Raw genomic sequence first — 447,912 nt, forward strand, 5'->3', positions numbered from 1 at the left:
CCGGACATGGTGATGCGGCCGGTCTCCATGACATAGCCCCGATCGGCGATCTTCAGCGCGCCAAAGGCGTTCTGTTCGACCAGCAGGACCGTGACCCCAAGCGCCTTCAACCCGCTGACCACGTCGAAGATCTGCTGCACGATGATCGGGGCCAGGCCCATCGACGGCTCGTCCAGCAACAGGCAGGACGGACGGCCCATCAGCGCGCGGGCCATGGCCAGCATCTGCTGCTGCCCTCCCGACAGACCGCCCGCGGGCAGGTTGCGTTTTTCGCGCAGGATGGGGAACATCCCAAAGGCGTCCTCCATGTCCTTTTCCACGCGGTCGTCGGTGAACAGATAGGCACCCAGGCGGAGGTTTTCCTCGACCGTCAGGTTGGTGAAGATCTGGCGTCCTTCAGGTGATTGGGTCAGGCCGCGCGCAGGGCGGCGATGCGCGGGAACGCCGGTCAGAGCCTCGCCCCGGAAGGTAATGGTGCCGCCCGATACCGGCTGCGTGCCCGACAGGCATTTCAGCAGCGTCGTCTTGCCCGCGCCGTTGGCCCCGACAACGGTGACGATCTCGCCCGACTGGACGTTCAGGTCGATGCCGTGCAAGACCTCGATACGGCCATAGCGCGACCGCAGCCCTTCAACCGTCAGCATGGGCGGCCTCCGTTCCAAGGTATGCGGCAATGACCGCCGGGTTGCGGCTGACGCTGGCGGGATCGCCCTCGGCGATCTTTTCGCCGTGGTCCAGCACGACGATATGGTTCGAGATGCGCATGACCATCTTCATGTCGTGTTCGACCAGCAGGATCGCCACGCCGGATTTCGCGACCTCGGCGATCAGGTGGTCGATCTCCTCGGTCTCGACCGCGTTGCAGCCTGCGGCGGGTTCGTCCAGCAGCAGGATTTTCGGCGACAGCGCCAGGGCGCGGGCAATCTCCAGCCGTTTCAGCGCGCCATAGGACAGGTTCCCGGCCTCGCGCTCGGCCGCGCGTTCCAAGCCCACGCGGGCCAGAAGCGCGCGCGCGCCTTCCTGCGCAGCGGCGGCGCGGCGGCGGGATGAGGGCAGGTTGAACAGGTCCGCCAGAACCGGCCCGCGTTCCTTGAGGTGATAGCCTGAGATGGCGTTTTCCAGCACGGTCATGGACTGGAAGATCTGCAGGTTCTGGAAGGTCCGCGACATACCGCGCCGGGCCAGCAAATGCGGGGCCATGCCGGTCACGTCCTCTCCACCCAGGACCACGCGGCCCTGGCCGGGCTGATAGACGCCCGAGATCATGTTGAACAGCGTGGTCTTGCCCGCGCCGTTCGGCCCGATGACGGACGTGATCTCGCCCGGTTCCACGACGAAGCTGACATCGTTCACGGCCTTGAGGCCGCCGAAGCTGATGCCCAGGCCCTCGATGGACAGAAGCGCGGTCATTCGTCTTTCCCCCGGACCTTGCGCAGGATCGACGGCAGCAGCCCCTGCGGCAGGAAGATCATCACCAGCATCATCACAAGGCCCAGCACAAGCTGTTCATATTCGGCAAAGACCGTCAGCACCTGCGGCAGCAGCGTCAGCACCGCCGTCCCGAAGATCGCGCCCAGGACCGATCCAACGCCGCCCAGGACGGCCATGGTCACCATCTCGATCGAGTGCATGAAGCCCGCGACATCCGGCGTGATGAACTTGTTCTGCAGCGCCAGCAGCGACCCCGAGACCGAGGCATAGACCGCCGAGATTACGAAGGCCTGCAGCTTCAGCCGGGCCACGTCCACGCCCACGGTGCGCGCCGCGACCTCGGATCCATGTAGCGCGCGCAGGGCGCGGCCGGTGGGGCTGTTGAACAGGTTCAGCGCCAGCCATGCGGCCAGGATCAGGACGATGCCGCAGAAGAAATACCAGAACTGGCCGTTGGTCAGGTCCAGCCCGGCGTCTTTCAGCAGCCCGCGCAGGCCCAGGTCCGGCACTTCCATCCCGTCGGGACCGCCGGTCAGTTGCCGTTCGTTGTTCAGGACCATCGACACCAGGATGCCGAAACCCAGGGTGGCGACGCCCAGGTAATAACCCTTCAGCCGCAGGATCGGACGGCCGACCAGATAGGCCAGGACTGCCGAAATGGCGGCGCCCAGGAGCAGCGCCAGCGAGGGATGCAGGCCCAGATGGAGGGGCGCAAGCGCGCAGGCATAGGCGCCGATGCCTGCGAATCCGGCATGGCCCAGGCTGATCTGACCCGCATATCCGGTCAGGATCACGATGCCGGTCACGGCAATGGCGTTTACGAAGATCAGGGCGCCGACGCGGTAGTAATAGCCCGAGGGGAACAGCAGCGGCGACAGGGCGACCAGAACGACCAAGACCAGCAGCGTGGCGGTTTTCGGCGTCAGCTTCATGGTCACACCCGCTCGGTCGATTTGGCGCCGAACAGGCCCTGCGGCATGAAGAACAGCACCAGCAGGATCACGACAAAGGCCGCGGCGTCCTTGTATTGCGAGGACAGGTATCCGGCCGTCAGCGCCTCGATCAGGCCCAGAAGGAAGCCGCCCACAAGTGCGCCCTTGGGGTTGCCCATGCCCCCCAGCATGGCGGCGGCAAAGCCTTTCAGCGCGAAGGCCAAGCCCACGTCATAGGAGGTCAGCGTGATCGGCGTCGCCAGCACGCCCGCAAGCGCGCCGATGCCCGCCGACAGCGCGAAGGAGAGCGTCATCACGAAGCCCGTGTTGATGCCCACCAGTTGCGCGGCCAGCCGGTTGTTCGACGTGGCCAGCACCGCCCGGCCCGTCAGCGTGCGGGTGAAGAACAGCCACAGGCCCACGAAGACCACCACCGCGCCGCCGATCACCCACAGGCTTTGCGGCAGGATGGTGGCCCCGCCGATGCGCAGCGGCGTGTCGCCGGAAAAGGCCGGAAAGCTGTGGATCTGCTTGCCGAACAGCAGTTGCGCAGCCCCCCGGATGAAGATCGACGCGCCGATGGTGATGATGATGAGCGATACGACAGGCGCGCCGCGCGCGGGCTCGATCGCCAGCTTGTTCATCGCGACACCCACGACCGAGGTAACGACAATGGCGATCAGCGCGGCCAGCGGCAGGGGCAGGCCCGCCGCGTGGCACACGAAGGTCAGCATTCCCCCCAGCATGACGAATTCGCCTTGCGCGAAGTTCACCACGTCGGATGCGTTGTAGATGATCGTGAAACCAAGCGCGACAAGCGCATAGACCGCGCCGACCGTCACGCCCGAAAACAGGAATTGCAGCAGTTCCGCCATGGCGACCCCAAGATTGTCAGGTGAGGCCGCGCCCGCGACGGGGCGCGGCGGTCAGCGGATCACTCCACCACGTTCCATTCGCCGCCCTTGATTTCCAGCATGCGGAAGGCGGACAGGTCGAGGCCCAGGTGGTTGTCGGCCGACATGGTATAGATGCCGGTGGTGCCGGCCAGGCCTTCGGTCGCCTCGATGGCGTCGCGGATCGCCTGCGGCTCGGCGCTGCCGGCGCGCTTGATGGCGTCGGTCAGGATGAGGAAGGCGTCATGGGCATAGCCGCCGAATGTGCCGACCGAGGTGCCGGTCTTTTCCTCGAATGCGGTCTTGTAGGCATCGACCACGCCCTTTTGCGGATCGTCCGCACCCAACTGGTCCGCAATCAGCAGCGCGGTGCCGGGCAGGCGCACGCCCTCGGCCGCCTCGGCGCCCGCCAGTTCGATAAAGCCGTCGGATGCCACGCCGTGCGACTGATACAGCGGCAGGTCGATCGCCAGCTGGCGATAGTTGCGCGTCACGATGGACGGACCCTGGCCAAAGCCGGGGTTCAGCACGGCCTGCACGCCCTCGGTGTTGCGGATCTTGGTCAGCTGCGTGGTCATGTCGGCGTCGGTCGGGTTATAGGTCTCGTCCGCGGCGACCGTGATGCCGTATTCGCCGACCACGTCCTTGCACTGCGCCTGCATCGATGCGCCAAAGCCGTCGGTGCCCGAGATCATGCCGATGGTGGTGATGTTCTGCTTCTGCATGTCCTCGAAGATCTTCTGGCAGGCCATGCGGTCGGTGTGCGGGGTCTTGAAGGTGAAGGGCTTTACGGGGTCGATGATGTCGATGGCGCCGGCCAGCGAGATAAAGGGGATCTCGTTGTCCTCGGCCACCGACAGGATCGACATGGAGGTGCCGGTGGTGGACCCGCCGATGATCGCCACGACCTCGTCATCCTCGATCAGGCGGGTGGCGAAGGTGCGCGCCTTGTTCGGGTCGCCGCCGTCGTCATAAAGCGTCAGCGCGATTTCCTCGCCGTTGACGCCGCCCGCCTCGTTGATCTGCTCGACCAACATTTCCACCGTCTTCGCCTCGGGATCGCCCAGGAAGGCGGCAGGGCCGGTGGCGGAAACCGATGCGCCGATGCGGATTTCGGCGGATGCGGCGGTGGCGCCAAGGGCCAGCAGGGTGGCAAGGGCCGTGGTGGTCAGGGTCTTGTGCATTGTCGTCTCCTCCCCAGAGAACTTGGTTAAACGGTAGCGGCGGCGGGCCTGCGCCACATCACGCGGCGAAAGCGGGTCGCGACAAAGGCGGTGTCGGTCAGGCTGGCGTTTCCGGCCGGGTTCGCACCCGTCACATGGAAATCGCTGAAGGCTGCCGACTGGTTGACGAAGATGTTGCCGGTCAGGTTGACCGACAGGTTGACCCCCGCGCGGGCGAAGGCGCGAACGGCGCGTGCAATGCGGGCATCCTCGGTGTCGTAAAGCGCGGCAGTGATGGCGCCCTTGGTCGCGGCCAGACCTGCGGCGCGGGCGACGCCGTCGTCCGCGTCGGCGCAGGGGATGACAAAGGCCACGGGTCCGAAGCATTCATCCTGCGCGATGGCTGCGCCCGGATCCACCGCCAGCAACAGCGGCGTGCCGTCGCGGATAACGTGGCCTTGGGCACGGGCCTGTTCCACGCGGTCGCGCGTCGCGGGATTGGCAATCGCGCCGCAGATACCTGCCGCCTGCTTCGGATCGGCCAGAAGCCGGTCGATAGCTGCGGCCAGACCTTCGGCCACCTGATCGAAGGATTTGTGGCCTTGGCCCGTGTCTATCCCGCCCTTCGGTACATAGATGTTCTGCGGCGAGGTGCACATCTGCCCGGAGTAGAGCGACAGCGAGAACGCCAGATTCGCGCACATCCCGTCGAAATCGTCGGTGGCGGCGATGACGATGCTGTTGACGCCGGTTTCTTCGGTGAACAGTTGCGCCTGCGTCGCGTTCGCGCGCAGCCAGTTCCCGAAGGTGGACGACCCGGTATAGTCGATCAGCCGCACGGCGGGATCGGTCGCCAGTTGCTTGGTGATCTCGGCCCCCGGTTCATCCACGGCCAGCAGGATCGCATCGGCGGGCAGGCAGGCTTCCGCCATCACCTCGCGCGCGACCTGCACGGTCAGGGCCAGCGGCAGGATCGCGGCAGGATGCGGCTTCACGATCACCGGGTTCCCGGTGGCGAGGCTGGCGAAGATGCCGGGATAGCTGTTCCAGGTGGGGAAGGTGTTGCAGCCGATGGCAAGCGCGAGACCGGCAGGCACCAGCGTCCATTGCTTGTCGATCACCAAGGGCGCGGCCTTGCCCTGGGGCTTTTCCCAGCGGGCAGCATCGGCAAAGCGGGTCATTTCGGCGTAGGCCATGACGACCGCTTCCAACCCGCGATCCTGCGCGTGCGGTCCGCCCGCCTGGAAGGCCATGGCGAATGCCTGGCCCGTGGTGTGCATGGTCGCGTGGCCCATCAGGAAGCTGATCCGGTTCAATCGCGACAGGATCTCAAGGCAGGCGCCAACGCGCTGTTCCACGCTGGCCGATGCAAGATCGTCGGCCGCGCCCTGCGCCGCCGCGATCACCGCAGGCGCATCCGCCGCCGGATAAGTGATGTTCAGCGAATCGCCCCAGGGCGAAACCTCGGCCCCCAGACGGTGCTGTTCGGGATGGCCGGGCATTGCGAAGGGCTGGCCCAGCAGCGCGGCATAGCTGGCTTCGCCATCCGCCTTGGCGGTTTCGCCATAGATTTTCCCGCTGGGCACCTCGGGGAAGGGGGTCCAGAATGTCCGCGCGTGAAGCGCCCGGACGGCGTCGTCCAGCATCTGGCGATGGCGGGCAAAGAAATCGGTCATGGGCTCCTCCGCCGGTTCCTCCTCCGGCTTGCGAATATCATTGACCGGCCGGTCGGTTTATGCAACATATTTCTGCGAGGAGGCCGAGAAATCGGCGCGAAGGGAGAAGACCATGACCGCATCCCCCACGGTGCTGTCGGCGCTTGCCGATGGCGTGCTGACGCTGACGTTGAACCGTCCCGACAAGCTGAATTCCTTCAACGAGGAAATGCACTTGGCGCTGCGCGAAGGCATCCAGCGGGCGCACGACGATTCGGCCGTTCGGGCGGTGCTGCTGACCGGGGCGGGGCGCGGATTTTGCGCGGGCCAGGATCTGGGCGACCGCGATCCCCGCAAGGGCGGTCCTGCGCCGGATCTGGGGAAAACGCTGGACACCTTCTACAACCCGACGCTGCGGCTGATCCGGTCTCTGGAAAAGCCGGCCGTCTGCGCGGTCAACGGCGTGGCGGCAGGGGCGGGGGCCAACATCGCCTTCGCCTGCGACATCGTTCTGGCGGCGAAATCGGTGAAGTTCATCCAGGCCTTCGCTAAGATCGGCCTGATCCCCGATGCGGGCGGCACCTGGTCGCTGGCCCGCATCCTGGGTGAACCGCGCGCCAAGGCGCTTGCCCTGACGGCCGAACCGCTGATGGCCGAAAAGGCCGCCGACTGGGGGCTGATCTGGAAAGCGGTCGAGGATGCCGACCTGATGGCCGAGGCGGAAACGTTGGCCCGGTCACTCGCCGCAGGCCCGACCCTGGGCCTGGGCCTGACCAAACGGCTGATCCAGGACGCGGCGACCAACAGCCTCGACCAGCAGCTTGACGCCGAACGCGACTGCCAGCAGCAGGCGGGCCGCAGTGCGGACTATGCCGAGGGCGTCACTGCCTTCCTGGAAAAGCGCTCCGCGCGGTTCACCGGCAAATGAAGCCCATCAGCGACATGACCCCGCAGGAGATCGCCGAAGCCTCGGCCCAGGCCATGTGGAACGACGACTCGGCCAGCCAGCGGCTTGGCATGACCCTGGACCACATCGCGCCGGGACAGGCCACGTTGTCCATGACGGTCACGGACGCCATGTCGAACGGGCATGGGAACTGCCACGGCGGCTATATCTTCACGCTGGCGGACAGTGCCTTTGCCTTTGCCTGCAACAGCTACAACCAGATGGTCGTGGCGCAGCATTGCTCGATCACCTACCTGATCCCGGGCCGCATCGGCGATCGGCTGACCGCCACCGCCACGGAAACGTCGCGCCGGGGCCGGTCAGGCATCTACGACATCCGCATCACCAACCAGGACGGCGACCACGTGGCCGAGTTCCGCGGCCATTCGCGCACCGTCAAGGGCACCCATCTGCCCGCCTGACCGCACCGAGAGGGAGGAGACCCATGGAAGACCTGACCCCGAACCCCAAGGATCTCGACCCGATCGAGACCGCGTCGCGCGACGAGATCGAGGCGCTGCAGTTCCACCGCATGAAGCGGTCGCTGAAGCACGCGTTTGAAAACTCGCCCTTCTACCGCAACCAGTTCATCAAGGCCGATGTCCACCCCGAGGATCTGAAGACCCTGAAGGACATCGCCAGGTTTCCCTTTACCACCAAGCAGGATCTGCGCGACTGCTATCCCTTCGGCATGTTCGCCGTGCCGCAGTCCAAGCTGGTGCGCATCCACGGATCGTCGGGCACCACCGGCAAGCCGACCGTGGTGGGCTATACCCAGGCCGATATCGACCACTGGGCGAACCTGATCGCCCGGTCGATCCGCGCGGCCGGAGGGCGGCCCGGCGACATGCTGCACAACGCCTATGGCTATGGCCTGTTCACCGGCGGGCTTGGCGCGCATTACGGGGCCGAGCGTCTGGGTTGCACGGTCGTTCCCATGTCGGGCGGCATGACCGAACGGCAGGTGACGCTGATCAACGACTTCAAGCCGCGCATCATCATGGTGACGCCCAGCTATATGCTGTCGATCCTGGACGAATTCCGCCGCCAGGGCTTGGACCCGCGCGAATCGTCGTTGCAGGTCGGCATCTTCGGCGCCGAGCCCTGGACGAACGCCATGCGCCAGGAAATCGAGGACGCCTTCGATATGCACGCCGTCGACATCTATGGCCTGTCCGAGGTGATGGGGCCGGGTGTCGCAATGGAATGCGTCGAAACCAAGGACGGGCTGCATATCTGGGAAGACCACTTCTATCCGGAAATCGTCGACCCCGTGACCGGCGAGGTTCTGCCCGATGGCGAGATGGGCGAACTGGTCTTCACCACGCTGACCAAGGAAGGTCTGCCGATGGTGCGTTACCGCACCCGCGACCTGACGCGGCTTCTGCCCGGCACCGCGCGGTCCATGCGCCGGATCGAGAAGATTACGGGCCGGTCCGACGACATGATCATCCTGCGCGGAGTCAACGTCTTCCCGACTCAGATCGAGGAGCAGATCCTGAAATGCCCAGGCCTCGCGCCGCATTTCCAGATCGAGCTGACCCGGTCGGGCCGCATGGACACGATGACCGTCCATGTGGAATGCGCCGGCGATCACGCCGCAGCCGATGCCCGCGCGGCAGCGGCCAGGGAACTGTCGCATCACATCAAGTCGGTGGTGGGCGTCTCGACCCGGATCGAGGTGCGCGATCCCGGCGGCATCGCCCGGTCGGAAGGCAAGGCCAAGCGGGTGATCGACAACCGCCCGAAAGAGTGACAACCGCGCCGGGGGTGATGGTGACTTTGCCGCGACCCCCGGTTAAAGCGGCGGATGATTGTCCAGCAGGAAAGTGACCCCATGGCTCGGACGCGGGCACAGGATTTCGAGGAAAAGAGCCGCAGCATCCTGGATCATGCGGCGCTTGTCTTTGCCGAACAGGGCATGGACAAGGCGTCGATGTCCCAGATCGCCCAGCAGGCCCAGGTCAGCAAGGCGCTGCTGTATCATTACTATCCGTCCAAGGATGCACTGATCTTTGCGATCATCATCACGCATCTGGAAGAACTAGACGAGGCGATCCAGGCCGCCGACGACCCCGCCTTGCCGCCGCATCAGCGTCTGCGAAGCCTGGTTGGCGCGGTTCTCGACGGCTATCGCGGGGCCGACAACCAGCACAAGGTGCAGTTGAACGGCACCGCCGCCCTGACCGACGACCAGAAGGCGCAGATCATGGAGGTCGAGCGGGGGATCGTGAAGCGGTTCTCGGCGGTGCTGGACCAGATCAACCCCGGCCTCAACACCCGCGAACGCCCGCTGCTGATGCCTGTCACCATGTCGCTGTTTGGCATGATGAACTGGGTCTATATGTGGTTCAAGGACGGCGGCCGTATCAGCCGCGAGGATTATGCGGATGTCGCGACCACGCTGATCCTGGAGGGGATCAAGGCGGTGCGTTAACCCGTAGGGTGCGTGCTTGCACGCACCCCGTGGTGGATGATGGCGCAAGCAAGCACCCTGTCGGGGCCACGTCTCCTGCGCCTCACCGGCAAGCCGCAGGCAACCATCACGCCATGGGTGTTGCGACGGGCGGCCATTGTTTCGCCACCATCGTCAGCACGTCATATTGCGCAACCACGGCGCCGTTCTGGTTCGTGACCTGACAGTCCCAGCGGACCTCTCCGTGGCCGGCGTTTTCGCGCGGGTTGATCTCCTTGCAGGTCAGGCGGACCTGCAACGTGTCGCCGAAATAGACGGGGGTCAGGAAGCGCAGGTTGTCCACGCCATAGTTTGCCAGCACCGGGCCGGGATTTGGTTCAACGAACAGCCCCGCCGCAAAGGACGCGATCAGATAGCCATGGGCCACACGGTCGTCGAAGAAGGGGTTGGCTTTGGCAGCATCGCTGTCCATGTGGGCATAGAAGGTGTCGCCGGTGAATTCCGCGAAATGCTCGACATCCTCCAGCGTGACCTGCCGCGCCGCCGTGACCAGCTGGTCGCCGATGCGCAGTTCGGCCAGCGACTTGCGGAAGGGGTGGTCGCCCGCCTGGGTATCCGCGCCCTCGATCCAGCGGCCCGTGACGGCCGACAGCAGGCGGGGCGTTCCTTGGACCGCAGTGCGCTGCATGAAGTGCTTGACGCCGCGGATGCCGCCCATTTCCTCGCCCCCGCCGGCGCGGCCGGGCCCGCCATGGACCAGCGGCGCCAGCGGTGATCCGTGCCCGGTGGACGACTTGGCCGAGGCGCGGTTGCCGATCAGCACCCGCCCATGGAAGGGGGCCACGCCCAGCACGACGCGTTCGGCCACGTCCTTGTCGTCGGTGAAGACCGAGGACACCAGCGACCCCCGCCCGCGCGCGGCCAAAGCCACCGCCTCGTCGATGTTGTCATAGCCCATGACGGTGGAAACCGGCCCGAAAGCCTCGCAATCATGCACCGCGTCGGCCTCGAACGGGTTGGCGGCATGAAGCAGGACCGGGTTCAGGAAGGCGCCTTTCTCGGCATCGCCCGATCCGACGCGCACGTTATCGGGGTTGCCCGCCACGATTTCCGCCACCGCCTGCAATTCGCGGATCCGTGCCTGGACCTCGTCCCGCTGGCCCAGGCTGGCAAGCGGACCCATGCGCGTGCCCTCGTCCCCCGGCATCCCCAGGGCGGTCTTGTCCAGACGGTCGCGCAGGGCGGAGATCAGGGCGTCCACCTGTCCGCGCGGGGCGATGACGCGGCGGATGGCGGTGCATTTCTGGCCCGCCTTGCTGGTCATCTCGCGCGCGACTTCCTTCACGAACAGGTCGAACTCGGGCGTGCCCGCCACCGCGTCGGGGCCGAGGATGGTGGCGTTCAGGCTGTCGGCCTCCATCGTGAAGCGGACGGAATGATTGACTATCGCCGGGTGCGTCTTCAGCTTGCGCCCGGTATGGGCCGACCCGGTGAAGGTCACGGCGTCCTGTTCGGTGACATGGTCCAGCAGGTCGCCCACCGATCCGCACACCAGTTGCAGCGCGCCTTCGGGCAGGATGCCCGTGTCGATGATGCGGCGCACCACCAGTTCGGTCAGATAGGCGGTCTGGCTGGCGGGCTTCACCAGGCAGGGCACGCCCGCCAGCAGGGTGGGCGCGATCTTTTCCAGCATCCCCCAGACGGGGAAGTTGAAGGCGTTGATGTGGATCGCCACGCCATGCAGCGGCGACAGGATATGCTGGGCGCTGAAGCTGTTGTCCTTGGACAGCACCTCCACCTCGCCATCGGTCAGCACGCGGGTGTTCGGCAGTTCGCGCCGTCCCTTCGAGGCAAAGGTCAGCATGGTGCCGATGCCGCCCTCGATATCGACCCAGCCATCGGCGCGGGTCGCGCCGGTATGCAGGCTTTCGGTGTAGAAGTCTTCCTTCTGCGCCATCAGCGCCAGGCCAAGCGCCTTCAGCATTCCTGCGCGTTCGTGGAAGGTCATCGCCCGCAGCTTCGGTCCCGCCTTGGCGCGGCCATGGTCAAGCGCCGCCCGGAAATCCAGGCCAGTGGAATCGATGGTCGCCACCGGATCGCCGGTGGCCGCGTCCAGAAGGGTCTGCCCTTCCTTCGCGCCGGGCACCCATTCCCCGCAAAGATAGCTTTCCAGGCGGCGCGGCGCGCGAAGCGTGATGGTCATGGCTTGTCCTTCTAGTTCGTCCAAGGCCGCCGGGGTCAAAGACCCAAGGCCGCCAGATGTTCGTTCGTCAGCTGCTCCCACTGGGCCAGCAGCGTTTCATTCGGGGTGTGGCGGATACCGAACCGCGCCTGCGTGTCATACCGGGCCGAGTTCGCCACGCCGAAGCCCGCCGCGACGCGGGGGCGCCAATAGGCAAGGCTCGCCTGTGCCTCGGCCCGGCCGGCGTCGGTTTCCACGATGCGCGTCAGCCCCTCCAGCCCCAGTTCGGCGTGGCGGGCCTCTCGCGGGGCGATCTCGCGGAAGACCTCGGCTAGGGGGGCATAGGAGATGCGGGTCAGTTCCTGCATCTGCACGCCGGTCGCCAGCCCCTGCAGCACGTTCATCACCACCGCATCGGTCCAGCCATTGATCGGATAATGGAACACCGACAGGCGCATATCGCCTTCGCGGCGCGTCGTGCCCAGGTCGGTGTCGCGGTCAATGCGGGCGGCCCAGTCGTGCTGGGTCTGATACCGGCGGGTATCGGTGCCGAAATCGCCCATCACCGCCAGCACGCGTTCGGCATGGTCGGCCTTTTCCAGCGTGATCCGGCTGGCGCTGATGCGTTCCTTGATACCGGGCGCGAAGTTGATGGAGGACGCGAAGCCTGCGGATGCCGCCAGTTCGCTGTCCACAAAGGACGACATCAACCGCAGCAACTCGCCCCGATAACGGGCGGGCACGTTGCCGGGAACGGTCAGGACGCCGCCCTGGGCCAGATAGTCCTCGATGTTCATCGTGTCGTTCATGGCGCCCTCATTCGTCATAGGTGACGACCACGCGGTCGGTCAGCGGATAGGACTGGCAGGACAGGACATAGCCCGCGCGCACCTCATAATCTTCCAAGGCGTGGTTCACGGCCATCTCGACCTCGCCTTCCACGACCTTGCAGCGGCAGGTCGAACAGACGCCCGCCTTGCAGGAATAGGGCGCGTCAAGATTGTTGGCGATGGCGGCGTCCAGGATCGTCTGCCCTTCGCGCGGCATGGCAAAGCTGCGGGTGGCGCCGTCCAGCGTCACGGTGGCCTGCGTTCCCTCGCCCGCCTCGGTGGTCTTGGACACGGGGCGGGCCTTGGCGCGGCCCGGCTGGCTGGAGGCGAACAGCTCGAACCGGATCTGGTCGTCGCGCAACCCGTGGTCGCGCAGCGACTGCGCCACGGTCAGCATCATCGGTTCCGGCCCGCAGATGAAGGCGGCGTCCACCGATTTCGGGTCGATCCAGCGATCGAACAGCGCGGTCATCTTGGCGGCGTCGATGCGGCCGGTGAACAGGTCGATCTCCTGCGCCTCGCTCTCCAGCACATGCAGGACCGAGAAGCGGCCCAGGTAAAGGTTCTTCAGATCCTCCAGTTCCTCGCGGAACATGATGCTGCTGATCTGGCGGTTGGCATAGACCAGCGTAAAGCGCGACTTCGGTTCGCGGCGCAGAACCGTCTTGACGATGGACAGGACCGGCGTGATTCCGGATCCGGCGGCGAAACCGACGTAATGGCGCGCGGCATCCGGGTCGAGCGGCATCGAGAACTTGCCCATCGGCGGCATCGCCTCGATCTCGTCGCCCGGTGCCAGGTTCTCGTTGACCCAGGTGGAAAAGGCACCGCCATCGACGCGCTTGATGCCGACCTGAAGGCAGCCGTCATCCACGCCCGCGCAGATGGAATAGGACCGGCGCAGTTCCTCGCCGTCGAAGCTGCGGCGGAAGGTCAGGTATTGGCCTTGGGTGAAATCGAACAGGGCGCGATCCTCGTCGCGCGGGGCCAGCGTCAGCACGACCGCATCGCGGGTTTCGCGGCGCACATCGGTGACCTTCAGGGGCAGAAAGCGTGCCATCGGGGTGTCTTTCCTCGGACTTGAAGAGGGGCGTGCAGTCAGATGCACTTGAAATAGTCGAAGGGTTCCAGGCAGTCGGTGCAGCGATAGCTGGCCTTGCAGGGGGTCGAGCCGAACTGGCTGACCTTTTCCGTCTTGGTCGATCCGCAGCGCGGGCACTGGATGGTCAGGTTGTTGCCCATCAGGCGCGACACCCGCCCCGCCAGCACACCGTCTGCCGCCGTGCCATCGACCGGGGGCGCGATGCCATAGGCGCGCAGCTTCTCGCGCCCCTCGGCGGTGATCCAGTCGGTCGTCCAGGCGGGGGCAAGCTGGCGTTTCAGTTCCAGCTTCTGGATCCCGTGGGCGCGGAGCGCGGTCTCGATGTCCAGGTTGATGATGCCGGTCGCGGGGCAGCCGGAGTAGGTGGGCGTGACCGTGACCACCAGCGTGTCGCCCTGCCACTGCACGTCGCGGATGATGCCCAGGTCGGTCAGGCTGATGACGGGGATTTCCGGGTCCGGCACCTGCGACAGCCATTCCCAGATCTGGTCGGTGTGGGGCAGCGTCGTGGTTGCCATGGCGTCACCACTTGGCGCCGGGATAGGCGCGCTGCAGGAACTGCATCTCGGCCAGGATATAGCCCAGGTGTTCCGTGTGGATGCCCTTCTTGCCCCCCTTGTGCTGCCAGGCGCCGGTGGGCGCGGCCAGCGTCGCCTCGTCCAGGACCGCCGCAACGGTCTTGTCCCAAGCCGCTTGCAGCGATGAGGGCAGGGGCGCGATCCCGGCATCGGCCATGGCCTGATCCACGGCATCGTCCACGAACATCTCGCCCGTATAGCCCCACAACCGGGTCAGCGCGGCCTGCATTCGGGCGCGGCTTTCATCCGTGCCGTCGCCCAGGCGGATCACCAGATCGGCCGAGCGTTCCAGGTGATAGGCCACTTCCTTTTCGGCCTTGGCCGCGATGTCTGCCACGCGGCTGTCGCTTGAGGTCTTCAGTGCCCGCAGCAGTTCGATATGGAAGGCGTCGAACAGGAACTGGCGCATCAGCGTCACGCCGAAATCGCCGTTCGGCAGTTCCACCAGCAGCAGGTTGCGGAAGGCGCCTGCGTCGCGCAAGTAGGCCAGCGCGTCGGCGTCGCGTCCCCGGCCCTCGACTTCCGCCGCAAGACCCAGCCACAACTGGCACTGGCCGATCAGGTCAAGCGCCTGGTTGGCAAGGGCGATGTCTTCCTCCAATGCCGGGGCATGGCCGCACCATTCCGACACGCGGTGGCCCAGGATCAGGCAGTTGTCGCCCAGCCGTTGCAGCCATTCGCTGAACTGTTCCTGCCCCGCATCGGGGGCGGGCACGGTGACATGGCCGCTTTCGGCCAGGGCCTGACCCGCAAGCGCGGTCAGGTTCGGGGTGGTCATGTCGGGAAGGGACGGCATCACATATGCCCTATTTCATCGGGAATGTCGAAGAAGGTCGGATGGCGATACACCTTGCTGTTCGACGGATCGTAAAGCGGCCCCTTTTCCGAAGGCGAGGACGCGGTGATGTCGTTCGAGCGCACCACCCAGATCGACACGCCCTCGTTGCGGCGGGTATAAACGTCGCGGGCATTGCGGATCGCCATTTCCGCGTCAGGCGCGTGCAGGCTGCCGACGTGGCGGTGATTGAGGCCGTGCTGGCCCCGGATGAAGATTTCCCAAAGCGGCCATTCGCTGGACATGATGCTTCCTCCCGAAGCTGCGGGGATGTTGCTGGGGCAGGGCGCGGGATACGCGCCCGGCTTATTCGGCGGCGTGGCGGGCGGCGCGGGCGCGTTCACTGGCCTTGGCGGCGTGCGCCATCAGCCCGTCGCGGAACCACGCGCCGTCTTCCCAGGCCTTGACGCGGGCGCCCAGGCGTTCGGCGTTGCAGGGGCCGTTCCCGGCGATGACGGCGAAGAATTCCGACCAGTCGGGTTCGCTGAAATCATAGCCGCCCTTTTCCTCGTTCCATTTCAGGTCCGGGTCGGGAACGGTCAGGCCCAGATATTCGGCCTGCGGCACGGTCTGGTCCACGAACTTCTGGCGCAATTCGTCATTGGTGTTCATCTTGATCTTCCACGCCATCGACTGCGCGGAATGGACGGAATCCTTGTCAGACGGCCCGAACATCATCAGCGAGGGATACCAGAAACGGTTCAGCGCATCCTGCGCCATCGCCTTTTGTTCCGGGGTGCCGGCGCACATCTTCATCATGATGTCGTAGCCCTGCCGCTGGTGGAACGACTCTTCCTTGCAGATGCGGATCATCGCGCGGGAATAGGGACCGTATGACGTGCGCTGCAGCGGCACCTGGTTCATGATGGCGGCGCCGTCGACCAGCCAGCCGACAGCGCCCATGTCGGCCCAGGTCAGGGTCGGATAGTTGAAGATCGACGAATACTTCATGTTGCCGCTGTGCAGCTTTTCCAGCAGCTCGTCACGCGACACGCCCAGGGTTTCGGCGGCGCAATACAGGTACAGCCCGTGGCCCGCCTCGTCCTGGACCTTGGCGAGCAGGATCGCCTTGCGTTCCAGGGTGGGCGCGCGGGTGATCCAGTTGCCTTCGGGAAGCTGGCCCACGATCTCGCTGTGCGCGTGCTGCCCGATCTGTCGGATCAGCGTCTTGCGATAGCCTTCGGGCATCCATTCCTTGGGCTCGATCTTCTCGTTGCGGTCGATGCGGTCCTGGAAGGCGATCTCCTCGGGCGTCATGTCCTCGCGGGATTTCGACCCTTCGGATTTGACCAGCTGTGCATACATGGCAGTCTCTCCCTTCAGACGCGTTCGATGATGATGGCGATGCCCTGGCCGACGCCCACGCACATGGTGCAAAGCGCGTATTTCCCGCCGCTGCGGATCAGCTGGTACATCGCGGTGGTCACAAGACGGGCGCCGGACATACCAAGCGGATGGCCGATGGCGATCGCCCCGCCATTCGGGTTCACGCGCGGATCGTCGTCGGAAAGTCCCAGGTCACGAAGCACGGCCAATCCCTGCGCGGCAAAGGCTTCGTTCAATTCTATCACATCCATCTGGTCCAGCGACAGGCCCGCGCGCGCCAGAACCTTGCGCACTGCAGGCACCGGGCCGATGCCCATGATTCGGGGTTCGACACCCGCCGCCGCCATGGCGATGATGCGCGCCTTGGGCGTCAGGCCCTGGGCGCGGGCCGCTTCCTCGGACAGGATCGCAAGGGCTGCCGCGCCGTCGTTCACGCCGGACGCGTTGCCCGCCGTCACCGTCAGGTCTGGGCCGTTCACGCCGCGCAGCTTGGCCAAGGTTTCGACGGTGGTGCCGGGGCGGGGGTGTTCGTCGGTGTCAAAGGTGACGTGGTCGCCCTTCTTCTGCGGCACATGAACCGGCACGATTTCTTCTGCGAACAGGCCCGCTGCCTGGGCTGCGGCCCAGCGGTCCTGCGACCGGGCCGCAAAGGCGTCCTGGTCGGCGCGGCTGATGCCATAGTCAGCGGCCACGTTGTCGGCAGTTTCCGGCATGGAATCCGTGCCATGGGCCTTGCGCAGCGCGTGGTTCGGGAAGCGCCAGCCGATGGTCGTGTCATAAACGGTGTTGTGGCGCGAGAACGCGGTTTCCGCCTTGGGCATCACGAAGGGCGCGCGGGTCATGGACTCGACGCCGCCCGCCACCATGAAGTCGCAATCGCCCGCCCGGATCGCCCGCGCCGCCATGCCGATGGCGTCCATCCCCGAACCGCAGAGCCGGTTGACCGTGGTGCCCGGCACGCCAATGGGCATTCCCGACAAAAGCACGGCCATGCGGGCGACGTTGCGGTTATCCTCGCCCGCCTGGTTGGCGCAGCCCAGGATCACGTCGTCCACGGTGGACCAGTCCACATCCGGGTTGCGCGACATCAGCGCCTGCAAGGGCAGGGCGGCCAGATCGTCGGCGCGGATCGTGGCAAGCGCGCCGCCGTAACGGCCGACTGGCGTGCGGATCGCGTCGCAGATGAAGGCTTCGGACATACGGACCCCCGGTGATTTCCAGATGAGGCCGATGATTCTCCCAATTCATCGACCGAATGGTCAGCTTATAGCAGGCGACACATTACATCGCCAACAGAAATGTGCATTCGGGTGTAATGTTTCAAGCCAAGGCGTGAAGGCGCGCCTGCGTCCGGGGGGTGGTTTCCGCCAGCGGCCCATCCTCGCCCACCATCACGCGGGCGATATGCGCCTCGGCCAGCGGCGACAGGGCGGGATACAGGCTGCGGAACAAGGCCTGCGCCTCGGTTCCCGGCCAGTCGGGGGGCAGGGCTTCCGGGGGCAGGCCGGGATCGCGCAACAAGACCCCGCGATACAGATGCACCAGCAGCAGCCGGGCGATCAGCGCGTCTTCGGGCGACAGGACCGGGCCATCCGCAAGCGGTCGGAAACGCGCCAGCACCATGCGATAGCCCTGGGCAAGCGCCGCCAGATCCCAGAACCCCGCCAGTTGCGGCAAGCGATCCAGCCCCGCCACGGGGGCCGCGCGCAGTACCAGACCGCCGGGCGGCGGCAGATCCCCGCGCGCCGGGCAGAGCCACAGGTCGCCGCCCATGCGCGCCATGCGATGGCGGCGGGCCAGATCCTCGGGCATGGCGGGATGCAGCATCACCAGCCAGTCGCCCGAAGGCTGGGGCCGCGCATAAAGCAGCCGCGCGGCGTCCGCAAATTCCGCACGGGCGGCAGGGGCCAGGCGGTAAAAGCTGCGCCGGCCGGAACGCTCGCCTTCCAGCCGCCCTGCCGCCACCAGGCGGGACACGGCGGTGCGCACCAGGTTTTCGCTGATGCCGATGCGGGCGCAGGTTTCGATCAGGCTGCCGATCCACAACACTTCGCCGCGCGGCACCACCACGTCGCCATAGACGGTGACGATAAAGGAACCGGCGGTGATCGGCAGATCGGCACTCAGGCGGGGGATCAGGTCGGTCTGGCTCATCGGACGATCCGGCGGTGGTTTCCCTGGCCCTAGGGGCAGGGCCGCCCGATGTCAAACGAGGCCGGTCGGACAAGGGCCATCCCGGCCTTGTTGGATCGCATCGCGCAGACTTATACAAGCGCGTGAAACAGACAGACCAAGGAAACCCCATGTCCCTGCGCAGGACCGAGGCCGTGCTGGCCCGCTTCGGTTTCGACCGATACATGCTGCTGCTGGTGCTGACCGTGGCGCTGGCGACGGTCCTGCCCGCGCACGGTGCAGTGGCCACCGTGCTGTCGCACGTGACTTATTGGGTCATTGCGCTGCTGTTCTTTCTGTATGGCGCGAAACTGACCACGGCGACCATTGTCGCGGGACTGGCGAACTGGCGGCTGCAACTGTCGGTGCTGGCGCTGACATTCGTGCTGTTCCCGGTCCTGGCCCTGGCGCTGAAGCCCTTGTCGCTGATCTGGCTGCCCACGGCCATCGGGGTGGGGTTCCTGTATATCGGCTGCATGCCCTCGACCGTGCAAAGCTCGATCGCCTTCACCTCCGTATCGGAAGGCAACGTGGCGGGGGCGGTCTGCGCGGCCTCGATCTCGAACCTGATCGGGGTGGTCCTGTCGCCCCTGCTGTTCGCGGCCTTGATCCCGCAGGGGACGGGCTACGGGATCGATCCGTCCGCGATCTGGAAGATCGTCCAGCAGATCCTGTTGCCCTTTGCCCTAGGCCAGGTGTGCCGCCCGCTGCTGGCGGGCTGGCTTGCCCGTTACCGCAAGGCCACGACGGTCGTGGATCGCGGGTCGATCCTGCTGATCGTCTATGCGGCCTTTTCGGCGGGCGTGGTCAACGGCATCTGGCAGGTGATCTCGGCCCCGTCGTTGATGGTGCTGGTGGCGCTGTGCGGGATCCTGCTGGCGGCGGTGATGGGGGCGGCGGTGGGGATGGCCCGCGCGACGGGAATGGATCATGCGGATCTGATGGCACTGCTGTATTGCGGATCGACGAAAAGCCTGGCGACGGGGCTGCCGATGGCGGGGATCCTGTTCGCGGGTCAGGACATATCCCTGATCATCCTGCCCTTGATGCTGTTCCACCTGCTGCAACTGGGCGTTTGCGCGATCATCTCGCAGCGCATGGCGGGGCGGCTGGACCCGAGGGCCGCCGAATGACCCCCGCGCCCCTTGTCGCCGTCATCGCCACGGGCGGGACCATCGCCAGCCAGCAAAACGCGGACGGATCCAGCACGCCTAGCCTGAACGGGCAGGCGCTGCTGTCCCGCCTGGGCGATCTGCCCCCGGTCAGGCTGAAACCCGTCGATCTGTTCGCGCGCGATTCCTCAACCCTGACGCTGGCGGATATGCAAGCCGCAAGCGATGCGGTGGGCGCGGAGCTGGCGCGCGGGGCGGCAGGCGTGGTCGTGCTGCACGGCACCGACGCGATGGAGGAAACCGCCCTGCTGCTGGCCTTGCAGCATCCCGGCGCGCCCGTGGTGCTGACCGGGGCGCAGTTTACCGACGATCATCCGCAGGCCGACGGCCCTGCCAACATGGCCGCGGCGATCCGTGCCGTTCTGGACGGCGGGGGCGTGCGGCTGGCCTTTGGCGGACGGCTGCTGCCCGCCTGGGGGCTGGTGAAATGCGCGACCGACAGCGCCGATGCGTTTCGGCTGGCCTCCGATGCGGAGGCGCCAGATGTGAGGCTGACCGCGCCGGTGGCCGGGGTCCGCGTGGATGTGGTGGCGATCCATCCCGGTGCGGATGCCACCCATATCGACGCAAGCCTGGCTGCCGGCGCGCAGGGGATCGTGCTGGCGGCGCTTGGGTCGGGGAATGCCACGCCCGCGATTGCAGGCGGGGTGGCGCGCTGCACGGCGGCGGGGGTGCCGGTCGTCGTCTCCAGCCGGGTGCCGGGGGGGCGTCTTGCCGCCAGCTATGGCGGTGGTGGCGGCGGGCATGATCTGGTCCGCGCAGGGGCGGTTCTGTCCGCCGTGCTGCGCCCTGGTCAGGCGCGGGTGCTGCTGGCCGCGCTGATCGCCGCCGGGCAGGTGGACCGGGCACGGGCATTTTTCGGCTAGGCTGCCTGTTTGGCAGGCACAGGGCAGCCCCAGCCCATGCCCGGCATTGCGCCCGCCGCCATGCCCGTGCAAGCAGAACCCATGTCGAAACGCCTTCTCATTGTTGTCGTCGAACCCGATGCAGACCGCGCGCAGCCCATTGCAGAAGGGCTGCGGGACGCGGGCGACCACGACATCCGCATCATTGCCGAACAATCGGGGCTGGCCCGCCAGGTGGCCGAACTGCGCCCCGACGTGGTTCTGATCGACATCGCCAACCCGTCCCGCGACGTGCTGGAGGAACTGGCCCTGGCATCGGGTCCGTCGGAACGCCCGGTGGCGATGTTCGTCGACCGGTCCGATGAAGGCCTGACCCGCGCCGCGATCGAGGCCGGGATTTCCGCCTATGTCGTGGACGGGCTGCGGCCCGAACGGCTGAAGCCGATCCTGGACGCGGCCATCGCGCGGTTCCACATCTTCCAGCAGATGCGCGCGGAGCTGGCCGCCACCCGCGCCGCATTAGAGGAACGCAAGATCATCGACCGCGCCAAGGCCTTGCTGATGAAGGCCCGCGGCATCGACGAGGAGGCGGCCTATGCCCTGCTGCGCAAGACCGCGATGGACAGTGGCAAGCGCCTAGCCGACATCGCGCAGCAACTGGTCATGGCGGCGGGGCTTTTGGGCCGATGATCACGCTGCGCCTGGGCTATGTTCCCCTGATCGACGCGGCCCCCCTGATCATCGCGCATGAACTGGGCTTCGCGGCCGAGGAAGGCCTGGTCTTCGACCTGGCCCGCCTGGGGGCTTGGGCGCAGGCGCGCGATATGCTGGGCGCGGGGCTGATCGACGCGGCGCAGATGCTGGTGCCGATGCCGGTCGCGCAGGCGCTTGGCCTGGGGCCGATCCTGCCTGCCATCGATCTGGTGATGTTCCTGTCCCATGGCGGACAGGCGGTGGCAGTCAACCGCGCCCTGGAACACCGCCTGCGCGACGCGGGACATGATTTCGCCTTCGGCAATGCCCGCGCGGCCGGAATGGCGCTGCGCAGGGCGGTGCCGGGGCGATTGCGCGTGGGGGTGCCGTTTCCGTTTTCGACCCAATCGGAACTGGTGCGGCATTGGCTGGCAGCCTGCGGATTCGCCCCCGCCGACATGGATCTGGTCACCGTGCCGCCGCCGATGATGGCCGATGCGGTGGCGCGGGGCGATGTGGATGCCTTTTGCGTGGGCGAGCCTTGGGCCAGCGTCGCCGTCGATCGGGGGCAGGCCGCGCTGCTGCTGCCCGGCACCGCGATCTGGGCCGCGCCGCCCGAAAAGGGACTGGTGCTGCTGCGTTCCTTTGCCGAAACCCGGCCGGGGGAAACCGGAGGGCTGATGCGGGCCGTGTGGCGCGCGGGACGCTGGCTAGACGATCCCGACCACCGGGGTACGGCGGCGGAAATCCTGTCGCGCCCGGCCTATCTGGATCTGCCGCCGGAACTGGCCGAACGGGGACTGACCGGGCGGCTGACGATTTCAGGCCGGGGCGAGATGCGCGACGTGCCCGGTTTTGTCGTCTTCAACGCGGGCGGCGCCAGCTTTCCCTGGAAAAGCCTTGCCGCGCTGTTCGCCAGCTGTATCGCCCCGCGGCACGGGCTGGACCCGCAAGCCGCAATGGCCCGCGCCATGTCCCATTTCCGCACGGATCTGTATCGCCGGCACCTGCGCCCGGCAGGCGCGCCGCTGCCCGGCGCGTCCCAGCGGGTCGAGGGTGCCTTGGCCCAGGATCGGTCCGTGGCGGCCGAGCGGGGCGGGATGATTCTGCGGGCCGACGCGTTCTTTGACGGCTTTTCCTTTGATCCGGCATCCGCGAACTGACCAAAAGCCGGGCAATCCGCGCAATCTTTCCGCGCGGGCGGCGTCCTGCGCGCCGGTCCGACGCATGACGGCTTGGCAGCACGGCGCCGGTTTGCGATCCTGCATTCATGGCCCGGCGCAATGGCGCGCCAGCGGCCCGCGCGCAACGATGCGGCATTCCCCGAAAGCGTGACCGGCCCCGGCCATGCGCTTTTCCAAAGCCACAGACACAGCCGCATCGCCCGAAAGGCATTCCCATGTCCTATGTCACCCCCGCAGATTTCGCCCGCAAGATGATCGACGCCGGAGAGGCGAAGGTCTTCATGTCAACCAAGGACACCCTGATCCGCGCCTATATGGCGGGCGCGATCCTGGCGCTTGCGGCGGCCTTTGCCGTAACCGTCACGGTCAACACCGGCGATCCCCTGATCGGCGCGCTGCTGTTCCCCGTGGGGTTCTGCATGCTGTATCTGCTGGGCTTCGACCTGCTGACCGGGGTCTTTACCCTGGTTCCGCTGGCGCTGATCGACAGGCGCCGGGGCGTCACGCTGCGCGGGATGTTCCGCAACTGGGGCCTGGTCTTCGCGGGCAACTTTGCGGGTGCCTTTACCGTCGCGATCTTCATGGCGATCATTGTCACCTTCGGCTGGTCCGAGGCCCCGAACGCGGTCGGCGAAAAGATCGGCCATATCGGCGAGGGCAGGACGGTCGGATACGCCGCCCATGGCGCGGCCGGGATGCTGACGCTGTTCGTGCGCGCGGTGATGTGCAACTGGATGGTGTCCACCGGCGTCGTGGCCGCGATGATGTCCACAAGCGTGTCGGGCAAGATCATGGCGATGTGGATGCCGATCCTGGTCTTCTTCTACATGGGGTTCGAACATTCCATCGTGAACATGTTCCTGTTCCCGGCGGGCCTGTTGCTGGGCGGCAACTTCACCGTCATGGACTATATGATCTGGAACGAGATCCCCACGGTGATCGGCAACCTGGTTGGCGGCCTGACATTCGTCGGCGCGATGATCTATGCCACCCACCACAAGACCTCGCCCGAACTGGACCGCGAAGACGCGGCCGTCCCCATGGCCGTTCCGGCGGAATGAACGGCCCCTTGCCGCACCTGCCCCTCGCGGCGGGTTGATCCGGGGGCACGGAACGGATCGGTCCCTGCGGCGGTTGACCCCTGCCACGCCAGCCACAGCAAGGGGCCGATGATGCAGCCAGCCGTCCGCTTTTCCTCTGATGTCGAAACCCCCGCCCCGGACGAGACGCAGGTGATCCGCGATCTTTGCGACACCTTGCACGACATCATGGAAACCACGTCGCGCGATTACGGCCATGCCGTTCGGGCGGTCCATGCGAAAAGCCACGGCATCATCCGGGGGGAACTGGAAATCCTGCCGGATCTGCCTGCGGAACTGGCGCAAGGTATCTTTGCGCATCCGGGGCGGCACCCGGCGATCATCCGCATTTCGACCAATCCCGGCGACCTGCTGCACGACTCCATCTCAGTCCCGCGCGGTCTGGCGCTGAAGATCCTGGGGGTCGAGGGCGAGCGGCTGGAAGGCGCGGAAGGGCAGACCCAGGATTTCATCTTCGTCAACGGCCCGGTCTTTACCACGCCCGACCCGGCGGCCTTCCTGAAGAACCTCAGGCTGCTGGCCAAGACGACGGACCGGGCCGAGTGGGGGAAGCGCGGGCTGTCGGCGGTGTTGCGCGGGGCGGAAAAGGCCCTGGAAACGCTTGGCGGCGAAAGCGCGACCTTGCAGACCTTGGGCGGTGCGCCGAACGTGCATCCGCTGGGAGAAACCTATTTCACCCAGACCGCCTTCCGCTTTGGCGATCATATCGCCAAGCTGTCGCTGGAACCTGCCTCGGACAGCCTGACCCGCCATGCCGGCCAGGTCATCGACACCAAGGGCCGCCCCGATGCCATCCGCGAAACGGTGGGGGCCGATATGCGGGCCGGCGATGCCGTCTGGAACCTGCGGGTGCAACTGTGCCGCGACCTGGACAGGATGCCGGTCGAGGATCCGTCGGTGCTGTGGGACGAAGCCCTGTCCCCCTTTGTCACCGTGGCCCGGCTGCACGCCTTTGCCCAGGCGGGGTGGTCCAAGGATGCGGCGGAACTGGTCGATGACCATATGCGCTTTTCCGTCTGGACCGGCATCGAGGCGCACCGGCCCTTGGGCGCGATCAACCGTGCGCGGCAAGAGCCGTATCGCGTGTCGTCGCAATTCCGTGCCGACTTCAACCGCTGCCCGATCCATGAGCTCTCCAGCCACGAGCCCATGACGTGACCCAGGAACGGGACCAGGATCCGACCACCACCCATTACGACCATCCGACCGGGGGCTGGGGGTCGCTGAAAAGCGTTCTGGGTCACGCCACGCAGAACCGGATCCGGCTGGGCGTCCTGGATACGCTGCGCCGGCAGAACAAGCCCGGCGGGTATATGTGCTCATCCTGCGCCTGGGCCAAGCCGCCGTCCCCCCACTTGGCCGAGTTCTGCGAGAACGGCGCCAAGGCCACCATCTGGGATCTGACGCCCAAGCGCTGCGGGCCGGATTTCTTTGCCAAACATACGCTGACGGAACTGCGCAACTGGTGCGATCACGACTTGGAGGCGGCGGGCCGCCTGACCCATCCCCTGCGCTATGACCCGGCCAGCGACCGTTACGTCCGCGCCACCTGGGGACAGGCCTTCACGGCCATCGGTCAGGCGTTGCAGGGGCTGGATCCGAAATCGACGGTCTTCTATGCCTCGGGCAAGGCCAGCTTAGAGGCATCTTATCTTTATGCCTTGTTCGCGCGGCTTTACGGCCACAACAACCTGCCCGACAGCTCCAATATGTGCCACGAGACGACCAGCGTCGCGCTGCAGCGCACCATCGGCGCGCCGGTCGGCACCTGCGTGCTGGAGGATTTCGAACATTGCGACCTGATGCTGTTCTTTGGCCAGAACACCGGGTCGAACAGCCCGCGTTTCCTGCACCCCATCCAGCAGGCGGTCAAGCGCGGCTGCAAGATCGTGACCTTCAACCCGGTGCGCGAACGCGGCCTGGTCGAATTCATGAACCCCCAGAATCCGGCGGAAATGCTGACGGGCCGCGCGACCCCGATTTCCGACCTGTATCTGCAGCTGCGTCCCGGCGGCGACATTGCGGCCACCGCGGGCATCTGCAAGCACCTGTTCGACCGGGGCGCCCTGGACCGCGATTTCATTGCGCAGCATTGCCACGACTTCGAGGCGTTCGAGGCATGGGTCCGCGATCTGTCCTGGGACCGTATCGAGGCCACCTGTGGCCTGCCGCGGACCGACCTGATCGAGGTGGCGGAACTCTATGCCCGGTCGAAACGCGTGATTGGCGTCTACGGCATGGGGCTGACCCAGCACGTCCATGGCGGCGACAGCGTGGGGATGCTGATCAACCTGCTGCTGATGGGCGGCAATATCGGGCGCAAGGGCGCGGGCATCTGCCCGGTGCGCGGCCATTCCAACGTCCAGGGCCAGCGGACAGTGGGCATCGCCGAAAAGCCCGAGCTGGTGCCGCTGGACCGGCTGGCCCGGATGTTCGACTTTGATCCGCCGCGCGACACCGGCATGACCACGGTCAAGGTGGTCGAGGGACTGATCGACGGCAGCGTCCGGGGCTTTGTCAGCCTGGGCGGCAATTTCGGCCGGGCGATCCCCGATCTGGCGCGCGCGGAACCCGCCTGGGCGGGGCTTGATCTGAACGTGCAGATCGCCACGCGCCTGAACCGCACGCATGTCCTGGCCGGCAAGGGCGCATGGCTTTTGCCCTGCTTGGTACGGGCCGAACGCGACCGGCAGAAATCCGGTCCGCAGACGGTCACGATGGAAGACAGCCTCAGCCATATCCACGGCTCCATCGGCAGGCGCCCCCCCGCGTCGCGGCACCTGATGTCGGAAACCGCCATTGTCGCGGGCATCGCCAAGGCCACGCTGCCGCCCAATCCTCGTGTCAAATGGGACGAATGGGCGGCCGACTATGCCCGCATCCGCGACCTGATCGGGGCCACCTATCCCGACCAGTTCGCCGATTTCAACGACCGCATGACGGAACCCGGCGGCTTTTACCGCGGCAACTCGGCCCGCGAACGCGACTGGAAAACCGACAGCGGCAAGGCCGAATTCACCTTGCCCGCCGACCTGTCCGCGCTTGGCGGCGATCCGGTGGACGGCGCCTTCACCCTGGTCACGCTGCGGTCGAACGACCAGTTCAACACCACGGTCTATGGATTTTCCGACCGGCTGCGGGGACTGTCGGGCGACCGGATGATCGTCCTGATCTCTCGGGGTGACATGGCGCGCGCGGGCCTGACCGAAGGACAGCGCGTGGCCCTGGTCACCGCGGTCGATGACGGTGTGACGCGCCGGGTCGAGGGGCTGACCGTCACCCCTTACGACCTGCCCGCAGGCTGCATCGCCGCCTATTACCCCGAGGCGAACCCCCTGGTGCCCGTGTCCCTGCACGACCGGGCATCGAAGACCCCGGCCTACAAGGGGGTTCCCGTGCGGATCGAGGCCTAGGACGATCCATCACGGTCCTGAATCAACAGGGGCGATCCGATTCTCAATTATCATTGGATTTTTGCAGATTTCGGGCAGACACTGGTATTATGACACAGGAACCATGCAGCGTGCTTCTGGAACGCCATGATCCCGCCCGGAACATGGCGCGCTTTTACCGGATCGAAATCTCGCAGGACTTGTTCGGCGGCGTCGTGCTGATCCGCAACTGGGGCCGCAGCGGACGGCACGGCCAGGAACGACGCCAATGGTTTGCAGACCTGCCCGATGCCCAGCAGGAACAACAGGTTTGGCTGCGCCGCAAACTGCGCCGCGGCTATGGGTTCGACGCCATCTGAGATTATTGCTCCATAATTCGGCTTATTATGGAAGTTGGTGTTTGATGAGTGGATTCACAAACGAAGTGAAAATGCCAAGATAATACAGGTATTTGCATCGAGGTTGGCGAATGGCTTCCCCCGACCTACACCTGAGCTTTGAAGAACGTCGAAAGATTGCCAAATGGCGCGAAGGCAAGATGCCGGTGCCGGAAATCGCAGATCGGCTCTCGCGCGCGCTATCGACAATCTACCGGGAGCTGAAGCGGAACACGTATCGGGACGCCGAACTTCCGCAGTATAGCGGCTACTATGCGGTGACGGCCCAGGACAAGTACGAGCGCCGCCGTGGGGTTCACCGGAAGCTGGTCGCCCACCCGGAGGTGAAGGCAGCGGTCGAGGATGCGCTCAAGGCGGTTGGTCTCCGGAACAGATTGCTGGCCGGATGCGGCTTGAGCAGCACCGCATCTGCGTCAGCCATGAAACGATCTACCGCTTCGCCTATTCGAAGCTTGGCCTCGAGGAAGCGTTCTATCGCCACCTGCCCGAGCATCGCAGGCGCCGCAGGCCGCGAAACCACCGACGACATCAGCGTAGTCACATCCAGGACAGCCAGAGCTTGTGTCACCGGCCTGCGGTTGTTGCCGAGCGCCAGCAGTTCGGCCATTGGGAGTGCGATCTGATGATGTTCCGCAAGGAAAACGGCAAGGTGAATGTCACCTCGCTGGTCGAGCGGGTCAGCCGGTTCACCGTTGTCATGCGCAATGAGGATCGCCACTCCGAGCCGATCATGGAAGCGCTGATCGCGGGGCTCGCGCCCTTGCCCGCCGAAGCGCGTCAGTCGATTACCTTTGATCGCGGCACCGAGTTCTCTGCCTGGCAACCACTGAAGGATGGGATCGGCGCCACCAGCTGGTTCTGCGATCCGCAGGCACCGTGGCAAAAGGGAACGGTCGAGAACACGAATGGCAGGCTGAGAAAGCACCTGCCCCGCTCAACTGAACCGACGGCTCTGACAAATCGATATTTGAGGTCGATTTGCCAGAGCCTCAATTCCACGCCTCGTAAATGTCTGGGCTACCGGACACCCGCAGAGGTCTTCGAAAATGGCAAAAGGGAACGGTTGAGAACACGAATGGCAGGCTGAGAAAGCACCTGCCCCGCTCAACTAAACCGACGGCTCTGACAAATCGATATTTGAGGTCGATTTGCCAGAGCCTCAATTCCACGCCTCGTAAATGTCTGGGCTACCGGACACCCGCAGAGGTCTTCGAAAGCAACCTGATGGCCATCAGAAACACACTGGAGTAGAAGAAAAACAAGCATTTGCGCTTCGGCGTGAGTTCACAGATCCTGGCGACAAGAACTCGCGCCGCCACCACTTACGACGGAGTGGCCGTAAAAACCACGACCCGGCAGGGGCGAAAGGACAGGTCGTTCGCAGGCGAGGCGTCCAGCATCCGTTGCAAAAGCCATGCAGCCAACCCGGCGAAAACGCGCCTTGACGGGAAGCCTTAATGTTTATTGTTGCCGGCATGGGGGAACGCTTTGGCAAAGTTCGGGGTTCTCAAGCGCACCCCTTACCCCCGGAGAACCCAGATGTTCCTGCGTGTCGATAAGCTGCAAGTCGAACTTCCTGCCCCCAAGCGACAAGATCCGAACGCCGGCGCCGCCTTGCAGGAACTACTTGGCGGCAAGTATGGCGAGATGTCCACGCTGGGCAACTATATGTTCCAAAGCTTCAATTTCCGCAGCAAAAGCAAGCTTCGCCCGTTCTACAGCCTGGTCGCTTCGATCACGGCCGAGGAACTGGGCCATGTCGAGCTGGTCAGCAATGGCGTGGCCATGCTGAACAACGGCCCGGACGTGCCCGGCGGGGACGAGGCCTTTGGCGGCGATATTTCCAACGCGCCGTTCGAGTCGATGAAGGACATCCGTTCGGCCGCCTCGTTCTATAGCCATGCGGGGGGCGCGGTTCCGGTCAACTCGAACTCGATGTCCTGGAACGCGGACATGGTGACGACCACCGGCAACGTGATCGTGGATCTTCTGCACAACTTCCACCTGGAATGCGGGGCGCGGCTGCACAAGCTGCGGGTCTATGAATCGCTGACCGACGCCAACATCACCGGGCGCGAGGTGTGCGGATACCTGCTGGTGCGCGGGTCGGTCCATGCCCATGCCTATGCCCTGGCGCTGAAAAAGGTCACCGGCGTCGATCTGGACAAGTTCCTGCCCACGCCGAACATCCCGCTGGGCAATATCCCGGAATGCCAGAAGTACCTGGCCGAGGGCTCGCATCGCCGCCTTTATACCTTCAGCCCCAATGACTACAAGGAAATGCGCGGCATCTGGGGCGGCGGCGGGGAAACTGCCCTGCCCGACGATCCTCCGGGCGAACTGGAAGTGGTGGACGGCCTGCCCGATGGCGGCAAGATCCATGACCTGACGGGCGTTCCTTCGGCCTTTACCCCCGACTATGCGCCCGAGGAAATGTTCGAGATCGCGTCCAAGCTGTACCAGAAGTCGCGCTGATCATCCATCGCGGCGGCCTTGTTGGCGGCCGCTTCCCGAAGGAGGCCCGATGCCCCGCCGTTCCCAGGACCTGCCCCTTGCAGCCACCGTTCTTGCACTGTCGATCGGTGCGGGCCTGGCCGTCGGCGCCGCGATGAAATCCACGCCCCGGCATCCGCCCGACAGCGCACCGGGGCGCACGGCGCGGCGGTCCCATTTCGGCGGCTATCAGATCGCCGGGCGCACCGTGACGATCAAGGCGCCGCGCGCCGAGATATACCGGATGTGGCGCGACCCCAGCCACCTGACCGATTTCATGGAAGGCTTGGCGGCGGTTCAGGTCAGCGGCGACACCGTGACCTGGCTTGTTGATACCCCTGACGGCCATGTTCCGATCGAGACGCGCCTGGTCGAGGACCGTCAGGACGAGGCCCTAGCCTGGCGGTCGGTCGAAGGCGCCGATATCCAGATCGAGGCCAAGATCCAGTTGCGCGACGCCCCCGCCGGACGCGGGACCGAGGTCGAGGCCCATGTCGCCTGGCGTCCGCAGGGCGGGATCGTCGGCCACTGGGCCGCCACCCTGCGCGGCACGGATCCGATGATCCGGGGCAAGCAGGATCTGAAGCGGCTCAAGATGCTGCTGGAGACCGGCGAGATTGCCACCTCGGCCAATCGAAAGGCAGACTGATGCGCGCATTGACCTGGCACGGCAAGTATGACGTTCGCGTCGATACCGTCCCCGATCCCCAGATCGTCAACCCGCGCGACGCCATCATCCAGGTGACGGCGACCGCGATCTGCGGATCCGACCTGCATCTGTATGACGGCGTGATCCCCGGCCTGCGTCCGGGCGACATCCTGGGCCATGAATTCATGGGCCGCGTGGTGGAAACCGGGCCGAAATCGACGCTGAAAAAGGGCGACCGGGTGGTGGTGCCCTTTACCATTTCCTGCGGGGCGTGCTTTTTCTGCACGCAGCAGCAATTCTCGGCTTGCGACAACTCGAACCCGGTGGAAAAGCAGGAAGCGTCCGAACTGCTTTATGGTCACGCCATGAGCGGGCTTTTCGGATATTCCCACCTGACCGGCGGCTATCCGGGCGGACAGGCGGAATATGTGCGGGTGCCGTTTTCCGATGTCGGTCCCATCGTGGTCCCGGACGGAGTATCCGACGAACAGGTGCTGTTTCTGTCCGACATCCTGCCCACGGGCTGGATGGCCGCGGAAAACGCCGATATCCAGGACGGCGACACAGTGGCGGTCTGGGGATGCGGGCCGGTCGGGCTGTTCGCGATCCAGTCGGCGCTGCTGATGGGCGCCCGTCAGGTCATCGCCATCGACCATTATCCCGGACGGCTGGCCCTGGCGCGCAAGCTGGGCGCAAAGGTCATCGACTATACCCAGACCCATGTGCTGGAAGCCCTGATGGAAATGACCGGCGGCATCGGCCCGGATGCGGTGATCGATGCCGTGGGCATGGAAAGCCACGGCTTTGCCCCCGACAGCATCATGGACGCCATGAAGCAACGGATCGGCGTGGGCGCCGACAATGCCCATGCCCTGCGCATGGCGCTGACGGCGGTGCGCAAGGGGGGTCGGGTGTCCATTCCCGGCGTTTATGGCGGCATGGCCGACAAGTTTCCGCTGGGCGCACTGATGCAGAAGGGGTTGCAGATCCGCACCGGCCAGACCCATGTCCAGAAATACACCCGCCAGCTGCTGCACCGTATTCTCGAAGGCGAGATCGACACGACCTTCCTGATTTCTCACCGGTTGTCGCTGGAAGACGCGCCGACGGGTTACAGGAACTTTCACGGCAAGCAGGACGAATGGACCAAGGTGGTCCTGACGCCGGGGGGCGTGTCCACCCCCGATGGGATGAATTGAGCCATGTCCACCACCGAAGACGGCGACAAGAAGACCGAGGGCGGCGCCCTGGACCGATCCGCAGGGGCTGCGGGCGAGCCGTCGGACACCGATTATGTCCGCGCCACGGCACCCGTGCGCAACAGGTTGGCCTGGCAGGTGCTGATATGGCCGCTTGCCATGGTCCTGCTGGTGATCGGGGGCGCAATCTGGGCCTTGTCCTGAAGGGGAAGGCCGCCGGGACCATGCAACCCCGTCCATGATCCATTTGGGAACCGGAACCCCTTGGCCGGCCTTTTGCTTGCATAAGCAAGCGGTTGGGGCAGGGCCATGGGCCAGGATTCACGATTGGACATTCCGCCGGTCCGGCCGGACGGGCTGCAGCTGGCCGAGCCGCGCGACCGTCAGCGCCGGTACTGGCAGGTGCAACGGATCGCATGGTGGGGTTTCGGGGTCGTCATGCTGCTGGCGGTGCTGGGGCTGACCGGCAGCGGCGGGTTCTTTCACAAACAGACCATCGACTTTGCCGCAGCCACCGTCGAAGTTCCGCGCATTTCGCGGTGGGAAGGATCGGACGATATGTCCGTCACCTTCACCCGTCCGGCGGAAAACCACGAAATCATCATGACGCAGCCCTTCTTCGACCGCTTCATGATCGAACGCATCCAGCCCGAACCCGACAGCAACACCCTGCATCCGGGGGCGCAGGCCATGACCTTTCCTGCCGCCGATGCCCCGCCCCATCATGTGAAGTTCGACATTCGCGCCATGCATTTCGGCTGGACCGGCTTCGCCATGACCATCGAGGGCGAAACGCGCCAGATCAACCTTCTTGTCCTGCCCTGAGGAAGACATCATGGATTCGGTCATTCGCGGCATTTCCATTTATGCAGTCCTGCTGATCGCAACCCGGCTGTCGGGCCGCCGCGCGATGGCGCAGATGACGCCGTTCGATTTTGTGCTGCTGCTGATCATCGCCGAAACGACGCAACAGGCGCTGCTGGGCGACGACTTTTCCATCAGCAACGCGGTCGTTCTGATCCTGACACTGTTTGCGACGGATGTGGTTCTGGCCTGGCTGAAAGGCTGGTCGCCCCGGGTCGCATCCATCCTGGACGGCAATCCCACCGTGCTGATCAGCCAGGGCAAGATCGACGCCGAGGCCATGGGACGCGCCCGCGTCAGCATCGAGGACGTGCTGGAATCCGCCCGCGAGCAGCACGGGCTGAAGGGCCTGGCCGACATCGACGCCGCCGTGCTGGAGGTCAGCGGCGGCATCAGCATCATTCCCAGGGCACAGTGACGCCGCCGGACCCTTCAGTCATTCAGCTTGCGTTCGACCTTGTCGCGGCTGTTGCCTTCGGACTTGACCGCCTCGCGCACCTTGTCCTTGGATACGTCCATCTTTTCCGCCTCATAGCGGACTTCGTGGTCCTGGCCTCCCGCGACCTTGCGGCGGTCCTGGGCGCGGCCCTGATCCTTGCGTTCCGTGGCCATGGGTTTTCTCCTTCCCGGTAATTGGCGCCAGATCAACGCCAACTGTTCCATTGCGTTTCCATCTGCCGGGATGCAGTTAACCTTTGTTCGCCCCTTCTGTTGGAACGGATGGGGGCGGGATTGGTTCTTCTGGTTCAAGCCGCCCGACCGGCCAGATTCACCAAAGGACGTAGATCATGACAAACGCTGCCTATGACGTGTTCATCGACGGATTGCGAAACGCCCATGCCATGGAGAAACAGGCGCTTTCGATCATGCAGCCGCAACTGAACCGGCTGGAACATTATCCCCAGGTGTCCGCCCTGCTGGATCGCCACATCCGCGAAACCGAAGCCCAGATTCAACGCATCGACCAGATTTTCGAAACGCTGAACGAATCCTCATCGGGACTGAAGGACACGATGCTGTCGCTCAGCGGGTCGATGGCGGCAATGACGCATTCCATGGCCACCGACGAGATCCTGAAGAACTCGCTGGCGAACTTTGCCTTCGAACACTTCGAGATCGCGGCCTATACCGCGCTGCTGACTGCAGCCCAGGAAGCCAATGTCACCCAGGCCATTCCGCTGCTGGAACAGAACCTCCAGGAAGAAGTGGCGATGGCCTCCGCCATTCATGACGGGCTGCCGGACGTGGTGCGCCAGTACATCACCCTGTCGGCCAGCGATCAGCGCGCCGATATCTGACCCTTGCCCCCCACAGGATTGCCCCCGATGACATCGGATGTCTTTGACTGCGCCATCATCGGCGGCGGCCCTGCGGGCCTGACGGCCGCGATCTATCTGGCCCGCTTTCACCGCAGCGTCGTGGTGATCGACGGGGGCGACAGCCGGGCGTCCTGGATCCCCCGGTCCCACAACCACCCCGGCTATCCCGAGGGCATCCATGGCAACGACCTGCTGGCCCGGATGCGCAAGCAGTTGAACAATTTCGGCGCTGTCGTGATCGCGACCCCCGCGACGGGGATCAAGGCCCTGCCGGATGACGGCGGCTTTCGCATCCATGCCGGGCAGGATGTCGTGGCACGCCACCTGATCCTGGCCACCGGGATCCGCGACCGCCTGCCCCCCATCGACAATGCCCTGGACCATGTCCGCGAGGGCTTGATCCGCCAATGTCCCGTTTGCGATGCTTACGAACTCACCGGTAAGCCGGTCGGCGTGATCGGCACCGCTGCCTGTGCCGCGGGCGAGGCGCTGTTCCTGCGTCATTACACGTCTGACGTGACGCTGCTGACCCTGGGCGGGGAACTGGACCTGCCCGACCGGGTGATGGCAAAGCTGGACAAGGCCGGGATCGCGATCCTTCACGACAAGGCCCGGGATTGGGATTTTGGCTCCGATGGCGTGGATGTTGACCTGGCCGACGGGACCAGCCATCGCTTTGCCGCTGTTTATTCCGGGTTGGGCAACGATCCGCGCAATGACCTGGCCGTCGCTCTGGGCCTCAAGCTGGATGATGACGGCCGCATCCTGACGGACGCGCATCAGCAAACCTCGGTCCCTGGGGTGTTCGCTGCGGGGGATGTCGTGACCGGCCTGAACCAGATCGCCGTCGCCATGGCACAGGGAGAGATCGCGGCGACCCACATCCACAACCTGTTGCGCGTCCAGGAAGACCGCTGTGTTCCCGACACCTTGTAAGGGCGGAACAAACGTCGCCTGCGGCCGTTTGATTTCGCCCCTGCAAGGATCCCGGCCATGGCACCGCGCACGTTCTGGAAAGGCTATCTGAAACTGTCCCTGGTGACGTGCCCCGTGACGCTGATGCCCGCCACGACCGAAGGCGAGAAGGTCCGCTTTCATACGCTGAACGCCGACACCGGCAACCGCGTCGTCAGCCAGTATGTCGATTCCGTCACCGAAAAGCCGGTGCGCGAGGATGACGAGGTCAAGGGCTATCAGCGTGGCGAGGACGACTATGTCATGCTGGAGGACGCCGAGATCGAGGCCGTGGCCCTGGACAGCACCCGCACCATCGACATCGACATGTTCGTGCCCGACCATTCCATTGGCTGGGTGTGGTACGACCGCCCTCATTTCCTGCTGCCGGGGGACGAGGTGGGACAAGAGGCATTCGCCGTGATCCGCGACGCCATGGCGGCCACCGGGACCGTGGGGATTTCGCGCGTGGTGATGTATCGGCGCGAACGCGCGGTGATGCTGAAGCCGCGCGGCAAGGGGATCGTGCTGTGGACCCTGCGCTACGGCGACGAGGTGCGCGACGACGACGATTACTTCGACAAGCTGTCCTCGAACAAGCCCGAGGCCAAGCTGCTGACCCTGCTGCGCAAGCTGATCGACGAACGCACGACGCCCTGGGATTCCGCCATGGTGGACGATCCCGTCCAGGCGCGTCTTCTGGACATCATCGCCGCCAAGAAAAAGGGCAAGAAGCGCGTGGCGCGGGCCAAGGCACCCAAGCCCGAGACGCAGGACAATGTCATCGACATCATGGCCGCGCTGAAGAAAAGCATCCAGGCCGAGGGAAGCCGCCGCAGCCGCTGATCAGCCCTTGCGCTTGCGGGGGGCCTTGGACTCCAGCGGCGTGGCTGCCGCGCGGAAATCCTCCCATGGGTCACGGGCCAGGGCGTCCAGCCGGGCGGGCGTGTTCATCACCGTGAAATAATCCGGGGTGATCTGATCCAGTTCGTCCCAGGCGACGGGCATCGACACGGCGGCGCCGGGGCGCGCGCGGGTGGAATAGGCGGCCACTGCCGTCATGCCGCGCTGATTGCGCAAATAGTCGATGAGGATGCGGCCCTTGCGCTTCGACTTGGCGACGGTCGCGACATAGGCATCGGGCGCGTCCGCCGCCATCGCCTCGGCCAAGGCCTTGGTGAAGGCCTTGACGGCGGGCCAGTCGGCCTTGGGCTTCAGCGGCGCCACGACGTGCAGCCCCTTGCCGCCCGAGGTCTTGACGAAAGCCGCAAGCTCCGCGTCCGACAGGCGCTGACGAACCTCGGCCGCGCCTGCGATCACGGCGTCCCAGGTCACGTCCTCGCCCGGGTCCAGGTCCATGGTGATGGTATCGGGGCGCTCCCAGTCGGCCACGGTGGTGCCCCAGGGATGGATTTCCAGCACCGCCGACTGGACCAGGGCCATCAGCCCGTCCAGATCGTTGATGCCGACCATTGGTTCCTCGGCCTTGTTCCGGGGATCCTGGACCAGGGCGATATGCTTGCTGATCCCCTTCCAGGCGTGCTTTTGAAAGAACCTTTGCCCGTTTATTCCGCTGGGGCAGCGCAACAGGGCCAGCGGCCGTCCAACAATGAAAGGCGCGATCCGGGTCCAGACCTGGGCATGGTAATCGGCCAGGCCTTCCTTGGTGATGCCTTCGTCGGGCCAATAGATGCGGTCGGGATGGGTCAGGGCGACGCGGCGTTTCTGCGCCTTGGGCGCGGCCTTGGATGCGGCCTTTTCGGGGCCGCTTTCGCGCACCACATCGGTGGCGGGCTTGTCTTCCCGCAGCCCCCGGAACGACGCGTGGCGCAGCAGGCCATCGGCCGTCCAGGCGCGGAATTCCACCTCGGCTACTAGGTCGGGGCGCACGAAGCGGACGCCGCGCGCCTCGTCCGAGGTCAGCTTGCCCGCAAAGGGGCTTTTGTCGATGCGCAATTCGTCCAACTTGTCGCGCAACTGCTGGGCGACCGTGGCAGAAAAGCCGGTGCCGACCCGTCCCACATAATCCAGCTTGCCATTGTCATAGACGCCCAGGGCCAGGGAACCGACCAGCTTGTCCGACGTGGTGGACGGCACAAAGCCCGCCACCACGAATTCCTGCCGGGCCGAACATTTCGACTTGATCCATGTCTTGCCGCGCCCCGACCGATACGGCGCATCGGCCTCCTTGGAGATGATGCCTTCCAGGCTCAGGCGGCAGGCATGGCGCAGCACCATGGCGCCCGTCTCTCCGAAATGGTTGCTGTATCGCACCCGGCCCGGATCGGTCCCCACCAGATCTTCCAGCATCCCCTTGCGTTCGATCAGGGATGCGTCGCGCAGGTCATGGCCGTCCAGATACATCAGGTCGAAGACATAGAAGACGAAACGGTCGTTGCGCCCTTCCGACAGATCCGCCTGCAAGGCCGGAAAGTCCGAGGCCCCTGCCCCGGATTCGACCACCAGTTCCCCGTCGATGACAAAGGTGTCGGCAGGCAGGGCGCGCAGCGCATCGGTCACCTCGTTGCCGAAACGATGGGTCCAGTCCAACCCGCTGCGGGTCAGCAGGCGGACCTTTTGCCCTTCCAGACGCGCTTGCAGGCGATAGCCGTCGAACTTGACCTCGTGCAGCCATTTCGGCCCGGTGGGCGGTGCGGGTTTCAAGGTCGCCAGGGCCGGTTCGATGAAATCGGGCATCGGCGCCCGTTTCGCGCGTCCAGCGGGGGCGTCCTTGCTTTTGGCGCGGGATCGCTTGGCCTTGGGCTTGGCGGGTCTTGGCTTTTCATCGGACCCTTTCGCCACCTCCTCGACCGTGCGGCCGGTGGTCACGGATTCGGGCCGTTCCGTCAGGACGTCAGGCGCGTCGCCGGGCCGGGCGGCATCGTCGTCGGACTTGATCAACAGCCAGTTTTCCCGCGTCTCGCCGCGCTTGCCGCGCATTCGCACCAGATGCCAGCGGCCCGAGAGTTTCTCGCCCGTCAGTTCGAATTCCAGCTTTCCTTCGCCATAGCTGCCGCCGGCGGGCGTCCATGTCCCCCGGTCCCAGACAATCACCGCGCCCGCGCCATAGTTTCCCTTGGGGATAGTGCCTTCGAAGGTGCCATAGTCAAGCGGATGATCCTCGACATGGACGGCCAGGCGCTTTTCGCCCGCGACCAGGCTTGGCCCCTTAGTCACGGCCCAGCTTTTCAGAACGCCGTCCATTTCCAGCCGCAGGTCGTAATGCAGCCGGGTGGCCGCGTGCTTCTGGATCACGAAAGACCGGCCCGCCTTTCGCGCCTTGCGCCCACGCGGTTCCGCCGTCTGGGTAAAGTCGCGCTTGTCGTTATAGGTGGCAAGATCTGCCCCGGATGTCCCCGCCATGGCCTAGCCCGCCTTCTTGCTGCCCGATGTGCGCGACGGGGACTTTCGGGCGCCCCCGCTGCGCGGCTTGCCGGGCGCGGCGGAACGGCGCGGAGCCTTGCGCGCGCTCATGCTTGCGCTTTCTCGCAGGGCGGCCATCAGATCAACCGGCGCTTCGCGCTCGGGCTCGGGGCGCGGCTGGATTTTCTTGCCCTCGATCTTGGCGCGGACCAGATCGGCCAGGGCGGTTTCGTAACGGTCGTCGAAATCCCGGGGATCGAACTTGCCGCGCTTGGTCTTGATGATGTGCTGGGCCAGATCCAGCATCTCGCCCTCGATGCGCACATCCGGGATATCTGCAAAGACCTCGTCGGCGTCGCGCACCTCATAGTCGAAGTTCAGCGTCGTCGCGATCAGCCCGCAGTCATGGGCGCGGATCAGCACCGTCCTGACGCGGCGGAACAGGACCGTCTGCGCCAGGGCCGCGACCTTCTTGCTGCGCATCCCTTCGCGGATCAGGGCGAATGCCTCGGCGGCGCTGTCGTCGGCGGGCACCAGGTAATAGGGCTTGTCGAAATACAGGTCGTCGATGTCGTTGCAGCCGATGAAATCGGTCACGGACAGGGTCTTGTCGCTGTCGGGCACCGCCGCCGCGACCTCGTCGGGATCCAGCACGACATATTCACCCGACGCAATCTCGTATCCCTTGACCTGATCCTCGCGGTCCACAGGCTTGCCTGTGTCGCTGTCCACGAAAACGCGGCGCAGGCGGTTTCCGGTCTTGCGGTTCAGCGTGTGAAAGGCGATCCGATCCGAGGTCGAGGCCGCGGTATAAAGCGCCACCGGGCAGCTGACCTCTCCGACCTTGAGGAAACCTTTCCAGTTCGCCCTGGCTGCCATGGCCCGATCCCTTCCGGTGACTGGATCCGAAACGGCTGGCTGCACCCTCGGGTTCCCGCAGCGGTCATTCCAGGCCCTTGTTTCGGACGGTGATTTCACGCGCTAGGTTCGGCTCGACCGTGCGGCTGCCGGAATGGGGATCGTGGCCCAGCAACCCGTTGGGACACAGCCGGTCGTCATCCCAGCCGGGATGGTCCGCGACAGGGTAAAGGCAGATCCCCTCGACCCGGACGCCGCGCCTGCGGGCGCGTGCGACCTCGTTGCGGATATAGGCGAACCAGGATGCGCGGCGCGCCCCCTCGGTCCCCGTTTCGGCGATCATCAGGGGGCGGTCGTAACGGGCCGCGACCTCGACCAGCAGGTCGGACAGGGGGCGATACCAGGGGTGGTCCATGTCGATGGGCGAACCGCCATGGATCCATTGGTTGTTCCAGTAATAGTTGACGCCGACGATATCCAGAAAGGACGGATCGCCGCCAAGCTGCGGCCACATCCGGCCCATGATCAGCTCGAATGCCTGGAACTGCGCGTCGTGATAGCCATGCGCTTCCCACAAGGGGCGCCCGTTCTGCGGATCGTGATGGATCGCCAGCAGGGGTTCGGCATGGACAAACCGCGCGCGCGGATCGACGGCGCGCAATTCATGCATGGCCTCGATGGATGCCCGGGCCAACTGGCATTTCAGTTCATACCCGCGATGTTCCGCAAAGGGGTTGAGGTATCGGGCGTCGCCCGCCGCCCAGGCAAGGAAGCTGATCTCGTTCACCGGGCACCAGAAGGGCACGTCGTCGGACAGGTCGCGGTGATGTTGCGCAACCGTGCGGGCAAAGCGGGCAAAGCGGTCCACGAAAGCCGCGCCCCAGATGTCCAGGTCGTCGGGCCAGCCGTAATGCAGCAGATCCCAGACCACCTGCGTGCCCGTCTTGCGCGCGGCCTGCATCATCGGGGTCAGGCTGGACAGATCGTATCGGCCCGGTGCCGTTTCGATCAGATGCCAGCGGGCGCCGTCGCGGCAGGCGCGGATGCCCAGATCCCCCAGTTGCCGGTAATCCTGTTCGGCAAAGCGGTCATGGCCGATGGACGCGATCACGTCCAGACGCCGCCCGGATCGCAGGCGGTGGGTCGATGCCTCCCACCCGCCCAGGACGAAGCTGTCAAAGGTCGCGGGCGGGGGTGCGGGCCTGCGTTCCGCCAGCACCCGGTCGATCAGCGCGCGCCATTGCGGGACGACCACCCCGGCGGAAAAGCTGGCGCGGACATGATCGTGAAGGGCCGTTCCCAGCCGCCGGCGCAGGGCGGCATCGTGCAGCAGGCGTTCCATGGCATCGGCCACGGCAGCCGGATCCTCGTGGGGAACGAACAATCCGCTGATGCCGTCCCGGATTTGTTCGACCGATCCGTTGTCGGCGGTGGCGATGACCGGCAGGCCCGCCGCCCCGGCCTCGGCGATGACGTGGGGCATCCCCTCGCCGCGCGACAGCCAGCAAAAGATATCCATGGCCACCAGCAGGTCGGGCACATCCCTGCGGTCGCCGGTCCAGATGATCCGCCCGCCCAAGGGTTTGGCCATGCGGCGCAATTCATCCGCATATTCGGGCATGAAGGCATCGGGACCGCCGACGACCACAAAGCGGGCCTGGGGTGCCAAGGGGGCCACGCGCAGGGCGGCGGCGATGAAATCCTCGACCCGTTTCTTGCGATCCAGCCGTCCGACCCAGCCGATCAGCACCTCGTCCGGCGCGATGCCCAGGGAGGCGCGCACCGCGTCTCGTCGTTCGGGACGAAATTCGTCCAGATCGACCATCGAGGGGATTTCAACCGCGTCCCCGGGCCGATCCGGCATCCTCGATGCCGCCGCCGCGCGGATGCTGTCGCACACGCCGACATAGCGGGCGGTGAAATGCTTTGGTCCAGACAAAGCTTCGCGGACAAGCCCGCCATGTTCGATCAAGGGCGGGCGCAGGGCCATGCGTTCAAGCGCGGGATAGATGTCGGCCACGTCCTGGCAGGACACGACCACGTCGGCCCCCGCCAGCTTGCGGCGCAGATAGTCGATGGTGTCGTCGAATCCCAGGCCATAGGAGGTGGTATCGACTTGCACGCCCAGCTCGACCAGTTGGTCGTAGGTCTGGTTGGGCATTCCCTCCTTGTGGAAACAGGGAATGACGGTGATGCGATACCGGTCGCGCGGCAGGTTGCGGGCCAGCAGGCGGATTTCCGTTTCCTCGCCGCCGACGACCAGCCAGGCCATGACAAAGGTGATGCGGATCAAGGCGTGATCGGCATGGGGCAGCGGAAAGCTTTCCGGGGGGACGAACCCCCAGGCCAGGGCGTCATCCGCGCTCATGACGCGTCGAACACGATTTGCAGGAAATCGGGACGATCCGCGATCAGCCGGCGCAGGAAATCGGGGGCATCGTCATAGGGCACCACATGGGTGATCATGTGCCGGCGGATCCCCTCGCCCTCGGATGCCAGCAGGCGCAGGGTTTCCTGCGCCAGCCGCCGCTGGTCCCAGGCATGGGCCACCTGCCGGGGCATCCGGTTGATCTGGGCGCAGCGGATCGCCAGACCGTTGTGGTGGAACTCCTCGCCAAAGCGGGCGCCATCCATGCCGCCCTGGTAAAAGGCCAGGTCGATCACCGTTCCCTGCGGGCGCAAGGCCTGCAAGCAGCGGTTGAGGCTGTCGGACCGCGCGCGGGTCTGGAAGACATATTCCGCGCCCCGCCCCGCGGTCTTGTGGTGCCAGGCCGACTTTGCATATCGGACTGCCTCGTCCTCGCCCATGGCGGCAAAGCCCATCTTGCGGGCGATGTCCTGGCGAAAGGGCGAGGGATCCACCACGACGATTTCCGAGGCACCCCCCTGCCGCGCGAACAGCGCGCAGAACAGGCCGACCGTGCCGCCGCCCCAGACCAGCACCGGACGGCCCTCGACCCCCGCGCCAAGGAACGGGACAGCCGCGCCGAACTGGTCGGCATCGGCGTGCAGGATGCCGTTCGCGGCAATCGGTCCCATCTGCGCCACGAAGATCCCCAGGATCGGGTCCATCCCTGCGGGCAGCTTCAGCAGCAGGTCATGAGCCGGGTTCGCGGTATGGCCGGTCTTGTGGCCAAAGGTGGTTCCCACCACATCGCCATTGGCAAATCCCGGCGCGCGGGCATCGATGACCTTTGCCACCTCCATATAGCCCATGAAGTTGACGGGGAAATGCGCCGACGGCTCTCCGGGAATGAACAGGCCCTGCCAGTCGTCCCAGCGGCTGTGCAGGTAAGGGTTGCTGCCCTTCAGAAAGGTCAGTTCGGTCCCCGCAGACAGGCCGGTATACATAAGATCCAGCCGCACCTGGCCGTCGCCCGCCGGGCCTTCGTCATAGCCGAAGAAATAGGGCTCGTGCGGACGCTCGATCCCCAGCGACCGGATGTGGCGATGCTCATGCGGCATGGTGGGAACCCGGCGCAGAGGCTTGACAAAAGATGGGCTGCGGGTCAGCCCGCAGCCCCTCCATCTTCACAAGGGCGCCGTCGCGGGCGGACTGGCTGACCGCAAGCGCGACGCGATGGGTCAGCAATGCCTCGGAATAAGGGCAGCGGATGCGGTTTTCGCGGCCCTGCACGGCCTCGATGAAATCGCGGTCCTCTCGCCAGACGGGATCGCCCTGGGCATGGCGCACGGGACGGCCCTGCCCCACATCGACCATCAGGTCATGGTCGGTGATCTCCATCGCCATGCCGTCGGCAAAGACGTGCAGGCCGACGCGGTGGTTCCATCGCAGCAAGCAGGTGGCCGACAGGTTGGCAATCGCGCCGCTGGCGAAGCGCAGCGTGGCGGCGGTGGCGGTGGGCACGGTAAGGCCTTGGAAATCGTCGCGGTCGCGGCGGGCGGACATTCCGAACACCTCGGTCACGTCGCCTGCCAGGAACCGAGCGGCGTCGATCACATGGGTCGCCTGTTCGACCACCTGACCGCCGCTCTGGTCCTGGTTCCACCACCATTGCGGGGGCGGCGTCTGGTCCAGCCAGAAGCCCTGGATCAGATGGGGGGCGTTCCGCGCCAAATGCGCCCGCGCCTCGTCCATGGTATCCAGGTAGCGCCAATGGTATCCAACGGCGGTGATCAGCCCGGTGTCATTGACGGCGGTCGCGATCTCCTCGGCCAGGCCGATATCCAGCGAGATAGGCTTTTCCACGAAGAACGGCAGGCCCTTGGCGATGCAGGCCCGTTCGGGGGCGCCATGGGCAAAGGGCGGCACGCAGATAAAGACGGCATCCAGTTCCTCGACCGCCAGCATCGCCTCGTGGTCGGCATAGGCTACCGCGCCCGTCTCTCGCGCCGCATCCGCCGCACGGGTCTGGTCGGGATCGCACAGCGAGGCGATATGGACATCCTCCATGGTGCGCAACACGCCGAAATGGCGATGCGCGATCCCGCCCGCGCCGATGAATCCCAGCCTTGTCTTTTGCATTCCATCCTCGTTTCGCTGCCGCAGCACGCGGCGGTAAATCTGCATCGTATCCGCCGCCATGCGGGCGGCCGTGAAATGCCGGGTCCAGCGGTCGCGCCCCTTGCGCGCCACGATGGCCCGGCCTGCCGTGTCGGTCAACGCCCGCGCCAAGGCATCGGCCAAAGGGCGCGACCGGCGGGGCGGCACCAGCCAGGGATGATCCGGTCCCAGGGCCTCGACCGATCCGGCGACATCCGTGGCCACCACGGGCAGGCCGACGGACATCGCTTCCAACAGGACCAGCGGCAGGCCTTCGAACCCGGACGGCAGGACCAGCAGGTCGGATGCGGCCATCAACGCGGGCACGTCGTCGCGCCGGCCCAGGACACGAACCGCATCGGCCATGCCAAGGCGCATGGCCCAGCGGTTCAGGCAGGGATTGTCCGGGCCGGGACCGGCCAGGTCCAGCCGTGCGGGTATGCCTTGCCGATGCAGGCGGGCCAAGGCCACCAGCAACGTGCGGTGCAGTTTCTGCGGGGCAAAGCGGCCCACGCACAACAGCCGCATTCCATCGCCGCCGCCATGCTGCGCGGCAAGGGGCGCGGTGCCGTTGGGCACGGCATGGACCGGAACATGGGGGCGCTTCATGCCGTCCAAGGCGGTGCGCCAGCCCTGGCCCGCCGCCTGCGAAACCGCGATAACCGCATCCACAACGCGGCTGGACCGGGCATAGGCCGCGATCTGACCGGCATCGGTCAGCAGCCAGGGCAGATGTTCGGTGCGGATGACGGCCCTGCCCGCCTTGGCCGCCGCCGCAACCAGGCCATGGCCTTCCCAGCCGATGCCTGCGTGGACATGAACAATGCCGGTCCCGCTGGCACGGACAAAGGCCTCGGCTTGGTCCGGGTCGAAGACCTGCGCGCACAGCCCCATGGCCGCCGCGCGCGCGGCCAGGGCCCGGCCTGCCGGATGGTCGGGAAAGGCCAGCGTTGCCATGCTTGGCGGCAGGGAAGCCGCCAGGGTCAGCATATGTTCGCCCACTCCCGACGGCTCGGGGCTGTCTGTCATCAAAAGGCAGCGCATCAGGCGGCGTTCATCCCAGGGGGACCATTGCCGCAACGCCCGCCTGCCGCACAGTCAGCCGCCGATGGATCGCAAGGGCCTGCCCCACGACCTGATCCATGTTGTAATACCGATAGCTGCCCAAGCGGCCCGCAAAGATCACATTGGGTTCCGCAGCGGCAAGGGCGTCATAACGGCGGAACAGGTCGTGATTTTCAGGCCGGGGGATCGGGTAATAGGGATCGCCCTCGTCCGACGGATATTCATGGCTGATCGAGGTTCTGGCGTGCTTCTGCCCGGTCAAGTGCTTGTATTCGGTGATCCGGGTGTAGGGCACGTCCTCGGCCGGGAAATTCACCACGCCGACCGGCTGGAACTGGGCCTGGTCCAGCGTCTCGTGCCGGAATTGCAGGCTGCGGTAAGGCAGCGTGCCGAAACGGTGTCCGAAATAAGCGTCGATCGGGCCGGTATAAACGGTCAGCGCCCCCCGGTCGGCGGGTTCCAGGTCGTGGAAATCGGTGCCAAGCGCCAGTTCGATCCTTGGGTGATCCAGCATCCGTTCGAACATCCGGGTATAACCATCGCGCGGCATGGCCTGATGCTTGTCGGTAAAGTACCGGTCATCGGTATTGGTGCGCGTCGGCACCCGCGCCGTCACCGACTTGTCCAGTTGGGACGGATCCAGCCCCCATTGCTTGCGGGTATAGCCCTGGAAAAAGGTTTCATAAAGCTCGGTCCCGATGGCGTTCACCACCACGTCGCGCGACGTGCGGATGTCGCGGACCGGCTGCGCCTGGCGGGACAGGAAAGCCTCGGCTTCGGACTCGGACTGCATATCCAGGCCGTAAAGCGCGTTCAGCGTGGTGCGGTTGATGGGCATGGGCACGGACTGGTTGCCGACCCGCGCCAGAACGCGGTGTTCGTAAGGGCGCCATTCGGTGAAGCGGCCCAGCCAGTCGAACACATCGTCGCTGTTGGTGTGGAAGATATGCGGGCCATAGCGGTGGATCAGGATCCCTGCCGCATCCAGACAGTCGAAGGCATTGCCGGCGACATGGTTGCGCCGGTCGGCCACCAGAACGCGCTTGCCCGATACCTCGGCGAACTGGCGCGCCAGGACCGACCCGGCAAAGCCCGCCCCGCAGATCGTCACGTCGTACTTGCGCGCGCCGCGCCGGACCGGGGGGGCGGACAGGCTGACGACGACCTGCGGACCGCGCCGCTTGCGCGCCGCGCGGTCCAGATGCCCGCGCATATGCTGGAAAGTCTTGTCCCAACTGAGATCGGCCAACAGCCGGTCGGCATCGTCGCGCCATTGGGGCTGGCCCTTTGCCGCCAGTGCGGCCTCACAGGCGCGAACAAAGCCCGGGGCGTCGGCGGCAATCCGGACCGCCGCCAGATTGTCGTAGTGGCGAACCACGTCGCGCACCGGGGTGGACACGACCTGCACACCGCCTGCCAGGTATTCCGGGGTCTTGGTGGGCGATATGAAGCGCGTCGCCTCGTTCATGGCAAATGGCATCAGCGCCACGTCCCAACCCCCCAGATAGGCGGGCAGTTGGTCATAGCCGCGTTGCCCCAGCCAGTGGATGTTGGGCGCGCGGGGCAGATCGTCGGGTTCGATCTTGGCCAGGGGTCCGATCATCACGATCGACCATTCGGGATGCGCGCGCGCCAGTGCCGCGACCAGCCCCAGGTCCAGCCTTTCGTCGATCACGCCGTAATAGCCAAGGCGCGGTCCGGGCAGGGCCGCCTGGTCGGCGGGTTCCTGCGCCCTGGTCCGGGCGCGGGCGAAATGCGCGGTATCGACAGAGGAGGGAAAGGAATGGATGTTGCCATGCCGCCCGGCCTTTGCCTCGAAGATCGAGTGACCGCCGGTAAAGACCACGTCGGCGGCGCCCATCAGCGCATTCTCATTTGCCGCCAGATTCGGCGGAGCAAAGCGAAAGGCCGACAGTTCGTCCATGCAGTCGTACACCACCGCACTGGCATCGACATGGCGCGCGATGGGCCACATCATCGGCGTATAGAACCACAGGACCGGCCGCTGGATGCCTGCCAGGCCCATCATCTGGTCCAGCAGTTGCGGCAGGGCGCGGGCCTGATCCTCGGGGGACCAACGCGCCGGGATGCGCGGACGGATCGCCTGGACGGTGGTGCCCTCGAAGGCGTGGAATTCCAGGTAAGGCAGGTGGTGATCCGTGGGGATCGCCTCTTCCCAAAAGAACAGGCGGTATTCCTCGGCAAAGCGCGCCATCAGGTGCTGGGGGCGCTGACAAACGAAATCCCACCGCAGATGCGAAAAACAGATCAGCGCAGGCCGGATCGCAAGCGCAAGGGGGCTGACGGGGTTGGCATCGTTCATGGCACCATCCTTGCATCGAGGATTTCATTCAACGTCTTGCCCAGCAGGGCCATGCTGGGCTGCCAGCCCCAACGGGCCAGGGCCACGTCGCGCGTGTCGTATCGGGCGTAATCGCGCAGCAACCTGTCCAGGGCTTCCGCAAAATCGGCGCCTTCATGGGCGGCGATCCCGGTTTCCGGGGTGACGAACTGCAACCCGCAGGACAAACGGGCATTGGCCAGCACCGGCAGGCCCGCCAACTGGTATTCGGTCAGGATCGCGGGCGCGCCGTCGTCCTGGCCGCAAACGACGCCCACGCGGGCGCGGTTGATCTGGCGGTTCACCTCGTCATGGCTGACGCCCGGAGGACCGACGATTTCCAGATCCAGCCCTTCACGCGCGGCGCGTTCGCGGAATTCATCCGCCTGGTGGCCATAGCCCACCACCAGCAGCCCGCGCGTTCCGGGCCTGCGCGCCATGGCGTCGAACAGGATGTCGTGGCGCTTGTAGGGCTGGGCACAGGCGACATAAACCACGTCGCGGTCCTTGTCCGTGCCGGTCGGGAAAAAGGTCTGTCCCGATGCAAAGGCCGGTCCGATGGGCAGCACCAGGGTACGCGCACCAGGCACGCGGGCCTCGATTTCGCGCGACTGCCAGTCGGCGCCGGTCAGGAACAGGTCGAACCGGGCGGCCAGATCGTCGGAAATCCGCAAGGCGGGGGCGTCGATGGAGTTATAGATCTTCAGCGACGTCGCGCAGGCGTCCAGCAGCGCCCGGTCCACCCCCAGGCCCCAAACGCACAGGATGTCGGGCGCCCCCACCGTTCGGATGAAATCCAACGCCTCGGCGGATCCGTAAGGGGCGGGGCTGTCGGCACGGAACACGCGCCGGACCAAGGCCGGGTTGTCCGGATCGGGCATGCCGTCAGGGCGGCCCCTGTCACGGTCGGATTCGCCGTCGCGGCCGGCAAAGCTCCATATCTCGGCATGATCCATCATGCCGCTTGCAACCGCGGACAAGGGCAAACGTTCAAGATAGCCGCCGATCACATTGATGCTGCCCGATCGGACCCGTTCACCAGGCGGGGTGCCTGTTGTCCAGAAACCAGGATCTGAGGGGGATTGTGGAACGACGGGGGGGATCTGCGAACAAAAATCGGAAATCGCAGCAATCCAGCCCGGCATAATGGTCCACCTACGAAAGAAGCCTGTTCCAACGAACAAAGCTCACAAAGGGTTTCATTGATCTTTATTAAAGCCTTACTTCGGTCCCTTGAAGCTTGCGGAACAGGGATCGACGGCCCTGTCATTTCTCGCCACAGTTTGCCCCAACAAGGGGGGACACCATGACCACGCAGACGCAAGCCATCACGTTTTCGCAGTTCGGCGGGCCAGAGGTTCTGTCGCTGCAACCTGTTGCCCTGCCCGCACCAGGGCAGGGCGAAATCCAGTTGCGCCACCGGGCCGTAGGGCTGAACTTCATCGACATCTATCACCGCAAGGGAATTTTCGCAGCCCCCCTGCCCCTGCCCAGCGGCCTGGGGGTCGAAGGTGTGGGAACGGTGATCGCCACCGGCGACGGCGTCACGGGCTTTTCAACGGGCGACCGGGTTGCCTATGTCGGCGGGCCGCCGGGAGGCTATTCCGAAAGCCGCAACCTGCCTGCCGCCCGCGCGATCCGCGTGCCGGACGGCATTGACGACACCACGGCTGCGGCAATGATCTTCAAGGGCCTGACCGCCGAATACCTGATCCACCGCTGCATGGCCGTCCAGCAGGGCGACCCCGTGCTGTTCCATGCCGCGGCGGGCGGGGTCGGGTCCATCGCCTGCCAATGGCTGAAATCCATCGGCGCCGTTGTGATCGGCACGGTGGGATCGGATGCCAAGGCGGATACGGCCCGGCGCAACGGCTGCGATCATGTCATTGTTGCCGGAACCGAGGATATCGCCGACCGCGTCAGGCAGATCACCGGCGGCAAGGGGGTGCGGGTGGTCTATGACTCGGTCGGGGCCGATACCTTTGCGGCATCCCTGGATTGCCTGGCCCTGCGCGGCACCCTGGTCAGCTTTGGCGAAAGCTCCGGTCCGGTGCCGCCCCTGGCGGTCGGGTCGCTGGGGGCCAGGGGGTCGCTGTTCGTGACCCGCCCGTCCATCGCGCATTACACTGCGGATCGGGCGGAATACGAAGCGGCGGCGCAGCGGCTGTTCGCGGCCATGAGGGATGGAACGCTGGCGCCGCCGCAGGTGACACCCTATCCACTGGCCCAGGCGGCACGGGCGCAGGACGACATGGAAAACCGCCGCACCCAAGGATCGGTCGTGCTGCTGCCCTGACGGATCGACCTCATCTTGCCAGCTCGGCCCCCTGCCCGGTGGCCGGAACAGACCACCGGCAGGTGTCGGCACAGAAGACCGGGGGCGTCACATCGTGGAAAGATTTCACAAAATCTGTCGTCCGGTTTCCGATATTTTGCCGCTATCCCACGGCCGCGTCACGGCAACCTCGGCCAAGGCTCACGCGCCCGTCAAGGAACCTGCCGCATACGCCATTCCGCCGCCACGCCCGCCATGGCATTTGCCGCGAACGACAATATCCTGGGACGACGCAGTGGAAACCATGCAAGGGGCGAGGATGGACGACGTGGCGGTGGTAATCGGCGCGGGTGGCGGCATCGGGGCCGCGCTGCTGGATGAGGTGCGGGCGCGAGGCCGGTTCCGGACGGTGATTGGGCTGTCGCGGCCCGACCTGGATCTGAGGGATCCGGCGTCCATCGCGCGGGCGGCGGACCGGGTCGCAGGGATCGGGGCGCCTGCGCTGATCCTGGTTGCCACGGGGGTTCTGCATGGGCCGGGGATGGCGCCGGAAAAAACCATTCGCGCCCTGGACGGCGACGCGATGGCCGCGTCCTTTGCCGTCAATGCCATCGGGCCTGCGCTGATCCTGCGCCATTTCCTGCCGCTGATGCCCCGCGACCGGCGCGCAATCTTTGCCGTGCTGTCGGCCAAGGTGGGCAGCATCGCGGACAACCGGCTGGGGGGCTGGTATTCCTATCGCGCGTCCAAGGCAGCGCTGAACCAGATCGTCCGCACCGCATCGGTGGAACTGCGCCGCAGCCACCCCCAGGCCGTTTGCGTGGCCTTCCATCCCGGGACGGTGGCGACGCGGCTGTCGGACGGCTTTGCCAAGACCGGCCTGCAGGTCCAGACGCCGCGCGATGCCGCATCCGACCTGCTGGACAGCATCGACCGGCTGACGCCCCGGGACAGCGGTGCGTTCCTGGACCGTTTCGGCCAGCCGATCCCCTGGTGACCAGACCAAGGCCTGCCCGTGCCCCCTATCCATCCCCCCGGATCGGCCACATCCGCCCCCAGACGCCGTCGCGGCGGATCAGGGCGTGCTGGGCTGCGGCACCGATGTGGATGGCCAGGACCGCGATCAGGGTGAAGGCGCCGACGGCATGGATCCCTTGGGCGATGTCGGCCACCCGTTCGGACTTGGCAAGCCATGGTCCCATGCCCAGCCGGTCCAGAAGCTCGATGGGAAAACCGCCCGCGCGGACGCGGATGAACCCGCTGACCGGCATGACGACCAACAGGACATAAAGCAGCACATGGGACAGGCGCGCCGCGCCCCGTTGCCAGCCGGGGACGGACCGCGGCAAGGGCGGCGGCCTGTGGGTCAGGCGATAGGCGATCCGCGCTAGGATGACCGGGACCAGCAGCACGCCCGTGTTCTTGTGAAACAGGAACAGCGTGTCCTGAAGGGGCCGGGAAATCCCTTCTTGCGTCATGATCAGCCCCGCCGGGATCATCAGCAGCACCGCAACCGCCACGATCCAGTGCAGCCATCGGGCGGGCGTTCGATAACCGGGCAGGCGTTCGATCATGGCGCGGCTCCTTTGTCCCCGGGCAGGCTAGCAGAAAATGCGGGTTTCGCACAGGTGATGCGGCATGGCGGCGCTTGACGGATCGCGGGCTTGGCCTAGGCTTCGCATATGCGCGGCATCCACCCATCACGGCTGACATCCTTGCGGCAAGCCCGTCGCGGCGGGACGATTCCGGCGCAGATCAGCATGACTGCCATGGCCGGGGTCGCCCTGATCGCCGCGACGCGAACCGTGGTGGCGGGAAACCCCTCTGGCCTGCTGGCGGCGGGGCTTGCCTTTCTGCTGGTCTGCGCCGTTGTTGCGGACCGGATGCGGCAGGGCTATCCCCATGACCGCATCGGCGGGTGCAATGTGGTGACGCTGATGCGCGCGGGTCTGGTCTGCGCGCTGCTGATGCCTCTGTTGGCGGGCGATGCGGGGGGCTGGGCTGTCGCGGCGGTGGCGGGGACCGCGCTGATCCTGGATGGACTGGACGGCTATCTGGCCCGGCGCAGCGGCCTTGCGTCGCGTTTCGGCGCCCGCTTCGACATGGAGGCCGACGCGGCCCTGGCGCTTGTCCTGTCCCTGCACATCATCGCCGGAACCGCTGTCGGGATCGAGATCCTGGTGCTGGGCGCGACCCGTTACGTGTTCGTGCTGGCGGGCATGGCCCTGCCCTGGCTGCGGGCCGACCTGCCCCACCGGCAATGGCGCAAGGTGATCTGCGTGATCCAGATCTCGGTGCTGATCCTGTTGCAGGTGCCTGTCCTGACGCCGGACCAGGCGATTGCCGTCGCCCGCATGACCGCCCTGCTGCTGGCTGGATCCTTTGCGGTGGACATCCGCTGGCTGTGGAGGCACGCGACATGACCGCTGCCCGCCTGCTGGCCGCGGGGCTTGTCATCCATCTGCTGCTGATCCTGCCTGCGGCGCCGATGCCTGCGGCGCAGGCCTTGCTGCGGGTTGCCCCCGAACTGCCGCTGATCCTGCTGGGCCTGGCTTGCCTGGCCGGGGCGGGCATGGGCATGGCGGGGCGCGTGCTGGTCACGCTTGGCCTGGCGCTGCTGGCAGTGCAGAAGATCGCCGACCTGGCGATGATGTCGGCGTTCGGGCGGCCCTTCAATGTGTTGACCGATACGGCGCTGATCGGGGCGGGATGGGATCTGCTGACAGACACGGTCGGCGGACCGGCGCTTTGGGCCGCAACTGCGGGGTCGGTGGTTGCTGCGGCAGGCATCCTGTGGGCGGTGTGGTGGGCCTGCGGGGTGTGGTCTGGGCGGCGTCTGGCCGGGCGCGGGCGGCTGGAACTTGCGGCGCTTGCCGCCCTGTCCGTGACCGTTGCGGGGTCGGGCATGGGATGGACCGGCAACGCGCCCTATGCCCTGGCGCGGGCCAAGCTTTTCAGCAAGACCGCCCAGGATCTGCGGCAATTGAAGGCGTTGGCCGCGCAGGACGACCTGGCAGGCGCGGCGGGCCTGATGGAGGCCATCGACCGTGACGTTCTGGTGATCTTTGTCGAAAGCTATGGCCGTGCCAGCTTTGACGTGACGTTTCATGCCAGCAGGCATCTGGAGACGCTGCGGCGGGCGCAACAACGGTTGGGGGATGCGGGGCTGGCGATGCGGTCGGGGTTTCTGGCCGCGCCCACCCGGGGCGGGCAAAGCTGGCTGTCCCACGCGACATTTGCCAACGGGCTGTGGATCGCGGACCAGGCGCGCTATGGGGCGGTGCTGGCCAGCGGCAGGCAGGGGCTGTTCCACCACGCCCGCCGAGCGGGCTTTCGCACGGCGGCGGTCATGCCCGCCATCACGCAGCCCTGGCCCGAGGGGGACAGGATGGGCTTTGACCGCATCCTTGCCGCAGGGGATCTTGGCTATCGCGGGCAGCCGTTCAACTGGGTGACGATGCCCGACCAGTTCACGCTGGCCGCGACCGACCGGTTGCTGCGCACAAGCGACGGTTCGCCGCATCTGTTCGCGCAGATCGCCCTGATCTCGTCCCACGCGCCCTGGGTGCCGGTGCCGCAGCTGGTGCCTTGGGACCAGGTGAGCGCCGGGACGGTCTTTGACGCCATGGCCCTGGCAGGCGACCCGCCCGAGGTCGTCTGGCGCGACCGCGACCGGGTGCGCCACGCTTATCGCGACGCGGTGGATTACAGCCTGGAGGCGGTCATAGACTATGCCCTCTTGCACGCGGACGATCCGCCGCTGATGATCGTCTTGGGCGATCATCAGGCCACGCCCTGGGTCGCAGGGGACGACCGGCCCGATGTTGCCATCCACCTGATCGGGCCTGCGCATCTGGTGGACCGTGCGGCGGATTGGGGGCTGGCGCCCGGCCTGATCCCCCCTGCCAGTCAAAAGGTCTTGCCCATGGACCGGATGCGCGATCTGATCCTGCGCGGCTTCGGCGACAAGGCGTCACAAACATGATCTTTGCACACAGAGGTTCCTGATGTCCCCCTTTCCCTTCACACGGCGCGGCATGATCCAGGCGGGGGCGGCCGGGCTGGCCTTGGGCGGCATGGGGCTGGCGCGGCCCGCATCCGCGCGCACGCCCGTGGGATTGCAACTGTCCTGGCTGCATTCGGTGCAGTTCGCGGGCAGCTATATCGCCCGGCAGAACGGCTGGTGGACGGATGCGGGGCTGGATGTCACCCTGCTGCAAGGGGGTCCGAACGCGCCCGTCGAGCCGCCGGTGGTGGCGGGGACGGCCCTGATCGGCATTTCGGCCGCCGATTACACGGCCGCCGCCGTGGCCCAGGGCGCGCCCTTCAGGATCATCGGCGTGGCGATGCAGAAGAACCCCTTTGTCATCGCGTCCCTGCCCGGCAACCCGGTCCACACGCCCGCCGACCTTCCGGCCAAGCGGATCGGCATGGCAACGGCGAACACCCCCGTCCTGCAGGCGCTTTGCACGCTAAACAACATCGACATCGCCGAAATCCGGGTCGTCCCCACCCAGTATTCCGCCCAACCCTTGTTGGCGGGCGAGGTCGATTGCCTTTTGTGCTGGGAAACCGACCTGCCTGTCGCGATGGAAATGCAGGGCGTGCGGGCCGAAACCATGCTGCTGGCCGATCACGGTTATGTCCTGCATTCCCAGACCTATATCGCCACCGACGACAGCATCGCCAACCGCCGCGCCGATCTGGTTGCCTTGCTGGCAGGAGAGGTTCGGGGCTGGGACGCCTATCGCGCCGACACCGACGCGGCGGCGGAACTGACGGTGCGGATGTTCCCCGATGCCGGGATGGATCTGGAAACGCAAAGGCTACAGGCCCGCCGCCAGGTGCCCTTGATGTTTTCTGCCCTGACCGACGCCAACGGCTTTGGCTGGTGGAGCGATGAGTCCGTCGAGGCGACGATCCGCACCCTGTCACTGATGGGCCGGACGGTGACACCCGACCTGTGGGACCGTTCGATCCTTGAAGACATCCATGCCCGCTGACCAAAGCCCATCCGACGACATCGTCTGCACCGGCCTGTCCAAGCTGTTCGCGGGCGGCATCCTGGCGGTGGACGGGATCGACCTGACCTTCGCCGCAGGCCGGACCACGGCGCTGCTTGGCCCCTCGGGCTGCGGCAAATCCACCCTGCTGCGCATGATCGCGGGGTTGGAGGATCCGACCGCAGGACAGATCCGCATCGCGGGCGACACCCCCGCCGCGCTGTGCCGGCAGGGCGCGATGTCCATCGCCTTCCAGGATCCCTGCCTGCTGCCCTGGCTGACCCTGCGGCGCAACATCGCCCTGGGGCGCAAGCTGGCGCGGCAGGCGCCCGATCCGCAGGCGGTGGACCAGATGATCGACCTGGTGGGGCTTGGCGGGTTCCAGAACGCCCGGCCTGCGGCGCTGTCGGGCGGGATGCGGCAACGCGCGGCCATTGCCCGCGCCCTGATTACCCATCCCCGGGTGCTGCTGCTGGACGAACCCTTTGGCGCGCTCGATGCCCTGACGCGGCGGCAACTGGCCCTTGACCTGCCGCCCCTTTGGCAGGACCGGGGCACGACAACGATCCTTGTGACCCATTCGGTGGACGAGGCCGTGATGCTGGCCGACCGCATCATCGTCCTGTCGCCACGCCCGGCGCGTGTCCTGGCCGATATCGAGGTGGCCCTGCCCCGCCCGCGCCTGCCCGGCCTGGCGGAAGCCCCGGCCTTCAGGCGGCTTGTCGGCAAGGCCATGGCATCGCTGGTGCAAGGGGGCGAACAGGTCCGATCCATGGCCGCGCAATGACGCGTCCTGCCGCCTGGGCGGGGCCGGTCGCCTTTCTGGTGCTGTGGCAGGGGCTTGCCCTTGCCAGTGGCGGCCTGTTGCTGACCGGGCCTGTTGGCGTCGCGCAATGGCTGTGGTCCAATCCCGGCCTGGCAGGCCGCGCCATGGGGGTGACGCTGGCCAATGCCGCCTGGGGATGCGCCCTGGGCAACGCGGCCGCGATCGGGCTTGCGGGCGTCGCGGTGATCTGGCCGCGCCTGCTGAACCTGGTGGGCGGGCTGGCACTTGTGGTCTTTTGCCTGCCCCTGGTCGCCACCGGCCCGATCCTGCGGGTGCTGATGGGGCCGGGCCAGGGACCGCAGATCGTGCTGGCGGCACTGGCCGTCTATTATACGACGCTGATCCCGCTGCTGGCGGGGCTGCGGGCGGCGCCGCGCGCCTGGTTCGACCTGGTCCAGATCCATGGCCGGGGCCGCTGGGCGGAACTGGTTCATATCCGCGCCCGCGCGTCCCTGCCCTATCTGCTGGCCGGGCTTCAGATATCCGCCCCCGCCGCCATCCTGGGCGCGATGGTGGGCGAATTCACCGGGGCTGAACGCGGCCTGGGCGTGCTGACGATCCGCTTTACCCGCGACCTGGACATTCCCGCCTTGTGGGCGGTCGCGGCGCTGGCGGCGGGTTTGTCGATTGCCGTTTATGCCGCGATCGGATGGCTGGGGCGGCGCATCCTGCCCGATCCGCCGCCCGTCATCCTGGCACCCCCCCGCCTGATCCGGGGATCGCCCCACCGCAAGATGGCCGATGCCGCCCTGCTGGTGGCCGTGGTCCTTGCCTTGTGGTGGGTCGGGACCGAAGGGTTGGACCTGAACCGCTTTTTCGCCAAGCGCCCCCCGGATGTCGCGGCGGCGCTGATATGGGCGCCCGATGCCGGTGCAACCCGCGCCACGCTGTGGGCGGCCACCGTGCAGACCCTGGTTCTTGCCATCCCGGGATATGGGGCGGGCCTGGCCCTGGGGGCGGGGCTTGCGATCCTGCTGGCGCTGCGGCCTGCCTTGTCGGCGCTGATGACGCCCATTGCCGTGGCGCTGCGGTCGATCCCCATCGTCACCACCGCGCCGCTGATCGTGCTGCTGCTGGGGCGCGGGGCGGCGGGCACGATATCCCTGGTCGCGCTGATGGTGTTCTTTCCGACCTTTGTCGCCTGCCAGCACGGTCTGCGTCAGGCGCCCGGCCCGATCCTGGATCTGTTCCGCAGCTATGCGAGCGGACCGCTGCGCCAGATGCTGGATGTCCGCATCCCCGCGATGCTGCCCGCCCTGTTCGCATCAGCCAGGATGAGCGTGCCTGCCGCGATCCTGGCCGCCACGGTGGTCGAGTGGCTGGCGACGGGCCGGGGCCTTGGCAACCTGATGGCGCTGTCAGCCTCGGTTTCCGACTATGCCATGCTGTGGCTGACGGTGGCGGCGGTGACGCTGATCTCGGGGGTGCTCTACGGCGGGGTGTCCATGGCCGAGCGCCGGGTTCTGGCGGTCTTTGCCCCCGAACAGGCCCGCCCGTGATGCGCCCCCTGGCCTTTGCGATCCCCGGAGACATCGCCACGCTGACGGGCGGTTACATCTATGAACGCCGGCTGCTGCAAGGGTTGCGCGCGGCGGGCCACGACGTGCACCATCTGGAACTGCCCGCCAGCTTTCCCGACCCCTCGGCCGCCGACATGGCAACGGCCGTGGCGGCCCTGGCCCAGGTTCCGCCAGACCGGCCGCTGATCCTGGACGGGCTGGTCTTCGGGTCCATCGACACAGGCGGGTTGGGGCAGGTGCGCGCCCCGGTGGTAGCGATGATCCATCACCCGCTGGCCCTGGAAACCGGGCTGACGCCCGACCGGCGCGACCACCTGTTCCGCACCGAACGGGACAACCTGCGGCTGGCGCTCCATGTCGTGGTTCCCAGCCCCCACACCCGCCGCATCCTGGCCGACCGCTATGATGTGCCGCCCGATGCCATCACGGTGCTGCGCCCCGGGGTGGACCGGCCCCGCCTGCCCCCCGCGCCTGCCACACCGCCCCTGATCCTGTCGGTCGGCATCCTGCATCCCCGCAAGTGTCACGACATCCTCCTCGACGCGCTGTCCTTGCTGTCGGATCTGGACTGGCAGGCGGTGATCGTCGGCAATCCCTGGGACCGGGATCATGCCGCGGCCCTGGAACGCCAGCGTGGCGCAAGCCCGCTTGCCGCCCGGATCAGGCTTGCGGGGCGCGTTTCGGCGGATGAGCTTGAGGAGCTTTACGCCCGCGCCGCGATCTTTGCGCTGGCAACCCATTACGAAGGCCACGGCATCGTCTTCGACGAGGCTCTGGTGCGCGGGTTGCCCATTGTCAGTTGCAGCGCGGGCGCGGTGCCCGACACGGTGCCGCAAGGGGCGGGCCTGCTGGTCCCCCCCGGCGATGCGGAGGCCTTTGCCGCGGCGCTGCGGCAGGTGATTGCAGATCCCGGCCAAAGGCAGGCCATGGCGGACATCGCCCTGGCCGCAGGGCTGCTGCTGCCCGGCTGGCAGCAGATGGCGGACGGGGCCAGCCGGGTGCTGTCGCGGATCTGACGCGTCAGACGCGCGCGTCCTCCAGCCGCGCTGCGGGAAAGGCGGTCATCAGGGCATCCAGTTCGCCCCGGTTCCGCGTCAGGCAGGCGGCGGTGGACAGGGCATCGGACAGGGCCGCGCTTGGGGCGGATACCGTGACCTGCGCCCAGGCCGAGGACGCAGGCTTTCCGGTCCGGGGATCCAGGATATGCCCGTCCTGCCCGCCCACGTCAAAGCACGTCCCGCGCGGGGCCGAGGTTGCCAGGGCGCGTGCCGCCAAAGGAACGCTGGCCCCATCGGCGATGCGCACCGGCCACGCGCGGTCGCCCAGGGCGCGCATCTCGCCCGTGTCGATGAGGATGTCGGTCATCCCTTGGGTTTCCAGCAGCGTGGCCACGCGGTCCGCGACAAAGCCCTGTCCGATGCCGTTCAGCGTCAGCGCCATGCCGGGTCGCAGGATGATGGCCTGGGGCGAAAGCGTCACATCGCCCCAACCCCCGGGGACCAAGGCGGCGTCGCGTTCGGCCTGCGTGGGGCGGCGGTCCTGGACGGCCGCCCTGGCCCAGGCAGCCCACAGCGGTTGCAGGGTCACGTCAAAGGCGCCGCCGCTGGCGCGATGCACGGTTCCTGCCAGGGACAGGCATTCCAGCAACTCGAACGGCGGGGCGTCAAGCCGCCCCGTGCGGTTCAGCCGCGACAAGGCGCTGTCGGCGCGGTAAAGCGACAGGATGTTTTCCAGCCGGTCGATCTCGGCCAGGCAGCGGGCGGTGATGGCGGGCGCATCCGGATGGTCCAGCCGGATCGAGGTGCGGGCGCCAAGTGCCTGGCCCGACCAATACCGGGGCGCGGCGGCAAGCGCGCCGGGCAAGCTGGCGGCGACGGCGGAAATGGTCAGGAAACGGCGGCGGGTCAGGGTCATGGCTTATCCCTCGGCCGGACGCGACAGGGCGCGCAGGCGGTTCTCGAAATCGGCGTCGTCGGCTGTATCGGTGGGACCGGTCTCCTCGGGCGTCAGGACCAGGTCGTCGGGAATATCGGACAGGCGCATCACTGTGCCGCCTTCCTGCACGGCAAAGGCATCGGCTGCGTCCTGGGTGGCAAAGGGCACCGCCTCGGGCGCGCCCATGCCGCCTTCGCGCGCCGATCCCAGCACGAAGAAGGCATCGGCGGCGTCGATCCAGTTGCCCTTGCCCGGAACCTCCCATGTGGCGCCCGATGCGCCCATGTCATTGACCTGCATGGCCAGGATCGGGTGGCTTTGTTCGGGCAGGCGGGCATAGGCGATGGCGTCGCGGACCTGGCTGAAGAACAGGGGCGTGCCGGGCATCCCCTCCAGATGGACCTGCGCCTTGGGACCGGGATGTTCCAACAGGTTCATCTGGCAGAAATGGCCCAGCGTCTCGGCCGTCAGCTCGACGGGGGTCGTGTCCTGCGCGACCTCCTGCTTGCAGGCAGCAAGGCCAAGGCACAGGGCCAGGATCAGGGCGCGTTTCATGGCGAAACCTTTCGAAAGGCGGCGATGGCCAGCATCAGCGCCAGCAGCGGCCAAAGCGCGATGGACAGCGCCGACTGCCACAGGGGAATGGCCGCCGCCGCACCGCCCATCCCGCCCGCCGCGGCACTGGCTTCGGCTGCGGCCAGGTTGAACAGGCGGAAGGCATCGGCGGGGTTCGCCAGCAGCGCAAAGGGCAGCGCCTGCGTCGTCAGCGCGCCGCCGCCGTCCGACACGATCAGCGCCAGCAGCACCAGATCGTAAAGGACGACCGCCCCCAGCCACAGCCCGACCGCCAGCCCCGCCGCACCCGACGGCCTGCGCGCAAGCGCCGACAGCCCGTAGCCCGCGCCCAGGAAGGTCGCGCCCAGAAGGACGGAACTGGCAACCAGCCGCAGCAGCGCGGGCAGCCCAGTGGCAGATGCCGGATCCATCCAGAACGCCGCAAGCGCCGCCGCGCCATAGCCCGCCAGGACCGCCAGCGTCAGGACCGCCAGATGCGCCAGCAGCTTGCCCGCCAGGATTTCCGCCCGTGAAACGGGATAGGTCAGCAACAAGGACAGGGTGCCGCGCTCGACCTCTCCGGCGATGGCGTCAAAGCTCATCAGCAGGGCGATCAGAGGGACCAGATAAACGGCCAGCGAGGTGAGGGAGGCCACGATCACCGACAGCCGGTCGGCGCCGATGTCGCCCGTGGGCGCGGCGCCTGCGGCAGCCAGGACAAGCGCAAAGACCACCATCAAGGCGACGGCGATGGCGACCCAGCGGTTGCGCAACGCGATGCGGAACTCGACACCGGCGGTGGACAGGATGCGGTTCATTGCCCGTCCCTTTGGCTGAAATGGGAATAGATGTCTTCCAGACTGGGCGGGATCACCTCCAGATCCTCGACCTGCGGCAGCCCGGTGATGCGCGCCAGGATGGCCAGCTTGTCACCCTGGGCGATGTCCAGGTGCAGCCGCCCGTCGCCATTGGCCCGCGCCATCGGCAAGGCGGCGGACAGCGCCGCCTTTTGTCCCGCCACAGGGGCCACGCTGATCGCCACCGGCAAGGCGGCCTTGCGGCGCAGGTCGGGCAGCGAGCCTTCGGCCATCAGCCGCCCCTTGGACAGGATCAGGATGCGGTCGGTGCGCGCCTCGACCTCGGTCAAGGCATGGGACGACAGCAGGATCGCGGTGCCGCCCGCCGCCAGATCGTCCAGCAGGGCATAGAAATCGCGCCGCGACACGGGGTCCAGGCCCGATGTCGGCTCGTCCAGGACCAGCAGGCGCGGCTTGCCGATCAGCGCCTGCGCCAGTCCCACGCGCTGCCGCATCCCCTTGGAATAGGTGCCGATGCGCCGTTTCGCGGCATCGGCCAGACCCACGCGGGCCAGCAGGTCCAGGGCCTGCGCCGGGCGTTCGCCGCGCAGGGACAGGTAATGGCGGATCTGCTCCCCGCCCGTCAGGGCCGGATGGAAGGCCGCGTTTTCGGGCAGATAGGCCACCTGCGCGCGGGCCGCAGCGGAACCGGGGGCCGCACCGCAGACCGTGACCGCGCCTTCGTCGAAGGGGATCAGGCCCAGGATGATCTTCATCATCGTCGATTTGCCCGCGCCGTTATGGCCCAGCAGGGCCACCCGTTGTCCGGGTTCCACCGTCAGGGACACGTCGCGCAATGCCTCGACCCCGGCAAAGCGTTTAGTGAGATGCGATATCGTCAGGGTCGATGTCATCGTAATTTCCTTTGGCCCAGCGTCCTGCCACCTCGGCCTCATGGGTTTCGATCCGGGGCGGAACGGGGATGGTCAGCGGGCGCATCAGCGGATGGCTGTCGGTGACGCCGCCGGGAAGGGTGGCGGGAAAGCTCGACTGGCTCCAGCGGACAAGCTGCACGGCGGGCGATCCGGTCAGCAGGGCAGCGGCGGGCTGCGACCACAGGATATGGTCGATCAGGTCGTTGGGGCGGTACGTGCCGTCTGCCACCCCGTCGCCGTTCAGGTCATAGGCCGGGTGGTCGGACCAGAAGTTGCCGCGCCCCTCGTGGCTCCATTCCATGAAACGGGTGCCCACGTATTTCACCTGCTCGCGGTTGGCGATGAAGGCATTGCCGGTCAGGACGTTCTTTTCCGACCCGGCGGTAAAGTGGATGCCGATGCCGCAACCTTCGAAGCGGTTGTCCCAGATCAGGTTCTTGTGGGCGTTATAGATGAACAGGCATTTCTTGGTGCCGCCCCGGATCAGGTTGCCGGACACATCGGCATTGTTGGCATAGTTCAGCATCAGCCCGTGTTCGCGGTCCCCCAGGCTGAGGTTGTTCAGGATCTTAGCCCGGTCCGAAAACATGATGGCAAAGCCCAGGTGGTTGCCGATGCTGGTGTTGCCCGACACCTCGGTGTTGCGGGTGTACATGAAATGCACGGCGAAGCGCAGGTCGCGCAGGATGTTGTTGCGATAGATGCTGTCGGCGCTTGCGTTGGAAAAGATGCCGTCGCGGCCATAGCGGATCACGTTGCCGTCCAGCAGCGTGCCGGGGCTGTTCCAGACATAGATGCCGTTGCCGCGCTCGTTCATCTGTCGGTTCTGGCGCCCGGTGATGCGGTTGTTCGTGACCTTGGCATCGCGCCCGCCATGCACGTCGATGCCGTGCAGGTTGTCGGTCAGGATCAGGCCGTCGATCTGCGCACGGTCGGCGCCTTTCCCGATCTTCACGCCCGCGTCCAGATCCTCGTTCTTCGTGCCCGATCCGGTGACGGTGAAACCGCGCAGCGCCACGTCGGGGACGCCGATGGTGATCACGGTGCCTTGGCCCTGCCCATCCACCACGGCGCCTTCGGGGCCGGTGATCGTCAGGGGGCGGTCGATGGCGACGGGACCAGGATAGGCCCCGTCACGCAAGATCAGCACATCGCCGGGGGCGGCCCCGGCGATGGCCTGGGCCAGCCTGCCCGGACCCGGCGCAACCTGATGCTCTGCCGCGAAGGACGGCAGGGCAGCGAGCAGAGCAAGGATCAGGGCAAGCAGGCGCATGGTCAGGCAGCCTTCGGTTCGACGAACATCCGGCCGCGCATCTCCATGTGCAGGGCATGGCAGAACCACTGGCAGTAATACCAGTAGACGCCCGGCTCGCTGGCCACGAAGGTCACCGACGACGTCTGCTGCGGCCCGATTTCCATCGCGACGCCATAGTTGCCCATGGTAAAGCCATGGGTCAGGTCGTCGATCTCGTCCATGTTGGTGATGATGACCGTGACCTCGTCGCCTTGCTGGACCGTGAAGGTTTCCAGGCTGAAGTTCGGCGCCACGCTGGTCATATAGACGCGGACCTTGTTGCCGTCGCGGATCACCGTGTCGGCCCAGTCGTCGATGTTGACGCCGTCCGCCTCGGCCTGCTTGCGGGTTTCGGCCCACATGGGATCCTGGCGGTCCCAGACCGACTTGATGCCCGACATGATCGACGGATGGACCGCGATCGCGTCATGGGGTTCCGCAAAGTTCGGGCCGTCATGGACAAGAACCATCTTGTCGCCCGAGATGTCGATCAGCTGGTCGTTTTCAGGCTTCAGCGGCCCCACGTTCAGGAAGCGGTCCTTCGAGAACTTGCACAGCACCACCAGCCAGTCGTTGGTGGCGTCCAGCGTCTCGCCCATCACGGTCTTGAGGTGGCCGGGCTGATACTGCACGTCGATCTTGTCCTTGATCGGATCGACCTGTTCGCCATTATGGGCGCGGATGGCGTCCTCGATGTTCCACTTGACGACCTGGCTGTCCAGGAACAGCGAGGTATAGGCATTGCCCCGCCCGTCGAATGCCGTGTGGAGAGGCCCGAGACCCAGTTCCGGCTCGGCCACCACGGTGCTGCGCGGATCGGCGTTTTCCGTGAACAGGGCGTCGAACTTGGTCACGTCCAGCACGGTCACGGTCGGCGACAGCTTGCCCGCGATGCACAGGTGCTTCTTGTCGGGCGCCATGTTGCAGCCGTGAGGGTTGTTGGCGATCGGGATATAGCGGGTCAGCTGGCTGTTGGCCTCTTTCCGCCCGTCCAGCACCTTGACGCCGTTCAGTTCCTGGTAATCGCCCGCCTCGACGGCCTTCTCGATCTCGGCGATGTTGAAGACGACGACGTGGTCCATCTCGGCCTCGGTCATCTCGGCCAGGGTCATCCCCATTTCCGAGTTGTACGAGGTCGAGAAGGCCCACTTGCCTTCATAATCCGCATCGACGTTGTCCAGGTTGCCCGACACGATGACCTGCCACGCGACCTGCATCTCGTCGGCGTTGACCGCCGTGAAGATGTTCACATAGGTGGACGGATCGTCCATCGTGGTGCCGTCGTTGACCAGCGGCGCTTCTTCCTCGCCATTGGCGAACAGATAGTTGGTGCGCGGGAATTTCTGCGGCCGGAACCCGTGCATGGCCTTGGCGTTGGGGATTTCCAGGATGGAATCGCATTTCATCACGTCGCAGCGGATACGGGCCACGCGGCTGTTGGCCTTGTCCTGCGTGAACAGGTAACGGCCGTCATACTTGCCCTCGGTGAAGGACATGTGCAGGTGGTGCAAATCGCCGTTGTCGTGGATTTTCTTGCCGTTGGCTGCCAGCAGGTTCTTGGTCTTGTCCGACATCGTCCGCTGATGGATGCGGATCGATTCGTTGGTCTGCCCCCAGCCCGTGGCCGAGCAGCGGTTGAAGACCGGGATCCGCATCAGTTCGCGCATGGACGGCACGCCCAGGATGCGCGCCTCGCCCGTCTGGCCGGACGACCAGAAGCCGTAATAGCTGTCCAACTGGCCCGGCGCGACCGCGCCATTGCCTTCGGCCGCGCGGGCAGCCCCCGTGGTCGCGGCGGTGACGCCCGCCGCGCCCCCCAGGCCAAGCGCCAGCCGCCCGCCGAAGGCGGTCGCGGCCGCCGCGCCCCCCGCCGTCGCGCCCAGCAGCATCCGCCGGCTGAGGCCCCGTCTGTCGTTCATCTCCATGGTCGTCTCCTGTTACGTTCAGAGTGAGGGTTCGGTGACGCGGGCCGCGTTGGGATGGCCCGAAGGGGGCTTGCCCAGGTTCGGGACCGCGCTTGCCGCCAGCTTGTCGCGCCGCTTCACCTTCTTGATGACAACGGGACAAACGGTCGGCGATTGGTAAAGCACCTGGCAATGCAGGCAGTTGACGCATTCGTTCGGATTGATCTCTCCGGTCGGATGGATCGCCTGCACGGGGCATTCATGGGCGCAGATCTGGCAGGGATTTCCGCATTCGTGATAGCGTTTCAGCCAGTCGAACATCCGCAGCCGCGCCGGGATCGCAAGCGCCGCGCCCAGCGGGCACAGATACCGGCAATAAAACCGTTCGACGAACAGCCCCGCGACCAACAGCGCCACCGCATAGGCGACAAAGGGCCAGGCGCGCACGAAGTTCAGGATGATCGCGGTCTTGAACGGCTCGACCTCGGCCAGCTTTTCAGCCTGCTCGACGCTGGCCAGGGACACGCCGAACAGGCCCAGGAAGATCATGTATTTCAACGGCCACAGCCGTTCGTGCAGGCCCCAGGGCAAGGTCCATTGCGGGATGCGCAGCTTGCGCGCGACCTGGTTGGTCAGTTCCTGCAACGCGCCGAACGGGCACAGCCAGCCGCAATAGGCGCCGCGCCCCCAGAACAGCAGGGCGGCAGCCACCGCGAACCACAGGATGAAGGTCAGCGGATCCAGCAGGAAAGCCTGCCAGCTGAAACCCGTCATCAGCGACCCCGTCAGGGCCATGATGTTGACCACCGACAGTTGCGCGTTGAACATCCAGCCCAGCACGACCAGCGTGACCGCCAGATAGATCATGCGGAAGGCATAGAAGCGCCGTTCGTTCCTGACCGCGAAATGCTGAAAGAAGAACACGCCCGTCAGCACCGCCAGCATGACCGCCAGCACGGCGATCTTTCCCCGGGAATCCTGCCAGATGCGTTTCCACAATTCGGCCTGGGCCTGGGTTTCCTCTTGCACGATGGGCGCAGCGGCGGCTGGCGCCGTTTCGGGCGCAGGGGGTGTCACGAGGCGCAGGTACTGGGGGGGCAGCTGATAGGCCAGGTCGAAGGTCTGGAAAACCTTTTCGATCGGCCCGACCTCTCGCTGCACCAGCAGCTGGATGCGAAACGGCTTGGCCGGGTCGAAGCCCGTGCCCGCCGGGATGCGGAACAGATCCGTTTCCGTGAAATCGGGCGCGCCCTCGGCGGCGATCCCGTTGATGCGGCGGTGATCGCGGTCGCGGAACCGGACGGACACGTCGTCCTGGATCAGCACGATCCGGTCGAAGATCCCGCCCCGTACATAGCCCGACCCCTTGAAGCTGTAGAGGCCGCGTCCAAAGACCGCGATGGCGTGATCCCCGTCGGCCAGCCAGCCGCGCAGGTTCGCATCCGCCGCCTCGCCCAGCAGCGCGCGGCCGATGGCGGGGACGGATACAAGCGCCACCTGCATCTCGATAAATGTGGTTTCCGGCGGCTCGGTCAGGGCGCGCGCGGCGGCGCGCGGGTCGGGATTGGCCGCGAACCCCGCATTGACCTGGCCCACGTCCAGCATCAGGCGGCGCAGCGTGCCGTCGCCCTCCATGGTGGACCAGTCGGCAGGCGCCGTGGCGGCAGAGTCGATCTCGTATCGCGGCCCGGTTGCCGCAGCCTCGGGCGCCAGGCCGCCCAGGCCCAGGGCACGGGCGACCTTCAGCCCCGACCGGATGACGGAATCGTCGATCACCATGACCGTCACCGTCGCGCCGGAGATGATGTCCACGTCATGCGAAGTCCCGCCCGAGCGTGCCTCGGCCACCAGGTCCAGGCCCCTGTAGCCCTCGACAAGGGTGCGGACCTTGGCCTCGGGGATGCCGATCAGGACGATGGGTTCGGAATGCTTGACCAGCCGGACGCCCGCGATCTTCGCATCGGGATCAACGGCGATCAGCGTATGAATGGGCTTGCCGGAATAGCCGGTGGTGCCCACGAAATCGGATGTGACAAAGGCCCAGGCGATTGTCTCGCCCCCTTTCAGGACGGGGGCCGCGGCCACGTCGTCGCGGATCGGGCCAAAGCTTTCGGCGCCGGGAACCAGGTCGGATGCGATCTGATCGGGAAGAAGATCGGCCAGGACGGTCTGGGCGGCCGCAGGCAGGGGCGCCAGCATTGCCAGGCAGACCAGGGCCAGAATGGCCGACAACAGCAGGCGGTGCAGGGACAGGCGTAGGATATTCATGCGCGGAACCAAGGGGTCAGGACTGGGGGGCCGCGCGACAGGGGACCGGCCGCCCTGCGGGACAGGACCAGGGCCGCAACCTCGGGCCGATGGACGGCAGGCAGCCAGTCGGTCGGCCGTGTCACATGGGCGGCTTGCGCCGGATCCGAAGGCACCGGCAGGATGCAGGCCGGGCAGTGGCTGCAATCCTGAGGGCCGTTGCCGGTGTCTTCAGAAACGGCCTGGACGGTCTTCATTGCGCCGTCGCTGCAAATGACGATCGTCATCGCCTCGGCTGACGTCGAAACGCCTTGCGCCCATGGACCCAGCAGCAGCAGCAGCGCAGGCAGGATCGCCAGGCAAAGCCGCAAAGGGACAATATATTGGGCGCGTTTCATAGGCTTCCAATAGGTTGCAGGGTCTGACCCGTCTTTGCGTTAGATCAAACAGCACACTGGTTGCACCTTGTGAAGTCAACCGCATGGTGTGCGACCCGTCAACCCTTTGCGCCCCCCGGGCCTATCGCCGCCTTTGCCGCCACAGCATCACCCCGCCCGCCAGCACCGCCCCGCCGATCAGCATATGGCGCGCGGTGACGCCCACCCGCGCCCGGGCGCTGCGGCGATAGCGGGGATCAAAGAACCGCGTATCGGCCAGGATGCCGCCCAGCCAGGTTTCGCGGCGCGGGCGCAGGGGGCGCAGGCTGCGTCCCTGCGGGCGGCACAGCGTATCGAGCGCGCCCAGCAATCCCCCTTGCCGTTCGATTTCCTGGACCACGCAGTCCTGGGACAGGCCCAGATGTTCCGCCAGCAGGGTGGTGCGGATATGGCCGATCAGGCGGCGCGTCCCGTCGTCGGTTGCGGTGATGGCCACGTCGCATTCGGTGTCAAAGCCCATGGACCGGCGGTCGATATTGCTGGATCCGATGCGCAGCAGCACGTCGTCCACGATCATGATCTTGGCATGGACATAGATCGGCTGGCCGCTTTCGGTGACGGGATACAGAATGCGGAACCGGCGATGGGGATCGCGGGCCTGCAACTGCCGGATCATGCGGCTGCGGGTGACGTGCATCGCCTGGTCTTCCAGGGCGCCCTGGGCGGCATGGGGATTGATCACCACGATTTCCGGGCAATCAGGCCGCGTCAGGCGCCGGGCGATGGCGCGGGTGACGCTGCCGGCGCAGAAATACTGGGATTCAATATAGATGCAGTGTTTCGCGCCCTTGATGGCGTCCAGATACAGATCCTCGATCTCGTGGATGCCGGGCTTGTCGGCCTCGGGCGGGGCGGTGCGGGCGATGGCCAGGGGGATGTCGCGAAAAACCGTGTCGATGCTGTCCGGCCACAAGTCGGCGCCTGGGGAAAAATCCTCCTCGACGGCGGCGTCATGGGCGCGTTCCCAGCGGGCGCGGGCCAGTTCCGACAGCGCCGCCGCCGCCGGTCCCGAAAACACGGTCGAGGCATCGTGCCAGGGCTGCGCATCATCGCCGTTCTTCAGGCAGCGCAGAGGATTGTCGTCCAGATGATCGCGGTCGTCCCAGCGGCCATCCGTCATGTCGATGCCGCCGCAAAAGGCCAGGCTGTCGTCGATGACCACGATCTTCTGGTGATGGCAGGCGCCAAGCGGGTGGCGGCCGTCAAAGGCCAGGTGGATCTGGTCGGGCGACATCAGCTTGACCTGAAGCGCGGGCAGGATTCCGCCCGGCGCGATCAGGGCGCCCCCGCTCCATTTCAGCAGATAGATGTTCAGGCCGGGGCACCGGTCCACGATGGCGTCCAGGAACAGGCCGATCCGGTTCGGAAACCCGTCGGGGGCCAGGCCGTCCCCGTCGCTTTCGCCGGGCAGCATCTCGATCTCGAAATCGAAATCCCAGCCGATCATCATGACCATTCGCTGCGCCTTCAGCAGCGCCTCGCGCAGGGCGCGGAAATAGGCCTGGCCGTCGATGATCACGGACAACCGGTCCGCCGTTTCCACCCGCCAACAATTCCGCCCCGGCTGCAATTCGATCATGACCCGACTTCCCTTGATACGACGCCTTCCCGGCGGAACGCGTGCAAGGGAAATCACGTCCGGGTCAAACGGGTTCCGTAAAGGGGAAACCGCCCGATCACCCCGCCCCGTCGGCCAGGAGCCCCACCCCCTCGCGCACGATGCGCATCCTGTCGGCCGGATAGGGACGCAGCAAGGCCCGCGCATCCGAAGGGCTGCCGCACAGCCATTGGTCATGATCGGCAGGATCCAGGATCACCGGCATCCGGGTCGGATGAACCGGGCGGACCAGGTCGTTGGCGGTTGTGGTGATCATGGTATGGGTCAGCCAGTCACCCGCCTCGCCCGCGACCCCTGGCTGGCCCGCACGCCATAGGCCCGCAAAGGCAAAGGGCGGGCGGTCATCGTCGCCGGTCAGCGCGAACCACACATCGGTCGCCGGGTTGCGGCCCTTGGCCTCGCGAAAGCTGGTGGCCGGGATCAGGCAGCGGCGATGCAGAAAGCTGTCCTTCCACAAGGCGCCCGTCATCTTGTCGTCGCGGGCGTTGTTCCAGGCCACGGGCGCGATCGGCTTGCCGGTCTTTTTCGACAGCGCGGGCGTCAGGAATCCCCAATGTGCCCGGACCAGCTCGCGCGGGCCGTCAGGGGACAGCCGGACGATGGGCGCCTCGTATTTGGGCCAGATCGCGGGCCAGTCGGTCGCGTTTCCCAGGTGGTCGCGGCCGGCAACCACGTCAAAGACCTGCCGCATGTCATGCTGGCTGAGGCGGTTGGAATACAGATTGCAGATGGACGACCCTCCGGTTGTCGGGATGCTGGCACGCCTGGCCGTATCGCTTGCGGCGGCATCGCCTGTCGCAGAGGGATCCTCTGCGGCCTGCAAGTCCGGCAAGCGGGGGCCTTTGCCCATTGTTATGCCGAGAACCCCCGAACGGTCGATTGCAAATCGTTCCCGGCCGCGCCTTTCCGTCCCGCAGGGGAGGCGCGCGATCCCGCCGCGCCGCCAGACCGTCTGGATCAGGCAGAACCAAGCCTTAACCCTGCGCGGGCCTGGACTGACCGCTTGCCGGTTCCTTGCGGGGGAACCGGCGGCGCCCGTCCGTTAGGGCATTTCCAGCTTGTGCGGGGGCACCGGGGCATAGCCCCCCAGGCGAGACGTGCGCAGCCCCAGCCGCACAAGGGCTTCGCACAATGCGACCGCGCAACTGACACCGTCCAGGACAGGAAGCCCATGTTCGTCGGACAGCCGCCCGGCCAGGTCGGTCATGCCCGCGCAGCCCAGGACGATGGCCTCGGCCCGGTCCTCGGCGATGGCGCGGGCGATTTCCCCGCTGATCCGGGTGCTGGCGTCGCTGCCCGGTTCCTCCAGTTCCAGCACAGCCACCTCGGACGACCGGACGCGGCCGCAGCGCGCCCACAGGCCGTAACGGTGCAGGTTGTGTTCCAGGGCCGGGACGGACCGGGCCAGCGTGGTCACGACCGAGAACCGGTTCGCGATCATCGAGGCCATGTGATAGGCGGCCTCGCCGATGCCCACGACCGGCTTGTCGGTCAGGCACCGCGCCGCGTCCAGGCCGGTGTCGTCGAAACAGGCGATCACCACCCCGTCCACGTCGGGCGTGTCGCGGATCACCCCCAGCAGGCCCGCAAGGCTCATCGCCTCGTCATAGTAACCCTCGATCGAGGCGGGGCCGCGGGTCGGGTTCGCCCCCAGGATCTCGGTCCCCGGCGCCGCGGCGCGCCGGGCGGCGGCTGCGATCTTGGTTGTCATCGAGGCGGTGGTATTCGGGTTCAGGACCAGGATGCGCATTGTCATCTATACCTCTGCGCCCAGATAGGCGGCCTTGACGCGCGGATCGGCCAAAAGCGCCCGGGATTCCCCCGACAGCACCACCTGCCCCGTGGACAGCGCATAGGCCCGGTTGGAAATCGACAGCGCCATGCGGCTGTTCTGTTCGACCAGCAGCACCGACACGCCTTCGTCGCGGCTGATGGCCACGATGGCCCGCGCGATGTCCTGGACCAGCTTTGGCGCGATCCCCAGGCTGGGTTCGTCCAGCAGCAGCAGGCGCGGCTTGGCCATCAGCGCACGGCCGATCACCATCATCTGCTGTTCGCCCCCCGACAGGGTGCTGGCCTGCTGGCCGAACCGTTCCCGCAGGCGCGGAAAGCGGGCCAGGATGCTGTCCAAGGTGCGGGCGATATCGGCCTTGTCGCTGCGGGTGAAGGCGCCCATCAGCAGGTTGTCCTTGACGCTCATCAAGGGAAAGACACGCCGTCCTTCGGGGACCATGACGATGCCCCGGCGCACGATATCGGCAGCGGACGTGCCGTCCAGCCTTTCCCCCAGATAGGTGATCTGGCCCGACTTGATGCGCCGCAGCCCAGTGATCGCGCGCAGGATCGACGACTTGCCCGCGCCGTTCGCCCCGATCAGGGCCACTGTCTCGCCCTCGTGCAGTTCCAGCGACACGCCCTTCAGCGCATAAACGTGGTCGTAGTAAAGCTCGACATTGTCGAAACCCAGCATCCGTGTCATGCGCCTATATCCCGATTGCCGCGTCTTCCGAACCCAGATAGGCCTCGATCACGCGGGGGTTGGCCTGGATGTCGGCCGGGCTGCCTTCAGCGATCTTCTGGCCGAAGTTGATGCAGACGATCCGGTCGGAGATTTTCATCACCGCAGGCATATCGTGTTCCACCAGCAGCACGGTGACGCCGCGTTCGTCGCGCAGCCGCCGCACCAGGGCCACCATGCGCATGGTTTCGTCATGGTTCATGCCCGCGAAGGGTTCATCCAGCAGGATCACCTGCGGCTGCGTCGCAAGCCCGATGGCCATGCCAAGCGCGCGCAGATGGCCCTGCGGCAGGGTCGCGGCCAGTTCGTCCCGTATATCCGTCAGGCCCAGGAAGGTAATGATGTCGTCGGCGGACGCGGCGAAGTCCGCCTCGTCCGCGCGAGCCTGGGCGCTGTTCAGGAAATAGCCCAGCAGGCTGGCGCGCGACCGCAGGTGATGGGCGACGATGACGTTCTCGCGCACAGTCATCGACCGGAAGATGGTGGTTTCCTGGAAGGTCCGCACCACCCCCATCCGCGCCACCTTGTGCGGCGGCAGGCCGGAAATGCGTGCGCCCTTGTATCGCACCTCGCCCGCCGTGGGTCTTTCGAACCCCGCGATCTGCTTGAACAGCGTGGATTTTCCCGCGCCGTTCGGGCCGATCACCGACAGGATCTCGCCCTGCGTCACGTCGAAGCTGATGTCGTTGTTGGCCGTCAGCCCGCCGAATTTCTTGGTCAGGTTCCTGATCTGCAGGATCGCGCTCATCTGCCGGCCCCTTTCTTGTCGAACAGGCTCAGAACGCCGTTGGGCAGCACCAGCATCAGCGCGATCATCGTGCCGGAATAGATCAGCAACTGGTATTGGCCCGCGACCTGCAGCAGATCCCAGCCGAAATACAAAAGCAGCGTGCCCAGCATCGGCCCCAGGACATAGCCCAGGCCCCCGACAAAGCAATACAGCATGAAGTTCACGCTGTCCTGGACCACGAAGGACGATGGATAGATGGATTGGGAAATCGACACGAACATCGCCCCCGCCACGCCCCCGAAGAAACTGGAAATCGCATAGGCCAGCACCCGCAGCCAGGCGGTGTTGACGCCAATCGAGGCCGACAGTTCCTCGTTCTGCTGAAGGCTGCGGCACAGGTGGCCCAGGCGCGAATTCACGATCCGCCACAGCACCAGATAGACCAGCACCATCACCACGACGGCCACGAAGTAAAAGGCCTGGCGCGGGTTCTGAAGCGTCGCGAAATCGGGGATCAGGGTGATGCCCATGACCGACAAGCCCCCCGGCAGCGGGATCGAGGTGATGCCCTTGGCCCCGTTGGTGATGGGCAGCGCCAGGGCAGTCAGGCGCGCGACCTCGGTCAGGACAAGGGTCACCATGGCGAAATACACGCCGCGCAACCGCAGGATCGGCCAGCCGATCAGCACGGATATCCCGGCGCAGAACAGACCCGCCAGCGGCAGGGTCAGCCAGAAGCTGACACCGCCCTGGGTCATCAGGATGGTCGAGACATAGCCCCCCGCCAGGGCATAGGCCCCCTGCCCGATATTGATCCGGCCGATATAGAAGGTCAGCCAGACCCCCGCCGCCGCGATGGACAAAAGCGCCACCGAGGTCAGCGTGTAATAGAAATCCCATCGCCCGGTGGCGGCGATAAAGGCGGGCACGGCTCCGAAGACAAGGGCCAGGAAGGCGGCCAGGCCCAGCAAGCGCCGGGGCGACAGGCGGCGCCGGCCAGGTGCGGGCGTGGTCAGGACGGATGCTTGGGTGTTCATCGCTCAGCCCCAGGGTTTGCCCATCAGGCCTTGCGGCCGGATGGCAAGAAAGACCATCAGCGTGGCGAAGATCACCAGATAGGTGACATCGCCATAGGACGACAGGACCGACAGCCCGACGCTTTCCATCATGCCCAGGATCAGGCCCCCGGCGATGGCGCCGGAAATGACGCCCGCGCCCCCGATCATGATCATCAGGAACGCCTTGATCGAGGTCGGCCCGCCCATCCCCAGGTTGACCCCGGTGATGGTGACCAGCAGCGCGCCCACCAGTCCCGCCAGCATCGCGCCCATGGCGAATCCGACCATGGAATAGCGGTCCACGTCGACGCCCATCAGCTGCGCCGCCGTCCGGTCTTGCGCAAGCGCCCGCATGGCCCGGCCCGCCTTGGAATATTGCATGAACAGGATGAAGCCTATGATCAGGCCGATGGCCAGCACCCCGATCAGGATGCGGTCATAGGGCATGATCAGCCGGAAATCCCAGTTGAAGACCCCGTTCACGATCTTGGGCACGCCACGCTGCTTTTCGCCGAACAGCAAAAGGATCACCGCATCCAGGAAGAACGCTATCCCCGCCGCCAGCAGCATCGTCGATTCGTCGCGCTTCGACCGTCGGATGACGGGGCGGAACAGGAACCGCTCGATCAGCGCGCCCATTACCCCCAGGACCAGGGCCGATGCGATCAGCCCCAGGATGAACGGCATTCCCAGTTGCGCCACGACCGTATAGCAGACGAACCCGCCAAAGACATACATCTGCCCATGGGCGAAGTTAAGCACGTTCATCAGCGAAAAGATAAGTGTCAGGCCCAGTGCGATCAGCGCGTATTGCGCGCCAAGATACAGGCCGTTTGCGATGATCTGTTCCATCCGCGCGCCCCTTGTCGTTGAAATGCGGGGTCCGCCCGGCGGACCCCGGCGATCCGTGGTCAGTCCACCTCGGCCACGAACAGGGTCTCGAACTGGCCGCCCCGGTATTCGTTCACGACCAGGGGCACCGCGATCTGGCGTTTCTGCCCGAACGAGCTTTCGCCGACATAGCGCAGCTTGGCATCGCCCACCATGAAGGGGTTGGGGGCCTCGAAGGTGTCGATGGTCGTCTTGAACGCCTCGACATCGTCAATGGCCGCCGGGTTCGCCTTCAGCGTTTCGATGATGTATTCCAGGGCATAAACCTTGGTGTTGGATTCATCGTTATATTCGCCGAACATCTTGGTATAGCGGTCCACGAATTCGCGCATGGCGTCCGATGCCAGTTCCTCGGTCGAGGCGCCCCCGACCGAGATGAATCCCTCAGCCAGATCGCCTGCGCCTTCCGCCAGCACGCTGGCATCCTGCGCCGTCTCGGTGGAAATCAGCCCGGTATAGCCCAGTTCGCGCGCGGACCGGATCAGTTGCGGCGCGTTGGCGGGCGACACGCCGGCCAGGACCAGCAGGTCGGGCTGGGCTTGCAGCACGGGCAGCAGCACCGGGGTGAAATCGGTCGTGTCCACCTGATAGGTCACGCGATCCGACACCACCTCCAGCCCCAGGGCCTTGGCGGCCTCGACCCCGGAATCGCGCTGGCTCAACGGGTCGGATTCGTTGGCGGCGACAAAGGCCACCTTCTTGATGCCCTTGTTTTCCATCAGGTATTTATAGATCGCCGGGCCGGATTGATAATTCGCCACCATGCCCAGGATCGCATTCGATGCGGGCGCGGTGTAAAGCTCTTTCGGGAAGGCATAGGGGAAATAGATGATGCCGTTCTGTTCCGCCACCGGGCGAACGGCGGCGGCGCCGTCATCGACATTCGGGCCGACGACGTAATGCACACCTTCCTGGGCCATGCGTTCCATCCCGGCAATGGCGCGCTTGGGATCCTTCTGGTCGTCAAAGGGAACGATCTGGATGTCATAGGTGGCATCGCCGATCTTGACGCCGCCCAGCTCGTTCAGCCAGGCCGCCCGCGCCTCCAGAGAACGTTGGTTCGAAATGCCCCAAGCGGCGGCAGGACCCGAGGTGACGCCCACAAAGCCGATCTTCAGCGTGGGGTTCTGGGCATAGGCGGCCGGGATCAAGGCCAGGCTGGCGGCGGCGGCCAAGGCGGTGGATTTCAGAAAATGACGGCGCAGCATGATGATGGCTCCCTGTTCCTGCGCCTTCCTGCGCGGTGGAGTGAAACCGGCGGCGGCGCTTTTTCGCAATATTCGCCCCTCCATGCTGAACCAGTTAACAACAATGTCAACTTTTTTGTTAACAATCTGGAAAGGGTGGCTGTCTTGCTGTAGCCTGCCTAGAACCCTATTTCCGGGGGGAACAACAGCATATTGCGGGGAAACGATTGCCGATGGACGCAGCGGACGCACAAGCAGATGCCGCCGAGATTGGCGAAGAAGACATCGTCGAGCATATTTTCGAGGCAATCATCGAACAGCGGCTGCCCCCCGGAACCAAGCTTTCCGAATCGGCCTTGTGCGATGCCTTCGGCGTTGGCCGGATGCGGATCCGCCGCGCCTTGCTGCTGCTGGCCAGCCGTCAGATCGTGGAGCTTCACGCCAATCGCGGCGCCTTTGTCGCCAGCCCCACAAGCGAGCAGGCCCACGAGGTATTCGAAGCGCGGCTGATGCTGGAACCCCCGATCGTGCGCCTGGCCGTGGCGCGCGCCACCGACACCCAGGTCGCCATGCTGGCCGATCATATCGAACAGGAACACAAGGCCCATCACGCGGGCCGCCGCCGCGACGCGATCCGCCTGTCAGGACAGTTTCACGGCCTGCTGGCGCAGATCGCCGGCAATCCCACCATGATGCGGATCATGAAGGAGATGATCACCCGCACCTCGCTGATCATCGGCATCTTCGGCGCCCATGACATGACCGACTGCCGCGACCACGACCATTCCAGCATCGTGGACCGGATCCGCAACCGCGACGCCGACGGCGCAGCACGGCTGATGCAGGATCATCTCCAGCAGATCAAGAACGACCTCGACCTCAGCAGTCGGGTGACAACGGGGCTGGATCTGGTGTCGATCCTGAAACGGTAAGCGGACCTGTGACCTGACCGCGCATGGCCGCCAAGGCGGGTCTGGTCTAGCAGCGCGTTGGGATTTCAAAAGCCGGGATCGGGACAGGAACGTTTTTCCGCCATGGCTCATCAAGGTAGGGCTGCGGACCGACAGACTTCTTTGAAATCTCGGAAAGCACCAATATGGTTCATGTCCGCCTTACCCACTCCATAATGAGAAAAGCGCGAGGGCCAGCGATCCTATAGCAAGAAGCGCACCCACCACTGCCACCCCGGCCAGCCATCCGGGCTCGCTGCGGGGCGGTTCTGCCGCCGAAATCCCGCCTTCAAGCCGCAACTGGACAAATTCCAGCCGTTCCTGGAACCGCGCGCGGTTTTCCTCGGCCGATGCTGCATCCTGACGCAGGGTGCCGACATCCGCCCGCAGATCAGCCAGTTCGGCAAGGATGCGGCCAAGCGCCTTCTTCTCGGCCGAGATCGGCTTGGCTGCTGCGCCGACCGGTTGCAGGAGCAGCGCAACCCCGTCATGCGACACCGCCGTGACTGCGACCGTGAACTCCATCCCTTCCTCAAGCGGCGGATCAAAGGTGAAGGCGAAACCATAGGATCCGGTGCCCACGGCCTGGCGTTCCAGATCCTTGCGCGGCCGGTTGGCGGTCATGGTTGCGATCAACCGCCCCTCGCGGCGCAGTTCGACCGTTGCGCATCGGGCCGCGTCCGTGCGGTCGATGACCCAGCCCGCCACACGATCCGCGCGCAGCACGTCAACCACGCCGTAAAGCCGCGGCTCCTTTGCAATCTGGGGAAAAGGCGTCTGGTCTGTCATGGGAAAGCCTTCCAATGCGGTCTGACAGTCTGATGGGATCAGATCGTCAGGTTCATGGTTTCATGAAAATCCGGTGCCCTGCCTGGCACTGCGATCCTGTCGGAAACCCGATCAACTGGCCTGCGCCACCGGCGGAACAAAGCGGGTCGCAAGATCGGCGGCAAGGCCCTGCGGGTCACGCAGGTTGCCTGCGGCCACAACGGGGCCCTCATAGGGCGCAAGCTGCCCCGACCGCACCATGTCCTCGATCCGATCCAGGGCGGCGTCGATATCATCCAGCGGTGCCGAGAACAGGTCAAAGATCGAGTACTGCCACCATTGCAGGGAAAGCAGGCGCGCCACCGTCGCCTCGGGGAAACGCGGCCGCACCACCCGTCCCGGGCTTCCCACCACGATGGAATAGGGCGGCACGTCGCGCAGCACGATGGCCCTTGCGCCGATGATCGACCCGGTGCCGACCGTCACCCCCGACTTGATGAACGCGCCCTGCCCGATCCAGACATCGTCGCCGATTTGGGTGATCGGACAACTGTCCTTGAAGGGGCGCAGGCCGCGCCTGATTTCGTCGCGGCGGTCCGGTGCGACAAGGTCGCGCCAGCCATTCACCTGCGGAAAGTATGCGGTCCGAGAGGTCGTCAACCAATCGGTCGGGTGTTCGTGCATCCCGATGACCACGCCCGATGCGATCGAACAATAGCGACCGAAGCGCACATTGTTGATCGTCCCCCCGCTGAGATTGCAGAATGCGCCGATGTCGATAAACGCCCCCGGCGTCACTGTCGCAATGACCGAGGTCGGCCCTTCGATCCGCGACCCGGCGGCAAGCCGGCCAGTCTGAAGAAGGCCCGGAAGGCGCAAGCCAACCCGGTCAAGCGCCGGAAGATCGGCGTGCTTCAGCGTGAAGTCACTTTCGCTCATCTTGTCCACCCTGTTTCCCTTGGCGACTGTCGCGCGGAAAGGTTAAGATTTTTACTCATCCCGCATCGCCTTGCGCAGATGCCGCAGGATGGGTTCCAGCAGATAATCGCCCGCGCGCCGTTCGCCGGTCTGGATCGCCACCTCGACCGGCATGCCCGCCGTCAACGCGATGTCCGGCTGCTGTTCCAGGGCCGCCGGGTCCAGCCTGACGCGCGCCTCGAAATAGCGGCTGCCATCGCGAGGTTCTTCCAGAAGATCGGCGGACACATAGGTCACTTCGCCGTCGATCATGGGGGCCGTGGCGCGTCGATAAGCCGTCAGCCTGACCCGTGCCTTGCGGCCGACATGGACCGTGTCGATGGATTCGGGCGGAAGCCGCACCTGGACGACCAAGGCATCCGCATCGGGCAAAATCTCCATCACCACGGCGCCGGAACCGATCACCGCGCCCGGCGTCACGACCGGAATATCGACCACCAACCCGTCCTGCGGCGCGCGAAGGGTGCGGCGGTGCAGGATATCCTCGCTTGCGCGAATCTGGGCTTGAAGCGAAGGAAGGGCGCGGCGGAATTGGGCCAGCAACTCGGCCGCCTCTGCCACGCGCTGCTGCCGCAAGGTCGAGATATCGGCGGCGACACGCGCCCCCTCCCGTTCGTTCGCCTGCGCCAAGGCAGCATATTCGTCACGCTCCCCTTCCAGAACGGAAAGGTTGCGGTCGATCTCTCGCAGTTTCTGCCGGGTTGCCGCGCCGCGTTCGACCAGGGCTGTGGTATTGGCGTGTTCCTGCGTCCAGCTGTCGATCTGACGCTGGGAGGCGCGGGCCTGGGCGCGGTTGGCGTCGGCCTGGGCCGAAAGGTGGTCTGCCTGGCGCATCATCGAGGCGATCTGACCCTGATGAAGGGCAAGACGCGCGTCGTATAACGCAATCTGTGCGGCGATCCTGGCCGGATCGGCCCGAGGGGCCTGTGCCGGGTCAAGCGAAAGCCCCCCTGCCTCGGCCTCGACCCGCCAGATGTCCAGGGTCAGCGCAAGATGTTCGGATTCCATTTGCGCCAAACGCTCTCGGTCCTGGGTGGTGTCAAGCTGGGCGACCGGCTGGCCCGCGCGGACCCGGTCCCCCGGAGCCACCAGCAATTCGGACAAAATGCCGCCTTCCAGATTTTCGACCGTCTTGCGCCTGCTTTCCGCAAGGACGACGCCCTGCGTCACCACGGCACCGTCCAGTCGCGCATAGATCCCCCATCCCCCAAGGGTGCAGACCAGGAAAAGGATCATCGCAAGCGCGGTCAGAAAGACGGGCCGATAAGCTGTCAGGGCTTCGTCGTCGGACATCACGCTCATGACAGGCGCGCCTTTCCTGCTGCAACGAATTCGCGCCGCCTGGGACCGAATGCCGCCAGCACCTCGGCCTTGTCGCCATATTGCGCCACGGCGCCTTCGCGCAGCAGAAGCAGGCGGTCAGCCTTGTTGAGGATCGACATCCGTTGTGCGACGATCAGCACCGCAGCACCCAAGGCGCGGGCGCGTTCCACGGCCTCGATCAGCGCGGCCTCACCATCGGCGTCCAACGAGGAATTGGGTTCGTCCAAAACCAGTAATTTCGGAGTCCCGAACACTGCGCGCGCCAGGGCGATCCGTTGCCGCTGCCCGCCCGAAAGGCGCGAACCGCCATCGACCAGGGGCGTTTCATAGCCTTTCGGCAGACGGCCGATCATGTCGTGGACACCCGCCTGGCGCGCGGCGGCCACGACATCCTCGACAGGAACATCGCGGAACCGGGCGATGTTTTCCCGCACGGTTCCATCCAGAAGCAACGGCTCCTGGGGAAGATAGCCGACCGCTTGGCCGAAACTGGCCCTTTCGTGAAGAAAGGTGGACTGCCCGTCCAAAAAGATCCCTCCCGTTGTCGGCGGCCACAGCCCGACAACCAGTCGGGCCAAGGTTGATTTCCCTGCGCCCGACGGGCCGATCACGCCCACCATTTCCCCCGGAGAGATCGAAAAGCTGATATTGCGCAACAAGGGCGTGTCCTGCCCGGTCGGCACATAGCCGAGGCGATCCACCACAAGTTCGGCGCGTCCGACCGGCACCTTGACGGTTGATCGGGTGCGCGCCCCATCGCGCAGAAGGTCGCGCAGCCGCTGGGCAATGGCAAAGGCGTTGACCCATTGCCGCCACCCATCGATCAAATGTTCAAACGGGGACAGCATCCGCGACGTGATCACCGCTGCGGCCAATATGGTCCCCGGACTTGCTTCCTGGCGGATAACCAGGGCGGCCCCGGTGCAGATCACCGCGATCTGAAGGCCGACCCGCGATCCGCGCGCAAGGGCGGCCAGGAATTTGGCCGTGTTTCCCCCCGCCTCGATGCTGTCCAGCGAGATGGCCTGTCCGCGCCGCCACCGCCGCGCCAGATCGGGCAACATCCCCATGGCCGCGATCACTTCTGAATTGCGGATGGCATTGGCGGTATTGGATTGCAGCAAGACGTTTTTCTGGAGTGCGTTCGCGGCCGGACGCCGGGCCAACATTTCGGTCGCCAACGCGATCAGCGTCAGAAGACCCGCGCCGCACAGCCCAACCAGGCCATAAAGCGGATGCAGCAACGACAGCACCACCAGCAGGATCGGCGTGAAAGCCATGTCCATCGGCAGGGTGATCGCCCCCCCGGCGACAAAGCCGCGCAACCCGTTCAGGTCGCGCATTGCTGTGGCAGCCGAGGCGGTGCCGGATTTCAGCGCGTTTTCGACCGCGGCCTGGAAGACAGGGCGGCCAAGTGTGGTGGAAAGCCGGGCCGCGGTGACCAGAAGCAGGCGGGACCGCAGGAAATCCAGCATGGCCTGGAAGATGAACATGAAGGCCACGATCATCGTCAGGGCCGCCAGGGTGTCGAAATTCGCGGACGAGATCACCCTGTCGAAGATCTGCGCCTGGTACAACGGCAGCGACAGGTAAAGAAGGTTGACGAAAAACCCTATGAAGCCTGCGGCCGCCACGCCCTTGGCCAGATCGACCAGGGCCGCACGCCAGGGGGTTGCGCCGGCACGGTCAGACATGGTTGGCCGCCAGGGCAGGTTCGGACTTGCGGGCCATGACCTTTTCGAACAAGGCGGCGTGCAGGCGGGCCGATTCAAACGCCGTGGTGGGGGGCTGGATGCCTTCATGCAGGCGATTCCAAAGCGTCGGATCCATCGCGCGCGTCATGGCCTCGGCCAGGCTTTCGGGGTTGGACACGCGGAAATGCAGCCCGTCGATCCCGTCGCGGACCTTTTCCGACATCCCGCCGATGTCCGACGCGATGATCGGGCGGCGGTGGTGAAATGCCTCTTGGATGACGACGGGGGCGTTTTCCCACCAGGTCGAGGGCACGATGGCCCAGTCCACCTCGCGCATCAGATGCGGCAGGTCGGCACTTTTATAGGATCCCATGAAGCGCAGGCGGCGGCCGGACAGGCGAAACAGCTCCTTGACCTGGGCCTGGAAGTCATCGGGCTGATGCTCCAGGTTGCCGCCGAAAACATACAGGATGCCATCGCCCCAGATCTTTTCAGGGATGCGGGTCACGGCCTCGACCAAAACCTTGATGCCCTTGAAGGGATTCAATTGCCCGAAATAGGCGAACCGGTTGCGGCGTCCGCCCGCAGGCAAGGTGCGGGTTGGGGCAACAGGACCGCCGTCCAGGCCGTTTTCGATCATCACCAGTTTTTCACGCGGCAGGCCCCAGTCCCCGAACCGTTTCAACAGGAACCGCGACGGAGAAACGAAGGCGTCCACTTGGTTGAAAAAGGATTTGATGAACAGTTCGCGCCGCAGCATGTTCGGTGCGCCGATGTCCGGGAAGCACATGCCGCAATCGGACGCCGAGGCCTTCATGCAAAGCGCCCCCGACCTTGCCTTGATCATCTGTCCATGATGGGCACAGATCGGAAGGTATTCATGCAGGGTATAGACGATGGGCACATCGCCCAGGGCGCGGCGCGCGGCGCGGATCGCCTGAATGCCGAAGCCCATGACATGATGGAAATTCACGACATCGGGCCGCAGGTCGGACAGAAAGCGTTCGAAATGCGTCATCAGGGCATCGGTGTCGTTCAGGCCCAGGTGGAACCAGTCATAGTCGTTGGTCCAGAACAGCGTTTCGTCCGGCGCCTGTCCCAGCGACATCAAGGGCGTCGCGCCGTGCCGAGCGACCGGGGGGCCGACGCCTGCCATGTAATGCGCGTTCCATCCCGGCTGCTGCCTCATGCCCTGGAACAGGTTATAGGATGCGACCTGCGCCCCGCCGATCGAAAAGGCGGGATGGGCGTGGCTGAGAACAAGGGCTTTCATCCGAATCGGGCTCCGCTGGCGGTTGGCCCAGTGTTACCCAGCAATGCTGAATCAACCGTTTCCAGAAGACGCGTCAGTCCATCCGGGGCTGCGGGCAGGTCGTCCAGCATCCAGAAATCAACGCTGCGCGAGGCCCAGGTTCCGAAACCCCCTTCGTGCAGGCGGCGGGCAAGGTCGCGGTGAAGCATCGCGTCGGAGTAAAGATGCCCCCGGAGACCGCCGGCCTTTGCCATCGCCTCGCGGTCGATCAGTGCCAGTTGCGCCGCGCCTGCCGGCATGGGCCGCGGGGTGCCCCGGGCCAACCATCCCCGGGGATAGCCCAGCATCAGGGCGCCATCGGCACCCCCGTCGCCGCCATGGAAGATCGACCCATCCTCGTAAACCAGGGTGGGCGAAATGAGGCCAGGCGTGCCAAGCCCCGCCAGTTCGGCCTCCAACAGGGCAAGCCAGCCCGGAGCCGCCGGAAGCACCGAGGGCTGCCAGATCAGAACGCGCGGACCCTTGGCCAGGGCAAGCCCCGCCTCGATCCGGGTGCAAAGAGAAGTTTGATCTGCGACCAGCAGCAGCCGCCCGCGCAGACGGTAGAAGGCGAACAGATCCTTCAGCCGCGCAGCCATGCCCCCCGCCTCGGCCCGGGTCATGACAACCGCCAGATCCAGCCGGCCGGCCTCGGGCGTGCCGGACAACAGGGCCATCATCGGCTGAAGATGGTTCAGGCGGGACAGCGGGATCACCGCGGTAATCTCTCCTTCCTGCGAAGAAAGGGGGATGGGCCGCTGCGTGTTGCGGAATTTCACTGGATCGGCGGGCAGTTGCGCCAGAAACGGCGCCAGTGTGTTTTCGACGATCAGGTCGAGCGCCGGATCGTGCAGCGGCATGGCAGAGAGGATCTGCGGCAGAAGTTCGCGCCCGGCCAGGCGCGTGATCGTCAGCGGGCGGAACAGGCAGGTGCCGTCGTCCAGAACCAGTTCCAGAAAGAAATCTTCATCCCCTTGCGGGGGCCGGCCCGGGGCAAAGGCCACAAAGCCATGGGTGCTGTCGGCGGCATCCAGCAGCCGGGCAAAGCGCGGATCGCCGGCAAAGCCCGCGTTCAGATCGTCGCGCGGCAGCGGGTTCCAGCGGTCGTGAAGGGGTGCGTAAAGCCCGGCCGTGCTTTTGACGATGACCCGTTCGACGCGACGCAGCGGATCCAGCAGCCAGCCCATCGCCAGCAGGCCGCCTGAAGGGGCCTGGAACACCGCATCAAAGGCAGCCGCCAGGGGCAGCGGCGTCAAGGAAAGCGTGTCGACCCCTTGATAACGCGGGCGGCAGATGCGCCGGTGGATGCCCACGGCCTTGCCGTCGCCCGCCAACCGGGGCAGCATCTGGCGAACATGGTTGGCCGCCGCTTCCCCGTGCAGCATCACAACGGTTCCGCGCACGATTTCAAGCCGTTTCAGCACGCCGTCCTGTTCATAGAACAGGCAGTCCGTCCCCTCCAGATCGGTTCCGCGCCACTCCAGGCTGAACAGGCAGAACCCCATGCCGGGCGCCGGAATATCCTCGCGCGAAAACACCGCCACATCGGCGTCGCAGGCCTTCATCCTGCCGTCCAGGCGGGCCAGAGCGTGACGCCCGGCGGCAAGGGACATCGCCCAACCCTGAGCGAAAAGCCCCCCAGTGTCCGGGCAGGCAAGGATTTCGACAAAACCGTCTGCATCGGTTGCAAGCGACAGGAAGCGGGCCGCGAAATCGCTGTCGCCGGGGCGGGCTTCCTCGGCTGTCAGTTCGATCAGGAAATCGAACACCTCGCGGATGTTCAGCCCGTTGCGCCGGACGAAGTCGGCAAGCGGCGCAGGGGCCACATCCACGGCGCGGGATGGCGCGATCCGATGTTCCTGACCCGCCTGGTCGCGAAGCCAGCCGGTTCCGACAAGCGGCGCCCCGACAAGGGCAAGTCCGGCGCGCCCTTGCTGCGCGGGCCAGCAGATTGCCCGCCAGGGCGCATCGCTGCAAAAGCCAGTCCGGGGCAGCGCATCGCCCAGATTCGAAAGCGCCAGAAGCGTCTGCCCCCCTGGCAGGATGATCGCCAGATCCGGCACCAGGGCGGCATCTTCTGCAATGCCGAAAAAGGCTCCGTCAGCGGGACTCATGCGGGAACCCCTTTTGAAAGGCTGCGATAGATATCCAGATGGGCGTCGACAAAGCGGCGATAGGCACTGTCGTCTTGGCGCGCGCGCTGCGCCGCGGCCATGCGGGCATGGCCCTTGCGGTCGGTTGCGGCGGCGCGCATGGCATCGGCCAAGGCGCGGGGATCCCCGGGGGGAACGTGCAGGCCGGTCCTGCCGTGTTCCACCATCTCGGCCATGCCGCCGATCCCCGAGCAGATCACCGGCACACCTGCCGCCTGCGCCTCGAGCAGCACGAGCGGGGCGTTTTCCCACCAGATCGACGGCAGCACCACCCAGTCGACGCTGCCCATAAGCGCAGGCAGATCGTCGCGCGGATATGGGCCGCGATGGCTGACATTGGGGGCCGCCGCAAGGGCCTGGTCAAAGGCGCGGCGGAATTCATCATCTGCATGGCCAAGGCCGCCGTGCAGGTCCAGCGTCATCTGGTCCCCGGCAAGGCGTGCTGCGGCCAGAAGCGGCAAGATGCCCTTGTGCTGGGCGATGTTGCCGAAAAAGGCAAAGCGGTCGGGACGCGGGCGCGGGCTGCGTTGGGGATGCGCCATTCGCCGAACCTGGTTTGGCAGGATCGCGATCCGTCCCGCATCCAAGCCCCATTCGACAACGCGTTCAGCCAGAAAGCGCGATGGCGCGATGAACCGGTCGACCAGCGACAACAGCGCCGTCAAATGCGCCTTGCGCAGCAGATGCGACGCCGCTGGCATCGCAGGATAGCAGCCCCGGCACTGGTCCTGCCCGGCCTTTCGGCATCGCGTGCCATCGGGCACCGTCAGCATCAGCCCGTCATTGGGACACAGGATCTGGTAATCGTGCAGCGTCAGCACGATCCGGGCTTGCGGCACAAGGCGGCGAAGGACGGCCAGAACCTCGGCCCCGATGCGGTCAAGACCATGCAGATGCACCACATCCGGGCGAAAGCTGCCCAGCAGCCGATCCAGGGATGCTATCCAGTCGGTTCCGTCCTGCCGCAGCATCGAAAACCGGTCATAGCGGCCGGTCCGCAGCAGGTGGTCGGCCCCCTGCATCCCCAACGATCCCGGCGCGTCGTCGGGGCGTTGCAGAGAGGTGGTCGCGGCCAGGAACCTGACGCGGACCCCGCCCATGGCACCAAGAGCCGTTGTCAGGTCATGGGCCAGAAATTCCGTCCCGCCGCTGGTATAGGCAGGGTGATCATGGGCGATCTGCAAGACCTGAAGGGTCATTCGCGATCCTTTCCGATCAGGGTGAATTCGGTTTCGGCAAGGGCTGCGGCAAATGCGCCCGGCACCGTGGCGGGACCGAAGCGGTGAAAGGGAAAACGTGTTTCGGTCCGGGCCGTGCCCCCCACGGCCCCGGCAATCCAGACGGTCGGGTCGGGATGAGGCGCGGCGTCAAGAAGCCGGGCGATCCCCGCAGGCCCAAGCGCCAGGCAGCTGGCCAAGGGCCTGTCGGCCCTGCGCCCCGAGGCAGGCAGATGCGCTGTAGGCAAGCCCCGGACGGGATCCTGACCTTCGCGCGTGGCGGCGATGGAGCCGTCGCTTGCCAGCAGCGCGGGGGCAAGCACCGCCCGCCTGCGCAGGCGCTGCAGCCAGAAGGACAGCCAACCCGGCCCCTGGGGCAGGACATCGGCACCCAGCACAAGGGCGGGCCCATTCCCTGCATGGCTCAGGGCAGCGCAAAGACGTTCGCCCGCCGTCGCGAAATCAGGCAACAGCACCAGCCGATGCGGAATACCATAGATCGTAGCGGTTTGGGCAAGGGCGTGGCGCGCAGCCACCGCCAAATGGCCTTCGGTCATGGTGCAGACAACCTCGACCGGGATGACGGGGTTTTCGGCCAGAATCAGGGCGGCACGCGCCCGGATCACATCGGCCGAGGTGCCGATGGAGGTGACGATCCGCAGGCCGCATCTCTGCACCGGACCGAAGGACTGGCTTACGAAAGGCGGAGCTTTTCGGCGGAATGCGGCGCGAGCCTGCGCCAGCGGCCGCAGGGTATCGGCACCCTCCGTCCAGGCTTCCTCGAAACCAGGGGGGATGCTTCCGTCATAGGCCGCGACCCGTGCCTCGGCCAGCGTCCGCAGGCGGCCCGAATGATGCAGGACGCGGATCCGGCACGTGTCACTGCCGCCTGTCCTGCCCGCCAGGTTGGCAAAGCCAGCCAGCACGGCGGTTCCATCAGCCCCGTGCGAGGGTATCAGATCGATCTGCCCCCCCTGCCAATCCAGAAGCACCTTGCGAACCACGCGAGAGGGATCCTGCAAGACCAGCAGGTGCAGCAACCCCGCAGGAACCTGGGAAAGATGCCGGATTGCGATTGTCGGTTCGGTCAGGCCGCCCGCAAGCTCTTGTTCAAGCGCGGCGGCGGTGCCCCCCCCGATGCGCGCGAACAGCCAGTCACGGCACGGCTTGCCGCGCCCCCGAATCCAGGCCGGGGCCGGATGGCGGGGCGCGGCATCCGCCGGGGCCAATCGCAACGGGGCGTCAGTAAAGGCCACGACCTGACCCAAGGGAAGTCCAGGCGGAAGCAGCAGGTGCAGCAGGTCGTCTTCTGCAAAACAGTCAGCCTCGGACAGGCGGACCAGGCGTCCCTCTACAAGCGCAACGGCATCGGCCGGATGCGGCAGGCTGGAAAGGCCGGGAACCAAATAGCTGACAAGCGATCGCCCGGCGATGTCGGTCCGTGCGACCGGCGTGCAGGCCGGGATGTTGCAAATGTCCATCAGGCGCGGGATTGCCTCTGTCAGGCCAGCCTGTGCCTGTCCGGCGAAAAGAGACGCCCCGGTGGTCAGCATCACCCGCAGCAACCTGGATATCCCTTGCGCCGAAAGCTGCGCGGTCAGCGCCGGAAGATCGTCCTGCGGCAGTTGCAGCCAGTTCGGGTCGATCTCGGCCACGGGCCTGCCCCCCAAACGCAGCACCAGATGGCGCGACAGCAGGGTGCCGCGGCCCTGAGGGACGAACAGTACGTGCCGCACCCCCCCGGAGGAAAGGGCAAGTTCCACCGCAACGAACGGACGCTGGATGGGCAAGCCGTCCTGCTCCGCCCCCAATCTGTCGCGACGGCCTGCGGGACGGTCGAAGAACACCGCGCTTAGCGACGCGCCCATGGCGATGGCCGTCGCTTCCCCAATCTTTTCGGGAAATGAAGGCCGGTCCGATGGGCAAAGCTTTCTATCAACGGGGATGTTCATGCTTTTGACGCCTAGAACGAAAGGACGGAAATCGATCGGCATGGTCCGGGCACAAGAGGCGCCCGGACCGTCAGTATCAGGCCTCGGTTAAGAATCCGTTTCAGACCACCGTGAAGAAGCGCCCCGGATCCGAGGTCACGTCGTCATAGGCGATGCCATGCAGCAGGACGCTGTCGCCTTGGCCAAAGTCGATCAGCGTTCCCGCGTCTCCAAGATCAATGGCGAATTCTGCAACCTCATCGGCAGAACCAAGCGTGACCCCCTCGAGCCGCGAGGAAATCTGAAGGATGTCGCCGTCCGTGAAGTCCATCACGACATCCCCGCCGCCCGAAAAGACGAACAGGTCGTCGCCCGCGCCGCCATACAGGTTGTCGTCGCCCGCGCCGCCGTCCAGCGTGTCGCGTCCGGCGCCGCCCACCAGCAGATCGTCGCCGTCGTTGCCCAGCAGAAGATCGTCCCCGGCATCGCCGAAAAGCTGGTCGTCGCCTGCGCCGCCGTTCAGGTTGTCATCGCCTGCACCGCCGGTCAGGGTGTCGTCGCCCGAACCGCCCGACAACAGGTCGTTTCCGGCGTCCCCGGACAGCGCATCGTCGCCTGCGCCGCCATCAAGCCGGTCGTTTCCGGCACCGCCCGCAAGAAGGTCGTCGCCCGCGCCGCCTTCCATATAGTCGTCGCCCGCGCCGCCGGAGAGAGTGTCGTCGCCTGTGCCGCCGCCAAGCGAATCGTTGCCCGAGCCGCCAAGGAGCTGGTCGTTCCCTTCGTCACCCAGCAGCCGGTCCTCGCCCGAGCCGCCATTGAGAAGATCGTCGCCCGTCCCGCCGTAGACGATGTCGTCGCCCGAGCCGGACATGACCGTGTCATGCCCCGCCCCGGCAGAGATGAAGTCCGAAAGCGATGTCCCGAACAAGAAATCGCTGAAAGCGCCTCCTGGTATCGTGGCCATGGTGGCCCCTTCCTTGCTGTTGACCTAACGACGCTCAACCTAAGCGAGAGAGCCGGAACAGCCGATCTCTAATTAGTTAAAATTGCTTCTATTTCTTGGATCGCCGCGGGGCGGGGCGGCGATAACATCTGCACGGTGGCCTGGTTCAGGGCCGGCATCCGGGCAGAAGGCATCGGGCCATTTCAAACTGGAAAAACACCATGACGATATATTCGACCTCGACCCTCCTGTCCGACGGCCTTTCCCCCCTGCTGCCGGCCAACCCGGACCTTGCGGCGGCCCTGGCGGAACGGCAGGATCTTGCGAACACGGCCATTGCCGCCTTTCTGGACAGTCTGTCCACGGGCCTGCGGCTTGGGGGAAGCGGCGGCGACACGATATGGGGCGGCTTGGGCGACAATGTTCTGGTCGGCTATGCGGGCGGTGATTCCCTGCATGGCGGTGGGGGGTGGAACCTGCTGTTCGGGGGCGCGGGCGACGATGTTCTGGATGTGCGGTGGTTGACCGATCCCGCCCGCGGGGGGCTGTCCCATGACGACTGGTCCGCAGCCAAGCGCGTTTCGTCCGACTGGCTGTTCGGCGGCGCGGGCAATGACGGGCTGTTAGGATCCTTTGGTTCGGATCTGCTGCATGGCGGGACCGGGAACGACACGCTGGACGGGCAGGACGGCGACGACCTGCTGCTGGGGGGCGACGGCAACGACCTGCTGGACGGGGATGCGGGGCGCGACATCCTTTTGGGGGGCGCGGGGCGCGACACGCTGTCGGGCGGCTTGAACAACGACCTGCTGTTCGGCGGCGAAGGCAATGACCGGCTGGAGGGCGACAACGGCAACGACCGGCTGGATGGCGGCGCCGCAAACGACACGGTCCATGGCGGCTTCGGCGATGACAGCATCACGGGCGGCGCCGGCAATGACTGGGTGGATGCAGGCGGTGGCGACGACAACATCGACGGGGGCGAGGGCAACGATTTCGTCGCCGCGACCGAGGATCTGGGGCGCGGGGACGATTCGATCTTTGGCCGGGCGGGGAACGACACGCTGCATGGCGGGCGCGGAAACGACCTGATCGACGGCGGCGACGGGGATGACGCGCTGAACGGCGGCGCAGGGGACGATTTCCTGGTCGGCGGCGCGGGGGCGGACCAGTTCCAGTTCCGCAGCGCCCACGGGGTCGACATCATCGCCGACTTTTCGGCCGAGGATCGCCTGATCGTCACCCAGAACATCAACGGCCAACCCATCGACCCTGCATCCCTGGACGACAGGGTGCAGGATCTGGGTGACGCGGCCTTTCTTGATCTTGGGAACGGCTATGGGGTGATCTTCCTGGACCAGGACGCCGAATCGCTGACCGGGCTTTTGCAGACGCGGATGGATTTCTGGTGACCTGCCTGCCGGGCGCGGGGCGGTTTCACGGTTCCGGCGCGTCAGCGGCGGCTTGACGGGCTGGAGCCTGCGCGCATGACCGGATAAGCAAAGGCCCAGCCGTCCCTGCCTTTCGGGGCCGGGATCAGGAAAGGGCCAGGTCATGTCCGCAAACCCGGCATCATCGCTGGAACTGGAACAGGTGTCGCGCCATTTCGATGGCCGCTCGGTGCTGTCGGACATCTCTCTGGCTATTCCGCCGGGCAGGATCACTTGCCTTCTGGGACAGTCGGGATGCGGAAAATCGACCTTGCTGCGGATCATTTCCGGCGTGGACCGCCCGGACCCGGGCGGCCGCATCCGCATCGGCGGGGCCGAGGTGACAGGCCCCGATCGGTTCGTCGAACCCGAGAACCGCAAGATCGGCTTCATGTTCCAGGACTATGCCCTGTTTCCCCATCTGGACGTGGCGGATAACCTGGCCTTCGGGTTGCGCCACCTGCCCCGCCCCGCGCGGCGCGCCCGCGTGGTCCAGGTGGCCGAGCGTATCGGCATCGCGCATCTGCTGGACCGGTATCCCCATTCGCTGTCGGGCGGCGAACAGCAGCGCGTGGCCCTGGCACGCGCGCTTGCCCCCGAACCCGCGATCCTGCTGATGGACGAGCCGTTTTCGAACTTGGACCAGGGTCTTCGCGAAAAGGTTCGGCGCGAAACGGTCGAAACCCTGCGCCGCACCGGCACCACCGCCATCATCGTCACCCACGACCCGCAAGAGGCGCTTGCCCTGGGCGATCTGATCGTGCTGATGCGCGGGGGCCGGATCGAACAGGCGGGCACGCCGTTCGAGATTTATGACAGGCCCCGTTCGGCCTATGCCGCCGAATTCATGGGACCGTGCAACCGCCTGGCCGGCATCTGGACCAGGGGCCGGATCGAGACCCCCATCGGCACCTTTCCCGCCGACCTCGACCTGCCGGACGGCGCGCTTGCCCTGGCCTGCATCCGCCCCCAGGCCCTTTCCATCGGTCCCGACGGTCAGGGAATTTCCGCCCGCGTCGTGCAAAAGACCTTTACGGGGGAAAGCGAACAGATCGACATCATGGTCCATCCCCTGGCCCAGCCGCTGCGGATGCATTCCCATGTCCGCATCCCGATGGGGGTCGGCGAAAAGGTCAGCCTGCAACTGAACGGCGCTCAGATCCATGTATTTCCCGAGGATCCGGCCCGCGATGTGCTGAAACCGGAAACTTGACGAAAATACTAGACTACCTTTCCGCAACTGCGTATGACCCTTGCAACGGTTTTACCGGCTAAGAGGGACATGATGAAACTTGCACCGATCGCACTTCTTTCCGCCTTGGCGGCAGGCGCCGTCCAGGCCCAGGAAGTGAACCTTTACACATCCCGCGAACCCGGCCTTGTCGAGCCTTTGCTGACAGCCTTTACCGAATCCACCGGGATCAAGGTCAACACGGTGTTTCTCAAGGACGGCGTGGCCGAACGTGTCGCGTCCGAGGGCGAAAGCTCGCCCGCGGATCTGCTGATGGCGGTCGACGTGGGCAACTTGGCCGATCTGGTGGACAAGGGCCTGACCCAGCCGGTCGAATCCGAGGCGCTGACCACGGCCATTCCCGAAAACCTGCGCGATCCGGGCAACCAGTGGTTCGCCCTGTCGATGCGCGCGCGCGTGATCTATGCCGCCAGCGACCTGGACCTGGACGCCATCACCTATGAGGATCTGGCCGATCCCGAATGGAAAGGCCGCATCTGCATCCGGTCGGGCCAGCATCCCTATAACACCGCGCTGTTTTCCGCCTTCATGGCCCATCACGACGCGGCCCAGACCGAAGAATGGCTGACCGGCCTCAAGGCCAATCTGGCGCGGCAGGCGGGCGGCGGCGACCGTGACGGGGCCAAGGACATCCTGGGCGGCATCTGCGACATCGCGATCGCCAATTCCTATTACGTGGGCCTGATGCGGTCCGGCAAGGGCGGCGACGAACAGCGCGCCTGGGGCGATGCGATCAAGGTGATCCTGCCCACCTTCGAGGATGGCGGCACCCATGTGAACATCAGCGGGGCTGCGGTGGCGAAACACGCGCCCAACCGCGACCAGGCCGTGCAACTGCTGGAATTCCTGGCCTCCGACGAGGCGCAGAAAATCTATGCCGAGGCGAATTACGAATATCCCGTCAAGCCCGGTGCCGCCATCGACCCGATCATCGTATCCTTTGGCGACCTGAAGGTCGATCCGGTTCCCCTGACCGAGATCGTCAAGAACCGCCAGCAGGCGAGCGAACTGGTCGACCGCGTTGGCTTCGACAACTGACGACGGGGCCGCAAGGCGCCAACGGACGTTTTCCCTGACATCCCCGGCCCTCCGCCTTCGCGGGGGGTCTTGGGTCATTGCCAGCCTGCTGATCGCGGGGCTGGTGCTGGTGCCGGTGCTGGCGCTTGGCTGGCAGGCAGCCCAGGGATCAGAGGGGTTGTGGTCGCATCTGGGGCGCCACGTCCTGCCCCATGCGCTGATGCAGACGGCCATCCTGATGGCGGGCGTGGGCGTCCTGACAGCGGGGATCGGCACATTGGTCGCCTGGCTGGTGACGGCCTATGATTTCCCGGGGCGACGGATGCTGGAATGGGCGCTGCTGCTGCCCCTGGCGGTGCCGACCTATATCGTGGCCTATGCCTATCTGGACATGATGCATCCCTTGGGTCCGTTCCAGTCGGCGGTCCGGGCGGTCCTTGGCTTTGACAGCCCACGCGATTTCCGCCTGCCCGACATCCGGTCGATGACCGGGGCGATCGTTCTGCTGGGGCTCGTGCTGTATCCCTACGTTTACCTGCCGGTGCGGGCCATGTTCATGACCCAGGCCGCAAACCTGGTCGAGGTCGCCCAGACCCTTGGCACCACGCGGCGTGGGATCCTGTGGCGCGTGGCCCTGCCGCTGGCGCGACCTGCCATCGCGGTGGGCGTCAGCCTGGCGCTGATGGAAACGCTGAACGACATCGGCGCGTCCGAATTCCTGGGCGTCCGGTCGCTGACCATATCAGTCTATACGACCTGGGTCACGCGGTCGGATCTGGCGGGGGCTTCGCAGATCGCGCTTGCCATGCTGGTGCTTGTGATCGCGCTGATCTCGCTGGAACGATGGGCGCGGCGCAAGCAACGCTATTCCGTCAGCGCGCAACGCGCCCGCCCCATGGCACGCCAGCCCCTGACAGGAACCGCCCGCTGGGGGGCGCTGTGCGTCTGCCTGCTGCCCGTGGTGCTGGGCTTTGTCCTGCCTGCCGCCTATCTGGCCGCCGAGGCGTGGAAGCGGTTCCGGTTCGCGGGCCTGTCCGAGCGCCTGCTGGCCGAGGCCGCGAACACCTTTGTGCTGTCCGCCCTGGCAACCGTCGCCGTTCTGGTCTGCGGGCTGACCGTCGCCTATGCCGCGCGGCTGTTTCCGCAGCGCGGGATGGGGGTGATCCACCGGATGGCGTCCCTGGGCTATGCCATGCCGGGCACGATCCTGGCGCTTGGCATCCTGATCGCCGCCGGTGGGCTGGACCGCTGGATCGGCCGCACCGCCAAGGCGCTGTTCGACATCGACCCCGGCCTGGTGCTGATCGGGTCGGGGCTGGCCTTGGGCTATGCCTATCTGGCGCGGTTCCTGGCCATTTCCATCGGCGCGGTCGAGGCCGGGCTGACCCGCATCCCCCGCAGCTATGACCAGTCCGCCCGCACGTTGGGCCACGGCGTCTCGGCCACGCTGCGCCATGTCCATCTGCCGCTGTCGCGCGCAGCGCTGGCGGCGGCCGGTCTGCTGGTCTTTGTCGATTGCATGAAGGAACTGTCCGCGACCCTGCTGCTGCGCCCGCTGAATTTCGAAACCCTGGCGACCCACCTTTATGGCGAGGCCGCGCGCGGCACCTATGAGGAAGCGGCCCTTGCCGCCCTGGCCATTGTCCTGGTCGGCATCCTGCCTGTGATCCTGCTGGCGCGTGTGGGCGGGTCAGGCTCGCGTCCCTGACGGATCAGGGGCCGTCCCCGCCAAACGCCTCTACCAGGAAATCCAGAAGCGCCCGCGCGCGGCGGGTCAGGCGGCGTTGCGGCAGATAGACCGCATGGATGTCCAGCCGCGGGCCATGAAAATCCGGCAAGACGCGCACCAGCCGCCCCCGGTCCAGATCGTCGCGGACAATATAGTCCGGGCATATCGCGATCCCCTCGTCCCCCATGGCCAGATCGCAGGCCGCCCGCGCGCTGTTGACCAGGAAATGCCCCGTCACGGCAATGCGCCAGTCGCGCCCGCCATCGGTCAGGGGCCAGCTGCCGTCACCGCGCATATTGGTGTCACGGATGCAGGCATGGTCCGCCAGGTCATCGGGCGAGGCGGGGTGGCCATGCCGTTCCAGATAGGCGGGCGAGGCGACCAGGACCAGGCTCATGGTTCCCAGCTTGCGGGCCATCAGCGCGGAATCGTCAAGCTTGCCGATGCGCACGGCAAGGTCGATGCCCTGGGCCACCAGATCGACAAAGCGGTCCGACAAGCGCAAGTCGATCGTCAGGCCGGGATGGGACGCGCGGAACCGGCGCAGCATGGGCGCCAGCAGCACCTCTCCATGCGTCAGCGCCGCGGAAACGCGGATCGTGCCCGACAACCCGCGCTGCGCGTCGCGCATCTCGGCTGCCATTTCGTCCAGTTGGTCCAGCCATTCGGGGGCCTGGGCCATCAGCCGTTGCCCGGCGGCGGTCAGCCCAAGGCGGCGCGTGGTGCGATACAAAAGCTGCGTGCCCATCCGCGCCTCAAGTTCGGCCATGTATTTCGACGCCAGCTTGGGAGAGATGCCGACCCGGCCGGCTGCCCCCGCAAAGGATCCCGTCTCGACCGCTGCGACAAAGACCCGCATTCCATCGACAAGATCCATGCCCACCCCATTCGGAACGATATGGCGACAGTGATACCACAATGCCGCCATTTCCGCCAGCCTGCCCCAGCCGCATATTGAGGACATCACAACGCAAGGCCGCTTCCGCCGCCTTCCCATCGGAGAACCATCATGACCGACCTCAAGACCGCCCCCTTGGGCATCCTCGCGCTGCGCGTGACGACCGGCGCATTGTTCCTGTTCCACGGACTGGTGAAGCTGTTCGTCTTTACCCCCGCAGGCACCGCCGGATATTTCGAATCCCTGGGCCTGCCCGGCGCGCTTGGCTTGCTGACCATGCTGGCCGAGATCGGCGGCGGCCTTGCGCTGATCCTGGGGATCAAGGTGCGGCTGGTTTCGCTGGCCTTGGTGCCGGTCTTGCTGGGGGCCGCCATCTTTGGCCATGGCGGCTTTGGCTTCAACTGGTCGAACCCGAACGGCGGCTGGGAATATCCGGTGATGTGGGCCATCGTGCAGGCGTCGATCGCCGCCATGGGCGACGGACCCTATGCCCTGGTGCCGACGACCCGGCGCGCCTGACCCCCCCTCTCGTGCCGCCCCTCGTGCGGCACGACCCCCATCGTTGCAGGAGAATAATCATGCTGGTGAACGGCACATGGACAACCGACTGGCACCCGGTGCAGGCCAAGGACGACCAGGGGCGGTTTGTCCGGCAGGTGTCTTCCTTTCGCAACTGGATCACCGCCGACGGCCGCCCCGGCCCGACGGGGACCGGCGGCTTTCGGGCCGAAGCAGGGCGCTACCGCCTGTATGTGGCGCTGATCTGTCCCTGGGCGTCGCGCACGCTGATCGCGCGCAAGCTGAAGGGGCTTGAGGATCTGATCGCCGTCACGGTCGTCAACCCGGTGCTGACCGATCAGGGCTGGGGCTTCGGCGGCTATCCGGGCGCGGATACCGACCCGCTGCATGGCGCGGCCCATCTGCACGAACTCTATAGCCGCGCCGATGACCGCTATACGGGCCGGGCAACGGTGCCCCTGCTGTGGGATGAACAGACGGACACGGCGGTCAGCAACGAAAGCGCCGAGATCCTGCGGATGTTCGACACCGCCTTCGCCGACCTGGTTTCGGGCAGGCCCGTCCTTTATCCTGCCGACCTGGCCGCGGACATCGACGCCCTGAACGCCGAGGTTTACGACAGCCTCAACAACGGCGTCTACAAGGCCGGGTTCGCCTCCACCCAGGAAGCCTATGACGAGGCCGTGGCGGGCGTCTTCGCGATGCTGGACCGGCTGGAGGATCGGCTGACCGGAGATTTCCTGTTCGGCGACCGCTTGACGGAAGCCGACATCCGCCTGTTCGTGACGCTGATCCGGTTCGACGCGGCCTATCACGGGCTGTTCAAGACCAACATCCGCCGCATCGCGGATTACCCGCGCCTGTCGGCCTATCAGGAACGCATCCTGCGGCTGCCGGGCGTGGCGGAAACGGTGAACCTGGACCACATCAAGGCCGGGTATTATTCGATCAAGGCGCTGAACCCGACAGGGATCGTGCCCGCCGGTCCCGACCATGTGGCACGCCTGCTGGCAAGCGTCGCGTGAAAGGATAGGCCGGGGACTACCGTCCCCGCCGCGCACCGCCAACCGGGGGCCGTTGTTACGTCTGCGGCGCGTCCTGCAACCCCGAGGACGCCGCGATCATCTGGGCGATCTGACGGGAATCATAGGGCTTTTGCAGCACCGGGATGTCCGAATACCCTTCGCCCAGCCCCGCCCCGCCATAGCCGCTGGCGAAGATGAAGGGGATGCCCCGCCGCCGCAGGCAATCGGCCACCGGAAAGGATTGCTGGCCCGCCAGGTTGATGTCCAGAATCGCAAAGTCGAAATCCCCGGTCTCGGCTGCGGTCAGCGCGGGTTGCAGGCGCATCATCGGGCCGATCGGGTCATGGCCCAGGTCGGTGACGATATCCTCCAGCAGCATGGCGACCAGGACTTCGTCCTCGACAATCAGAATCCGCGCCATCGCTGCCTCCGTTCAGGCTGCCTGGTCGCTGACCGCATCGACCGATGCGGTCAAACGGAACGCGATTCCCGCAGGCCTGTATTCCAGTTCCGCCGCGCCTTGCAGTTGATCCGGCAGCACTTGCAGGATCAGGCGCGAACCGAAGCCGCGGCGGTCGCTTGGGGTAACGACCGGCCCCCCCGTTTCGATCCATTCCAGCCGGAAGACCTGGTCGGCGCCCACCGACCAGCCGATCCGCACCCTGCCTGCGGGCGTGGACAGCGCCCCATACTTGACCGCGTTGGTCGCCAGTTCGTGCAAGGCCAGGGAAATGGAGATCGCGGCATAGGGACCGACCCGCATATCGGGACCGGACAACTGGAAGGCGTCGGGTCCGGGACCCTGAAAGGGATGGATCGCGGTTTCGACAAGGGTGCGCAGATCGGCGCCGTTCCAGCTTTCCCGTGTCAGCACGTTATGGGCGCCCGACAGCGCCATGATCCGCGCGGTGATGGCCCGGGACGCATCTTCGGGGTTGGCGGCGTGGCGCAGGGTCTGGGTGACAATCGACTGGACCGCCGCCAGCGTGTTCTTGACCCGGTGGTTCAGTTCGTTGATCAACAGCCGCTGGTGGTTTTCGGCCCGGACGCGTTCGGTAACGTCGGACCCTTGCACAAAGACCTGGGCGATGGTGCCGTCCTCGTCCCGGATGGGCTGATAGACGAAATCCACGAACCGTTCCTCCAGCGGCCCTTCGTCCCGCCAACGCAGCAGGATGGGCTGGGCCGCACGCGTCACCGCCTCGCCCGAAGCGAAGACATGATCCAGCAGGTCGAAAAAGCCCTGGTCGACAACCTCGGGCAGGGCGTCGCGGACGGTCAGGCCCATCACGTCGCGTCCGCCGATCAGCTTGCGGTATTCCGGGTTGACCAGGGTAAAGCGGCGATCGGGACCGCTGACCATGGCCATGAAGGTGGGCGCCTGGGCAAACAGGCGTTGCAGGCGCTGGAATTCCTCTCGGTTGCGGCGCTCGGCCAGAACGCGGTCGGTCGTCTCGATGACGATGGCGATCACGCCTGCGGGTTTGCCGTCCTCGTCCAGAACCGGGGAATAGTCCAGGTTCATCCAGACCTGTTCGGGATAGCCCTTGCGATGCAGCGTCAGTTCCTGGTCCTGATAGGCCAGCGTGCCGCCCCCCAGGCCCACCTTCATGACGTTGTCGTTGAAATCCGCGACCTCGGGCCAGCCTTCGCGCACGTTCGACCCGAACAGCGCCGGGTGCCGATGCCCGGCAAAGACGGAATAAGCGTCGTTATAGATCATCACCCCCGACTCGCCCCACAGCATGACCATGGGGACCGGGGAATGGATCAGCAGCGCCGTCGCGGTCTTCAGCGATTGCGGCCATGTCTCGACCCGGCCCAGGGGCGTGGTGCCCCAGGCAAAGTCCCGGACAAGCTGCGCGGCAGACCCGTCATGGCCCAGAAAGGCAAAGGGATCGTCAGTGGGCATGGGCGGCGTCATGCTGGTCCTTGGCGGCTGCAACAGCAGGACATAGGCGTGAAATGAATGCGGGCGTCAATCCCGCCATCCTGTTCTTTTCGGGGGCCGGCCCTATCGCGCCTCCAGCACCATGTTCAGCGGCGTTTCGGCCACGCGCCGGACATGGTTGAAGCCGCCCGACCGGACCACGGCGGCGATGCGCGCCTCGCCCGCCTGCGCGCCCAGGGCAAGGCCGGTTTCCTGCGCCAGCGATGTCGGCACGCAGATCATCGTCGAGGCCGAATAATAGATGCGCCCCACGGGATTGAGGTTGTCTTCCAGCCGGTCGCCCGCGGCAGGCTCGACGATCATCCAGGATCCGCCGGGCTTCAGGGCCTTGCGGATATGCGCGGCCGCCCCGGCGGGATCGCCCATGTCGTGCAGGCAGTCGAAGCAGGTGATCAGGTCCAGATCCTCGGCCGGGAAATCCTGTGCCCGGGCCACGGCGAAACGCAGGTTCGTCAGCCCGTGGCTGCGCGCGTGCGCGGTCGCTGCCGCGATGGAACCGGGGTGAAAGTCGAAGCCGGTGAACTGCGAGGCCGGAAAGGCCTGGGCCATGACAATGGTGGAAACCCCGTGGCCGCAGCCCACATCGGCCACCGTCGCGCCTGACCGCAGACGTTCTGCCACCCCGTCAAGCGCGGGCAGCCAGTCCTGGACCAGGGCGTTGACATAGCCGGGCCGGAACAGCCGCGCCACGGCGCAGAACAGGCAGCCCGCCTGGTCGCCCCAAGCCACGCCCTTGCCGGTCTTGAAAGCCACCTGCACCTTGGCCTGATTTTCCGACATCGCGGCGGCGGTGTCAAAGGCCCCGACCAGGTTGACCGGGCTGTCGGGTTCCGCGAAAACCATCGCCTGTTCAGGGGTCACCGAAAACCGCCCGTCGTCATGGGTCACATAGCCGGATGCAGCCTGGGCCGACAGCCATTCGCGCAGGTATCGCGGCGCGCAGCCGCTGGCGGCGGCCAGATCCTCGACTGTGACCGGGCCTGTGTCGCGCAAGGCGCGGTAAAGGCCCAGTTCGTCGCCGATCCGCACCAGCGGCACGCTGAAGGCGCCGCCCAGATCGCCTAGAACGCGGCCGACCAGCTCGCCCAATCGGGCGTCATCAACTTGGGTCATCGTTTCATCCTCCGCGCGGCGAAAGGCGCCGCATGAACAGGATGGGCGCGTGGATGCGTCGGCGCATGGGCCGCTTGTCCCGCCAGTCCCCAGGAAATGCCGCGCATGATGGGGCAAATGGCCCGCGATGCGCCGCGTGGCGGTCACGCCCCAAGCGCCAGAACGATGGCCTGCGCCCGGCTTTCGACGCCCAGCTTGTCAAAGATCACCGACAACTGGTTGCGCACGGTTTTTTCGCTTTTGCCCAGCCGTTCGGCGATGGCGCGGTTGTTCAGGCCCTTGGCGACCAGATCCAGCACCTGCGCCTCGGCCGGGGTCAGGGCGGCGCGGCGCAGGGCCGGGGGTGCCCCGTCACGGCCCAGGAACCGCGCGATTTCCTCCTGCATCACGGTCCAGGCGGGTTCGCCGGGCAGAAGAACATGGTTTGCGCTGTCCAGCGGCACGAAGCGGGCATCCGGGATCAGGGCGGCCAGCTTGCAGCCTTCCTCGAAGGGGACGCGCATATCGTCGCGGCTATGCAGGATCAGGGTGGGCACCCGCAACTGCCGGGCCTGATCGGTCACGTCGATGCCCTGCATTTCCCACAGCAGCCGCGCCGCCACGTCGGGGGCGGCGGTCAGGCGTTCCAGGTCGCCCCACCACCGATGCTGTTCGGCGGTGCCGCCGGGAATGAACAGGTTGGTGAAGAACTGGCAAAAGGCGGGGTTTTCGCGGCCCCAGCCGATGCGGACGAAATTGACAAGGGTTTCGGCCTCCAGCCGTTCGGCCTCGGATCCGGCGCGCACCCGCCCGCCCTGGGCATAGGCGTTCAGCAGCACCAGATGCGACACCCGGCCCGGATGGGCCAGGGCAAAGCGGATCGCCAGGGCGCCCCCTTGCGACAATCCCAGCAGGACGAAGCACGGATCCGCGATGGTGGCCGCGACCGCGTCCAGGTCGGTCTGCCAGGCGTCAAAGGACAGGTCGGCCACGAAACGGTCCGACAACCCGCAGCCGCGCGGGTCATAGCGCACGAAGCGGTATTGCCGGGCGAACGCGGCCAGCCAGGGCCGCCAGACCGGGCTGTCAAGATCATGGTGGCAATGGCTCAGCCAATGCGCCGCGCGCAGCATCACCGGTCCCTGCCCGCAGGTGGCGACGGCAATGCGCGTGCCGTCGGCCGCATGGCAAAAGCCTATGGTCTGGTGCAGCGACATGGCCGGAAGATGATACCCCCCGCGGCCGATTCCGCCTAGCCCGCCCCGCCGCCCGTCAGGCCATCCGTTCCAGCAGGTCGCTTGCCACGTCCAGCCGGTCCTCGGGGCCGGGGTGGTGCAGGGTCAGGCGCCTGTCCTCGACCGTCAGTCCTTCCAGATCGGATGCCAGGGGCGCGCGGTCCGCCATGTCCACGCCGTCGCGGAAACACAGCGCCACGCCTTCCGGGCCAAGGCTGAGGGTTTCGACCCCCAGCGTCGCGCCAAGCGCGCGCAAACCGGCCGCGCGCAGCAGCGTCTCGACCGGTTCCGGCGGGGTGCCAAAGCGGTCCGCGATCTCGTCCGCCAGGCGCGCCACCTCGTCCGCCTTCGCCGCGCGCGCGATGCGGTGATAAAGGTCGATGCGGTTTTCCGGTTCGGGGATGTAATCGGCGGGGATGTGGCCCGGCTCGCCCGGAACCTGCGGCGGCGGGGGAATGTCCATGTCGCCCTTGGCGCGGCGCAGGGCCTGGGCCAGCATCTGCTGATACAGGCCAAGGCCCACCCGCTGCACATGGCCCGCCTGCTGGTCGCCCAGCAGATCGCCCGCGCCGCGCCGGTCCAGGTCGGCGGCGCTGATGGCCATGCCCGCGCCCAGCCGGTCCATGGCCTGAAGCGTCCCCAGGCGCTTGCGCGCATCGTCGGACAGATCCTCGCCCTCGGCGGTCAGAAGGTGGCAATAGGCCTGCACCGGACCGCGCCCGACCCGCCCGCGCAGCTGGTGCAACTGGGCCAGGCCGAACAGCGCCGGGCGCAGGATCACCATGGTGTTGGCGCGGGCCACGTCCAGCCCGCTTTCGATGATGCCCGTTGCCAGAAGAACATCGCCGTCGCCCCCGGCAAAGCCCACCATCACCTCGTCGATCTCGCGCGCGGAAAGGGCGCCATGCGCCACTTGCAGGCGCAGGCCGGGAAGCAGGCGTTCCAGGCGGTCCGCCACCGGCGCGATGTCCTCGACCCTGGGAACGACGACGAAGCCTTGGCCGCCGCGCCGGTGTTCGCGCAGCAGCGCCTGGCGCAGGGTCGTGTCGCCGTCATCGGCGATCAGGGTGCGGATCGGGCGGCGGCGGGCCGGGGGCGTGTGAAGATAGCTGAGGTCGTGCAGGCCGACCAGTGCGGTCTGCAAGGTGCGGGGGATGGGCGTGGCGCTCATCGACAGGACGTGCAGGCCCTGGCCCAGTTCCCGCAGCCTTTCCTTTTGCGCCGCGCCGAACCTCTGTTCCTCGTCGATCACCAGCAGGCCAAGATCGTCAAAGCTCACCCCCTTGCCCAGCAGGGCATGGGTGCCCACCGCGATGCGCACCGACCCGTCGGCAAGGCCCGCGCGCGTGGCGGCGGCGGGCTTGCCCGTAACCAGCCGCGACAGATGCCCCACGGTGATCCCGAAAGGGGCGAAGCGGCGACGAAAAGTTTCAAAATGCTGCCGCGCCAGAACGGTGGTGGGGGCGCAGACGGCCACCTGACGCCCGCTCAGGGCCGCCGCCGCAGCCGCGCGCAGGGCGATCTCGGTCTTGCCAAAGCCCACGTCGCCGATCACCAGCCTGTCCATCGGCCGCCCCGATGCCATATCGGCCAGCACTGCGCGCACCGCAGCCGCCTGATCGGGCGTCGGCTGAAACGGAAAGCGCGCGATAAACCGTTCATAATCGCGCGCGGGCGGGACCAGTTCGGGCGCCGTTGCCGCATCCCGCGCGCGGGCAAGCTCTACCAGGTGATCGGCCAGCGTGGCCAGGGCCGCGGCCGTGGCCTCGCGGCGCTTGGGCCAAGCCGTTCCGCGCAGGCGGTCGGGCTTGACCCCCGCCTCGGCCGTGCCATAGCGCCAGATGCGGCCCGCGTCATGGGTGGGAACCATCAGGCGTTCGTCGCGGGCGAATGTCAGGCGGATGCCCTCGGGTCCAGGACGGTCGGGGTCCAGAGGCTCCAACCCGTCCAGCCGGGCCAGGCCGTGTTCCTCGTGGACGACGATATCCCCCAGATCCAGCCCGGCACCCGGCAGCGCCAGGACCGGGGCCGCGCGGTTGCCGGGTCCGGCGCGGCTGCCCAGCAGATCCTGGGCGGTGATGACAACCAGATCCCCGGTCACCGCGCCCTCTGCCAGATCAGCCAGAAGAACGGATCGGTCGTGGGCTTGGGCATCGGCCCAATCGGCGGCGGGTGCAGGCGGATGTCCGTCGGCCTGGGCCACCATGCGCGTGATGCGCCCCCGTTCCGCCCCCGACCCCGCGACAAGAACCAGCCGCCGCCCCGCCACGGCAGCGTCGCCCAGAAACTGCGCCAGCCGGGCGCGCGGCCGGGCGGCGGCGGCAAAGGCGGGAACGGCGGTCCAGTCCCCAGGGGGCAGGGTGTCGATGCGAGACGCCAGTTCGGCCCATTCCCGCGCCCCCAGATACAAGGCATCGACGGGCAGCGGGAAGGCGCCATCGGCCTCGGCCTCGGCGCGTGCTTCCTCCAGCCGAGCCAGCCGTTTTTCGGCCAGGTCCAGCGTCGCGGACAACGCGGTGATGCGGGCGCCGGCCATGTGGTCGGGCAGGATCGTCAGGGCGGGCCAGGCCTTGGGCAGGCGATGTTCCGCCCCGCGATCCCAGGCGTCATCGGCTGGGGGCAGTTCCGTGACGGGCACGATGTCCAGCCTGTCGATATCGCGGATGGACCGCTGGGTGACGGGATCAAAGCAGCGCAGCGCCGTCACCACCCCGTCCGACAGCTCGATCCGGCAAGGCAGCGCGTCGCCCGCGGCAAAGATCTCGACCGTGCCGCCGCGAATGGCGATCTCTCCCGGTTCGTCGATGCGGTCGTCGGTTGCGTATCCGGCGCTGCTGGCGAATGCCTCAAGCGCACCCGTGTCCAGGGGATCGCCCGGCCGGACGGAAAGACTGCGCACGGCCTGCGGGGGCGGCAGGCGTTGCAGCAGGACGGACAATGGCGCCACAAGAATGTCGCCGGGCCGGGGATCGTGCAACTGGTGCAGAACGGCCATGCGGCGGCCCATCGCGTCAGGCGTGGGCGAGGCCCCGTCGAAGGGCAGGCAATCCCATGGCGGCAGGAACAGCACGCGCCGGCCCGGCAGCACGCCGCGCAGGAAGGCGGCAAAGGCCTCGGCCGTCCGTTCGTCGCGGGCAAGGTGCAGGACCGGGCCTTCCGGGCCAAGGTCGCGCAAAAGGGCCAGGGCTTCGACGCACGCGGAAAAGGGGTCGGACATCTGCACCTCTGATCGTCGCCTTGGTCAGGGGATCTGCCCGCGTCGCCTGCATAACTGCGACCGCCCCCGTGTCGGTTCCGGTCTCCGCCGGGCGAAAGGCGAAAGAGGGAGCGTCACAGGGCCGTCTTTCCCGAACCGGGGCCATCTGCATCCACCCGGCCCATCCCTCGTTTCTCTGCCTGTTGCAGCAGCATCCGGACGGTCGAGGGGTACCATTTGGCATTCCCGCGCGGGGTGCGCTCGTGCATCTGCTCCAGGCGCTTGGCGATGCCCGCCAAGGTCAGGTCGGGGTCGGCGTGGCGCATTCCCGCGACGATCGCCATCAGGCGGTCGCCCGGATCGCGGCGCGGCGCGCGTTCCAGGACCGTGGCCGGCAGCAAGCCATCGCGGACATAGCGTTTGGCGGCACGCTTCAACCGCTCGACCAACCAGTCCTGGCCGGTGCGGGCCTTGACCAGGCGGGCCAGGTCGTCCCAAGCCATGGCCGGGCGGTGGCGGCGCAGCAAGGGCAGCCACTGTTCGGCGCCCGCCTCCAGCTTGCGGAAATAGCTTTCGTCGCGGGCCGTCCGCAGCTTGCGGATCGCGTCGCGGTCGCCCGCCCGCAGGCCCGGGTTGCCGCCCACCCGGCCCTGGGCGCGGGCCGATCGCAGGCCCGCCTTTGTGCGCTCGCGGATCAGCGCGCGTTCCAGTTCCGCCACCGCCCCCATCACCTGCAGCGAAAACGTCCCCTGTGGCGTGGTCGTGTCCACGGGATCGCCCAGGGACCGGAAATGCGCGCCCCGCGCCTTCAGCCGCTCGATCACCTCCAGCAGGTGCGACAGCGACCGGGCCAGCCGGTCCAGGCGCACCACCACCAGCGTGTCGCCGGGCCGGATCGCGGCCAGCAGGCGCGCCAGGGCCGGGCGGGCGCGGTCGGCGCCCGAGGCGTGTTCCTCGTGAATGGCAGCACAGCCCGCCTCGCGCAACTCGTCGCGCTGCGGGTCAAGGGTTTGTTCGCCCGTCGAGACGCGGGCATAGCCGATGAGTGCCATGGAAAAAGGGTCCGTCCTGGGGCCAGAAGCGGCAGCATACACTGTTGTGAGGCGGGATGAAACGGTCGTTTGATGGCATATCCGCTGTGCAGACAGGGCGCAGGCGTCCGGCGTTTCTTGCCGGCATTCGCCAAATGACTGCTGGAATCACCCTGCCCTGCTGGGGAACAAAAACCCTGTTTCCAGAAACCGGGCCTGATCCGCAGATGATTCCTCAATTGCGCCCATGATTCGCCACGCCCTGCCCTTGCGGCAGATTTGAAACATAAGCAGAACACGCGAAAGCCCTTACAAGGCCTTCGCGTGACCGGATACTGGCGCAAACGCCGTTTTCAGATGTTCTTCTGCTGTCCGAGTTCCACCACCCGATTCGACGGCAGGCGATAGTAATTCGTCGGCTCGGCAGCGGAACGGTACAGCCGGACGAAGATCCGGCCCATCCAGCGGGGCATCAGCGTGCCCTTGCCCGACCGCAGCGTCCGCCGGTTCAGGAAGAACGAAGTGGACATGATGTCGAATTTCTGGCCCTCGCGCTTGGCGCTTGCCAGGGCGCGGGGGACGTTCGGCTGTTCCATATAGCCAAAGGACAGCCAAGCCCGCCAGAAGCCGGGCGCGATGCTTTCCAGGCGCAGGCGCGCGTCGTCGGGGACGCGGGGGGTGGTCGCGCTTTCGACCTTCACGATGAAGTTGCGCTGATGCAGGACGCGATTGTGCTTGAGGTTGTGGAGCAGCGCGGGCGGGGCGGCCATCGGATCGGCCGTCAGGAACACCGCCGTGCCCGGCACGATGACCGGGGGCGATTTCGACAGCTTGCCGGCCAGCAGGTCCATGCTGATGCTTTCGACCGCCAGCTTGTCCTGCAACCGGCGCATCCCCTCGATCCAGATCAGCATCAGGACAATGGCACAGGCGGCAAAGACCAGCGGGATATAGCCGCCGTCCAGCAGCTTCATCAGGTTGGCCGTGAAGAAGATCAGCTCCATCCCCAGGACCGGCACCATCACGATGGCGATCAGCGGCCATTTCCAGTTCCACGCCCAGCGGAACACGATCACTGCCAGGACCGAGGTGATCACCATGTCCCCCGTCACGGCGATGCCATAGGCGCTTGCCAGCCGCGCGGACGACCCGAAGGACAGCACCAGGGCCACCACGCCGACCAGCAGGACCGTGTTGACCTTGGGCAGGTAAATCTGCCCCGCCTGCAGGTCCGATGTGTACTTGATGTGCAGGCGCGGCAGCAGGCCCATCTGCACGGCCTGCGCCGCCACCGAAAACGCGCCCGAGATCACCGCCTGCGACGCGATCACGGTTGCCGCCGTGGCCAGGATCACCAGGGGCGCCAGGAACCACGACGGCGCCATCAGGAAGAACGGGTTGGACACGGTTTCCGGGTGCGCCAGGACCATGGCGCCCTGCCCCAGATAGGACAGCGCCAGGGCCGGAAAGACCATCACGGTCCAGGCGGTGCGGATGGCGCTGCGCCCGAAATGGCCCATGTCGGCATAAAGGGCCTCGGCCCCCGTGACGGCCAGGAAGACCGATCCCAGCACCGGCAGCGCGGCCATGCCGTATTCGGTCAGGAAACCGGCGGCGCGCAGCGGGTTCAGCGCCTGGATGATGCGCGCGTCATCGGCGATATGGCCGATGCCCAGGGCCGCCATGGTGGAAAACCACACCAGCATCACCGGCCCGAACAGCCGGGCGATCCGGTCCGTCCCGCCGCTTTGCACCCAGAACAGCACGATCACGATGCCAAGTGTGACGGGGACGACCCAAGGCTTGAAGTCCGGCTCGACCAGGGTCAGCCCCTCGACCGCGGACAGGACGGAAATCGCGGGCGTGATCATGCTGTCCCCGAAGAACAGCGACACGCCCACGATCCCCAGCAACAGCAGCAGGCGCCGCCGCCTGGCAAGCGGCCCGGCCTTGAGCGCGCCTTGCGCCTTGGCGACCAGCGACAGGGTGCCGCCTTCGCCGTTGTTGTCGGCCCGCAGGATAAGGATGACGTATTTCACCGTCACGATCAGCACGACCGTCCAGAACAACAGCGACACGATGCCGATCACCGATGTTTCGGGCAGCCCTTCCTCATGCGCGTGGACCAGGGATTCCCGCAGCGCATACAGCGGCGAGGTGCCGATGTCGCCGTAAACGACCCCCAGGCAGGCCAGCACAAGCGCGGGCGTCATGCGGGACGGACCATGGTGTTGGGATGCAATATCCGCGCCGGACGGGCTGGCAACGGCTTCTTCGCTGGCCATTCCGGCACTCCGACTGCGATATCCGCAGGGATATGCGCCTGTCCGGGAAGTGCTTCAAGACAAATTTACCGGATCACTCCCGCAACCCGGCGCCTTTTCCATCGGGGGTTGAAGGATCGTCTTCCCGTCCTGAGGGCCGGACGTTGTTCGCTTCCAGCCAGGCGGGATTTTCGGCATACATGTCGCGGATCAGCGTCTTGGCCATGGCAAGATAGCGCGACGTGTCGCCCGCGCGGTGGTTCAGGATCACCGGCGACACCGCCCGAGGGCTGTCGATCACGCGATAGCGGACATCGGACCGCATCTGCCGGGCGGATGAGGGGATGATGCAGATGCCCGATTCGGCGGCAACCAGGCCAAGCGCCGTCTGGATTTCGCGGACCTCCAGCACCTCGGCCGGGGTGATGCCGTCGTCGCGCAGCACGGCCAGGACCTGGTCGGCATAGCTGGGGCGCGGCTCCTTGGGATAGACGATCAGCTTCTGCCCGGCCAGGGCCGACAAGGGCAGCGGACTGTCGTCGCCTGCCAGGGGCGTCCCCTGCGGCAGGGCCGCGACCAGCCGTTCCTCCCTCAACACGGTGCTGGTGACATTGGGATCGTTGTGCCGCAGACGGCCAAAGCCCATGTCGATGCGACCTTCCTTCAGTGCGGGGATCTGCTGGATCGACAGCATCTCAAGCAACTGGATGTCCAGTTCGGGGGCGTTCTGGCGCAGCTTGCGCACCAGCATCGGCAACCCGCCATACAGCGTCGAGGCGACAAAGCCGATGGACAGCAGCCGGTTGCGGTTCAGCCCGACCCGGCGGGTCGCGTCCTTCATCTGGTCCACGCGGCCCAGCACCTGCATCGCCTGTTCGTAAAACAGCCGCCCCGCGTCGGTCAGCTTGACGGGGCGGCTTTTGCGCACGATCAGGGCGACCCCCAGTTCTTCCTCCAACAGCTGGATCTGGCGGCTGAGCGGGGGTTGCGCGATGTGAAGAATCGCAGCCGCGCGGGTGAAATTGCGTTCCCGCGCCACGGCGGCGAAGTATCGCAACTGACGCAGATCCACGGCTTGCCCCCGTCTGGAACCACAAAAATTCGCCCGTTTCAGGTATTCTGCCCTGCGGCAAGCCCCTGAAACCCCGTCTTTTCCAAGCTATAATACCTTGAAGGTATGATTGCCAATCCAAATGGTGTTGGACGGATGGCGGGACGCGGCGTCATCTTGGCGACATGAACCAGTCATTCGCCCCCCACGCCACCACATCCGCCGCCCCCGTCGTGACGCGGGTGGACACGGTGATCCTTGATCTGCCGACCATCCGCCCGCACAAGCTGTCGGTCGCGACGATGAACGGCCAGGTCCTGACCCTGGTGCGCATCCATTGCAGCGACGGGATCACCGGCATCGGCGAATGCACCACCATCGGCGGCCTGGCCTATGGCGGCGAAAGCCCCGAAAGCATGAAGACCAACATCGACGCCTGGTTCGCGCCGGTGATGGTGGGCCAGGACGCGACGCGGGTGCAGGCGCTGATGGCGCGGATCGGCCGCATGGTGCGCGAGAACCGTTTCGCCAAGTCAGCGGTAGAGACCGCGCTGCTGGATGCGCAGGGCAAGCGCGTCGGCCTGCCGGTCAGCGAGCTTCTGGGCGGACGCAGACGCGACCGGCTGCCGGTGGCCTGGACGCTGGCCTCGGGCGATACCGCGCGCGACATCGCGGAAGCCGAAAAGATGCTGGATCTGCGCCGCCACAACATCTTCAAGCTGAAGATCGGCGCACGCCCCATCCGCGACGACATCGCACATGTGGCCGCAATCAAGATGGCCCTTGGCGACCGTGCGGCGGTGCGCGTCGATGTGAACATGGCCTGGTCCGAGGGCGAGGCCGCATTCGGCATGGCGGCCCTGGCCGATGCGGGCTGCGACCTGGTCGAACAGCCCGTCGCCTCGACTGCGGCGCTGTCGCGGCTGGTGCGGCGCTTCCCGGTGGCGCTGATGGCCGATGAATCGCTGACAGGCCCGGAAAGCGCCTTTGAACTGGCCCGCGTCCAGGGCGCCGATGTCTTTGCCGTCAAGCTGGAACAAAGCGGCGGCGCCTTCAATGCGGGCCGGGTCGCGGCCATCGCGGACGCTGCGGGGATCGGGCTTTACGGCGGCACCATGCTGGAAGGCGCGGTGGGCACGGTGATCTCCGCCCATGCCTTTGCCACCTTCGCGAACCTTCAGTGGGGCACCGAACTGTTCGGCCCGCTGCTGCTGACCGAGGAAATCCTGACCCAGCCGCTGGATTACAGCGATTTCGAACTGACCGTGCCGGGTGGCCCCGGCCTCGGCGTGACGCTGGACGACGACCGCGTAGCCTTTTTCGCCCGCGACGGCATCCGCAAGACGATCAGCCTGCCCGGAAAGGTGTAAGACCATGCTGTTTCATGTGACCATGGACGTGAAGATCCCCCGCGACCTGCCCGCCGATGAACGCGCCGACATCCTGGCGCGCGAAAAGGCCTATTCCCAGGACCTGCAGGCCCAGGGCAAATGGCGCCACATCTGGCGGGTCGCCGGGCAATACGCCAACGTCAGCATCCTTGACGTGCGCGACAACGACGAACTGCACCAGATCCTGTCGGGCCTGCCCTTGTTCCCCTTCATGCAGATCACCGTCATGCCGCTGCTGCGCCATCCCTCGGCGATCCGGGACGACGACAGCTAAGCCATCCCGACGGGGCGGCAGAGGGAGCTGCCCCGCCCAGTTTCCAAGCGAATCCAGGAGGAGAAAAACCATGACCGTCAAGATTTTCGACCGTCCCGACGTGCAAGAGTTCCTGCGCGAGCTCAGCGGCCTGAACGCCGCCGACGGCAATCCGCGCATGAAGCAGATCGCCCATCGCCTGATGTCGGACCTGTTCCGCGCGATCGACGACCTGAACATCACCCCCGACGAATACTGGACGGGCGTGGCCTGGCTGAACGACCTGGGCGCGGCCGGTCAGGCTGGCCTGGTGTCGCCGGGCCTGGGACTGGACCACTTCATCGACGAGCGCCTGGACGCCATCGACGCCGCCATAGGGATCGAGAACCCGACGCCCCGCACCATCGAAGGCCCGCTGTATGTGGCCGGCGCCCCTGAATCGGTGGGCTTTGCGCGCCTTGACGACGGCGCCGATACCAACGGCCACACGCTGATCATGCATGGCACGGTCCACGGGGCCGACGGTCAGCCGCTGGCAGGCGCCAAGGTCGAGGTGTGGCACTGCGACACGCGGGGCTTTTATTCCCACTTCGATCCGACCGGCAAGCAGGCGCCCTTCAACATGCGCCGCACGATCATCACGGATGAAAACGGCCGCTACAAGTTCCAGAGCATCCTGCCCAGCGGCTATGGCGTGCCACCCGGCAGCCCGACCGAGGCGCTGCTGACCGCCCTTGGCCGCCACGGCCAGCGCCCGGCGCATATCCACTTTTTCATCAGCGCCGATGGCCACCGCAAGCTGACCACCCAGATCAACATCGAGGGCGATCCGCTGATCAACGACGACTTCGCCTATGCGACCCGCGACGGCCTGGTGCCCCATGTGATCGAGCGCACGGATGAAGACAGCATCCATGCCAATGGCCTCAACGGTCCCTTCGCCGAGATCAACTTCGACATCCACCTGACCGCCCTGGTCGAGGGGATGGACAACCAGATCAACGAACAGCGCCGTCGCGCCGCCGCGTAAGCGGCCCCCGGACGGCCCCGGAGGGAGGGCCGTCCACCCCCACCCGATCTTTTCATCATCGACATTGGCAGGGGCCAGGCCGCAAGGCGCGCCGCCCCTGGGGAGGAGAAATCATGTCCGCGATCATCGAAAAGGCCCGCGATTTGGATCACCTGCTGGACGTGGCCGTCCAGGACGACAAGGAGGCAGGCCTGTTCCGCTGCCGCCGCGACATCTTCACCAACGAGGATCTGTTCGCGTTGGAGATGAAGCACATCTTCGAGGGCAACTGGGTCTATCTGGCGCATGAAAGCCAGATCCCCGAGGTGAACGATTACTACACCACCTGGATCGGCCGCCAGCCGGTCGTCATCACCCGCGACAAGACAGGCACCCTGAACGCCGTCATCAACGCCTGCGCCCACAAGGGGGCGATGCTGTGCCGCCGCAAGCAGGGCAACAAGGGCAGCTTCACCTGCCCCTTCCATGGCTGGACCTTCGCCAACACCGGCAAGCTGCTGAAGGTCAAGGACGCCAAGACAACGCAATATCCCGACCAGTTCAACCAGGACGGATCCCACGACCTGACCCGCGTGGCGCGGTTCGAATCCTATCGCGGCTTCCTGTTCGGCAGCCTGAACGCCGATGTCGCGCCGCTGACCGAATTCCTGGGCGAGACCACCACCATCATCGACCAGATCGTCGACCAGGCCCCCGAGGGACTGGAGGTTCTGCGCGGCAACTCCACCTATATCTATGACGGCAACTGGAAGTTGCAGATGGAGAACGGCTGCGACGGATACCACGTCAGCTCGGTCCACTGGAACTATGCCACCACCATGGACCGCCGCAGCGAAACCGGCACCAAGGCGGTCGATGCCAACAGCTGGTCCAAGTCGGTCGCCGGGGTCTATGGCTTCGAGAACGGCCATATCCTGCTGTGGACCAACACCAAGAACCCCGAGGTGCGCCCGGTCTTCAACCGCCGCGAGGAAATTGCCGCCCGGCTGGGCGAGGAAAAGGCGGGCTTCATCGTCAACCAGACGCGCAACCTGGGGATCTATCCCAACGTGTTCCTGATGGACCAGTTCAGCACCCAGATCCGCGTGGTGCGCCCGCTGTCCGTGGACAAGACCGAGGTCACCATCTTCTGCTTCGCCCCCAAGGGCGAGAGCGCCGAAGACCGCACGACCCGCATCCGCCAGTACGAGGATTTCTTCAACGTGTCCGGCATGGGCACGTCCGATGACCTGGAGGAATTCCGCGCCTGCCAGACGGCCTATGCCGCGCCCTTGTGGAACGACATGTCGCGGGGCGCCCCCCTGTGGGTCCATGGTCCCGATGAAAACGCCCGCCGCATGGGCCTGAACCCGCTTCTGTCGGGCGAACGCAGCGAGGACGAAGGCCTGTTCGTCTGCCAGCACGAATACTGGGCCAGGACCATGCGCGAAGCCCTTGCCACCGAAAAAGCAGGAGAAGCGGCATGAGCCTGGATCACAGCATCACCACCCCCGGCATCGACCATGCCGCCATCTGCGCCTTCCTGTATCGCGAGGCGCGCCTGCTGGACGACCGGCAATGGGACGAATGGCTGAGCTGCTATGCGCCCGATGCGTCCTACTGGATGCCGGCCTGGGACGACAACGACCAGACGACCGAGGATCCGCAGTCCCAGATCTCGCTGATGTATTATCCCAACCGCGAGGGGCTGGAGGACCGGGTGTTCCGCATCAAGACCGAACGGTCCGGCGCATCCACCCCCGAACCCCGCACCAGCCACACGGTCAGCAATGTCGAGGTGGTCGCGGATCGCGGGTCCGAGGTGGACGTGCGCTACAACTTCCACACGCTGAACCACCGCTACAAGACCACGGACCAGTTCTTCGGGACCATGTTCGTGACCCTGCGCCGGGACGCCGAAGGGCTGCGCATCAGCGCCAAGAAGATCGTCCTGAAAAACGACTATATCCGCCAGGTCATCGACGTTTACCACGTCTGACGGCCGCCAGACCCACGCACACCGCAAGGAGGAGGCGACCATGTGCTATACCATCGCGCTCAATTTCGAGGACGGCGTGACCCGCTTTGTCGGCTGCAAGCCGGGCGAAAAGGTTCTTGATGCGGCGTTCCGCGCCAAGATCAACCTGCCGATGGACTGTTCGGACGGCGTCTGCGGCACCTGCAAGTGCCGCGCCGAAAGCGGCAGCTATGACCTGGGCGACGATTACATCGAGGACGCCCTGACCGAGGACGAGGCCGCGGAAGGCCTGGTCCTGACCTGCCAGATGGTGCCGTCGTCGGATTGCGTGATCTCGGTGCCGGTGACGGCCGCGTCCTGCAAGACCGGCCAGCAGGTCTTTTCCGCAACCGTCGCCCGGATCGAGCCGCATCAGGATGCGGCCGTGGTGCTGGAACTGGCCGTGGACGAGGCGCCTGCCTTTCTGCCGGGGCAATATGTCAATATCGGCGTTCCCGGCAGCGGCGACCACCGGTCCTATTCGTTCAGCACGGCGCCGGGCGACGGCACCTCGGGCTTTCTCATCAAGAAGATCCCCGACGGGCTGATGAGCGGCTGGCTGGCCCGCGCCAAGCCCGGCGACCGCCTGGACCTGACCGGGCCGATGGGCAGCTTCTATCTGCGCGATGGCGACGGCCCGCTGTTGTTCCTGGCGGGCGGCACCGGCCTTGCGCCCTTCCTGTCCATGCTAAAGGTTCTGGCGCGGGCGGGATCGCGGCGGCAGATCCACCTGATCTATGGCGTGACGCGGGATCAGGATCTGGTGCTGGTGGATGATATCGCGGCCCTGGCCAACCGGCTGCCGAACTTCACCTTTGCGACCGTGGTGGCCGATCCCGCGTCGGATCATCCGCGCAAGGGCTGGGTCACCCAGCATATGCCCGAGGAGATGCTGGCTGCGGGCGAGGCCGACGTGTACCTGTGCGGCCCCCCGCCGATGGTCGATGCGGTGCGCCACTACTTGGACAGCAACAACCTCCGCCCCGCCAGCTTCCATTACGAGAAGTTCACCCCCAACGCGCCCCTGAAGGCCACCGCATGACGGGCGCGGTCTTTGCCGGGCGCTTTGCGGGCAAGGTGCTGGTCGTGACCGGCGCCGCGCAGGGGATCGGCCGCGCCGTGGCCCTGCGCGCGGCGGCGGAAGGGGGCCGGGTGCTGCTGGTGGACCGCGCCGATTTCGTGACCGATGTCGCGGCCGAGGCCGGGAACGGGGCTGCGGGCTTCACCGCCGACCTGGAAACCTGGGACGGCGCGGATGCCGCCATGCGCCATGCGGCGGACACCTTCGGCGGCATCGACATCCTGATCAACAACGTGGGCGGCGCGATCCGGATGCGGCCCTTTGCCGAGTTCGAGCCGACCCAGATCGACGCGGAAATCCGCCGGTCGCTGATGCCCACGCTGTATTGCTGCCGCGCGGTGCTGCCGCATCTTCTGGCGCAAGGCGGGGGCACCATCGTCAACGTGTCGTCCAATGCCACGCGCGGCATCCACCGCGTGCCCTATTCGGCGGCCAAGGGCGGCGTGAACGCGGTCACGCAGTCGCTGGCCATGGAACTGGCGGGCCAGAACATCCGGGTGGTGGCCACCGCCCCCGGCGGAACCGAGGCGCCGCCCCGCCGCATCCCCCGAAATGCCGAAGGCGACAGCGCCGACGAACAGCGATGGATGTCGCAGGTCGTGGACCAGGTGAAGCAATCGGCCTTCATGCAGCGATACGGCACCATCGAGGAACAGGCCGCGCCGATCCTGTTCCTGGCCTCGGACGAGGCGTCCTACATCACCGGCTCCGTGCTGCCCGTCGCGGGAGGCGACCTGGGCTGACGCGAAAAAACCAACAATGACTGGGAGGAAACAAGGAATGCGCAACATAGACGTAAGCCAGGCCATAGACCAAGGCCCGTTCGGACGTTTTCAATGGATGGTGGTCGCGCTGTGCGGCGCGCTGCTGATCGTGGACGGATACGACGTGTTCGTGGCGGGCACGGTGCTGCCCACGCTGATCGCGGAATGGGGCCTGACCAAGCCGCAGGCGGGCGCGCTGCAAGCCTGGGCGCTGTTCGGGATGATGTTCGGCGCGCTGATCCTGGGGCCGCTGGCCGACCGGATCGGCCGCAAGAAGGGCGTGGCGATCAGCTTCGTGCTGTTCACCTCGGCCACGGTAATGACGGGCTTTGCCAATTCGCCCGAACAGTTCAAGATCTTCCGCTTCATCGCGGGCCTGGGCTGCGGCGGGCTGATGCCGAATGCCGTGGCCCTGATGAACGAATATGCGCCCAAGCGGTTGCGCGGCACGATGGTCGCGCTGATGTTCTCGGGCTACTCGGTCGGCGGCATGGTCGCGGCGGGGCTGGGTATCGGGCTGATCCCCTCGTTCGGGTGGCAGCCGATGTTCTTCATCGCCGCCGTGCCGCTGCTGCTGCTGCCGCTGATCCTGTGGAAGCTGCCGGAATCGCTGGGCTTCCTGATCCGCCAGGGCAAGCAGGACGAGGCCCGGCGCATCTTTGCCAAGATCAACCCCGCAACGCCGCTGGGTGCCGACGACCGCCTGGTCTTTTCCGAAGCCAACGGCGCCAAGGCATCCATCGCCGAACTGTTCCGCCACGGCCGCGCCCTGCGCACGCTGATGCTGTGGCTGTCCTTCTTCTGCTGCCTGCTGCTGGTCTATCTGCTGTCGTCCTGGCTGCCCAAGGTTCTGCAAGAGGCCGGCTATGCCGAACGCGCCAGCCTTCTGTCGCTGTTCAGCCTCAACTTCGGCGGCATGGCGGGCGCGATCCTGGGCGGACGGATGGGCGACCGCTTCGGGCTGCCCAAGGTCGTGGTGGGCTTCTTCGCCGCCGCCGCGCTGTCCATCGCCCTGATCGGCTTCAACCCCGCGCCGGGGCTGCTGTTCGCCCTGGTCTTCGTGGCGGGTGCCACCACCATCGGCACGCAGATCCTGCTTTATGCAAGCGTGGCCCAGCTTTACAACCTGTCGGTCCGCGGGGCGGGCCTGGGCTGGGCATCGGGCGTGGGCCGGATCGGCGCCATCGTCGGGCCGACCTTGGGGGGCGTGCTGCTGGCGCGCGAACTGCCGCTGGGCCAGAACTTCCTGATCTTCGCGATCCCGGCGGCGGTGTCCACCGTGGCGATGGTGGTCTTTGCCCTTGCCAACGGACGGCACCGCGACACCGCGCAGCTTGCCGCCGCCTGATCTTGCCGTAACACTGGCGCGCGGTCCCCCCGGGCCGCGCGCCTTTTCATTGGAAAGCTCGCCATGCCCCATCTGGACCTGCCGACCCACCGCCTTCATTACCGCATCGACGGCGCAGCCGAGGACAAGCCCTGGCTGACCTTCTGCAACTCGCTGGGAACAGACCTGCAGACGTGGGACGCCCAGATCGCCGATCTGTCAAACGATTTCCGCATCCTGCGCTATGACCGCCGGGGCCATGGCCTGTCCGGCACCCCGACCCCGCCCTATGCCCTGGGGGATCTGGGGGCCGACGTGATCGCGTTGTGGGACGCGCTGTCGATCACCCGCAGCCATTTCTGCGGTCTGTCCATCGGCGGGCTGACCGGGCAATGGCTGGCCGTCCATGCGGCGCCGCGCCTTGACCGGGTGATCCTCTGCGCAACGGCGGCCCGGATCGGCACGGCGGACAGCTGGACCGCCCGGATCGCCGATGTCCGGGCCAATGGCCTGTCAGGCCTGGTTCCCGCAACGGCCGAGCGGTGGTTCACGCCCGGCTTTCGCGCGGCCCGGCCCGCCGTTGTCGAGGCGATCCTGGACAGCTTCGCCGCAACCTCGGCCAATGGTTACATCGGCTGCTGCGCGGCCCTGGCCGGGGCCGATCTGCGCGGCGATCTGCCGCGCATCGCCGCGCCCGTGCTGGCGATTTCCGGCGACAACGATCCGGTCTGCCCGCCCGCCGACCTTGCGGCGATTGCCGGCGGCGTGCCGGACGGCCGCCACCTGTCCCTGCCGGGGCGCCATATCGTGAACGTGGAATCCGCCGCTTCCTTCAACGCCACCATCCGGGATTTCCTGACGGCCGCGTCCTGAAGGACCGGGACTGCCAAGACGCGATGGCACGTCATGGTGGATCAGGAAATCCACCGCCATGAAGAAGGCCTTGTCCCGAACCCGCTAGCCCTCGGGGGTGCCGATGGCGATGGTATAGACGATGCCTTCGTCCGGCTGGTCAAGGCCCAGCAGCCGGTTCAGCGCGCCGTCGCGAAAGCCGCCCATGCACAGGCTTGCCAGGCCCAGTTCGGCGGCCGCAAGGCACAGGTTCTGCGCGACATGGCCCGCTTCCAGCAGGACATAGCGATAGCCGCGCGGCCCGTATTTCGCCTGGGTGCGGGCGAACACCGCGCCCAGGCACAGGATCACCGGGGCCTGGGCCACATAAGGCCAGGTATAGAACACCGGGGCGGCTTCCCCCTGCCAGGGTCCGGGCCGGGTCAGTTCCAGCGCCTCGCCCAGGGCGTCGAAATGGTGGATGCCGGGGACCAGCCCCTGCACCCGTGCAACAAGCGCGTGGATTTCCAGCGGATAGGTGCCGCCCGCCGACGGCACGGTGCGCCGCAGGAACTGCCCGCCGCCCTCCATCCGGTCGGGCCCGCAGATGCCATAGCCCGCGCGCAGGATCGCGGCCAGGCTTGCCAGCGGCAGCGGGTCGGGACGAAAGGCGCGGACCGAACGGCGGGCGGTGGCCAGGATTTCGACTCCGCCCGGCGCGGTGGGCGGCAGGGGCACGCGCGGCGCATCGGGATGGCTGGCAAAGGCTTGCAGATAGGGCCCGGCGCGATAGGCGGTCTCGTTCAGCCAGGGTTCCGAGTTCAGGTGGAACAGCCGCGACAAGGAAAACGGATCGTCGGATGGCAGGGTCATGGCGTCACGCAAGGGGATGGGGACAAGGGTTCAACCGGTCTTCCGTCAGGGGCACGGACCGCAGGCCCCAGCGGATCGGGGCGTCGAACAGGCGCCGCCCGCCGAACCGCCCTTCGCCATGGCCGAAATGGATCGGCTGGAAACCGGTGGCGACGCAGCGGACCACGCGCGGCCCCAGGGCGGCGATGTCCGGCGTGGTGATGTCGCAAAAGGCAACCCGCGCGCCCGCCGTCCGGAGGCCCGCGACGATCAGGGCCAGGGCTTGCGCCGGGGCGGCGGTGCTGCGCGGCATCCGGTCCAGCGTGGTGCGCTTGCCTGACGCCAGAAGAAAGTCGAACTCGGCCCGTTGTTCGGGCAGGGCGTGAAACAGCGGGTGATCGTCCAGGTCGCGCACGTCTGCATAGGTCCGCAGCCGCCCGGCGATATCGCCCCGCGCCATGCGCACCGCCATGGAGGGCCGGGCCTGGCACAGTTCGAACACCGCCTTGTCGATGGCCGCGCCCGCGTCCAGATCGCAGCCCATGCCGATCACCCGCGCGCCCTGGGCGGCGGCGTCGGGATTGTCCGCCACCGCCATCACCACGACCGGCGCCTGGTCCGAGGCCAGCCACAGCAACCGCACCCCCACCCCGAAACGGGCGTAATGACGGATGACCGACGCCGCCATGCAGCCGGTTTCCGGCGTCTCGACCAGCGTGGCGGGCAGGCGGTTCGCCCATGTGATCATCAGGGCGTCGCGTTCGATGACCTCATACAGCCCGCCGACGACGGCGCGGTCCCCATCCGCCCCGGCGGCCAGGCCGTTTGAGGTGATGGCCGTCACATGATCGACCGGACGCGGCGTCGGGCTAACCAGATAGACCAGGGCGGCGGGCAGATCGACGGGATCCCCGCCCGGCAGCTCGACCCCGGTGATCCAGCTTGTTTCCGCCTCGTCCGACCAGCGGGGATAGGGCAACCGGCCCGCCGCATATTGCGCGTCGGAATACAGCACCAGGTCGGCGGGCGTGATGGCCCCTGCCGCCGCGCGGTGGACATGGACCCGGGCTGCGTCCCAGTGAAAGGCGGAATACCGCTCGATCGCCTCGCCCAGGGCCGACAGTTGCGCCTCGGCGCGGCTGCGGCCCTTGCCCGCGTTCAGCCGTTCGGCGGGACCGGCGGCGCGAAAGTCGAAATGCGCCAACGTCGCGGTCCACAGATGCGGGGGGCACGGCTCCTCGGGTCCGCGGCCCTGGGGGGCCATGTCGCGCACCAGGCCGCAGCGGCGGCTGACCAGGGCATCCATCAGGCGGGCGGCCTCGGTTTCGGGATCGGGCACGCTCATCCCCCGGTTCCGCAGACCGGGCAGCCGGGCTTGCGCAGGACGCTGTGCTTGTCCTGGTGCAGGCCTGGCAACTGGATCACCAGCAAGCGCCTGTCCAGCATCGGCTCTCCCGCGCCGGTCAGGATCGCCAGCACCTCGGCCGCCATCATGCCGCCGACGATATCGGCGCCCACCGACAGGTTCTCGCGCCGCCCCGACAGGTCGCTGTGCAGCCGGTCGAGGTGGCGTTCCAGGGCAAAGCGCGCCTGCGGATTGGCGGCAGAGGCCACCTCTCTCATCCGCCAGCACAGATAGCAGGGCGCGTCGAGATCGCCGGAAAAGCCCGGCCCGACGACCAGATCCAGGCCTTCCAGGCTGCCTGCCAGCCACCGCATCCCCATGTCGCGGCAGGCCCGGTTCAGCTTCAACGCCAGGTTCAGGTCCGCCGATTCTAGGCAGCAGAGAGCCATGGCCGCGCCTTGCAAAAGCTCTGCGATGGCGGCGCTGTCCCCGGGGCGGGCGGGGTGCGCCGTGACCCGCGTATCGGGCGCCAGGGTTCCCACGGCGCCGGCCAGGACCGTCGCGCGGGGCTGACCCGCGTCATCGGCGCGATACAGGGCCGAGAAATAGGGATCGGTCGCCGACACCGTTTCCCCGTCCACGATCAGCAGCTCGCCGATCCCGGCGGCGGCCAGGTTGCGCGCCAGCACCGCCCCCGGCCCGCCCGCGCCGAACAGCACCACCCGCGCGCCCGACAGATGGCGCTGCGCCGCCGGCCCCTCGGGCGCGGTTTCGGCAAGCCAGCCCATTTGCGGCAACAGGCGTGCCGAAGGATCGGTGTCCCCCCGCTCTTGCGCCGGGGCGGCATCGACGACGATCCCCTGCCCCGCCAGCATTTCCAGGGCGCTAACCAGATCGCCCGGCGCAAAGGTGTCGGCCACCGCATCGCAGATGCCGTCCAGGTCGTGCCGTCCGTCCAGAAGCGGCACGACCTTGCGCGCGAATTCGCGAAAGGAATGGCCCTTCAGCGTGACCGACCGCCGCCAGGACACCACGCGCCACACCTCGTCCCCGTTCTCGTCGGGGGGTTCGGTCCAGGTCAGGAAATGATCAGGCAACAGCGGGTTCCGGATGGGCATGGCTTCTCTGGGGGATGGGCTGGGGCCGGGTGCGGAACACGGCCAGGGCCAGGACGCGGTCCCCCTGGCGCGCGACAAGGGCATCATTGTCAAGGGCGGCAAGCGCGGCCTCGACGGGGGCGGGGTCCGCGCCGGTCGCATGGGCCAAGCCCGCAAGGCTGGCGGTGCTGTCGCACAACGCGTAAAGGCGCGCCGCAAGCCCGGTCAACCGGTGGACCGCTTGTCGCGCCATGGGACGGCTGTCGCGGATGGTCACACCGTCCGCGTCGAAATCCGCGTCCAGCCGGGGCGCCGCCACGGGGTCCACCCGCGCAGCCTTCCAGGCGGCCACCTGGGCCTGCACCGCGCCCAGGTAATCCTGGGGATCGCGTCCGTCCGCATGGTCGAAATCGAAGAAATAGGCCAGCCGCGACAGTTCCTGGCGCCCGAAGGGATAAACGTGGAAATAGGCGCGCGCCGGGCGCATCCGGCGGATCCCCAGGGCCTCGGCCCGGTTGTGGAAGGGGCTGAAGCGGTCCAGCCGCAGCATCCCGCAGGAACAGGGCGGATCCAGATGCGCCAGCCGCGGCATCAGCGCGGCCATGGCCTCGTAATCGGCCGGATCCTCGCCGGGAAAGCCGGCCAGCACGTTCCAGGCGACCTCGATCCCCAATTCCGCGCACCACCGCATCAACTGGATGTTCTGGAACCCGGTGCAGCCCTTGTCCATCAGCCGCAGCACATGGTCCGAGAAACTCTCGATCCCCGGCTGGATCTGGGTGACGCCGCCCGCCCGCATCCGGCGCAACTGGTCCAGCCGCAGGTTCGATTTCACCTCGTAGAACAGATCCAGTTCCAGCCCGGCCTGGGCCAGCCGGGGAAATAGCGTGTCGATGTATTTCATGTCCAGGATGTTGTCGACGCAGCCGATCCGCCGGGTCTGGTGGCGTCCGGTCAGCCAGGCGATCTCGTCGAAGGCACGGTCGGGCGACTTGGACCGGAAGGCCATGGTGTCGCCGTTCAGCCCGCAGAAGGTGCAATGGTGCTTGGCCCCCCACCAGCACCCGCGCGAGGTTTCGAACACCAGATGCCCCTCGAAGGCCCCGGCCATGGGCGATGCAGCAAGGCGGGCGAAGTAATCGTCGAAATCGGGAAAGGGCAGCGCGTCCATGGCGGTCACGCCCTGCGACCGGACGGCCACCTGCGCCGCGCCCTGGGACAGCACGCCTGCCGGGGCGCAGCCCACGGATCCGCCGGCCAGCCAGTCCAGCAGCCGGGGAAAGCTGATATCGGCCTCTCCCGAACACAGGTGGTCGATGCAGGGAAAGCTGCGGATCAGCTGCAACCCCATCTCGCCCTCGCAATTGGCGCCGCCGAAGACGACAATCGGCGCATCCGCGCGGGCCTTCAGCCGCCGGGCAAGGGCCAGGCAGGCGCAGGTCTGGTGAAACACGGTGCTGAAGCCCACCACGTCGGGCTTGGACGCCATGATCTCGTCCGCCCAGCGGTCCAGCCATTCGGGCATCACCCGGCGGATCTCCATGATCGCCGCCAGCAGGTCGCGGTCCTGGCCCAGATAGGGAATGACGATCTGGCCGAAGAAATCCTCGGGGGACGATATCTGGTCGCCGAACAGGTCGGCGGCAAAGATCCATTCGCCGATCAGCAGGTTCGGCGGAAAGCTGGTGGCGATGCGCTGATAGGGGACCAGCCCCACGGCGGATGCCAGATCGATGTTGACATAGATCGCCCGGGCATCATGGCCCGCCGCCCGCGCCTCGGCGATCAGCAGGCCCACGCCCATGGCGGGCCTGCCGATATCGGCGAAAGGCACGACCGGGAAAACGATACGCATGAAGCCCCGCCTTTCGTATGGGGCGGTTCTTATCCGCCCAGGCCTCCGAATCCGCCGCCAAAGCCGCCGCCGCCGAAACCGCCGCCCGGCGCGCAGCCGCCGCCGCATTCGTTGATGCAGTCCTGGATGATCGTGCAGGCCCGGATCGTGCATTGCTGGACGATGCAGGGCTGGATGATCGTGCAGGCCCGCACCGTGCAGGCGCGGATCGTGCATTGCTGGACCACGCAGGCGCGGATGCATTGCTGGATCACGCAACTGTCCGGCACCGGGGTCAGTTGCTGCGTCATTTGCCCGGCCTCGGTGCCCGTGGCGGCGCCCCCGCCCCCGGCCATTCCCCCGGCCATCATCGACGCGACCTTGTGATAGGCGCGCATTTCCTCTTCGGTGACCTGCATCCCCTTCAGCTTGTCCTCAAGGTCGGCCACCCGCATTTCAAGGGTCTTTTCGGTCTCCTTTGTGTCGGCCATTCTGGAATCCTCCACCACTGGCGCGATTGTTCCGTGATCTTAATATGCCACGAATCGGCGAAATTGATAATCAAAACCTGTGAAATTACTGCGGACCGCAGGATCCCAATTTTCTTCATGATTTTGTTGGGATTTTTTGAATGGCAAACGTTCGAGTTTGGAATGGATCATCGGGATTTCCGGCCGACTCGGGTGGAATAATGTTGATTATCTTTCCGAATTATAGGACGCTGATCCTGTCTTGTTACGACACCGCAAATTCGGAGCATTCCTCATGCGGCCGAGCTGGTATCCGGTTGCCCGTTTTTCCGGGCTGAAAACGCCGCCTCTGCTGGCAGGCGTCCTGGCCGCAACCCTGGCTACGGCCGGCTGCCGGAACAACGGCGAGACCGTCCAGGCCGACCAGGGCTGGAGCCCCCAGCAGCGCGAGGCCTGGTATTTCGCCACCCAGGGATCGCGCCTGATGCCGCGCGCCTGGTTCGACGCCCTGGAACGGGCGGATGCCGACCAACCCTTTGGCGACATCGACCACCTGTCCCGCTTCGGCTTTCTGCCGCCCCCGGACGGCAGCGACCGCATCCTGCCCATAGGCTTTGCCAATGATCGCCAGCCGGACGCGGACTTCAGGGTGACGGGCCTGCGGTGGTACGAAGGCCAGCGGGCCGAGGGCGAGGCGGTCGAACCCTGGCTGGGCCTGAACTGCGCGGCCTGCCACACGGCCCGGATGCGCCATGACGGGGTGGACTATACCATCGACGGCGGCCCGTCCCTTGTGGATTTCCAGGGCTTCATCGAGGATCTGGACGCGGCCCTGCACGCCACCCGCGCTGATGCGGACAAATGGGACCGTTTCGCCGGGGCCGTCCTGGCGGACCGCGACACGCCCGCCAACCGCGACCTGCTGGCAGCGTCCTTTGACAAGCTGCTGGCATGGCAGGATCTGACCGCGCAGATGAACGACACCGACCTGCGCTATGGTCCCGGACGGCTGGATGCGGTGGGCCATATCCTGAACAAGATCCTGATGTTCAATGGCGCGGCGGCGGGCGACGGCAACCCCGCCAACGCGCCGGTCAGCTATCCTTTCCTGTGGGGCATCGCCAAGCAGGAACGGGTGCAATGGAACGGCATCGCCCAGAACAGCCGGTTGCAACTGCCCGGCGACGACCTGGAATACGGCGCCCTTGGCCGCAACACGGGCGAGGTTCTGGGCGTGTTCGGCGAAATCCTGATCACCCCGCAACTGCCCGGCGCGGGCGCGCTGATCCATTACCAAAGCTCGATCCGCACCCGGAACCTTGTGGAAATGGAGTTGCTGGTCAAGGACTTGCAGTCCCCCGCCTGGCCCGCCACCTTTCCGGTCATCGACGAGGATCTGCGCGGCCGGGGCGAGGCGCTGTTTTCCGACCATTGCGCCGCCTGCCACCTGACCGAGCGCGATCAGCGCGCGGGCGAGCCTACCGAACGGATGCTGGCCTTTCAGGATACGGGAGGCGAAAACCTGACCGACATCTGGATGGCCTGCAACGCCTTTGTCTATTCCGGTCCGACCGGTCCCATGCAGGGGGTGCAGGACAATACCGGCCAACGCCTGCGGGCCGAGGCGCCGGTCGCCAATATGCTGGCCACGGCGGTGCGCGGCGCGTTGATCGCGCAGGCCCCGGATCTGGTGCGCGCAGGCTTCAACAATTTCTTCGGCATCCGACATCTGCCGGGGATCGAGGTCGGACCGTCGTCCGAGGATCCCCGTGCCGCCGACCGCCTGGCCTGCCTGACCACGCCCGATGTGGCGACGCTGGCGTACAAGGCGCGGCCCCTGGACGGGATCTGGGCCACCGCGCCATACCTGCACAACGGATCGGTCCCCTCGCTGTACGAACTGCTGCTGCCGCCCGACAGGCGCAGCCGCGAATTCTGGGTCGGCGGGCGCGACTTCGACCCGGTGAACGTGGGCTATGTCGGCACCGAGGGCACCGGTTTCCTGCTGCGCAGCCATGACGACGCGGGCCGGGTGATCGAAGGGAACAGCAACGAGGGCCATGTTTATGGCGCCGACCGCTTTTCGGACGACGACCGGCGCGCCTTGGTCGAATACATGAAATCCTTGTGAGAACACCATGGGCCAGCACCTCGACCGGATCGACGCCCTGCCCGCCCCCGCCCGATGGGCCGAGGCGCGGCGCCTGATCTTTGCCGATCCCCTGCCCTTCCTGGCGGAACTGCGCGAAGAACGGCCCGTCTGGGATCTGGGCCGGGTGACGCTGGTCACGCGATTTGCCGATTGCATGACGGTGCTGCGGCGCCACCAGGTCTTCGGCGTGGACCTCTATGCGCCCAAGCAGGGCGGCTATTTCATGGCCCAGGACGACACGGCCGGTCACTGGCGGGAAAAGTCGCTGATGAAGACCGTCCTGGATATCGAGGACATCCCCCGGATGCGCGACTGGATCGGCCAACGCACGCGCGATCTGCTGGACGGCCCCCCCGGCGATTTCGACCTGGTGCGCCGGGTGACGCGGGGCGTGCCCGTGGATCTGGTGCAGGAATGGTTCGGGCTGACCCGCGCCGATCCCGACAAGCTGATCGACTGGTCATACTGGAACCAGCAGGACGCCTTCTGGAACCAGCCTTTCGACGACGTGATCCCCGGCATCGACCAGGACGCCATCATCGAGAAACGCAAGCGCGCCAGCCTGTCCATGGCCTTTTATCTGGGCCGTCTGGTCGCGCGGCGCACGGCGGCGGTCCGGCTGGGCAGCGACGCGCGCGATCCCGCGACGCGGGTGGTGCGGCTGGCCCTGGACGGCGGGCTGGAGTTCGGGCTGCGGGATGCGATCTTCAACATCGGCGGGTTGCTGATCGGCGCGGTGGAAACCACGTCCCACGCCGTCTGCAATGCGCTGACCGAACTGCGCCGCGATCCCGCGCGTTGGGCCGCCGCCCATCACGCCGCCCGGACCGGGGGCCCGCCCTTTGACGGCCATGTGTTCGAGGCGCTGCGCTTCAACCCGGCCTTCCCCTATTTCTTCCGGGTCTGCCATCGTCCGACCGAACTGGCCCCGGACACGCCCTTCCGGACGACCGTTCCCGCGGGCGCCACGGTGCTGGCCATAACCCATGCGGCGATGTTCGACCCGGCGGGCTTTCCCGATCCCACGCGGTTCGATCCGGGCCGCGACCTGTCCGACAGCTTCACCTTTGGCATGGGTCACCACGCCTGCCTGGGCCGCCACGTCGCCGCCGCCATGGTGCCAGAGATCCTGCGCCAGATCCTGCTGGCGGACCGGATCACCCTGGCCCCGGCACCCGATTACCGCGGCGGCACGGTTCCGGCCTTCTGGGCGACGACGCGGGCCTGAGGCGTCATTCCGCCGCGCGGGCCGTGGGCAGATATAAAAGCTCGGACAGGATCTGGCGCAGCGATGCAGGGGGAAAGGGCTTCTGGATCAGCGGCGCATCCTCGAATCCCTGGGGCAGGTGTTCGCGGCCATAGCCGGACACGAAGCAAAAGGGCACCGCCCCCTGGCGCAACGCGTTGGCCACCGCATCGACAGGCTGGCCCTTGAGGTTGCCGTCCAGCAGCGCCAGGTCAAAGCGTTCCTCTGCCAGGGCCGTCAGGGCGGCATCGACAGTGCGGGCGATCTGGACACGGCCCGCGCCCGCAAGCTCCAGTTCCGCCTGGATGTCCAGCGCAACCAGAGGCTCGTCCTCGACCACCAGGATGGCGCAACCGCGCAAGACGGTGCCGGTTCCCGCCGGGCCATCAGGTGCGGCATGGACGGGCGCTGAGGCGCCGTCCAGGGCCTTGGCCCCGTCCGACAGGCGGATGGTCCAGACGACCCCTTCGGGGCGCCAGTCGGCGGCCACGGCCCCGTCCTCGCCCCCGGCGACCGCGGCGATCAGGTCCGATCCGAAACCGCTGTGTACGGGCGGGACCACGGCAGGCCCCCCGGTTTCGCGCCAGGTCAGGCACAGGCCCCCGTCGTCAAGCCGCCAATCCAGGTGGACAACGCCCCCCGGCACCGACAAGGCCCCATATTTCGCGGCATTGGTCGCCAGTTCGTGCAGGGTCAGCGCCATGCGCAGCATGGTGTCGGGCGTCAGTTCGACCGCAGGCCCGTGGCGGCGCAACCGGTCGCCGTCCAGGGTGCCCACGCGGATCTGGTCGTCGATCAACTGGTCCAGCGGCGCACTGGCCCAGGTCGAATCCGACAGGATGGAATGGGCGCGCGACAAGGCCTGCAACCGGCCCACGAAGCTTTTCTCGAACTCTGCCAGGTCGCGCGACCGGCGCATCCCCTGCCGCGCGATGGCCTGGACATTGGCCAGCGTGTTCTTGATGCGGTGGTTCAACTCGCCCACCAGCAGGGACCGCACTTCCTCGGCCCGCTTGCGGTCGGTGATGTCCAGGATTTGCAGCGACAAGGTGCGCTGCTGTTTGCCCGACAGGATGGATCCGTAAATCTCGCAGGGGATCGGACCCCGCCCGGCATGGCCCAGCGTCATTTCCGCCGAATGGCGGGGTTCCCCGTCCCCGGGCGCCAGCCATCCTGCCAGGATGGCCGCCCCCTCCTCGTCCAGCCAGCCGGTGCCTGCAGCGGGCTGACCCAGCAGGTCGGCTGCGCCCCGCCCGAACATCCGTTCGGCGCCCTTGGACCAGTCGCGGATTACCAGATCCTGATCCAGCGTCACGAAAGCCAGCGGCGAATTGTCGGCATGGGCGCGCAGCAGGCTGGCCGCGCGGTCGCGGTCATGGGCAATGCGCTGCATCTCGTCGTGCTGGCGTTGCAGGTCGCGGGCCTGGCGGCCGATGCGAAAGAACACCTCGGCCTTGGATTTCAGCACCACGGGGTCGATGGGCTTGAAGATGTAATCGACTGCACCCGCCTCGTATCCCCGGAACCTGCGGGTTTCATCCCGTTCAGCGGCGGTGACGAAGATGATGGGCACGCCCCGGGTGCGTTCCGTGGACCGCATCAGTTCCGCCAGATCGTATCCGTCGGTACCGGGCATATGCACGTCCAACAGCGCCAGGGCGTAATCATGGACCAGCATCAGCTCCAGCGCCTCGGACGCGGACTGGGCGTGATCGACGATCAGCCCGTCCCGGCGCAACAGCGCATCCAGCGCCAGGATGTTTTCGGCGATGTCATCGACGACCAGGAAACGGATGGCGGTATCGGGCATGGTGTCAGGCATGGGCGTCTTCGTGGCTGGCGACGCGCCGCCAGATGCGGTCGGGTTCGTCGAAGGCGGCGAAATGCCGGGCATGGGGCGAAAAGCGCAGGGTTTCGTGCGACCCCAGGCCCAGGAACCCGCCCCGTGTCAGCGCCCCGGCGAACAGGCCCAGGGCGCGGTCCTGCAAGGGACTGTCGAAATAGATCAGGACATTGCGGCACGACACCAGATGCACCTCGGAGAAGACCTGGTCGGTGGCCAGGTTGTGTTCGGTAAAGACCGTGCGGTCCCGCAGCCCCCGGTCAAAGGCCACCCGTCCATAAGCGGCGGTGTAATGATCCGCAAGCGTCCCGGTCCCGCCCGCACGCTGATAATTCTGCGAAAAAACCGGCAGGCGGTCAATGGGATAGACGCCCGCCTCGGCGCGCGCCAGGGCGCGGCGGTTGATCTCGGTCGCATAGAACAACGTGCGGTCGAACAACCCTTCCTCGCGCAGCAGGATCGCCAGGGAATACAGTTCCTCGCCGTCCGCGCAGCCCGCCACCCAGACCTTGAGCGAGGGAAAGGTCCGCAGATGCGGCACCACCTCGCGCCGCAGCGCCAGGTAATAGCTGGGGTCGCGGAACAGTTCGCTGACCTGCACCGTCATGGCGTCGATCACGTCGGGCAGGATGGCGGGGTCGCGCAACAGCCGCCCCTGCAGTTCCGACAGGCTGGCACAGCCCAGCCGTTCGCGCGCCAGTTCTGCCCGCCGGATCAGAGAGGCGCGGGAATAGGACCGGAAATCGTAATGCCAGCGGCGGTGCAGCGCCTCGAGGAACAGATCCAGTTCCACCACATCGGCGGGATCGGTGGCGACGGGCTCGACCGTCATCGCGGCATCCAGACCCGGGTCAGCGACAGCAGCTTGTCCACGTCCAGGGGCTTGGACAGGTAATCGTTGGCCCCCGCCTCGATGCAGCGGTTCTGGTCCTCGGCCATGGCCTTGGCGGTCAGCATGATGATGGGCAGCGTCTTCCAGCGGTCGATCTTGCGGATCTCGCGCGTGGCGGTCAGCCCGTCCATTTCCGGCATCATCACGTCCATCAGCACCAGATCGACGCGCGGCGCGGCGCCGTCGTTGATGCGGCCCAGGGCTTCCAACGCCTCGCGCCCGTTCCGCGCGATCTGGACGGTGGCGCCATGCGGCTCGAACACCCCGGTCAGGGCATAGACATTGCGGATGTCGTCCTCGACCACCAGGATCCGCCGTCCTTCCAGCTGCGCGTCGCGGTTCAGCGACGCGGCCAGCATCTGGCGCTGCTTTTCGGGCAGTTCGGACACCACCTGGTGCAGGAACAGCGTCACCTCGTTCACCAGCCGTTCGGGCGATTTCGCACCCTTGATGATGATCGACTTGGAGTACCGGCGCAGTTGCTGTTCCTCGGCATCCGACAAGGCGCGGGCGGTATAGACGATGACCGGCGGAAAGGCCGCCGTGCCGTCGCCGTCCAGCCGTTCCAGCAGGTCGAACCCGGATGCGTCGGGCAACGTCATGTCCAGCACGATGCAATCGACCGTCTGGCTTTGGCAGATCCGAAACGCCTCGGCTGCGGTGCCCGCGCCCACGGTTTCCACCTCGTCGCTGGCCAGAAGGGCGCGCAACCCCTCCATCTGGGCGGGGTCGTCCTCGACGATCAGGACGCGGCGCAACCGGCCCTGCAGGCGCTGTTCCAGGCTGCGGATGGCGGTTTCCAGCTGCCCCCGCGCCACCGGCTTCAGCATATAGCTGATCGCCCCCTGGGCCATCGCCTCGTGCATGTAATCCTCGGCCGAGATCACATGGACGGGGATGTGCCGCGTGGCCGTGTCGCGCTTCAGCCGGTCAAGCGCGGACAAGCCCGAATGATCCGGCAGGCGGATGTCCAGAACGATCGCATGGGGCAGGAACCGCTTGGCCGCGCGCACCGCGTCGTCGGCCCGGTCCACGCAGACGCAGCGGAAGCCCAGTTCATGGGCCAGGTCAAGCAGGACGCCCGCAAAGGCCGGATCATCCTCGACCACCAGCATCACCCGGTCGCCCGGCGCGATGATGTCGCGGTCGTCCGACAGCCCCGGCAGGGCCGCAAGCGGCGCGTTGTCGTCACCCCCCTGCCCTGCCGCGGCCAGGTCGGGCGCGGGCGAGGCGTCGGGAAGCCGCGCAGGTGCCGGCGCGGCGGCGTCCGGCCTGTCCGGCAAGGTCAGGGTGAAGGTGCTGCCCCGGCCCGATCTGCTGTCCAGGGTGATGCGCCCGCCCAGAAGGTCGGCCAGTTCGCGCGAAATCGACAAGCCCAGGCCCGTGCCGCCGAAGCGGCGGGAAATGGTGCCGTCGGCCTGGCGGAACGCCTCGAAGACGGCGTCCTGCTGGCCTTCGTCGATGCCGATGCCGGTGTCGGTGACCGAAAACGCGGTCCCGCCGCCCGTCGCGGGCGCGATGCGCAGCGTCACCCGGCCGCGTTCGGTGAATTTCAACGCATTCGACAGGAAATTGCGCAGCACCTGTTCCAGCCGCGCCGGATCCGTCTGGACCCGTCCCAGGCCCGGCGCCAGTTCGAACCCCAGTTCCAGCCCCTTGGAACGGGCCTGTTCCTCGAAGGCACGGACCAGCTTCTTGGCAATGCTCCGGGGGTCGATGGGTTCGACCGCGACCTCCATCTTGCCGGCCTCGATCTTGGACAGATCCAGGATGTCGTTGATCAGGACCAGCAGATCCTTGCCGGAACTCTCGATGGTCTCGGCCCAGCGGACCTGTTCGGGGGTCAGGGTGCGGCCCCGGTTCTCGGCCAGCAGCCGCGACATGATCAGCAGCGCGTTCAACGGCGTGCGCAACTCGTGGGACATATTCGCCACGAATTCGGATTTATAGCGGCTTTCGCGCGCCAGTTCGACCGTCTTGCCTTCCAGGTCGCGGCGCGACCGGGCGAGGGCGTCGCGCTGACTTTCCAGTTCGGTTGTCTGGATCTCCAACTGGCTGTTCTGCTGTTCCAGCTCGGCCTGCTGTTCCTCCAGCCGCCGCTGGCTGTCCTGTAGGACGCGGCTTTGTTCCTCCAGTTCCTCATTGGTTGCGGCCAGTTCCTCGGCATGGCTGCGCAGTTCCTCGGCCTGGTGGCGGGTTTCCTCCAGCAATTCCTGCAAGCGTTGCCGGTAATGGACCGACCGCAGCGCCAAGGCCAGTCGTTCGCCCACCCGGCCCAGCAGATCCGTCACCCGCCCCGGGGGCGGGGCGTCAAAGCCGAATTCCAGGATGCCTTCGGTCTGTCCCCCTTCGCGCAGGGGCACGATCAGGACATGGGCCGCACGCCCCTGCGCCAGGCCGGACCCCCAGCCAAGCGCCTGGTCGGGCGCCAGCGTCAGTTGCACGACCCGCCCTTCCGACAGGCTGCGGGCCAGATGGCCGGAAACGCCCCGGTCGGGTGCCACCGTCCCGTCGACCCCCCAGGCCGCCAGCCGGTCCACGCTCCCTGCCTGCGTGCCGTATGCCAGGGCCGCCCGCGCGCCCACCCGTTCGGCCAGCATCGCCAGGGCGCTTTCGCCCAGTTGCACGGCACTGGGATCGCCCTGAACGACCTGGGATATCTCGACCTCGCCTTCGCGGATCCAGGCTTCCCGGGCCAGATCCTTGCGGCTTCGGATCAGGGTCCGGCCCATGTTGCCCAGGACCAGGTACACCAGGCCCGCCATGGTCCGGTTGAGCGCGGCGATGCGCGGATCGATGCCCGCCTGCCCGTCCAAGAAAAAGGCCGCCGCCATGGCCAGTCCGGTAACAACGGCAGTCGCCATCGGCACCCAGGACATGGTCGTCAGGAAGCTCAGCGCCAGCGGTATGATATAGATCAGCCAGACTGCCGTGCCCAGGCGGACGTAAAGATCGAAGATGAAAACGGCACAAATGATAAGGGCGATCAGCGACAGGATCACCAAGTCTTTCGTCTTTGTCACAGCCTCTCCTTGGCTTGCGGCGGCAGGTCGTCTGGCCGCAGGCGGCCAGCGTCGAACGCCTGTCTGGGGGATGTGGTTCCCCGACGAGGTTGCAAAACGGGGGCGGCGAGGCAACCCCTTGCAGATGCTTGCACCAAGTTTACGTAAGGTAAACTTTGGGTTTCGCAGCGAAACCTATTTTTCCAACAGCGACCGGATTTCCGCCATCAGGCTGTCCATCAACTCGTCGTCGATCATGCCTCCTTCCAGGCGCAGAACATGGGCCATGCCGTCCCGGGCGCGGCGAATGGTGATGCCGCTTGTGGTGCGCAGGGTCTGCCCGTCGATCCAGCCATATTGGACCGGCGCGGCGGTGCGCGGCCGACCGCCGCGCGACGGGCTGCGGGGGGCGGCTTCCGATCTGGCGATCACCGGCTCGACAAGCTGCCATTCCTCCTCGGCATCCTGGGGGTTGCCCGATGACAGGGCCTGGCGCAGGCGTCCCTCGGATCCGTCCCGCAGGGCGGTGGACAGGCGCAACCCGCGTTTTTCGGTCAGCGCCTCGGGGAACCGCAGCATATCGCCCAGTTCCTCGAAGATCAGGGCGAAGGACCGGACCTTGGACCGCTTGGCCTTGGACCCGGTGGCGAACAGCCGGTTCACCGCGTCCTCGACATTGGCGAAGGCACCTTGGTTGGCGGCGATCACGGCGATGCGGCCGCGTTCGAAATGGCTCAGCTCCTCGCGGACCTCGTTTTCCTCGACCATGGCGACAAAGGCGGCGTCGGCCTGGGTGCGGGGCCGGACAAGGGCGCGGATCCGGGCATGAGCGGCCGATCCCGTCAGGTCATGCAGCGCCCGCATGGCGTGCAGCCGGCGATAGCCCGACAAAAGGCCATAGCGCATTCCCTGCCCGCCCGGGCGTTCCAGTTCGAACACCTCGATCGGCAGGCGCAGCCCGTTGGCCGCGATCGACAGGCGCAGTTCCGTCATCTCGCCCTCGTCCATGACCATGCGGTCGCGGATCATCGCGCCCTCGTCGATCTGCTCCAGCGGCAGTTCCACGATCAGCAGCCCCTGCCCTTCCGCCTTTCGCAGCCGTTCCGCATCCGCCTGGTCGCGCGCCCGCGCGGCCCGCGCATCGGCCGTTTCCACCGATCCCCGCGCGGCCGTATCGGCGGCAATCTGGGCGATGGGCGCGATGCCCGGCCCGACCGAAGGCCGGCCATGGGTTTCGCGGCGAAACTCTGCCTCGATCCGGGACAGGTCGTCGGTGCTGGGGGTTTCCAGGCGCCTGCGCTTAACCATTGGCCTTCTCCCGCTCGGCTTGGTCCATCTGAAGATCGCGCCACCAGGCGCCCAGGATTAGTTCCTTGACCTCGGCCCAGGTGCGATCAAAGGTTTCGCGTCCCCTGACATAGGTGTCGCGGTTGAACTCGCGGTAATCGGCCTCGTAGATGCCGTTTACCTGTTCGCCCGCTTGGCCGACCATGGCGGTGACGTCCTGGCGGAAGGTGGTCATGAAATCCCCGAAATAGGCCTGGATGACATTGGCCAGATCCGTCTGCTGGGCGGCATCGAAGCGGGTGATGATCGCACGCACGGCATCCCATTCGAAGCGCATCTCGGGCAGGCCTTCCCGACGACGGGCGGCGTTTTCCCCATCCTCGACGCTGGCAAAGGTGGAATAGAGCATATCGAAAAACCGGCCCGTCGAATCGAATTCCAGAAAGGACGCGCCCAGCGGCACCAGCAGGATGTCAGCCGCGGCAAGCGCATTGATCGTCAGGTAGCCAAGCGCGGGCGGCGTATCCAGGATGATGATGTCATAGTCGTTGACGATCCCGTCGCTGGTCAGTGCATTGCCAAGCGCGTCCCACAACGGCCAGCCGCGCAGGCCCATTCGCCAGACGGGCACCTGGAATTCCGCCCAGTACAGGTTCAACTGCGCGCCCAGCAGGTCGATGTTGGGCCAATGGGTCGTCTGGATTACGTCGCGGGCGGTGATGGTCAGCGCCTCGGTCAGGGTCTCGTCGAAGGGCAGGGGAGGTTGGCCCGCAGCTTCCCGGACGCGGTTCTCGCCTTGCAGGGCCAGGGCATAGTCCTTGGCCAGCAAAGGGAACGCGGTGGACCATTCGTCCCCCACCTTGCCCCCCATGATCGAGGTCATGCTGCCCTGGCTGTCCAGGTCGATCACCAGCACCTTGTAGCCGTCAAGCGCCGCCGACATCGCCAGATGCGCGGCGGTCGAGGTCTTGCCAACGCCGCCCTTGAAATTGGCGACGGCTATGGTCTTGGCGGGCAACCCCTCGGGGCGCCAGGGGCGGTATTCCCGGCCTGCCGCACCCTCGGCCGCGAAGTGGTCGCGCAGGCGCAGCACGTCGTCCAGGCTGAACCACTTGGAATTGCCTTCGCCGGTGCCCTGGGGCAGGTCGGGGAACTTGCGCAGCACCCGGCGAAAATGGGCGGGGGCCACCGGAATCAGGTATCGGCACACCTCCCAGGTGGAAAAGCGGCGCAGGCGTTTCTGGCCGTCGGGGGCATAGCCGCGTTCAGCCAGATCCTGACGCCCCCGTGCGGCAAAGGCGGCGGCCTTGGCAAAGCGGGCAGTGTCGATGGGTTCTGACAATCGCCGGGCCGCCTTGGCGGGATCGATGTTGAAGTAAGGGGGCAGGGGGTCTTTGCCTGTGGACATGTCATCGTTCCAGGGATGTGCTGCAGATTGCAGTCTTTCCGCAAACTCCGGCACATGGAAAGGCAAAAGTTCTGGAATTAGGGCAAGTTTCGCCGCGAAACCCTGTATATATCCTGAAAAGACCCTCTACGATTTAAGGATCTATGACTCTCTTTAAGATCTTTACCCTCATTAAATTATTTTTCCTCAATGGGTTAATCGCCATAGGGCACCCATATTCAGGATGAAAGGCACCCATGAGCAGGATGATGGGTGCCCGATTCCGGGATAGGAGGATCCGATTCGCAGGATCGGGCCAATTTGGTCCTTCAAAGGCGCAACAGGGGGCAAGATGCGGTCTTGAACTCACATTCCATCCTGTAAAAGGGCACCTTTAAAATCGGCACATACTATTAGGCACCCGTTTGCGGGACGTTGCTTCGCCGCATTCCGCAACCCTTATGGTGCCCCAGGCGTGATTGCCAACGGGCACCTTTGTTGCCATGATGCAGAAAACCCGCAGCTTTCGGACAGGCCCATGCAGGATATTCCGCGCGATCAACTGGCTGGCGCTCTGCGCCGGGGGGCGGTGAAAAAGCACGTCGCGGCGATCCATGTGTCGGGCAAGCTGACGCTGTTGCAGCGCAAGCTGTCCAACGTGCTGCTGCTCAACGCCTATGACACGCTGATCACCAGCACTCGCCACCAGATCGACGCGCGCACCCTGTGCCTGATGATCGGCTATAATTCGAACGACATGGACACGCTGAAGCAATCGCTGCGCGGCTTGGCCGAAACGGTGGCGGAATGGGATATGCTGGACGAAAAGGGCCAGCAGGAATGGGGTGTCAGCAGCCTGTTGTCCTTTGCGCGGCTGAAGGGCGGCGTGTGCGAATACGCCTATTCCCCGGCGCTTGCGGAAAAGCTGCACGATCCCAAGGTATTCGCGCTGATCAACCTGAACATCCAGCGGCGCTTCACATCCGGCCATGCGCTTGCGCTTTATGAAAACTGCTATCGCTTCGTGCGCACGGGATCGACGGGATGGTGGCCCATCGATCTGTTCCGCCGCCTGATGGGGGTCGATGGATCGGCCTATTACGAGACGTTCAAGCACCTGAACGCCAAGATCATCAAGCCCGCCGTGGCCGAGGTGAACAAGACCAGCAACATCGTCCTGACGCCCGAGGTCCGCAAGGCGGGCCGGGCCGTCACCGATATCCGCTTTCTGATCGGGGAAAACCCGCAACTGGCGATCCTGGACATCGACGACGGGGAAGGGGCGCGGCATGGCCCGGTCTATGCCCGGCTGCGCGCGCTTGGCGTCAGCGACCGGCTGGCGCGCCAGTGGCTGACATCGCATGGCGAGGATCAGGTGCTGGCGAAGCTGTCCTATGTCGAGGGCAAGGACGGGGTGCGCAGCAAGATCGGCTATCTGACGGCGGCGCTTGACGGTCCTGCGCCCATGCCTGCGCCGGTGGGGCAGGGGCCTGTGCCCTCGCCGCGCGCCGAACGGCTGCGCCGGATACTGGAGGCCGTGAAGGCGCGCACCCCCACGCAGCGCGACGCAGACAAGAGGCTGTTTTCCAGCCAGCTTACCAACGCCCGGCTGCGCGAGGATTTCGAGCGCCACGGCTGGATGTCACCCTTGAACGCCGAGCGCATCGCGGGTTTCTGGAAGGAGATCTCGCCCGACCTGATAGCGGGCCAGGTCGAGGGGTGATCGCAGGGCGGGGTGGACCCCACCCTGCGGAGGACCGTGCCTGGATGGCGACCTTTGCCAGTCAGGACCGGGGCCGGTCAGTCCGGCAGAACGGCGATGTCGCGCAGATCCACGCCCTCGATCCGGGCGACGGGACTGGCCGCGCCGCTTTCCAGATCAACCGAGTGGATCCCGCCCGCCGCCACCAGCCAGGCGCGGTTGTTCCCCTGGCCGTCGGCGGCGATGTCGAATGCGGCCTGGGCCGGGGTCGCGCCCAGTTCGCCCACCGGGTTCAGAACGCCGTCATTGGGCGGATCCTGCAAGACCAGCCAGCCAGCCGCACCGTCGATGGCGTAAAGCTGGGTGGCGTCAGTCCCCGCCACGGAATTGGTATAGGCCCCGGCGATCACGCCCGGACGGGTGTCGCCGCTGGCATAGGAATGGCTGCCGTCGGTCACGACCTCGCCCGTGTCGACGGTCACGCGCAGGCTGGTGCCGTCGCTGCCCATCACCCGCAGCTTGTCGGCGACCGGGTTGAAATCGACGGTCGCGGCCACGCTTGCGGGCAGGGTGGTCGCCAGCGTGCTGACCTTCTGGGCCGCGCCGGTCATGTGGTCGATCACCGCCAGGGTGCCGTCGTCGTAAAGGCCATACAGCTTGCCATCGGCGGGACGGACGTCGATGCCCAGCAGGCGCGCATCCACGCCGGTCACGGCAACGCCGCCGGTGCGGGTCCAGGCATCCGTGTCCAGCCAGTGCAGGTCGTTGTCGGCGCCAAGGCCCACAAGGGTCGTGGCGAATGCGGGCGCGGCCAGGGAGGACAACAGCAGGGACAGGCAGACGGGTTTCAGTGCAGCCATATCGCGTTCCTTTTCAGGGAATGGATTAAAAGGGGCAGACGGGACATCCCGCCTGCCCGAAAGGTTGGAGCCGGTCAGCTTTTGGGCAGCAGCACCGCGTCGATGACGTGGATCACGCCGTTCGACTGATCGACATCGGCGATGGTGACATTGGCCACGGTGCCGTTTTCATCTGTCAGGGTGATGGTGCCGTTCGCAGCCTGCGCCGTCAGCTTGCAGCCGCCCAGGGTTTCCACGACATGGCTTCCGCCGTCATCGGCGATCATGGTGGCGATGGCGTCCGACATCGCCTCGGCCCCGACCACATGGCAGGTCAGGATGGTCGTCAGGGTTTCCTTGCTTTCAGGCTTCAGCAGGGTTTCGACCGTGCCCGCAGGCAGCGCCTCGAAGGCGGCGTTCACGGGGGCGAAGACGGTGAAGGGACCGGGACCGGACAGGGTTTCGGCCAGGCCCGCGGCCTGCACGGCGGCGACCAGGGTGGTATGGTCGGCCGAATTGGCGGCGTTTTCGACAATGGTCTTGTCGGCCATCATGGCGGCGCCGCCGACCATCGGGTTGTCCTGAGCCATGGCTGCGCCGGTGACAAGCGACAGGCTAGCCGCAACAAGGGCCGTGGTGATCGTTTTCATGACAAATCCTCCTTGAGTGTCGCCCCCCATCGGTCGGGGGATGCAAGCAGTCACGAAGGGGCGGCGATGATAGTTTCAGGGCCGTAGGGATTTTTTTTTGCCGGCGCGTCAGATGCCGCGCAGGTCGCCCGCCGCCACCACCGCGCCGCTGGGCAGGCCGGTGGCCGATCCGCCCTGCGGTTCCAGGGTGATGGCCAGTTGCGCCCCCGCCTCGACCAGGGCGCGGGTGCGGTCGTCCACGGCCAGATGCGCCGCAGCCTCGCCCGCGGGAATGACGCCCAGGGATACCGGGGGACGCTGTGGATCCCGGATCACCCACAGTTCGAAATCCTGGCCTGGGGCGGGATTGCCCGACAGGTGCGACAGGCCGACCGCGCCGTCGTCCGTGTCATAGACTGCCATGTAATGCACGTTGCTGCCTTCATGCGCCAAAAGCGCGACCAGGCGCATTTCGGGCGTGGGCGGGGGGGGCGACAGCAAGGGCAGCGACAGGGCCAGCAGGAAAGCCGCCGTTGCGGCGGCGGTCAGGCCGCGCCACAACGCCAGGCTGCGCCACGCGCCGGGGCGTTCGGGAACCGCGCCGAACAGCCGCAGGTCCAAGGCGCCCTTTACCGCCGGGGGCAGGACGGCGGGCGCAAATTCGTCGGCCAGGGGCAGCAACCGGTCCTGCCAGTCGGCCACAAGGCGGGCAAAGGCCGGGTCGATGTCGGCGCGCCGGGCCAAGGCCGCCTGGTCTTCGTCGGGCAGCACCCCCAGGGCGAATTCCGCTGCCAGGATGTCATCGCCCCCTTCGGGCAGATCGGTGTCCACGCTCATTGCTCCAGACACTCCTTGAGGCGCAAGAGGCTGCGCCGCAGCCAGGTCCGCATGGTGTTCAGAGGCACGCCATGGCGCAGGGCCAGGTCGGCATAGCTGTCGCCTTCGAGATAGGCGCCCTTGACCGCCGCCGCGCGGTCGCCGTCCAGTTGCGACAGGCAGCCGTCCAGTTGCCGGCGTTCGGCGCGCGCGATGCTGCGGGCCTCGGGGGTGGGGGCGGGGTCGCGGATGTCGAGCGCGGCGTCGTCGATGCCGCCGGTGACATCGCGCCGCATCCGCAACCGGTCGATGGCCTGGTTGCGGGCAATGGCGATCAGCCAGGACATCGGGCTTTGACCCGTGACCGAAAAGCGGTCGGCCTTGAGCCAGATCTTGACGAACACCTCCTGCACGGCTTCCTCGGCCTCGGCCTTGTTGCGAAGGATACGAAGGCAGGTGCCGAAAAGTTTCGGGCCGGTCGCCTGGTACAGCCGGTCAAAGGCCGCCCTGTCGCGCAGCGAAACGCGCAGGATCAGCCCCGAAATGTCGTCTCCGTCGTGGATGTCCCGCATTCCCGCATCCTGCCCGCGCATCGCGCCAGAATGCACGTTCGCGGTCCCGGCGCAAGGATCGGCAACTGCGGGGGGAAACCCTGCCCGTTGCAGTTGCGTTCATTCCACAGCCCGAAAGACGGTCAGAAAAGGAAACACCATGGTTGCCCTGTCCGCCCCTGTGGCTCTCAGACCCCCTCATCCCCTGCACGCGGTCCTGCTGTCCTTTCCCTTTCCGCTGTTTCTGGGAACGCTGCTCAGCGACATCGCCTATGAGCGCAGCTACCAGATCCAGTGGTCGAACTTTGCCCAATGGCTGAACGCCGCGGGCCTGCTGGCGGGCGGTTTCGTCCTGCTGTGGGCGCTGATCGCGCTGTTTCGCCGCCATGGGCGCAGCGACCGGCGGCGGGTCGTGTATTTCGTGCTGGTCCTGGCGATGTGGGTGCTGGGGCTGTTGAACGCCTTTGCCCATGCCAAGGACGCCTTTGCCATCTTCCCCGAGGCGTTGTGGCTGTCGGCGATATCGGCTGCCCTGGCCTTTCTGGCGTCCTGGGTCGGCTTTACCGGTTTCCGGGCCGAGGGATGGAGATGATGACGATGCGCAAGTTCCTGACGATCACCACCCTTGCGGTCCTGCCCCTGGGCGCCCTGGGCCAGACATCCACCGGCACCGAACCGGCCCTGCCGGAACCCCGGCGCGGGCTGTTGCCCGACATGGTCATTCCCCGGCCCGCCGGCTGGGGCGACGACCTGCCGACCGTGCCCGATGGATACACGATCACCGCCATTGCCACAGGACTTGCGATCCCGCGCCAGACGCTTGTGCTGCCCAACGGCGACATCCTCGTGGCCGAGGGCAAGGGCCAGGGCGCACCCGCCCTGCGACCCAAGGACATCATCGCGGGATTCATCAAGGCCCTGGGCAAAAGCCCCGTTCCGGGCGGCAACCGCCTGACGCTGCTGCGCGACGGGGAGGGCGACGGCACCTATGAAACCCAAGGGGTCTTTGCCGAGGGGTTGAATTCCCCCTATGGCTTGGCGCTGATCGGCAACGAGCTGTTCGTGGCGAACCAGGACGCCGTGGTCCGGTTCGACTATACCGACGGCCAGACCCAGGCCAGCGGCCCGCCCGAAACGCTGACCGACCTGCCCAAGGTGATCAACCACCATTGGACCAAGGCCATGACGGCCAGCGCCGACGGGCGGTTCCTGTATGTGGGCATCGGGTCGAACAGCAACATCACCGAACGCGGCATGGAGGCCGAGGAAGACCGCGCGATGATCTGGCAGATCGACGCCCAGACCGGCGCGCACCGCCCCTATGCCACGGGCCTGCGCAACCCGACCGCGCTGACCATCCAGCCCGACAGCGGCCAGTTATGGGCCGTGGTCAACGAAAGGGACGAGATCGGGCCGGATCTGGTTCCCGATTACCTGACCGCCGTGCAGGACGGGGGCTTTTACGGCTGGCCCTTCAGCTATTGGGGGCAGACCGTCGATGAACGCGCCCAGCCCCAGAACCCCGACAAGGTGGCCTCGGCCATCGTGCCCGATTACGCGCTTGGCGCCCATGTCGCGGCCCTGGGGGTGGATTTTTCCGACCCGGTCATGGGGGGGGGCTTTGCCGAGGGCGCCTTTGTGGGGATGCACGGCAGTTGGAACCGCAAGGATCCGGTCGGCTACAAGGTGGTCTTCGTGCCGTTCCAGAACGGGCAGCCGTCCGGCGAACCCGTCGATTTCGTATCGGGCTTTCTTTTGGACGCGGACAACACCCGGGGCCGGCCGGTGGGCGTGACCCTGGATCCGCGTGGCGCGCTGATCGTGGCGGACGATCTGTCCAACACGATCTGGCGGGTCGCGCCCGACGGGTCCTGACGGGACGCGCCATGGGCCATCGCGTTGTCGTGGTCGGGGCGGGGTTCGCGGGCCTGCAACTGGTCCAGGATCTCAGGGGCGCCCCGTGCCGGATCACGCTGATCGACCAGCGGAACCACCACCTGTTCCAGCCCCTGCTGTATCAGGTGGCGACCACCCTGCTGTCCACATCGGAGATCGCTTGGCCGATCCGCCGCGTGCTGCGCGACCGGCCCGAGGTGACAACCCTGCTGGCCCGCGTCACCGGAGTGGACCGGCAGGCGCGGGCCGTGACGCTGGAGGATGGCACGCAGGTGCCCTTTGACACGCTGGTGCTGGCGACGGGCGCGCGTCACGCTTATTTCGGCCATGACGATTGGGAAGTCCACGCCCCCGGCCTGAAGACGCTGGAGGATGCGACCACCATCCGGCGCCGCCTGCTGCTGGCCTTCGAGCGCGCCGAGCTGACGCCCGATCCCGCCGAACGCGACGCGCACCTGACCTTTGCCATCATCGGCGGCGGGCCGACCGGGGTGGAGCTGGCGGGCATCGTCGCCGATCTGGCCCACCGGGTTCTGCCGCGAGAGTTCCGCCGCATCGACACCCGCACCTCCCGCATCATGCTGATCGAGGCCGGGCCGCGCCTGTTGCCGGTCTTTGCCCCCGCCTTGTCCGATTACGCGGCCGCCGCCCTGCAACGGCGCGGCGTGCAGGTTCTGACCGGCCGTCCCGTGACCGACCTGTCGGCGCGTCACGTGACCATCGGCGACGAGGACGTTCCCTGCCGGACGGTGATCTGGGCGGCGGGGGTCCAGGCCTCGTCCGCCACCGCATGGCTGGAGGCCGAGGCCGACCGGGCGGGGCGGGTGATGGTGGGGGCGGATCTGACCCTGCCGGGCGACCCGCAGATCCTGGTTCTGGGAGATACCGCCCATGTCGAGGTGAACGGCAACCCCGTGCCCGCCCTGGCCCCCGCCGCCAAGCAGCAGGGCCAATACGCGGCCCGCCTGATCCGGGGGCGTCTGGCGGGGCGGCCCGCGCCCGGACCCTTCCGCTATGCCCATCAGGGAAACCAGGCGACCATCGGACGCAACGCGGCAGTGATCGACTTTGGCCGCCTGCGGCTGACGGGCCGGCTGGCCTGGTGGATCTGGGGCATCGCCCATATCTACTTCCTGATCGGCGTGCGGTCCCGCCTGGCCGTGGCGATCAACTGGTTGTGGAGCTTCCTGTCCCGCCAGAACCCGGCCCGCTTGATCACGCAGAAAGACATTCTGCGGGCGGGCGGCGGGGGAACGCAAGACACCGTAGGGGGTTGGTCCGCAGGAGGACCATCCATGACCCGCGAAACCCCCAAGCAACCCAATCCCGCCACCGATCCCCCCCGGCAGAACAAGCAGGGCGATCACGAGGGCGTCCCCCATTCGCCCGAGGAGTTCGACGTGATGAACCCCGCAAAGGCCGAAAAGACCCCCGGCGGGCCGCAGGAAAACCAGTAAGGCAGATGGCCCGGTTCACAGACCGGGCCATTTCCGTTCCTTGGCGGATATGAACCCTGCCGGGCCGGATGCGCCGTCCGTTCCGGCACCTTGCATGGCGTGTGCATTTATCGCAGCGGCGCGTCGAGCAGGCCCGCCGCGATGCCGTTGCGGATGATCTGCGCATCGGTGGGTATGGTGGCCTGCATGGCGTTGGCCTGACGAGGGCGTCTGTCATTCGGCCGTGCCGGGGACAGGGGAAATGCCGCTTTGTCCCGGACTTCGCGGAAGCGAACAAATGCCAAGTCACCCCGTGCAAGGCGGGGCGCGGACCCCCGTTCCCGGGTCCGGCGTGTCCCCCTCCGCGCGGCGAGCGTCAGGCCTGGGGCGTGGCCCGGCGCCGGTTCAGGATCGACCGGACGGCCATGCGGTTGGCCGCCTCCTGCCCGATGCCCAGGGCCATGCAGTTCTTGACGATGGCCTGCATGATCTGCATCTCGGCCTCGATCGGGGCGGGTCCGGTTCCCGTCGGCAGCGGAGCGGGCGGGATCACTTGGATTTCTTGGCGATCATGCCGGCCACCGCATCCTTGGTGCTGGGGGCGGCGGCGATCACCTTGGGCTTTTCCTTCTTGGGCTTTTTCTCGTCACGTTTTCGCTTGTCCATGCCCTTGGCCATGACCGGCTCCTTCCTAGGCCGCCGCAAACCGGCGGAAACCGCAGATTAACCCTTTGCGGGGAAAAGAACAGACACGTCTTTGGCATGGGGCGCGGCGTGCCTTAGCGGGCCTTGGGGATCACCGTCAGCTGCCCGTCGCCTTCCAGGAAGACCTTGGCCACCTGGGCCAGATCCTCAATCCCTTCGCGCCGGAGGCAGCTCATCAGTTCACCCTCGGTCAGGGATTCCCGGCGCATGTTGCGGCGCAGCATCCGGCCGTCCTTCACGACGACCAGGGGAGGGTGTTCCAGCAGCTTTTCCAGGGCGGGAAAGCGATAGGACAGCCGGTTTGTCAAGAAATTCAGCCCCATAAAGGTCAGGATCTGCACCGTGCCATCGGCCAGGGATGAAAAATCGCCCAGTGAATGGGCGGCCGCCTCGGTGACAAGAAGCAGAAAGACGAAATCCATCGGCGCCATCTCGCCCGCCGTGCGGCGCGGCAGGATGCGGAACAGCACCATGAACAGCAGGAACAGGAACGCCGCGCGCCCCATCAGTTCGAGAATCGGGGTTTCAAGGTGCAGCATCGTTTCCGGCCTTCTGCCACTGGGACAAGGAAGAATGGCCCATTCCCCCGGCCTTGGCCACAAGCCCCCGCGCCCTTGGCGACAGGCAGCAAGGGCGCTATGCGGGCGTGGCAGGGGGCAAAGGGGGGGCTGGCATGGCGCTGCTTCTGGGGATCGACAACGGGCTGACCGTCACAAAGGCGGTGATCTTTGACGAGGCTGGCCGGGTGCTGGCCACCGCCCGCCGCCGGGTCGCGCAATCTATGCCCCAGGCCCGCCATGTCGAACGCGACATGGGCGAATTGTGGTCCCAGACCGCCGCCGCCATTGCCGAGGCGGTTGCCGCCTGCGGGCGCCCCGCGTCCGAGATTGCGGCGGTGGCTGCGACCGCGCATGGCGACGGGCTGTATCTGCTGGACCGCGCCGCGCGCCCGCTTGGCCCCGGCATCCTGTCGCTGGACAGCCGCGCGGCCGATCTGGCGGATGCCTGGCTGCGCGACGGCACCGCCGATGCGGCGCTTGCCCGCACGGGGCAGATGCCCCATGCCTCGGCCCCTTCGGCGATCCTTGCGTGGATCCGGGACCATCAGCCTGATCGTTTCGCCCGGATCGGCCATGTTTTGGCCTGCAAGGACTGGCTGGCCTTTTGCCTGACCGGCCATATCGGCACCGACCTGACCGAGGCCAGCACGTCCTTCACCGATGTCGCCAGGCAGGGCTTTGACGCGGACATTCCGGCGATCTTCGGCCTGGCGGGGGTGGCCGATGCCCTGCCCCCCATTGCGCTGCCAGACGAGGTGATCGGCCATGTGACCCCTGCCGCCGCGGCCCTGACAGGGCTTGCGGCGGGTACGCCCGTGGTGGCCGGGCTGCATGACGTGACCGCATCGGCCCTGGGTGCGGGCGGATACGGCGCGGGCACCGTGGCCATCGTGGCCGGCACCTATTCCATCAACGAAACCGTGTCGGGGGAACCGCGCGTGGATGCCCGGTGGTTTTGCCGCAACGGGCTGCGGCGGGGCGAATGGAACGCCATGTCGATCTCGCCCGCGTCGGCGGCCAATTACGACTGGTTCCTGGACACGCTGTGCGGCAACGACCGCCACGCGGCCGAGGCGCAGGGCCGCCTCTTTCACGCCGCCATCATCCCCGAAATCGAGGCGGCCCTGGCCCGGCCCTCGACCGCGATCTTCCACCCCTTCCTGTTCGGGTCGCCCCACGGTCCCCATGCCAGCGGAGCGTTTCTGGGCCTGCATGGCTGGCAGGATCGCGGCGCCCTGCTGCGGGCCGTGGTGGAGGGCATCGCCTTCAACCACCGGTATCACGTCGATGCGCTGCGCGACGGCTTTGCCCCGGGGGCCGCGCGTCTGACGGGGGGAATGTCGCGCAGCCCGGTCTTCGCGCAACTGTTTGCGGATGTTCTGGGAATGCCCGTTGCGACCTGCGACACGGACGAGGCCGCGGCCTGGGGGGCTGCCCTGTGCGCGGGGGCGGGCGTGGGCCTGTTCGACAGCCCGCGCGCCGATCCGCGCGACATGACCGCGCTGACCGCCACCTATCGGCCCGATCCCCGGCGCGCGGCGGATCTGGCGCGGCGCCATGGCGTCTATACCGACCTGGTTGCTGCCCTGTCGCCCTTGTGGCCACGGATCGAGGCGCTTTCAAAGGACATGGCATGACCGGCATCCGCGACATCGACGTTCTGATCCTGGGCGCGGGGATCAACGGTGCAGGGCTGTTCCGCGACCTGTGCGAACAGGGCATCAGCTGCGTGATCGCTGACAAGGGCGATTTCGGCGGCGGCACATCCGCCGCGCCGTCGCGCCTGATCCACGGCGGCATCAAGTATCTGGAAACCGGCGAATTGCGGCTGGTCGCGCAATCCACGCTGGAACGCAACCTGCTGTTGCGCAATGCCCCCCACCTGGTGCGCCCGCTGCCCACGGTGATCCCGATCTTTTCCTGGCTCCGGGGGGTGCCTGCGGCATTGCGCACTTTGCTGGGGTCCGCGACCGCGCCGCGCAGCCGGGGCGCGGTGCTGATGAAGACCGGGCTGGCGATGTATGATTTCTATGGCCGCCGCCACCGGGTCATGCCGCGCCACCAGCTTTGGTCGAAAAAGCGCGCATTGCGGGAAATCCCGCCCCTGACGCCCCGCATCGTCGCGGCGGGGCAGTATTACGACGCGACCGTCACCCTGCCCGAACGGCTGGTCTGGGAGCTGCTGGCGGACGGGATGGGGGCCAACCCCGCCTCGACAGCGTGGAACTATGCCATGCTGGCCGGTACCGATGGCGCGGTGGTGCATCTGGCGACCCCCGACGGGCCGCAGGCGCTGCGTCCCCGGCTGGTGGTGAATGCCGCCGGTCCCTGGATCGACCGGGTGAACGCGGCGCTTGGCGCGCCCTCGCGTCTGATCGGCGGCACCAAGGGGTCGCATATTTTGCTGGATCACCCGGACCTGATCGCTGCGCTGCAAGGCCGGATGATCTATTTCGAGGCCGACGATGGTCGCATCTGCCTGGTCTTCGACTATCTGGGCCGGGCGCTTGTCGGATCGACCGATACGCGCGACGACGACCCCGACGACGTGGCCTGCGACGACGGCGAGATCGACTATTTCCTGGATGCCCTGCGCGGGCTGTTGCCGGGCCTGTCCTTCGGCCGGGACCAGATCGTCTATGCCTATTCCGGGATACGCCCGCTGCCGGCATCCGACGCGGCCAATCCGGGCCTGATCAGCCGCGATCATTCGGCGCCGGTGGCCGAACCGGACGAGGCGCGTCCATGGCCCGTCATCTCGCTTGTCGGGGGCAAGTGGACCACCTTCCGGGGCTTTGCCGAGGAAGTGGCCGACACGGTCCTGGCGCGTCTGGACCGGCCCCGGCAGCGCGACACCAAGCTGATGCCCATCGGCGGCGGGCGGGATTACCCCGCCGATCCTGCGGCTTGGGCGGACCGGGCCGGGCGGGAGACGGGCGCCACGCCCGCCCGCGCCGGCGTGCTGCTGGCGCGATACGGCACGGGCGCGCGGGCGATCCTGGCAGCTGAAGGCGCCGCCCCGGCGATGTTGGCAGACGCGGATCACTCGCTGGCGGAACTGGACTGGCTGGTCCGCCACGAACGGGTGCGCCACCTGCCGGATCTGGTGATGCGCCGCACCGCCCTGGCCGTCACCGGGCATCTGTCGCGCCGCGACCTGGACCGGATCGCGGCCCTTTGCGCGGGGGCGCTGAACTGGGACACGGCGCGGATGGATCAGGAATTGCGCGATACCCGCGCTTTGCTGGTCAGCCGCCACCGTTTGCGGCTGGCATGACCACAAGGCATTGACAAACATCCCCGGTGTCCCATCATCGAACGGCGCAAAGGGGCGGTTATTGTGTGCGTCTTGTATCGGGTTTTCGGGTTTGCAACAGTTGCCGCCGCTCTTGCCTGGGCGCCAGCGGGCGCGCAGGATGATTTGCCGGGCCAGGCCCATGCCTTGCGCCAGGTCATCGCCACCATGGAATCCGAGGCTGCCGAACTGGAACCCCGCCTGGCCCAGGCCCGTGCCAGGCTTGAGGCATTGCGGCAGGAAGAAACCGCGATCGAGGCCGCAATCGCCGAAGGCCGCGCGGAGCAGGACCGGCAGGATGCCGCCCTTCAGGCTGCAACAGCGGACCTGGCCGCACAGGAGGACGCCGCCCGCGCCACCCTGGACGACCTGACGCGCCAGATTGCCGCCCGGGAAGCCCGGTTGGCCGAATTGGGACAGCAGATCCAGGCGCAGGAGGGCAGGTCGGAAATCCTTGCCCGGCAGATCGCGGAGGGGGAAGACCGGTCAGCCGATCTGGAGGGACGGATCACGACGCAGGAAAACCGGCTAGCCGAATTGGGGCAACAGATTGCTGCGCAGGAAAGCCGCTTGGCGGATCTGGCGGAACAGATTGCCGCGCAGGAAAGCCGGTCAGGCGATCTGGAAACCTTGCAACAGGACGAAGCCGCGATCCGCGCCGCAATTGCCGAAGGCCGGGCGGAACGGGACCGGCAGGATGCCGCGTCCAAGTCTGCTGCCACGGACCTGGAGCAACTGACCGCCCAAATCGCCGAGGCTCGTGGCGCATTGGCCGACCTGACCACGCAGCAGGAGCAAGCGCAGGCTCAGGTGGACCGCTCTGCCGATCTGGCAGAACAGATCGCCGCGCAGGAAAGCCGGGCAGCCGACCTGGCCGGCCGGGTCGGTGAACTGACGGCCGAGTTGACGGCGCTTGCGCGGGTGCGCGAGGCTGCGGCGCAGGCGCCGGAACCCGTGTCGGTGCCGACCGCTGCCGCACCCGCTGCGCCCGCACCCACGCCCCCCGCGTCGGCGGCGCAGGCGGCGGACAGCCCCGCCCCGCGCGGGCAGCCCCGCGACCCCGGCCTTGTCGATTCGGCCCTGGCGCTTGCCCCGGCCCTGCCCCCCGCCCCGCAGCGCGCCCGGCTGCGCGACCTGCTGGTCCAGGGGCATTGCGCGACCGAGGCCCTGGGCCAGGTGCAGGATCCGATCAACCGTCAGACGCTGCTGGTCCTGGTGGACCGGCTGGGGGGATGCTGACCGTTACAGGAAGGACCAGACGATGCGATTTCTCCGATTCCTGCTGCCCGCGATCCTTGCAGCCGGGCCGTGGCTTGCGCCCGCCCAGGCCCAGGACGCCCGTCTCAGCATCATGACCGGGGCGCCGACCGGCACCTATATCCAGATCGGACGCGACCTTGGCAACCTGATGGGCCAATGCGGGCAGGGGCTGGAGGTGGTGGAATCGGCCGGATCCCTGGAAAACTTCCTGGCCGTGCGACAGCGCCCGAACACCCAGTTCGGCATCGTGCAAAGCGACGTGCTGGAATATATGCAGACCTTTGCCGGGGGCGATCCGGGGGTGGCGCGGGCCATCCAGGGCGTCCGCATCGCCTTTCCCTTGTACGAGGAAGAAGTCCATGTCCTGGCCCGGCGCGACATCGCGGGGCTGGACGATCTGGCGGGCAAGAGGGTGGCCATCGGCGTGGAAAACAGCGGCACCTTTCTGACCGCATCCTTGATCCTGTCGCTGGCGGGGGTCGAGCCTGCGGAAACGCTGCTGACGGCCCCCGCCGATGCGCTGCCGCAACTGAAGGCGGGGCAGATCGACGCCTTCTTCTATGTCGCGGGGGCACCCGCGTCGCTGTATGTCGAAGGCGATATCGACGGCGAACGGTTCCACCTGCTGCCGATCGCGGATCCGACCTTGCAGGCGGTCTATTCGCCCTCCACGCTGGCCGCGGGCACCTATGGCTTTCAGCAGGATCCGGTGGATCTGGTCGCCGTCAAGGCGGTGCTGATGACCTATGAATACGACCCGGCGGGCAACCGCTATCACCGGGCCAGTTGTCAGGGGGTGTCGGACCTGTCCAACCTGATCCTGACGCGCATCGACCAATTGCGGGCCGAGGGCCATCCGAAATGGAAATCCGTCGATCTGACCGACATTCCGCCCGGATGGGATGTGGGGGCCTGCGTCAACCGCGGGCTTGACCCCGGCTATCAAGCCCATTGCACCGCGCCCCGGGCCCAGCCGGAATCCCTTCCCGACAGCGAGGCCAATTCCGCCTATCGCCGCAACATCTGCGCGGTGATCGGCTGCTGATCAGCGCGGCCCGGGCGTCAGGTGCGACCAGCCTGACGCCGGTCCCGTGGTTCCGTCCCCCCGCAGCGCCATGACCCGCCATTGCCGGACCGGAAAGGACACCAGGGCCGCAGTCAGGCTGGTGTCGATCCGGTGGATCCGGTCGTCGCCCGCCGGAACGACCTCGACCCGGAAACGCTGCTGTGCTGCATCCGGGGGGCTGTCCCAATGCAGTTCGGTCTGGCCCGTGTCGAACAGCATCTGAAGGACCGGGACCGGGGCCGCCTCCGCCGTCGGATCGGCCTTCGGGGGCGCGGACAAGTCCGCCAGCCGGGCCGCCGCCCCGCCGGTGTCGCCCGCCGCCCGATACCAGGCCCGCGCGCGGGTCGGATCGGCGTCCACCCCCACGCCTGTTTCGTAAAGCTGCCCCAGGTAATAGGCCGCCCGGCCGTTGCCCCACAGCGCGGCACGGGCATAAAGCCGTGCCGCGCGGGCCGGATCGGCGCTGCCCAGGGTCAGCGCCTCGGCCAGAAGGCGTTCGGGGGCGGGCGGGCTGTCCACCGTCACGACGCGAGGCAGCGGCGCGGGCACGGGTCCGGGCACCGGCCCGGGCGGCGGGTCTTGCCGGGCAGGGGGCGGGGCAAGGGCTGTCATGGCCGTTCCGGGTGGCGGTTGGAGGTTGCGGACCGGGACAAGCACCAGAAGCCCCACAAGCACTAGAAGCCCCGCAAGCACCGCCGCCGCCCCGATCCGGACGGCCCGCACGCCCTGCCGGGGCTGGACAAGGGGTGGCGAGGGTCGGTCCTGCACAGGAATAGGCGCAGGCGCAGGGGCAGGAACAGGACGGGCGGGCGGGACTGCTTGGGGGGCGGGGGGCGCGGGTCTGGGCGCCGGGGCGGGACCGAGCAGATGGGACAGCCGCCCGTCCCGGATCAGGGACGACAGGCAGTTCTGGACAAAGGCCTCGTCCAGGGTGTTGCGCCCGGTTGTCCCCGCCTCGAACAGGCAGCTTTGCACCAGGTGGTTGACGATGCGGGGGATGCCCCCCGACAGGGCGTGCAGGTGCCGGGTCGCCGCCGCGTCGAAGACCTGGATTCCCGCATGGCAGGCGCAGCCCGACACGCGGAACCGATGCGCGACGTAATCGGCGGTCTCCGCTGCATTCAGCGGTGACAACAGGAACCGCCCTCCGATCCGGGCGCGCAAGCGGTCATGGGCAGGGCTTGCCAGCAGCCTGTCCAGCCCCGCCCCACCCGCCAGCACCAGGACGATCCCGCCGGGCGGATCCGTCAGCCCTGTCAGGTAGGTCAGGCCCTGGTCCGACAGGCCCTGCGCCTCGTCCACGATCAGCAGGGTTCGGTGGCCGGTGTCGCGGCAAGCTTGGGCCAGGGCTTGCGGGCCGGTGTCGGGATCGTCGAAGGACGGCACATGGGGGATGCCCAGGACCTTGGGCAGCTGGTGGTTCAGGTCGATCAGCTGCGCCCGGCTTTGGCCAATCCGGGCGAGGCGGAAATCGGGACGCGACAGGCCCAGATGATGGGCCATCGTGGTCTTGCCGGTTCCCGCCTCGCCCGTCAGGACCAGGACGGGGCGGCCGCCGTCGATGCAGGCGGTCATGGACTCCAGCACCTGCCGGTGCGCGGCGGACAGGTACAACTGGCCGGGGGCCGGGGCCGACCGGAAACTGGGGCAAAAGGATGCCAAGGGGGATCGGTCCATGATCCTCTCGCTCGGGCGGCAAGGATCCGGGCAGGGATCCTGGCCGGAATGGAAAGCCTAGGCCCGGCGACAGCCTATGTCCATGCGGTCCTTAGACCTGCCGTCCGGGCCAGCCGCAGGGCCAGCGGCCATGGGCGGGGTTGTCCCAGGCGGGCATATCCAGCCAGGGATACCAGCACAAGCCCGCGACCGGCACGCTGGACAGGGCGATCTCGGCATGGACATGGGCCAGCCAGTCCCAGCGGTTGCGGATATGGGGAAAGCGCCTGTGGGCGGCGTGCAGCCCGTCGTGCCAGCCGGTTTCCGTGATCATCACCGGCAGGCGGTACCGATCCGCCACCGCGCGCAGCACCCGGTGCAGGGGTTCGACGGCATGGTGGGGGTAATAGTTGACGCCCACCATCTGCACATGGCCGCTGGCGACCAGCCGGTCGGTGGCCTTGAAGACGTTGGGATGCAGGTGATGGAACGGATCGCAGGTCGCAAAGCGCGGGCGGACGGGAAGGCAGGCCGCCGTGGACATGATCCGCAGCGCCATGTCGGTGGCGCGCCCCGGCGTCATCCCTGCTACCCGCCGCCCGACCGAGGGTTCGTTGACCGCGATCGCCCAGGCATCCGGGGGCAGCGCCAGGCAGCAGGCCACGGCGTGCTGGGCCGGGCGCGGGGGGGCGTCGAAATGCACCAGATCCCAGATCACCGGAAACCCGCGCGGCGCCGTGTTCACCCGGGCCACGATGTCGTGGCGCCAGGACAGCCCGTCCCGCGCGCCTGCTACGCCCTGGTCCTGCGCCACGGCGTAATGATGCGCCATAGCTGCCTCGGGCAGGTGGCCCGTCGAATTCAGCAGGTCGTGCCCGTTCCAATGCAGCCGCCCGCATTCGAAGCCCGCCAGGATCGGCGTCGCCCCGTCAGGTTGCGGGGAAAAGGCGTCGGGAAAGATCAGGGCGTTCATGGCGTGCAATCGGAATGGCGTGGCCCGGGCAGGCAGGGCCATGTGCAGAAAAGGGCGGAAGGGGGGAATTTATCAGCCGGGCGGCGAACTCGCAAACACTGAACACCGTGCCGCCTGGCTGATAAATGTCTTATGTCTGAACATGACGCCAAGGGAAACCTGTCCTTTCGGCCAAGGCCTGTCTGGAACAATCCCCCCTGCGGCCCGTTCGTCCCGGATCAGGCAGCGGGGTCTTTCCATGGACGACATCAGGGCGCAGGCGCGGGATCTGGGCATCCAGGCCGAATACGCGGGCATGGACGGGACCAGCCACGATGTTCCCGAAGCGACCCTGGAAAAGCTGATCGCGGCCTTTGGTCCGGGGACCGCGATGCGTCCGCAGTCCTTGAAGGCCCCGCCGGGCGTGCGCTGCCACCTGCCTGACGGACCCCGGTCCTGGGGCGTGGCGGTGCAATTGTACCAACTGCGGTCCGCACGCAACTGGGGCATCGGCGATTTCGCGGATCTCGAGGATCTGGCGGCCAGGCTGGGGGGGATGGGGGCGGATTTCATCGGATTGAACCCGCTGCACGCGATGTTCTTGGCCGATCCCGTCCGGTGCAGCCCCTTTTCGCCGTCGAACCGGCGGTTCCTGAACCCGCTTTACCTGGCCGTGGACCGGATCCAGGGATTCGACCCCGCCATGACCGACAATGACGAGATCGAGAGACTGCGCGGGACCGATCTGGTCGATTACCCCGGCGTGGCCGGGGCCAAGCTGCGGGCGCTGCGAGAGGTGTGGCGGGGGCTGGGACAGCCCGACGCCGATGACGGTTTCCGGCGCAGGAATGGCGCGGATCTGGACCGGCACGCGCTGTTCGACGCCTTGTCGGCCCATATGGTGGCCGCGGGCCATGGGGCGGGCTGGGCCGCCTGGCCCGACGGATGGCGCGATCCCGATGGCGAACCTGTCGCGCGGTATGCCGGGGATCATGGGGCCGACATCGCCTTTTACCGCTGGCTGCAGGACCAGGCCGACCGCCAGCTGGCCCGCGCCCGCGATGCCTGCAAGGCGGCGGGCATGGGCATCGGCCTTTACCTGGATGTCGCCGTGGGCGAGGCCGGCGACGGATCGGGAAGCTGGGGCCAGCCGGATGTGCTGGCCGATGTGCGCATCGGCGCGCCGCCCGATTACTTCAACGAAGGGGGGCAGGACTGGGGCCTTGCGCCCTTGTCGCCCGCCGCGATGGCCGCGTCCCGGGCGGCGCCCTTCGGCGCGCTGATGGCGGGGGTCATGGCGCGGGCGGGCGCGGTCAGGATCGACCATGCACTGGGGTTGTGGCAATTGTTCCTGATCCCCGACGGGGCGGGGGCCGAGGCGGGAACCTATGCCCGCTATCCGCTGGACGATATGCTGCGCGCCCTGGCGGCTGCCTCGCGGGACAGCGAAACCCTTGTGATCGGCGAGGATCTGGGCAATGTCCCCCCCGGCTTTCGCGAGATGATGGAGGCCGCGAATATCCTGTCCTATCGCATCCTGTTCTTCGAACGCGACAAGGACGGCGGCCTCCTGCCCCCCGAGGACTATCCCGGCAAGGCCCTGGCCTGCCTGTCCACCCACGACTTGCCGACCTTCCTGGGCTGGTGGGCCGGGCGCGACATCGAACTGCGCGCCCAATTCGACCTGATCGGCCCGGACACGGCCCGCGAACAGGCCGAGGCCCGCCCCGGTGAACGGCGTAACCTGGTCCGCGCCTTGGCCCGCGCCGGCCTGCTGGAGGATGAAGGGATCGCCGACAGCGGACAGGCGCCGCTTGATCTGGTCGTGGCAGCCCATCGTTTCGTTGCCCGCACGCCCGCGCGGCTGATGGCGGTGCGCCTGGAGGATCTGGCCGGGGACGACCGGCCCGTGAACCTGCCCAGCACCGCCGACGAATACCCCAACTGGCGGCCCAAGCTGCCCGGGACCATCGACGCCATCACCGGCAGCGACACCTTTGGCGCGATCGTCGCGGGGATCAGGGCCGAACGAGGCGGTCAGGGACGCTAGCACGCCGGGTCAGCAAAGCCTGCTCATCCGGGGAATGTCCTTGACATAGAGCAGATGCACGCCGGTCTTTCGAGACAAGGCCTTGGCGCTTTCGGTGTACCGGCCTGTCGTGATGACGACGGCAGTATCGACGCGGTGAAAGGCGCGGCCCGAGAACGCCTCTTGCACGGCCTTGTTGCCGACCGCGCCGTCGTAGCGCTTGCACTGGATGCCGATCTTCCGGCCGTCGCGCCGGGCGATGATGTCCAGGCCCTGATCGCCCGACCCTGCCGTCACCTCGGCCCGCCAGCCGTGCAGTTCCAGCCGCCCTGCCACCCATTGTTCGAATTCATGCCCGTCCCGGGGGCAGGACACCGGACGCGATGGGGCGCGCGGCCGCGCGGGCGGGTTCCTGCGCGTCCGGGCGACGCCCTTTTTCCCGCCGCGCCTTGCCTTGCGCCGCCGTCCACCGCCACGGGGCAGGAACAGCGCGGGCAACAGCAGCGCCGCCAGCACCAGCCCCGCAAGCGCGGGCCGCGCGTCCACAGCCGCCGCCGAGGCATCCCCCGCGAATGTCGCCATCGCGACCCCGCCGATCACGATCAGCGTGGCCGACAGGACGGCATATCGGAACAGGTAAAAGGCTGTCGTGATCAGGCGGCGCATCGGGAATCGGGAAGGGATCATGCCTGGCGCGACTGTCACCCAGGAAGCACAGCCTAGGGTAAAAATGCGCCTTCGGCAATTGCCTGTGCAAAAGCCTGCGAAATCAGGGATTCGTCCCGGATTGCCCTGCCGTCAGGGGCGGGGCTCGCCCCGGAAGATGGTGTTGTTGAGCAGATAGCGATAGCCGCGCGACCAGCTTTCGTCGGTGTTGCCCCGGATATCGACGGCACCGTGGCGCAGGTTCGTTTTCGCCTCTACGTCGCGTAGGAACAGGTTCATGGCCAGGATCAGTTCGGATGTCTTCTGAACCTCTCCGGTGACGGAATAATCCGCGCCCAGTTCCCGTGCCAGCTTCATGTCGCAGCCATTGCAGGATGCGATGTTCTTGACCTGCGCCAGCTTGTCCGCGACAGGCGCGGTATCGACCAGGGTAAAGCCACGCGCTTCCAGGTTCTGGGAGATCTGGTCCTCGACCATGGCGATGCGGGCGCGTTCGTCGCTGTCGTCCCGGTCGCCCTGGTTGTTCATCAGGTAAAGGCCGAAGAACGCCACGGTTCCACGCGGAACCGGTTCCTGCGCCCAGGCGGGGGCAAGGGCCAAGGTTGCGGTCATCGCCAGGACAAGACGTTTAAGCATGGCTTGCGCCCCTTCCTTGTGCATATCCCCACCCTAGCCGCCGCCAGCCGGGCTTCCTATCGGACAAAGGGGGCAACCGCCTCATTCCTCGTCTGCCGCGCCGATGTCGTCGTCGGCAAGCACATCGCCGGCCAGGCCATCGCCGGCCTGCAGGCCGAAACGCGCCGCCACGTCGGGGGCATAGCGGGCTAGGTCGCCGCGCAGCTTCAACAGCGACAGATCCTTGGTCTTGGCCTCCAGCATCACGTCGAAATCCAAGCCCTCGGCCGTGCGCATGAAGGTCGCGAATTCAAACGGATTGGTGAAATCCGCGTGTCCCGTCCAGATGGGCGGCAACAGCACGGTCTTGAAGCGCGAGGTGGGCTTGACCACGGCCTTTGTCAGCGGCCCCTTGGCAGGCGTGGCCGATTGCAGGGACGCGCGTTCCTTGTCGGTGATCCGGCGCTTGATTTCGCGCAGTTCGGTCCGTGGGGACGAGAAATGGATCTTGGGCCGCACGCCCTTGGGCCATGACCCGACAAAGCGTTCCAGCGTCGGGCGCAGCGCCAGGCCTTCGGGGTTCAGGCACCAGAAATGCTGGTAATCGAAGATCAGCGGCACCCCGCAGCGTTCATGGATCCACAGCACGTCGGCTGCGGAAAAGCGGATGTCGTCGTTTTCCAGCACCAACCTGCGGCGGACGGGTTCGGGGCATTGCTCGTACCCCTTGATCCAGCGGGCGCGGGACGCGTCCCGGTCGTCATAAACGCCGCCGACATGGGTCACGAGGACGCCTTCCGGTCCCATGCCCATGCGGTCCAGCATTTCCGCTTGGGAGGCCAGATCCCAGATGCTTTTCGCGGTCAGGGCCGGGTCGGGACTGTTCAGCAGCACGAATTGCGACGGATGGAACGACAGGCGGATGTCCAGGTCGCGCGCCTTCTGCCCGAATGCCGCCAGTTCCGCATCGCTGTCGGCCACCACCGTGTGAAACTGCGGCATATCAGGGTGGGTGGCATAGGGCGCCAGGTCGGACGACATCCGATACATGTCGATGCCGACATCGACCAGGTAATCCAGGATCGCGTCCAGATATTCCAGCGAGGTTTTCAGATGCGGGTCCTGCTGCCACCGCCGCGTGTCGTTGCTTTTCAGGCCGGGCCGTCCCATCACCTTGACGGGAAAGCCCAGGCGCAGCGGTTTGTCGGTCATAAGGGCACGATCTCCTCGGGAAAGCCGATGCGGGCGGCAAAGTCGTTCCAATCGGCGGGCCGCAGCGCGCCGCCCGTGGCCTGGATGTGGCCGCTGCCATATTCGGTGCCTGCGCCGGGCGGGCGATGGGCCGCCAGGAACGCGATCAGATCCGTGCCGCTGGCCGTGCGCGCGGCGAAATGGATCCAGCCGGGGCGATAGCCGGTATTGACCGCCAGCACGATCTTGTCCCGCAGCCGCCCGCGCCAGGATTGCGCGACCAGCGGATGGATCTGGCAGGCCGAGGCGAAGCGGATCAGGGCGACATCGCCGCGCACCTGGGGGGCCACGCGCTTGGCGCCGTCCAGGGCTTGGGCCACCTCGGCCTTGGCGGCGCGCAGAAGGTCGGTTTCGGGATGGCCGCCCTTCAGCAGATCCTTGGGGCTGTCACAGGTCATCAGCAGCCGAAGGGCCGGACCCGCGTCGGCTGCGGCGGTTCGGCGCGGCGCGTTGACCAGGGACACGGCGTCGCGCAGCGCGGTCTTGCCGTATTGCGCCTGCGCCCGGACCAGTTCGGGGAAACCGTCATCCGCCATGTCGCCGATCAGGCCCATGGCCGCCAGCCACAGCAGATCGTCGGGTTCCCCCGCGCACCACCAGGCCAGCAGGGACGATGTCGGTTCGGGCGTCCATCCGTTGCCCGATATCACCGCCGCATCGCCGGGCCTGCCGCGCGGAACGTGGTGGTCGATCAGCACGGTGGGCAGGCCGGGCAGGATGCAGCCCGCCTGCACCCCCAGGTCGGTCACGATCAGCCCGCCGGGGCGGCGGTCGGCCAGTTCCGCGCGCAGGCCGGGCGACCAGGGGTTTTCCCCCTTGCCCATGATGCGGACATCGGCGCGACGGCCTTCCCGGTCCAGGGCGCGTGCCAGGATCGCCGTGGCCGACAGCCCGTCGGCGTCGAAATGGCCCAGGATCAGGGCCGGCCTGTCCGGGTCGAAACGCCCAAGCGCGGCCCGAAAGGCGGGACCGACATGGGCAGGCGACTGGACAGGCGGGAAATCCATGCCCTTCAACCGCGCAGGGCGGGCATGGTTTCATGGGCGATGCGGAACAATTCGCGCCGCGCCCGGTTCCGCCTGCCCGGTGACAAGGAATCTGCCATGCCCGCGACAAGTCCCGACAGCCTGGATCGTTTCCTGGACGCGCAAAAGGACAGTTATGACATCGCCTTGTCCGAACTGATCCGGGGCCGCAAGCAAAGCCACTGGATGTGGTTCATCTTTCCGCAATTGCGGGGCCTGGGCCATTCGGCCATGTCGCATCATTACGGCATCGCTGACGCGGACGAGGCGCGGCGATACCTGGCCCATCCGGTCTTGGGACCGCGCCTGATCCGCTGCGCCGATGCCGTGCTGGCCCACCAGGGCACCCCGGCGGACCGGATCTTCGGGTCCGTGGATGCGGCCAAGCTGCGGTCGTCCGCCACGCTGTTCGCGGCAGTGCCCGGCGCGCCGGATGTGTTCGACCGGATCCTGCAGGCCTTTTTCGACCACCGGCCTTGCCGCACGACGCTGGACCGGATGGACTGACCTATAGCCCCGGAGGCAGCGCAGGTTTCGGGATCAACGTGCGTCGGCAATCCAAGGCTATGACCTGCGCGGGACCGGCATCCGCTTCAGTTGAAAGACCCTATTTCCCGATGCCGTCCAGCCAGGCGCCCACCGCCGGACCCATTGCCTCGACAATAGCCCGGACCCCGGCGGCGCTTGGGTGCAGGCCGTCATCCTGCATCAGGTCCACGTAACTTTCACCCGCCGCATATTTCCGTGTGATGGGGGCCAGCAGGTCGGGATACAGCGCCGCGTCATGGTCGCGGGCCAGATCGGGGAACATCGCCTGGAAATCCCGCTGAAAGTCGGGGCCGAAATTGCCCGGCGCGGGCAGGCCCACCAGCATGGCGGGCACGCCCTCGCTGTCCAGGCGGGTCAGGATCGCGTCCAGGTTGGCGCGGCTGGCGGCGGGGTCGATGCCGCGCAGCAGGTCGTTGCCGCCAAGCGCCACGATCATTGCGTCGGGTTTGTCCGCCAGCGTCCAGTCCAGCCGCGACAGCCCCCCCGCCGTCGTGTCGCCGCTGACGCCCGCGTTGATCACGATCACGTCATGGCCCGCCGCCCGCAGCCAGTCCTGCAGCTGCGGCACCAGGCCCTGACCCTGGGCCAGGCCATAGCCCTGGGTCAGCGAATCCCCCAGGGCTGCGAGCTTCAGCGGTTCCTGGGCCTGGGCGGCGACGGGGGCGCAGGCCAGGACCAGGGCCATGAAAATGTCGCGCAGCCGTGGCTTGCCTGAACGGCGCCAGGCCTTAGATGCCAAGAAACACAGGCTTTGGGGAATGATGGTCATGATGGGTCCGGTTCTGTCGCTGAAGGATGTCCACCTGACCTTGCAGGGCAATGCCGGGCCGGTGGCGATCTTGCGAGGCATTTCCCTGGATGTCCACGGGGGCGAGACGCTGGGACTGGTCGGGCCTTCGGGGTCGGGCAAGTCGTCCCTGCTGATGCTGATGGGCGGCTTGGAACGCGCGACGGGCGGCACGGTCCAGGCCCTGGGCCATGACCTGACCGCGCTTGACGAAGACGCCCTCGCCCGGTTTCGCCGGGGCCGGATGGGCGTGGTGTTCCAGTCCTTTCACCTGATCCCCACGATGACCGCGCTTGAAAACGTCGCCACGCCGCTGGAACTGGCAGGCCATTCCGATGCCTTTGACCGCGCAAGCGCCGAATTGCACGCCGTGGGCCTGGGCGCGCGGGCCGACCATTACCCGGCGCAGATGTCGGGGGGCGAACAGCAGCGGGTGGCGCTTGCCCGCGCGACGGCGCCGCGCCCGGCGATCCTGCTGGCGGACGAACCCACGGGAAACCTGGACGGCGCCAACGGCCAGGCGATCATGGATCTGCTGTTCGGCTTGCGCGACCGGCACGGGGCCACCCTGGTGCTGGTCACGCACGCCGCGGACCTTGCCGCGCGCTGCGACCGGGTGCTGCGCCTGCGCGACGGCGTGATCGAGGGCGAGGATCTTCGCCGCCGGGCCGCCTCGTGACCGCGGCCTGGCGCATCGCCCGGCGCGAGTTGCGCGGCGGCTTGGCGGGTTTCTGGATTTTCCTGCTGTGCCTGACCCTGGGCGTCGGCGCCATCGCGGCGGTGGGGTCCGTCCGCGCCGCCATCGAAGGGGGACTGTCCCGCCAGGGCGCGGTGCTTCTGGGGGGCGACGCGGAACTGCGCCTGACCTATCGCTTTGCCACGGATGCCGAACGGGCCTGGATGGAGGACAACGCCGACCAGGTGTCCGAGGTGGTGGATTTCCGGTCCATGGCCGTGGTGGGGGATGACCGCGCGCTGACCCAGGTCAAGGGCGTCGATGCCACTTGGCCGCTGCGGGGCCAGGCGCAGTTCGACCCAACCCTGCCGGTGGACAAGGTGCTGGCGGGGCAGGCGGGCCTGCCGGGGGCGGCGATGGATCCGTTGCTGATCGACCGGCTGGGGTTGCAGATCGGCGACCGGTTCCGGCTGGGGGTTCAGGATTTCGTGCTGATGGCCGCGCTGCTGCGCGAACCCGATGCCATCGGCGGCAGCTTCGGCCTTGGCCCGCGCACGCTTGTCGCAACCCCCGGCCTGGCGGGGTCGGGGCTGCTGTCGCCCGGCACGCTGTATGAAACAAGCTATCGCTTGGCCCTGCGTCCCGGCGACAGCCTGGACGCTCTGCGCATTGCCGCCACCGCCCAGTTCGAGGGGGCGGGGATGCGGTGGCGCGACAGCAGGCGCGGCGCGCCGGGGGTGGAGGCTTTCGTGGACCGGCTGGGATCCTTTTTGGTGCTGGTGGGCCTTGCCGGTCTGGCCACGGGCGGGGTCGGCGTATCGTCCGCCGTGCGCAGCTATCTGGACACGAAGACCCCGGTGATCGCCACGCTGAAGACCCTGGGGGCCGAGGGGCGGGTGATCTTTGCCATCTATTTCGCCCAGATCGGCGCACTGACCCTGCTGGGGGTCATGGCAGGGGTGATCCTGGGTGGGCTGGCCCCCGTGCTTGCGGCCCCCTTCCTGCAGTCGCGGCTGCCGATCCCGGTGGAATTTGGGCTCCAACCCGCCCCGCTGTTCGAGGCTGCGGCCTATGGCATCCTGACCGCGCTGATCTTTACCCTTCTGCCGCTGGCGCGGGTGGAACGGGTCCGCGCAAGCGCCCTGTTCCGGGGTATCGGGGCGGATGCCCGCGCCCGGCCCCGAAAGCGCTGGCTGGCGGCCCTGCTGGGGGCGGTGGGCGCGCTGATCGGGACTGCGGCCCTGATGGCGTCAAGCCCGCGCCTGGCCCTGGCTGTGGCGGGGGGCGTGGTGCTGGCCCTGGGGGCGCTGTGGCTGGCGGCGCGGGGCCTGCGTGGCGTGGCCCGGCGGCTGGCGCGCCACCCCGCCCTGCGCGGGCGGACCGCGCTGCGGCTGGCGGTGGGGGCCGTCGCCAATCCGCAGGAAGGCGCCGTCGCCGTTGTCCTGTCGCTGGGACTGGGCCTGACGGTGCTGGCCACCGTGGGCCAGATCGACGCCAACCTGCGCCGCGCCATCGCGGCCGAGTTGCCCGACCAGGCGCCGTCCTTTTTCTTCATCAACATCCAGCCGGACCAGTTGGCGGGATTCCTGGACCGGCTGGACGCGGATCCCGGTGTGGGCCGGGTGGCCACCGCCCCGTCCCTGCGCGGCATCGTCACTGCGATCAACGACATCCCGGCCAGCGACTGGAGCGACCACTGGGTCTTGCGGGGCGATCGCGGCGTCAGCCATGCCGCCTCCCCGCCCCCCGGCACCGTGCTGACCGCAGGGGAATGGTGGCCCGCCGATCATGCCGGACCGCCCCTTGTCAGCTTTGGCGCGACCGAGGCCGAAGAACTGGGCCTGTCTCTGGGCGACCGCATCACCGTCAACATCCTGGGCCGCGACATCACCGCCACGATCGCCAATTTCCGGCAACTGGACTTCCGCAGCGGCGGCATCGGCTTCGTGATGATCTTCGACGCGGCCTCGCTGTCCGGCGCGCCCCAGACCCATATCGCCACCCTCCACACCGATCCCGCATCCGAGGCCGCGATCCTGCGCGACATCGGCGACACCTTTCCCAACATCACCGCCATCCGCGTGCGCGACGTGGCCGCCCGCGTGGCCGAGGCGATGGGCGCGCTTGCATCCGCCACCGCGCTTGCGGCGCTTGCCGTGCTGGCGACCGGTTTCGTGGTGCTGATCGGGGCCGCCGCCGCGGGCGAGCGCGCCCGCGTGTTCGAGGCGGCGGTGCTGAAAACCCTGGGCGCCACGCGCGGCACGGTGCTGGCCAGCTTTGCGCTGCGATCGGCGCTGATGGGGGCCGCGGCGGGGCTGGTCGCGGTTCTCGTGGCCGCGCTGTCGGCCTGGGCGATCCTGACGCAGGTCATGGAACTGGATTACCGCTTTGCCCCCGGATCGGCCGCGGCCGTCATCGCCGGCGGCGTGGCGGCGACCTTGGCTGCGGGACTGGCCTTTGCCCTGCGTCCCTTGTCCGCGCGGCCCGCCCGCGTGCTGCGGGCGCAGGAATAAGGCGGGCAGGCCGGGAACCCTGTTCGGCCCTGCACGGTTTCACCACAGCCCATCAGAGGAGGAATTGCTGTGCTTGCTGCCGATTACAGGGGTCCGCGCCGGGTGCGGGTGGCCTCGAAGGCCGATCCCGTCATCCAGCATCCGCGCGATGCCATCGTGCGCGTCACCCGGTCCTGCATCTGCGGATCGGATCTGCATCTGTATCACGGCCTGGTCCCCGACACCCGGATCGGCACGACCTTTGGCCACGAATTCTGCGGCATCGTCGAGGAGGTCGGATTCGAGGTCCAGACCCTGAAGCCCGGCGACCATGTGCTGGTGCCCTTCAACATCGCCTGCGGCCAGTGTCATTTCTGCAAGCAGGGAATGTTCGGAAACTGCCACGAATCCAATCCCCAGGCCACCGCCGTGGGCGGCATCTTCGGATATTCCCACACCGCCGGAGGCTATGACGGGGGGCAGGCGGAATATGTGCGCGTGCCTTACGCCGATGTGGGGCCGACGCCGATCCCCGACTGGATGGATCCCGACGATGCGGTGCTGCTGACCGACGTGGTGCCGACCGGATACCAGGCCGCCGAAATGGGCGGCATCCAGATGGGCGACACGGTTGTCGTCTTTGGCGCAGGGCCCGTGGGCATCATGGCCGCGCGCTGTGCCTGGCTGTTCGGGGCGGGCCGGGTGATCGTGATCGACCATGTGGAATACCGGCTGGATTTTGCCCGCCATTATTGCCCGGCCGAGGTTTACGATTTCAAGTTCATCGACGACATGGCGGTCTTCATCAAGAAGCTGACAGACGGCCTGGGCGCCGACGTGTGCATCGACGCCGTGGGCGGGGACGCATCGGGCAACGCCCTGCGCACGCTGATGGGCAAGAAGCTGAAGCTCGAGGCCGGGTCGGCCATCGTGCTGCACTGGGCCATCAATTCGGTGAAAAAGGGCGGCGTCGTGTCCATTGTCGGCGTTTACGGTCCCACGGGCAACATCGTTCCCATGGGCAATGTGCTGAACAAGGGCCTGACGATCCGGGCCAACCAGGCTTCCGTGAAACGCCTGCTGCCGCGCCTGATTGACCATGTGCAGGCGGGCCGAATCGACCCCAAGGCCCTGATCACCCACCGCGTGCCGCTGGATGACATTTCGGACGCGTATCACATCTTCTCGTCCAAGCTGGACGAATGCATCAAGCCGGTGCTTTACCCCAACAACGGCCGCTAAAGGAACGATCATGGCAAGGCAGATTACTTCCCAGGCAATCGACCCCGTGAACGTGAACGGATGGGGCGTGGACGCCGATCCTCAGAACGACCCCACCTATCCGATGCGCGACAGGTCCGTCGAAACGGGCAACGGCTGGAACCGGCCCAAGGCGCAGCGGACCGATATCGAGGTTCTGCAATCCGTCGAATACAACCGCCGCCCGGCGGTCTTCGGCACCGCGCCCCAGCCTTCGGGCCTCAGCGGAATGATCCGCCGCGCGGCCTTCGGCTATAGCGAATCCGACTGGCGGCATTGGCTGATGCTGCTGGGCGCTGACCGGATCAACATGGTCGAGGGCCTTGTCGAGGATCTGGCGCACGGCCATGTTCCCAATATTCCAGGCGAGATGGGCATGGGCGCGGCCTGGCGGCACGACCGCAGCGGCCTGACCAGGAAGCTTGCCATCGGCGCGGGCGTGGCCGTGGTGGCAGTCGCCTTGATGGGCAAGAACAAGGGTCGCCACCGGCGATAAGGTTGCCATGGTCCCGGTCCGTGCCGGGACCATGGCGCAGGCTTCAGAATTCCGACGACGGCTTTCTCAGTTCCGGCTTGGTCGGATCCTTGTAGCCCGCGTGTTCATCCGCAGGTTGGGTATAGCCGACATCGCGCGTCGTCCCGCGCACGCCATCGGGCAAGACACCGTCCTTGTCGGCAGGATTGTCCTTGCGGATGTTCCGGGCGTCCTGATTGTTCTGGGTCATGCGTATCCTCCGTTCCCCTTCGCGCCGGCAAGCGGCCATGGGCGGAAACGAAGTCCTTGGGCCTTTTGTTCCTGGCCTCCGCCCGCGCGGTTCACCTCACCGTCGAATGAAGGGCCAGTTCCGTTCGGTTTCGCACCTCCAGCTTCTTGAACATGTTGGTCAGGTAGTGCTTGACGGTCTTTTCGCTGAGCGAAAGACGGCGGCCGATATCCTTGTTGCAGCAACCCTGCCGGATCAGGCCGTAAATCTCGGCTTCCCGCTTGCTGAGGCTGCGCAGTTCGTTGCCCTGCTCGCGTTGGTCGGGCACGGCGGGAAGGTTGAGAGAAGCCATCAGCCGGGCCGCCAGATGGGGTGTGACATAGCAGTTTCCTTCGGCCACCGACCGGATCACCTCGCACAGATCCTTGCCGCTGGTGCCTTTCAGGACATAGGCCGCGGCCCCCAGGCGCAGGCAGCCGATCACGTCGCTGGCCTGTTCCGACATCGACAGCACGATGGCCAAGGTGGAACTGCCCTGGCGGGCGATCTCGGCCAGGACGCTGTGGCCCGACCCGGGAATGTTCAGGTCCAGGACAAGGATGTCGGGCTTTCGTTCCAGCACCATCGCGATGGCCGTTCCGGCCGTCCCTGCGACACCGGCAAGGGAAAGGCCTTCGCAGTCGGCAATGACCCTGGACAGTCCTTCGCAAACAAGGGGGTGGTCATCGACGATCGCTACGGTGATGTCTTGCATCGGGGGTCTCCGCTTGGGCAAGGGGGAAGCTGGCGGACAGCCGCATTCCCATGGTGTCGTGCCTGACCAGCGTCAGGGTGCCGCCGAGCTGTTCGATCCGGCGGCGAAGGTGATCCAGTCCCAAGGGCTTGCGCAGGTCAGGCCCGGGAACCACGGCCAGGCCACCCCCGGCGTCGCTGACCGAAACCTCCAGCCGACCGCCATCGGCCGTGCGCAGGGCGACGCGCTGATCCGCCCCGCCCGCGTGCTTGAAGGCGTTGTGCAGCCCTTCGCGCAGGAACCGGCACAAGGCGATCTTGACGGGCAGGGACGGTTCGGCAAGGTCCGCCTCCATGCGCAGGTCGACATCCGTTCCGGTCCGACGCATATGGTCGTTCACCACCGCCCCGACCGCCTGGGCCAAGGGCAGGTCAAAGGGCTGTGCCGGGCTTGTCCCGGTCAGAAGGGCCTGAACCTCGGACATGGCTTCTTCCAGGATGGTCTGCACGGCGCGGGCGTCGTCTGACGCATCGTGGTTCCCGGCGGGCTTCATCCGCAGCAATGCCACCGTCAAAAGCTGACCGATGCCGTCGTGGATATCGGCATTCAATTGCCGCAACCGGCTTTCCTGCTGGTCATGCAGGACGCGCGCGTCCTGGCGGATTTGTGCATCGCCCCGGCGCAGCAGAAGATAAAGGATAATCGTGAAGAAAATGCCGACGATGCAAATTGCCGCCCACATCTGCCAGCGGATATTCAACAAGATCCGTGATGCAAAGGCGGCGTCCTGATAATATTCTGCCACGGCAACGATGCGGTTTCCAGATAAAAGCCGGATCGGCACATATATTTCAAAGAACTTGTTGCCATCCATGGCGGGTGCCGATGAAACCTCCGCGTGAAATTCATCCTCGATCTCAACGCTGATTTCGCCGGACAGGGCTTTTTCAAAATGCGGGCCGACGGGAAAGCTTTGGCCTGTCATATCGCGCCGGACGGCATAAATGACCCGCCCGGCCGGATCCCAGACGATCATGTCGAAGACCCCAAGAGATGCCGAAACTTCGTGAAAATGGGCGTCCAGCCTGTCGCGGATGTGGGGCGGCAGAAACCCGGCCGCGAAATTGGGGGCATAGGGAGTCAGCGTCGCTTCCAGAACGACGCCCGCCCGGTGCCCGACCTCGGCTTCGAGCGTTTGATGCAGGCGGGATACGAACCAGATGCCCAGGCAGGCCAATCCCGCGGCGACGATCAGGATGCCGGCGGACAGATATTTTCGAAACATCCCCCGCCATCCTGATTGACTGGATAAGAATGAAAATTCGGCAGAAATATCCGGCAGTTTCGACAACTCCCCCCTCCTGCGGACGGCGTGTTCGGCATTGGTAAAAACTAGCGCGAAATTGCCAAGCCGACAAAGCGGCATTTTCGCGCAGGTGCTTTTTATTCAGCCAAACTGCGGAAAGGGTAGGTTTGCAGGCTTCCGAAGTTCGACAGTTCCGACGGCATTTTGATCCTGATTGAACGTCTCACTTATGTGGAAACAATGGGTTAGCAGTCGAGGACGAGGCGTTCTCCGCGGTTTTTGTTGTGGCACGTTGTTCGAACCGCTTTCGCCGCCTCGCCATCCGGTATGAGCGGCGCGCCGACATCCATGAGGCCTTCGTGATCCTCGGCTGCGCTCTCATCTGCCTCAACCAGATCAGAAGGTTTTGTTAGGTGTTCTTAACCGTCCCCTTGTTTGCGTTTTCGCAAAGTGCGGGTGGCCGCCAAGGCCTAAAGTCCTGATCAACGGGCCAGGATCGGCCCGCCTATTCAGGAGATGACCATGAAACGCGCTTTCTTCCTTGCTGCCCCTGCCCTGATGCTGGCCCTGGGGGGCACGGCCCTTGCCGCCGAACACGAGGTGCATATGCTCAACAAGGGCGAGGCCGGGATGATGGTGTTCGAACCCGCCTTCGTGAAGGCCGAGCCTGGCGACGTGATCCATTTCATTCCCACCGACAAGAGCCACAACGTCGAAGCCATCAAGGACATCCTGCCCGAGGGCGTGGAAACCTTCAAAAGCAAGATCAACGAGGAGTTTTCGCTGACCGTGACCGAGCCGGGCTTGTACGGCGTCAAGTGCACGCCGCATTTCGCGATGGGCATGGTGGGCCTGATCCAGGTGGGCGACGCGCCCGCGAACCTCGAGGCGGCCAAGACCGTGAAGCTGTCCAAGAAGGCGCGCGAGCGCATGGACGCGGAAATCGCCCAGGTCCAGTGACGCCGATGACCGGCGGGGCGGGCGACAGCCGCCCCTGCCTTCTTTCTTCCAGAAAAGGCCGCATCCGATGAGCATGAAACTGTCTGCCGCGCACCGCCAGGTCGCCTGCCAGTCGCGGCTTTTCGCGACCCTGCCGGCCGGACTGCGCGACACGTTGCTGGATGCGGCCCATGTCGTCCATCTGCGGCGCGGGCAGGTTCTGTTCCAGCATGGCGATGACGCCCAGGCGATCCATATCGTCGCCGATGGCTGGATCAAGCTGTATCGCATCGCGCCCAACGGGGCCGAAGCCGTGGTGGGCGTGATGACACGGGGTCAAAGCTTTGGCGAACCCATCGCCCTGCGCCAGGCGGCCTATCCCGTGTCGGCCGAGGCGGTGACGGCCTGCGACCTGATCGCCGTGCCGGCGCGGGCTTTCCTGGATATGCTGCAAACCCGGCCCGAGGCCGCGATCTCCATCCTGTCGGCGACCTTCCTGCACCTGCAGGGCCTGGTCGAACAGATCGAGCAGCTGAAGGCCCGGTCGGGCGCGCAGCGGGTGGCCGAATTCCTGCTGGAACTGTGTCCCGAGGGCACCGAAAGCGCCACGGTCGTGCTGCCCTATGACAAGGCGCTGATCGCGGGCAGGCTGGGGATGAAGCCCGAAAGCCTGTCCCGCGCCTTTGCGAAGCTGCGGGAACTGGGCGTGCGGGTGAACCAATCAAGTGCCGCCATCGCATCCGTTTCGCGCCTTCACGACCTGGCCCATGCCGAAGCGTTCGGCGCGATCAGCCGCGTCATCTGACAGCAGCCAACCCCCAGACCACGCAAAGCCACAAGGCCAGCGGTACCAGGAAGGCCGGCAGCCATCCCGGTGCGCGGTCCAGATGCAGGAAGCCGCCCAGGATCGCCCGCGCCTTGGCCCAGGCCAGGACCAGCAGCCCGGCTGCGGCGATGCGTCCGTCCTGCGTCGCCACGGCCACGGTCGCCAGGATCAAGGCGATCAGCATCAGCCAGTTGCGGTTCAATCGGTCCATCGTCATCACATCAGCAAATAGATCGGCGGCAGGATCAGCACCCAGACCAGATCGACCATGTGCCAGAACATCGCGCCCGCCTGCACAGGCTCGGGACGGGCGCGAATGGCCACCAGCGCCAGCACCGCCACGCCCGCGATCACATGGGCCGCATGAAATCCCGTCAGCAGGAAATAGAAGGTGAAAAAGGGATGCGTGTCGATCCCGATCCCCAAGGACAGGTCATGCGCATATTCCATGCCCTTCACGACCAGGAAGATCATCCCGCCCAGGGCCGCCAGCATCAGCCCCCGCCGCGCGCCACGCTTGTCGCCCCCGGCCGCCGCCCGTTCGGCGCGGGCGGCGAACAGGCCGGAGGTGACCAGCACGACCGTGTTCAGCGCCGCCATGCGCCCGTCCAGCATCGCCTGCGCGTCGGCAAACCCCGCCGGATCGGTCAGGCGCATCGCGGACATGGCCGTGACGCCCGCTGCGAAGACAAGGATCTCGGATCCGATCAGGATCCACATGATCAACTCGCCCGGCAGGTCGTCCAGATCCATTACAGGACCAGCTGGCGATAGATCTGGGGCAGCGTATTTGTCAGCCGGTCCGGGTCGCGGATCACCGAAAATCCGCCTTGTCCGAAGATGCGCGGGAACCAGCTTTGCGCGCCCTTGTCGATGGTGATGCCAAAGACCGAATGGCCTGCGCGGCGCGCCTCGCGGACGGCCATGGAGCTGTCCTCGATCCCGTGGCGGCCTTCGTAATGGTCAAGGTCGTTGGGCTTGCCGTCGGTGATGACGATCATCAGCCGCCGCGACCGGCCTTCGTCCGCCAGCCCGGCAGAGGCATGGCGGATCGCCGCGCCCAGCCGGGTATAGAAGCCCGGACGCAGCGCATGAATCCGCGCCTCGGTAGTGCGGGACATGGGTTCGTCGAAGGTCTTGCATTCATGCAGCCAGACCCGGTCGCGTTTCAGCGAGGAAAAGCCTTGGATCGCAAAGCGGTCGCCGCAGGCATCCAGCCCCCAGGCAAGCGCGGTCAGCGCCTCGCGCGCGATGTCGATGACGGGGCGGCCGGTCACGGCGCTTTCCGTGGACCGCGACACGTCCAGCAGGATCGACACGGCAAGGTCGCGGTTTTCGGGGCGGGCCTGGCGCCAGATGCGGTCGCTGCCGCGACCCGATGCGCGCAGGTCGGTCACAGACCGCAGCGTGGCGTCCAGATCCAGGTCGTCGCCGTCGGGCTGGGCATGGCGGATCAGCCGGGCCGGGCGCAGGGCCTGGAACTGGCGGCGCACCGCGTCGATCCGGCGGCGGGCGGCGGGGTCGGTGACGCCTGCGTAATCGGGCGCGGGCTCGACCGGGGCTGCCAGCACGCGGCAATGATCCGGCATCCAGACGCCGCCACGCGCGTCCCATTCGGGATAGGTGAACTTGCCCGCAATGCGTTCGCGGTCCACATCCTCGGGCGCCAGATCCAGATGCAGCTTCAGTTTCGTCGCCGGTGCCTTGCTGATCTGGCCCAGCACGATTTCCTCGTGGTCGTCGGTGGCCTTCTTGGCATTGTCCAGGTCGTCGTCTTCAACCCGGCGGTTGATGTTCAGCATCTCGGCCCAGGTCAGCATGGCCTCGAACTTGTAAAGGATCAGGCTGTCCTTGCGCTCGGCCTGGTCGGCCTTCATCCGCCGCGTCTTGCGGGCGGTGCCGTCCCCCGATTCCTCGGGCGTGCCGTCGGTGGGCAGGCTTGCCACGTCGGATGCGATGCCGCTGGTCAACCCGCGCAGGTCGGGCCACATGGGCACGGGCAGCATGGGCCGGTATTTGCGCGGGGCGCGCCAATGAGCAGGGGGGCTGTCCAACCCCGCCAGCAACCCGGAAGGGACCGGGGCCGGATCGCCCAGCAGATGCCGGATCAGCCCTTCTACGCCCGCCTCGGCCCCCGACAGGTTCGGGCGGATGCGGTCGGCCAGATGGGCGGCGCAAAGCCGGGTCCAGACGGCGCGCAGGCCGGGCGCGGCCTCCAGCGTGGCCTGCGTCATGGCCTGGCCCGCACGGATCGCGGCCAGGTCGGCCAGGAAGGGATCGTCTTGGGCCGCAAAATCCGGCGCATGGGCCGATGCGGCGGCCAGCCACAGATAGAGCGCCTTGTTATCGTCGCGTTCCGGGAAAACCGCCAGTTCCATCGGCAGGCGCAGCGACCCGCCGTCGAAGCTGGCGCGGGCCAGGTGTTCGGTCTCGAACGCCAGCTTGCGGCGCAGGGATATGCGATGCCGGCTGGCCTGGTCGGCCACCGGCTTCAGTTCCACATCGGCCGCCCCGCCAAGCCCGCGGAACAGCACGGCAATCCGGCCACGCATATCGTCGAACCGCACGGCCGCATCGGGATAGCGGCGTGGCGGGTCCATGCGCGAGGCCAGGAAGTGCCACAGCTTGCCGACGCTTTCCTCGGGTTCCCAGGGGGCGATCTCGATATGGCCCATGGCGTCAGCCCATCACTGCGACGACCAGATCCATCAGGCCCGCGCGAATGTCGGCGTCGTCGGTCAACGGTTCGATCATCGCGGCCCGGATGGCGCGGTCCATGGACATCCCCCCGGCGATCAGCGTGGCCGCATAGACGACCAGCCGTGTGGACACGCCTTCCTCCAGATCCTGGCCCTTCAGCCCGCGCAGCTTGCCCGCCAGCCGCACCAGCAAGGACACGCGGTCGGCATCCAGGCCGCTTTCGCGCACCACCACCGGGATTTCGTGTTCGGGTTTGGGAAAGGTGAATTCGACCGACAGGAAACGCTGACGGGTCGAAGGCTTCAGCGTCTTCATGATGTTCTGGTAGCCGGGGTTGTAGGATGCCACCAGCATGAAGCCGGGGGCGGCCTGCAGCTCCTCTCCGGTGCGGTCGATGGGCAGGATGCGGCGGTCGTCGGTCAGGGGGTGCAGGACCACGGCCACGTCCTTGCGGGCCTCGACCACCTCGTCCAGATAGCAGATCGCGCCCTCGCGCACTGCGCGGGTCAGGGGGCCATCGACCCAGACGGTTTCGCCGCCCTTAAGCAGATAGCGCCCGATCAGGTCGGCCGCCGACAGGTCGTCATGGCAGGCGACCGTGTAAAGCGGCCGTTCCAGCCTTGCCGCCATATGCGCGACAAAGCGGGTCTTGCCGCAGCCGGTCGGGCCTTTCAGCAGCAAGGGCAGGTTCTTGGCATATGCTGCGGCGAAGATGTCGCATTCGTCCGCCTGGGGCAGGTAGAAGGGGGCATCCGCCCCCCTCAGGTTGAAGGTTCCATCCATGGTCATCACTCCGCGGCAATGTGGTCAGGGTTGTGGGCCAGACGATCACGTTCCACCGGGCCGGGGCGCACCACCTCGCGGCGCGGGAAGGCCACGGCATAGATGAACAGCAGGGCGCCCAGGACCACGGCGATGCCCGACCCGAACCGCATCCAGTAGAACAGCGCCAGCTGGTCCTGCACTTCCATATAGCCCATGCCCATCACGCGTTGCAGATGGGTCTGGACCGTGCCCGCAAAGGTCAGGGTAAAGGTCATGAACAGCATCCCGCCCGACATCAGCCAGAACGAGGCCATGTTCAGCACCTGGTTATAAGGATCGCGACGCCGCAGGATCGGCATGGCATAGCTGAACAGCGCCAGGTTGAGGCAGACATAGGCGCCATAAAAGGCCAGGTGCCCATGGGCGGCGGTGACCTGCGTGCCGTGGGTGTAATAGTTCACCCCGTGCAGCGTGTGCAAAAAGCCCCAGACGCCCGCGCCGAAGAAGGCCAGCACGGCGCAGCCCAGCGACCACAGCAGCGCGGCCTTGTTCGGGTGATCGCGGCGGCCCTTCCAGACCATGACAAAGGCGAATGCCATCATCGCGAAGAACGGCACCACCTCGAAGGAGGAGAAGATCGAGCCGATCCACTGCCAGTACGCGGGCATCCCGATCCAGAAGTAATGGTGTCCGGTCCCGAGGATGCCCGAGAACATCGCGGTGGCGACGATGACGTAAAGCCATTTTTCCACCACCTCGCGGTCGACGCCGGTCAGCTTCAGCATCAGGAAGCCCAGGATCGACGCCATGATCAGTTCCCAGACGCCTTCGACCCACAGGTGGATCACGAACCACCAGTATTGCTTGTCCAGACCCAGGTTCGCGGGGTTGTAGAAGGCGAACAGGAACAGCAGCGCCAGCCCCCACAGCCCGATCAGCAGGATGGTGCTGATCGCGGTCTTGCGGCCTTTCAGCACCGTCATGGACACGTTGTAGAGGAAGATCAGCGCAGCAACGACGATGCCGACCTTGACCCAGGTAGGCTGTTCCAGGAACTCGCGCCCCTGCGTGCCCACGAAATAGTTGCCCTGCCACGGATTGAACAGATAGGTGGCGACAGCCCCCAGCGTACCCACTACCAGGATGAACAGTTGCAGATAGGCCAGGAAGGGCGAGTGGATTTCGCGTTCCGCTTCCTCGGGGATCAGGAAATAGGCGGCGCCGAAAAAGCCGGTCAGCAGCCAGACCACCAAGGCGTTGGTATGAACCATCCGGCCCACGCTGAAGGGCAGGATTTCAGACAAAAAATTCGGCTGGACATAGATATAGCCGATGATCAGCCCCATCGTCACCTGGATGGCGAACAAGGCCAGGGCCACGGTGATATAAACCAGGGCGATTTGTTGTGATTGATATTTCATGGTGTTTTCCAATCAACCGGCGTCGTTGGGGGGCCATCCCTGGGTGCGGATCTTGTTGGTCCACAGCAGGAAGTCGGTGACTTCGCGGATTTCATCGTCCGAAAGGTTGAACTGCGGCATCTGGCGCCGCCCTTCGATGCCGGACGGCTGTGCCTCCATCCAGGCCTTCATCACCTCGAAAGCGGCTTCGGGGTCGTCCTGGACGCCCCAACGGGTCATCACATTGCCCAGTTCGGGCGCAAAATAGGCGCCTTCGCCCAGGATCGAGTGGCAGTTGACGCAGGCGTGCTTTTCCCAGACGTGCTTGCCGCCGACGACGCTTTCGGTCAGCGGCGCGTCGTTGGTGGACACGTTCACGATATACCAGTGGCTGTGAACCGACAGGCCGACAAAGATGAGGATAAAGAACAGTGACCCGCCATAGAAGATATTCCGGGCCATGCTCTTTGTCAGGACTTCGCGCATGGCGAGGATCTCCCGATATTGTTACGGTGACTGCTACATCAACTGTAAGACGACGGGGATCCTTGTCCTAAGTCAAGGAAAGGGAATTAAATCTGCGCAAGATCGCGCAAGATGCGGATCGGGCATGAAAGGGAAACAGACCATGGACGATCGCTGGCCCGTCTGGAAACTGGCGCTGATGCTCTATGTCTTTGCGGCGGGGGCGGTTGCGATAAACCTGTTCATGCTGGGACTGTTGGGCCAGGCCATCGGCCTGCCCGCGCTGTCGCCCGTGGCGACGGTCCTGGTGTCGATCCCGCTGGGCATCCCCGCCGCCTGGGCGTCGGGGATGTGGGCGCGTCACCTGATGGACGAGGCAAGTTGACCGGCGTCAGGCCGTTTCGGAAATAGCCTGGGCATAGCGGCTGCGGGCGGGCAGCCCGCGCGTCCCGAAATCCTGCGCCAGCCGGTCAAGCGCGGCCTGGAAATCCGGTCCCGCCAAGGCCAGGCCATGGCCCGGGATCATCCGTTCGGGCCGCAGCGCCGCCAGCCTGCGCACCGATCGCCCGGCGGCGTCCCAATCGGTCGTGAAATAAGCGGGTGGTCCCTGCAGATGCGGGATCTGCAGCACGGCGTTCGACAGCGATTCCTGGCGCGTCGCGCTGATCGCATCGCCCGCGATCAGCGACGAGGTGGCCGCGTTCCAGAAGGACACATGGCCCGGCGCATGGCCGGGCGTATGGATCCACTGCCAGCCGTCCAGTCCGGGGATCGTCCCGTCGCGCGGAAGATCGCGCAGCCGGTCCGACACGTTTATCGGCGTGCGCGGGAACAAGGGCGACAGTTCGGCCATGCTGCCGCCGCCGACTTCGGGCGCGGGGGGCGGATAGGACCGGGTGCCGTCGAGAAAGGGGCGTTCGGATCGGTGGGCAAGGATCGGCACGTCCCAGTCGCGGGCCAGGTCGGCCAGGGCACCGACATGATCGAAATGGCCATGCGTCAAAAGGATCGCGGCAGGGCGTGCATCGCCAAAGCGTTCCCTGGCCGCCGCCCTGATGGCGGGGCCGGAACCGGCAATCCCCGCATCGACCAGATACCAGCCTCGATCCCCTGCGCCACGCGGCCCGATAAAGGCCACGTTCACGATGCCGCAGCGCAGCCGGGCCAGGTCGGGACCAAGATCCTCCGCCACGGCCCCCCGGGGCAACAGCACCCCTTTCGGTCCCGGCGGCTGGGTCAGTGCGGCGGCGGCCAGGGAAAAGGCGCCATAGCCCGTCAGAAAGGCGCGGGGACCGGGGGCCTCTTCCGCAAGCCCCGCCGCCAGGCAGGCCGCCCCCTGCGCCGCATCCAGCATCCGGTGCTGGTCCAGATCGATGCCACCGCCAGGCCCCGGGCGATAGCGCGTCGCCAAGGAATAGGCCGCCACCCCCAGCCCGGCCAGGGCCAGAGGCTGCGCCAGCCGGTCGGGCCACCGCAACGCACGGGGCAGCAGGATCAGCGCGGCGGCCGACAGGGCGTCAAGCCGGGCGTGAAGACGGGGCGGGATCATTTGGACACGTCCTCCAAATCGGTGGATTGCGGGGCGGGGGCGGGGATCATGACGTTCAGGTCGGTCAGGGCTTCGCTGGTCAGGGCCGCGCCCAGCCGCACCCGGCGTTCCAGGTTGGACCTGCCGAAATCAAAGGCCTTGCCCACGAAAACATCCTGGGGGTCGGTCAGGACGATATGGCGGAAATTGCGGCCTTGCAGATCGGCGCATTGGATCATGCGCACCGATTGCCCGGCAAAGAACAGTTCCTGCGCGCGGGTGCCGATGCCGTCCATGGTTTCCTGCATCTTGCCCCGCTGCGTGAACAGATCGAGCGCGATGATGGCCGCGTCGCCCGGCCGGTCCAGCAGGGGCCGCAAGGGCAGGTTTTCGCACAAGCCCGGGTCCAGAAAGGACCGCCCGTCGATATGGACGGGCCGGAACAGGACCGGCAGGGCGGTGCTGGCCATCAGGTGTTCCACCGTCAAGGCCGTGCCCCGGTTGCGGAAATCCACCACGTCTCCGGTTTCGGCGTCAAGCGCGGTGATCGTCACCTCGATTTCCGCGTCGTTCAGGCGGTCGAAGTCGATGGACCGTTCCAGCAGACGCCGCATCGGCCCGCGCCGGAACTGCGACCTGTCGGCGGGCATTCCGGGCAGGATTTCCCACAACCCCGGCCAGGACGGGACGAACAGTTTCGAATGGCCGCGCATCAGCATTCCCGTGACCGACGCCCGCCGCCCGCCCACCGGTCGGTCGTGGCGGACCTGGGCCAGAAAGCCGTGCAGCGCCTCGGTCCGGCGGTCGGGGGGATTGCCTGCGATGATGGCGGCAACCACCGCGCCGATAGAGGCGCCCGCCATGCGCGAAACGCGCAGGCCGGACTGTTCGATTGCCTGCCAGGCGCCGACGTGGAACGCGCCAAGCGCGTTCCCTCCGGCAAAGCAAAGCCAGGCCTCCATCAGGTCAACCCAGTCGGTTGCTGATCGCGCGCAGCATGGACATATGGGAATCAATCGCCGGGACGCCGACAATGGACGCGCCGCGCGCCATCGGGTTGGCGCCGTTTTCCGCATAGGCCGCGTGCAGCGCGCGCAACTGTTCATGACCCTGCATCTGCGCCGCCAGGTACTGCTGGTCGAATTCGGCCCCGGCAGGCATGGCGCCCATCTGTTCCAGCATCGCCGCATGGTCCGGCGCGACCTGGTCGGAGGGGGCGGCGCCAAAGGCACGGGCCACGGCTTCCTGCTCGGAAACCTCCAGCATGGCAAAGGCCTTCACGGCGGGATCGGTGGCCTTGTCGACGGCGACCCGGCTGCTGAGCAGGGAAAAGTTGCCGCCCATCAGGATCGCCTGCATCTCTGCATCGGGCGCGGCCTGGGCAAACGACATCCGGGCGACCGGCATGACGGCGGCCATGGCACCGGCGGCGAAAAGGGTTCTGCGCTTCATCGTGGTGTCTCCTGCTGGGTGGTCCGGGATTGCCGGACCCTGTGATCCGCCTGACCGAACGGCCTGGCAAGGATTGGGTTCATTCGTCCTGCGGCTTGGCCATCTGCCGATGCGCCTTGGCCACCATCCCGGCGGGCAGGATTTCGGCCATGGCGGCTTGGGCCTTGTTCTTGAGGCCCGGCGTCATCTGTGCCCGGCCCGCCAGCATCGCGTCGTAACCGGCGCGGGCGACCATTTCGGGATCGTCCTTGGTCTTCATCTGGCCCAGGGCTGTGTCCAGCAGCCCGGCGCGCTCGAAGAAAGCCGTGTCGGTGATCCCCGGCATCAGGCAGGTCACGGAAACCCCCGTGTCCTTCAGTTCCTCGTTCAGGGCGAGGGCGAAGTTGTTCAGGAACGCCTTCGAGGCGTTGTAGATCGCCTGGAACGTCCCGGGCATGAAGCCCGCGATGGATCCGGTGATCAGGATATGGCCTTCGCCCCGCGCGCGCATCCGGCGGCCGATGGGATGGGCAAGCCGCAGCACGCCCAGGACATTGGTCAGCACCACATGGTCGATGCCCGCCGGATCCTGGTCCAGAAAGGAATGGCCCATGCCGGTGCCCGCGTTCAGCATCAACAGATCGACATCGCGTCCCCCCAGATGGGTCAGAACGGCCGCGATCCCTTCGGGCGTCGCCAGGTCGGCCTCGACTGCTTCTGCGCCAAGGTCTGCCGCCGCCGTGTGGATGGCGGGTTCATTGGCGACCACGATGGTCTGATGTCCGTCAGCGCGGGCGATGCGGGCCAGTTCCAGCCCGATGCCGCTGGACGCGCCGGTGATAAGGGCAAGGGTCATTGTCGTCTCCTGTTCGGGGCGCGTCAGACGCGCGCCCAGTTGAAACATCCGGCCGGCACGCCCGAACCGCTGACCAGCAGCGCCCCGGCCAGGTAAAGGCGCCAGGGATCGCCCCCGTTCAGCCGCGCGACCGCGACCTGCGACAAGGGGTCGGACCAGATCAGGTCCGCCTGCGCGAAGCCTGCGCGGTCCAGGGCGGCTTCGGGATTAACGCCCGGCGCCAGGACAATGGTGGTGAACGGCTGATCCGCCGGGGGCTGCGCCGCCCAGATACCCGCCCCGAGGCCGACCGCCGCCAGCAGGGCCACGGTGACGGCAGGCGGAGGCCCGCCCTGGCCCGGCCTGCGCGCGACCATCCACCCCAGCAGGATCGGCCCCAGCCCAAGCGTCGCGAACCATCCAAGATCCCAGGCAAGCGGCGCGGCGCTGTCCAGCTTGATCCGGTGGATGCCCAGCAGCCAATGCGACAGGATCGCATCCGCCACGTGCCAGCCGCCAAAGCCCGCCAGCAGCGCGCCAAGGGTGGGGTTCGTTCCCGCCGCGCTTCCCCGCCCGCGCCACAGCCCGATCAGCGCCAGGGCCGCAAGCGCATACATCAGCGCGTGAAACCAGCCGTCCCACAGGATTTGCAGGCGCAGATCCTCCATCCCCGGCACCAGGCTGAGAAGATGGTGCCATTGCAGGATCTGGTGCAGCAGGATGCCGTCAAAGAACCCGCCCAGGGCAAATCCCAGCAGGACGGTCCACCGGATCCAGGAGGAATGTCTCATTGCGGGGTGTCTTCGACGGGGAACATCGGAAATCCTTGGCCGGTCGTGGACTGAAGGCCCGCCAACCGGGCCGCGCATCACACGCCCGCATATGGCAGGCGCCCGACCTCCAACCGTTCGCCCGCCCAGATGTTCCCGACGATCTGCCCGCTATACCTTTATCAGCCGGCCCCCGGGGTTGTGCCTGGCCTCAGCCCGCATCCCGCGCGATGACGCCTTCCACCTCGGGCGCGGCGACAAAGCGCCAGTTCCTTCGCGGCCCGGCCATCACGTTGAGGTAATACATCTCGAACCCATGGGGGGCGCCGCAGGGGTGGTGCCCCCGGGGGACGAGGACCACATCGCCGTCGCGCACGGCCATGCATTCGTCCAGCGATCCGTCGTCGGTATAAACCCGCTGGATGCCCCAGCCGTCGCATGGGTTCAGGCGGTGGTAATAGGTTTCCTCAAGATAGGTGATGCGGGGAAAGTCGTCCTCATCATGGCGGTGGCTGGGATAAGAGGACCAGTTGCCCGCGGGGGTAAAGACCTCGGTCACCAGAAGGCTGTCGCACCAGTCCTCGGCTTCCATGGCTATGTTGTTGATCCAGCGGGTGTTGCTGCCCTTGCCGCGCTGGGTCAGGGCGATCCCCTGGGGCCCGATCCGGCGGGCGGGATGTCCCCCGCGCCCCGGCGCGGTGCAGACGGCGATGGTGCAATCCGTTACCGCCACGGCCTGCCAGTCCTGGGCATTCGGGACATACAGGCAATGGGGCGGGGTCTTTTCGAAGACATTCATCCGGTCCCCCATCTCGCCCCAATCCTGGCCTGCGCCCACAAGGCGCGCGCGCCCCTCGACCATCACCAGGATCGCTTCATGGTCTCCGGTCGCCTCGGATGCCGTTTCGCCCGCCCGCAGGCGATAAAGGGAAAAGCCCACGTATCGCCAGCCCGCCGCCTGCGGCGTGATCTGGTGCACCTTTCCATGAGTGCCGAAGGGTTTGCAAAGAAGGTCAGGCATGGCGGCCTCTTTCACTTTGGCTCAAATATCCCGGGGGTCCGGGGGCTGGCCCCCGGCTTTCGCAGCAAGCAAATCAGGCCGCCGCGCGATCCAGCCCTGCCTCGCGGGCCGCCTCTTTCAGCGACTTCAGCCCCAGCGACTGGTATTCCAGCGGATTGCGCTTCCGGGGATCCTGCTCGGCCTCGATCACCAGCCAGCCGTCATAGCCGGCCTCGGCCAGGATGCGCAAAAGCGGCACGAAGTCGATGTCGCCTTCGGGATCGCCCGGCACGGTAAATGCCCCGGCCAGCACGCCCTGAATGAAGGACAGGTTTTCCGCCCGCACCTGCCCGGTGACGTCCCGGCGGATGTTCTTGGCATGGAAATGCGCCACGCGGCCCGCGTGACGGCGCAGCACGGCCACTGGGTCGCCGCCGCCGAAGGTGCAATGGCCCGCGTCGAACAGCAGATGCGTGGCGGGGCCAGTGGCAGCCATGAAGGCGTCGATCTCCTCGGGCGATTCAACGACTGTGCCCATATGGTGGTGATAGGCGAGGGTGATGCCCTGGGACGCCAGATAGGCTGCAAATTCCTCGATCTTGCCGCCGAACGCCGCCATCTCCTCAGCGGTCAGGCGTGGGCGGTCATTGACGGGCATATCGGGATTGCCATGCACGGTGTTCGAGCATTCGCAGACAATGCAGACGCGGCAGTCGTTCGCCTTCAGCTTGGCCAGGTGCGGCTGGACCGCCGCAATCTCATCCTCGACCGAACCCACCAGCAGGTTGGTCGAATACCAGCCCGAGATGAACTTCAACCCGTATCCCCCCAGCAGATCCTTCAGCGCCTGCGGATCGTCGGGCCAACGGTGGCCGTTCTCAATCCCGTCGAAGCCGATGATGCGGCCCGCCTCGTTCAGGATCTGGTCGGTCGGGATATGGGCGCCGATGGTCTGGTCGTCGTCATTGGCCCAGGCGATGGGGTTGGTGCCATAGCGGATCATGCGTTCTTTCCTCAGTTCACCAGCCGCGCGCGGGCGGCATTTTCCAGATAGGTCTTGTAGGCGTCGCGCAGCTTGGCCGTGTTGCCGACCTCGGGGACGGCCACGTCCCACCAGTGGCCGGCATCGCCAAAGCCCGGCCCGTCCTTGGCCGTGGTGTCGATCACGATCACGGTGGGGATGTCGCGCCCGCGCGCGGCCGCGATCTGGGCTTCCAGATCGGCGATGCCGCCGGCCTTGACCGCGTGCGCGCCCATGGATCCCGCATGGGCCACATAGTCGATGCGGGGCTGGTCCTCGACGTTGCAGTCCACATACATGTTGTTGAACGGAACGCCGCCCGATACCTGCTGCAGCCGGTTGATGCAGCCATAGCCCCGGTTGTCGGTCAGCACGACAGTAAAGGGCACGCGCCGCATCACTGCCGTGGCCAGTTCGCTGTTGGCCATCATGTAGCTGCCGTCGCCCACGAAGCAGATCACCTCGCGGTCAGGGCAGGCCAGCTTGATACCCAAGGCGCCCGCGATCTCGTAGCCCATGCAGCTGTAACCGTATTCCATGTGGTATCCGCCCTGCGCGGGCTGCCACAACAGCTTCAGCGCGCCGGGCATGGTGCCGGCGGCACACATGGCGATGGCGTCGGGCGCGGCGCGCTGGACCGCGCCGATCACCTGCGCGTCGTTGGGAAGGTCGTTGCCGGGCGCGGGCGCCGCGCAATGGGCATCGACGGCGGCCAGCCAGTCGGCGCGCGCCGCGGGATCGAAGGCCGCCTTGTGATCGCCCAGCAAGGCCGTCAGCCTTTCAAGCGCCACGCGCGCATCACCCACCAGCGACACCGCACCATGCTTGGCCGCGTCATAGGGCTGCACGTTGATCGACACCAGCGTCGCATCGTGCGCGAACATCGTCCGCGATCCGGTCGTGAAATCCTGCAGCCGCGTGCCGACCCCGATCACCAGATCCGCGTCCCGCAGCACCGCATTGGCTGCCGCCGACCCGTCTACGCCGGATGCGCCGAAGTTCATCGGGTCGGATTGCGCCAGCGCCGACTTGCCCGCCTGCGTTTCCGCGACAGGGATGCCGTGGCGGGCGGCGAACGCGGACAGCGCGGCCTCGGCCCCCGAATAGATCACGCCGCCCCCCGCGACGATGGCGGGCCGTTTTGCGGCGCGGATCAGGCCCGTTACCTCGGCGAGTTCCTGCGCGTCGGGTTCCGGGCGGCGGATGCGCCAGACGCGGGGTTCGAAGAACGCCTCGGGCCAATCGTATGCTTCCGCCTGTGTGTCCTGGCAGAAGGCCAGGCAGACCGGGCCGCAATTCGCCGGATCGGTCATCACCCGCAGCGCGCGGGGCAGGGCGGTCAGAAGCTGTTCGGGCCGCTGGATGCGGTCGAAGTAACGCACCACCGGGCGGAAACAGTCGTTGGCGGAAACCGTGCCGTCGTCGAAATCCTCGACCTGTTGCAGCACGGGGTCGGGGCGGCGGCTGGCAAAGACATCGCCCGCGATCAGCAGCACCGGCAGGCGGTTCACATGGGCCAGCGCCGCCGCCGTGACCATGTTGGTGGCCCCCGGCCCGATGGAACTGGTGACCGCATGGGCGCGCCGCCGCCCCTTGGCCTTGGCATAGGCGATGGCCGCATGGGCCATGGTCTGTTCATTCTGGCCGCGCCAGGTTGGGAAGGCGTCGCTGATGCCGTGCAGCGCCTCGCCGATGCCCGCCACATTGCCATGGCCGAAGATTGCCCAGCAGCCTTCGATGAAACGCTCGTTATCCTCGGTCATCTGCACCGACAGCCACCGCATCATGGCCTGCGCGGCCGTCAGTCGGATCCTGTTCATGTCGTCCCTCATTTCCCGGTCGCGCCTGCGCGCGCCTTGTCCCAGATGCCGCACAACCGGCCATAGCGGCGTGCCATTTCCTCGACCGCCTCGCCGTCGGTCAGGTCGCCGTCCAGCCAGGCGCGTGCGACCGCGCCAAAGATCGTGCGCCCGACCGCGAAACCCTTGACCAGCGGGAAGGCTGCGGCAACGGCAAAGCTGTCGGCCAGTTCCGCCTCGGGCGCGTCGAGGCCAAGCACCACGATGCCGCGGGTGTTGGGATCGTTCTCCTCGATCGCGGCGATGGCCTTGCGCCAGGCCACGGACGATGTCATCGGCTCCAGCTTCCACCAGTCGGGATACACCCCTGCCGCATAGAACTGCCGGATCAGGGTGGCGTTTGTTTCATTGTCCACGGGGCCGACCTTGGACGGGATGATTTCCAGAAGGAATTCCAGGTCGTTGCGGCGCGCGGCCTGGAACAGGCGCTTGACTGTTTCCTCTTGCCCTGCACGTGTCGCTTCGTCGTCGGTTGGATGGCAGAAGCACAGCACCTTGACCACGTTCTCGCGCGCCCAGCCTTCCAGCCCGCCGCAGTCGAGGCCCAGTTCCGGTTCCAGTTCCAACGGCCGCGACCCCGGCCATTCGGCGGGCCGCCCGATCCACAGCCCGGTGCCCGAGGCCGCGTGCAGCGCATCCCGCCCGATGCGGTTGTCACACAGGATACCATAGCCCGAACGGCCAGCTTGCACCTGTAAGGCGGCTTGCAGGCACAGTTCCTTGAAGGCGCCGCCCTTGTCCGGCGTGTATCCGGGCATCTGTTCCAATTGCATCCGGTGGTCGAAGGCAAAGACCCGCATCGTGGACCAGTCGCCGCCCGTGCGCCGCTGCCGGTTGGTGGCCCAGTGGACCTGTTCCAGTTCCGGGTCGTTCCTCAGGTCGGGCCGGATCACGCCGCGTTTCAGGAAGAACTCCAACTCGGCCAACGACGGATAGGCAGGCGTGCAGCCGTGGCGGCTGACGGCAAGCGCCCCGCAGGCATTGGCGTATTCCAGGGCCTTGGGCCAAGGCTCGCTGTCCAGCCAGCCCTTCATCAGGCCGGAGAAGAAGCCGTCCCCAGCGCCCAGGACGTTGAAGACCTCGATGGGAAAGCCCGGTCCTGCCTCGCCCTCATCAAGCGTGTCGGGAATGGCGCCGGTAAAGGCCACCGCACCCGCTGCCCCGCGCTTGCAGACCAGCGTGGCCGGGGTGATCGCCCGCACCGCCCGCAATGCGGCAACGGTGTCGGTGGACCCGCCCGCGATGTGAAACTCTTCCTCGGTCCCCACGATCAGGTCGAACAAGGGCAGCGTCGATTGCAGCCGCGCCGTCACCGCCGCGCTTTCCACGAAGCGGCTTTCGCCCGCGTCGTGCCCGGCAAGCCCCCAGAGGTTCGGGCGATAGTCGATGTCGAGCGCCGTCCGCGCGCCATGCTTGCGGGCCAGCCGCAACGCCTTGATGACGGCGGCCTCGGTGCGCGGATGCGACAGATGCGTGCCGGTCGCCAGCACCGCGCGGGCGTCCGCGATCAGCCCTTCGTCGATGTCATCCTCGCACAGCGCCATGTCGGCGCAGTCGCTGCGATAGAAGATCAGCGGGAACTGCTCTTGGTCGCGGATGCCCAAGATCACCAGGGCGGTCAGCCGGTCGGGGTCGGTCCTGACGCCGCGCACGTCCACGCCCTCGCGCACCAGTTGCTCGCGGATGAAGCGGCCCATGTGTTCGTCGCCCACCCGCGTGATCAGCCCGGACCGCAACCCCAGCCGCGCCGTCCCGCAGGCGATGTTCGTGGGACTGCCCCCGATATACTTGCGGAACGACCCCATGTCCTCCAGCCGCCCGCCCACCTGCGCGCCATACAGATCGACGCCCGCGCGGCCGATGGTGATCAGGTCAAGGGATTTGGTCATGGGATCGGTCCTTGTCTTGGGATCAAAGCTGCGCGGAAACAAAGGCCATGCTGGTCTTCAGCGCGTCTTTGGGATCGGCGGCCCGGTGGACTTCGGGGGCGAAGGGTTCAAAGCTGAAGGCGCCGTCATAGCCCGCGTCCAGCAGGGCGCGGATCTGGGGCAGGTTTTCCAGCCGGTCCTGGCCGTCCACCAATACCCGGTGCGCGTCCAGCATATCCGCCACCGACACATCGGGGTCGGTCACGCCCGAGATGTGGACAAGGCCGGTCCATTCCGGGAAGAACTCGGTTTCCCCCGCCAAGTGGTGGTGGAAGGTGTCGTGCATCAGCTTGTAGGTGCCCGTTCCCCCGGCGGCTTCGATGGCGCGGATCGCCTCGGCCTTGGTCCGCAGGGAGGAGATGGGGAAGCCCAGCGGTTCCACCAGCCCGGTCAGGCCGCGGGTATCCAGGATCGTCTTCATCGCGGTCAGCGCGCCGACCAGACCGTCGAAATCCACCCGCGTGCCGTCGTTCAGCGGGCACATGACCAGGGCCTTGGCCCCGCAGGCGGCGGCGTAATCGGCCATCGCCTCGGCCCGCGCGGGCAGGTCGCCCCCCCAGACGTTGAAGGGATACAGCGCGTTGATAGAAACGATGGTCACGCCTGCTTTCTGGGCTTCGGCCTTCACGTCCTCGGGACGCCATTGGGACAGGACATCGGGCAGGTCGTTGCGGATTTCCACCTCGGTCACGCCAAGGTCGCGGGCGGTGGCGAAGAAGTCGGGTAGCGACAGGGTCGGGGCGGCGATGTGGTTCAGGGCAAAGCGCATGGGTCAGCCTTGGGCGTAAAGGGCGGGACGGTCGGGATAGGTGATGGCGATCATCTCGCCCTCGGCCTCCTGCGCCTGGACGCAAGCGTCAGACGCGACGGCGGCCATGTAGCCGTCCCAGGATGTCGGGCCGGATGCGGTGCCTTGGGCTGCGGCCTTCAGGAAGTCCTGCAGTTCAACGTCATAGGAGGCGACGAAGCGGTCCTTCCAGTCGGTCAGGATCGGGTTCTGCAGGCTGGCGTTCAGGCGTGTCTGGATCGCCATGGGTTCGGGCAGGCGGGCCACGCCATCTTCGCCCACGACCTCGCACTGGATGTCATAGCCGTAGTGGCAGTTCACGAAGATTTCCGTGTCGATGACCGTGCCCTTGGCCGTCACCAGCGTCACGATCTGCGGGTCGCGCAGCTTGGCATGGGTGCGGGCGCAGGACCGCGGGAAGGTCACGCGGGCCGAGACATAATCGTCGGCCAGCAGCCAGCGGAACACGTCGATCTCGTGGATCAGCGTGTCGTGGATCGCCATGGGGGTGGTATAGGCTTCCGGCACGGTGGGGTTCCTGTGCGCGGCATGAACCATGATCGGCGCGCCGATCTGGCCGTCCACCACCTTTTTCAGCGCAGCGTAGCCTTCGTCATAGCGGCGCATGAAGCCGACCTGCACCAGCCGCTTGCCGTGGGCGACCTCGGCATCGACGATGCGCTTGGCGCCTTCGGCGGTCGTGGCCAGCGGCTTTTCGCAGAAACAGGGCTTGCCCGCGGCGATGGCGGCCAGCACGTATTGCTCATGCGTCGCGCCCCAGGACGTGACCAGCACGGCATCCACCTGGTCGCTGGAAATCAGTTCCTCGCCCGTGTCGAAGACGGTGGCGTCCGGGGCGATGTCGGCCTTCACGGCTTCGGCGGATGCGCGGTTCACGTCCGACAGCGCGGTGATGGTGCCGCCCGACAGCACCTGGTTGATGCGCCGCGCGTGGTCGCGGCCGATGGCTCCGGTGCCGATGACACCAATCCTGACGGTCATGTTGGATCTCACTTCCAGTATTGTTCGACGTATCGTTTGGTTTCCGACAGCATGAAGCGGGCGCTGTCCTCGGCCCGGTCCTCCCAGGCGAAGACGCAGTTCGACAGCACGCCGTCGAACTTCATCTCGGCAAGGGTGGCGAAGAAGATGTCCCAGTCGATCTCGCCCTGGCCGAAATCGGTGTGCTGGTGGACGCGCACCTTCGATCCCGGCGGATTGACGATGTAACGCAGCTGCGACGACCTGGTGTGGTCGTAGGTGTCGGCCAGCCGGACGTGTTCCAGATACCCTTCGGTCGCGCGCAGGTTCGCCACCATGTCGGGACCGTAGAAGAAGGTATGCGGAGCGATGAAGGAGGCGCGCACCATGGGCGAGTTGATGGTCTTGATGATATCGACAGCCGGGGCGATCTCCTCCAGCCAGTCCTCGGGATGCGCCTCCAGCGACAGCTTGATCCCCTCGCGTTCCAGGATCGGGACAAGCACGTCCATGGCACGGAAGAACGCGGCCTCGCAGGTTTCGGGGCGGTGCAGGCCGGACCTGTCGTTCAGGCTGCGGTCCGGGCTGCCGCCGCGGCCGAATTCGCTGACGAACAGCGGGCATTCCAATTCCACGGCCCATTCGATGGCACGCTTCCAGTTGTCGATCGCCACGTCCCATTCATCAGGATAGGGACTGGCCCAGCGATACATCGGCTGGATCGAGGCCAGGCCCACGTTATTGTCGCGCAGCGCACGTTTGAAGCTGGCGATCCGCTCCGGGTAAAGCTTCGGGCGGGTCCACCACGAGAAGAAATCGGGCCGGGGCGACATTTCCACATGGTCATAGCCAAGCTCGGCCACCTTGCGGACGGTATCCTCCAGCGACAGGTGGCGGATCATGTGCGGGTCAAGCGTGTGTTTCATCGGGCGTCTCGGACAGGGGGTTGGGGCCGGGCGAGGCGGGGAGGAGGAGACGCCCCGCCCGGCAAAGGCCGGTTACTTCTGGTAATCGGCCATGTTCTGGGGGGTGACCGGCTCGAACGGGATCCAGTGTTCGGGTTCGATCTTCTCGCCCCCTGCTGCGGCGACGGCGGCGCGGACCGCCTGTTCGCCCTGGCCGGTGGCGTTCTGATAAACGGTCACGTCCATCTGCCCTGCCTCCATCGCAGCAAGCCCGTCGGCGGTGGCGTCGATGCCGGCAATGACGATGTCGCCCTTGCCGGTGGTCGCCGCTAGGGCCTGCGCCGCGCCAATCGCCATTTCGTCGTTGTTGGCGACGATGGCATCGAATTCCAGGCTCGCCGTCAGCCAGGACGTGACCAGATCCTGCGCCTGCACGCGGTTCCAGTTGGCGACCTGCTTTTCGATGATCTCGACAGGGCAGTCGGGCTGGGCAAAGGCTTCCTCGACCATCTGGGTGCGCACATGGGCGGCGTGGTTTTCCAGCGGGCCCATCAGGATCACGGCCTTGGCATCCTCGCGGCCCTTCAGCGCCTTGCAGACGGCCGCGGCTTCCAGGCGGCCCGCGTCGGTTTCCTGCGATCCGACATAGCCGGTGCCTTCGGGCATCCCGGTTTCCAGTTCCGCAGGCGGGTGGTTCACATAGATCAGCGGAATGCCCGCCCCCGTCGCCGTGGCGGTGATGGCCGCCGTGCTGTCGCCATCGACCGCGTTCACGATGATCGCATCGACGCCGTTGGCGACGAAGTTCTGGACCTGGTTCAGTTGCTTGGCCACGTCCAGTTGCGCATCCTCGACCGACAGGGTGACGCCTTCGGTGCGCTCGGCCTCGGCGCGGATGCCGTTCAGCAGGATCGTCAGGAAGGGGTTGTCGAATGATGTCATGGTGACGCCGATCCGGGTTTCGGCAAGCGCCGGGGCGGCAAGCGACAGGCAAAGGGCGGTGGTGACGGCAATCTTTCTGGGCAGTCTGGTCATGGGATGCATCCTGTCGTTTGGGGTGTGCAGGGGGAACCGGCCGGCGCCGGGGGCGGCCCGATGGCCGGGACGCGCGGGGTGTTTCAGCTGGTCTTGCGGCGCTTGCGCTGGCGGTGGACATCGGCCACCACGGCGGCCACGACGATCGCGCCCTTGATCATCTCCTGGTAGTAGGCATCCAGCCGCAGGAAGGTGAAGCCCGAGATGATGACACCGAAGATCACCATGCCGATGGCCGTGCCCAGGATGGATCCCCGCCCGCCGTTCAGCGACACGCCCCCGATCACCGCCATGGCGATGGCGTCCAGTTCATAGGCAAGGCCCATGCCCGCCTGCGCGGTCTGGCCGCGCGCCGCGACCACCATCCCGGCCAGCGCCGCCAGCATCGCGGCGATGACATAGACCTTGACCAGGTGGCGTTCCACGTCGATGCCCGACACGCGCGCGGCCTGGGCATTGGCGCCGATGGCATAGGTGAACTTGCCGTAGCGGGTGTATTTCATCGCGACATGGAAGATCGCCGCGACGATGATGAAGATCACCACCGGCATCATGCCCGACCCGATCCAGGCAAAGCCCTCGGTCGGGAAGCTGACCGGCTGGCCCTTGGTGTACCACTTGGCAAAGCCACGCACCGTGACCATGGTGCCCAGCGTGGCGATGAAGGGCGGGATCTTGGTATAGGCGATCAGCCAGCCGTTGATCAGGCCCACGACGGCCCCGCAACCAAGCCCGATCAGCAGCGGCACGATCATCGGCAGGTCGGTTAGCGCCGGATAAACCGCGCGGGCATAGGTGGACACCTGGGCAAAGGACATCGCCACCATGGCGACCGCCCCCACCACGGACCCCGACGACAGGTCGATCCCGCCCGAGATGATGACCTGCGTCACCCCCACGGCGATGATGCCGATCACGGACACCTGCAGGATCATGATCTTGAGCCGGTTCCAGGAAAACAGGAACGATTGTCCCTGGAAGATCCAGCCCAGGATCTCGAAGACCAGGGCGATGCCGATCAGGACCAGCAGGATGTTGACCTCGGTCGGCAGGCGGCGCTGCGTGCGGGGCGCGGCGCGGGCGGTGATGTCTTGGCTGCTCATGCGAATGGTTCCCTTACTTCGCCGCAAGCGACATGATCTTGACCTGATCCGCATCGGCGCGGTCCAAGAAGCCGGACACATGGCCTTCGTGCATGACCATGATGCGGTCGGACATGCCCAGCACCTCGGGCAGTTCCGAGGAGATCATCAGCACGGCCACGCCCTGGGCTGCCAGTTCCGTGATCAGGCGGTGGATTTCGGATTTCGCGCCCACGTCGATGCCGCGGGTCGGTTCGTCCAGGATCAGGATCCGGGGTTTCGTCAGAAGCCAGCGGGCGATCAGCAGCTTCTGCTGGTTGCCGCCCGACAGGTTTTCCACCGTTTCCTGAAGGTTCGGGGTCTTGACGCGCAGGGTGCGGGCCATGTCCTCGGCCAGGCGGTTCACTTCGCGCTGCTGGACGAAGCCGTTCTTGACATGGCTGCGGGTGATCAGCGCGGACTGGATGTTTTCCAGGCAGTCCAGCGTCAGGAAGCAGCCGGTTTCCTTGCGATCCTCGGTCAGGAAGGCCATGCCATGGGCCATGGCCTGCGCGGGCGTGGCGATGGTCACGGGCTTGCCGTCGATCAGGATTTCGCCGGACTCGGCCGGATGGACGCCGAACAGCGCCTCGGCCACGTTGGACCGCTTGGATCCGACCAGACCCGCCAGGCCCAGGATCTCGCCCCGGCGCAGGGTGAATGACACGTCGTGGAAGACGCCGGGCAGCGTCAGGTTGCGAACCTCGAGGATCGTGTCGCCGATGGGGCAATCGACCTTGGGGAACATGTTGGTGATCTCTCGGCCCACCATCATGCGGATGATGTCGTCGCGCGTCACGTCGGATGCGTTGTGGGTGCCGACATACTTGCCGTCGCGGAAGACGGTGAATTCGTCGGCGATCTCGAACAGTTCGTTCATCTTGTGGGTGATGTAGACGATGCCGATGCCGCGTTCGCGCAGATCGCGGATGATGGCGAACAGGTGGTCCACCTCGCGTTCGGTCAACGCGGATGTCGGTTCGTCCATGATCAGCACGTCGGAATTGTGGCTGACCGCCTTGGCGATCTCGACCATCTGCTTTTGCGCAACGGTCAGGTCGCTGACCTGCGCGCGGGGGTCCAGCCCGATGTTGAGCCGCGCGAACAGATCGGCCGTCATGCGGGTCATTTCGGCATGGTCGATCAGGCCGAAGCGGTTCTTCGGTTCGCGCCGGATCCAGATGTTTTCCGCCACCGTCATCCAGTTCATCAGCGCCAGTTCCTGGTGGATCATCGAGATCCCCTGTTCCAGCGCATCCAGCGGCGATTTCAGCGCGACCACCTGTCCCCGCAGACGGATCTCGCCCGCGTCGGGCTGATAGACGCCGGCGATGATCTTCATCAGCGTGGACTTGCCCGCACCGTTTTCCCCCATCAGGGCATGGACGGTGCCGGGCCGGATGCGCAACTGCACGTCGTCCAGCGCAAGAACGCCCGGGAATTCCTTGCGGATGCCGCTGATCGACAAGACACCCTCGCGCTGGGTTGCCGCGTGAACGCGGTCGATGGCGGCTGCGGTTCTTGGGCTGACCATCCTCTGTCCTCCGGTTGGGGAAGGGCGCCGGGCGCGGACCGCCCGGCGTCAAGGCTCAGTTCCGGGCCTGGTATTCGGCCAGGTTCGCGGGCGTCACCAGTTCGAAGGGCACATAGACCTTGTTCTCGACCTCTTCCCCGCGCGCCAGCTTCAGGGCCGCATCCACCGCACCCTCGCCCTGGCCCGCCGCGTTCTGGAACACGGTCACGTCCAGGTCGCCCGCCTCCATCGCGGCAAGCGCGTCCTGCGTCGCATCAACACCACCGACGATCACGTCATCCATCGACACGCCCGCCGATTTCATGGCCTGGATCGCGCCGATGGCCATTTCGTCGTTGTTGGAAATCACCGCGTCGAATTCCAGCCCCGAGGTGATCCAGTTCGTCATCAGGTCGGCGGCTTGCGTGCGCGACCAGTTCGCGGTCTGCTCCTCGACGATCTGGATGAAGCTGCATTCGGGCGTGGCGATCACGTCCTTGATGTCCTGGGTGCGCATCCGCGCGGCCTGGTTCGACAACTCGCCCATCAGGACGACGGCCTTGGCCTCGGTCTTGCCGGCCTCTTTCAGAAGGCGGCAGATTTCCTGGGTTTCCAGGGTGCCGGATTCCTTTTCGTCGGATGCCACGAAGGCCTGGTTTTCCGGCAGGTCATCGACGTTCACAGGCTCGCGGTTCACATAGACCAGCGGAATCCCGGCGTCGGCCGCGGCCTGGGACATGGCGACGGTGGCATCTGTATCGACAGGGTTCACGATGATCGCGTCCACGCCCAAGGCCACGAAGTTCTGGATCTGGTTCAGCTGCTTGCCCACGTCGTTCTGCGCGTCTTCGATCTGCAGGGTCACGCCGTCCCGGCTGGCGGCGTGGTCCCCCATCCCGTTGCGCAGGACAGTCAGGAAATTGTCGTCGAACAGGGCCATGGACACCCCGATGTTCTCGGCCTGGGCAGCCGTTCCCAGCAGCCCGCAGATCGCGGTCGCCGTCAGCAGTCGCTTCATGGTCTTCCTCCACTGATGGTGCGCTTGGGCACCTTGTTCGTTGCTTCGTGCCAGACGACGGGCCGCAAGGGACCAGCCCTGCGGGTGCAGGGTTGCGCGGCTTTGGGTCTTTGGCAGGCGGCGACGATTCTCCTCAGGTCGTCGCAGGGGAAAGATCACGGAATGGCGTGCGTGGGTCAATCATGCTGTGGCGGCGAAACCCATCATTCGTGATGGAAAATGACGGGTGCAATGATGGCTTTACATCACGCGCCTTACAGGCTTTCCGGTGTCCAGATCTGGAAGGGCAGGAACCGCTGCCCCGGATTATCGGTCAGCCCGTGGTCGCGCGCCTGGATCATCAGGGCGAGGGTTTCCTCGCAGACCTGGCGCAGGGGGGTGCTGATGACGACGGACAGGGTGCGGTCCTGCAAGGCCTCGCGCGAATCCGGCGTCAGTTCATTGACGATCAGCACCACGTCGCCCGGCTTTCGCGACTCGCGCAGCGCGGCGATGGCGCCTTCCATCCCGCCGCCCGCGCAATAGATGCCGACGATGTCATTGTGCCGTTCCAGAAGTTCGGTCACCGCCTCATGGGTCAGTTGCCTTGTTTCCAGGTTGACCTGGGGGTTCAGCAGTTCGAAATCCGGGGCGTATTCCCGGAAATAGCTGCGAAATCCGGTTTCGCGCAGTTCGTGGCCGTGAAACCGGTGCCCGCCGATGAAGACCGCGACCTTGCCGGGCTTGGGCGCGATCCTGGAAATCAGCCAGCCCGCCGAACGGCCGACCTTGATGTTGTTGGTGCCGACATAGCTTTCGCGCACCCCTTGGGCAAAATCCGACAGCAGGGAAAAGGTGGGGATGCCGCGTGCCCGCAAATCGCTGACCGCCGCCGTGACCTTGTGGTGATCCAGCCCCGTGGCTGCCACCGCATCGACCTTGCCGGCCAGTGACGCCAGCAATTGTTCCAGTTCCCCCGGCAGGGTCGATTGCGCGAACCGCACCGTCACCCGCACCCGGTGCGAGGTGATCTGCGCCGCCTGGTCCTGAAATTCGCGCGCGAAGTCCTGATAAAACGGATGCCGTTCCTTTTGCAGGATCAGTGCGACGTGCAGTTCGGGAAGTTCCGCCATCAGCCGCGCCCGGATCGCATTGGCGCCGTGATAGCCGATGCGCTGCGCGGCGTCCTGCACGCGGCGCGCGGTTTCCTCGCGCACCTTCAGGCGGCCGTTCAGAACCCGGTCGGCCGTGGCAAGGCTGACGCCCGCCTCGCGCGCAAGGTCGGCAATGGTCGGGCGGCGCATCGGCTGTCTTTCCGGCTGGTGATGGGATCCGTCAGGGTCTTGACGGTTTCACATCATCGCCCCGCCCGTCAAGGCTGCCAGCCGCCCCGCAGATCGACCGGCTGGCCCGTCGCGATCGAGGCGATCGCGGCCTCGGCCAGACGCTGCGCCTCGTATCCGTCGCGGATCCCCGCCAGCGGTGCAGGGCCGCCCTGCAGCCATGCGGCAAAGGCTTGCATCTCGGCGCGATAGGCGGCCTCGAACCGGGAAATGAAGTAATCCATCGGTGGCGCGGTCATCTGGCCCGATGGCCCGGCAATGCGGACATCCGTCTGCGGGCGGTTGTCGATGAACAGGACCTCGGCCGCGCAATGCGCCTCGAGCCGCTGATCATAGCCAAGGGGGCCGCGGCGGTTGTTGGTCATCGTGACCATGCGCCCGGATTCGGTCAGCATCGTCACCGCCAGCGTGTCGATATCGCCCGCCTCGCCAATGGCGGGATCGATCTGGCAATTGCCGACGGCATAGACGGTCGCGATCTCCTCGCCGCACATGAACCGCGCCTGGTCGAAATCGTGGATCGCCTGGTCCCGCAGCATCCCGCCCGAACGGCGGACATAGACGATAGGCGGCGGGCCGGGGTCGCGGGTGTGCATCACCAGCTGTTCCAGCCGCCCCGACTGGCCCGATGCGATGCGGTCCCGCACGGCGCGGAAGTTCGGATCGTAACGGCGCTGAAAGCCCAGCATGCAGCGGATGCCCGAGGCCTCGACGGCCGCGGTCACGCGCGCGACCGTCGGCCAGTCGAGCGAGATCGGCTTTTCGCAGAACACCGCCAGCCCGCGTTCGGCCGCCGCCAGCAGCAATTCCGCATGGCTGTCGGTGGACGAACAGATGACGATGCCGTCCAGGTCGTCGGACAGCGCGTCATGGGCATCCGACCGCCGTGCCCCGATCCGGGCGGCAAGTGCGTCGCAGTCGGCGACCGGATCGACAAGATGGACGACCTCGACACCGGGAATGGCGGTGGCGTTCATCGCATGGACGGCGCCGATGCGGCCCGCCCCGAAAACGGCAAGGCGCGTCATGCCCAGGCCGCCGATTCGATTGTGTTGACGTGGATCCAGCCGCCCGTGTCGCAGGATGCCAGCACCGCATCGACCACGGCGGCGGTATGGACGGCGGCGGCAAAGTCCGGCCAGGCCGGGGTGCCTTGCACGATGGCGCGGATGAATTCGGCCATTTCGACCACGATCATGTCGTTATAGCCGAAGCCATGGCCCGCGCCGATGCAGAAGCGGCCATAATCGCCATGACCCGGCGCGGCCAAGATCGTGCGGAACCCTTGCCGCCCCTTGCGGTCGCGGGCGTCATAGAATTGCAGTTCCGCCATCCGTTCCTGATCGAACCGCACCGTGCCTTTGGTGCCCACGACCTCGTAGGTCAGGCCCATCTTGCGTCCCGCATGGATGCGGCTGGCCGTGATGCTGCCCGGCACGCCGGATGCAAAGCGCATCAGGAACTGGGCCTGGTCGTCGTTTTCGACGGCGGCCATCCCGTCCCCCGCCGGGCGCTGCGCGTAGACCGTCTGGCGCATGCCCACCACCTCGGCCACTGGACCGACAAGGAAATGCGCCAGGTTGATCGCATGGCTGGCGATGTCGCCAAGCGCACCGGCCCGCCCGACATTGACCGCGACCTGCCGCCAGTCATGGGGCAGCGTCGGGTCCAGCAGGTAATCCTCGACATGGGTGGCGCCGAAATGGATGACCTCGCCGATCTCTCCAGTCTCGATGATCTCTCGGGCAAGCTGGGTCGCGGGATTCTTGATATAATTGAAGCCGGTCATGGTGACGCGACCGCTGGCCTGCGCGACCCTGGCCATCTGCGCGGCTTCGCGCGCGGTGCGGCCCAGGGGCTTTTCGCAGATCACGTGCTTGCCCGCCTGCAGGGCCGCCACGGCCATGTCCGCGTGCAGGAAGGTGGGCGAGGCGATGGCGACCGCCTGCACGTCTTCCGCCGCCAGCAGATCGCGCCAGTCGCCTGTGCCGCGTTCAAAGCCGAATTCCGTCGCGATGACGCGCCTGATTGCGCGATCCGGCATCTCGTATACGGTCGAAACCTGCGACAGCGCGATGGCATAGGCCTTGCCCATGTACCCCGCGCCGATGACCCCAAAGCCGATGTCAGCCATGTTTCCTCCATCCTTGGCGCCACGCTAGTCACGGCGGGGCAGGGGACAAGCGCGGGGTTGAGGGAAAACCCTCAGACGCTTTCGGGCATGAGGATCCGGATCTCGGTCGCGATGGAACAGGCCTCGCCCTCAAGCCGGCCGATCAGCCGGGCCATGGTTTCCACGGCCAGCCGGGCCTCCAGCACGGGGTTCTGGTCGATGATCGCCTGCACTTTGCGGGCCTTCAGCATCAGGCGGCGTTCGGGGGTCTGTTCATGGGTGACGATGGCGAGGGGGCGGGTCTGTCGAATGGGCGCCAGCGCCGCGACCAGTTCCGAACAGCCGGTGGTGCACAGATAGATGCCGCACAGGTCGGGGTTCGTGCGTGCCGCGCGCAGCGCCATGGCGGCTGCGGTCCCCTTGTCCTCGTGCGTTTCCAGGATATCGGCGACGCGCAGGGCGGGATGGCGTTCTGCCAAGACGTCCGTGAAGCCGCCGCTGCGCGCGCCATGGCCGGGCATGTCGAAGCGGCCGATCAGCACGAGCGTTTCACCCCCGCCATGTCCGACCAGATATCCCATCAGGTCGCCCGCGACGCGGCCCGATTGGCGGTCGTCGGGACCGACAAAGGCCGCGCGGTCACGGGCGGGCACGTCGTCGGCCAGGGTCACGACCGGGATGCGCGGGGGCAGCGCCTCGATCGCCGCGACGATCTGGGCGGCGGCGGGAACGGTCAGGATCATCCCGTCCGCCCATGCGGCGGCACGGGCGATCTGGGCGGCGATGCGGTCAGGCTGCGCGGGGTCGATCCGCTCGATCTGGAACAGCAGGTTCAGGTCGCGATGAATGGCGCGGGCCTGTTCGATGCCCTGGCGCAACTGGGCATGGAACGGATTGGACGGCGGCTGAATCAGCACCGCGATGCGCTTGGCAGCCGTGGGCGTGACCCGCAGACTGCGGTCCAAGCCCAGGCGGCGGGCGGCCGACAGGATTGCCGCCTCCTTGTCTGCGGACACCCCGCCGCGGCGGTTCACCACCCGGTCCACGGTGGCCAGCGATACCCCTGACGCCTGCGCCACGTCTTCCAGCGTCACTTTTCCCATGGTTCTTCCCTTTTCCGCAGGACGATGAGCGATTGAGGGGATCCCCTCAAGGCCGATCTTCGTCCTGCGTCACTTGCCGGTTAATCCTGCCTGGACTGGAGGAAGCCATGACCATCACCATCACGACAGCGCCCTGTTGCTGGGGCGTGGACGATGTCTCGAACCCGAACCTGCCCGACTGGCGTCTGGTGCTGAAGGAGGCTGCCGCGGCAGGTTACGGCGGGCTGGAACTGGGGCCATACGGATACATGCCGCTGGACGCACCGATGGTATCGGATGCCTTGCGCCAGCATGGGCTGTATGTCGTGGCGGGCACCATCTTCGACAACCTCGTGGATCCCGCGAACCGCGAGGCGCTGGAACGTCAGGCGCACCAAATCTGTGCGGTGATCACGGCGCTTCCAAAACCGCCCACGGCGCCGGGCCAGCGGTTCGCCGCACCCTATCTGACGGTGATGGACTGGGGGCACGATGCGCGCGATTACACCGCGGGCCATTCGGACCACGCGATGCGGCTGCACGACGCCGCCTGGGCGGGTATGATCGCCAATATCCGCGCCATCGCCCGGATCGCGCGGGACGAATACGGCGTCCGCGCCGTGATTCACCCCCATGCGGGCGGCCATGTCGAATTCGCGGACGAGATCGCGCGGGTCTGTGCCGACATCCCCGCCACCGAGGCGGGGCTGTGCCTGGACACCGGCCACACCGCCTATGCCGGGATGGATCCCGTGGCGATGCTGGACCGGTACTGGGACCGGCTGGACTACATTCACTTCAAGGATATCGATGCCACGAAATTCGCGGATGTGATGACCCGCCGCATCCGCTTTTTCGACGCCTGCGCTGAAGGCGTGATGTGTCCCATCGGCGACGGCTGCATCGACTATCCCGCGATCCGGTCGCTGCTGGAACGGCGCGGCTATGCCGGTTTCATCACCGTCGAGCAGGAACGCGATCCCCGCAATGCCGGGGGATCGCTGGCCGATGTCGCAAAATCCCGCCGCTATCTGGAAACCATAGGCTTTGCCCCCACCAAGGAGACGACCCGATGATCGATGGCACCCGCCTGACGAAGAATGCAATCCGCTGGGGCATGGTCGGCGGCGGCAGGGGCAGCCAGATCGGCTATGTCCACCGGTCGGCCGCGATGCGCGACGGCTATTTCGATCTGGTGGCCGGGGCCTTCGACCTGGATCCCGGCCGGGGTCGGGCCTTCGGGGCCGACCTGGGGCTGGATCCGGATCGCTGCTATCCCGATTACCAGGCGATGTTCGCGGCCGAAGCCGCCCGCCCCGACGGCATCCGCTGCGTGACCATCGCCACGCCGAACAACACCCATTACCCGATCACCAAGGCGGCATTGCTGGCGGGCATCCATGTCATCTGCGAAAAGCCCCTGACCTTCACCACGGCCGAGGCGTTGGACCTGCAGGCCATCGCCGCCGAACGCGGTCTGGTCGTGGGCGTCACCTATGGCTATTCCGGCCACCAGATGATCGAGGAGGCGGCGCGTCTGGTCGCGGATGGCACCCTAGGCAAGATCCGCATCGTCAACCTGCAATTCGCCCACGGCTTTCACAGCGCACCGGTGGAACAGGACAGCCCCGCCACCCGCTGGCGCGTCGATCCGGCCTTTGCCGGTCCCAGCTATGTCCTGGGGGATCTGGCCACCCATCCGCTGTATATCGCGCAGGTGATCTGCCCCGACCTGCGGATCCGGCGGCTGCTGTGTTCGCGGCAAAGCTTTGTCGCCTCGCGCGCGCCGCTGGAGGATAACGCGACGGTTCTGATGGAATATGACGGGGGCGCGGTGGGGACGCTGTGGACATCGGCCGTGAATGCCGGGGCGATGCACAGCCAGAAGGTGCGGATCACCGGATCCAAGGGATCGGTCGAGTGGTGGGACGAACACCCCAACCAGTTGCGGCTGGAAATCCAGGGTGAACCCGCGCGCCTTCTGGACCGGGGAATGCCTTATCTGCACCCGCAGGCGCTGGGCGATGACCGCATCGGCGCGGGCCATCCCGAAGGGCTGTTCGAGGCATGGGCCAACCTGCATTCGCGCTTTGCCCAAGCCATCGAGGCGCATGAGGAGGGCGATCCGTCCCGCGTGGCCCATCTGCGCTATCCCGGGGTCGCGGCGGGGGTCGAAGGGGTCCGCTGGGTGGAACATTGCGTCCGGTCCGCGGATGCGGGCGGCGTCTGGGTGGATTATGCCTGACAGCCGGGGTTGTCCCCGGCTGCCAGGGCCGTGGTTCACGCCATCGTGGCGATGTCCATGACAAAGCGGTATTTCACGTCGCCCTTCAGCATCCGTTCGTAAGCCTGTTCGATTTCATCGGCGCGGATCATCTCGATATCGGCGGTGATGCCGTGCTGGGCGCAGAAATCCAGCATTTCCTGGGTTTCCGGGATGCCGCCGATCAGGGAGCCGGCAAGGCTGCGACGGCGCATGATCAGGTTGAAGACATTGGGCGAGGGATGGGGCGTCGCGGGTGCGCCCACCAGCGTCATGGTGCCGTCGCGCTTCAGCAACGCCAGGAACGCGTCCAGGTCATGGGGCGCGGCGACCGTGTTCAGGATGAAATCGAAGCTTTGCGCATGGGCCGCCATCTCCTCGGCATTCCTGGACACGATCACTTCGTCCGCGCCCAAGGCCTTGGCGGCCTCGCGCTTGTCGGGCGAGGTGGTGAAGGCCACTACATGGGCGCCCATCGCGTGCGCCAGCTTCACGCCCATATGGCCCAAGCCCCCGATGCCGACGATGCCGACCTTCTTGCCCGGACCCGCGCCCCAGTGACGCAGCGGCGAATAGGTGGTGATGCCCGCGCACAGCAGCGGGGCCACGGCGGCCAGCTGATCCTCAGGGTGGGTGATGCGCAGGACGAAGCGTTCATGGACGACGATCGCCTGGGAATAGCCGCCCAGCGTATGGCCCGGCGCGTCGGCGGTCGGGCCGTTATAGGTGCCGACCATGCCGTCGCAGTAATTCTCCAGCCCTTCGGCGCAGTCGGGGCAACCCTGGCAGCTGTCCACGATGCAGCCGACGCCGACCAGATCGCCCGGCTTGTGGCTGGTGACATGGGCGCCGACCTTGGTCACGCGGCCCACGATCTCGTGGCCCGGAACGCAGGGATACAACGTGCCTGCCCATTCGCTGCGCACCTGGTGCAGGTCGGAATGGCAGATGCCGCAAAAGACGATCTGGATCGCCACGTCATGGGCACCCACGTCGCGGCGGGTGATCTCCATCGGGCCAAGGGGCTGGTCGGCGGCATGGGTTCCAACGGCATGAACGGTCATGACAATATCCTTTCGGGGATTTTGCGAAGGGGATGACAGTGCCTTATCGCGGCCATTTGGACCAGCGAAAATCATAAGCGGGCAGGGTGACTTTCAGATGCCCGTCATCCGTGGACAGCGGATCGCCCAGAAGAACCGCGCCCCCGCCCCGACACGATGCCCCCAGATCCAGATCCAGAGGCGCGGGCTTGGCCGACAGGTTGTGGATCACGACAAGGTCATGGTCGGCGGCGGCATATCGCAGGGCGATCACGCTGTCCGGCGCATCGCCGATGGGGCGGCATTCGCGACGGCCGATACCGGGATGGGCCAGGCGGATCGCAGCCAGGCGCGCGACCAAGTTCAGCAGCGATCCATCATCCGCCCATTGGTCTTCGGCATTCACGGCGTTGGGACCGAAATCGCCCGTCATCAGGGCTTGGGCCAATTGCGCCTTGGGGGCGGTGGAAAAGCCGCCGTTGCGGCCCTTGGTCCATTGCATCGGGCTGCGCACGGCGTTGCGGCCCTTTTGCGACAGATCCTCGGCCATCCCGATCTCGTCGCCATAGCAGATCAGGGGGGCGCCAGGCATGGCGAACAGCAGGCTGAAGGCCAGGCGCAGCCGCGGGCCGTCGTCCCCCAGCATCGGCGCCAGGCGGCGGCGCAGGCCGCGCCCGAAGATGCGCATGGCGTCGTCCGGGCCAAGGGCATCCATGGTGTCGCGGAAGGCGTCCGGGTCCAGCCGTTCCAGGTTGGCCTCGTCGGGCATCGTGGCGGGCCGACAGGAACTACGGATGCCGGTCCGAGGTGTGCTGCGCCACCAAATCCAGGATCACGCGGATGCCGCGGGCCCCGGCGCCGGTCACAAAGGCCAGGAAGTCGTCGAAGGTGCCGTATCGCGGATTGACCTGCAGGTAATCGGTGATGTCATAGCCGTTGTCGCGGTTGGTCGAGGGATGGAAGGGCAGCAGCCAGATGCAGGTCACGCCCAACCGGGCGAGGTGGTCCAGCTTGTCCGTCAGCCCCGTGAAATCGCCGATCCCGTCGCCGTTGCCGTCGCAAAAGCGTTCCACGTCCACGCCATAGATGACCGTGTTCTTCCACCACTCGCCCGTCTCGGCCATGCCCGTCCCTTTTCGTGCCACAGCGCAAGCTGCCAGATGCGGGAATTGTTCCGCGCGGGAACTTCCTGCCGGGTCAGGGGCTTGCGCAGGGACGAATGACGGGATCTGCCATGACGCGCATCGGATACCACGCTTCTCACGAACAGTTCGACCCGCGCACCTTGCGCGACCTTGCGGTCCGGGCCGAGGCGGCGGGCTTTGCCGCGATCAAGTGTTCCGACCACATCCAGCCCTGGAGCGCGCGTCAGGGCCAGTCCGGCCATGCCTGGGTCTGGCTGGGGGCGGCGATGGCGGCAACCACGATTCCCTTCGGTAACATTTCCGCGCCGGGATACCGCTATCACCCGGCCGTGATGGCCCAGGCGGTGGCGACGCTGGGGCAGATGTTCCCGGGCCGGTTCTGGGTGGCCCTGGGCACGGGCGAGGCGCTGAACGAGGCGATGACGGGCATGGCCTGGCCCGACAAGCCCGAACGCAATGCCCGCCTGCGGGAATGCTTTGACGTGATGCACGCCCTGCTGCGGGGCGAAACCATGACTCATCGCGGCCGCATCACCGTTGTCGAGGGGCGGTTGTGGTCGTTGCCCGATACGCCGCCGCCCTTGTTCGGCGCCGCCGCGACACCCGAGACGGCGCGTTACCTGGGCGGCTGGGCCGAAGGGCTGCTGACCCTGGGCGGCGACCCCGACAAGGTGGCCAAGGTGATCGCCGCGTTCCGCGACGGCGGCGGAGAGGGCAAGCCCGTCCATATCCAGCACACCATGTCCTGGGCCGAAACGCCCGATCAGGCCATGGCCAACGCTCTGGACCAGTGGGCGCCGGTCGCGATCGGAGGCGAGATCAACTGGGACATCCGCCGCCCGTCCGATTTCGACCTTCTGGGGCAGTTCGTCGGCCCCGACCAGATCGGACGGTCGGTGCGCGTCTCGGCCGATCCGGGGCTGCACCGCGCCGACCTGCAGGCGCTTTCCGGCCTGGGCGCGGATACGGTCTTTCTTCATAATGTCGGGCGCAACCAGGAAGCCTTTATCGACATGGCCGCGCGCGAATTGCTGGGGTGACGCCTGCCCCGGGACGCGGCCCTACAGCTTGTCCCGCCAGCGGTTCACCAAGGGATAACGGCGGTCCAGCCAGAAGGCGCGGGTCGAAATCCTCGGTCCCGGCGCGGCCTGATACCGCTTCCATTCGCTGCCATACAGCAGACGTTCCACGTTGCGCACCGTATCCGCGTCAAAGCCCTGATCGACCAGATCGGCCAGCGACAGATCCTTTTCGACAAGCCCTTCCAGGATCGCGTCCAGGATTTCATAGGGGGGCAGCGAATCCTGGTCCACCTGGTCGGGACGCAGTTCCGCCGACGGGGGCTTGGTGATGATCCGGGGCGGGATCACCTCGCCCGCCGGTCCCATCATCCAGTCGCGGTGATTGGCGTTGCGCCAGCGGCAGGTCTGGAACACGCGGGTCTTGTACAGATCCTTGATCGGATTGTATCCTCCCGCCATGTCGCCATAGATCGTTGCGTATCCCACGCCCACCTCGGACTTGTTGCCGGTGGTCAGCAGCATTCCCCCGAACTTGTTGGAAATGGCCATCAGCATCACCCCGCGCAGGCGGGACTGGATGTTTTCCTCGGTGATGTCGGGCTGCGTGCCTTCCATCAGATGGGCCAGGGCGTCGGACACCGCGTCGCGCGCGCCGTCGATGCGGACCGTGTCCAACCGGGTTCCAAGACGGGCCGCGCAATCGGCCGCGTCGTCCAGGCTGGTCTGGGACGTGTATTCGCTGGGCAGCATCACGCAATGGACGTTTTCCGGCCCGACGGCGTCGGCGGCGATGGTCGCCACAAGCGCGGAATCGATCCCCCCGGACAGGCCCAGCACCACCTTGGAAAAGCCCGACTTGCGCATGTATTCGCGCAGGCCCAGCATCATCGCCATGTAATCCTGTTCCCATTCGTCGGGCTGGGGGGCCATTTCGCCCGGTTCGGCCCGCCAGCCGTCGCCCGTCAGTGTGAAATCGACATGGGCCAGCATCTCCTGGAAGGGGGGAAGCTGCACGACCTTGTGGCCGCCGGGATTCAGCACGAAGCTTGCGCCGTCATACAACTGGTCGTCCTGTCCGCCGACCATGTTGACGTAAACCAAGGGCAGCCCGGTTTCCACGACGCGGGCGACCATATGGCCCATGCGCAGGTCCAGCTTGTTCCTGTGATAGGGCGAACCGTTGGGCACCACCAGGATCTCGGCCCCCGTCTCGGCCAGGGTTTCCGCCACGTCGGGGGCCCAGCCGTCCTCGCAGATGGGCGATCCGATGCGCGCGCCCGCCACCGGATAAGGACCGCTGATCGGTCCGCTGTCGAACAGGCGCAACTCGTCGAACAACTGCTTGTGGGGCAGGCGGTGCTTCAGCACGCGGGCCACCAGCTCGCCGTCCTTGAAGACCCAATAGGCGTTGTAGAGCATGTCGCGGTCAGCCCAGGGTCCGCCGATGCCGATGGCGGGACCGCCGGTGCAGGCCGCGCCCAGGGTCCGGATCGCGTCCTCGGCCTGACGGGTGAAGGCGGGCTTCAGCACCAGATCCTGGGTCTGGTATCCGGTGATGAACATCTCGGGCAGGGCCAGCATATCGGCCCCTGCCTCCTTCGCGGCGGCCCAGGCCTCGCGGGCCTTGGCGGCGTTGCCCGGCAGGTCGCCCACGGTGGGGTTCAGCTGGCCGATGGTCAGGCGGAAACGGTTCGTCATGGTGCTTTGCCCCTGGTCCTTGTGGGAATCGTGATAGGCGATGGTGCGCATAAGGAAAAGTCGGGCTTTGCGCCGGGGGTTCCGCTGCGCTAGACCATGGGCAAAAGACAAAGGGCATTGTGGCGATGAAGGCGGCAAGTTGGGCGGCGGTCGTGGCGCTGTTGGCGGGGTCTGCGGCAGCGGACGCGCAGGTCGTCACCAAGCAATACGACGACGGCGGCGTTTATGAAGGCACCTTCCGCAACGGCCGCCAGCACGGCCAGGGCAGCTATCAGTTGCCCAACGGCTATCGCTATGAAGGCGACTGGGTCGAGGGCGAGATCCTGGGCCAGGGCCGTGCCACCTTTCCCAACGGCTCGGTTTATGAAGGCCAGTTCGCCGAAGGCAAGCCCAACGGCACGGGCACCATCACCTATGCCGATGGCGGCACCTATCAGGGCGACTGGGTCGCCGGAGAGATCACCGGCAAGGGCGAGGCGCGCTATGCCAACGGGTCGGTCTATGTCGGTGATTTCGTCAAGGGCCTGCACCAGGGCCGCGGCGTGCTGACCCAGTCCAACGGCTATCGCTATGAAGGCGACTGGAACGCGGGCGTCAAGGAAGGCCAGGGCCGGATCACCTATCCCGACGGCGCGGTCTATGAAGGCGGGATGCTGGCCGGCCAGCGCGCGGGCAAGGGCCGGCTGACCATGGCCGACGGGCTGGTGTATGACGGCATCTGGTCGGCCGGGCAGATGTCTGGCACCGGCGTCCTGGTCCAGGGATCGGGCGACCGCTACGAGGGCCAGATGCTGAACGGCAGGCGGGAAGGCCAGGGGGTTGCCACCTATGCCAATGGCGATGTTTATGACGGCGCCTTCAAATCCGACCGCCGCCACGGGCAGGGCACCTTTACCGGCATCGACGGCTATGTTTATGCCGGCCAGTGGGTGGAAGGCCGGATGGAGGGGCAGGGCCGGATCACCTATCCCGATGGCTCGATCTACCAGGGCCAGATGAAGGCCGACCGCCCCGATGGCCGGGGCAAGATCACCTATCCCGACGGCGCGACCTATGAAGGCCAGTGGTCCCAAGGCGTGATCGAGGGCGAGGGCAAGGCCACCTATGCCAATGGCATGGTCTATGAGGGCGGTTTCAGGAACGCCCGCAACCATGGCCAGGGGCGCATGACCTATCCCGACGGCTATGTTTACACCGGCGCCTGGGCAGACGGCCAGCGCCACGGCGAAGGCCAGGCCACCTATGCCGACGGCACGGTCTATACCGGCGGCTTCGTCAACGGGTTGCGTGAAGGCCCGGGCAAGCTGACCACGCCCGACGGCTTTGTCTATGAGGGCGGCTGGAAGGCCGGGGAAATCGACGGCCAGGGCGTCGCGACCTATGCCAGCGGAGACCGCTATGAAGGATATTTCGTGGCAGGCAAGCGCCAGGGCCAGGGCGTGATGCGCTATGCCAGCGGAGAGGTGGCGTCGGGCGAATGGAACCAGAACCGGCTGGTGGAAAGCGGGCCGGCACCTGCCACCGAGGCGACCGAAACCCCGGCAATGCCTTCTGAAGCTCCTACGACCCCGTAGGGGTTCAATTCGCTTGCGTTGCAAGGGGACCTGCAGGGCAACCCTGCCAGTTAACGCCTTTACTTGTATGGAAGTATGGCATAATAATGCCCCAGGAGGCTTCCATGGACATCGCCCGGATCACCATCGCTCCCAGCACCTCGGCCCAGGTCCATGACTGGCTGCGCAAGCGTGTCCAGCAGGGGGATCTGCCCCCCGGGATGCGCATCAGCGAAACCGAGGTCGCGGCCGCCATCGGCCTTAGCCGCCAGCCTGTCCGCGAGGCCTTTATCCGCCTGGCAAGCGAAGGCCTGGCCGAGGTCCGGCCACAGCGCGGCACTTATATCAGCAAGATCTCGGTCGCGTCGGTCCTGTCCGCCCGCTTCATCCGCGAAGCGGTCGAGGCCGATCTGGCCCGCGCCGTGGCCAAGGCCCGGCCCGCCGACATCCTAGACCGCATGGCGGACGAGATCGCCCGCCAGCACCGCGCCGACCAGACCGCATCGGTCGAGGATTTCATCGAATCCGACGACCGCTTCCACCGCCTGCTGGCCCTGGCTGCGGGGCAAGAGGCCCTCTGGGCCGACCTTGACCGGCTCAAGGCGCAGATGAACCGGCTGCGGCATTTGTCGATGCGCGTCTTCGACCGGGGTTTTACCATCGGCCAGCACCAGCAAATCCTGGATGCGCTGCGACAGGGCGACCCGGATGCGGCGGAAACCGCCATGCGGCTCCATCTGCGCCAGATGCTGACCGAGGTGCCGCAGATGGCCGCGGCCCAGCCCGACTATTTCACCGACTGAAAGGAATCCCGGATGCGACAAACCTGGCGCTGGTTCGGCCCGAACGACCGCGTGTCCATCGACGACATGATGCAGGCAGGGGTGCAAGGCGTCGTCACGGCGCTGCACCATGTTCCCACGGGCGAGGTCTGGTCGCCCGAACAGATCGCGCTGCGCCAGGCCCAGTTGGCCGCGATGCGCGACGGCAGCCCGTCCGGCCTTGCGTGGGAGGTGGTGGAAAGCCTGCCCGTCAGCGAGGCGATCAAGACCCAGACCGGCGATTGGCGGGGCCATGTGCAGAACTGGACCCAATCCATGCGGAACCTGCACGCGGCGGGGATCCGGGTGATCTGCTATAACTTCATGCCGGTGCTGGACTGGACGCGGACCGACCTGGAATGGCGCCGCCCGAATGGCGCCCGCTGCATGAGGTTCGACCTGACCGACTTTGCAGCCTTCGACATCCATATCCTGGAACGTCCCGGCGCGGCCGAGGACTTCCCCGAGGACATCCGCGATGCCGCCGCCCGCCGCTTTGCCGATATGGACGACGCGGCCCGCCAGCAGCTTGCCGGGAACGTGGTCTTTGGCCTGCCCGGCGCGGCCGAGCATCTGACCATGGGCGATGTGCGCGACCTGCTGCAAACCTATGCCCCGGTGACCGACGCGGTGCTGCGCCGCAACTTCAACGACTTCCTGGAACAGGTGGCCCCTGTCGCGCAGGAACTGGGGATGCGGCTGTGCTGCCACCCGGACGATCCGCCCTTTGCGCTGCTGGGCCTGCCCCGCGTCATGTCCACCGAGGCCGATTACGCCGAACGCATGGCGGCGGTGGATCTGCCTGCGAACGGCATCACGCTGTGTTCCGGATCCCTGGGCGCGCGGCATGACAACGACCTGCCCGGCATGATGCGCCGCCTGGGCGACCGGGTGCATTTCCTGCACCTGCGCAATGTCCGCCGCGATACCGACACCATCCCCGCCAGCTTCTTCGAGGATGAGCACCTGACCGGCCAGACCGACATGGTGGACCTGATCGACGCGGTGCTGGCCGAGGAAGCCCGCAGGCGGGCAGCGGGTCGCGAGGACTGGCGCATTCCCATGCGCCCCGACCACGGCCAGGACATCCTGGACGACATCGGGCGCGGCGGCCAGCCGGGCTATCCGGCCATCGGGCGGTTGAAGGGTCTGGCGGAACTGCGCGGCGTGGAACTGGCCTTGTCGCGCAACCACCGGGCCGCGTGATGCGCATCCTGTCCATTGGCGAGGCGATGGTCGAACTGGGCCAGTCGGACCAGCCCGGCCTGTGGCGGCTGGGCATCGCCGGCGATACGCTGAACACCGCCTGGTATCTGCGCCGGTTGCTGGGCGCCGGCTGGCAGGTCGATTACCTGTCGCGCGTGGGTGCGGGCGCGTTTTCACAGCAGATGCTGGATTTCCTGGCGGCCGAGGGGATCGGCACGGATCATGTCGGGCGCGACCCCGACCGGGAAATCGGACTTTATGCGATCAGCCTGGCGGATGGCGAACGCAGCTTCGCCTATTGGCGCGACACATCGGCGGCCAAGCGGCTGGCGGATGATCCGGCAGCCCTGGACGCGGCGCTTGACGGCGCGGATGTCGCCTATTTCTCGGGAATCACCGTGGCGATCCTGCCGCCGGAAGGCCGCGCGAACCTGCTGGCGTCGCTTGTGCGCGCAAGGTCGGCGGGGACACGGGTGGTTTTCGACCCGAACCTGCGTCCGCGCCTGTGGGCCGACGCCGACACGATGCGGCAGGGGATCAGCGAGGCGGCAGCGGGCGCCGATCTGGTCCTGCCCTCCTTCGACGACGAGGCCAGCCATTTCGGCGATGCCGACCCGCAGGCAACCGTCGCGCGCTATCTGGCGCTTGGGGCGGGGCAGGTGGTGGTCAAGAACGGCGGCGGGCCGATCAGCTTTGGCGGGGCCGGGGGATCGGGCACCATCGACGATCTGCTGCCCGAAACGCCCGTGGACAGCACGGCGGCGGGCGACAGCTTCAATGCGGGCTATCTGGCGGCCAGCCTGTCGGGTGCGGATTGCGCGGGCGCCATTGCGGCGGGCCACGACCTCAGCCGCAAGGTGATCCGCCATCGCGGCGCCTTGGTACGGCAGGCCGTGGCGGAACCGGCCTAGAACAACAACGGCGAAGGCTTTCGCCTTCGCCGGTCCTTGCTGTCGGCAAAAAGCAGTATCGTCAGGCCGAAACCCGATCTGCCGCCGTGGCCCGCGCACCGTCGCGCACCAGCCTCGACAGCGCCGCCGACAGATCGGCCGCAAAGCCCGCATCGTCGCGCAACGCGGGGGGAAAGACCTCGGCCAAACCAAGGAACCCGACCACCGTCTGCGCGGGATCGTCGCGCCACAGCGCGGCAAGGCGCGTGGACAGCGGATCCTTGACCTCGATCGCCTGGCCCTTTTCATCGCGGCCCGAAATATAGCGCATCCAGGCGGCCACCGCCAAGGTCAGGCCCGGCACGGCGCGGCCCGCAGCCCGGCTTTCCCCGATTGTGCCCAGGATGCGCTGCGGCAGCTTCTGGCTGCCGTCCATGGCGATCTGCCATGTCCGGTGCCGGATCGCGGGGTTGGCATAGCGCGCAGCCAGCGCATCGGCATAGGCGGCCAGATCCTCGCCCGGCGGGGGTGTCAGGGCCGGAATGATCTCATCATGCCAAAGCCTACGCACGAAATCGGCAAAGACCGGATCGGCCATCGTGTCGGCAATGGTTTCATGCCCCGCCAGATAGCCCAGATAGGCGAGGCTGGAATGCGTGCCGTTCAGCATCCGCAGCTTCATATGCTCGTAAGGCGTGACATCGGCGACCATCTGCGCGCCAACGGTTTCGAACGCCGGACGGGGGCCGCAGAACCGGTCCTCGATCACCCATTGGCGGAAAGGCTCGTGCATCACCGGCGCTTCGTCGCGGTATCCGCTCGCAGCCTCCAGCCGGTCCAGGTCCGTGGGGGTCGTGGCGGGGACGATGCGGTCAACCATCGTGGAGGGGAAGGCGCCATGCGCCTCGATCCAGTCCGCAAGCGCGGGGTCGATCAGGCGGGCCAGATCCCCCACCACGCCCCGCACGACCCGGCCGTTTTCCGGCAGGTTGTCGCAGCACAGCACCGTGAAGGGCGGCAGGCCCGCGGCCCGGCGCAGGGCCAGGGCGCGCACAAGGAAGCCGGGCGCGGACTTGGGCAGCGGGTTTGCCAAGTCATGCCGGATGTCGGGGTGGTCGCGGTTCAGGCGGCCGGTCGAAGGTTCGTGGCAATAGCCCTTTTCCGTCACCGTCAGGCTGACGATATGCGTGTCGGGCGCGGCCATGACGTCCAGGACGGCCTGAGGATCCTCGGGCGCGACCAGCACGTCGCGCAGCACCGCGACCACCTGCGGCTTTTTGCCATCGGGCGCCAGTTCAAGCGCGGTATAGGCCCAGCCTTGCGGGCGCAGCTTGTCGCGGGTGCCGGGCGATTGCAGCGACACGCCGGTGATGCCCCAGCCCCCGGCCTCGGCCACATAGACCGCACCGTGGGCACGGAAAAAGGCGCCAAGGCCCAGGTGGACGATGCCCCCCGCCGTGGTGGGTTCGCTGTAAAGCCTATCGTGCAAGCCAGCCTCCGTCGACGTTCAGGACCGCGCCGTTGATGTAATCGGACGCGGGCGCGGACAAGAACACGGCGGTCTGGCCGATATCCTCGGCACGGCCCCAGCGGCCTGCGGGGATGCGGTCCAGGATCGCGCGGTTGCGGTCGGGATCGGCGCGCAGCGCGGTCGTGTTGTTCGTCTCGATATAGCCCGGCGCGATGGCATTGACGTTGAGACCCCTTGCGGCCCATTCGTTCGCCATCAGCTTGGTCAGGCCCGCCACGCCGTGCTTGCTGGCGGTATAGGACGGCACCCGGATGCCGCCCTGGAAGGACAGCAGGCTGGCGATGTTGACGATCTTGCCCCGCCCGCGCGGCAGGGCGGCGCGCGCGAAGGCCTGGCAGGTGAAGAACAGCGCCTTGAGATTCGTGTCCATCACCTCGTCCCAGTCGGCTTCGCTGAAATCCACCGCATCGGCGCGGCGGATGATGCCGGCGTTGTTGACCAGGATGTCGATGCGTTCCCCGGCAAAGACATCGCGCGCGGCCATCGGATCGCTGAAATCCAGCCGCAGCCCGCGCCCCGCCTTTTCAGAAACCTGGCCCATCAGCGCCAGCGTTTCGTCGCAGTCGCGGCGGCCTGCGGCGATCACCTCGGCCCCGGCCTGTGCCATGGCGACCGCGATCGCCTGCCCGATGCCCGTATTGGCGCCGGTGACAAGCGCCACCTGGCCGTCCAGCGAAAAGGCGTTCACCGCAGATCACCCGGCTGGACGAAGTCCATGTCGGTGTAATCCACGTTGTCGCCCGCCATGGCCCAGATGAAGGTATAGCCGCCGATGCCCGCGCCCGAATGGATCGACCAGGATGGCGAGATCACCGCCTGTTCATTGGCCACGAACAGGTGCCGGGTTTCCTGCGGCTCTCCCATCAGGTGCAGCACGCGCGATTCAGGCGCCATGCCGTGATACAGGTATGCCTCCATCCGGCGGTCATGGACATGGGACGGGATGGTGTTCCAGACCGAGCCGTCTTCCAGCGTGGTATAGCCCAGCACAAGCTGGCAGCTTTCCATGACCAGCGGGTGGATGAACTGGCGGATGGTGCGCTTGTTCGAGGTCTCGACCGCGCCGGTCTTCATCTCCTTGGCCTCATCGACCGTGATCAGGCGGCAGGGCAGTTGCCGATGCGCGGGACAGGAGGTGATGTAGAACCGCCCCTTGCCGCTGAAGGTGACGGCGCCGGATCCCATCCCGAGATACAACACGTCGCCGTTCTTCAAGTCCCATGTCTGGCCCGCCGCCGTGACGGACCCGGCCTCGCCGATATTGACGATGCCCATCTCGCGGCGTTCTAGGAATGTGGCGGTTTTGGTTTCCGCGATCTGGTCCAATGTAAGGTCGGCGCCGTCCGGGACCGCGCCACCCACGACAAAGCGGTCGTAATGGGTATAGACCAGCCGGATTTCCGCCGTTGCAAACAGCCCCTCGGCCAGGAAATGCTGGCGCAGGTCCGCCGTGTCCATGCGCTTGGCATGGTCGGGGTGGATCGCGTGGCGGGTTTCGACATGGATGGTCATGGTATGGCCTTTCACAGAAAATCGTCGCGGCGGGGGGTGAAGCTGTCGATCAGCAGGCCCCCTTCCAGGCAGGTGCAGCCATGCACCGCGTTCGAGGGGATCACGAAAGCATCGCCCGGCCCGACCTCGAACTCGTGGGCATCGACCGAAAAGCGATAGCGGCCTGATTGAACATAGGTCGATTGAACATGGTGATGGGAATGCAGCGCCCCCTGGTCTCCCGCCTCGAAGGCAAAGCGGACAACCATCAGGTCGGGGGAATGGGCCAGGACGGTGCGGACAGGGTCGCTCATTTGAACACCCCCGGCAGCCACAGCGACAGGGCGGGGATGTATGTGACCATCAGCAGAACGATCAAGCCCGCGGCATAGAAGGGCCAGACGCTGCGCATCGCCTCCCAGATGGAAATCCGGGCCACGGCGGCGGCGACGAACTGGACCGGGCCAAGCGGCGGAGTGTTCAGCCCGATGCCCAGGTTCAGGATCATGATGACGCCGAAATGCACGGGATCGACACCAAAGGCGGCCACCACCGGCAGGAAGATCGGCGTGGTGATGATGATCAGCGGCGACATGTCCATGAAGGTGCCCAGCACCAGCAGCACGATATTGATCATCAGCAGGATCACCAGCGGGTTGTCGGACACCGACTGCATCCAGTCCAGCGATATCTGCGCCACGTGCAGATAGGCCATCAGCCAGCCAAAGGCGCCCGCCATGCCGATGATCAGCAGAACCATCGCCGTGGTGCGCACCGCCTGCTGGGTGGCATGGACAAAGTCCATCCAGGACATGCTGCGATAAACCAGCATCGTCACCAGCAGCGCATAGATCACTGCGATGCACGAGCTTTCAGTGGCGGTAAAGACGCCCGACCGCACGCCGCCGAAGATGATGGCGATCAGCAGCATCCCGGGCAGCGACTGCACCAGATAATATCCGACGCGGGCAAAGCCGGGGAACGGCTCGGTCGGATAGCCGCGCTTGCGGGCCACCAGATAGGCGGTCACGGACAGCGCACCCGCCAGCAGCAGGCCGGGGATGATGCCCGCCGTGAACAGGTCGGCAATCGAAATCCGCCCCCCGCCCGAGATCGAATAGATGATCATGTTGTGGCTGGGCGGAAGAAGCAGCGCGATCAGCGCCGCCATCGAGGTCACGTTGACGGCGTAATCCGCGCCATAGCCGCGCGCCTTCATCTGCGGGATCATGATGCCGCCGACCGCCGCGGCCTCGGCCACCGCCGAACCCGAGATGCCGCCGAACAGGGTGGACGCGGCGATGTTGACTTGGCCCAGCCCGCCCCGGACATGGCCGATCAGCGATCCGGCGAATGCCACGATGCGCGCGGCGATGCCGCCCCGCACCATCAGGTCGCCCGCGAAGATGAAGAACGGGATGGCCATCAGCGTGAAGACCGAAATCCCCGCGGAAAGCCGCTGGAACACGACCACCGGCGGCAGGTCCAGATACAGGATCGTCGCAAGGCTGGAAATGCCCAGGCAAAAGGCGATCGGCGTGCCGATCAGCATCAAAAGCGTAAAGACGCCGAACAGGATCAGGTATTCCATCGTCTTACACCTCGGTCATCAGAATGTCTTCGGCATCGGGTTCGGCATCGACGTGCTTGCCCGACAGCCGGTTCAGCAGATGTTCCAGCATGAACAGCGTCATCAGGACGCCGCCCGCGAACAGCGGCATATAGGTGAACCCGCCCGGCAGCCCGACCACCGGGACCGACGATTCCCAGGTCTTTGCCATCAGTTGCCAGCCATAGACCGTCATGCCGACGCTGAAGGCCAGGACCGCCAGGTCGGACACGACCCGCAGGGCGGCGGCCAGTTTTTGGGGAACGAAGAACAACAGCACCTCGAACCCCATGTGGAAGCCTTCATGGACACCCACGGCGGATCCCAGGAAGATGAACCAACTCATCAGCAGGATCGCCACCGGTTCGACCCACAACAGGCTGTCGTTCAGGACATAGCGGAACCAGACCTGCGCGAAGACGATGACCGTCATCGCCACAAGCCCGGTTCCAGCCAGCCACAGGCAGGCCACGGAAAGCCGGGAATTGAGACGCGACAACGCGGCGATGCTGCCAGACATGGCGCCACCTTTCGATTGCGGGAAAAGAGGAAAGCCCGCGGCCAGGACGCCGCGGGCTGCATGGGTTACTGCGCTGCTTCGGAGGTTTCCTGGATGCGCTTGACCAGATCCTGCGCCTCGGGCGTGGTCACGTATTTTTCATAGACGGGGGCCATCGCCTCGATAAAGGCGGTCTTGTCCACGTCCTTGATGACCTCGGCGCCGGCCGCGACGACCTTTTCCTCGCTGGCCTTTTCCTGTTCGGCCCAAAGCTGGCGCTGAACGGTGGCGGAATTCTTGGCCGCCGTGCGCATGATTTCCTGGTCCTCGGGCGACAACTTTTCCCACGACGACTTGGACACCGCGACCAGTTCTGGCACCATCAGGTGCTGGTCCAGCGTGAAGTATTTGGCGACCTCGGCATGACCCGAACTGTCATAGGACGGGAAGTTGTTTTCCGCCCCGTCGATGACGCCCGTCTGGATCGAGGAATAGACCTCGCCATAGGGCATCGGCGTGGCGTTGGCGCCAAGCGCGGACATCATGTCCACGAACACGTCGTTCTGCATGACGCGGAACTTCATGCCCTTGAGGTCTTCCACAGACCGGATCGGCTTTTCCGAGTTATAGAAATTGCGCGCGCCGCCATCGTAGTAGGCAAGCGCGATCAAGTCCTTTTCCTCGAAGGCCTTGGCGATTTCCTCGCCGATGGGGCCGTCCATCACTGCGTGCTGGTGTTCGGGCGAGGTGAACAGATAGGGCAGCGACAGCGTCTGGGTGACCGGCACGATGTCGTTGAACGACCCGAAGGATGCGCGCACCATGTCGATGACGCCGAACTGGGTTTGCTCGATCGTGTCCTTTTCCTCGCCCAGCTGGGACGAGGGGAAGACCTCGATGCAGATGCGGCCTTCGGTCTTTTCCTTGACCTCGGCCGCCATGGCCTTGACCCCCTCGACGGTCGGATAACCGTCGGGATGGGTGTCGGACGAGCGCAGGGTGATTTCGCAATCCGCCGCAGCGGCCCCGCCGACAAACGCGGCCGAGATCAGCAATCCGGCAAAGGTGGTCTTGACGAACTTCATGGTATCCTCCCGTTGGTGAAGCTCAGAGTTTGTAGGCCTTCTTGACGAGGCCATAGGTCAACTGGTGGGCAAGATCGGGCGCCTCGTCGGCGGCAAGGCGTCCGGTGGCGACCAGAGTGGCAAGAAAGGCGCAATCCACCCGGCGCGCGACATCATGGCGCGCGGGGATCGAGCAAAAGGCGCGGGTGTCGTCGTTGAAGCCCACGGTGTTATAAAAACCGGCGGTTTCCGTTGTCATTTCGCGGAACCTGCGCATCCCCTCGGGGCTGTCGTGGAACCACCAGGGCGGGCCAAGCCGCAGGCAGGGATAAACGCCCGCCAAGGGGGCCAGTTCGCGGGAATAGGCGGTCTCGTCCAGCGTGAACAGGATCACCGTCAGGTCGGGACGCATCCCCACCGCGTTCAGCAGCGGGCGCAGCGCGGCCACGTAATCCGTCCGGCCTGGAATGTCGAAACCCTTGTCGCGGCCATGGATCGCCATCACCGGGTCCGAGTGGTTGCGCCGCGCGCCGGGATGGATTTGCAGGACAAGGCCGTCCTCTCCGCTCATCCGCGCCATTTCGGTCAGCATATGGCCGCGAAAGGCGTCCGCCTCGTCGGCGGTGCAGGTGCCGCGCAGGGCCTTCTGGAACAAGGCGGCCGCATCGGCCTGGGGCAGATCCTCGGTCCGGGCTGTCGGGTGGCCGTGATCGGTGGAGGTTGCGCCATGATCCTTGAAGAACGCCCGCCGCGCCCGATGCGCGTCCAGGTATCCATCCCAGGTGGCGGTGTCGAAGCCCGTCTGCTGCCCCAGCAGCGCCACGTTGTCGGCAAATCCCGCCATGTCCGGATCCACCACGCCATCGGGCCGATAGGCGGTGATGACGCGGCCGTGCCAACCCGAATCGCGGATCATGCGGTGCCAGTGCAGATCGTCGGTCGCGGCCTCGGTCGTGGCGATCACCTCGATATTGAAGCGGTCGAACAACGCGCGGGGGCGAAATTCGGGACGGGCAAGGCAGTCGGCAATATGGTCGTAATACCAATCCGCCGTTTCCGCCGACAGACGGCGGTCGATGCCGAAGACGTTCTGAAAGCTGTGGTCCAGCCACATCCGCGAAGGGGTTCCGCGCAGCAGGTGATAGTTCTGCGCGAACAGCCGCCAGATCTTGCGCCCGTCGGTCTCGGTTGCGCCGCCATCGACACGCGGCACGCCCAGATCGGTCAGCGAAACGCCCTGCGAACACAGCATCCGAAAGACGTAATGGTCGGGGGTGACGAACAGTTGGGCAGGATTGGGAAAGGGCCGGTCCTCGGCAAACCAGCGGGGATCGGTATGGCCGTGGGGGCTTATGATGGGCAGGTCGCGGATCCCGGCATAAAGGTCACAGGCCAAGCCCCTCGCTCGCCCTTCGGGCGGGAACAGCCGATCGTCGTCCAGCAAGCCCATCCGTCCTCCCCCGCGAGTCGTGCTTGTTTTGCAGCTACCCATCTAATATGCTAGTTTTCAAGAATGGTCAATCGGGTGTTCTAATGGCGTCATCGCGGGGACTGTCCATGGTCGATCTGCCGGTGCTGGATGGCGGGCGGACACGTTCGGTCACGGACCAGATCTTTGATCTGCTTTACGACCGGGTGGTGAACCTGACCTTGCCACCCGGCGCCAAGCTGTCCGAGGCCGAGGTTGCCGCCCAGATGGGCGTGTCCCGCCAGCCGGTGCGCGATGCTTTTTACCGGCTGTCGCAACTGGGCTTCATCGAGATCCGGCCGCAGCGCGCGACCATTGTGACGCCGATTTCGGAAGAAGCCGTCCTGCAGGCCTATTTCATCCGCGCCGCGTTGGAGGAATCCTGCATGCGCGTTGCTGTGGTTCGGCTGACGAACGATCAGTTCGACAGGCTGGACCGGCTGATCGAGCTGCAAGCCCGTGAAATCCAGGCCAAGGACACGGCGCGCTTCCATGCGCTGGACGACCAGTTCCACCACGACATCTGCACCTTCGCCGGGCTGGAATTCGTCTGGACCCTGGTCAAGGACAACAAAGGCCACATGGACCGCGCACGCTACCTGTCGCTGTCCTATGGCGCCGAAACGGCATTCGCCGAACACCGCCGGATCCTGGATTCGCTGCGCCGCCGCGATGCCGAAGCCGCCGTTACCGCCATCCGCCAGCACCTGAGCCGGATCGAGGGGATCATCGCCCGCCTGCGCGTGGACCAGCCGCAGGTTTTCGGCTGACGCCCTGATCTTTGCCTTGGCCAAATATCCTCGGGGGGAATCTCCGAAGGAGATAGGGGGGCAGACAGCCCCCCGCCTTTGTCATCGAACTTGCAGGTTGATCGGCAGTTGGAAACTGTAGCTGGCATCGGTCAGTTGGGCGGGCGCGCGGGGACAGCGGCCTGCACGCTGCGCGGCCCTGACCGCCGCCTCGTCCAAGGCGCCGTTGCCCGAGGATCCGGCAATGCCAACGCCCTGGATCGACCCGCTGCGCGACACCGACAGGTTCAGCGTCACCCGTCCGCCTTCGCGCACCCCGCGCGGGGCCGATGCGCGGCGGCTGATGCAGGACCGGATCTGGCCGCCCCATTGCGACATCAGGCTGGCCTTTTGCTGGGGGCTCGGGCCAGCCGCGCCGCTGCCGCCCGCGCCCTGGTCGGCACGCCGGACCTGCTGTTGCTGCGGCGCGGGCTGTTCCTGGCGGCGCGGTTCTGCCTGGCGCTGCGGTTCGCGCCGTTCCGCACGCCTGGGTTCGGGCTGGCGCTGTTGTTCGGGTTCACGCTGGGGCCGGCGTTGCGGTCGGGCAGAGCTGTTCAGCACCACCTCGGGCGGGGTTTCCAGTTCGGGGGGCGCGGGCGGGAACAGTTCGGCCATGTCGTCCAGCGGTTCCAGTTCCGGCAGCGGCGGCAGGTCCAGAGGCTTGGCCACCTCCTCGGGTTCCGCCTCGGGCCGGGGTTCCGGCTCGACGGGTTCTTCGGCCGGGGCCACGGGTTCCTCGGCCACCTCCTCGGCAGGGGCGAGATCGACGAAAACGGGCTCCGGCAGGCCGGGGGGCGCAGCGGCCTCGGCCTGGCGCATGATCCACAGCGCGCCGCCCAGATGCAGCGCCACCACCAGAACCGAGGCGCCGCCCCAAAGCGCGCCCTCGCGGATCACCCGGCCGCCGCGCCCGGTCATTGCGCGGGTTCCGGGGCGGCTGGTGCCGCAGGAACAGCCCCCGTGGTCGATTCAAGGCCCACAAGCGCGATCTTCAGATAGCCGGTGTCGCGCAGGGTGTTCATCACCCCCATCAGGTCGCCATAGGCAACCTCGCGATCGGCGCGCAGGAAGATGCGCTGTTCGCGGTCGCCCTTAGTCGCGGCCGCAAGGGCCGCAGCCAGCCCGCCCGGCGCGACATCCGTGTTGTCGAGCGCCAGCGTCAGGTCCGGCTTCACGGTCACATAGACCGGCTGGTCCGGGCGCCGCGCGGGCGTGGCGTTCGAGACCGGCAGGTCGACGTTCACATCCACTGTCGCAAGGGGGGCGGCGACCATGAAGATGATCAGCAGGACCAGCATCACGTCGATGAAGGGGGTGACGTTGATCTCGTGGTTCTCGACCAGGTCGTCGCCGCTGTCGCGTATCCCGCCTGCCATGGATCATGCCTCCTTCGGGGGGGTAAGGCTGCGGAAATCCAGGTCGCGGCTGACCAGTTGGCGCACGCCCGCCGCTGCATTGGCCAGACGCAGGCGATATCCGGTGATGCCGCGCGCAAACACGTTATAGATGACAACGGCGGGAATGGCCGCGACCAGACCGATGGCGGTCGCCAGAAGCGCTTCGGCGATGCCGGGAGCCACCACGGCTAGGTTGGTGGTTTGCGATTCGGAAATGCCGATGAAGCTGTTCATGATCCCCCAGACCGTGCCGAACAGCCCCACGAATGGTGCGGTTGATCCGATGGTCGCCAGCACGCCCGTGCCCCGGCCCATGCGGCGGCCCGCAACGGCCTCGATCCGTTCCAGTTGCGATTGGACGCGTTCCTTGACGCCGCCATCGCCCGCAGCATCCAGGGCGGGCTGGGACCGGCGGTATTCATCGGCCGCCTGGCGGATCATGCGCGACACCGCGTCGCGGCGGCTGCCGCTGGCGGCAACGGCGGCCTCCAGGGTGCCCGCCCGCTGGATGCGGCGGATGCCGCCCTGGGCGCTTGCGCTGGCGCCCCACAGTTCCAGGGCCTTCACCACCAGCACCGTCCAGGTGATGACGGATGCGATGGCCAGCCCGATCATCACCGCCTTGACCACGATATCGGCCGCCCAGAACATTCCCATCGGCGACAGGTCATGGGGCAGGTTCGGATCGCGCGCGGGCGGCGTCAGGATCGGGGCAAGCGCGTCCTGCACGGACTGGGGCAGGAACTCTGCCACGGGTTCGGGGGCAGCGGTGGCAGGCGCTGCCGTGCTTTCGGCAGGTGCCGCAGGTTCGGGCGTCGATGGCGCGGCAATGGGCGCGGCGGGTTCGATCGCATCTGGCGCAACTGGGGCTGCGGGCTGTTCCGTCGCCTGGATCCGAGCGGGGGCGGGCGCCGTATCCTGGGCATGGGCGACGGGTGCCAGCAGGCAGGCAAGCACCACGGCAAGGGTTGCGCCAGGACGGGACAGCGGCAGGTTGCTCATGGCGTTCCTTGAACTTCTGGATCCGCCGGGGCGGACGGTTCGTGGGGCGGGACGCCCTTGGCGACCCGCGACTTTGGGCCGGGTATCGAACAGCCATGTAAAATTGTCAACTATTGACGGGCGACGGATGCGGGTATCATGCGGTCCAATAGGCTGCGAGATGGGCACGCAGCGCCCCGGTCCCGCCGTGGTCGTTTATCGCGGCCTTCAGCGGTTCCAGCCGGGACCGCTCGGTCGCAAGCCAGAGCCGTTGGGCATCGGTGCCTTTACGCCTCAGGCGATGGGCAAGGTCCGCCTCTCCGCCGGGGGCGTGGATCACGCGGATTCCGGGATGATCGGGCAGGGGGTAATCGGCCCGTGCCCCGAACAGGTGGCATTCGCCGGTCGTGTCCGGGCCTGCGGCCTCGATGGTGCGGGCAAGGGCGGGATAGGCCGTTTCGTCCCCGCCGATCAGAAGGCTGTCCCCTTGCGCGATCCCGCCCCCGCCCGGGCCGGTCAGCCCGACCATGGTTCCCGGCACCGCATGGGCCGCAAAGCCGCAGGCGCGGCCGCCCTCATGGACAAAGATGTCGGTTTCCAGCCATCCCGCACCCGGGTCGATGTGGCGCACCGTATAGACAGGACGGTGCAGGGTTGCCGCCCCCTTTGGCCAGACCGTCCGGCCATCGTCGCCGATCACCGGCCAGGCGGGCGCCTGCGCGCCTTGGGGTTGCAGGATCAGGCGGAAATGGATCAGGTCGCGCGCAAAGCGGGCCAGATCGCCGGATTCCAGCCGCAGCCGCAGGAAGTCGGGCGCGATGCGGGTCACGCCCGCCACGCGCGCCAGGCTGAAATTGGGCGGATGCGCCCCCGGCTTGTCCAGGGGTGACCAGGCGGGCTGCAGGCCGGGCAGGTGTTCCCCGAGTTGATGGGCCAGGGATTCCACCACGTCCTGCAGGCGGTCGCGCGTGTGTGCGCGGGCAAAAAGGATGCTGCCCGTCGGCCCCATCTTGGCGCCGAATTCGGCCCCGTCCGGCAGCTTGCACCAGGTGGACCGGCCATGCCCGTTATGCAGATCCAGCCCGTCCTCGGCGGCCTGTGCCCGGATCAGGGCGTCCATGACGGCAAAGGACAGGCCGGGCAGGCTGGCCTCGGTCTGAAAGGGGGGCAGGGGATCATGTCTCATGGGGAACCTTTGGCCGATGAAGGACGCGGTTTCCTGCGTGGGTCAAGGGGCCGTGATAGCCGCCGTCAGGAACTGCGTCCAGTCAGCGCGACCTGCCTTTGACCAGTTGGCCCATCCCAAAGGGTGGCAAGCGTACCCTTGCCACCCTTGCCGCCCCGCGCCACAACTGCCCCATGACCCATCCCCCCGCCATCATCCTTGCCGGAGGCCGCGCGACCCGCATGGGCGGGGGCGACAAATGCCTGCTGGACCTGGGGGGGCGGCCCATGCTGGCGCGGATTAGGGAACGCCTGGCCCCGCAATGCGGCCCCCTGGCGCTGAATGCGAACGGCGGCGGGGCGCGGTTCAAGGACTTCGGCCTGCCGGTCCTGCCCGACAGCCTGCCCGATTTCCCCGGCCCGCTGGCAGGGATCCTGGCCGGGATGGACTGGGCGGCGGGACTGGGGGCAGGGCGGGTTGTCAGCGTGGCGGGCGATACGCCGTTTTTTCCCACGGATCTGGCCCTTCGTTTGACGGCGGCCGGGGACGGCATTGTCCTGGCCGCCAGCCGCGACAACAAGGGCCACATGAACGACCATCCCACCTTTGGCCTGTGGCCCACGGCGCTGCGGGACGCCCTGCGCGGATATCTGGCGCGGGGCGAACGGCGGGTGCGCGGCTTTGCCATGATCCATGGCGCGGCCAAGGCGATGTGGGACGCGGAACCGGTGGATCCCTTCTTCAACATCAACACGCCCGGGGATCTGGACCGGGCCCGTTCGGCTTTACGCCTGCAACCGTGATCGAGGCACATCCATGCGAACCATGCTTTCCGTCCTTGTCCTGCTGGCAGCCATCGCCTTTGCCGTATCGCCCATGCTGTCGAACGGGTTCGGCGGCTATCGTCCCGACCAGTTCCCGATCCCGCAGGCCGATCCGCCGGTCCAGCCTGCAGGCTGGGCCTTTTCCATCTGGGGGCTGATCTTTGCCTGGCTGGTTGCAGGGGCAGGCTTCGGTGCCTGGAAACGGGCGGGCGATCCCGGTTGGCAAGGGATGCGGCCCGCGCTGCTGGTCAGCCTGGTCCTTGGCGCCTTCTGGATCGAGACCGCGCACCATACCCCCATCGGCGCCACCATGCTGATCGTGGCGATGCTGGTGCCTGCGCTGATCGCATTCCTGCGGGCCGGACGGCAGGACGCGGTCTGGCAGATGCGGCCCGTGGCGCTGTATGCAGGCTGGCTGACGGCGGCGACGGGTGTATCGGCCGGAATGGTGCTGGGCGGATACGGGATCCTGTCGGAACAGGCGGCGGCGATCCTGAGCCTTGTGGGCGTCACGGCTGTGGCCCTGGCGGTGCAGGCGGCGCGACCCGGGGAATGGGCCTATCCGGCAGGCGTGGTGTGGGCCTTGATCGGCATCCTTGCCGCGAACCTGTCGCCCGCCAATCTGCCGGTCCTGGCCTTGGCTGGCGTTGCGGCCCTGCTGCTGGCCTGGCGCGCAGCCGCATCCTATCGCCGGAACGCGGCATAGGCATCCAGGGCGCGCTGCCGGCCCCAGTCCAGATCGACGGGCGGCACCGGGTGGGCGTCCACCCCCCAGGACAGCGGCGCGGCTGCGGCGAAATCGCGCGCGCCTGCGGCCCCCGCGACCAGCCAGGTGTCGCGATAGCGCCGTGCGCCGTCGAATTTCGCCGCCTGCGTGTCCGGGTTGAACACCCGGAAAAAGGGCGAGGCATCCGGCCCGCAGCCCGCCACCCATTGCCAGTTCATCGCATTGCTGGCCGCGTCCCAGTCGGTCAGGCAACGGGCGAACCAGTCCAGCCCGATCCGCCAGTCGGTCATCAGATGCTTGACCAGATAGCTTGCGGCAATCATCCGCACGCGGTTGTGCATCCGCCCGGTTGCGAACATTTCCCGCATCCCGGCATCGACCATGGCGACGCCGGTGCGGCCCTGACGCCAGGCCTGAGCTTCATCACTGTCGCCGCGCCATGAAAAATCGTTCCATTCCGGGCGCCAGCAGGTCCGGTCCATGTCGGGCATGGCGTCGAACAACTCTCGCGCAAAGTCGCGCCAAGCCAGTTCTCGCAACAGATCCTCGACCCCGCCGCGCCCGTGGTGCTGTGCGTTCATTGCCTTGTGCCACAAGCGCCGGGCGCTGATTTCGCCCACGGCCAAGGCGTCCGACAGGCCAGAGGTGGCATCGCCATCCGCAGGAATGTCGCGCCGTTCGGCATAACGCGCATCCACCCGGTCCAGGAACGCGTCCAGCCGGTCATGGGCCGCGCTTTCCCCTGCGCGGACATGGCGTGCCATCACGTCCCAGCCCCGGTTCATCGCGGCGCGCGCTTCTGGCCAGTCAAGGCCGTCGCTGTCGGGCCATGCGTCGGGCGCCGACAGGCGCGGCAACGGCAAGGGATCGGCGATATGCGATTTGCGCAGTGCCCGCCAGAAGGGGGTAAACACCTTGAACCGGGTGCCGCTGCCGGTCAGCACGCTGCCGCGCGGGACCAGATCGGCCGGGGGGTGCAGATGCAGCCTTGTCCCAGCCTGCTCCACCGCCCGACCCAGGCCGTCGTCGCTGGCAAAGGGCATCCCCTGGGTCGTATGCACCGCCCGCGCGCCGGTGTCGCGGACCACCTGCGCCAGCACGGCGGCAGGGTCGCCCCGCCGGACGATCAGCCGGCTGCCCAGACGGCGCAGGCTTGCGTCCAGATCGGGCAGCGCCATGGCCTGCCGCTGGGCAGACGCGGGATGGGCGCGCGCTTCGAGCGGGTCCAGGATCACCAGCGGGATGACCGGCCCTTCCTGGGCGGCGGCGACAAGCGCGGGGTGGTCGTCCAGCCGCAGCACACGGCGAAACCAGCAGATGACGGTCATTGCACATCTTTCGTTCAATCCCGGGATCACGGATGAGGGCGGCAAAAGTTTCACCGCCGTGCATTGTCTGCCCCAGCATGGGTGGTATAGCTGGAATTCCCCGGACGAAAGCCGCCCTGTTGCCTGATCCCGCCCCTCCATCCGGTTTCGTGTCGCTGGTGTCCGCCGGGCCGGGCGATCCCGAATTGCTGACCCTGAAGGCCGCAGACCGCCTGGCCAGGGCCGAGGTGGTGCTTTACGACGACCTTGCATCTGGTCCGGTGCTGGACCACGCCAATCCCCGGGCGGAACTGATCGCGGTGGGCAAGCGCGCAGGCCGCCCCTCGGCCCGGCAGGATCACGTGAATGCGCTGCTGGTCGAACAGGCCTTGGCCGGGCGCCGGGTGGTGCGGCTGAAATCGGGCGATTCCGGCATCTTCGGACGGCTGGAGGAGGAACTGACCGCCCTGACGGCCGCCGGCATCCCGTTCGAGATCGTGCCGGGCGTCACATCCGCCAGTGCGGCGGCGGCGGCGGCAGGAATCCCGCTGACCCGGCGGCTGACCGCCCGGCGGGTGCAGTTCATCACCGGAGCGGATGTGACCGGGCACTTGCCGGGCGACATCAACTGGGCGGCCATCGCCGATCCCGGCGTCACCACCGTGGTCTTCATGGGGCAACGCAGCTTTCCCGAACTGGCCGCCGGATTGCGCGCCCATGGCCTGCCCGGCGACACGCCCGCGCTGTTCGCCCAGTCCGTGGGCCATCCCCACCAGCGGCTGATCCGCACCACGGTCGACGATCTGGCGGCGATGATGGAAACGGCCCCCGTGTCCCAGCCCGGTCTGATCCTCTATGGACCTTTGGCTTTTTTTCCATAAAGATTTCATCAATCTGCGGGAACAATCCGGTTGTTAGAAGGCCGTGGATTAAGGTTCTGTTAGCGTATCGCCCCGTGTCGGGCCTGCTGCCAAAATGCGCGTCGGACAAACCAGATGATCTCGTATCGCCACATCGTCACCTATGGGACCGGCCAGCATCGCTGGCTGTCGAATGTGACCGACCTGGCGCTGGCGGGTATCGGCGCGGAATGGATGCTGTTTGCCGTGAATGCCACCGGCGGGGTCAGCACATATCGCCTGGGCGATCCCCTGACACCCCTGGAACGGGGATCGGCGGCGGAATTTCCGGCGAATTTCACCTATAACGCCCGACCCGTCCTGACCGTCTTGGGCGAGGCGGGCGGCGGCGACTTGCTGGTTGCGGGGATGACCGGCGCGGGCGTGGCGGGGCTGTCCTTTGACAGCCGGGGCCGTCTGGGCGAGCTGGGTCAACTGTTCCCGGCGGACCGGATCGGCGCGCGCCTGTCGGCCAGCGGCCAGGTGACCTGCGACGGGGGGCGGTTCCTGTTTTCCGCCCGCCCCGACAAGCTGGCGATCGAGGTGAACCGGATCAACGCCGACGGCAGCCTTTCCCCGGTCTCGACCGCCGCCCTGCCGATGCCCCCCGGCGTGGCCGAGGCGTCGTTGGACAAGATCATCGCGGTCATGGTCGATGGACAGCAACTGCTGGTGGCGATTTCGGGCTTGGGCAACTTCATCTCGACCCATGCCATCGGGGCCAACGGGGTCTTGGGCGCGGGGTCGCTGCATATCGCGGACGGGGGGATGGGCTATTACATCCCGTCGGACATCGCGGCGCTGCATTTCGGGGGGCGCAGCTTTGTGGTGGTGGCGGGGGCCACGTCGTCCTCGCTCTCGGTGTTCAGGCTGGACAAGACCGGCGCCCTGACCGCGACCGATCATGTCCTGGACGAACTGACGACGCGCTTCCAGTCGGTGACGGCCTTGGCCACGGCGGCGGTGGATGGGCGCGGCTACGTGATTGCAGGCGGCGCGGACGGGGGGATCAGCGTTTTTACCCTGCTGCCCGACGGCAGGCTGTTGCATCTGCAAACTATTGTCGATGCCAATGACACGACCCTGGGCCGGGTTAGCGCAATCGAGGCCGTGGTGATCGCGGGCCAGATCGTGCTGCTGGTCACATCCGGCGGGGAAACGGGGGTGACGCAGCTTGTCATCGACCCCGGCGATACGGGCGGCACCGGCTTTGCCGGGGCAGGCGTGGCTGGGGGATCGGCGCGCGACGATCTTCTGGTGGCGACGCCTGCGACCACGCATCTGCAAGGGGGCGCGGGCGACGACATCCTGGTCACTGCCAAGGCCAACATCATCCTGACCGGCGGGGACGGGGCCGATGTCTTTGCCCTGACCCGGTTCGATGGCCGGGTGACCATCACCGATTACGAGGCGGGCATCGACCGGCTGGATCTGTCGATGCTGGGCATGATCCGCAGCATCTGGCAATTGAATTTCGCGCCGCAGCCCTGGGGGATGCGGATCCTTTACGGCAATTCCATCCTGGAAATCCGCACCCGCGACGGCAAGGCCCTGCTGCCCACTGATTTCGGCAACGGCCTGTTTCCCGTCGCCCATTACGGGCTGCCCGCCCTTGACCCCGTGAAGATCGAAACCCCGCCCAGCACAGTTGGCACCTTCATTTTCGGCACCGAGGCGGCCGATCAACTGCTGGGGGCGGGCGGGGGCGATTCGATCCAGGCGGGCGGGGGCAACGACACGGTTTCGGCGGGGGCGGGAAACGATACCGTGCAGGGACAGGCGGGCAACGACCTGCTGCGCGGGGGCAGCGGCGCGGACCAGGTGCTGGGCGGGGCAGGCAACGACACCCTGTTCGGGGACGAGGGCAATGACAGCCTTTTGGGCGACGACGGCAACGACCTGATCTATGGGGGCCTTGACCACGACACCCTGCGCGGTGCCAGCGGAAACGACCGCCTGTATGGCGGCGGGGGCAACGACAGCCTGCAGGGGGATGCGGGCGACGACACCCTGTCGGGCGAGGACGGCAACGATCGGCTGGAGGATGTGTCAGGCAACAATCACCTGCTGGGCGGTGCGGGCAACGACACGCTGATCGCGGGTCTGGGGTCCGATTACCTGTATGGCCATGACGGCAACGATCTTTTGCAAGGCGGAGCCGGCAATGACCGGCTGGAGGATGTGGCGGGCAACAACCACCTGATCGGAGACGCCGGCAACGACCTGCTGGTTGCGGGTGCGGGCCGTGACACGCTGCGCGGGGGCACGGGCCGCGACTCGCTGCGGGCTGGCGCGGGCGACGACCTGTTGTGGGGCGATGCCGACGACGATCACCTGATGGGCGAGGCAGGTGCCGATATCCTGGACGGCGGATCTGGCAACGACATTCTTTATGGCGGGTCGGGGAATGACCGGCTGAACGGGAATTTGGGGAACGACACGTTGTATGGCCAGGATGGCAACGACGCGCTGACCGACCTGTCGGGCAGCAACCGGCTGCTGGGGGAAGGGGGCAACGACACCCTGCGCGGTGGCGCGGGGCAGGATTGGCTTTATGGCGGGACGGACAATGATTCCCTGCTGGGCGGGGACGGCGACGACCGCCTGTGGGGCGATGCCGGAAACGACCGGCTGCTGGGCGAGGGGGGAAACGACCTTCTGCTGGACCTGCTGGGCAACAACCACCTGGACGGCGGATCGGGCAATGACGGGCTGAAGGCAGGCACCGGACAGGACACGCTGCTGGGGGGCAGCGGCAACGATCTTTTGCAGGCGGGGTCGGGCAACGATGTCCTGGACGGCAGCGCGGGCAATGACACCCTGCATGCCGAGGCGGGAAACGACCTGCTGACCGACTTGTGGGGCAACAACCTCCTTTGGGGCGGCGGGGGCAATGACCGCCTGACCGCCGGCGCCGGTCATGACAAGCTGCATGGCGATGCCGGGAACGATATCCTGAACGGCGGCGGTGGCAATGACGGGCTGCGCGGCGGGTTGGGCAATGACCGGCTGCTGGGACAATCGGGCAATGACAGCATCCGGGGGGACGGGGGCAACGATTCGCTGTGGGGCGACGCGGGGAACGATCTTCTTTATGGGGGCTTGGGCAACGATGCCCTTTGGGGTGGCGCGGGTTCCGACCGGCTGTGGGGCGACGCCGGCAACGATGTCCTGAACGGCGGCGATCTTCGCGACATCCTGTTCGGCGGGCTTGGCAACGACACGCTGATCGGCGGGGGCGGCAACGACGGGATGTCGGGCGGCGCCGGCGCGGACGTGTTCCGTTTCATGTCCTGGCGTGACAGCACCACGGCGGCGGCCGACATCATCCATGATTTCCGGGCAAACAGCGACCGGCTGGACCTGCGCGCCATTGGCTTGGGCTATGTCGACGATTCGCAGTTCACTGCGGCACGCCAGGTCCGCTGGCAGCACGTCGGCGCCGAGACGCGGGTTCTGGCCGACCTGAACGGCGATGGAAAGGCGGATTTCCTGCTGCGGCTTTCGGGCCATATCGACCTGGACCGCGGCGATTTCCTGTTGTGACGCCTTCAGGCCCCGGCCAGGCGTCCCGCCGCCCAAAGGGCCGCATCGGCCACGGCGGGATCAGGATCCTCCACCAACCCGCGCGCCAGATCCGCCAGCGCGGGATCGCCCGAATTGCCGATGGCATACAGGACATTGCGCACGAACCTGTCGCGCCCGATGCGCTTGATCGGGCTGCCCGAAAACCGCGCCCGAAAGCCTGCGTCGTCCAGGACCGCCAGTTCCGCCAGCGGCGGTGCGGCGACGATGCCGCGATAGCGCATTTCCGATCCCGCCTGGGCAAACTTGTTCCAGGGACACACGGCCAGGCAATCGTCGCAGCCATAGATTCGGTTGCCCATCATGGGACGCAGTTCGGGATCGACCGGGCCTTTATGCTCGATCGTCAGATAGGAAATGCAGCGCCGCGCATCCAGTTGATAGGGGGCGGGAAAGGCCCCGGTCGGGCAGGCGTCCAGGCAGGCACGGCAGGATCCGCAATGAGAAACCTCGGGCGCATCGGGGGGCAGGGGGATGGTGGTGAAGATCGACCCCAGGAAGAACCAGCTTCCCAGGTCGCGCGACAACAGGTTCGTGTGCTTGCCCTGCCAGCCCAGGCCCGCCGCCTGTGCCAGGGGCTTTTCCATGACCGGCGCGGTATCGACAAAGACCTTGATCTGTTCGCCTGGCACCTGCTCCAGCAGCCAGCGGCCAAGCTGTTTCAGCCGCTTCTTGACCAGGTCGTGATAATCGCGCCCTTGGGCATAAACGCTGATCGCCGCGCGGTCGGGCCGGTCCAGCACGGCCAGCGGATCGTGGTCAGGCGTGTACAGCTCGGCCAGGACGATCACCGATTTTGCCTCTGGCCACAGTTGGGCCGGATTGCCGCGCCAATGGGTCCGTTCGGCCATCCAGTCCATCTGGCCATGCCGCCCGGCATCCAGGAACTGCTGCAACCGCTCGGCCACTTGTGGGACCGCATCCGGGGTCGTGACCCGCATCTGGGAAAATCCGACCGCCTTCGATTCGGCAGCCACGCGCTCTTTCAGCTTGGCCCAAATATCCCGGGGGGTCTGGGGGGCTGGCCCCCCAGTTCTATCCGAAATCAAGCTCGGCATAATGGGGGGCGGGGTGAATCCCCGGAACCTGGTCGGCCAGGATCGACCGGAAGGCCGGGCGCGACTTGATCGTCGCATACCAGTCGCGCAGGCTGTCCGACCGGTCCCAGTCCACGTCCGAGATGTAATCCAGGCAAGAGAAATGCGCAGCCGCCGTGAAATCGGCCAGCGACAGGCTGTTGCCCGCCAGCCAGCGGCGGGTTTCCAGCAGCGTGGCGAGATAGTCGATATGCTCCTTGATCGCGCGCAGCCCGTCCTTGACCACCCGGCTGTCGGGATAGCCCTGGCGGGTAACCTTTTTCCACACGCGTTCCGTCAGGATGGGGGTCGTCACCTCGACGTTGAACTTGTCGTCGAACCAGGCGCACAGGCGGCGCACCTCGTGGCGCTCCAGCGGGGTGGCGGGCATCAAGGCGGGCTGGGGGACGGCCTCGTCCAGGTATTCGATGATCGCCTGGCTTTCGGCCAGCATGATGCCGCGATGGCGCAGGACCGGCAGCTTTCCGGCCGGGTTGCGGCGCTTCAGGTCGGGCGGGCTTTCCCAGTAACGCTCCTCGACCAGTTCGACCTCGATGCGCTTTTCGGCCAGCACCAGCCGAACCTTGCGGCAAAAGGGCGACAAGGGCGAATGGTAAAGCCGGGTGGTCTGGGTGTTGGTGTTCATCGCCTGCTTCAAGAATCCCTGCGTCGCAATCGGGCCTTGATAAGCCTGTGCCCGCCTTGTTTCAACCAAGACGGGCAGGCTTACAGGCAATTGGCGCGGCCGTCGCGCGCAATCGTCGCCGCCCCGTCGGCAATCGCACGGGACCGGGCCGAGGCGCGGCCGGGGCTGCGGGTCTTGGGCGCGGGCAGGACGGCGGCAAGCCGTGCGGCCTGAACCTTTGTCAGCTTGTCCGGGGTCGTGCCGAAATATTCGCGCGCCGCAGCCTCGATCCCGAAGATGCCGGGACCGAATTCGGCTACGTTCAGATAAACCTCCAGGATGCGGCGCTTGGACCAGAAGGCCTCGATCATGGGGGTAAAGGCGGTTTCAAGCGCCTTGCGCGCCCAGCTGCGACCTTGCCACAAAAACACGTTCTTGGCGGTCTGCTGGGTCAGGGTGGACGCGCCGCGCGTTGAACCCGATGCCACGACCTTGCGGATCTCGGTCATGTCGAAGCCCCAATGCGCGCAGAAATTCGCATCCTCGGCCGCCACGACCGACCGGCGCATGACGGGGGCGATATCCTCGATATCGGTCCAGGACCGGGGTTCGGTCGCCTCGGCCACGATGGTCCAGGTGGTTGGCGGATTGATCAAGGCATAGAACATCACCAGCCCGACCATCAGCGCCAGAAAGCGCAGCGCCAGCCAGCGTGCCCAGATCAGCAGGCGACGCAGGGGACGCCAGCGTATCGCTGGAATCCCCGTGTCGGCCTCGGCGGCGGGGGGGCTGAACAAAAGGCGAATGACCATGGGCCGCCGTGTCTCATGCAGCCCGGTCTTGCGTCAAGCGCCCGTGGCGGACGGTGCCGCCGTCGCGTCGCCCGACAGGGCATCGCGCAGCCGGTCCTCGTCCTGCTGGGACAGCGAGGTTTGCAGCAGGCGCCCCCGGCGGTGAAACGATTGCAGCCGGTCAAGTACCTTGTCGGCGGTCATCTTGCGCAACAGCACAAAGACCGCCGATCCGCCCGGCGGCAGGGCGCGGGCGGTGTCGCGCATGAAATCGTCGTTGATGCCGATATCGGTCAGCCGCCCGGCAAGCGCCCCGGATGCCGCCCCGACCGCCGCGCCGATCAGCGGGTTCAGGAACACCAGGCCGATCAGCGTCCCCCAGAAGCCGCCGCCAAGAGCGCCTGCCGCCGTCAGGTTCACCGCCTGGTGCAGGGTGAAGCCGTCTTCGCCCGCACGGGTGACGACAACCGCGTCCTCCATCTCGATCAGGTATTCCCCCTGCATCTTCACCAGTTCGGCGCGCAGTTCGAATCCGCTGGCTCCATCGTCGAAGGCAATGACGATCAGGTCCGACATGGTTTCCTCCTTGGGTCTGGCTGACAAAATGACCGTGGCATCGGCAGGTTCCAGCAATATGAACGGAGACGGCGAAAATCACTTGAAAACAGCAGGCTTGCTGCGCCATATCGGGCCATCCGCAACGACCCGGCCGCCAGGGATGAGAATTCTTGCCACATTGATCCTGATGGTATCGCTTCTGGCGATGTCTGTCACGGTGGCAAGCGCGGACATCACGCAGCCCCCGTGCAGTTCCCAGATCCGCGCTGACAATCTGTGCTATGCGGCAGGTATGCCCGGCAGTCAGGCCGAAATGGTCAAGAAACCCGGCGTCTGCTTTATCTGCCTGGCACCGGGCGGCGGCGTGATGGATGCGGCACGGCCGGGGTCGCAACTTCCTGTGGGCTTTGGCAAGGCCGTCCTGGCCGATGACCGCTGGACGCTTCCTTGGCGCCCGCCCCGCGCCTGATCTTCCGGCTGCATCAATCCTGCCCCACCCGGGGCAATGCTGTTATCCTTGCGCCGCGTTGCGGCCGCAAGTTCCAGGAGATCGACAATGACCCATTACACCACCGACACCCGCCTCATCATCCCGAAACTGCAGGGGCTTTATGCCGCTCTGGCACCGCTGACGGTGCTTTTCATGCGCCTGATCGCGGGCATCACCTTCATGGTCCATGGCTGGCCCAAGATCCTGGCGCCGATGGGCGCGGTCGGCATGGTCGAGGGGCTGGGCTTTTATCCCGGCTGGCTTTGGGCGCCGCTGCTGGCCGCGACCGAGTTCTTTGGCGGGCTGTTGCTGGCCCTGGGCCTGCTGACGCGTCCGGCGGCCTTTGCCACCTCCATCGTCCTGTGCGTCACGACCTATTTCCACTGGGTCGTTCAGGCCGAGGGATTCTCGGGGGCGGAAAAATCGCTGTTGTGGCTGGCGATCACGCTGTATTTCGTGGCCCATGGCGGCGGCAGGCTGTCTGTTGACCGGGCGATGGGCAAGCAGTTCTGACAACGGCGGGGCGGGCTTGGTCCCGCCCCAAATCTGACGGACAACAAGAAAAAGCCCCCGGAAAACAGAAGTTTTCCGGGGGCTTTTTATGGTGCCCAGAAGAGGACTCGAACCTCCACGCCTTGCGGCACACGGACCTGAACCGTGCGCGTCTACCAATTCCGCCATCTGGGCCAACTGGTGTGGGCGGGTCTCTAAAGCCAGTCGCGGGGGGCGTCAATGGGGGTGGGGCAGAAATCTTGCGAAAATCCATCCGCTGTCCCCGCGCCCCCGCCGCCCGCCTTGTCGCGGCCCGCGCGCGGGGGTATGGAACGGACGGATATCGGCATGAAGGAGGCGAAACGCCCATGGCGAAACTGGTCACGATCTATGGCGGTTCGGGCTTTGTCGGCCGGCACGTCGCCCGTCAGATGGCCAAGCGCGGCTGGCGCGTCCGCATTGCCGTCCGCCGCCCGGACGAGGCGCTGTTCACCCGCACCTATGGCGCGGTGGGCCAGGTCCAGCCGGTCCTGTGCAACATCCGCGACGACCTGTCCGTGCGCGCCGCGATGGCGGGGGCCGATGCCGTGGTGAACTGCGTCAATATCCTGGCCCCCAAGGGCAAGAGCAATTTCCAGACAGTGTTCGAGGACGGCGCCGAACGGATCGCCCGCCTGTCAGTCGAGATGGGCGTTTCGCGCATGATCCATATCTCGGGCCTGGGGGTCGATCCCGAATCGGACAGCCCTTATATCGCGACCAAGGCACGGGGCGAATCGTCGGTGCTGAAGCATCGCCCCGATGCGGTGATCCTGCGGCCTTCCGTCATTTTCGGGCAGGGCGACAATTTCTATAACCGCTTTGCCGCCATGACGCGCCTCGGCCCGGTGTTGCCGGTGATCGGCGGCAAGACCCGGCTGCAGCCGGTCTTTGTCGATGACGTGGCGCTTGCCGTCGTCAAGGGCGCGACGGGCGAGGCCGCGCCCGGCATCTATGAACTGGGCGGTCCCGACGTGATGACCGTGAAAGAGGTCGCGGACCAGGTTCTGCGCACCACGATGCGTCGGCGCGGCGTGGTGAACCTGCCCTTCTGGTTCGCGAACCTGGGCGCGCGGATGCTGGGCATCGCGCAATTCGTGACCGGCGGGTTGTTCACCAATTCCCTGTTGACGCGCGACCAGATCGCCCTGCTGCGCACCGACAACGTCGTGTCGCCCAGCGCCCGGGGTTTTGCGGATCTGGGTATCCAGCCCGTCGCGTCGGATGCGGTGATCGAAGACTATCTGTGGCGGTTCCGTCCTTCGGGGCAATATGATGCGATCAAGCAATCGGCCAAGAACCTGCGCGCCGACTGATGGAATCCAACACGATCGTCGCCGCAGCCCTCGGGGTTCTCGAGGGGCTTACGGAGTTCATTCCGGTATCCTCGACCGGGCATATCCTGCTGGCAGGCCATTTCCTGGGCTTCGATTCCCCTGGCCGGTCGTTCGAGGTGCTGATCCAGCTGGGTGCGCTGCTGGCGATCCTGGGCGTCTATTCCACCCGGATCGTGCAAATCCTGTCGGCCGCGCCCCATGATCCCGCCGCGCGGCGGTTTCTGGGGGCGGTGCTGCTGGCCTTTCTGCCTGCGGCAGTGGTAGGCGCCTTTGCGCATGGCTTCATTAAGTCGGTACTGTTCGAAACGCCCATGCTGATCGCGGTCATGCTGATCCTGGGCGGGATCGTCCTTTTGTGGGTGGACCGCCGCGCCGACCACCCCATCTATGCGCGGGCCGAGGATTTGCCCCTGTCCGTGGCCTTCAGGATCGGCCTGTTCCAATGCGTGGCGATGATCCCCGGCGTGTCGCGGTCGGGCGCGACCATCGTGGGCGGGTTGCTGCTGGGCGCGGACAAGCGCGCGGCCGCCGAATTTTCCTTCTTTCTGGCGATGCCGACGATGTTCGGGGCATTCGCCCTGGATCTGTTCAAGAACCGTGACCTTCTGGATGCAAGCGCCCTGGGCAATATCGCCGTGGGCTTTGTGGCAGCCCTGGTCAGCGCGCTGATCGTGGTCCGCTGGCTGCTGAACTATGTATCGCAGCATGGCTATGCGCTGTTTGGCTGGTGGCGCATCATCATGGGCTGCGTTGTCCTGCTGGTGCTTTCCGTTTTTGGGTAACCTATTATGACCTAATTTTTGGGGGCGAAGCGAATTTATTTGACCTTGTTGCCATAAATATGGGGTTTAGGTCAGCATGGCTGACTTTTAATGGTTTTTGCCTTGGTTTATTGCGGCTGTGGAAGTTCCTGTCATTGGAAGGTCGCGCAGCCATGGCCACGCAGAAGATGCTCAAATTCGTCTCGACCCCGCGCGAAACGCCGATCAAGCGCCCCGCGACCGAACGCAGCGAGGATTTCCATGAGATTTATCGCGAATTTGCCGATGCCAAGGCTGCCGAGCAGGCCAGCCGCTGCAGCCAATGCGGCGTGCCTTATTGCCAGTCGCATTGTCCGCTGCACAACAACATCCCCGACTGGCTGCGCCTGACCGCCGAAGGCCGGCTGGAAGAGGCCTATCACGTCAGCCAGGCCACCAACACCTTTCCGGAAATCTGCGGCCGCATCTGTCCGCAGGACCGTTTGTGCGAAGGCAACTGCGTGATCGAACAGTCGGGCCATGGCACCGTCACCATCGGCTCGATCGAGAAATACATCACCGACACCGCCTGGGAGATGGGCTGGGTCAAGCCCGCCGCGCCTGTGGTGGAACGGGCCGAAAGCGTGGGCATCATCGGCGCGGGGCCGGGTGGCCTTGCCGCCGCCGATATGCTGCGCAGGCAGGGTTTCCAGGTCACGGTCTATGACCGCTATGACCGGGCGGGCGGGCTGATGACCTATGGCATCCCCGGCTTCAAGCTGGAAAAGGACGTGGTCATGCGCCGCAACGCATGGCTGGAAGACGGCGGCGTGGAATTCGTGCTGAACTGCAACGTGGGCCAGGACATCAGCTTTGACGCCATCCGGGGCAAGCATGACGCGGTGCTGATCGCCACGGGCGTTTACAAGACCCGCGACCTGGATCTGGACAATGCCGATGCGGGCGGGGTGGTGCGGGCCATCGACTATCTGACCGCCTCCAACAAGGTGGAATTCGGCGACGAGGTTCCCGATTACGACGATGGCGAACTGAACGCCCGGGGCAAGCGCGTGGTCGTGATCGGCGGCGGCGACACGGCCATGGACTGCGTGCGCACGGCGATCCGCCAGGGCGCGCTTTCGGTGAAATGCCTTTACCGCCGCGACCGCGCCAATATGCCGGGATCGCAGCGCGAGGTTCAGAACGCCGAGGAAGAAGGCGTCGAATTCGTCTGGATGTCGGCGCCGGGCAAGTTCATCGGCCATGTCACCGGCGATTTCGCCGCCAACCAGGAAGCCGACGTGGACGGTCCGGTGCGGACCGTCACGCAGATTGCCTCGGTCGGCATCCAGAAGATGCGCCTTGGCGCGCCGGATGTGACGGGCCGCCAGTCGCCCGAACTGATCGAGGGCGCGGATTACGACGAACCCGCCGACCTGGTCATCAAGGCCCTGGGCTTCGAGCCCGAGGATCTGCCAAAGCTGTGGGGCGTCGACGGGCTGGAGGTCACCCGCTGGGGCACCATCAAGGCCAATTTCCAGACCCACCAGACCAGCCTGCCGGGCGTCTTCGCCGTGGGCGACATCGTGCGCGGCGCCTCGCTGGTCGTCTGGGCGATCCGCGACGGGCGCGAGGCCGCCGAATCCATCGCCGGTTTCCTTACGGGCGAAGCCCGCATCGCGGCGGAATAGGGGCTGTGATGCTGCGGATCATCGCGCCACTGGGGTTTGCCTTGGCCGCGTCCGTCGGCCATGCCGCAAGCTTCACCCCGCCCAAGGGCTGCCAGTTGCAGGCCACGGTGCAGAACCGCGGCTGTTCGGTCACCCAGTATTACCAATGTTCCGCGGACCCCGCGGGTCATCAGCGCAGCGCCATCCTGGGCGAAGACGGGTTGCGCCACCTGTCGCGTATCGACGCCGAAACCCGCTGGATCGAAAGCAGCGATCCTAATACCGGGCTGGCCGATTTCCTGGTCGAACGGTCCAAGGACCATGCCAGCTTCCAGACCCTTCTGGAAACCGGCAAGGACGATTTTGATTTCTGGACCGAATCCAATACCGGCGAACGGCTTCGTCATGTGGGCCAGGATACCCTGACCGGCGAGACGGTCGACATCGACGGGCAGCCGCTGGAAGTGACCCGGTTCCAGTTGAAAACCTATGATGCCAGCGGCGAATTGCTGATCGAGCGCACCGGCCAGCAATTCATCAGCCGCAAGATGGGCCGCTTTTATGGCGGGGTGGAAACCCAGTCCGACTGGACCGGCCAGCGCCAGGAAACCAACGACAGCCCCGTCACCTTCGCCTTTCCCGGCGAGGAAGGCTTCGGGGAGGCCGAACCGAAATTCGACTGCGATCAGTTGCTGACGCAGCTTCTGCAAGAAAGGGCCTAGCGATGAGCAAGGATTGGCAGGAACAGGAACAGGCCCGCCGCGACTGGATGGCCCGCAACAGCCTGTACCGCGAGGAGGACGAGCATTCGTCCTGCGGCGTGGGTCTGGTGGTCAATATCGACGGCAAGCCCTCGCGCAAGGTCGTGCAGTCGGGCATCGACGCGTTGAAGGCGATCTGGCATCGCGGCGCGGTTGATGCGGATGGCAAGACTGGCGACGGCGCGGGCATCCATGTCCAGATCCCGGTGCCCTTCTTCTATGACCAGATCCGCCGCACCGGCCATGAACCCGACCAGTCCAAGCTGATCGCCGTGGGCCAGGTCTTCCTGCCTCGCACCAACTTTGCTGCCCAGGAAGCCTGCCGGACCATCGTGGAATCCGAAGTCCTGCGCATGGGCCATTACATCTATGGCTGGCGCCACGTCCCGGTGAACACGGCCGTTCTGGGCGAAAAGGCCAATGCGACACGGCCCGAGATCGAGCAGATCCTGATCCGCTGCGAAAAGGACATCGACCAGGTCCGGTTCGAGCGCGAGTTGTACATCATCCGCCGCCGCATCGAAAAAGCCGCCGTCGCAGCCCAGGTCGCGGGCCTGTATTTCTGTTCGCTGTCCTGCCGCTCGATCATCTACAAGGGCATGATGCTGGCCGAACAGGTCGCGGAATTCTATCCCGACCTCAAGGACGACCGCTTCGAGAGCGCGTTTGCGATCTATCACCAGCGGTATTCCACCAACACCTTCCCGCAATGGTGGCTGGCCCAGCCCTTCCGGATGCTGGCCCATAACGGCGAGATCAACACGCTGAAGGGCAACCTCAACTGGCTGCGCAGCCACGAGATCCGCATGGCATCCAGCGCCTTTGGCGAGGCGGCCGAGGATATCAAGCCGATCGTTCCCGCCGGGTCGTCGGACAGCGCCGCCCTGGATGCCGTGTTCGAGGTGATGGTCCGGTCGGGGCGTTCCGCGCCCATGACCAAGACCATGCTGGTCCCGGAAAGCTGGTCCAAGGCTACCACCGACATGCCCAAGGCCTGGGCCGATATGTATGCCTATTGCAACGCGGTGATGGAGCCTTGGGACGGTCCCGCCGCCCTGGCGATGACCGATGGCCGCTGGGTCTGCGGCGGGCTTGACCGCAACGGCTTGCGGCCCATGCGCTATGTCGTGACGACCGAGAACCTGCTGATCGCGGGATCCGAGGTCGGCATGGTCCCCGTGGACGAGATGAGCGTGCGCGAAAAGGGCGCGCTTGGCCCCGGCCAGATGATCGCCGTCGATATGTGGGACGGAAAGCTGTATCACGACGGCGCCATCAAGGACCGCCTGGCGTCCAGCCAGCCCTTTGGCGAATGGATCGAGAAGGTCGTGGACCTGAACGACATCATGCGCGAACTGCCCGAACGGACGCATTTCAGCGGCGACGACCTGCGCCGCCGCCAGACTGCGGCAGGTTACACGCTTGAGGAACTGGAGCACGTCCTTTCCCCCATGGCCGAGGACGGCAAGGAATCCATCGCATCCATGGGCGACGACACGCCGCCCGCGGTCCTGTCGAACCAGTACCGCCCGATGAGCCATTTCTTCCGGCAGAACTTTTCCCAGGTGACGAACCCGCCCATCGACAGCTTGCGCGAAACGCGGGTGATGTCGCTGAAGACGCGGTTCGGCAACCTCAAGAACGTGCTGGACGAAAGCAGCACCCAGACCGAGATCCTGATCCTGGAAAGCCCCTTCGTCGCCAACGGCGAGTTCGCGGAAATGTCGCGGATGTTCGGCGAGGCGGTAACGCGGATCGACTGCACCTTTCCCGACGACGCAGGGTCCGAGGCCCTAGCCGAAGGCCTGGCCCGCATCCGGGCCGAGGCAGAGGATGCCGTGCGGTCTGGCGCGGGCCATCTGGTGCTGACGGACGAGGCGCAGGGTGCGGCGCGCGTCGCCATGCCGATGATCCTGGCCACCAGTGCGGTCCATTCCTGGCTGACCCGCAAGGGATTGCGGACCTTCTGTTCGCTGAACGTGCGGTCCGCCGAATGCATCGATCCGCATTACTTCGCGGTGCTGATCGGCTGCGGCGCGACAACCGTGAACCCCTATCTGGCCCAGGATTCGATACAGGACCGGATCGAACGCGGCCTTCTGCCCGGCACGCTGATCGAGAATATGCGCCGCTATCGCGATGCGGTGGATGCGGGCCTTCTGAAGATCATGGCCAAGATGGGGATTTCCGTGATCTCGTCCTATCGCGGCGGCCTCAACTTCGAGGCCGTGGGCCTGTCGCGCGCGATGGTCGCCGAATACTTCCCCGGAATGCATTCCCGCATCAGCGGCATCGGATTGCACGGGTTGCAGGCCAAGGTCGAGGGCCTGCATCACAAGGCCTTCCACGCGGGCGGGGTGGATCTTCTGCCGGTCGGCGGCTTCTACAAGATGCGGCGAACGGGCGAAAAGCACGCCTGGGAAGCCAGCACCATGAAGCTGCTGCAGGTGGCCTGCGACCGCGCCTCCTATGACGTGTGGAAGCAATACAGCGCCACCATGCGGGCCAACCCCCCGATCCACATCCGCGACCTTCTGGACATCAAGGCCCTGGGCAAGCCCGTGCCCATCGAGGAAGTGGAATCGATCACCTCGATCCGCAAGCGGTTCGTGACGCCGGGGATGTCGCTGGGGGCGCTGTCACCCGAGGCGCACATGACGCTGAATATCGCCATGAACCGCATCGGCGCGAAATCCGACAGCGGCGAAGGCGGCGAGGATCCGGCGCACAGCCACCCGCTGCCCAATGGCGACAACCCTTGCGCCAAGATCAAGCAGGTGGCCTCGGGCCGCTTCGGCGTCACCGCCGAATACCTGAACGCCTGCGAGGAACTGGAGATCAAGGTGGCCCAGGGCGCAAAGCCAGGCGAGGGCGGGCAGTTGCCGGGCATGAAGGTCACGGACCTGATCGCGCGCCTGCGCCATTCGACCAAGGGCGTGACGCTGATCTCGCCCCCGCCGCATCACGACATCTATTCGATCGAGGACTTGGCGCAGCTGATCTATGACCTCAAGCAGATCAACCCGCGCGCCAAGATCACCGTGAAGCTGGTGGCGTCTTCGGGCGTCGGCACGATCGCTGCGGGCGTGGCCAAGGCCAAGGCCGACATCATCCTGATCTCGGGCCACAATGGCGGCACCGGGGCCAGCCCCGCCACCTCGATCAAGTTCGCGGGCCTGCCGTGGGAGATGGGCCTGACCGAGGCGCATCAGGTCCTGGCGATGAACCGGCTGCGCGAACGCGTGACGCTGCGCACCGACGGGGGCTTGCGCACGGGCCGCGACATCGTGATGGCCGCGATGATGGGGGCCGAGGAATACGGCATCGGCACCGCCGCCCTGATCGCGATGGGCTGCATCATGGTCCGCCAGTGCCAGTCGAACACCTGCCCGGTGGGCGTCTGCACCCAGGACGAACGCCTGCGCGCCATGTTCACCGGATCGGCCGACAAGGTGGTGAACCTGATCACCTTCTATGCACAAGAGGTGCGCGAGATCCTAGCCTCCATCGGTGCGCGGTCCATCGACGAGATCATCGGCCGCGCGGATCTGCTGACCCAGGTCAGCCGGGGCGCCGCGAACCTGGACGACCTGGACCTGAACCCGTTGCTGATCACCGTCGATGGCGCGGACAAGATCGTCTATGACCGCACCAAGCCGCGCAACGCGGTGCTGGACACGCTGGACAGCGAGATCGTCAAGGACGCCGCCCGCTTCTTCGAGGATGGCGAGAAGATGCAACTGTCCTACGCGGTCAGGAACACGCACCGGACCATCGGCACGCGCACCTCGTCGCTGATCGTGCAGAAGTTCGGGATGCGCAACACGCTGCAACCCGACCACCTGACGATCCGCCTGACCGGTTCCGCAGGCCAGTCGCTGGGCGCGTTTGCCGCGCCGGGGCTTAAGATCGAGGTATCGGGCGATGCCAACGATTATGTGGGCAAGGGCCTGTCGGGCGGCACCATCGTGGTGCGCCCGCCGATGGCAAGCCCGCTGGTCGCGGCGGAAAACACCATCATCGGCAACACGGTGCTTTATGGTGCAACCGACGGTTTCCTGTTCGCGGCGGGCCGCGCCGGGGAACGCTTCGGGGTGCGCAACAGCGGCGCCAAGGTTGTGATCGAGGGCTGCGGGTCGAACGGTTGCGAATACATGACCGGCGGCGTGGCGGTGATCCTGGGCCGGATCGGCGCGAACTTCGGCGCGGGCATGACCGGCGGCATGGCTTACCTCTATGACCCGCAGGGGGTGGCGCGCGACTATATCAACACCGAAACGCTGGTGTTGTGCGCCGTGACCAAGGACCATTGGGAAGGGCAGTTGAAGGGCCTGATCGAACGGCACCTCAAGGAAACCGGATCGCGCCGCGCCGCCGAGATCCTGGCGGACTGGGAGGTCGAGAAGGCCAATTTCCTGCAGGTCTGTCCCAAGGAAATGCTGATCCACCTGCCGCATCCGATCATGGATGTCGAAGAGCCCACCGCCGTTCCGGCCGAATAGGCCGGGCGGCCCGACACCGATGCCGGGCGCGCAGCACTGCGCGCCCGATGACATTTGGGGGCAAGGGGTCTGGCAGCAGGGGCAGGGGGGCGGACAAAAGATCAGGGCCTGGGCATTTCGGCCCAGGCCCTTGATTTGTGAATGGTGAGCCCAACAGGATTCGAACCTGTGACCCACTGATTAAAAGTCAGTTGCTCTACCAACTGAGCTATGGGCCCAACACGGGCGTTTACTAGGGGGGGCGCCCGAGGGCGTCAAGCGGAAAAGTCAGCAGCACTGGCGGAAATTTTCCGCAGGGATTATATGGCCGCCATGAGCAGCACACCCACCCCCGGCCTGCCCTTCATGAAGATGCATGGGCTTGGCAATGATTTCGTCGTTCTGGATCTGCGCGGCGGGGGCACGGCCCCGGCGGCCGAGGTGATCGCGCGCATCGCGGATCGCAACCGGGGCGTGGGGTTCGATCAACTGGCGACCATCGAGGCGGACGAGGGGGCGGATGTCCGGCTGCGGTTCTGGAACGCGGACGGTTCGGTCAGTTCGGCCTGCGGCAATGCCACGCGCTGCATCGCGCGCCATGTCATGGACCAGACGGGCCGCGACCGGCTGAGCCTGCGCACCGATCACGCCATCCTGCTGGCCGAGGATGCAGGCGGCGGGGCGACACGCATCAACATGGGGCCGCCGGTGCTGGACTGGCGGGCGATCCCCTTGGCGCAGGATGTGGACATCGACCACCTGCCCATCCCCGGCGATCCCGTGGCGACCGGCATGGGCAACCCGCATATGACGGTCTTCGTGGAGGAGGCGGCAGCGGTCGATCTGGCGACCTTTGGTCCCGCGATGGAACATCATCCGCTGTATCCGCAGCGCACCAATGTGGAAGTCGTGCAAGTCGTTTCCCGCGACGAGATCATCCTGCGCATCTGGGAACGCGGGACCGGGCCGACGCTGGCATCGGGTTCCTGTTCCTGCGCCGCCGCCGTGGCTGCCGCCCGTCGCGGCCTGACCGGGCGGCGCGTCAGGGTGAACGTGCCGGGCGGCGTGCTGCTGATCCACTGGCGCGACGACGGGGTGTGGATGGAGGGGCCGACGGCCCATGTCTTTTCCGGCACCCTGACCCCCGAATGGCTGGCATCATGACCGCGCCCGTCTTTTCCACGCTGGGCTGCCGCCTGAACGCCTATGAAACCGAGGCGATGCGCGAGATGGCCGAGGCTGCCGGCCTGTCCGGCGCGGTTGTCGTCAACACCTGCGCCGTCACTGCCGAGGCCGTGCGCAAGGCCCGCCAGGAAATCCGCCGCCTGTCACGCGAAAACCCGGGCGCCCCGGTGATCGTGACCGGCTGCGCCGCCCAGACCGAACCCGAGACCTTTGCCGCCATGCCTGAGGTCACGCGGGTGATCGGCAACCACGAAAAGATGCAGCCCGAGACTTGGGCCAGCCTGCGCGCGCCCGACCTGATCGGGAATACCGAAAAGATCCGCGTCGATGACATCATGTCGGTGCGTGAAACGGCGGGCCACCTGATCGACGGATTCGGGCGGCACCGCGCCTATGTCCAGGTCCAGAACGGCTGCGACCACCGCTGCACCTTCTGCATCATCCCCTTCGGGCGCGGCAATTCCCGGTCGGTTCCGGCGGGCGTGGTGGTGGAACAGATCAAGCGTCTGGTCGGGCGCGGCTTCAACGAGGTCGTGCTGACCGGGGTGGACCTGACAAGCTGGGGCGCCGACCTGCCGGGCGGCCCGCGTCTTGGCGATCTGGTGATGCGGATCCTGCGGCTGGCGCCGGATCTGCCGCGCCTGCGCATCAGCAGCATCGATTCGATCGAGGCGGACGAGAACCTGATGCTGGCCATCGCCACGGAACCCCGCCTGATGCCGCATCTGCACCTGTCCTTGCAGGCGGGCGACGACATGATCCTGAAGCGGATGAAGCGCCGTCACGGGCGCGACGACGCGATCCGCTTCTGCGAGGAGGCGCGCCGGCTGCGCCCCGACATCGTCTTTGGCGCGGACATCATCGCGGGCTTTCCCACCGAAACCGATGCCATGTTCGACAACAGCGTCAAGCTGGTCGATGACTGCGGGCTGACCTTCCTGCACGTCTTTCCGTTTTCGCCCCGCAAGGGCACGCCCGCCGCCCGGATGCCCGCCGTCCAAGGCCCTGTGATCCGCGACCGCGCGGCCCGTTTGCGCAAGGCGGGCGAGGCCGCGCTGCGGCGCCACCTGGACGGGCAGATGGGCCGGATGCACAGCGTGCTGACCGAAGGCCCGCGCCTTGGCCGGACGGAACAGTTCACCGAGGTCGCCTTTGCACGCGACCAGCCCGAAGGCGCGCTGATGGACCTGCGCGTCACGGGCCATGACGGGGCGCGGCTGACCGCCTGACGCGCCCGCGCCCCGCGTCACCCTTAACGGGCCATGAAGACCGGCACCTTGGCCTTTTCCAGCATATTGCGCGTGGCCCCGCCCAGGATCGCCTGACGAAAGCGCGAATGGCCATAAGCGCCCATCACCACCAGATCGGCGGCAATTTCCCTGGCGCGGCGGTTCAGCTCCTCGCTCACGGTGGCGGCGGTGCGGGCCAGCACGGTGATGTCGGCATGGACGCCGTGGCGGTTGAGCATCTGCGCCAGGGGGGCGCCCGGTTCGGATCCGTCGGTGCCACCGCGGGGGTCGATCACCGTGATCTCGACCGAGCCTGCAGCCTGCAGCAACGGCAAGGCGCGGCGCACGGCCGCCAGGGCCTCGATGGACTGGTTCCAGGCGATCAGCACCTTGCCGGGGGGATCCGCGGGCAGGTCGGTGCCGGGCAGGACCAGGACCGGACAGCCGCCTTCGAACAGCGCCGCCTCGACCACGGCTTCGGCTTCCCCTGGGGCATCCTCGCCATAAGGGCGGGCGAGGACGGTCAGGTCGGAAAACCGCGCGCGCATCCCCACCAGGTTGGCGACGCCGCCGATCTGGGCCACCGCAGCCTCGGACGACCATCGCAGGTCGCTGTAGCGGGCCAGGTGCTGCCGGACCATCCGGTCCAGGGATCCAGCCTCGTCCATCGCCATGTCGATGGCGTCCTGGAAGGCATAGGGCATCCCGTTCGGGAAATAATAGCCGACCTGCGTGTGATCCAGCCCAAGGCTGAGGACCGACAGATGCCCATCCTCGCGCGCGGTCAGGGCCGCCGCCGCGTCAAGCTGCGGCAGTTGGCGGGCGTCGGACAGGACGGTCAGAATGCTTTTGTAACCCATGGCGGTCTCCTTCATCGGTCTGGCCAGAATGGCAGGGGCGCCACCGCGCGGCCTTGATCGGAATCAAACCGCCGAACTTGATGCAGATCAAGGTTTCGGAGGTCCCCGCCGCCTTATGCCGGGCGGCAACGAAGGAATCTGTCCGGCGGCGATTCGAGCCGCCCGGTCAGTCCGGCCAAGGGACGCGGGTGGAAGCCATGTGGAATTATGTAAAGCTGATCTTGCTGGGCTTGATCGCGCTGTTGGCCGCAATTGCCGCCAACATGGCGCGCGACCCGGCCTATATGGTCAATGCGATCGTTGTCATGCTGGTCGCGGGCGGGATGTTCATCTGGGCCTTGCGCCAGGTCGACGAACCCGCGCGCGTCATCGACCGGACGCAATATATGGACGACGTGGTCCGGTTTGGGGTGATCGCCACCACCTTCTGGGGCGTCGTGGGCTTTCTGGTGGGCGTGGTCATCGCCTTTCAGTTGGCCTTTCCGGCGCTGAACCTCTCGGAACTGACCCAGGGATACACCAACTTCGGCAAGCTGCGTCCGCTGCACACCAGTGCGGTGATCTTTGCCTTTGGCGGCAACGCGCTGATCGCGACCTCGTTCTATGTGGTGCAGCGCACAAGCGCCGCGCGTCTGTGGGGCGGGAACCTCGCATGGTTCGTGTTCTGGGGCTACAACCTGTTCATCGTGCTGGCCGCGACCGGCTATATCGCGGGTGCCACCCAGTCCAAGGAATATGCCGAACCCGAATGGTATGTGGACCTGTGGCTGACGATCGTCTGGGTCGCCTATCTGGCCGTGTTCCTGGGCACCGTGATCAAGCGCAAGGAACCCCACATCTACGTGGCCAACTGGTTCTACCTGGCCTTCATCATGACCATCGCGATGCTGCACATCGTCAACAACCTGTCGGTGCCCGTCAGCATCTTCGGTTCGAAATCCGTGCAGGTCTTCAGCGGTGTGCAGGACGCGATGGTGCAGTGGTGGTACGGCCACAACGCCGTGGGCTTCTTCCTGACCGCGGGTTTCCTGGGGATGATGTACTATTTCATCCCGAAACAGGCCGAGCGTCCGGTTTATTCCTACAAGCTGTCGATCATCCACTTCTGGGCGCTGATCTTCCTCTATATCTGGGCCGGTCCGCACCACCTGCATTACACCGCGCTGCCCGACTGGGCCTCGACGCTGGGAATGGTCTTCTCGATCATGCTGTGGATGCCCTCCTGGGGCGGCATGATCAACGGTCTGATGACCCTGTCCGGGGCCTGGGACAAGCTGCGCACCGACCCGATCCTGCGGATGATGGTGGTGGCCGTGGGCTTTTATGGCATGGCGACATTCGAAGGGCCAATGATGTCGATCAAGGCCGTGAACAGCCTGTCGCATTACACCGACTGGACCATCGGCCACGTCCATTCCGGCGCCCTTGGCTGGAACGGCATGATCACCTTTGGCGCGCTGTACTACCTGACGCCGCGCCTGTGGGGCCGGGAACGCCTCTACAGCCTGTCGCTGGTCTCCTGGCACTTCTGGTTGGCGACCATCGGCCTGGTTCTCTATGCCGCGTCCATGTGGGTGTCGGGGATCATGGAAGGCCTGATGTGGCGCGAAGTGGACAGCCAGGGCTTCCTGGTCAACGCCTTCGCCGACGCGGTCCAGGCCAAGTTCGCCATGAACGTGGTGCGTGCCCTGGGCGGTGTCCTGTTCCTCGCCGGTGGGATCATCATGGCCTACAACCTCTGGGCCACGGTGGCCCGCCAGCCCAAGGCCCATTCGACGGCCATCGGCGTGCCGGCCGAATAAGGGAACGCGAGCCATGCAAATTCTTGAAAAACACAAGATCCTCGAAAAGAACGCGACGCTTCTGCTGATCCTTTCCTTTATCGTCGTGACGATCGGCGGTTTGGTGCAGATCACGCCCCTGTTCTATCTGGAAAACACCATCGAGAAGGTGGAAGGGGTCCGCCCCTACACCCCACTGGAACTGGTGGGCCGCGACGTTTACGTCCGCGAAGGCTGCTATGTTTGCCACAGCCAGATGATCCGCCCCATGCGCGACGAGGTCGAGCGTTACGGCCATTACTCGCTGGCGGCTGAATCGATGTACGACCATCCGTTCCAATGGGGATCCAAGCGCACCGGGCCGGACCTTGCGCGCGTGGGCGGGCGCTATTCCGACGAATGGCACCTGGATCACCTGCGCGATCCCCAGGCCGTGGTGCCAGAGTCCATCATGCCGAAATACGGCTTCCTGATGGATCGGATCATCGGCCCGGAATATGTCCAGGACCGCGTGGAAACCGATGCCCTGGTGGGCGTGCCTTATTCCGAGGAAATGATCCTGGCCTCGGCCGAGGATTTCCGGGCGCAGGCCAACCCCGATGCCGATGCGTCCGGCCTTCAGGAACGCTATCCGGGCGCGCAGCAGCGCAACTTCGACCGCCAGCCGCAACTGACGGAAATGGACGCGCTGATCGCCTATCTGCAGGTGCTGGGCACGATGGTCGATTTCTCGACCTTCGAGCCGGATCCGACGCGGTAAGGGGGCTGTCATGGAAACCTACAGCTTCCTGCGCGGCCTGGCCGACAGTTGGGCGCTGCTGCTGCTGGTGCTGATCTTCCTGGGCGTGATCGTGTTCGTGTTCCGCCCCGGCGCCAGAAAGGCCCAGAAAGACGCAGCCGAAAGCATCTTCCGGCATGAAAATCGTCCCGCCGACGCGGATGAGAAGGAGGGCCGGTAATGGCCGAAGACAAGGACAAGCCCGTCGATCCGCACACCGATCCCGCCAATCCCGACAACCAGGTCAGCCTGGAGCGTCGTGCGGCCGACAGCGAGCACGCGGCCAAGATCGCCGGCGTGATCCCCGAACGGACCCGTGCCGACAAGCCGGTCGCCCCGAAGATGCGCAAACCGGCGCGCAAGGGCTTGGTGCAAGAGGTGGGATCGACCGGGCACCAGTGGGACGGGATTACGGAATACGACAATCCCATGCCCCGCTGGTGGCTGTGGACCTTTTACGCCACGATCGTCTGGGCGGTCGGCTATGTCCTGGCCTATCCGGCGATCCCGCTGGTCGACCAGGCCACGCAGGGCCTTCTGGGCACCGATACCCGCCAGGAAGTCGCGGCCGAGATCGACCGCTTTGACCAGGCCAACGCCCCCATCCAGACCCGCCTGGCCGCCGTCGATCTGGCCGCGATCCCCGGCGACCCCGAACTGGTGAACTATGCCACCAATGCGGGCGGCGCGATCTTCCGCACCTGGTGCGCGCAATGCCACGGTTCGGGCGCGGGCGGGGCGCGGGGTTATCCCAACCTGCTGGACAACGACTGGCTGTGGGGCGGCACGCTGGAGGATATTCACCTGACCCTGCAACACGGCATCCGCGATCCGCAGGACGGCGACACGCGCTATTCCGAAATGCCGCATTTCGGCAGCGACGGCATTCTGGACCGCACGCAGATCGACCAGGTGGTGAACCATGTCCTGGCGCTGTCGGACCAGCCGCACGACGCCGGCAAGGCGGCCGAAGGCGCGCAGGTTTATTCCGACAACTGTTCGGCCTGCCACATGGAAGACGGCAGCGGCGACCGCAGTCAGGGCGCGCCGAACCTGGCCGATGCCGTCTGGCTGTATGGCAACGACCACGCGACGCTGACCCGCATCGTGTCGGAAGGCCCTTACGGGGTGATGCCCGCCTGGAACACGCGCCTGTCCGAGGCCGAGATTCGCGCTGTCGCCACCTATGTTCACAGTCTGGGCGGCGGGGAATAACCCCTGCCCAGACCCCGGCTTTCGCCTGCGCGCACCACCGCGGGCGAAAGAGACCGGTCCCCGTCCTGTTCGCGCGTTCCTGGGGGCCGGTCTTTCATCATAGCGCCCGTCATCGCCGATGGCGATGGCCCGGCGCATCGGACTTTCGTGTCGGTCCACTGACGCGAAAGAGGCCGACCCCCTTTATGTTCGCGCGTTCCGGGGGGTCGGCCGCATTCATTTCCAGACGCCGTGGGCGTCAGCCTTCCCCGCCAAGAGCCACCTGGGCGTGCTGGACCACGGTCCAGTCCTCGTGCCCCTTGCGTCGATAAACCGAGGTGCAGGCCGCGGTAAAACAGGTTTCCCCCTTTTCTGCCCTGACCTTGTAGCCGACGACGATCATCCCTTCCTCGGGCCGGGACACGCTTTTGTCCTGGAACGTCACTTCGTCCCATTCGGGCGTGCCGCTGACGGCGCGGGTGGCATCCTCGCCCGCGAACAGATGCGGCGCATGGCTCAGCGCCATGATGCATTCGGGATCGACCCGTTCATGATAGCGTTCCTGCGAGGCGCGCCACAGGCTTTCCTCGAACTTCCAGACCCGGTCGTCGTCCATCCTGTCCCTCCTTGCGTGATGCGTCAGGCTTAACCGCACGCGCGAAGGGCGGTTCCGAGGGCGATGGATTTTGCGTGTTCCGCGAGGGCTGCCGTTTCCTCAGTCCAGGGGCGCGCCGCGCTGATGCAGGACAAGGCCGGCCTTGATGGCCCGCTGCGTCACATGGGGCGAAAGAACCAGATCGGGATCCCCCATCTCCTCGGCCCGGTCCAGCAGCCTTTGCGCATCGTCGATGCCGGCCGTGCTGATCAACTGGTTCAGCAGGACCGACAGGCTTCTGGATGAAGGCGCCAGGTCGAAGAACCTGCGGAAATGATCCAGGGCGATCCGGGGTTCGGTGCGGGCCAGGGACTGTCCCTTGCGGAAATGCCAGCCAGGATTGGCATCGGTCGGCATCTCCAGGGGCAGCAGCACGTCGTCGCGGATCAGCGTCGCCATAAAGGTCGGCAGCGCGCCTGCCGCCGCAATGGCCGCAAGCACCGTATGGCCGAAATGGGGCAATTCGACCAGCCGCACATCGGGATAGGCGGGCTTGACCATCTGCTCGACCGTTGTGCAGTCGTGGGCCACCTTGGGATCATAGATCACGACCGGGGCTGACATGCTGCGCGGGCCGTCACCGAGGGGCTTGTGGGCCAGCGGAATGCTCAGGTGAGGCGATGTGATCGGTGGCCAGGCGGGCAGGCGCGGGGCTGCGGCAATGATGCGGGCGTTGATCGCCCCGCCGTAATACAGCGCCGCATAGCCCCCCAGGCTGGACCCATAGCAGACCACGTCCCGCTTATCGACAACGGGGGCGACCGCTGCCTGGAACGCCGCCAAGTCCAGGCCCTGATACTGGCTCAGGGCACGTTGCGCGACATAGATCGTGGTCCACCCCTTGGAAAGGCAAAAGGTGGTCCCGAACCCGCTTGCCGCAAGACCGGAGGGCATCCCACCAAAGGTAATGACGATCACGTCCGCACTGGGGCGGTCCGGCCGATGCAGCGTGATCAGGTAATCGTCGTTGCGCGCAAGGGTCTGCAATTGTGTCATCAGGTTCCCAGACGAAGGCCGCTCTCAGGCCGCCAGCTCTCCTCGCAGCGAGTTCGAGGCGCTTGCCACGATCCTCACCTGAACCAGATCGCCGACCTGGGCCTGGGGGGCATCGACAAAGACGGAGTGCAGGTAATCGGATTTGCCGATCATCTGCCCGTCTTGGCGGCCCGGCTTTTCGAACAGGACGCCCAGGGTGCGCCCGACCATGCCTTCCTGCGCGGTCTTCTGCTGTTTCGTCAGCAGAGCCTGCAATTCCTGCAGGCGGTCGTCGGCCACCTGGCTGTCCACCTCGGGGCGGTCAAAGGCAGGGGTGCCGGGGCGGGGGGAATACTTGAAGCTGAAGGCAGTGCCAAAGCCCACTTCGGCCACCAGGCGCAGGGTGTCCTGGTGGTCGGCATCGGTTTCGCCCGGAAAGCCCACGATGAAATCGCTGGTCAGCAGGATGTCGGGGCGCGCTTCCCGGATCCGGTCGATCAGGCGCAGATACTGGGCTGCCGTGTGTTTTCGGTTCATCGCCCGCAGGATCCGGTCGCTGCCCGATTGCACCGGCAGGTGCAGATAGGGCATCAGTTCCGGCACGTCGCGATGGGCCGCGATCAGATCCTCGGCCATGTCGTTGGGGTGGCTGGTGGTATAGCGGATCCGGTCCAGCCCCTCGATGTCGCCCAGGGCGCGGATCAGGCGGCCAAAGCCCCATTCGCCGTCCCCGCCCGCGCCGTGCCAGCCGTTCACGTTCTGGCCCAGCAGGGTGATCTCGCGCACGCCGCGGTCCACCAGATCGCGTGCCTCGCGCAGGATGCGGTCCACGGGACGGCTGTTCTCGGCCCCCCGCGTATAGGGAACGACGCAAAAGGCGCAGAACTTGTCGCAGCCTTCCTGCACGGTCAGAAAGGCCGCAGGCGCGCGGCGGGTGGCGCGGCGTTGGGGAAGGTGGTCGAACTTGTCTTCCTCGGGGAAGTCGGTGAGGATCGCGGGCGCCTCTCCGCGCACCATGGCGGGCAGGCGGTGATAGGTCTGGGGTCCCACGACCAGATCGACCAGCGGCATCCGGCGCACGATTTCCTCGCCCTCGGCCTGGGCCACGCAGCCCGCCACGCCGATCTTCAGGTCGGGCTTTTCCGCCTTGAGCGGCTTGAGGCGGCCCAGGTCGGAATACAGCTTCTCGGCCGCCTTTTCGCGGATGTGGCAGGTGTTCAGCAACACCATGTCCGCGTCCGCCTGATCCTCGGTCAAGACATAGCCTTCCGCGCCCATGGCCTCGGCCATGCGCTGGCTGTCATAGACGTTCATCTGGCAGCCATAGGTCTTGATGAAAAGCTTTTTCACTGCCGGGGGATTGGCCTGGTCGTTCATTGCCGCTGTCCTTGGAAGGTTCGGTGCTGATACAGGAATTGCGGGACTTTGGAAAGGCGCGCGATGGACAGTGATCTGACCACCATCAACACGATCGGCCCTGCCACAGCCAGGGCCCTGATCGCCGCCGGTATTCCCGATGCCGCCACGCTGCGCCGGGTCGGGGCGCATGACGCCTATCGCGCCATGCTGGTCGCGGGCAGCAAGCCCCATTTCATCTGGTATTACGTCCTGGTGATGGCCCTGCAGGGACGGCCTTGGAACGATTGCCGGGGCGCGGAAAAGGCCGCGCTGCGCGCGCGGTTCGATGCCCTTGTGGCCGAGGTGCGCGGCCAGCCCTTGTCGGGGATCGAGGCGGAACTGGACCTGATCGGTTTGCGCCGTCCTTGAACGCCTGCACCCGCCCGGCTAGCCTGCGGTTCAAACCGATGGAGGCCACCATGAACAAACCGCAAAGCTGGGAAGCCCGGGCTGACGAATTCTCGCTCTATGGGTTCACGGACCTGCCCAGCGTCGCCAGCCGCGGCGCGGTGGTGCTGACCCATGGCGAAGGGCCTTATGTCGTCGATGTGAACGGCCGGCGCTACCTGGATGCCAATTCCGGCCTGTGGAACATGGTCGCGGGTTTCGACCACAAGGGCCTGGCCGAAGCCGCCAAGGCGCAATACGACCGCTTTCCCGGATACCACGCGTTCTTCGGGCGGCTGTCCGACCAGACGGTGATGCTGTCCGAAAAGCTGGTCGAGGTATCGCCCTTTGATCGGGGCAAGGTGTTCTACACCAATTCGGGGTCCGAGGCGAACGACACCATGGTCAAGATGCTGTGGTTCCTGCACGCATCCGAAGGCAACACGCAGCGGCGCAAGATCCTGACCCGCTGGAACGCCTATCACGGCGTGACGGTGGTGTCGGCATCCATGACCGGCAAGCCCTATAACGAGGTGTTCGGCCTGCCGCTGCCGGGCTTCATCCACCTGACCTGCCCGCATTACTGGCGTTACGGCGAGGCAGGCGAGACCGAGGAGCAGTTCACCCGGCGGCTGGCGCAGGAACTTGAGGACACGATCCTGCGCGAAGGCGCCGACACCATCGCAGGCTTTTTTGCCGAACCCGTGCAGGGGGCAGGCGGGGTCATTCCGCCCTCGGCCGGCTATTTCCAGGCGGTGCTGCCGATCCTGCGGAAATACGGCATCCCGGTGATCGCGGACGAGGTGATCACGGGCTTTGGCCGCACCGGAAAGACCTGGGGCTGCCAGACCTATGATTTCATGCCCGACGCGATCATCAGTTCCAAGAACCTGACGGCGGGCCTGTTTCCCATGGGCGCAGTGATCCTGGGCGGCGACCTTTCCGACCGGGTCCAGGCGGCAGTGGAAAAGATCGAGGAATTCCCCCACGGCTTTACCGCATCCGGCCACCCGGTCGGCTGCGCCATTGCGCTGAAGGCCATCGATGTCGTGATGAACGAAGGCCTGGCCGACAACGTGAAACGCCTGGCGCCGCGTCTGGAGGCGGGCCTGCGCGCGATCATGGAGCGCAGCGACCATATCGGCGAATTGCGCGGCGTGGGCTTCATGTGGGCGCTGGAGGCGGTGCGCGACAAGGCCACCAAGACGCCGTTTGACGCCGGTTTGTCGGTCAGCGAACGCATTGCCAATGCCTGCACCGATCTGGGCCTGATCTGCCGCCCGCTGGGCCAGTCCATTGTCCTGTGCCCGCCGTTCATCCTGACCGAGGCGCAGATGGACGAGATCTTTGACAAGCTGGAACGGGCGCTGAGAAAGGTCTTTGCCGAGGTGGCGTGAACCCGGCATCCATATGTCCAGACAATATGCCATCCTGATGCTGGCGATCGTGGCCGAGGTGATCGCCACCACCGCCCTAGCCCGATCCGCCAGCTTTACCAAGGCGGTGCCCGGCGTCATTGCCGTGCTGGGCTATGTCGCCGCGTTCTGGTTGTTGTCCTTTCCGATGCGCGTCATCCCGACCGGCGTCGTTTATGCGATCTGGTCGGGCATGGGCATCGTGCTGATATCGGCGGTGGCCTGGCTTTGGCATGGGCAAGCGCTGGACACGCCTGCGCTGCTGGGGCTTTCCCTGATCCTTGCTGGGGTGATCGTCATCAACGTCTTTTCGAAATCCGTCATGCATTGACGCGTCGGGGGCTTGGCGACGGCCCACGCGCCCTAGCGCCGCGCCAGCTTTCTTTCGATATAATCGCGCAATTCCTCGATCTCGGTGCGGCTTTCGCGCAGGCCTTCCAGCGCGGCTTCCAGTTCCGTCTCGGCAGCGGACAGGCGGGTATCGCGTTCCTTGATCATGGCAATCGCCTTGTCGCGTTCGCGTTCGGTGTCGCGCACCTTGCGCTCCAGCTCGCTCAGGTCCGCCAGGCTGGGGCGGGTCAGGCGCCCGATCAGCCAGCTTGCGAACCAGCCCAGCACAAAGACGCCGAACAGGATGATCGTGGTGATGGTGACGAATTCCGTGCGGTTCATGGGAATGGCTTGCCTTGCGGTCAATCGGCGGCGTCTGGCGCGTCGTCCGGGCGGGGCGAGGGGCGGGGCGTGTCCGGCGTGGGCGTCTGGACCGGCAGCCTAATGTTTTCCTCGCGTTCGTCCAGCGTCTGAAAGACCTCGCTGGCGCCGACCGTCGCGGGGGCAGTGGGACCGATCGTGACACGCGGCATTTCGGGGCCGAACATCTGCGGCTGGGCAGGCGGCTGGACGGGGCCGATCAGATCCGCCTCAGGCTGGTCGGGGGGCAGGGGTTCGGCGGTCACCCCCGACAGCGTCACCGGCGGGGGCAGGGGCGCCATGCGCACCGGATGATCCGACAACAGTCGAAATTCGATGCGGCGGTTTTCCTCGCGTCCTTCCTCGGTTTCATTGGTGGCGATGGGCTGGCTTTCGCCATAGCCGCGGGCGGTCATGTTCGTCACGTCGATGCCTGCACCCGCCATGGCGGCAACAAGAGCCTGCGCCCGGCCACGCGACAGGTCGGCGTTGAAGCCCTCGGACCCTTGGGAATCGGTGTGCCCTCCCGCCTCCAGTTGGTAATCGGCGCATTCGGCCATGACCGAGGCCAGCCGGTCCAGCGTCGGGGCGGGGTCGCCCGCAATGGCCGATTTCGAAGGCTCGAACCCGACTTCGGATTCCGACATCACGATGTTCATCCGGCGCACGCATTCCGGCCCATCGGGCAAGTTTAGCGACTGATCCAGCCTGCGGTCATAGCGGATCGCCAGTTCATATGCCGCCCCCGGACCCAGCCGTTCGGACAACCGGGCCGCCGCAGCCTCGGCCGCGCCCGGATCGCCCGATGTGCCGGTGACGCGGATCAGGTCGGGCGTGACACCCGCGCTGCCGGTTTGTAGGGTATCCAGGGCCTCGATGGCGGCGATGACGCGCACGGTCCAGCCCTGGGGCACCTGGGGATTGGCGGTCAGGTCGGCCTGGACGGTGGGAAATCGCGCGCGGGCCAGGCTGTCCACGGTGTCGCGCATCCGGTCGTCGCTGATCGCGCCGCGCAGGCTCAGAACCTGCGCGTCCGACAGGGTGGCGATGAATTCCGCCGGACCCGCAACCGTTTCATCCGGTGCCTGTTCCAGGGTCGCCTGCAGCGAAAAGACCGGGGGCAGGGCTTGCTGCAACCGGGTCACGGCAGCATCGAAGGCGGGCTTTTCCACCGAAGGCGGCGCCGTCAGCGCAACATCCGCATCCGACAGCGTGACCGCCCCCTGGCCCAAGTCGCCCGCCGCCGCAATGGCCGCCGCCGCCGCATCGGCCCAGTCCGGGGACGGGGAACCCAGGGCCAGCGTGCAGGCGGGCACGTTGCGGGCCCCTGCTGCCTGAGCAGCCGCCACGATGCGGTCCCGCCCTTCTTCGGTATCCGCCGCGCAGGCTTCAAAATGCGCGCTGTCCCCATCCTTGACAAAGCGCAGCGTGAAGGGCGCGATCACCGGGCGCGGCGCCGAAATATCCGTGACCAGCGTCACCCCGTCAGGCAGCGCCCGCCGCAGCGCGGATTCCAGCCGCTCCTTTTCGGCCGCGCTGTCGGCAAGCGCCGAAATCGTGACGCCGCCCGGCTGGATCGAGATCTTGGCCCGCGCAGCCATCTGCGCCGCCCGCAGCCCGTATTGCAGGGCCGCATCCCATTGATCGGGGACGGCGTAATCGGCGGTTTCCAGCAGGTCGGTGACATTGGGGGCCGCCGTTTCGTCACGCAGCACCCGCAGCAATCCCGCCCGGTCGGTCGATGCCGGGACCAGTCCGATCAGCGAGATGCCCTGGTCGTTGCGCAGCAACTCGACCTTGAAATCCGGCGGGGTCATCTTGTCGGCCGAGGCGACGGTCATGCGGTCCACCACGCGGGACGGATCGACGGCGCTGCCCGCCTGGGTCATGGCGCGAAAACGGTCAACCTCGGACGGGGCGGTGCCGGTCAGGCGGACCTGAAGGCCGTCGGTCGCAACATCGACCCAATCCTGGCCAGAGGCCGCCAGGGCCAGTTCCACATCCTGACGCGACCGCTCCTCGAGGTAGCGGGCGGCGGATTCGGCGCCCAGCCAGCACAGCCCGCCCGCGGCGGACAAGGCCAGAACGGTGGCAAAGGATGACAAAAGCCGCCTGCGGGATGACGCCATGGGGCATGACCTTGGGCTGTTTCCTGAACGCGCGGTCTAGCGGCAGGCGGGGGTTCGTGCAATCAGACCAGCCCTGCCAAGGCAAGAAACAGCGCAAGCACCAGGCCCGCATCGCGGTTCGACCGGAACAGGCGCAGGCAGACAGCCCCTTGTTCCGGCTGGAAGTTCCGCAACTGCCAGGCCAAGTGCGCGCCGAATCCGGCCAGTCCCGCATAGGCCATCAACAGATTGCGACCCGCCAGCAGGATGGCCACGGCGAGCAGCAGGACCGTCAGCACCGCAAAGCCCGCCAGGATGCGCGGGCTGTTGTCGCCGAACAGCCGGGCGGTGGATTTCACGCCGATCAGGACGTCGTCTTCCACATCCTGGTGGGCATAGATGGTGTCGTAGAAGATCGTCCAGGCGATCCCCGCCAGCCAGGCCACCACCGGCGCCAGGTCAAGGCGGCCCATATGCGCGGCATAGGCCAGCATCACGCCCCAGTTGAAGGCCAGGCCCAGGAACACCTGCGGCCACCAGGTGAACCGCTTGGCAAAGGGATAGATCGCCACAAGCGCCAGGGACGCCACCCCCATCCAGACCGCCGCCCGGTCCAGCGTCAGCAGGATCACCAGCCCCACCAACCCCTGCGCCGCCAGCCACAGATATGCCCCGCGCAACGTCACCTGCCCCGACGGCAGGGGACGGGACCGGGTGCGGGCCACCTTGTCGTCGATGTCGCGGTCGGTGATGTCGTTCCAGGTGCAGCCGGCGCCGCGCATCACAAAGGCGCCGATGGTGCAGGCCAGGGCGATCCACAGGTCTACCCAACGGGGACCATCGGCCATCATCGCCAGCCCGATCCCCCACCAGCAGGGCAGCAGCAGCAGCCATGTTCCGATGGGCCGGTCGGCGCGGGACAGGCGCAGCCACGGCCTCCATGCCAGGGGGGCAAGGCTGTCCACCCAGTTGCCCTTGGGGGCGTCGATGACGGTGTCTGGTCTTTCCGTCCGGCTTTGCATAGCGTCTGGCCCCATGGCAAGGATCAGGCTGTTCATAGATCACCCGCTGGCTGCGGGACAACCCGTCCCGCTGGACCCGGGCCAGGCGCATTACCTGGGGGGCGTGATGCGCCTGACGCCCGGCGCGGTGGTCGAGGTCTTCAACGGCCGCGACGGCGCCTGGTCCGCGCGCATCCTTGCGGCGGCCAAGCGCGGCGGTTCGCTGAAGGTGCTGGACAAGTCCGCCCCGCAGCGCAATCCGCCCGACCTGTGGCTGTGCTTTGCGCCCATCAAGAAAGCGCGCACTGATTTCATCGTGGAAAAGGCGGCCGAGATGGGGGCCGCGCGCATCATGCCGGTGCAAACCGATTTCACCAATTCCGAACGCATCCGCCAGGACCGCCTGCAGGCCCATGCCGTCGAGGCCGCCGAACAATGCGGCGGCACCTTTGTCCCCCCTGTGGCTGATCTTGTGCCGCTGGCCCGCCTGCTGGACGGCTGGGATGCATCGCGCCGCATCCTGTGGGCGGACGAGGCGATGGCGGGACCAGCGGAAACGCTAGCAGGCCTGCCGCGCGGTCCCTGGGCGATCCTGATCGGTCCCGAGGGCGGGTTTTCCGATCCCGAACGCGCCCGCCTGTCGGCCCTGCCCTTTGTGAGTCGCGTCAGCCTTGGCCCGAGGATCTTGCGCGCCGATACGGCTGCCGTCGCGGCACTTGCGCTGTGGCAAGCGACGTTAGGCGATTGGCAATAAACTGATGCTGCAATGCGGCATTTCATGCTGCAAAAGCGACAATCGCGAACTGCTAACCTTTCCTCAATCTGCACGCGGTGCATAGCGGCCTTGCCCGGCCTGTGCCTACTCTTATTTGACTGCCCAATCTATATCCTTGTTCATGAAGCGAATGCCCGATGGTCGGGCACTTCTGGAACAGGTGATGGAAATGTCGACGATCGAACTGAACCGCAGCGTGGCTGTTGGGGGCGTTGGCAATGTCGTTGCGAAATTTTTCTCGATGTTGAGCACGTGGAACGATGCCCGTGTGACCCGTCGTGAACTGAGCCGCCTGTCGGATCGCGAGCTGGACGATATCGGTCTGTGCCGCGGCGACATCGAGCGGATTGCGCGCGGCTTCTAGGCCAAAGCATCCCCGTCAAGACGAACGAACCCCCAATGCGGATGCAGAGGGGGTTTTTTCCTGTTCCGGCATCCGTCCCCTCAGGGATCAACAGGGTTTGAACCCTGCCGTCCGGGCGGCATCCGAAAAGGCCGTGCGGGCCGATCCGACCGGCGTCATGCAATGGGCCGCCGCATCAAGCACCTGCGCGGCATGGCGGCGGGTCACGTCATCGACCGGCCATTTGCGTTGCAGCCAATAGGCGGCGGTTTCAAGGGTGGTGAAGGTCTTTACGTCGCCATCGGGCGATACGACAAAGGACAGGGGCTGGCCCCAGTTGATTTCTATCAAAACTGATCTTTCAGGGAATGCATCCGATCCCGCGCCGGGGCGTCTGGGGATCGGGAATGGGAGGCGACAAATGCCGCCACCCGATGATGTCGCAAAGGCGTCTTATGCCAGGGCGAGGTTGGTCGCCGATTCGCGGCCGTCGCGGCCACGTTCCACGTCAAAGGTCACGGCCTGACCGTCTTTGATCTGCTGGAGGCCAGCACGCTCGACGGCGGAAATGTGCAGAAACACGTCCTTTGTGCCATGCTCGGGCGCGATAAAGCCGAAACCTTTGGTTGCGTTGAACCATTTCACGGTGCCATTGGCCATCGTGATAACTCCTGTCATTGTATGCCACCCGCGAGATTGCGATGGCGCGGCTCAGTCGTCGCAGGAACATCTGAAGCCGTAAAGCAGACAGAAGGTCGAAGGAAGAACATCAGCCAAGCCTACATAACGAATCGCGGCCGGTTTTTCAAGTCCGGCCTTTACCGGTCAGGATCGCCGCGTCAGGGTCAGCGCGGACCAGTCCCCAAGGTCGTCGCGTCGGTCCAGGCCAAAGCCCTGCGCGCCATAGATATCCAGAACCTCGTCCGCCTGTGTGGTCAGGATGCCCGACAGGATGATGCGGCCTTCCGGCGCGACCATCTGGGCCATCTGGGGGGCCAGGTCGATCAAGGGCTGCTTCAGGATATTGGCCAGCACCAGGTCATAAGGCGCGTTGTCTTCCAGCATCTGGTGGCCAAAGCCCGCAGCCTCGATGCAGATCACGCGGCCGTCCAGGCCGTTGGCGATGACATTGGCGGCCGCCGTGTCTACAGCCACCGCGTCGATGTCGCTGGCCAGCACCGTGACCGGCCACAGCCGCGCCGCCCCCATCGCCAGAACGGCGGTGCCGCAGCCGATATCGACGACGCGGCGGGGCTGGAAGCCCTGGGTGGCCAACCGGTCCAGGGCCTCGAGGCAACCCTTAGTGGTATTGTGGTGGCCGGTGCCGAAGGCCATCGCGGCCTCGATGCACAGGGCCTCGACCCCCTCAGGGACGGTGTCGGCATCGTGGCTGCCATGGACATAGAATCGGCCCGCCCGCACCGGGGTCAGTTCGCGCCTGACATGGGCCACCCAGTCCACGTCTGGCACTTCCGAGATCGCGAAGGGATTGGCGCCATGAACGGCGGCCAGCAGCGCAAGCGCGATATCGTCGGGGCTTTCGGTGAAATAGGCGCCCACTTCCCAGCGGTCCGACCCGTCCTCGATCTCGAAGACGCCGGTGCCGAAGGGTTCGGGATCCAGATCTTCGCAAGCCTCGGCAAGGGCTTCGGCGGCCTGGCGGCCCTGGGTATGGGTCAGCGCGGAATAGGTGGTCATCAGATCGGATCCGGGTTGGGCAGGCTTGCCTCTATCCCCGTGCCCTTCAGGCCGCAATAACCGTCGGGGTTCTTTTCCAGATACTGCTGGTGCGCCTCATGCGCGGGCCAGAAGGGGGCGGGGCCGATGATCTGAGTGGTGATCTTGCCAAAGCCCGCCACGGCCAGGCGGTTGTCATAGTCGATCTTCGAGGCCTCGGCCGCCGACCACTGGCTGTCGTTGAAGGCCATGATCAGGCTGCGATACTGGCTGCCGATGTCGTTTCCCTGCCGGTCGCCCTGGGTCGGGTCGTGGTTTTGCCAGAACAGTTGCAACAGGTGGTCATAGCTGATCTTGGAACTGTCATAGATGATGCGCACGACCTCGGCATGGCCGGTGGCGCCGGTCTTGACCTGGTCATAGGTCGGGTTTTCAACCGTTCCCCCGGCAAAGCCCACCTGGGTCAGCCAGATGCCGTTCTGCTGCCAGAACAGCCGTTCCACGCCCCAATAGCAGCCCATGCCGAAGATCGCCTGGTCAAGGCCCTGCGGGACGGGTGCGTCCATGGGACGGTCGAAGATCGCGTGTGTGGTCATGGTGACATCCTTCTGATCCTGCGCGGTGAACGCGGCAAGGCGGGGCGGGGTTCGATGTCAGCCCCGCGGATGCGCGGCATGATAGACCGCCATCAGATGCGCGTCGTCCACCCCGGTATAAACCTGGGTCGTGGACAGGCTGGCATGGCCCAGCAATTCCTGGATGGTGCGCAGGTCGCCGCCCGCTGCCAGCAGATGCGTGGCAAAGGAATGGCGCAGGGCATGGGGCGTGGCGGTGGGCGGCAGGCCAAGGGAGGCGCGGGCCTTTTGCATGGCGCTGTCGATGACCCCGGTCAGCAGCCGCCCCCCCCGCACGCCCCGGAACAACGGCTGGTCGGGAACCAGGGGCCAGGGGCATTGGCGCAGGTATTCGGCCACGCCGTCACGCGCCACCGGCAGGACGGGGACGTGCCGCTGGCGCCCGCCCTTACCGGTGATGGTCAGGCTGTCCCGGAAAGGCCAGTCGGTGCCATTGAGGTTCAGCGCCTCGGATATGCGCAACCCGCAGCCCCACAGCAGGGTCATCACCGCCACGTCGCGCGCGGCCACCCAAGGGGTGTCATGGCCGATTGCCACTATGTCCAGCGTGTTCCGGGCCTGGTCGGGCGTCAGGGGGCGGGGCAGGGAGCGGGTGTATTTGGGGCTGCGCGTGGACAGGGCGGCGGACAGGTCATAGCCTTGGCGATCCGACATCCAGCGCAGAAAGCTGCGCACCGCCGACTGCCTGCGCGCCAGCGACCGCGCGCCCAGGCCCCGCGCGCGTTCCGAGGCGGCAAAGGCGCGCATATCCCCCTGACGCAGTTCGGCCAGCGACTTGGGTGTCGCGGGTTGCCCGTGATGGCCGCCCAGAAAGCCCAGAAAGGCCAGAAGGTCGCCGCGATAGGCGGTGATGGTGTGTTCCGACCGGTCGCGGGTCGCGGCCTCGACCTCCAGCCAGCGGGCCAGGGCATCGGCCATGGCAGGGGCCAGGGCCAGCGGCGGGGTCATCCGCGCAGCCGCGACAGCATCACCAGCCGGAAGACCTGGGCAAAGAACCGCAGCAGGTCGGTGCCGTGGGCGGGCATGAAGCGGGTCTTGTCGCCGCTGCCCATCAACAGCATGGCGCGGGGACGCCGTGCGCCCAGGTCGATGGGCAGCATCGCTTCAGACGCGACCTGGCGGCCGTGCAGGGGCTGGGTAATGGGGGAGGCGGGGCGCAGGACGATATCGTCGCCTCGGGGCGTGCGCCGCCCGGCAGCGATGATCCGGCCGATGGCGCCTTCGGGCACAACCACCGCATCCTCGGGCAGGCCCGGAATGGCAGGGTCGGGTTCGACCACCAGCCGCAGCGTCTCAATCCGCAGCAGGGGCGCGATATCCGATTGCAGGCTGTCCACCAGTTCCGCCAGGTCGGCCGATTCCAGCAGGCCGATCACGGCGCGATGGATCACCGCCATCCCCGACTGGTTGTCGAAGGCCGCGGCGATCACGCTTTCATGCTGGGTTTCCAGCCGGTCGAGGCGCGTTTCAAGCACCTCCATCGCGCGGCCGCGGATGTCGATCACGTTGTCGCCGATCTCGGCCTCGCGGGCGGCGACAAGGGCGCGCATCAGGTCGCGGTCGGCCAGGATGACGCCGGGATCGGCCAGCAGCTTGTCGCGCGTTTCGGGATCAAGCCCCGCCTGCTGTTCCGCCGTCATGCCTGTCCCCTTATGTGTTCAGCCGATCTTCTGACCGGTCTTGGCCCAATCCGCAGTGAACTGTTCCACACCCTTGTCCGTCAAGATGTGCTTTGCCATCGACTTGATGACGGCGGGGGGCGCGGTGATTACGTCGGCGCCGATCTTGCCCACCTCGATGATGTGGTTCACCGACCGGATCGAGGCCGCGAGGATCTGGGTTTCATAGCCATAGTTGTCGTAAATCTCGCGGATGTCGGCGATCAGGTCCACGCCGTCCAGGCCGATGTCGTCCAGCCGGCCCACGAAGGGGCTGATGAATGTCGCGCCCGCCTTAGCCGCGAGGATCGCCTGCGCGGGGGAAAAGCACAGCGTGACGTTGACCATGTGGCCTGCGTCGGCAAAGGTCCGGCAAGCCTTCAGCCCGTCCCAGGTCAGCGGCACCTTGATGGCGATGTTCTTGGCGATCTTTGCCAGGTGGCGGCCTTCGCGGATCATGTCTTCGGCGCTTTCGGCCACGACCTCGGCGGAAACGGGGCCTTCGACCATGGCGCAGATCTCGGCGGTGACCTCCTCGATGTTGCGGCCTGCCTTGAGGATCAGGGACGGGTTGGTGGTCACGCCGTCAACCATGCCCAGTTCGTTCAGTTCGCGGATGGCATCGACATCGGCGGTATCGAGGAAGAATTTCATGGTCATGCTCCGGTAAGGCGGTTCCGGGGAGTGATAGCGCAAAACCGCATCCGCCGAAAGGGGCAGGGCGGGCCTTGCAACGGGCACCGCGCGGGGTTTTATCAAGGCAATGAAAACCCTGCCCGCATTTTTTCCCGCTCGTGCCCGGATCGGCGTCCTGACGGTCGAACCCGTGGGCGTGCTGGATTATCTGGCGCCCGAAGGCGGGGTGGCGCAGGGGCAACTGGTGTTGGTGCCGCTGGGTCCGCGGCGGGTTGTGGGCCTGGTCTGGGGCGAAGGCCTGGGCGATTTCGACCTGGCCAAGCTGCGCCCCGTGGCCCGTGTGCTGGATGCCGAACCCTTTGACGCGCGGTTCCTGGATTTCCTGACGCGCGCCGCCGATTACACCCTGACGCCGCTGCCCTTGATGCTGCGCATGGCGACGCGGGCGCCCGACCTGGACCAGCCGCCCGCCGCGCGCCGGGTGATCGTGCCGGGCGGCGCCCCCCCGACCCGCATGACCGAGGCGCGGGAGCGGGTCATGCAGGTGGTGGCCGATCACGGCGGGGCAAGCTTTGCCCCGTCCGAACTGGCGCAGTTGGCAGGCGTTGGCACGGCGGTCGTCAAGGGCCTGGTCGCGGCAGGCACCCTGGCCGAGGTTCAGGCCCCGCGCGATCTGCCCTATCCGCTGTTGGACCCTGCCCGCCCTGGCAAGCCGCTGGACGCCGATCAGCAGGCAGCGGCGGATGCCCTGCGCAGCGCGGTCCGGTCGGGCGGTTACGGCACCACCCTGCTGCGCGGGGTCACCGGATCGGGCAAGACCGAGGTTTATCTGGAAGCCGTCGCCGAATGCCTTGCCCAGGGCCGCCAAGCCCTGGTCCTGCTGCCCGAAATCGCGCTGTCGGCCGAATTCATCGACCGGGTCGAGGCGCGGTTCGGCGCCCGTCCCGGCGAATGGCACAGCGGCATCACCCGGTCCGAACGCCGCCGGCTGTGGCACATGGCCGGGCGCGGCGATGCGGGCCTTGTGGTGGGTGCCCGGTCTGCGCTGTTTCTGCCCTTTCGCGACCTGGGCCTGATCGTTGTGGATGAGGAACACGATTCCAGCTACAAGCAGGAAGACGTGGTTTACTACAGCGCCCGCGACATGGCGGTGCTGCGGGCCTCCATCAACGGGGCGCAGGTGGTGCTGGCCTCGGCCACCCCGTCCCTGGAAACCTGGGTGAACGCGGGCATCGGAAAATACCGGCGGCTGGATCTGCGGTCGCGCTATGGCACCGCCGAACTGCCCGACATGGCCGCCATTGACCTGCGGGCCGAGGAAATGCCGTCGGGCCGCTGGATATCCCCCACGCTGGCAAGCGCGGTCGAATCGCGGCTGGCGCGTGGCGAGCAGTCGTTGTTGTTCCTGAACCGGCGCGGATTTGCGCCCGTCACCGTCTGCCGGGCCTGCGGCGAACAGATCGGCTGCCATCAATGCGACGCGCGGATGGTGGAACACCGCTTCCAGAACCGCCTGATCTGCCATCAATGCGGCGAAATCCGCCCCATCCCGCTTGCCTGCCCGTCCTGCAAGGTCGAAGGCAAGCTGGCCCCCATCGGCCCGGGTGTCGAGCGCATCGCCGAGGAGGTGGCGGCCCGCTTTCCCGACGCCAAGGCCACGGTCCTGTCCTCGGACCTGTTCCATTCCGCCCGCGCCCTGAAGGACACGATTGCGGAAATCGCGAATGGCGACACCCAGATCATCATCGGCACGCAGATCGTCGCCAAGGGCCATAATTTTCCGCGCCTGACGCTGGTGGGCGTGATCGACGCCGACCTGGGCCTGCAAGGCGCGGACCTGCGCGCGGCGGAACGCAGTTTCCAACTGATGCGGCAGGTCGCGGGCCGGGCGGGGCGCCTTGCAGGAACGGCGCCGGGGGTGGCGCTCTTGCAAACCCACCAGCCCGACCACCCGGTCATCCGCGCCATCCTGGGGGGCGAGGACGAGGCCTTCTGGAACGCCGAGGCTGCCGGGCGCCAGGCTAACGGAATGCCCCCCTTTGGCCGTCTGGCGGGGATCATCCTGTCCCATCCCGACCTGGGCATCGTCGCCGATTTCGCCCGCCACCTGGCCTCTCATGCAGCACCCTTGGAACAGGCGGGCGCGCAACTGTGGGGACCGGCCCCTGCGCCCATCGCGCGGATCCGGGGGCGCCACCGGATGCGGATGCTGGTCCATGCGCCGCGCCAGGCGCCCGTGCAAACCGCAATTGCCGACTGGCTGGCCCCGCACAAGCCGCCCACGAACCTGCGGCTGTCGGTGGACATCGACCCGCAAAGTTTCCTTTAGCAGCTGACCCGGGAACGCGTCCGGAAGCCGCCCATGCCCTTTGCTGTCAGAGAGGTCGAACCGTCAGGATTCCGGGGCTGCTTGTGGTCCAGCCGGCGCGCATCCTTGTCCAGGCTGGTGCAATAGGGCAGGGCTTGCGCCCCAAGGTAGACGGCTGCCAAAAGGTCGAACCGGCCAACAGCCATCGCGCCCGGGATCAATTCCGCAACACGATGCAGCGCCCGCCCAGCTGCTTGAGCCGATTGCAGAAGGCTGCGGCCTCGCGCTTGCTGTCCCAGCCGATCTGCGCGGTATAGACGGCGCGAGGCATTCCGGTGATGCGCTTCCTGACATAGCCCACCTGCTTGTCCCCCAAGATCGGGCGCAGGCTGCGGTTCAGGCGGGCGACCTGCTGGATGGCGCCCGACTGGCTGGGATGGCTGGCCACGATCACGCCCCAAGGGAAAACCTTGGGCTGGATCATGAATTCTCGCAGGCGGCGGTCGCCCGCCAGCTTCTCGCAGGCAGGACGGAAGGCCATGTCGGGGTTCAGCGCCATTTTCAATTCGCTGGCCGGGGGCGGGTTGTCGCGCCAGCGGAGCGCCTCGAACCCGGTGATCGAGGCCACGTAATCCTGCGTTTCATAGGGCAGGCCGCCGGTCCGGGCGACAAAGCGCGCCGCGCGGTTTTCACCGCCGTTATAGGCAACGGCGGCCAGGCCGATATTGCCGAACATCGCGGTCAGGTGGCCAAGGTACCAGGCCGACTTGTGGATCGCCTGCGCGGGGTTGAAGGGATCGTGCAGGTCGTAAAGATCGGCGGTGCCCGGCATGAACTGCGCAATGCCAAGCGCACCCACGGGGCTGATCGCACCCGGTTCGAACCGGCTTTCCTTCCACAGCAACCGGGCCAGGAAATTCGGGTCCAGGCCGCGTTCCGTCGCGTTCCTTTCGATCAGCTTGCAGACATCGGCGGCGTAATGGTCCAGCCGCACGCAATCACGCCCGTCATCCGTGCAGCGCAGCGTTTCCGACTGGCGGGCAGGCGGGCGCCCGGCCAGGGCATCGACTGCCGGAAGCGCCTGCGCAGGCGCGGCCAGAACCGCGAGAGCCGCAGCCGCTTTCCAGAACCCGCCAGCCATGCTGCGGCAAAGGACGACCAGACCCATCATGTCCGCATTAAGCGTTTTCCGAAGGCTCGGATGCCCGTGCCTTGCCTTTTCCCTTGCCCTTGGGCTTGTCCGTCTTTGCGTCCTCGGCCTTGCGGGCGGCTTTCGTGGCTTGGCGAGCGGCCTTTCTTTCAGCCTTCTCGGCTGCCTTGACCGCGTCCTTTTCAGCCTTGCGGGCGGCCTTGCGCGCCACTTTCTCGGCCTCTTTCGCGGCTTTGCGGACGGCCTTGTCCTTGGACTTTGGCGCAACGGCGGCATCACCTGCCACGGGCGGCGGAATGGTGACGGCGGGCGCAGCGGGCTTGACCGGGGCTGACATTGCGGCGGCCTGCGGCGCGGGATCCAGCGGGGCAGGGGCTGCGGGCTTTGCCCCGGCCTTGGCGACGCGGCGCGATCCGGTGCGCAGGTCGGCCTTGCGATGCTCGGCCTTTTCGCGTCCCGCAGGTTTGCGGGCCGGGGACGCGGGCTTGCGCTTGGCGGACTTGGCGGGCGGCTTTGGCTTGGCTGCAATGCCTTCGGCCGGTTTGCTGCCCGCGTCTTGGGGGGCAGCCTTGCGCCTGCGCCGTTCGGCCTTGGCCCGTCTTGCCGCGTTGACCAGAAGGTTCGCGGCTGTCACCTGGCCGTTTTCGCCCCGTGGTCCTGCCTGGCCCAGGGCGGCTTCCAGGTCGGCGATCAGCCCCGACAGTCCCGGATCGTCCATCTGCCCAAGCGCCGGGCCACGGCTGTTTTCGGTCAAGGCCCGCTGTTCGGCGGACAGCAGTTCCTGTTCCAGCTTGCTGTAGTTGGGCATCGCTACTTCCTTGGCGCGGGCCTTGTTTTTCGCGCGGATTTTGCGAGAGATTCTTGGGATTTGCAAATGGAAAGGCCCCGGCGGGACCAGGGCCCTTCAAGGCGCGGTCAGTGTCACGCCCTTACTGGACGGCGCTTTCCACCGGGGACATCGTCGTCACCGGCGCGCTGTAGGGCGTGGAGATGGTCGTGACCGCATACGGATCCGTGACTTGCGACGTGGTCGGGGCCAAGGAAGCCGCAGCCATGGGCGCCTGTCCGGCGGGCACGACATAGCCTTCGGGGGTTTCCGTCATCGGGCCTTCCAGACTGAGGCTTTCGGCCTGGCTGCGGACATGAACGGTGGATCCGTTCTGCACCTGGGCGAACAGGTCGATGATGTCCTGGTTGAACAGCCGGATGCAACCCGCCGAGGTCGCCTTGCCAATGGACGACGGATCCATCGTGCCGTGGATGCGGTAATAGGTGTCGCGCCCGCCTTCATACAGATACAGCGCCCGCGACCCCAGGGGGTTGTGCATCCCGCCGGACAGCCCGCCCGCGAATTGCGCATAAAGATCGGGCTGGGTGCGGATCATGTTGTCCGTCGGGCGCCAGCTGGGCCATGCGGCCTTGCGCGCGATGGTGGCGGTTCCGGCATAGCCAGTGCCGGTCCGCCCCACAGCCACGCCGTATCGCATCGCCTGGCCACCCGGCTGCACATGATAAAGCACGCGTGCATAAGGATCGACCACGATGGTGCCGGGGCCTTCGGGACCGTTATAGGGCACCTGCTGGCGCTGATTGCGCTCGGTCAGATAGGCTGCGCGGACGGCGGGGATCGGGATCACCTCTCCGTTCGGGCCGGTATCGGTGCGGGCCTGATAGGCTTCGGGCACAGGGGGGGTGGCCAGCGTGATGGGCTGGCTGCTTCCACATGCGGCTAGGCCCAGGGCAAGCGCCGTAAACAGGGTAACAAGACGCATCATCATTTTCCTTCATGGCATCGGGCAGCCTGTCGGAGGCGCCGGCAGCATCCAAGACTTCGTGTGAAACACTCCCATCCGCAGGACGGAGGGTGATTCGCGCTATGGTTCATCAGCCTGTCACAGGCAGGGGCCGTCAAGACTTGCGGCCCAGCCCGGCGCGTAACAAGGCTTGTGTTGTGGCGAAAGGGCGGCAGTCCGGTCAAGATTGGCTAACGGCGGAACAAATTCCTGTTTGTTTTGGTTTCATCGCCATCGAAAGAAGCGCGCTCGTCCGACATTGCCCTGCCGCATCCGGCTGGCTAGGCTGACGTGAAGCCCAAAGCGACGGTGTCCGTGACCGATCCGACCTCCTCCCGATCTTCGGCCCTGGCCCCCTTCCGCCACCGAGATTTCCGCCTGTTGTGGAGCGCGACCCTCGTCTCGAACTTTGGCGGGCTGGTGCAGGCGGTGGGCGCGGCTTGGCTGATGACGCAGCTGACCGACAGCGCCACGCTGATTGCCCTGGTGCAGGCATCCAACACGCTGCCCATCATGCTGCTGGCCCTGGCATCGGGCGCCCTGGCCGACATCTTCGACCGCAAGGCGATCCTGATGTTCGCGCAATGCTTCATGGCGGCGGTGTCGCTGGCCCTGGCGGTGGTCGCGTGGCAGGGCTGGCTGACGCCCTGGCTGCTGCTGGCCTTTACCTTTCTGATCGGGGCGGGGCAGGCGCTCTACAACCCGCCCTGGCAGGCCAGCATGGGCGATCTTGTGCCGCGCGCTGACCTGCCTGCCGCCGTCACGCTGAACTCGGTCGGGTTCAACCTGATGCGCTCCGTCGGGCCTGCAGCGGGCGGTTTCATCGTCGCGGTCTTCGGGGCGGCGGCGGCATTCGCGGTCAACGCGCTCAGCTATGCGCCTCTGCTGGGGGCGCTGCTGCGGTGGCGCCCGAACATCGCCCCCCGCACCGCCCCGCCCGAGGAATTTCTGCCCGCCGTCGCCGCTGGTCTGCGCTATGTCTTTCTGTCGCCGAACCTGATGAAGGTGATCGGGCGCGGCGCCCTGTTCGGTTTCGCCGCCGTGTCCGTGCTGGCGCTGCTGCCCCTGGTTGCCAAGTCCCACCCCGAGGGCGGGTCGATGTTGTTCGGCGGATTGCTGGGCTGCTACGGCATCGGCGCCATCGCGGGGGCTGCGCTGAACCCGCGCATCAGGGCGCGGTTCAACAATGAGAACATCGTGCGCATGGCCTTTGCGGGCTTTGCGTTGTCGGCCATCGTCCTGGGGCAGACGCAGGCCACCTGGATGCACGCGCTGGCCTTGTTGCCCGCCGGCGCCTCCTGGGTGCTGGCCTTGTCGCTGTTCAACGTCACCGTGCAACTGTCCACACCCCGCTGGGTCGTGGCTCGCGCACTTGCGCTGTACCAGACGGCGACCTTTGGCGGCATGGCGGCGGGATCCTGGATCTGGGGCAGCATCGCCGGGGCGCACGGCCTGGGCGATGCCTTGACGGCGGCGGGTGGCGTGCTGCTGGCGGGGGCGGTGATCGGCGTCTGGTTCAAGGTGCCGGAATTCGGCACGGCCGACCTGGATCCGGCCAATCGCTTCCGCGAGCCGGCGCTGCGGCTTGATCTGCGGGGACGGTCGGGACCGATCATGGTGATGGTCGATTACCAGATCGCCCAGAAGGACACGGTCGAGTTCCTGCGCCTGATGCAGTTGCGCCGCAATATCCGCCGCCGCGACGGGGCGCGGAACTGGGCGCTGCTGCGGGATCTGGAACATCCCGACCTGTGGTCCGAAAGCTATCACATCGCCACCTGGGACGAATATGTCCGCCATAACCTGCGCCGCACGAAATCCGACGCGGAAATCACCGAGGCCCTGCGCGCCTTGCACCAGGGCGAGGGCGGCCCGCTGGTTCACCGCATGATCGAAAGAAACAGCGTCGGCCCCGAGGACGACCTGCCCCTGATCGGCAAGATGGATATTTGAGGAAACATCATGACCACGGCCCTGTTCACCCATCCCGACGCCGAACGCCACATCACCCTGCCCGGCCATGCCGAACAGGTCGCGCGCCATGCCGCCGTCCTGGACGCGCTTGCCGACTTGCCCCTGGACCGGCGCGAGGCGCCGCGCGCGGATGAGGCCGAGATCCTGCGCTGCCATCCCTTGTCCTATCTTGAGCGGATCCGCGACGCGATCCCCGAGGACGGCTGGCAGATGCTGGACGCCGACACCCACCTGTCGCCCGGCAGCCTTGATGCCGCGCTGCGCGGCGCAGGGGGCGCGGTGGCAGCCGTCGATGCCGTGCTGGCGGGCGAGGTCGCCAATGCCTTTGTCGCCATGCGCCCGCCCGGCCATCATGCCGAACGCGAAACGCCGATGGGTTTCTGCATCTTCGGCAACGCGGCCATCGCGGCGATGCGGGCCTTGGATCATCATGGGCTGGACCGCGTGGCGGTGCTGGATTTCGACGTGCATCATGGTAACGGCACGCAGGATCTGCTGTGGAATGAACGCCGCGCCTTCTTCGCCTCCAGCCACCAGATGCCGCTTTATCCGGGCAGCGGGGCGGCGTCGGAACAAGGCGCGCATGGGCAGATGGTGAACGTGCCGCTGCGACCCGGATCGGACGGGGCGGCGGGGCAGGCGGCGTGGCGCGACATCCTGACCCGCTGCCGGGATTTCGCGCCGCAACTGGTGATCGTCTCGGCCGGGTTCGACGCCCATGCGGCCGATCCGCTGGCGCAACTGAACTGGGATGACGACGACTTCGCGGCCATCACCCGCATGATCTGCGACATGGCGGGGGATCTGTCGGCCCCCGTGGTATCCTGCCTGGAAGGTGGATATGATCTGGACGCCCTGGGCCGGTCCGCCCGCGCCCATGTCCAAGTCCTGCTGGAGGCCCGAGAATGACTGACATCGCGACCATGAGCTTCGAGGAAGCCATGAAGGAACTTGAGGCCACGGTCGGCAAGCTGGAAACCGGCGACGCGTCTTTGGACGAATCCATCAAGCTTTACGAACGCGGCGCCGCCCTGCGCCAGCATTGCGAGAAACGCCTGCGCGAGGCCGAGGATCGGGTGGAAAAGATCACCCTTGCGGCCAATGGCCAGCCCACAGGGACGGAACCGGCCGAGGGGCTGTGATGCATGACCGGGTTTCGGCAGTAAAGTTTCAGGTTCAGGCCGAACTTGACCGGGTGATCGGGGATCTGCCCGGCGGCGAGTTGCGCGATGCGATGGGTTATGCCTGCGCGGGCGGCAAGCGCATCCGGGCCTTCCTGGTCATGGAATCCGCCCGCCTTCATGGCGTGGCCGATGATGCCGCCCTGCCGGTCGCTGCGGCGGTCGAGGCGCTGCACGCCTATTCCCTGGTCCATGACGACCTGCCCGCGATGGATGACGACGACCTGCGGCGGGGTCAGCCCACTGTCCATGTGAAATGGTCCGAGGCGACCGCGATCCTGGCGGGCGATGCCTTGCAGACCCTAGCCTTCGGGTTGCTGGCCGATCCCGCCATTGGCGATCCCGCTGCCCGCGTCCGTCTGGTCGCGGCCTTTGCGCAGGCTGTCGGCGGGGCAGGGATGGTCTGGGGGCAGGCGCTGGATATCGCGGCTGAATCTGCCGCGGCCCCCCTGACCCTGGCCCAGATCACCCAGTTGCAGGGCGGCAAGACCGGCGCCCTGATCCGTTTTGCCGCCATCGCAGGGCCGCTGATCGCCGATTCCGACACTGCGCCCCTGGCCCGATACGCCGATGCCGTGGGCCTTGCCTTCCAGATCGCCGACGACATCCTGGATGTGACCGGAAACGAAGATGTGACCGGCAAACGCGTGGGCAAGGACGCATCGGCGGGCAAGGCGACTTTCGTGTCCCTGCTGGGTCTTGCCGGCGCACGCGCCGAGGCCGCGCGGCTGGTCGCGGATGCCGATGCTGCCCTTGCCCCCTATGGCGAAGCCGCTGCAAACTTGCGCCAATTGGCGCGTTTCGTTATCGAACGCGACACCTGACCGACGCCCGCCCCTGCAATCTTTCGCCCGAAGGGCCAGCCGATGACCGACCTGACCAAGACGCCGATCCTCGACCGGGTCACGCTGCCCTCGGACATGAAGTCGCTCAGCGACCGTGAACTGCATCAGCTTGCCGACGAACTCAGGGCGGAAACGATCAGCGCGGTCAGCGTCACCGGCGGGCATCTGGGCGCGGGCCTGGGCGTGGTGGAACTGACGGTGGCGCTGCACGCGGTCTTTGACACGCCTCGCGACAAGATCATCTGGGACGTGGGCCACCAGTGCTATCCCCACAAGATCCTGACCGGCCGGCGCGACCGCATCCGCACGCTGCGCATGGGCGGCGGACTGGCGGGCTTCACCAAGCGTGCCGAAAGTCCCTATGACCCTTTCGGCGCGGGCCATTCCTCGACCTCGATCAGCGCCGCGCTCGGCTTTGCCGTGGCGCGGGATCTGGGCGGCGATCCGGGCGATGCCATCGCGGTGATCGGCGACGGCGCCATGAGCGCGGGCATGGCCTTCGAGGCGCTGAACAATGCGGGCCATCTGGGCAAGCGGCTGATCGTGATCCTGAACGACAACGAGATGTCCATCGCCCCGCCGGTTGGGGCGCTGTCGTCATATCTGACCAGCCTTTACACGCGCGGCCCGTTCCAGGATCTGAAGGCCGCCGCCAAGGGCGCCGTGGGCCTGCTGCCCCCGCCCTTCCAGGAAGGCGCGCGCCGGGCCAAGGAAATGCTGAAGGGCATGACCATCGGCGGCACGCTGTTCGAGGAACTGGGCTTTTCCTATGTCGGCCCGGTCGATGGGCATGACCTCGACCAGCTTCTGCCCTTGCTGCGCACGGTGAAGTCGCGGGCGACCGGCCCGGTGCTGATCCATGCCGTCACGAAGAAGGGCAAGGGCTATGCTCCGGCGGAAAACGCCGCCGACCGGGGCCATGCCACGGGCAAGTTCGACATGATCACGGGTGTGCAGGCCAAGGCGAAATCCAACGCCCCCAGCTATACCGCCGTCTTTGCCCAGGCTTTGATCGACGAGGCCGGACGCGACGACAAGATCGTCGGCATCACCGCCGCCATGCCGGACGGCACGGGGTTGAAGCAGTTCGCCGAACGCTTTCCGCGCCGGACCTTCGACGTGGGCATCGCCGAACAGCACGCCGTGACCTTCGCGGCGGGACTGGCTGCGGGCGGCATGAAGCCCTTTTGCGCGATCTATTCGACCTTCCTGCAGCGCGGCTATGACCAGGTGGTTCATGACGTGGCGGTCCAGAACCTGCCCGTGCGCTTTGCCATCGACCGCGCGGGGCTGGTTGGGCAGGACGGGCCAACCCATGCGGGCGCCTATGACATCGCCTTCCTGGCGAACCTGCCCGGCATAGTCGTGATGGCCGCAGCCGACGAGGCCGAACTGTTGCACATGGTCGCCACCGCCGCCGCCCATGACAGCGGCCCCATCGCCTTCCGCTTTCCGCGCGGCGAGGGAACGGGCGTCGAAATGCCGGAACGTGGCCAGGTGCTTAAGATCGGCAAGGGCCGCATCGTGCAGCAGGGCAAGGGCGTGGCGATCCTGTCCTTTGGCACCCGCCTGTCCGAGGCGCAGAAGGCCTGCGAATCGCTGGCCGCGCGCGGCATCACCCCTACGATCGCCGATGCGCGCTTTGCCAAGCCGCTGGACCGCGACCTGATCCTGCGGCTGGCAGGCAGCCATGACGCGCTGATCACGCTGGAAGAAGGTGCGGTCGGCGGTTTCGGCAGCCATGTCGCGCAATTGCTGGCGGACGAAGGGGTGTTCGACCGTGGACTGCGCTTCCGGTCCATGGTCCTGCCCGACCGCTTCGTCGATCACGACGCGCCCTTTGCGATGTATGACACATCCGCGCTGAACGCCGCCCATATCGAAGCCAAGGTGCTGGAGGTCATGGGGGTGGCGCAACTGGCGGGCAAGACGGCATGATCTGACTGCCCGAATTGCGGGCAGCGTGCCGATCTGATGATCAGGACGCAGGATTTTCTCTGCGTTGCAGCATGATCTTCGTCATGTGACGGAATACCGGAAGGCATCTGGCGCATTATGGACATGCGGGCAGGTTCCTGCCCGCTTCCCTCCGACCAGGACGGTCCCTGCCGTCAAAGCCGCCAGAGACGCGCCCTCCTCCCTGCGAAGTCTCTGGCGGCCTCTCTCGCAAGGGAGAAGCGCGGGACTTTCCCTTTGCCCCGCGCTGTTCGTGCTCAGTGGACGGTTGCCTCGGGCTTGGGGCCCTCGCCGACGGCTCCAAGCTTGTGACCCGCCCGGCCGATGCGGTTTTCGACGATCAGCCCGTCCGGCCCGGCGCTGACATGGACGGTCTGCCCGTCCAGAACCTCGCCCGACAACAGCAGTTCGGCCAACGGATCCTGCAAGGCCCGTTGGATCACCCGCTTCAGGGGACGCGCCCCGAAGACCGGATCATAGCCCTGGTCGGCCAGCCATTTGCGCGCCGCATCGTCCAGATCCAGCGTGATCTTGCGCCCGGCAAGCCGCTGTTCCAGACGCCGCAACTGGATGCTGACGATCCCGTCCATGTTCTGCCGCGACAGGCGGCGGAAGATGATGATCTCGTCCAGGCGGTTCAGGAACTCGGGCCGGAAATGGGACCGGACCGCCTCCATCACCTGCGCCCGCGCGTCGGACGAATCCGACCCTTCGGGCAAATGCGACAGCGCCTGCGACCCCAGGTTCGAGGTCAGGATGATCAGCGTCTGCTTGAAGTCCACCGTCCGGCCTTGGCCGTCGGTCAACTGCCCGTCGTCCAGAACCTGCAGCAGCACGTTGAAGACATCCGGGTGGGCCTTTTCCACCTCGTCGAACAGGATCACCTGATAGGGTCGCCGCCGAACGGCCTCGGTCAGCACGCCGCCTTCGTCATAGCCGACATAGCCCGGAGGGGCGCCGATCAGCCGCGCCACGGAATGTTTTTCCATGAATTCGGACATATCGATGCGGACCATCGCGCTGTCGTCGTCGAACATGTATTCGGCAAGCGCCTTGGTCAGTTCGGTCTTGCCGACGCCGGTCGGCCCCAGGAACAGGAACGACCCCAGCGGGCGGTTCTCGTCATTCAGGCCGGCGCGGGCGCGGCGGACGGCGTTGCTGACCGCCACGACCGCTTCCTGCTGGCCGATGACGCGGGCGCCGATCTGTTCTTCCATCTTCAGAAGCTTCTCGCGCTCGCCTTCCAGCATCTTGCTGGTGGGGATGCCGGTCCAGCGTTCCACGACCTCGGCGATCTGTTCGGGGCGCACGGCTTCCTCGACCATCAACCCGTCCGGGCCGCCATTCTCGGCCTCGGCCAACTGCTTTTCCAGGCCGGGGATGATGCCATAGGACAGTTCCCCCGCACGGGCCAGGTTGCCTTCGCGCTTGGCCCCGTCCAGTTCGGCCCGCGCGCGGTCAAGCTGTTCCTTGAGGTGGCGCGAGCCTTCCAGCTTGTCGCGTTCGGCCTGCCAGCGGGCGGTCATCTCGGCCGACCGTTGCTGCAGGTCGGACAAATCCTTTTCCAGCCGTTCCAGCCGGTCGCGCGATGCAGCGTCGTCTTCCTTTTTCAGCGCCTCGGCCTCGATCTGCATCTGCAGGATCTGGCGGTCGAGCTGGTCCAGTTCCTCGGGCTTGCTGTCCACCTCCATGCGCAACCGGCTGGCGGCTTCGTCCATCAGGTCGATGGCCTTGTCGGGCAGGAAGCGGTCGGTGATATAGCGGTGCGACAGCGTGGCAGCGGCAACCAGGGCGGCGTCGGAAATGCGGACGCCGTGGTGCAGTTCGTATTTCTCCTTGATGCCGCGCAGGATGCTGATCGTGTCCTCGACCGTCGGTTCCTCGATCAAGACCGGCTGGAAGCGCCGGGCCAGGGCCGCGTCCTTTTCGATGTACTTGCGATACTCGGCCAGCGTGGTCGCGCCGACGCAATGCAACTCTCCCCGGGCAAGCGCAGGCTTGATCAGGTTGGCGGCGTCCATCGCCCCGTCGGTCTTGCCCGCGCCGACCAGAACGTGCAGTTCGTCGATGAACAGGATGATTTCACCGGCGGCGTTCTCGATTTCCTTCAGGATCGACTTCAGCCGTTCCTCGAATTCGCCGCGGTATTTGGCGCCCGCGATCAGCGCGCCCATGTCCAGGGCCATCAGCCGCTTGTTGCGCAGGGATTCGGGCACGTCGCCGTCGATGATGCGCAGGGCCAGGCCTTCGGCGATGGCCGTCTTGCCGACGCCGGGTTCGCCGATCAGCACCGGGTTGTTCTTGGTGCGGCGCGACAGCACCTGCATGGCACGGCGGATTTCCTCGTCCCGGCCGATGATCGGGTCGATCTTGCCGTCGCGCGCCGCTTGCGTCAGGTCGCGGGCGTATTTTTCAAGCGCCTCATAGCTGTCCTCGGCGGACGCACTGTCCGCCGTGCGGCCCTTGCGGATGTCGTTGATGGCGGCGTTCAGGTTCTGGGCGGTGACGTTGCCCGCCGAAAGCGCATCGCGCGCGTTGGTGTTGACCATGGCAAGCGCCATCAGGATGCGCTCGGCCGGGACAAAGCTGTCGCCCGCCTTCTTGGCGACCTGCTCGGCCTCGTCCAGCACGCGCACCAGGCTGGGGTCCACATAGACCTGGCCATTGCCGCCCTTGACCTTGGGCAGCTTGGCGACCGCGCCATCCACGGCTTCCTTCACGCGGCGCGCATCGCCGCCCGCGCGGGTGATCAGGTTCGACGAAAGCCCCTGGTCGTCATCCATCAGCGCCTTGAGCAGATGTTCCGGCACGACACGCTGGTTTTCCTCGCGGATCGCGATGGTCTGGGCGGCCTGCATGAAGCCGCGCGACCGCTCGGTGAACTTTTCCATGTTCATCGGCATATTCTCCTTGTGCTAGCCCCCGTGTCGCAGACGCCCTGTCGGCGCGCCGCGGTCCGGGTCTTCGATTATGATCTGGTATGTCTTGCGGCGCTTTCAAGCCGGGGGGCACTATGCCATAACGCCGCGATTTCAGGGACAACGGGGTTAAGCATGGATGACCGGCTGATCGTGGCACTGGACGTGCCGAACGCCCTGGCGGGGCTAGACCTTGCGGAACAGCTAGGCGATGCCGTCGGCTTCTACAAGATCGGGCTGGGGATGCTGACCGGCGGCGGGCTGGCGCTTGCCAACGAGTTGAAGGGGGATCACGGCAAGCGGATCTTCCTGGACATGAAGCTGTTCGACATCGGCGCCACGGTGGAGTCCGCCGTGCGCGGGCTGGCGGCCTTTGATCTTGATTTCCTGACGGTGCATGGCGATCCCCATGTCGTGCGCGCGGCCAAGGAAGGCGCGGCGGGATCGAACCTCAAGATCCTGGGCGTGACGATCCTGACCTCGCTGGAACGCGCGGACCTGGATGCGGGCATGATCCGCCCCGGCGATCTGCACGAGATCACCGTGGAACGCGCCGCCCGCGCATTCGAGGCAGGGGCCGACGGTATCATCTGTTCCCCGCGCGAGGCACAGGCGATCCGCGCCCTGCCGGATGCGCGACTGATCGTTACGCCGGGGGTGCGTCCCGCAGGCGCGGCCCTGGGGGACCAGAAGCGGGTGGAAACCCCGGCCAGTGCCATCGCGGCGGGGGCCGATCATATCGTGGTCGGGCGTCCGGTCTGGCAGGCCGCCGACCCGCGCGCGGCGGCGCAGGCGATCCTGGCGGAACTGCGTGGCTGCCCGGTTAACGATTGATTGACCGTCCCCGCCATCCGCGCCAGTCTGGCCAAAACGGGGGGCGGGATGGCGGACGAGCGCGGCATCTGGCAAAAGTCGCATAACGACCTGGTGCTGTCCTTTCTGGCCGTGCGCCGGGCCATCGGGGCGCTTGGCTTTTTCCTGCCGCTGGCCCTGCTGGCCTATGGCCTGTCCGCGGGCGATCTTTTGCCCAGCATATCCTCTGCCTATTACTCCCCCATGAGAGAGGTTTTCGTGGGCTGCTTGATGGCGCAGGCGGTGTTCCTGTGGAGCTACGAAGGCTTTCGCCCCGATGCGGGCGATCTGGTCAGCGACAAGGCCACGGCGCGGGTGGCGGCGGTGGCGATTGCCCTGGTCGCCCTGGCCCCGACCCATCCTGGAGACAAGGCCGGGGAAGCCCCTGCCGGCCTGTCCTGCACGCTGCTGCAATGCCTCCTTGGGCCGGATGTGTCATCCACCCTTCATCTGGTGTCGGCAGCGGTGTTTTTCGGCGCGCTTGCCGTGTATTGCCTGGTGCTGTTTACCAAGGGGGCCGTGGACGGGGCGGAAAAGGACGCCTCGAACCGGATCTATCGTGTCTGCGGCTGGACCATCCTTGGTGTCATCGGCGTGCTGGGCGTGCTGTTCGCAACCGGCCTGGACGACCGGCTGTCCTGGTGGCGCCCGGTCTTCTGGCTGGAAACCGTGGCCACTCTTGCCTTTGCCACAAGCTGGATGGTCAAGGGCGACGCCCTGCGCCCGCTGGTGCGCGGCGTTGCCGCGATGCGGTGAGTGGCGTCAGTCGTTGATGTCGCGGTCCCAGACGCGCCTGCTGCCCTGGCTGGTCGGCCACACGCGCCGGAACAGCATCCAGGCCACCGCCGACAACAGCGCAGTGACGACAAGCGTCACCGGCAGCCCCGCCGTCCACAGCCCGGTCAGCATCAAAACCCCCATCAGCCCGACGGATGCCGCAAGCCCCATGAAGGCCCAGCCCGGCACCAGCAGTTCGATCCCCGCCAGCACAAGGCCCGCGATCAGCCACCACCAGCCATTCATCACGACGACCGTCCACGCAGCAGGCCAAAGGCGTCGGTAAAGGCATCCAGGGCGGCGGCGGGCACCAGCACGACCTGCTTGCCCTGGCCCTTGCCGATGTCAGCCAGGGCTTCGACCTGCTTCAGCGCCACCTGGTATTGCGCGGCCTCAAGCCCGTTCCGGGAAATCGCCTCGGCAATGGCGGCGGTGGCATAGGCTTCGGCATCGGCCAGCACGCGCTTGGCCTTGGCAAGCTGTTCGGCGGCATAAAGGTCGCCGTCCGCGGCCAATTCGACGGCCCGGCGCTTTCCCTCGGCCTCGGTCACCTGGGCGCGGCGGGCGCGTTCGGCGTTCAGTTGTTGCAGCATGGCGGGGCGGGTGGCCTGGTCTAGGTTCACGTCCAGGATCTCGGCCCGCGTTACCTCGATCCCCCAGTCATCGACGACATTGGCCAGCGATTCGCGGATCCGGGTGATCAGTTGCGCGCGGTTCGACTGGACCCCGTCCAGTTCCATCGTGCCGATTTCCGACCGCACGATGCCAGCCACGGTGGTGGCGATGGCCGCGTCGATGTCGCGGATGCGGTAAACGGTCTTTTCGGGTTCGATGATGCGGTAAAAGACGCTGGTTTCCACCTGCACCAGCACGTTGTCGGCGGTGATGGCGTCCTGGCTGTTCGTGGGCAACTGCCGTTCCAGAACGGAAATGCGATGCGCCACCCGGTCCAGGAAGGGCACGGTGAGGTTGATCCCCGGTCCCAGCACCGAATGCAGCCGGCCAAAGCGTTCGACCACGTATTTCTCGGATTGCGGAACGATCTTCACGGCCGAGGCCACGGCCATCAGGATGACAACGGCCAGGACGATCAATGCAAGGTTCTGGCCGATCAGGCCGGGCAGGTCGTCCATCGTCTCGCTCCTGTCATTCTGCGGCGATCGCGGCGTCGGGCCGGCCGTCGGCATCCAGCACCGACAGCTTGCGAATCACCCGTGCCATGCGGACCGCGACATCGTCGAACCCGTCATGCGGCACGATGGCCTTTTCGTCCATGTAAAGCGCCCGGTCGATTTCCAGTTGCACGACATGGACGTTCGCGCCGGGGCGGCCATAGGCCGAACAGATATAGGCGCCGGCAAAGGGCGAATTGCGCCGGATGCGCCAGCCTTCGGCCTCGATCGCCGTGACAATGGCGTCTGACACGCGCGCGGCGGCGGACAGCCCGTGGCGGTTGCCCAGCACCATGTCGGGGCGCGCGCCGTGCAGGTGGTTCAGCGCGTCATGGGGCATGGAATGCATGTCGATCAGGATCGCCTGGCCGAACCGCGACCGCGCCTCGGCGATCAGGCTGGCCAGGGCCTGGTGATAGGGGCGCCAATAGGCATCGATGCGCCGTTCGGCCTCGGCCCGGTCGATGGGGCGTTCCAGGATGGCGCGGCCTTGGGACACGACGCGGGGGATGACCCCCAGGCCCGCCAGCGTTCGCTGGTTCAGCGGATGGCGCGGCACGCCGCGAACCACCAGGGGGTCGATCTCGTCCGGGGCGCGGTTCAGATCCACGATGGCGCGGGGAACCTGCGCGCGAATCGTGACCGCGCCAAATGACGGGGCGCAGGCGATCAGGCGGTCCACGAAGGCATCCTCGGACGACCGCAATGTTTCAGGGGGCAGCTTCGTGCCTTCCAGGAACCAGTCGGGATAGGCCCGGCCTGAATGAGGCGATCCGAAAATGACGCCGCTGGCCCAGCGATCGGGCCGGTCGATCAGGACAGGCAGGTCGGATTCAGTCACATCAGACCCCGGCAGGCGGTTTCTTCCTGACTGTTATAGACGATAAGTTTCTTGCTGCGATAGGTCTTGAAACCCCCGAGGCCCCCCTATATAGACACGCGGACCAAAGGCGGTTCAGGATGTTTCCCCCGGGATGCGGACGGTTCCACCCAAGGACGGGCGGTTAGCTCAGCGGTAGAGCACTACGTTGACATCGTAGTGGCCACTGGTTCGATCCCAGTACCGCCCACCATGTTTTCGCCGCCCCCGGCAGCTTCGTCGGGGGTCTTTCGTTTTCCTGCGGCTGCGAGCCGCGTGATGGAGAAAAACCGATGAAGGTTCGCAATTCGCTCCGCTCGCTGAAAAGCCGGCACCGCGACTGTCAGGTGGTGCGTCGCAAGGGCCGCATTTACGTGATCAACAAGACCAACCGCCGCTTCAAGGCCCGCCAGGGCTGATCCGGCGCGATCACTGCGAAGACGAAACAAACCCGCCCGATCCGGCGGGTTTTTTCATGTCCTCGTGGCTTTTCTGCCGCGTGTTAACCCGTTCTTAACAATGTATTTGGTTAATGACCCCTTGCGGTTGTACGGCTGGTTTGCAGTTGGTTTCGGGGTGTCGCCATGTTTGTGCTTGCCAGTCTCATGGCGCTTGCAGCCGCAGGCGCCGCGCTTGATCTGACAGGCAGCCGCGACCCGGAAGACGACGAAACCGACACTCTCGCCCCCACCCTCGGCCCTCCTGACGCAGGAGAGATCGGGGATGTCAGCTCGGATACGGCCGAACAGGGTGGCGATGACGGCATCGACTGGCCGCTGCCCTTGCCATCCCCCGAACCTCCGGCCGGCGATGATCTGATCGAAGGCAGCGACGGCGGCGACGACCTGCAAGGCGGGTTTGGCAATGACACGATCGCCGCCGGGTCCGGCAATGACTGGGTCCAGGGCGATGGCACCTTCGACCAACCGGGCTGGGATGAGATCCATGGCGGCGCAGGCGATGATTCGCTGGCCGGGCAGGGGGGCGACGACATCGTCTGGGGGGACGAGGGCGACGACACCATCCTGGGCGGCGAGGGCAACGATACCTTGTTCGGCGGGTCCGGCAACGACTGGATCTCGGGCCATGATGGCGACGATATCCTGGTGGCGGGCGGTGGCGGCGACGATCTGGACGGCGGGCGCGGCAACGACCAGCTGGTTGGTGACGACGATCCCCAGACCGCCTGGCTGCACGGCGGCGAAGGTGACGATACCTTGATGCCGGGCAGCGCCGATTTCGCCGAAGGGCAGGAGGGTGCGGATGATTTCGTCGTCAAGCCCGGCGCGGCCGAGCTGCCGGTGATTGCCGATTTCGACGCGCGCGAGGATCAGATGATCCTGCACTTGCCCGACAGCATGGCGCAGGACGCGAAAATCGACCTGGCCCCCGATCAGGACGGCACGATGCTGGTGACGCTGAACGGCGATCCGATTGCCCGGATGCTGCAAGGAGGCGGTCTGACAGTTGCGGATATCGTGATCGTCCGGCTGCCCGGCTGACAGGCGAAACCCCTTTCCCCGGCCGCGCTTTTCCCTTATAGGCGCGCATCCGTTCCGGTTCGCCGGCCGGACGCTCCACGGGCCTGTGCTGGACGACATCCCGGCCTGCGCCATAACCCCTTTCCGAAAGGAGATCCCGATGTCGATCACCGTTGAAGAAAAAGCCCGCGTCATCAAGGAATTCGGCACCGTCGCAGGCGATACCGGTTCGCCCGAGGTGCAGGTTGCGATCCTGTCGTCGCGCATCGCCACCCTGACCGAGCATTTCAAGGCCCACAAGAAAGACAACCATTCGCGTCGTGGTCTGTTGATGATGGTCGCACAGCGCCGCAAGCTGCTGGACTATCTGAAGAAGAAGGACGAAGCCCGCTATACCGACCTGATCGGCAAGCTGGGCCTGCGCCGCTGATCTCGGCCCGACCGGACAACAAGGCGCCCGCGATCCTGTCGCGGGCGCTTTGCATTTCGCACCGCTGGGTTGGTTAATTTTTCGTTAAAATACAAAAGAATTTTCCGTGGACTCGGTTTCGGTGCCTTTTAAAATCGAAGGCGTCAACGAAAGGAACCGCGAATGGTACTTGGTGTTTTGAAACCGATCCTGAGTCCGCTTTTGCCCCCGGCGGCACCCAATGCCGCCCCCAATAGCGCCGTGGGCCAGGCGGCTGCGGCCCAGCAGGCGGCCCAGGAAGCAGCAGCCCAGCAGGCAGCAGCCCAACAGCAAAACGCCCAGCAGGCGCAGCCCGAAGGGGTCACGTTCGATCTGTCGGACAAGGCGCTGCAACTGGTCGAGGATGCTGCAGCGGCCCAGTCCGCTGTCCTGCCGCCGGCCACGCAAGCCCCATCCGGGCCGGTCGCACCCTCGGCTGCACCCCAAACTCAGCCCGCCTCAACCGCTGCTGCCGCCGCACCGGCCATTGTCGCGCCGCGCACAGCTCCTGTTTCCGTCCGGCCTGCAGCCGAGCCGGTGCCCGAGGCGTCAGACGTGGAGGCCCGCCAACCCGCCGAGGCCGGCGACCCGACCGAGGAGGAGCGCGCCCGTGCCTGGGCGATCCGGGGCATGGAACGCGAAAAGCTGCTGAGCCTTGTCGAAACCCTCAAGGTCAAGCCCAAGGCCGATCCTGCCCAGAAGGAAGTGGCCGAACACACCGCCGCGCAGCCGCTTGTCCAGGCCGCGCCGTCGGAACGGACGGCGGCCGTCTAGCGCCTGCCATTGCCCAGCCGGAAAGGCAGCGCCCGTGGCCCTTGGTCGCGGGCGTCTTGTCTTGGCAGCCCGCAAGACCGTCCGTGGACCCGCCTTTGGAATGCCGTTCCCCCTGCCAGAGCAGGCATCCGGCCACTTCCCAAACCCCTTGTTTTCCTGTAATGCCCCGCCATCTGTGACGTGACGCCCAAGCCCCGGGGCACATGCAAAGGATAGGGGCGGCGGCAATGGGGTCGCCATATGACACGGGCGCGGCCAGAGGGCTGGCGCGGCCCAGAGGAAACCAGATGTTTGATGAAGTGAAGAAATCCATCCAGTGGGGCCAGGAAACGCTCACGCTGGAAACGGGCAAGGTTGCCCGTCAGGCCGACGGCACGGTCATCGCCACCCTGGGCGAGACCAGCGTCATGGCCAACGTGACCTTCGCGAAAGAACCGAAGCCCGGGCAGGATTTCTTCCCGCTGACGGTTCACTATCAGGAAAAATACTATGCCGCCGGCAAGATCCCGGGCGGTTTCTTCAAGCGCGAGGCGCGCCCGACCGAAAAAGAAACGCTGACCGCGCGGCTGATCGACCGGCCCTGCCGCCCGCTGTTCGCACCCGGCTTCAAGAACGAAACGCTGGTGATGTGCACCGTGCTGTCGCATGACCTGGTCAACGATCCCGACATCGTGGCCATGATCGCGGCATCCGCTGCGCTGACCCTGTCGGGCGTGCCCTTCATGGGTCCGATCGGCGCGGCGCGCGTGGGCTTTGCCAATGGCGCCTATGTGCTGAACCCCGAGGTTCAGGACATGGACCAGCTGCGGTCCAATCCCGAACAGCGCCTGGATCTGGTTGTCGCCGGCACCAAGGACGCCGTGATGATGGTCGAATCGGAAGCCTATGAACTGACCGAGGAAGAGATGCTGGGCGCCGTCAAGTTCGGCCACGAGCAGATGCAGCCCGTGATCGACCTGATCATCGACCTGGCCGAGGCTGCGGCCAAGGAACCCTTCAATTTCCAGTCGCCCGACTACAGCGCGCTTTCCGCCCGCGTGAAGGAACTGGGCGAAACCGGGATGCGCGCGGCTTACGGCATCATCGACAAGGCCGAGCGCCGCGACGCCATCCAGGCTGTGCGCGAAAAGATCGTGGCCGAACTGTCCGAAAGCGAACTGGCCGATCCGAACCTGGGTTCGGCGCTGAAAAAGCTGGAATCGGGCATCCTGCGCGGTGACATCATCAACGGCGGCGCCCGCATCGACGGCCGCGACACCCGCACCGTCCGCGCCATCGACAGCGAAGTGGGCATCCTGCCCCGCACGCATGGCTCCGCGCTGTTCACGCGTGGCGAAACCCAGGCCCTGGTCGTGACCACGCTGGGCACAGGTGATGACGAACAGATCATCGACGCGCTGCACGGCAATTTCCGTTCGAACTTCCTGCTGCATTACAACTTCCCCCCCTATTCGGTGGGCGAGGTTGGCCGTGTCGGTTCGCCGGGCCGTCGCGAGATCGGCCATGGCAAGCTGGCCTGGCGCGCGCTGCAGGCGGTTCTGCCCGCGCCCACGGACTTTCCCTATACCATCCGCCTGGTGTCCGAGATCACGGAGTCCAACGGATCAAGCTCGATGGCGTCGGTTTGCGGCGGATCGCTGGCCATGATGGACGCGGGCGTGCCGCTGAAATCGCCGGTGGCGGGTGTGGCCATGGGCCTGATCCTGGAGGACGACAAATGGGCCGTCCTGACCGACATCCTGGGGGATGAGGATCACCTGGGCGACATGGACTTCAAGGTCGCAGGCACCGCCGACGGCATCACCTCCTTGCAGATGGACATCAAGGTCGCGGGCATCACCCCGGTGATCATGGAACAGGCCCTGGCCCAGGCCAAGGACGGCCGCCTGCACATCCTGGCCGAGATGGCCAAGGCCCTGACCGAAGGCCGGCGCGAGTTCAGCGCCCATGCCCCGCGTATCGAGACGATGCAGATCCCCACGGACAAGATCCGCGAAGTGATCGGCTCGGGCGGCAAGGTCATCCGCGAGATCGTCGAAGTGTCGGGCGCCAAGGTCGATATCAACGACGACGGCACCATCAAGATTGCTTCGGCCAATGCCGATTCGATCAAGAAGGCCTATGACATGATCTATTCGATCGTGGCCGAGCCGGAAGAAGGCAAGATCTACACCGGCAAGGTCGTCAAGCTGGTCGATTTCGGCGCCTTCGTGAACTTCTTCGGCAAGCGCGACGGCCTGGTCCATGTGTCCCAGATCGCCTCCAAGCGCCTGAACCACCCGAACGAGATCCTGAAGGAAGGCCAAGAGGTCAAGGTCAAGCTGCTGGGCTTCGACGACCGCGGCAAGGTCCGCCTTGGCATGAAGATGGTGGACCAGGAAACCGGTCAGGAGATCACCGAAGCCAAGGAAGAAACGGCCGAGGGCTGATTTTTTCTCATGGTCGGTCCCACATTGGGGCCGGCCAATTCCTGAAGGACGGATTTTTCTCTGATCTTCCGGGGTTTGGGTTGATCTGGACCGCGCCGCATTGCCGCCGGACGGAGATTGCCGGGTAGGCATGAAACCGGAAGCCTTTTCAACAGCGCCGTCCTGTCGGTCGCAGACGCCTTGGCACCTGTGATCGATCAGACTTCAAGGCATATGCACGACGTGATGAACGATCCTGTCCTGATCCTGACGATGAAATGGGGCACGCTTTACAGTGCTCAGGATGTGAACCGGTTGGCGGCACAGGTACGCCGCCACCTGCCGCGTCCGCATCGGTTCATCTGCTTTACCGACGATGCCCAAGGATTGGCACCGGGGATCGAGGCGATGCCCTTGCCCGAACTGGGCTTGGCGAAAGGGCACGGCGATCTGCGATGGCGCAAGCTTGGCCTGTTCCGGCGAGACCTGGGCGGGCTTGCGGGGCATACTGCATTGTTTCTGGACCTTGATCTGGTCGTGGTGGACGATCTGTCGCCCTTCTTCGATCTTCCTGGCGATTTCCTCATCATTCGCGACGACGACCTGTTTCGTCCGAAACCGCTGCGCCGCATCAACCCGGCGCGGGACCGTTTCCTGCACAGCGTCGGCAATTCCAGCGTCTTCCGCTATAAAGTAGGCCAGCACGCTTACATCCTCGATGCTTATCTGGCCGACCCGCAGGCGGCGGTGCGGCAATACGAGATCAGCCAGCAATTCCAATCGGCGCAACTGACAGAGCGGGGGCATCTGAATTATTGGCCGAAAGGCTGGTGCGTCAGCTTCAAGAACGATTGCGTGCCGCGCTATCTGGCCAGCTATCTGCGCGACCCTGTCCTGCCGCCGGGAACAAAGATCGTGCTGTTCGCAGGCGCACCCAAGATGGAGGATGTCTTTGCGGGACGAGGCCACAAATGGTATCGCCGCATCGGCAAGATCGACTGGCTGCGCCAGGCATGGGAACGTCCATGATCTCCGGTGCCTTCCGGGCCTTCAAGCATCGTCGCAGGTTGGCCCGCGCCCATGCCGAGATCAAGGCGCGCTCGGACGCGGCAGGCCTGCCGCATAATCTGCCTGGCCCCCTGGTCGTGTCGCTGACCAGCTATCCGGCACGCTTCGGCACCTTGGCCCTGACGCTGCAAGGCATCTTGCGCCAATCAGTCCGGCCCGACCGGGTGATCCTATGGATTGCGGAAGGTGATATTGATCGCGTGCCTCAGGACGTACTCTCTGTTCCGGAACTCGAGGTGCGGACCTGTCCGGACTGGCGGTCTTACAAGAAGATTGTGCCTACGCTTATACACCATCCCAATGCCTTTATCGTGACGGCCGATGACGATGCCTATTACGCCGCCGACTGGTTGGAAGGGCTAGTTGTCGCGGTTAGGCAAGGCGCACGGATCGCCTGCCACCGCGCTCATCGGATCACGCTACATGATAATCGCCCTGCACCTTATGCCGCTTGGCGCCACAATGTGCATGCGCCCGAACGATCCCCGCTGACCTTTCTGACCGGGGTCAGCGGCGTGATCTATGCGCCGGGTGTCTTTCATCCCGACGTGACTCGGGCTGATCTGTTCACCCGGCTTGCGCCGAGTTCGGATGATGTGTGGCTGTATTGGATGCACCGCCTGAAGGGGATCCAGGCGCAGAAAATCGGACCCCGCGCCCGGATTCTGGAATGGGAGGACAGTCAGGCGCAAAGCCTGCGCGCCGCCAATCTGCACGGAATGGGCAACGACCAGGCCATTGACGCAATGATCGCCCATTACGGCTGGCCCGGTTGCGATGCCTAAGCCGGATCCTTCGCAAACCGCAGATAGGGCAGCTTGATATCTAGGGGGCCATAGCGTTCCTCGGCCGTCTTGTCGTCCAGGGACAGGGCTACGATGACGTCTTGGCCCGGCACCCAGTCGGCGGGTGTGGCGAGGGGGACGCCGTCGGTCTTGCGCACCGCATCGAGCGCGCGCAGGATTTCCGCGAAATTGCGGCCCACGGACATGGGGTATGTCATGGTCAGCCGGACTTTCCTGTCGGGGCCGATGATGAAAACGCTGCGCACGGTCGCCGAATGGGCAGGCGTGCGGCCCTCGGCCGGCAGGTCGTGGTCAGCGGGCAGCATATTGTATACCTTGGCCACCGTCATGTCGCGGTCGTCGATCATCGGAAAGTTGGCGGGAACGCCGGCGACCTGTTCGATGTCGCGCTTCCATTTGCCGTGGTCTTCCACTGAATCGACCGACACGCCAAGAACCTTGGTGCCCCGCTTCTCGAATTCCGGGATCAGTTGCGCCACGGCGCCGAACTCGATCGTGCAGACCGGCGTGAAATCGCGCGGGTGGCTGAAGATGATGGCATAGCTGTCGCCCAGCCAGTCATGGAACCGGATCTCTCCCTCGGTCGAGGGGGCGGTGAAATCGGGGGCAATGTCGTTGATGCGCAGGGACATGGGCGTCCTTTCAAAAGGTTGCCGGTGCAAGATAGGCAAAGCGGACCGGATGCCAGTCATTTGATCGACTGTATTTGTCGATATTTACAATGCTTGCGCAGGCCTCGCCATCGTTTCACCTTGTGCAAGAAATCCGAAGGGGAGGGGGTCGCGATGACCGGTCTGCTGGACAAGCGCAAGTTCTATATCGACGGGGCATGGGTCGATCCTGCCCGTGCCAACGACCTCGAGGTGATCGACCCTTCGACCGAGGAAGCGGTGGCCGTTATCAGCCTGGGCGATCAGGCCGATACCGACCGCGCGGTGGCCGCAGCCAAGGCGGCTTTCGCGACCTGGTCTTGTATTGAACCCGCCGAACGGCTGCGCCACGTCGAAAGGATCCTGGAGGTTTACAACCGCCGTGCGCAGGATATGGCCTGGGCGATCAGCCATGAAATGGGCGCCCCCCAGGATATGTCCCTGGGCGATCAGGTTGCTGCAGGCACCTATCATATCGAGAATTTCGTAAACGCGTTCAGGGACTTCCAATTCGTTCGCCCGCTTGGGGACCATGCCCCGGCCTCGAGGGTCGCGTGGGAGCCGGTGGGCGTCGTGGGCCTGATCACGCCCTGGAACTGGCCCATGAACCAGGTGACGCTGAAGGTCATACCCGCGATCCTGGCGGGCGACACCTGCGTGCTGAAACCGTCCGAGATCGCGCCCCTGTCCTCGATGGTCTTTGCCGAGATCGTGGACGAGGCAGGCTTGCCGAAAGGCGTCTTCAACCTGGTGAACGGCGACGGGCCGGGTGTCGGAACCCAGCTTTCCACGCATAAGGACGTGGACATGATCAGCTTCACCGGATCGACCCGCGCGGGGATCGCGATCACGAAGGCTGCCGCCGACACGCTGAAGAAGGTCGTGCTGGAACTGGGCGGCAAGGGCGCCAACATCGTTTTCGCCGATGCCGACGACAAGGCCGTGGTGCGGGGCGCGCGGCATTGCTTCTATAACAGCGGGCAGTCCTGCAACGCGCCAACCCGGATGCTGGTCGAACGCTCGGTCTACGACCAGGCGGTCGAAACGGCGGCCAAGGTGGCCCAGGAAACCCCTGTCGCAAGCGCCCATCAGCCGGGCAAGCATATCGGCCCCGTGGTCAGCAAGCCGCAATGGGACAAGATCCAGGATCTGATCCAGAAGGGCATCGACGAAGGCGCGCGCCTTGTCGCCGGCGGCACCGGTCTGCCCGAGGGCGTGAACCGCGGCTATTTCGTCCGCCCCACCGTGTTCGCCGATGTCGGAAACGACATGACCATCGCCCAGCAGGAAATCTTCGGCCCGGTCCTGTCGATCATCCCCTTCGATTCCGAGGAGGAGGCAATCAGCATCGCCAACGACACGCCTTACGGGCTGACCAACTATGTCCAGTCGCAGGACGGGGCCAAGCGCAACCGCGTCGCCCGCCGCCTGCGGTCGGGCATGGTGGAAATGAACGGCCAGTCGCGCGGTGCGGGGTCGGCATTCGGGGGTGTCAAGATGTCGGGCCGCGCCCGCGAAGGCGGGATCATGGGGCTTGAGGAGTTCATGGACTCCAAGGCCATCAGCGGCTGGCACGGCGACTGAACCGCCGTCACGGCAGGGGATAATGCCTCGCATTTGACGGGTCGGCTTGTTCCGGGGCCGACTTGCCACGACATTCCGTCTGGTAATCGAAGGCGGTATGGCGATGGCAAGGCAGAAGGGGGCGGCAGGCCCTACGATCATGATCAAGCGGGTGACCGCTTCCGGCGAGGGCGGCCACCATGGCGGCGCCTGGAAGGTCGCCTATGCTGATTTCGTGACCGCCATGATGGCGTTCTTTCTGCTGATGTGGCTGCTGAATGCCACGACCGAACAGCAGCGGGCGGGACTGGCCGACTATTTCAACCCCACCATCGTGCGAACGCCCGGCGCTTCAGGCGAGGGCGTTGAACAGCAGGGCAAGGAACCGTCGGACATCACCTTGCAGCAGATGGCCGAGGAGATCGACCGTCAGCTTCGCGCAAGCGGCGGCGAATCGCAGCAGTTGACCAACCTGCTGCGCCATGTCGTCACGCGCATGACCGACGAAGGCCTGGTCATTGAACTGGGCGATCTGACCGAGCAGGCACTGTTCGTCGAGGATACGGGCCAGCCGCAGCCGGTCCTGTCGGAACTGACCCGAATCATCGCGCGCGTCATTGCCAAGACCCGCAACCAGATCGCCATATCCGGCCATGTCCGCGCTTATCCCGAAACCTTGGTGAGTTCGCCGGTCTGGGCGCTGTCGGATGCGCGCGCCCATGCCGTCCGCAACCTGCTGGAGGGGTCCAGCCTGGACGGACAGCGAATCCAGCGGGTTACGGGATATGCCGACCGCAAGGGCAAGACCGGCAACCCCATGGATCCCGCCAATAACCGGATCGAGGTGATTTTACTGAGATAGCCGACGCGATTAGGCGAATCTTAAGCCCTGCGGTGGATGATCAAGGCGAACTGTAAAAGGGTGATGCCATGTCAATGTCTTCCGCGATGAGCGCCGGTGTCTCGGGGCTGGCGGCCAATTCCACCCGACTTGCCACGATTTCCGACAACATCGCGAACTCGGGCACCTATGGCTACAAGCGGATGGAAACCGACTTCAATTCCTTCGTGCTGAACCAGCACCGCATTGCAGGGATGTATTCGGCGGGCGGCGTAACGGCCACGACCAACCGGGTGATCGAAGATGACGGGGCGCTGTCCACGACCTCGCATCCGCTGGACATTGCGGTGTCGGGCCGGGGGATGCTGCCGGTCACGTCGGCGGTGGATCTGGACAACGGCTTTACCAACCTGCCTTTCATGATGACCCGCACCGGGTCGTTCCGCACCGATGCCGAAGGGGTGCTGAAAACCCAGTCCGGCCTGGTCCTGATGGGATGGCCCGCCCAGTCTGATGGCTCGATCCCGGTGATGTCTCGCGATACCATGACCGGGCTGGTGCCGGTGCGGATCAGCGCGAACCAGACCGCGGGCGACCCGACAACCCAGGTGTCGCTGGGCGTCAACCTGCCCGCCACCGAAACGCTGCCCACCAAATCCGGCGACCCATTGGCCTTGAAGGTGGAATATTTCGGAAACCTGGGCACGTCGGAAGCTTTGAACATCAGCTTTGTCCCCGACACCTCGGATGCGACGGGTATGTCCAACACCTGGGTGATGGAGGTGCGCGATTCAGCCTCGGATCCCGCATCGAACCTGGTGGGGTCGTATCGCATCACCTTTGATGAAAGCCAGGCCAAAGGCGGCAGCATTGCCAGCGTGACCACCCTCAGCGGCGGGGCCTATGACCCGGTGACTGGGGCGATCGGCCTGTCCGTGGCGGGCGGACCGATGGACCTGGTCATCGGCACGCCGGGGGGGACAACCGGAATGCGTCAGCTTTCCGCCAGCTTCTCGCCCACGAACATCACCAAGAACGGATCCTCGGTCGGCAACCTCACCACGGTCGAGGTGGATGCGGACGGTTTCCTGAAGGCCAGCTATGACACGGGCTTCGTCAAGACGCTGTATCAGATCCCGCTGGTGGATGTGCCCAATCCGAACGGCCTGACATCCGTCGATGCGCAGGCCTTCACGATTTCCCCTACCTCGGGCAGCTTTTTCCTGTGGGATTCGGGCGATGGACCGACGGGATCGGTCCAGGGCTATGCCCTGGAGGGTTCGACCACCGACGTGGCCGAGGAACTGACCCATCTGATCCAGACGCAGCGGGCCTATTCGTCCAACGCCAAGATCATTCAGACCGTGGATGAGATGTTGCAGGAAACCACCAACATCAAGCGCTGAGAAGGCCAAGCTGATGAGCATTGCACGCGCCTTGGGAAATGCCATGTCGGGCCTGACGGCCACGGCACGGGGCACCGAAACTGTGGCAGCGAACCTGGCCAATGCCGCGACCCCTGGCTATGCCCGGCGCGAACTGGCGGTCAGCGCCCAGACGGCGGGCGGAAATGCCGGGGGGGTGCGTGTCGACGGCGTCACCCGCGCGGTCAATGCCAGCGTGCTGTCCGAATCGCGCCTGGCCGAGGCTGCGCGGGCCGAGGCTTCCACCAGGCTTGCCTTTGCAACGCAGATCGAGGAGCGGATCGGTATCGCCGGCAATCCGGGTAGTCTGGGCGCGGCGCTGACCGATTTCCAGACCGCGCTGTCGTCTGCGGCCAGCCGCCCCGACGACGAAATCCGCCTGACGCAGGCCGTGGACAAGGCAAAGGCCCTGGCTGCCAGGTTTAACGTGGCTTCTGGCCAGGTTCAGGCCGCGCGCGGCGCGGCCGATCAGGCCATTGCCACGGATGTCGCCACACTGAACACCTCTCTGGCCGAAGTCGCGAATCTGAACCGACGTATCGCCGTGATGGAAGCCGATGGCTCGGACCCTTCAGCGCTGATCGACCAGCGGCAAGGGATCATCGGCGAAATTGCGAAGATCGTCCCGGTGCAGGAGGTGACGCGGGCCGCAGGGGCCGTGGCGCTGTTCACGGCAGAAGGCGCCGTGCTGCTGGACGGCACCACACCGACCGCGCTGTCCTTCGACGCGGCGGGGCAGGTGACGGCGGGCCTGACCGTCGGGACGGGGCTGGCGCTGCTGACGCAGAATGGCGCCGAACTAACGGCGTCGCAGATGCGGCTTTATGCTGGCGGATCGCTGGCGGCGAACTTCGCCATCCGCGACGAACTTGCCCCGGCGATCCAGGCATCGCTGGACGACCTTGCCTATGACCTGCACGAACGCCTGGCCAATCCGGCGGTTGACAGCACGCTGAACGCGACCTCGGCAGGGTTGTTCACCGACAGCGGCGCCCGGGCCAGTCTGGCGGACAAGACCGGGCTGGCCGGACGGATCAGCGTGAACGCCGTTGTTGTCGGATCGGAAGGAGGCGCGGTCTGGCGCCTGCGGTCCGGCCTGCAAGCCGGGGCCGAGGGCGCGGTCGGCGACGCGTCCCTGCTGATCGCGGTGTCGGACGCGCTGGAACAGGCGACATCCGCGCTGACGGGCACCGGGTTCAGCGGCAAGGCCTCGTTGGCCGACCGTCTGGGCAGGGTGGAATCGCAGGTCTCGACCGCGCGGGTGAACGCCCAGTCCGACGCCGCGATCCGCAACGGGCAGGCCGATACGATCTGGTCCCGCCTGGCCGCCGACGGGGTGGACAGCGACGCCGAAATGCAGCGGCTGCTGCAATACGAACAGGCCTATGCCGCCAATGCGCGGGTCATTCAGGCCATCCAGACCATGATGGATCAGATACTGGGGATATGACGATGACGGTGCAATCCATCGGGGACCAGGCGCGCGCCTTTGCCATGCAGGCCGCGTCAAGCCGGATCAAGACCACCATGGCCACGCTGACCGCCGAATTGTCCAGCGGCGAGGTCGCCGATCTGGGCAGCAGGCTACAGGGCAATACGCAAGCCCTGGCCGGAATCGAATCGCGGCTTTCCATGATGGCGCAATTCGGGCGCAACGCGGCCGAGGCCGCAGCCCATACCAGGGGGATGCAGGACGCCCTGAATTCGGTCCAGTCGATGACCGGGGATCTGGGAAAAGGACTTTATCTCGAACCCCTGGGGGTGACGGACGGCCTGATGGCCGCGCGTTCAGCCGAGGCCGCATCGACGCTGCAGGCGGTGATCGGCCAGTTGAACGGCACGGTGGGGCAGCGGTTCCTGTTTTCCGGCACGCAAAGCGATACCCAGCCCCTGGCTTCGGCGGACACGATCCTGACTGCCCTGACCGCACAGGTTGCGGGGCTGACCACGGCGCAAGACGTGGCCCAAGCCGTGTCGGCCTGGTTCGACGCGCCCCCCGGCATGGGGGGCTTCGCGGATGTCGCCTATCACGGCGGATCAGGCGGGCAACTGACGCCCATTGCTGAAGATACGACAATCGCCCTGACCACGACCGCCTTGTCGCCGGCGCTCCGTGACAGCCTCAAGGGTCTGGCGATGGCGGCATTGGTTGATCACGGCGCCTTGGCGGGGGATGGCGCCGAGGGGCGGAAGCTGTTGCAGGCTGCCGGCAAGGCGCTTTTGGACAATTCGCCCCCCCTGATTGCTGAAATGTCACGCATCGGCTATGCCCAGCAGGTCATCGCCACGGCGCAGTCCGAGGGAACCGCCGCGATCGCCACGCTGCAAATTGCCCGCAACACCCTGCGCGAGGCCGATCCCTTTGCCACCTCGGCCGCACTGAGCGAGTCCGAGACGAAGCTGCAGACCTTGTATTCCGTGATCGGACGGTTGTCGCAGCTCAAGCTGGCGGACTACTTGTGATGGGGCGCTTTCTGGCGATGATCGTCCTGGCGCTGCTGCCTGCGATCGCGGCTGCCACGCCGGTCCGCATCAAGGACTTGGCCGATTTCGACGGTGTGCGTGGTAACGATCTGGTGGGTTATGGCCTGGTCGTGGGTCTGGACGGCACCGGCGACGGCTTTCGCAACGCCCCCTTTACCGAGGAGTTGCTGGCAGGCCTGCTGGAACGGCTTGGCGTCAACGTCACCGACGAGGCGCTGCGGTCCCGAAACGTCGCCGCCGTTGTCGTGACCGCGGCTCTGCCGCCCTTCGCGCGGTCGGGCAGCCGCATCGATGTCAGCGTATCCACCATCGGGGATGCCAAGAGCCTGCTGGGCGGGACGCTGGTGATGACACCCCTGAAGGCGGCGGACGGCAACATCTATGCCGTGGCCCAGGGGTCGATCATCGCGAGCGGTGCGGCAATAGAAGGCGAGGCGGCACGCGTGGTCGAAGGCGTGCCAACCTCGGGCAAGATCCCCGTGGGGGCCCGCGTGGAACGCGAGGTCGAGTTCGATTTCGCGGGCATTCAGAATATCCGCGTCGCCCTGCGCAATGCCGATTTCACCACCGCGACCCGGATCGAGGACGCCATCAACCGTGACTTCGACCGCCGCGTCGCCATCGCCCAGGACAGCGGCACGGTCCTGGTCGAATTCCGCCAGTTGGGCGAGGTCAATCCGGCCCGCGTCCTGGGACGCATCGAAAACCTGACGGTCGAGCCGGAAGATCGCGCCAAGGTGGTCATCGACCACAAGTCCGGCACCATCGTGATCGGGGAACGGGTGCGAATCTCTCGGGTCGCGGTGTCCCAGGGCGCGCTGACCCTCAGCGTCAGCGAGGCGCCGATGGTGTCCCAGCCCAACCCCTTTGCCCGGGGGGAAACCGTTACCGTTCCCCGTACCGTGGCCGAATTGCGCAACGAGCCGGGCATCGGTTTTGCCGAGGTGGCGGGCGAAACCTCACTCAGCGATCTGGTCCAAGGGCTGAACGCCCTGGGTGTCAGGCCCCGGGAAATGATCGACATCCTGAAGTCGATCCATGCGGCGGGGGCGCTTCATGCCGATCTGATCATCGAATGACAGGAACAGGATTTTTCGGCGGGCAAGTGACAGGCCTCGATCCATCGCATAAACGGAAGCGACATTTCCAGCCTTGGGTTGATCCGATGCATATAGAAGCCACCGCCTTGCCTGATGTTCTTGTTCTGACGCCTGCCCGGTTTGGGGATGATCGGGGCTTCTTTTCCGAAAGCTGGAACCGCAGGACATTGGCTGAGGCTGGGGTGGTGCTGCCCGACTTTGTGCAGGACAACCATTCGATGTCGCGCCGCGCGGGAACGGTACGCGGGCTGCATTACCAGGCGCCGCCCTTTGCGCAAGGCAAGCTGGTGCGTTGCGGGCGCGGCGCGCTTGTGGACGTGGCGGTCGATGCGCGGCGGGGCAGCCCGACCTATGGCCAGTGGGTCGCGGTCGAACTGTCCTTCGAGAATGGACGCCAGCTCTGGATCCCGGCGGGGTTCCTTCATGGCTTTGTCACGCGCGAACCCGATACGGAAATCGTCTATAAGTGCACCGCGCATTACGACCGGTCCAGCGATGGGGCGGTGCGGTGGGACAGCCTGGGCATCGACTGGGGGGTGGAGGATCCGCTGCTGTCCGACAAGGACCGAGACGCCCCGGCATTCGCCGACTGGCAGTCCCCTTTCGACCGCACGGTGGCGGCATGAAGATCCTTGTCACCGGGGGTGCGGGCTTCATCGGCTCGGCCGTGGTTCGGCTGGCGATTTCGCGCTGCCACGAAGTGGTCAATGTCGATGCGCTGACCTATGCCGCCAATCTTGCGAATGTGGCGGATGCCGCCAACAGCCCAGGCTATTGGTTCGAACAGGTCGATATCCGCGACCGCGCGGCCCTGGACCGGATCTTTGCGGTCCACCAGCCCGATGCCGTGATGCATCTTGCGGCCGAAAGCCACGTGGACAGGTCCATCGACGGTCCCGCCGCCTTTATCGAGACCAACGTGATCGGCACCTTCAACATGCTGGAAGCCGCGCGCAGCTACTGGACCGCGCGGGGCCGGCCGGACAGCTTCCGGTTCCACCATATTTCCACCGACGAGGTGTTCGGATCGCTGGGCGAGACGGGGCAGTTCACCGAAACCACCCCTTACGACCCGCGCAGTCCTTATTCCGCCAGCAAGGCCGGATCGGATCATCTGGTGCGCGCCTGGCACGAGACATATGGCCTGCCGGTCGTGCTGACCAATTGTTCCAACAATTACGGGCCATATCATTTCCCCGAAAAGCTGGTACCGGTCGTGATCCTGAAGGCGCTCGCGGGCGAGCCGATCCCGGTCTATGGCGATGGCGGCAATGTGCGCGACTGGCTGTATGTGGAAGACCACGCCGATGCGCTGCTGCTGGTGGTCGAAAAGGGGCGGGTCGGTCACAGCTACAACATCGGCGGAGAAAATGAGGCCAGGAACATCGACCTGGTCCGCACCATCTGCGCCCATATGGACGACCTGCATCCCGAAGGCGCTCCCCACGGCGACCTGATCACCTTCGTGACCGACCGACCCGGCCATGATCGCCGCTATGCCATCGACCCGACGCGCATCCGCACGGAACTCGGCTGGCGCCCCTCGGTCACGCTGGAGGAAGGGCTGCGGCGGACGGTGGAATGGTATCTGACCCATCGTGACTGGTGGCAGCCGCTGTTGTCGCGCCAGGGCGTCGGCCAACGCCTGGGCCAGGCCCGATGAACGGTCTTCTGGTTCTGGGAAAGTCCGGGCAGCTTGCCCAGGCCTTGGCACGCCTGGCGCCCGGTGCGACCATCTGGGGCCGGGCGGATGCCGATCTGAACGATCCGCAGTTGGTGATGGAGAGGATCCACAACCTGCGTCCGCAGGCGATCATCAACGCCTCTGCCTATACTGCCGTGGACCGCGCCGAAGTCGAGATCGAAGCGGCAAGGGTGCTGAATGCTACAGCGCCCGGCCTGCTGGCCCGGACGGCGGCAGAACTGGGCATTCCGTTTCTCCACGTCTCGACCGATTATGTTTTCGACGGGTCCGGCGATGCCGCGCGCACCGAAGACGCGCCGACGGGGCCCCTGGGGGTTTACGGCCGCACCAAACTGGAAGGCGAAGGCCAGGTCGCGGCGGCGGGTGGACAATGGGCCGTGATGCGCACGTCCTGGGTCTTTTCCCCGGACGGGGCGAATTTCGTCAAGACGATGCTGCGCCTGGGGGCCGAACGCGACACGATCACCGTCGTGGCCGACCAGACCGGCGGCCCGACCGAGGCCAGCCGGATCGCACAGGCCTTGCTGGAGATGGCACGGCAGATGCAGGCCGACCGGGGCAAGGGCGGGCTTTACCATTTCGCAGGCGCCCCCGATGTCAGCTGGGCTGATTTTGCGCGTGCCATCTTTGAGCGCGCCGGACTGGATTGCGCGGTGCGCGACATCCCCGGCAGCGCCTATCCGACGCCCGCAAGGCGGCCGGGGAATTCGCGGCTGGATTGTTCGCGGATCGCGCGCGATTTCGGCATTGCTCGCCCCGATTGGCGGGCCGATCTGGACCGGGTCTTGAATCAACTGGGATATCCGACATGACCACACGCAAGGGCATCATTCTGGCGGGGGGGTCGGGGACGCGCCTTTATCCGATCACCATGGGGGTGTCGAAGCAGCTTCTGCCGCTTTACGACAAGCCGATGATCTATTACCCGATCAGCGTGCTGATGCTGGCCGGCATCCGCGAGATGGCGATCATCACCACCCCCGAGGATCAGGCCCAGTTCCAGCGACTTCTGGGCGATGGCGCGCAATGGGGGCTGCGCTTCGAATGGATCATCCAGCCCTCCCCCGACGGTTTGGCGCAGGCCTATATCCTGGCCGAGGATTTCCTGTCCGGCGCCCCTTCGGCCATGGTTCTGGGCGATAACATCTTCTTCGGGCATGGCCTGCCCGAACTGTTGAAGGCCGCCGATGGCCGCAAGGATGGCGGCACGGTCTTCGGCTATCGCGTGTCGGATCCGGAACGATACGGCGTGGTGGACTTCCAGTCCGACGGCCGGGCCCGCGCGATCATCGAAAAGCCCGATCTGCCGCCGTCGAACTTTGCCGTGACGGGGCTTTACTTCCTGGACGGCACCGCCCCGGCGCGCGCCAGGCAGGTCAAGCCCTCCGATCGGGGCGAGCTGGAGATCACCACCCTGCTGGAAAGCTATCTGCACGATGGCAGCCTGACGGTCGAAAAGATGGGCCGCGGCTTTGCCTGGCTGGATACCGGCACCCATGGCAGCCTGCTGGACGCGGGCAATTTCGTGCGCACCCTGGAAAACCGGCAGGGATTGCAGACCGGCTGCCCCGAGGAAATCGCCTTCGAGGCAGGCTGGATCAGCGAGGACACCCTGCGCGAACAGGCGCAGAAATACTCGAAGAATGCCTATGGCCGTTATTTGCTGGGGCTGTTGGGCGACGGGCGATAAGCATCGACCATTGCTTCCTCATGGCGCCGCGACTTGCTATCAGATGGCGCATATTTTACGCGATGCCCGCCAAGTGAGTCCGTCTTGTCCTTATCCAATCCATCCGCCGTTGTGGTCGCCGCTGTTGTCGTCACCTATAACAGGCTGCCGCAGATGCGGAAAACCTTGGCCCGGCTGCTGGCCGAACCACTCGATCATGTCATTGTGGTCGAGAATGGATCGTCCGATGGCACGCGCGAATGGCTGGCCTCGCTTGAGGACCAACGCCTGACCGTAATCGAGATGGCGCAGAACGGCGGCGGTGCATTGGGATTCGAGGTGGGCATGCGCGAGGCGGGTGCCCGATTCAATCCCGACTGGCTGGTATTGATGGATGACGACGCTCGCCCCCGTTCCGGCGCGATCACCCGCTTTCGTGACGGTCTTGCCCGCGATCAGTGGCAAGGGGCCGAGGCCATTGCTGGCGCGGTCTATTTTCCCGATGGCCGCATCTGCGAGATGAATAGGCCTTGGATTAATCCTTTCGCAAGACCCCGGATTTTATTGCGTGTGCTTGCAGGTGGCGGGAGGGCGGCGTTTCACATCCCTGATACAGCCTTCGAAACCGATCAGGCTTGGCCGCTGGACGGAGCTTCCTTTGTGGGGTTCTTCATCTCGCGTGCAGGGGTCTCGCGCGCGGGCTATCCAGACGGACGCTTGTTCATCTATGGTGACGATGTGCTTTACACCCTGGGCATGACGCAGGCGGGCGGGGGGCTGCTGTTTGCCCCCAACCTCGCCTTCGAACATGAATGCGGCACGCAGACGGCCGGTGCGATGATGCGCCCTTTGTGGAAGACTTATTATCACCATCGCAATCTTTGGTTCGTCTATCGCCGGACGGCCGGAAGGCTGGCCTTTCCGATCCTGATGATGGCAATGCTTCCCAAATGGTTGGCAAAAGGTCGAAGCCTTTCTGTCACCGAAAAGCGTCGCTTCCGTGGACTTGTGCGGCTTGCAATCGCCGATGCATTTCGTGGCCATTTGACTCGCAGCCATTCGGAGATTGTCGAGCGATCCGAAGGTCGGGCCTAGTTGGTGCAACCGGACGGATGTAGTGGGCATTTGTCGCCCCAATGTCGCAACGCAGGGTCGCGGATTGGTTTCCGCAACGCTGAAGAATACTTGGTAATGGGGTAAAGATAAGGCGGCGGCTGCCTTATCACCCTGCCTGCCTGGCGATATCCTCGATCAGGACGGCCTTGACGGTCAAGTCGGTGCTGGCCTGCGCGGCCTTGTGAAGCTTTTCGCGCAAGGGGGCCAGCCGCACCTCGGATGTGAAGTTGCCGTCGAAGCCGCCGGTGTTGGCATGGATCAGCAATTCGCGCAGCAGCGCGTCGCGGAGCCGGTGTTCCTGTTGTTCCATTGCCGCCAGTTCGGCACCGGGGGTCTCGATGGTCAGCGTCAGGATCATCACGGCGCCCATGTCGCCATTGCGCATCAGGGGAACGAAGAACTGGGATGGAAAGGTGAACCACCCTTCCGCCGGGACGGGGCCGCCATGGCCGTCATCATGCCCGCCGCCGTAGTCGTTGGCAGCGGCGTGATCCGACGGATCCGCGGCATGATCGTCGCTGCCATGGGCGTCGGTTTCTGCTTCGCCATGTTCACCGGCCGGCGCCTCGGCGGCATGGCCAGGCCCCTCTGGGGCAGGGCGCAGCATCTCTCCTGCGGCGACCCCCCCGACAAGGGCCACAACGGGGATCAGCAGGGGCAAGAGCTTTTTCATGATCCAACCTCAATATGGCAGGATCACGTCGGCGATCTGCTGGCCGAAGCGGGGTTGCTGCACATCGGTGATCTGCCCGCGCCCGCCATAGGAAATGCGCGCGCCCGCGATGCGGTCATAGGAGATCTCGTTGCTGCGGTCGATGTCGGCGGGGCGCACGAAGCCGCTGACGGTCAGTTCGCGCAGTTCGTAGTTCACACGGACTTCCTGGGTGCCCTCGATCTGCAAGGTGCCGTTGGGCAGGGTGTCGATCACGGTGGCGGCCACGCGCAGCGTCAGCTTGTCGCGCCGCGTGATGTTGCCGCTGCCCTTGTAGGTGGATGAGGATTCCGCCTCGGCCAGGTTGTCGAAGCTGGCACCCTCGGGCAGCTTTTCGTTCAGGCGCTGCGGAATGCCGATCATCTGCGGGATGCTGACGCTTTCGCCCGACTGGCGGCTGCGCCCTGAGGTGTTGGTCATCTGCGCCTCGTCGTCGATCTCGATCACCACCGTTAGGATGTCGCCGCGCGTGGCCGCCCGCCGGTCGCTGATCAGCGACGAGGTGGTCCCGGCCCAGAGCGAAGCCGCGGCCTCGGGGCGGCCGGAATCGACGGGGATTTCCAGGGGCGGGTTGGTCATGGCGATGAACTCCTCGCTGTTGCGGGGCGAGGTGAGGGTCGGCGGCTTGCCCAGGTGGTCGGCGCGTGCGCAGGCGGTCACGGCAAGTGCCAGGAGGATCAGGCGGGTCGGTTTCATCGGATGTCCTTGTCGATCTATTTCATGGCCAGAAGGCTGCCGTCCGGCTGGACGACGGCGCTGATCGTGGCGCGGGATTCGAGGTTCATGACGCGGATCACATCGCCCGCCGCACCATCGGACAGGGTCCGTGCCTCGGTCACGATGCGCAGGGCGCCCCGCTGGAAGACCAGAGGGTGGATCTGGTTGCGGGCGATCAGCCGGGGCGCTTGCAGCAGGGATGCTTGCAGCGGACGGCCTTCGTGGATCGTGATGCGGGTTTGCAGCCCGATCGCCTCGGAGGGATCGGACAGTCCGGGGCGGTCGCCATCGACAGCGCGCAGGTCGGCCGCGGTGATGACTGTCCCCGCAGGAAGGGTCCGTGCGGCGGCCAGCACCGCCGCGGTAGCGGGCAGAGGCGCAAGCGCCAGCAAAAGCACAAGCCACCGCATCAGCGCACCTGCGTGGTGGCCGCCAGCATCTGGTCGGCAGCGGTGATGACCTTGGCGTTCAGTTCGTATCCGCGCTGCGCCTTGATCAGTTCGGTGATCTCTCGCACCGAATCGACCGAGCTGTCTTCCAGATATCCTTGGCGCAGCGTGCCAAGGCCGTCCACGCCGGGCGTCGTCGCCTGGGGCGTGCCGGAGGCGCCGGTTTCCAGGAACAGGTTGGACCCGATCGCCTCCAGCCCCTTTTCGTTGGAAAAGCCCGCCAGGGTCAGCTGGCCCAACATCTCGGGTTCGACCTGGTCGGTGAAATAGGCGTAAACCTCTCCGGCGGCGTTGATGGAAATCGTGCGCGCGTCGTCCGGGATGGTGATGCCAGGGACGACCGGATAGCCGTCCGAGGTCACGATCAGCCCGTCGGGGGACCGTTTAAGCCCACCGTCGCGTGTATAGGCCGAGATACCGGAGGGCAGCGTCACCTCGAGATAACCCTCGCCGTCGATGGCCATGTCCAGATCGCCCCCGGTCTGGGTCAGCGCGCCTTGCTGCAGGTTGATGCTGACCGCCGTGGGCCGCACCCCCAAGCCCAGTTGGACGCCTGCCGGAATGACCGTGCCGTCCGCTGCCGTGACCGTGCCGGGGCGCGTGGCCTGCTGGTAATGCAGATCTGCGAATTCGGCACGCCGGGCGTTGTAGCCGGTGGTGGACATATTGGCGAGGTTGTTGGAAATGACCTCGACCCGGGTTTGCTGCGCGCTCATGCCGGTGGCGGCGATTTGCAGGGCTCTCATGGGTGGTCCTTTCAGCGTGTCATGCCGGTGATCGCGCTGCGGATGCGCTGATCTTCGCGGTCAAGGAAGGATTGGCCCAGTTCGTAGGCGCGCTGGACCTCGATCATGCGGGTAATCTCGAAGACGGAATCGACGTTGGATTCTTCCAGGAAACCCTGGCGGATGCGGGCGTCATCCACCGGCTCGGGCGGGCTGTCGGTGGTGAAGGCCGTGCCGCCCTGATGGGTCAGTTGCGCGTCATCGGGTGCATTGAAGACGCCGATCTTGCCAAAGACCACCCCATTCGCCGACAGGGTGCCGTCAGCGCCGATTGCCACGCCGCTGGCGCCCGCGGGAACGATGATCGGCGCCATGCCCTCGTCCAGCAGGCGAAAGCCCTCGGCGGTCATCACCTCGCCCTCGGCAGAGGGCAGAAAGGCGCCAGCGCGGGTCAGGCGGGTGCCATCAGGGGTTTCGACAAGGAAAAATCCCTCGCCCTCGATTGCCAGGTCGAAGTTGCCGTTGGTCTGGGTCAGCACGCCCTGGTCCAGATCCAGCGTCCGGCCGCGCGCATGGGCCATCGACAGCGTGTCGCCGTTGCGGTCGAGTGCCGACAGGTGTTCGGCAAAGATCACCCCTTCGCGGCGAAAGCCGGTGGTGTTGGCGTTGGCGATGTTGTTGGCCACCACCCGCATTTCGGCCATCAGCCCGGCCTGGCGGGTCAGGCTTGCATAGATCGCATTGTCCATGGGTCAGCTTCCCGCGATCAGGGGGATGATCTGCCCAAGATAGAAATCGGACAGCGCGGTGGTCATGAAGCTCATCGTTACCCAGAAGACGGCCAGCATCAGCCCGACCTTGGGCACAAAGGTCAGCGTCATTTCCTGGACCGAGGTCAGCGCCTGGAACAGCCCGATCACGACACCCGCGATCAGCGCGACCGCCAGCATCGGGGCGGATATGCGGACCGAGATCAGCAAGGCCTGTCGCAGCATGTCGAACAGCAGCGTTTCATCCATGGGTCACACCGGCATCCGCAGGATTTCCTGATAAGCCTCGACCACCTTGTCGCGGATAGCGACCACGGTCTCCATGGCCATCTCGGCCTCGGCCAGGGTCTGGACCAGGCGGTGGGTTTCGACCTGGCCGGTCATGGCGCCGGTCGCCACCTGATCGACCTTGCCCATCTGGGCGGCGAAATCCTCGGCGGCGCTGGACAGCGCCTGAACGGCGGGACCGGGCTGACTCGGCGCCACGGCGGTGCGGGCGGCGGAATAGGCAGTGGCTGCATTCAAAATGGTGAACATGGGCGACCTTTCTAGCGGCGCAGAAGTTCCAGAAGCGACGCACCCATCTGGCGCGTCTGCTCGAACATTTTCAGGTTGGCTTCATAGCTGCGGCCCGCCTCGCGCGAATCCGCGATCTCGATCACCAGATCGACGTTGGAGCCCAGGTAATAGCCGTCCTTGTCGGCCAGGGGATGCGAGGGATCGTAAAGGCGCGGCAGTTCCTTTTGATCCAGCCGCAGCCGCGATGCCGAAACCTCTCCGGTGGGACGGCCGAAGCGGGTGGCTTCCTCGAAGGTGACCAGCTTGCGGCGATAGCCGGGCGTGTCGGTGTTGGCGATGTTCTCGGCCGTGTGGCGCAGGCGTTCGCTTTGCGCGCGCATCCCGGAGGCGGCCAGGTGCAGGGCGGAAACGGGACGGTCCATCATGCCCTCCGCCCGATGCTGGTGCGCATCAGATCAAGCGCCGAACTGTAGATGCCCAGCGACAGGTCGTGGCCGCGCTTGACCTCGGCCGCCTTCAGCATCTCCTCCTCCAACGAGACGGAATTGCCGTTGGGCGAGACGCCGGTTTCGTCTGCGGTCTGGCGCGTCAAGGGCGACCAGTCCGGCGTGGCCAGGTGGCGCGGATCGGTTGCCCGCATCGGCGTCAGGTCCGCGCTGCGATAGCTGTCGGCAAAGGACGCCGTGTCGGCGGCCTTGAAGCCAGGGGTGTCGGCATTGGCGATGTTGCGGGTGACCACAAGATGCCGCTGGCTGGCATGGGCGCCCAGGGCACGGGCCATGCGCATCATTTCGATCTTTTCAAACATGAGGCTTCTCCTCATTGGCGATAACCCGGTCTTAACCGTGATTCGTTTAGAAACCGTTTGCGGCTTGGAAAAAACGGAGGCGGAGATGGATCAGTTGGCGTCAGTTGCGGCGCGGATCGCGGACTTGCGCATGACGCGGCATTTTGGCCGGGTGCATTCGATGCAGGCCGGGCTGATCCGGGTCGAAGGGTTGAACAGCCATGCCTCGGTCGGCGACAGGGTTCTGATTTTGCTCCAGAAAGGTCAGGTTTCGGGGGAAATCGTGGGGCTTGCCCCGCGCCATGCGGATGTGCTGCCCGAAGGGGATGCCGAAGGGCTGTCCGTGGGTGCCGAGGTTGAGCTTTTGTTCGCGCCGACCATCGCCCCCTGCAATGCCTGGGTGGGCCGAATCATCGACCCGCTGGGTCAGCCGCTGGACGGGCGCCCCCTGCCGCAAGGGCGCGAACCCCGTCCTTATCGCCGCGAAGCCCCACCCGCCGTGCGGCGCAAGCGGCTGGGGATGCGCCTTCCCACCGGCTTTGCGGTCTTCGACACGCTGCTGCCGCTGGTCACGGGCCAGCGGATCGGGCTGTTCGCGGGATCGGGGGTGGGAAAGTCCACACTGTTGTCCGGCCTTGCCAAGGGCGTGCAGGCCGATGTCGTGGTTATCGCCATGATCGGCGAACGGGGCCGGGAACTGCGCGAATTCGTCGAAAAGACCCTGGGACCGGAGGGCATGGCGCGGGCGGTGATCGTGGCCGCGACATCCGACCGCTCTCCCTTGATCCGGCGGCGCTGCGCCTGGGCGGCCATGGCTGTGGCCGAGCATTTCCGCGACGAGGGCCGCCATGTCCTGTTCCTGGCCGATTCGATCACCCGTTTCGCCGAAGCGCATCGAGAGATCGCCCTGGCTGCGGGCGAGCCGCCCAGCTATCGCGGCTTTCCGCCGTCGGTTTCGAACCTGATCATGGCGCTTGCCGAACGATCCGGCCCGGGCTTGGAGGGGACGGGCGACATCACCGGCATCTTCAGCGTGCTGGTCGCGGGATCGGATATGGAGGAGCCGGTTGCAGACATCCTGCGCGGCACGCTGGACGGCCATGTGGTCCTGGATCGCACCATTGCCGAACGCGGGCGCTTTCCGGCCATTGATGTGGTAAGATCGGTATCGCGGTCCTTGCCCGATGCCGCCACCGCGGACGAAAACAGGATGATCGGCAAGGCCCGGGCGGCTTTGGGCGCCTATGCGGAATCGGAATTGATGATCCGCGCGGGCCTTTATGCGCCGGGGGCCGATCCGCGCCTGGACGAGGCGGTGAAGCTGTTTCCGCAGCTGGATGATCTGGTGACGGTCAAGACACCGGGCATCGCCGAAAGCTTTGCCGCCCTTGGCACGGCCTTGCGGATCCCGGCGCAGGGGCGGCAGGCGCGGGGTTGAAACCCAGAGCCAAGGATCTGTGTTGGCTTGATGAAGGTTAGCGGGGCTTGCGGTCGACTGCGAAAGTCGAGGCGGTTACACACAGCAGAACGAAAAGGGCAACGGAATTGGCGATCACCGAGTATTTTGTCCGCTATCTTCAACGGCGCGACCAGCTGAGCGCAAGAGACCTGGAACGTTTGCGTTCGTTGAAGATCGAACATGCCAGCTATGCCCCGGGCGAAGTGATCGTTCCCGTTGGCAGCAGTCCCAATCGCAGTTGCATGATGCTGCGCGGATTGTCGGCCCGGTCCCACCCTCTTGTCGGGCGGCCCGAGGATCGCGTCATCACGGCCTTGCACGTTCCAGGGGATTTCGTTGACCTTCATGCCTTTCTGATGGCGAAACTGGACCATTCCATCATTGCGGTAGGCCCGACCGAGGTCGAATTCGTCAATCACGAAGAACTTACTGAAATATCACAGAACTTTCCCCATCTGACCCGGCTGTTGTGGATGACGACGGTGATCGATTCCGCCATCCACCGGCAATGGCTGGTCGCGGCGGCATCGCTGCGGTCCAGTGCGCATCTTGCCCACTTTCTGTGCGAGATTTACACGCGGTTGAACGCCGTGGGGGTCGCGTCGGAACACCAGTTTCACCTGCCGCTGCTGCAACGCGAATTGGCCGATATCCTGGGCTATTCGCCTATCCATGTGAACCGTGCCGTCCGCGACCTGCGCGATCGCGGGTTGATCCGCTGGCTGGGCGCGGACATCACGATCACCGATTGGAAGGGCTTGGCGCTGTTGGCGCGGTTCGATCCGGCCTATCTGGATCTGGAACGCACCCAGCGGTGATCACTGGCACAGCCGCCAGCCTCCGCGTCGGACCGCCACGTCCAGATGCAGGTGGTCGTCATGGGCATCATTGGATCCCGGACCAAGCACCGTGCTGAAGAACAGGCATCCGGCGGCGCGCGCAGTTCGCTGGAACGCCTCGGCCAGATCGCCGGTGTCGGTGCGGGGCTGGACGATCAGCGGGTCCGCGCCGTCAAAGACAAAGCCCGAGATGTCGATGGCATTGCCAAGCGCGTGTTCCGACAGCTTTGGCTGCTCTGCCCCGGTGCCTACGCGCGGGCGACAGTCATAGGCCGTGCCAAGCTGTAGGCCCGTGACACGAGGCGCGCCGGGCAGCATCGCCGCAGCCGGGCGCAGGAAGTCGCGCGCCCAGAAGCCAAGCGCCCGGGCCGTATCGCAGCGCATCACCGCATCGCCCTCTAGCGTCAGGTCGGGCAGGATGCGTTCGACCCGGACCGGGCGGACGATGCCGCAATCGGAATCGTCGGGGTCGGTGATCGACGGTTCCTCGGTATAAACCGTGCCCAGGAAGGACAGCGCCAGCTTGCAGGCGGCATGATCCTCGTCCGTTTCCCGCAGGCTGAACCAGCGGGGCGGGGCAGGGGGGCCAAAAATGGCGCCCGGATCGGGCTGGGCCTTCGGGACTGGCTGGGGCTGTGCCGGCGCAGGGCGTTCGGGTGGGCGGTCCTGCGCGGCGGCGGGCGCTGCCTGGCACAAGGCCAGGGCGCACAGGATTGCGCCCCACCGGGTCACGGTTGTTCGTCCACGGGCGCAGTCACGAACCCGTCGGGCAGGGCGCCCGTCAGCGCATCGGTCAGCGGATCCCCGGCAGGGGCCAACGCCTCGGTGTCTTCCTCCGAGGTGTTTTCATAAACCGGCTCGGACGGGGTGCGCTTGGCGGCCAGCGGATCGGCGTAATCCAGCGGCGCGGCCGGGGTTGTCTGGGCGGGTTCGGCCACTGCCTCGACCGGTGCCGCAGGCTCCGTCGCCGGGGTGGCAGCCGCCCCCGTGGCATCGGCAATGGTCATGCCCTGGGGCAGGAATTGAACCGTCGTGGTTTCGGCCGCAACCATGCGGGCCAGTTCCTCGGCGTCCCAGTTGGTCAGGCGGACGCATCCCATGGACTGGTTGCGAAACAGGGTCGAGGGCGTGGGCGTGCCGTGGATCCCATAGGTCGGCTTGGACAGCCCGATCCAGACCGTGCCAACCGGACCGTTCGGCCCCGGCGGAACCACCAGGGGCTTGTCATTGTCGCCCTGCTGAAAGTTCTTTTGCGGATTATAGGTATAGTTCGGATTCAGCGCGACCGTTTTCACGCGGTGCTCGCCAGAAGGCGAGGGCGTGGCCGACGATCCGATCGTTGCCGGGTAATCGACCAGCAGCTTGCCATTCGCATCGAATCCCGCCACCCGCCGCGTGTTCACATCGACCAGGATCCGCGCGACGCTGCCGCGCATCCGGCTGCCGGTATCGACCACCTTGATCGTGGCCCCCGCCACCAGATCCGTGCCGGGATTCAGAAAGGCAATGAACTTTTCATCCATATGGAACCGCTCGCCCAGGCGTTCGGCGACACTGGTATGGGCCATGGCGGTCATCTGCGCCTTTTCGGCATAGTCGGTGGGGATTGCATCGACCAGGCCCTGCGCGTCCTCGGCCGTGATCGTGTAATCCTGGGTTGCGGGCTGGGCTGCGAAGGATTGCAGCAGGTTCCAGACATGCGGGTCCATCACCCCGTCGATGGGCAGGCCCGACCGGCGTTCGAAGGCCATGATCGCGCTCTGGCTCATGCCGCCCTTGAAGCCGTCGATGACGCCGGGCGAGATCCCCGACCGGTCCAGCAGCACCTGGACCTTGGTCGTCAGCGCCGACCGTCCCGAAGGCAGGTCACCGCCGTCATAGGCCGCCGCCTCGATCTCGGCTGCCGTGAAGGGCAGATCCGTCTGGGCCGCCACAGGCAGGGCCATCAGTGCGGCGATGACCAAGGCAAGCGGGATTCGGCCAAGGGGAATCCGGGGGGTGAATCGCGACATCAAATTCTCCGTCGGGGTGGGCGCAGCATTCAGTGTCTTGCGCGGATTTGCCAGATAGACCGCCAGTCACATTTCGGTCAATTCCAGTTTGAGTTTGCCGCGACCTCGCACTAGCCTGCCGTTGCGGCAACGGATCCGGGGAAACGGTGACACAGCACGGACCGGCGGGCAGGACAGTTCGACCATGGGCATGACCGGGTTTGCCGCCATTGCCGCAGCCATTGCCCTGCTGGCCCTGCGGATGCCCGTGGCGCTGGCGCTGATGCTGGCGGGCGGGACAGGGCTGGCGCTTGTCGGGGCGGGGGACCAGGCCTGGCGCCAGGTGGACGCGCTGCTGCGGGCGCCGGACTTGCTGGCGGTGCCGCTGGTCCTGTTGCTGGGCAACCTGGCCTTCTATGCAGGCTTTGCAACGCGGGTCCATGATGCGGCGGCGGTGCTGTTGCAGAACAGGCGCGGCGGGCTTGCCGGCGCCGCGATCCTGGGCTGCGCGGGCTTTGCCGCGACCTGCGGGTCATCGGTGGCTTGCGCCGCCACCATGTCGCGCATTGCCGTCCCCGAGATGCTGCGTGCGGGCTATGATCCGCGGCTGGCCGGGGCCTCGGTTGCAATGGGCAGCACGCTGGGGGCGCTGCTGGCGCCGTCGATGCTGCTGATCCTGTGGGCGCTGCTGTCAGGCACGCCGGTTGCGGCGGTGTTCCTGGCGGCGCTGCTGCCTGCGGCCCTGTCCCTGGCAGGGATGATTGCCGTGCTTTCGTGGTGGACCCGGCACGATCCCCAGGCCGCGCCCCCGTCGCAAGCCCTGCTGCCGCCGCGCGGGGCGGCGCTGCGGGCGATCTGGCCCGCGCCGGTGGTGTTCGGGATCATCCTTGGTGGCATCTGGTCGAGGGCCATGTCGCTGGTGGTGGCCCTGGCGACTTGCGTGGCCCTGACACTGGCCGTTGCCATTCTCCAGCATCGCCTGACGCTTGAAACGCTTTGGTCAGCCCTTCGCGGCAGCCTGGCGCAGGCGGCGATGATCCTGTTGGTGCTGGTCGCCGCACGCCTGTTCCTGACGTTTCTGGACATGACCGGCCTGCCCGCGATGCTGGCCCAAGGTACCGCCGCCCTGCCGCGCCTGGCGACGATCCTGTTGCTGGGCCTGGCCTGCGCCGCACTGGGTCTGTTGGCCGAACCGGTGGCGATCCTGGTCCTGACCCTGCCCTTTGCCTTGGCCATCGGCACCGCCTATGGCCAGGAGCCGGTCTGGTCCGGCATCCTTCTGGTCAAGCTGGTCGAGATCGCGCTGATCCTGCCGCCCTTGGGCCTGAATGCAGTGGTTGTCGCCACGGCGGCCCGCGATATCCCGGCCCGCGCCGTCTTTGGGGGCCTGGGCCGGTTCCTTTTCCTGGACCTTCTGGTCGTCGCGGCCTTGGCGCTGTTTCCGGCCCTGATCGGAGGGTTCTAATCCTCGGACACCAGCCGGTGCTGGGGAGGATAGAATTGGCGGGCAAAAGATACGGGCGTCGTATCGGACCAGTTCGTGCGTTCGATGGTCAGCACCGCCGTGCCTTCGGGGATGTTCAGGTGATGGGCGCAATCGCCCCTGGCAGCATCCGCCAGGATCGAGAACCGCCCATGCGTCAGGGCAACCTGGCTGGCCAGCCATTCATGCGCGGATTGCTGTTCCACGTCCTGGCGTGTCAGCGGCGGCAGGATGGCGGGATTCAGCCAGATCGCCTCGCAGCAATGCGGGTGGCCGTCGGCGGTATAGGTGGCCTTGACCAGCACCAGTTCCTGGGAGGCGGGCACCTGCAAGGCGCGGGCCGCAGCCTCGGTCGGGCGTTGGGTCGTGAAGCTGGCCAGGACATAGGAATAAGCCGCCCCCATGCCTTCGATCTCGGTGCGCACGGCGGGCATGTCCAGGACCGTCCGCCGGGCCGAGGTCGCGGCGACGCGCGTGCCGACCTTGCGGCGGCGTTCGATGATGCCGCTGTCGGCCAGTTCCCGCAAGGCCCGGTTCACCGTGGCCCGCGCGCAACCCATGCTGTGGGCCAGCTCCTGTTCGGTCGGGATCAACTCGCCCGGCGGCCATTCCCGCGAGCGTATCCTGTCCAGAACATCCGCGCGGACGGATTGCCAGGTATTCATGCGCCGTCCGCCGCCCGCCGCGCCCGATGCGCGCAGCGACCGGACGAGGTTGCCGGGAATCTTTGCCATTTTACAACTTTATTAACTCGAAACACATACCATCCCAATGTCGGGTCCATGCGGCGCCAAGGGAAGCTGTCCAAATCGTCAGTGGGCGGGCTTCGGCCAAAGCCCGCTTGCACCTGTCCCCGCGGCTGCTATTGCATCATATGCAGGTAAGCGTGGGGGAACGATGCGCGCCGACATCCCGACATCCGGCCCGATGGCCGCAACCGGCACGGCCTGGGGCATCCTGACCGCAATCAGCCTGTGCCACATGATCAACGACGTGATGCAGTCGATGCTGGCGGCGATCTATCCGCTGCTTCAGGTCGAATTCTCGCTGACCTATGCGCAGATCGGGGTGATGACATTCGCCTTTCAGGTGACGGCATCGCTGTTGCAGCCGCTGATCGGAATGGCGACGGACAAGCATCCGCAGCCGCGATCCTTGCCTTTCGGCATGGCCTCGACCTTTTGCGGGGTGCTGCTGCTGGCTTTCGCGCATCATTACACAATGCTGCTGGCGGGGGCGATGCTGATCGGGGTCGGGTCGGCGGTGTTTCATCCCGAAAGCTCGCGCGTGGCGCGCATGGCCTCGGGCGGGCGCTTCGGGACGGCGCAGTCGCTGTTCCAGATGGGCGGGAATTTCGGGCAGTCGCTTGGCCCCCTGCTGGCCGCCTTTATCGTCGTGCCGCTGGGCCGTCCGGCGGTGGCCTGGTTCGCGGTGGCCGCAGCCTTGGGCGGGGCCTTGCTGTGGCACGTCGGCTCCTGGGCCGAGGGCCGCCGCCGCGCCGCCACCGCGCGGCCCGACACGGCGTTGCGATACCCCCGGAACCTGGTGATCCGCTCCATCGCCGTGCTGGCGGTGCTGACCTTTACCAAAAACATCTACACCGCCTCGATAAGCAGCTATTTCACCTTCTACACCATCGAGAAATTCGGCCTTGGCACGCAGGGCGCGCAGATCATGCTGTTCCTGTTCCTGGGCGGCATGGCCGGGGGCGTGATCCTGGGCGGCATCGTCGGCGACCGGATCGGGCCGCTGCGGGTCATCTGGTTTTCCATCCTGGGCGTTCTGCCCTTTACGCTGCTGCTGCCCCATGTCGGGCTGGCCGCGACAGGGGTTCTGGCCGTCATCATCGGGCTGATCCTGGCGTCGGCCTTTCCGGCCATCGTGGTCTTTGCGCAGGAACTGGTGCCGGGCCGCACCGGGACCATTGCAGGGCTGTTCTTCGGCTTCAGCTTCGGCATGGGCGGCATTGCCGCCGCCGCCCTAGGCGTGCTGGCCGACGCGCGGGGGATCGAGACGGTGTTCTTGCTGTGTTCGTTCCTGCCGATCCTGGGGATTCTGACGATCTTCCTGCCGCGGCCGGGGCGGCTGATCGGCGGATGAAGCCGTCATGACCCCGGGACCGCTGTTCTTCCATATCAGCCCCGACGGCTGTGCGGAGGCGCGACTGGCCCGGTTGTTCCGCCGCAACGGGCATCGGGCGGTTTGCCACGACACGGGGCAACTGGCCGAGGATATCCTGTTCGCCCGCGCAACCAACGGCGACCCGTTGACGCCGTGGCAGGGCGCGGTGCTGTTTTCCGGCCTGTACCGCGACAGCCCGCATTGGCGCCCGCCGCTGGAGGCATGGCGGCAGTTCGGCTGGCTGGCCGGCCGCTTTCCCCAGGCGCGTTTCATCCTGACCACCCGCCCGCCCGAGGATTGGATCCTCGACCGGCTGACCCGCGACAGGGGCGTCGCTGCACGCTGCCATGCCCTTCACCGGGGCTGCGACCCAGCCGACCTGCCCGACCTGTGGGAGGCTGACTGGCACGCCCACCTGGCCGCGGTCGATGCGTTCTTCGGTGGCGATCCCCGCCTGATCCGTATGGACTTGGACCGTGATACGCATGCCGATCTGGCGACCAGGCTGGATCCGATCCTGCCGATGTCTGATCCGGGATCGCAAGAAGGGTGGTTTCCCGCCGCGAAAACCCTGCCCGATATGGAACGGTTGCTGGCCAAGCCCCGGCCGGAACCGGTGGATCCCGCCTATGTCGAGGAGGTGGCGGCATTTTGCCTGCGCGGCGTCGGACCTGGAACGGGCCAGGACGCCGGGCTTTCCGAATATTTTTCCATTTGGGACGGGGGCGGTATCGTGGCCGACCGGCATGGTGCGCGGCGGCGCATCAGGGTCCGGGAGGGCATCGCCCTGTCGGCCTTGGGCCGCCACTTCAAGATCATCCGGGTTGAGGGCGTTATCAACGATGCCTTGCGCCTGAACCGCCCCATGCCGCTGCGCATCGACATGGAGGATTCGCGGTGGTTCGGATCCCCGCAGGGCGAGCCGCTGTCGGCCCCCACCTTGTGCCACAATCGCCGCCAAGGCGCGCGGAATGCCGTGCTGTGGCCGCTGCCCGACCAGCACAGCATCGGCTTGCCGGGCTTTGACCCTGACGTCGCCCCGGACCCGATCCCGTGGGAGGACAAGCTGGACCAGATTGTCTGGCGGGGCATGATTTCCGGCAGCGAGATGCGCGACAGCGTCAAGCCCGGCCCGGCGTCCCACCTCGCCTTGCGCCAGCTTGCCGAGGCCGGGGACGATCCCGACAAACGCCGGGCGGCCTGGGACCGGCTGTGCGGCACGTCCCGGCTGGCCTTTGTGCGGCGATGGTTCGGGCATCCCGATTTCGACCTGGGCGTGGTCATGGCCTGGGGCTTTCGCCAGTTTGCAAGCGATCCGCTGCTGGCGCCTTTCTGCACCCCGCGCCGGGACCGCGCCTTCTTCCGCCGCTTCCGCTATCAGCTGTGCTTGACAGGCTATGATCACGGATCGAACTTCATCGGGGCCATCGATGGGCAATCCGTCCTGTTGAAGGAGGAGGACGAATGGGAAGTGTTCTATTCCAACCGCTTCCAGCCGTGGAAACACTATATCCCGCTGGAACGCTATGGCATCGACATCGCCGAAAAACTGGCTTGGGCGCGGGCAAATCCCAATGAATGCAAGGCCATGGCGACTGCGGCGCGCGCCGAGGCTGCGTTGCTCCGCAAGCCTGCCACCCGCCGCGCGATCATGGCGCGGATCCTCGACGGGCTGGCCGCGGCAGGCTAAGGCACAAGGGCAGGAGGACACCCATGACCACGATCCACTTGGAACCCATCACCGCCGATGCCTTCGCCCCTTTTGGCGACGTCCTGGCCCCGCGCGCCACGCCCGACCGCATGATCAACGCCGGCCGCTGCGAACGCCACCACGCGCTTGCCACCGTGGAGCGGGCTGGGGGCGAGGCGATCATCTCGATCTTTCGGTCCGATGCCGTCAGCCTGCCTTATGATTGCACCCTGCTGGAACGTCACCCCTTGGGCAGCCAGGCCTTCATGCCGCTGGGGCCGGATGCCTGGATGTCGGTCGTGGCGCCGGACGATGGCGGCAAGCCGGGGATGCCGCGCGCCTTCCTGGTGCCTGCGGGAACCGGCGTGAACCTGCGGGCCGGGGTCTGGCATGGAGTTCTGACGCCACTGGACAAGCCGGCCGATTTCCTGGTCGTGGATCGCGAGGGGGACGGCGTGAACCTTGAAGAAGTAACCATCGCCCCTGTAACCATCACCCCATGATTCTGCCCGACTTCAGCACCGAACTGGCCGCCCTGTCCCGTGGCGCCCGCCGCATCGCCGGCGTGGACGAGGTCGGGCGCGGCCCCCTGGCCGGGCCTGTCACGGCTGCCGCCGTGGTGCTGGACCCAGGCAACATCCCCGAGGGGCTGAACGATTCCAAGAAGCTGACCGCCAGACGGCGCGAGGCCCTGGCCGCATGGCTGGCGGACCATTGCGACCACTGCATCGTCCATGTCGGGGTCGAGGAGATCGACCGTCTCAACATCTATCACGCGGCCCATCTGGCAATGTGCAAGGCCGTCGCAGGGCTGAAAACCGCGCCCTGCCTGGCGCTGGTCGATGGCAACCGCGTCCCGCGCGACCTGTCCTGCCCAGGGCAGGCCATCGTCGCGGGGGACGCCCGCTGCGTGACCATCGCTGCGGCCTCCATCCTGGCCAAGGTGGCGCGCGACCGGCTTATGGTGGATTTGGCGCAACAACATCCCGGATACGGCTGGGAGGCCAATGCGGGCTATGCAACCCCTGCGCATAAACGGGCACTGCTAGATTTGGGCGTTACCCCTTATCATAGGCATTCGTTCGAACCCGTCCACAACATCTTGTGTAAAGCCCTGGTGGCAAACCCTTGATTCAAAAAAGAAATTGACGCCGATTCGCGTCTGAATCATGTTAACGGGACAGCAGACCGGCAAAAAGCCGGCAGCGACCCCCGAGGCAGAGATGATAAAGACCAAGGATCAGCGCATGGCAGCCGCGCGGCCACTTCCCCTGAACCAGATTCTGGCGGGCGATTGCATCGAGGTGATGAACGCGCTTCCCGAAGCCAGCGTGGACCTGATCTTTGCTGATCCGCCCTATAACCTGCAATTGCGCGGCGACCTGCACCGGCCCGACAATTCCAAGGTCGATGCGGTGGACGATCACTGGGACCAGTTTTCCAGCTTTGCCGTCTATGACGCCTTCACGCGCGACTGGCTGGCTGCCGCGCGCCGTGTGCTGAAGCCGAACGGCGCGATCTGGGTCATCGGCAGCTATCACAACATCTTCCGCGTGGGGGCCGAGATCCAGAACCAGGGCTTCTGGATCATGAACGACGTGATCTGGCGCAAGTCGAACCCGATGCCGAACTTTCGCGGCAAGCGGTTGACCAACGCCCATGAAACGCTGATCTGGGCCGCGAAATCCGAAGCCTCGAAATACACCTTCAACTACGAGGCGCTGAAGTCGCTGAACGAAGGCACGCAGATGCGGTCCGACTGGGTGCTGCCCATCTGCAATGGCGGTGAACGGCTGAAGGACGCGGCAGGCGACAAGGCCCATCCGACGCAAAAGCCGGAATCGCTGCTGCACCGCGTCATCATCGGCACGACCAATCCCGGCGACGTGGTTCTGGATCCCTTCTTCGGCACCGGCACGACCGGCGCGGTCGCCAAGATGCTGGGCCGCGATTTCATCGGGATCGAGCGCGAGGAAGCCTATCGCACCGTTGCGGAAAGGCGCATCTCGCGCATCCGCCGCCTGGATGCCGAGGCGCTTGCCACCACCCGCGCCAAGCGTGCCGAGCCGCGCGTTCCCTTTGGCCAGGTGATCGAACGCGGGATGCTGCGCCCGGGCGAGGAACTGTATTCCATGAACAGCCGTCACAAGGCCAAGGTCCGCGCCGACGGGTCGCTGATCGGCAATGACGTGAAGGGGTCGATCCACCAGGTCGGCGCCGCCCTTGAGGGCGCCCCTTCCTGCAACGGATGGACCTATTGGCATTATCGGCGCGAAGGCCGGATGATCCCCATCGACATCCTGCGCCAGCAGATCCGGGCCGAGATGGAAGGCGAGGTTTCCCGCCCCAACTGAGGCTTCACGGTTCGCCTGGTTCCCCCGGCTGCCGCCAAGGTGGAACCCCCTTGCCCCGCCATAACGCATGGCGGGGCTTTTTCATGCCGTCAGACCCAGGGCCGGGCTTGGGCCATCTGCGTCTCGTAGCTGTCGATGCGCGGAGCCTTTTCCATGGTCAGCCCGATGTCGTCCAATCCGTTCAGCAGGCAATGCTTGCGGAAGGGGTCGATCTCGAAGGCAAAGGAAACCCCATCGGATGTCGTGACGGTCTGGTTTTCCAGATCCACTGTGATGCGGGCGTTGGCGCCCTTGCGGGCATCCTCCATCAGCGTATCGACGGCGTCCTGGGGCAGCACCACGGGCAGGATGCCGTTCTTGAAGCAGTTGTTGAAGAAGATGTCGGCGAAGCTGGTCGAGATCACGCAACGGATGCCGAAATCCAGCAACGCCCAAGGCGCGTGTTCGCGCGACGATCCGCAGCCGAAATTGTCGCCGGCCACCAGGATTTGCGTCTGGCGATAGGCCGGCTGGTTCAGGATGAAATCCGGCAGTTCGTTGCCGTCGCGATCATAGCGCATTTCGTCGAACAGATTGATCCCCAGCCCCGACCGCTTGATGGTCTTCAGGAACTGCTTGGGGATGATCATGTCGGTGTCGATGTTGACCAGCGGCATGGGCGCCGCGATGCCGGTCAGGGTGGTGAACTTGTCCATGGGTCCTCTTGGCTTCTGCTTTGCCCCGGGCCGGTCTAGTCTGGTCGCGATCGGGCAAGGGGTATGTTGACGTGACTGGAAGCGAGTTGCAGGCCTGCGTGATGCAACGGTGGTCGCCGCAGATCGGCGATCCGGGGGTGACGGGATGGCTGACGGTCCTGGCCTATGCATTGTGCGCGATGCTGGCCCTGGCCGTGTGGCGACGGCTCAAGGGTCAGCGGGGGCGCCTGTTCTGGGCGGTCCTGTCGCTGCTGCTGGTAGCGCTGGCCGTCAACAAGCAACTGGATCTGCAATCGGCTGTCACCGCCACCGGTAAGTGCCTTGCCCGTGCGCAAGGATGGTACGCGCAACGACGCCTGATGCAGGCGCTGTTCATCGGCCTGGTCGGAGGTTGCGCGCTTGCCTTGCTTTTGGGCCTGACGCTCAGCCTGTGGGGCAGACTTCGCCAGAACCTGCTGGCCGCGACCGGACTGACCTTTGTGCTGTGTTACGTGGTGATCCGGGCCTTGAGCTTTCACCATTTCGACCGCCTGATCGGCACCCGGAACTTCGGTGTGACGAACAACTTCCTGTTCGAGAACGCCGGGCTGGTGCTGATTGCGGTCAATGCAGCCTGGCTGCTGTGGCGCAGGCGCAGACCCGCCCGGCGCAGCCAGGCCGCGTGGCCAGGCTGAGGGGGACGGCCGACGCAGGGGTGCGCAGGGGCGGGCCATCTCAGGCCGCTTCCCGCGCAAGCTCCCGTATATCGACCAGATGCCCGGCCACCCCCGCCGCCGCCGCCATGGCGGGCGACATCAGGTGCGTGCGGCCCTTGTATCCTTGCCGGCCCTCGAAGTTGCGGTTGCTGGTGGCCGCGCAGCGTTCGCCGGGGGCCAACTGGTCGGGATTCATGCCCAGGCACATCGAACAGCCCGCAAGGCGCCATTCGAAACCCGCCTCCTTGAAGATCACGTCCAGCCCTTCTTCCTCGGCCTGGGCGCGCACAAGGCCCGACCCGGGAACAACCATGCCGCGCACCCCGGCCGCCAGCCTGCGGCCGCGCAGAACCTCGGCCGCGGCGCGCAGATCCTCGATCCGGCCGTTGGTGCAGGAACCGATGAAAACCGCGTCGATGGCGATATCGGTCAGCCGAGTGCCGGGGGTCAGGTCCATATAGTCCAGGGACCGCCGGGCGGCCTCGACCTTGCCGCCGGTGAAATCCGAAGGATCGGGAACGGTCGCGGTAATGGGCAGCGCATCTTCAGGGGACGTGCCCCAGGTCACGGTGGGGGCGATATCCTCGCCCCGCAGGGTGACGACCTTGTCCCAATGCGCGTCGTCGTCGCTGTAAAGCGTCTTCCACCAGTTGACCGCAGCCTCCCATTGCGCGCCCTTGGGCGCATGGGGGCGGCCCTTGACGTAATCGAAGGTCGTCTGGTCGGGCGCGATCAGGCCCGCGCGGGCGCCGCCTTCGATCGCCATGTTGCAGATGGTCATGCGGCCTTCCATGGACAGGCTGCGGATCGCCTCGCCACAGTATTCGATCACATGGCCGGTGCCGCCCGCCGTGCCGGTATGGCCGATGATCGCCAGAACCACGTCCTTGGCGGTAACGCCGTGTGCCAGGCGGCCCGTCACCTCGACCTTCATGTTCCGGGATTTCTTCTGGATCAGCGTCTGGGTGGCCAAGACGTGTTCCACCTCGGACGTGCCGATGCCGTGGGCCAGGGCGCCGAACGCCCCATGCGTGGCGGTATGGCTGTCGCCGCAGACGACCGTCATGCCGGGCAGGGTCCAGCCCTGTTCGGGGCCGACGATATGGACGATCCCTTGGCGGATGTCGTTGACCGGATAATAGACCACGCCGAATTCGCGGGCGTTGCGGTCAAGCGCATCGACCTGGATGCGCGACTCCTCGTTGTCGATGCCTTGTTCGCGGTCCCAGGTGGTCGGCACGTTGTGATCGGGCACGGCGATGGTGCGTTCAGGCGCGCGGACGGCGCGGCCGGTCATGCGCAGCCCTTCAAAGGCCTGCGGGCTGGTCACTTCGTGGACCAGATGCCTGTCGATATACAAAAGGCAGGTGCCGTCATCCTGACGGTCAACGACATGGGCATCCCAGATCTTGTCGTAAAGCGTCCGCGGGGCGGCGGATTGGGGATCAAAGGTCATGGCTGCTTGGCTTTCGGCTGTGATGTGATCATGGCGGACAGGTCGGCTGCGGCAGGACCGCAGCCCGTCACAGTCGCGCCGTCACGCCGCGCGTTTCGCCGAAGAACCGCGAAGGCAGGCGCGCGCGGTCATGGATGTCGAAATAGATGAACCCGGACATGGCCGATCTTTTATGCGTCTTTCGGCGTTGACGCAATATTGTCGCAGGCGAGGGGGGCTATGGAGCCGGTCGGTCCAGACATCGTGGATGCCGCCCAGGGATTATGGTCGCGCATTTCCCTGTTCCTCGAGATCATGATCCTGCCCGCCCGCTTGTACCAGCTGGCCGCTATTGCCGGGCTGATCCTGCTGTCCTGGCTCTTGGGCCGGATCGCGCTGCGCTTCTGGAACGCCTGGCTGCATGATCGCAGCGACTGGCCGAAATGGCGGCTGCGGCTGGGCGTGCTGATCGGGCGACGGATGGGCCTGATGATCTTCGCGCTGCTGGCCTGGACCGTGGTCATCGTCATGCGAGAGATCACCTGGCCTTCGCGCAGCGCGCTGATCGCGCTTGCGGCATCTATCGCCCTGTCTTGGCTGGGGATCTTCTTCGTGGCACGGCTGATCGCCAACCGCTTCCTGCGCCGCATTGTCAGTTGGGCAGGCTGGATCTGGGTGACGCTGTTCCTGCTGGGCCTGACCAAGCCTGCGGGCGATTTCCTGGACAGCCTTGCCATCACCATTGGCGACTTGCGCCTGTCGGCCCTGACGGTCCTGAAGGCCCTTGTAGTGACCGGCCTGCTGATCGGCGGCGCGCGCGCCTTGTCGCGGCTGATCACCGGCAGGCTGGCGCGGAACGAAGACATCTCGCCCACGATGCGGGTGCTGACGGCCAAGCTGTTGCAGGTGGTTCTGTTCAGCCTGGCCGTCGTGGTCGGGCTGAAGGCCGTGGGCTTTGACCTGACCGGCCTTGCGGTCTTTTCCGGCGCGGTGGGCGTTGGCCTGGGCTTCGGGCTGCAGAAGGTCGTCTCGAACCTGGTGTCTGGGGTGATCATCCTGCTGGACAAGTCCATCAAGCCCGGCGACGTGATCAGCCTGGGCGACACCTTCGGCTGGATCGAGGAGCTTGGCGCCCGCTATGTCAGCGTGGTGACGCGCGACGGCAAGGAATACCTGATCCCGAACGAGGATCTGGTGACGGGCCAGGTCGTGAACTGGTCCCATACCAACAGCTTCGTGCGCCTGGATCTGCGATTCGGCGCATCCTACGGCGACGACCCGCACAGGGTCAGCGCCACGGCCATTGCCGCCGTCAAGACCGTGCCGCGCGTGCTGTCCGACCGGCAGGCGGTCTGCTGGGTGACGGGATTTGGCGACAATGCCGTGGATTATGTCCTGCGTTTCTGGATCGACGATGCCGCAAAGGGGCTGACCAACGTGCGCGGGCAGGTTTACCTGGCCTTGTGGGACGCGTTCAAGGAACAGGGCATCACGCTGCCCTTTCCGCAGCGCGAGGTGCGGCTTGTCAATCCGTCCTTGCGGGTCCAGATGGACGATCCGCCGCCCGACAATACGGAATCGGGCCGGGAACATTGAGATGGCCTGAAAAGTTGCTATCTTTGATCCATCCCCTGCGCCGGGGGCGATCGGCGCGCTGACCGGAGGATTGAACCCTGTCACAAGACGTCTCGCCGGCCACGGGGCCGGCTGCGACCCCCGCGCCGCAGGATCTGACCAGCGACCAGATCCTTGCCCGCATCCTGTCCTCGCTTGACGACGACAAGGCCGAGGACATCGTGACGATCGACCTGCGCGGACGGTCGGCCATGGCGGATCACATGGTGATCGCATCGGGCCGCAGCGCGCGCCAGGTGGGCGCCATCGCCGAAAAGCTGGCCGACCGCATGAAGCAGGCGACCGGCCGCACCCCCCGGATCGAGGGCAAGGATACCGGCGACTGGGTGCTGATCGACACCGATGATGTCATTGTCCATGTCTTCCGCCCCGAAGTTCGGGAATTCTATCAACTTGAAAAGTTGTGGATGCCTTCGGACGCGCTTGTCCGGGTGCGTGATCAGGCCCGCCCCGCGCATTAGGCCGGGCAGGACGCCATGCGGATCGACATCGCCGCCGTCGGCCGGCTGCGCAAAGGCCCCGAAGCGGCGATGGTTGCGGACTACCTCGACCGTTTCGCCAGGACCGGCCGCAGCCTTGGCCTGCCGCCTATCGCCATCCACGAGGTGGAAGACAAGCGCGGCGGCGGGATGGTGACCGAGGCCGAGTTGCTGGCGCGCGTCATCCCGCAGGGCGCTGCCCTGGTGATGATGGATGAAAGGGGCGAGCAGGCGACATCGCCGGAATTCGCACGTCGTCTGGCGGACTGGCGCGACCAAGCCAAAGATCTCTGCTTCGTGATCGGCGGCGCGGATGGGCTGGATCCCATGTTGCGCGCGCGCGCCGATTGGCAGATCAGCCTGGGCCGCATGGTCTGGCCGCATATGCTGGTGCGGGTGATGCTGGCCGAACAGTTGTACCGTGCCGCGACGATCCTGGCCGGATCGCCTTATCATCGCGAATGAACGTGGCGACCGGTGGGGGGCTGCCGCCCCCTCTTGGCCTGCGGCCAATTCACCCTGGCGGATATTTGGGCCAAGATGAATCGGCTTTGCTTCACTTTGGCGTAAATATCCCGGGGGTCCGGGGGCTGGCCCCCGGCCTTTCGGTTGCCGCAACCGCCGCGCCCGCGTAACAAGGCGCAAATCATCCGAGGGGCGATATGACGAAACCTGTGGTCCTGTGCATTCTTGACGGGTGGGGCATATCCGACCGGCCCGAACAAAGCGCGCCGGACCAGGCGGCGACGCCGAATTTCGACCGGCTGATGCGCACCTGCCCCCATGCGACACTGACGACCTTTGGTCCCGACGTGGGCCTGCCGCGCGGACAGATGGGCAATTCCGAAGTGGGCCACACCAATATCGGCGCGGGCCGGGTTGTTGCCATGGATCTGGGCCAGATCGACCTGGCGATCGAGGATGGCAGCTTTGTGGGCAACGACAGTCTGATCCGCTTTGTCGAACGGCTGCGGGCGACGGGTGGGACGGCGCATCTGATGGGCATCGTGTCCGACGGCGGCGTGCATGGCCATGTTGTTCATGTCCAGGCCGCCATTCGCGCCATTGCGGCGGCGGGCGTGCCCGTTGTGCTGCACGCCATCACGGATGGGCGCGACGTGCCGCCGCAATCGGCCATGGGTTTCATCACCGAATTGCAGGGCAGCCTGCCCGAAGGCGCGCGGATCGGCACCGTGATCGGGCGATATTATGCGATGGATCGCGACAATCGCTGGGAACGGATCGAGCGCGCCTATCGGGCAATCGTCGCCGGGCAGGGAGAACCCGCGCTGTCTGCCGATCTGGCCGTCACTGTGGCTTACGGGCGCGGGGAAACCGATGAATTCATCCCTCCCTTCGTCATCGACGGGTACAACGGCGCGATGGATGGGGACGGGTTCTTCTGCCTCAACTTCCGGGCCGACCGGGCACGGGAAATCCTGACGGCGCTTGCAGATCCGACGTTCACCGAATTCGACAACAATGACCGCCCCGCATGGGCCGCGCTGCTGGGCATGGTCGATTACAGCACCCGGCATGACGAATACATGACCGCCGCCTATCCCAAGCGCCAGGTGGTCAACACGCTGGGCGCCTGGGTCGCAAGCCATGGTCTGCGCCAGTTCCGCCTGGCGGAAACCGAGAAATACCCCCATGTCACCTTTTTCCTGAACGGCGGCAAGGAATCGCCCGAACCGGGCGAGGATCGATTCATGCCCGCCAGCCCCAAGGTCGCGACCTATGACCTGGCCCCCGAAATGGCCGCGGAGGAGGTTGCCGATAAACTGGTCGAGGTGATCGGCGCAGGCTATGACCTGGTCGTGGTGAACTTCGCCAATCCCGACATGGTGGGCCATACCGGCAACCTGCCCGCCGCCATCCTAGCCTGCGAAGCTGTGGACCGCGGCTTGGGCAGGATGCTGGCGGCCCTGGACCGCGCAGGCGGCGCGGCGGTGATCTGTGCCGATCACGGCAATTGCGAAACCACCATCGACCCCGTGACAGGGGGGCCGCATACAGCCCATACCACCAACCCGGTGCCGGTGATCGTCTATGGCGGTCCCCCTGGCGCGCATCTGCGCAACGGCAGGCTGGCCGACCTGGCCCCCACGGTGTTGCAGCTGATGGGCGTGAACAAGCCCGCCGAGATGACCGGCACCAGCCTGATCGTGACCGCATGAAGTTCTTTCTGCCCCTGGCGCTTGCCGCCCTGATCGCCGCGCCCCTGTCGGCGCAGGACGTTCAACCATCGGTCACCGCCGCCGTGGCCGAGGCGCAGGATGCCGCCGCCCAGTTGCGCGCCGCCGTGGCCAAGCTGGCCGATGCGGTGTCCGCCGATGACCAGGTCGTCGCCTTGACCGAGGTGATCCGGGGTTACGAACAGGGCCTGTCTGCCCTGCGCGACGGGTTGCGCCAGGCCAGTGCCCGCGAAGCCGAGCTGCGCGCCCGCTTCGAATCGCAGCGTGGCCGGCTGGCTTCGGTCCTGGGCGCCATGACGGCGCTGCAGCAAGCGCCGGAAACCACCATGCTGCTGCATCCGGCGGGTGCGCTTGCCACGGCGCGGTCGGGCATGGTCCTGGCCGATGTCACCCCCGGCCTGCGGGCCGAGGCGGAACGGCTGCAGGACGACCTGGAGGAAATCGCCACGGTGCGTGACTTGCAGGCGGGCGCCGCGCAGATGCTGGGTGCGGGGCTTGCCTCGGTCCAGGAAGCGCGCCGGTTGCTGGCAAGCGCCGTCACCGACAGGTCCAGCCTGCCCATCCGATACGCCGACGCGCCTGCGGAAATGCAAAAGCTGCGCGATGCGGCGCAGTCGCTGGACGAATTCGCCACCGGGGTTGCCAGTATCCAGATGGACGTCGGCCCCCCGCTGGAGGATTTCGAGGGCGCGCGCGGCGCCCTGCCCCTGCCGGTGGTGGGCACCATCCTGCGTCTTTACGACCAACCCGACGCGGCGGGCGTCGAACGGCCCGGCTGGGTGATCGCCACGCCCCCCGCGGCACTGGTCACCACGCCCTGGTCCGCCACCATTCGGTATCGCGGTCCGCTGCTGGATTACGGCAATGTGATGATCCTAGAGCCCGCGCGCGGTTATCTTCTGGTCTTCGCGGGGATGTCGCAGGTGTTCGGAGAAGTTGGCGACGTGCTGCAAGCGGGCGATCCGATCGGCCTGATGGGCGGGACCGAGGCGTCGGCGCAGGAATTCGGCGCGCAGTTCGTGACCGATGCCGCCATCGGCGGCAATGGGGGACGGACCGAATCCCTGTATCTGGAAGTGCGCAAGGGACAGGAAACTCTGGACCCGGCGGAATGGTTCGTGCTGAATCCCGTCGTGGAGCCTGAACAGGATTGAAGGCAGGAAAGGCCGTCATGAAACATTATCTGATCGCAGGCGTGGGCGGTGTTCTGGCCGGTGCGCTTCTGACCACCCAGATCGCCGGGCCGCTGGTGGCGCAGGAAACCGGCAGCAATGCCTCGATCTATGAACAGCTTGAACTGTTCGGGAACGTCTTCGAACGCGTCCGCGCCGATTATGTCGAGGCGCCCGACGACAAGGAACTGATCGAGGCCGCGATCAACGGAATGCTGACATCCCTGGATCCGCATTCCTCGTTCCTGTCCGCCAACGATTACGAGGATATGCAGACCCAGACCCGCGGCAGCTTCGGCGGGTTAGGGATCGAGGTCAGCCAGGAAGAAGGCCTGGTCAAGGTCGTATCCCCCATCGACGACACGCCCGCCGCCCAGGCTGGCGTCAAGACCGGCGATTTCATCACCCATGTGAACGGCGAATCGCTGATGGGCCTGACGCTGGATGACGCGGTGGACATGATGCGCGGTCCCATCGGGTCGGAAATCACCGTCACGATTCTGCGAGAAGGCGAAACCGAGCCGTTCGATCTGACCATGACGCGGGACACGATCAAGCTGACCGTGGTGAAAACCCGGATCGAGGGGAAATCGGTCGTCCTTCGCGTGTCCACCTTCAACGATGAAACCTATGACACGCTGAAATCCGAACTGGACAAGGCCGTGGCCGAGGCCGGCGGCATCGACAAGGTGACGGGCTTCGTACTGGACTTGCGCAACAACCCCGGCGGCCTGCTGAACCAGGCGATCAGCGTGTCCGACGCCTTCCTGGATGCCGGCGAAATCGTCAGCACCCGGGGCCGCAACCCCGAGGAAAGCGAACGCTGGAACGCCGAAGCGGGCGATCTGGCCCAAGGCAAGCCGATGGTCGTGCTGACCAATGGCGGATCGGCCAGCGCGTCCGAAATCGTCGCGGGCGCCTTGCAGGATCACCGCCGCGCCATCGTCGTGGGCGAAAAGACCTTCGGCAAGGGGTCGGTCCAGACGGTCATGCCGGTCACGGCCGAAAGCGCCATCCGGCTGACCACCGCGCGCTATTACACGCCGTCGGGCCGGTCGATCCAGTCGCTGGGCATCCAGCCCGACATCCTGGTGGCCCAGCCCACGCCCCCTGCCACGCCCGAGGACGAGGAGGAAGGTCCCCGCACGCAATCGAACTTCGGCCGGTCCGAGGCTGACCTGCGCGGCGCGCTGAACAACGATTCGGTCAGCGACGACGAAAAGCAGCAGATCGAGGACGAAGCCGCCGAGGTCGAGGCTACCGCCAAGCTGCGCGAGGAGGATTACCAATTGGCCTATGCGGTCGATATCCTCAAGGGTCTGGCTGCGGTCGATTTCCAGGCGGGTCAGGTGCCTGCCGCCGCCACCCCCGCCGTGACGGGCGAAGGGTCGGGGACCGAGGGGACCGGGGCCGCCAAGACGAATGGCTGATGCGGAACGGACGGGGCCGGGCGGACTGCCTTACCGGCCCTGCGCAGGCGTGGTGCTGATCAACGCTGAAGGCCTGGTCTTCGCAGGCCAGCGGATCGACACCCAAGGTGCCTGGCAGATGCCCCAGGGCGGCATAGACGAGGGCGAGGATCCCCGCCAGGCCGCCCTGCGCGAACTGGTCGAGGAAACCGGCGTTTCCCCGGACAAGGTGCAGGTCCTGGCCGAAACCCCGGGCTGGGTCTATTACGACCTGCCGCCCGAATTGCTGGGCAAGGTCTGGAAGGGCCGCTATGGCGGTCAGCGCCAGAAATGGGTGCTGATGCGGTTCCTGGGCCAGGACGCCGACATCCGCATCGACACGGATCACCCCGAATTCCAGGAATGGCGGTGGATGCCTGCGGCGGCGCTGCTGGAAAACATCGTGCCCTTCAAGCGCGGAGTCTATGAGGAGGTGCTTGGGGCGTTTCCGGAATGGCTGCGGTAGGCCTTGTGCAAGGCAAAAGCTTCCAAGCGGACTTTCCCATTCCGCTGGATCATTGCCACGATCTTTCCGAGCGGCCCCAGTGTCCACACAGCTGCGCCTTGCCAATTGCTTCCACAGCGAAGAAGCAACGGGATTGGCGGTGACCTTGGTCTGGGACAGCCGTTCTCAGTTCCCTGGAACCTGCAGAGTGAAGCTGCCGTCAAAGAGAAGCGCATCCGTCCATGACGTGTTGATCCCGGTGAGTTCCCCGGTTCCCGTCGCACCTTCGAAAGCGCCTGCACCGGACAGCAACGTATATTCGACCTGCGATCCCTCGGGGGACCAACTGCCGGAGAATTGCAGGTTGAGCGCGTCGCCGTTCTCGAACGTATAGGTGCTGAGGCCCATCCAGTTGCCGTCTTCCTTGCCGCGGATGGTAGCAAGAGCGAACCGCTTGAAGGCCACGCGCCCGTCCTCGAAAAACGCGACGCCGACCGCCTCGCTGGCCACAAGCGACTGGTCCGTGATGCTTGGAAGATCCATGGTCGCGTCACTTGTGGTGGTGATGACAAGCTTGAACCGGAGTGTCTGTTCTTCCGCCAATGCGGCGCCGGACGAAAGCAGGCCGACCGAGAGAACAGCAACGGCCATTTTCGCGAGAGCCATTTCCATATCTCCTTTGAACAACAGCAGGAAAAGCCATGACGCCTCGACTCAAAGGCCTTCCGAGGCGACAGGAAGATTATACGCTCGTCAAAGACCCCCTCAAAATCGAAAATCCCTGATGGACTGTCGCCGAGACGTCAGGCTTCAATGCGCCCAAGGCATAGGGGGCGCCCTTTCGGACGCCCCTCCTTGCCTACCGCCGCAACTGGCCCAGCAGGATCGAGGTCGGATAGCCGTCCGGCGTGACCCCGATAGACCGCTGATAGGCCGCGACCGATTCCATGGTGGCCGATCCGAACAGCCCGTCGATCTCGCCCTGATAGAACCCCTTGGCGCGAAGGCGCTGCTGGATTTCCTGCCGCTCGCCGGTGGACAGCGCGCGGTCGTTGCGCGGCCAGGACCCCTGGATGCCTGCCCGTCCCGCGATGCGTTCGCCCAGGAAGGCCACGCCAACCGCATAGTTGTCCGAGTTGTTATAGCGCAGGATCGACCGGAAGTTGTCGAGGATCAGGAAGGCCGGGCCGTTTGCCCCCGCCGGCATGATGATCGACCCGTTCCCGCCCGGCAGCGCGCCGCCGCCCATGCGGCGCACGCCCTGCGCGGCCCAGTCCGACCGGCGCGTGCCCTTGCCGACCAGCCCCATGTTGAAGCCTTGGGGCAGTTGCACCTCGGCCCCCCAGGCCTGGCCCGGCACCCAGCCGTTGCGGCGCAAGTAGTTCGCGGTGGATGCCAGCGAGTCGGTCGGATCGTCCGACCAGATGTCGCGGCGGCCGTCGCCGGTGAAATCGACGGCATAATCCAGATAGGACGTGGGCATGAACTGCGTGTGGCCCATGGCCCCGGCCCAACTGCCCAGCATATGTTCGGGATCAGTGTCGCCTGCCTGCAGGATGCGCAGCGCGGCGATCAGCTGGTTCTGGAACATCTCGCCGCGCCGTCCGTCATAGGCCAGCGTCGCCAGCGACGGGATGATCTGCATCTTGCCGCGATTGGCGCCGAAGTTCGATTCCATTCCCCAGACCGCCAGCACGATTTCGCGCGGCACGCCGTAGCGGGCCTCGATCTGGGACAGGGTGCCAGACAGTTGCGCGGCCTTCTGGCGGCCGGTGGTGATGCGCACGTCCGACACGGCACTGTCCAGATACAGCCAGACAGGGCGCGAAAACTCGGCCTGTTTGCGGTCAAGGCGGATCACTTCGGGATTGTAGCGCGCGATCCGCATGGCGCGGTCATAGGTCGCGGGCGACACGCCCGAGGCGACCGCGCGCGACCGGAACGACTGGACGAAGTTCTGCAACCCTGCCTCGTCGCCTGCCGATGCCGCGGGGATCGGCGCGGGCGTGACCGGGCTGGCGCCGGTCATGCCGCCGGGCGCCCGGTTCATCGGCCCCGCGCAAGATGACAGGGCACCCACCAGGGCGGTGGTCAGGAAGATGCGGGAAAATGTCATGGGATCGCCTGTCCGTAACTGCTGCTATTATTGTTAGGGGCAGTCTAGCGAAGACACTTTCGGTTGAATAGGGTTGGCGCGCCCGTCAGTGCAGCGTCTCGCCCTCGTCCGATGCGCCTTCGCCTTTGAAGAAGGGCTGCATCTGCGCAATGATGACGGAATTTTCATCCAGGGCGCGCTGCATCAAGGCGCGTTCATCGTCGTCGATCTCGTGGCCCTCGGCCAGGCGTTCGTCCAGGCTGCCATAGCCCGTCACGTCCAGCGGCGAAAGGTCGGCCTGCTTCAGGATCGCTACGGTCTCGCGCACCGCCTCGGCCTCGTCATGGCCGGCGGCATAGCAGATCAGCGCGGCCCCGGTCGATCCGTCGGGCAGGCCGTCTTTCGCGGTCCGGCCCACCTCGACCAGCAGGGTATAGACGTTCATGGCGGCCTCCGGTGATGATTGCCCGTGCAACAACACGACTGGCGCCAAAGCGCAAGACGCATGGCAGGGGGGATGGATGAGCAAGAGCCTGGCACGGGTCCGCGCGGCCTTGGACGCAGCAGGGGTGGATGCCGAGATCCTGGAGATGCCCGGGACCACCCGAACCGCCCGGGACGCCGCCCAGGCGGCAGGCTGCAACCTGGACCAGATCGCCAAGTCGATCATCTTCCGGGGCGAGGCGACGGGCCATGCCGTCCTGTTCCTGACCGCAGGCGGCAACCGCGTCGATCCTGCAAGGGCAGCGGCGGTCGCGGGTCAACCCCTGGGCAAGGCCGACGCCGCGCTGATCCGCGACGAGACCGGCTTTGCGATCGGCGGCGTGGCCCCGGTCGGGCATTTGAAGCCGGTGACGGCCTTCTTCGATCCCCGTCTGCTGGATTTCGACCGGGTCTGGGCGGCGGCAGGAACGCCGCGCCATGTCTTCGCCATCAGCCCGAGGGTGCTGCTGGCGGTCACGGGCGCGACGCTGGCGGATTTCACCGGCTGACCAGCAGCCTGTCCAGCAGGGGGCTGTCTGGCTGTTCCAGTCGCTCGATCACGTCGAAATGGTGCAGGCCGGGATCGGTCACGCAGTCCGTCGCGGCCCCCAGCCCCGCCCAGATATTGGCCAGCAGGCGCGATTGGCGGATGAACTCGGGCCGTTCCATCCCGCCGACCCAGGCGGTGACGGGAATGCCCGCGCGCGGCGCCAGCAGGGCCGGGCTTTCCGTCGCAGCCTCGGCAGAGTCCAGCCGCAGGGTGGCGTTCATGTCCGTGCGCATCAGCGGGCGCAGGTCGGTCAGCGCAGAGATGGGCACGCAGGCCGTCACCCGTGCGGCAACCGCCTCGGGCAATGTGGCGTCGTCGCAGATCATCCGCGCCGCAAGGTGCCCGCCCGCCGAATGGCCTGTCAGCGCGATGGGGCCGTCCACCAGCCCCGCAGCCTCGGCCACCGCTGCCGCGACTTCGCGCGTCATCTGCGCGATTCGCGCCTGCGGGGCCAGCGTATAGCCGGGCATGGCGACCGCCCAGCCACGCGCTAGGGCGCCCGCCGCCAGATGCGACCACAGGCCGGGATCGAAGCGCATCCAATAGCCGCCATGCACAAAAACCATCAATCCCGGTGCTGTTCCTGCCGGGCGGAACAGATGCCCCCGGCCCAGCGGCTGCGGGGGATGGGCCTGCCGGAAGGCTGCTGCGGCGTTCTGCCAGCGGGGCACGAACCCGTCGGCCTGCGGAATATGCGCGCCATTGGCATAGGCGTCGTCCCAGTCGGTGACGTGATAGATCATCCTGCCCTCTCTTTCCGGCAGAAAAGGCTGCTGATAGCCTGCGGTCAAGATGGAGACTGCCATGACCGATTTCGCCGCCACCCGCCGCGCCTTTCACCTGCCCTCCGGGATCACCTACCTGGACGGCAACTCGCTTGGGCCAATGCCCATTGCGGCCAAGGAAAGGGTGGGGCGGATGATGGCGGACGAATGGTCGGAAATGCTGATCACCGGCTGGAACAAGGCGGGCTGGTATGTCCAGCCGCGCAAGGTCGGCGACCGCATCGCCCGCCTGATCGGCGCAGGGCCGGGCGAGGTCGTGATGGGCGACACGCTGTCGATCAAGGTGTTCCAGGCCGTCAGCGCGGCCTTGACCCTGCGCCCCGGCCGGCGGGTGATCCTGTCCGACAGCGGCAATTTTCCGTCGGACCTGTATGTGGCGCAGGGGTTGGCCCGCGCGGTGGGCGCCGAATTGCGCGTCGTCGCCCCCGATGAGGTGGCCGCCGCGATCACCGACGACCTGGCCGTCCTGATGCTGACCGAGGTCGATTACCGCACCGGGCGGCGTCACGACATGGCCGCGCTGACTGCCCGCGCCCATGCGGCTGGCGCCCTGACGGTCTGGGATCTGGCACATTCGGCAGGCGCGGTGGATGTGAATCTGGCCGGGGCGGATGCGGATTTCGCGGTGGGCTGCACCTATAAATACCTGAACGGCGGGCCGGGCGCGCCTGCCTTCATCTGGACCCATCCGCGCCATGCGGACGCCGCCCAGCCGATCCTGCAAGGCTGGATGGGCCACCACGCACCCTTCGCCTTTGACGCGGATTATCGCCCCGCGGCGGGGATCGAGCGGATGCGCGTCGGCACGCCCCCTGTGATCGCGCTGAGCGCACTGGATGCGGCGTTGGACATTTGGGACGGCGTGGCCCTGTCGGACCTGCGCGCCCGGTCCATCGAACTGACCCAGGCCTTCATCGCGGGGGTCGAGGCCGCCTGCCCGGACGTGGCCCTGAATTCCCCCCGCGACCCGGCCCTGCGCGGCTCTCAGATCGGGTTCCGCCATCCCCATGCCTATGCGGTGATGCAGGCCTTGATCGCGGCGGGGGTGGTGGGCGATTTCCGCGCGCCCGACGTGCTGCGCTTTGGTTTTGCACCGCTTTACAACGATCTGGACGACGTGGACCGGGCGGTCGGGACGCTGGCCCGGATTTTGCGGGACGGGGCGTGGAATGATGAAAGGTTTCAGCAGAAGGCCGCCGTAACGTAAGGGCAGGGGGCTTTCCTTGTCCCGGATTGTGACGCAGATATGCGTCATTTCGATGGGACATCATCATGCGCATTCGGGGGCTGGTCTGGTTGTTCGTTGCGGGATTGCCGGGATTCCCGGCACTTGCGCAGGATGGCCTGCTGCGTGTCGAACTGGTCGCGGCCCAGGAACAACCGGTCGAGATCAACCTGCAACTGTCCGGCAGCATCGCCGCGACCGACAGCGTGCAGATGAGCTTTCGCCAGGCCGGGCGCGTAACGAGCGTGTCGGTGGACAAGGGCGACCGCGTGACCCGCGGCCAGGAACTGGCGCGGCTGGATTCGGTCCAGCAAGACCAGGCCCTGCGCGTGGCCGAGGCTGGGATGGACGCCGCCCGCGCTGGCCTGTCGCAGGCCCGCCAGGCCAGCGAGCGTGCCGATGCGCTGCTGGCGCGGGGCGTCGGCACCAGGGCCGCGCGTGACGATGCCCTGCGTGCCTTGTCCGAATCGCAGGGGGCTGTCGAACGCGCCGAAAGCACGCTGGAACAGGCCCGCCGCGCGGTGAGCGACACGGTCCTGCGCGCGCCCCAGGATGCGGTCGTCACGGCCCGCGACATGGCGCCGGGCCAGATCGTCGGCGCCGCCCAGGCCGTGCTGACCCTGGCCACGCTGGAGGGGCTGGAGGCCGTGTTCAATGCCCCCGACCATCCCCGGCTGGACAGCGCCATGAACAGCCCCGTCCGGCTGGACACCATCGACATCGACCGGCCCCAGATGCAGGGCAGGGTGACCGAGATCTCTCCCTTGGTGGACCCGGCCACGGGCGCGGTGACGATGCGCGTCAAGATCGACGATGCAACGGCCGATACCGCCCTGCTGGGCGCGGCGGTGCGCGGGCGGGTGGATATCGCGGTCGATCGCGGCATCGCGGTGCCCTGGACGGCGCTGATGCGCGACGGCGACCAGCCCGCCGTGTGGCGCGTGGGTGCCGACAACCGCGTCAGCCTTGTGCCCGTGACGATCGGGCAATTCACCAATGGCGTGGTTTACCTGTCTGGCGGAATCGCGGCGGGGGATGTGGTGGTGGGCGCAGGCTCGCAACTGCTTTATCCCGGACGGCAGGTCCGGCAGGCCGAGGTCTTGCCGTGACGCGCCTGATCGCGGTGCTGGCCGCCCTGGCGATGGCCGCGCCCGTTCACGCGCTGAGCCTGCCCGATTGGCTGGACTTCGGTTCCCCTGTCGAGGTTGCTGTTCCCATACGCCCGGTCGTGTCCGAGATCGTGGAGGACCGGGGCCACGACGCCCGCTGGATCCCCGGCGTCGTGGGTTCGCGCACGCAGGTGACGATGGCGTTCCAGACGCTTGGCCGGATGGTGTCGCGCCCCGTCGATCTGGGCGACCGGGTGGAACGGGGCGATGTCTTGGCGAATCTCGCATCCGAGGATCTGGCCGCCACCACCCGCGCCGCCGAAGCCGCCCTGGCCGCGGCCGAGGTTCAGCGCGACACCGCTCGCCTGACCCTGGAACGGACCGAAGCCCTGGCGGCCCGCAACGTTGCCAGTGCCGCGCAACTGGAACAGGCCCAACGCGCCGCCGCCGCGGCCGAGGCCGGTGCCCAACAGGCCCGGTCCGCCCTTGTGCAGGCCCGCGATTCCCAGGGCTACGCCCGCATGACCGCGCCCTTTTCCGGGGTGGTCAGCGCAATCTACGAAGCCCCCGGCAGCGTTTTGGGTGCAGGGACGCCCGTCCTGCAGCTGTCTGCCGAAGATCAGTGCGAAGCGGTGATCGACCTGCCCGAATCGGCGCTTGCCGGCCTGCCCCTTGATGCGGTCTTCACGCTGTGGCAGCGCACCGACCCGGATCGGCAGGTGCGGGCCGTGCTGGACCGGATCGACCCGATCGCCGACATGGCGACCCGCACACGCAGGCTTTACCTGACCTTGCCAACGGACGCGCCGTTTCGCCTGGGTTCCCTCGTCCGCGCGAGTCTGGGCACCCCCAGCGAACCCGCCCTGATGCTGTCGGGGACGGCGATCTTTCAGCGGGACGGCGTGCCTCATGTCTGGCGCGTGCTGCGCAAGGGCCAGGACGCGCAGGTTCAGGCGGTTCCTGTCGCCCCCAGCGGTGCCTTTCAGGGCCGTGTCCTGATCGGCAAGGGATTGGCCCCTGGGGACGAGGTCGTGATCCGGGGCGTCCATTCCCTGGCCGACGATCAGCCCGTGGGCGAAAGGGTCCAGCCTTGACGCGATTCAACCTGTCCGACTGGGCCCTGAACCACCGCAGCTTCGTGTGGTTCCTGTTGATCGTCTCGCTGCTGGCGGGGACCATCGATCTGGACGATGTGGGCCTTGCAATCTACACGCGGACCCGGATCCTGCGCGAAGGCTCATGGAATGATAAGAAGGTTCATCACAAGCCTGCGGTGACGTAAGGATAGGGAGCTTTTCCTCTGCCCCCGTTAAGACGCACAATTTTGCCATTTGATGAGACGAGTTCATGCGCGTGTTTCGGTTTTCATGGGTCATTGCGGCAGTGGGTGCGGTTGCATCTCCGGCACTTGCGCAAGATGGCCTGCTGCGTGTCGAACTGGTCGCGGCCCAGGAACAACCGGTCGAGATCGACCTGCAACTGTCCGGCAGCATCGCCGCGACCGACAGCGTGCAGATGAGCTTTCGCCAGGCCGGGCGCGTCACGGGCGTGTTGGTGGACAAGGGCGACCGCGTGACCCGCGGCCAGGAACTGGCGCGGCTGGATTCGGTCCAGCAAGACCAGGCCCTGCGCGTGGCCGAGGCCGGGATGGACGCCGCCCGCGCGGGCCTGTCGCAGGCCCGCCAGGCCAGCGAGCGCGCCGATGCGTTGCTGGCGCGGGGCGTCGGCACCAGGGCCGCGCGTGACGATGCCTTGCGTGCCTTGTCCGAATCGCAGGGGGCTGTCGAACGCGCCGAAAGCACACTGGAACAGGCCCGCCGCGCGGTGAGCGACACGGTCCTGCGCGCGCCCCAGGATGCGGTCGTCACAGCCCGCGACATGGCGCCGGGCCAGATCGTCGGCGCCGCCCAGGCCGTGCTGACCCTGGCCACGCTGGACGGGCTGGAGGCCGTGTTCAATGCCCCCGACCATCCCCGGCTGGACAGCGCCATGAACAGCCTCGTGCGGCTGGACACCATCGACATCGACCGGCCCCGGATGCAGGGTACGGTGACCGAGATCTCTCCCTTGGTGGATCCGGCCACGGGCACGGTGACGATGCGCGTCAGGATCGACGATGCGACGGCCGATACCGCCCTGCTGGGTGCGGCGGTGCGCGGGCAGGTGAATATCGCGGTCGATCGCGGCATTGCGGTGCCCTGGACGGCGCTGATGCGCGACGGCGACCAGCCCGCCGTGTGGCGCGTGGGTGCCGACAACCGCGTCAGCCTTGTGCCCGTGACGATCGGGCAATTCACCAACGACGTGGTCTACCTGTTGGAGGGGATCAAGGCAGGCGATGTTATCGTAGGGGCAGGATCGCAACTGCTTTACCCCGGACGGCAGGTCCGGCAGGCCGAGGTTCTGCCATGACGCGGATCCTTGTCCTGCTTGCGGCGCTGGCGTCCGCCGTGCCCGCCCGTGCGCTGCATGTGCCCGATTGGCTGGACTTCAGTTCCCAGGCCAAGGACACGGTTCCCATCCGCCCTGTCGTCTCCGAGATCGTTGAGGACAGGGGAGAGGATGCCCGCTGGATCCCGGGCGTCGTGGCCTCGCGCACGCAAGTGACGATGGCGTTCCAGACGCTTGGCCGGATGGTGTCGCGCCCGGTCGATCTGGGCGACCGGGTGGAGCAGGGCGATGTCCTGGCAAATCTCGCGGCCGAGGATCTGGCCGCCGCCACCCGCGCCGCCGAAGCCGCCCTGGCCGCGGCCGAGGTTCAGCGCGACACCGCCCGCCTGACCCTGGAACGAGCCGAGGCCCTGGCCGCCCGCAACGTCGCCAGTGCCGCGCAACTGGAACAAGCCCAACGCGCCGCCGCCGCGGCCGAGGCTGGTGCCCAACAGGCCCGGTCCGCCCTGGTGCAGGCCCGCGATTCCCAAGGCTACGCCCGCATGACCGCACCCTTTTCCGGCGTGGTCAGCGCAATCTATGAAGCCCCCGGCAGCGTGCTAGGCGCAGGAACGCCCGTCCTGCAACTCTCCGCCGAAGATCAGCGCGAGGCGGTGATCGACCTCCCTGAATCCGCGCTCGAGGGTCTGCTGGACGATGCGGCCTTCACCGTCTGGCAACGCACCGATCCGACCCAGCAGATCCGCGCCGTGCTAGACAGGATCGACCCGATCGCCGATGCCGCGACCCGCACACGCAGGCTTTACCTGACCTTGCCAACGGACGCGCCGTTTCGCCTGGGTTCCCTGGTCCGCGCCCGTCTGGGCACCGCCAGCGAACCCGCGCTGATGCTGTCGGGGACAGCGATCTTTCAGCGTGACGGCGCCCCCCATGTCTGGCGCGTGCTGCGCAAGGGCCAGGACGCGCATGTTGAGGCCGTACGCGTTACGCCGACCGCCGATTTCCACGACCGCGTGCTGATCGGCGAAGGATTGGCCCCCGGGGACGAGGTCGTGATCCGGGGCGTCCATTCCCTGTCCGACGATCAGCCCGTGGGCGAAAGGGTCCAGCCTTGACGCGATTCAACCTGTCCGACTGGGCCCTGAACCACCGCAGCTTCGTGTGGTTCCTGTTGATCGTCTCGCTGCTGGCGGGGACCATCAGCTATAACAATCTGGGCCGAGAGGAAGATCCGAACTTCACCATCAAGATCATGGTGATCAGCGCAGCCCTGCCCGGCGCCACCGTGGACGAGACCTTGACCCAGGTCACGACCCGGATCGAGACAAAGCTGGAAGCAGCTATAACAATCTGGGCCGAGAGGAAGATCCGAACTTCACCATCAAGATCATGGTGATCAGCGCAGCCCTGCCCGGCGCCACCGTGGACGAGACCTTGACCCAGGTCACGACCCGGATCGAGACAAAGCTGGAAGAACTGGACGAGCGGTATTTCACCCGGTCCGTCACCATGCCGGGGCAGGCGGTCGTTTATCTGGAACTGTTGCCAACGACGCGCGGACCCCAAGTGCCCGAGATCTGGAAGCGCGTGCGCCAGATGATGTCCGACATTCGGCCGGATTTTCCACAGGAATTCGCGGGCTTCCAGTTCAACGACGATTTCGGGGATGTTTACGGCAATATCTATGCCTTCACCGCCGACGGATACAGCCCGCGTGAATTGCGCGACCGGGTTGAACGCATCCGCAAGCAGGTGGCGGCCTCGCTCGCAGCATCATGCTGCCCAATCGCCGGGAAATTGATCCACCAGATCAATTTCTGGCCCGGCTCAGACGCGGAAAATCCACCTATCCCAGCCGTTCAGATTTCCTGAACCACCTCTCTGTTCTTTTACACGGTCGGGTCTTATCACCTGCCGAAGCTGACAAGGGATTTTGCAGCTTTGTAAAGACTTTTGCTCCGATAGTCATGTCGACCAATGCACCCCGACCCCCAAGACCGGGACGGCTTGGAGAGTATCTCGTGTGACCGCCACCGGAACCAAGTGACTCAATCCTTCAGTATGAGCACCAGTTCGCGACTGTTCCGAGAAGGTGCGGTTGTCTGACGAACTCGGGGTTCTACAATCCGTTAGGACTGATGCCGTAAACCGCAAGCCTGCTGGATTTCACAAGTGGAGGCAGACTCCAAATCTGTCCCGATCAGAAACCCGAGCGAGGCAGGCTCAGCCCAACACGGTCATCAGTGTCCCGCCCAATCCCAGAAGCGCGCCAAGGGCGGCCACGAGGATCACCAGGCCGTCTCGGACCATCAGACCCAGGCCCATCGAGGCAATTGCACCCATGGGAATCGAGGAGGCAAAGGGCAGAAGTTCCAACGGCGGAACGGTGGCGCAGAGCAGGATGCACAGAAGGGCGACAAGGCGCAGGCCGGCCTTTCCAGTCAGCCAATCAAGCCGCGGTCGGAGCACACGGTCTATCCAGCCCGCTGGCCGTTTCAACCATTCCATGCCTTTCTTGACGCGGTCGCCGTCCAGTGTCCGGCGCTCCAGCACATCGGGAAGCCAAAGATGGTCGCGACCAAAAAGGATCTGTGCAGCGACCAAGGCAATCCCAAGGGCGATCAGCGTGGGAAGGCCGGGGATGCCGCCGATCGGCGTGATCTCGATCAGTGCCAGAATGGCCAGGAATGGCCCAAAGCTGCGCTCTCCCAAGGCTTGGCGGATGTTGTGGACGCTAACTTGGTCCTGCTCTTCTCCAAGATTACCAAGGTGCTTGACAAGGTCGGAAAGGCTGCTGTCTTGACTGCTCACCCGGGCCAACGAGCGCGAGAGGCTGCTGGTTCCTGTCAGCCGTTCCATGCACGGTCACGCGATCTGGTCGCGGACGATGTGGGCTTTGCCGGGCAGGAGACTATGGGTCATGCCGCCCTCCGGCCTGACCCGTCCCTGGCGCCGGAATGCGGCGCCAGGCGGTGGATGCGATCATCAGCTTTTCGGTGACGGGACGGCGCCGGGCAGCTCGATGTTGATCTCGAGGCTGGACATCTGCTCGCCGCGCTCCATGCGGACGTCGACCTCCTTTTCCCCGATCGGGACATACTTGCGGATCGCCGCAATGATGTCGCGCTGCAGCATCGGCAGGTAGTCCGCCTCGGCGGTGCCGCTGCTGCGTTCATGGGCCAGAAGGATCTGCAGCCGGTCTTTTGCGGTCTGGGCTGTCGGGGTCGGGCGCGGCTTGCGAACAAAACTGAACAGGTTCATGACGCACGCTTGAACAACCGCTGGAACAGGCCGGGGCGACGCTCGCCCTGGATGCGCATCTCGACTTGGGTGCCGGTCAGCCGGGACACCGCATCCTCATAGGCGCGGGACGCGGCCGAGGGTTCGTCCAGAACCACGGGCGTGCCCACGTTGGAGGCCTTGAGGATCGCCTTGCTTTCCGGGATCACGCCCAGCAGCGGCACGGCCAGGATCTCCAGCACGTCCTCGACTGTCATCATCTCGCCGCTGTCGACGCGGGCCTGGTCATAGCGGGTCAGCAGGACCTGGGCCTTGATCGGCTCGGCTCCGTCGGTTTCGGCACGGCGGGTCTGACTGCTGAGCAAGCCCAGCACGCGGTCGCTGTCGCGCACCGAGGACACCTCGGGATTGGTCACCACCACGGCCTCGTCGGCGTAATACATCGCCAACTGGGCGCCGCGCTCGATCCCTGCGGGACTGTCGCAGATGATATAGTCGAACTCGGCCTTCAGTTCGGTCAGGATCTGCTCGACGCCCTCCTTGGTCAGGGCGTCCTTGTCGCGGGTCTGCGAGGTCGGCAGGATGAACAGCGTTTCCAGCCGCTTGTCCTTGATCAGCGCCTGCTTCAGCTTGGCATCGCCCTGGATGACGTTGATGAAGTCGAAGACCACCCGGCGTTCGCACCCCATGATCATGTCCAGGTTGCGAAGGCCCACGTCAAAGTCGATGACGACGGTCTTGAAGCCCTGCTTTGCCAGTCCCGCCGAAATGGCCGCGGACGAGGTCGTCTTGCCGACGCCCCCCTTGCCCGAGGTGATCACGATGACCCGCCCCAGGGGCGCGTCCTTCTTGGCTTGCGATGTCATGCGATTACCTCCATGCGAAGTTTCTCGTTCTCCAGGTAAATATGGGTGCAGCGGTCTCGGGCGGCCTGATCCAGCGTCTCGCTGGTCTGGTAGAGGCCCGCGATGGCCACCAGTTCGGCGTCCAGGTTCTGGCAGAAGATATGGGCGTTTTCGTTGCCGTGGCAGCCCGCCATGGCCCGCCCGCGCAGCGTGCCATAGACGTGGATATTGCCTGCCGCGATCAGCTCCGCCCCCGAGGCGACCGTTCCGATCACGGTCAGGTCGCCTTGATCGGCCACGATCATCTGGCCCGACCGCACCGGAGAGCGGATGACCTTGGTCTCGGCCGGTCGAGGTGGGATGGCGGCCGGCGCGGGGCCGGGATCGCGGGGCAGAGGGGCATCGCGGCCGGTGTTCACGGCAATCAGCCCCAGGTCGTCAAGCAAAGCCGGATCAAATCCGGCGGCATTCTGGACGCCGAACACCCGCAGTTCACGCTGGCGCAGACTGTCCAGCAGGCTGCGGATACGGTCCGGTTCCTGAAAGCCCGGGGACTGGCCCAGATCCAGCACCATCGGCGCGCCGGAAAAGAACTGAGGCGTGCGGCCCAGTTGTTCATCCAGTTGCGCATGGAAGCGGTCGTCGGCCATGTCGCCGTCGATCCGAAGCGCCAGAACGGTCAGGAAGCGGCCGCGAACCTGGAACGTGGCTGTCTTGGCCGAGGGCCGGTCATGCCGGGCACGGGCGTATCCTTCTGACACGTCGACACTCTGCTCCTGCTCTGGCGGATCGCGACTCGGGCCACGCCGCTCTTGTTAGGGGGCCATTTCCCACGAAGCGCCCCATGGGTGGAAGACGCTTCGTGCGTGCCGGCAGGAACCCGCCGACGCCCATGGCGTGTGATTGCCCTGTGCCGCAGTCCGTGTCCAGACGCGAATTCAGTGGTGTGAGTTGGCTCCCGGACACGATACCGCATCGAAGGTGCCAGCCTTTGTCGATGGCAACAAGCGCACGGGCTTTGTCACGGCACTGACCTTCCTGCGCATCAACGGCTTTGGCTTTCGCGCCGATCCGATCCAAGGCGTCCACATGATGGAGGATCTGGCCTCGGGCGGTGTAACCGTGGCTGCCTTCGCCGCGTGGCTTCAAGCGGGGGTGGAGGGGCTTCGAGGGGCTGCGATCCTGCGACAGAATAGGTTCTGTGATGTACTGTGAGACACGGTTGCCCCGGATCGACAGCCGCCGCATCGCAGCGCACTGACCATGGGGTGCATTTCGGGAACGATGCGGTTCGCAAAATTCACTCGTTAGCGCGCAGGGATCGGTGTCATCCAACGCCCCTGGGATGAGGGCACGAGAGAGGCGGTTGAACACCGCCCGCCAATGCGGAACTATTGCCGGGACTGGAACGGAGGGCACATGGATCACGACAGCCTGGAAATGAGATCGATTGTGCGCGCGGATGGCACGCTGCGCCTGGAACTTGTGACGGTGCGCCTGGCCGACCCGGGACCGGGAGAGGTTCTGGTGCAGGTCGAGGCGGCGCCCATCAATCCGTCTGATCTGGGCCTCATGTTCGGGCCGGCCGATATGGACAGCCTCCACTTTGACGGACAGGCGTTGACGGCGCGCATTCCCGACCGCGCCATGCCCGCCATGCAGGCGCGCATCGACCAGTCGCTGCCCATCGGCAACGAGGGGGCGGGCATCGTCATTGCGGCAGGCCCGGACCAGCAACATCTGATCGGCAAGCGGGTCGCGATGCTGGGCGGCGCGATGTATGCCAGCCTGCGGCTGATCGCGGCCAAGGATTGCCTGGTGCTGCCGGACGGCGCCTCGGCCGAAGAGGGCGCCGCGCTGTTCGTCAATCCCCTGACCGCCCTCGGCTTTGTCGAGACGATGCGGGCCGAGGGGCACAAGGCGATCGTTCACGCCCCCGCGGCATCCAACCTGGGACAGATGCTGGTGCGCATCTGCAAGGCGGACGGCATCGGCCTGGTCAATATCGTCCGCAGCCAGGAACAGGTCGCCCTGTTGCGCGGTCTTGGGGCGGTCCATGTGGTGGACAGCAGCACCGACAGCTTCCGCCACGACCTGACAGAGGCCATCGACGCGACCGGCGCCACCTTGTCCTTTGACGCCATCGGCGGGGGCGAGATGACCAGCATCATCCTGAACGCCATGGAGGCGGTCGCGATGCGCCGCATGACCAGCTATGACCGCTACGGCTCGGCCGTGATGAAGCAGGGCTATATCTATGGGGCGCTGGATACCGGGCCTTCCATCCTGCGGCGCGGCTTCGGCTTTACCTGGAGCGTTGGCGGCTGGCTGTTGTTCCACGCGCTGCGCCGCCTTGATCCGGGAACGGTCGAAGCCATGCGCAAGCGGATCCTGGACGAAATGACCACCACCTTCGCAAGCCACTATACGGCCCGCATCACGCTGGAGCAGGCGCTTCGGCCCGACACGGTCGCGGCCTATACGCGCAAGTCCACAGGAGCGAAGTATCTGCTGACGCCGCAACGGCCATGACCGGGGCGTCAGTCGTTCCTCAGGTGGTTCATGGATCTGCCGGGGCGCCTGCCTCAAAGGTGCTGCCCCTGTTGCAGGCCGCGAGCCAAGCGCCCTGTCGGACGCAAGACATCAAGGTGAAGGCGCAGGCCACGGCTTGATCTTCGGCCCGGCGGCGGCTTTCCTGCCTTCGGGCCACTCTCGGCCCGCCAAGGGAACGGTACATGACAGTCATGGATGACTTTCGCTCGGACACCGTGACGCGGCCGGATGCTGCGATGCGGGCCGTCATGGCCTCGGCCGAGGTCGGGGATGCGGTTTACGAGGACTGCCCGACCACCCACAGGCTCGAGGCGATGGCGGCAGAGCGCCTTGGCAAAGAGGCGGCGTTGTTCTTTCCGACGGGCACGCAGTCGAACCTTGCCGCACTGATGGCGCATTGCGGCCGGGGCGACGAATACCTGGTCGGGCACAAGGCCCATACCTTTCTTTATGAAGGGGGCGGCGCGGCGGTGCTGGGTTCGATCCAGCCGCAGCCGTTGCCGAACGAGCCGGACGGGACAATCTTGCTGGCCGCGATCGAAGGGGCGATCAAGCCTGACGATTTCCACCATGCCCGCACCAGGCTTCTGACCTTGGAAAACACCTTCAGCGGGTCGGTGCTTGACCCTGCCTATCTGAAGGCTGCGACCGGGCTGGCACGCAGGCATGGCTTGGGCACCCATCTGGACGGCGCGCGGCTGATGAACGCCTCCGTCGCCACCGGCTGCGAGGCGGACGTGTTTGCACGGGGTTTCGACACGGTCTCGCTGTGCCTGTCGAAAGGGTTGGGTGCGCCCGTAGGCTCGGTCCTGGCTGGGCCGAGGGATCTGATCCAGGCCGCGCGCAGGCTGCGCAAGATGCTGGGCGGCGGGATGCGGCAGACGGGCATCCTGGCGGCCGCGGGCATCCACGCGCTTGAACACAACGTCGCGCGACTGGCAGACGACCACGCCCGTGCCGCGCGCCTGGCCGATGTCCTGGCAGCTTTTCCCGAACTGAGATCTGGACCGGCGCAAACCAACATGGTGTTCATGACACCCGTTGCCATCGACGTGGATGCCTTCCGGCGTTTCCTGGCCGATCGCGGCATCGCTGTCGGCGGCCGCTATGGCAGCCTGCGGTGGGTCACGCATCTGGATGTCGATGATGCATCGGTCGACAGGGTCCAGGCTGCCTGCGAGGACTACTTTTCCGGGGACGGGACTCACTAGGACGGCAACACGAGGCGCAGGCGGGAGCGTTTGATGTCGCGCCCGTGCCCTAGACGGCCCGGAGCTATTGCCGACGCAAGGTGCCGCCCCACAATGCGGCTGTCCTGAACCAGCCAGTCATGGTCGCCGCAGCACATCGCACATTACCCCTCATCGCAAAGGCGGCTCAGGGCCGGAAGATGCGCGGTCATGCTCTTGATGCCGTGCAAGGGTGCCTCTCTCCGCTTGCTGTTTGGAACACGCAACGGACCCTCAACGCGTTCTCATGGAACGAGTAGCGGCGCGCCTTGTTGTTCCTGTGAAAAGACCCTGATCGCAGAAGGAACATGGAAAATGGCGCAGAACCCGAATGCTGAAATGAAGCAAGACCCCAAGGCGATTGCAGCCGAGGCCGTTACCAATCTCAAGGCGGGCGCTTCCAATCTGGCCGAGCGTGGTGCCGCGACTGTAAACGACACGCTGAATACAGGGCGGGAATACGTCGGCCATATCCGGGATGCTGGGCAGAACCTTGCCAACAGCGTGTATGAAACCGGACACAGAAAGGCCGAGGAAGCGGCGTTCTATGCCGAACTAGGTTACGAGGAGGCCCGCGACTGGGTTCGCGGTCATCCCTCCCAGGCTCTGGGCATCGCAGCGGGGATCGGCCTTCTCCTCGGCATTACGGTGGCGCGCCGCTGAAAAGCAGCGAAACCCCGACGCGTCTGATTGAAGTTGCTGGAACGGAACACCTTCTCCTTGCAGCCATACAGCTAGCAGCACCCCGGGCGCTTCGGGGCGTCCGTGATGCTCTCGCATCGCTGCCTTCGCGCCCTTTCCTGGACCCTATCGGGTTCTTGCCTCAACCAGCGGGACTCGCATGACAAGACTTTCCTCCAAAGCCCCTATGGGCATCAGGCGTTCCCCTTACCAAAGGCCAGGAAAGTGGCGGGTCGGACTTGCGATCGTCGGCGTTCTGGCGGCAACGGCAGTGGTCAATCACCGCCTTGCAAAGCGGGCAGAGCAGCGCAATCCCCCGGTCGGCCGCTTCATCGACGTGGACGGGGTTCGTCTTCATTATCTGGAACGAGGCGAGGGACCGCCGCTGGTTCTGCTCCATGGCAATGGCAGCATGATCCAAGACTTTGTCTCCAGCGGTCTGGTCGACATGGCGGCCCGGCAACACCGCGTTATCGTGTTCGACCGCCCCGGCTATGGACACAGCACGCGGCCACGGGGGAGGGTCTGGAGTCCGGAGGCCCAAGCCGATCTCCTCCGGGAAGCCCTAGACCGGCTGGGTGTGTCACAGGCCGTGATCCTGGGCCACTCCTGGGGAGCCTCGGTTGCCGTGGCGATGGCGCTGAACCATCCGCAGATGGTTCGTGGTCTGGTCCTGGCCTCCGGCTACTACTATCCGACCGCGCGGGTGGACATGGCGCTTCTCTCTGGCCCAGCGGTGCCGCTGGTAGGGGACGTTTCACGCTATACCATTGCGCCCCTTGTCAGCAGGCTTGTCTGGCCCCTGCTTTTGCGCAAGATCTTCGGTCCAGCCCCGGTTCCAGCAAAGTTCAAGGGCTTTCCAGAGGAAATGGCCGTGCGCCCGTCGCAAATCCGTTCCGAGGCCGCAGAATCAGCCCTCCTGATCCCGGCAGCTGCCGTGATGTGCAAGGACTATGCTGCCCTGACAATGCCGGTCGCCATCGTCGTGGGTGCCGAGGACCGCTTGATCGACCCTGACGCGCAATCGCGCCGGCTTCATCAGGCGATTGCCCAGAGCAGCTTTCACCTGGTTCAGGGCAGTGGTCACATGGTGCACCAGACCAGCCCGGAAGCTGTGATGGAGGCGATATACGCCGCCCGTGGATAGGGGTTCGGGACGGCTTGACCAAGGCCGGTCGTCCACTCTCCACCGGCGTTGCCATGAAAGGACGCTGGTCGGAAATCAAAGCCGCATTGCAACGATGCTGTACCATTGCAAGGCATCCTCTCCGGTCCTGACGTCCGTGCCCTTTGCGGCATTCCCTGTGCTGCAATGTCGGCGACGCTATCTAATCCATTCTCAGACGGCATGATCCTATAAAGAAGATATCAGGACATCGTAAGCGAAGCGCGAACAGACTATCAGCAGAAACAGGCCAAACAGTACTTCCAGCCTTCGTTTGGACAACTGGTGGGCAACGCTGACGCCCAAGCGAGCGGTTAGAAAGGAAGTCGGCAGCAGGCATAGGAATGCAAGGGTGGAAATGTATCCGATGGCATCTGACGGCAGCCCGGGCTTTCCCCACCCTGCATAGACGTAACCCAAGGTCGCAGGAACCGAGATCAGGACACCCACCCCTGCCGAGGTCGCGATCGCCCGGTGTATCGGAGTGCCGTAAAGGGACAGCACCAGATTCGAGATCGCTCCTCCACCGATCCCCATGAGGGCCGAGACGAAACCGATCGCGGCGCCATAGGCGCTCATAAGTGCTTTGCCCGGCAGGGTATCGGCAATGGACCAGCCCGCGCCACGCAGCAGCTTGGCTGAAACCACCCCCGCAACCAGGATGAAGGCCACCTTGAAGACCCAGGGGTCGGCATGGCGCGCCACCACGGCTCCGGCCAGAACGGCCATGACGATGGGCAGCGCCCATCGCCGCAGCACGGGAACGTCCATGGCGCCGCGCAGGTAATGGCCGCGCGCCGATTGCAGCGAGGTCGGCACGATCAGCGCCAGAGAGGTACCCACCGCCAGAGGCATCTGCACCGCGGCGTCCAGGTTCATTGCCCCGAATGTTTCATAAAGGACCGGGACCGAGACAGCCCCGCCGCCCACACCGAACAGTCCCGCCAGAAACCCGACCGCCGCCCCCGCAATGACCAGCAGCAGGCCGATGACGATCAGGTTCTGGATGTCCATGGTCATTCTTCGGCCTCCTTGCAGGTGATTTGGGAACGTCAGGAGCGGGTCAGGCCCCCTGCATGATCTCTTCATAGATTTGCAGGGTAAGAAGATACTGCCCCTGCAGCGCGGCCACGGCGGCGTCGATGTCACCTGCCAGGGCGGCATCGACGATGGCCTGATGTTCGTCGGCGCTGCGCCGCCGCGGAAAGCTGTTGGCCATCGAGATGAAGCGATACCGTTCGCTGAGCAGCATCAGTTCGGCCGCAAAGCGCAGAAGATGCTGCGAGCCGCAGTTGGCGATAAGCGCGCGGTGAAAGATGCGGTGACGTTCTTCCCACAAGCCATTGTCGGGGGGTGGCGTGCCGGGGGCGGCATCCTCGCCGTAATGGATCGGCGTGACCTTCAGCCGGTGCGTCGCCAGGATGATCGCATCCTCCCAAGCGTCCGTCCGATTGCGGATCGAAATTTCTAGTGCCCGTCCCTCGACCCAGCACCGGGTCTGGACAATGTCGCGGAAGTCCTCGAGCGACAGGGGCGGCACGAAGAAGCCGCGCTGATCCTCTCGATCCACCAGCCTTTCCGACGACAGGCGGTTCAGCGCCTCGCGCACGGGGTTGGTGCCGGCGGAATAGCGTTCGGCGATCTGGTCGATCTGAAGCTTGTGGCCGGGTTCAAGGATACCCTGGACGATGTCGTGCTTGACCGCCTTGTAAACCAGGGTCGCCGAGGTCTCGCGTTCCACGCGCCTTGCAGGTTCGCGCCGGGGCACGTTCGTCGTCTTGGTCATGGGCCGTTGCAGCCTTCCGTTCGTTGCAAGTCATCGCGCCTTGTCATGGATCACCGGCGGTCGTCGATACCGGTCACCGATGACCGATGCCAGAAGACCAGCTTGCGTTCGATCAGCACGACGGACCAGAACAGAAGAAAGCCCAGAACGCTCAGGTAAAGGATCAGCGAAAAGACCCGGGGCGTCTGCAACTGGCTGGCGGCGACGCGGATCAGTTCGCCAAAGCCCTTGCCCCCGCCCAGAAACTCGGCGGTGATCGCCCCTGCCATCACGCCCACGGCGCCGATTTTCAGCCCCGTGAAGATTTGCGGCAGGCCCGATGGAATTTTCATGCGAAACAAGGTCTGCCAGCGCGATGCCCCCAGGGTGCGGAACATCATGCGCGCATTCTCGTCTGCCGCGTGCAGGCCTGCGGCGGTGCCCACGACGATCGGGAAAGTGGCGATAAAGGCGGCCAAGGCGACCTTGGACGAGATGCCAAAGCCCAGCCAGGCAAGGAACAGCGGCGCGAAGGCCACCTTGGGCATCGTGTCTATAGCCACGAGATAAGGCAGCACGGCCTTTTCGCCGAAGCTCGTCTCGCCCACCAGCACCCCAAGCGAGAACCCGATCACGATCGCAAAGACAAAGCCCCACAAGACCTCTTTGGTGGTCATCCACAAGGCATCCAGCATATAGCCGCCAGACAGGATATTGGCGCCCACGGTGACGATATCGCGCCCGACTTCCTGCGGCGAAGGCAGGATAATGCGCGAAACGATCTGGAAGTGATGGATCGACCACCAGATCATCAAAACGATGAACAGCAGCGCCGCCATGGCGACGGCGCGGGGGACGCGATCGATCCAGGCCTCCCTCACGCTCCAGACGGTATCGGGAAAGTGGCCCGGCTCGACGGTGATCGGGCGGCCCAGAACCTGGTTCTTCGATGGCGTCATGGGTGAAACCCTCCCTCGTCCAGACGACTGCGGATATAGCGGACATAGGCGCCGAATTCCGGGGTCGTCATCATCTCCAATGTGCGGGGGCGGGGCAGGTCGATATCGACCGCCTCCTCGAACCGGCCGGGACGTGCCGACATGATATAGACGACATCCGACAGCAGCACCGCCTCGGGGATCGAATGGGTGATCAGAAAGGCGGTCGCATGGCGCGACATGCAGATCCGCTGCAGTTCCATGTTCATGAAATCGCGCGCCAGTTCGTCAAGCGCCGAGAAAGGCTCGTCCAGCAACAGCATATCGGGCTTGGTGATCAGCATCCGGCAGATCGAGGCGCGTTGGGCCATGCCTCCTGAAAGCTGGCGTGGATAGACCTTTTCGAACCCGTTTAGGCCGACCAGATCCAGAAGCTCGCGCGCCTCGTGCTGGCGCGCGGCGGCTGCGGCCTTTCCATCGCGGATGCTGAGGGGCAGCAGGACGTTTTCCAGCGTGGTCAACCAGGGAAACAGCGTCGCCTGCTGATACATCATGCCGATCTCGCGGCGCGGGCCGGTCACCGGCTGCCCGTCAAGCATCACACTGCCCGAGGAGGGGGGCGCCACCCCCGCCATGATCTTGAGCAGCGTTGACTTCCCGCAGCCCGACGGCCCGATCACTGTGGAGAATGTCCCCTCGCGCAGATCCAGATCCACCGGGTCCAAGGCCCTGATGGCCCCGTTCCCGAAGGTCTTAGAAACGCCGCGCAGTTGATAAAGGGGCCGGGCGCTGTCGCGCCCGACCTTCCGCGCCGAGGATGGCACGACATCCTGCATCATCTCAGTCATTCGCGTTCCAGGCTTCGACGAACTGGTTGGTATAGGCCGCCTCTAGGTCGTCCAGCGGCGCTTCCATGCTGCCGGCGGCGACAAGGCTGTCTTGCCATTTCACCCAGGCTTCGGGGGGGAAATAGCCCAGGGGATCGCCCTCGGCTACGGGCCGCGTGCGGTCCTGCGTGGTGGCCAGAAGGGTTGCCGCGAAGGCGGGATCCTCGCTTTCCTGCGGGTTGCCCGCAGCGACGTGGCGCAGCGTTGCCTCGGCATTCGCGGGATCCATTCCGAACCTGGTGCCCTTGACCAGGGCGCGGCCAAACTTTTCAAGGATTTCCGGGTTTTCCTCAAGAAAGGCGCGGGTCACGGCCCATCCGTTGCCGAAATATTCCAGATAGGGTTCCGGGGTGATCTCGCGCAGCGGGATGCCGCGCGACGAGATGATGGCCGCATCGGAAACAGCCGCGGCATAGGCATCGACCTCTTCGTTCAGGAAGGCCGCGACAGCCGTGCCGCCATCGCCGATGGCCAGGAATTCGTAATCCGTGCCCTCGACCAGGCCCAGATCGGTCATGATGCTGCGGGTAAAGCCCACCTCGGCCCCGTCAGCAGTCCCCACGCCGATGGTCGTGCCCTTGAGATCCGCAGGCGTCTGGGCGGCGGAATCTTCAGGAACAACAAGGCCGAAGACCGATCGGCTGAAATGGTTGTAGATCATTACGATGTCTTCACCGCGTGCCCGCGCTGCGAGGACCGGCGCCGGTCCGGGCTGGCCGATGTCGCCCTGGCCCGAGGCCAGGAGCTGCAGCACCGAGGCCGACCCGTTCACGGCTTCGACCTGCACCTCCAGCCCTTCTTCGGCGAAATAGCCTTCGCCTACCGCCACGTGCAACGGATAGTTGTTGATGGCCGACGGGTTGGGAACGACAAGCGTCAAGTCGGTCACCTGGGCCAAGGCCGGCGTGCTTGCCGCCATGGCCAGCAGAAACGTCGCACCACAGCGCTGCAGTCCGTTCATGGTTCTTCCTCCCTCAGGGGCAGTTTTCTGCCTGCGTGAACGTCAAGGAGCTTCGGCCAGTGCCTGAGCATCCCCGGGCGACAGGCTCCTCTGACCAGTCAGCCAAGGATCAGAGTGGGCCGCACATTTTTATCTGTCAAAGAAAAAATAATGTATGAAATGCTTTGTGGATTGGATCATACATTGCCATACTGCCGTTCGTACGGCCCAGGCTTTCTGACGGCCTGGCGATACTGCTAAGGAGGAGAGGACAGATGACCACGACCATGATCGAGGCGCCCGCGCGCGTGACCATTCCCGTCGCCGGATCCGGCGAAGAATTCCCGGTTCGCCGGATTTACTGCATTGGCCGGAACTATGTGGCCCATGTCGAGGAAATGGGCGGCGACGCCGAACGCGATGCGCCGCTGTTCTTTCAAAAGCCCACCGATGCGGTGGTCGCCACTGGCGCAACCATTCCTTACCCGACCAAGACCGCGGATTTTCACCACGAGGTCGAACTTGTGCTGGCGATTGGCCGAGGCGGGCGCAACATCCCGGTCGATCAGGCTGAGGATCATATCTGGGGCTATGCCGTGGGCCTCGACATGACCCGCCGCGATATCCAGGGCGGCGGACTGCCCTGGGAAATCGCGAAGTCCTTTGATCATTCCTTTCCTGTGGGTCCGATCACCCCGATTTCCCGGACGGGAAAGCTGAACGCGGGACGGATTGAACTGACGGTGAACGGAAAGGTCACGCAGGAATCCGACATCTCGCTGCTGATCTGGCGCATCCCCGAGATCATCTCGCGGCTGTCGGAGTACTTCGAACTGATGCCGGGGGATGTCATCCTGACCGGCACGCCCCACGGCGTCGGCCCGGTAAAGCCCGGCGACAAGTTGGTGGCAAGCTTTGGCGGGCTTGAGCCGTTGCACGTCACCATCGGCGCGGCGGCCTGACCTCGTGTCGCGGGACGGGGCAAGTGTTTCACCCAGCCTGCTGGAGGAACTGGCCGGTTACGGTACCGCGACACTGCACGAAGCGGCGGGCGGTATCGGTGCCCTGCCAGGAAGCATTGCCCCGCTGGACCCGACCTGCGTCGTCTGGGGCCGGGCGCTGACCGTTTGGTCGCCGCCCGGCGACAACCTTGCCTTGCACCGTGCCGTGGCGGTCGCCCAGCCGGGCGATGTGCTGGTCGTGGATCACGGCGGTTCGCTCGACTATGGGCCTTTCGGGGATATTCTCGCCTTGGCGGCCATCCAGCGGGGCGTGGCTGGGCTTGTCATCGATGGCGCGGTGCGTGACAGCGCGAGCCTGATCAAGATGAGGTTTCCGGTCTTCGCACGGGGCAGATCGATCCGGGGCACGATCAAGTGTAACCCCGGGCTTGTCGGACAGGCGCTGCTGATCGGGCAGGTGACCGTTCACACGGGTGACCTTGTCTTTGGCGACGCCGACGGTGCGGTTGTGTTGCCGCCCGACGAGCTGGAGACCCTGCGGGACGCGGCAGCATCGCGTATCCGGGTTGAAGCCTGCCTGCGAGATGAAATCCTGAAAGGCCGCATGACTTTGGATTTGCTGAATCTCAGGCACCCGGCAGATGAGAGTAAGCCTGGTTGATCGGACCATGATGCTGGAAGCCTGCGCAGCATCTCCTCGAGCGACATCAGCAAGGTTCTATCTGTCGGAACTCTCGAAGATCAACGACTGACGGTCGTGGATGATGCGGCCCCCGCAGACTGTCAGGACCACGCCCAGATCCGGGATTCTCGCGGTGTCCGTGGCCTCGATGTCCCCTCCCAGCATCACGAGGTCCGCAGCCAGCCCGGGACGCAGGGTTCCCGTCACGTGGTCGCGGTGCGCTGCCCAGGCTGCCCCTGCCGTATAGGCGCGCAGCGTGTCCACCAGGGACAGCCGTTCATCGCGTGCGCCGGCGTAAGGCTCGCGCGTCAATGCTGTCGCGATACCACGGAGAACCGAGACATCGGCCACCGGCCAGTCACTGGAGAAGGCTATGGGGGCGCCCGCCTCGGCCAGGCTGCGCCACTGGTAGGCATCGGCCCACCGGTCGGGTCCGAACCGCGACAGCGTCGGCTGTAACGGGAAATCCATTGCGCCAGGCGCGTGGGGGGGTTGCAGGCTGGCGGTGATGCCGAGCGTCCCCAAACGGCGTACATCGACAGGGTCGATCAGTTCAATATGTTCGATGCGGTGGCGGCTGTCACGCGGGCCGTTGGCGGCACGGGCCGCCTGGTAGCCGTCGATCACCGTCCGCACCGCGCCGTCACCGATGGCATGAACCGCGATTTGTAAGCCCCGCCGGTCGATCTCGGTGGCGATCTTGTCGAAGCGGTCAGGTGGGAACAGCGGCGCGGACCCGTGGCCGGGCTGATCGGCGTAATCCCAAAGCATATAGGCGGTTCTGCTGTCGATCACCCCATCCATGAACATCTTGACGAAGCCGGAACTGATCCAGTCATCGTCAAATTTCGCCGCCATGGCCGAGGCGCGATCAAGCGCATCCAGTGCCATGTGCGGCTTGAAATGAAACGGCACCTTTACGCGGACGGGCAGGTTGCCCTCGGCCCGCATCTCGGCAAGCAGGTCCAGCGTGTAGCGATTGCCGTCCATGTTGACGAGGCTGGTCACACCATGGGCGGCGCAATGCAGCATCCCCCTCAGCAGCAGCGCCTTATCCGCGGCACGCTCGGTTCCCGTGGGCCAGGGATCCGGCTCCTCTCCCGTGGCAATACCAAGATTGATGCGCCCTTCGCCCGCATAGGCAATCAGCGGGCCGAAGGCCTCGAACTCGCGCAGTTCGCCGGTGGCAAGGCCGTCGTCGCCCGTGACGACCTCGTGGCCGTGCGGCATTTCGGCGCCGTGCAGCAGCCCGGCGGCCTTCAGCGCAGCGGTGTTGGCCCAGACCGTGTGCAGGTCGGGCGACATCATCGCGATCGGACGGTCAGCGATCATCGCGTCAAGGTCGTGGCGCGTGGTGGGCTTGTCGAGGATGCCGTAATGCGCCTCCTGGGCCATGAGCAGCGCCATGTTGGGGTTCGCGGCGGCAAAGCTGCGAAATGCAGCGCCAACTGCCTCGGGCCCATGCAGGTGGCCGATGTGCAGATGCGTCAGGTCCGCGCCGCCAAGGCCCACATGCACGTGCCCTTCGAAGAAGCCGGGCAACAGCGTCAGCCCGCCCGCGTCAATGATCCTCGTTCCCGGCCCGGCCAGCGCCGCGATTTCTGCCGCGCTGCCCACCGCAAGGATCCGCTCACCGGCAACGGCCACCGCTAAGGCACGGGGGTGGTCCGGGTCCATGGTCAGGATACGTGCATTGGTCAGGATCAGGTCGGCAGTGGTCATGGGGGATTTTCCCGAAAGGGTCCGTTGCAGCAAAGTCTGCAACCCGCCGACGCACGGACCGGTCACCAGGGCAGCGGTGGGCTTACTTCAGCTTGATGGCAAAGTGCTTGCGCACGGGCTCCTCGATGGTCCAGGTGCCCTTGAAGGTCGGCTCGACCACGAAGGCGTCGCCGGGGGTCAGCGTGACAGGGACACCGCCATCGGGTGTGATGGTGATGCGGCCTTCGATCAGATGGACGAACTCGTAGAACTGATAGCTTGCGTGCCAGGTGCCGGTCGTCGCCTCCCAGGTGCCAGAGATCATGCTGCCGTCAAGCGAGCTGTGCTGCACCCAATAACGCATGGTCGGGTCGCCCTCGATCTTGGTCCAGCCAGCCAGGTCGGTGGTGATGGGTTCCGGACCGGGTTCGGGAAAGCGGAAAACCGTGTCGCTCATGTCTGTCCTCATCAGGCGCTTCGTGGATCACGGCCCTTCGTAGGCAGCCCCCGTGCGACGCGCAAGCCAGACCATCGGCGTGGGAGCGCAATGATCAAAGGGGCTGGCGAGCGGGCGTCAAATCGTCAAAGACTGACAGGCGCGAAGGGCGCAGGCAGAGACAGGAAACGGGCATGGACATCCGCAGGGCAAGGGCATCGGATGCCGCGCATCTGGTGCGCTTCATCAACATGGCGGCGGACGACCTGCCGCTGCATTTCTGGCGCAAGACGGTTGGCCCCGAGGGAGACCCCTGGGCGCTTGGACAGGAACGTGCCGCGCGCGAGACGGGGAACTTTTCCTACAGCAATGCCTGGCTGGCCGAGGTCGAGGGCACAATCGCGGCCTGCCTGCTGGGCTATGGGGCGGAGGCTGAACCCGGCCCGATTGACCCGGACACGCCGCCGATCTTCGTGCCGCTGCTGGAACTGGAGGCGCTGGCGCCAGGGTCTTGGTACCTGAACGTCCTTGCCACCTACGAGGCCTTTCGAGGCTCGCCGATGAGACCTTTGCAAGCCTGTCCTTCGGCATTGGACACAAGAATACCACGCCCTTGTTCACCAGGTTTGCGACGACTCTGCTTGGAATGAGGCCGGATTTCTCAAAAGCCATCCTGATCTCAAGAAAAAGGCGCTGGAGCAGCTCGGGACGGTTGGGTCAGGGGAACCATCATGTCTTCGTCTTTGCCGATGAAGCTGATCGCATCGAGGTAGGCGCGCATTTCGGCTCTTGCGGGCTGGGCCATGCGATTGCCACACATTTTATGGAGCGCGCCCGCGACAACGAGACACCTACATGCTGGATACCGATAGCCGTCACGGGCGTGACTATATCCGGGCGATGCGGCTAGCGGGCCACTATGCCTACGCGGGTCGTGACTGGGTTTGCGAGACGGTGGTCGGTATCCTGGGCGGTAAAATCATGGAGGAAGTCCACAACTACAACAACTTTGCCTGGGAAGAGACCCATTATGGAGGGACCTATTGGGTCGTTCGTAAGGGCGCCACACCGGCATTTCCCGGTCAGCGCAGCTTCATCGGATCCTCGATGGGCGATGTGTCGATTATCGTCGAGGGCGTGGACAGCGATCTATCGCGGGCGGCCTTCTATTCGACCATCCACGGCGCTGGGCGGATCATGTCGCGGACCAAGGCCGCTGGCAAACGGCGCAAGCGCGTTGCCGAGCAGAAGCAGCCGAACGGCAAGATGAAGAAGGTCACCCAGTGGCACCCGAAGGTGGCAAGGTGGACTTCGAGGCGGTGCGGCTCAGGATCACGCAGGCTGGAACACATCTGCGCGGCGCCGGGGCTGACGAGGCACCCGAGGTTTACAAGAAGCTTGCCGGGGTTCTTGCCCCCCATGGCCGCACCGTCAAAATCATCCACACGCTAAGACCGCTGATTGTATGCATAGCCGGAGGGGATGAGTTCGACCATTATAACGACTGATCCACCATTGCAAAAAGCGCCCTTATGCGCCGGTTGCCTGTACATGAAGCCGGGAATGCGTATGCGCGGCATCCCCCACGGGATCGGATGAAAAGGCGTTGATCAGTCGTAGCCTGTCATCTCGAGATAGCCGACGCCCCTGTGGCTGCCCGTGATGGTCACCGGCCCCTCCCAATATGGCACCGAGGTTTGCATCCAGGCATCGGGGTTCAGGGCTTCTACCGTCAGCTCCACGCCCTGCGCGGGCAAGCTGACGTTCCATGTCGTCGGCACTTTCCGCCCGGCCACGCTCTGACGAGACAGCGGCGCGGCAGTAAAGGCGCCATTGGGAAGGGGGGTGGCCTGTCCATCAGCGGTAATCCAGGTCGCGGAGGTATAGTCACTGGCGCCGCGCAGAACAAAGCCCATCAGCTTGCTGCCATCGTCGAACGACAACGAGAACCAGTCCCAGCCCTGCTGATCCTCGGCCAGCGGTTGCGATGACCATTCCCGATCCAGCCATGCCGTGCCGGTCACGGGAACATCGCCATCCGGCAGGGACAGCGTGCCGGACAGATTGAAGAAGGGCTGCGAATAATAGTAGCTGGCTTGTCCTGCGGCAGATTTGACCGAATAGCCGTCCTGACCATGGCGGACCAGGGGACCGGACGCGCGCAGTTGCACGTCATAGGCAAAGTCAGAACCGGACGCCGTCAGGTGCAGGGTGTCGAAATCCGGCCCTTCCATGACCCAGTCGTCGATCCAAGCCGAGAATGGATCGGCCTGCACCCCCGCTTGGCCGATACCCCCACGGGCCAATCGTTCCGCCACATGATGCGAGCCGGGCGTGGTGACCGCCGCATGGCCCATCCAAAGCTGCGGCGTTTCCCATCCTTCCCCGTCGCGCGGCGCCCGGGCGGACCGGAACAGCGTCCATTGCAGGCCGTATGGCGTCCCGTCAGGGCCGGTCATGTTGGCGGTCAGATACCACCATTCGATCCTGTAGGCGGGGTGGGCGCCATGGTCGGCCGGAAACTCCAGCGCGGTCCCGGGGACAGGCAGTGCGAAATCCTCGGCTTCTGAGCCCAGACCGGCAAAGCCTTGCGCCAACGCCGTAACCGGGAAAAGCAGCAAAAGAACCAACGCTTTAGCGTTCATGGCGGAATACCCCCAGAAGTTGCGCGGGCGGTGTGCGCGACAGCCGCCATGCCGGCCATATCGCGGCAATCGCCGCCGCCAGAAGGGTCAGCATCCCCAGCCGCAAGTAGTCGAGCGGGAAAAGATACATCGGCAGCCGCCAGCCAAAGGCCTCGACATTGACGATGGCGAGCAGGGACCAAGCCAGCGCCAAACCCAGCGGCAGCGCCAGTGCGCCGGTCAGCGTGGCCAGCACCAAGGCCCGCAGCAGGTCCAGCCCGGCCAGCCTGCGCCGCGTCAACCCAAGCGCCCAGACCGGGGCCAGTTGCGGCAGCCGCATCGCGGCCAGGGTCAAAAGGCTCATCAGGATGGCAAAGCCCGCGACCGCCAAGGTCAGCACATTCAGCGCGGCGGTCACGGTAAAGGTCCGCTCGAAAACCGCCAGAGAGGCGGCCTTGACCGCGGCCTGGTCGATCATCGCGCTTTCGGCCACTCCGGCTTCGGCGCTCAGGCGATCCCGCAAGGCATCGACGCGACCCGGATCGACGCGCAGGCCGAACTGCCTGACCGTGGCATCCGGGAACAGGTTGCGAAACAATGTCTCGGTCAGGACGACCTGTCCGACCGGGTTGCCATAATCGCCGTAAACGCCCAGCACCGGAAGGGTGACATCCGGCATTCCCGTACCCCCAGGCGCAGCGATCTCGGTACCCAAATCCAGATCCGCCCGCCGATAGATCTGTTCGTTGATCAGCACGCCTTCACCCTGCGCCAGACGGTCCCAGACATCGGGGACCGCGCGCAGAAGCCGCCAGTTATCGCGATAGGTCGCATCATCGCGCTGGCCCAGGATCTCGCCTGGCAGGCCAGCGATCTGACGATCCACGCTCAGCAGCGGCAATATCGCATGGGCGTACCGGGTCGCGGCTGCGGTGATGGCGTCAGCCTGCGCGGGATCTTCGACCCTGACATAAAGTTCAGCCGCCAGTCGCTGGTCCAGGAACCCGACAAAGGTCAGCCGGAAGGACGAGACCATCGTCGAGACGCCCACATTGGCCGCCATCGCCAGCATCAGGGCCATCAGCGCCAGGGAAAGCCCCGGCACCTGCTGGCGGGTATCGGCCCAGAACCATTGCGTCACCGGTGCCCTGGCGCGCCTCTCGGCCCAGGACAACAGCAAGGTCAGCACCGGAGGCAGGGCCAGCGCGCCGCCGATCAGCAAGGCACCCAGCATGGCGAACCCGGCCGGCAGCCCCTGGCCCCCGATCGCCAGTGCCGCAGCGATGACAAGCAGGCCCGCCGCCACCGCCGACTGCCTTCCATGGCGGTGGGACATAGTCAGGGCGCGCGCGTGCGCTCCGCTGAGCAGCGGCATCCGTGCAAGCGACCACAGTGCCCCGCTTGCGGCCACGGCCGTGCCGACCAATGCTATTGCCAGCCCCGATAGCCACCACACCGGGCGCAGCGTCATCTGCCCCGAGACATCCGCACCGTAAAGCCCGCGCAAGGTCGCCGCCACGTCTGGCAACAGGGCCGCTGCGATGAGATACCCCAAGGCCACGCCGATCAGGCCTGCAACAAGGGCCAGCACCGCAAGCTCCACGGCCATCAGCGCGATCAGCCGCCCCAGCGGCGCACCAAGCGCCCGAAGCGTGCGCACCAACGCGCGGCGCTGCTCGAAGGCCAGTCCAATGGCGCCATGCACGATGAACAATCCCACGGCAAAGGACAGCAGGCCAAAGGCGGTCAGGTTCAGGTGAAAGCTGTCCGTCAGTTGCGCGATATCGTTGCCGCCCTGCGGCGCAACCACGGTCAGGTCGGGCGCCACATCGGCCAACGGGCGGCGGGTCAGGGGCTGATCGGGAAGGACGATCAAGCGGTCGATCTGACCGGGTCGGTTCAGCAGGCGCTGCGCCAGCCCGATATCGGCAATAGCGGTGTCGGGTGCGACATCCGGGGACACAACAGCCTCGGAGTCGAGGTCAGGCAGTTGGGCGAGGATATCTTCGCGCGCAAAAACCTGCCCGGGCGCGGACAGGAAGGCCTCGAAATCGGCGCCGCTTTCGGGGCCGGCTGGAACCAGGTCACCGGGGGCGGTCAAAGGCTCCAGCCCCAAGATCCGCACGGGGCCAAGGCGACCCTCGACCACCGGCGAGACCATCCATCCGGCCCGTCGCAGCGCGACATAGGTTTGCTGAGGTATCCCCCGGCCGTCCCGGGCCGTGATCTGGGCGAACTGGCCTTCGCCAAGGGTTGCCGCTGCGGCCCTATAATTGGCGCGCGCCTCGGCGTTGATCGCCTGCACTCCAGACCACAGGGCTGTCGAGAGGGCCAGCCCGACCAGAAGCGTGAGCAACTGCAAGGGATTGCGTCGCCAATGGGATGCGAGGGCCGAGAGGATCGCGGCAGTCACTCCAGACGACCCGCGTGCAGGCGCAACCGGCGCGGCATACGGGACGCCAGCCGTTCGGAATGGGTGACCAGGATCAACCCTGCGCCCGCTTCTTCGACCAGTTCCTGCAGCATGGTCAGAACGATGTCCGCCGTGGCTTCATCCAGATTGCCGGTCGGCTCATCCGCCAACACCAGATCTGGGCGCGGCGCAAGCGTGCGTGCGATCGCCACCCGCTGCTGCTGGCCCCCGGACAACTGTTCTGGATACTTGTGCAGGTGATCGTTCAATCCCAGCCGGGCGGTCAGCGCCTTGGCGCGGTTCGCGTCATGGCGACCCGCCAGTCGCGCCTGGAAGGCGATGTTTGCCGCCACGGTCAGCGAGGGGATGAGGTTGAACTGCTGAAAGATCACGCCCACGGCACCACGTCGAAGGCCCGCGCGTCCCGCATCGTCCATCGGCGTAAGATCGGTGCCGTCGATCGCCACCACGCCGTGATCGGCCGTGTCCAGCCCGCCGATCAGATGCAGCAGCGTGCTTTTGCCCGAGCCGGACTCGCCTGTCAGCGCCAGCATCTGGCCCCGCCCCAGATCAAGGGAGACACCGCTCAGCACCGGTACTGTTGCGGCCGGATAGGTCTTGGTGACGTCACGAAGGCTCAGCAGCATCGGGTATCCTTTGAGGAGTCAGATAAGCCGCAACCGGTCACAGAAAAGGGGGCGGTGGACTTGATGTGCTGCCGTAGGCTTCGGTGCCTGTGCGGCGCTGCTTGCCCTGCCGGTAATTCGGTGAATGTGATCTGGGACGGCACCCTGGATAGCACGGTTCAACAAGGGATCCGCCTGTCTTCATTGCGGAAGCTGGAAACCAGGTCTGGCTGAGGGTCGTCAGAACTTCGGGCGGGGGATGAATACCTGCCGCTATCAGTTGCGCAGGCCCATGCCGGTATCAGCAAGTTGACCTGGCTCCAGGCAAACGCTGCGATGGGGTTTGGACCATTCGCGGCACCGCTACTGGTAGCCGCTGTTGAACGGTGGAACCGCGAATATTGTCCAGAAAGCGTCCCCTCAGCCGTCGCTCTCGCCGCGACACTCCTGTTCTGGCGCTGAAATTCAGTGGGTCGCGGCCTGGACGACGAGATTGGTCACGCCAATTTCGTCGCCCAGCGCGATGCCTATTCTCCTATCGCTGGCCGCCACCAAAAAGTTTGCTCAGCAACCGGCCGAAGATCGACCCGCTTTCTTTGGCAGGGGCCGGCGGGGCGGATTTATGCTGCGGCGCAGCCGAGGCGCTTTGCCGTGTCTCGGCAGGCGCCGGTGACGCGTTTTGCGTTGCCGCGGCGGGTGCTGGTTTCGCCTGACGCTTGGCCGCATGGGTCGCGATGGCGTCCATCAGGGGCGGCGACAATGTATCATAGGGAGTAAGCCCCAACTCGCGCAGCCGCGCCCGGATGCCGTCCATTCGGGACGGAGCAATGCCGGATTCGATGACCGAGCTGACAAAGGCCGCGAACTCGGGCGCCGACCATCCGGCTTCGGTCGACAGTTCCGTATGGACAAAGTCCAGTCCATAGAACGGATGGTCCTTGTTCTCGATCCGGCCATACATATGAACGCCGCAGCCGGTGCAGGCGTAACGCTGGATGGGCGCGTCCTTGTTGACGATCTGCAGCTTGTCGCCGTTTTCCAGAACCTGGATTGCATCGCGCGATACGACGGCCACCTGGCTGAAGACAGCCCCGTCGGGCTTCCAGCATTTCGTGCAGCCGCAAACGTGATTATGCGCGGTCTGCGCGCCGACCCGGACCTTGACCGGCTTCGTCGCGCATTTGCAGGTCAGGACGCCGCCGGAAAAATCCGGGTTCCCACGCTTTATCCCGTTGTCGACTGCGGGATGAATAAGCACGCCTTGTGTATTTGCCATGAGCCTCTCCTTCGGTAACTAGATTGTCCCAGCCTCTCCCCGCCGGGCCTGATGGGCAACCTAGCAGAAAGTGGAGGATTGATCTGTTGAAAAAAGGCGTTCACCTTTGATGCCCTTGCAGAATTACGGACGCCGTTCCGGTTTATTGTTGCGTTCACAGGTTGCGCATCCCGGGCGGCTAAAGCTAGTTTCGCCCGATCCGAGGGAGGGACCTGAGATATGAAGAATTTTGTTGCTGCCGCTGTTCTTGGCTTGGTCTTGGCTGCGCCTGCCGCTGCACAGGAAATCAAGATCGGCTATGCGCTGGCCGAGGAAAGCCATTATGGCGCCGGGGCCAAGGCGTTCGAGGAGTCCTTGAAGAACAGCCTTGGCGACCAGTTCACCTTCCGCCACTTCCCGTCCTCTGGCCTTGGGGGTGAACGCGAGGTTCTGGAAGGGCTGCAACTCGGCACGGTCGAGATGACGATCGCCTCGGATGGAACGCTGTCGAACTTTGTGCCCGAAGTCGGTGTTCTGGGCATCCCGTTCCTTTTGCGCGACAAGGACCATGCCCGTGCGGTCCTTGATGGCGAAATCGGCGACGAGATGCTTGCCAAGTTCGAGAATGCAGGCCTGCACGCGCTTGCATGGGGGGAACAGGGCTTTCGCCACATCACCAGCAACCGCGGCCCCATCGAGACGCCGGCCGATCTTGAGGGCCTGAAGATCCGCACCATGGAGAACCCGGTCCATATCGAGGCGTTCCGCGCCCTTGGCGCAGCACCCACACCCATGGCATGGCCCGAGGTGATCGGCGCGCTTCAGCAAGGGGCAATCGATGGCCAGGAAAACCCGCTTTCGGTCATTGTCTCGGCCAAGCTGAACGAGGTTCAGAAGAACCTGACGCTGGACGGGCACGTCTATTCCTCGACGATCATCCTGATTTCCCCCTCGCTCTGGGGGAATCTGGATGACGAGCAGAAAGCCGCCTTCGAGAAAGCCGCCGACGACGCCGTTGTCGCCATGCGGGCCTATGTCGATGAGGTGGACGCATCCGGTGTCGCCCAGATGCAGGAGGCCGGCATGACGGTGAACGAACTGTCGGCCGAGCAGAAGGCGGCCTTCCGTGAGGCGCTTGCCGAGCGCTACAAGGCCTATGAGGCACAGTTCGGCAAGGAGCTTATGGACCGCATCCAAGCCTTTGAATAATCAGATGCGCCGCCTCGAAAATGCCTTTGTGACGCTGAACGGCACCGTGTTGGTGCTTGGGCTGATGGCGATGTCGGTCATTCTTGGCTGGAATGTCCTGGGCCGCTATCTGACGGGCAATTCGCTGAGCTGGGCAGACGAGGTGGCGCGCTATTCGATGATCTGGCTGACCTTCCTCGGCAGCGGCCTTGCGCTTCGCGAGGGCGCGCACGCCGCGATCACCAATGTGCAGGATGCGCTGCCAGGCCCGCTGCAGCGTGCACTGCGCGTGTTGATCCTGTTGGTTCTGCTGGGGTTCTTCGGCTTCATGGTCTGGGTCGGTGTTGACTACATGAATCGCATGGCGGTCCAGCGGTCGGCCGCATTGCAAGTTCCGATGAAGTGGGTCTATGCGGCAATGCCAGTCGGCTTTCTGCTGATGATCGTTCATCTTGTCCTGATGGCGCCCCGCTATTTGCGTGCTGGCATGGAACACCCGGAAGAGAGTGCCCTTGGCTGAGATCATGATCGCCGCATTCCTGATCCTGATGATCATGGGGGTGCCCGTCGCATTCAGCCTTGCCATGGCAGCCTTTGCGGCGGTGGCCATCGACGGACGCTATCCCATGGTCGTGGTGGTGAAGGAGATGTTCACCGGCCTCGACAGCTTTCCGCTTTTGGCCGTCCCGTTTTTCATCCTTGCGGCCGAGATCATGTCCACGGGCGCGATATCGCGTATGTTGATGCGGTTCGCATCGCAATTCGTGGGGCATCTGCGCGGCGGCCTGGGCTATGCGAACATCCTGACCGGAACTCTGTTTGCTGGTATTTCAGGCTCGGCTCTGGCGTCGGCGGCAGGCCCTGGGGCGATGATGGCCCGGATGATGGAGCGCAGCGGCTATTCCAAGGCTTATGCTGGCGCGCTGACGATTTCGGTGGCTGTCGTGGACCCGATCATACCGCCGTCGATCACGATGATCATCTATGCGCTGCAGGATCGCAATGTATCGGTCGGATCGCTGTTCATGGCGGGACTTCCGCCGGGCCTGCTGATCTCTGGCCTCATCGCCGGCGTGAACTGGTGGATCAGCCGCAAGCGCAACTATCGCAGCCTTGAGGCGCGTCCCCCTGCCTCGCAGATGGTGCGCAACACCATAGCCGCGCTTCCCGCGCTGCTTTTGATCGTCACCATCGTTGGCGGCATCCGCGGCGGCATCTTCACGCCGACCGAGGCGTCGGTGGTGGCGGTCTTCTACGCGATCGTTGCAAGCGCGGTCATCTATCGCGGTTTCACCTTTGCCGACCTGTGGGGCGCGTTCCTGCGTTCGGCCATCATGTCGGTCGCCGTGCTGATGATCCTGGCGGCAGCCCGTGCCTTTGCATGGGTGCTGATCATCGAGGGCGTCCCGCAAGCCATGGCCAGTGCCGTGATCGCGATGGACCTGTCGCCCATCGCCTTTCTGCTGATGGTCAACGTGCTGCTGCTGTTCTTCGGGATGTTCATGGATCCCTTGCCGGGTGTGATGATCCTGGTTCCGATCCTGGCGCCCATTGCCCATAACCTCGGCATCGCGCCGGATCACTTTGCCATCATCGTCATCGTCAACCTGACGTTCGGGCTTATGACCCCGCCAGTGGGGGGACTCATTTTCGTGGTTGCCTCGGCGACCAAGCAAAAGCCGTCAGCCCTGGTCCGCGAATTGCCGCCCTTTTTCCTTGCGGCAATCGTGTCGCTGCTGATCCTGACCTTTGTGCCCGCGCTGTCCACCTGGCTGCCCAGGATCAGCGGCTTTGCTCACTGACGGCCTGCAGCAACAGCGGGGGAATCACTGCGGGACGAACCGATGCCAAAGGCGGGCAGGGTGCTGGGCTGGTGGCGGAAAGGCTCGACGCCGAGATTGTGACGTTCCTATCCCCTTGCGGCTAGAACCATTGTCCGGGTTCCATCAGCCCCAGATCCATCAGTTGCTGTGCGTTCCATTGGAAGCGTTCCGAGTTCCGCCACTGAAAACTGCCCACTGCTTCCCGGGAACCGGGATTCTTGGCCAGAGCCTTGGCGGCGCGGAATGACGCAACGGCGGCGGTCAGGTTGTTGTGCCAGGGGCAGGCATAGGTGTTGTATTCGGGAATGCCGAACCTGTGGTCGGCTTCCAGGTGCAGGCCGGGCGCCGCGCGGAACAAGGCGATACGGTCTATGCGGCGGCGGGCGGGGGCGACGTGTTCCTCGAACCGCCACCGCAGACCGCCATGAAAATCCAGTTGCCGGTCCAGCGGCTGCCCATCCGGTCCCTTGCGGCCAAGCGCGAAATACCCCGCACGGTCGAACATCGCCTCTGTCAGGCTGACCGCGTTCGGATCGCGTGTCAGGTTTGTCGAGTAAAGGTCGATGACATAGGTCAGCATGGCGCTGCGCCGTTCCTCGGCGTGAAAGGCCAGAAGCTCGGCCACGCTGCGGGTTTCCGAAAAGGGGAAGAACAGGAATTCCGCGTTGTAGCAGTAATAAAGCCAGGTTCCTGCAGGAACGGCAGCGATCACCGCATTGACTGCACCCTGATGGGCCATGGAATCGCGGGCGTTCCAATGCAGGTTGGTGACGCGGCCCGCTAGATCCGGGGGCAGGGTGACAGGATCGGGCGACAAGGCCAGGATATGGCGGAACCCGAGGCCAAGGTGATGGAGCAGGGTTTCCTCGACCGCCGCATCGTCTTCGATCAGGATGATGGCAATGGGACCGCGGCCCAGAACCGATGGACGCGATTTCAGAAAGGCCGCCAGCGGCGGATGGGCTGTCACGGCATCACGGCCTTGACCTGATCCAGGGCCTGCCTCAGCAGGTCCGGGTTGGACCCGGCGGTTTCGACCAGCCGTTTCAGCGTGGCTTTCTGCGCATCGCCAAGGGCGGCGTCGTCGATGATCCGGGCGACCTGGGCCGCGTCAAACCCTTCGGGCGTCAACAGCGACTGAATGCGCGTCGCGGCAACGGCAGCGGTTGCGGCCTGGTCCGTCGCGGCGGCTGCATCATTGGCGGCCTGTGCGGCATCCTGGGCCGCTTGGGCCACGGGGGCGACGGCGCCACTGGCGGCGGTGGCTGCGGCATCTGCCGCACGGTCCGCAGCCTCCAGCGCAGCCTCGGCTGCGGCCTCGGCCTCGGCGGCCGCGTCGCTGACGGGGGCCACGCCCGCTTCCTCGGACGCTTCGACCGCCTCTGCAGCCACATCGGCTGCAATGGCTGCGGCATCGGCTGCGGCATCGGCCGCAGCCTCGGTCGCCTGGGTGGCTGCGGCGGTGTCGGCCGCCACTGGCGCGTCAGGTGCGGGCACGTCTTGCGCCAGCCGACCGTCTTGCCAGATCCACCATCCTCCCAGGCCAAGGGTCAGAATCACGATCAGGGCCAGAAGAATGCGCATGGCGGACGGTTCCTTGCAGACGTTTCGCCAGCTATGGCACAGGGGCGCGGCACGGAAAAGGCGCCGGGCGCGCACAAAGGCAGGGGGATTTGGCCCCGCCTTTGGGCAAAGCATCAAATCCAGTTGAACAATCCCGTTTGGACGCTTATTTTCCGTCTATTCCGATTTGGCTATCAAAGGAGCACAGCCATAGCCCGCCGACCGCATAACGCACCGCCCACCCGTGATACTGGACCCCGCGTGAACGAACGCATCCGCGTGTCCGAAATCCGCCTGATCGGCGCCGATGGAGAGAATGTCGGCGTGGTTCCGCCCTCGGTCGGGTTGCAGATGGCGCAGGACGCCGGGCTGGATCTGGTCGAAATCTCGCCCAATGCGACCCCTCCGGTCTGCAAGGTCATGGACCTAGGCAAGTTCAAGTATGAACAGCAAAAGCGCGAGGCCGAGGCTCGCAAGAAGCAGAAGATCATCGAGATCAAGGAAATCAAGTTCCGTCCGGGAACCGATACCCATGACTATGATGTCAAGATGCGATCCGTGATGAAGTTCCTGGAGGAAGGCGACAAGGTCAAGGTGACCCTGCGCTTTCGCGGTCGCGAGATGGCCCACCAGGATCTGGGACTGGAACTGCTGAACCGCGTCCGTACCGACGTGGGCGAAGCGGGCAAGGTCGAATCCATGCCAAAGCTGGAAGGCCGGCAGATGGTGATGATGATCGCCCCGAAATAAGGCGATCGCCTGGAAAGGAAAGGCCGCGCGGGCGATTGCCTGCGCGGCCTTTTTGTTACCAGCGTCCTGCCATCAGCCGTTGCCGGATCACGGCCTGGTCGTCGCGGATCATGCCGGGGATCAGGAACAGGTCGATGACCGCCCAGACCCAGACAAAGGCCAGGGGGATCCAGCCGATCAGGATGGGCGCGGTCAACGCGCCTATGCCGGACAGGATCAGCATGATAATGCCGCTGACCCAGCGGCCCAGATACATGCGGTGAACGCCCAGTCCCCATAACAGGACCGCCAGCAGATAGGCGACCAGCTGCGATTTCGATTCGTTTGCGACGCGCTGTTCGATCAACAGCTGTTGCTGGACATTGTCCGACAAGGGCTTCTCCTATCAGAGGGGGCGGAACCGCCGCCCCTTTGCTTGATAGATAGGATTGGCGGGCAGGGGTGCAAGATTACTCGGCCCTTAGGAAACGGTCGAAGGTCAGGCCGATGGGACGGATCGGCCCGGCGCTGCCATCGTTGCGCCCGACATCGACCACCCCCAGGTGATAGCGGCCCGGCTCCAGCAGCACCGGACCCAAGCGGGCATCCGTGCCGCCATCGGCATCGTCGTTTTCGCCCGCAACTGCGCCTGATGCGGCGAACAGCACCAGCCTGGGATCGGCCCCGACAAGCCCGCCAAAGGCATTGATGATGACCACGGTCGGCTGGTCCAGATCGAAGCCCAGCCATTGCGTGGCGCCGTCATGCAGGACAACCGTCTGCGTGACCTGCGCCAGGTCGACCGCCTGGATCGGATGGGAGCCGTCCGCAGGCGGGCTCAGTTCCCCCTTGCGATAGGCATTGCGCAGGAAAGCCTCCACGTCCAGCTTTTCCGCGCTGACTGTCAGTTCGCCCGGCTGCGCGGAAAGCGCGGCAACCGCGACGCAGTAATCCCCCGGCGTCAGGGCCGTGGCGAAATCCAGACGCGAATTCAGCCCGTCGGCATCGTCGTTTTCTCCCAGCAGGGCGCCTTGGGCGTCATACAGGCGCAGCATGGGATCCAGCGTCGGACTTGCGGCGCGCAGCGTCAGCGGCATTCCCTGTGCCAGGCTGAAACGGTAGTATCCCGTCTGCGTGCCGTCCTGCGTCGCCGTCACGGCCCCCTGGCCCAGGCGTTCGTCCAAAACGCCCTGAACCAAGGACTCGGCCGGAGTGTCCGGTGTACAGGCGGCGATCCGGTTGATGCCCGCATCGTCTCCGCCCTGCGGCAGCGCGGCTTGCTCGGGGCGCGAGACCTGGACCGTGGCCGACATGGCGCTGTTTCCCACCGACCGGACCGCAACGCAATAAACGCCCGGTCCAACGGTTGTCTCGAGGGCCGAGTTCAGCGATACCGGCGTATCGTCGTTTTCCGCGATCACGTCCCCGTCCTCGGTCAGCAGGGTGATCGCGGGATCGCCGTCCGACGCGCTTGCCTCGACCCGCAGGGCCTGGCTTGCAGCGCCCGTGCGAAAGGCGAAAAGCGCCTGCTGTCCGCCCGCCACCTGCGCTTGGGCCGACAGCGCGGCCGGGCTGGCGGCGATGTCCTGGCTGCCATCACCCTCCAGCCATTGCGCATCGCCGCCGCAGACCGGCGTGCTGTCCGATGCCTGTTGCGCGGCGGCGGGCAGGCCCAGGCTCATGGCGGCTGCAAGGGTCAGACCGGCAAGGACCGGATGATGAGGATATGGCATGATCGACCTTGGGAAGAGATTTTCGCCCGTTCTGGCATTCCCATGGGCCTTGGGCAATCACCGCCTGCAAGATTTCGGCGGATTGGGGCAGCTTGGCGCTTGACCATCCCGCCCCGGAACGGTTCAACGCTGGCAAATGCCCGTGCTGACGTAACCGGAAAGCGAAGTCATGAAGTTCACCCTCTCCTGGCTCAAAGAGCATCTGGACACAACCGCGACCCTGGACCAGATCACCGAGGCGTTGACCGACCTGGGCTTGGAGGTCGAGGAGGTTCGTGATCCGGCAGCGAAGCTGAAGGCTTTCACCCTGGCGCGCGTGCTGCACGCCCAGCAGCACCCGGACGCCGACCGCCTGCGCGTTTGCCGCGTCATGACCGACGAGGGGGAAAAGCAGATCGTCTGCGGCGCCCCCAATGCCCGCGAAGGCATCACCGTGGTTCTGGCCAAGCCCGGCGACTATGTCCCCGGCATCGACGTGACGCTGGGCGTGGGCAAGATCCGGGGCATCGAAAGCCACGGCATGATGGCGTCGGAACGGGAACTGGAACTGTCCGAGGAACATGACGGCATCATCGAGCTGCCCTCGGGCGAGGTGGGGCAGCGGTTCGTGGACTGGCTTGCCGAAAATGCGCCGGACAAGGTTGACCCGATGATCCACATCAAGATCACGCCCAACCGCCCAGACGCGCTTGGCGTCCATGGCATCGCACGCGACCTCGCGGCGCGGGGCCTGGGGGTGCTGAAGCCCGTTGCCGGTACTGTGGTGGCAGGGCGCTTTGCCAGCCCCATCGCTGTTTCCATCGACCCCAAGATTGCGGACAAGGCCCCCTATTTCGCAGGCCGGGTGATCCGCAGCGTCAGGAACGGTCCTTCGCCGGAATGGCTGCAACAGCGGTTGCGCGCCATTGGCCTGCGGCCCATCAACGCCCTTGTCGATATCACCAACCTATTCACCTATGACTTGAACAGGCCGCTTCATGTCTTTGACATGGCAAAGGTTTCCGGCAACCTTCTTGTCCGTTCCGCAGCGCCGGGCGAGGAAATCCTGGCCCTCGACGGCAAGACCTATGCGCTGCCCGATGGCGCCATGGTGATCGCCGATGCGAATGGCCCGGAAAGCATCGCGGGCATCATGGGGGGCGAACACTCGGGCTGTTCGGACGACACGACCGATGTCTTTCTGGAAAGCGCCTATTGGGATTCCATCGCTATCGCAGCGGCGGGCCGGGCGTTGAAGATCAACAGCGACGCCCGCTATCGCTTTGAACGGGGCGTTGATCCAGCGTTCACCCGTCCGGGGCTTGAACTGGCGACACAACTGATCCTGGATTGGTGCGGCGGCGAGCCGTCCGAAGTGATCGAGGCGGGGGCGGTTCCCGACACTGCCCGCGCCTATCGGCTGGACACGGCGCGGACTGCCAGCTTGGTCGGCATGGACATTCCGGCTGACCAGCAGCGTGCCACGCTGACGGCGCTTGGTTTCCGCATGGACGGCGAAATGGCCCATGTACCGTCCTGGCGTCCCGATGTATTGGGAGAGGCCGACCTTGTCGAGGAAATCGCCCGCATTGCCAGCCTGACGAAACTGCAAGGCCAGCCCTTGCCGCGCCCGCGCCCCGGCGTGCCGCAGCCGGTCCTGACCCCCTTGCAGGTCCGTGAACGCACCGCGCGGCGTCACGCCGCCGCTTTGGGCTATAATGAATGCGTCACCTACAGTTTCATCGACCGCGCCTCGGCTGAACTGTTCGGCGGCGGTTCGGATGCCGTCAGGGTCGAAAACCCGATCAGCAGCGAAATGACCCATCTGCGCCCCGACCTGCTGCCAGGCCTGCTGAGTGCTGCTGCCCGCAACCAGGCACGCGGGTTTTCCGACCTTGCGCTGTTCGAGCTTGGCCCGGTCTTCGCAGGGGGCGAACCCGGCGAACAGACCACGCAGATCGCAGGGCTGATGATCGGCAATACCGCCCCCCGCGATCCTTTCGGCAGCCGCCGCAAGGTCGATCTCTACGACGCCAAGGCCGATGCCGAGGCCGTGCTGGCCTCCATCGGCGCGCCCGCCAAGGTGCAGGTGAACCGCAAGCTGGATCCGTGGTGGCATCCGGGCCGCGCGGGCAATATCGCGCTTGGCCCGAATGTGCTGGCGACCTTTGGCGAAATCCACCCGCGAATCCTGCGCAGCCTGGATGTGAAGGGTCCAGCCGTCGCCTTCACCGTCCGCATCGCCAACGTGCCATTTCCCAAGACCCGCACGGCGACACGGCCCGCGCTGACCATTTCGGAATTGCAGGCGGTCGAACGCGACTTCGCCTTTGTCGTGGATCCTCAGGTCGAGGCCTTGGCCCTGGTCAATGCCGCCGCAGGCGCGGACAAGGCGCTGATCGACGGCGTGACGGTCTTTGACCAGTTCACCGGGCTGGAGGGCGGCCGGAAATCCATCGCCATCACCGCCCGCCTGCAACCTCGCGGGAAAACCCTGACCGATGCGGAAATCGAGGCCGTCAGCCAGAAGATCATCGACAAGGTGCAAAAGGCCACCGGCGGCACCCTGCGCGGCTAAGGGTCTTCTTCACGCAAATATCCCGCAGGGGGTCCGGGGGACGCGAAGTCCCCCGCTGCTCGCGGGACGCGATCAGTCCTGCCGCCGCAGGTCCGCGACCACGAACAGCCGCAGCGCCGTCGCCAGACCAACCTCGGGCGGGCGAGCGTGGTCGATCTGCCCGATCAGGTGCGCCCGGGTCATGCCGCGCGTGCGGGCGGCATCGGCGATACCGCGCCAGAATGCCTCTTCCAGCGAAACCGACGTGCGGTGCCCGTCGATCGTCACAGACCGCTTGACCGGCGGGGTCATCGGCGGCAGGTCAATCATCGGTCGCGGTATCGTCGCGGCGATGCGCATCAAGCACGCGACCGGCGCGGTCCGCTTCCGCCTGGCGGGCATCCCGGACGGGCTTCGCCTCGCCAAAGCGTGCAGCATTGGCATCGCCTGCCGCGCGTTTTGCGTCGCGGGCACGTTGCTTGCGGGTCTGGCGCAGGTTGACGATCTTGGTCATGCGTATCCAACGAACAAGGGCGCGGCCATCATACCGCGCCCCTGCCGCCATTGGTCAAGCCGCGATCAATCCTTGGGACCGATCATGTCTTCGGGACGGACCACGCGATCAAAGGTTTCGCCATCCACCAGACCCAGGGCAATGGCTTCTTCGCGCAGGGTGGTGCCGTTCTTGTGCGCGGTCTTGGCCACCTTGGTCGCGTTGTCGTATCCGATGGTCGGCGCCAGCGCCGTCACCAGCATCAGCGATTCCTTCATCAACTTGTCGATGCGCGCGACGTTCGCCTGGGTGCCCACCACCATGCTGTCGGTGAACGACCCCGCCGCGTCGCCCAGCAATTGCATGGACTGCAGGACGTTATAGGACATCATCGGGTTATAGACGTTCAGTTCGAAATGCCCCTGTGACCCGGCAAAGCCCACCGCCGCGTCATTGCCCATGACATGGGCGCAGACCATGGTCAGCGCCTCGGCCTGGGTCGGGTTGACCTTGCCGGGCATGATCGACGAGCCGGGTTCATTTTCTGGCAGGATCAATTCGCCCAGGCCCGACCGCGGGCCGGACCCCAGCAGGCGCATATCGTTGGCGATCTTGAACAGCGATGCCGCAACCGTCTTGAGCGCGCCCGAGAAGAACACCATCGCGTCATGCGCGGCCAGAGCCTCGAACTTGTTCGGCGCGGTGACAAAGGGCAGGCCAGTGATCCGGGCGATTTCCGCCGCGATGGCCGTGTCCCAGCCCTTCTTGGTGTTCAAGCCGGTGCCAACCGCCGTGCCGCCCTGCGCCAGTTCATAGATGTCGGTCAGCGCCAGCTTGACCCGCTCGATCCCCTTGGCGACCTGATGGGCATAGCCGCCGAATTCCTGGCCCAGCGTCAGGGGCGTCGCGTCCTGCGTGTGCGTGCGGCCGATCTTGATGATGTCCTTGAATTCCTGCGCCTTTGCCTCAAGCGCCTTGTGCAGCTTTTCCAGGCCCGGGATCAGGGTGTCACGCGCGACCATGCCGATGGCGACGTGCATCGCGGTCGGGAAGGTGTCGTTCGACGACTGGCTCATGTTGACGTGGTCGTTGGGGTGGACCGGCTTTTTCGATCCCAGTTCGCCGCCCAGGATCTCGATCGCGCGGTTGGAAATCACCTCGTTGGCATTCATGTTCGACTGGGTGCCGGAACCCGTCTGCCAGACAACCAGGGGAAAGTTGTCGTCAAACTTTCCCTCGAACACCTCGGTTGCAGCCTGTTCCATCGCATTGCCAATGCCGGCGTCCAGGTCGCCGTTTGCCTGGTTCACGCGTGCCGCCGCCAGCTTGACCGCGCCCAACGCGCGGATGATGGCGACAGGCTGGCGTTCCCAACCAATGGGAAAGTTCTGGATCGACCTTTGGGTCTGCGCGCCCCAGTATTTGCTGGCGTCAACCTCCAGCGGGCCAAAGCTGTCGGTTTCGGTGCGGGTCTTGGTCATGGAAAGGCTCCCTCGCGATTTCGCGCGGTTCTAGCCGCCGAAAGACCGATAGGCAATCGGTATGCAACGGTATGCCGGTTTCAGATCCCCTCCAGAGCGGAAATGGCATGGCGCAGCGCCACGTCGTGATCGGGCGCAAGCGGCAGGATCGGACGCGGCGGTTGCGCATCCGACAGGCCCATCAGGTTGGCCGCACGATGAACGACGCGGAAACTGCCGTATTGGCGAAACAGTGACCAGAGCGGCTGAAAGCCCGCGTCGATCCGATCGGCTTCCCGATTGTCGCCCGCTTGGGCCGCCCTCACCAGACGCAGCGCGGCCTCGGGCCAGGTGCCCGCAGCCACGCTGTAGAAGGCATCGGCCCCCGCCAGCATTGCCGCCCCGCAGCCCCGGTCGCCGCTGTAGCCGATGGAAAACCCCTGCGGCAGGTCGGTGCGCAGACCTGCGATTTCAGTCACGAAGTCGTCGTGTACGGGCAGGGGCATCTTGACCGCGCGGATCTGCGGAATGGCCGACAGGCGGACCAGCAGATCGGGCGAAAAAGTGAAATGCGTGGTGGTCGGGTTGTTGTAGATGCAAACCGGCAGCTCGCCCGCATCGGCGATGGCGGCGAAATGGGTGAACACCTCGTCATCCGTCAGGGGAGTGTAGGATATCGGCGGCACCAGCAGCGCGTCCGCCCCGGCGGCCTTTGCATGGCGGGCAAGCGAGATGGCCATGTCGGTGCGCAATGCACCGACGCCCATGATCAGGGGCAGGCTGCCGTCCAATTCGGCCATGGCCGCGTCCACGGCGACGTGGCGCTGATCGGGGTCCAGATAGGCAAAGCCGCCGGTGCTGCCCAGCACGCAAACCGAATCGACCCCGGCATCCGCTGCCCGCCTGACGATCCGGCGCAGATCGCCGGGGATCACCTTTCCGTCCGCATCGGCAGGGGTGATCGGGAAGGCGGAAAGGCCCTGGAAATGCATGATACTGTCCCCGAATGGCATCGGGGCAGAAGGTCATGCGGCGACCGGAATGGCAAGGTCAGGCGAACAGCATCCCGTCCAGTTCGTTCCCTTGGTCATCCACGGGAAAACACCAGACCCGAAAGCCGGTCAGGGTATGGGGACCGAAGGTGTTGATCAGGGGCACGTCCGCGGCGTCCAGTCCGCGCGCCACCACCACGCGGCCAATGCGGCGTTCGTTGTTGCGGGGATCAAAGGTCCACCACTTCCCACCCAGGAACACCTCGATCCAGGCGGCGAAATCCATCGCCGCAGCGGCCGGGGGCACCCCGATATCGCCGACATAGCCGTTGACGTAGCGTGCCGGGATGTTCAGCGCCCGCAGATAGGCCAGCGCCAGATGCGCAAAGTCACGGCAGACGGCGACCCCGTCGTTCCGCGCGCTTGCCGCCGTGCGGAACTGCGAGGCCAGCTTATAGTCGAACACCAGGCTGCCGTTCACATGATCGACGATGTATTGCACCCGGTTCCAGCCGGGCGCGATGTTGCCGAACAACCGCCAGGCCTCGTCACTGACCAGATCGGTTTCGACATAGCGCGAGGCGGTCAGAAATCCCAGAACCTCGGTCGGCAATGCCTCGACCGGCCACTCGGCGGCATTGAGGTCGGCCTCGTCCCGTGTGCCGGGGTCGTTTACCGTGATGTCGCTGTAAATGGTAAAGGCTCCAGCCGGCGCCATCATGCGCCGGCAGATATTCCCGAAGCGATCGACATAGCTCTGGACCGGGACCGAGGGCGTCGTTGTGAAGTCCTCGGGGAAGACATAGTCACGCTGCCGCGCCGTCTCGGGCGTGGTGAGACAGATCAGGGGGGTGTCCTGAGGCGTCTGTATCGTCATCTCGTGCCCGATCCGGATGCGCATCAGGCGACTGTCGCCTCCATCGTAACTTCGGCGTTCAGCAGCTTGGAAATGGGGCAGCCTTCCTTGGCCTGCTGGGCCAATTCCTCGATCTGCGCCTTGTCCCCGTCGGCCGAGATGGTCGTGACCAGATGGGCCTTGGTAACGGTAAAGCCGTCTCCATCCTTTTCCAGCGTGATCTTGGAGGTCGTCTTGATGTCGATACCGCCAAGGCCCGCGCCCGACAGCATATTGGCCAGCGCCATGCTGAAGCACGACGCATGGGCCGCACCGATCAATTCCTCGGGGTTGGTGCCCGGCTCGTCGCCGAAGCGCTTGTTGAATCCATAGGACAATTCTTTCAGGGCACCCGATTGGGTCGATACGGTGCCGTTGCCGTCCTTCAGCCCGCCCTGCCAAGTGGCCGATCCGCTGCGCGTGAACATTCCTGCGTCCTTTCTGCATCCAAGGTTCAGCCCCGAACGCATTGGGCAGGCAGAGGTTCAGGTCTGGCGAAAATATCACTGCCCGTTGAACAGCCGCTGGTGTTCCGCGATGGCAAAACGGTCGGTCATGCCTGCGACGTAATCAAGAACGACACGGGCGCATTGCGTCTCGTCCCCCGCCTCCCTTGCGATGCTGGACCAGTGGTCAGGCATCTGGCCCGGATCGTGCAGGAACAGCGGGAACAGGTCGTTCAGCATCTCCGTCACGTTGCCGCGTTCCACCACGACCGAGGGCGCGCGATACATCCGCGTGAACAGGAAGGACTTGATTGCCTTGATGTTCTGGTAGAGCGGCTTGGAAAAGCGGATGATCGGCCCGTCCATGTTGCGGATGTCCTGCGCGGATTGCGGCTGCAACCCGGCCAGGCGGTTCTGGGCGACGGCAATCACGTCCTCGACCATGGTGCCAAAGACGCGGCGCAGCGCCTCGTAGCGGCGGCGCGTCGGGTCCAGTCCGGGGTAAAGTCGGTCCACCTCGGCAAAAGCGGGGCCGACAACGGGCAGTTCGGCCAGTTCGTCTTCGGTGAACAGTTCCGCGCGCAGCCCATCGTGCAGGTCGTGATGGTTATAGGCCACGTCGTCGGCCACTGCCGCGACCTGGGCTTCCGCGCTGGCATTGGTGTGCAGTTCCAGATCCCAGTCCGCGTTCACCTCGGCCAGGGCATAGGGCAGGGGGCCGGTGACGGGACCGTTGTGTTTGGCGATGCCCTCCAACGCCTCCCACGTCAGGTTCAGCCCGTCGAAATCGGCGTAATGGCGTTCCAGCCGGGTGACGATCCGCAGTGCCTGGGCGTTGTGGTCGAAGCCGCCATAGGGTTCCATCAATGCCGCCAGGGCATCTTCGCCGGTATGGCCGAAGGGGGGATGGCCCAGGTCATGCGCCAAGGCCACCGTTTCGGCGAGATCCGTGTTGAGGCCAAGCGCGCCTGCGATGGTGCGGGCGACCTGGGCCACCTCGACCGTGTGGGTCAGGCGGGTGCGGAAATAATCGCCGCGATAGGCCTCGCCGTCGTGTTCCACGAAAACCTGGGTCTTGTGCTTGAGGCGGCGGAAGGCCGACGAATGGATGATCCTGTCCCGGTCGCGCTGCCAGGGACTGCGAAACGTGGACATCCGTTCAGGGTGCAGCCGCCCGCGGCTGGCGTCGGGATGACAGGCATAGGGGGCATTCACGGGGGCAGGGCCTTCCTTGCAACAGGTGCGTTCGAGCCTATATTTAGGAACTGCCGACGAAAACGGGAACGCCCCATGAACCTGCCGCCCAAAGTCACCGAACGCGCCTTTGCCAAACTGGCCGAGATCAACGATTCGGACAATGTTCGCCCCTTGCGCGTGGCCGTGTCGGGGGGCGGCTGTTCGGGGTTCCAGTACGACATCCGCCTGGACCAGGCCGAGGCCGACGATCTGGTGCTGGAAGGCGCGGGCCAGAAGGTCGTGGTCGATCCTGTATCGCTGCCTTATCTGGCCGGGGCGGTCATCGACTTTGCCGACGAATTGATCGGCGCGCGCTTTGTCATCGACAACCCGAACGCATCGGCCAGTTGCGGCTGCGGCACGTCCTTCTCGATCTAGCCGCAGACGCGGTTGCGGGTGTCCAGATCGATCTCGAGCCTGCGCAGGCCGGGGGTGGGCAGGCGGTTCAAATCGTCCTCGCGTTCCTCGTCCAGCTCGATCAGATCGGTTGTCACGGTCAGTCCCTGGCACAGATCCAGCGGCCCGGCGGACACGACCGTCATCCTGCCGTCGCTTTCCATCAGCCGGATGATATAGCCGTGCTTGCGCGCCACCGATGCGCCAAAGCTCATCGGCTGGTCCATGGTGGTCCATTCGGTCGCCGGACCAAACAGCGTATCTTCGTCCTGCCAGTCGCGGCCATGGGCGAAACGGATGTCCCAGGTGCCGGGCGGGACAAGCAGGCGAAAGAAACTGCCGCCGCGGATATAGCCGGCCATGACCGGATCGCCCCCGTCAGGCGGCGCCAGGAAGACGACATAATCCTGCCCCGTCATGGTCTTGACCACCAGGGGCAGCGTGGCGGGCAATCCGCTGCGGTTCCACATCAGCCCGGCGCGCGGCCGGTCCTGTGCCCAGGCGGGCAGGGCCAGGGCAATCAACAGCAGCAGGGCAAGCAGGCGGCGCATGGGGGTGAACGCAAGCTTCCCTCCTGCGGTTGCCAATCGCGCGGCATTCACTGATGATGCGGCCATGAAAATCGCGACATTCAACATTAATGGCGTCAAGGCCCGCATCCCGGCGCTGACCGACTGGCTGGCCGGATCGGGGGCCGATCTGGTCGTCCTGCAGGAAATCAAGTCGGTGGACGAGGGGTTTCCCCGACAGCATTTCGAGGATCTGGGCTGGACCGTCGAAACCCATGGACAAAAGGGCTTCAACGGCGTGGCGATCCTGTCCCGGCTGCCGCTGGAGGATGTAACTTGCGGCCTGCCCGGCGACGAGGGGGACGAACAGGCCCGCTATATCGAGGCGACGGTGCTGGGCACCCAGGCCGTCCGCATCGCGGGGCTGTATCTGCCCAACGGCAACCCCGCGCCGGGGCCGAAGTACGATTACAAGCTGGCCTGGATGGAACGGCTGCGCCTGCGCGCGGAAGAGTTGCTGGCAAGCGAGATGCCGATAGTGATGCTGGGCGACTTCAACGTCATCCCGGAGCCGCGCGACGCTGCTCGTCCGGCAGCTTGGGTCGATGACGCGCTGTTCCTGCCTGAAAGCCGCGCGGCCTTTCGCCGGATCGTGGCCCAGGGCTGGACGGACGCCGTGCGCATTCGCAACCCTTGGGCCACGCGCGGGCCGTTCACGTTCTGGGATTATCAGGCGGGATCTTGGTCGCGCGACGACGGCATCCGCATCGACCACCTGCTGCTGTCGCCGCAAGCCGCCGACCTTCTGGTGGAAACCGGCATCGACAAGGATGCGCGCGCGGCGGAAAAGCCCAGCGACCATGTTCCCGTCTGGGTCAGGCTGGCGGCCTAGATCACCAGAACGCCCGAATGCTTGGCCTTGTGTTCGGGTTCGACATGGATGGTGATCTGCGCGTCGTCCAGTTGCCGCCGCAACGCGGCTTCGATCCGGTCGCAAATGGCGTGGGCCTCGGCCACCGGGGTCTCGCCGTCCACCACCAGATGAAAGTCGATGAATGTCATGCTGCCCGCATGGCGGGTGCGCAGGTCATGCGCCTCGATCGCGCCGTCGGCATGGTCGGAAATCGTGGCCCGGATGTCGCGCAGCATATCGTCGGACACCGCCCGGTCCATCAGCCCGCCCAGCGATGCGGTCATCACCTTCCAGCCCGACCACAGGATATTGACGGCGACCACGGCCGCCAGGATGGGGTCCAGGATCGCATGACCCGTCGCAATCGCCAGGGAAACCCCCAGGATCACCCCGGCCGAGGTCACGACATCCGACAACAGGTGCCGCCCGTCCGCAACCAATGCGGGCGATTTCAGGCGGCGGCCCTGGGGGATCAGGACGCTGCACCAGGCCGCGTTGATGGCCCCGGCGAATGCATTGATTGCCAGGCCCAGCACGGGCGCATCCAGCGGACGGGGGTTGCGGATGCCGTGATAGGCTTCTTCCAGGATCAGCAGGGCTGCCACGATGATCATGACGCCTTCCAGCACGGCGGACAGGAATTCGGCCTTGTGGTGGCCGTAAGGGTGGCTTTGGTCCGCAGGCCGCTGGGCAATGCGGATCGCGATAAGGGCGGCCAGGGCGGTCGCCACGTTGACGGTGCTTTCCAAGGCATCCGACAGCAGCGCCACCGACCCCGTCAGTCGCCAGGCCAGCGTCTTCAGCGCAAGGACCACGATCCCGATTGCGATGCTGCCCATGGCGATCTTGATGGTGCGATTCATCGCGACGGTCCTTCGTGTCATCCCCCCGTCGGGCGGCATTTGACAGAAGCAGAGGCCAGTTGCAACTGGAAAGGGGTGCTGGACGCTGCGCGTGGCCTTCGCTATCCAGCCGCGATGCAGGCATTCGCGCTCTACCTGATCGCCGCCTTGGCCGAAATCGCCGGCTGTTTTGCCTTCTGGGCCTGGTTCCGGCTGGAAAAATCGCCCCTGTGGCTGTTGCCGGGAATGGCATCGCTGGCGTTGTTCGCGTGGGTGTTGACGCTCATCCCGGCAGATCACGCGGGCCGGGCCTATGCCGTTTATGGCGGCGTCTACATCACCGCGTCGGTTCTGTGGATGTGGCTGGCCGAGAGGCGCAGACCGGATCAATGGGACGTGACAGGGACCGTGGTCTGCCTGGCGGGCGCGGCCATCATCCTGTGGGGACCGCGCGCCGCCTGACGGTCAGTCGTCGCCGTCGTTCGGATATTCGTCGTCATCCCCGAAACGGGCATCATCGGCGAATTCATCCTCGCCCTCGCCCACATACTTGGCACTGAGGGCGATTGAGTGATTGTCATGCGCGGGATCCATCACCACGTCGGACGGTATCTCTCCGGCCAGCCATTCGCGCAATTCCTCGCGGATCTCGGACGGTTCCTGCCCGGTCGTTTCCGCCAGATGCGCTATGAAGGCGCGCTGATCGCCGTCGATCTCGTCCAGGTCGGATTCATCGACTTCGGGCCATTTTTCCACGATCGCTTCATAGAAAGCGGCCCAGTTCTGCTGCACATGCTGCCATTTCATCAGTATCCGCCTCCCATCGACGACTGCGCCCAGTTTGCGACGCCCGTTATATCCTCGCCCACGCCGGCGACCGTATTGCATCCGGCCAGCATCGCGCAGGCCAATGCCATGCCTATCACTGCTCTCATTCCTCTGCCTCCTGCCACCAAAGCTCGGGCATGAAGCCCGGCCAATCTCCGTAAAGCGGCGTTGTTTCGGCAGGATACCGCAGGTCCGCGGCATGGGCCAGCCGCGAGACCGGCGAGAACCCGACCGGTATCACGTAACGCCCGGCAGTCAGGATTCGATCCAAGGCACGCACGGCTGCGGTGAAATCGGCGTCGGTTTGCGAATTGACCATGGCGGCGATCACGGCCTCGGCAGCGGGGCTTTTCATGCCCATCCAGTTGCGGCTGCCGGGCTGATCGGCGGCGTCCGATCCCCAATACAGCAGCTGTTCGTTGCCCGGCGACAGCGACAAGGCGCGTTCATACCAGGTCATGTCGAACTGGAATTCATTGGTGCGCTGCACGAACTGCGCCGAGTCCAGCAGGGTGATGCGCGCCTGCATTCCCAGGTTGCGCAGCGCCTGGACATAGATGTCGGCGATCTGCTGGGTTTCTGATGCCGTGCGCATCGAGGTGCCGGACTGGTTCAGCAGGATTTCGAAGGCGAATGGGCGGCCTTCCGCATTTTGCAGCACGCCGTCGCGCACCGTCCAGCCTGCATCCGACAGCAGCGCAATGGCCCGGCGCAGGCCCGCACGGTCAAGCGCGCGGTCCGACCCCTCGGGCAGGGTATAGCCTTCGATGGTTCCCGGCGGCAGGTCTGCGGCAAAGGGCGCCAGCAGGTCGGCCACGCGGCCGGTCGCGGGACCGGGCTGCATCGCCAGGGTGGAATTGGCGAAGTAGGACGTGATGCGCCGGTCCTTGCCGCCGTTCAGCGTCGTGTTGATGAAGCGGAAATTGAACGCCTCGATCATCGCCTGCCGCACGCGCCAATCGGCAAACAGCGGATTGCGGGTGTTCATCACCAGGCCCATGATCCCTGAAGGCCGGCTGTTGGGGATCTCGGCCTTGACCGCATCGCCGCGTGCCATCAGGGGAAAGTCGTATTCGCGATCCCATTTCAGCGCGGACAACTCTCTCCAGACCGTCACCTCGCCCGCCTTGAACGCCTCGAACATGGCATTGGCATCGCCAAAATAGTCATAGCGGATCACATCCAGATTGTTGCGCCCGCGATTGACCGCCAGATCCTTGCCCCAATAATCGGGGTCGCGGCGAAAGGTGATCATGCGGCCCGGATCGACCTGATCCACAATGTAGGGACCGGACCCGATGGGCACGTCCAGGCTCGAGGCAGAAAATTCCTTCCCCTCCCATTGCGCCTTTTTCAGGACCGGGCGCAGGCCCATCAGCATGGCCAGTTCCCGATCGTTCTCAGTGAAGGAAAACCGGATGCTGCGGTCGCCGGTTTGTTCCATCTTCACGACCTTGGACCAGGCACCGTGATAGCGCGGATGGCCCTGGGTGCCCAATGTCTCATAGGACCACATCACATCCGCCACGGTGACGGGCGATCCATCCGAAAACCGCGCCTCGGGGCGCAGGGTGAATTCGACCCAAGACCGGTCCGCCGCGGCTTCGACCGACTGGGCCAAAAGGCCGTAAAGCGTGAACGGCTCGTCCAGACTGCGATACATCAGCGTCTCGGCCACATGGATGCCGACGCCCCATGCTGCATTGCCTTTCAGCACCCAAGGCTTGAGCGAGTCGAATCCCCCCGGCTCTGCCAAACGAATCATCCCGCCCCCTGGCGCGTCGGGGTTGACATAGGGCAGAGCGGAAAATCCCTGCGGTAGAGCAGGTTCACCATACATCGCAATGGCATGGGCAGGGGCGGCATGGCCTTGCAGCGGCATAGTTGCAACACCCGGAAAAGCCCCCAAAATCAGGCACAAGGCGCGGATAAACGCGAATTTGTTAAGGTTTCTTAAGATTTTCATTGCCCGTCCGCGTGCTTTTCTTGTTTTCGATACAAATTCAACTGACTCGGATGGGGATCGTCAATGGCGGGTCGAACTTCTTCGTTGGACTCTGACGGTTGTTGGCGTATAAATGGCTTACTGCTCGATAGGTTTCTTGCCTGTATGAAACCTGCCTCATGACTTAGCGCCCGCCTTGTGCGGGCGTTTTTTTTTGCCCATGCTGCACCTGCAAACGATCTGGCCCTGAGTCAGACCGTTTAATGTCATCAGTCAGGAGGGGGGCGATGTTCCAAAAATTTCTAAGCGGTAAAACCGCAATCGTGACGGGTTCCAACTCTGGCATCGGGCTTGGGGTGGCGCGTCGTCTGGCCATGGCCGGGGCGGATGTCGTCCTGAACAGCTTCACCGACCGGGACGAGGATCATGCCCTGGCCCGGAATCTGGCTGAGGAACATGGCGTAACGGTCCGCTATATCAAAGCGGATATGTCGCAGGGCGCCGAATGCCGCGCCTTGATCGAACAGGCGGGGCGTTGCGATATCCTGGTCAACAACGCAGGCATCCAGCACGTCGCACCGATCCAAGATTTTCCCGTGGACAAATGGGACGCGATCATCGCGATCAACCTGACCTCGGCCTTTCACACCACTGCGGCCGCCTTGCCGATGATGCGCGCCGCCCGATGGGGCCGGATCGTCAACATCGCATCCGCCCACGGGCTGACGGCAAGCCCCTTCAAGTCAGCCTATGTCGCGGCCAAGCACGGGATCGTGGGATTTTCCAAGGTCACCGCCCTGGAAACCGCGAAAGAACCCATCACTTGCAATGCGGTATGTCCCGGCTATGTCCTGACCCCCTTGGTCGAGGCGCAGATCCCCGACACGATGAAGGAATACGGCATGACCCGGGACGAGGTGATCCACAAGGTGATGCTGGAGCGCCAGCCCTCCAAGGATTTCGTCACGGTAGAGCAGTTGGGCGACACCACGGCCTTTCTGTGCAGCGATGCGGCGGCGCAGATCACCGGCACGACCATCAGCGTGGACGGCGGCTGGACTGCGATGTGACGAAAACGCCACCCTGGCACGGGTGGCGTCCCCCTGTCAGGCCAACGCGTCCTCGACACTGCGCAGATCGGAATTGGTCAGGTTCTTGGCGACCTCCTTGCGCAGGCGGAACTGCAGTTCCTTGTGATACCGTCTGCGCAACGCCCCCAAGGTCGAGGGATCGGCGATCACCGCGATGTCATCGATCTTGTGCTTCAGCACCATCGCATTCAGGTGATCGGCAAGCTGATGCGCGAACATATCGGGGTCATCGCCCGGATTGACATCGGGGATGGCATCGCCGGCCTTGGGCTGGTTCAGGCTTTCCAATGTGACCCGTTCCGTTTCCGTCAGCTCAAGGCCATGCTTGGCCGTATTGCGAAACAGCGTCGCGGAACGGCCGTCGGCCACGACGATCAGGGCGTTGTGGGGCAGCATCTTTGTCTCCCTTTCATGCTGCCTGTTAACGCGCCGCGGCTGCGGTCAGTTGCAGCCTTCGCAGAACCGCCGGATGCGGGCGACGGCCTCGGTCAGCTGTTCGTCGCTGGTCGCATAGGAAATGCGGAAATGCGGGCTGAGGCCGAAGGCTGCGCCAAAGACCACCGCAACCCCGGTTTCGTCCAGCAGCGCATTGGCGAAAGCCTCATCATCCGCGATGACCGTGCCTGCGCCCGAGGTCTTGCCGATCAGTCCTGCAATCGAGGGATAGACATAGAACGCACCCTGCGGCGTGGGGCAGTCGATGCCGGGGCAGGCGTTCAACCCGGCCACGACCAGATCGCGGCGGCGTTGGAAGACCGCGCGGCTTTCGGCGATGTAATCCTGCGGTCCGGTCAGCGCAGCCTCGGCCGCATATTGGCTGATCGAGCAAGGGTTCGAGGTCGATTGCGACTGCAGTTTGGCCATGGCCCGGATCAACGGTTCCGGCGCCGCGCCGTAACCGATGCGCCAACCGGTCATGGCATAGGCCTTGCTGACGCCGTTCATCGTCAGCGTCCGGTCCTTCAGCAGCGGCTCGACCTGGACGGGGGTCACGAACTCGAACCCGTCAAAGACCAGGTGTTCATAGATGTCATCTGCCAGGATCCAGACCTGCGGATGGCGCAGCAACACGTCAGTCAGTGCCTGCATCGCCGCGCGGTCGTATCCTGCGCCGGACGGATTGGACGGCGAATTGAGGATCAGCCATTTCGTGCGCGGCGTGATCGCCGCATCCAGCGCCTCGGGTGTCAGGCGAAACCCTTGATCCTGCCCGCATTCCACGATCACAGGCGTTCCCCCGGCTAGCAGCACCATGTCGGGATAACTGACCCAGTACGGGGCGGGGACGATCACCTCGTCGCCTTCGTCCAGCGTCGCCATCAGCGCATTGAACAGGATCTGCTTTCCGCCCGTTCCGACGGTAACCTGGGACAGGGTGTAGTCCAGCCCGTTTTCCCTCGCGAGCTTGTCGCAGATCGCGCGCTTCAGCGACGGCGTGCCGTCCACCGCAGTATAGCGCGTGTGGCCTGCATCAATGGCGACCTTGGCGGCGTTGCGGATATGGACGGGCGTGTCGAAATCCGGTTCGCCAGCGGACAGGCCGATGATGTCGCGGCCCTGCGTGCGCAGCTCCGCCGCGCGGGTGGTCATCGCAATGGTGGGCGAGGGTTTGATTCGGTTCAGGCGATCAGACAGGAAACCCATGGCAAACCTTGGTGATTTGAACGGCGTTACGGTATGGCTTATGCTGGCCCGTCAGGGACGGCAAGCACGCCCGAAAGGATGCATGGAATGATCGAATCTGCTGAAACCCGTCTGCGGCGTCTGAAAATGCGCAGTTGGCGCCGGGGAATGAAGGAAATGGACCTGATCCTGGGTCATTTCGCAGACGACGCCCTGGCATCACTGGATGGCGCCGACCTGGATGCCTACGAGGCCATGTTGTCCGAAAACGATCAGGATCTGTATCTTTGGGTGACGGCGCGGGTTAATGGCGGGACGGATCGTGGCCCGGCAAGCATTGCGGCCGTCCTGGACCGGATCGCGGCCCATGCAGCGGAACGGCTGAAGCTCGTTCAATAAAATTTTCCCCAATCTTCTGCGGAAGTTCCGTTGCATTAACTGAAGATTTTCGTTTTTGCGGCAATGTCAGGGCATGAGGAACAAATCAGGACCGCGAGACGCCATGATTTCCCCCGCTCCGCGCGATATGCGCCCCCAGGCTGACGTTCAGGCCCTGCCGGACCTGGCAGATACGACCGAGGCTTACCTTGAATCCCTGCAGCTTCTGGAACGGCTGCACCGGCTGATGCTGGATCTGGTCAAGGACGAATTCGAACGTCTGGGCCAACACGACCTGACCCCGGTCCAGGCGATGATCCTGTACAACCTCGGCGGAGCCGAGGTTTCTGCAGGCGAGTTGCGGTCCCGCGGCATGTATCAGGGATCCAATGTCAGCTATAACCTGAAAAAGCTGGTGACGATGGGCTATGTCCACCACGAACGCAGCGACATGGACCGCCGGTCCGTGCGGGTAAAGCTGACGCCTGATGGACAGGCGGTCCGCGACATGGTCCACCGCCTGTTCCTGCGCCATGCAGAAGGGCTGGCCATGTCCGGCGTGCTGGAAGATCCCCCCTTGGAACAGGTCAACCTGCAAAGCCGCCGGATCGAACGGTTCTGGCTGGAGCAGATCCGCTATATCTATTGACCGGAGGGAGCCTTACCAGTGGCCGGTGTTTTCCATGCTAGCCCAGGGTTCCGCCGGGGGCAGGGCATCGCCTTCTTGCAGCAGTTCGACCGACACGTTGTCCGGACTGCGAACAAAGGCCATGTGCCCGTCCCGCGGCGGGCGGTTGATGGCGACGCCTGCATCCATCAGTCGCTGGCACAGGTCATAAATATTGCCGACGCGGTACGCCAGGTGGCCAAAATGGCGGCTGTCCGAGGGCAGGCCGTCGTCGCCATCCCAGTTATAGGTCAGCTCGACCGGGCATTCCGGCTGGCCGGGCGGGGCCATGAAGACCAATGTGAAGCGGCCCTTGTCGTTGTCGATACGACGGGTTTCCTCCAGCCCCAGTAGCTTGAAAAAGGCCATGGTCTTGTCCAGGTCGGCAACCCGGACCATGGTGTGCAGATAACGTATGTTCATGGAGATCCCTTCCGGTGGTTCAACGTCGGCGCAGATATTCGAACAAGGTGCAGCGCGGGTGTTCATGGCGCAGTTCGACGGAGCCCAGGCAGTCCCATTCGTTCCTGTCGAAGGCGGGAAAGAACGTATCGGCAGCCCGCACGTCCAGATCCACCTCGGTCAGCAACAGCCGGTCGGCCAGGGGCAGCAGCGCCTCATAGATACCCGCCCCGCCAATGCCGTAAACCCGCCGATGACCCATGGAATGCGCAAGATCAAGGGCAGCCCGAGGCGTGGCAGCAACATGGTCCGCCGCGTCCGGGTTTGAGGATACCACCAGGTTCAGGCGATTCTTCAGGGGCTTGAAGGGCAGGCTGTCCCAGGTCTTGCGGCCCATGACGACCGCGCCGCCTGTTGTTTCCCGCTGAAAGAAAGCCAGATCCTCGGGCGCGCGCCAAGGGATGTCGTTGTCTTTGCCGATGGCGCCGTTGCGGTCGCGGGCTGCGATCAAGGTCAGCATCTTACACGGCCACCGGGGCCTTGATGGCCGGGTCGGGATCATAGTTCAGAACCTCGAAATCCTCGTACCGGAAATCAAAGATCGACTCGACATCGCGGCGCAGGCGAATTTGGGGCAGGGGCTTGGGAGACCGGGCAAGCTGGGTCCGCACTTGGTCCAGATGGTTGGAATAGATATGCGCATCCCCGATGGAATGCACGAAGTCACCGGGTTCGTATCCGGTGACATGGGCCAGCATTACCTGCAACAATGCATAGGACGCGATGTTGAACGGCACCCCCAGGAACATATCCGCCGAGCGCTGATACAGTTGCAGATGCAGCTTGCCCGCAAGAATGCGCACCTGCCACAGCGTGTGGCAGGGGGGCAGCGCCATGTCCGGGACGTCGCCCGGGTTCCAGGCCGACACGATCAGACGGCGCGAGTCAGGCGTCTGGCGGATCGCCTGAACCAGATCAGCGATCTGATCGACATGATCCGCGAAGAACAGGGGGCGGCCATTGGCATCCTGCCCGCTGGGCACCAGCTTCGGGAAATGCCGCCACTGGCGGCCATAGACGGGGCCAAGGTCGCCGTTTTCATCCGCCCATTCGTCCCAGATAGAGACACCATTTTCCTTCAGATATCGGATGTTTGTGTCGCCGGACAGGAACCACAGCAGTTCGTGGATGATCGACCTCAGGTGCAGCTTCTTGGTCGTCACCAGCGGAAAGCCGTCCGCCAGCGGATATCGGCATTGCAGCCCGAAATGGCTGATCGTACCCGTTCCCGTACGGTCCGTGCTTTCGTGCCCCTGATCCAGGACCATGCGCAAGGCGTCGTGATATTGCCGCATCTCAGACGTCCAGCTCTTCGGCGAAGCGCGCGTTTTCCTGGATATACTCGAACCGCAATTCGGGCTTCTTGCCCATTAGCCGTTCAACCAGTTCGCCGGTTTCCCCGCCTTCGTCGTCGTCGATGCTGACGCGGATCAGCTTGCGGGTCTTCGGATTCATGGTCGTGTCCTTCAGATCCTTGGCGTCCATCTCGCCCAAGCCCTTGAACCGCTGCACGTCGATCTTGCCGCGCCCGCCCAGGCCCTTGACCAGCATCCGTTCCTTTTCGGCGTCATCCGCGACATAAACCCGATGCGCCCCCTGGGTCAGGCGATACAGCGGCGGGCAGGCCAGATACAGATGCCCCTTGTCGATCATCGGCCGCATTTGCGTAAAGAAGAACGTCATCAGCAGCGAGGCGATATGGGCGCCGTCCACATCGGCGTCCGTCATGATGATGACCTTATCATAGCGCAGGTCATCGACCTTGAACTTGGATCCCATTCCCACGCCAAGCGCTTGACAAAGATTGCTGATTTCCTGATTGGCCCCCATCTTGGTGGATGCCGCGCCCAGCACGTTCAGGATCTTGCCGCGCAAGGGCAGCAGCGCCTGGTTGGTGCGGTCTCGCGCCATCTTGGCCGATCCGCCCGCACTGTCGCCCTCGACGATGAACAGTTCGGTGCCGTCCCGGCTGGTGGCGCTGCAATCGACCAGTTTGCCGGGCAGGCGCAGCTTTTTCGTGGCCGTCTTGCGCGCGGTTTCCTTTTCCTGCTTGCGGCGCAGGCGTTCGTCGGCACGCAGGACCAGAAAATCCAGGATCGCGCCCGCGGATTTCGTATCCCCCGCCAGCCAGGTGTCGAAATGGTCCCGCACGGCGTTCTCGACCAGGCGCGCGGCCTCGGTCGTGGCAAGGCGGTCCTTGGTCTGGCCCACGAATTCCGGTTCGCGGATAAAGCAGCTGACAAGCGCGCAGCCGCCGGTCAGCAAATCCTCTCGGGTGATGTTGGCGGCTTTCTTGTTGCTGATCCGCTCGCCATAGGCGCGCACGCCCTTCAGGATCGCCGCCCAGAAGCCGGCCTCGTGCGTGCCGCCTTCGGGCGTGGGCACGGTGTTGCAATAGGACTGAATGAAGCCGTCGCGCGAGGGCGTCCAGTTGATCGCCCAGTCCACCTTGCCGGGCGCGCCCTGGCGGCGGAAATCGACACTGCCCGCGAAGGGGCGGTCGGCATAGGTGCTGGCGCCGGTCAGCGTCTCGGCAAGGTAATCGGCCAGGCCGCCGGGAAAATGGAACGTCGCCTCTCGCGGAGTTTCGCCGTCGTCGATTTCCGATTTCCAGCGGATTTCCACGCCACTGAACAGATAGGCCTTGGATTTCACCATCTTCAGCAGCCGCGCGGGCTTGAAGCGGTGGTGGCCGAAGATGTCCTCGTCGGCGTGGAAGGTCACCGTTGTGCCGCGCCGGTTGGGGGCGGCCCCGATCCTGGCAACCGGCCCCTGCGGCACGCCGCGCGAAAAACGCTGTTCGAACAGTTCCTTGTTGCGCGCGACCTGCACCACCATAAGGTCCGATAGCGCATTCACGACCGAGGCGCCGACCCCGTGCAAGCCCCCCGAGGTCTGGTAGGCATCGCCCGAGAACTTGCCGCCGGCGTGCAGGGTGCAAAGGATCACCTCGAGCGCGGATTTGCCCGGAAACTTGGGATGCGGGTCAATCGGGATGCCGCGTCCGTTGTCACGCACGACGACACTGTGATCGGCCAGCAGCTCGACCTCGATCCGGGTGGCATGGCCTGCCACCGCCTCGTCCATCGAGTTGTCGAGAATCTCTGCCACAAGGTGATGCAGCGCGCGTTCGTCCGTCCCGCCGATATACATGCCGGGCCGTTTGCGCACAGGCTCCAACCCTTCCAGAACCTCGATCGAGGCGGCGGAATAGCTGTCGATCGCATCGACTGCGGAAAGAAGATCGTCGGCCATGGGGTTCTGCTCTTGTTCTCGGTTGGGGGACTATCTCATGCAAGCGGGACCAAGGCCAGTCCCGCTGCACCCGGCCCAGCGTGCCGAGTGTTGGTCAGGCCCTGAACCAGGGCTGCGATCTTATGACCGAAGTCTTGGACATTGGAGTCGCGGCAGGCGTGCATCCCAAAAATACCATGCGGGTCGCTCAATACGGTGGTCATGCAGTTGCGGCTCGTCAGCAAGCCCGTGGTAATCTTCTGGTTCTACGAGGGCGCTTTACTCCGGTTCGGCCAGCCGGGCTTCCCACATCTTTCGAAATGCCGGACGGGACTGGCACCGTTCCAGCCAAGCCATCACCGCGGGAAACTGTCCCATCAGCTCGCCATATCCCTGTGCATAGCGCAGCACCTCGGCAAGGTTCAGATCAGCCACGGTAAAGCGGTTTCCGACCAGATGTTCATGGGTGGCCAGATGACCTTCGATCACCTTCAAGGGCCGGATCAGGCGTTCGGCTGCATTGGCGACAAGGGCTTGATCGTCGCCCGATTGCAGGCGCGACGGGGCGTGAAGGAACAGGATCGTCAGCGCCTCGGGTTCGACGGCAGTGGCGGCGTAAAAGCTCCACTGCATCATCTGCGCGTCTTCCTCCAGGTCGGCGGGGCCAAGGTGGCCGCCGTACTTGCGTGCCAGATACAGGGTGGCGGCAAGGGATTCGCTCAGGGTCAGGCCGCCATCCTCGATCACCGGGATGGTTCCTGCAGGCGACAGCGCCAGGAAGGCCGGGGAATGCGTGTTCAGGGGCGCATCGGGCGCATCGGGATGGCCCAGGCGATAGGCCTGAATGACCGGGATCTGGCGAAACTCCAATCCGATCTCGTGGCACAGCCAGATGATGCGCGAGGCGCGCGAACGGGTGACGCCATGGATGGTCAGCATGAAAGGCTCCTTCATCGGCCTGCAGGTTACGTCAGCATGGCAGCGCCGGAAAGCACGATGATTCGGCTGCGCAAGACGCAGACCAATGGCGGCCGTGACAGGCACGATTGCCCCAAGCCGTGCAATTATGGGTGATCCCGTCCAAAGGCAGAACTCGGCGGGCAGGGCGGCATCTGCCTGTGGACTGGCTGCGTGGTTGCGATGATCATATTCTGGCGGCCAAGGCCGACGATCGCTTTGCCCAGATTCGTGGCCCTGCCGCACCCTGGACGCGCTAGGCAAGCGCCGCTGCACCGGATTGCGTTTGATGCAGGTCAAAGAATCCCCTGCCTGTCCGGTCTAGACCGGATGGGCGAAACAGGAGCGATTCTTCATATGTCCACCCCCGAGTTGGACCCCCCGAGCCTTTACGCCAAGCGGGAACCGATTTTCCCCAAGCGCGTGCAAGGGCGGTTCAGGAACCTCAAGTGGATCGTCATGGCGGTGGCCCTGACGATCTATTACGTCATGCCCTGGCTGCGTTGGGAACGTGGCCCGGCCATGCCCGACCAGGCCGTTCTGGTAGACCTGGCAAACCGCCGGTTCTTCTTTTTCTGGATCGAGATTTGGCCGCACGAATTCTATTTCGTGGCCGGGCTTCTGGTCATGGCGGGACTGGGGCTGTTCCTGTTCACGTCGGCCCTGGGTCGCGTGTGGTGCGGCTATGCCTGTCCGCAGACCGTCTGGACCGACCTGTTCACCCTGGTCGAACGCTGGATCGAGGGTGATCGGAACAACCAGATCCGCCTGCACCGCCAGAAATGGGACGCCCACAAGATCCGGCTGCGGGCCGCGAAATGGTCGATCTGGCTGGTGATCGCGCTGTTGACCGGCGGGGCTTGGGTTTTCTATTTCACCGACGCCCCCACCTTGCTGGGCAACCTGCTGACTGGGCAGGCCCATCCTGTCGCCTATATCACGATGGCCATCCTGACCGGGACCACCTTTCTGTTCGGCGGCTTTGCGCGCGAGCAGATCTGCATCTATGCCTGCCCCTGGCCGCGCATCCAGGCCGCGATGATGGACGAAGACACGCTGACCGTCGCCTATCGCGAATGGCGGGGCGAGCCGCGCGGCAAGGGCAATGTCCGAAACCGCCCCGCCGCCGCCGCCTTCCAGGCCGAGGCCGAGAGCCATGCCGCCGGTCCCACGGCAGGGGGACAATATCCGCCCATTCCCTATCCAGGCGTGCGCACGGGCGTGGGCGGGCCGATCCCGCTGAACTCTGCAGGCGACTGCATCGACTGCATGGCCTGCGTGAACGTCTGCCCCATGGGCATCGACATCCGCGACGGTCAACAGATGGAATGCATCACCTGCGCCCTGTGCATCGACGCATGCGACGAGATCATGGACAAGATCGGCAAGCCGCGCGGACTTATCGACTATATGGCGCTGAGGGACGAGACTGCCGAACGCGCGGGCGCTGCGCCAAAGTCAGTCTGGAGGCATATCTTCCGTCCCCGCACGATCCTTTACTTCACCCTATGGGCCGGGATCGGGGTTGCGCTGATTGTGGCGCTGTTCATGCGTTCTCCCTTTGATCTGAACGTCTCTCCGGTGCGCAATCCGATGTTCGTGACCATGTCCGACGGTGCTGTCCGCAATACCTATGAGGTGCGGTTGCGCAACAAGCAGCAAGACGCCCGCAGCTTTGCCTTTGCGGTCGAAGGGGCCGAGGATCTGGCGGTAACGGTGGAAGGGTCAACCACGGGGACAGTTGACGTGCCTGCGGACGAAACCCTTAGCCGCAGGCTGTACGTGACCGCGCCTGCGGGGTCCGATCTTGCCACAAGCGCCACGACATCGCTGGACCTGGTCGTGCGGGACGAACTTGACGGCACCACCGCCACGGTCGGCACGATCTTTCACGGAAAGGGCGAATGATGGCAAAGGAACTGACGGGGCGCCATGTCCTGATCATCACTCTGGCGGCCTTCGGGGTCATCATCTCCGTAAACCTGGTCATGGCTTTCCTGGCCGTTGGCAGCTTTCCGGGGCTTGAGGTCAAGAACAGCTATGTCGCGTCCCAGGAATTCGACCGAGACCGGCTGGCGCAGGAAAACCTGGGTTGGACGGCCAAGGCAAATTATGACGGCACCGAAATCGTCATCGAGATCGTGGACAGCCAAGGCGCCCATCCCATCCTGCGCGATTTTACCGCCACCATCGGGCGCCCGACCCACAAGCGCTCCGACGTGACGCCGCAATTCGATCCTGCGGGCGGCGGTATCTATCGCGCGTCCCTGGTGCTGGAACCGGGCGTCTGGAACATCCATGTCCAGGCGACGGCGCCGGACGGAACATCGTTCCGGCAGCGGCTGGACCAATACGCCGGGGCAAGGGTCAAATAAGATGGCAGACCTGACCGCATCAGGCTTCAGCGCCTGTCCCGCCTGCGACGCGGCACCCTTGGCGCAACGCCTGGCCGACCGGGCCGAGGCCGCGCGGGGCACAGTGATCCTGTCCCTGCCCACAGCCCATTGTGCGACCTGCATCACCGATGTGGAAACCGCACTGACGGCCCATCCCGGCGTGCAGAATGCCCGCGTCAATCTGACCCTGCGCCGCGTCACCGTCGATGCGCCGGGGCTGACTGCGGATGATCTGATCCCAGTGCTGGCGGGCGTCGGATTCGAGGCACACGAGCTTGATCCCGACGCGCTTTCCGCCACCACGGCCGACCGGCAGGGACGCGACCTGCTGATGCGCATCGGCGTGTCGGGTTTCGCGATGATGAACATCATGATCCTGTCAGTGGCCGTCTGGTCTGGCGCCGAATCCGCCACGCGCGACCTGTTCCACTGGATCAGCGGTGCCATCGCCCTGCCGACGGTATTCTTTGCGGGCCAGCCTTTCTTTCGCAGTGCCTGGGCGGCGATCCGGGTGGGGCGGCTGGGCATGGACGTGCCGATCTCGCTGGCGCTGATCCTGGCCAGTGCCATCTCGGTCTATGAGACGATGGAATCGGGGCATCACGCCTATTTCGACGCTGCGGCGATGCTGTGCTTTTTCCTGCTGATCGGGCGCTATCTGGACCACCGCACCCGCGCCATCGCCCGGTCTGCCGCAGCCGAGCTGACCGCGCTGGAGGTTCCGCGTGCGACCCTGCTGGTCGAGGGGACGGAACAGACTGTTCCCGTCGCAAACCTGCGCCCCGGCGACCTGATCCGCATCCGGCCCGGCGCGCGCGTTCCCGCGGATGGAGAGATCGTCGAGGGACAGTCTGAAATCGACCGTGCCTTGCTGACCGGCGAAACCCTGCCCGTGCTGGCTGCGCCCGGCCAGATGCTGTCGGCAGGCGAGGTGAACCTGACCGGGCCGCTGGTGCTGCGCGTGACGGCTGCGGGCCGCGATTCGTCCCTGTCCCGCCTGACCGCCCTTGTCGAGGCGGCCGAGGCTGCGCGCGGACGCTATACCTCTCTGGCCGAACGGGCCTCTCGGGCTTATTCGCCAAGCGTTCACCTGATGGCGCTGTGCAGCTTTGCGGGGTGGGTCTGGACCACGGGCGACCTGCGCCTTGCCGTCAACATTGCGGCGGCGGTGCTGATCGTGACCTGTCCATGCGCGCTTGGCCTGGCGGTTCCGGCGGTCGCCACCGCCGCATCGGGGCGGCTGTTCCGGCGCGGGCTGCTGATCAAGGACGGCACCGCCCTGGAGCGCATGGCCGAGGTCGATACCGTCGTCTTCGACAAGACCGGCACCCTGACCCTGGGCCGTCCGTCGCTGGTCAGCGCCGATCCGCTGCCTGCCGAAATGCGCCCCGTTGCCCATGCCCTGGCCCAAGGTTCCTCTCATCCGCTGTCTGTTGCCCTGGCTGCGGCCCTGGCCGATCATCCGGTTGCAGATCTTTCCGACGTGGCCGAACATCCAGGCTTTGGCGTCTCGGCCCGCTGGGGTGGCCGCATCGTCCGGCTGGGCCGCGCCGACTGGCTGGGTGTCGCGGATGACGACGAAGACAGGCCCACAAGCGCGACATGGCTGGCGGTCGAAGGGCAAGCCCCCGTCCGTCTGGATTTCACCGACGAATGGCGCCCCGGCGCTGCGGAATGCGTGGCGATGCTGCGCAAGGCAGGGCTGCGGGTTCTGCTGATATCGGGGGACCGCCGGGCGGCCGTGGCGGATCTGGCTGGGCGCCTGGGCATCCATGATTTCCACGCCGCCGTCGATCCCCAGGGAAAAGAGGCGATGGTGGCGGGCCTGGCTGCCAAGGGCGCGCGCGTCCTGATGGTGGGCGACGGGTTGAACGACACGGCGGCATTGGCCCGCGCCCATGCCTCGGTCTCGCCCGCCAGCGCATTGGACGCGGCGCGGGTGGCCAGTGACATGGTGCTGACCGGCAACGATCTGGTGGCCGTGGCCGAGGCGGTCGCGACCGCCCGTCTGGCGACGCGGCGTATTCGCCAGAACTTTGCAATCTCCATCGCCTATAATATCGTGGCGGTTCCGCTGGCGGTGGCTGGCATGGTCACCCCGCTGATTGCGGCGCTTGCGATGTCGCTCAGTTCGATCACGGTGACCCTGAACGCGCTGCGGCTGCGGGATTGAAAGGAAGCACGCATGGAGATCCTGTCCATTCTGATCCCTGTTTCGCTTGGTCTGGGGGCGGCAGGTCTTGTGGCCTTTATCTGGGCCTTGCGGTCGCATCAGTTCGAGGATCCGAAAGGGGATGCCCAACGCATCCTCAGCGACAAATGGGACGACCGCCCCAAGCCAGATTGACCCGGCCGGACAATGAAGAAGAGGGCAAAGATCACTCTGCCCCCTTCGTCATGGAACGGTGACGGCTTTCAGCGGCCGACGACCTGGCATTCCTGCGACCGGCTGACGAAGCGTTCGCACACCAGTTCGGCATTGCCCTTTGTCATGTTGGCAAAGCTGGGCTGGAAGCCGCGCTTGGTATCGGCAACGTGTCGCGCGGCGCCGCCCAGGATTGCACCGTCTTGCAAGGCGCTGCGCAACAGCAGCTTTTCCGCCTCGGCCCGGGACGAAAACATACCCAGCGTCACGCCCCAGCCGCGTCCGCCATTGGCGGGGCGGGACACGATCTCCAACGCCTCGGGGTCGGCTATGTCGCCTTCGCCCATGGCCGCCAGGATCACCGTTTCGGAACGCGGCTTCGGCGCGGGCGAGGCCAGCAGCGACATCGAGGTTCCGCCGTTCTGCGGAACGGCCTCGGCCACGGCGCGGGCGATGGCCTCGGGTTCGGCCCCTGGATTGGGGGTCGCGACAACCGCCGTGCTGGCTGTGCGGGACCGTGGTGACGGGGCAGGGCGGGCCGATGCGGCCAGAACCGGGGCGGCCAGGCTGGCGGATTGCGCCTGTGGCGCAGCTTCGGCGACCTGGGCTTCCGCCACAGGTGCCGTCGCGCGGCGGCTGACCGGGCGCGCACTGGCCGCCAAGGTCAGGCCGCCCACCGGGGCCGCTTCGCGTGCGACCTGCGGGGCCTGGGCCACGGCGGCTGTCGAGGCCAAGGCGGGACGGCTGACCCGCACGGGCGGCGCAGACGCCGACAGCACCAGCCGCTGCGGTTCCGGTGCCGTCGCTGCGGCCGAGGGCTCGACCTGCGCGCGCCGCACGACACGTTGTGCCAGCAGGCGCGGTGCTTCGGGGCGGACCTCGCGGACGCGATTCGGAACCCGGCTGAAGCCAGCATCCAGCAGTTGTGCCATGACCTGGTTGCGATGCGTGGTCGAGGTGCCGCCCAGAACCGTGGCGATCACCCGCTTGTTGCCGCGCTGCGCAGACGCCGTCAGGTTGAAGCCCGCCGCACGGGTATAGCCGGTCTTGATGCCGTCCGCGCCTTCATAGGCATCCAGAAACCGCTTGTTGGTCGAGGCCACCTGCGCAATTCCCGCATCTGCCGACCGGCGCGAGAAAATGTTGTAATATTGCGGAAAATCATAGAACAACCGCCGCCCCAGGATGGTCATGTCATGGGCCGACGAATAATGCCCTTCCTGAGTCAGGCCATGGGCGTTGCGGAAATTGCTGTTCCGCATTCCCAAGGCGCGGGCCATCTGCGTCATCTGCTGAGCAAAGGCCTCCTCCGACCCGGCCAAGCCTTCGCCGATGGTCGTGGCGGCGTCGTTCGCGGACTTGATCGCGGCGGCACGGATCAGATAGCGCAATTCGATTCGCTGCCCAGCCTTCAACCCCAGCTTGGATGGCGGTTCGGACGCCGCATTGGTGGATACGGGGAATTGGGAATCCAGCCGGACCTGCCCGCGTTCGATTGCGGTAAAGGCCATGTACAGCGTCATCATCTTGGTCAGAGACGCGGGATGGAGCCGCGTATCCTCGTTTTGCTTGTAGATGGGCTGGCCTGTGCGCGCGTCGATCACATAGGCGGCAAAAGGTGCCGCCGAAAGCGTCGCTGGAACGAGCATGGCCAGCACGAGAAAGGCCCACAGCCGGGCTGTCTGGGAAATACGGATCACTGTCGCTGTCTCTCTGCCTCGGGACGGCATGTCGTTTGTCGCATGCCCTTGCTTAATATCTGGATAATAGCACGGCATTCACAGCCATGTAACCGCCCATTTGGTGTATTTTCTTGTCCCATCTCAACTTTGGGCGGGCTTTCATCGTCGGTGAAATAGACTATATTGGCTTGGGCAGCAGGATCGCAGGACCAGACGGACAGCATGGCGCACTGGATGACAGACGGCGACGGACCCGACGACCACATCGAACTGGCCGTCAAGCCACGCACGCGCACGCAGCGCCCGCCGATGTACAAGGTGCTGATGCTGAACGACGACTTCACGCCGATGGAATTCGTGGTCCATGTGCTGGAACGGCTGTTCAACATGACCCATGCCCAGGCGATCGACATCATGCTGACCGTCCATCGCAAGGGCGTGGCTGTTGTGGGCGTCTTTTCGCACGAGGTTGCCGAAACAAAGGTCGCGCAGGTCATGGAACTGGCGCGGCGCCAGCAGCACCCGCTGCAATGCACAATGGAAAAAGAATAACAGTGACAACGACACGTCTGGCCCTGGCCATTTCGGATGGCTGTCCCGAAGGGGATTTTCTTGTGATCGGCGCGCGGGGGGGCGATGATCTGTCACCGCTGGACCCGGCGCATACCCGCATCCGGCAAGGACATTTCCCCGATCACAACGCCTTGGCCGCCCGCGGCTTTCTTGTTGCGCCTGCGGTCGAGGGCCGGTTTGACGGCGCCCTGGTCATCCTGCCCCGCGCCAAGGCCGAGGCTCGGGCTCGCATCGCCGATGCCGCGTCCCGCCTGGTGCCCGGCGCCGCGCTGTGGATCGACGGGCAAAAGACCGATGGGATCGATTCGATGCTGCGGGAACTGCGGCTGCTTGCCCCGGTGGACGAGGTTCACAGCAAGGCGCATGGCAAGATCTTTCGAGTGACCGTGCCGGCGGGCGACTGGCTGCCCGAAGACTGGACCGCGCGCGCGCGCGAGGTCGTGCCGGGCTTCGTGACGCGGCCCGGCGTGTTTTCCGCCGACGGGATCGATCCCGGATCGGCCATGCTGGCGGCTACGCTGCCCGACCGGATGCCGACCCGCGTGGTCGATCTGGGTGCCGGATGGGGATGGCTGTCCGCACAGGCCCTGGCCCGTCCGGGGATTGAGGCCATTCATCTGGTCGAGGCAGATCACGCCGCCCTGGAATCTGCGCGCGAGAACATCTCGGATCCGCGTGCGCAGTTCCACTGGGCGGATGCACGCGACTTTACCCTGCGCGAACCTGTGAACGGGGTGATCATGAACCCGCCCTTTCATGATGGTCGCCTGGCCGACCCCCGGATCGGGGCGGATTTCATCGCCGCTGCCGCGCGCCTGCTGACCGGGGCAGGGCGGCTGTGGATGGTTGCCAACCGGCACCTGCCCTATGAAACCGCCCTGGCGCAGCATTTCGCCCAGGTCACCGAACTGCGCGGCGACAACCGCTTCAAGGTGATCGAGGCAACGGGCGCGGGTCGCAATGCCAGCCGCAACCCGGTGCGCAAGGCGCGGCGCTGATGGGCCTGTCCATCCAGGGCAAGACCGCCATCGTGACGGGGGCAGGGCGCGGTATCGGCCTGGCCATTGCGCGGCACTTCGTTGAACGCGGCGCCCATGTCATGTTCGCCGACTGGGACGAAGCCGCACTGGCCACGGCGATGTCCGATTACGCCGACGGCGATCCCCATGTCCGCTGCTTTTCGGGCCGGATGTCGGAAAAGTTGGCGACAGCGAACCTGTTGTCTGCGACGCTGGATGCCTTTGACCGGGTTGACATCCTGGTCAACGCGCATCGGCTGGTCAAAGCGTCCGACCCGCTGGATACCGACCTGGACGTGCTGGAACAACTGTTGCGCCAGAACGTGATGGCCGGGCTGCGGATGACTCAGATCGTGGCCAAGCGCATGATCAAGCAGGCCGAGACCGAGGCCGATCCCGACGCCGGCGCGGCAGGGGCGATCGTCAACATCTCGACCCTGGCCGCGCTGCATCCGGTGCCGACCATGCTGGGATATTCCATCGCCTATGCGGCACAGGAACAGGCGACGCGGGGGATGGCCCTGGCGCTTGCACCCCACAAGATCCGCGTGAATGGCGTCCGTTTCGGAAGCGTGATGTCCCACGAATTGCAGGAATCGCTGCGCGAAAAGCCCGACCTGCGCAACCGGATCGTCGCGGCGACGCCCATGGGACGCATCGCCCCTGCCGATGAACTGGCTGACACGGTGCTGTATCTGGCAAGCGATGCGTCGCGGTTCGTGACCGGACAGATCGTGACTGTTGACGGCGGGCGCAGTCTGGCCGATCGGGTGGCGGTGCAGACGGTCTGATCAGCCCTGATCTTCGGGGAATGCCGCGCGGCAGGCCTGCACCACTGCTGCCGCCCGGTCGCCCAGTTGCGTTTGACGCGCCGCCAGGTTGTCGCGCTTGCGCTGTTCCGCGGCCGGGTCGATGGGCACGCGATAGCGCTCGGTGTCCACATAATCGCGCCAGCAGGGTTCATAGCCGTAGATGGCCCGGCCGTCCCGTTCATAGTGATAGCTGCGGCACTGGGTCAGATAGTCGCGCACGACCTGCCGTTCCTCCCATGCATAGCCACGCGCCAGGTTTCCCTCGACCTCGGCCAACAGGCTGCTGACAGTGCGGTATTCGCTGGTGTTGTTGCTGATGCAGCGTTCCTGCGGCGTTCCGCAGGCGGCCACCATGAATGGCAGGGCAAGGGTCGCGGCAAGGGCGGTGTTGCGGGTCATGGCGGGTCTCTTTACAGCAGGTTATCGGATGGTAACCCTGCGCCCTCTGGGTGGCAAATCAAGTTTGGAGAAGGCTGATGGATCAGGAACGCCGCACCGCCGCCGCTTGGTTTCGCACCCTTCGCGACCGCATCGTCGCAGCGTTCGAGGGGTTGGAGGATCGCGGTCCCGGCAGCGTAGCTCCCGGCCGTTTCGAGGTGATGCCCACGGCCCGCGCCGACGACGGCGGCGGCGGTCTGATGTCGGTCATGCGAAGCGGCCGTGTCTTCGAAAAGGTCGGCGTCAACTGGTCCGAGGTTCACGGCACCCTTGCCCCCCGCGCCCAGGCCGCCATGGCATCGCGCGGCGTGCCGGGGATCGACAGCGATCCGCGTTTCTGGGCATCGGGCATCAGCCTGGTCGCACATATGCAAAATCCCCACGCCCCTGCGGTCCACATGAACACGCGGATGTTCTGGACGCCGGGTGCCTGGTGGTTCGGCGGCGGGGCGGACCTGAACCCCTGCATCGAATATGCCGAAGACACGGCGCATTTCCACAGCACCCTTCGCACCGCCTGCGATGCTCATGGCGCCGATTATTACGACCGCTTCAAGGCCTGGGCGGATGAATACTTTTTCATCCCCCATCGCGGCCGGGCGCGGGGCGTCGGCGGCATTTTCTTCGACGATCTGAATACTGGCGCCTGGCAGGCCGATTTTGCCTTTACCCGCGCCGTGGGCGAGGCGTTCCTGCCCGCCTTCCTGCCTTTGGCTGAATCGCGGATGGGCCACCCTTTCACTGGTGACGACCGCGACACCCAGCTTGTCCATCGGGGGCTTTATGCGGAATACAACCTTGTTTACGACCGGGGCACGAAATTCGGGCTGGAAACCGGCCATAATGCCGATGCGGTGCTGATGAGCCTGCCACCCTTGGCGAAATGGACCTGACGCAAAGCCTGTTAGGCGGGGTCGATCCGGGGCAGTGTGGGGCTTTCTCCTTGCGTCGATCCTGAGAGAGATCACACCCGGACCAACATGGCCTCTCCGGCGATCCTTGCGCTTGGCGACGGGCGGCGCGCGGGTTACGCCGCCAACCCCAAAGCTTTTGCTTTGTAAATCGCGGTGCTGCCTAGGTTTCTGTCACCCGATCACCTCCTTGTGCTGCAGGCGGTCGGGTTGTCGCTGGTTCATGTGGCGATTTCGATCGTGATCCATGCCGGGATCATTACGGTTGCAGGTGCAGCCGCCTAATGCTGCCGGATTCGCGCGGCATGTTCGTGATGCGCCGGTTTCTGTCGTTGATGCTGGTCGCGGTCTGGATTGCGCTCAGGAAGCGAGCATATGCTTACGCAACCGCCAGCAGCCAGCCAACCCCCGCCAGGATCAGCGCCATGCCGGCCAGTTGCAGCGGGCGAACGGTTTGGCGAAACAGCCGCCCCGACAAGGCTTGCGCCATCACCACCTCGACAAGGGCCAAGGTGCGGACATTGGCGGCGGGCGTCAGCGCGAAACCGATGAACCAGAACAGCGAGGCAAAGCCGCTCAGGAACCCAGCCGCCAACGACACGCGCCATTCGGCCAAAATCCCCTTCAGCGCGCGCCGGTCGCGCAGGACCAGCCAGGCCATCATCAATACCGCCTGGATCCCCAGGGTGATTGCCAAGACCGTTATCGCGCGGATCACATAGCCCCCGTCGGGCAGGCCCAGCAAGGCGCCGCGAAAGCCGATGGCCGACAGCCCGAACAACGCGCCTGACAAGACGCCCGTTGCAACTGCGCCCCAGGGCGCACGGCCCCATGCCGCACCCGATGCCAGAACGACGCCAAGGGTTGCGACAGCGATGGCACCCATCCGGGTCGGGCCCAGCGGTTCGGCCAGAACCACCGCGCCGATCAGCGCCAGCGTCACGGGCTCGGTCTTCATCAGCGCAGTGGCGACGCCGAAACCCTGGCCCCGCATCGTGACCAGCATCAGGGCCGTCGCCGCGATCTGCGCCAGGGCGCCAAGCGCCGCCCATCCCAGCACCAGTCCATCAGGCAGAGGAATGGGCACCCATGCCGCCGCGATCGCCAGCGCGAATGCCGCAAAGGGAAAGCCGAAGACAAAGCGCACGGCGGTTGCGCCCATCGTGCCGACCTGTCGCGTCAGACCCGCCTGGGCGGCGTTTCGTGCCGTCTGCGCCGTGGCCGCGATCAGCGTGGCCGCGACCCAGATCATGCGCTGCGGACAGCCTCGATCATCGCGGCGACATTGTCGGGGTTCGCGTCCGGCGTGATGCCATGGCCCAGATTGAAGATATGCGGCCCCCCCCGCAGCGTGCGGGTGATGCGCTGTGCTTCGGCCACAAGGGCAGGACCACCCGTGACCATATGCCGCGGGTCGAGGTTACCCTGAACGCAGCCGTCCGGCTGAATATGCCGCGCTGCCCATTCCGCATCGACCGAATTGTCCAGGGCAACGCAATCGGCCCCGGTCGCGCGGGCGAAGCCGATGTAACGCTCGCCCGCTTCCCTCGGGAAGGCGATGATGGGGGTGCCAGGATGGCGTTCCTTCAACGCGGCGATGATCCGCTGCACAGGCGCGACGGCAAAGTCGTCGAAATCCGCACCCTTCAGGCTTCCTGCCCAGCTGTCGAACAGCTTGACGACTTCGGCCCCCGCCTCGATCTGGGCGGACAGGTACAGGATCGTGGCGTCCGTGATGCGGTCGATCAGCGCCGTAAAGGTGGCGCGGTCCATGTCTTTCAGCGCATGGGCCGGACCTTGGTCGGGCGTGCCGCGCCCGGCGATCATATAGGTGGCAACCGTCCAGGGCGCACCTGCAAAGCCGATCAGTGCAGTGTCCCTTGGCAATTCCTGTGCCAGGATACGCAGAGTTTCGTAAACCGGAGCCAGCCGATCATGGATCTGGTCAGCCGGTTTCAGACGCGCCAGATCGCCTGCCGAGGTGATCGTGGACAGGCGCGGACCTTCGCCCGTGACGAACCACACGTCGGCGCCAAGCGCCTGCGGGATCAACAGGATATCCGCAAATAGGATCGCAGCGTCAAAGCCGAAACGGCGAATGGGCTGCAACGTCACCTCGGCTGCCAGATCGGGGTTGTAGCACAGCGACAGAAAATCCCCGGCCTGCGCCCGCGTGGCGCGATATTCCGGCAAATAGCGGCCAGCCTGGCGCATCATCCAGATCGGCGGGGTGGGCAGGCTTTCACCCGCCAGGGCGCGCAGAAGAAGTTTGGTCATGTGGCCTCCTGAAGCCCGTTCAAGGCGAGGCAGGGGGCGTTGTCAAGCAGCCCGCCTGACGCTATGCCGGAACCATGATGCAAATGCCCGATCCCACACGCCCCATGAAAATCGGAACGCGCGGTTCCATGCTGGCCCTTGCCCAGGCGCACGAGACGCGCGACCGTCTGGCAGCTGCCCATGGGCTGGCACCTGATGCCTTCGACATTGTCGTCATCAAGACCACCGGCGACCGGATCATCGACCGGCCCTTGAAGGACATCGGTGGCAAGGGGCTGTTCACCAAGGAAATCGAGGATGCCCTGATCGCGGGCCAGATCGACATCGCCGTGCATTCGATGAAGGATATGCCGACCCTCCAGCCCAAGGGCTTGGTGATCGACTGCCTGCTGCCCCGCGAAGACGTGCGCGACGCCTTTGTCAGCCCGCATACCGACTCCATAGCCGGGCTTGCGGCCGGTGCAGTTGTCGGAACCTCCAGCCTGCGGCGGCGCGCGCAACTGGCCCATCGTCGCCCGGATTTGCATCTGGTCGAATTTCGCGGCAATGTGCAGACCCGGTTGAGGAAACTGGACGACGGCATTGCGGTGGCGACCTTCCTGGCAATGGCGGGGCTTTCGAGGCTGGATATGCTGCACGTGGCGCGCGGACCCATCGACCCGGCCGAAATGTTGCCCGCCGTGGCCCAAGGCGCAATCGGGGTGGAACGGCGTGCCGATGATGAAGTGGCGGCAATGCTGTTGGCCGCAATCCATCACGGACCAACCGGCCATCGTATCGCTGCAGAACGCGCGTTTCTGGCCCGGTTGGACGGATCCTGCCAAACGCCAATCGCAGGATTGGCCGAAATCCGCGACGATACCCTGCTGTTACGCGGAGAGATCCTGCGTCCCGACGGGTCCGCTGCGATCAGCGGGCACCGCGAGGGCAGTCTGCAAGACGGTCCGGCCATGGGCGCCGACCTTGCACAGGAACTGCTGGACCGGGCCGGCGCGGGGTTCTTCGACCACCTTTGATCCCCGCAGCCTGGTTCAATAGCTGCGGATCAGACCGACAAGGCGTCCCTGGATGCGAACCCGATCCTCGGGCAGGATGCGGGGTTCATAGGCCGCATTCGCAGCCTCCAATGCGATCATTCCGCCGCGACGGCGATAGCGTTTCAGGGTCGCCTCGCTGCCATCGACCAAGGCCACGATGATATCGCCATTATCCGCCGTATCCTGTTCCCGGATCACCACAACGTCGCCGTCGTTGATCCCCGCCTCGATCATCGAATCGCCTTGCACCTCGAGCGCGTAATGGTGTTCGCGCCCCGACAGCATGGTGCCCGGGACCGCGATGTGGTGGGAAACTTCGGATATCGCCTCGATCGGGACACCAGCCGCAATCCGGCCCATCAGAGGCAATTCGACGGCTGGGCTGTCCATGATCGAGATTGCACCCCGCGGCCGAGGCGGCCGGGTATTGGCAATGACCCGAGGGGTAAATCCCGCTTGCTTCGCTTGGACAGGCTCGGCCGCTTGGTTGCCAAGCAACGCATCTGGCAGGCGCACGATTTCCAAGGCCCGCGCCCGGTGCGGCAGGCGGCGGATGAATCCCCGTTCTTCCAGTGCCGTGACAAGTCGGTGAATGCCGGATTTCGACCGCAGATCCAAGGCTTCCTTCATTTCATCAAAGGACGGCGGCACACCGTCGCGCGCCATGCGCTTTTGAATGAAATCCAGCAATTGGATTTGCTTCTTGGTCAGCATTGCGTCCATCCCCGGCATCGTATTGTTCCTTTTATGTTCTATCGCACAAGCTGAATTGCGTCAACGAACAGAACATAAGGAATTGAAAATTTAGTTAATCCTTAGACAGACAAGGGGAGGTAATCGACGATATCATCTGCAGACCGCGCCGGATCACCAGCGGGACGGACCAGCAGCGCATCGGCTTGGGCCATCAGCGACAACCGGGCCGAATCCTGGCTGGGGAAAGGCTGGATCAGCGGAAGGCTGGGGCCTTCTGTCAACGCGGCACGCAGGTAGTGCTGACGGTTTCCTTCGGCTGGAAGCTGATGGGCAAGCTGCGCTTTCCGAAGGTGCAGCCGAGGGGGCAGGCCTTGCATCGCCCGTATCAGAGGCTGCATGAACAAAATTCCACAAACCATTGCGGAAACTGGATTTCCAGGCAGTCCAAGCATAGGCATGGTGTCAAGGTTTCCCGCCATCAGCGGCTTGCCGGGCCGCATCGCGACCTTGTAGAAGGCGCGCTGCAGGCCCAGATCCGATGCAACCTTGCCGATCAGGTCGTGGTCCCCAACGGACGCGCCGCCAATCGTGACCAGCAGATCGGCGCCTTGGGCCGCAGCAAAGCTGGTGCGCAGGCTTTCTTCGGTATCCCGTGCGACTGGCAGAATTTCCGGCATTGCACCTGCCTGGCGGGCCAGGGCTGCAATGGCCAAGTCGTTGGAACTGATGATCTGGCCCGGCCCCGGTGTGACCCCCGGCGGCACCAACTCATCTCCACCCGCCAAGATTGCCACGCGGGGGCGGCGAGAGACTGTGACCACTGGCACGTTCATCGCGGCCAGCAACGCAATATCTGCGGCCGAAAGCTTGCGACCGGGCGTCACCCTGTCGCCTGTGCAAAAATCGTCGCCTGCAGGGCGGATATTGCTCCCACCCGACTTGTCCACGACCGTGATGCAATGCCCGTCGCGGATCACGTTTTCCTGCATGATCACACGGTCATATCCCGCAGGAACCGGCGCGCCCGTGAAAATGCGCACTGCCGTGCCGGGGGCTGCCTGACCCGAATAGGGATGTCCCGCAGCAGCTTCTCCGACCACATGAAGGTTCTGGTCGATGTCGGCGTTGCGGATCGCATACCCGTCCATGGCGGATGCGTCGAAAGGCGGCTGCGTCATGCGCGACAAGGCCGGTTCCAACAGTGCGCGGCCCCAAGCTTGGTCAAGCGGCAGATGCTCGGCCACCGGGGCCGGGGCAAGCGCCAGAACCTGTGCCAGCGCCTGTTCGACCGAAATCACAGATTGGCCTCGTAAAAACCGGACTTTCCACCGCTTTTTCGCATCAGCCTAATGCCTTCGATCGTCATGGATTTCTCGGCCGCCTTGAGCATATCATAGACCGTCAGGCAGGCGACGGATACGGCGGTCAACGCCTCCATCTCGACTCCGGTTTGGCCGGTGGTGCGGACGGTGGCCGTAATGCGAAGTCCTGGCAGGGCCACGTCTGGCGTCAGATCGAGCGACACCTTGGTGATAGGCAAAGGGTGGCATAGCGGGATCAGGTCGGCAGTCCGCTTGGCAGCCATGATCCCGGCAAGACGGGCCACGCCCATCACGTCGCCCTTGGCTGCGCCGCCTTGCGCCAGGGCCAGCGTTTCCGCCGACATCGTGATGCAGCCTTCGGCCACGGCCTCGCGCGTCGTGATGGCCTTGTCCGACACATCGACCATATGGGCCTGACCGGCCGCGTCGAAATGGGTCAGGCTCATGCGGCGATATCCAGAATGTGGCGCGTTGCGGCGGTCACGTCAGTTTGGCGCATCAGGCTTTCTCCGATCAGGAAACGGCGCGCGCCCACCTGCATCATTGCACCAAGATCGGAGGGGGTGAACAGGCCGCTTTCGCAGACGATGTCACGATCTGCGGGGATAGCGGGGGCCAGTTCGCGCGTTACATCCAAAGACAGATCGAAAGTCTTGAGATTGCGATTATTTATACCGATCAGCGAGGATTTCAGGCGCAAGGCGCGGTCCAGTTCGGCCCGGTCGTGAACCTCGATCAGCGCGTCCATGCCCCAGTGGAAGGCCGCGTCCTCCAACTCGGCCGCGAGGGGATCGTCGACCGAGGCCATGATGATCAGGATGCAGTCCGCGCCCCAGACCCGCGCCTCGGCCACCTGGTAGGGATCGTAAAGAAAGTCCTTGCGCAAGGCGGGCAGGGAGCAGGCGTTTCGGGCAGCGGTCAGGTATTCGGGGGCGCCCTGAAAGCTGGGTGCGTCTGTCAGGACCGACAGGCAAGCCGCGCCGCCCGCCTCATAGGCACGGGCCAGGGCCGGGGGATCGAAGTCGGGACGGATCAGTCCCTTGGAGGGACTGGCCTTCTTGATTTCCGCAATCAGCGCAGCGCCGGTTGCGGCTTTTGCCGACAAGGCGCGCGCAAAACCACGGGGAGCGGAGGCCGCGCGGGCGGCAGCCTCGACATCGGCCAGCGGACGCGCAGCCTTGGCGGCTGCAATTTCGTCCAGCTTATAGGCCTTGATCTTGTCCAGAATATCCATGGGCACGGTTCTAACGCCGCCTGCGCGTTTCGGAAAGGGCGTTCAGGCAGGCATCTCATGTGCCCATGGGGGATTGGCGCCAGGCCGGGACACGGTGATCGCGGCGGCTTGCGCGCCCAAGGACAGCGCGGCGGCGATCTGATCCGCGGTGATCGCAGCCAATCCGGCTTTGGTCAGCACGCCTTGGCGGCGCAGGCTGGCGAGGACGCCCGCGTTGAACGTATCGCCCGCACCGATCGTGTCGGCAACGGCAGTGCGGATCGCCGGAACCGCGACAGGATCGCCTGCCCAATGCGCCCGCGCCCCCGCCGCGCCGCCCGTTTGCAGGACCAGCCGTGGACCTTGGGCCAGCACCTGACGCGCGGCGTCGTCGGGTGTCATGCCCGGATAAAGCCAGTCCAGATCGTCGCCGGACATCTTGACGATATCCGCCCCGGCGATCAGCCGCGACAGTCGCGAGCGATAGGCGTCGGCGTCAGCGATGAAGAAGGGGCGGATATTCGGATCCAGCATGACCGGCAGACGGCGGCCATCTCGTGCGATCAACGATTCGATCGCCGCGCCGCAGGGATCCGGAACCAGACTGATGCCCCCCGCGAACAGGGCATCAACGGTGTCCGGCAGGGCGGGAATATCCTGCGCCGTCAGCATTCGGCCCGCCGATCCTTCGTCGTAAAACGAATAACGCGCCTCGCCCCCTGCCAGCGTTACGAGGGCAAGCGTTGTCAGGCGGTCGGTGCGGGGACACAGGTCGGTATTCACCCCAGCGTCTGTGAGGGGACGCAGCAGGACCTCGCCAAAAGGATCCCGGCTGATGGGCCACAGATAGGCCACGGATTCCCCCAGACGGCCAAGGGCAATAGCGGTGTTGTAAACCGAACCGCCCGCGAGAGGGCGGAAGCCGCCGTCCTGCGGCACCATGTCGATCAGGGATTCACCTGCGCATAAGATCATTTTAAGCCTCGTATTGCGATATCGGCTGGCAGGTTGCGCGGATGATACGCGGTTCCGGCGTGCATGAACGCGATGGTTTCATCCAGGATTTCGGTTTCGTCCTGCGGTTGCTGTTGAACCTGCTTTTTTGGACAGGTCGCGGAAATTTACTTAGGGCCAAAGCTGCGATGCAGGCAAGGTTCATCCCAGTCTGTATCGTGGAGAGTGAGATGTTGAACTATGCAGGTGCCGCCGTTATCGCCCTTGCCGCCCTGGCGGCGCCAGAGGCCAGGGCCGCGACGCTGGACGGCATGACCCTGTCGGCCGTCTATCTTTATCCCAATGCCGGAACGGTCTATCCGGAAGCGACTGAAACGGGTTCGTTCACGGTCGGAGCAGGCGTCGATGCCAGCATCAGCGTCGAGGGCGTCACCGATATCCTGCTAGACTTTGCCGAGAACGCCCTCACGGTCACGTTCAACACGACGTTGACCAATCCGACTTGGGAAAGCACGCCATTCAACGGACTCCAGATCTCGCTGCTGTCGGGCACCGCATTCACCGGCTTCTCGCATACGGGTGGTTCGATCGCGCCGTTCGGAACCAGTTTTGACGCTAGCAATCTGTTCATCACCTGGCCCGGCGTGAGCTATGTTGACGGCAGCACGATGAGCTTTGACGTGGCCGTGGCGCCTGTGCCGCTGCCTGCGACCATGCCGTTTCTTGCTGCGGGACTGGCCGGTTTTGCCCTGCTGCGCCGCCGCCGCGCCGCCTGAGGCCAGGGTCGCACAGAATGGCCCGGCAGCGTCGGGCCGTTCATCGCCATGCGCGGTTTTCAGAAGCCCTGGATGACCGGCCCGGCATCCTGAAGCGCAGCGCCCATGTCGATATAGCCCCCTGCCTCTGCCAGATAGAAAAAAGCCGCCACCGCGATCAAGGCTGCAATCAGTGCGGCGGCAATCTTCCACGCTGACCAGGGCCGTTCGCCCATAACGCGGCCGGACTGGCCGTTGACCACAAAGCGATAGCTCTTGCCATTGTAACGATAAGCTGCCGACCAGACCGGTAGCAGGATATGCTTGAATGTCTCGTCCGCATGGTCTGTCTGGATGTGATCGACGCGCTGTTCGTCGCCGCCGATGTCGCGGCGGGCGTCGTTCAGGATCACCCCTGCCATTTCAGACCGCGCCGTCTTGTGCCCGTCCGCCAAGGGGATCGTATAGGCTTCGGATTCCAGGCCAGCCAGATAATCCGGGCGATATGGGCGCAGGTGGGACAGATCCCAGGGCGTCAGCCCATCCACGAACTTGCGCGGCAGTGATGCCGAGGCAAGCACCAGAACATCGTTGAAATCACGCGCCACACGGCCAGACGCGGGGCGCCATCTTGTGCGCCTGACTTGCCGCGCCACCTGCTGATTGCGGCCATTGACCTGCTGGGTGACCCATACGGTTTCGTAATAATAATCGCCCCGCTGTCCGGCATAAGTCGACCGGGTGCGCGCGTCGAAGGTCCAATAAGGAGAATAGACTCCGCGCATCCTTCGCCCTCGGCGGGCATAGGCGGTCAGGCCCGATGGCGCGAACCACAGGTTGCCCAGCCAATCCTGCATCGCCCGGTGCGCCTGATCTTCGGTCAGGCGAAAGGGCAGGACGCCTTGCGGCTTGATCTTGCGGCTGGTCCCGGTGTCGGTGACAACCGGCGTGGCACAAAAGGGGCAGGCACTGGCATGGGTGGTATCCCCCAACTCGATCTGGGCGCCGCAATTGGGACAGGACAGCAGACGGACGGTCTCGGCCAGCTCGGATCCAGCATCCAGCCGCAGGCCTTGGTCCAGAGGGATTTCGACCAGATCGGGCGATTTGTGGCCCGCGTCCCACTGCAAGGCCCTGCCGGTTTCCGGATCGGCGAGGATCGCGTCCTCGCCCTCGGGCCCGCCCTGGGTCTGGCGCGCAGGCGCGCGGGCGGGACCAGAGCCGATGGCCTGGCGGTGCCCACACCAGTCGCAGACCAGCACCTGCTGGCCCGGCTGAAAGCGCAGGCTGGCCCCGCATTGCTCGCAGGGGTATCGGTGTTCGGCCTGTGGCGTGGGCATAAGGCGGTCAGCCCGGCAGGGGCGGCGGCATGGTGGGGAACAACGCCGCCAATTCCGGGATCTCGCCTGCCTTGCGCCAGCCGTCCTGGCCGGGTGCCCAGACCAGCGTTTCGTGCATGAACCGCCCCTCGGTTGCCAAGCGCTCCAGCCCGGCGCGGTCGAATGGTCCTTCCGATTTGCCGTTCAGGGCAACGTGCCAGACCGGCTGGGCCTGTCCGGGCAATGGCGGCGGCGTGGCGCCGCCCTGCGGAATGCTGCCCCATGGCCCTTGCGCGGGCCGGTTTGCCATTCCCACGCCAAGAACCGCGCCCATGGCGGCCCCCATGCCCGCCCCTGCGGAACCAGGGTTCTGGCTGGCATTCACCATCGCCTCGGACGCTGCATATTGACCAAAGCGGTCCATGTCGCCCAGGATTCCCATCGAGGTGCGCTTGTCCAGCATCTTCTCGACTTCTTGGGGCAGGCTGATGTTCTCGATATAGAATTCTGGAATTGACAGGCCATAGGCTGCGATTGTCGGTTCGATCGCCTGGGCGATCAGCCGGCCTAGGTCACCGGTATTGGCCGCCATGTCCAGCACCGGAATCCCTGACCCGGCGATGGCGCGGGAAAATTCCTGGGTGATGACATTGCGGATCTGGAACGTGATCTCGTCACTGGTGAATTCGCCATCTGTGCCGACGATTTCCGTCATGAAGCGGGCGGGATCGGTGACGCGCAGGGAATAGGTGCCAAAGGCGCGCAGGCGCACGGGACCGAATTCCGCATCGCGCGTCATGACCGGATTCTTGGTGCCCCATTTCAGGTCGTTGAAGCGGGTGGTGCTGATGAAATAGATCTCGGACTTGAAGGGGCTGCGAAAACCGTGGTCCCAGTGCTGCAACCGGGTCAGGATCGGCAGGTTGTTGGTTTCCAGCATATAAAGGCCGGGCCCGAAGGTATCGGCCAGTTGCCCCTCATGGGTGAAAACGGCGGCCTGGCCTTCGCGAACGGTCAGCTTGGCGCCGTATTTGATCGCGTTGCCGACGGTCGGATAGCGCCAGACCATCGTGTCGCGCGTATCGTCCGTCCATTCGATGACCTCGATGAACTCGCCGCCGAGAATGTCGAAGATCGCCATCTTTTCCTCCGCCGGATGTCATGTCTTTATGCGGCCAAGCGCGGTGACGGCGCAAGTCAGATGCTTTGCGCCACCAGTTCCGTCGCGATCTGGCGGACAATGGGTTCGGCCTCGGCCGCGGACATCCCGGGGCGCAGCCGGGGATCGTAAAGGATCCGCAGCAGCAATTCGTCATGCCGGGTCAGCAGGGCGAATTCCTCATCGTCGTTGAAGACCGAGGGGCGGGCGGCGGGGCTGTCATTGGCAAGACCCATGCCCTGGGCCAGTTCCTCGTGGATGCAAGAGGTCTGCAACAGCGGGGGCAGTTCGGCGCGGATCAGCGCGACGGCATTCGAATAAACCGGCGAGGCACCGCGCGAATAGGCAAAGACGGTACAGAAATTGTCCGGGTCCAGGGCCTGCATGACGGCAATGTCCTGCGGCGGTATCCCTGGCACCAGCTGCGCCAGCCGCGAACCGATGGCACGGCGTTCGTCGTCGGACAGCACCAGAACGATGAAATTGCCGCCGCTGTCGGTCAGCGACACGCCATTCCCGGTCGCCTGCGCCAAGCGCGCGGCAAACTGGCTGACCTCGACCCGATAAGCGCGGCGGGTGGCCACATCCACGACCGCCCCGAATTCCAGCTGCACCCGCACCGGTTCCTGCCAGCGGCGCAGGGGGGCAGGCGCGCCACCGCCATTCGCCTGCATTCCGCCCGCGCCATATTCGTCGCGCAGGGCGATGGCGATAAAGTTGCGGGTCAAGGTGTCCGCGTCGATGGGCGCATCCAGCGGAACCCGGTCACGGCGCAAGCGTCCCCCATCGCGCAGCGCGCGTTCGGCGCGGGCATAGAAATCCCGCTGCGCGTTGCTGGCAAGGCTGGCCTTGGTCAGCGCCTGTGACGCAGCAATATTGGCGGCACGGTTGCGTTCGGCGCGGGCCTTGCGCAACTCCTCCTGCGACGGGCCGGTGTTTTCGGGACGCGGCTGCGGGCGAGGCGCGGGAATCGGTTGCGGCGCGGGGTCGGGTGCCTGGCAGGCGGCCAAGGCCAGCAGCCCCAGCAGGGGCAGGCTGCGCCGGAAACCGGTTGTCTTCTGCATCATGTCCGGGCCGGCGCCCCCTGCCGCTGCGCTGTTGCGCGAGCCAGGGTGTCGCGCAGATCGGCCTCCATCTTGGTCAGGTCGCTTTCGGCGGCGGCGCGGCGGGCACGGCCCTCGTCGGCAATGCGCAGGCTGTCCTCGATGGTGGCGATCAGCTGGGCGTTGGCCGCCTTGACCGAATTGATGTCGAACACGCCGCGTTCGGTCTGGGTGCGGATCTGGACGTTCGCCTGGCGCAGGTTGTCGGCATTGCGGGTCAGCAGGTCATTGGTCAGGTCGCTGGCTTCCTTGACGGCGCGCGCCGCCTCGGCGCTGCGTTGGATGGTCACCGCCTGGGCAAGCTGGGTTTCCCACAGCGGCACCGTGTTCACCAGGGTCGAGTTGATCTTGGTGACCAAGGACTTGTCGTTTTCCTGAACCAGCCGGATCGAGGGCAACGACTGCATCGTCACCTGCCGCGTCAGCTTCAGGTCGTGAACGCGGCGTTCCAGATCGTCGCGGACGGCCCGCAGGTCGCGCAGGGCCTGGGCCTGCATGACCTGGTCATCCTCGGGGACGGCCTTTACGCGCGCTTCCATTTCGGGAATCGCCGTGCTGTCCAGTTCCTGCAACTTCTCCTCGCCCGCAACGATATACAGGGCGAGTTCGTCATAGAAGTTCAGCGTATGGTCATACAGCAGGTCCAGCGCCTTGATGTCCTTCAGCAAGGTTTGCTCGTGCCGTTCCAACTCCACGGTGATGCGGTCGATCTGGGTCTGGACCTGTTCGTAATTCGCCACGAACTTGGCAAAGGGCGCCGATCGGCCCAGCAGCTTCTCCCACCAGCTCCGCGTCCGGCGCATATCCAGTTCGCTGGTGGAAAATCCCCGGATCGTGGTCACGATGCCGCGCAAGCTTTCGCCTGCCGGACCGACGTCCTTGCTTTTCACGTCGGCCAGCATCTTCTGGCTGATTTCCTGCAATCCCGCCTGCGCACGTGTGCCAAACCGGACAATGGATCCTGAATCGGTCAGGTCGATCTCGTCCATGCGACGGCGGATCTCGGCGGCAAGCTGGGGATCGGCCGTACGGACCGACACCGGTTCATCCTTGGGCTGGGGCAAGGGTGCCGAAATCACCGTTTCGATTTCGGTGCGGATGTCTTCGGCGCGGCGGCGGGTCTCGTCGGTCATGGCGCTTCCTTCCCTGGGCCTGTAAAGGCGGGTATGTCGCAGTGCAGCATAGGCGGAATGCGGCGCAGTTCAACCGAACCTCGGCTGAAAAATGCACAGTCCCGTGTGGTCCCGTCACGAATGGCGATTCGCTGCGCTTTAGGTCGCCTTCCGGCAGCATCGGGTCACGGCCTATCCAAAATGTCAGGTCGTTAACCCAATTAAATCAAACTTTATCCATATTAACCCCCTCGCGGAAATGCTAACGTCAGTCTTGTTATCGGTGTCCGCCTTCGGTGTTTCGGGGGCATATTTTTTCCAAGTGCTAGTGCAGGTAAAGATGTCGGTTAAGTCCCAGTCGGTCGCGATGGCCCGCGTTACGGCCGCCCCATCCATCGAAACCCCGCGTCCCTGGCTATATCGCAGCCTGATCAAGCGACCGCTGGACATGACATTGGTGCTGCTCACCTGTCCGGTCGTGCTTCCGCTGGTGGTGCTTTTCGCGCTGATCGTCATGCTGGACGGCAGGAACCCGTTCTATTCGCAGCAGCGCATCGGCCGCGATGGCCGGATATTCCGGATGTGGAAGCTTCGCAGCATGGTTCCCGATGCCGACCAGCGGCTGGAGGAACATCTGGCCCAGAACCCGCAGGCGCGGCAGGAATGGGACGATACGCAGAAGCTGCGCGACGATCCGCGCGTGACTGGCTTCGGGCGGGTGCTGCGCGCCTGTTCGATGGACGAATTGCCGCAACTGTGGAATGTCGTGACCGGGGACATGAGCCTTGTCGGCCCGCGTCCCATGATGCCCGACCAGCAGGGAATGTATTCGGGCCAGGGATATTACCGCCTGCGTCCCGGCATCACCGGCTTCTGGCAGACCTCGGGCCGCAACAAGACCACCTTTGCGGCGCGTGCATGGTATGACGACCGTTACGAACGCAGCCTGTCTTTCGCCAGCGATGCTGCGATCCTGCTGCGCACCGTGTCCGTTGTGCTGGGCCGGACCGGCTGCTGATTAAAGGCGCTGCCGCAAGGCCGCCACCGCCTCGGATGGCAGGATGGCGGCGCAGCGGGCATAGCGGGGGACAAGCCGTCCGGGCGCCGACAGCATCCGCCATGCCCATTCCATCGCGATCCGCCTGACCCATTGCGGCGCCCTGGTCTGGTTGCCTGCCAAGAAATCCAGCCCCGCACCGATCGATGCAAAGCCGATTTCCGGCGCCACCGACCGGCCCCGCGCCGCCAGTCGTTCCTGTTTCGGGGCGCCAAGCGCCAGAAGGCACAATCGCGCCCCGCTGCTGCGCACCTGCAACAGAAGATCGCGGGCGGCATCGCTGTCGGGATCGAAACCCATCGGCGGGGCGATCCGGGCCACGATCCGGCAACCCGGCGCGCGGCGTTGAATTTCTTCTGCCGCCGCTGCCAGAGCATTGTCCGTGGTGCCGACCAGGGCCACGCCCACATCCTCGGCCGCAGCCAGCCGGGCCAGCGGGATCACCAGATCCGATCCTGTCACCAGGCCGACCGGATGGCTGGCCAGGCGTGAAAGCCAGACAATGGGATTTCCGTCCGCCACCACCAGATCCTGTGCGGCATAGGCGTCGCGAAAGCTTTCGTCCTGGCGCAGCTTGACCAGGTGATCCAGGTTTATGGTCGCAAGGGCAAAACCCTGGCCGTTGCGCAGGCGACGCGTGATCTCGGCCATAAGCGAGGAGGGATCGGGCATGTTGACCCGGACCACCGACGATCCATAGGAAAATTGCATTGCGACCTGTTCCGCACTTGGCCGGGGACCGGCATCTGCCGTTTCCTTGCAGCTTTGTGCAGGCACCGCAATCCGACAGTTCAAGCTTTCGGCAAATAGGGGATGGCGCCTGCCAGATCGGTGTCGTCGATCAGGTGGAAATTGCTGGTGCTGCCTGCTTTGCGTGCCTGGGCAAAGGGGGCATAGTCGGGATCGGCGGCAAAGGCGCGGGCGGCATCCTTTGTCGGAAACTCGATCAGCGCGACCAGGGTGCCGCCCAAGGCCTTGCCTTCGAGCGTGTCGATATTGCCCGACCGCGACAGATAGCGCCCGCCATGCCGGGCTGCGATTTCATGAACGCGGGCGGCGTATTCCGGCACCCAGGAATCGTCGGTCACGGTCACGTCCGCGATCAGATAGGCAGTCATTGGACACTCCCCCATTCATCTGCCGGATCACAGTGCCTGCGGGCCGGGCATGAAGCAAGCGCGCCATCGCGCCGCCGCGCAGAAATCGCATCGACCCCGTTGTCCTTTTTGCCGGTTGACGATAGCGTTATCGGCGGCGACGGACTGCCTTGCCCAAGCCGGCAGTCGCCAGCATCGGGAATCCTTCAAACGGTATGGACAGCATGGCGACGCTGACACGAATCCTTGTTCTTGCAGGCATGGCAGCGGTGGGCCCCCTGGGTTCATTTGCTCAGGCGCCGGGCGGGGATATGCCGCCCCCTGCCGTTACCGTTGTGACCTTGAAGGCCCAGGACGTGACCCTGACCGCCAGCCTGCCGGGCCGCGTCGTCGCCTCGGCCGAGGCGGAATTGCGTCCGCAGGTCGGCGGCCTGATCGTCGAACGCCTGTTCGAGGAAGGCAGCGAGGTATCCCAGGGCGATCCGCTGTATCGCATCGACCCGCGCACGTATGAGGCGGCGGTGGCCCAGGCCAGGGCAGCCCAAGCCCAGGCGCAGGCACAAGCCGATGCCGCCCGCCGCGACGCAGAACGGGTCGTGGCCCTGCGTGACCGGCGCGTGGCCAGCGAACAGACCGAGGACAGCGCCATCGCCGCCCGCGACGCCGCCGAGGCGGCGGTCAAGGCAGCCGAGGCGCAGTTGCTGGCAGCCCAGATCGACCTGGACCGCACCACCATCACCGCACCGCTGGACGGCGTGATCGGCCTGGCCCAGGTCAGCCCCGGCGCCCTGGTGACTGCGGGCCAGGCCGCGCCGCTGACCGTGATCCGCCGCATCGACCCGGTGCGCGTGGACGTGACCCAGTCGGCCGCCGAAATCATCCGCTGGCAGCGCATGGGGCCGAATGCCGCGCTGCCCGAGGGTGCCGACCGCACCGTGGCGCTGCGGCTGGCCGATGGCAGCACCTATGAACACACCGGATCCCTGACGGCTGCCGAACCCCATGTCGATGAAACAACCGGCGTGATCACCCTGCGGATGGAGTTTGCCAATCCCGACGGGTTTCTGCTGCCCGGGATGTTCGTGTTGGCCGACATCCCGCAGGCGCAACTGAAAGGGGCTGTTCTGGCCCCACAGGAAGGCGTCAGCCGCGACCGACGCGGCCGTCCGGTAGCGATGGTTGTGAACGATCAGAACCTGGTCGAGGAACGCGCCCTGGAAATCGCCCAGGACCAGGGCAACCAATGGGTCGTGACCGGCGGCCTGGCTGCGGGCGACCGCATCATCGTGGCCGGCGTCCAGCGCATTGCGCCGGGGGCCCCGGTCACACCGCAGGAACGCGGCTCCGAGGATCCTGCCGCCCGGTCCCCCGATCAGGCAGCACAGGCCGAAGCCGCGTCCAGCAACTGACGCCCCAGCCCGCGAAGGCGTGACAGATCATGGCCCGTTTCTTTATCGATCGTCCGGTGTTCGCCTGGGTGATTTCCATTATCATCATGGGCATCGGCATCCTGTCGATCCTGACCCTGCCGGTGGCGCAATATCCCCAGATCGCGCCCCCGTCGGTCACGATCCGCGCGACCTATCCCGGCGCCTCGGCTGAAACCATCTCGAACACCGTGACGCAGGTGATCGAGCAGCAGATGACCGGCCTCGACGGGCTGCGATATATTTCGTCCAACTCGACCTCGGCCGGTTCATCCTCCACCACCCTGACCTTCGAAACCGGAACGGACGTGGACATCGCCCAGGTCCAGGTCCAGAACAAGCTGTCCCAAGCAACGGCCCTGCTGCCCGAGCCGGTGCAGCGCCAGGGCGTCGTGGTCGAGAAATCGACCGCCGGATTCCTGATGGTCATCGGCCTGATCGGCGACGACAATTACGACCAGACCGACCTGTCGGACTATATGTTCTCCAACCTAGTGGACGACCTGTCCCGGGTCGAGGGCGTGGGCAGCGTCCAGGTCTTCGGCTCGCCCTATGCCATGCGCATCTGGCTGGATCCCGACAAGCTGGCAGCCTACGAGATCACGCCCTCGGACGTCGTGGCATCGGTATCCGCGCAGAATACCCAGATTTCTGCCGGAGCCTTTGGCGACCTGCCCACGGTCCAGGGGCAACAGCTGAACGCCACCGTCACCGCGCAGTCGCTGCTGTCCACCCCCGAGGATTTTCGCCAGATCGTCCTGCGGGCCGAGGAGAACGGCGGCCTTGTCCTGTTGCGCGATGTGGCGCGGGTGGAAATCGGTGCGGAAAGCTATGCCACCGACGCGACCTATAATGGGCGTCCCGCCTCGGGGATGGCGCTGTCCCTGGCACCGGGGGCCAACGCGCTTGACACCGCCGAACTGGTCAAGGCGCGAATGGAGGAATTTGCCGAATTCTTCCCCGAAGGCGTGGATTACGTGATCCCCTTCGACACGTCCCCCTTTGTGTCCATTTCCATCGAGGAGGTCGTCAAGACGCTGATAGAGGCCATCGTGCTGGTCTTCATCGTCATGTATATTTTCCTGCAGAACTGGCGGGCGACGCTGATCCCGACCCTGGCCGTTCCCATCGTGCTGTTGGGCACCTTCGGCATCATGTCGGCTTTTGGCTTTACCATCAACACGCTGACCATGCTGGCCATGGTGCTGGCCATCGGGTTGCTTGTGGACGATGCCATCGTGGTCGTCGAAAACGTCGAACGCATCATGGAGGAGGAAGGGCTTGAGCCCAGGGAGGCCACGCGCAAGTCCATGGGCCAGATCACCGGCGCGCTGATCGGCATTGCCCTGGTCCTGTCGGCGGTCTTCGTGCCGATGGCCTTTTTCGGCGGATCCACCGGGGTGATCTATCAGCAATTCGCGATCACCATCGTGTCCGCCATGGGCCTGTCGGTGCTGGTCGCGCTGACACTGACACCGGCGCTGTGCGCGACGCTGCTTCGGTCCAAGGACCATCATTCGAAACGTGGCCTGTTCGGCTGGTTCAACCGCAACTTCGACCGGCTGACCAACGGCTATACCGGTTCGGTGGGCTGGATCGTGCGCCGACCGCTGCGGTCGCTGCTGGTCTATGCGGCCATCGGCGCGGCCATGGTGCTGCTGTTCATGCGCACGCCCGAAGGATTCCTGCCGGACGAGGATCAGGGCATCATGTTCGTCCTGATCCAGGGACCGACCGGCGCCACGGCGGAACGCACCGCCGCCGTGATCGACCAGGTGCAGGATTACTTCCTGAACCAGGAAAAGGATTCGGTCGATTCGATGTTCGGCGTCGTGGGCTTCAGCTTTGCCGGGCAGGGGCAGAATGTCGGCATGGCCTTTGTTCGGATGAAGGATTGGGACGAACGCCCCGACCCCTCGCAATCCGTGCAGGCCGTCGCGGGCAGGGCCTTTGGCGCGCTCAGCGGTATTCAGGACGCGATGGTCTTTCCCATCGTACCCCCTTCGGTGATCGAGTTGGGCAACGTGTCGGGCTTCGATTTCTATCTGCAAGCCCGTGGCGGGCAATCGCATGAGGAATTGCTGGATGCGCGCAACCAGTTCCTGGGCATGGCGGCGCAAAGCCCGCTGATCGCCCAGGCCCGGCCTTCCGGGTTGGAGGATGCGGCACAGTTCAGCCTGGACATCGACTGGCGCCAGGCGGGCGCGATGGGCGTGACCGCGACCGATGTGGCGAACCTGTTGCAGATCGCCTGGACGGGCCGCTACGTCAACGACTTCGTGGATCGCGGTCGCATCAAGCGCGTTTACGTCCAGGGCGAGGCGATGTCGCGCGCGACACCCGGCGACTTTGACAAATGGCGGGTCAGGAACGCCATGGGCGGACTGGTGCCTTTCTCGAATTTCTCGCAGGGAAACTGGTCCTTCGGGCCGCAGGGCCTCAGCCGGTACAACGGCATTCCCGCGATGCAGATCCAGGGCGGTCCGCCCCCCGGCGTCAGTTCCGGCGATGCCATGGCCGAGGTGGAACGCTTGGTCGCGCAGATGCCCGGTTTCGCCGTGGCTTGGACCGGCCTGTCGCTGGAAGAACAGGAATCCGGCGACCAGACCATGCTGCTCTACGCACTGTCGCTGGCCGCCGTGTTCCTGTGCCTGGCTGCGCTGTATGAAAGCTGGTCGATCCCGCTGGCAGTGATCCTGGTGATGCCCATCGGCGTTCTGGGCGCGCTGCTGGGGGCGTTCCTGGGCGGGTTCGACAACGGCGTGTTCTTCCAGGTGGGCCTGCTGACGGTGATCGGCCTGACGGGCAAGAACGCCATCCTGATCGTGGAATTCGCGCGAGAGCAATCCGAGGCGGGCGTTCCCCTGTTCAAGGCCGTGCTCGAGGCTGCGCGCCAGCGGTTTCGTCCCATCGTCATGACCTCGATCGCCTTCACGCTGGGCGTGCTGCCCCTGGTCCTGTCCACCGGGGCAGGCGCAAATGGCCGGAATGCCATCGGCGCCACGGTGATCGGCGGAACCATCGCATCGACCGTGCTGGGCATCCTGTTCGCACCGCTGTTCTATGTGCTGATGCGCCGTCTTCTGGGGCGCAAGGACCGGCTGGACGAAGCCGCGCTTGCGCCGGCGGAATGATCGACAAGCTGGAAATGTTCCTGGCAGTGGCCAAGGAACGCCATTTCGGCCGCGCCGCCGAAAGCCTGGGGATTACCCAGCCCACGTTGTCAGCGGGCATCAAGCAGTTGGAAGAACAGCTTGGCGTGTTGCTGATCTTTCGCGGCTCGCGTTACGGTGGCCTGACGCCCGAAGGACAGTCAGCCCTGGTCTGGGCGCGCCGCATTGTCGGCGACACCCGGCAGTTGCGAGAAGAGATGCGGGCCACGCGCCACGGGCTGTCGGGCCAGCTTCGCATCGCCGTGATCCCGACCGCCTTGACCTGGGCCGCACGGATCAGCGCCCGGTTTGGCGCGGCCCATCCCAATGTCGGCATGACGATCCTGTCGCGCACCTCGGTCGAGATCCTGCAGATGATCGACGACCTGACGGTGGACGCGGGGATATCGTATCTGGACAACGAACCCTTGGGTCGGGTCAGCACGGTGCGCCTTTATGACGAACGCTATATGCTGGTCTGCGCCGAGGGATCGCCCCTGGCCCTGCAGGACCGGGTGGGTTGGGCCGATCTTGCGGGGCATCGACTGTGCCTGCTGACCAGCGATATGCAGAACCGCCGCATCATCAACCGTAACCTGATCGAGGCGGGCGTCGTCCCCCAGGCAACGGTCGAATCCAGTTCCACCGTGGTTCTTGTTGCCCATGTGCTGGAAGGCGGCTGGATCACCATTCTGCCCGAGGATATCGCGGCCTTCCTGACCGAAGGAAAGCCCCTGCGCATGATCCCGCTGGACGGGGCAGGCGCCAGCCATGCGGTGGGCTTGGTCGCACCGTGGCGGGAACCCCATACGCCGGTGCTGGAAGCCTTGCTGGCCGAGGCACGACGGATGGCGAACGATAGATGATTTCTATCGTCTAACGGAACAACGTTATTGATTTTGAAATGACCGTCCGGTTTCATGGCGCACCAGACCGTTGAAAGGCCAACTTATGCACTCCCATGCGCCAGCCCCGTCCGAGGAGGAGATCCGCAGCGTTGTCGCGCCGCTGGTATCCTTGGAAGGGCCGATTTTGCCGATGCTGCACGCGTTGCAGGAAACCTGGGGCTGCGTGCCGCAGGGCGCCGTGCCGGTGCTGGCCGATATCCTGAACCTCGGCCGGGCCGAGGTGCATGGCGTCATCAGCTTTTACCATGATTTCCGCGATCATCCCACGGGCCGCCACGTCCTGAAGCTCTGCCGGGCCGAGGCCTGCCAATCCATGGGCGCCAATGCCTTGGCCGAGGAAACGCTGCGCAAGCTGGGCATCGGATGGCATGGCACCACCCCGAATGGCGCCGTAACGGTCGAACCCGTCTATTGCCTTGGAATGTGCGCCTGCGCGCCTGCTGCCATGGTGGATGGGCGCGTGGTGGGGCGCGTCGATGATGCCCGGATGGATCGCATCCTGGCCGAGGTGGGCGCATGAAGGTCTTTGTTCCCTTGGACAGCGCGGCCAAGGCGCTTGGCGCGGACGACGTGGCCGATGCTATCACGCGACAGGCCGGCGCGCGCGGTCTGGATGTGCAGATCGTTCGCAACGGCACGCGCGGCATGGTCTGGCTGGAACCCTTGGTCGAGGTCGAGACGCCGGAAGGCCGCATTGGTTACGGAAACGTGACCACCGATCAGGTGCCGGATTTGCTGGATGGCAAGCTGAACGGCCTGGGACGAGTCGAGGATATCGATTGGTTCGCCCGCCAGACGCGCCTGACCTTTGCCCGCTGCGGCGTGATCGATCCGCTGGATCTGGATGACTATGCCGCCCAGGGCGGCTTGGTCGGCCTTCGCCGCGCGCTTGGCATGACCACGGCCCAGATCGTGCAGGAAGTCACCGACAGCGGTCTGCGCGGACGCGGCGGCGCGGGCTTTCCCACCGGCATCAAGTGGAAGACCGTGGCCGAGGCGGAAGCCCCGCAGAAATACATCGTCTGCAATGCCGACGAGGGCGACAGCGGCACCTTCGCCGACCGTATGATCATCGAGGGCGATCCGTTCTCGCTGATCGAGGGCATGGCGATCGCGGGCGTGGGCGTGGGCGCGACGCGCGGCTATGTTTATCTGCGGTCCGAATACCCGGACGCCATCGCGGTTCTGTCGCAGGCGGTAAGGACCGCCCGCCAGCGGGGCTTGCTGGGGCCTGACGTGCTGGGATCGGGCCGCGCCTTCGACATGGAGGTTCGCACGGGCGCGGGCGCCTATGTCTGCGGCGAGGAAACCAGCCTTCTGAACAGCCTGGAAGGCAAGCGCGGCACCGTGCGCGCCAAGCCGCCGCTGCCCGCGCTGCAGGGTTTCCTGGGGCGGCCCACGGTCGTGAACAACGTGATCTCTCTGGCGACAGTCCCGGTGATCTTTGAACGCGGCGCGCAGCACTACGCCGATTTCGGTCTGGGCCGGTCGCGGGGCACTGTGACCCTGCAGATCGCGGGCAACGTCAAGCGCGGCGGATTGTTCGAAACTGCCTTCGGCATGACCCTGGGCCAGGTCGTGAATGATATCGGCGGCGGCACCGCCACCGGCCGTCCCGTCAAGGCGGTGCAGGTCGGCGGCCCCTTGGGCGCCTATATGCCGGTCGAGAAGTTCGACACGCCGATGGGATATGAGGAATTCGACCGGAACGGCGGGCTGATCGGCCATGCCGGTCTGGTGGTCTTCGACGATACTGTGGATATGCTGCGCATGGCCCGCTTTGCCATGGAGTTCTGCGCTGTCGAATCCTGCGGCAAATGCACGCCCTGCCGGGTCGGCGCGGTGCGCGGGGTCGAAACCATCGACCGCATTGCGCAAGGCGACGCCGCCGCGATCCCGCTGCTGACCGACCTGTGCGAGACGATGAAGGACGGCTCGCTCTGCGCGCTTGGCGGCTTCACGCCGTTTCCGGTCATGTCCGCCCTCACCCATTTCCCCGACGATTTCGCCACCTTGCAGGAGGCAGCCGAATGAGAGACTTCATCATCCCCCAATTCCCGCCGGGCGACGATCGCGACATGGGCACGCCAGCCAAGGTTGGCCTGCCGGTGACGATCAGCGTGGACGGGATCGACGTGACGGTGCCCGAGGGCACGTCGGTCATGCGCGCCGCAGCCGAGGCCGGGATCATGGTGCCCAAGCTATGCGCCAGCGACAACATCGAGGCCTTTGGTTCCTGCCGTCTGTGCGTCGTGGAAATCGAAGGCCGCCGCGGCACGCCCGCGTCCTGCACCACGCCCGTGACTGAAGGCATGGTCGTCCACACCCAGTCCGACAAGCTGCGCCGGATGCGCAAGGGGGTGATGGAGCTTTACATCAGCGACCACCCGCTGGATTGCCTGACCTGCGCGGCCAATGGCGACTGCGAATTGCAGGACATGGCGGGCAATGTCGGCCTGCGCGACGTGCGCTACAAGGCGCCCGAGGGTCGGACGCTGCTGAACCATTTCGCCCAACGCGACGGGGCCGGGGTGAATGCGCATTACATCCCCAAGGATGAAAGCAACCCGTATTTCACCTTTGATCCGGCCAAGTGCATCGTTTGTTCCCGCTGCGTCCGCGCCTGCGAGGAAGTGCAGGGCACCTTTGCGCTGACCATCGAGGGACGGGGCTTTGACAGCCGCGTCCGCGCGGGCACGTCCGAGGACAGCTTCCTGACCTCTGACTGCGTGTCCTGCGGCGCCTGCGTGCAGGCCTGCCCGACCGCGACCCTTCAGGAAAAATCCGTGATCGAACTGGGCACGCCCGAACGGTCCGTCATCACCACCTGCGCCTATTGCGGCGTGGGCTGTTCCTTCAAGGCCGAACTGAACGGCGATCAGCTGGTCCGCATGGTCCCCTATAAGCACGGCAAGGCCAACCGGGGCCATAGCTGCGTCAAGGGCCGCTTTGCCTATGGCTATGCTCAGCACAAGGACCGGATCCTCAAGCCCATGATCCGCGACACCATCGAGGAACCCTGGCGCGAGGTCGAATGGGCCGAGGCGCTGTCCTTCGCCGCCGCGAAGATGAAGGGCATCCAGCAGAAATACGGCCGCAAGTCGGTCGGCGTCATCACCTCCAGCCGCTGCACCAACGAGGAAACCTATCTGGTGCAGAAACTGACCCGCGCGGTCTTCGGCAACAACAACACCGACACCTGCGCCCGCGTCTGCCATTCGCCCACCGGATACGGGCTGGGCAAGACCTATGGCACATCGGCCGGAACGCAGGATTTCGACTCGGTCGAACAGGCCGATGTCGTGATGATCATCGGCGCGAACCCGACCGACGGGCACCCGGTCTTTGCCAGCCGGTTGAAAAAACGCCTGCGCGATGGTGCCAAGCTGATTGTCGTCGATCCGCGCCGCACCGACATCGTGCGGTCGGCCCATGTCGAGGCCGCCCACCACCTGCCGTTGAAGCCCGGCACCAACGTCGCCGTTGTCACGGCCATGGCCCATGTGATCGTCACCGAAGGGTTGTTCGACCAGGACTTCATCCGCACCCGCTGCGACTGGGACGAATTCCAGTTCTATGTCGATTTCGTCAGCGACCCGCGCCATGCGCCGGAGAATGTGGAACTGCTGACCGGCGTTCCGGCTGCCGACCTGCGTGCGGCCGCACGGCTTTATGCCACCGGCGGCAATGGCGCGATCTATTATGGGCTGGGCGTGACGGAACACAGCCAGGGGTCCACGACCGTGATCGGCATCGCCAACCTTGCCATGCTGACCGGCAATATCGGTCGGGCGGGCGTGGGCGTGAACCCGCTGCGGGGCCAGAACAACGTGCAGGGTTCCTGCGACATGGGCAGCTTCCCGCATGAACTGCCCGGCTATCGTCACGTCAAGCTGCCGGACGTTCGCGCGATCTTCGAGAAGGTCTGGAATTGCGAGATTGACCCTGAACCCGGCCTGCGCATCCCCAATATGCTGGACGCGGCGGTCGAGGGCACCTTCAAGGGCCTTTACTGCCAGGGCGAGGATATCCTGCAATCCGATCCCGACACCCACCACGTCGCCGCGGGTCTGGCGGCGATGGAATGCGTGATCGTCCACGACCTGTTCCTGAACGAAACCGCGAACTATGCCCATGTCTTCCTGCCGGGTTCGACCTTCCTGGAAAAGGACGGCACCTTCACCAACGCCGAACGCCGCATCAACCGCGTCCGCAAGGTGATGGCCCCCCGCAACGGATACGAGGACTGGGAGGTCACGCAGCTTCTGGCCAATGCCATGGGCGCTGACTGGCACTATACCCATCCCCGCCAGATCATGGAGGAGATCGCCGCGACCACGCCAAGCTTTGCCGGCGTCACCTATGAGGTGCTGGAGGAAAAGGGCTCGGTCCAGTGGCCCTGCAATGAGAAGGTGCCGGACGGCACGCCCTTGATGCACGTTGATGGCTTCGTGTCGGGCAAGGGCCATTTCATGGTCACCGAATATGTCGCGACCGACGAACGCACCGGCCCGCGCTTCCCGCTGTTGCTGACCACTGGGCGGATCCTGTCCCAATACAACGTGGGCGCCCAGACCCGCCGGACCGAGAACGTGGTCTGGCACGCCGAGGACGTGCTGGAGATCAACCCGCATGATGCCGAGAACCGGGGCATCAACGACGGCGACTGGGTGCGGCTGGCATCGCGGGCGGGGGAAACGACCCTGCGGGCCGTGCTGACCGACCGGGTGGCAGCGGGGGTGGTCTATACGACCTTCCATCACCCCTCGACGCAGGCTAACGTGGTCACCACCGATTTCTCGGACTGGGCGACGAACTGCCCGGAATTCAAGGTAACGGCGGTGCAGGTCAGCCCCTCGAACGGTCCGTCCGAATGGCAGGAAAGCTATAACGAACAGGCCGAACGGTCGCGGCGGATCCTGACCGCAGCGGAGTAGGACATGACCCTGCCGCAGCCCTTCGGGGCCTCGGACGCGATCCATCACAGACCGGGCAGCAGCGTTGCGGTAACGCGCGCGCTGCCCGAGGAAATGGCGATTGCCATGGTCTATGATGGAACCACCCATGCTGTGATGATGGCGACGCCCGCCGACGTGGACGACTTCGCGGTGGGTTTTTCGCTGACGGAAGGCATCGTGGACGGCATTCATCAGATCGCCAGTTGCGACGTGATCCCCCATCCCAAGGGGATCGAGGCGCAGATGTGGCTGGCCGAGGATCGGGGCGAAGCCCTTGCCGCCCGGCGCCGGACATTGGCCGGTCCGGTCGGCTGCGGCCTGTGCGGCATTGACAGCATCGAGGCCGCGGTGCGATCCCTGCCCAGCCTTGCCGCGACAGGGCCGACCCTGACCGCCCAGGAAATCACGGGTGCAACGGAATCCCTGCGCGGCTGGCAGCCCTTGCACGACCGGACGCGGGCCGTCCATGCGGCAGGCTTCATGCTGCCGGACCAGGGTGTTGTCCTGGCGAGGGAGGATGTGGGCCGCCACAACGCCCTGGACAAGCTGATCGGGGCCATGGCGCGCCAGGGGATCGACCCGGCCCAGGGCGCCATTGTCCTGACCAGCCGGGTCTCGACCGAGATGGTGCAGAAATGCGTGATGGCGGGCTGCGCCATCCTGATCGCCGTGTCTGCCCCCACGCTGCACGCTCTGCGTCTTGCGGAAGAGGCGGGCCTGACCCTTGCCGCCTTTGCGCGGGGCGAAGGCTTTGACCTGTTCACCCACCCCGAACGCCTGCGGGCAAAGGTTTCCGATGTCGCCTGAAAAGATGGTCACCATGGCCAACCAGATCGCCACCTTTTTCGACACCCAGCCAGGCGACGCCCCGGACAAGATCGCCGATCACCTGAAGGATTACTGGGAACCGCGGATGCGCGAGCAGTTGAAATCCTATATCGCCGCAGGGGGTGCGGGGCTGCGCCCTTCGGTCGAACAGGCAATGCATCGTCTTTGATGCACCCGGCGTGAAACCGCGCTGCTGCCCCCCGTGTTGTTCCCCCGCAATCACCGGAGGGGCAAATGCGCGATACAGCCGACAAGGTCGATCTTTCCGCGTGCAGGTTGTGCGTGATCCGCAACCGTGGATCGGGCAAGCAGGACGACCAGGCAGAAACGATCCGCGCGGCGCTGCAAGACAAGGTGGCCGAATTTGCCCTGCGGGAAACCGACCGGGGCGACCGGCTGATCCATCTGGCCCGGCAGGCGGTGGCCGACGGTTTCGATATCGTCGTGGCAGCAGGCGGGGACGGCACGCAGTCGGCGGTCGCGGGTGCCTTGGCGGGCACCGGTACGATGATGGGGGTTCTGCCAGGGGGGACGTTCAATTACTTCGCGCGCGACTTGGGCGTGGGCGAAACGATCGAGGAAGGGCTGGAAACTCTTCAGGATGCTCGCCCCCGGGCAGTTGACATCGGCCAGATCGAGGATCTGGTGTTTTTGAACAATGTCAGCCTGGGCGCCTATCCGCATATCCTGAAGACGCGCGAAGGGATTTACAAACGCTGGGGCCGGTCGCGGATGGCAGCCTATTGGTCGGTGCTGGTGGCGCTGCGTCGGTTGCGCAATCCAATGCGCCTGACGGCCAAGGTCGATGGGCAGGAACGGCGCTTTACCACGGCCCTCGTGTTCGTGGCACGCAGCGCCTATCAGTTGGACGCCTTCGGCCTGGACGGGGCCGATGCGATCCGCGGGGGAAACATGGCGGTGCTGATCGCCAAGGCGCGCAAGCCCCTGCCGCTTCTTCGGTCAGCCTTCCGGCTGGCCCTGGGCCTCAGCGCGAAAGACAGCGACTTCGACCTGATCGTGACCGACAGCCTGGTGATCGACACCGGCCAGTTTCGCCAGCTGATCGCGCATGACGGTGAAAAGACCCGCATGAAAACCCCGTTTCACGTCCAGGTCCTGCACGGAGCCTTGACGGTGCTGGTTCCGGCCGATGGCGGCAAGACCCAGGATCCGGCCGCGTGACGCGCATCGTCCATCTGTCCGACCTGCATTTCGGGTTTCACCGGGCCGAGTTGGTCGAACCCCTTCTGGATCGTGTGAACGACGCGGGGGCCGATCTGGTGGTGGTGACGGGCGATGTCACCCACCGCGCCCGCGCCGATCAATACGCCGAGGCGGCGGCGTTCCTGGGACGCATCCAGGCACCGCTGATGGTGCTGCCCGGCAATCACGACGTGCCGCTGTATAACCTGCCGGTGCGGTTCCTGGCGCCTTGGCACGGCTTTCGGCGGGCCGTAGGACCGGACCTGACGCCCACGCGCCAGGTTGGCCCGGTTCGGATCCTTGCGCTGAACAGTGTCGATCCCTTGGCCGTGCAGCGGGGTGTGATCCGGGGCGGAGAGATCGCGCGGCTGGAACGCAGTCTCGATCCGACCTGCATGAACATCGTCGCGCTGCATCACCCGCTGGAACATCTGGCCCAGGTGGACAAGGAACTGACGCGCCGCGCCCCGCAGGCCTTGGCGCGGCTGGAACGCGCGGAGGCGCAGATCGCGCTGTCGGGGCACCTGCACGTCTGGGCGACGGGCGCCATGCTGGACCAGACTGCGCATCCGGGCCTCCTGCAGGTGCAAGCGGGGACGGCGCTGTGCGCGCGACTGTCGGACCGGCAAAGCGAATTTGCGGTCTTGCAGATCGACGGCGCGTTGCTGACCATCGAACGGCATATCGCGCCCATGGGGCAGGGATTTCAGGCGCCTGAATATGAATATTTCTCTCGTGAAAGCGGCATCTGGGTCGCCCATCAGCCTGCGGAAAAGCCGATCGTTCCGGGTGCCACGGAAACCGCCTTCAGCACGGCGTGAACCGGCTTGCCGGGATGCAGGTCAAGGACGCGGGCGGACCGGGCGGTGATGCGCGACAGGATCGCCTGATCCCCGGCATCCAGGCGCACCAGCACGCTGCCCTCGCTGTCGGTCAGGTCGCGGACCGTGGCAGGGATGACGTTCAGCGCCGAGATGCCTTGCGGCGGGATGGTCGCGATCATCACGTCCTGGGCCAGGATCCGCAGCCGCAGAATGCTGCCCACAGGGGCCGCGACCCGGGGCAGGAACAGCGCCCCGGCAGGGGTTGCAAGCCGGGTCAGGCCGTCCGCGTCCTGCCCGCATACCCGCGCGGTCAGCACAGCACCGATTTCGGCAAGGCCCAGCATGGGGGCGATCGCGGGATCCGACAGCATCTGCGCCGCTGGTCCGGCAGCCGTCACGCGGCCCCCGTCCACCAGGACGATAGTGGTGGCCAGGCGCGCAACCTCGGCCGGGGAATGGGTGACATACAGGATCGGCAGCCCGGCATGATCGCGCAGGCGTTCCAGATAGGGAAGGATCTCGTCCTTGCGAGGCTGGTCCAGGGCCGCCAGAGGCTCGTCCATCAACAGCAGCCGGGGATGGGACAGGATCGCCCGGCCAAGCGCGACGCGCTGGCGCTCGCCCCCCGACAGCGCGGCGGGGCGGCGGGACAGCAGCGGACCGATGCCCAGCATTTCGGTCACGCGGTCTAGATCGGATTGCCGCCCGCGGCCTGTGAACCAGTGGCCGTACAGCAGGTTCTGCCGGACCGTCAGGTGCGGAAACAGCCTTGCATCCTGGAAGACATAGCCGATGCCGCGCCGGTGCGGCGGCAGGAAGATGCCTTGGCCGCTGTCTGTCAGCACGGTGCCGCCGTCAGCGATGCGCCCGTGGTCAGGCCGCAGAAGCCCGGCGACGGCGTTGACGATGGTGGTCTTTCCCGAACCCGAATGCCCGAACAACGCCGTCAGCCCCGCCGGGGCATCGAAGGCCGCATCCAGCAGGAAGCCCGGAAAGGCATGACGCAGCGCGACGGTCAGCATCACGCGCCCCGAATGCGCCGGGCAATGGCCCGCGACAGCCATTCCGACAGGAACAGCGCGCCCATGGCGACGGCGACGGCGATGATGACCAGCCGCGCCGCCGCAGCCTCTCCTCCCGGCACCTGCAGGAATGCATAGATGGCGGATGGCAGGGTCTGCGTCTGGCCGGGGATGTTCGATACGAATGTGATGGTGGCGCCGAATTCCCCCATGGCCTTTGCGAATGCCAGGATCGCGCCCGCGAGGATGCCGGGCAGGATCAGGGGCAGGGTGACGGTCAGGAACACCCAGACCCGCGGGGCGCCGAGGGTGGATGCGGCCTGTTCCAGCCGGGGATCCACCGCCTCGATCGACAGGCGGATGGCGCGGACCATCAGGGGAAATGCCATGATCGCGGCGGCCAGGGCCGCGCCGGTCCAGCGGAATGCCAGAACGATGCCGATCCCGTCCAGCCATTGCCCGACCCATCCGCGCCGTCCAAAGGTCAGCAGTAAAAGATAGCCCGTGACAACGGGCGGCAAGACCAGCGGCAGATGCACCAGCCCGTTCAGCAGGCCGTGTCCCGGAAAACGCCATCGCGCCAGGGCATAGGCTGCAAGGATCCCCAGCGGCAGGCTGGTTGCCACGGCCCACAGCGATACCTTCAATGACAGTCGAAGGGCCTGCCACGCCTCGGGGGTCAGCCAGTCGGTCACGTCAGTCCGTCACCGTAAAGCCATGTTTTGCAAAGACCGCGTCCGCGGCATCCCCCCTTATGGCGTCGAAAAACGCGCGGTCGGCGTCATCGGCAGCCTCTGTCAAAAGGGCGGCAGGATAGGTGATCGTGGGATAGCTGTCCGCAGGAAAATCCCCCACAATCGTCACATTGTCTTCGGCGGCCGCATCGGTGGCATAGACGATGCCGAAAGGTGCCTCGCCCGCGGCGACCAGGACCAAGGCCGCGCGCACATTGTCCGATTGCGCGACATCGGCGCCCACGTCGTCCCAAAGCCCCAGGTTTTCCAGTGCCGCCTTGCCGTATTGCCCGGCGGGAACGGAATCCACCAGGGCCATCGCCAGCTTGCCGCCATTCAGCATCCCAGCCAAGTCGGTGCCCGTCGAAATCCGCACGGGTGCAGCATCGCCATGGCCGATCAGCACCAGGCGGTTGCCCAGGATATCGGCGCGGTCCTGCACAAGCCCTGCTTGTTCGACCTGATCCATCCATTCCGCATTGGCCGACAGGAACAGATCGGCGGGCGCCCCCTCGATGATCTGTTTGGCAAGCACGTTGGACCCGGCATATGAAATCGTCACCGTGTAGCCCGTATGGGCCGTGAACTGTGCCGCGACCTCATCAAGCGCGTTCTTCAGGGAGGCGGCGGCGAAGACGCTGACATCTTCGGCCCAGGCGGGCGCGGTGGTCAGGGTCAGGGCGGCGGCCAGCAGGGCAGGGCGCACGGGAACCTCGGCTGGTTATGGTTGTCCGAAGCTATCGTCCGGGCAAGGCAGCCCGCAAGCGATATTTCCGATTGGCCATATCGAAGCCGCATCTTACTTTTTACGTTGAGTTGCAGCAAAAACACGACTATATGACCGCCAGTCCAAGGGCGACATGGTCAGAACAGACCGCATCTGAACGGGTCGGGCGCCAGCCGCGACCCTTTGTCGTTCCCGAAGGGCAGCCATAAAGACCGGCGGAGCCAACCGCATGGCCAGTGAAATCGACCAAAGGAAACTGATTATATATGTGCGCTAAAGCGACCATGGAGGAATTCGAAGCCCTCCTGAACGAAAGCTTCGACATCGACACCCCGGACGAAGGTTCGGTTGTCAAAGGCCGCGTCATCGCCATCGAGGCGGGCCAGGCCATCATCGACGTCGGCTACAAGATGGAAGGCCGCGTCGATCTGAAAGAATTCGCAAATCCCGGCGAAGAACCCAACATCAAGGTTGGCGACGAAGTCGAGGTTTATCTGGACCGCGTGGAAAATGCCCGCGGCGAAGCCAGCATCAGCCGCGAAAAAGCCCGCCGCGAGGAAGCCTGGGACCGTCTGGAAAGAGCCTATGCCGATGAAGAGCGCGTCGAAGGCGCCATCTTCGGTCGCGTCAAGGGCGGCTTCACCGTCGATCTGGGCGGCGCCGTGGCCTTCCTGCCCGGTTCGCAGGTCGATGTGCGCCCCGTGCGCGACGCCGGCCCGCTGATGGGCCTGAAGCAGCCGTTCCAGATCCTGAAAATGGACCGCCGTCGTGGCAACATCGTCGTGTCGCGCCGTGCAATCCTGGAAGAAAGCCGCGCCGAACAGCGCGCCGAAGTCATTGCCAACCTGACCGAAGGTCAGACGGTCGATGGCGTGGTCAAGAACATCACCGAATACGGTGCGTTCGTCGATCTGGGCGGTGTTGACGGGCTGCTGCACGTCACCGACATGGCCTGGCGCCGCGTCAACCACCCGTCCGAAATCCTGGCGATCGGCGAGACCCTGAAAGTTCAGGTCATCAAGATCAACAAGGACAGCCACCGCATCAGCCTGGGCATGAAGCAGCTGCAGGCCGATCCGTGGGATACCGTGGGCGACAAGTTCCCGATCGGTTCGGTCCACCAGGGCCGCGTGACCAACATCACCGACTACGGCGCCTTTGTCGAACTGGAAGCCGGTGTCGAGGGTCTGGTCCATGTCAGCGAAATGAGCTGGACCAAGAAGAACGTCCATCCGGGCAAGATCGTCTCCACCTCGCAAGAGGTCGAAGTGATGGTCCTGGAAATCGACGAAGCCAAGCGTCGCGTGTCGCTGGGCCTGAAGCAGACGCAGCGCAACCCGTGGGAAGTGTTCGCGGAAACCCATCCGTCGGGCACCGTCATCGAGGGCGAAGTCAAGAACATCACCGAATTCGGTCTGTTCGTCGGCCTCGAAGGCGATATCGACGGCATGGTCCACCTGTCGGACATCTCGTGGGATGCCCGTGGCGAGGATGCGATCCAGGACTTCCGCAAGGGCGACGTGGTGAAAGCCGTCGTCCAGGACGTGGATGTCGAAAAAGAGCGCATCAGCCTGTCGATCAAGTCGCTGGAAAACGAGCACATGGCCGAAGCCGTTGACGGCGTGAAGCGTGGCACAGTCGTGACCGTCGAAGTCACCGCCATCGAAGAAGGCGGGGTCGAGGTGGAATATAACGGCGTCAAGTCGTTCATCCGCCGTTCGGATCTGGCCCGCGACCGTCAGGACCAGCGTCCCGAGCGGTTCCAGGTCGGCGACAAGGTCGATGCCCGCGTCACCAACATCGACACCAAGACCCGCCGTCTGGGCCTGTCGATCAAGGCGCGCGAGATCGCCGAGGAAAAGGAAGCCATCGACCAGTACGGATCGTCCGATTCGGGCGCGTCGCTGGGCGACATCCTGGGCGCCGCGCTGAACCGCAACGCCTGATCGCGCCCTTTGCGATGCATCATCGCCCGTCCCGCTTGCGCGGGACGGGCTTTTTCATGCCCTCCGGATAGGCAGGGTGTGTTCACTTCTCTTGCGCGGCAGGGGCAAAACTGGCATCGCTATGGAAACTAGGAACCTTTTCCTGCGTTGCCTTTTGTCGCTAGTCCTGCGGACGATGTCTTGCAGCCGTTACGCCACCTGGGGGGATGATGATCCGGTCCGAACTGATCCAGCTTATCGCTGACGAAAACCCGCATCTGTTCCGTCGCGATGTAGAGCGGATCGTGAACACCGTGTTCGAGGAAATCATCGACGCCATGGCGCGCGGCGACAGGGTCGAACTGCGCGGCTTTGGCGCCTTTTCCGTCAAGAAGCGCGACTCGCGGACCGGCCGCAACCCGCGCACGGGCGAGGCCGTGGATGTGGACCAGAAATACGTCCCCTTTTTCAAGACCGGCAAACTGTTGCGCGATCGGTTGAACGGGGAGGCCTGAACGGCGTAGAAGCCGTCAGGATACCGGGCCGCGCATGGCGGCCGCAACCAAGGACATTTCATGCGCTTTCTTCGACTGATCTTCGTGGTGGCTTTGGCAATCGTCCTGATCGCCGTTGCCCTGGCCAATCGTGAAACGGTGACGCTGTCGGCCTTTCCCGCGAATTTCGGGCAGTATCTGGGCGGACGCTGGTCGGTTGCCTTGCCGCTGTTCCTGGTGATCTTTCTGGCCTTTGCCTTTGGGATGCTGGCGGGCCTGGTCTGGGAATGGCTGCGCGAATCCCACATCCGCCGCGAGGCGCGCGCGCAGGCCTTTCGCGCCGCCCAGCTGGAGAGCGAGGTAGGCCACCTGCGCAACCGCCACGCCGCACCCAAGGATGACGTTCTGGCGATCTTGGAGCGCCCCGGGACCACGACGCCTGCGTTGCCTGTAGCTTCGGCCGAACCGGCCCCCGGCACCACGCTGCCCGCCAGGCGCTGAGGGATGGCCCAAGTCAAGATCTGCGGCCTGCGCCGACCCGAGCATATCGAGGCCGCAGCCGATGCGGGCGCGCGCTATGTCGGGTTGGTCTTCTTTCCGAAATCACCGCGCGCCGTGTCAGCCGACGAGGCCGCGGCACTGGCCTTGCACGTGCCCGTCGGCATGGCGCGGGTTGGACTGTTCGTGGATCCCGACGATGCGATGCTGGATGCCGTGCTGGGCAAGGTTCCCCTGGACATCATCCAGCTTCATGGCAATGAAAGCCCGGACCGGGTGGCGCAGGTCAAGGCTTTGACGGGCCTGCCCGTGATGAAATCCGTCGGGCTGTCAGATCCTGCCGACCTGCCTGCGCTGACCGACTATGGCTTGGTGGCCGATATGCTGCTGGTTGATGCCAAGCCGCCCCAGGACGCGGTCCTGCCTGGCGGGAACGGACTGTCCTTCGATTGGCGGCTGCTGGTGGGGCGCAAGTGGCTGCGCCCCTGGATGCTGGCCGGTGGCCTGACCCCGCAAAACGTAGCCGAGGCGATCCGTCTGACCGGCGCGCCTGCGGTCGATGTTTCCTCGGGCGTGGAAACCGAGCCGGGGGTCAAGGACGAAGGGTTGATCCGGGCCTTTGTCGCGGCGGCGTCGTGACTGTCCGGTTCCGCCCCGCCTTGCGGGACGAGGTTCCTGCGGTCGTAGCCCTGTTGGCCGACGATGTGCTGGGCCGGGCCCGAGAGGGGGCCGAGATGGATCCCTATCTGGCGGCCTTCGACGCCATGCAGGCGCAAAACGGCAATATGCTCGTCGTGGGCTTGCTGGGTGACCGGATCGTCGCGTGCTATCAGATCCTGTTCATTTCCGGCCTTTCCGCTGCGGCCGCCCGCCGTGCGCAGATCGAAGGGGTGCGCGTTGCGTCCGATCTGCGCGGCAGGGGTCTTGGCGCGCAGCTGATCGCCGATGCCGAGGATCGCGCGCGGGCGGCGGGGTGCGGCAAGATGCAGTTGACCACCAACAGGTCGCGGACCGATGCCCACCGCTTCTATGACAGGCTGGGCTTCACCCCCAGCCATATCGGCTATAAGAAAGCCCTTTGAGGCTTCCACATGAAGGCGCGTCCGATGGCAGATGATCTGGTGAACAGCTACAAGTCTGGTCCCGACGAACAGGGGCGCTTCGGCATCTATGGCGGCCGCTTTGTCAGCGAAACCCTGATGCCGCTGATTTTGGACCTCGAGGCCGAATACGAACGCGCCAAGACCGACGCGGACTTCTGGGCCGAGATGGACGATCTGTGGACGCATTACGTGGGCCGCCCCTCGCCCCTGTATTTCGCCGAACGGCTGACCGACCACCTGGGTGGTGCCAAGATCTACATGAAGCGGGACGAACTGAACCACACCGGCGCCCACAAGATCAACAACGTGCTGGGCCAGATCCTGCTGGCCCGCCGGATGGGCAAGACCCGCATCATCGCGGAAACGGGCGCGGGCCAGCACGGCGTGGCGACCGCCACCGTCTGCGCGCGCTTTGGGTTGAAGTGCATCGTCTATATGGGCGCGACCGACGTGGAACGCCAGGCGCCGAACGTCTTTCGGATGCGCCTGCTGGGGGCCGAGGTTGTGCCCGTCACATCGGGTCGCGGCACGCTGAAGGATGCGATGAACGACGCGCTGCGCGACTGGGTCACGAACGTGCGCGACACCTTTTACTGCATCGGCACGGTGGCGGGTCCGCATCCTTATCCGGCCATGGTACGCGATTTCCAGTCGATCATCGGAAAAGAGGTCAAGGAACAGATCCTGCCCCGCGAAGGCCGCCTGCCCGACACCATCATCGCGGCCATCGGCGGCGGGTCGAATGCGATGGGCCTGTTCTATCCCTTCCTTGACGACAAAGAGGTCCGCATCATCGGCGTCGAGGCCGGGGGCAAGGGTGTGGACGACCGGATGGAACACTGTGCCAGCCTTTCGGGCGGGCGCGCGGGCGTGCTGCACGGCAACCGCACCTATCTGCTCCAGGACGACGACGGCCAGATCCTGGAAGGCCACTCGATCAGCGCGGGTCTGGATTATCCCGGCATCGGGCCGGAACACGCCTGGCTCAAGGACATGGGTCGGGCGGAATATGTCAGCATCACCGATGACGAGGCCCTGGCGGCGTTCCAGCTGTGCTGCGCCCAGGAAGGCATCATTCCTGCCCTGGAACCCAGCCACGCCCTGGCCCATGTGATGAAGATCGCCCCCGATCTGCCGCGCGACCACCTGATCGTCATGAATATGTGCGGACGGGGCGACAAGGATATCTTCACCGTCGCCAAGCACCTGGGCTTCGAGATGAAAATATGAGCATCCTCAACGGCTTAAAGTCAGGATGTTGAAGCGGGATTCCAAATAGGGGTCGGGGAACATCACCCGGCCCCTAGTGTTCCCGGTCATCTCGACCAGGCCGATCTCGGGCATCCTTTGCGGGCCGGATCCGGGTTCGGAAAAGGCTGGCAGGTCGGCATAAGGCGGCGGCGTGTCGCCAGCAATGAAGCTGGTGCCCAGATAGACCAGACGGTCGCCGTCCACATGAATCCGCCCTTTGGTCCGCTGGGACCCGGTCAGCTTTTCCAAGCTTCCATCGTTGCCGATCCGGCATCGAAACGGCTGATAGACAATGATGTGCAGAAGCCCGCCCATCTTGATTGTCCGACAGGACCAATCCCCCGGGATCATCGCCAGGGCCTGATCCGAAGGCAGCGGATCGCCCTGCAGAACCCCGGTCAGAATCACAAGATCCTCGGGATCGCCGCCGGAAAATGCGTCCAGCATCGCCTCGCCCGCAGCGGCGTGATATTCGCCCAGCCTGCGGGCATCGTCCGCATGAAGCGGCGTTCCGTCGGCAAGCTGCTGCGACAGGGCAGCCCCAGGCAGCAGGCAGGCCACTGCCACAGCGGCAAGATCAGCCCTGCGCATCGACCGAATGGACCCGCAGCAGTTCCAGCGGGATGATATCCAGGGCGCGGGCATGGGTCGATTCCAGCACAACCTTGGGCGCGGCAAACTCTTGCGCGGCTTGCAGGAACCGCGCGGCGCACAGGCACCAGCGATCGCCCGGTTTCAGCCCGTCGAACCGGAATTCGGGACGCGGCGTGGACAGGTCGTTTCCCAGGTATTTCGACACGGCCAGGAATTCTGCATCGACAATGACGCAGACCGTATGGCTGCCCGCGTCGCCCTGACCGGTATCGCAGCAGCCGTTGCGGTAAAAACCCGTCAGCGGCTTCATCGAACACGGTTCCAGCCGCGTTCCCAGCACGTTCAGCGATGGATCCATGTCCAGTCCTCCTCTGGTCAGGCTACAGCCGCGCGGGGCTTGCGCCAAGCCCTGGATCAGCGAAAGCGGTCGGTCAGCTGGCGCAGCTTGTCGGTCAGGCTGGCGGGCTGGTCGGGGACCGTCGGGGCGGGGGGTGCCTTGGCGGGGACTGCGGGCACAGGCATCGTGCCGCTGTTGCGCGCAGGCTGGGTGCGGGCCGCGACCAGGTTCTGGAACCGCGCGCTGTCCCCCTGCGCCAGGGCAGGCGCCCCGAATGATATTCCCCGCAGCAGATCGTCCAGCCAGTCCCCGTCCGCCTTGGCGAAATCCGACAGGACATAGCCCGCAACGCGATCCTTGTGTCCCGGATGCCCGATGCCCAGGCGCACGCGGTGATAGTCGGCACCGATATGCTGATGGATCGACCGCAACCCGTTATGGCCCGCATGGCCGCCACCGTGTTTCACACGGCATTTTCCCGCGGCAAGGTCCAGTTCATCATGCAGCACGATCACCTCGGGCGGCGTTATCTTCAGATAGCGCATCGCCTCGCCCACGGATTGACCCGAAAGGTTCATGAAGGTCTGTGGTTTCAAGAGGGTGACGCGCGCATCGCCAAGCCTGCCTTCGGCCGCAAGTCCCTGAAACCGCGCCTTCCAGGGTGAAAAACCGTGATCCTCAGCAATCCGGTCCAAGGCCATGAAACCGATGTTGTGGCGGTTGGCCGCATACTTCGCGCCTGGATTGCCCAGTCCGACGATCAGTTTCACGCGCTGTCTCCTGCGGTTTCGGCCCCGGGGCGGGGGGCAAAGTTCGTTCCATGCCTTGCGGCGGACCTTGCCCGTTACTAAGACTCTGTCAACCTTTCGCGTCTAACGATGGGATCAGCGCCCTGGCGAATCGCGGGAACAGGGACACAAGGCAAGGACAGACGATGACCGATCCGGCAGAATTCTACATGAACAACCTCGTTCCCATGGTGGTCGAACAGACCTCGCGCGGGGAACGGGCTTATGACATCTTCTCGCGCCTGCTCAAGGAACGGATCATCTTCGTGTCGGGGCCGGTCCATGACGGCATGTCCACGCTGATCTGCGCACAACTGCTGTTTCTGGAAGCGGAAAATCCGAACAAGGATATCAGCATGTATATCAACAGCCCGGGCGGCGTCGTGACCTCGGGCTTGTCGATCTATGACACGATGCAGTATATCCGCCCCCGCGTTTCCACGCTGGTCGTGGGCCAAGCCGCGTCGATGGGATCGCTGCTGCTGGCGGCGGGCGAACCGGGGCTGCGCTATTCGCTGCCCAACAGCCGGGTGATGGTCCACCAGCCATCCGGCGGGTTCCAGGGTCAGGCGACCGACATCCTGATCCATGCGCGCGAAACCGAAAAGCTGAAGCGGCGGTTGAATGAAATCTATGTGACCCATACGGGCCGCGACCTGTCCGAGGTCGAGGAAGCGTTGGAGCGCGACCGCTTCATGTCGCCGGACGAGGCAAAGGACTGGGGCCTGATCGACGAGGTGGTGGCCCCCCGTGGAAAGGCCCAGCCCGAGAAGAAATAGACCGTTGGGGATTGTGACGGACGCGCGTCAACCCTAACATAAAGGACAGACCCCGTGGCGGCGCGTTCGCCACGGATCAATTCAGGTGCGGCAAGGGGCGACCGGCGCCGCCAGCGGGTTGGCAGACCTGCGGCAATCAAGGAACGTGGACGATGGCGAACCAGTCCGGCAGTGACAGCAAGAACACGCTCTATTGCAGCTTTTGCGGCAAGAGCCAGCACGAGGTTCGCAAGCTCATTGCGGGACCGACCGTCTTCATCTGCGATGAATGCGTCGAATTATGCATGGACATCATCCGCGAGGAAACGAAATCCTCGGGACTGAAATCGGGCGACGGGGTGCCCACGCCCAAGGAAATCTGCGCGGTTCTGGACGATTACGTCATCGGCCAGGAACACGCCAAGCGGGTTCTGTCCGTGGCGGTCCACAACCATTACAAGCGGCTTAACCACGGCACCAAGGGCGACATCGAACTGGCCAAGTCGAACATCCTGCTGATCGGCCCGACCGGCTGCGGCAAGACCCTGCTAGCGCAGACGCTGGCCCGCATCCTGGACGTGCCCTTTACCATGGCCGATGCGACCACGCTGACCGAGGCCGGCTATGTGGGCGAGGATGTCGAGAACATCATCCTCAAGCTGCTTCAGGCGTCCGAATACAATGTCGAGCGCGCACAGCGCGGCATCGTCTATATCGACGAGGTGGACAAAATCACCCGCAAGTCCGACAACCCCTCGATCACCCGCGACGTGAGCGGAGAGGGCGTGCAGCAGGCCTTGCTGAAGATCATGGAAGGCACGGTGGCATCGGTGCCTCCGCAGGGTGGGCGTAAGCATCCGCAGCAAGAGTTCCTGCAAGTGGACACGACCAACATCCTGTTCATCTGCGGCGGCGCATTCGCCGGCCTCGAACGGATCATCGCGCAGCGCAACAAGGGCACTGCCATGGGCTTTGGCGCCTCGGTCAAGGACAATGATGACCGCGGCGTGGGCGAGATGTTCAAGGAACTGGAACCCGAGGATCTGCTGAAATTCGGCCTGATCCCCGAATTCGTCGGCCGACTGCCGGTCATTGCGACGCTGACCGATCTGGATGAAGAAGCCCTGATCATCATCCTGACCAAGCCGAAGAACGCCCTGGTCAAGCAATATCAGCGCCTGTTCGACCTGGAAGGCGTGCAGCTGACCTTTACCGAAGACGCGCTGCAAGCCATCGCCAAGCGCGCCATCAAGCGCAAGACGGGCGCCCGGGGTCTGCGGTCGATCATGGAGGATATCCTGCTGGATACCATGTTCGAACTGCCCGGCATGGATAGCGTCGAGGAAGTCGTGGTGAACGAGGAAGCGGTGGATAACGCCGCCACCAAGCCCTTGCTGATCCATGCAGATGCCAAGAAGGAAACGGCCTCGGCTGGCTGAGCCACGGGGTATTGTCGGGGGCCGTATGGTCCCCGTTTCCTTAAGGCATCCCCATGGATATTTGTGCGCCAAGGATGGGGCAGGCTGGATCTTGGAGGCGCTTTGCGTCATATGTCTCGCAGCCATGAATAGAAGGTTCCAGCCCATGTCCTTTCTGCTTCGCGCCCTGACCTGGTGGAACAGCCAGACCATCAACACGCAGTTCTGGACTTGGCGGAACGGCACCAAGGTGGGCGAGGATGCCGAAGGAAATGTCTTTTACCAGAACAAGGACGGATCCCGCCGCTGGGTGATCTTCAGCGGCGAATCTCAGGCAAGCCGTGTCAGCCCGGAATGGCATGGCTGGCTGCATTACACCTGGGACGAACCGCCGACCAAGGTGCCCTTGACGCATCAGCCTTGGGAAAAGCCGCATCAGGAAAATCGGACAGGGACAACTGGCGCTTATTACCCGGAAGGGTCGCTTTATCGCGCGGACCAGCCTGTGCGCCGCGACTATGATGCCTGGCAGCCCGAATAGATGACCACAGGGGCCGAACATCGGGCAGAACTGGTGGCAGGCGCCATTGTTCTGGCCGTCGCCGCCGGGTTCCTGTTCTGGGGGTTTGGCAAGGGATTCGCCCGCGAAACCGGCTATGAGGTCAGGGCGTCCTTCCCCGATGTGGACGGCGTCGCCGTAGGGACCGAGGTCCGGCTGGCTGGCGTTCCTGTCGGGTGGGTGTCCAGCGTGTCACTGAACCCTGCCACCTATATGGCTGATGCGCGGCTGACCATTCCGGCCGATATCGCGCTGCCCAGCGACAGCGCGGCGTTGATCCAGTCGGATGGACTGCTGGGCGGGGCCTATATCCAGATCCAACCGGGCGGCAGCGCCGACAACCTTGTCCCTGGTGATGAGATCGAGGATGTGCAGGGTGCCGTCAGCTTGTTGCAACTGATGATGAAATTCGTGGACAGCCAAGCCGGGGACGAGGAAAACTCGTGATCCGCGCCTTGGCCTTGGTTGCGATCCTGACAGCCCCCGCTGCCGCGCAAGAAGTTGCCCGTGCAGAGGGCGCATTGTTGCGGGGCTTGGACAAGATATCGGGCAGGACCACGGACTTGCCGGTGTCGGTGGGGCAGGCCGTCCAATATGGCCGCTTGCAGGTCCGGCTGGGCGAATGCCGCTTTCCCGCAGGCGATCCCAGTTCGGATGCCTATGCGCAGTTGACGATCACCGACACCGCGCAGAATGTCACCCTGTTCAGCGGCTGGATGATTGCGTCGTCCCCCGCATTGTCGGCCCTGGACGACACCCGTTATGATGTGTGGGTGATTTCCTGCCAAAGCTGATCGGCCGTCGGCAAAGGCCGTGACCCCAGATCGGCGCGTCGTGCCAGCGCATCGTTTAGCATCAGGTGATAATCGGAACGGGGAATTTCCCGCCCGCCCATGCGTTCAAGATGCGGCGTCAGGAATTGCGTGTCGAACAGCGTGAATCCGCAGCGCGCAAGATGGCTGGACATCCACAGAAGCGCCATCTTGGACCCATTGGTTCGGGCGGATACCATGGATTCCCCGAAGAACGCCGCCCCCAAGGTCACGCCGAAAATCCCGCCTGCAAATCGTCCATCGTACCGGACTTCGAGGGCATGGGCATGGCCTGCCCGATGCAACTGTTGATAAAGTCGGGCCAGGGTTGCGTTGATCCAGGTCGTTTCCCGGTCCCCGCAGGCGGCAACCACGGCGTCGAAATCGCTGTCGAGATGGGCCGACCAGCCCCCCCGCCGCAAATCGCGACGCAGTGATCGTGAGGCATGGACCCCGCCTACCGGCAGGATCCCCCGCGTCGGGGGATCGTACCAGTAAAGACGCGGATCATAGGCGCTGTCAGCCATGGGGAAGACCCCCTGCGCATAGCCTTTAAGCAATTGCGCGGGTGTCAGCATGGCAGGAAATCAGCCGAACTTCTTGTCCAGCCAGCGTTCCAGCCAGTGGATCGAATAGTTGCCTGCCTGAATATCGGGTTCCTGCAACAACGCGGTGAACAGCGGAACGGTGGTGTCAATGCCGTCCACGATCAATTCGCCCAAGGCGCGGTCCAGACGGGCCAGGGCTTCGGGTCGGTCGCGGCCATGCACGATCAGCTTGCCGATAAGGCTGTCGTAATAGGGCGGGATAGAATAGCCGTCGTAAAGCGCGCTGTCGATGCGCACCCCCAGCCCGCCCGGCGCATGGTATTGCGTGATCCGTCCCGGGCAGGGCGAAAATCCCGGCACCTTTTCGGCGTTGATGCGAACTTCGATCGAATGGCCGCGGATCGACAGATCCTCTTGGCGGAACTCCATGGCGTGGCCGGCGGCGACCAGAATCTGCTGGCGGACCAGATCGACGCCGAAGATCGCCTCGGTCACGGGGTGCTCGACCTGCAGGCGGGTGTTCATCTCGATGAAATAGAACTCGCCGTCCTCGTACAGGAACTCGATGGTCCCCGCCCCCGAATAGCCGATCCGGGCCACGGCATCGGCGCAGGTCTTGCCGATGCGGGCGCGTTCCTGTGCGCTGATCGCGGGGCCTGGCGCTTCCTCCAGCACCTTCTGGTGGCGGCGCTGCAGGGAACAATCGCGTTCCCCCAGATGGACCGCGCGGCCTTTGCCGTCGCCAAAGACCTGAATCTCGATATGGCGCGGCCTTTGCAGGTATTTCTCGATATAGACGTCAGGATTGCCGAAGGCGGCCTTGGCCTCGGCGCGTGCGGTGCGAAAGGCGACTTCCAGGCCTGCTTCGTCCTGGGCGACCTTCATGCCGCGCCCGCCGCCGCCCGCCGTGGCCTTGATGATGACCGGATAGCCGATCTGCGCCGCAACCTGCTTGGCCTGGTCCACGTCATCGACGCCGCCATCACTGCCGGGAACGCAGGGCACGCCCAGGTTCTTCATCGTGTCCTTGGCGGTGATCTTGTCGCCCATGATGCGGATATGTTCCGCGCGCGGACCGATGAAGGTAAGGCCGTGATCCTCGACCATCTGCACGAAGGCCGCGTTTTCGGACAGGAAGCCGTAACCGGGATGAATTGCCTGCGCCCCCGTGATCTCGCAGGCCGAGATGATGGCGGGCATCGACAGATAGCTGGCCGATGATGGGGCGGGACCGATGCAGACGGATTCGTCGGCCATGCGGACGTGCATCGCATCGGCGTCGGCGGTGGAATGCACCGCGACCGAGGGGATGCCCATTTCCCGGCAGGCGCGAATCACGCGCAGGGCGATTTCACCCCGGTTGGCGATCAGGATCTTGTCGAACATCCCGACCCTCACTCGACGACCATCAGAGGGGCACCAAATTCGACGGGGGTGCCGTCGTCGATCAGGATGCGCCGCACGATGCCCGCGCGGGGCGAAGGAATGTGATTCATGGTCTTCATCGCCTCGACGATCAGCAGCGTGTCGCCTTCGGCCACGGATTGCCCGATCTGGACAAAGGGCGCGCTGCCCGGTTCCGCCGACAGATAAGCGGTGCCGACCATGGGCGATGTCACGGCGCCGGGCAGGCTGGCCGGATCCTCGCTGATCGCGGGCAACTGCGCGGCGGTGGGGGCAGGCATCCCAACAGGCGCAGGGGCTGCGGCAGGGGCGGGTGCGGCATAGGTCACCTGCTTGCCCTGCTTGGACAGGCTGACAGTCAGCCGGTCGTGTTCGCCATATTCACGCTTGACCGACAGTTCCAACAGGTCGCTGGCATTCAACAGTTCCGCAAGCGACTGGATGAAAGCCACGTCGCCTTCGTGATGTTTGCCATTCTGGGAATCGTTGCTCATGCGGTCCTCTGCCATGTTTATGATGTCGCCGGCCGCGCGGACCGCAACAATTTGCCCGCTTATAGACCCCAAGCCCCGCCAAGGGGAAGGGTTTGTCCGCCTAGGACGGTCGCGTCGCCTTTTCCGCGATCCCCGAGGTGCCTGCGCGTCTGTCCAGTTCGGCTTCCACCTCGGCCAGGGTCAGGTCGCGCGCGGCCAGCATGACCAGCAGGTGAAAGATCACGTCCGCAGCTTCCGCCGTCAGGCGCGTGCGGTCGCCCTTGACGGCCTCGATGATGGCCTCGACCGCTTCCTCGCCGAATTTCTCGGCGCATTTCTCGGGGCCTTTGGCCAGCAGTTTCGCGGTCCAGCTTTCGTCCGGGTCGGCAGTCTTGCGGGCGGCAATGGTGGCGGCCAGGTTGTGGATCGCGCTCATGCCAGCCTCATGGGAATGCCGGCTGCGGCCATATGGGCCTTGGCCTGGGCGATGGTGAAGGTGCCGAAGTGAAAGATCGAGGCGGCAAGGACCGCGCTTGCATGGCCCTCGGTCACCCCTTCGACCAGGTGATCCAGCGTGCCGACCCCGCCCGAGGCGATCACGGGGATGTTCACCGCATCGGCAATTGCACGGGTCAGGGGGATGTTGAACCCGGCGCGCGTGCCGTCGCGGTCCATGCTGGTCAGCAGGACCTCTCCGGCGCCCTTGGCCTCGACGGTGCGAGCGAATTCGACGGCGTCGATGCCGGTGGGCTTGCGCCCGCCATGGGTGAAGATTTCCCAGCGTCCCTCGGCCACGGTCTTGGCGTCGATGGCCACGACGATGCACTGGCTGCCAAAGCGGTCCGCGGCATGGGCCACGACATCGGGGTCGGCCACGGCGGCGGAATTGAAGCTGACCTTGTCGGCCCCCGCCAGCAGCAGGTCGCGCACGTCCCGATGGCTGCGCACGCCGCCGCCCACGGTCAGCGGCACGAAGCATTGTTCCGCCGTTCGCGTCACCAGGTCGAACATCGTGCCCCGGTTTTCATGGGTGGCGTGGATGTCGAGGAAGCAGATCTCGTCCGCGCCCGCTGCGTCATAGGCGCGCGCGGCTTGGACCGGGTCGCCGGCGTCGATCAGGTCCACGAAGTTGACGCCTTTGACGACGCGGCCATCGGCCACGTCCAGGCAGGGGATGATGCGGGTCTTGAGCATGGCTTCTCCTTGCGGGACCGTCCTATGCCGAAACCGTGCTTCGTTGAAGATGCGATTTGCGGGTGATAGCGTGGCGCGAACCGAACGGAGGCCACCATGGACGACCAGCACAAGACCGAACCGCGCCTGACTTCGCTGTCCCATGGCGGCGGCTGCGGCTGCAAGATCGCGCCGGGCGTGCTGACCGGGTTGCTGCGCGGCACCGCCATGCTGCCCGTCCCCGAGGCGCTGCTGGTGGGGATCGAGACATCGGACGATGCCGCCGTCTACCAGTTGAATGAACGGCAGGCGCTTGTCGCGACGACGGATTTCTTCATGCCCATTGTGGATGATCCGCTGGATTTCGGGCGCATCGCCGCGACGAATGCGATCAGCGACGTTTATGCCATGGGCGGGACGCCGATCATGGCGCTGTCGCTTGTGGGGATGCCGATCAACACCCTGTCGGGCGAGACGATTGCCCGGATTCTGGAGGGTGGCGCCATGGCCTGCCGCGAGGCGGGCATTCCCATCGGCGGCGGCCACACCATCGATTCGGTCGAGGCGATCTATGGCCTGGTGGCGCTTGGGCTGGTTGATCCTGCCCATGTGAAGCGCAATTCGGGCGCACGTCCCGGCGACGTGCTGATCCTGGGCAAGCCGCTGGGCGTGGGCGTGATGTCGGCGGCCCTGAAGAAGGGCGCGCTGTCGGACGAGGGCTATCGCGCGATGATCGCGGCCACGACCAAGCTGAACACCCCCGGCCCGGATCTGGCGCGGCTGGCGGGTGTTCATGCGATGACGGATGTGACGGGCTTCGGCCTGGCGGGTCACGCCCTGGAAATGGCGCGAGGGTCTGGTTGCGAGTTGCGGTTGGACTGGCCTGCCGTGCCGCTGTTGGCCGGGGTGCGCGATCTGGCGGCGGGCGGATTTGTCACCGGGGCGTCAGGGCGGAACTGGACCAGCTATGGAGGGGATGTGGTGCTGTCCGAAGGGTTTGCCGATCTTGACCGTGCGCTGCTGACCGATCCGCAGACCAGCGGCGGGCTGCTGGTTGCCTGCGCCGAAGATCAGGCGGACGCGGCCTTGGCGATCTTTGCCAAGCACGGCTTTGCCGAGGCTGTGGTGATCGGGCGGGCGGTCGCAGGCCCGGGGCGGATTGTCATCGGCTGAGGTCCACCGCCTCCGGCGGGGATATTTGAGTGAAGAAGAAGCGGCCGGGTCAGGCTGCTTCGACCGTCCGGGCACGGGCGATTTCTTCGGGGGTTAGCGGTCCGGGAAAGTGGCAGGCGGTCTGGTGATCGCCGCCCAGCAGGGCCGGAACCTCGGCCGCGCAACGGGCTTGGGCGCGGGGGCAGCGCGTGCGGAACACGCAGCCCGATGGGGGGGCCGTGGGCGAGGGCAGTTCCCCCCGCAACGGGACAATCCGCACCGCCGGATCCTGCGCGGGGTCGGGCACCGGCACCGCTGACAGCAGCGCCTGGGTGTAGGGATGCTGCGGGCGGGCATACAGATCGTCCGCCGAGGCAATCTCCATCACCTTGCCCAGATACAGCACCATCACCCGGTCGCTGATATGGCGTACCATGGACAGGTCATGGGCGATGAAGATCAGCGACAGGCCAAGATCGGCCTGCAACCGCATCAGCAGGTTGATGACCTGCGCCTGGATCGACACGTCCAGCGCGCTGACGGGTTCGTCGCAGATGATCAGTCGCGGTTCCACGATGAGCGCGCGAGCGATGCCGATCCGCTGGCACTGGCCGCCGCTGAATTCATGCGGATAACGGTTGATCTGGCTGGGCAGAAGCCCGACCCGGTCCATCATCGCCCTGACCCGGTCCTTGACCTGCGCCCTGGCCATTCCCGGATGATGGGTTTCCAGCGGTTCCGCGATGATCTGGCCTACGGTCATGCGAGGGTTGAGGCTGGCCAGCGGATCCTGGAAGATCATCTGCATCTGGCTGCGATAGGCCATCATCCGACGGGGGGACAGGCCGATCAGGTCGGCGCCGTCGATCCATTCCGCGCGGCCCGTGGCCGGGACCAGGCCGATCAACGCACGCGCCAGCGTGGATTTGCCGCAGCCGGATTCACCCACGACGCCCAGGGTCTGACCCGCCCCCAGCGTGAAGTCCACGCCGTTCACGGCACGCAGGTTCCGGGGCTTGGCCCAGGGCATCGCGCCCGCCTGCCGGATGGGAAAGCTGACCCGCAGGTCGCGAACGTCAAGCAAGGGTTTGGTCATGGGCATGGTTCCTTCCCGACCGCAGTTCATCCAAGGGCGCAAAGCAGGCACGCCAGCGGTCCAGGGCAAAGTCTGCAAGGACCGGGCGGTTCAGGCATTCATCGCGCCGATACGCGCAACGCGGCCGGAAGGCACATCCTTGGGGCGGGCGGCTCATGTCTGGTGGCTGGCCGGGGATGACAGCCAGTTCTGCAGCGTGTGAGTCGATGCGCGGGATCGCCGAGAGCAGCCCTTGGGTATAGGGGTGGGCAGGGTCGGCAAAGACAGGGCCGACCGGCCCCAGTTCGCGGATGCGGCCCCCATACATGACCCCGACACGTTCGCAGGAACCGGCGACCACACCCAGGTCATGGGTGATCAGGATCATTGCCATGCCGAAATCGCGCTGCAAGTCGGCCAGCAGCGTCATGATCTGCGCCTGCACTGTCACGTCAAGCGCGGTTGTCGGTTCGTCGGCGATCAGCAGTTTCGGACGGCACAGCAGCGCCATTGCGATCATCACCCGCTGCCGCATCCCCCCGCTGAATTCATGGGGATAAAGCCTGATGCGTCCCTTGGCGTCAGGGATGCGCACCGCGTCCAGCATCCGGACGGATTCGGCCACGGCCGCGCGCCGGGAAAGACCCTTGTGCAGGACCAGCACCTCGGCCATCTGGTCGGCCACGCGCATATAGGGGTTCAGCGAGGTCATCGGATCCTGGAAGATCATCGCGATCTTTTCCGCCCGGACCCGGTTGATGACCTTGGGCGGGGCGTTCAGGATTTCCTGCCCGTCCAGTCGCACGCTGCCCGATGCGCGTCCGTTGCGCGCCAGAAGGCCCATGACTGCAAAGGCCAGTTGCGACTTGCCCGATCCGGATTCGCCGACGATGCCCAGCGTCTCGCCGGGCTGGACAGTCAGGCTGAGATTGCTGACCGCGTGAACCTCGGCGTCATGGGTGTGGAAGCGGACCGACAGGTCGCGGATGTCCAGAAGTGCCATGTCAGCGTTCCTTCGGATCAAGCGCGTCGCGCAAGCCGTCGCCCACGAAGAAGAAGCCGAACAGCGTGATGACAAAGAAGAACAACGGAAAGGCAAGCTGCCACAGGGTGCCATAGCTCATGGTGCCCGCGCCTTCCGAAATCAGCGCCCCCCAGGAGGTCAGCGGTTCCTGCACGCCCAGGCCCAGGAAGCTGATGAAGCTTTCTGTCAGGATCATCAGCGGCACCAGAAGCGTGGCATAAACCGCAACGACGCCCAGCAGGTTCGGCACGATATGGCGGGTGATGATGCGCCAGGTCGATACGCCGGTGGCGCGAGCAGCCTCGATAAATTCCCGGTTCTTGAGCGACAGGGTCTGGCCGCGCACGATCCGCGCCATGTCCAGCCAGGAAATCAGGCCGATGCCCAGAAACAGCATGGACATGGACCGGCCGAACATCACCAGCAGCAGGATCAGCACGAACATATAGGGGATCGACATCAGGATATCGACCGTCCGCATCATCACTTGGTCGGTGCGCCCGCCGACATAGCCCGCGACAGCGCCGTAAAGCGTACCCACGATCACCGCGATGCCTGCGCCGACGATCCCCACCAGCAGGCTGATCTGCGTGCCCTGCACGGTGCGGGCGAACAGGTCGCGGCCCAGGTCGTCGGTGCCGAAGTAATGGCCGTTCGACCAGGAGGGCGCGCCCATTGTGGCGACCTGGCCCATGACGCCGAAGTCCAGCTCCTCGTTCGACCAGACGGCGAACTGGCTGCCGAAGATCGCGAACAGCGCGACCAGGATCAGGATCACCAGACCAGCCATGGCCGCCTTGTTGCGCCAGAACCGCCTGCGGGCATCGGCCCAAGGGGACCGGCCCTTGACCTCGGTCATGCGATGGGCAAGCGAGCGCATCTTTTGTTCTTCGATGACCATGCCCTAATACCGGATCTTCGGGTCGATCCAGGCATACAGGATGTCCACGACCAGGTTGAACAGGATGGTCAGCGCGCCGACCAGGATCGTCACGCCCATCATTACCGCGTAATCGCGGTTCAGCGCCGAATCCACGAAAGCCTTGCCGATCCCGCCGGTCGAAAAATAGATGTCGATCACCACCGATCCGGTGATCATCGACACGAAGACCGGGCCAAGATAGCTGACGACGGGCAGCATCGCCGGGCGCAGCGCGTGACGCAGGATGACGCGGCGATCGGGCATCCCCTTGGCGCGCGCCGTGCGGATGTGGTTGCTGCCCAGCACCTCGAGCATGGATGACCGGGTGATCCGCGCGATGGATGCCATGTAGCTGGTGGACAGCGCGATCACCGGCATGATCCAAAAGGAAGGGTCCGAAAAGCTCCACCCCCCGCCGGGCAGCCATCCCAGCCACAGGGTCAGGGTCAGGACCAGCAGCGGCGCCATCACGAAGTTCGGCAGCACCTGCGCGCCGATCGAGATGCCGACCGCCAGATAGTCCAGCCAACTGTTCTGCCGGATCGCAGCCACCGTGCCCAGCGTGACCCCCACAAGGACTGCGGCCAGAAAGGCCAGCGAACCATAGGTCAGCGTCACCGGAAAGCCGTCCGCGATCAACTGGTTCACCGTCCGGTCGGGATAGACGAAGCTGGGACCGAAGTCGAAATGGACGACGATGCCCCAGACATAGTTCCAGATCTGGCGCCACAGCGGGTCGTCCAACCCATATTTGGCATTCAGGTTCGCCAGGACCTGCGGCGGCAGGGCGCGTTCCTGGGTGAACGGCCCGCCGGGCGCAAGGTGCATCAGCAGGAACGACAGGACGATCAGCAACAGCAGCGTGGGAACCGCCATTGCCAGCCGCCGCAGGATATAGGCGAACATCGGTCAGGCCTTATTCGGCGATCCGATACAGATCCTTGGCATACCAGGCGTTGGTCACGTTTTCCAAGGGAAGGCCCTTGACCGCCGGATTGATCATATCGACCTTGGAATAGTGGTAAACAAAGGCGGCGGGCACCTCTTCGGCCAGGATCTCCTCGGCCCGCTTGTACAAGGGCGCGGTATCCTCGGCCGTCTTGGAATCCGCCATCAGCTTGTCGTATTCCGCGTTCGACCATTTGCCCGAGTTGTAGCCGTCGGTGCGGAACCAATCCAGGAAGGTCGTCGCCTCGTTATAGTCGGCGCACCAGGCATAGCGGGCCATGTCGAAGTCCTGGCTTTGCATCCGGTCGGTATGCACCTTCCATTCGACATTGTTCAGCGTGATGTTCACGCCCAGGGGCTTCCAGAACTGCTGGGCCGCGATGGCCAGCTTCTTGTGGTTCTCGTCCGTGTTGTATTGCAGCGACAAGGCCAGCGGGTTGTCGGGACCGTAACCCGCATCCGCCAGAAGGGCACGGGCTTTCTCGATGCGCTGTTCCTGGGTCAAGGTGGCGATTTCCGCATCGGGCGACTGGAATCCCTCGATCGCCCAGTGGGTCCAGCTGTATGCAGGCTTCTGGCCGCCTTGCAGCACCTGGTCCACGATGATGTTGCGGTTCAGGCCCAGCGACAGGGCCTGACGCACGCGCACGTCCTTCAGCGCCTCGGGGCCTTTATCCGAAACGTTGAAGACATAGGCGTAGGAACAGGAATACGGGATCGAGATCGCCTGGTCGGGATATTCATGCGACAGGCGGGGATACTGCCCTGCGGGGATCTGCACGCGGTCCAGTTCGCCTGCCAGATACCGGGTCAGGCCGATGTTGTTGTCGTTCACGGTCACGCCGCGCACGGTTTCCATCACCACGTTCTCGGCGTCCCAATAATTCGGGTTCTTCACCAGCGTGATGTCCACGCCCAGGTTGTGGCTGTCCAGCATGAAGGCGCCGTTGCCGACCAGGTTGCCGGGCTGGGTCCAAGCATCGCCGTGCTGTTCGACGACCTCTTGCGGCACCGGGAAGGTGGTGGCGTGGGACAGGGTCTTGAGGAAATAGGGGGTGCGCGTGGTCAGCTTGACCTCCAGCGTCTTGTCATCCACCGC

At 65.7% G+C, this 447,912-nt stretch carries 441 protein-coding genes, 3 tRNA genes and 4 pseudogenes (2 of these 448 cut by a window edge); 204 read left to right on the plus strand and 244 right to left on the minus strand.

Annotated features, from left to right (window positions below):
* The 6 genes in view from Q5701_RS05100 to paaN are tightly spaced (at most 59 nt apart) and all read right to left on the minus strand, a layout consistent with a single transcriptional unit that may run on beyond the window.
* Positions 1-644 carry the 5' portion of an ABC transporter ATP-binding protein gene (locus Q5701_RS05100; RefSeq protein WP_306754111.1) on the minus strand. The gene continues 58 nt to the left of window position 1, outside the view, so the window shows 644 of its 702 coding nt (coding positions 1-644); the start codon lies at positions 642-644; its stop codon lies off the left edge, out of view.
* Positions 631-1,410, minus strand: a complete 780-nt coding sequence (locus tag Q5701_RS05105) for an ABC transporter ATP-binding protein (protein ID WP_306754113.1) — start codon at positions 1,408-1,410, stop codon at positions 631-633. The genes Q5701_RS05100 and Q5701_RS05105 overlap by 14 nt, the downstream gene beginning before the upstream one ends.
* The gene (locus Q5701_RS05110) at positions 1,407-2,363 is read right to left on the minus strand and encodes a branched-chain amino acid ABC transporter permease (RefSeq protein ID WP_306754116.1); all 957 of its coding nucleotides are present in this window, start codon (positions 2,361-2,363) and stop codon (positions 1,407-1,409) included. The genes Q5701_RS05105 and Q5701_RS05110 overlap by 4 nt, the downstream gene beginning before the upstream one ends.
* Before the next feature lie 2 nt (positions 2,364-2,365).
* A complete protein-coding gene (locus Q5701_RS05115) occupies positions 2,366-3,238 on the minus strand; it encodes a branched-chain amino acid ABC transporter permease (RefSeq protein ID WP_306754118.1) in 873 nt (290 codons plus the stop codon).
* A gap of 59 nt (positions 3,239-3,297) precedes the next feature.
* Positions 3,298-4,440, minus strand: a complete 1,143-nt coding sequence (locus Q5701_RS05120) for an ABC transporter substrate-binding protein (protein ID WP_306754120.1) — start codon at positions 4,438-4,440, stop codon at positions 3,298-3,300.
* Between the two features lie 26 nt (positions 4,441-4,466).
* On the minus strand, positions 4,467-6,095 hold the full coding sequence (gene paaN / locus Q5701_RS05125) for a phenylacetic acid degradation protein PaaN (protein ID WP_306754121.1): 1,629 nt from the start codon (positions 6,093-6,095) through the stop codon (positions 4,467-4,469).
* A 112-nt stretch (positions 6,096-6,207) separates the two neighbouring features.
* On the opposite strand from paaN, the gene paaG reads away from it, so the two are divergent.
* The 4 genes from paaG (at position 6,208) to Q5701_RS05145 (ending at position 9,457) form a co-directional block, all read left to right on the plus strand.
* Positions 6,208-7,002 (plus strand): 2-(1,2-epoxy-1,2-dihydrophenyl)acetyl-CoA isomerase PaaG, encoded by a 795-nt coding sequence (paaG, locus tag Q5701_RS05130; protein ID WP_306754123.1) that lies wholly within the window; start codon positions 6,208-6,210, stop codon positions 7,000-7,002.
* A 14-nt stretch (positions 7,003-7,016) separates the two neighbouring features.
* A complete protein-coding gene (gene paaI, locus Q5701_RS05135; protein WP_306755342.1) occupies positions 7,017-7,442 on the plus strand; it encodes a hydroxyphenylacetyl-CoA thioesterase PaaI in 426 nt (141 codons plus the stop codon).
* A 23-nt stretch (positions 7,443-7,465) separates the two neighbouring features.
* A complete protein-coding gene (gene paaK, locus Q5701_RS05140; protein WP_306754124.1) occupies positions 7,466-8,776 on the plus strand; it encodes a phenylacetate--CoA ligase PaaK in 1,311 nt (436 codons plus the stop codon).
* A gap of 81 nt (positions 8,777-8,857) precedes the next feature.
* On the plus strand, positions 8,858-9,457 hold the full coding sequence (locus Q5701_RS05145; RefSeq protein ID WP_306754125.1) for a TetR/AcrR family transcriptional regulator: 600 nt from the start codon (positions 8,858-8,860) through the stop codon (positions 9,455-9,457).
* A 106-nt stretch (positions 9,458-9,563) separates the two neighbouring features.
* Here Q5701_RS05145 and paaZ read toward each other — a convergent pair whose 3' ends face one another.
* The 9 genes from paaZ to Q5701_RS05190 form a co-directional block, all read right to left on the minus strand.
* A complete protein-coding gene (gene paaZ / locus Q5701_RS05150) occupies positions 9,564-11,639 on the minus strand; it encodes a phenylacetic acid degradation bifunctional protein PaaZ (RefSeq protein ID WP_306754127.1) in 2,076 nt (691 codons plus the stop codon).
* A 35-nt stretch (positions 11,640-11,674) separates the two neighbouring features.
* On the minus strand, positions 11,675-12,427 hold the full coding sequence (locus tag Q5701_RS05155) for a Phenylacetic acid catabolic protein (RefSeq protein ID WP_306754129.1): 753 nt from the start codon (positions 12,425-12,427) through the stop codon (positions 11,675-11,677).
* A 7-nt stretch (positions 12,428-12,434) separates the two neighbouring features.
* On the minus strand, positions 12,435-13,508 hold the full coding sequence (gene paaE / locus Q5701_RS05160) for a 1,2-phenylacetyl-CoA epoxidase subunit PaaE (RefSeq protein ID WP_306754130.1): 1,074 nt from the start codon (positions 13,506-13,508) through the stop codon (positions 12,435-12,437).
* Between the two features lie 38 nt (positions 13,509-13,546).
* The gene (paaD, locus tag Q5701_RS05165; protein WP_306754132.1) at positions 13,547-14,068 is read right to left on the minus strand and encodes a 1,2-phenylacetyl-CoA epoxidase subunit PaaD; all 522 of its coding nucleotides are present in this window, start codon (positions 14,066-14,068) and stop codon (positions 13,547-13,549) included.
* A gap of 4 nt (positions 14,069-14,072) precedes the next feature.
* Positions 14,073-14,924 carry a 1,2-phenylacetyl-CoA epoxidase subunit PaaC gene (gene paaC, locus Q5701_RS05170; protein ID WP_306754133.1) on the minus strand — a complete coding sequence of 284 codons (852 nt, stop codon included), beginning with the start codon at positions 14,922-14,924 and terminating at the stop codon, positions 14,073-14,075.
* On the minus strand, positions 14,924-15,208 hold the full coding sequence (gene paaB / locus Q5701_RS05175) for a 1,2-phenylacetyl-CoA epoxidase subunit PaaB (RefSeq protein ID WP_306754134.1): 285 nt from the start codon (positions 15,206-15,208) through the stop codon (positions 14,924-14,926). The genes paaC and paaB overlap by 1 nt, the downstream gene beginning before the upstream one ends.
* 61 nt (positions 15,209-15,269) lie before the next feature.
* Positions 15,270-16,268, minus strand: coding sequence for a 1,2-phenylacetyl-CoA epoxidase subunit PaaA (gene paaA / locus Q5701_RS05180; protein WP_306754135.1), 999 nt, complete (start codon positions 16,266-16,268; stop codon positions 15,270-15,272).
* 14 nt (positions 16,269-16,282) lie between these two features.
* Positions 16,283-17,488, minus strand: a complete 1,206-nt coding sequence (pcaF, locus tag Q5701_RS05185; protein WP_306754137.1) for a 3-oxoadipyl-CoA thiolase — start codon at positions 17,486-17,488, stop codon at positions 16,283-16,285.
* Between the two features lie 121 nt (positions 17,489-17,609).
* On the minus strand, positions 17,610-18,443 hold the full coding sequence (locus Q5701_RS05190; protein WP_306754139.1) for a PaaX family transcriptional regulator C-terminal domain-containing protein: 834 nt from the start codon (positions 18,441-18,443) through the stop codon (positions 17,610-17,612).
* A 149-nt stretch (positions 18,444-18,592) separates the two neighbouring features.
* On the opposite strand from Q5701_RS05190, the gene Q5701_RS05195 reads away from it, so the two are divergent.
* The 16 genes and pseudogenes from Q5701_RS05195 (at position 18,593) to Q5701_RS05270 (ending at position 32,868) form a co-directional block, all read left to right on the plus strand.
* Positions 18,593-19,594 (plus strand): bile acid:sodium symporter family protein, encoded by a 1,002-nt coding sequence (locus tag Q5701_RS05195; protein WP_306754141.1) that lies wholly within the window; start codon positions 18,593-18,595, stop codon positions 19,592-19,594.
* A complete protein-coding gene (locus tag Q5701_RS05200) occupies positions 19,591-20,499 on the plus strand; it encodes an asparaginase domain-containing protein (RefSeq protein ID WP_306754142.1) in 909 nt (302 codons plus the stop codon). The genes Q5701_RS05195 and Q5701_RS05200 overlap by 4 nt, the downstream gene beginning before the upstream one ends.
* Before the next feature lie 81 nt (positions 20,500-20,580).
* On the plus strand, positions 20,581-21,168 hold the full coding sequence (locus Q5701_RS05205) for an ANTAR domain-containing response regulator (RefSeq protein WP_306755343.1): 588 nt from the start codon (positions 20,581-20,583) through the stop codon (positions 21,166-21,168).
* Positions 21,165-22,334: an ABC transporter substrate-binding protein gene (locus Q5701_RS05210; protein ID WP_306754143.1), complete on the plus strand. Its 1,170-nt coding sequence runs from the start codon at positions 21,165-21,167 to the stop codon at positions 22,332-22,334. Before Q5701_RS05205 ends, Q5701_RS05210 begins: the two co-directional genes overlap by 4 nt.
* Positions 22,335-22,570: 236 nt before the next feature.
* A complete protein-coding gene (locus tag Q5701_RS05215) occupies positions 22,571-23,416 on the plus strand; it encodes a formate/nitrite transporter family protein (protein ID WP_306754145.1) in 846 nt (281 codons plus the stop codon).
* 108 nt (positions 23,417-23,524) lie between these two features.
* On the plus strand, positions 23,525-24,613 hold the full coding sequence (locus Q5701_RS05220) for a catalase family protein (RefSeq protein WP_306754146.1): 1,089 nt from the start codon (positions 23,525-23,527) through the stop codon (positions 24,611-24,613).
* Positions 24,610-26,868 (plus strand): FdhF/YdeP family oxidoreductase, encoded by a 2,259-nt coding sequence (locus tag Q5701_RS05225; RefSeq protein ID WP_306754147.1) that lies wholly within the window; start codon positions 24,610-24,612, stop codon positions 26,866-26,868. Before Q5701_RS05220 ends, Q5701_RS05225 begins: the two co-directional genes overlap by 4 nt.
* Positions 26,869-26,957: 89 nt before the next feature.
* Positions 26,958-27,206, plus strand: coding sequence for a WGR domain-containing protein (locus Q5701_RS05230; protein ID WP_306754149.1), 249 nt, complete (start codon positions 26,958-26,960; stop codon positions 27,204-27,206).
* 110 nt (positions 27,207-27,316) lie between these two features.
* Positions 27,317-28,332: pseudogene (locus Q5701_RS05235) on the plus strand (IS30 family transposase).
* Positions 28,293-28,496, plus strand: a pseudogene (locus Q5701_RS05240) (transposase); the annotation flags it as partial. The pseudogenes Q5701_RS05235 and Q5701_RS05240, both read left to right, overlap by 40 nt.
* A 288-nt stretch (positions 28,497-28,784) precedes the next feature.
* Entirely contained in the window at positions 28,785-29,720 is a 936-nt protein-coding gene (locus Q5701_RS05245) for a manganese catalase family protein (protein WP_306754150.1), read from the plus strand.
* 49 nt (positions 29,721-29,769) lie between these two features.
* Entirely contained in the window at positions 29,770-30,387 is a 618-nt protein-coding gene (locus tag Q5701_RS05250; protein WP_306754151.1) for an SRPBCC family protein, read from the plus strand.
* On the plus strand, positions 30,387-31,586 hold the full coding sequence (locus tag Q5701_RS05255; RefSeq protein ID WP_306754154.1) for a zinc-dependent alcohol dehydrogenase: 1,200 nt from the start codon (positions 30,387-30,389) through the stop codon (positions 31,584-31,586). Before Q5701_RS05250 ends, Q5701_RS05255 begins: the two co-directional genes overlap by 1 nt.
* A 3-nt stretch (positions 31,587-31,589) precedes the next feature.
* Positions 31,590-31,790: a hypothetical protein gene (locus tag Q5701_RS05260; protein WP_306754155.1), complete on the plus strand. Its 201-nt coding sequence runs from the start codon at positions 31,590-31,592 to the stop codon at positions 31,788-31,790.
* 123 nt (positions 31,791-31,913) lie between these two features.
* Positions 31,914-32,411 (plus strand): hypothetical protein, encoded by a 498-nt coding sequence (locus Q5701_RS05265; protein ID WP_306754156.1) that lies wholly within the window; start codon positions 31,914-31,916, stop codon positions 32,409-32,411.
* Between the two features lie 10 nt (positions 32,412-32,421).
* Complete coding sequence (locus tag Q5701_RS05270) at positions 32,422-32,868, plus strand: DUF421 domain-containing protein (RefSeq protein WP_306754157.1); 447 nt, start codon at positions 32,422-32,424, stop codon at positions 32,866-32,868.
* Positions 32,869-32,882: 14 nt separating this feature from the next.
* Here the strand turns inward: Q5701_RS05270 and Q5701_RS05275 are convergent, their stop codons facing one another.
* Positions 32,883-33,062, minus strand: coding sequence for a DUF3606 domain-containing protein (locus Q5701_RS05275; RefSeq protein ID WP_306754158.1), 180 nt, complete (start codon positions 33,060-33,062; stop codon positions 32,883-32,885).
* A 176-nt stretch (positions 33,063-33,238) separates the two neighbouring features.
* Between Q5701_RS05275 and Q5701_RS05280 the strand changes: the two genes are divergently transcribed.
* The 3 genes from Q5701_RS05280 to ku (Q5701_RS05290) are packed head-to-tail and all read left to right on the plus strand — an operon-like array spanning position 33,239 to position 35,569.
* Entirely contained in the window at positions 33,239-33,748 is a 510-nt protein-coding gene (locus Q5701_RS05280; protein ID WP_306754159.1) for a ferritin-like domain-containing protein, read from the plus strand.
* A 27-nt stretch (positions 33,749-33,775) separates the two neighbouring features.
* The gene (locus tag Q5701_RS05285) at positions 33,776-34,705 is read left to right on the plus strand and encodes an NAD(P)/FAD-dependent oxidoreductase (RefSeq protein ID WP_306754160.1); all 930 of its coding nucleotides are present in this window, start codon (positions 33,776-33,778) and stop codon (positions 34,703-34,705) included.
* A gap of 57 nt (positions 34,706-34,762) precedes the next feature.
* Entirely contained in the window at positions 34,763-35,569 is an 807-nt protein-coding gene (ku, locus tag Q5701_RS05290) for a non-homologous end joining protein Ku (protein ID WP_306754161.1), read from the plus strand.
* Here the strand turns inward: ku (Q5701_RS05290) and ligD are convergent, their stop codons facing one another.
* The 7 genes from ligD to Q5701_RS05325 all read right to left on the minus strand — a co-directional run bounded on the left by ligD (position 35,570) and on the right by Q5701_RS05325 (position 47,813).
* A complete protein-coding gene (gene ligD, locus Q5701_RS05295; protein ID WP_306754162.1) occupies positions 35,570-38,086 on the minus strand; it encodes a DNA ligase D in 2,517 nt (838 codons plus the stop codon).
* A 3-nt stretch (positions 38,087-38,089) separates the two neighbouring features.
* Positions 38,090-38,965, minus strand: a complete 876-nt coding sequence (ku, locus tag Q5701_RS05300; protein WP_306754164.1) for a non-homologous end joining protein Ku — start codon at positions 38,963-38,965, stop codon at positions 38,090-38,092.
* Positions 38,966-39,029: 64 nt separating this feature from the next.
* Positions 39,030-41,312 (minus strand): glycosyltransferase family 4 protein, encoded by a 2,283-nt coding sequence (locus tag Q5701_RS05305; protein WP_306754165.1) that lies wholly within the window; start codon positions 41,310-41,312, stop codon positions 39,030-39,032.
* On the minus strand, positions 41,309-42,409 hold the full coding sequence (locus Q5701_RS05310) for a zinc-dependent alcohol dehydrogenase (RefSeq protein ID WP_306754166.1): 1,101 nt from the start codon (positions 42,407-42,409) through the stop codon (positions 41,309-41,311). The genes Q5701_RS05305 and Q5701_RS05310 overlap by 4 nt, the downstream gene beginning before the upstream one ends.
* Positions 42,399-44,477: a glycosyltransferase gene (locus Q5701_RS05315; protein WP_306754167.1), complete on the minus strand. Its 2,079-nt coding sequence runs from the start codon at positions 44,475-44,477 to the stop codon at positions 42,399-42,401. The genes Q5701_RS05310 and Q5701_RS05315 overlap by 11 nt, the downstream gene beginning before the upstream one ends.
* 25 nt (positions 44,478-44,502) lie before the next feature.
* A complete protein-coding gene (gene glf, locus Q5701_RS05320) occupies positions 44,503-46,836 on the minus strand; it encodes a UDP-galactopyranose mutase (protein WP_306754169.1) in 2,334 nt (777 codons plus the stop codon).
* A complete protein-coding gene (locus tag Q5701_RS05325) occupies positions 46,833-47,813 on the minus strand; it encodes a glycosyltransferase (protein ID WP_306754171.1) in 981 nt (326 codons plus the stop codon). Before Q5701_RS05325 ends, glf begins: the two co-directional genes overlap by 4 nt.
* Positions 47,814-48,160: 347 nt before the next feature.
* Between Q5701_RS05325 and Q5701_RS05330 the strand changes: the two genes are divergently transcribed.
* A complete protein-coding gene (locus Q5701_RS05330) occupies positions 48,161-49,150 on the plus strand; it encodes a quinone oxidoreductase family protein (protein ID WP_306754172.1) in 990 nt (329 codons plus the stop codon).
* A gap of 298 nt (positions 49,151-49,448) precedes the next feature.
* Entirely contained in the window at positions 49,449-50,126 is a 678-nt protein-coding gene (locus Q5701_RS05335; RefSeq protein WP_306754173.1) for an SDR family NAD(P)-dependent oxidoreductase, read from the plus strand.
* Between the two features lie 25 nt (positions 50,127-50,151).
* Here the strand turns inward: Q5701_RS05335 and Q5701_RS05340 are convergent, their stop codons facing one another.
* Entirely contained in the window at positions 50,152-50,703 is a 552-nt protein-coding gene (locus tag Q5701_RS05340; protein ID WP_306754174.1) for a cytochrome b, read from the minus strand.
* Between the two features lie 108 nt (positions 50,704-50,811).
* Here Q5701_RS05340 and Q5701_RS05345 point away from each other — a divergent pair, with 108 nt between their 5' ends.
* From Q5701_RS05345 to Q5701_RS05370, 6 genes are read left to right on the plus strand one after another with little or no spacing between them, the layout of a single operon-like run.
* Positions 50,812-51,552 carry a CDP-alcohol phosphatidyltransferase family protein gene (locus Q5701_RS05345; RefSeq protein ID WP_306754176.1) on the plus strand — a complete coding sequence of 247 codons (741 nt, stop codon included), beginning with the start codon at positions 50,812-50,814 and terminating at the stop codon, positions 51,550-51,552.
* Entirely contained in the window at positions 51,549-53,114 is a 1,566-nt protein-coding gene (locus Q5701_RS05350) for a sulfatase-like hydrolase/transferase (protein WP_306754177.1), read from the plus strand. Before Q5701_RS05345 ends, Q5701_RS05350 begins: the two co-directional genes overlap by 4 nt.
* A gap of 22 nt (positions 53,115-53,136) precedes the next feature.
* Entirely contained in the window at positions 53,137-54,132 is a 996-nt protein-coding gene (locus Q5701_RS05355) for an ABC transporter substrate-binding protein (protein WP_373568617.1), read from the plus strand.
* Complete coding sequence (locus Q5701_RS05360; RefSeq protein WP_306754178.1) at positions 54,122-54,919, plus strand: ABC transporter ATP-binding protein; 798 nt, start codon at positions 54,122-54,124, stop codon at positions 54,917-54,919. The genes Q5701_RS05355 and Q5701_RS05360 overlap by 11 nt, the downstream gene beginning before the upstream one ends.
* Positions 54,916-56,457: an ABC transporter permease gene (locus Q5701_RS05365; RefSeq protein ID WP_306754179.1), complete on the plus strand. Its 1,542-nt coding sequence runs from the start codon at positions 54,916-54,918 to the stop codon at positions 56,455-56,457. The genes Q5701_RS05360 and Q5701_RS05365 overlap by 4 nt, the downstream gene beginning before the upstream one ends.
* Positions 56,457-57,494 carry a glycosyltransferase family 4 protein gene (locus tag Q5701_RS05370; RefSeq protein WP_306755345.1) on the plus strand — a complete coding sequence of 346 codons (1,038 nt, stop codon included), beginning with the start codon at positions 56,457-56,459 and terminating at the stop codon, positions 57,492-57,494. Before Q5701_RS05365 ends, Q5701_RS05370 begins: the two co-directional genes overlap by 1 nt.
* A 4-nt stretch (positions 57,495-57,498) precedes the next feature.
* On the opposite strand, the gene Q5701_RS05375 is transcribed toward Q5701_RS05370, so the two are convergent.
* The 16 genes from Q5701_RS05375 to Q5701_RS05450 all read right to left on the minus strand — a co-directional run bounded on the left by Q5701_RS05375 (position 57,499) and on the right by Q5701_RS05450 (position 74,605).
* Complete coding sequence (locus Q5701_RS05375; protein ID WP_306754180.1) at positions 57,499-58,392, minus strand: FAD:protein FMN transferase; 894 nt, start codon at positions 58,390-58,392, stop codon at positions 57,499-57,501.
* 3 nt (positions 58,393-58,395) lie between these two features.
* Complete coding sequence (locus Q5701_RS05380) at positions 58,396-58,968, minus strand: nitrous oxide reductase accessory protein NosL (protein ID WP_306754181.1); 573 nt, start codon at positions 58,966-58,968, stop codon at positions 58,396-58,398.
* On the minus strand, positions 58,965-59,786 hold the full coding sequence (locus Q5701_RS05385) for an ABC transporter permease (RefSeq protein ID WP_306754182.1): 822 nt from the start codon (positions 59,784-59,786) through the stop codon (positions 58,965-58,967). The genes Q5701_RS05380 and Q5701_RS05385 overlap by 4 nt, the downstream gene beginning before the upstream one ends.
* Positions 59,783-60,679 carry an ABC transporter ATP-binding protein gene (locus Q5701_RS05390; protein ID WP_306754183.1) on the minus strand — a complete coding sequence of 299 codons (897 nt, stop codon included), beginning with the start codon at positions 60,677-60,679 and terminating at the stop codon, positions 59,783-59,785. Before Q5701_RS05390 ends, Q5701_RS05385 begins: the two co-directional genes overlap by 4 nt.
* Complete coding sequence (locus Q5701_RS05395; protein WP_306754185.1) at positions 60,645-61,973, minus strand: nitrous oxide reductase family maturation protein NosD; 1,329 nt, start codon at positions 61,971-61,973, stop codon at positions 60,645-60,647. Before Q5701_RS05395 ends, Q5701_RS05390 begins: the two co-directional genes overlap by 35 nt.
* Positions 61,974-61,975: 2 nt before the next feature.
* Positions 61,976-63,919: a TAT-dependent nitrous-oxide reductase gene (gene nosZ / locus Q5701_RS05400; RefSeq protein WP_306754186.1), complete on the minus strand. Its 1,944-nt coding sequence runs from the start codon at positions 63,917-63,919 to the stop codon at positions 61,976-61,978.
* An 18-nt stretch (positions 63,920-63,937) separates the two neighbouring features.
* The gene (locus Q5701_RS05405; RefSeq protein ID WP_306754187.1) at positions 63,938-66,166 is read right to left on the minus strand and encodes a NosR/NirI family protein; all 2,229 of its coding nucleotides are present in this window, start codon (positions 66,164-66,166) and stop codon (positions 63,938-63,940) included.
* On the minus strand, positions 66,163-66,543 hold the full coding sequence (locus tag Q5701_RS05410) for a hypothetical protein (protein WP_306754188.1): 381 nt from the start codon (positions 66,541-66,543) through the stop codon (positions 66,163-66,165). Before Q5701_RS05410 ends, Q5701_RS05405 begins: the two co-directional genes overlap by 4 nt.
* A gap of 121 nt (positions 66,544-66,664) precedes the next feature.
* Complete coding sequence (locus Q5701_RS05415; protein WP_306754190.1) at positions 66,665-68,161, minus strand: phospholipase D-like domain-containing protein; 1,497 nt, start codon at positions 68,159-68,161, stop codon at positions 66,665-66,667.
* A gap of 97 nt (positions 68,162-68,258) precedes the next feature.
* Entirely contained in the window at positions 68,259-69,050 is a 792-nt protein-coding gene (locus Q5701_RS05420) for an SOS response-associated peptidase (RefSeq protein ID WP_306754191.1), read from the minus strand.
* Positions 69,051-69,242: 192 nt separating this feature from the next.
* Positions 69,243-69,950 (minus strand): aspartate/glutamate racemase family protein, encoded by a 708-nt coding sequence (locus tag Q5701_RS05425; RefSeq protein WP_373568647.1) that lies wholly within the window; start codon positions 69,948-69,950, stop codon positions 69,243-69,245.
* Between the two features lie 6 nt (positions 69,951-69,956).
* On the minus strand, positions 69,957-70,679 hold the full coding sequence (locus tag Q5701_RS05430; protein ID WP_306754193.1) for an ABC transporter ATP-binding protein: 723 nt from the start codon (positions 70,677-70,679) through the stop codon (positions 69,957-69,959).
* A 4-nt stretch (positions 70,680-70,683) separates the two neighbouring features.
* Complete coding sequence (locus tag Q5701_RS05435) at positions 70,684-71,466, minus strand: ABC transporter ATP-binding protein (protein ID WP_306754194.1); 783 nt, start codon at positions 71,464-71,466, stop codon at positions 70,684-70,686.
* Entirely contained in the window at positions 71,463-72,485 is a 1,023-nt protein-coding gene (locus tag Q5701_RS05440; protein ID WP_306754195.1) for a branched-chain amino acid ABC transporter permease, read from the minus strand. Before Q5701_RS05440 ends, Q5701_RS05435 begins: the two co-directional genes overlap by 4 nt.
* A gap of 3 nt (positions 72,486-72,488) precedes the next feature.
* A complete protein-coding gene (locus tag Q5701_RS05445; RefSeq protein ID WP_306754198.1) occupies positions 72,489-73,358 on the minus strand; it encodes a branched-chain amino acid ABC transporter permease in 870 nt (289 codons plus the stop codon).
* 59 nt (positions 73,359-73,417) lie between these two features.
* Positions 73,418-74,605, minus strand: coding sequence for an ABC transporter substrate-binding protein (locus Q5701_RS05450; RefSeq protein ID WP_306754200.1), 1,188 nt, complete (start codon positions 74,603-74,605; stop codon positions 73,418-73,420).
* Between Q5701_RS05450 and Q5701_RS05455 the strand changes: the two genes are divergently transcribed.
* Complete coding sequence (locus Q5701_RS05455) at positions 74,591-74,758, plus strand: hypothetical protein (RefSeq protein WP_306754202.1); 168 nt, start codon at positions 74,591-74,593, stop codon at positions 74,756-74,758. The two genes, Q5701_RS05450 and Q5701_RS05455, sit on opposite strands and share 15 nt — an antisense overlap.
* 59 nt (positions 74,759-74,817) lie before the next feature.
* On the plus strand, positions 74,818-75,516 hold the full coding sequence (locus Q5701_RS05460; protein WP_306754204.1) for a GntR family transcriptional regulator: 699 nt from the start codon (positions 74,818-74,820) through the stop codon (positions 75,514-75,516).
* Between the two features lie 180 nt (positions 75,517-75,696).
* On the opposite strand, the gene Q5701_RS05465 is transcribed toward Q5701_RS05460, so the two are convergent.
* The 9 genes from Q5701_RS05465 to Q5701_RS05505 form a co-directional block, all read right to left on the minus strand.
* Complete coding sequence (locus Q5701_RS05465; RefSeq protein WP_306754205.1) at positions 75,697-76,323, minus strand: hypothetical protein; 627 nt, start codon at positions 76,321-76,323, stop codon at positions 75,697-75,699.
* Positions 76,324-76,434: 111 nt separating this feature from the next.
* Positions 76,435-77,241 (minus strand): CatB-related O-acetyltransferase, encoded by an 807-nt coding sequence (locus Q5701_RS05470; RefSeq protein ID WP_306754207.1) that lies wholly within the window; start codon positions 77,239-77,241, stop codon positions 76,435-76,437.
* Positions 77,242-77,292: 51 nt separating this feature from the next.
* Positions 77,293-78,582 (minus strand): HlyD family type I secretion periplasmic adaptor subunit, encoded by a 1,290-nt coding sequence (locus Q5701_RS05475; protein WP_306754209.1) that lies wholly within the window; start codon positions 78,580-78,582, stop codon positions 77,293-77,295.
* Entirely contained in the window at positions 78,579-80,297 is a 1,719-nt protein-coding gene (locus tag Q5701_RS05480; protein ID WP_306754211.1) for a type I secretion system permease/ATPase, read from the minus strand. Before Q5701_RS05480 ends, Q5701_RS05475 begins: the two co-directional genes overlap by 4 nt.
* The gene (locus Q5701_RS05485; RefSeq protein ID WP_306754213.1) at positions 80,290-81,570 is read right to left on the minus strand and encodes a glycosyltransferase family 4 protein; all 1,281 of its coding nucleotides are present in this window, start codon (positions 81,568-81,570) and stop codon (positions 80,290-80,292) included. The genes Q5701_RS05480 and Q5701_RS05485 overlap by 8 nt, the downstream gene beginning before the upstream one ends.
* Complete coding sequence (locus Q5701_RS05490; protein WP_306754215.1) at positions 81,567-83,702, minus strand: hypothetical protein; 2,136 nt, start codon at positions 83,700-83,702, stop codon at positions 81,567-81,569. The genes Q5701_RS05485 and Q5701_RS05490 overlap by 4 nt, the downstream gene beginning before the upstream one ends.
* On the minus strand, positions 83,699-84,940 hold the full coding sequence (locus tag Q5701_RS05495) for a glycosyltransferase (protein WP_306754216.1): 1,242 nt from the start codon (positions 84,938-84,940) through the stop codon (positions 83,699-83,701). Before Q5701_RS05495 ends, Q5701_RS05490 begins: the two co-directional genes overlap by 4 nt.
* On the minus strand, positions 84,937-86,826 hold the full coding sequence (locus Q5701_RS05500) for a hypothetical protein (RefSeq protein WP_306754217.1): 1,890 nt from the start codon (positions 86,824-86,826) through the stop codon (positions 84,937-84,939). Before Q5701_RS05500 ends, Q5701_RS05495 begins: the two co-directional genes overlap by 4 nt.
* 184 nt (positions 86,827-87,010) lie before the next feature.
* A complete protein-coding gene (locus Q5701_RS05505; RefSeq protein ID WP_306754218.1) occupies positions 87,011-87,853 on the minus strand; it encodes a calcium-binding protein in 843 nt (280 codons plus the stop codon).
* A 200-nt stretch (positions 87,854-88,053) separates the two neighbouring features.
* Here Q5701_RS05505 and Q5701_RS05510 point away from each other — a divergent pair, with 200 nt between their 5' ends.
* From Q5701_RS05510 to Q5701_RS05525, 4 genes are all read left to right on the plus strand, one after another.
* On the plus strand, positions 88,054-89,244 hold the full coding sequence (locus tag Q5701_RS05510; RefSeq protein WP_306754220.1) for a calcium-binding protein: 1,191 nt from the start codon (positions 88,054-88,056) through the stop codon (positions 89,242-89,244).
* 142 nt (positions 89,245-89,386) lie between these two features.
* Positions 89,387-90,475 carry an ABC transporter ATP-binding protein gene (locus Q5701_RS05515; RefSeq protein WP_306754222.1) on the plus strand — a complete coding sequence of 363 codons (1,089 nt, stop codon included), beginning with the start codon at positions 89,387-89,389 and terminating at the stop codon, positions 90,473-90,475.
* A 69-nt stretch (positions 90,476-90,544) separates the two neighbouring features.
* Positions 90,545-91,552 (plus strand): Fe(3+) ABC transporter substrate-binding protein, encoded by a 1,008-nt coding sequence (locus tag Q5701_RS05520; RefSeq protein ID WP_306754223.1) that lies wholly within the window; start codon positions 90,545-90,547, stop codon positions 91,550-91,552.
* Entirely contained in the window at positions 91,536-93,239 is a 1,704-nt protein-coding gene (locus Q5701_RS05525; RefSeq protein WP_306754224.1) for an ABC transporter permease, read from the plus strand. Before Q5701_RS05520 ends, Q5701_RS05525 begins: the two co-directional genes overlap by 17 nt.
* A gap of 4 nt (positions 93,240-93,243) precedes the next feature.
* On the opposite strand, the gene Q5701_RS05530 is transcribed toward Q5701_RS05525, so the two are convergent.
* Positions 93,244-94,137, minus strand: coding sequence for a LysR family transcriptional regulator (locus tag Q5701_RS05530; protein ID WP_306754226.1), 894 nt, complete (start codon positions 94,135-94,137; stop codon positions 93,244-93,246).
* Between the two features lie 132 nt (positions 94,138-94,269).
* Between Q5701_RS05530 and Q5701_RS05535 the strand changes: the two genes are divergently transcribed.
* Together Q5701_RS05535 and Q5701_RS05540 are read left to right on the plus strand one after the other, a co-directional pair.
* Entirely contained in the window at positions 94,270-94,677 is a 408-nt protein-coding gene (locus tag Q5701_RS05535; RefSeq protein WP_306754228.1) for a DoxX family protein, read from the plus strand.
* Between the two features lie 59 nt (positions 94,678-94,736).
* On the plus strand, positions 94,737-95,702 hold the full coding sequence (locus Q5701_RS05540; RefSeq protein WP_306754229.1) for a glutathione S-transferase family protein: 966 nt from the start codon (positions 94,737-94,739) through the stop codon (positions 95,700-95,702).
* Positions 95,703-95,757: 55 nt separating this feature from the next.
* On the opposite strand, the gene Q5701_RS05545 is transcribed toward Q5701_RS05540, so the two are convergent.
* The 8 genes from Q5701_RS05545 to Q5701_RS05580 form a co-directional block, all read right to left on the minus strand.
* Positions 95,758-96,123 (minus strand): response regulator, encoded by a 366-nt coding sequence (locus Q5701_RS05545; protein ID WP_306754230.1) that lies wholly within the window; start codon positions 96,121-96,123, stop codon positions 95,758-95,760.
* Between the two features lie 12 nt (positions 96,124-96,135).
* On the minus strand, positions 96,136-97,626 hold the full coding sequence (locus tag Q5701_RS05550; protein WP_306754231.1) for a sensor histidine kinase: 1,491 nt from the start codon (positions 97,624-97,626) through the stop codon (positions 96,136-96,138).
* Positions 97,627-97,716: 90 nt separating this feature from the next.
* A complete protein-coding gene (locus Q5701_RS05555) occupies positions 97,717-98,766 on the minus strand; it encodes a methyltransferase domain-containing protein (RefSeq protein WP_306754232.1) in 1,050 nt (349 codons plus the stop codon).
* A gap of 143 nt (positions 98,767-98,909) precedes the next feature.
* Positions 98,910-99,962, minus strand: coding sequence for an alpha/beta fold hydrolase (locus tag Q5701_RS05560; protein ID WP_306754233.1), 1,053 nt, complete (start codon positions 99,960-99,962; stop codon positions 98,910-98,912).
* A gap of 55 nt (positions 99,963-100,017) precedes the next feature.
* The gene (locus Q5701_RS05565; RefSeq protein ID WP_306754234.1) at positions 100,018-103,197 is read right to left on the minus strand and encodes a DEAD/DEAH box helicase; all 3,180 of its coding nucleotides are present in this window, start codon (positions 103,195-103,197) and stop codon (positions 100,018-100,020) included.
* Positions 103,198-103,310: 113 nt separating this feature from the next.
* Positions 103,311-104,228: a recombinase family protein gene (locus tag Q5701_RS05570; protein ID WP_306754235.1), complete on the minus strand. Its 918-nt coding sequence runs from the start codon at positions 104,226-104,228 to the stop codon at positions 103,311-103,313.
* A gap of 332 nt (positions 104,229-104,560) precedes the next feature.
* Positions 104,561-106,420 carry a potassium transporter Kup gene (locus tag Q5701_RS05575; RefSeq protein WP_306754236.1) on the minus strand — a complete coding sequence of 620 codons (1,860 nt, stop codon included), beginning with the start codon at positions 106,418-106,420 and terminating at the stop codon, positions 104,561-104,563.
* Positions 106,421-106,565: 145 nt separating this feature from the next.
* Entirely contained in the window at positions 106,566-107,543 is a 978-nt protein-coding gene (locus Q5701_RS05580) for a LysR family transcriptional regulator (RefSeq protein ID WP_306754238.1), read from the minus strand.
* A gap of 164 nt (positions 107,544-107,707) precedes the next feature.
* Here Q5701_RS05580 and Q5701_RS05585 point away from each other — a divergent pair, with 164 nt between their 5' ends.
* The 9 genes from Q5701_RS05585 (at position 107,708) to pcaD (ending at position 116,237) form a co-directional block, all read left to right on the plus strand.
* Positions 107,708-108,892, plus strand: coding sequence for a muconate/chloromuconate family cycloisomerase (locus tag Q5701_RS05585; RefSeq protein ID WP_306754240.1), 1,185 nt, complete (start codon positions 107,708-107,710; stop codon positions 108,890-108,892).
* A gap of 4 nt (positions 108,893-108,896) precedes the next feature.
* Entirely contained in the window at positions 108,897-109,187 is a 291-nt protein-coding gene (gene catC, locus Q5701_RS05590) for a muconolactone Delta-isomerase (RefSeq protein ID WP_306754241.1), read from the plus strand.
* Between the two features lie 70 nt (positions 109,188-109,257).
* A complete protein-coding gene (gene catA, locus Q5701_RS05595; protein ID WP_306754242.1) occupies positions 109,258-110,196 on the plus strand; it encodes a catechol 1,2-dioxygenase in 939 nt (312 codons plus the stop codon).
* Between the two features lie 113 nt (positions 110,197-110,309).
* The gene (locus tag Q5701_RS05600; protein ID WP_306754244.1) at positions 110,310-111,662 is read left to right on the plus strand and encodes an SRPBCC family protein; all 1,353 of its coding nucleotides are present in this window, start codon (positions 110,310-110,312) and stop codon (positions 111,660-111,662) included.
* A complete protein-coding gene (gene benB / locus Q5701_RS05605; RefSeq protein WP_306754246.1) occupies positions 111,659-112,174 on the plus strand; it encodes a benzoate 1,2-dioxygenase small subunit in 516 nt (171 codons plus the stop codon). Before Q5701_RS05600 ends, benB begins: the two co-directional genes overlap by 4 nt.
* A gap of 40 nt (positions 112,175-112,214) precedes the next feature.
* Entirely contained in the window at positions 112,215-113,234 is a 1,020-nt protein-coding gene (gene benC / locus Q5701_RS05610; RefSeq protein WP_306754248.1) for a benzoate 1,2-dioxygenase electron transfer component BenC, read from the plus strand.
* A complete protein-coding gene (benD, locus tag Q5701_RS05615) occupies positions 113,231-114,016 on the plus strand; it encodes a benzoate diol dehydrogenase BenD (RefSeq protein WP_306754249.1) in 786 nt (261 codons plus the stop codon). Before benC ends, benD begins: the two co-directional genes overlap by 4 nt.
* A gap of 37 nt (positions 114,017-114,053) precedes the next feature.
* Positions 114,054-115,385, plus strand: coding sequence for an MFS transporter (locus Q5701_RS05620; protein ID WP_306754250.1), 1,332 nt, complete (start codon positions 114,054-114,056; stop codon positions 115,383-115,385).
* 63 nt (positions 115,386-115,448) lie between these two features.
* Positions 115,449-116,237: a 3-oxoadipate enol-lactonase gene (gene pcaD, locus Q5701_RS05625; protein WP_306754251.1), complete on the plus strand. Its 789-nt coding sequence runs from the start codon at positions 115,449-115,451 to the stop codon at positions 116,235-116,237.
* Positions 116,238-116,321: 84 nt separating this feature from the next.
* Here the strand turns inward: pcaD and Q5701_RS05630 are convergent, their stop codons facing one another.
* Genes Q5701_RS05630 through Q5701_RS05650 form a run of 5 tightly spaced genes read right to left on the minus strand, consistent with a single transcriptional unit; the run spans position 116,322 to position 121,814 of the window.
* Positions 116,322-117,068, minus strand: a complete 747-nt coding sequence (locus tag Q5701_RS05630) for a SagB/ThcOx family dehydrogenase (protein WP_306754252.1) — start codon at positions 117,066-117,068, stop codon at positions 116,322-116,324.
* 4 nt (positions 117,069-117,072) lie between these two features.
* Positions 117,073-118,392 (minus strand): YcaO-like family protein, encoded by a 1,320-nt coding sequence (locus tag Q5701_RS05635; RefSeq protein WP_306754253.1) that lies wholly within the window; start codon positions 118,390-118,392, stop codon positions 117,073-117,075.
* A complete protein-coding gene (locus tag Q5701_RS05640; protein ID WP_306754256.1) occupies positions 118,389-119,510 on the minus strand; it encodes a TOMM precursor leader peptide-binding protein in 1,122 nt (373 codons plus the stop codon). Before Q5701_RS05640 ends, Q5701_RS05635 begins: the two co-directional genes overlap by 4 nt.
* On the minus strand, positions 119,482-121,344 hold the full coding sequence (locus Q5701_RS05645; protein WP_306754257.1) for a RiPP maturation radical SAM C-methyltransferase: 1,863 nt from the start codon (positions 121,342-121,344) through the stop codon (positions 119,482-119,484). The genes Q5701_RS05640 and Q5701_RS05645 overlap by 29 nt, the downstream gene beginning before the upstream one ends.
* Before the next feature lie 29 nt (positions 121,345-121,373).
* Positions 121,374-121,814, minus strand: coding sequence for a hypothetical protein (locus tag Q5701_RS05650; RefSeq protein WP_306754258.1), 441 nt, complete (start codon positions 121,812-121,814; stop codon positions 121,374-121,376).
* Positions 121,815-122,088: 274 nt separating this feature from the next.
* Here Q5701_RS05650 and Q5701_RS05655 point away from each other — a divergent pair, with 274 nt between their 5' ends.
* Both Q5701_RS05655 and Q5701_RS05660 read left to right on the plus strand, forming a co-directional pair.
* A complete protein-coding gene (locus Q5701_RS05655) occupies positions 122,089-123,924 on the plus strand; it encodes a di-heme-cytochrome C peroxidase (RefSeq protein WP_306754259.1) in 1,836 nt (611 codons plus the stop codon).
* Between the two features lie 7 nt (positions 123,925-123,931).
* Positions 123,932-125,173, plus strand: coding sequence for a cytochrome P450 (locus Q5701_RS05660; RefSeq protein ID WP_306754260.1), 1,242 nt, complete (start codon positions 123,932-123,934; stop codon positions 125,171-125,173).
* 4 nt (positions 125,174-125,177) lie between these two features.
* Here the strand turns inward: Q5701_RS05660 and Q5701_RS05665 are convergent, their stop codons facing one another.
* The 5 genes from Q5701_RS05665 to Q5701_RS05685 all read right to left on the minus strand — a co-directional run bounded on the left by Q5701_RS05665 (position 125,178) and on the right by Q5701_RS05685 (position 133,623).
* The gene (locus tag Q5701_RS05665) at positions 125,178-127,013 is read right to left on the minus strand and encodes a response regulator (RefSeq protein WP_306754262.1); all 1,836 of its coding nucleotides are present in this window, start codon (positions 127,011-127,013) and stop codon (positions 125,178-125,180) included.
* Complete coding sequence (locus tag Q5701_RS05670) at positions 127,006-127,866, minus strand: CheR family methyltransferase (RefSeq protein WP_306754263.1); 861 nt, start codon at positions 127,864-127,866, stop codon at positions 127,006-127,008. The genes Q5701_RS05665 and Q5701_RS05670 overlap by 8 nt, the downstream gene beginning before the upstream one ends.
* The gene (locus Q5701_RS05675; protein WP_306754264.1) at positions 127,863-130,949 is read right to left on the minus strand and encodes a response regulator; all 3,087 of its coding nucleotides are present in this window, start codon (positions 130,947-130,949) and stop codon (positions 127,863-127,865) included. Before Q5701_RS05675 ends, Q5701_RS05670 begins: the two co-directional genes overlap by 4 nt.
* 174 nt (positions 130,950-131,123) lie before the next feature.
* Complete coding sequence (locus Q5701_RS05680; protein WP_306754265.1) at positions 131,124-132,236, minus strand: ParB/RepB/Spo0J family partition protein; 1,113 nt, start codon at positions 132,234-132,236, stop codon at positions 131,124-131,126.
* Positions 132,229-133,623 carry an AAA family ATPase gene (locus Q5701_RS05685; protein WP_306754266.1) on the minus strand — a complete coding sequence of 465 codons (1,395 nt, stop codon included), beginning with the start codon at positions 133,621-133,623 and terminating at the stop codon, positions 132,229-132,231. The genes Q5701_RS05680 and Q5701_RS05685 overlap by 8 nt, the downstream gene beginning before the upstream one ends.
* Positions 133,624-134,140: 517 nt before the next feature.
* Here Q5701_RS05685 and Q5701_RS05690 point away from each other — a divergent pair.
* Positions 134,141-135,325, plus strand: a complete 1,185-nt coding sequence (locus Q5701_RS05690; protein WP_306754267.1) for a replication initiation protein — start codon at positions 134,141-134,143, stop codon at positions 135,323-135,325.
* Between the two features lie 77 nt (positions 135,326-135,402).
* On the opposite strand, the gene Q5701_RS05695 is transcribed toward Q5701_RS05690, so the two are convergent.
* From Q5701_RS05695 to Q5701_RS05710, 4 genes are all read right to left on the minus strand, one after another.
* Complete coding sequence (locus Q5701_RS05695) at positions 135,403-136,164, minus strand: DUF4394 domain-containing protein (RefSeq protein ID WP_306754268.1); 762 nt, start codon at positions 136,162-136,164, stop codon at positions 135,403-135,405.
* 74 nt (positions 136,165-136,238) lie between these two features.
* Complete coding sequence (locus tag Q5701_RS05700) at positions 136,239-136,793, minus strand: fasciclin domain-containing protein (protein WP_306754269.1); 555 nt, start codon at positions 136,791-136,793, stop codon at positions 136,239-136,241.
* A gap of 108 nt (positions 136,794-136,901) precedes the next feature.
* A complete protein-coding gene (locus Q5701_RS05705) occupies positions 136,902-137,609 on the minus strand; it encodes an anti-sigma factor (protein WP_306754270.1) in 708 nt (235 codons plus the stop codon).
* Entirely contained in the window at positions 137,606-138,160 is a 555-nt protein-coding gene (locus Q5701_RS05710; protein ID WP_306754271.1) for a sigma-70 family RNA polymerase sigma factor, read from the minus strand. The genes Q5701_RS05705 and Q5701_RS05710 overlap by 4 nt, the downstream gene beginning before the upstream one ends.
* Before the next feature lie 139 nt (positions 138,161-138,299).
* Here Q5701_RS05710 and Q5701_RS05715 point away from each other — a divergent pair, with 139 nt between their 5' ends.
* From Q5701_RS05715 to Q5701_RS05725, 3 genes are read left to right on the plus strand one after another with little or no spacing between them, the layout of a single operon-like run.
* Complete coding sequence (locus Q5701_RS05715) at positions 138,300-138,731, plus strand: DUF2231 domain-containing protein (RefSeq protein WP_306754272.1); 432 nt, start codon at positions 138,300-138,302, stop codon at positions 138,729-138,731.
* Complete coding sequence (locus tag Q5701_RS05720; protein WP_306754273.1) at positions 138,728-140,014, plus strand: PQQ-dependent sugar dehydrogenase; 1,287 nt, start codon at positions 138,728-138,730, stop codon at positions 140,012-140,014. Before Q5701_RS05715 ends, Q5701_RS05720 begins: the two co-directional genes overlap by 4 nt.
* 11 nt (positions 140,015-140,025) lie before the next feature.
* Positions 140,026-141,492 carry an NAD(P)/FAD-dependent oxidoreductase gene (locus Q5701_RS05725; protein WP_306754275.1) on the plus strand — a complete coding sequence of 489 codons (1,467 nt, stop codon included), beginning with the start codon at positions 140,026-140,028 and terminating at the stop codon, positions 141,490-141,492.
* A gap of 107 nt (positions 141,493-141,599) precedes the next feature.
* On the opposite strand, the gene Q5701_RS05730 is transcribed toward Q5701_RS05725, so the two are convergent.
* The 4 genes from Q5701_RS05730 to Q5701_RS05745 all read right to left on the minus strand — a co-directional run bounded on the left by Q5701_RS05730 (position 141,600) and on the right by Q5701_RS05745 (position 142,715).
* Positions 141,600-141,776 carry a hypothetical protein gene (locus Q5701_RS05730; RefSeq protein WP_306754276.1) on the minus strand — a complete coding sequence of 59 codons (177 nt, stop codon included), beginning with the start codon at positions 141,774-141,776 and terminating at the stop codon, positions 141,600-141,602.
* Positions 141,777-141,847: 71 nt separating this feature from the next.
* On the minus strand, positions 141,848-142,024 hold the full coding sequence (locus tag Q5701_RS05735) for a hypothetical protein (RefSeq protein WP_306754277.1): 177 nt from the start codon (positions 142,022-142,024) through the stop codon (positions 141,848-141,850).
* The gene (locus Q5701_RS05740; RefSeq protein WP_306754279.1) at positions 142,021-142,149 is read right to left on the minus strand and encodes a hypothetical protein; all 129 of its coding nucleotides are present in this window, start codon (positions 142,147-142,149) and stop codon (positions 142,021-142,023) included. The genes Q5701_RS05735 and Q5701_RS05740 overlap by 4 nt, the downstream gene beginning before the upstream one ends.
* 101 nt (positions 142,150-142,250) lie before the next feature.
* Positions 142,251-142,715, minus strand: a complete 465-nt coding sequence (locus Q5701_RS05745; protein ID WP_306754281.1) for a DUF421 domain-containing protein — start codon at positions 142,713-142,715, stop codon at positions 142,251-142,253.
* 134 nt (positions 142,716-142,849) lie between these two features.
* Here Q5701_RS05745 and Q5701_RS05750 point away from each other — a divergent pair, with 134 nt between their 5' ends.
* From Q5701_RS05750 to Q5701_RS05765, 4 genes are all read left to right on the plus strand, one after another.
* Positions 142,850-144,373 (plus strand): FGGY-family carbohydrate kinase, encoded by a 1,524-nt coding sequence (locus Q5701_RS05750; protein WP_306754284.1) that lies wholly within the window; start codon positions 142,850-142,852, stop codon positions 144,371-144,373.
* Positions 144,370-146,013: a glycerol-3-phosphate dehydrogenase/oxidase gene (locus tag Q5701_RS05755; RefSeq protein ID WP_306754286.1), complete on the plus strand. Its 1,644-nt coding sequence runs from the start codon at positions 144,370-144,372 to the stop codon at positions 146,011-146,013. Before Q5701_RS05750 ends, Q5701_RS05755 begins: the two co-directional genes overlap by 4 nt.
* A 63-nt stretch (positions 146,014-146,076) precedes the next feature.
* Positions 146,077-147,270, plus strand: a complete 1,194-nt coding sequence (locus Q5701_RS05760; protein WP_306754287.1) for a coiled-coil domain-containing protein — start codon at positions 146,077-146,079, stop codon at positions 147,268-147,270.
* Positions 147,271-147,292: 22 nt separating this feature from the next.
* A complete protein-coding gene (locus Q5701_RS05765; RefSeq protein ID WP_306754288.1) occupies positions 147,293-148,336 on the plus strand; it encodes a TAXI family TRAP transporter solute-binding subunit in 1,044 nt (347 codons plus the stop codon).
* Here the strand turns inward: Q5701_RS05765 and Q5701_RS05770 are convergent, their stop codons facing one another.
* A complete protein-coding gene (locus tag Q5701_RS05770) occupies positions 148,337-150,034 on the minus strand; it encodes an ExeA family protein (protein WP_306754290.1) in 1,698 nt (565 codons plus the stop codon).
* 91 nt (positions 150,035-150,125) lie between these two features.
* On the minus strand, positions 150,126-150,986 hold the full coding sequence (locus tag Q5701_RS05775) for a hypothetical protein (RefSeq protein WP_306754292.1): 861 nt from the start codon (positions 150,984-150,986) through the stop codon (positions 150,126-150,128).
* 238 nt (positions 150,987-151,224) lie between these two features.
* Between Q5701_RS05775 and malQ the strand changes: the two genes are divergently transcribed.
* Complete coding sequence (gene malQ, locus Q5701_RS05780; protein ID WP_306754293.1) at positions 151,225-153,015, plus strand: 4-alpha-glucanotransferase; 1,791 nt, start codon at positions 151,225-151,227, stop codon at positions 153,013-153,015.
* 9 nt (positions 153,016-153,024) lie between these two features.
* Here malQ and Q5701_RS05785 read toward each other — a convergent pair whose 3' ends face one another.
* From Q5701_RS05785 to Q5701_RS05800, 4 genes are all read right to left on the minus strand, one after another.
* Positions 153,025-153,660: a restriction endonuclease gene (locus Q5701_RS05785; protein ID WP_306754295.1), complete on the minus strand. Its 636-nt coding sequence runs from the start codon at positions 153,658-153,660 to the stop codon at positions 153,025-153,027.
* A gap of 132 nt (positions 153,661-153,792) precedes the next feature.
* Positions 153,793-154,296: a DUF3280 domain-containing protein gene (locus Q5701_RS05790; protein WP_306754296.1), complete on the minus strand. Its 504-nt coding sequence runs from the start codon at positions 154,294-154,296 to the stop codon at positions 153,793-153,795.
* A gap of 81 nt (positions 154,297-154,377) precedes the next feature.
* Positions 154,378-155,487, minus strand: coding sequence for a UV DNA damage repair endonuclease UvsE (gene uvsE, locus Q5701_RS05795; protein WP_306754297.1), 1,110 nt, complete (start codon positions 155,485-155,487; stop codon positions 154,378-154,380).
* Positions 155,484-156,533, minus strand: coding sequence for a DHH family phosphoesterase (locus Q5701_RS05800; RefSeq protein WP_306754298.1), 1,050 nt, complete (start codon positions 156,531-156,533; stop codon positions 155,484-155,486). Before Q5701_RS05800 ends, uvsE begins: the two co-directional genes overlap by 4 nt.
* A 96-nt stretch (positions 156,534-156,629) precedes the next feature.
* On the opposite strand from Q5701_RS05800, the gene Q5701_RS05805 reads away from it, so the two are divergent.
* Positions 156,630-157,058, plus strand: a complete 429-nt coding sequence (locus tag Q5701_RS05805; RefSeq protein WP_306754299.1) for a DUF1810 domain-containing protein — start codon at positions 156,630-156,632, stop codon at positions 157,056-157,058.
* A gap of 100 nt (positions 157,059-157,158) precedes the next feature.
* Here Q5701_RS05805 and Q5701_RS05810 read toward each other — a convergent pair whose 3' ends face one another.
* Positions 157,159-157,785, minus strand: a complete 627-nt coding sequence (locus Q5701_RS05810) for an arylesterase (protein WP_306755346.1) — start codon at positions 157,783-157,785, stop codon at positions 157,159-157,161.
* An 82-nt stretch (positions 157,786-157,867) separates the two neighbouring features.
* Here Q5701_RS05810 and Q5701_RS05815 point away from each other — a divergent pair, with 82 nt between their 5' ends.
* The 4 genes from Q5701_RS05815 to Q5701_RS05830 all read left to right on the plus strand — a co-directional run bounded on the left by Q5701_RS05815 (position 157,868) and on the right by Q5701_RS05830 (position 162,811).
* The gene (locus tag Q5701_RS05815) at positions 157,868-158,566 is read left to right on the plus strand and encodes an ABC transporter ATP-binding protein (protein ID WP_306755347.1); all 699 of its coding nucleotides are present in this window, start codon (positions 157,868-157,870) and stop codon (positions 158,564-158,566) included.
* Positions 158,563-161,076, plus strand: a complete 2,514-nt coding sequence (locus Q5701_RS05820) for an ABC transporter permease (RefSeq protein WP_306754300.1) — start codon at positions 158,563-158,565, stop codon at positions 161,074-161,076. Before Q5701_RS05815 ends, Q5701_RS05820 begins: the two co-directional genes overlap by 4 nt.
* A gap of 69 nt (positions 161,077-161,145) precedes the next feature.
* The gene (locus tag Q5701_RS05825) at positions 161,146-162,297 is read left to right on the plus strand and encodes a zinc-dependent alcohol dehydrogenase (protein ID WP_306754301.1); all 1,152 of its coding nucleotides are present in this window, start codon (positions 161,146-161,148) and stop codon (positions 162,295-162,297) included.
* 10 nt (positions 162,298-162,307) lie between these two features.
* On the plus strand, positions 162,308-162,811 hold the full coding sequence (locus Q5701_RS05830; protein ID WP_306754303.1) for a hypothetical protein: 504 nt from the start codon (positions 162,308-162,310) through the stop codon (positions 162,809-162,811).
* A gap of 43 nt (positions 162,812-162,854) precedes the next feature.
* On the opposite strand, the gene Q5701_RS05835 is transcribed toward Q5701_RS05830, so the two are convergent.
* The 3 genes from Q5701_RS05835 to Q5701_RS05845 form a co-directional block, all read right to left on the minus strand.
* On the minus strand, positions 162,855-163,040 hold the full coding sequence (locus Q5701_RS05835) for a hypothetical protein (protein ID WP_306754305.1): 186 nt from the start codon (positions 163,038-163,040) through the stop codon (positions 162,855-162,857).
* Positions 163,041-163,131: 91 nt separating this feature from the next.
* On the minus strand, positions 163,132-163,773 hold the full coding sequence (locus Q5701_RS05840) for a LuxR C-terminal-related transcriptional regulator (protein WP_306754306.1): 642 nt from the start codon (positions 163,771-163,773) through the stop codon (positions 163,132-163,134).
* The gene (locus Q5701_RS05845; protein WP_306754307.1) at positions 163,742-165,037 is read right to left on the minus strand and encodes a sensor histidine kinase; all 1,296 of its coding nucleotides are present in this window, start codon (positions 165,035-165,037) and stop codon (positions 163,742-163,744) included. Before Q5701_RS05845 ends, Q5701_RS05840 begins: the two co-directional genes overlap by 32 nt.
* Before the next feature lie 320 nt (positions 165,038-165,357).
* On the opposite strand from Q5701_RS05845, the pseudogene Q5701_RS05850 reads away from it, so the two are divergent.
* From Q5701_RS05850 to Q5701_RS05860, 3 genes and pseudogenes are all read left to right on the plus strand, one after another.
* Positions 165,358-165,471 (plus strand): annotated as a pseudogene (locus Q5701_RS05850) (IS5/IS1182 family transposase); the annotation flags it as partial.
* Positions 165,472-165,580: 109 nt separating this feature from the next.
* Positions 165,581-166,018 (plus strand): pseudoazurin, encoded by a 438-nt coding sequence (locus Q5701_RS05855; protein WP_373568618.1) that lies wholly within the window; start codon positions 165,581-165,583, stop codon positions 166,016-166,018.
* A 67-nt stretch (positions 166,019-166,085) separates the two neighbouring features.
* On the plus strand, positions 166,086-166,802 hold the full coding sequence (locus tag Q5701_RS05860) for a Crp/Fnr family transcriptional regulator (RefSeq protein ID WP_306754308.1): 717 nt from the start codon (positions 166,086-166,088) through the stop codon (positions 166,800-166,802).
* On the opposite strand, the gene Q5701_RS05865 is transcribed toward Q5701_RS05860, so the two are convergent.
* Genes Q5701_RS05865 through Q5701_RS05890 form a run of 6 tightly spaced genes read right to left on the minus strand, consistent with a single transcriptional unit; the run spans position 166,795 to position 172,174 of the window.
* Complete coding sequence (locus tag Q5701_RS05865) at positions 166,795-167,040, minus strand: cytochrome C oxidase subunit IV family protein (protein WP_306754309.1); 246 nt, start codon at positions 167,038-167,040, stop codon at positions 166,795-166,797. The genes Q5701_RS05860 and Q5701_RS05865 overlap by 8 nt on opposite strands.
* Positions 167,040-167,576 carry a cytochrome c oxidase subunit 3 gene (locus tag Q5701_RS05870; RefSeq protein ID WP_306754311.1) on the minus strand — a complete coding sequence of 179 codons (537 nt, stop codon included), beginning with the start codon at positions 167,574-167,576 and terminating at the stop codon, positions 167,040-167,042. Before Q5701_RS05870 ends, Q5701_RS05865 begins: the two co-directional genes overlap by 1 nt.
* Positions 167,576-169,498, minus strand: coding sequence for a nitric oxide reductase activation protein NorD (locus Q5701_RS05875; RefSeq protein ID WP_306754312.1), 1,923 nt, complete (start codon positions 169,496-169,498; stop codon positions 167,576-167,578). The genes Q5701_RS05870 and Q5701_RS05875 overlap by 1 nt, the downstream gene beginning before the upstream one ends.
* A gap of 4 nt (positions 169,499-169,502) precedes the next feature.
* On the minus strand, positions 169,503-170,306 hold the full coding sequence (locus Q5701_RS05880) for a CbbQ/NirQ/NorQ/GpvN family protein (RefSeq protein ID WP_306755349.1): 804 nt from the start codon (positions 170,304-170,306) through the stop codon (positions 169,503-169,505).
* Between the two features lie 5 nt (positions 170,307-170,311).
* Positions 170,312-171,709, minus strand: coding sequence for a cbb3-type cytochrome c oxidase subunit I (locus tag Q5701_RS05885; RefSeq protein ID WP_306754313.1), 1,398 nt, complete (start codon positions 171,707-171,709; stop codon positions 170,312-170,314).
* Between the two features lie 12 nt (positions 171,710-171,721).
* Positions 171,722-172,174, minus strand: coding sequence for a c-type cytochrome (locus Q5701_RS05890; RefSeq protein WP_306754314.1), 453 nt, complete (start codon positions 172,172-172,174; stop codon positions 171,722-171,724).
* A gap of 142 nt (positions 172,175-172,316) precedes the next feature.
* Between Q5701_RS05890 and Q5701_RS05895 the strand changes: the two genes are divergently transcribed.
* Positions 172,317-172,538: a hypothetical protein gene (locus Q5701_RS05895; RefSeq protein WP_234854712.1), complete on the plus strand. Its 222-nt coding sequence runs from the start codon at positions 172,317-172,319 to the stop codon at positions 172,536-172,538.
* A 6-nt stretch (positions 172,539-172,544) separates the two neighbouring features.
* Here the strand turns inward: Q5701_RS05895 and Q5701_RS05900 are convergent, their stop codons facing one another.
* From Q5701_RS05900 to Q5701_RS05995, 20 genes are all read right to left on the minus strand, one after another.
* On the minus strand, positions 172,545-173,702 hold the full coding sequence (locus Q5701_RS05900) for an MBL fold metallo-hydrolase (RefSeq protein ID WP_306754315.1): 1,158 nt from the start codon (positions 173,700-173,702) through the stop codon (positions 172,545-172,547).
* On the minus strand, positions 173,699-174,643 hold the full coding sequence (locus Q5701_RS05905) for a patatin-like phospholipase family protein (protein WP_306754316.1): 945 nt from the start codon (positions 174,641-174,643) through the stop codon (positions 173,699-173,701). Before Q5701_RS05905 ends, Q5701_RS05900 begins: the two co-directional genes overlap by 4 nt.
* A gap of 4 nt (positions 174,644-174,647) precedes the next feature.
* A complete protein-coding gene (locus Q5701_RS05910; protein WP_306754319.1) occupies positions 174,648-175,133 on the minus strand; it encodes a DUF4142 domain-containing protein in 486 nt (161 codons plus the stop codon).
* Between the two features lie 79 nt (positions 175,134-175,212).
* Positions 175,213-175,968 (minus strand): SDR family NAD(P)-dependent oxidoreductase, encoded by a 756-nt coding sequence (locus tag Q5701_RS05915; protein WP_306754321.1) that lies wholly within the window; start codon positions 175,966-175,968, stop codon positions 175,213-175,215.
* Positions 175,969-175,991: 23 nt separating this feature from the next.
* Positions 175,992-176,738 carry a DUF2243 domain-containing protein gene (locus Q5701_RS05920; RefSeq protein ID WP_306754322.1) on the minus strand — a complete coding sequence of 249 codons (747 nt, stop codon included), beginning with the start codon at positions 176,736-176,738 and terminating at the stop codon, positions 175,992-175,994.
* A 190-nt stretch (positions 176,739-176,928) separates the two neighbouring features.
* Positions 176,929-177,738, minus strand: a complete 810-nt coding sequence (gene iolB / locus Q5701_RS05925; protein ID WP_306754323.1) for a 5-deoxy-glucuronate isomerase — start codon at positions 177,736-177,738, stop codon at positions 176,929-176,931.
* Between the two features lie 73 nt (positions 177,739-177,811).
* A complete protein-coding gene (gene iolE, locus Q5701_RS05930; RefSeq protein ID WP_306754324.1) occupies positions 177,812-178,720 on the minus strand; it encodes a myo-inosose-2 dehydratase in 909 nt (302 codons plus the stop codon).
* A gap of 11 nt (positions 178,721-178,731) precedes the next feature.
* Positions 178,732-180,558, minus strand: a complete 1,827-nt coding sequence (gene iolD, locus Q5701_RS05935; protein ID WP_306754326.1) for a 3D-(3,5/4)-trihydroxycyclohexane-1,2-dione acylhydrolase (decyclizing) — start codon at positions 180,556-180,558, stop codon at positions 178,732-178,734.
* An 8-nt stretch (positions 180,559-180,566) separates the two neighbouring features.
* Positions 180,567-182,486 (minus strand): bifunctional 5-dehydro-2-deoxygluconokinase/5-dehydro-2-deoxyphosphogluconate aldolase, encoded by a 1,920-nt coding sequence (locus Q5701_RS05940; protein WP_306754327.1) that lies wholly within the window; start codon positions 182,484-182,486, stop codon positions 180,567-180,569.
* Between the two features lie 22 nt (positions 182,487-182,508).
* Positions 182,509-183,294 carry a TIM barrel protein gene (locus Q5701_RS05945; RefSeq protein ID WP_306754329.1) on the minus strand — a complete coding sequence of 262 codons (786 nt, stop codon included), beginning with the start codon at positions 183,292-183,294 and terminating at the stop codon, positions 182,509-182,511.
* Positions 183,295-183,297: 3 nt separating this feature from the next.
* Positions 183,298-184,314, minus strand: coding sequence for a Gfo/Idh/MocA family protein (locus Q5701_RS05950; protein ID WP_306754331.1), 1,017 nt, complete (start codon positions 184,312-184,314; stop codon positions 183,298-183,300).
* An 8-nt stretch (positions 184,315-184,322) separates the two neighbouring features.
* On the minus strand, positions 184,323-185,195 hold the full coding sequence (locus Q5701_RS05955) for a sugar phosphate isomerase/epimerase family protein (protein WP_306754332.1): 873 nt from the start codon (positions 185,193-185,195) through the stop codon (positions 184,323-184,325).
* Between the two features lie 96 nt (positions 185,196-185,291).
* The gene (locus tag Q5701_RS05960; protein WP_306754334.1) at positions 185,292-186,233 is read right to left on the minus strand and encodes a substrate-binding domain-containing protein; all 942 of its coding nucleotides are present in this window, start codon (positions 186,231-186,233) and stop codon (positions 185,292-185,294) included.
* An 83-nt stretch (positions 186,234-186,316) separates the two neighbouring features.
* Positions 186,317-187,336: an ABC transporter permease gene (locus tag Q5701_RS05965; protein ID WP_306754335.1), complete on the minus strand. Its 1,020-nt coding sequence runs from the start codon at positions 187,334-187,336 to the stop codon at positions 186,317-186,319.
* 13 nt (positions 187,337-187,349) lie between these two features.
* A complete protein-coding gene (locus tag Q5701_RS05970) occupies positions 187,350-188,888 on the minus strand; it encodes a sugar ABC transporter ATP-binding protein (protein WP_306754338.1) in 1,539 nt (512 codons plus the stop codon).
* A gap of 55 nt (positions 188,889-188,943) precedes the next feature.
* Positions 188,944-189,885 (minus strand): sugar ABC transporter substrate-binding protein, encoded by a 942-nt coding sequence (locus Q5701_RS05975; RefSeq protein WP_306754340.1) that lies wholly within the window; start codon positions 189,883-189,885, stop codon positions 188,944-188,946.
* Positions 189,886-190,139: 254 nt separating this feature from the next.
* Positions 190,140-191,168, minus strand: coding sequence for a LacI family DNA-binding transcriptional regulator (locus Q5701_RS05980; RefSeq protein WP_234854729.1), 1,029 nt, complete (start codon positions 191,166-191,168; stop codon positions 190,140-190,142).
* A gap of 68 nt (positions 191,169-191,236) precedes the next feature.
* Entirely contained in the window at positions 191,237-192,235 is a 999-nt protein-coding gene (locus tag Q5701_RS05985) for a Gfo/Idh/MocA family protein (RefSeq protein WP_306754342.1), read from the minus strand.
* The gene (locus Q5701_RS05990; RefSeq protein ID WP_306754343.1) at positions 192,232-193,341 is read right to left on the minus strand and encodes a Gfo/Idh/MocA family protein; all 1,110 of its coding nucleotides are present in this window, start codon (positions 193,339-193,341) and stop codon (positions 192,232-192,234) included. Before Q5701_RS05990 ends, Q5701_RS05985 begins: the two co-directional genes overlap by 4 nt.
* A 71-nt stretch (positions 193,342-193,412) precedes the next feature.
* Entirely contained in the window at positions 193,413-194,423 is a 1,011-nt protein-coding gene (locus Q5701_RS05995; protein ID WP_306754345.1) for a LacI family DNA-binding transcriptional regulator, read from the minus strand.
* Between the two features lie 107 nt (positions 194,424-194,530).
* Here Q5701_RS05995 and Q5701_RS06000 point away from each other — a divergent pair, with 107 nt between their 5' ends.
* A complete protein-coding gene (locus tag Q5701_RS06000; protein WP_306754348.1) occupies positions 194,531-195,478 on the plus strand; it encodes a TIM barrel protein in 948 nt (315 codons plus the stop codon).
* Positions 195,475-196,647: a Gfo/Idh/MocA family protein gene (locus tag Q5701_RS06005; protein WP_306754349.1), complete on the plus strand. Its 1,173-nt coding sequence runs from the start codon at positions 195,475-195,477 to the stop codon at positions 196,645-196,647. The genes Q5701_RS06000 and Q5701_RS06005 overlap by 4 nt, the downstream gene beginning before the upstream one ends.
* A gap of 35 nt (positions 196,648-196,682) precedes the next feature.
* On the opposite strand, the gene Q5701_RS06010 is transcribed toward Q5701_RS06005, so the two are convergent.
* From Q5701_RS06010 to Q5701_RS06020, 3 genes are read right to left on the minus strand one after another with little or no spacing between them, the layout of a single operon-like run.
* A complete protein-coding gene (locus Q5701_RS06010; protein WP_306754351.1) occupies positions 196,683-197,729 on the minus strand; it encodes an NAD(P)-dependent alcohol dehydrogenase in 1,047 nt (348 codons plus the stop codon).
* A gap of 43 nt (positions 197,730-197,772) precedes the next feature.
* Positions 197,773-198,477 carry an alpha-amylase family glycosyl hydrolase gene (locus Q5701_RS06015; RefSeq protein WP_306754353.1) on the minus strand — a complete coding sequence of 235 codons (705 nt, stop codon included), beginning with the start codon at positions 198,475-198,477 and terminating at the stop codon, positions 197,773-197,775.
* Positions 198,478-198,496: 19 nt separating this feature from the next.
* Positions 198,497-198,832, minus strand: coding sequence for an alpha-amylase family glycosyl hydrolase (locus tag Q5701_RS06020; RefSeq protein WP_306754354.1), 336 nt, complete (start codon positions 198,830-198,832; stop codon positions 198,497-198,499).
* A gap of 110 nt (positions 198,833-198,942) precedes the next feature.
* Here Q5701_RS06020 and Q5701_RS06025 point away from each other — a divergent pair, with 110 nt between their 5' ends.
* Complete coding sequence (locus Q5701_RS06025; RefSeq protein WP_306754356.1) at positions 198,943-199,893, plus strand: TIGR03885 family FMN-dependent LLM class oxidoreductase; 951 nt, start codon at positions 198,943-198,945, stop codon at positions 199,891-199,893.
* 21 nt (positions 199,894-199,914) lie between these two features.
* Here the strand turns inward: Q5701_RS06025 and Q5701_RS06030 are convergent, their stop codons facing one another.
* Positions 199,915-201,573, minus strand: a complete 1,659-nt coding sequence (locus tag Q5701_RS06030; RefSeq protein WP_306755350.1) for an NAD+ synthase — start codon at positions 201,571-201,573, stop codon at positions 199,915-199,917.
* A 125-nt stretch (positions 201,574-201,698) separates the two neighbouring features.
* On the opposite strand from Q5701_RS06030, the gene Q5701_RS06035 reads away from it, so the two are divergent.
* From Q5701_RS06035 to Q5701_RS06050, 4 genes are all read left to right on the plus strand, one after another.
* Positions 201,699-203,147 (plus strand): MORN repeat-containing protein, encoded by a 1,449-nt coding sequence (locus tag Q5701_RS06035; RefSeq protein WP_306754357.1) that lies wholly within the window; start codon positions 201,699-201,701, stop codon positions 203,145-203,147.
* Between the two features lie 104 nt (positions 203,148-203,251).
* On the plus strand, positions 203,252-203,929 hold the full coding sequence (locus Q5701_RS06040; RefSeq protein ID WP_306754360.1) for a GntR family transcriptional regulator: 678 nt from the start codon (positions 203,252-203,254) through the stop codon (positions 203,927-203,929).
* A gap of 12 nt (positions 203,930-203,941) precedes the next feature.
* Positions 203,942-205,153, plus strand: coding sequence for a mannonate dehydratase (gene uxuA, locus Q5701_RS06045; RefSeq protein WP_306754362.1), 1,212 nt, complete (start codon positions 203,942-203,944; stop codon positions 205,151-205,153).
* Positions 205,153-206,064: a sugar kinase gene (locus Q5701_RS06050; RefSeq protein WP_306754364.1), complete on the plus strand. Its 912-nt coding sequence runs from the start codon at positions 205,153-205,155 to the stop codon at positions 206,062-206,064. The genes uxuA and Q5701_RS06050 overlap by 1 nt, the downstream gene beginning before the upstream one ends.
* A 61-nt stretch (positions 206,065-206,125) precedes the next feature.
* Here the strand turns inward: Q5701_RS06050 and Q5701_RS06055 are convergent, their stop codons facing one another.
* From Q5701_RS06055 to uxaC, 8 genes are all read right to left on the minus strand, one after another.
* Complete coding sequence (locus Q5701_RS06055; RefSeq protein ID WP_306754366.1) at positions 206,126-207,532, minus strand: mannitol dehydrogenase family protein; 1,407 nt, start codon at positions 207,530-207,532, stop codon at positions 206,126-206,128.
* Positions 207,522-208,262 (minus strand): 2-dehydro-3-deoxy-D-gluconate 5-dehydrogenase KduD, encoded by a 741-nt coding sequence (gene kduD / locus Q5701_RS06060; protein ID WP_306754368.1) that lies wholly within the window; start codon positions 208,260-208,262, stop codon positions 207,522-207,524. The genes Q5701_RS06055 and kduD overlap by 11 nt, the downstream gene beginning before the upstream one ends.
* Entirely contained in the window at positions 208,259-209,086 is an 828-nt protein-coding gene (gene kduI, locus Q5701_RS06065; protein WP_306754371.1) for a 5-dehydro-4-deoxy-D-glucuronate isomerase, read from the minus strand. Before kduI ends, kduD begins: the two co-directional genes overlap by 4 nt.
* Before the next feature lie 11 nt (positions 209,087-209,097).
* Positions 209,098-209,379 (minus strand): cupin domain-containing protein, encoded by a 282-nt coding sequence (locus Q5701_RS06070; RefSeq protein ID WP_306754372.1) that lies wholly within the window; start codon positions 209,377-209,379, stop codon positions 209,098-209,100.
* The gene (locus Q5701_RS06075; protein ID WP_306754374.1) at positions 209,376-210,656 is read right to left on the minus strand and encodes a TRAP transporter large permease; all 1,281 of its coding nucleotides are present in this window, start codon (positions 210,654-210,656) and stop codon (positions 209,376-209,378) included. Before Q5701_RS06075 ends, Q5701_RS06070 begins: the two co-directional genes overlap by 4 nt.
* A gap of 4 nt (positions 210,657-210,660) precedes the next feature.
* Positions 210,661-211,194, minus strand: a complete 534-nt coding sequence (locus Q5701_RS06080; protein ID WP_234854750.1) for a TRAP transporter small permease — start codon at positions 211,192-211,194, stop codon at positions 210,661-210,663.
* A gap of 65 nt (positions 211,195-211,259) precedes the next feature.
* Complete coding sequence (locus tag Q5701_RS06085) at positions 211,260-212,258, minus strand: TRAP transporter substrate-binding protein (protein WP_306754376.1); 999 nt, start codon at positions 212,256-212,258, stop codon at positions 211,260-211,262.
* 22 nt (positions 212,259-212,280) lie between these two features.
* Positions 212,281-213,687 (minus strand): glucuronate isomerase, encoded by a 1,407-nt coding sequence (gene uxaC, locus Q5701_RS06090; protein WP_306754378.1) that lies wholly within the window; start codon positions 213,685-213,687, stop codon positions 212,281-212,283.
* Between the two features lie 107 nt (positions 213,688-213,794).
* On the opposite strand from uxaC, the gene Q5701_RS06095 reads away from it, so the two are divergent.
* Positions 213,795-214,475: a GntR family transcriptional regulator gene (locus tag Q5701_RS06095; RefSeq protein ID WP_306754379.1), complete on the plus strand. Its 681-nt coding sequence runs from the start codon at positions 213,795-213,797 to the stop codon at positions 214,473-214,475.
* 81 nt (positions 214,476-214,556) lie between these two features.
* Here the strand turns inward: Q5701_RS06095 and tolA are convergent, their stop codons facing one another.
* The 4 genes from tolA to Q5701_RS06115 form a co-directional block, all read right to left on the minus strand.
* A complete protein-coding gene (gene tolA / locus Q5701_RS06100; protein ID WP_306754380.1) occupies positions 214,557-215,411 on the minus strand; it encodes a cell envelope integrity protein TolA in 855 nt (284 codons plus the stop codon).
* Complete coding sequence (exbD, locus tag Q5701_RS06105; protein WP_306754383.1) at positions 215,408-215,869, minus strand: TonB system transport protein ExbD; 462 nt, start codon at positions 215,867-215,869, stop codon at positions 215,408-215,410. Before exbD ends, tolA begins: the two co-directional genes overlap by 4 nt.
* Positions 215,870-215,872: 3 nt before the next feature.
* Positions 215,873-216,892 (minus strand): tonB-system energizer ExbB, encoded by a 1,020-nt coding sequence (exbB, locus tag Q5701_RS06110; protein WP_306754385.1) that lies wholly within the window; start codon positions 216,890-216,892, stop codon positions 215,873-215,875.
* A 136-nt stretch (positions 216,893-217,028) separates the two neighbouring features.
* A complete protein-coding gene (locus tag Q5701_RS06115; protein WP_306754387.1) occupies positions 217,029-218,057 on the minus strand; it encodes a siderophore-interacting protein in 1,029 nt (342 codons plus the stop codon).
* Between the two features lie 173 nt (positions 218,058-218,230).
* Between Q5701_RS06115 and mobA the strand changes: the two genes are divergently transcribed.
* On the plus strand, positions 218,231-218,839 hold the full coding sequence (gene mobA, locus Q5701_RS06120; RefSeq protein WP_306754388.1) for a molybdenum cofactor guanylyltransferase MobA: 609 nt from the start codon (positions 218,231-218,233) through the stop codon (positions 218,837-218,839).
* A 13-nt stretch (positions 218,840-218,852) separates the two neighbouring features.
* The gene (locus tag Q5701_RS06125; RefSeq protein WP_306754389.1) at positions 218,853-219,566 is read left to right on the plus strand and encodes a TspO-related membrane protein; all 714 of its coding nucleotides are present in this window, start codon (positions 218,853-218,855) and stop codon (positions 219,564-219,566) included.
* Here the strand turns inward: Q5701_RS06125 and Q5701_RS06130 are convergent.
* Complete coding sequence (locus Q5701_RS06130) at positions 219,545-220,915, minus strand: cryptochrome/photolyase family protein (RefSeq protein WP_306754390.1); 1,371 nt, start codon at positions 220,913-220,915, stop codon at positions 219,545-219,547. The genes Q5701_RS06125 and Q5701_RS06130 overlap by 22 nt on opposite strands.
* Before the next feature lie 149 nt (positions 220,916-221,064).
* Between Q5701_RS06130 and cobA the strand changes: the two genes are divergently transcribed.
* Entirely contained in the window at positions 221,065-221,775 is a 711-nt protein-coding gene (gene cobA / locus Q5701_RS06135; protein ID WP_306754391.1) for a uroporphyrinogen-III C-methyltransferase, read from the plus strand.
* Positions 221,776-221,889: 114 nt separating this feature from the next.
* Entirely contained in the window at positions 221,890-225,339 is a 3,450-nt protein-coding gene (locus Q5701_RS06140) for a M10 family metallopeptidase C-terminal domain-containing protein (RefSeq protein WP_306754393.1), read from the plus strand.
* A 5-nt stretch (positions 225,340-225,344) separates the two neighbouring features.
* On the opposite strand, the gene queG is transcribed toward Q5701_RS06140, so the two are convergent.
* The 4 genes from queG to Q5701_RS06160 form a co-directional block, all read right to left on the minus strand.
* On the minus strand, positions 225,345-226,355 hold the full coding sequence (gene queG / locus Q5701_RS06145; RefSeq protein ID WP_373568619.1) for a tRNA epoxyqueuosine(34) reductase QueG: 1,011 nt from the start codon (positions 226,353-226,355) through the stop codon (positions 225,345-225,347).
* A 58-nt stretch (positions 226,356-226,413) separates the two neighbouring features.
* Positions 226,414-227,100, minus strand: coding sequence for an FtsZ-binding protein FzlA (gene fzlA / locus Q5701_RS06150; protein ID WP_234854763.1), 687 nt, complete (start codon positions 227,098-227,100; stop codon positions 226,414-226,416).
* An 80-nt stretch (positions 227,101-227,180) separates the two neighbouring features.
* Positions 227,181-227,891, minus strand: a complete 711-nt coding sequence (gene mtgA, locus Q5701_RS06155) for a monofunctional biosynthetic peptidoglycan transglycosylase (protein WP_306754395.1) — start codon at positions 227,889-227,891, stop codon at positions 227,181-227,183.
* Positions 227,892-227,924: 33 nt separating this feature from the next.
* Entirely contained in the window at positions 227,925-228,446 is a 522-nt protein-coding gene (locus Q5701_RS06160; protein ID WP_306754398.1) for a DUF1269 domain-containing protein, read from the minus strand.
* 142 nt (positions 228,447-228,588) lie between these two features.
* Here Q5701_RS06160 and Q5701_RS06165 point away from each other — a divergent pair, with 142 nt between their 5' ends.
* Positions 228,589-228,897, plus strand: a complete 309-nt coding sequence (locus Q5701_RS06165) for a hypothetical protein (RefSeq protein ID WP_306754399.1) — start codon at positions 228,589-228,591, stop codon at positions 228,895-228,897.
* Between the two features lie 87 nt (positions 228,898-228,984).
* Positions 228,985-229,431, plus strand: a complete 447-nt coding sequence (locus tag Q5701_RS06170; protein WP_234854767.1) for a DoxX family protein — start codon at positions 228,985-228,987, stop codon at positions 229,429-229,431.
* Positions 229,432-229,520: 89 nt separating this feature from the next.
* On the opposite strand, the gene Q5701_RS06175 is transcribed toward Q5701_RS06170, so the two are convergent.
* Positions 229,521-229,605: transfer RNA gene (locus Q5701_RS06175), tRNA-Leu, on the minus strand.
* A gap of 173 nt (positions 229,606-229,778) precedes the next feature.
* On the opposite strand from Q5701_RS06175, the gene Q5701_RS06180 reads away from it, so the two are divergent.
* The 5 genes from Q5701_RS06180 to gltB all read left to right on the plus strand — a co-directional run bounded on the left by Q5701_RS06180 (position 229,779) and on the right by gltB (position 238,459).
* The gene (locus tag Q5701_RS06180) at positions 229,779-230,765 is read left to right on the plus strand and encodes a complex I NDUFA9 subunit family protein (protein ID WP_306754400.1); all 987 of its coding nucleotides are present in this window, start codon (positions 229,779-229,781) and stop codon (positions 230,763-230,765) included.
* The gene (locus Q5701_RS06185; protein ID WP_373568620.1) at positions 230,765-231,568 is read left to right on the plus strand and encodes an undecaprenyl-diphosphate phosphatase; all 804 of its coding nucleotides are present in this window, start codon (positions 230,765-230,767) and stop codon (positions 231,566-231,568) included. Before Q5701_RS06180 ends, Q5701_RS06185 begins: the two co-directional genes overlap by 1 nt.
* Positions 231,569-231,720: 152 nt before the next feature.
* The gene (locus Q5701_RS06190; protein WP_306754401.1) at positions 231,721-233,217 is read left to right on the plus strand and encodes an NAD(P)-dependent oxidoreductase; all 1,497 of its coding nucleotides are present in this window, start codon (positions 231,721-231,723) and stop codon (positions 233,215-233,217) included.
* An 8-nt stretch (positions 233,218-233,225) separates the two neighbouring features.
* A complete protein-coding gene (locus Q5701_RS06195; protein ID WP_306754402.1) occupies positions 233,226-233,918 on the plus strand; it encodes a hypothetical protein in 693 nt (230 codons plus the stop codon).
* Between the two features lie 2 nt (positions 233,919-233,920).
* Positions 233,921-238,459, plus strand: coding sequence for a glutamate synthase large subunit (gene gltB / locus Q5701_RS06200; protein ID WP_306754403.1), 4,539 nt, complete (start codon positions 233,921-233,923; stop codon positions 238,457-238,459).
* A gap of 142 nt (positions 238,460-238,601) precedes the next feature.
* Here the strand turns inward: gltB and Q5701_RS06205 are convergent.
* Positions 238,602-238,677: transfer RNA gene (locus Q5701_RS06205), tRNA-Lys, on the minus strand.
* A gap of 85 nt (positions 238,678-238,762) precedes the next feature.
* On the opposite strand from Q5701_RS06205, the gene dapF reads away from it, so the two are divergent.
* Both dapF and mtaB read left to right on the plus strand, forming a co-directional pair.
* A complete protein-coding gene (gene dapF / locus Q5701_RS06210) occupies positions 238,763-239,602 on the plus strand; it encodes a diaminopimelate epimerase (protein ID WP_306754404.1) in 840 nt (279 codons plus the stop codon).
* Positions 239,599-240,852, plus strand: coding sequence for a tRNA (N(6)-L-threonylcarbamoyladenosine(37)-C(2))-methylthiotransferase MtaB (gene mtaB / locus Q5701_RS06215; protein ID WP_306754406.1), 1,254 nt, complete (start codon positions 239,599-239,601; stop codon positions 240,850-240,852). The genes dapF and mtaB overlap by 4 nt, the downstream gene beginning before the upstream one ends.
* Before the next feature lie 23 nt (positions 240,853-240,875).
* On the opposite strand, the gene Q5701_RS06220 is transcribed toward mtaB, so the two are convergent.
* Positions 240,876-241,712, minus strand: coding sequence for a universal stress protein (locus Q5701_RS06220; RefSeq protein ID WP_306754408.1), 837 nt, complete (start codon positions 241,710-241,712; stop codon positions 240,876-240,878).
* Positions 241,713-241,909: 197 nt separating this feature from the next.
* Here Q5701_RS06220 and ccoN point away from each other — a divergent pair, with 197 nt between their 5' ends.
* The 4 genes from ccoN (at position 241,910) to ccoP (ending at position 245,486) form a co-directional block, all read left to right on the plus strand.
* Complete coding sequence (ccoN, locus tag Q5701_RS06225; RefSeq protein ID WP_306754410.1) at positions 241,910-243,514, plus strand: cytochrome-c oxidase, cbb3-type subunit I; 1,605 nt, start codon at positions 241,910-241,912, stop codon at positions 243,512-243,514.
* A gap of 13 nt (positions 243,515-243,527) precedes the next feature.
* Positions 243,528-244,253, plus strand: coding sequence for a cytochrome-c oxidase, cbb3-type subunit II (gene ccoO / locus Q5701_RS06230; protein WP_234854776.1), 726 nt, complete (start codon positions 243,528-243,530; stop codon positions 244,251-244,253).
* Positions 244,254-244,263: 10 nt separating this feature from the next.
* A complete protein-coding gene (locus tag Q5701_RS06235) occupies positions 244,264-244,452 on the plus strand; it encodes a cbb3-type cytochrome c oxidase subunit 3 (protein WP_234854777.1) in 189 nt (62 codons plus the stop codon).
* Positions 244,453-244,613: 161 nt separating this feature from the next.
* The gene (gene ccoP, locus Q5701_RS06240; RefSeq protein ID WP_306755353.1) at positions 244,614-245,486 is read left to right on the plus strand and encodes a cytochrome-c oxidase, cbb3-type subunit III; all 873 of its coding nucleotides are present in this window, start codon (positions 244,614-244,616) and stop codon (positions 245,484-245,486) included.
* A gap of 238 nt (positions 245,487-245,724) precedes the next feature.
* Here ccoP and Q5701_RS06245 read toward each other — a convergent pair whose 3' ends face one another.
* From Q5701_RS06245 to miaB, 3 genes are all read right to left on the minus strand, one after another.
* Positions 245,725-246,081: a hypothetical protein gene (locus tag Q5701_RS06245; RefSeq protein ID WP_234854778.1), complete on the minus strand. Its 357-nt coding sequence runs from the start codon at positions 246,079-246,081 to the stop codon at positions 245,725-245,727.
* 99 nt (positions 246,082-246,180) lie between these two features.
* Positions 246,181-247,116, minus strand: a complete 936-nt coding sequence (locus Q5701_RS06250) for a hypothetical protein (RefSeq protein ID WP_306754412.1) — start codon at positions 247,114-247,116, stop codon at positions 246,181-246,183.
* Positions 247,117-247,140: 24 nt separating this feature from the next.
* A complete protein-coding gene (miaB, locus tag Q5701_RS06255) occupies positions 247,141-248,472 on the minus strand; it encodes a tRNA (N6-isopentenyl adenosine(37)-C2)-methylthiotransferase MiaB (RefSeq protein ID WP_306754413.1) in 1,332 nt (443 codons plus the stop codon).
* A gap of 63 nt (positions 248,473-248,535) precedes the next feature.
* Between miaB and Q5701_RS06260 the strand changes: the two genes are divergently transcribed.
* The 3 genes from Q5701_RS06260 to Q5701_RS06270 are packed head-to-tail and all read left to right on the plus strand — an operon-like array spanning position 248,536 to position 250,626.
* Positions 248,536-248,862 carry a TfoX/Sxy family protein gene (locus Q5701_RS06260; RefSeq protein WP_306754415.1) on the plus strand — a complete coding sequence of 109 codons (327 nt, stop codon included), beginning with the start codon at positions 248,536-248,538 and terminating at the stop codon, positions 248,860-248,862.
* Between the two features lie 50 nt (positions 248,863-248,912).
* Positions 248,913-250,277, plus strand: a complete 1,365-nt coding sequence (locus Q5701_RS06265; protein ID WP_306754416.1) for an aminotransferase — start codon at positions 248,913-248,915, stop codon at positions 250,275-250,277.
* A gap of 13 nt (positions 250,278-250,290) precedes the next feature.
* Entirely contained in the window at positions 250,291-250,626 is a 336-nt protein-coding gene (locus Q5701_RS06270) for an SMR family transporter (RefSeq protein ID WP_234854780.1), read from the plus strand.
* A 32-nt stretch (positions 250,627-250,658) separates the two neighbouring features.
* On the opposite strand, the gene Q5701_RS06275 is transcribed toward Q5701_RS06270, so the two are convergent.
* The 3 genes from Q5701_RS06275 to ubiA form a co-directional block, all read right to left on the minus strand.
* Positions 250,659-250,967 (minus strand): hypothetical protein, encoded by a 309-nt coding sequence (locus Q5701_RS06275; protein WP_234854781.1) that lies wholly within the window; start codon positions 250,965-250,967, stop codon positions 250,659-250,661.
* Between the two features lie 20 nt (positions 250,968-250,987).
* On the minus strand, positions 250,988-253,114 hold the full coding sequence (locus Q5701_RS06280) for an OmpA family protein (RefSeq protein WP_306754417.1): 2,127 nt from the start codon (positions 253,112-253,114) through the stop codon (positions 250,988-250,990).
* A gap of 62 nt (positions 253,115-253,176) precedes the next feature.
* A complete protein-coding gene (gene ubiA, locus Q5701_RS06285; RefSeq protein WP_306754418.1) occupies positions 253,177-254,115 on the minus strand; it encodes a 4-hydroxybenzoate octaprenyltransferase in 939 nt (312 codons plus the stop codon).
* A gap of 13 nt (positions 254,116-254,128) precedes the next feature.
* On the opposite strand from ubiA, the gene Q5701_RS06290 reads away from it, so the two are divergent.
* Positions 254,129-254,848 (plus strand): 16S rRNA (uracil(1498)-N(3))-methyltransferase, encoded by a 720-nt coding sequence (locus tag Q5701_RS06290; protein ID WP_306754419.1) that lies wholly within the window; start codon positions 254,129-254,131, stop codon positions 254,846-254,848.
* A gap of 190 nt (positions 254,849-255,038) precedes the next feature.
* Positions 255,039-255,233 carry a DUF1127 domain-containing protein gene (locus Q5701_RS06295; RefSeq protein WP_306755354.1) on the plus strand — a complete coding sequence of 65 codons (195 nt, stop codon included), beginning with the start codon at positions 255,039-255,041 and terminating at the stop codon, positions 255,231-255,233.
* A gap of 87 nt (positions 255,234-255,320) precedes the next feature.
* Here the strand turns inward: Q5701_RS06295 and Q5701_RS06300 are convergent, their stop codons facing one another.
* The 7 genes from Q5701_RS06300 to fsa form a co-directional block, all read right to left on the minus strand.
* Positions 255,321-255,563 carry a DUF982 domain-containing protein gene (locus tag Q5701_RS06300; protein WP_306754420.1) on the minus strand — a complete coding sequence of 81 codons (243 nt, stop codon included), beginning with the start codon at positions 255,561-255,563 and terminating at the stop codon, positions 255,321-255,323.
* Positions 255,564-255,665: 102 nt separating this feature from the next.
* A complete protein-coding gene (locus Q5701_RS06305; RefSeq protein ID WP_234854786.1) occupies positions 255,666-255,872 on the minus strand; it encodes a cold-shock protein in 207 nt (68 codons plus the stop codon).
* Between the two features lie 165 nt (positions 255,873-256,037).
* The gene (locus Q5701_RS06310; RefSeq protein WP_306754421.1) at positions 256,038-256,910 is read right to left on the minus strand and encodes a 50S ribosomal protein L11 methyltransferase; all 873 of its coding nucleotides are present in this window, start codon (positions 256,908-256,910) and stop codon (positions 256,038-256,040) included.
* Positions 256,910-257,485 (minus strand): peptide-methionine (S)-S-oxide reductase MsrA, encoded by a 576-nt coding sequence (gene msrA, locus Q5701_RS06315; protein ID WP_306754422.1) that lies wholly within the window; start codon positions 257,483-257,485, stop codon positions 256,910-256,912. Before msrA ends, Q5701_RS06310 begins: the two co-directional genes overlap by 1 nt.
* Positions 257,486-257,542: 57 nt before the next feature.
* The gene (locus Q5701_RS06320; RefSeq protein WP_306754423.1) at positions 257,543-258,472 is read right to left on the minus strand and encodes a tyrosine recombinase XerC; all 930 of its coding nucleotides are present in this window, start codon (positions 258,470-258,472) and stop codon (positions 257,543-257,545) included.
* On the minus strand, positions 258,469-259,164 hold the full coding sequence (locus Q5701_RS06325; protein WP_306754424.1) for a DUF484 family protein: 696 nt from the start codon (positions 259,162-259,164) through the stop codon (positions 258,469-258,471). Before Q5701_RS06325 ends, Q5701_RS06320 begins: the two co-directional genes overlap by 4 nt.
* A gap of 18 nt (positions 259,165-259,182) precedes the next feature.
* On the minus strand, positions 259,183-259,836 hold the full coding sequence (gene fsa, locus Q5701_RS06330) for a fructose-6-phosphate aldolase (RefSeq protein WP_306754425.1): 654 nt from the start codon (positions 259,834-259,836) through the stop codon (positions 259,183-259,185).
* A gap of 109 nt (positions 259,837-259,945) precedes the next feature.
* Here fsa and Q5701_RS06335 point away from each other — a divergent pair, with 109 nt between their 5' ends.
* Entirely contained in the window at positions 259,946-262,147 is a 2,202-nt protein-coding gene (locus Q5701_RS06335; RefSeq protein WP_306754426.1) for a primosomal protein N', read from the plus strand.
* Between the two features lie 196 nt (positions 262,148-262,343).
* Here the strand turns inward: Q5701_RS06335 and Q5701_RS06340 are convergent, their stop codons facing one another.
* The 3 genes from Q5701_RS06340 to Q5701_RS06350 all read right to left on the minus strand — a co-directional run bounded on the left by Q5701_RS06340 (position 262,344) and on the right by Q5701_RS06350 (position 265,054).
* The gene (locus Q5701_RS06340; protein ID WP_306754427.1) at positions 262,344-263,297 is read right to left on the minus strand and encodes a lytic transglycosylase domain-containing protein; all 954 of its coding nucleotides are present in this window, start codon (positions 263,295-263,297) and stop codon (positions 262,344-262,346) included.
* A gap of 7 nt (positions 263,298-263,304) precedes the next feature.
* Positions 263,305-264,084 carry a hypothetical protein gene (locus tag Q5701_RS06345; protein ID WP_306754428.1) on the minus strand — a complete coding sequence of 260 codons (780 nt, stop codon included), beginning with the start codon at positions 264,082-264,084 and terminating at the stop codon, positions 263,305-263,307.
* A 121-nt stretch (positions 264,085-264,205) separates the two neighbouring features.
* Positions 264,206-265,054: a L,D-transpeptidase family protein gene (locus Q5701_RS06350; protein ID WP_373568621.1), complete on the minus strand. Its 849-nt coding sequence runs from the start codon at positions 265,052-265,054 to the stop codon at positions 264,206-264,208.
* Between the two features lie 306 nt (positions 265,055-265,360).
* On the opposite strand from Q5701_RS06350, the gene Q5701_RS06355 reads away from it, so the two are divergent.
* The 5 genes from Q5701_RS06355 to dxs are packed head-to-tail and all read left to right on the plus strand — an operon-like array spanning position 265,361 to position 271,007.
* A complete protein-coding gene (locus Q5701_RS06355) occupies positions 265,361-267,022 on the plus strand; it encodes an MFS transporter (RefSeq protein WP_306754429.1) in 1,662 nt (553 codons plus the stop codon).
* A gap of 9 nt (positions 267,023-267,031) precedes the next feature.
* Entirely contained in the window at positions 267,032-267,952 is a 921-nt protein-coding gene (locus Q5701_RS06360) for a histone deacetylase family protein (RefSeq protein WP_306754430.1), read from the plus strand.
* The gene (locus Q5701_RS06365; RefSeq protein ID WP_234854797.1) at positions 267,949-268,185 is read left to right on the plus strand and encodes an exodeoxyribonuclease VII small subunit; all 237 of its coding nucleotides are present in this window, start codon (positions 267,949-267,951) and stop codon (positions 268,183-268,185) included. The genes Q5701_RS06360 and Q5701_RS06365 overlap by 4 nt, the downstream gene beginning before the upstream one ends.
* Positions 268,185-269,048: a polyprenyl synthetase family protein gene (locus Q5701_RS06370; RefSeq protein WP_306754431.1), complete on the plus strand. Its 864-nt coding sequence runs from the start codon at positions 268,185-268,187 to the stop codon at positions 269,046-269,048. The genes Q5701_RS06365 and Q5701_RS06370 overlap by 1 nt, the downstream gene beginning before the upstream one ends.
* Positions 269,049-269,090: 42 nt before the next feature.
* Entirely contained in the window at positions 269,091-271,007 is a 1,917-nt protein-coding gene (gene dxs, locus Q5701_RS06375; protein WP_306754432.1) for a 1-deoxy-D-xylulose-5-phosphate synthase, read from the plus strand.
* A gap of 275 nt (positions 271,008-271,282) precedes the next feature.
* On the opposite strand, the gene clpB is transcribed toward dxs, so the two are convergent.
* Positions 271,283-273,922: an ATP-dependent chaperone ClpB gene (gene clpB, locus Q5701_RS06380; protein WP_306754434.1), complete on the minus strand. Its 2,640-nt coding sequence runs from the start codon at positions 273,920-273,922 to the stop codon at positions 271,283-271,285.
* A 156-nt stretch (positions 273,923-274,078) separates the two neighbouring features.
* Between clpB and pyrF the strand changes: the two genes are divergently transcribed.
* Both pyrF and Q5701_RS06390 read left to right on the plus strand, forming a co-directional pair.
* Entirely contained in the window at positions 274,079-274,777 is a 699-nt protein-coding gene (gene pyrF, locus Q5701_RS06385; RefSeq protein ID WP_306754435.1) for an orotidine-5'-phosphate decarboxylase, read from the plus strand.
* Entirely contained in the window at positions 274,778-275,551 is a 774-nt protein-coding gene (locus tag Q5701_RS06390) for a hypothetical protein (RefSeq protein WP_306754436.1), read from the plus strand.
* A 6-nt stretch (positions 275,552-275,557) separates the two neighbouring features.
* Here the strand turns inward: Q5701_RS06390 and Q5701_RS06395 are convergent, their stop codons facing one another.
* The 3 genes from Q5701_RS06395 to Q5701_RS06405 are packed head-to-tail and all read right to left on the minus strand — an operon-like array spanning position 275,558 to position 277,585.
* On the minus strand, positions 275,558-275,821 hold the full coding sequence (locus tag Q5701_RS06395) for an NfeD family protein (RefSeq protein ID WP_373568622.1): 264 nt from the start codon (positions 275,819-275,821) through the stop codon (positions 275,558-275,560).
* A complete protein-coding gene (locus Q5701_RS06400; RefSeq protein ID WP_306754437.1) occupies positions 275,818-276,705 on the minus strand; it encodes an SPFH domain-containing protein in 888 nt (295 codons plus the stop codon). The genes Q5701_RS06395 and Q5701_RS06400 overlap by 4 nt, the downstream gene beginning before the upstream one ends.
* 13 nt (positions 276,706-276,718) lie before the next feature.
* Positions 276,719-277,585, minus strand: coding sequence for an N-formylglutamate amidohydrolase (locus Q5701_RS06405; RefSeq protein ID WP_306754438.1), 867 nt, complete (start codon positions 277,583-277,585; stop codon positions 276,719-276,721).
* Positions 277,586-277,742: 157 nt separating this feature from the next.
* Between Q5701_RS06405 and Q5701_RS06410 the strand changes: the two genes are divergently transcribed.
* From Q5701_RS06410 to Q5701_RS06445, 8 genes are all read left to right on the plus strand, one after another.
* Positions 277,743-277,817 (plus strand) — tRNA-Val (locus Q5701_RS06410).
* 79 nt (positions 277,818-277,896) lie between these two features.
* Positions 277,897-278,022 (plus strand): type B 50S ribosomal protein L36, encoded by a 126-nt coding sequence (gene ykgO / locus Q5701_RS06415; RefSeq protein ID WP_042245282.1) that lies wholly within the window; start codon positions 277,897-277,899, stop codon positions 278,020-278,022.
* A gap of 165 nt (positions 278,023-278,187) precedes the next feature.
* On the plus strand, positions 278,188-279,105 hold the full coding sequence (locus Q5701_RS06420) for a calcium-binding protein (RefSeq protein ID WP_306754440.1): 918 nt from the start codon (positions 278,188-278,190) through the stop codon (positions 279,103-279,105).
* A 139-nt stretch (positions 279,106-279,244) separates the two neighbouring features.
* Entirely contained in the window at positions 279,245-279,514 is a 270-nt protein-coding gene (gene rpsO, locus Q5701_RS06425) for a 30S ribosomal protein S15 (protein WP_306754441.1), read from the plus strand.
* A 162-nt stretch (positions 279,515-279,676) separates the two neighbouring features.
* On the plus strand, positions 279,677-280,306 hold the full coding sequence (locus Q5701_RS06430; RefSeq protein ID WP_306754442.1) for a hypothetical protein: 630 nt from the start codon (positions 279,677-279,679) through the stop codon (positions 280,304-280,306).
* Between the two features lie 287 nt (positions 280,307-280,593).
* Entirely contained in the window at positions 280,594-282,735 is a 2,142-nt protein-coding gene (pnp, locus tag Q5701_RS06435) for a polyribonucleotide nucleotidyltransferase (RefSeq protein ID WP_306754443.1), read from the plus strand.
* Between the two features lie 225 nt (positions 282,736-282,960).
* Positions 282,961-283,743, plus strand: a complete 783-nt coding sequence (locus tag Q5701_RS06440) for a hypothetical protein (RefSeq protein WP_306754444.1) — start codon at positions 282,961-282,963, stop codon at positions 283,741-283,743.
* Positions 283,740-284,567 carry a glycosyltransferase family 2 protein gene (locus Q5701_RS06445; protein ID WP_306754445.1) on the plus strand — a complete coding sequence of 276 codons (828 nt, stop codon included), beginning with the start codon at positions 283,740-283,742 and terminating at the stop codon, positions 284,565-284,567. Before Q5701_RS06440 ends, Q5701_RS06445 begins: the two co-directional genes overlap by 4 nt.
* On the opposite strand, the gene Q5701_RS06450 is transcribed toward Q5701_RS06445, so the two are convergent.
* Positions 284,564-285,220, minus strand: coding sequence for a peroxiredoxin (locus Q5701_RS06450; protein WP_306754446.1), 657 nt, complete (start codon positions 285,218-285,220; stop codon positions 284,564-284,566). The genes Q5701_RS06445 and Q5701_RS06450 overlap by 4 nt on opposite strands.
* A 162-nt stretch (positions 285,221-285,382) precedes the next feature.
* Here Q5701_RS06450 and Q5701_RS06455 point away from each other — a divergent pair, with 162 nt between their 5' ends.
* The 11 genes from Q5701_RS06455 (at position 285,383) to Q5701_RS06505 (ending at position 297,119) form a co-directional block, all read left to right on the plus strand.
* A complete protein-coding gene (locus Q5701_RS06455; RefSeq protein WP_306755357.1) occupies positions 285,383-286,822 on the plus strand; it encodes an aldehyde dehydrogenase family protein in 1,440 nt (479 codons plus the stop codon).
* Positions 286,823-286,925: 103 nt separating this feature from the next.
* Complete coding sequence (locus Q5701_RS06460) at positions 286,926-287,663, plus strand: flagellar motor protein MotB (protein WP_306754447.1); 738 nt, start codon at positions 286,926-286,928, stop codon at positions 287,661-287,663.
* A 68-nt stretch (positions 287,664-287,731) separates the two neighbouring features.
* Complete coding sequence (locus tag Q5701_RS06465) at positions 287,732-289,048, plus strand: flagellar hook protein FlgE (protein ID WP_306754448.1); 1,317 nt, start codon at positions 287,732-287,734, stop codon at positions 289,046-289,048.
* Positions 289,049-289,061: 13 nt separating this feature from the next.
* Positions 289,062-290,516, plus strand: a complete 1,455-nt coding sequence (gene flgK / locus Q5701_RS06470; RefSeq protein WP_306754449.1) for a flagellar hook-associated protein FlgK — start codon at positions 289,062-289,064, stop codon at positions 290,514-290,516.
* Positions 290,517-290,518: 2 nt separating this feature from the next.
* Complete coding sequence (locus tag Q5701_RS06475; RefSeq protein ID WP_306754450.1) at positions 290,519-291,529, plus strand: flagellin family protein; 1,011 nt, start codon at positions 290,519-290,521, stop codon at positions 291,527-291,529.
* Positions 291,529-292,629, plus strand: coding sequence for a flagellar basal body P-ring protein FlgI (locus Q5701_RS06480; protein ID WP_306755358.1), 1,101 nt, complete (start codon positions 291,529-291,531; stop codon positions 292,627-292,629). Before Q5701_RS06475 ends, Q5701_RS06480 begins: the two co-directional genes overlap by 1 nt.
* Before the next feature lie 86 nt (positions 292,630-292,715).
* On the plus strand, positions 292,716-293,276 hold the full coding sequence (gene rfbC, locus Q5701_RS06485; RefSeq protein ID WP_306754451.1) for a dTDP-4-dehydrorhamnose 3,5-epimerase: 561 nt from the start codon (positions 292,716-292,718) through the stop codon (positions 293,274-293,276).
* On the plus strand, positions 293,273-294,313 hold the full coding sequence (gene rfbB, locus Q5701_RS06490) for a dTDP-glucose 4,6-dehydratase (protein ID WP_306754453.1): 1,041 nt from the start codon (positions 293,273-293,275) through the stop codon (positions 294,311-294,313). The genes rfbC and rfbB overlap by 4 nt, the downstream gene beginning before the upstream one ends.
* Positions 294,310-295,167: a dTDP-4-dehydrorhamnose reductase gene (rfbD, locus tag Q5701_RS06495; RefSeq protein WP_306754454.1), complete on the plus strand. Its 858-nt coding sequence runs from the start codon at positions 294,310-294,312 to the stop codon at positions 295,165-295,167. The genes rfbB and rfbD overlap by 4 nt, the downstream gene beginning before the upstream one ends.
* On the plus strand, positions 295,164-296,045 hold the full coding sequence (gene rfbA / locus Q5701_RS06500; protein WP_306754455.1) for a glucose-1-phosphate thymidylyltransferase RfbA: 882 nt from the start codon (positions 295,164-295,166) through the stop codon (positions 296,043-296,045). Before rfbD ends, rfbA begins: the two co-directional genes overlap by 4 nt.
* Before the next feature lie 111 nt (positions 296,046-296,156).
* The gene (locus Q5701_RS06505) at positions 296,157-297,119 is read left to right on the plus strand and encodes a glycosyltransferase (protein ID WP_306755359.1); all 963 of its coding nucleotides are present in this window, start codon (positions 296,157-296,159) and stop codon (positions 297,117-297,119) included.
* A 127-nt stretch (positions 297,120-297,246) separates the two neighbouring features.
* Here Q5701_RS06505 and Q5701_RS06510 read toward each other — a convergent pair whose 3' ends face one another.
* Genes Q5701_RS06510 through Q5701_RS06550 form a run of 9 tightly spaced genes read right to left on the minus strand, consistent with a single transcriptional unit; the run spans position 297,247 to position 301,840 of the window.
* Positions 297,247-297,813 (minus strand): hypothetical protein, encoded by a 567-nt coding sequence (locus Q5701_RS06510; protein ID WP_306754456.1) that lies wholly within the window; start codon positions 297,811-297,813, stop codon positions 297,247-297,249.
* Between the two features lie 9 nt (positions 297,814-297,822).
* Positions 297,823-298,548 (minus strand): flagellar basal body L-ring protein FlgH, encoded by a 726-nt coding sequence (flgH, locus tag Q5701_RS06515; RefSeq protein ID WP_306754457.1) that lies wholly within the window; start codon positions 298,546-298,548, stop codon positions 297,823-297,825.
* A gap of 17 nt (positions 298,549-298,565) precedes the next feature.
* A complete protein-coding gene (flgA, locus tag Q5701_RS06520; protein ID WP_306754458.1) occupies positions 298,566-298,979 on the minus strand; it encodes a flagellar basal body P-ring formation chaperone FlgA in 414 nt (137 codons plus the stop codon).
* Positions 298,979-299,764, minus strand: coding sequence for a flagellar basal-body rod protein FlgG (gene flgG, locus Q5701_RS06525; protein WP_306754459.1), 786 nt, complete (start codon positions 299,762-299,764; stop codon positions 298,979-298,981). The genes flgA and flgG overlap by 1 nt, the downstream gene beginning before the upstream one ends.
* A gap of 11 nt (positions 299,765-299,775) precedes the next feature.
* Positions 299,776-300,492 carry a flagellar hook-basal body complex protein gene (locus Q5701_RS06530; protein WP_306754460.1) on the minus strand — a complete coding sequence of 239 codons (717 nt, stop codon included), beginning with the start codon at positions 300,490-300,492 and terminating at the stop codon, positions 299,776-299,778.
* 3 nt (positions 300,493-300,495) lie between these two features.
* Positions 300,496-300,762, minus strand: coding sequence for a flagellar biosynthetic protein FliQ (locus Q5701_RS06535; protein WP_234854826.1), 267 nt, complete (start codon positions 300,760-300,762; stop codon positions 300,496-300,498).
* Positions 300,763-300,765: 3 nt separating this feature from the next.
* Positions 300,766-301,050: a flagellar hook-basal body complex protein FliE gene (gene fliE / locus Q5701_RS06540; protein WP_306754461.1), complete on the minus strand. Its 285-nt coding sequence runs from the start codon at positions 301,048-301,050 to the stop codon at positions 300,766-300,768.
* An 11-nt stretch (positions 301,051-301,061) separates the two neighbouring features.
* Positions 301,062-301,454: a flagellar basal body rod protein FlgC gene (gene flgC / locus Q5701_RS06545; protein WP_234855722.1), complete on the minus strand. Its 393-nt coding sequence runs from the start codon at positions 301,452-301,454 to the stop codon at positions 301,062-301,064.
* Positions 301,454-301,840, minus strand: coding sequence for a FlgB family protein (locus Q5701_RS06550; RefSeq protein WP_306754463.1), 387 nt, complete (start codon positions 301,838-301,840; stop codon positions 301,454-301,456). Before Q5701_RS06550 ends, flgC begins: the two co-directional genes overlap by 1 nt.
* 85 nt (positions 301,841-301,925) lie before the next feature.
* Between Q5701_RS06550 and Q5701_RS06555 the strand changes: the two genes are divergently transcribed.
* Together Q5701_RS06555 and Q5701_RS06560 are read left to right on the plus strand one after the other, a co-directional pair.
* Positions 301,926-303,257 carry a FliI/YscN family ATPase gene (locus Q5701_RS06555; protein WP_306754464.1) on the plus strand — a complete coding sequence of 444 codons (1,332 nt, stop codon included), beginning with the start codon at positions 301,926-301,928 and terminating at the stop codon, positions 303,255-303,257.
* A gap of 107 nt (positions 303,258-303,364) precedes the next feature.
* Entirely contained in the window at positions 303,365-304,096 is a 732-nt protein-coding gene (locus Q5701_RS06560; RefSeq protein WP_306754465.1) for a Crp/Fnr family transcriptional regulator, read from the plus strand.
* Here Q5701_RS06560 and Q5701_RS06565 read toward each other — a convergent pair whose 3' ends face one another.
* Both Q5701_RS06565 and Q5701_RS06570 read right to left on the minus strand, forming a co-directional pair.
* Positions 304,097-304,849 (minus strand): extensin-like domain-containing protein, encoded by a 753-nt coding sequence (locus tag Q5701_RS06565; protein WP_306754466.1) that lies wholly within the window; start codon positions 304,847-304,849, stop codon positions 304,097-304,099.
* The gene (locus Q5701_RS06570) at positions 304,846-306,129 is read right to left on the minus strand and encodes a L,D-transpeptidase family protein (RefSeq protein ID WP_306754468.1); all 1,284 of its coding nucleotides are present in this window, start codon (positions 306,127-306,129) and stop codon (positions 304,846-304,848) included. Before Q5701_RS06570 ends, Q5701_RS06565 begins: the two co-directional genes overlap by 4 nt.
* Before the next feature lie 121 nt (positions 306,130-306,250).
* Here Q5701_RS06570 and Q5701_RS06575 point away from each other — a divergent pair, with 121 nt between their 5' ends.
* Positions 306,251-307,573, plus strand: a complete 1,323-nt coding sequence (locus Q5701_RS06575) for a TRAP transporter large permease subunit (protein WP_306754469.1) — start codon at positions 306,251-306,253, stop codon at positions 307,571-307,573.
* Here Q5701_RS06575 and hutC read toward each other — a convergent pair.
* Positions 307,570-308,325 carry a histidine utilization transcriptional repressor HutC gene (gene hutC / locus Q5701_RS06580; protein WP_234854834.1) on the minus strand — a complete coding sequence of 252 codons (756 nt, stop codon included), beginning with the start codon at positions 308,323-308,325 and terminating at the stop codon, positions 307,570-307,572. The two genes, Q5701_RS06575 and hutC, sit on opposite strands and share 4 nt — an antisense overlap.
* A 163-nt stretch (positions 308,326-308,488) precedes the next feature.
* Between hutC and Q5701_RS06585 the strand changes: the two genes are divergently transcribed.
* The 5 genes from Q5701_RS06585 to Q5701_RS06605 all read left to right on the plus strand — a co-directional run bounded on the left by Q5701_RS06585 (position 308,489) and on the right by Q5701_RS06605 (position 313,756).
* Complete coding sequence (locus Q5701_RS06585; RefSeq protein ID WP_306754471.1) at positions 308,489-309,691, plus strand: MFS transporter; 1,203 nt, start codon at positions 308,489-308,491, stop codon at positions 309,689-309,691.
* Positions 309,692-309,698: 7 nt separating this feature from the next.
* Positions 309,699-311,402 (plus strand): glycosyl transferase family 90, encoded by a 1,704-nt coding sequence (locus Q5701_RS06590; protein WP_306754472.1) that lies wholly within the window; start codon positions 309,699-309,701, stop codon positions 311,400-311,402.
* A gap of 23 nt (positions 311,403-311,425) precedes the next feature.
* Complete coding sequence (locus Q5701_RS06595; protein ID WP_306754473.1) at positions 311,426-311,905, plus strand: ureidoglycolate lyase; 480 nt, start codon at positions 311,426-311,428, stop codon at positions 311,903-311,905.
* A complete protein-coding gene (gene rnhB / locus Q5701_RS06600; protein ID WP_306754474.1) occupies positions 311,902-312,534 on the plus strand; it encodes a ribonuclease HII in 633 nt (210 codons plus the stop codon). The genes Q5701_RS06595 and rnhB overlap by 4 nt, the downstream gene beginning before the upstream one ends.
* A gap of 115 nt (positions 312,535-312,649) precedes the next feature.
* Positions 312,650-313,756, plus strand: a complete 1,107-nt coding sequence (locus tag Q5701_RS06605; RefSeq protein ID WP_234854839.1) for a site-specific DNA-methyltransferase — start codon at positions 312,650-312,652, stop codon at positions 313,754-313,756.
* Between the two features lie 89 nt (positions 313,757-313,845).
* Here the strand turns inward: Q5701_RS06605 and leuD are convergent, their stop codons facing one another.
* Complete coding sequence (leuD, locus tag Q5701_RS06610) at positions 313,846-314,451, minus strand: 3-isopropylmalate dehydratase small subunit (RefSeq protein WP_306754475.1); 606 nt, start codon at positions 314,449-314,451, stop codon at positions 313,846-313,848.
* Between the two features lie 101 nt (positions 314,452-314,552).
* On the opposite strand from leuD, the gene Q5701_RS06615 reads away from it, so the two are divergent.
* Positions 314,553-315,125, plus strand: a complete 573-nt coding sequence (locus tag Q5701_RS06615; RefSeq protein WP_306754477.1) for a hypothetical protein — start codon at positions 314,553-314,555, stop codon at positions 315,123-315,125.
* Positions 315,126-315,165: 40 nt separating this feature from the next.
* On the opposite strand, the gene leuC is transcribed toward Q5701_RS06615, so the two are convergent.
* Complete coding sequence (gene leuC, locus Q5701_RS06620; protein ID WP_306754478.1) at positions 315,166-316,602, minus strand: 3-isopropylmalate dehydratase large subunit; 1,437 nt, start codon at positions 316,600-316,602, stop codon at positions 315,166-315,168.
* Positions 316,603-316,821: 219 nt separating this feature from the next.
* Here leuC and Q5701_RS06625 point away from each other — a divergent pair, with 219 nt between their 5' ends.
* The 7 genes from Q5701_RS06625 (at position 316,822) to Q5701_RS06655 (ending at position 323,979) form a co-directional block, all read left to right on the plus strand.
* On the plus strand, positions 316,822-318,177 hold the full coding sequence (locus Q5701_RS06625) for a mechanosensitive ion channel family protein (protein WP_306754479.1): 1,356 nt from the start codon (positions 316,822-316,824) through the stop codon (positions 318,175-318,177).
* A 134-nt stretch (positions 318,178-318,311) separates the two neighbouring features.
* On the plus strand, positions 318,312-318,677 hold the full coding sequence (rsfS, locus tag Q5701_RS06630; RefSeq protein ID WP_373568649.1) for a ribosome silencing factor: 366 nt from the start codon (positions 318,312-318,314) through the stop codon (positions 318,675-318,677).
* Between the two features lie 15 nt (positions 318,678-318,692).
* Complete coding sequence (gene rlmH / locus Q5701_RS06635; RefSeq protein WP_306754480.1) at positions 318,693-319,160, plus strand: 23S rRNA (pseudouridine(1915)-N(3))-methyltransferase RlmH; 468 nt, start codon at positions 318,693-318,695, stop codon at positions 319,158-319,160.
* A 197-nt stretch (positions 319,161-319,357) separates the two neighbouring features.
* A complete protein-coding gene (gpmI, locus tag Q5701_RS06640) occupies positions 319,358-320,875 on the plus strand; it encodes a 2,3-bisphosphoglycerate-independent phosphoglycerate mutase (protein ID WP_306754481.1) in 1,518 nt (505 codons plus the stop codon).
* Positions 320,872-322,047 carry a murein hydrolase activator EnvC family protein gene (locus Q5701_RS06645; RefSeq protein WP_306754482.1) on the plus strand — a complete coding sequence of 392 codons (1,176 nt, stop codon included), beginning with the start codon at positions 320,872-320,874 and terminating at the stop codon, positions 322,045-322,047. Before gpmI ends, Q5701_RS06645 begins: the two co-directional genes overlap by 4 nt.
* Positions 322,048-322,064: 17 nt before the next feature.
* Positions 322,065-323,495, plus strand: coding sequence for a S41 family peptidase (locus Q5701_RS06650; RefSeq protein ID WP_306754483.1), 1,431 nt, complete (start codon positions 322,065-322,067; stop codon positions 323,493-323,495).
* A complete protein-coding gene (locus Q5701_RS06655; RefSeq protein ID WP_306754484.1) occupies positions 323,488-323,979 on the plus strand; it encodes an RNA pyrophosphohydrolase in 492 nt (163 codons plus the stop codon). The genes Q5701_RS06650 and Q5701_RS06655 overlap by 8 nt, the downstream gene beginning before the upstream one ends.
* Before the next feature lie 165 nt (positions 323,980-324,144).
* On the opposite strand, the gene Q5701_RS06660 is transcribed toward Q5701_RS06655, so the two are convergent.
* The 3 genes from Q5701_RS06660 to Q5701_RS06670 form a co-directional block, all read right to left on the minus strand.
* Positions 324,145-324,624: a hypothetical protein gene (locus Q5701_RS06660; RefSeq protein ID WP_306754485.1), complete on the minus strand. Its 480-nt coding sequence runs from the start codon at positions 324,622-324,624 to the stop codon at positions 324,145-324,147.
* A 193-nt stretch (positions 324,625-324,817) separates the two neighbouring features.
* Positions 324,818-326,074, minus strand: a complete 1,257-nt coding sequence (locus tag Q5701_RS06665; RefSeq protein WP_306754486.1) for a lytic murein transglycosylase — start codon at positions 326,072-326,074, stop codon at positions 324,818-324,820.
* Between the two features lie 85 nt (positions 326,075-326,159).
* The gene (locus Q5701_RS06670; RefSeq protein WP_306754487.1) at positions 326,160-326,498 is read right to left on the minus strand and encodes a DUF8846 family protein; all 339 of its coding nucleotides are present in this window, start codon (positions 326,496-326,498) and stop codon (positions 326,160-326,162) included.
* 76 nt (positions 326,499-326,574) lie between these two features.
* Here Q5701_RS06670 and Q5701_RS06675 point away from each other — a divergent pair, with 76 nt between their 5' ends.
* Positions 326,575-327,045, plus strand: a complete 471-nt coding sequence (locus tag Q5701_RS06675; RefSeq protein ID WP_306754488.1) for a YbaK/EbsC family protein — start codon at positions 326,575-326,577, stop codon at positions 327,043-327,045.
* Here Q5701_RS06675 and Q5701_RS06680 read toward each other — a convergent pair.
* Positions 327,035-327,829, minus strand: coding sequence for a hormone-sensitive lipase (locus Q5701_RS06680; protein ID WP_306754489.1), 795 nt, complete (start codon positions 327,827-327,829; stop codon positions 327,035-327,037). The two genes, Q5701_RS06675 and Q5701_RS06680, sit on opposite strands and share 11 nt — an antisense overlap.
* Before the next feature lie 61 nt (positions 327,830-327,890).
* Between Q5701_RS06680 and kynU the strand changes: the two genes are divergently transcribed.
* The 8 genes from kynU to Q5701_RS06720 all read left to right on the plus strand — a co-directional run bounded on the left by kynU (position 327,891) and on the right by Q5701_RS06720 (position 334,468).
* Positions 327,891-329,078: a kynureninase gene (kynU, locus tag Q5701_RS06685; protein ID WP_306754490.1), complete on the plus strand. Its 1,188-nt coding sequence runs from the start codon at positions 327,891-327,893 to the stop codon at positions 329,076-329,078.
* Between the two features lie 65 nt (positions 329,079-329,143).
* Positions 329,144-330,205 carry an efflux RND transporter periplasmic adaptor subunit gene (locus Q5701_RS06690; protein WP_306754492.1) on the plus strand — a complete coding sequence of 354 codons (1,062 nt, stop codon included), beginning with the start codon at positions 329,144-329,146 and terminating at the stop codon, positions 330,203-330,205.
* Positions 330,202-331,299: an efflux RND transporter periplasmic adaptor subunit gene (locus Q5701_RS06695; protein WP_306754494.1), complete on the plus strand. Its 1,098-nt coding sequence runs from the start codon at positions 330,202-330,204 to the stop codon at positions 331,297-331,299. The genes Q5701_RS06690 and Q5701_RS06695 overlap by 4 nt, the downstream gene beginning before the upstream one ends.
* A complete protein-coding gene (locus Q5701_RS06700; RefSeq protein ID WP_306754495.1) occupies positions 331,296-331,487 on the plus strand; it encodes a hypothetical protein in 192 nt (63 codons plus the stop codon). The genes Q5701_RS06695 and Q5701_RS06700 overlap by 4 nt, the downstream gene beginning before the upstream one ends.
* 65 nt (positions 331,488-331,552) lie before the next feature.
* Positions 331,553-332,617 carry an efflux RND transporter periplasmic adaptor subunit gene (locus Q5701_RS06705; RefSeq protein ID WP_306754496.1) on the plus strand — a complete coding sequence of 355 codons (1,065 nt, stop codon included), beginning with the start codon at positions 331,553-331,555 and terminating at the stop codon, positions 332,615-332,617.
* Complete coding sequence (locus Q5701_RS06710) at positions 332,614-333,711, plus strand: efflux RND transporter periplasmic adaptor subunit (RefSeq protein WP_306754497.1); 1,098 nt, start codon at positions 332,614-332,616, stop codon at positions 333,709-333,711. The genes Q5701_RS06705 and Q5701_RS06710 overlap by 4 nt, the downstream gene beginning before the upstream one ends.
* On the plus strand, positions 333,708-333,992 hold the full coding sequence (locus Q5701_RS06715) for an efflux RND transporter permease subunit (RefSeq protein WP_306754498.1): 285 nt from the start codon (positions 333,708-333,710) through the stop codon (positions 333,990-333,992). Before Q5701_RS06710 ends, Q5701_RS06715 begins: the two co-directional genes overlap by 4 nt.
* On the plus strand, positions 333,986-334,468 hold the full coding sequence (locus Q5701_RS06720) for a hypothetical protein (RefSeq protein ID WP_306754499.1): 483 nt from the start codon (positions 333,986-333,988) through the stop codon (positions 334,466-334,468). The genes Q5701_RS06715 and Q5701_RS06720 overlap by 7 nt, the downstream gene beginning before the upstream one ends.
* Before the next feature lie 351 nt (positions 334,469-334,819).
* Here the strand turns inward: Q5701_RS06720 and Q5701_RS06725 are convergent, their stop codons facing one another.
* The 4 genes from Q5701_RS06725 to minC form a co-directional block, all read right to left on the minus strand.
* Positions 334,820-335,407, minus strand: a complete 588-nt coding sequence (locus Q5701_RS06725; RefSeq protein ID WP_306754500.1) for an exopolysaccharide biosynthesis protein — start codon at positions 335,405-335,407, stop codon at positions 334,820-334,822.
* 174 nt (positions 335,408-335,581) lie between these two features.
* Complete coding sequence (gene minE / locus Q5701_RS06730; RefSeq protein WP_306754501.1) at positions 335,582-335,857, minus strand: cell division topological specificity factor MinE; 276 nt, start codon at positions 335,855-335,857, stop codon at positions 335,582-335,584.
* Positions 335,854-336,702: a septum site-determining protein MinD gene (gene minD / locus Q5701_RS06735; protein WP_234853183.1), complete on the minus strand. Its 849-nt coding sequence runs from the start codon at positions 336,700-336,702 to the stop codon at positions 335,854-335,856. The genes minE and minD overlap by 4 nt, the downstream gene beginning before the upstream one ends.
* The gene (gene minC, locus Q5701_RS06740; RefSeq protein WP_306754502.1) at positions 336,699-337,442 is read right to left on the minus strand and encodes a septum site-determining protein MinC; all 744 of its coding nucleotides are present in this window, start codon (positions 337,440-337,442) and stop codon (positions 336,699-336,701) included. The genes minD and minC overlap by 4 nt, the downstream gene beginning before the upstream one ends.
* 220 nt (positions 337,443-337,662) lie before the next feature.
* Between minC and Q5701_RS06745 the strand changes: the two genes are divergently transcribed.
* The 5 genes from Q5701_RS06745 to Q5701_RS06765 all read left to right on the plus strand — a co-directional run bounded on the left by Q5701_RS06745 (position 337,663) and on the right by Q5701_RS06765 (position 342,291).
* A complete protein-coding gene (locus Q5701_RS06745; protein ID WP_306754503.1) occupies positions 337,663-337,896 on the plus strand; it encodes a hypothetical protein in 234 nt (77 codons plus the stop codon).
* Positions 337,897-338,100: 204 nt separating this feature from the next.
* Complete coding sequence (locus Q5701_RS06750) at positions 338,101-339,213, plus strand: zinc-binding dehydrogenase (RefSeq protein ID WP_306754504.1); 1,113 nt, start codon at positions 338,101-338,103, stop codon at positions 339,211-339,213.
* Between the two features lie 203 nt (positions 339,214-339,416).
* Positions 339,417-340,445 (plus strand): low-specificity L-threonine aldolase, encoded by a 1,029-nt coding sequence (gene ltaE, locus Q5701_RS06755; RefSeq protein WP_306754505.1) that lies wholly within the window; start codon positions 339,417-339,419, stop codon positions 340,443-340,445.
* Between the two features lie 333 nt (positions 340,446-340,778).
* A complete protein-coding gene (locus Q5701_RS06760; RefSeq protein ID WP_306754506.1) occupies positions 340,779-341,126 on the plus strand; it encodes an ElaB/YgaM/YqjD family protein in 348 nt (115 codons plus the stop codon).
* Positions 341,127-341,331: 205 nt separating this feature from the next.
* Positions 341,332-342,291 (plus strand): alpha/beta fold hydrolase, encoded by a 960-nt coding sequence (locus tag Q5701_RS06765; RefSeq protein ID WP_306754507.1) that lies wholly within the window; start codon positions 341,332-341,334, stop codon positions 342,289-342,291.
* A 207-nt stretch (positions 342,292-342,498) separates the two neighbouring features.
* On the opposite strand, the gene Q5701_RS06770 is transcribed toward Q5701_RS06765, so the two are convergent.
* Genes Q5701_RS06770 through Q5701_RS06790 form a run of 5 tightly spaced genes read right to left on the minus strand, consistent with a single transcriptional unit; the run spans position 342,499 to position 346,860 of the window.
* Positions 342,499-343,329, minus strand: a complete 831-nt coding sequence (locus Q5701_RS06770; protein ID WP_306754508.1) for a sulfite exporter TauE/SafE family protein — start codon at positions 343,327-343,329, stop codon at positions 342,499-342,501.
* Positions 343,330-343,372: 43 nt separating this feature from the next.
* A complete protein-coding gene (locus Q5701_RS06775; protein ID WP_306754509.1) occupies positions 343,373-344,095 on the minus strand; it encodes a GntR family transcriptional regulator in 723 nt (240 codons plus the stop codon).
* Between the two features lie 50 nt (positions 344,096-344,145).
* Positions 344,146-345,033 (minus strand): ABC transporter permease, encoded by an 888-nt coding sequence (locus tag Q5701_RS06780; RefSeq protein ID WP_306754510.1) that lies wholly within the window; start codon positions 345,031-345,033, stop codon positions 344,146-344,148.
* On the minus strand, positions 345,030-345,851 hold the full coding sequence (locus Q5701_RS06785) for an ABC transporter ATP-binding protein (RefSeq protein ID WP_306755360.1): 822 nt from the start codon (positions 345,849-345,851) through the stop codon (positions 345,030-345,032). The genes Q5701_RS06780 and Q5701_RS06785 overlap by 4 nt, the downstream gene beginning before the upstream one ends.
* 1 nt (position 345,852) lies before the next feature.
* A complete protein-coding gene (locus tag Q5701_RS06790) occupies positions 345,853-346,860 on the minus strand; it encodes an ABC transporter substrate-binding protein (RefSeq protein WP_306754511.1) in 1,008 nt (335 codons plus the stop codon).
* Positions 346,861-347,114: 254 nt separating this feature from the next.
* Here Q5701_RS06790 and Q5701_RS06795 point away from each other — a divergent pair, with 254 nt between their 5' ends.
* Together Q5701_RS06795 and Q5701_RS06800 are read left to right on the plus strand one after the other, a co-directional pair.
* Positions 347,115-347,801, plus strand: a complete 687-nt coding sequence (locus tag Q5701_RS06795) for a fumarylacetoacetate hydrolase family protein (protein ID WP_306754513.1) — start codon at positions 347,115-347,117, stop codon at positions 347,799-347,801.
* 4 nt (positions 347,802-347,805) lie between these two features.
* On the plus strand, positions 347,806-348,462 hold the full coding sequence (locus Q5701_RS06800) for an RraA family protein (protein ID WP_306754514.1): 657 nt from the start codon (positions 347,806-347,808) through the stop codon (positions 348,460-348,462).
* Between the two features lie 57 nt (positions 348,463-348,519).
* On the opposite strand, the gene Q5701_RS06805 is transcribed toward Q5701_RS06800, so the two are convergent.
* Both Q5701_RS06805 and Q5701_RS06810 read right to left on the minus strand, forming a co-directional pair.
* A complete protein-coding gene (locus Q5701_RS06805) occupies positions 348,520-350,205 on the minus strand; it encodes an amidohydrolase (RefSeq protein ID WP_306754515.1) in 1,686 nt (561 codons plus the stop codon).
* Between the two features lie 82 nt (positions 350,206-350,287).
* Positions 350,288-350,641, minus strand: a complete 354-nt coding sequence (locus Q5701_RS06810) for a cupin domain-containing protein (RefSeq protein WP_306754516.1) — start codon at positions 350,639-350,641, stop codon at positions 350,288-350,290.
* Between the two features lie 173 nt (positions 350,642-350,814).
* Here Q5701_RS06810 and Q5701_RS06815 point away from each other — a divergent pair, with 173 nt between their 5' ends.
* Together Q5701_RS06815 and Q5701_RS06820 are read left to right on the plus strand one after the other, a co-directional pair.
* Positions 350,815-351,270 carry a hypothetical protein gene (locus Q5701_RS06815; RefSeq protein ID WP_306754517.1) on the plus strand — a complete coding sequence of 152 codons (456 nt, stop codon included), beginning with the start codon at positions 350,815-350,817 and terminating at the stop codon, positions 351,268-351,270.
* Positions 351,271-351,409: 139 nt separating this feature from the next.
* The gene (locus Q5701_RS06820) at positions 351,410-352,072 is read left to right on the plus strand and encodes an RtcB family protein (protein WP_306754518.1); all 663 of its coding nucleotides are present in this window, start codon (positions 351,410-351,412) and stop codon (positions 352,070-352,072) included.
* A 158-nt stretch (positions 352,073-352,230) separates the two neighbouring features.
* Here Q5701_RS06820 and Q5701_RS06825 read toward each other — a convergent pair whose 3' ends face one another.
* The 4 genes and pseudogenes from Q5701_RS06825 to gfa form a co-directional block, all read right to left on the minus strand.
* A complete protein-coding gene (locus Q5701_RS06825) occupies positions 352,231-353,265 on the minus strand; it encodes a lipocalin-like domain-containing protein (protein ID WP_306754519.1) in 1,035 nt (344 codons plus the stop codon).
* Entirely contained in the window at positions 353,255-355,657 is a 2,403-nt protein-coding gene (locus Q5701_RS06830; protein ID WP_306754520.1) for an FtsX-like permease family protein, read from the minus strand. Before Q5701_RS06830 ends, Q5701_RS06825 begins: the two co-directional genes overlap by 11 nt.
* Positions 355,654-356,304: an ABC transporter ATP-binding protein gene (locus Q5701_RS06835; protein WP_306754521.1), complete on the minus strand. Its 651-nt coding sequence runs from the start codon at positions 356,302-356,304 to the stop codon at positions 355,654-355,656. The genes Q5701_RS06830 and Q5701_RS06835 overlap by 4 nt, the downstream gene beginning before the upstream one ends.
* A gap of 676 nt (positions 356,305-356,980) precedes the next feature.
* Positions 356,981-357,559, minus strand: a pseudogene (gene gfa, locus Q5701_RS06840) (S-(hydroxymethyl)glutathione synthase); the annotation flags it as partial.
* 219 nt (positions 357,560-357,778) lie between these two features.
* Here gfa and Q5701_RS06845 point away from each other — a divergent pair.
* From Q5701_RS06845 to Q5701_RS06855, 3 genes are read left to right on the plus strand one after another with little or no spacing between them, the layout of a single operon-like run.
* Complete coding sequence (locus Q5701_RS06845) at positions 357,779-358,747, plus strand: TRAP transporter substrate-binding protein (RefSeq protein ID WP_306754522.1); 969 nt, start codon at positions 357,779-357,781, stop codon at positions 358,745-358,747.
* A gap of 4 nt (positions 358,748-358,751) precedes the next feature.
* Entirely contained in the window at positions 358,752-359,246 is a 495-nt protein-coding gene (locus Q5701_RS06850) for a TRAP transporter small permease (RefSeq protein WP_373568623.1), read from the plus strand.
* Positions 359,239-360,528, plus strand: coding sequence for a TRAP transporter large permease (locus Q5701_RS06855; protein ID WP_306754524.1), 1,290 nt, complete (start codon positions 359,239-359,241; stop codon positions 360,526-360,528). The genes Q5701_RS06850 and Q5701_RS06855 overlap by 8 nt, the downstream gene beginning before the upstream one ends.
* 121 nt (positions 360,529-360,649) lie before the next feature.
* Here Q5701_RS06855 and Q5701_RS06860 read toward each other — a convergent pair whose 3' ends face one another.
* Together Q5701_RS06860 and Q5701_RS06865 are read right to left on the minus strand one after the other, a co-directional pair.
* Entirely contained in the window at positions 360,650-361,519 is an 870-nt protein-coding gene (locus tag Q5701_RS06860; RefSeq protein ID WP_306754525.1) for a glycosyltransferase family 2 protein, read from the minus strand.
* On the minus strand, positions 361,516-362,133 hold the full coding sequence (locus Q5701_RS06865) for a hypothetical protein (protein WP_306754526.1): 618 nt from the start codon (positions 362,131-362,133) through the stop codon (positions 361,516-361,518). The genes Q5701_RS06860 and Q5701_RS06865 overlap by 4 nt, the downstream gene beginning before the upstream one ends.
* A gap of 240 nt (positions 362,134-362,373) precedes the next feature.
* Between Q5701_RS06865 and infC the strand changes: the two genes are divergently transcribed.
* Positions 362,374-362,862, plus strand: coding sequence for a translation initiation factor IF-3 (infC, locus tag Q5701_RS06870; protein ID WP_234853167.1), 489 nt, complete (start codon positions 362,374-362,376; stop codon positions 362,860-362,862).
* Positions 362,863-362,917: 55 nt separating this feature from the next.
* Here infC and Q5701_RS06875 read toward each other — a convergent pair whose 3' ends face one another.
* Both Q5701_RS06875 and Q5701_RS06880 read right to left on the minus strand, forming a co-directional pair.
* On the minus strand, positions 362,918-363,235 hold the full coding sequence (locus Q5701_RS06875; RefSeq protein WP_306754527.1) for a TM2 domain-containing protein: 318 nt from the start codon (positions 363,233-363,235) through the stop codon (positions 362,918-362,920).
* Between the two features lie 76 nt (positions 363,236-363,311).
* Positions 363,312-364,574: a hypothetical protein gene (locus Q5701_RS06880; RefSeq protein ID WP_306754528.1), complete on the minus strand. Its 1,263-nt coding sequence runs from the start codon at positions 364,572-364,574 to the stop codon at positions 363,312-363,314.
* Positions 364,575-364,743: 169 nt separating this feature from the next.
* Here Q5701_RS06880 and pheT point away from each other — a divergent pair, with 169 nt between their 5' ends.
* Complete coding sequence (gene pheT / locus Q5701_RS06885; RefSeq protein WP_306754529.1) at positions 364,744-367,131, plus strand: phenylalanine--tRNA ligase subunit beta; 2,388 nt, start codon at positions 364,744-364,746, stop codon at positions 367,129-367,131.
* A gap of 72 nt (positions 367,132-367,203) precedes the next feature.
* On the opposite strand, the gene Q5701_RS06890 is transcribed toward pheT, so the two are convergent.
* The 7 genes from Q5701_RS06890 to Q5701_RS06920 all read right to left on the minus strand — a co-directional run bounded on the left by Q5701_RS06890 (position 367,204) and on the right by Q5701_RS06920 (position 372,551).
* Positions 367,204-367,440 (minus strand): ribbon-helix-helix domain-containing protein, encoded by a 237-nt coding sequence (locus Q5701_RS06890; RefSeq protein ID WP_306754530.1) that lies wholly within the window; start codon positions 367,438-367,440, stop codon positions 367,204-367,206.
* Complete coding sequence (locus Q5701_RS06895; RefSeq protein ID WP_306754531.1) at positions 367,433-367,624, minus strand: DUF4169 family protein; 192 nt, start codon at positions 367,622-367,624, stop codon at positions 367,433-367,435. Before Q5701_RS06895 ends, Q5701_RS06890 begins: the two co-directional genes overlap by 8 nt.
* Before the next feature lie 65 nt (positions 367,625-367,689).
* On the minus strand, positions 367,690-369,084 hold the full coding sequence (fumC, locus tag Q5701_RS06900; RefSeq protein WP_306754532.1) for a class II fumarate hydratase: 1,395 nt from the start codon (positions 369,082-369,084) through the stop codon (positions 367,690-367,692).
* 80 nt (positions 369,085-369,164) lie between these two features.
* Complete coding sequence (locus tag Q5701_RS06905; protein ID WP_306754533.1) at positions 369,165-370,055, minus strand: dihydrodipicolinate synthase family protein; 891 nt, start codon at positions 370,053-370,055, stop codon at positions 369,165-369,167.
* 58 nt (positions 370,056-370,113) lie between these two features.
* Positions 370,114-370,956 carry a transglutaminase-like domain-containing protein gene (locus Q5701_RS06910; protein WP_306754535.1) on the minus strand — a complete coding sequence of 281 codons (843 nt, stop codon included), beginning with the start codon at positions 370,954-370,956 and terminating at the stop codon, positions 370,114-370,116.
* Positions 370,956-371,378 (minus strand): OsmC family protein, encoded by a 423-nt coding sequence (locus tag Q5701_RS06915; protein ID WP_306754536.1) that lies wholly within the window; start codon positions 371,376-371,378, stop codon positions 370,956-370,958. The genes Q5701_RS06910 and Q5701_RS06915 overlap by 1 nt, the downstream gene beginning before the upstream one ends.
* 75 nt (positions 371,379-371,453) lie before the next feature.
* A complete protein-coding gene (locus Q5701_RS06920) occupies positions 371,454-372,551 on the minus strand; it encodes a deoxyguanosinetriphosphate triphosphohydrolase (RefSeq protein WP_373568651.1) in 1,098 nt (365 codons plus the stop codon).
* A gap of 135 nt (positions 372,552-372,686) precedes the next feature.
* Here Q5701_RS06920 and Q5701_RS06925 point away from each other — a divergent pair, with 135 nt between their 5' ends.
* Positions 372,687-373,010 carry a HesB/IscA family protein gene (locus Q5701_RS06925; RefSeq protein ID WP_234853156.1) on the plus strand — a complete coding sequence of 108 codons (324 nt, stop codon included), beginning with the start codon at positions 372,687-372,689 and terminating at the stop codon, positions 373,008-373,010.
* Here Q5701_RS06925 and Q5701_RS06930 read toward each other — a convergent pair.
* Positions 373,007-373,579 (minus strand): hypothetical protein, encoded by a 573-nt coding sequence (locus Q5701_RS06930; RefSeq protein ID WP_306754539.1) that lies wholly within the window; start codon positions 373,577-373,579, stop codon positions 373,007-373,009. The genes Q5701_RS06925 and Q5701_RS06930 overlap by 4 nt on opposite strands.
* Before the next feature lie 64 nt (positions 373,580-373,643).
* On the opposite strand from Q5701_RS06930, the gene xth reads away from it, so the two are divergent.
* A complete protein-coding gene (gene xth / locus Q5701_RS06935; protein WP_306754540.1) occupies positions 373,644-374,429 on the plus strand; it encodes an exodeoxyribonuclease III in 786 nt (261 codons plus the stop codon).
* Here the strand turns inward: xth and Q5701_RS06940 are convergent.
* Entirely contained in the window at positions 374,426-375,313 is an 888-nt protein-coding gene (locus Q5701_RS06940) for a cation diffusion facilitator family transporter (protein ID WP_306754541.1), read from the minus strand. The two genes, xth and Q5701_RS06940, sit on opposite strands and share 4 nt — an antisense overlap.
* 114 nt (positions 375,314-375,427) lie before the next feature.
* Here Q5701_RS06940 and Q5701_RS06945 point away from each other — a divergent pair, with 114 nt between their 5' ends.
* Positions 375,428-375,754 (plus strand): YnfA family protein, encoded by a 327-nt coding sequence (locus tag Q5701_RS06945; RefSeq protein WP_306755361.1) that lies wholly within the window; start codon positions 375,428-375,430, stop codon positions 375,752-375,754.
* A 3-nt stretch (positions 375,755-375,757) separates the two neighbouring features.
* Here Q5701_RS06945 and Q5701_RS06950 read toward each other — a convergent pair whose 3' ends face one another.
* The 3 genes from Q5701_RS06950 to Q5701_RS06960 are packed head-to-tail and all read right to left on the minus strand — an operon-like array spanning position 375,758 to position 378,002.
* Positions 375,758-376,099: a hypothetical protein gene (locus Q5701_RS06950; RefSeq protein WP_306754542.1), complete on the minus strand. Its 342-nt coding sequence runs from the start codon at positions 376,097-376,099 to the stop codon at positions 375,758-375,760.
* The gene (locus Q5701_RS06955; RefSeq protein WP_256445604.1) at positions 376,099-376,227 is read right to left on the minus strand and encodes a hypothetical protein; all 129 of its coding nucleotides are present in this window, start codon (positions 376,225-376,227) and stop codon (positions 376,099-376,101) included. The genes Q5701_RS06950 and Q5701_RS06955 overlap by 1 nt, the downstream gene beginning before the upstream one ends.
* Positions 376,224-378,002, minus strand: coding sequence for an extracellular solute-binding protein (locus tag Q5701_RS06960; RefSeq protein ID WP_306755362.1), 1,779 nt, complete (start codon positions 378,000-378,002; stop codon positions 376,224-376,226). The genes Q5701_RS06955 and Q5701_RS06960 overlap by 4 nt, the downstream gene beginning before the upstream one ends.
* Positions 378,003-378,352: 350 nt before the next feature.
* Between Q5701_RS06960 and Q5701_RS06965 the strand changes: the two genes are divergently transcribed.
* Complete coding sequence (locus tag Q5701_RS06965; protein WP_306754543.1) at positions 378,353-379,135, plus strand: 3-hydroxybutyrate dehydrogenase; 783 nt, start codon at positions 378,353-378,355, stop codon at positions 379,133-379,135.
* A gap of 36 nt (positions 379,136-379,171) precedes the next feature.
* On the opposite strand, the gene Q5701_RS06970 is transcribed toward Q5701_RS06965, so the two are convergent.
* Positions 379,172-379,552: a baeRF12 domain-containing protein gene (locus tag Q5701_RS06970; RefSeq protein ID WP_306754544.1), complete on the minus strand. Its 381-nt coding sequence runs from the start codon at positions 379,550-379,552 to the stop codon at positions 379,172-379,174.
* Between the two features lie 45 nt (positions 379,553-379,597).
* Complete coding sequence (locus tag Q5701_RS06975) at positions 379,598-380,800, minus strand: pyridoxal phosphate-dependent aminotransferase (RefSeq protein ID WP_306754545.1); 1,203 nt, start codon at positions 380,798-380,800, stop codon at positions 379,598-379,600.
* An 87-nt stretch (positions 380,801-380,887) separates the two neighbouring features.
* Between Q5701_RS06975 and Q5701_RS06980 the strand changes: the two genes are divergently transcribed.
* Together Q5701_RS06980 and Q5701_RS06985 are read left to right on the plus strand one after the other, a co-directional pair.
* Positions 380,888-381,178, plus strand: a complete 291-nt coding sequence (locus Q5701_RS06980) for an FAD assembly factor SdhE (RefSeq protein WP_306754546.1) — start codon at positions 380,888-380,890, stop codon at positions 381,176-381,178.
* Positions 381,179-381,305: 127 nt separating this feature from the next.
* Positions 381,306-381,806, plus strand: a complete 501-nt coding sequence (locus Q5701_RS06985) for a MarR family winged helix-turn-helix transcriptional regulator (RefSeq protein WP_306755363.1) — start codon at positions 381,306-381,308, stop codon at positions 381,804-381,806.
* Positions 381,807-381,818: 12 nt separating this feature from the next.
* Here the strand turns inward: Q5701_RS06985 and Q5701_RS06990 are convergent, their stop codons facing one another.
* From Q5701_RS06990 to Q5701_RS07010, 5 genes are all read right to left on the minus strand, one after another.
* Positions 381,819-382,247 (minus strand): VOC family protein, encoded by a 429-nt coding sequence (locus Q5701_RS06990; protein WP_306754548.1) that lies wholly within the window; start codon positions 382,245-382,247, stop codon positions 381,819-381,821.
* Positions 382,248-382,266: 19 nt separating this feature from the next.
* Positions 382,267-382,746: a dihydrofolate reductase gene (locus Q5701_RS06995; RefSeq protein WP_306754550.1), complete on the minus strand. Its 480-nt coding sequence runs from the start codon at positions 382,744-382,746 to the stop codon at positions 382,267-382,269.
* 1 nt (position 382,747) lies between these two features.
* Positions 382,748-383,581 carry a thymidylate synthase gene (locus Q5701_RS07000; protein ID WP_306754551.1) on the minus strand — a complete coding sequence of 278 codons (834 nt, stop codon included), beginning with the start codon at positions 383,579-383,581 and terminating at the stop codon, positions 382,748-382,750.
* 1 nt (position 383,582) lies between these two features.
* Positions 383,583-385,541 (minus strand): DNA topoisomerase IV subunit B, encoded by a 1,959-nt coding sequence (gene parE, locus Q5701_RS07005; RefSeq protein ID WP_306754552.1) that lies wholly within the window; start codon positions 385,539-385,541, stop codon positions 383,583-383,585.
* 258 nt (positions 385,542-385,799) lie between these two features.
* The gene (locus Q5701_RS07010) at positions 385,800-386,459 is read right to left on the minus strand and encodes a glutathione S-transferase family protein (RefSeq protein ID WP_306754553.1); all 660 of its coding nucleotides are present in this window, start codon (positions 386,457-386,459) and stop codon (positions 385,800-385,802) included.
* A gap of 375 nt (positions 386,460-386,834) precedes the next feature.
* Between Q5701_RS07010 and Q5701_RS07015 the strand changes: the two genes are divergently transcribed.
* From Q5701_RS07015 to ccoS, 4 genes are read left to right on the plus strand one after another with little or no spacing between them, the layout of a single operon-like run.
* Complete coding sequence (locus Q5701_RS07015) at positions 386,835-388,385, plus strand: RdxA/RdxB/FixG family protein (protein ID WP_306754554.1); 1,551 nt, start codon at positions 386,835-386,837, stop codon at positions 388,383-388,385.
* On the plus strand, positions 388,382-388,852 hold the full coding sequence (locus Q5701_RS07020) for a FixH family protein (RefSeq protein WP_306754555.1): 471 nt from the start codon (positions 388,382-388,384) through the stop codon (positions 388,850-388,852). The genes Q5701_RS07015 and Q5701_RS07020 overlap by 4 nt, the downstream gene beginning before the upstream one ends.
* 1 nt (position 388,853) lies before the next feature.
* Complete coding sequence (locus tag Q5701_RS07025) at positions 388,854-391,046, plus strand: heavy metal translocating P-type ATPase (protein WP_306754557.1); 2,193 nt, start codon at positions 388,854-388,856, stop codon at positions 391,044-391,046.
* Between the two features lie 12 nt (positions 391,047-391,058).
* Positions 391,059-391,220, plus strand: coding sequence for a cbb3-type cytochrome oxidase assembly protein CcoS (ccoS, locus tag Q5701_RS07030; protein WP_234853138.1), 162 nt, complete (start codon positions 391,059-391,061; stop codon positions 391,218-391,220).
* A 68-nt stretch (positions 391,221-391,288) separates the two neighbouring features.
* Here the strand turns inward: ccoS and Q5701_RS07035 are convergent, their stop codons facing one another.
* Positions 391,289-392,887 (minus strand): D-alanyl-D-alanine carboxypeptidase family protein, encoded by a 1,599-nt coding sequence (locus Q5701_RS07035; protein ID WP_444875300.1) that lies wholly within the window; start codon positions 392,885-392,887, stop codon positions 391,289-391,291.
* A 267-nt stretch (positions 392,888-393,154) separates the two neighbouring features.
* On the opposite strand from Q5701_RS07035, the gene clpS reads away from it, so the two are divergent.
* From clpS to Q5701_RS07050, 3 genes are read left to right on the plus strand one after another with little or no spacing between them, the layout of a single operon-like run.
* A complete protein-coding gene (clpS, locus tag Q5701_RS07040) occupies positions 393,155-393,472 on the plus strand; it encodes an ATP-dependent Clp protease adapter ClpS (protein ID WP_234853137.1) in 318 nt (105 codons plus the stop codon).
* Between the two features lie 2 nt (positions 393,473-393,474).
* Positions 393,475-394,491 carry a class I SAM-dependent methyltransferase gene (locus Q5701_RS07045; RefSeq protein WP_306754559.1) on the plus strand — a complete coding sequence of 339 codons (1,017 nt, stop codon included), beginning with the start codon at positions 393,475-393,477 and terminating at the stop codon, positions 394,489-394,491.
* Positions 394,491-395,303, plus strand: coding sequence for an SDR family NAD(P)-dependent oxidoreductase (locus Q5701_RS07050; protein ID WP_306754560.1), 813 nt, complete (start codon positions 394,491-394,493; stop codon positions 395,301-395,303). The genes Q5701_RS07045 and Q5701_RS07050 overlap by 1 nt, the downstream gene beginning before the upstream one ends.
* Here the strand turns inward: Q5701_RS07050 and Q5701_RS07055 are convergent, their stop codons facing one another.
* Positions 395,304-395,723 carry a hypothetical protein gene (locus Q5701_RS07055; protein ID WP_306754561.1) on the minus strand — a complete coding sequence of 140 codons (420 nt, stop codon included), beginning with the start codon at positions 395,721-395,723 and terminating at the stop codon, positions 395,304-395,306.
* 77 nt (positions 395,724-395,800) lie between these two features.
* On the opposite strand from Q5701_RS07055, the gene hemF reads away from it, so the two are divergent.
* Complete coding sequence (gene hemF / locus Q5701_RS07060; RefSeq protein ID WP_306754562.1) at positions 395,801-396,655, plus strand: oxygen-dependent coproporphyrinogen oxidase; 855 nt, start codon at positions 395,801-395,803, stop codon at positions 396,653-396,655.
* A gap of 174 nt (positions 396,656-396,829) precedes the next feature.
* Complete coding sequence (locus tag Q5701_RS07065) at positions 396,830-396,958, plus strand: hypothetical protein (RefSeq protein WP_306754563.1); 129 nt, start codon at positions 396,830-396,832, stop codon at positions 396,956-396,958.
* A 94-nt stretch (positions 396,959-397,052) separates the two neighbouring features.
* Here the strand turns inward: Q5701_RS07065 and Q5701_RS07070 are convergent, their stop codons facing one another.
* Together Q5701_RS07070 and hemE are read right to left on the minus strand one after the other, a co-directional pair.
* Positions 397,053-397,925, minus strand: a complete 873-nt coding sequence (locus tag Q5701_RS07070) for an EamA family transporter (RefSeq protein ID WP_306754565.1) — start codon at positions 397,923-397,925, stop codon at positions 397,053-397,055.
* Positions 397,922-398,950, minus strand: coding sequence for a uroporphyrinogen decarboxylase (gene hemE, locus Q5701_RS07075; RefSeq protein WP_306754566.1), 1,029 nt, complete (start codon positions 398,948-398,950; stop codon positions 397,922-397,924). The genes Q5701_RS07070 and hemE overlap by 4 nt, the downstream gene beginning before the upstream one ends.
* Positions 398,951-399,024: 74 nt before the next feature.
* Here hemE and hemC point away from each other — a divergent pair, with 74 nt between their 5' ends.
* Positions 399,025-399,966, plus strand: coding sequence for a hydroxymethylbilane synthase (hemC, locus tag Q5701_RS07080; RefSeq protein WP_306754567.1), 942 nt, complete (start codon positions 399,025-399,027; stop codon positions 399,964-399,966).
* Between the two features lie 15 nt (positions 399,967-399,981).
* On the opposite strand, the gene lexA is transcribed toward hemC, so the two are convergent.
* From lexA to Q5701_RS07105, 5 genes are all read right to left on the minus strand, one after another.
* Positions 399,982-400,701, minus strand: a complete 720-nt coding sequence (gene lexA / locus Q5701_RS07085) for a transcriptional repressor LexA (protein WP_306755364.1) — start codon at positions 400,699-400,701, stop codon at positions 399,982-399,984.
* Between the two features lie 101 nt (positions 400,702-400,802).
* On the minus strand, positions 400,803-401,981 hold the full coding sequence (locus Q5701_RS07090) for a molybdopterin molybdotransferase MoeA (protein WP_306754569.1): 1,179 nt from the start codon (positions 401,979-401,981) through the stop codon (positions 400,803-400,805).
* Positions 401,978-402,451 (minus strand): cyclic pyranopterin monophosphate synthase MoaC, encoded by a 474-nt coding sequence (gene moaC / locus Q5701_RS07095; protein WP_306754570.1) that lies wholly within the window; start codon positions 402,449-402,451, stop codon positions 401,978-401,980. Before moaC ends, Q5701_RS07090 begins: the two co-directional genes overlap by 4 nt.
* Positions 402,448-403,239: an indole-3-glycerol phosphate synthase TrpC gene (trpC, locus tag Q5701_RS07100; protein ID WP_306754571.1), complete on the minus strand. Its 792-nt coding sequence runs from the start codon at positions 403,237-403,239 to the stop codon at positions 402,448-402,450. The genes moaC and trpC overlap by 4 nt, the downstream gene beginning before the upstream one ends.
* 42 nt (positions 403,240-403,281) lie before the next feature.
* Positions 403,282-404,193 (minus strand): carbohydrate kinase family protein, encoded by a 912-nt coding sequence (locus tag Q5701_RS07105; RefSeq protein WP_306754573.1) that lies wholly within the window; start codon positions 404,191-404,193, stop codon positions 403,282-403,284.
* Positions 404,194-404,234: 41 nt separating this feature from the next.
* Here Q5701_RS07105 and Q5701_RS07110 point away from each other — a divergent pair, with 41 nt between their 5' ends.
* Complete coding sequence (locus Q5701_RS07110; RefSeq protein ID WP_306754574.1) at positions 404,235-404,948, plus strand: VPLPA-CTERM sorting domain-containing protein; 714 nt, start codon at positions 404,235-404,237, stop codon at positions 404,946-404,948.
* 59 nt (positions 404,949-405,007) lie between these two features.
* On the opposite strand, the gene Q5701_RS07115 is transcribed toward Q5701_RS07110, so the two are convergent.
* Genes Q5701_RS07115 through Q5701_RS07130 form a run of 4 tightly spaced genes read right to left on the minus strand, consistent with a single transcriptional unit; the run spans position 405,008 to position 409,641 of the window.
* Positions 405,008-406,267, minus strand: a complete 1,260-nt coding sequence (locus Q5701_RS07115; protein WP_306754576.1) for a TFIIB-type zinc ribbon-containing protein — start codon at positions 406,265-406,267, stop codon at positions 405,008-405,010.
* Positions 406,268-406,274: 7 nt separating this feature from the next.
* Entirely contained in the window at positions 406,275-407,387 is a 1,113-nt protein-coding gene (locus tag Q5701_RS07120; protein ID WP_306754577.1) for an SPFH domain-containing protein, read from the minus strand.
* A 56-nt stretch (positions 407,388-407,443) separates the two neighbouring features.
* Entirely contained in the window at positions 407,444-408,472 is a 1,029-nt protein-coding gene (locus Q5701_RS07125; RefSeq protein WP_306754579.1) for a DUF2927 domain-containing protein, read from the minus strand.
* Positions 408,469-409,641 (minus strand): toxic anion resistance protein, encoded by a 1,173-nt coding sequence (locus Q5701_RS07130; protein ID WP_306754580.1) that lies wholly within the window; start codon positions 409,639-409,641, stop codon positions 408,469-408,471. The genes Q5701_RS07125 and Q5701_RS07130 overlap by 4 nt, the downstream gene beginning before the upstream one ends.
* Before the next feature lie 319 nt (positions 409,642-409,960).
* Here Q5701_RS07130 and Q5701_RS07135 point away from each other — a divergent pair, with 319 nt between their 5' ends.
* Positions 409,961-410,638 carry a sugar transferase gene (locus Q5701_RS07135; protein ID WP_306754581.1) on the plus strand — a complete coding sequence of 226 codons (678 nt, stop codon included), beginning with the start codon at positions 409,961-409,963 and terminating at the stop codon, positions 410,636-410,638.
* Here the strand turns inward: Q5701_RS07135 and Q5701_RS07140 are convergent, their stop codons facing one another.
* Together Q5701_RS07140 and Q5701_RS07145 are read right to left on the minus strand one after the other, a co-directional pair.
* Positions 410,639-411,388: a WecB/TagA/CpsF family glycosyltransferase gene (locus Q5701_RS07140; protein ID WP_306754583.1), complete on the minus strand. Its 750-nt coding sequence runs from the start codon at positions 411,386-411,388 to the stop codon at positions 410,639-410,641.
* A gap of 80 nt (positions 411,389-411,468) precedes the next feature.
* Positions 411,469-411,795 (minus strand): DUF1330 domain-containing protein, encoded by a 327-nt coding sequence (locus Q5701_RS07145; RefSeq protein ID WP_306754584.1) that lies wholly within the window; start codon positions 411,793-411,795, stop codon positions 411,469-411,471.
* 239 nt (positions 411,796-412,034) lie between these two features.
* On the opposite strand from Q5701_RS07145, the gene Q5701_RS07150 reads away from it, so the two are divergent.
* From Q5701_RS07150 to Q5701_RS07195, 10 genes are all read left to right on the plus strand, one after another.
* Positions 412,035-413,183 carry an efflux RND transporter periplasmic adaptor subunit gene (locus Q5701_RS07150; protein WP_306754585.1) on the plus strand — a complete coding sequence of 383 codons (1,149 nt, stop codon included), beginning with the start codon at positions 412,035-412,037 and terminating at the stop codon, positions 413,181-413,183.
* Positions 413,184-413,212: 29 nt separating this feature from the next.
* On the plus strand, positions 413,213-416,335 hold the full coding sequence (locus Q5701_RS07155) for an efflux RND transporter permease subunit (RefSeq protein ID WP_306754586.1): 3,123 nt from the start codon (positions 413,213-413,215) through the stop codon (positions 416,333-416,335).
* Positions 416,332-417,219 (plus strand): LysR family transcriptional regulator, encoded by an 888-nt coding sequence (locus Q5701_RS07160; protein ID WP_234853115.1) that lies wholly within the window; start codon positions 416,332-416,334, stop codon positions 417,217-417,219. Before Q5701_RS07155 ends, Q5701_RS07160 begins: the two co-directional genes overlap by 4 nt.
* An 85-nt stretch (positions 417,220-417,304) precedes the next feature.
* Entirely contained in the window at positions 417,305-417,781 is a 477-nt protein-coding gene (locus tag Q5701_RS07165; protein WP_306754587.1) for a formate dehydrogenase subunit gamma, read from the plus strand.
* Positions 417,778-419,295 carry a formate dehydrogenase beta subunit gene (locus tag Q5701_RS07170; protein ID WP_306754588.1) on the plus strand — a complete coding sequence of 506 codons (1,518 nt, stop codon included), beginning with the start codon at positions 417,778-417,780 and terminating at the stop codon, positions 419,293-419,295. Before Q5701_RS07165 ends, Q5701_RS07170 begins: the two co-directional genes overlap by 4 nt.
* On the plus strand, positions 419,292-422,198 hold the full coding sequence (gene fdhF / locus Q5701_RS07175) for a formate dehydrogenase subunit alpha (RefSeq protein ID WP_306754589.1): 2,907 nt from the start codon (positions 419,292-419,294) through the stop codon (positions 422,196-422,198). The genes Q5701_RS07170 and fdhF overlap by 4 nt, the downstream gene beginning before the upstream one ends.
* 3 nt (positions 422,199-422,201) lie before the next feature.
* Positions 422,202-423,026 carry a formate dehydrogenase accessory sulfurtransferase FdhD gene (gene fdhD / locus Q5701_RS07180; protein WP_306754590.1) on the plus strand — a complete coding sequence of 275 codons (825 nt, stop codon included), beginning with the start codon at positions 422,202-422,204 and terminating at the stop codon, positions 423,024-423,026.
* A complete protein-coding gene (locus Q5701_RS07185) occupies positions 423,016-423,216 on the plus strand; it encodes a formate dehydrogenase subunit delta (protein ID WP_234853110.1) in 201 nt (66 codons plus the stop codon). The genes fdhD and Q5701_RS07185 overlap by 11 nt, the downstream gene beginning before the upstream one ends.
* Before the next feature lie 65 nt (positions 423,217-423,281).
* On the plus strand, positions 423,282-424,229 hold the full coding sequence (locus Q5701_RS07190; RefSeq protein ID WP_306754592.1) for a diacylglycerol/lipid kinase family protein: 948 nt from the start codon (positions 423,282-423,284) through the stop codon (positions 424,227-424,229).
* A complete protein-coding gene (locus Q5701_RS07195; RefSeq protein WP_306754594.1) occupies positions 424,226-425,071 on the plus strand; it encodes a metallophosphoesterase family protein in 846 nt (281 codons plus the stop codon). The genes Q5701_RS07190 and Q5701_RS07195 overlap by 4 nt, the downstream gene beginning before the upstream one ends.
* Here Q5701_RS07195 and modC read toward each other — a convergent pair.
* From modC to modA, 3 genes are read right to left on the minus strand one after another with little or no spacing between them, the layout of a single operon-like run.
* Positions 425,011-426,099 (minus strand): molybdenum ABC transporter ATP-binding protein, encoded by a 1,089-nt coding sequence (gene modC / locus Q5701_RS07200; protein WP_306754595.1) that lies wholly within the window; start codon positions 426,097-426,099, stop codon positions 425,011-425,013. The two genes, Q5701_RS07195 and modC, sit on opposite strands and share 61 nt — an antisense overlap.
* Entirely contained in the window at positions 426,096-426,791 is a 696-nt protein-coding gene (gene modB / locus Q5701_RS07205) for a molybdate ABC transporter permease subunit (RefSeq protein WP_306754597.1), read from the minus strand. The genes modC and modB overlap by 4 nt, the downstream gene beginning before the upstream one ends.
* Position 426,792: 1 nt before the next feature.
* Positions 426,793-427,536 carry a molybdate ABC transporter substrate-binding protein gene (gene modA, locus Q5701_RS07210; protein WP_306754598.1) on the minus strand — a complete coding sequence of 248 codons (744 nt, stop codon included), beginning with the start codon at positions 427,534-427,536 and terminating at the stop codon, positions 426,793-426,795.
* Between the two features lie 287 nt (positions 427,537-427,823).
* On the opposite strand from modA, the gene rpsA reads away from it, so the two are divergent.
* The 6 genes from rpsA to trpB all read left to right on the plus strand — a co-directional run bounded on the left by rpsA (position 427,824) and on the right by trpB (position 432,807).
* Positions 427,824-429,503: a 30S ribosomal protein S1 gene (rpsA, locus tag Q5701_RS07215; protein WP_234853104.1), complete on the plus strand. Its 1,680-nt coding sequence runs from the start codon at positions 427,824-427,826 to the stop codon at positions 429,501-429,503.
* Positions 429,504-429,712: 209 nt separating this feature from the next.
* Positions 429,713-429,997 carry an integration host factor subunit beta gene (gene ihfB / locus Q5701_RS07220; RefSeq protein ID WP_234855789.1) on the plus strand — a complete coding sequence of 95 codons (285 nt, stop codon included), beginning with the start codon at positions 429,713-429,715 and terminating at the stop codon, positions 429,995-429,997.
* Positions 429,998-430,057: 60 nt separating this feature from the next.
* Positions 430,058-430,477: a lipopolysaccharide assembly protein LapA domain-containing protein gene (locus tag Q5701_RS07225; protein WP_306754599.1), complete on the plus strand. Its 420-nt coding sequence runs from the start codon at positions 430,058-430,060 to the stop codon at positions 430,475-430,477.
* Positions 430,478-430,480: 3 nt separating this feature from the next.
* Positions 430,481-431,113, plus strand: a complete 633-nt coding sequence (locus Q5701_RS07230; protein ID WP_306754600.1) for a phosphoribosylanthranilate isomerase — start codon at positions 430,481-430,483, stop codon at positions 431,111-431,113.
* Entirely contained in the window at positions 431,110-431,556 is a 447-nt protein-coding gene (locus Q5701_RS07235; protein ID WP_306754601.1) for a GNAT family N-acetyltransferase, read from the plus strand. Before Q5701_RS07230 ends, Q5701_RS07235 begins: the two co-directional genes overlap by 4 nt.
* A 24-nt stretch (positions 431,557-431,580) precedes the next feature.
* A complete protein-coding gene (gene trpB, locus Q5701_RS07240; protein ID WP_234853100.1) occupies positions 431,581-432,807 on the plus strand; it encodes a tryptophan synthase subunit beta in 1,227 nt (408 codons plus the stop codon).
* Between the two features lie 6 nt (positions 432,808-432,813).
* Here the strand turns inward: trpB and Q5701_RS07245 are convergent, their stop codons facing one another.
* Genes Q5701_RS07245 through pth form a run of 3 tightly spaced genes read right to left on the minus strand, consistent with a single transcriptional unit; the run spans position 432,814 to position 434,529 of the window.
* Positions 432,814-433,419, minus strand: a complete 606-nt coding sequence (locus tag Q5701_RS07245) for a DUF4893 domain-containing protein (RefSeq protein WP_306754602.1) — start codon at positions 433,417-433,419, stop codon at positions 432,814-432,816.
* Positions 433,406-433,780, minus strand: a complete 375-nt coding sequence (locus Q5701_RS07250) for a DUF2237 family protein (RefSeq protein ID WP_234853098.1) — start codon at positions 433,778-433,780, stop codon at positions 433,406-433,408. Before Q5701_RS07250 ends, Q5701_RS07245 begins: the two co-directional genes overlap by 14 nt.
* Positions 433,781-433,836: 56 nt before the next feature.
* Positions 433,837-434,529 carry an aminoacyl-tRNA hydrolase gene (pth, locus tag Q5701_RS07255; RefSeq protein ID WP_306754603.1) on the minus strand — a complete coding sequence of 231 codons (693 nt, stop codon included), beginning with the start codon at positions 434,527-434,529 and terminating at the stop codon, positions 433,837-433,839.
* Between the two features lie 164 nt (positions 434,530-434,693).
* Between pth and Q5701_RS07260 the strand changes: the two genes are divergently transcribed.
* The 5 genes from Q5701_RS07260 (at position 434,694) to Q5701_RS07280 (ending at position 438,076) form a co-directional block, all read left to right on the plus strand.
* Positions 434,694-435,326 carry an ATP-dependent Clp protease proteolytic subunit gene (locus Q5701_RS07260; RefSeq protein WP_234853096.1) on the plus strand — a complete coding sequence of 211 codons (633 nt, stop codon included), beginning with the start codon at positions 434,694-434,696 and terminating at the stop codon, positions 435,324-435,326.
* A 152-nt stretch (positions 435,327-435,478) separates the two neighbouring features.
* Positions 435,479-436,744, plus strand: a complete 1,266-nt coding sequence (clpX, locus tag Q5701_RS07265) for an ATP-dependent Clp protease ATP-binding subunit ClpX (RefSeq protein WP_234853095.1) — start codon at positions 435,479-435,481, stop codon at positions 436,742-436,744.
* A 145-nt stretch (positions 436,745-436,889) separates the two neighbouring features.
* On the plus strand, positions 436,890-437,264 hold the full coding sequence (locus Q5701_RS07270; RefSeq protein WP_306754604.1) for an NADH:ubiquinone oxidoreductase subunit NDUFA12: 375 nt from the start codon (positions 436,890-436,892) through the stop codon (positions 437,262-437,264).
* Positions 437,265-437,729, plus strand: coding sequence for an outer membrane lipid asymmetry maintenance protein MlaD (gene mlaD, locus Q5701_RS07275; protein WP_306754605.1), 465 nt, complete (start codon positions 437,265-437,267; stop codon positions 437,727-437,729). It begins immediately after the preceding gene.
* Positions 437,726-438,076, plus strand: a complete 351-nt coding sequence (locus Q5701_RS07280) for a DUF2155 domain-containing protein (RefSeq protein ID WP_306754607.1) — start codon at positions 437,726-437,728, stop codon at positions 438,074-438,076. The genes mlaD and Q5701_RS07280 overlap by 4 nt, the downstream gene beginning before the upstream one ends.
* Here the strand turns inward: Q5701_RS07280 and aat are convergent.
* The 5 genes from aat to hisF form a co-directional block, all read right to left on the minus strand.
* Positions 438,043-438,672 (minus strand): leucyl/phenylalanyl-tRNA--protein transferase, encoded by a 630-nt coding sequence (gene aat / locus Q5701_RS07285; protein ID WP_306754608.1) that lies wholly within the window; start codon positions 438,670-438,672, stop codon positions 438,043-438,045. The two genes, Q5701_RS07280 and aat, sit on opposite strands and share 34 nt — an antisense overlap.
* Positions 438,673-438,681: 9 nt before the next feature.
* Positions 438,682-440,028 carry an acetyl-CoA carboxylase biotin carboxylase subunit gene (gene accC, locus Q5701_RS07290; RefSeq protein WP_306754609.1) on the minus strand — a complete coding sequence of 449 codons (1,347 nt, stop codon included), beginning with the start codon at positions 440,026-440,028 and terminating at the stop codon, positions 438,682-438,684.
* 8 nt (positions 440,029-440,036) lie between these two features.
* Positions 440,037-440,540, minus strand: coding sequence for an acetyl-CoA carboxylase biotin carboxyl carrier protein (gene accB / locus Q5701_RS07295; protein WP_306754611.1), 504 nt, complete (start codon positions 440,538-440,540; stop codon positions 440,037-440,039).
* A 100-nt stretch (positions 440,541-440,640) separates the two neighbouring features.
* Positions 440,641-440,955, minus strand: coding sequence for a phosphoribosyl-ATP diphosphatase (locus tag Q5701_RS07300; RefSeq protein WP_306754612.1), 315 nt, complete (start codon positions 440,953-440,955; stop codon positions 440,641-440,643).
* Positions 440,952-441,713 (minus strand): imidazole glycerol phosphate synthase subunit HisF, encoded by a 762-nt coding sequence (gene hisF, locus Q5701_RS07305; RefSeq protein WP_306754613.1) that lies wholly within the window; start codon positions 441,711-441,713, stop codon positions 440,952-440,954. Before hisF ends, Q5701_RS07300 begins: the two co-directional genes overlap by 4 nt.
* 96 nt (positions 441,714-441,809) lie before the next feature.
* Between hisF and selD the strand changes: the two genes are divergently transcribed.
* A complete protein-coding gene (gene selD / locus Q5701_RS07310) occupies positions 441,810-442,865 on the plus strand; it encodes a selenide, water dikinase SelD (RefSeq protein WP_306754614.1) in 1,056 nt (351 codons plus the stop codon).
* A gap of 49 nt (positions 442,866-442,914) precedes the next feature.
* On the opposite strand, the gene Q5701_RS07315 is transcribed toward selD, so the two are convergent.
* The 5 genes in view from Q5701_RS07315 to Q5701_RS07335 are tightly spaced (at most 10 nt apart) and all read right to left on the minus strand, a layout consistent with a single transcriptional unit that may run on beyond the window.
* Positions 442,915-443,940 carry an oligopeptide/dipeptide ABC transporter ATP-binding protein gene (locus Q5701_RS07315; RefSeq protein ID WP_306754615.1) on the minus strand — a complete coding sequence of 342 codons (1,026 nt, stop codon included), beginning with the start codon at positions 443,938-443,940 and terminating at the stop codon, positions 442,915-442,917.
* Positions 443,921-444,922, minus strand: coding sequence for an oligopeptide/dipeptide ABC transporter ATP-binding protein (locus Q5701_RS07320; RefSeq protein ID WP_306754616.1), 1,002 nt, complete (start codon positions 444,920-444,922; stop codon positions 443,921-443,923). The genes Q5701_RS07315 and Q5701_RS07320 overlap by 20 nt, the downstream gene beginning before the upstream one ends.
* 1 nt (position 444,923) lies before the next feature.
* Positions 444,924-445,844, minus strand: coding sequence for an ABC transporter permease subunit (locus Q5701_RS07325; RefSeq protein WP_306754617.1), 921 nt, complete (start codon positions 445,842-445,844; stop codon positions 444,924-444,926).
* Between the two features lie 3 nt (positions 445,845-445,847).
* Positions 445,848-446,771 carry an oligopeptide ABC transporter permease OppB gene (gene oppB, locus Q5701_RS07330; protein ID WP_306754618.1) on the minus strand — a complete coding sequence of 308 codons (924 nt, stop codon included), beginning with the start codon at positions 446,769-446,771 and terminating at the stop codon, positions 445,848-445,850.
* Between the two features lie 10 nt (positions 446,772-446,781).
* Positions 446,782-447,912 carry the 3' portion of a peptide ABC transporter substrate-binding protein gene (locus Q5701_RS07335; RefSeq protein WP_306754620.1) on the minus strand. It continues 471 nt past the right edge of the window, so only the last 1,131 of its 1,602 coding nucleotides appear in the window; its start codon lies off the right edge, out of view — the gene reads right to left on this strand; its stop codon occupies positions 446,782-446,784.

Source organism: Paracoccus actinidiae, assembly GCF_030863885.1.
Taxonomy (GTDB): Bacteria; Pseudomonadota; Alphaproteobacteria; order Rhodobacterales; family Rhodobacteraceae; genus Paracoccus; species Paracoccus everestensis.

Bases quoted from the DNA above. Each gene is read 5' to 3' on its own strand.
- Q5701_RS05105 (WP_306754113.1), bottom strand. From the start codon at position 1,410: ATGACCGCGCTTCTGTCCATCGAGGGCCTGGGCATCAGCTTCGGCGGC.
- Q5701_RS05110 (WP_306754116.1), bottom strand. From the start codon at position 2,363: ATGAAGCTGACGCCGAAAACCGCCACGCTGCTGGTCTTGGTCGTTCTG.
- Q5701_RS05115 (WP_306754118.1), bottom strand. From the start codon at position 3,238: ATGGCGGAACTGCTGCAATTCCTGTTTTCGGGCGTGACGGTCGGCGCG.
- Q5701_RS05120 (WP_306754120.1), bottom strand. From the start codon at position 4,440: ATGCACAAGACCCTGACCACCACGGCCCTTGCCACCCTGCTGGCCCTT.
- paaN (WP_306754121.1), bottom strand. From the start codon at position 6,095: ATGACCGATTTCTTTGCCCGCCATCGCCAGATGCTGGACGACGCCGTC.
- paaG (WP_306754123.1), top strand. From the start codon at position 6,208: ATGACCGCATCCCCCACGGTGCTGTCGGCGCTTGCCGATGGCGTGCTG.
- paaI (WP_306755342.1), top strand. From the start codon at position 7,017: ATGACCCCGCAGGAGATCGCCGAAGCCTCGGCCCAGGCCATGTGGAAC.
- paaK (WP_306754124.1), top strand. From the start codon at position 7,466: ATGGAAGACCTGACCCCGAACCCCAAGGATCTCGACCCGATCGAGACC.
- Q5701_RS05145 (WP_306754125.1), top strand. From the start codon at position 8,858: ATGGCTCGGACGCGGGCACAGGATTTCGAGGAAAAGAGCCGCAGCATC.
- paaZ (WP_306754127.1), bottom strand. From the start codon at position 11,639: ATGACCATCACGCTTCGCGCGCCGCGCCGCCTGGAAAGCTATCTTTGC.
- Q5701_RS05155 (WP_306754129.1), bottom strand. From the start codon at position 12,427: ATGAACGACACGATGAACATCGAGGACTATCTGGCCCAGGGCGGCGTC.
- paaE (WP_306754130.1), bottom strand. From the start codon at position 13,508: ATGGCACGCTTTCTGCCCCTGAAGGTCACCGATGTGCGCCGCGAAACC.
- paaD (WP_306754132.1), bottom strand. From the start codon at position 14,068: ATGGCAACCACGACGCTGCCCCACACCGACCAGATCTGGGAATGGCTG.
- paaC (WP_306754133.1), bottom strand. From the start codon at position 14,924: ATGCCGTCCCTTCCCGACATGACCACCCCGAACCTGACCGCGCTTGCG.
- paaB (WP_306754134.1), bottom strand. From the start codon at position 15,208: ATGTCCAGCGAATGGCCGCTTTGGGAAATCTTCATCCGGGGCCAGCAC.
- paaA (WP_306754135.1), bottom strand. From the start codon at position 16,268: ATGTATGCACAGCTGGTCAAATCCGAAGGGTCGAAATCCCGCGAGGAC.
- pcaF (WP_306754137.1), bottom strand. From the start codon at position 17,488: ATGTCCGAAGCCTTCATCTGCGACGCGATCCGCACGCCAGTCGGCCGT.
- Q5701_RS05190 (WP_306754139.1), bottom strand. From the start codon at position 18,443: ATGAGCCAGACCGACCTGATCCCCCGCCTGAGTGCCGATCTGCCGATC.
- Q5701_RS05195 (WP_306754141.1), top strand. From the start codon at position 18,593: ATGTCCCTGCGCAGGACCGAGGCCGTGCTGGCCCGCTTCGGTTTCGAC.
- Q5701_RS05200 (WP_306754142.1), top strand. From the start codon at position 19,591: ATGACCCCCGCGCCCCTTGTCGCCGTCATCGCCACGGGCGGGACCATC.
- Q5701_RS05205 (WP_306755343.1), top strand. From the start codon at position 20,581: ATGTCGAAACGCCTTCTCATTGTTGTCGTCGAACCCGATGCAGACCGC.
- Q5701_RS05210 (WP_306754143.1), top strand. From the start codon at position 21,165: ATGATCACGCTGCGCCTGGGCTATGTTCCCCTGATCGACGCGGCCCCC.
- Q5701_RS05215 (WP_306754145.1), top strand. From the start codon at position 22,571: ATGTCCTATGTCACCCCCGCAGATTTCGCCCGCAAGATGATCGACGCC.
- Q5701_RS05220 (WP_306754146.1), top strand. From the start codon at position 23,525: ATGATGCAGCCAGCCGTCCGCTTTTCCTCTGATGTCGAAACCCCCGCC.
- Q5701_RS05230 (WP_306754149.1), top strand. From the start codon at position 26,958: ATGACACAGGAACCATGCAGCGTGCTTCTGGAACGCCATGATCCCGCC.
- Q5701_RS05245 (WP_306754150.1), top strand. From the start codon at position 28,785: ATGTTCCTGCGTGTCGATAAGCTGCAAGTCGAACTTCCTGCCCCCAAG.
- Q5701_RS05250 (WP_306754151.1), top strand. From the start codon at position 29,770: ATGCCCCGCCGTTCCCAGGACCTGCCCCTTGCAGCCACCGTTCTTGCA.
- Q5701_RS05255 (WP_306754154.1), top strand. From the start codon at position 30,387: ATGCGCGCATTGACCTGGCACGGCAAGTATGACGTTCGCGTCGATACC.
- Q5701_RS05260 (WP_306754155.1), top strand. From the start codon at position 31,590: ATGTCCACCACCGAAGACGGCGACAAGAAGACCGAGGGCGGCGCCCTG.
- Q5701_RS05270 (WP_306754157.1), top strand. From the start codon at position 32,422: ATGGATTCGGTCATTCGCGGCATTTCCATTTATGCAGTCCTGCTGATC.
- Q5701_RS05275 (WP_306754158.1), bottom strand. From the start codon at position 33,062: ATGGCCACGGAACGCAAGGATCAGGGCCGCGCCCAGGACCGCCGCAAG.
- Q5701_RS05280 (WP_306754159.1), top strand. From the start codon at position 33,239: ATGACAAACGCTGCCTATGACGTGTTCATCGACGGATTGCGAAACGCC.
- Q5701_RS05285 (WP_306754160.1), top strand. From the start codon at position 33,776: ATGACATCGGATGTCTTTGACTGCGCCATCATCGGCGGCGGCCCTGCG.
- ku (WP_306754161.1), top strand. From the start codon at position 34,763: ATGGCACCGCGCACGTTCTGGAAAGGCTATCTGAAACTGTCCCTGGTG.
- ligD (WP_306754162.1), bottom strand. From the start codon at position 38,086: ATGGCGGGGACATCCGGGGCAGATCTTGCCACCTATAACGACAAGCGC.
- ku (WP_306754164.1), bottom strand. From the start codon at position 38,965: ATGGCAGCCAGGGCGAACTGGAAAGGTTTCCTCAAGGTCGGAGAGGTC.
- Q5701_RS05305 (WP_306754165.1), bottom strand. From the start codon at position 41,312: ATGAGCGCGGATGACGCCCTGGCCTGGGGGTTCGTCCCCCCGGAAAGC.
- Q5701_RS05310 (WP_306754166.1), bottom strand. From the start codon at position 42,409: ATGCCGCATGAGCATCGCCACATCCGGTCGCTGGGGATCGAGCGTCCG.
- Q5701_RS05315 (WP_306754167.1), bottom strand. From the start codon at position 44,477: ATGACAGACAGCCCCGAGCCGTCGGGAGTGGGCGAACATATGCTGACC.
- glf (WP_306754169.1), bottom strand. From the start codon at position 46,836: ATGAACGATGCCAACCCCGTCAGCCCCCTTGCGCTTGCGATCCGGCCT.
- Q5701_RS05325 (WP_306754171.1), bottom strand. From the start codon at position 47,813: ATGATGGATCATGCCGAGATATGGAGCTTTGCCGGCCGCGACGGCGAA.
- Q5701_RS05330 (WP_306754172.1), top strand. From the start codon at position 48,161: ATGACCACGCAGACGCAAGCCATCACGTTTTCGCAGTTCGGCGGGCCA.
- Q5701_RS05335 (WP_306754173.1), top strand. From the start codon at position 49,449: ATGGACGACGTGGCGGTGGTAATCGGCGCGGGTGGCGGCATCGGGGCC.
- Q5701_RS05340 (WP_306754174.1), bottom strand. From the start codon at position 50,703: ATGATCGAACGCCTGCCCGGTTATCGAACGCCCGCCCGATGGCTGCAC.
- Q5701_RS05345 (WP_306754176.1), top strand. From the start codon at position 50,812: ATGCGCGGCATCCACCCATCACGGCTGACATCCTTGCGGCAAGCCCGT.
- Q5701_RS05350 (WP_306754177.1), top strand. From the start codon at position 51,549: ATGACCGCTGCCCGCCTGCTGGCCGCGGGGCTTGTCATCCATCTGCTG.
- Q5701_RS05355 (WP_373568617.1), top strand. From the start codon at position 53,137: ATGTCCCCCTTTCCCTTCACACGGCGCGGCATGATCCAGGCGGGGGCG.
- Q5701_RS05360 (WP_306754178.1), top strand. From the start codon at position 54,122: ATGCCCGCTGACCAAAGCCCATCCGACGACATCGTCTGCACCGGCCTG.
- Q5701_RS05365 (WP_306754179.1), top strand. From the start codon at position 54,916: ATGACGCGTCCTGCCGCCTGGGCGGGGCCGGTCGCCTTTCTGGTGCTG.
- Q5701_RS05370 (WP_306755345.1), top strand. From the start codon at position 56,457: ATGCGCCCCCTGGCCTTTGCGATCCCCGGAGACATCGCCACGCTGACG.
- Q5701_RS05375 (WP_306754180.1), bottom strand. From the start codon at position 58,392: ATGACCCTGACCCGCCGCCGTTTCCTGACCATTTCCGCCGTCGCCGCC.
- Q5701_RS05380 (WP_306754181.1), bottom strand. From the start codon at position 58,968: ATGAAACGCGCCCTGATCCTGGCCCTGTGCCTTGGCCTTGCTGCCTGC.
- Q5701_RS05385 (WP_306754182.1), bottom strand. From the start codon at position 59,786: ATGAACCGCATCCTGTCCACCGCCGGTGTCGAGTTCCGCATCGCGTTG.
- Q5701_RS05390 (WP_306754183.1), bottom strand. From the start codon at position 60,679: ATGACATCGACCCTGACGATATCGCATCTCACTAAACGCTTTGCCGGG.
- Q5701_RS05395 (WP_306754185.1), bottom strand. From the start codon at position 61,973: ATGCGCCTGCTTGCCCTGATCCTTGCTCTGCTCGCTGCCCTGCCGTCC.
- nosZ (WP_306754186.1), bottom strand. From the start codon at position 63,919: ATGGAGATGAACGACAGACGGGGCCTCAGCCGGCGGATGCTGCTGGGC.
- Q5701_RS05405 (WP_306754187.1), bottom strand. From the start codon at position 66,166: ATGAATATCCTACGCCTGTCCCTGCACCGCCTGCTGTTGTCGGCCATT.
- Q5701_RS05410 (WP_306754188.1), bottom strand. From the start codon at position 66,543: ATGAAACGCGCCCAATATATTGTCCCTTTGCGGCTTTGCCTGGCGATC.
- Q5701_RS05415 (WP_306754190.1), bottom strand. From the start codon at position 68,161: ATGATCGAATTGCAGCCGGGGCGGAATTGTTGGCGGGTGGAAACGGCG.
- Q5701_RS05420 (WP_306754191.1), bottom strand. From the start codon at position 69,050: ATGGGCAAAGGCCCCCGCTTGCCGGACTTGCAGGCCGCAGAGGATCCC.
- Q5701_RS05425 (WP_373568647.1), bottom strand. From the start codon at position 69,950: ATGCGCATCCTGGTCCTGAACCCGAATACCACCGCCTCGATGACAACC.
- Q5701_RS05430 (WP_306754193.1), bottom strand. From the start codon at position 70,679: ATGACACGGATGCTGGGTTTCGACAATGTCGAGCTTTACTACGACCAC.
- Q5701_RS05435 (WP_306754194.1), bottom strand. From the start codon at position 71,466: ATGAGCGCGATCCTGCAGATCAGGAACCTGACCAAGAAATTCGGCGGG.
- Q5701_RS05440 (WP_306754195.1), bottom strand. From the start codon at position 72,485: ATGAACACCCAAGCATCCGTCCTGACCACGCCCGCACCTGGCCGGCGC.
- Q5701_RS05445 (WP_306754198.1), bottom strand. From the start codon at position 73,358: ATGGAACAGATCATCGCAAACGGCCTGTATCTTGGCGCGCAATACGCG.
- Q5701_RS05455 (WP_306754202.1), top strand. From the start codon at position 74,591: ATGACGGCGCAGCATGATGATGGCTCCCTGTTCCTGCGCCTTCCTGCG.
- Q5701_RS05450 (WP_306754200.1), bottom strand. From the start codon at position 74,605: ATGCTGCGCCGTCATTTTCTGAAATCCACCGCCTTGGCCGCCGCCGCC.
- Q5701_RS05460 (WP_306754204.1), top strand. From the start codon at position 74,818: ATGGACGCAGCGGACGCACAAGCAGATGCCGCCGAGATTGGCGAAGAA.
- Q5701_RS05465 (WP_306754205.1), bottom strand. From the start codon at position 76,323: ATGACAGACCAGACGCCTTTTCCCCAGATTGCAAAGGAGCCGCGGCTT.
- Q5701_RS05470 (WP_306754207.1), bottom strand. From the start codon at position 77,241: ATGAGCGAAAGTGACTTCACGCTGAAGCACGCCGATCTTCCGGCGCTT.
- Q5701_RS05475 (WP_306754209.1), bottom strand. From the start codon at position 78,582: ATGAGCGTGATGTCCGACGACGAAGCCCTGACAGCTTATCGGCCCGTC.
- Q5701_RS05480 (WP_306754211.1), bottom strand. From the start codon at position 80,297: ATGTCTGACCGTGCCGGCGCAACCCCCTGGCGTGCGGCCCTGGTCGAT.
- Q5701_RS05485 (WP_306754213.1), bottom strand. From the start codon at position 81,570: ATGAAAGCCCTTGTTCTCAGCCACGCCCATCCCGCCTTTTCGATCGGC.
- Q5701_RS05490 (WP_306754215.1), bottom strand. From the start codon at position 83,702: ATGAGTCCCGCTGACGGAGCCTTTTTCGGCATTGCAGAAGATGCCGCC.
- Q5701_RS05495 (WP_306754216.1), bottom strand. From the start codon at position 84,940: ATGACCCTTCAGGTCTTGCAGATCGCCCATGATCACCCTGCCTATACC.
- Q5701_RS05500 (WP_306754217.1), bottom strand. From the start codon at position 86,826: ATGGGCGCGTCGCTAAGCGCGGTGTTCTTCGACCGTCCCGCAGGCCGT.
- Q5701_RS05505 (WP_306754218.1), bottom strand. From the start codon at position 87,853: ATGGCCACGATACCAGGAGGCGCTTTCAGCGATTTCTTGTTCGGGACA.
- Q5701_RS05510 (WP_306754220.1), top strand. From the start codon at position 88,054: ATGACGATATATTCGACCTCGACCCTCCTGTCCGACGGCCTTTCCCCC.
- Q5701_RS05515 (WP_306754222.1), top strand. From the start codon at position 89,387: ATGTCCGCAAACCCGGCATCATCGCTGGAACTGGAACAGGTGTCGCGC.
- Q5701_RS05520 (WP_306754223.1), top strand. From the start codon at position 90,545: ATGATGAAACTTGCACCGATCGCACTTCTTTCCGCCTTGGCGGCAGGC.
- Q5701_RS05530 (WP_306754226.1), bottom strand. From the start codon at position 94,137: ATGGATCTTGTCGATGGAATGCGGGTCTTTGTCGCAGCGGTCGAGACG.
- Q5701_RS05535 (WP_306754228.1), top strand. From the start codon at position 94,270: ATGACCGACCTCAAGACCGCCCCCTTGGGCATCCTCGCGCTGCGCGTG.
- Q5701_RS05540 (WP_306754229.1), top strand. From the start codon at position 94,737: ATGCTGGTGAACGGCACATGGACAACCGACTGGCACCCGGTGCAGGCC.
- Q5701_RS05545 (WP_306754230.1), bottom strand. From the start codon at position 96,123: ATGGCGCGGATTCTGATTGTCGAGGACGAAGTCCTGGTCGCCATGCTG.
- Q5701_RS05550 (WP_306754231.1), bottom strand. From the start codon at position 97,626: ATGACGCCGCCCATGCCCACTGACGATCCCTTTGCCTTTCTGGGCCAT.
- Q5701_RS05555 (WP_306754232.1), bottom strand. From the start codon at position 98,766: ATGACCCAAGTTGATGACGCCCGATTGGGCGAGCTGGTCGGCCGCGTT.
- Q5701_RS05560 (WP_306754233.1), bottom strand. From the start codon at position 99,962: ATGTCGCTGCACCAGACCATAGGCTTTTGCCATGCGGCCGACGGCACG.
- Q5701_RS05565 (WP_306754234.1), bottom strand. From the start codon at position 103,197: ATGTCCGACCCCTTTTCCGCGTGCGTCGAAGCCCTGGCCCTTTTGCGC.
- Q5701_RS05570 (WP_306754235.1), bottom strand. From the start codon at position 104,228: ATGGCACTCATCGGCTATGCCCGCGTCTCGACGGGCGAACAAACCCTT.
- Q5701_RS05575 (WP_306754236.1), bottom strand. From the start codon at position 106,420: ATGACGCCCGCGCTTGTGCTGGCCTGCCTGGGGGTCGTTTACGGCGAC.
- Q5701_RS05585 (WP_306754240.1), top strand. From the start codon at position 107,708: ATGAACCAGTCATTCGCCCCCCACGCCACCACATCCGCCGCCCCCGTC.
- catC (WP_306754241.1), top strand. From the start codon at position 108,897: ATGCTGTTTCATGTGACCATGGACGTGAAGATCCCCCGCGACCTGCCC.
- catA (WP_306754242.1), top strand. From the start codon at position 109,258: ATGACCGTCAAGATTTTCGACCGTCCCGACGTGCAAGAGTTCCTGCGC.
- Q5701_RS05600 (WP_306754244.1), top strand. From the start codon at position 110,310: ATGTCCGCGATCATCGAAAAGGCCCGCGATTTGGATCACCTGCTGGAC.
- benB (WP_306754246.1), top strand. From the start codon at position 111,659: ATGAGCCTGGATCACAGCATCACCACCCCCGGCATCGACCATGCCGCC.
- benC (WP_306754248.1), top strand. From the start codon at position 112,215: ATGTGCTATACCATCGCGCTCAATTTCGAGGACGGCGTGACCCGCTTT.
- benD (WP_306754249.1), top strand. From the start codon at position 113,231: ATGACGGGCGCGGTCTTTGCCGGGCGCTTTGCGGGCAAGGTGCTGGTC.
- Q5701_RS05620 (WP_306754250.1), top strand. From the start codon at position 114,054: ATGCGCAACATAGACGTAAGCCAGGCCATAGACCAAGGCCCGTTCGGA.
- pcaD (WP_306754251.1), top strand. From the start codon at position 115,449: ATGCCCCATCTGGACCTGCCGACCCACCGCCTTCATTACCGCATCGAC.
- Q5701_RS05630 (WP_306754252.1), bottom strand. From the start codon at position 117,068: ATGACCCTGCCATCCGACGATCCGTTTTCCTTGTCGCGGCTGTTCCAC.
- Q5701_RS05635 (WP_306754253.1), bottom strand. From the start codon at position 118,392: ATGAGCGTGCCCGATCCCGAAACCGAGGCCGCCCGCCTGATGGATGCC.
- Q5701_RS05640 (WP_306754256.1), bottom strand. From the start codon at position 119,510: ATGCCCATCCGGAACCCGCTGTTGCCTGATCATTTCCTGACCTGGACC.
- Q5701_RS05645 (WP_306754257.1), bottom strand. From the start codon at position 121,344: ATGCGTATCGTTTTCCCGGTCGTGCCTTTCGCCGATATCGGCAGGCCC.
- Q5701_RS05650 (WP_306754258.1), bottom strand. From the start codon at position 121,814: ATGGCCGACACAAAGGAGACCGAAAAGACCCTTGAAATGCGGGTGGCC.
- Q5701_RS05655 (WP_306754259.1), top strand. From the start codon at position 122,089: ATGCGGCCGAGCTGGTATCCGGTTGCCCGTTTTTCCGGGCTGAAAACG.
- Q5701_RS05660 (WP_306754260.1), top strand. From the start codon at position 123,932: ATGGGCCAGCACCTCGACCGGATCGACGCCCTGCCCGCCCCCGCCCGA.
- Q5701_RS05665 (WP_306754262.1), bottom strand. From the start codon at position 127,013: ATGCCTGACACCATGCCCGATACCGCCATCCGTTTCCTGGTCGTCGAT.
- Q5701_RS05670 (WP_306754263.1), bottom strand. From the start codon at position 127,866: ATGACGGTCGAGCCCGTCGCCACCGATCCCGCCGATGTGGTGGAACTG.
- Q5701_RS05680 (WP_306754265.1), bottom strand. From the start codon at position 132,236: ATGGTTAAGCGCAGGCGCCTGGAAACCCCCAGCACCGACGACCTGTCC.
- Q5701_RS05685 (WP_306754266.1), bottom strand. From the start codon at position 133,623: ATGTCCACAGGCAAAGACCCCCTGCCCCCTTACTTCAACATCGATCCC.
- Q5701_RS05690 (WP_306754267.1), top strand. From the start codon at position 134,141: ATGCAGGATATTCCGCGCGATCAACTGGCTGGCGCTCTGCGCCGGGGG.
- Q5701_RS05695 (WP_306754268.1), bottom strand. From the start codon at position 136,164: ATGGCTGCACTGAAACCCGTCTGCCTGTCCCTGCTGTTGTCCTCCCTG.
- Q5701_RS05700 (WP_306754269.1), bottom strand. From the start codon at position 136,793: ATGAAAACGATCACCACGGCCCTTGTTGCGGCTAGCCTGTCGCTTGTC.
- Q5701_RS05705 (WP_306754270.1), bottom strand. From the start codon at position 137,609: ATGAGCGTGGACACCGATCTGCCCGAAGGGGGCGATGACATCCTGGCA.
- Q5701_RS05710 (WP_306754271.1), bottom strand. From the start codon at position 138,160: ATGCGGGACATCCACGACGGAGACGACATTTCGGGGCTGATCCTGCGC.
- Q5701_RS05715 (WP_306754272.1), top strand. From the start codon at position 138,300: ATGGTTGCCCTGTCCGCCCCTGTGGCTCTCAGACCCCCTCATCCCCTG.
- Q5701_RS05720 (WP_306754273.1), top strand. From the start codon at position 138,728: ATGATGACGATGCGCAAGTTCCTGACGATCACCACCCTTGCGGTCCTG.
- Q5701_RS05725 (WP_306754275.1), top strand. From the start codon at position 140,026: ATGGGCCATCGCGTTGTCGTGGTCGGGGCGGGGTTCGCGGGCCTGCAA.
- Q5701_RS05740 (WP_306754279.1), bottom strand. From the start codon at position 142,149: ATGGCCAAGGGCATGGACAAGCGAAAACGTGACGAGAAAAAGCCCAAG.
- Q5701_RS05745 (WP_306754281.1), bottom strand. From the start codon at position 142,715: ATGCTGCACCTTGAAACCCCGATTCTCGAACTGATGGGGCGCGCGGCG.
- Q5701_RS05750 (WP_306754284.1), top strand. From the start codon at position 142,850: ATGGCGCTGCTTCTGGGGATCGACAACGGGCTGACCGTCACAAAGGCG.
- Q5701_RS05755 (WP_306754286.1), top strand. From the start codon at position 144,370: ATGACCGGCATCCGCGACATCGACGTTCTGATCCTGGGCGCGGGGATC.
- Q5701_RS05765 (WP_306754288.1), top strand. From the start codon at position 147,293: ATGCGATTTCTCCGATTCCTGCTGCCCGCGATCCTTGCAGCCGGGCCG.
- Q5701_RS05770 (WP_306754290.1), bottom strand. From the start codon at position 150,034: ATGGACCGATCCCCCTTGGCATCCTTTTGCCCCAGTTTCCGGTCGGCC.
- Q5701_RS05775 (WP_306754292.1), bottom strand. From the start codon at position 150,986: ATGAACGCCCTGATCTTTCCCGACGCCTTTTCCCCGCAACCTGACGGG.
- malQ (WP_306754293.1), top strand. From the start codon at position 151,225: ATGGACGACATCAGGGCGCAGGCGCGGGATCTGGGCATCCAGGCCGAA.
- Q5701_RS05785 (WP_306754295.1), bottom strand. From the start codon at position 153,660: ATGCGCCGCCTGATCACGACAGCCTTTTACCTGTTCCGATATGCCGTC.
- Q5701_RS05790 (WP_306754296.1), bottom strand. From the start codon at position 154,296: ATGCTTAAACGTCTTGTCCTGGCGATGACCGCAACCTTGGCCCTTGCC.
- uvsE (WP_306754297.1), bottom strand. From the start codon at position 155,487: ATGACCGACAAACCGCTGCGCCTGGGCTTTCCCGTCAAGGTGATGGGA.
- Q5701_RS05800 (WP_306754298.1), bottom strand. From the start codon at position 156,533: ATGGATTTCCCGCCTGTCCAGTCGCCTGCCCATGTCGGTCCCGCCTTT.
- Q5701_RS05805 (WP_306754299.1), top strand. From the start codon at position 156,630: ATGCCCGCGACAAGTCCCGACAGCCTGGATCGTTTCCTGGACGCGCAA.
- Q5701_RS05810 (WP_306755346.1), bottom strand. From the start codon at position 157,785: ATGGCCCTGGTCCTGGCCTGCGCCCCCGTCGCCGCCCAGGCCCAGGAA.
- Q5701_RS05815 (WP_306755347.1), top strand. From the start codon at position 157,868: ATGATGGGTCCGGTTCTGTCGCTGAAGGATGTCCACCTGACCTTGCAG.
- Q5701_RS05830 (WP_306754303.1), top strand. From the start codon at position 162,308: ATGGCAAGGCAGATTACTTCCCAGGCAATCGACCCCGTGAACGTGAAC.
- Q5701_RS05835 (WP_306754305.1), bottom strand. From the start codon at position 163,040: ATGACCCAGAACAATCAGGACGCCCGGAACATCCGCAAGGACAATCCT.
- Q5701_RS05840 (WP_306754306.1), bottom strand. From the start codon at position 163,773: ATGCAAGACATCACCGTAGCGATCGTCGATGACCACCCCCTTGTTTGC.
- Q5701_RS05845 (WP_306754307.1), bottom strand. From the start codon at position 165,037: ATGTTTCGAAAATATCTGTCCGCCGGCATCCTGATCGTCGCCGCGGGA.
- Q5701_RS05855 (WP_373568618.1), top strand. From the start codon at position 165,581: ATGAAACGCGCTTTCTTCCTTGCTGCCCCTGCCCTGATGCTGGCCCTG.
- Q5701_RS05860 (WP_306754308.1), top strand. From the start codon at position 166,086: ATGAGCATGAAACTGTCTGCCGCGCACCGCCAGGTCGCCTGCCAGTCG.
- Q5701_RS05865 (WP_306754309.1), bottom strand. From the start codon at position 167,040: ATGACGATGGACCGATTGAACCGCAACTGGCTGATGCTGATCGCCTTG.
- Q5701_RS05870 (WP_306754311.1), bottom strand. From the start codon at position 167,576: ATGGATCTGGACGACCTGCCGGGCGAGTTGATCATGTGGATCCTGATC.
- Q5701_RS05875 (WP_306754312.1), bottom strand. From the start codon at position 169,498: ATGGGCCATATCGAGATCGCCCCCTGGGAACCCGAGGAAAGCGTCGGC.
- Q5701_RS05880 (WP_306755349.1), bottom strand. From the start codon at position 170,306: ATGGATGGAACCTTCAACCTGAGGGGGGCGGATGCCCCCTTCTACCTG.
- Q5701_RS05885 (WP_306754313.1), bottom strand. From the start codon at position 171,709: ATGAAATATCAATCACAACAAATCGCCCTGGTTTATATCACCGTGGCC.
- Q5701_RS05890 (WP_306754314.1), bottom strand. From the start codon at position 172,174: ATGCGCGAAGTCCTGACAAAGAGCATGGCCCGGAATATCTTCTATGGC.
- Q5701_RS05895 (WP_234854712.1), top strand. From the start codon at position 172,317: ATGGACGATCGCTGGCCCGTCTGGAAACTGGCGCTGATGCTCTATGTC.
- Q5701_RS05900 (WP_306754315.1), bottom strand. From the start codon at position 173,702: ATGATCCCGCCCCGTCTTCACGCCCGGCTTGACGCCCTGTCGGCCGCC.
- Q5701_RS05905 (WP_306754316.1), bottom strand. From the start codon at position 174,643: ATGGAGGCCTGGCTTTGCTTTGCCGGAGGGAACGCGCTTGGCGCGTTC.
- Q5701_RS05910 (WP_306754319.1), bottom strand. From the start codon at position 175,133: ATGAAGCGCAGAACCCTTTTCGCCGCCGGTGCCATGGCCGCCGTCATG.
- Q5701_RS05915 (WP_306754321.1), bottom strand. From the start codon at position 175,968: ATGACCCTTGCCCTTATCACCGGCGCGTCCAGCGGCATCGGGCTGGAA.
- Q5701_RS05920 (WP_306754322.1), bottom strand. From the start codon at position 176,738: ATGAGACATTCCTCCTGGATCCGGTGGACCGTCCTGCTGGGATTTGCC.
- iolB (WP_306754323.1), bottom strand. From the start codon at position 177,738: ATGCCTGACCTTCTTTGCAAACCCTTCGGCACTCATGGAAAGGTGCAC.
- iolE (WP_306754324.1), bottom strand. From the start codon at position 178,720: ATGATCCGCTATGGCACCAACCCCATCGCCTGGGCCAATGACGACGAC.
- iolD (WP_306754326.1), bottom strand. From the start codon at position 180,558: ATGAACAGGATCCGACTGACGGCCGCGCAGGCCATGATGCGGTGGCTG.
- Q5701_RS05940 (WP_306754327.1), bottom strand. From the start codon at position 182,486: ATGACCAAATCCCTTGACCTGATCACCATCGGCCGCGCGGGCGTCGAT.
- Q5701_RS05945 (WP_306754329.1), bottom strand. From the start codon at position 183,294: ATGCGCTTTGCCCTGAACCACATCGCCGCCCCGACCCTGTCGCTACCC.
- Q5701_RS05950 (WP_306754331.1), bottom strand. From the start codon at position 184,314: ATGACCGTCAGGATTGGTGTCATCGGCACCGGAGCCATCGGCCGCGAC.
- Q5701_RS05955 (WP_306754332.1), bottom strand. From the start codon at position 185,195: ATGATCCGCCACCTGTCGCTGGAGGATACCGTCCGCAAGGTGGCCGAG.
- Q5701_RS05960 (WP_306754334.1), bottom strand. From the start codon at position 186,233: ATGACCAGACTGCCCAGAAAGATTGCCGTCACCACCGCCCTTTGCCTG.
- Q5701_RS05965 (WP_306754335.1), bottom strand. From the start codon at position 187,336: ATGAGCAGCCAAGACATCACCGCCCGCGCCGCGCCCCGCACGCAGCGC.
- Q5701_RS05970 (WP_306754338.1), bottom strand. From the start codon at position 188,888: ATGGTCAGCCCAAGAACCGCAGCCGCCATCGACCGCGTTCACGCGGCA.
- Q5701_RS05975 (WP_306754340.1), bottom strand. From the start codon at position 189,885: ATGAAGCGACTGCTGACGGCGACCGCGATCTGCGGGCTGCTGGGAACG.
- Q5701_RS05980 (WP_234854729.1), bottom strand. From the start codon at position 191,168: ATGCGCCGCCCGACCATTGCCGACCTTGCGCGCGAGGCGGGCGTCAGC.
- Q5701_RS05985 (WP_306754342.1), bottom strand. From the start codon at position 192,235: ATGACGCGCCTTGCCGTTTTCGGGGCGGGCCGCATCGGCGCCGTCCAT.
- Q5701_RS05990 (WP_306754343.1), bottom strand. From the start codon at position 193,341: ATGGCTGACATCGGCTTTGGGGTCATCGGCGCGGGGTACATGGGCAAG.
- Q5701_RS05995 (WP_306754345.1), bottom strand. From the start codon at position 194,423: ATGGGAAAAGTGACGCTGGAAGACGTGGCGCAGGCGTCAGGGGTATCG.
- Q5701_RS06000 (WP_306754348.1), top strand. From the start codon at position 194,531: ATGACCATCACCATCACGACAGCGCCCTGTTGCTGGGGCGTGGACGAT.
- Q5701_RS06005 (WP_306754349.1), top strand. From the start codon at position 195,475: ATGATCGATGGCACCCGCCTGACGAAGAATGCAATCCGCTGGGGCATG.
- Q5701_RS06010 (WP_306754351.1), bottom strand. From the start codon at position 197,729: ATGACCGTTCATGCCGTTGGAACCCATGCCGCCGACCAGCCCCTTGGC.
- Q5701_RS06015 (WP_306754353.1), bottom strand. From the start codon at position 198,477: ATGCCCGACGAGGCCAACCTGGAACGGCTGGACCCGGACGCCTTCCGC.
- Q5701_RS06020 (WP_306754354.1), bottom strand. From the start codon at position 198,832: ATGGCCGAGACGGGCGAGTGGTGGAAGAACACGGTCATCTATGGCGTG.
- Q5701_RS06025 (WP_306754356.1), top strand. From the start codon at position 198,943: ATGACGCGCATCGGATACCACGCTTCTCACGAACAGTTCGACCCGCGC.
- Q5701_RS06030 (WP_306755350.1), bottom strand. From the start codon at position 201,573: ATGACGAACCGTTTCCGCCTGACCATCGGCCAGCTGAACCCCACCGTG.
- Q5701_RS06035 (WP_306754357.1), top strand. From the start codon at position 201,699: ATGAAGGCGGCAAGTTGGGCGGCGGTCGTGGCGCTGTTGGCGGGGTCT.
- Q5701_RS06040 (WP_306754360.1), top strand. From the start codon at position 203,252: ATGGACATCGCCCGGATCACCATCGCTCCCAGCACCTCGGCCCAGGTC.
- uxuA (WP_306754362.1), top strand. From the start codon at position 203,942: ATGCGACAAACCTGGCGCTGGTTCGGCCCGAACGACCGCGTGTCCATC.
- Q5701_RS06050 (WP_306754364.1), top strand. From the start codon at position 205,153: ATGCGCATCCTGTCCATTGGCGAGGCGATGGTCGAACTGGGCCAGTCG.
- kduI (WP_306754371.1), bottom strand. From the start codon at position 209,086: ATGACCATCCATGTCGAAACCCGCCACGCGATCCACCCCGACCATGCC.
- Q5701_RS06070 (WP_306754372.1), bottom strand. From the start codon at position 209,379: ATGAGCGACCCTGTCCGCACCGTCCTGGCCCATTCCCCCGACCTGATG.
- Q5701_RS06075 (WP_306754374.1), bottom strand. From the start codon at position 210,656: ATGGAATACCTGATCCTGTTCGGCGTCTTTACGCTTTTGATGCTGATC.
- Q5701_RS06080 (WP_234854750.1), bottom strand. From the start codon at position 211,194: ATGTCTGGCAGCATCGCCGCGTTGTCGCGTCTCAATTCCCGGCTTTCC.
- Q5701_RS06085 (WP_306754376.1), bottom strand. From the start codon at position 212,258: ATGAAGTTCGTCAAGACCACCTTTGCCGGATTGCTGATCTCGGCCGCG.
- uxaC (WP_306754378.1), bottom strand. From the start codon at position 213,687: ATGGGCTTGCTGGACGACGATCGGCTGTTCCCGCCCGAAGGGCGAGCG.
- Q5701_RS06095 (WP_306754379.1), top strand. From the start codon at position 213,795: ATGGTCGATCTGCCGGTGCTGGATGGCGGGCGGACACGTTCGGTCACG.
- tolA (WP_306754380.1), bottom strand. From the start codon at position 215,411: ATGACCGGGCGCGGCGGCCGGGTGATCCGCGAGGGCGCGCTTTGGGGC.
- exbD (WP_306754383.1), bottom strand. From the start codon at position 215,869: ATGGCAGGCGGGATACGCGACAGCGGCGACGACCTGGTCGAGAACCAC.
- exbB (WP_306754385.1), bottom strand. From the start codon at position 216,892: ATGAGCAACCTGCCGCTGTCCCGTCCTGGCGCAACCCTTGCCGTGGTG.
- Q5701_RS06115 (WP_306754387.1), bottom strand. From the start codon at position 218,057: ATGAGACATGATCCCCTGCCCCCCTTTCAGACCGAGGCCAGCCTGCCC.
- mobA (WP_306754388.1), top strand. From the start codon at position 218,231: ATGACCCATCCCCCCGCCATCATCCTTGCCGGAGGCCGCGCGACCCGC.
- Q5701_RS06125 (WP_306754389.1), top strand. From the start codon at position 218,853: ATGCGAACCATGCTTTCCGTCCTTGTCCTGCTGGCAGCCATCGCCTTT.
- Q5701_RS06130 (WP_306754390.1), bottom strand. From the start codon at position 220,915: ATGACCGTCATCTGCTGGTTTCGCCGTGTGCTGCGGCTGGACGACCAC.
- Q5701_RS06140 (WP_306754393.1), top strand. From the start codon at position 221,890: ATGATCTCGTATCGCCACATCGTCACCTATGGGACCGGCCAGCATCGC.
- fzlA (WP_234854763.1), bottom strand. From the start codon at position 227,100: ATGAACACCAACACCCAGACCACCCGGCTTTACCATTCGCCCTTGTCG.
- mtgA (WP_306754395.1), bottom strand. From the start codon at position 227,891: ATGGTCATTCGCCTTTTGTTCAGCCCCCCCGCCGCCGAGGCCGACACG.
- Q5701_RS06160 (WP_306754398.1), bottom strand. From the start codon at position 228,446: ATGTCGGACCTGATCGTCATTGCCTTCGACGATGGAGCCAGCGGATTC.
- Q5701_RS06165 (WP_306754399.1), top strand. From the start codon at position 228,589: ATGAGAATTCTTGCCACATTGATCCTGATGGTATCGCTTCTGGCGATG.
- Q5701_RS06170 (WP_234854767.1), top strand. From the start codon at position 228,985: ATGACCCATTACACCACCGACACCCGCCTCATCATCCCGAAACTGCAG.
- Q5701_RS06180 (WP_306754400.1), top strand. From the start codon at position 229,779: ATGGCGAAACTGGTCACGATCTATGGCGGTTCGGGCTTTGTCGGCCGG.
- Q5701_RS06185 (WP_373568620.1), top strand. From the start codon at position 230,765: ATGGAATCCAACACGATCGTCGCCGCAGCCCTCGGGGTTCTCGAGGGG.
- Q5701_RS06190 (WP_306754401.1), top strand. From the start codon at position 231,721: ATGGCCACGCAGAAGATGCTCAAATTCGTCTCGACCCCGCGCGAAACG.
- Q5701_RS06195 (WP_306754402.1), top strand. From the start codon at position 233,226: ATGCTGCGGATCATCGCGCCACTGGGGTTTGCCTTGGCCGCGTCCGTC.
- gltB (WP_306754403.1), top strand. From the start codon at position 233,921: ATGAGCAAGGATTGGCAGGAACAGGAACAGGCCCGCCGCGACTGGATG.
- dapF (WP_306754404.1), top strand. From the start codon at position 238,763: ATGGCCGCCATGAGCAGCACACCCACCCCCGGCCTGCCCTTCATGAAG.
- mtaB (WP_306754406.1), top strand. From the start codon at position 239,599: ATGACCGCGCCCGTCTTTTCCACGCTGGGCTGCCGCCTGAACGCCTAT.
- Q5701_RS06220 (WP_306754408.1), bottom strand. From the start codon at position 241,712: ATGGGTTACAAAAGCATTCTGACCGTCCTGTCCGACGCCCGCCAACTG.
- ccoN (WP_306754410.1), top strand. From the start codon at position 241,910: ATGTGGAATTATGTAAAGCTGATCTTGCTGGGCTTGATCGCGCTGTTG.
- ccoO (WP_234854776.1), top strand. From the start codon at position 243,528: ATGCAAATTCTTGAAAAACACAAGATCCTCGAAAAGAACGCGACGCTT.
- Q5701_RS06235 (WP_234854777.1), top strand. From the start codon at position 244,264: ATGGAAACCTACAGCTTCCTGCGCGGCCTGGCCGACAGTTGGGCGCTG.
- ccoP (WP_306755353.1), top strand. From the start codon at position 244,614: ATGCGCAAACCGGCGCGCAAGGGCTTGGTGCAAGAGGTGGGATCGACC.
- Q5701_RS06245 (WP_234854778.1), bottom strand. From the start codon at position 246,081: ATGGACGACGACCGGGTCTGGAAGTTCGAGGAAAGCCTGTGGCGCGCC.
- Q5701_RS06250 (WP_306754412.1), bottom strand. From the start codon at position 247,116: ATGACACAATTGCAGACCCTTGCGCGCAACGACGATTACCTGATCACG.
- miaB (WP_306754413.1), bottom strand. From the start codon at position 248,472: ATGAACGACCAGGCCAATCCCCCGGCAGTGAAAAAGCTTTTCATCAAG.
- Q5701_RS06260 (WP_306754415.1), top strand. From the start codon at position 248,536: ATGGACAGTGATCTGACCACCATCAACACGATCGGCCCTGCCACAGCC.
- Q5701_RS06265 (WP_306754416.1), top strand. From the start codon at position 248,913: ATGAACAAACCGCAAAGCTGGGAAGCCCGGGCTGACGAATTCTCGCTC.
- Q5701_RS06270 (WP_234854780.1), top strand. From the start codon at position 250,291: ATGTCCAGACAATATGCCATCCTGATGCTGGCGATCGTGGCCGAGGTG.
- Q5701_RS06275 (WP_234854781.1), bottom strand. From the start codon at position 250,967: ATGAACCGCACGGAATTCGTCACCATCACCACGATCATCCTGTTCGGC.
- Q5701_RS06280 (WP_306754417.1), bottom strand. From the start codon at position 253,114: ATGGCGTCATCCCGCAGGCGGCTTTTGTCATCCTTTGCCACCGTTCTG.
- ubiA (WP_306754418.1), bottom strand. From the start codon at position 254,115: ATGCAAAGCCGGACGGAAAGACCAGACACCGTCATCGACGCCCCCAAG.
- Q5701_RS06290 (WP_306754419.1), top strand. From the start codon at position 254,129: ATGGCAAGGATCAGGCTGTTCATAGATCACCCGCTGGCTGCGGGACAA.
- Q5701_RS06295 (WP_306755354.1), top strand. From the start codon at position 255,039: ATGTCGACGATCGAACTGAACCGCAGCGTGGCTGTTGGGGGCGTTGGC.
- Q5701_RS06305 (WP_234854786.1), bottom strand. From the start codon at position 255,872: ATGGCCAATGGCACCGTGAAATGGTTCAACGCAACCAAAGGTTTCGGC.
- Q5701_RS06310 (WP_306754421.1), bottom strand. From the start codon at position 256,910: ATGACCACCTATTCCGCGCTGACCCATACCCAGGGCCGCCAGGCCGCC.
- msrA (WP_306754422.1), bottom strand. From the start codon at position 257,485: ATGACCACACACGCGATCTTCGACCGTCCCATGGACGCACCCGTCCCG.
- Q5701_RS06320 (WP_306754423.1), bottom strand. From the start codon at position 258,472: ATGACCCCGCCGCTGGCCCTGGCCCCTGCCATGGCCGATGCCCTGGCC.
- Q5701_RS06325 (WP_306754424.1), bottom strand. From the start codon at position 259,164: ATGACGGCGGAACAGCAGGCGGGGCTTGATCCCGAAACGCGCGACAAG.
- fsa (WP_306754425.1), bottom strand. From the start codon at position 259,836: ATGAAATTCTTCCTCGATACCGCCGATGTCGATGCCATCCGCGAACTG.
- Q5701_RS06335 (WP_306754426.1), top strand. From the start codon at position 259,946: ATGAAAACCCTGCCCGCATTTTTTCCCGCTCGTGCCCGGATCGGCGTC.
- Q5701_RS06340 (WP_306754427.1), bottom strand. From the start codon at position 263,297: ATGATGGGTCTGGTCGTCCTTTGCCGCAGCATGGCTGGCGGGTTCTGG.
- Q5701_RS06345 (WP_306754428.1), bottom strand. From the start codon at position 264,084: ATGCCCAACTACAGCAAGCTGGAACAGGAACTGCTGTCCGCCGAACAG.
- Q5701_RS06350 (WP_373568621.1), bottom strand. From the start codon at position 265,054: ATGATGATGCGTCTTGTTACCCTGTTTACGGCGCTTGCCCTGGGCCTA.
- Q5701_RS06360 (WP_306754430.1), top strand. From the start codon at position 267,032: ATGACCACGGCCCTGTTCACCCATCCCGACGCCGAACGCCACATCACC.
- Q5701_RS06365 (WP_234854797.1), top strand. From the start codon at position 267,949: ATGACTGACATCGCGACCATGAGCTTCGAGGAAGCCATGAAGGAACTT.
- Q5701_RS06370 (WP_306754431.1), top strand. From the start codon at position 268,185: ATGCATGACCGGGTTTCGGCAGTAAAGTTTCAGGTTCAGGCCGAACTT.
- dxs (WP_306754432.1), top strand. From the start codon at position 269,091: ATGACCGACCTGACCAAGACGCCGATCCTCGACCGGGTCACGCTGCCC.
- clpB (WP_306754434.1), bottom strand. From the start codon at position 273,922: ATGAACATGGAAAAGTTCACCGAGCGGTCGCGCGGCTTCATGCAGGCC.
- pyrF (WP_306754435.1), top strand. From the start codon at position 274,079: ATGGATGACCGGCTGATCGTGGCACTGGACGTGCCGAACGCCCTGGCG.
- Q5701_RS06400 (WP_306754437.1), bottom strand. From the start codon at position 276,705: ATGGACGACCTGCCCGGCCTGATCGGCCAGAACCTTGCATTGATCGTC.
- ykgO (WP_042245282.1), top strand. From the start codon at position 277,897: ATGAAGGTTCGCAATTCGCTCCGCTCGCTGAAAAGCCGGCACCGCGAC.
- Q5701_RS06420 (WP_306754440.1), top strand. From the start codon at position 278,188: ATGTTTGTGCTTGCCAGTCTCATGGCGCTTGCAGCCGCAGGCGCCGCG.
- rpsO (WP_306754441.1), top strand. From the start codon at position 279,245: ATGTCGATCACCGTTGAAGAAAAAGCCCGCGTCATCAAGGAATTCGGC.
- Q5701_RS06430 (WP_306754442.1), top strand. From the start codon at position 279,677: ATGGTACTTGGTGTTTTGAAACCGATCCTGAGTCCGCTTTTGCCCCCG.
- pnp (WP_306754443.1), top strand. From the start codon at position 280,594: ATGTTTGATGAAGTGAAGAAATCCATCCAGTGGGGCCAGGAAACGCTC.
- Q5701_RS06440 (WP_306754444.1), top strand. From the start codon at position 282,961: ATGAACGATCCTGTCCTGATCCTGACGATGAAATGGGGCACGCTTTAC.
- Q5701_RS06445 (WP_306754445.1), top strand. From the start codon at position 283,740: ATGATCTCCGGTGCCTTCCGGGCCTTCAAGCATCGTCGCAGGTTGGCC.
- Q5701_RS06450 (WP_306754446.1), bottom strand. From the start codon at position 285,220: ATGTCCCTGCGCATCAACGACATTGCCCCCGATTTCACCGCCCCCTCG.
- Q5701_RS06460 (WP_306754447.1), top strand. From the start codon at position 286,926: ATGGCAAGGCAGAAGGGGGCGGCAGGCCCTACGATCATGATCAAGCGG.
- Q5701_RS06465 (WP_306754448.1), top strand. From the start codon at position 287,732: ATGTCAATGTCTTCCGCGATGAGCGCCGGTGTCTCGGGGCTGGCGGCC.
- flgK (WP_306754449.1), top strand. From the start codon at position 289,062: ATGAGCATTGCACGCGCCTTGGGAAATGCCATGTCGGGCCTGACGGCC.
- Q5701_RS06475 (WP_306754450.1), top strand. From the start codon at position 290,519: ATGACGGTGCAATCCATCGGGGACCAGGCGCGCGCCTTTGCCATGCAG.
- Q5701_RS06480 (WP_306755358.1), top strand. From the start codon at position 291,529: ATGGGGCGCTTTCTGGCGATGATCGTCCTGGCGCTGCTGCCTGCGATC.
- rfbC (WP_306754451.1), top strand. From the start codon at position 292,716: ATGCATATAGAAGCCACCGCCTTGCCTGATGTTCTTGTTCTGACGCCT.
- rfbB (WP_306754453.1), top strand. From the start codon at position 293,273: ATGAAGATCCTTGTCACCGGGGGTGCGGGCTTCATCGGCTCGGCCGTG.
- rfbD (WP_306754454.1), top strand. From the start codon at position 294,310: ATGAACGGTCTTCTGGTTCTGGGAAAGTCCGGGCAGCTTGCCCAGGCC.
- rfbA (WP_306754455.1), top strand. From the start codon at position 295,164: ATGACCACACGCAAGGGCATCATTCTGGCGGGGGGGTCGGGGACGCGC.
- Q5701_RS06510 (WP_306754456.1), bottom strand. From the start codon at position 297,813: ATGAAAAAGCTCTTGCCCCTGCTGATCCCCGTTGTGGCCCTTGTCGGG.
- flgH (WP_306754457.1), bottom strand. From the start codon at position 298,548: ATGAAACCGACCCGCCTGATCCTCCTGGCACTTGCCGTGACCGCCTGC.
- flgA (WP_306754458.1), bottom strand. From the start codon at position 298,979: ATGCGGTGGCTTGTGCTTTTGCTGGCGCTTGCGCCTCTGCCCGCTACC.
- flgG (WP_306754459.1), bottom strand. From the start codon at position 299,764: ATGAGAGCCCTGCAAATCGCCGCCACCGGCATGAGCGCGCAGCAAACC.
- Q5701_RS06530 (WP_306754460.1), bottom strand. From the start codon at position 300,492: ATGGACAATGCGATCTATGCAAGCCTGACCCGCCAGGCCGGGCTGATG.
- Q5701_RS06535 (WP_234854826.1), bottom strand. From the start codon at position 300,762: ATGGATGAAACGCTGCTGTTCGACATGCTGCGACAGGCCTTGCTGATC.
- fliE (WP_306754461.1), bottom strand. From the start codon at position 301,050: ATGTTCACCATTTTGAATGCAGCCACTGCCTATTCCGCCGCCCGCACC.
- flgC (WP_234855722.1), bottom strand. From the start codon at position 301,454: ATGGACCGTCCCGTTTCCGCCCTGCACCTGGCCGCCTCCGGGATGCGC.
- Q5701_RS06550 (WP_306754463.1), bottom strand. From the start codon at position 301,840: ATGTTTGAAAAGATCGAAATGATGCGCATGGCCCGTGCCCTGGGCGCC.
- Q5701_RS06555 (WP_306754464.1), top strand. From the start codon at position 301,926: ATGGATCAGTTGGCGTCAGTTGCGGCGCGGATCGCGGACTTGCGCATG.
- Q5701_RS06570 (WP_306754468.1), bottom strand. From the start codon at position 306,129: ATGTCGCGATTCACCCCCCGGATTCCCCTTGGCCGAATCCCGCTTGCC.
- hutC (WP_234854834.1), bottom strand. From the start codon at position 308,325: ATGGCAAAGATTCCCGGCAACCTCGTCCGGTCGCTGCGCGCATCGGGC.
- Q5701_RS06585 (WP_306754471.1), top strand. From the start codon at position 308,489: ATGCGCGCCGACATCCCGACATCCGGCCCGATGGCCGCAACCGGCACG.
- Q5701_RS06590 (WP_306754472.1), top strand. From the start codon at position 309,699: ATGACCCCGGGACCGCTGTTCTTCCATATCAGCCCCGACGGCTGTGCG.
- Q5701_RS06595 (WP_306754473.1), top strand. From the start codon at position 311,426: ATGACCACGATCCACTTGGAACCCATCACCGCCGATGCCTTCGCCCCT.
- rnhB (WP_306754474.1), top strand. From the start codon at position 311,902: ATGATTCTGCCCGACTTCAGCACCGAACTGGCCGCCCTGTCCCGTGGC.
- Q5701_RS06605 (WP_234854839.1), top strand. From the start codon at position 312,650: ATGGCAGCCGCGCGGCCACTTCCCCTGAACCAGATTCTGGCGGGCGAT.
- leuD (WP_306754475.1), bottom strand. From the start codon at position 314,451: ATGGACAAGTTCACCACCCTGACCGGCATCGCGGCGCCCATGCCGCTG.
- Q5701_RS06615 (WP_306754477.1), top strand. From the start codon at position 314,553: ATGCAACGGTGGTCGCCGCAGATCGGCGATCCGGGGGTGACGGGATGG.
- leuC (WP_306754478.1), bottom strand. From the start codon at position 316,602: ATGACCTTTGATCCCCAATCCGCCGCCCCGCGGACGCTTTACGACAAG.
- Q5701_RS06625 (WP_306754479.1), top strand. From the start codon at position 316,822: ATGGAGCCGGTCGGTCCAGACATCGTGGATGCCGCCCAGGGATTATGG.
- rlmH (WP_306754480.1), top strand. From the start codon at position 318,693: ATGCGGATCGACATCGCCGCCGTCGGCCGGCTGCGCAAAGGCCCCGAA.
- gpmI (WP_306754481.1), top strand. From the start codon at position 319,358: ATGACGAAACCTGTGGTCCTGTGCATTCTTGACGGGTGGGGCATATCC.
- Q5701_RS06645 (WP_306754482.1), top strand. From the start codon at position 320,872: ATGAAGTTCTTTCTGCCCCTGGCGCTTGCCGCCCTGATCGCCGCGCCC.
- Q5701_RS06650 (WP_306754483.1), top strand. From the start codon at position 322,065: ATGAAACATTATCTGATCGCAGGCGTGGGCGGTGTTCTGGCCGGTGCG.
- Q5701_RS06655 (WP_306754484.1), top strand. From the start codon at position 323,488: ATGGCTGATGCGGAACGGACGGGGCCGGGCGGACTGCCTTACCGGCCC.
- Q5701_RS06660 (WP_306754485.1), bottom strand. From the start codon at position 324,624: ATGGCTCTCGCGAAAATGGCCGTTGCTGTTCTCTCGGTCGGCCTGCTT.
- Q5701_RS06665 (WP_306754486.1), bottom strand. From the start codon at position 326,074: ATGACATTTTCCCGCATCTTCCTGACCACCGCCCTGGTGGGTGCCCTG.
- Q5701_RS06670 (WP_306754487.1), bottom strand. From the start codon at position 326,498: ATGAACGTCTATACCCTGCTGGTCGAGGTGGGCCGGACCGCGAAAGAC.
- Q5701_RS06675 (WP_306754488.1), top strand. From the start codon at position 326,575: ATGAGCAAGAGCCTGGCACGGGTCCGCGCGGCCTTGGACGCAGCAGGG.
- Q5701_RS06680 (WP_306754489.1), bottom strand. From the start codon at position 327,829: ATGATCTATCACGTCACCGACTGGGACGACGCCTATGCCAATGGCGCG.
- kynU (WP_306754490.1), top strand. From the start codon at position 327,891: ATGACCGATTTCGCCGCCACCCGCCGCGCCTTTCACCTGCCCTCCGGG.
- Q5701_RS06690 (WP_306754492.1), top strand. From the start codon at position 329,144: ATGCGCATTCGGGGGCTGGTCTGGTTGTTCGTTGCGGGATTGCCGGGA.
- Q5701_RS06705 (WP_306754496.1), top strand. From the start codon at position 331,553: ATGCGCGTGTTTCGGTTTTCATGGGTCATTGCGGCAGTGGGTGCGGTT.
- Q5701_RS06710 (WP_306754497.1), top strand. From the start codon at position 332,614: ATGACGCGGATCCTTGTCCTGCTTGCGGCGCTGGCGTCCGCCGTGCCC.
- Q5701_RS06720 (WP_306754499.1), top strand. From the start codon at position 333,986: ATGGTGATCAGCGCAGCCCTGCCCGGCGCCACCGTGGACGAGACCTTG.
- minE (WP_306754501.1), bottom strand. From the start codon at position 335,857: ATGAACCTGTTCAGTTTTGTTCGCAAGCCGCGCCCGACCCCGACAGCC.
- minD (WP_234853183.1), bottom strand. From the start codon at position 336,702: ATGACATCGCAAGCCAAGAAGGACGCGCCCCTGGGGCGGGTCATCGTG.
- Q5701_RS06750 (WP_306754504.1), top strand. From the start codon at position 338,101: ATGGATCACGACAGCCTGGAAATGAGATCGATTGTGCGCGCGGATGGC.
- ltaE (WP_306754505.1), top strand. From the start codon at position 339,417: ATGACAGTCATGGATGACTTTCGCTCGGACACCGTGACGCGGCCGGAT.
- Q5701_RS06760 (WP_306754506.1), top strand. From the start codon at position 340,779: ATGGCGCAGAACCCGAATGCTGAAATGAAGCAAGACCCCAAGGCGATT.
- Q5701_RS06765 (WP_306754507.1), top strand. From the start codon at position 341,332: ATGGGCATCAGGCGTTCCCCTTACCAAAGGCCAGGAAAGTGGCGGGTC.
- Q5701_RS06770 (WP_306754508.1), bottom strand. From the start codon at position 343,329: ATGACCATGGACATCCAGAACCTGATCGTCATCGGCCTGCTGCTGGTC.
- Q5701_RS06775 (WP_306754509.1), bottom strand. From the start codon at position 344,095: ATGACCAAGACGACGAACGTGCCCCGGCGCGAACCTGCAAGGCGCGTG.
- Q5701_RS06780 (WP_306754510.1), bottom strand. From the start codon at position 345,033: ATGACGCCATCGAAGAACCAGGTTCTGGGCCGCCCGATCACCGTCGAG.
- Q5701_RS06785 (WP_306755360.1), bottom strand. From the start codon at position 345,851: ATGATGCAGGATGTCGTGCCATCCTCGGCGCGGAAGGTCGGGCGCGAC.
- Q5701_RS06790 (WP_306754511.1), bottom strand. From the start codon at position 346,860: ATGAACGGACTGCAGCGCTGTGGTGCGACGTTTCTGCTGGCCATGGCG.
- Q5701_RS06795 (WP_306754513.1), top strand. From the start codon at position 347,115: ATGACCACGACCATGATCGAGGCGCCCGCGCGCGTGACCATTCCCGTC.
- Q5701_RS06805 (WP_306754515.1), bottom strand. From the start codon at position 350,205: ATGACCACTGCCGACCTGATCCTGACCAATGCACGTATCCTGACCATG.
- Q5701_RS06810 (WP_306754516.1), bottom strand. From the start codon at position 350,641: ATGAGCGACACGGTTTTCCGCTTTCCCGAACCCGGTCCGGAACCCATC.
- Q5701_RS06815 (WP_306754517.1), top strand. From the start codon at position 350,815: ATGGACATCCGCAGGGCAAGGGCATCGGATGCCGCGCATCTGGTGCGC.
- Q5701_RS06825 (WP_306754519.1), bottom strand. From the start codon at position 353,265: ATGAACGCTAAAGCGTTGGTTCTTTTGCTGCTTTTCCCGGTTACGGCG.
- Q5701_RS06835 (WP_306754521.1), bottom strand. From the start codon at position 356,304: ATGCTGCTGAGCCTTCGTGACGTCACCAAGACCTATCCGGCCGCAACA.
- Q5701_RS06845 (WP_306754522.1), top strand. From the start codon at position 357,779: ATGAAGAATTTTGTTGCTGCCGCTGTTCTTGGCTTGGTCTTGGCTGCG.
- Q5701_RS06850 (WP_373568623.1), top strand. From the start codon at position 358,752: ATGCGCCGCCTCGAAAATGCCTTTGTGACGCTGAACGGCACCGTGTTG.
- Q5701_RS06865 (WP_306754526.1), bottom strand. From the start codon at position 362,133: ATGCGCATTCTTCTGGCCCTGATCGTGATTCTGACCCTTGGCCTGGGA.
- Q5701_RS06880 (WP_306754528.1), bottom strand. From the start codon at position 364,574: ATGCCATATCCTCATCATCCGGTCCTTGCCGGTCTGACCCTTGCAGCC.
- pheT (WP_306754529.1), top strand. From the start codon at position 364,744: ATGAAGTTCACCCTCTCCTGGCTCAAAGAGCATCTGGACACAACCGCG.
- Q5701_RS06890 (WP_306754530.1), bottom strand. From the start codon at position 367,440: ATGATTGACCTGCCGCCGATGACCCCGCCGGTCAAGCGGTCTGTGACG.
- Q5701_RS06895 (WP_306754531.1), bottom strand. From the start codon at position 367,624: ATGACCAAGATCGTCAACCTGCGCCAGACCCGCAAGCAACGTGCCCGC.
- fumC (WP_306754532.1), bottom strand. From the start codon at position 369,084: ATGACCAAGACCCGCACCGAAACCGACAGCTTTGGCCCGCTGGAGGTT.
- Q5701_RS06905 (WP_306754533.1), bottom strand. From the start codon at position 370,055: ATGCATTTCCAGGGCCTTTCCGCCTTCCCGATCACCCCTGCCGATGCG.
- Q5701_RS06910 (WP_306754535.1), bottom strand. From the start codon at position 370,956: ATGCGCATCCGGATCGGGCACGAGATGACGATACAGACGCCTCAGGAC.
- Q5701_RS06915 (WP_306754536.1), bottom strand. From the start codon at position 371,378: ATGTTCACGCGCAGCGGATCGGCCACTTGGCAGGGCGGGCTGAAGGAC.
- Q5701_RS06920 (WP_373568651.1), bottom strand. From the start codon at position 372,551: ATGTCCACGTTTCGCAGTCCCTGGCAGCGCGACCGGGACAGGATCATC.
- Q5701_RS06925 (WP_234853156.1), top strand. From the start codon at position 372,687: ATGAACCTGCCGCCCAAAGTCACCGAACGCGCCTTTGCCAAACTGGCC.
- Q5701_RS06930 (WP_306754539.1), bottom strand. From the start codon at position 373,579: ATGCGCCGCCTGCTTGCCCTGCTGCTGTTGATTGCCCTGGCCCTGCCC.
- xth (WP_306754540.1), top strand. From the start codon at position 373,644: ATGAAAATCGCGACATTCAACATTAATGGCGTCAAGGCCCGCATCCCG.
- Q5701_RS06940 (WP_306754541.1), bottom strand. From the start codon at position 375,313: ATGAATCGCACCATCAAGATCGCCATGGGCAGCATCGCAATCGGGATC.
- Q5701_RS06945 (WP_306755361.1), top strand. From the start codon at position 375,428: ATGCAGGCATTCGCGCTCTACCTGATCGCCGCCTTGGCCGAAATCGCC.
- Q5701_RS06950 (WP_306754542.1), bottom strand. From the start codon at position 376,099: ATGAAATGGCAGCATGTGCAGCAGAACTGGGCCGCTTTCTATGAAGCG.
- Q5701_RS06955 (WP_256445604.1), bottom strand. From the start codon at position 376,227: ATGAGAGCAGTGATAGGCATGGCATTGGCCTGCGCGATGCTGGCCGGA.
- Q5701_RS06960 (WP_306755362.1), bottom strand. From the start codon at position 378,002: ATGCCGCTGCAAGGCCATGCCGCCCCTGCCCATGCCATTGCGATGTAT.
- Q5701_RS06965 (WP_306754543.1), top strand. From the start codon at position 378,353: ATGTTCCAAAAATTTCTAAGCGGTAAAACCGCAATCGTGACGGGTTCC.
- Q5701_RS06970 (WP_306754544.1), bottom strand. From the start codon at position 379,552: ATGCTGCCCCACAACGCCCTGATCGTCGTGGCCGACGGCCGTTCCGCG.
- Q5701_RS06975 (WP_306754545.1), bottom strand. From the start codon at position 380,800: ATGGGTTTCCTGTCTGATCGCCTGAACCGAATCAAACCCTCGCCCACC.
- Q5701_RS06980 (WP_306754546.1), top strand. From the start codon at position 380,888: ATGATCGAATCTGCTGAAACCCGTCTGCGGCGTCTGAAAATGCGCAGT.
- Q5701_RS06985 (WP_306755363.1), top strand. From the start codon at position 381,306: ATGCGCCCCCAGGCTGACGTTCAGGCCCTGCCGGACCTGGCAGATACG.
- Q5701_RS06990 (WP_306754548.1), bottom strand. From the start codon at position 382,247: ATGAACATACGTTATCTGCACACCATGGTCCGGGTTGCCGACCTGGAC.
- Q5701_RS06995 (WP_306754550.1), bottom strand. From the start codon at position 382,746: ATGCTGACCTTGATCGCAGCCCGCGACCGCAACGGCGCCATCGGCAAA.
- Q5701_RS07000 (WP_306754551.1), bottom strand. From the start codon at position 383,581: ATGCGGCAATATCACGACGCCTTGCGCATGGTCCTGGATCAGGGGCAC.
- parE (WP_306754552.1), bottom strand. From the start codon at position 385,541: ATGGCCGACGATCTTCTTTCCGCAGTCGATGCGATCGACAGCTATTCC.
- Q5701_RS07010 (WP_306754553.1), bottom strand. From the start codon at position 386,459: ATGCTGACCATCCATGGCGTCACCCGTTCGCGCGCCTCGCGCATCATC.
- Q5701_RS07015 (WP_306754554.1), top strand. From the start codon at position 386,835: ATGTCCACCCCCGAGTTGGACCCCCCGAGCCTTTACGCCAAGCGGGAA.
- Q5701_RS07020 (WP_306754555.1), top strand. From the start codon at position 388,382: ATGATGGCAAAGGAACTGACGGGGCGCCATGTCCTGATCATCACTCTG.
- Q5701_RS07025 (WP_306754557.1), top strand. From the start codon at position 388,854: ATGGCAGACCTGACCGCATCAGGCTTCAGCGCCTGTCCCGCCTGCGAC.
- ccoS (WP_234853138.1), top strand. From the start codon at position 391,059: ATGGAGATCCTGTCCATTCTGATCCCTGTTTCGCTTGGTCTGGGGGCG.
- Q5701_RS07035 (WP_444875300.1), bottom strand. From the start codon at position 392,887: ATGCTCGTTCCAGCGACGCTTTCGGCGGCACCTTTTGCCGCCTATGTG.
- clpS (WP_234853137.1), top strand. From the start codon at position 393,155: ATGACAGACGGCGACGGACCCGACGACCACATCGAACTGGCCGTCAAG.
- Q5701_RS07050 (WP_306754560.1), top strand. From the start codon at position 394,491: ATGGGCCTGTCCATCCAGGGCAAGACCGCCATCGTGACGGGGGCAGGG.
- Q5701_RS07055 (WP_306754561.1), bottom strand. From the start codon at position 395,723: ATGACCCGCAACACCGCCCTTGCCGCGACCCTTGCCCTGCCATTCATG.
- hemF (WP_306754562.1), top strand. From the start codon at position 395,801: ATGGATCAGGAACGCCGCACCGCCGCCGCTTGGTTTCGCACCCTTCGC.
- Q5701_RS07070 (WP_306754565.1), bottom strand. From the start codon at position 397,925: ATGATCTGGGTCGCGGCCACGCTGATCGCGGCCACGGCGCAGACGGCA.
- hemE (WP_306754566.1), bottom strand. From the start codon at position 398,950: ATGACCAAACTTCTTCTGCGCGCCCTGGCGGGTGAAAGCCTGCCCACC.
- hemC (WP_306754567.1), top strand. From the start codon at position 399,025: ATGATGCAAATGCCCGATCCCACACGCCCCATGAAAATCGGAACGCGC.
- lexA (WP_306755364.1), bottom strand. From the start codon at position 400,701: ATGCTGACCAAGAAGCAAATCCAATTGCTGGATTTCATTCAAAAGCGC.
- moaC (WP_306754570.1), bottom strand. From the start codon at position 402,451: ATGAGCCTGACCCATTTCGACGCGGCCGGTCAGGCCCATATGGTCGAT.
- trpC (WP_306754571.1), bottom strand. From the start codon at position 403,239: ATGGATATTCTGGACAAGATCAAGGCCTATAAGCTGGACGAAATTGCA.
- Q5701_RS07105 (WP_306754573.1), bottom strand. From the start codon at position 404,193: ATGATCTTATGCGCAGGTGAATCCCTGATCGACATGGTGCCGCAGGAC.
- Q5701_RS07110 (WP_306754574.1), top strand. From the start codon at position 404,235: ATGATACGCGGTTCCGGCGTGCATGAACGCGATGGTTTCATCCAGGAT.
- Q5701_RS07115 (WP_306754576.1), bottom strand. From the start codon at position 406,267: ATGCCCACGCCACAGGCCGAACACCGATACCCCTGCGAGCAATGCGGG.
- Q5701_RS07120 (WP_306754577.1), bottom strand. From the start codon at position 407,387: ATGGCGATCTTCGACATTCTCGGCGGCGAGTTCATCGAGGTCATCGAA.
- Q5701_RS07125 (WP_306754579.1), bottom strand. From the start codon at position 408,472: ATGATGCAGAAGACAACCGGTTTCCGGCGCAGCCTGCCCCTGCTGGGG.
- Q5701_RS07130 (WP_306754580.1), bottom strand. From the start codon at position 409,641: ATGACCGACGAGACCCGCCGCCGCGCCGAAGACATCCGCACCGAAATC.
- Q5701_RS07135 (WP_306754581.1), top strand. From the start codon at position 409,961: ATGTCGGTTAAGTCCCAGTCGGTCGCGATGGCCCGCGTTACGGCCGCC.
- Q5701_RS07140 (WP_306754583.1), bottom strand. From the start codon at position 411,388: ATGCAATTTTCCTATGGATCGTCGGTGGTCCGGGTCAACATGCCCGAT.
- Q5701_RS07145 (WP_306754584.1), bottom strand. From the start codon at position 411,795: ATGACTGCCTATCTGATCGCGGACGTGACCGTGACCGACGATTCCTGG.
- Q5701_RS07150 (WP_306754585.1), top strand. From the start codon at position 412,035: ATGGCAGCGGTGGGCCCCCTGGGTTCATTTGCTCAGGCGCCGGGCGGG.
- Q5701_RS07155 (WP_306754586.1), top strand. From the start codon at position 413,213: ATGGCCCGTTTCTTTATCGATCGTCCGGTGTTCGCCTGGGTGATTTCC.
- Q5701_RS07160 (WP_234853115.1), top strand. From the start codon at position 416,332: ATGATCGACAAGCTGGAAATGTTCCTGGCAGTGGCCAAGGAACGCCAT.
- Q5701_RS07165 (WP_306754587.1), top strand. From the start codon at position 417,305: ATGCACTCCCATGCGCCAGCCCCGTCCGAGGAGGAGATCCGCAGCGTT.
- Q5701_RS07170 (WP_306754588.1), top strand. From the start codon at position 417,778: ATGAAGGTCTTTGTTCCCTTGGACAGCGCGGCCAAGGCGCTTGGCGCG.
- fdhF (WP_306754589.1), top strand. From the start codon at position 419,292: ATGAGAGACTTCATCATCCCCCAATTCCCGCCGGGCGACGATCGCGAC.
- fdhD (WP_306754590.1), top strand. From the start codon at position 422,202: ATGACCCTGCCGCAGCCCTTCGGGGCCTCGGACGCGATCCATCACAGA.
- Q5701_RS07185 (WP_234853110.1), top strand. From the start codon at position 423,016: ATGTCGCCTGAAAAGATGGTCACCATGGCCAACCAGATCGCCACCTTT.
- Q5701_RS07190 (WP_306754592.1), top strand. From the start codon at position 423,282: ATGCGCGATACAGCCGACAAGGTCGATCTTTCCGCGTGCAGGTTGTGC.
- rpsA (WP_234853104.1), top strand. From the start codon at position 427,824: ATGTGCGCTAAAGCGACCATGGAGGAATTCGAAGCCCTCCTGAACGAA.
- ihfB (WP_234855789.1), top strand. From the start codon at position 429,713: ATGATCCGGTCCGAACTGATCCAGCTTATCGCTGACGAAAACCCGCAT.
- Q5701_RS07225 (WP_306754599.1), top strand. From the start codon at position 430,058: ATGCGCTTTCTTCGACTGATCTTCGTGGTGGCTTTGGCAATCGTCCTG.
- Q5701_RS07230 (WP_306754600.1), top strand. From the start codon at position 430,481: ATGGCCCAAGTCAAGATCTGCGGCCTGCGCCGACCCGAGCATATCGAG.
- trpB (WP_234853100.1), top strand. From the start codon at position 431,581: ATGGCAGATGATCTGGTGAACAGCTACAAGTCTGGTCCCGACGAACAG.
- Q5701_RS07245 (WP_306754602.1), bottom strand. From the start codon at position 433,419: ATGCGCAGGGCTGATCTTGCCGCTGTGGCAGTGGCCTGCCTGCTGCCT.
- Q5701_RS07250 (WP_234853098.1), bottom strand. From the start codon at position 433,780: ATGGATCCATCGCTGAACGTGCTGGGAACGCGGCTGGAACCGTGTTCG.
- Q5701_RS07260 (WP_234853096.1), top strand. From the start codon at position 434,694: ATGACCGATCCGGCAGAATTCTACATGAACAACCTCGTTCCCATGGTG.
- clpX (WP_234853095.1), top strand. From the start codon at position 435,479: ATGGCGAACCAGTCCGGCAGTGACAGCAAGAACACGCTCTATTGCAGC.
- Q5701_RS07270 (WP_306754604.1), top strand. From the start codon at position 436,890: ATGTCCTTTCTGCTTCGCGCCCTGACCTGGTGGAACAGCCAGACCATC.
- mlaD (WP_306754605.1), top strand. From the start codon at position 437,265: ATGACCACAGGGGCCGAACATCGGGCAGAACTGGTGGCAGGCGCCATT.
- aat (WP_306754608.1), bottom strand. From the start codon at position 438,672: ATGCTGACACCCGCGCAATTGCTTAAAGGCTATGCGCAGGGGGTCTTC.
- accC (WP_306754609.1), bottom strand. From the start codon at position 440,028: ATGTTCGACAAGATCCTGATCGCCAACCGGGGTGAAATCGCCCTGCGC.
- accB (WP_306754611.1), bottom strand. From the start codon at position 440,540: ATGAGCAACGATTCCCAGAATGGCAAACATCACGAAGGCGACGTGGCT.
- Q5701_RS07300 (WP_306754612.1), bottom strand. From the start codon at position 440,955: ATGAGCGCGATCCACAACCTGGCCGCCACCATTGCCGCCCGCAAGACT.
- hisF (WP_306754613.1), bottom strand. From the start codon at position 441,713: ATGCTCAAGACCCGCATCATCCCCTGCCTGGACGTGGCCGATGGCCGC.
- selD (WP_306754614.1), top strand. From the start codon at position 441,810: ATGGACGACCAGCACAAGACCGAACCGCGCCTGACTTCGCTGTCCCAT.
- Q5701_RS07315 (WP_306754615.1), bottom strand. From the start codon at position 443,940: ATGACCAAACCCTTGCTTGACGTTCGCGACCTGCGGGTCAGCTTTCCC.
- Q5701_RS07320 (WP_306754616.1), bottom strand. From the start codon at position 444,922: ATGGCACTTCTGGACATCCGCGACCTGTCGGTCCGCTTCCACACCCAT.
- Q5701_RS07325 (WP_306754617.1), bottom strand. From the start codon at position 445,844: ATGGTCATCGAAGAACAAAAGATGCGCTCGCTTGCCCATCGCATGACC.
- oppB (WP_306754618.1), bottom strand. From the start codon at position 446,771: ATGTTCGCCTATATCCTGCGGCGGCTGGCAATGGCGGTTCCCACGCTG.